The 461,373-nt window shown below is 60.8% G+C and carries 389 protein-coding genes, 1 tRNA gene, 67 pseudogenes and 1 riboswitch (2 of these 458 only partly in view); of the genes and pseudogenes, 248 read left to right on the forward strand and 209 right to left on the reverse strand.

Annotated features, from left to right (window positions below):
• The 8 genes and pseudogenes from AC56QQ_RS31300 to AC56QQ_RS31335 all read right to left on the reverse strand — a co-directional run.
• Positions 1–80, reverse strand: partial view of a NifX-associated nitrogen fixation protein gene (locus tag AC56QQ_RS31300; protein WP_497124596.1) — the 5' portion only. The gene continues 400 nt to the left of window position 1, outside the view; 80 of the gene's 480 nt are visible here — the first part of the coding sequence; the start codon lies at positions 78–80; its stop codon lies beyond the left edge, outside the window.
• 15 nt (positions 81–95) lie between these two features.
• A pseudogene (nifX, locus tag AC56QQ_RS31305) lies at positions 96–586 on the reverse strand (nitrogen fixation protein NifX).
• A complete protein-coding gene (nifN, locus tag AC56QQ_RS31310) occupies positions 552–1,934 on the reverse strand; it encodes a nitrogenase iron-molybdenum cofactor biosynthesis protein NifN (protein WP_497124597.1) in 1,383 nt (460 codons plus the stop codon). The pseudogene nifX (AC56QQ_RS31305) and the gene nifN (AC56QQ_RS31310) overlap by 35 nt, the downstream one beginning before the upstream one ends.
• A gap of 9 nt (positions 1,935–1,943) precedes the next feature.
• Complete coding sequence (gene nifE, locus AC56QQ_RS31315; protein ID WP_497124598.1) at positions 1,944–3,434, reverse strand: nitrogenase iron-molybdenum cofactor biosynthesis protein NifE; 1,491 nt, start codon at positions 3,432–3,434, stop codon at positions 1,944–1,946.
• Between the two features lie 62 nt (positions 3,435–3,496).
• Positions 3,497–5,038 carry a nitrogenase molybdenum-iron protein subunit beta gene (gene nifK / locus AC56QQ_RS31320; protein WP_497124600.1) on the reverse strand — a complete coding sequence of 514 codons (1,542 nt, stop codon included), beginning with the start codon at positions 5,036–5,038 and terminating at the stop codon, positions 3,497–3,499.
• Between the two features lie 129 nt (positions 5,039–5,167).
• Positions 5,168–6,661, reverse strand: a complete 1,494-nt coding sequence (nifD, locus tag AC56QQ_RS31325; RefSeq protein ID WP_497124601.1) for a nitrogenase molybdenum-iron protein alpha chain — start codon at positions 6,659–6,661, stop codon at positions 5,168–5,170.
• A gap of 98 nt (positions 6,662–6,759) precedes the next feature.
• Positions 6,760–7,653, reverse strand: coding sequence for a nitrogenase iron protein (nifH, locus tag AC56QQ_RS31330; RefSeq protein ID WP_013533491.1), 894 nt, complete (start codon positions 7,651–7,653; stop codon positions 6,760–6,762).
• 771 nt (positions 7,654–8,424) lie between these two features.
• Positions 8,425–8,604 (reverse strand): annotated as a pseudogene (locus tag AC56QQ_RS31335) (hypothetical protein); the annotation flags it as partial.
• Positions 8,605–8,608: 4 nt separating this feature from the next.
• On the opposite strand from AC56QQ_RS31335, the pseudogene AC56QQ_RS31340 reads away from it, so the two are divergent.
• A pseudogene (locus tag AC56QQ_RS31340) lies at positions 8,609–8,755 on the forward strand (bifunctional folylpolyglutamate synthase/dihydrofolate synthase); the annotation flags it as partial.
• A 50-nt stretch (positions 8,756–8,805) separates the two neighbouring features.
• On the opposite strand, the gene AC56QQ_RS31345 reads toward AC56QQ_RS31340, so the two are convergent.
• The gene (locus tag AC56QQ_RS31345) at positions 8,806–9,522 is read right to left on the reverse strand and encodes an IS6 family transposase (RefSeq protein ID WP_497124602.1); all 717 of its coding nucleotides are present in this window, start codon (positions 9,520–9,522) and stop codon (positions 8,806–8,808) included.
• A 492-nt stretch (positions 9,523–10,014) separates the two neighbouring features.
• Between AC56QQ_RS31345 and AC56QQ_RS31350 the strand changes: the two genes are divergently transcribed.
• The 3 genes and pseudogenes from AC56QQ_RS31350 (at position 10,015) to AC56QQ_RS31360 (ending at position 11,327) form a co-directional block, all read left to right on the forward strand.
• Positions 10,015–10,377, forward strand: coding sequence for a hypothetical protein (locus tag AC56QQ_RS31350; RefSeq protein WP_497124603.1), 363 nt, complete (start codon positions 10,015–10,017; stop codon positions 10,375–10,377).
• A gap of 79 nt (positions 10,378–10,456) precedes the next feature.
• A pseudogene (locus AC56QQ_RS31355) lies at positions 10,457–10,922 on the forward strand (IS256 family transposase); the annotation flags it as partial.
• A gap of 198 nt (positions 10,923–11,120) precedes the next feature.
• Complete coding sequence (locus AC56QQ_RS31360; RefSeq protein WP_497124604.1) at positions 11,121–11,327, forward strand: hypothetical protein; 207 nt, start codon at positions 11,121–11,123, stop codon at positions 11,325–11,327.
• A gap of 102 nt (positions 11,328–11,429) precedes the next feature.
• On the opposite strand, the pseudogene AC56QQ_RS31365 reads toward AC56QQ_RS31360, so the two are convergent.
• A pseudogene (locus AC56QQ_RS31365) lies at positions 11,430–11,558 on the reverse strand (transposase); the annotation flags it as partial.
• Between the two features lie 392 nt (positions 11,559–11,950).
• Between AC56QQ_RS31365 and nifH (AC56QQ_RS31370) the strand changes: the two are divergent.
• From nifH (AC56QQ_RS31370) to AC56QQ_RS31385, 4 genes and pseudogenes are all read left to right on the forward strand, one after another.
• Positions 11,951–12,045, forward strand: a pseudogene (gene nifH / locus AC56QQ_RS31370) (nitrogenase reductase); the annotation flags it as partial.
• A 38-nt stretch (positions 12,046–12,083) separates the two neighbouring features.
• Entirely contained in the window at positions 12,084–12,578 is a 495-nt protein-coding gene (locus tag AC56QQ_RS31375) for a hypothetical protein (RefSeq protein WP_497124605.1), read from the forward strand.
• A gap of 378 nt (positions 12,579–12,956) precedes the next feature.
• Positions 12,957–13,238, forward strand: a pseudogene (locus tag AC56QQ_RS31380) (AAA family ATPase); the annotation flags it as partial.
• A 41-nt stretch (positions 13,239–13,279) separates the two neighbouring features.
• Positions 13,280–13,768, forward strand: coding sequence for an Ntn hydrolase family protein (locus tag AC56QQ_RS31385; protein WP_497124607.1), 489 nt, complete (start codon positions 13,280–13,282; stop codon positions 13,766–13,768).
• Here the strand turns inward: AC56QQ_RS31385 and AC56QQ_RS31390 are convergent.
• The 21 genes and pseudogenes from AC56QQ_RS31390 to AC56QQ_RS31490 form a co-directional block, all read right to left on the reverse strand.
• A pseudogene (locus tag AC56QQ_RS31390) lies at positions 13,701–14,108 on the reverse strand (nucleotidyl transferase AbiEii/AbiGii toxin family protein); the annotation flags it as partial. The gene AC56QQ_RS31385 and the pseudogene AC56QQ_RS31390 sit on opposite strands and share 68 nt — an antisense overlap.
• Positions 14,098–14,916: a type IV toxin-antitoxin system AbiEi family antitoxin domain-containing protein gene (locus tag AC56QQ_RS31395; protein ID WP_489859503.1), complete on the reverse strand. Its 819-nt coding sequence runs from the start codon at positions 14,914–14,916 to the stop codon at positions 14,098–14,100. The pseudogene AC56QQ_RS31390 and the gene AC56QQ_RS31395, both read right to left, overlap by 11 nt.
• Positions 14,917–16,133: 1,217 nt before the next feature.
• A complete protein-coding gene (gene hypF, locus AC56QQ_RS31400) occupies positions 16,134–18,494 on the reverse strand; it encodes a carbamoyltransferase HypF (protein WP_497124608.1) in 2,361 nt (786 codons plus the stop codon).
• An 88-nt stretch (positions 18,495–18,582) separates the two neighbouring features.
• Positions 18,583–19,347: an enoyl-CoA hydratase-related protein gene (locus tag AC56QQ_RS31405; protein WP_497124609.1), complete on the reverse strand. Its 765-nt coding sequence runs from the start codon at positions 19,345–19,347 to the stop codon at positions 18,583–18,585.
• 34 nt (positions 19,348–19,381) lie between these two features.
• Positions 19,382–20,347, reverse strand: a complete 966-nt coding sequence (locus AC56QQ_RS31410; RefSeq protein WP_497124611.1) for a formyltransferase family protein — start codon at positions 20,345–20,347, stop codon at positions 19,382–19,384.
• Positions 20,347–21,396: a hydrogenase expression/formation protein HypE gene (gene hypE / locus AC56QQ_RS31415; RefSeq protein ID WP_497124612.1), complete on the reverse strand. Its 1,050-nt coding sequence runs from the start codon at positions 21,394–21,396 to the stop codon at positions 20,347–20,349. The genes AC56QQ_RS31410 and hypE overlap by 1 nt, the downstream gene beginning before the upstream one ends.
• Positions 21,396–22,541, reverse strand: a complete 1,146-nt coding sequence (gene hypD / locus AC56QQ_RS31420) for a hydrogenase formation protein HypD (protein ID WP_497124614.1) — start codon at positions 22,539–22,541, stop codon at positions 21,396–21,398. The genes hypE and hypD overlap by 1 nt, the downstream gene beginning before the upstream one ends.
• Positions 22,538–22,780 carry a HypC/HybG/HupF family hydrogenase formation chaperone gene (locus AC56QQ_RS31425; protein ID WP_489859498.1) on the reverse strand — a complete coding sequence of 81 codons (243 nt, stop codon included), beginning with the start codon at positions 22,778–22,780 and terminating at the stop codon, positions 22,538–22,540. The genes hypD and AC56QQ_RS31425 overlap by 4 nt, the downstream gene beginning before the upstream one ends.
• On the reverse strand, positions 22,780–23,667 hold the full coding sequence (gene hypB / locus AC56QQ_RS31430; RefSeq protein ID WP_497124615.1) for a hydrogenase nickel incorporation protein HypB: 888 nt from the start codon (positions 23,665–23,667) through the stop codon (positions 22,780–22,782). Before hypB ends, AC56QQ_RS31425 begins: the two co-directional genes overlap by 1 nt.
• On the reverse strand, positions 23,667–24,008 hold the full coding sequence (hypA, locus tag AC56QQ_RS31435) for a hydrogenase maturation nickel metallochaperone HypA (RefSeq protein ID WP_497124616.1): 342 nt from the start codon (positions 24,006–24,008) through the stop codon (positions 23,667–23,669). Before hypA ends, hypB begins: the two co-directional genes overlap by 1 nt.
• Positions 24,008–25,141: a hypothetical protein gene (locus AC56QQ_RS31440; protein WP_497124617.1), complete on the reverse strand. Its 1,134-nt coding sequence runs from the start codon at positions 25,139–25,141 to the stop codon at positions 24,008–24,010. The genes hypA and AC56QQ_RS31440 overlap by 1 nt, the downstream gene beginning before the upstream one ends.
• Positions 25,138–25,716, reverse strand: a complete 579-nt coding sequence (gene hybE, locus AC56QQ_RS31445; RefSeq protein WP_497124618.1) for a [NiFe]-hydrogenase assembly chaperone HybE — start codon at positions 25,714–25,716, stop codon at positions 25,138–25,140. The genes AC56QQ_RS31440 and hybE overlap by 4 nt, the downstream gene beginning before the upstream one ends.
• 1 nt (position 25,717) lies before the next feature.
• The gene (locus AC56QQ_RS31450) at positions 25,718–25,939 is read right to left on the reverse strand and encodes a rubredoxin (protein WP_497124619.1); all 222 of its coding nucleotides are present in this window, start codon (positions 25,937–25,939) and stop codon (positions 25,718–25,720) included.
• Positions 25,936–26,781 carry a hydrogenase expression/formation protein gene (locus AC56QQ_RS31455; protein WP_497124620.1) on the reverse strand — a complete coding sequence of 282 codons (846 nt, stop codon included), beginning with the start codon at positions 26,779–26,781 and terminating at the stop codon, positions 25,936–25,938. The genes AC56QQ_RS31450 and AC56QQ_RS31455 overlap by 4 nt, the downstream gene beginning before the upstream one ends.
• 26 nt (positions 26,782–26,807) lie before the next feature.
• Complete coding sequence (locus AC56QQ_RS31460; RefSeq protein ID WP_497124621.1) at positions 26,808–27,251, reverse strand: thioredoxin domain-containing protein; 444 nt, start codon at positions 27,249–27,251, stop codon at positions 26,808–26,810.
• 4 nt (positions 27,252–27,255) lie between these two features.
• Complete coding sequence (locus AC56QQ_RS31465; protein WP_497124623.1) at positions 27,256–27,588, reverse strand: HypC/HybG/HupF family hydrogenase formation chaperone; 333 nt, start codon at positions 27,586–27,588, stop codon at positions 27,256–27,258.
• A complete protein-coding gene (locus tag AC56QQ_RS31470; RefSeq protein ID WP_497124625.1) occupies positions 27,588–28,259 on the reverse strand; it encodes a HyaD/HybD family hydrogenase maturation endopeptidase in 672 nt (223 codons plus the stop codon). Before AC56QQ_RS31470 ends, AC56QQ_RS31465 begins: the two co-directional genes overlap by 1 nt.
• 456 nt (positions 28,260–28,715) lie before the next feature.
• On the reverse strand, positions 28,716–29,432 hold the full coding sequence (cybH, locus tag AC56QQ_RS31475) for a Ni/Fe-hydrogenase, b-type cytochrome subunit (RefSeq protein ID WP_497124626.1): 717 nt from the start codon (positions 29,430–29,432) through the stop codon (positions 28,716–28,718).
• Positions 29,433–29,441: 9 nt separating this feature from the next.
• Positions 29,442–30,028 (reverse strand): annotated as a pseudogene (locus tag AC56QQ_RS31480) (HupE/UreJ family protein).
• Complete coding sequence (locus tag AC56QQ_RS31485; protein ID WP_497124629.1) at positions 30,012–31,808, reverse strand: nickel-dependent hydrogenase large subunit; 1,797 nt, start codon at positions 31,806–31,808, stop codon at positions 30,012–30,014. The pseudogene AC56QQ_RS31480 and the gene AC56QQ_RS31485 overlap by 17 nt, the downstream one beginning before the upstream one ends.
• On the reverse strand, positions 31,808–32,911 hold the full coding sequence (locus AC56QQ_RS31490; RefSeq protein ID WP_497124630.1) for a hydrogenase small subunit: 1,104 nt from the start codon (positions 32,909–32,911) through the stop codon (positions 31,808–31,810). Before AC56QQ_RS31490 ends, AC56QQ_RS31485 begins: the two co-directional genes overlap by 1 nt.
• 898 nt (positions 32,912–33,809) lie before the next feature.
• On the opposite strand from AC56QQ_RS31490, the gene aepX reads away from it, so the two are divergent.
• From aepX to AC56QQ_RS31515, 5 genes and pseudogenes are all read left to right on the forward strand, one after another.
• Positions 33,810–34,793, forward strand: a complete 984-nt coding sequence (gene aepX / locus AC56QQ_RS31495) for a phosphoenolpyruvate mutase (protein ID WP_497124631.1) — start codon at positions 33,810–33,812, stop codon at positions 34,791–34,793.
• Positions 34,775–36,010: an aminotransferase class I/II-fold pyridoxal phosphate-dependent enzyme gene (locus AC56QQ_RS31500; protein ID WP_497124632.1), complete on the forward strand. Its 1,236-nt coding sequence runs from the start codon at positions 34,775–34,777 to the stop codon at positions 36,008–36,010. Before aepX ends, AC56QQ_RS31500 begins: the two co-directional genes overlap by 19 nt.
• A pseudogene (locus AC56QQ_RS31505) lies at positions 36,007–36,827 on the forward strand (phosphocholine cytidylyltransferase family protein). Before AC56QQ_RS31500 ends, AC56QQ_RS31505 begins: the two are co-directional and overlap by 4 nt.
• Positions 36,824–37,438: a CDP-alcohol phosphatidyltransferase family protein gene (locus AC56QQ_RS31510; RefSeq protein WP_489859473.1), complete on the forward strand. Its 615-nt coding sequence runs from the start codon at positions 36,824–36,826 to the stop codon at positions 37,436–37,438. The pseudogene AC56QQ_RS31505 and the gene AC56QQ_RS31510 overlap by 4 nt, the downstream one beginning before the upstream one ends.
• Positions 37,439–38,132: 694 nt before the next feature.
• The gene (locus AC56QQ_RS31515; RefSeq protein WP_497124633.1) at positions 38,133–39,233 is read left to right on the forward strand and encodes a pyridoxal phosphate-dependent aminotransferase; all 1,101 of its coding nucleotides are present in this window, start codon (positions 38,133–38,135) and stop codon (positions 39,231–39,233) included.
• Between the two features lie 446 nt (positions 39,234–39,679).
• Here the strand turns inward: AC56QQ_RS31515 and AC56QQ_RS31520 are convergent, their stop codons facing one another.
• The 6 genes from AC56QQ_RS31520 to AC56QQ_RS31545 form a co-directional block, all read right to left on the reverse strand.
• A complete protein-coding gene (locus AC56QQ_RS31520; protein ID WP_497124634.1) occupies positions 39,680–41,146 on the reverse strand; it encodes an alkaline phosphatase family protein in 1,467 nt (488 codons plus the stop codon).
• A 313-nt stretch (positions 41,147–41,459) separates the two neighbouring features.
• On the reverse strand, positions 41,460–42,323 hold the full coding sequence (locus AC56QQ_RS31525; protein WP_497129199.1) for an ABC transporter permease: 864 nt from the start codon (positions 42,321–42,323) through the stop codon (positions 41,460–41,462).
• An 8-nt stretch (positions 42,324–42,331) separates the two neighbouring features.
• Positions 42,332–43,267 (reverse strand): ABC transporter permease, encoded by a 936-nt coding sequence (locus AC56QQ_RS31530; RefSeq protein ID WP_167458557.1) that lies wholly within the window; start codon positions 43,265–43,267, stop codon positions 42,332–42,334.
• Entirely contained in the window at positions 43,267–44,259 is a 993-nt protein-coding gene (locus AC56QQ_RS31535; RefSeq protein WP_497124635.1) for an ABC transporter ATP-binding protein, read from the reverse strand. Before AC56QQ_RS31535 ends, AC56QQ_RS31530 begins: the two co-directional genes overlap by 1 nt.
• A complete protein-coding gene (locus AC56QQ_RS31540) occupies positions 44,256–45,305 on the reverse strand; it encodes an ABC transporter ATP-binding protein (RefSeq protein ID WP_497124636.1) in 1,050 nt (349 codons plus the stop codon). The genes AC56QQ_RS31535 and AC56QQ_RS31540 overlap by 4 nt, the downstream gene beginning before the upstream one ends.
• Positions 45,306–45,328: 23 nt before the next feature.
• Positions 45,329–46,774, reverse strand: coding sequence for an ABC transporter substrate-binding protein (locus AC56QQ_RS31545; RefSeq protein WP_497124637.1), 1,446 nt, complete (start codon positions 46,772–46,774; stop codon positions 45,329–45,331).
• A gap of 330 nt (positions 46,775–47,104) precedes the next feature.
• Here AC56QQ_RS31545 and AC56QQ_RS31550 point away from each other — a divergent pair, with 330 nt between their 5' ends.
• The 4 genes and pseudogenes from AC56QQ_RS31550 to AC56QQ_RS31565 all read left to right on the forward strand — a co-directional run.
• Positions 47,105–48,016 (forward strand): LysR family transcriptional regulator, encoded by a 912-nt coding sequence (locus AC56QQ_RS31550; RefSeq protein WP_497124638.1) that lies wholly within the window; start codon positions 47,105–47,107, stop codon positions 48,014–48,016.
• Positions 48,017–48,196: 180 nt separating this feature from the next.
• A complete protein-coding gene (locus AC56QQ_RS31555; protein WP_497124640.1) occupies positions 48,197–49,381 on the forward strand; it encodes a pyridoxal phosphate-dependent aminotransferase in 1,185 nt (394 codons plus the stop codon).
• Complete coding sequence (locus AC56QQ_RS31560) at positions 49,356–50,228, forward strand: phosphonopyruvate hydrolase (RefSeq protein ID WP_497124641.1); 873 nt, start codon at positions 49,356–49,358, stop codon at positions 50,226–50,228. The genes AC56QQ_RS31555 and AC56QQ_RS31560 overlap by 26 nt, the downstream gene beginning before the upstream one ends.
• A 704-nt stretch (positions 50,229–50,932) precedes the next feature.
• Positions 50,933–51,810 (forward strand): annotated as a pseudogene (locus AC56QQ_RS31565) (MFS transporter); the annotation flags it as partial.
• A 120-nt stretch (positions 51,811–51,930) separates the two neighbouring features.
• Here the strand turns inward: AC56QQ_RS31565 and AC56QQ_RS31570 are convergent.
• From AC56QQ_RS31570 to AC56QQ_RS31620, 11 genes and pseudogenes are all read right to left on the reverse strand, one after another.
• Positions 51,931–52,118, reverse strand: a pseudogene (locus AC56QQ_RS31570) (IS21 family transposase); the annotation flags it as partial.
• Positions 52,119–52,359: 241 nt separating this feature from the next.
• A complete protein-coding gene (locus AC56QQ_RS31575; RefSeq protein ID WP_497124642.1) occupies positions 52,360–53,235 on the reverse strand; it encodes an NAD(P)-dependent oxidoreductase in 876 nt (291 codons plus the stop codon).
• A 20-nt stretch (positions 53,236–53,255) separates the two neighbouring features.
• Positions 53,256–54,286: pseudogene (locus AC56QQ_RS31580) on the reverse strand (transketolase family protein).
• The gene (locus AC56QQ_RS31585; RefSeq protein ID WP_497124644.1) at positions 54,286–54,414 is read right to left on the reverse strand and encodes a hypothetical protein; all 129 of its coding nucleotides are present in this window, start codon (positions 54,412–54,414) and stop codon (positions 54,286–54,288) included. The pseudogene AC56QQ_RS31580 and the gene AC56QQ_RS31585 overlap by 1 nt, the downstream one beginning before the upstream one ends.
• Positions 54,415–54,621: 207 nt before the next feature.
• Positions 54,622–54,939: pseudogene (locus tag AC56QQ_RS31590) on the reverse strand (thiamine pyrophosphate-binding protein); the annotation flags it as partial.
• A 54-nt stretch (positions 54,940–54,993) separates the two neighbouring features.
• Positions 54,994–55,892: pseudogene (locus AC56QQ_RS31595) on the reverse strand (IS3 family transposase); the annotation flags it as partial.
• Entirely contained in the window at positions 55,893–57,260 is a 1,368-nt protein-coding gene (locus AC56QQ_RS31600; RefSeq protein ID WP_497124645.1) for an IS110 family RNA-guided transposase, read from the reverse strand. It abuts the pseudogene before it with no gap.
• Positions 57,261–57,496: 236 nt separating this feature from the next.
• Positions 57,497–57,751: pseudogene (locus AC56QQ_RS31605) on the reverse strand (transposase); the annotation flags it as partial.
• Between the two features lie 430 nt (positions 57,752–58,181).
• Positions 58,182–58,607 (reverse strand): CapA family protein, encoded by a 426-nt coding sequence (locus AC56QQ_RS31610; RefSeq protein ID WP_497124647.1) that lies wholly within the window; start codon positions 58,605–58,607, stop codon positions 58,182–58,184.
• A gap of 108 nt (positions 58,608–58,715) precedes the next feature.
• The gene (locus AC56QQ_RS31615) at positions 58,716–59,858 is read right to left on the reverse strand and encodes a glycosyltransferase (RefSeq protein WP_497124649.1); all 1,143 of its coding nucleotides are present in this window, start codon (positions 59,856–59,858) and stop codon (positions 58,716–58,718) included.
• 227 nt (positions 59,859–60,085) lie between these two features.
• Positions 60,086–60,691: a glycine-rich domain-containing protein gene (locus AC56QQ_RS31620; RefSeq protein ID WP_497124650.1), complete on the reverse strand. Its 606-nt coding sequence runs from the start codon at positions 60,689–60,691 to the stop codon at positions 60,086–60,088.
• A 988-nt stretch (positions 60,692–61,679) separates the two neighbouring features.
• On the opposite strand from AC56QQ_RS31620, the gene AC56QQ_RS31625 reads away from it, so the two are divergent.
• The 3 genes and pseudogenes from AC56QQ_RS31625 to AC56QQ_RS31635 all read left to right on the forward strand — a co-directional run.
• Positions 61,680–62,984: a dicarboxylate/amino acid:cation symporter gene (locus tag AC56QQ_RS31625; protein ID WP_497124651.1), complete on the forward strand. Its 1,305-nt coding sequence runs from the start codon at positions 61,680–61,682 to the stop codon at positions 62,982–62,984.
• 62 nt (positions 62,985–63,046) lie between these two features.
• A complete protein-coding gene (locus AC56QQ_RS31630) occupies positions 63,047–64,078 on the forward strand; it encodes a LacI family DNA-binding transcriptional regulator (protein WP_497124652.1) in 1,032 nt (343 codons plus the stop codon).
• A gap of 167 nt (positions 64,079–64,245) precedes the next feature.
• Positions 64,246–65,022, forward strand: a pseudogene (locus tag AC56QQ_RS31635) (TIM barrel protein); the annotation flags it as partial.
• A gap of 76 nt (positions 65,023–65,098) precedes the next feature.
• On the opposite strand, the gene AC56QQ_RS31640 reads toward AC56QQ_RS31635, so the two are convergent.
• Positions 65,099–66,016 (reverse strand): LysR family transcriptional regulator, encoded by a 918-nt coding sequence (locus AC56QQ_RS31640; RefSeq protein ID WP_489859445.1) that lies wholly within the window; start codon positions 66,014–66,016, stop codon positions 65,099–65,101.
• Positions 66,017–66,167: 151 nt separating this feature from the next.
• Here AC56QQ_RS31640 and AC56QQ_RS31645 point away from each other — a divergent pair.
• The 5 genes and pseudogenes from AC56QQ_RS31645 to AC56QQ_RS31665 all read left to right on the forward strand — a co-directional run.
• Positions 66,168–66,335: pseudogene (locus tag AC56QQ_RS31645) on the forward strand (acyltransferase); the annotation flags it as partial.
• Between the two features lie 12 nt (positions 66,336–66,347).
• Positions 66,348–66,457 (forward strand): annotated as a pseudogene (locus AC56QQ_RS31650) (polysaccharide deacetylase family protein); the annotation flags it as partial.
• A gap of 116 nt (positions 66,458–66,573) precedes the next feature.
• Positions 66,574–66,714, forward strand: a pseudogene (locus AC56QQ_RS31655) (nodulation protein NodF); the annotation flags it as partial.
• Positions 66,708–66,916 (forward strand): annotated as a pseudogene (locus AC56QQ_RS31660) (beta-ACP synthase); the annotation flags it as partial. The pseudogenes AC56QQ_RS31655 and AC56QQ_RS31660, both read left to right, overlap by 7 nt.
• 509 nt (positions 66,917–67,425) lie before the next feature.
• Positions 67,426–67,623 carry a hypothetical protein gene (locus AC56QQ_RS31665; protein ID WP_497100538.1) on the forward strand — a complete coding sequence of 66 codons (198 nt, stop codon included), beginning with the start codon at positions 67,426–67,428 and terminating at the stop codon, positions 67,621–67,623.
• 505 nt (positions 67,624–68,128) lie between these two features.
• Here the strand turns inward: AC56QQ_RS31665 and AC56QQ_RS31670 are convergent.
• Complete coding sequence (locus AC56QQ_RS31670) at positions 68,129–69,073, reverse strand: LysR family transcriptional regulator (RefSeq protein WP_497100537.1); 945 nt, start codon at positions 69,071–69,073, stop codon at positions 68,129–68,131.
• A 236-nt stretch (positions 69,074–69,309) separates the two neighbouring features.
• Between AC56QQ_RS31670 and AC56QQ_RS31675 the strand changes: the two are divergent.
• Both AC56QQ_RS31675 and AC56QQ_RS31680 read left to right on the forward strand, forming a co-directional pair.
• Positions 69,310–69,612 (forward strand): annotated as a pseudogene (locus AC56QQ_RS31675) (recombinase family protein); the annotation flags it as partial.
• 155 nt (positions 69,613–69,767) lie between these two features.
• The gene (locus AC56QQ_RS31680) at positions 69,768–70,817 is read left to right on the forward strand and encodes a hypothetical protein (RefSeq protein ID WP_497100536.1); all 1,050 of its coding nucleotides are present in this window, start codon (positions 69,768–69,770) and stop codon (positions 70,815–70,817) included.
• Here the strand turns inward: AC56QQ_RS31680 and istA (AC56QQ_RS31685) are convergent.
• Together istA (AC56QQ_RS31685) and AC56QQ_RS31690 are read right to left on the reverse strand one after the other, a co-directional pair.
• Positions 70,812–71,501, reverse strand: a pseudogene (istA, locus tag AC56QQ_RS31685) (IS21 family transposase); the annotation flags it as partial. The gene AC56QQ_RS31680 and the pseudogene istA (AC56QQ_RS31685) sit on opposite strands and share 6 nt — an antisense overlap.
• A complete protein-coding gene (locus AC56QQ_RS31690; RefSeq protein WP_497124654.1) occupies positions 71,398–72,156 on the reverse strand; it encodes a tyrosine-type recombinase/integrase in 759 nt (252 codons plus the stop codon). The gene AC56QQ_RS31690 and the pseudogene istA (AC56QQ_RS31685), both read right to left, overlap by 104 nt.
• Positions 72,157–72,372: 216 nt before the next feature.
• Here AC56QQ_RS31690 and AC56QQ_RS31695 point away from each other — a divergent pair, with 216 nt between their 5' ends.
• Positions 72,373–72,543 carry a transposase gene (locus AC56QQ_RS31695; RefSeq protein WP_497104025.1) on the forward strand — a complete coding sequence of 57 codons (171 nt, stop codon included), beginning with the start codon at positions 72,373–72,375 and terminating at the stop codon, positions 72,541–72,543.
• 206 nt (positions 72,544–72,749) lie between these two features.
• Here AC56QQ_RS31695 and AC56QQ_RS31700 read toward each other — a convergent pair.
• Positions 72,750–72,969: pseudogene (locus AC56QQ_RS31700) on the reverse strand (LysR family transcriptional regulator); the annotation flags it as partial.
• A 324-nt stretch (positions 72,970–73,293) separates the two neighbouring features.
• Between AC56QQ_RS31700 and AC56QQ_RS31705 the strand changes: the two are divergent.
• The 5 genes and pseudogenes from AC56QQ_RS31705 to fabG (AC56QQ_RS31725) all read left to right on the forward strand — a co-directional run bounded on the left by AC56QQ_RS31705 (position 73,294) and on the right by fabG (AC56QQ_RS31725) (position 76,660).
• Positions 73,294–73,884 (forward strand): NodA family N-acyltransferase, encoded by a 591-nt coding sequence (locus tag AC56QQ_RS31705; protein WP_497100533.1) that lies wholly within the window; start codon positions 73,294–73,296, stop codon positions 73,882–73,884.
• Positions 73,885–73,926: 42 nt separating this feature from the next.
• Positions 73,927–74,046, forward strand: a pseudogene (locus AC56QQ_RS31710) (polysaccharide deacetylase family protein); the annotation flags it as partial.
• 110 nt (positions 74,047–74,156) lie between these two features.
• The gene (locus tag AC56QQ_RS31715) at positions 74,157–74,438 is read left to right on the forward strand and encodes an acyl carrier protein (RefSeq protein ID WP_497100532.1); all 282 of its coding nucleotides are present in this window, start codon (positions 74,157–74,159) and stop codon (positions 74,436–74,438) included.
• Positions 74,439–75,646 (forward strand): annotated as a pseudogene (locus AC56QQ_RS31720) (beta-ketoacyl-[acyl-carrier-protein] synthase family protein).
• 277 nt (positions 75,647–75,923) lie between these two features.
• Positions 75,924–76,660 (forward strand): annotated as a pseudogene (fabG, locus tag AC56QQ_RS31725) (3-oxoacyl-[acyl-carrier-protein] reductase).
• Positions 76,661–77,144: 484 nt separating this feature from the next.
• Here the strand turns inward: fabG (AC56QQ_RS31725) and AC56QQ_RS31730 are convergent.
• A pseudogene (locus tag AC56QQ_RS31730) lies at positions 77,145–77,335 on the reverse strand (IS630 family transposase); the annotation flags it as partial.
• A 130-nt stretch (positions 77,336–77,465) separates the two neighbouring features.
• Between AC56QQ_RS31730 and AC56QQ_RS31735 the strand changes: the two are divergent.
• From AC56QQ_RS31735 to AC56QQ_RS31780, 10 genes are all read left to right on the forward strand, one after another.
• Positions 77,466–77,897: a hypothetical protein gene (locus AC56QQ_RS31735; RefSeq protein WP_497124655.1), complete on the forward strand. Its 432-nt coding sequence runs from the start codon at positions 77,466–77,468 to the stop codon at positions 77,895–77,897.
• Positions 77,894–78,550 carry a chitooligosaccharide deacetylase NodB gene (gene nodB, locus AC56QQ_RS31740; protein ID WP_497124656.1) on the forward strand — a complete coding sequence of 219 codons (657 nt, stop codon included), beginning with the start codon at positions 77,894–77,896 and terminating at the stop codon, positions 78,548–78,550. Before AC56QQ_RS31735 ends, nodB begins: the two co-directional genes overlap by 4 nt.
• Before the next feature lie 14 nt (positions 78,551–78,564).
• On the forward strand, positions 78,565–79,917 hold the full coding sequence (nodC, locus tag AC56QQ_RS31745) for a chitooligosaccharide synthase NodC (protein WP_497124658.1): 1,353 nt from the start codon (positions 78,565–78,567) through the stop codon (positions 79,915–79,917).
• Positions 79,918–80,148: 231 nt separating this feature from the next.
• Positions 80,149–81,063: a nodulation factor ABC transporter ATP-binding protein NodI gene (nodI, locus tag AC56QQ_RS31750; RefSeq protein ID WP_497124659.1), complete on the forward strand. Its 915-nt coding sequence runs from the start codon at positions 80,149–80,151 to the stop codon at positions 81,061–81,063.
• Between the two features lie 3 nt (positions 81,064–81,066).
• Positions 81,067–81,855, forward strand: coding sequence for an ABC transporter permease (locus tag AC56QQ_RS31755; RefSeq protein WP_497100527.1), 789 nt, complete (start codon positions 81,067–81,069; stop codon positions 81,853–81,855).
• 288 nt (positions 81,856–82,143) lie between these two features.
• On the forward strand, positions 82,144–82,890 hold the full coding sequence (locus AC56QQ_RS31760; protein WP_497124661.1) for a sulfotransferase: 747 nt from the start codon (positions 82,144–82,146) through the stop codon (positions 82,888–82,890).
• Positions 82,891–83,113: 223 nt separating this feature from the next.
• Positions 83,114–83,347: a DUF2061 domain-containing protein gene (locus AC56QQ_RS31765; protein ID WP_183455225.1), complete on the forward strand. Its 234-nt coding sequence runs from the start codon at positions 83,114–83,116 to the stop codon at positions 83,345–83,347.
• A gap of 195 nt (positions 83,348–83,542) precedes the next feature.
• Positions 83,543–84,448, forward strand: a complete 906-nt coding sequence (gene cysD, locus AC56QQ_RS31770) for a sulfate adenylyltransferase subunit CysD (protein ID WP_497124662.1) — start codon at positions 83,543–83,545, stop codon at positions 84,446–84,448.
• A 2-nt stretch (positions 84,449–84,450) separates the two neighbouring features.
• Entirely contained in the window at positions 84,451–86,391 is a 1,941-nt protein-coding gene (cysN, locus tag AC56QQ_RS31775; protein ID WP_497124664.1) for a sulfate adenylyltransferase subunit CysN, read from the forward strand.
• Positions 86,392–86,827: 436 nt separating this feature from the next.
• The gene (locus AC56QQ_RS31780) at positions 86,828–88,270 is read left to right on the forward strand and encodes a methylmalonyl-CoA mutase subunit beta (protein ID WP_497124665.1); all 1,443 of its coding nucleotides are present in this window, start codon (positions 86,828–86,830) and stop codon (positions 88,268–88,270) included.
• Positions 88,271–88,854: 584 nt separating this feature from the next.
• Here the strand turns inward: AC56QQ_RS31780 and istB (AC56QQ_RS31785) are convergent.
• Positions 88,855–89,589 (reverse strand): IS21-like element helper ATPase IstB, encoded by a 735-nt coding sequence (gene istB, locus AC56QQ_RS31785; RefSeq protein ID WP_497124666.1) that lies wholly within the window; start codon positions 89,587–89,589, stop codon positions 88,855–88,857.
• The gene (gene istA / locus AC56QQ_RS31790; protein ID WP_497124667.1) at positions 89,522–91,090 is read right to left on the reverse strand and encodes an IS21 family transposase; all 1,569 of its coding nucleotides are present in this window, start codon (positions 91,088–91,090) and stop codon (positions 89,522–89,524) included. Before istA (AC56QQ_RS31790) ends, istB (AC56QQ_RS31785) begins: the two co-directional genes overlap by 68 nt.
• A gap of 282 nt (positions 91,091–91,372) precedes the next feature.
• Between istA (AC56QQ_RS31790) and AC56QQ_RS31795 the strand changes: the two genes are divergently transcribed.
• The 4 genes and pseudogenes from AC56QQ_RS31795 (at position 91,373) to AC56QQ_RS31810 (ending at position 95,724) form a co-directional block, all read left to right on the forward strand.
• Positions 91,373–92,326, forward strand: coding sequence for a hypothetical protein (locus tag AC56QQ_RS31795; protein WP_497100522.1), 954 nt, complete (start codon positions 91,373–91,375; stop codon positions 92,324–92,326).
• A 439-nt stretch (positions 92,327–92,765) separates the two neighbouring features.
• Positions 92,766–93,452, forward strand: a complete 687-nt coding sequence (locus AC56QQ_RS31800; RefSeq protein ID WP_497124668.1) for a DUF3363 domain-containing protein — start codon at positions 92,766–92,768, stop codon at positions 93,450–93,452.
• A 536-nt stretch (positions 93,453–93,988) separates the two neighbouring features.
• A pseudogene (locus tag AC56QQ_RS31805) lies at positions 93,989–94,336 on the forward strand (glutamine--fructose-6-phosphate transaminase (isomerizing)); the annotation flags it as partial.
• A 266-nt stretch (positions 94,337–94,602) separates the two neighbouring features.
• Positions 94,603–95,724 (forward strand): beta-ketoacyl-ACP synthase III, encoded by a 1,122-nt coding sequence (locus tag AC56QQ_RS31810; protein WP_497100520.1) that lies wholly within the window; start codon positions 94,603–94,605, stop codon positions 95,722–95,724.
• Positions 95,725–95,812: 88 nt separating this feature from the next.
• Here the strand turns inward: AC56QQ_RS31810 and AC56QQ_RS31815 are convergent.
• A pseudogene (locus tag AC56QQ_RS31815) lies at positions 95,813–96,275 on the reverse strand (DDE-type integrase/transposase/recombinase); the annotation flags it as partial.
• 170 nt (positions 96,276–96,445) lie between these two features.
• Here AC56QQ_RS31815 and AC56QQ_RS31820 point away from each other — a divergent pair.
• Together AC56QQ_RS31820 and AC56QQ_RS31825 are read left to right on the forward strand one after the other, a co-directional pair.
• Complete coding sequence (locus AC56QQ_RS31820; RefSeq protein ID WP_497124670.1) at positions 96,446–98,845, forward strand: hypothetical protein; 2,400 nt, start codon at positions 96,446–96,448, stop codon at positions 98,843–98,845.
• 142 nt (positions 98,846–98,987) lie between these two features.
• Positions 98,988–100,364, forward strand: a complete 1,377-nt coding sequence (locus AC56QQ_RS31825) for a Ulp1 family isopeptidase (RefSeq protein WP_497124671.1) — start codon at positions 98,988–98,990, stop codon at positions 100,362–100,364.
• A gap of 222 nt (positions 100,365–100,586) precedes the next feature.
• Here the strand turns inward: AC56QQ_RS31825 and AC56QQ_RS31830 are convergent.
• Positions 100,587–101,106, reverse strand: a pseudogene (locus AC56QQ_RS31830) (IS6 family transposase); the annotation flags it as partial.
• 69 nt (positions 101,107–101,175) lie between these two features.
• Between AC56QQ_RS31830 and AC56QQ_RS31835 the strand changes: the two are divergent.
• Positions 101,176–102,000 carry an IS5 family transposase gene (locus AC56QQ_RS31835; RefSeq protein WP_258599892.1) on the forward strand — a complete coding sequence of 275 codons (825 nt, stop codon included), beginning with the start codon at positions 101,176–101,178 and terminating at the stop codon, positions 101,998–102,000.
• 39 nt (positions 102,001–102,039) lie between these two features.
• Here AC56QQ_RS31835 and AC56QQ_RS31840 read toward each other — a convergent pair.
• Positions 102,040–102,245, reverse strand: a pseudogene (locus AC56QQ_RS31840) (coproporphyrinogen III oxidase); the annotation flags it as partial.
• Between the two features lie 754 nt (positions 102,246–102,999).
• Here AC56QQ_RS31840 and AC56QQ_RS31845 point away from each other — a divergent pair.
• From AC56QQ_RS31845 to AC56QQ_RS31855, 3 genes are read left to right on the forward strand one after another with little or no spacing between them, the layout of a single operon-like run.
• Positions 103,000–103,689 (forward strand): response regulator, encoded by a 690-nt coding sequence (locus tag AC56QQ_RS31845; RefSeq protein WP_183455245.1) that lies wholly within the window; start codon positions 103,000–103,002, stop codon positions 103,687–103,689.
• 27 nt (positions 103,690–103,716) lie between these two features.
• Positions 103,717–105,180, forward strand: a complete 1,464-nt coding sequence (locus AC56QQ_RS31850) for a type II and III secretion system protein family protein (protein WP_497129201.1) — start codon at positions 103,717–103,719, stop codon at positions 105,178–105,180.
• Positions 105,181–105,190: 10 nt separating this feature from the next.
• Positions 105,191–105,754: a CpaD family pilus assembly lipoprotein gene (locus AC56QQ_RS31855; protein ID WP_497124672.1), complete on the forward strand. Its 564-nt coding sequence runs from the start codon at positions 105,191–105,193 to the stop codon at positions 105,752–105,754.
• 844 nt (positions 105,755–106,598) lie between these two features.
• On the opposite strand, the gene AC56QQ_RS31860 is transcribed toward AC56QQ_RS31855, so the two are convergent.
• Both AC56QQ_RS31860 and AC56QQ_RS31865 read right to left on the reverse strand, forming a co-directional pair.
• On the reverse strand, positions 106,599–108,437 hold the full coding sequence (locus AC56QQ_RS31860) for an HrpF/NolX family T3SS translocon protein (protein ID WP_497124673.1): 1,839 nt from the start codon (positions 108,435–108,437) through the stop codon (positions 106,599–106,601).
• A gap of 292 nt (positions 108,438–108,729) precedes the next feature.
• Positions 108,730–109,434, reverse strand: a complete 705-nt coding sequence (locus AC56QQ_RS31865) for a secretin N-terminal domain-containing protein (RefSeq protein ID WP_497101050.1) — start codon at positions 109,432–109,434, stop codon at positions 108,730–108,732.
• A gap of 305 nt (positions 109,435–109,739) precedes the next feature.
• Between AC56QQ_RS31865 and AC56QQ_RS31870 the strand changes: the two genes are divergently transcribed.
• The 12 genes and pseudogenes from AC56QQ_RS31870 to AC56QQ_RS31925 all read left to right on the forward strand — a co-directional run.
• The gene (locus AC56QQ_RS31870) at positions 109,740–110,114 is read left to right on the forward strand and encodes a nodulation protein NolB (RefSeq protein WP_497104029.1); all 375 of its coding nucleotides are present in this window, start codon (positions 109,740–109,742) and stop codon (positions 110,112–110,114) included.
• Between the two features lie 9 nt (positions 110,115–110,123).
• Positions 110,124–110,990, forward strand: coding sequence for a type III secretion system inner membrane ring lipoprotein SctJ (gene sctJ, locus AC56QQ_RS31875; RefSeq protein WP_497100512.1), 867 nt, complete (start codon positions 110,124–110,126; stop codon positions 110,988–110,990).
• Positions 110,991–111,002: 12 nt separating this feature from the next.
• Positions 111,003–111,632, forward strand: coding sequence for a nodulation protein NolU (locus tag AC56QQ_RS31880; protein WP_497100511.1), 630 nt, complete (start codon positions 111,003–111,005; stop codon positions 111,630–111,632).
• Positions 111,629–112,252 carry a type III secretion system stator protein SctL gene (gene sctL / locus AC56QQ_RS31885; protein ID WP_183455251.1) on the forward strand — a complete coding sequence of 208 codons (624 nt, stop codon included), beginning with the start codon at positions 111,629–111,631 and terminating at the stop codon, positions 112,250–112,252. Before AC56QQ_RS31880 ends, sctL begins: the two co-directional genes overlap by 4 nt.
• Positions 112,249–113,607 carry a type III secretion system ATPase SctN gene (sctN, locus tag AC56QQ_RS31890; RefSeq protein WP_497100510.1) on the forward strand — a complete coding sequence of 453 codons (1,359 nt, stop codon included), beginning with the start codon at positions 112,249–112,251 and terminating at the stop codon, positions 113,605–113,607. The genes sctL and sctN overlap by 4 nt, the downstream gene beginning before the upstream one ends.
• Complete coding sequence (locus AC56QQ_RS31895; protein ID WP_497124674.1) at positions 113,583–114,119, forward strand: hypothetical protein; 537 nt, start codon at positions 113,583–113,585, stop codon at positions 114,117–114,119. Before sctN ends, AC56QQ_RS31895 begins: the two co-directional genes overlap by 25 nt.
• 26 nt (positions 114,120–114,145) lie before the next feature.
• Positions 114,146–115,222, forward strand: a complete 1,077-nt coding sequence (gene sctQ / locus AC56QQ_RS31900) for a type III secretion system cytoplasmic ring protein SctQ (protein ID WP_497101049.1) — start codon at positions 114,146–114,148, stop codon at positions 115,220–115,222.
• Positions 115,215–115,880: a type III secretion system export apparatus subunit SctR gene (sctR, locus tag AC56QQ_RS31905; RefSeq protein ID WP_464615194.1), complete on the forward strand. Its 666-nt coding sequence runs from the start codon at positions 115,215–115,217 to the stop codon at positions 115,878–115,880. Before sctQ ends, sctR begins: the two co-directional genes overlap by 8 nt.
• A gap of 29 nt (positions 115,881–115,909) precedes the next feature.
• Complete coding sequence (locus AC56QQ_RS31910) at positions 115,910–116,158, forward strand: EscS/YscS/HrcS family type III secretion system export apparatus protein (RefSeq protein ID WP_183465589.1); 249 nt, start codon at positions 115,910–115,912, stop codon at positions 116,156–116,158.
• A gap of 8 nt (positions 116,159–116,166) precedes the next feature.
• Entirely contained in the window at positions 116,167–116,985 is an 819-nt protein-coding gene (sctT, locus tag AC56QQ_RS31915) for a type III secretion system export apparatus subunit SctT (RefSeq protein ID WP_497100508.1), read from the forward strand.
• Positions 116,982–118,019: an EscU/YscU/HrcU family type III secretion system export apparatus switch protein gene (locus AC56QQ_RS31920; protein WP_183455256.1), complete on the forward strand. Its 1,038-nt coding sequence runs from the start codon at positions 116,982–116,984 to the stop codon at positions 118,017–118,019. The genes sctT and AC56QQ_RS31920 overlap by 4 nt, the downstream gene beginning before the upstream one ends.
• Positions 118,020–118,467: 448 nt before the next feature.
• Positions 118,468–118,806 (forward strand): annotated as a pseudogene (locus AC56QQ_RS31925) (IS66 family transposase); the annotation flags it as partial.
• A gap of 109 nt (positions 118,807–118,915) precedes the next feature.
• Here AC56QQ_RS31925 and AC56QQ_RS31930 read toward each other — a convergent pair.
• Together AC56QQ_RS31930 and AC56QQ_RS31935 are read right to left on the reverse strand one after the other, a co-directional pair.
• Positions 118,916–122,439 (reverse strand): annotated as a pseudogene (locus AC56QQ_RS31930) (indolepyruvate ferredoxin oxidoreductase family protein).
• A 268-nt stretch (positions 122,440–122,707) separates the two neighbouring features.
• On the reverse strand, positions 122,708–124,891 hold the full coding sequence (locus AC56QQ_RS31935; RefSeq protein WP_497124675.1) for a T3SS effector XopP-like protein: 2,184 nt from the start codon (positions 124,889–124,891) through the stop codon (positions 122,708–122,710).
• Positions 124,892–126,355: 1,464 nt separating this feature from the next.
• Between AC56QQ_RS31935 and AC56QQ_RS31940 the strand changes: the two are divergent.
• From AC56QQ_RS31940 to AC56QQ_RS32030, 19 genes and pseudogenes are all read left to right on the forward strand, one after another.
• Positions 126,356–127,556 (forward strand): annotated as a pseudogene (locus AC56QQ_RS31940) (IS256 family transposase).
• A 1,047-nt stretch (positions 127,557–128,603) separates the two neighbouring features.
• Positions 128,604–128,885 carry a nodulation protein NopC gene (locus AC56QQ_RS31945; RefSeq protein WP_497124676.1) on the forward strand — a complete coding sequence of 94 codons (282 nt, stop codon included), beginning with the start codon at positions 128,604–128,606 and terminating at the stop codon, positions 128,883–128,885.
• 405 nt (positions 128,886–129,290) lie between these two features.
• Complete coding sequence (locus tag AC56QQ_RS31950; RefSeq protein ID WP_497129203.1) at positions 129,291–130,181, forward strand: SctD/MshK family protein; 891 nt, start codon at positions 129,291–129,293, stop codon at positions 130,179–130,181.
• A gap of 419 nt (positions 130,182–130,600) precedes the next feature.
• Entirely contained in the window at positions 130,601–132,706 is a 2,106-nt protein-coding gene (gene sctV, locus AC56QQ_RS31955) for a type III secretion system export apparatus subunit SctV (RefSeq protein ID WP_497124677.1), read from the forward strand.
• Positions 132,707–132,721: 15 nt separating this feature from the next.
• Positions 132,722–133,252, forward strand: a complete 531-nt coding sequence (locus tag AC56QQ_RS31960) for a tetratricopeptide repeat protein (protein ID WP_183465580.1) — start codon at positions 132,722–132,724, stop codon at positions 133,250–133,252.
• A gap of 330 nt (positions 133,253–133,582) precedes the next feature.
• Entirely contained in the window at positions 133,583–133,990 is a 408-nt protein-coding gene (gene tnpA, locus AC56QQ_RS31965) for an IS66-like element accessory protein TnpA (protein ID WP_497100502.1), read from the forward strand.
• Positions 133,987–134,337, forward strand: coding sequence for an IS66 family insertion sequence element accessory protein TnpB (gene tnpB, locus AC56QQ_RS31970; RefSeq protein ID WP_497100501.1), 351 nt, complete (start codon positions 133,987–133,989; stop codon positions 134,335–134,337). The genes tnpA and tnpB (AC56QQ_RS31970) overlap by 4 nt, the downstream gene beginning before the upstream one ends.
• Before the next feature lie 58 nt (positions 134,338–134,395).
• Positions 134,396–135,301: pseudogene (gene tnpC, locus AC56QQ_RS31975) on the forward strand (IS66 family transposase); the annotation flags it as partial.
• 116 nt (positions 135,302–135,417) lie between these two features.
• A complete protein-coding gene (locus AC56QQ_RS31980; RefSeq protein WP_497124678.1) occupies positions 135,418–136,425 on the forward strand; it encodes a DDE-type integrase/transposase/recombinase in 1,008 nt (335 codons plus the stop codon).
• Between the two features lie 30 nt (positions 136,426–136,455).
• Positions 136,456–137,325 carry a hypothetical protein gene (locus AC56QQ_RS31985; protein ID WP_497124679.1) on the forward strand — a complete coding sequence of 290 codons (870 nt, stop codon included), beginning with the start codon at positions 136,456–136,458 and terminating at the stop codon, positions 137,323–137,325.
• A 303-nt stretch (positions 137,326–137,628) separates the two neighbouring features.
• Positions 137,629–139,143, forward strand: a complete 1,515-nt coding sequence (gene istA / locus AC56QQ_RS31990; RefSeq protein ID WP_497124680.1) for an IS21 family transposase — start codon at positions 137,629–137,631, stop codon at positions 139,141–139,143.
• Entirely contained in the window at positions 139,140–140,033 is an 894-nt protein-coding gene (gene istB, locus AC56QQ_RS31995) for an IS21-like element helper ATPase IstB (RefSeq protein ID WP_497124522.1), read from the forward strand. Before istA (AC56QQ_RS31990) ends, istB (AC56QQ_RS31995) begins: the two co-directional genes overlap by 4 nt.
• Positions 140,034–140,893: 860 nt before the next feature.
• The gene (gene istA / locus AC56QQ_RS32000; protein WP_497100500.1) at positions 140,894–142,393 is read left to right on the forward strand and encodes an IS21 family transposase; all 1,500 of its coding nucleotides are present in this window, start codon (positions 140,894–140,896) and stop codon (positions 142,391–142,393) included.
• On the forward strand, positions 142,383–143,159 hold the full coding sequence (istB, locus tag AC56QQ_RS32005) for an IS21-like element helper ATPase IstB (protein ID WP_210308052.1): 777 nt from the start codon (positions 142,383–142,385) through the stop codon (positions 143,157–143,159). Before istA (AC56QQ_RS32000) ends, istB (AC56QQ_RS32005) begins: the two co-directional genes overlap by 11 nt.
• On the forward strand, positions 143,156–143,377 hold the full coding sequence (locus AC56QQ_RS32010) for a hypothetical protein (RefSeq protein WP_183459435.1): 222 nt from the start codon (positions 143,156–143,158) through the stop codon (positions 143,375–143,377). Before istB (AC56QQ_RS32005) ends, AC56QQ_RS32010 begins: the two co-directional genes overlap by 4 nt.
• 107 nt (positions 143,378–143,484) lie before the next feature.
• A pseudogene (locus AC56QQ_RS32015) lies at positions 143,485–144,000 on the forward strand (MocR-like pyridoxine biosynthesis transcription factor PdxR); the annotation flags it as partial.
• Between the two features lie 242 nt (positions 144,001–144,242).
• Positions 144,243–144,434 (forward strand): annotated as a pseudogene (locus AC56QQ_RS32020) (HipA N-terminal domain-containing protein); the annotation flags it as partial.
• Positions 144,435–144,482: 48 nt separating this feature from the next.
• Positions 144,483–145,352, forward strand: a complete 870-nt coding sequence (locus tag AC56QQ_RS32025) for a HipA domain-containing protein (RefSeq protein ID WP_497101048.1) — start codon at positions 144,483–144,485, stop codon at positions 145,350–145,352.
• Positions 145,328–146,335, forward strand: coding sequence for a helix-turn-helix transcriptional regulator (locus AC56QQ_RS32030; protein WP_497100499.1), 1,008 nt, complete (start codon positions 145,328–145,330; stop codon positions 146,333–146,335). Before AC56QQ_RS32025 ends, AC56QQ_RS32030 begins: the two co-directional genes overlap by 25 nt.
• Before the next feature lie 49 nt (positions 146,336–146,384).
• Here the strand turns inward: AC56QQ_RS32030 and AC56QQ_RS32035 are convergent, their stop codons facing one another.
• Positions 146,385–146,663: a hypothetical protein gene (locus AC56QQ_RS32035; protein ID WP_497100498.1), complete on the reverse strand. Its 279-nt coding sequence runs from the start codon at positions 146,661–146,663 to the stop codon at positions 146,385–146,387.
• Here AC56QQ_RS32035 and AC56QQ_RS32040 point away from each other — a divergent pair.
• Both AC56QQ_RS32040 and AC56QQ_RS32045 read left to right on the forward strand, forming a co-directional pair.
• A complete protein-coding gene (locus tag AC56QQ_RS32040; RefSeq protein WP_497100497.1) occupies positions 146,653–146,802 on the forward strand; it encodes a hypothetical protein in 150 nt (49 codons plus the stop codon). The genes AC56QQ_RS32035 and AC56QQ_RS32040 overlap by 11 nt on opposite strands.
• Before the next feature lie 97 nt (positions 146,803–146,899).
• Positions 146,900–147,105: pseudogene (locus tag AC56QQ_RS32045) on the forward strand (hypothetical protein); the annotation flags it as partial.
• A 4-nt stretch (positions 147,106–147,109) separates the two neighbouring features.
• Here the strand turns inward: AC56QQ_RS32045 and AC56QQ_RS32050 are convergent.
• Positions 147,110–147,313, reverse strand: coding sequence for a hypothetical protein (locus tag AC56QQ_RS32050; RefSeq protein ID WP_497100496.1), 204 nt, complete (start codon positions 147,311–147,313; stop codon positions 147,110–147,112).
• Positions 147,314–147,392: 79 nt separating this feature from the next.
• On the opposite strand from AC56QQ_RS32050, the pseudogene AC56QQ_RS32055 reads away from it, so the two are divergent.
• From AC56QQ_RS32055 to AC56QQ_RS32070, 4 genes and pseudogenes are all read left to right on the forward strand, one after another.
• Positions 147,393–148,275, forward strand: a pseudogene (locus AC56QQ_RS32055) (aldose 1-epimerase family protein).
• A 464-nt stretch (positions 148,276–148,739) separates the two neighbouring features.
• On the forward strand, positions 148,740–149,114 hold the full coding sequence (locus AC56QQ_RS32060) for a hypothetical protein (protein ID WP_497124682.1): 375 nt from the start codon (positions 148,740–148,742) through the stop codon (positions 149,112–149,114).
• A 649-nt stretch (positions 149,115–149,763) separates the two neighbouring features.
• On the forward strand, positions 149,764–150,093 hold the full coding sequence (locus AC56QQ_RS32065; RefSeq protein ID WP_497100494.1) for a relaxase/mobilization nuclease domain-containing protein: 330 nt from the start codon (positions 149,764–149,766) through the stop codon (positions 150,091–150,093).
• A gap of 41 nt (positions 150,094–150,134) precedes the next feature.
• Positions 150,135–150,296 (forward strand): hypothetical protein, encoded by a 162-nt coding sequence (locus tag AC56QQ_RS32070; RefSeq protein ID WP_497100493.1) that lies wholly within the window; start codon positions 150,135–150,137, stop codon positions 150,294–150,296.
• A gap of 279 nt (positions 150,297–150,575) precedes the next feature.
• Here the strand turns inward: AC56QQ_RS32070 and AC56QQ_RS32075 are convergent, their stop codons facing one another.
• Positions 150,576–150,923, reverse strand: coding sequence for a hypothetical protein (locus tag AC56QQ_RS32075; protein ID WP_497124683.1), 348 nt, complete (start codon positions 150,921–150,923; stop codon positions 150,576–150,578).
• 311 nt (positions 150,924–151,234) lie between these two features.
• On the opposite strand from AC56QQ_RS32075, the gene AC56QQ_RS32080 reads away from it, so the two are divergent.
• From AC56QQ_RS32080 to groL, 3 genes are all read left to right on the forward strand, one after another.
• Entirely contained in the window at positions 151,235–152,362 is a 1,128-nt protein-coding gene (locus tag AC56QQ_RS32080; protein WP_497124685.1) for a TlpA disulfide reductase family protein, read from the forward strand.
• A 410-nt stretch (positions 152,363–152,772) separates the two neighbouring features.
• The gene (gene groES / locus AC56QQ_RS32085) at positions 152,773–153,069 is read left to right on the forward strand and encodes a co-chaperone GroES (protein ID WP_489859639.1); all 297 of its coding nucleotides are present in this window, start codon (positions 152,773–152,775) and stop codon (positions 153,067–153,069) included.
• Positions 153,070–153,132: 63 nt separating this feature from the next.
• On the forward strand, positions 153,133–154,797 hold the full coding sequence (gene groL, locus AC56QQ_RS32090; RefSeq protein ID WP_497124686.1) for a chaperonin GroEL: 1,665 nt from the start codon (positions 153,133–153,135) through the stop codon (positions 154,795–154,797).
• A 156-nt stretch (positions 154,798–154,953) separates the two neighbouring features.
• Here groL and AC56QQ_RS32095 read toward each other — a convergent pair whose 3' ends face one another.
• Positions 154,954–155,484 carry a T4SS efffector SepA family protein gene (locus AC56QQ_RS32095; RefSeq protein WP_497100490.1) on the reverse strand — a complete coding sequence of 177 codons (531 nt, stop codon included), beginning with the start codon at positions 155,482–155,484 and terminating at the stop codon, positions 154,954–154,956.
• Between the two features lie 125 nt (positions 155,485–155,609).
• On the opposite strand from AC56QQ_RS32095, the gene AC56QQ_RS32100 reads away from it, so the two are divergent.
• On the forward strand, positions 155,610–155,996 hold the full coding sequence (locus AC56QQ_RS32100; RefSeq protein ID WP_497124687.1) for a hypothetical protein: 387 nt from the start codon (positions 155,610–155,612) through the stop codon (positions 155,994–155,996).
• 1 nt (position 155,997) lies between these two features.
• Here the strand turns inward: AC56QQ_RS32100 and AC56QQ_RS32105 are convergent, their stop codons facing one another.
• Positions 155,998–156,198, reverse strand: coding sequence for a hypothetical protein (locus AC56QQ_RS32105; protein WP_497100488.1), 201 nt, complete (start codon positions 156,196–156,198; stop codon positions 155,998–156,000).
• A 251-nt stretch (positions 156,199–156,449) separates the two neighbouring features.
• On the opposite strand from AC56QQ_RS32105, the pseudogene AC56QQ_RS32110 reads away from it, so the two are divergent.
• Both AC56QQ_RS32110 and AC56QQ_RS32115 read left to right on the forward strand, forming a co-directional pair.
• Positions 156,450–156,972 (forward strand): annotated as a pseudogene (locus AC56QQ_RS32110) (hypothetical protein); the annotation flags it as partial.
• A 32-nt stretch (positions 156,973–157,004) separates the two neighbouring features.
• Positions 157,005–157,346 carry a hypothetical protein gene (locus tag AC56QQ_RS32115; protein WP_497100487.1) on the forward strand — a complete coding sequence of 114 codons (342 nt, stop codon included), beginning with the start codon at positions 157,005–157,007 and terminating at the stop codon, positions 157,344–157,346.
• A 555-nt stretch (positions 157,347–157,901) separates the two neighbouring features.
• Here the strand turns inward: AC56QQ_RS32115 and AC56QQ_RS32120 are convergent.
• Entirely contained in the window at positions 157,902–158,417 is a 516-nt protein-coding gene (locus tag AC56QQ_RS32120) for a DUF2285 domain-containing protein (RefSeq protein WP_497101047.1), read from the reverse strand.
• 115 nt (positions 158,418–158,532) lie between these two features.
• Positions 158,533–158,709 (reverse strand): annotated as a pseudogene (locus tag AC56QQ_RS32125) (transcriptional regulator domain-containing protein); the annotation flags it as partial.
• Positions 158,710–159,961: 1,252 nt separating this feature from the next.
• Here AC56QQ_RS32125 and AC56QQ_RS32130 point away from each other — a divergent pair.
• Together AC56QQ_RS32130 and AC56QQ_RS32135 are read left to right on the forward strand one after the other, a co-directional pair.
• Complete coding sequence (locus tag AC56QQ_RS32130) at positions 159,962–162,088, forward strand: prolyl oligopeptidase family serine peptidase (protein WP_497124688.1); 2,127 nt, start codon at positions 159,962–159,964, stop codon at positions 162,086–162,088.
• A gap of 143 nt (positions 162,089–162,231) precedes the next feature.
• Positions 162,232–162,513, forward strand: a pseudogene (locus AC56QQ_RS32135) (OmpW/AlkL family protein); the annotation flags it as partial.
• 407 nt (positions 162,514–162,920) lie between these two features.
• Here AC56QQ_RS32135 and AC56QQ_RS32140 read toward each other — a convergent pair.
• Positions 162,921–163,331 (reverse strand): annotated as a pseudogene (locus tag AC56QQ_RS32140) (OmpW/AlkL family protein); the annotation flags it as partial.
• A 500-nt stretch (positions 163,332–163,831) separates the two neighbouring features.
• Positions 163,832–165,308: pseudogene (gene glmS / locus AC56QQ_RS32145) on the reverse strand (glutamine--fructose-6-phosphate transaminase (isomerizing)); the annotation flags it as partial.
• Between the two features lie 473 nt (positions 165,309–165,781).
• Between glmS and AC56QQ_RS32150 the strand changes: the two are divergent.
• Both AC56QQ_RS32150 and AC56QQ_RS32155 read left to right on the forward strand, forming a co-directional pair.
• Positions 165,782–166,012: a hypothetical protein gene (locus AC56QQ_RS32150; RefSeq protein ID WP_497100485.1), complete on the forward strand. Its 231-nt coding sequence runs from the start codon at positions 165,782–165,784 to the stop codon at positions 166,010–166,012.
• Positions 166,013–166,057: 45 nt separating this feature from the next.
• Positions 166,058–166,186, forward strand: a complete 129-nt coding sequence (locus AC56QQ_RS32155) for a hypothetical protein (protein ID WP_497124689.1) — start codon at positions 166,058–166,060, stop codon at positions 166,184–166,186.
• 131 nt (positions 166,187–166,317) lie between these two features.
• Here the strand turns inward: AC56QQ_RS32155 and AC56QQ_RS32160 are convergent, their stop codons facing one another.
• From AC56QQ_RS32160 to AC56QQ_RS32190, 7 genes are all read right to left on the reverse strand, one after another.
• Positions 166,318–167,064 (reverse strand): LuxR family transcriptional regulator, encoded by a 747-nt coding sequence (locus AC56QQ_RS32160; RefSeq protein ID WP_497100484.1) that lies wholly within the window; start codon positions 167,062–167,064, stop codon positions 166,318–166,320.
• 426 nt (positions 167,065–167,490) lie between these two features.
• Positions 167,491–168,504, reverse strand: coding sequence for a 1-aminocyclopropane-1-carboxylate deaminase (locus AC56QQ_RS32165; RefSeq protein WP_497100483.1), 1,014 nt, complete (start codon positions 168,502–168,504; stop codon positions 167,491–167,493).
• Between the two features lie 417 nt (positions 168,505–168,921).
• Positions 168,922–169,113 (reverse strand): exopolysaccharide production repressor protein, encoded by a 192-nt coding sequence (locus tag AC56QQ_RS32170; RefSeq protein WP_497101046.1) that lies wholly within the window; start codon positions 169,111–169,113, stop codon positions 168,922–168,924.
• A gap of 40 nt (positions 169,114–169,153) precedes the next feature.
• A complete protein-coding gene (fdxB, locus tag AC56QQ_RS32175; RefSeq protein WP_497100482.1) occupies positions 169,154–169,471 on the reverse strand; it encodes a ferredoxin III, nif-specific in 318 nt (105 codons plus the stop codon).
• On the reverse strand, positions 169,468–169,671 hold the full coding sequence (locus tag AC56QQ_RS32180; RefSeq protein ID WP_497100481.1) for a CCE_0567 family metalloprotein: 204 nt from the start codon (positions 169,669–169,671) through the stop codon (positions 169,468–169,470). The genes fdxB and AC56QQ_RS32180 overlap by 4 nt, the downstream gene beginning before the upstream one ends.
• 1,178 nt (positions 169,672–170,849) lie before the next feature.
• Positions 170,850–172,217 carry a lysine N(6)-hydroxylase/L-ornithine N(5)-oxygenase family protein gene (locus AC56QQ_RS32185; RefSeq protein ID WP_497100480.1) on the reverse strand — a complete coding sequence of 456 codons (1,368 nt, stop codon included), beginning with the start codon at positions 172,215–172,217 and terminating at the stop codon, positions 170,850–170,852.
• 1,097 nt (positions 172,218–173,314) lie between these two features.
• The gene (locus tag AC56QQ_RS32190) at positions 173,315–174,436 is read right to left on the reverse strand and encodes a TlpA disulfide reductase family protein (RefSeq protein WP_497101045.1); all 1,122 of its coding nucleotides are present in this window, start codon (positions 174,434–174,436) and stop codon (positions 173,315–173,317) included.
• Positions 174,437–175,227: 791 nt separating this feature from the next.
• Here AC56QQ_RS32190 and AC56QQ_RS32195 point away from each other — a divergent pair.
• From AC56QQ_RS32195 to tnpC (AC56QQ_RS32205), 3 genes and pseudogenes are all read left to right on the forward strand, one after another.
• Positions 175,228–175,614: a transposase gene (locus AC56QQ_RS32195; protein WP_497124691.1), complete on the forward strand. Its 387-nt coding sequence runs from the start codon at positions 175,228–175,230 to the stop codon at positions 175,612–175,614.
• Positions 175,611–175,955 (forward strand): IS66 family insertion sequence element accessory protein TnpB, encoded by a 345-nt coding sequence (tnpB, locus tag AC56QQ_RS32200; RefSeq protein WP_023693549.1) that lies wholly within the window; start codon positions 175,611–175,613, stop codon positions 175,953–175,955. Before AC56QQ_RS32195 ends, tnpB (AC56QQ_RS32200) begins: the two co-directional genes overlap by 4 nt.
• A 75-nt stretch (positions 175,956–176,030) precedes the next feature.
• Positions 176,031–177,658, forward strand: a pseudogene (gene tnpC / locus AC56QQ_RS32205) (IS66 family transposase).
• Positions 177,659–178,988: 1,330 nt separating this feature from the next.
• On the opposite strand, the gene AC56QQ_RS32210 reads toward tnpC (AC56QQ_RS32205), so the two are convergent.
• The 9 genes from AC56QQ_RS32210 to nifH (AC56QQ_RS32250) form a co-directional block, all read right to left on the reverse strand.
• Positions 178,989–179,633, reverse strand: coding sequence for a universal stress protein (locus AC56QQ_RS32210; RefSeq protein ID WP_497100478.1), 645 nt, complete (start codon positions 179,631–179,633; stop codon positions 178,989–178,991).
• A gap of 337 nt (positions 179,634–179,970) precedes the next feature.
• Positions 179,971–180,786: a response regulator transcription factor gene (locus tag AC56QQ_RS32215; protein ID WP_497101044.1), complete on the reverse strand. Its 816-nt coding sequence runs from the start codon at positions 180,784–180,786 to the stop codon at positions 179,971–179,973.
• On the reverse strand, positions 180,786–181,265 hold the full coding sequence (locus tag AC56QQ_RS32220; protein ID WP_497124596.1) for a NifX-associated nitrogen fixation protein: 480 nt from the start codon (positions 181,263–181,265) through the stop codon (positions 180,786–180,788). The genes AC56QQ_RS32215 and AC56QQ_RS32220 overlap by 1 nt, the downstream gene beginning before the upstream one ends.
• 15 nt (positions 181,266–181,280) lie before the next feature.
• On the reverse strand, positions 181,281–181,772 hold the full coding sequence (gene nifX, locus AC56QQ_RS32225; RefSeq protein ID WP_489859508.1) for a nitrogen fixation protein NifX: 492 nt from the start codon (positions 181,770–181,772) through the stop codon (positions 181,281–181,283).
• Positions 181,738–183,120 carry a nitrogenase iron-molybdenum cofactor biosynthesis protein NifN gene (gene nifN / locus AC56QQ_RS32230; RefSeq protein WP_497124597.1) on the reverse strand — a complete coding sequence of 461 codons (1,383 nt, stop codon included), beginning with the start codon at positions 183,118–183,120 and terminating at the stop codon, positions 181,738–181,740. Before nifN (AC56QQ_RS32230) ends, nifX (AC56QQ_RS32225) begins: the two co-directional genes overlap by 35 nt.
• 9 nt (positions 183,121–183,129) lie before the next feature.
• A complete protein-coding gene (nifE, locus tag AC56QQ_RS32235; RefSeq protein WP_497124598.1) occupies positions 183,130–184,620 on the reverse strand; it encodes a nitrogenase iron-molybdenum cofactor biosynthesis protein NifE in 1,491 nt (496 codons plus the stop codon).
• 62 nt (positions 184,621–184,682) lie between these two features.
• Complete coding sequence (gene nifK, locus AC56QQ_RS32240; RefSeq protein WP_497124600.1) at positions 184,683–186,224, reverse strand: nitrogenase molybdenum-iron protein subunit beta; 1,542 nt, start codon at positions 186,222–186,224, stop codon at positions 184,683–184,685.
• Positions 186,225–186,353: 129 nt separating this feature from the next.
• Positions 186,354–187,847, reverse strand: coding sequence for a nitrogenase molybdenum-iron protein alpha chain (gene nifD / locus AC56QQ_RS32245; RefSeq protein WP_497124601.1), 1,494 nt, complete (start codon positions 187,845–187,847; stop codon positions 186,354–186,356).
• A 98-nt stretch (positions 187,848–187,945) separates the two neighbouring features.
• Complete coding sequence (nifH, locus tag AC56QQ_RS32250; protein WP_013533491.1) at positions 187,946–188,839, reverse strand: nitrogenase iron protein; 894 nt, start codon at positions 188,837–188,839, stop codon at positions 187,946–187,948.
• A gap of 594 nt (positions 188,840–189,433) precedes the next feature.
• Between nifH (AC56QQ_RS32250) and AC56QQ_RS32255 the strand changes: the two genes are divergently transcribed.
• On the forward strand, positions 189,434–190,651 hold the full coding sequence (locus tag AC56QQ_RS32255; protein WP_258599972.1) for an MFS transporter: 1,218 nt from the start codon (positions 189,434–189,436) through the stop codon (positions 190,649–190,651).
• A 353-nt stretch (positions 190,652–191,004) separates the two neighbouring features.
• Here AC56QQ_RS32255 and AC56QQ_RS32260 read toward each other — a convergent pair.
• A pseudogene (locus tag AC56QQ_RS32260) lies at positions 191,005–191,707 on the reverse strand (IS6 family transposase).
• Between the two features lie 543 nt (positions 191,708–192,250).
• Between AC56QQ_RS32260 and AC56QQ_RS32265 the strand changes: the two are divergent.
• The 5 genes and pseudogenes from AC56QQ_RS32265 to AC56QQ_RS32285 all read left to right on the forward strand — a co-directional run bounded on the left by AC56QQ_RS32265 (position 192,251) and on the right by AC56QQ_RS32285 (position 196,221).
• Positions 192,251–193,603, forward strand: coding sequence for a TolC family outer membrane protein (locus tag AC56QQ_RS32265; RefSeq protein ID WP_497100475.1), 1,353 nt, complete (start codon positions 192,251–192,253; stop codon positions 193,601–193,603).
• Positions 193,604–193,766: 163 nt separating this feature from the next.
• On the forward strand, positions 193,767–194,513 hold the full coding sequence (locus tag AC56QQ_RS32270; protein ID WP_497100474.1) for a carbonic anhydrase: 747 nt from the start codon (positions 193,767–193,769) through the stop codon (positions 194,511–194,513).
• A gap of 573 nt (positions 194,514–195,086) precedes the next feature.
• Positions 195,087–195,248, forward strand: a pseudogene (locus AC56QQ_RS32275) (IS6 family transposase); the annotation flags it as partial.
• 95 nt (positions 195,249–195,343) lie between these two features.
• Positions 195,344–195,769, forward strand: coding sequence for a hypothetical protein (locus AC56QQ_RS32280; RefSeq protein WP_497100473.1), 426 nt, complete (start codon positions 195,344–195,346; stop codon positions 195,767–195,769).
• A complete protein-coding gene (locus AC56QQ_RS32285; protein WP_497100472.1) occupies positions 195,766–196,221 on the forward strand; it encodes a hypothetical protein in 456 nt (151 codons plus the stop codon). Before AC56QQ_RS32280 ends, AC56QQ_RS32285 begins: the two co-directional genes overlap by 4 nt.
• 51 nt (positions 196,222–196,272) lie before the next feature.
• Here AC56QQ_RS32285 and AC56QQ_RS32290 read toward each other — a convergent pair.
• A pseudogene (locus AC56QQ_RS32290) lies at positions 196,273–196,503 on the reverse strand (transposase); the annotation flags it as partial.
• A gap of 168 nt (positions 196,504–196,671) precedes the next feature.
• Here AC56QQ_RS32290 and AC56QQ_RS32295 point away from each other — a divergent pair.
• Positions 196,672–197,710 (forward strand): annotated as a pseudogene (locus tag AC56QQ_RS32295) (IS110 family RNA-guided transposase).
• Positions 197,711–198,104: 394 nt separating this feature from the next.
• On the opposite strand, the gene AC56QQ_RS32300 reads toward AC56QQ_RS32295, so the two are convergent.
• On the reverse strand, positions 198,105–199,484 hold the full coding sequence (locus AC56QQ_RS32300; RefSeq protein WP_497124692.1) for an AAA family ATPase: 1,380 nt from the start codon (positions 199,482–199,484) through the stop codon (positions 198,105–198,107).
• A gap of 1,364 nt (positions 199,485–200,848) precedes the next feature.
• Here AC56QQ_RS32300 and AC56QQ_RS32305 point away from each other — a divergent pair.
• Both AC56QQ_RS32305 and rpoN read left to right on the forward strand, forming a co-directional pair.
• On the forward strand, positions 200,849–201,382 hold the full coding sequence (locus AC56QQ_RS32305; RefSeq protein ID WP_497100469.1) for a peroxiredoxin: 534 nt from the start codon (positions 200,849–200,851) through the stop codon (positions 201,380–201,382).
• 168 nt (positions 201,383–201,550) lie between these two features.
• Positions 201,551–202,876, forward strand: a complete 1,326-nt coding sequence (gene rpoN / locus AC56QQ_RS32310; RefSeq protein WP_497101042.1) for an RNA polymerase factor sigma-54 — start codon at positions 201,551–201,553, stop codon at positions 202,874–202,876.
• 13 nt (positions 202,877–202,889) lie between these two features.
• Here the strand turns inward: rpoN and AC56QQ_RS32315 are convergent, their stop codons facing one another.
• The 8 genes and pseudogenes from AC56QQ_RS32315 to AC56QQ_RS32350 form a co-directional block, all read right to left on the reverse strand.
• Positions 202,890–203,495 (reverse strand): nitrogen fixation protein NifQ, encoded by a 606-nt coding sequence (locus AC56QQ_RS32315; protein WP_497101041.1) that lies wholly within the window; start codon positions 203,493–203,495, stop codon positions 202,890–202,892.
• A gap of 433 nt (positions 203,496–203,928) precedes the next feature.
• The gene (locus tag AC56QQ_RS32320) at positions 203,929–204,981 is read right to left on the reverse strand and encodes an LLM class flavin-dependent oxidoreductase (protein ID WP_497100468.1); all 1,053 of its coding nucleotides are present in this window, start codon (positions 204,979–204,981) and stop codon (positions 203,929–203,931) included.
• A 269-nt stretch (positions 204,982–205,250) separates the two neighbouring features.
• Positions 205,251–206,849 (reverse strand): SDR family oxidoreductase, encoded by a 1,599-nt coding sequence (locus AC56QQ_RS32325; RefSeq protein WP_497100467.1) that lies wholly within the window; start codon positions 206,847–206,849, stop codon positions 205,251–205,253.
• 417 nt (positions 206,850–207,266) lie between these two features.
• Positions 207,267–207,803 carry a nuclear transport factor 2 family protein gene (locus AC56QQ_RS32330; protein ID WP_497101040.1) on the reverse strand — a complete coding sequence of 179 codons (537 nt, stop codon included), beginning with the start codon at positions 207,801–207,803 and terminating at the stop codon, positions 207,267–207,269.
• 153 nt (positions 207,804–207,956) lie between these two features.
• Positions 207,957–208,091, reverse strand: a pseudogene (locus AC56QQ_RS32335) (ferredoxin); the annotation flags it as partial.
• 28 nt (positions 208,092–208,119) lie between these two features.
• Positions 208,120–209,337 carry a cytochrome P450 gene (locus AC56QQ_RS32340; RefSeq protein WP_497100466.1) on the reverse strand — a complete coding sequence of 406 codons (1,218 nt, stop codon included), beginning with the start codon at positions 209,335–209,337 and terminating at the stop codon, positions 208,120–208,122.
• Positions 209,338–210,185: 848 nt separating this feature from the next.
• The gene (locus tag AC56QQ_RS32345) at positions 210,186–210,518 is read right to left on the reverse strand and encodes a hypothetical protein (RefSeq protein ID WP_497100465.1); all 333 of its coding nucleotides are present in this window, start codon (positions 210,516–210,518) and stop codon (positions 210,186–210,188) included.
• A gap of 10 nt (positions 210,519–210,528) precedes the next feature.
• Positions 210,529–211,590: a hemin-degrading factor gene (locus tag AC56QQ_RS32350; RefSeq protein WP_497100464.1), complete on the reverse strand. Its 1,062-nt coding sequence runs from the start codon at positions 211,588–211,590 to the stop codon at positions 210,529–210,531.
• A gap of 318 nt (positions 211,591–211,908) precedes the next feature.
• Here AC56QQ_RS32350 and AC56QQ_RS32355 point away from each other — a divergent pair, with 318 nt between their 5' ends.
• The 16 genes and pseudogenes from AC56QQ_RS32355 (at position 211,909) to AC56QQ_RS32430 (ending at position 227,249) form a co-directional block, all read left to right on the forward strand.
• Positions 211,909–212,229: a HesB/IscA family protein gene (locus AC56QQ_RS32355; RefSeq protein WP_111542612.1), complete on the forward strand. Its 321-nt coding sequence runs from the start codon at positions 211,909–211,911 to the stop codon at positions 212,227–212,229.
• 179 nt (positions 212,230–212,408) lie between these two features.
• Positions 212,409–213,626 carry a cysteine desulfurase NifS gene (gene nifS / locus AC56QQ_RS32360; RefSeq protein WP_497100463.1) on the forward strand — a complete coding sequence of 406 codons (1,218 nt, stop codon included), beginning with the start codon at positions 212,409–212,411 and terminating at the stop codon, positions 213,624–213,626.
• Positions 213,623–214,783: a homocitrate synthase gene (gene nifV, locus AC56QQ_RS32365; RefSeq protein WP_497124693.1), complete on the forward strand. Its 1,161-nt coding sequence runs from the start codon at positions 213,623–213,625 to the stop codon at positions 214,781–214,783. Before nifS ends, nifV begins: the two co-directional genes overlap by 4 nt.
• A 416-nt stretch (positions 214,784–215,199) precedes the next feature.
• Complete coding sequence (gene nifW / locus AC56QQ_RS32370; protein WP_497100461.1) at positions 215,200–215,580, forward strand: nitrogenase stabilizing/protective protein NifW; 381 nt, start codon at positions 215,200–215,202, stop codon at positions 215,578–215,580.
• 183 nt (positions 215,581–215,763) lie between these two features.
• Positions 215,764–216,612 (forward strand): electron transfer flavoprotein subunit beta/FixA family protein, encoded by an 849-nt coding sequence (locus tag AC56QQ_RS32375; protein WP_497100460.1) that lies wholly within the window; start codon positions 215,764–215,766, stop codon positions 216,610–216,612.
• An 18-nt stretch (positions 216,613–216,630) separates the two neighbouring features.
• Positions 216,631–217,740, forward strand: a complete 1,110-nt coding sequence (locus tag AC56QQ_RS32380) for an electron transfer flavoprotein subunit alpha/FixB family protein (RefSeq protein ID WP_497100459.1) — start codon at positions 216,631–216,633, stop codon at positions 217,738–217,740.
• 11 nt (positions 217,741–217,751) lie between these two features.
• Positions 217,752–219,059: an FAD-dependent oxidoreductase gene (locus tag AC56QQ_RS32385; protein WP_497100458.1), complete on the forward strand. Its 1,308-nt coding sequence runs from the start codon at positions 217,752–217,754 to the stop codon at positions 219,057–219,059.
• A gap of 12 nt (positions 219,060–219,071) precedes the next feature.
• A complete protein-coding gene (locus tag AC56QQ_RS32390) occupies positions 219,072–219,371 on the forward strand; it encodes a ferredoxin family protein (protein WP_111542606.1) in 300 nt (99 codons plus the stop codon).
• A 168-nt stretch (positions 219,372–219,539) separates the two neighbouring features.
• Positions 219,540–219,637: pseudogene (locus AC56QQ_RS32395) on the forward strand (helix-turn-helix domain-containing protein); the annotation flags it as partial.
• A 507-nt stretch (positions 219,638–220,144) separates the two neighbouring features.
• Positions 220,145–221,626 (forward strand): nitrogenase cofactor biosynthesis protein NifB, encoded by a 1,482-nt coding sequence (gene nifB / locus AC56QQ_RS32400; RefSeq protein ID WP_497100457.1) that lies wholly within the window; start codon positions 220,145–220,147, stop codon positions 221,624–221,626.
• Positions 221,627–221,658: 32 nt separating this feature from the next.
• Positions 221,659–221,853 carry a 4Fe-4S dicluster domain-containing protein gene (locus AC56QQ_RS32405; RefSeq protein WP_038655036.1) on the forward strand — a complete coding sequence of 65 codons (195 nt, stop codon included), beginning with the start codon at positions 221,659–221,661 and terminating at the stop codon, positions 221,851–221,853.
• Between the two features lie 84 nt (positions 221,854–221,937).
• On the forward strand, positions 221,938–222,258 hold the full coding sequence (locus tag AC56QQ_RS32410) for a nitrogen fixation protein NifZ (protein ID WP_038655039.1): 321 nt from the start codon (positions 221,938–221,940) through the stop codon (positions 222,256–222,258).
• Positions 222,255–222,467: a putative nitrogen fixation protein NifT gene (gene nifT / locus AC56QQ_RS32415; protein WP_497100456.1), complete on the forward strand. Its 213-nt coding sequence runs from the start codon at positions 222,255–222,257 to the stop codon at positions 222,465–222,467. Before AC56QQ_RS32410 ends, nifT begins: the two co-directional genes overlap by 4 nt.
• A 38-nt stretch (positions 222,468–222,505) precedes the next feature.
• Positions 222,506–223,390 (forward strand): SIR2 family NAD-dependent protein deacylase, encoded by an 885-nt coding sequence (locus tag AC56QQ_RS32420; RefSeq protein WP_497100455.1) that lies wholly within the window; start codon positions 222,506–222,508, stop codon positions 223,388–223,390.
• Positions 223,391–223,482: 92 nt separating this feature from the next.
• Entirely contained in the window at positions 223,483–225,345 is a 1,863-nt protein-coding gene (locus AC56QQ_RS32425) for an ABC transporter ATP-binding protein (protein WP_497100454.1), read from the forward strand.
• Positions 225,345–227,249 (forward strand): ABC transporter ATP-binding protein, encoded by a 1,905-nt coding sequence (locus tag AC56QQ_RS32430; protein ID WP_497100453.1) that lies wholly within the window; start codon positions 225,345–225,347, stop codon positions 227,247–227,249. Before AC56QQ_RS32425 ends, AC56QQ_RS32430 begins: the two co-directional genes overlap by 1 nt.
• Positions 227,250–227,576: 327 nt before the next feature.
• Here AC56QQ_RS32430 and AC56QQ_RS32435 read toward each other — a convergent pair.
• A pseudogene (locus AC56QQ_RS32435) lies at positions 227,577–228,124 on the reverse strand (sugar O-acetyltransferase).
• 1,134 nt (positions 228,125–229,258) lie between these two features.
• Here AC56QQ_RS32435 and AC56QQ_RS32440 point away from each other — a divergent pair.
• The 3 genes from AC56QQ_RS32440 (at position 229,259) to AC56QQ_RS32450 (ending at position 230,431) form a co-directional block, all read left to right on the forward strand.
• Positions 229,259–229,423, forward strand: a complete 165-nt coding sequence (locus tag AC56QQ_RS32440) for a hypothetical protein (protein WP_208647029.1) — start codon at positions 229,259–229,261, stop codon at positions 229,421–229,423.
• Between the two features lie 181 nt (positions 229,424–229,604).
• On the forward strand, positions 229,605–229,913 hold the full coding sequence (locus tag AC56QQ_RS32445; RefSeq protein ID WP_497124694.1) for a hypothetical protein: 309 nt from the start codon (positions 229,605–229,607) through the stop codon (positions 229,911–229,913).
• Positions 229,910–230,431, forward strand: coding sequence for an Ntn hydrolase family protein (locus AC56QQ_RS32450; RefSeq protein ID WP_497100452.1), 522 nt, complete (start codon positions 229,910–229,912; stop codon positions 230,429–230,431). The genes AC56QQ_RS32445 and AC56QQ_RS32450 overlap by 4 nt, the downstream gene beginning before the upstream one ends.
• Before the next feature lie 723 nt (positions 230,432–231,154).
• On the opposite strand, the gene AC56QQ_RS32455 is transcribed toward AC56QQ_RS32450, so the two are convergent.
• Together AC56QQ_RS32455 and nifA are read right to left on the reverse strand one after the other, a co-directional pair.
• Positions 231,155–231,970, reverse strand: a complete 816-nt coding sequence (locus tag AC56QQ_RS32455; RefSeq protein ID WP_497100451.1) for a serine protease — start codon at positions 231,968–231,970, stop codon at positions 231,155–231,157.
• A gap of 241 nt (positions 231,971–232,211) precedes the next feature.
• Complete coding sequence (gene nifA / locus AC56QQ_RS32460) at positions 232,212–234,002, reverse strand: nif-specific transcriptional activator NifA (RefSeq protein ID WP_497100450.1); 1,791 nt, start codon at positions 234,000–234,002, stop codon at positions 232,212–232,214.
• A gap of 1,302 nt (positions 234,003–235,304) precedes the next feature.
• On the opposite strand from nifA, the gene AC56QQ_RS32465 reads away from it, so the two are divergent.
• The 3 genes and pseudogenes from AC56QQ_RS32465 to AC56QQ_RS32475 form a co-directional block, all read left to right on the forward strand.
• Positions 235,305–236,603: a dicarboxylate/amino acid:cation symporter gene (locus AC56QQ_RS32465; RefSeq protein ID WP_497100449.1), complete on the forward strand. Its 1,299-nt coding sequence runs from the start codon at positions 235,305–235,307 to the stop codon at positions 236,601–236,603.
• Positions 236,604–236,891: 288 nt separating this feature from the next.
• Positions 236,892–237,956 (forward strand): LacI family DNA-binding transcriptional regulator, encoded by a 1,065-nt coding sequence (locus AC56QQ_RS32470; protein WP_497100448.1) that lies wholly within the window; start codon positions 236,892–236,894, stop codon positions 237,954–237,956.
• Positions 237,957–238,123: 167 nt separating this feature from the next.
• Positions 238,124–238,900 (forward strand): annotated as a pseudogene (locus AC56QQ_RS32475) (TIM barrel protein); the annotation flags it as partial.
• A gap of 76 nt (positions 238,901–238,976) precedes the next feature.
• Here the strand turns inward: AC56QQ_RS32475 and AC56QQ_RS32480 are convergent.
• Positions 238,977–239,894 carry a LysR family transcriptional regulator gene (locus AC56QQ_RS32480; protein ID WP_489859445.1) on the reverse strand — a complete coding sequence of 306 codons (918 nt, stop codon included), beginning with the start codon at positions 239,892–239,894 and terminating at the stop codon, positions 238,977–238,979.
• Positions 239,895–240,064: 170 nt separating this feature from the next.
• Between AC56QQ_RS32480 and AC56QQ_RS32485 the strand changes: the two are divergent.
• From AC56QQ_RS32485 to fabG (AC56QQ_RS32505), 5 genes and pseudogenes are all read left to right on the forward strand, one after another.
• Positions 240,065–240,308, forward strand: a pseudogene (locus tag AC56QQ_RS32485) (GNAT family protein); the annotation flags it as partial.
• 70 nt (positions 240,309–240,378) lie between these two features.
• Positions 240,379–240,636, forward strand: a complete 258-nt coding sequence (locus AC56QQ_RS32490; RefSeq protein ID WP_497100447.1) for a GNAT family protein — start codon at positions 240,379–240,381, stop codon at positions 240,634–240,636.
• Positions 240,637–240,886: 250 nt separating this feature from the next.
• On the forward strand, positions 240,887–241,168 hold the full coding sequence (locus tag AC56QQ_RS32495) for an acyl carrier protein (protein ID WP_489859443.1): 282 nt from the start codon (positions 240,887–240,889) through the stop codon (positions 241,166–241,168).
• On the forward strand, positions 241,169–242,374 hold the full coding sequence (locus tag AC56QQ_RS32500; RefSeq protein ID WP_489859442.1) for a beta-ketoacyl-[acyl-carrier-protein] synthase family protein: 1,206 nt from the start codon (positions 241,169–241,171) through the stop codon (positions 242,372–242,374).
• 19 nt (positions 242,375–242,393) lie between these two features.
• Positions 242,394–243,107 (forward strand): 3-oxoacyl-[acyl-carrier-protein] reductase, encoded by a 714-nt coding sequence (gene fabG / locus AC56QQ_RS32505; RefSeq protein ID WP_489863606.1) that lies wholly within the window; start codon positions 242,394–242,396, stop codon positions 243,105–243,107.
• Positions 243,108–243,294: 187 nt separating this feature from the next.
• Here fabG (AC56QQ_RS32505) and AC56QQ_RS32510 read toward each other — a convergent pair.
• Positions 243,295–243,440, reverse strand: a pseudogene (locus AC56QQ_RS32510) (LysR family transcriptional regulator); the annotation flags it as partial.
• Between the two features lie 50 nt (positions 243,441–243,490).
• Between AC56QQ_RS32510 and AC56QQ_RS32515 the strand changes: the two are divergent.
• Positions 243,491–243,637: a hypothetical protein gene (locus AC56QQ_RS32515; RefSeq protein WP_489859441.1), complete on the forward strand. Its 147-nt coding sequence runs from the start codon at positions 243,491–243,493 to the stop codon at positions 243,635–243,637.
• Between the two features lie 377 nt (positions 243,638–244,014).
• Here the strand turns inward: AC56QQ_RS32515 and AC56QQ_RS32520 are convergent, their stop codons facing one another.
• On the reverse strand, positions 244,015–244,989 hold the full coding sequence (locus tag AC56QQ_RS32520) for a LysR family transcriptional regulator (protein WP_489859440.1): 975 nt from the start codon (positions 244,987–244,989) through the stop codon (positions 244,015–244,017).
• Between the two features lie 333 nt (positions 244,990–245,322).
• Here AC56QQ_RS32520 and AC56QQ_RS32525 point away from each other — a divergent pair.
• The 4 genes and pseudogenes from AC56QQ_RS32525 to AC56QQ_RS32540 all read left to right on the forward strand — a co-directional run.
• Positions 245,323–245,850, forward strand: a pseudogene (locus AC56QQ_RS32525) (NodA family N-acyltransferase); the annotation flags it as partial.
• Positions 245,840–246,508 (forward strand): annotated as a pseudogene (locus AC56QQ_RS32530) (ATP-binding cassette domain-containing protein). The pseudogenes AC56QQ_RS32525 and AC56QQ_RS32530, both read left to right, overlap by 11 nt.
• 343 nt (positions 246,509–246,851) lie before the next feature.
• Positions 246,852–246,983 carry a hypothetical protein gene (locus AC56QQ_RS32535; protein ID WP_489859439.1) on the forward strand — a complete coding sequence of 44 codons (132 nt, stop codon included), beginning with the start codon at positions 246,852–246,854 and terminating at the stop codon, positions 246,981–246,983.
• Positions 246,980–247,613: pseudogene (locus AC56QQ_RS32540) on the forward strand (alpha/beta hydrolase); the annotation flags it as partial. The gene AC56QQ_RS32535 and the pseudogene AC56QQ_RS32540, both read left to right, overlap by 4 nt.
• 30 nt (positions 247,614–247,643) lie before the next feature.
• Here AC56QQ_RS32540 and AC56QQ_RS32545 read toward each other — a convergent pair.
• On the reverse strand, positions 247,644–248,777 hold the full coding sequence (locus tag AC56QQ_RS32545) for a trans-sulfuration enzyme family protein (RefSeq protein WP_489859438.1): 1,134 nt from the start codon (positions 248,775–248,777) through the stop codon (positions 247,644–247,646).
• A 570-nt stretch (positions 248,778–249,347) separates the two neighbouring features.
• On the reverse strand, positions 249,348–249,971 hold the full coding sequence (locus AC56QQ_RS32550) for an MBL fold metallo-hydrolase (RefSeq protein ID WP_489859437.1): 624 nt from the start codon (positions 249,969–249,971) through the stop codon (positions 249,348–249,350).
• Between the two features lie 227 nt (positions 249,972–250,198).
• Here AC56QQ_RS32550 and AC56QQ_RS32555 point away from each other — a divergent pair, with 227 nt between their 5' ends.
• Positions 250,199–250,633, forward strand: coding sequence for an SRPBCC family protein (locus tag AC56QQ_RS32555; protein ID WP_489859436.1), 435 nt, complete (start codon positions 250,199–250,201; stop codon positions 250,631–250,633).
• Here AC56QQ_RS32555 and AC56QQ_RS32560 read toward each other — a convergent pair.
• Positions 250,617–251,459, reverse strand: a complete 843-nt coding sequence (locus AC56QQ_RS32560) for an acyltransferase family protein (protein WP_489859435.1) — start codon at positions 251,457–251,459, stop codon at positions 250,617–250,619. The genes AC56QQ_RS32555 and AC56QQ_RS32560 overlap by 17 nt on opposite strands.
• Entirely contained in the window at positions 251,441–251,632 is a 192-nt protein-coding gene (locus AC56QQ_RS32565; RefSeq protein ID WP_489859434.1) for a hypothetical protein, read from the reverse strand. The genes AC56QQ_RS32560 and AC56QQ_RS32565 overlap by 19 nt, the downstream gene beginning before the upstream one ends.
• Positions 251,633–252,130: 498 nt before the next feature.
• Between AC56QQ_RS32565 and AC56QQ_RS32570 the strand changes: the two genes are divergently transcribed.
• Both AC56QQ_RS32570 and AC56QQ_RS32575 read left to right on the forward strand, forming a co-directional pair.
• Positions 252,131–253,081, forward strand: coding sequence for a tyrosine-type recombinase/integrase (locus AC56QQ_RS32570; protein ID WP_497124695.1), 951 nt, complete (start codon positions 252,131–252,133; stop codon positions 253,079–253,081).
• Between the two features lie 55 nt (positions 253,082–253,136).
• Positions 253,137–253,466 (forward strand): annotated as a pseudogene (locus AC56QQ_RS32575) (transposase); the annotation flags it as partial.
• A gap of 30 nt (positions 253,467–253,496) precedes the next feature.
• Here AC56QQ_RS32575 and AC56QQ_RS32580 read toward each other — a convergent pair.
• Positions 253,497–254,644, reverse strand: a protein-coding gene (locus tag AC56QQ_RS32580; protein ID WP_157866075.1) for an IS3-like element ISMlo4 family transposase whose coding sequence is annotated in 2 segments (ribosomal slippage) — positions 253,497–254,395 and positions 254,395–254,644 — 1,149 coding nt in all. Because the reading frame shifts where the segments join, the coding sequence is not laid out codon by codon here.
• Positions 254,645–254,909: 265 nt separating this feature from the next.
• On the opposite strand from AC56QQ_RS32580, the gene AC56QQ_RS32585 reads away from it, so the two are divergent.
• Both AC56QQ_RS32585 and AC56QQ_RS32590 read left to right on the forward strand, forming a co-directional pair.
• Positions 254,910–255,722 carry a transposase gene (locus AC56QQ_RS32585; protein ID WP_497124696.1) on the forward strand — a complete coding sequence of 271 codons (813 nt, stop codon included), beginning with the start codon at positions 254,910–254,912 and terminating at the stop codon, positions 255,720–255,722.
• Between the two features lie 102 nt (positions 255,723–255,824).
• Positions 255,825–256,070: a tyrosine-type recombinase/integrase gene (locus tag AC56QQ_RS32590; protein WP_497124697.1), complete on the forward strand. Its 246-nt coding sequence runs from the start codon at positions 255,825–255,827 to the stop codon at positions 256,068–256,070.
• A gap of 74 nt (positions 256,071–256,144) precedes the next feature.
• On the opposite strand, the gene AC56QQ_RS32595 is transcribed toward AC56QQ_RS32590, so the two are convergent.
• A complete protein-coding gene (locus tag AC56QQ_RS32595; protein ID WP_497124698.1) occupies positions 256,145–256,708 on the reverse strand; it encodes a hypothetical protein in 564 nt (187 codons plus the stop codon).
• A 99-nt stretch (positions 256,709–256,807) separates the two neighbouring features.
• Between AC56QQ_RS32595 and AC56QQ_RS32600 the strand changes: the two genes are divergently transcribed.
• Positions 256,808–257,026, forward strand: a complete 219-nt coding sequence (locus AC56QQ_RS32600; protein WP_497124699.1) for a helix-turn-helix domain-containing protein — start codon at positions 256,808–256,810, stop codon at positions 257,024–257,026.
• 337 nt (positions 257,027–257,363) lie between these two features.
• On the opposite strand, the pseudogene AC56QQ_RS32605 reads toward AC56QQ_RS32600, so the two are convergent.
• Positions 257,364–258,886 (reverse strand): annotated as a pseudogene (locus AC56QQ_RS32605) (Y-family DNA polymerase).
• A complete protein-coding gene (locus AC56QQ_RS32610) occupies positions 258,798–259,553 on the reverse strand; it encodes an ImuA family protein (RefSeq protein WP_497129206.1) in 756 nt (251 codons plus the stop codon). The pseudogene AC56QQ_RS32605 and the gene AC56QQ_RS32610 overlap by 89 nt, the downstream one beginning before the upstream one ends.
• A 184-nt stretch (positions 259,554–259,737) precedes the next feature.
• On the opposite strand from AC56QQ_RS32610, the gene AC56QQ_RS32615 reads away from it, so the two are divergent.
• Together AC56QQ_RS32615 and AC56QQ_RS32620 are read left to right on the forward strand one after the other, a co-directional pair.
• A complete protein-coding gene (locus tag AC56QQ_RS32615) occupies positions 259,738–260,028 on the forward strand; it encodes a hypothetical protein (RefSeq protein ID WP_497124700.1) in 291 nt (96 codons plus the stop codon).
• An 898-nt stretch (positions 260,029–260,926) separates the two neighbouring features.
• Positions 260,927–261,373 (forward strand): hypothetical protein, encoded by a 447-nt coding sequence (locus AC56QQ_RS32620; RefSeq protein ID WP_497124701.1) that lies wholly within the window; start codon positions 260,927–260,929, stop codon positions 261,371–261,373.
• A gap of 278 nt (positions 261,374–261,651) precedes the next feature.
• On the opposite strand, the pseudogene AC56QQ_RS32625 reads toward AC56QQ_RS32620, so the two are convergent.
• Positions 261,652–261,902: pseudogene (locus AC56QQ_RS32625) on the reverse strand (SDR family oxidoreductase); the annotation flags it as partial.
• A gap of 147 nt (positions 261,903–262,049) precedes the next feature.
• Here AC56QQ_RS32625 and ku point away from each other — a divergent pair.
• Positions 262,050–262,874, forward strand: coding sequence for a non-homologous end joining protein Ku (gene ku, locus AC56QQ_RS32630; protein WP_497124702.1), 825 nt, complete (start codon positions 262,050–262,052; stop codon positions 262,872–262,874).
• A gap of 34 nt (positions 262,875–262,908) precedes the next feature.
• Positions 262,909–263,214: a helix-turn-helix domain-containing protein gene (locus tag AC56QQ_RS32635; RefSeq protein ID WP_497124703.1), complete on the forward strand. Its 306-nt coding sequence runs from the start codon at positions 262,909–262,911 to the stop codon at positions 263,212–263,214.
• A 30-nt stretch (positions 263,215–263,244) separates the two neighbouring features.
• Here the strand turns inward: AC56QQ_RS32635 and AC56QQ_RS32640 are convergent, their stop codons facing one another.
• Both AC56QQ_RS32640 and AC56QQ_RS32645 read right to left on the reverse strand, forming a co-directional pair.
• Complete coding sequence (locus AC56QQ_RS32640) at positions 263,245–263,553, reverse strand: hypothetical protein (protein WP_497124704.1); 309 nt, start codon at positions 263,551–263,553, stop codon at positions 263,245–263,247.
• Entirely contained in the window at positions 263,550–263,765 is a 216-nt protein-coding gene (locus AC56QQ_RS32645) for a hypothetical protein (protein ID WP_497124705.1), read from the reverse strand. Before AC56QQ_RS32645 ends, AC56QQ_RS32640 begins: the two co-directional genes overlap by 4 nt.
• A gap of 110 nt (positions 263,766–263,875) precedes the next feature.
• Between AC56QQ_RS32645 and AC56QQ_RS32650 the strand changes: the two genes are divergently transcribed.
• The 3 genes from AC56QQ_RS32650 (at position 263,876) to AC56QQ_RS32660 (ending at position 265,582) form a co-directional block, all read left to right on the forward strand.
• Entirely contained in the window at positions 263,876–264,115 is a 240-nt protein-coding gene (locus AC56QQ_RS32650) for a hypothetical protein (RefSeq protein WP_497124706.1), read from the forward strand.
• A gap of 153 nt (positions 264,116–264,268) precedes the next feature.
• A complete protein-coding gene (locus AC56QQ_RS32655; RefSeq protein WP_497124707.1) occupies positions 264,269–264,673 on the forward strand; it encodes a GFA family protein in 405 nt (134 codons plus the stop codon).
• Positions 264,674–265,018: 345 nt separating this feature from the next.
• On the forward strand, positions 265,019–265,582 hold the full coding sequence (locus AC56QQ_RS32660; protein ID WP_497124708.1) for a hypothetical protein: 564 nt from the start codon (positions 265,019–265,021) through the stop codon (positions 265,580–265,582).
• 475 nt (positions 265,583–266,057) lie between these two features.
• On the opposite strand, the gene AC56QQ_RS32665 is transcribed toward AC56QQ_RS32660, so the two are convergent.
• The 5 genes from AC56QQ_RS32665 to AC56QQ_RS32685 form a co-directional block, all read right to left on the reverse strand.
• Positions 266,058–267,077, reverse strand: a complete 1,020-nt coding sequence (locus AC56QQ_RS32665) for an ATP-dependent DNA ligase (RefSeq protein WP_497124709.1) — start codon at positions 267,075–267,077, stop codon at positions 266,058–266,060.
• Entirely contained in the window at positions 267,074–269,743 is a 2,670-nt protein-coding gene (gene ligD / locus AC56QQ_RS32670) for a DNA ligase D (RefSeq protein ID WP_497129208.1), read from the reverse strand. The genes AC56QQ_RS32665 and ligD overlap by 4 nt, the downstream gene beginning before the upstream one ends.
• Before the next feature lie 277 nt (positions 269,744–270,020).
• Complete coding sequence (locus tag AC56QQ_RS32675; RefSeq protein ID WP_497124710.1) at positions 270,021–270,428, reverse strand: trehalose-6-phosphate synthase; 408 nt, start codon at positions 270,426–270,428, stop codon at positions 270,021–270,023.
• Positions 270,429–270,445: 17 nt separating this feature from the next.
• A complete protein-coding gene (locus tag AC56QQ_RS32680) occupies positions 270,446–271,171 on the reverse strand; it encodes a trehalose-6-phosphate synthase (RefSeq protein ID WP_497124711.1) in 726 nt (241 codons plus the stop codon).
• 172 nt (positions 271,172–271,343) lie between these two features.
• Complete coding sequence (locus tag AC56QQ_RS32685; RefSeq protein ID WP_497124712.1) at positions 271,344–273,374, reverse strand: sensor histidine kinase; 2,031 nt, start codon at positions 273,372–273,374, stop codon at positions 271,344–271,346.
• Between the two features lie 310 nt (positions 273,375–273,684).
• Here AC56QQ_RS32685 and AC56QQ_RS32690 point away from each other — a divergent pair, with 310 nt between their 5' ends.
• Positions 273,685–274,545 (forward strand): alpha/beta fold hydrolase, encoded by an 861-nt coding sequence (locus AC56QQ_RS32690; protein ID WP_497124714.1) that lies wholly within the window; start codon positions 273,685–273,687, stop codon positions 274,543–274,545.
• 72 nt (positions 274,546–274,617) lie between these two features.
• On the opposite strand, the gene AC56QQ_RS32695 is transcribed toward AC56QQ_RS32690, so the two are convergent.
• The 4 genes from AC56QQ_RS32695 to AC56QQ_RS32710 are packed head-to-tail and all read right to left on the reverse strand — an operon-like array spanning position 274,618 to position 276,960.
• A complete protein-coding gene (locus AC56QQ_RS32695) occupies positions 274,618–274,950 on the reverse strand; it encodes a hypothetical protein (RefSeq protein ID WP_497124715.1) in 333 nt (110 codons plus the stop codon).
• Positions 274,951–274,952: 2 nt separating this feature from the next.
• A complete protein-coding gene (locus AC56QQ_RS32700) occupies positions 274,953–275,309 on the reverse strand; it encodes a hypothetical protein (protein WP_497124717.1) in 357 nt (118 codons plus the stop codon).
• Positions 275,309–276,529 (reverse strand): NRAMP family divalent metal transporter, encoded by a 1,221-nt coding sequence (locus AC56QQ_RS32705; RefSeq protein ID WP_497124718.1) that lies wholly within the window; start codon positions 276,527–276,529, stop codon positions 275,309–275,311. The genes AC56QQ_RS32700 and AC56QQ_RS32705 overlap by 1 nt, the downstream gene beginning before the upstream one ends.
• Positions 276,526–276,960, reverse strand: a complete 435-nt coding sequence (locus tag AC56QQ_RS32710; protein WP_497124720.1) for a hypothetical protein — start codon at positions 276,958–276,960, stop codon at positions 276,526–276,528. Before AC56QQ_RS32710 ends, AC56QQ_RS32705 begins: the two co-directional genes overlap by 4 nt.
• Positions 276,961–277,273: 313 nt before the next feature.
• On the opposite strand from AC56QQ_RS32710, the gene AC56QQ_RS32715 reads away from it, so the two are divergent.
• The 3 genes from AC56QQ_RS32715 to AC56QQ_RS32725 all read left to right on the forward strand — a co-directional run bounded on the left by AC56QQ_RS32715 (position 277,274) and on the right by AC56QQ_RS32725 (position 281,856).
• Entirely contained in the window at positions 277,274–280,615 is a 3,342-nt protein-coding gene (locus AC56QQ_RS32715; RefSeq protein WP_497124721.1) for a DEAD/DEAH box helicase, read from the forward strand.
• A gap of 463 nt (positions 280,616–281,078) precedes the next feature.
• Positions 281,079–281,246 (forward strand): hypothetical protein, encoded by a 168-nt coding sequence (locus tag AC56QQ_RS32720; RefSeq protein WP_497124722.1) that lies wholly within the window; start codon positions 281,079–281,081, stop codon positions 281,244–281,246.
• 79 nt (positions 281,247–281,325) lie between these two features.
• Positions 281,326–281,856, forward strand: coding sequence for a YciE/YciF ferroxidase family protein (locus tag AC56QQ_RS32725; protein WP_497124723.1), 531 nt, complete (start codon positions 281,326–281,328; stop codon positions 281,854–281,856).
• A gap of 60 nt (positions 281,857–281,916) precedes the next feature.
• Here AC56QQ_RS32725 and AC56QQ_RS32730 read toward each other — a convergent pair whose 3' ends face one another.
• Positions 281,917–282,597 carry a cysteine hydrolase family protein gene (locus AC56QQ_RS32730; protein ID WP_477235853.1) on the reverse strand — a complete coding sequence of 227 codons (681 nt, stop codon included), beginning with the start codon at positions 282,595–282,597 and terminating at the stop codon, positions 281,917–281,919.
• Positions 282,536–282,748, reverse strand: a complete 213-nt coding sequence (locus AC56QQ_RS32735; RefSeq protein ID WP_497124724.1) for a hypothetical protein — start codon at positions 282,746–282,748, stop codon at positions 282,536–282,538. The genes AC56QQ_RS32730 and AC56QQ_RS32735 overlap by 62 nt, the downstream gene beginning before the upstream one ends.
• Before the next feature lie 266 nt (positions 282,749–283,014).
• Between AC56QQ_RS32735 and lov the strand changes: the two genes are divergently transcribed.
• Complete coding sequence (gene lov, locus AC56QQ_RS32740) at positions 283,015–284,049, forward strand: blue-light-activated histidine kinase (RefSeq protein ID WP_497124725.1); 1,035 nt, start codon at positions 283,015–283,017, stop codon at positions 284,047–284,049.
• A gap of 158 nt (positions 284,050–284,207) precedes the next feature.
• Here lov and katE read toward each other — a convergent pair whose 3' ends face one another.
• The 3 genes from katE to AC56QQ_RS32755 are packed head-to-tail and all read right to left on the reverse strand — an operon-like array spanning position 284,208 to position 287,147.
• Complete coding sequence (katE, locus tag AC56QQ_RS32745; RefSeq protein ID WP_497124726.1) at positions 284,208–286,322, reverse strand: catalase; 2,115 nt, start codon at positions 286,320–286,322, stop codon at positions 284,208–284,210.
• A gap of 35 nt (positions 286,323–286,357) precedes the next feature.
• Entirely contained in the window at positions 286,358–286,825 is a 468-nt protein-coding gene (locus AC56QQ_RS32750) for a DUF6894 family protein (protein WP_497124727.1), read from the reverse strand.
• Between the two features lie 13 nt (positions 286,826–286,838).
• The gene (locus AC56QQ_RS32755; RefSeq protein WP_497124728.1) at positions 286,839–287,147 is read right to left on the reverse strand and encodes a hypothetical protein; all 309 of its coding nucleotides are present in this window, start codon (positions 287,145–287,147) and stop codon (positions 286,839–286,841) included.
• A gap of 418 nt (positions 287,148–287,565) precedes the next feature.
• Here AC56QQ_RS32755 and AC56QQ_RS32760 point away from each other — a divergent pair, with 418 nt between their 5' ends.
• The 7 genes from AC56QQ_RS32760 (at position 287,566) to AC56QQ_RS32790 (ending at position 295,649) form a co-directional block, all read left to right on the forward strand.
• Entirely contained in the window at positions 287,566–289,962 is a 2,397-nt protein-coding gene (locus tag AC56QQ_RS32760) for an FdhF/YdeP family oxidoreductase (RefSeq protein ID WP_497124730.1), read from the forward strand.
• Between the two features lie 30 nt (positions 289,963–289,992).
• Positions 289,993–290,577 (forward strand): c-type cytochrome, encoded by a 585-nt coding sequence (locus AC56QQ_RS32765; RefSeq protein WP_497124731.1) that lies wholly within the window; start codon positions 289,993–289,995, stop codon positions 290,575–290,577.
• The gene (coxB, locus tag AC56QQ_RS32770) at positions 290,574–291,563 is read left to right on the forward strand and encodes a cytochrome c oxidase subunit II (protein ID WP_497124733.1); all 990 of its coding nucleotides are present in this window, start codon (positions 290,574–290,576) and stop codon (positions 291,561–291,563) included. The genes AC56QQ_RS32765 and coxB overlap by 4 nt, the downstream gene beginning before the upstream one ends.
• The gene (gene ctaD, locus AC56QQ_RS32775) at positions 291,560–293,470 is read left to right on the forward strand and encodes a cytochrome c oxidase subunit I (RefSeq protein ID WP_497124734.1); all 1,911 of its coding nucleotides are present in this window, start codon (positions 291,560–291,562) and stop codon (positions 293,468–293,470) included. The genes coxB and ctaD overlap by 4 nt, the downstream gene beginning before the upstream one ends.
• Positions 293,467–294,069, forward strand: a complete 603-nt coding sequence (locus tag AC56QQ_RS32780; protein WP_441935446.1) for a cytochrome c oxidase subunit 3 — start codon at positions 293,467–293,469, stop codon at positions 294,067–294,069. The genes ctaD and AC56QQ_RS32780 overlap by 4 nt, the downstream gene beginning before the upstream one ends.
• 292 nt (positions 294,070–294,361) lie before the next feature.
• Positions 294,362–295,240, forward strand: coding sequence for a cytochrome c oxidase assembly protein (locus AC56QQ_RS32785; protein ID WP_441935448.1), 879 nt, complete (start codon positions 294,362–294,364; stop codon positions 295,238–295,240).
• Positions 295,233–295,649: a c-type cytochrome gene (locus tag AC56QQ_RS32790; RefSeq protein WP_202322581.1), complete on the forward strand. Its 417-nt coding sequence runs from the start codon at positions 295,233–295,235 to the stop codon at positions 295,647–295,649. The genes AC56QQ_RS32785 and AC56QQ_RS32790 overlap by 8 nt, the downstream gene beginning before the upstream one ends.
• Before the next feature lie 2 nt (positions 295,650–295,651).
• On the opposite strand, the gene AC56QQ_RS32795 is transcribed toward AC56QQ_RS32790, so the two are convergent.
• From AC56QQ_RS32795 to AC56QQ_RS32805, 3 genes are all read right to left on the reverse strand, one after another.
• A complete protein-coding gene (locus AC56QQ_RS32795) occupies positions 295,652–296,572 on the reverse strand; it encodes a c-type cytochrome (RefSeq protein WP_497124735.1) in 921 nt (306 codons plus the stop codon).
• A 33-nt stretch (positions 296,573–296,605) separates the two neighbouring features.
• Positions 296,606–297,499 (reverse strand): SDR family oxidoreductase, encoded by an 894-nt coding sequence (locus AC56QQ_RS32800; RefSeq protein ID WP_497124736.1) that lies wholly within the window; start codon positions 297,497–297,499, stop codon positions 296,606–296,608.
• Between the two features lie 445 nt (positions 297,500–297,944).
• Positions 297,945–299,099, reverse strand: coding sequence for a zinc-dependent alcohol dehydrogenase (locus AC56QQ_RS32805; RefSeq protein ID WP_497124737.1), 1,155 nt, complete (start codon positions 299,097–299,099; stop codon positions 297,945–297,947).
• A gap of 370 nt (positions 299,100–299,469) precedes the next feature.
• On the opposite strand from AC56QQ_RS32805, the gene AC56QQ_RS32810 reads away from it, so the two are divergent.
• The 5 genes from AC56QQ_RS32810 to AC56QQ_RS32830 all read left to right on the forward strand — a co-directional run bounded on the left by AC56QQ_RS32810 (position 299,470) and on the right by AC56QQ_RS32830 (position 303,196).
• Entirely contained in the window at positions 299,470–300,210 is a 741-nt protein-coding gene (locus AC56QQ_RS32810) for a DUF4142 domain-containing protein (RefSeq protein ID WP_497129210.1), read from the forward strand.
• A gap of 21 nt (positions 300,211–300,231) precedes the next feature.
• Positions 300,232–300,828, forward strand: a complete 597-nt coding sequence (locus AC56QQ_RS32815) for a hypothetical protein (protein WP_477307861.1) — start codon at positions 300,232–300,234, stop codon at positions 300,826–300,828.
• 656 nt (positions 300,829–301,484) lie between these two features.
• Positions 301,485–301,676: a DUF3606 domain-containing protein gene (locus AC56QQ_RS32820; protein ID WP_202322573.1), complete on the forward strand. Its 192-nt coding sequence runs from the start codon at positions 301,485–301,487 to the stop codon at positions 301,674–301,676.
• Positions 301,677–302,153: 477 nt separating this feature from the next.
• A complete protein-coding gene (locus tag AC56QQ_RS32825) occupies positions 302,154–302,450 on the forward strand; it encodes a SemiSWEET family sugar transporter (protein ID WP_202322572.1) in 297 nt (98 codons plus the stop codon).
• A 38-nt stretch (positions 302,451–302,488) separates the two neighbouring features.
• The gene (locus AC56QQ_RS32830) at positions 302,489–303,196 is read left to right on the forward strand and encodes an exodeoxyribonuclease III (protein WP_497124739.1); all 708 of its coding nucleotides are present in this window, start codon (positions 302,489–302,491) and stop codon (positions 303,194–303,196) included.
• A 238-nt stretch (positions 303,197–303,434) separates the two neighbouring features.
• On the opposite strand, the gene AC56QQ_RS32835 is transcribed toward AC56QQ_RS32830, so the two are convergent.
• Positions 303,435–303,683, reverse strand: coding sequence for a DUF6894 family protein (locus AC56QQ_RS32835; RefSeq protein ID WP_057143639.1), 249 nt, complete (start codon positions 303,681–303,683; stop codon positions 303,435–303,437).
• A 167-nt stretch (positions 303,684–303,850) separates the two neighbouring features.
• Between AC56QQ_RS32835 and AC56QQ_RS32840 the strand changes: the two genes are divergently transcribed.
• A complete protein-coding gene (locus AC56QQ_RS32840; protein ID WP_497124740.1) occupies positions 303,851–304,060 on the forward strand; it encodes a hypothetical protein in 210 nt (69 codons plus the stop codon).
• A 313-nt stretch (positions 304,061–304,373) separates the two neighbouring features.
• On the opposite strand, the gene AC56QQ_RS32845 is transcribed toward AC56QQ_RS32840, so the two are convergent.
• From AC56QQ_RS32845 to AC56QQ_RS32855, 3 genes are all read right to left on the reverse strand, one after another.
• Complete coding sequence (locus AC56QQ_RS32845; protein WP_497124741.1) at positions 304,374–304,616, reverse strand: hypothetical protein; 243 nt, start codon at positions 304,614–304,616, stop codon at positions 304,374–304,376.
• 87 nt (positions 304,617–304,703) lie between these two features.
• Positions 304,704–304,943: a DUF6894 family protein gene (locus AC56QQ_RS32850; RefSeq protein ID WP_497124742.1), complete on the reverse strand. Its 240-nt coding sequence runs from the start codon at positions 304,941–304,943 to the stop codon at positions 304,704–304,706.
• Positions 304,944–304,962: 19 nt separating this feature from the next.
• Positions 304,963–305,688 (reverse strand): Crp/Fnr family transcriptional regulator, encoded by a 726-nt coding sequence (locus AC56QQ_RS32855; protein WP_497124744.1) that lies wholly within the window; start codon positions 305,686–305,688, stop codon positions 304,963–304,965.
• Between the two features lie 433 nt (positions 305,689–306,121).
• Between AC56QQ_RS32855 and AC56QQ_RS32860 the strand changes: the two genes are divergently transcribed.
• The 4 genes from AC56QQ_RS32860 (at position 306,122) to AC56QQ_RS32875 (ending at position 308,892) form a co-directional block, all read left to right on the forward strand.
• Positions 306,122–306,346: a hypothetical protein gene (locus tag AC56QQ_RS32860; protein ID WP_477308225.1), complete on the forward strand. Its 225-nt coding sequence runs from the start codon at positions 306,122–306,124 to the stop codon at positions 306,344–306,346.
• Positions 306,347–306,682: 336 nt separating this feature from the next.
• Positions 306,683–307,024, forward strand: a complete 342-nt coding sequence (locus AC56QQ_RS32865) for a hypothetical protein (protein ID WP_497124746.1) — start codon at positions 306,683–306,685, stop codon at positions 307,022–307,024.
• A gap of 886 nt (positions 307,025–307,910) precedes the next feature.
• Complete coding sequence (locus tag AC56QQ_RS32870; protein WP_477308227.1) at positions 307,911–308,099, forward strand: hypothetical protein; 189 nt, start codon at positions 307,911–307,913, stop codon at positions 308,097–308,099.
• Between the two features lie 151 nt (positions 308,100–308,250).
• Positions 308,251–308,892, forward strand: coding sequence for a methyltransferase domain-containing protein (locus AC56QQ_RS32875; protein WP_497124747.1), 642 nt, complete (start codon positions 308,251–308,253; stop codon positions 308,890–308,892).
• A gap of 27 nt (positions 308,893–308,919) precedes the next feature.
• Here AC56QQ_RS32875 and AC56QQ_RS32880 read toward each other — a convergent pair whose 3' ends face one another.
• Positions 308,920–310,116, reverse strand: a complete 1,197-nt coding sequence (locus tag AC56QQ_RS32880) for a glycosyltransferase family 4 protein (protein WP_497124748.1) — start codon at positions 310,114–310,116, stop codon at positions 308,920–308,922.
• The gene (locus AC56QQ_RS32885) at positions 310,116–310,940 is read right to left on the reverse strand and encodes an amidohydrolase family protein (RefSeq protein WP_497124749.1); all 825 of its coding nucleotides are present in this window, start codon (positions 310,938–310,940) and stop codon (positions 310,116–310,118) included. The genes AC56QQ_RS32880 and AC56QQ_RS32885 overlap by 1 nt, the downstream gene beginning before the upstream one ends.
• 171 nt (positions 310,941–311,111) lie before the next feature.
• On the opposite strand from AC56QQ_RS32885, the gene AC56QQ_RS32890 reads away from it, so the two are divergent.
• Genes AC56QQ_RS32890 through AC56QQ_RS32900 form a run of 3 tightly spaced genes read left to right on the forward strand, consistent with a single transcriptional unit; the run spans position 311,112 to position 315,044 of the window.
• Complete coding sequence (locus AC56QQ_RS32890; protein WP_497124751.1) at positions 311,112–312,278, forward strand: glycosyltransferase; 1,167 nt, start codon at positions 311,112–311,114, stop codon at positions 312,276–312,278.
• On the forward strand, positions 312,271–313,401 hold the full coding sequence (glf, locus tag AC56QQ_RS32895; protein WP_497124752.1) for a UDP-galactopyranose mutase: 1,131 nt from the start codon (positions 312,271–312,273) through the stop codon (positions 313,399–313,401). The genes AC56QQ_RS32890 and glf overlap by 8 nt, the downstream gene beginning before the upstream one ends.
• 2 nt (positions 313,402–313,403) lie before the next feature.
• Positions 313,404–315,044, forward strand: a complete 1,641-nt coding sequence (locus AC56QQ_RS32900) for a hypothetical protein (RefSeq protein ID WP_497124753.1) — start codon at positions 313,404–313,406, stop codon at positions 315,042–315,044.
• Between the two features lie 93 nt (positions 315,045–315,137).
• Here AC56QQ_RS32900 and AC56QQ_RS32905 read toward each other — a convergent pair whose 3' ends face one another.
• The 3 genes from AC56QQ_RS32905 to AC56QQ_RS32915 form a co-directional block, all read right to left on the reverse strand.
• Positions 315,138–315,641 (reverse strand): YciE/YciF ferroxidase family protein, encoded by a 504-nt coding sequence (locus AC56QQ_RS32905; RefSeq protein ID WP_497124754.1) that lies wholly within the window; start codon positions 315,639–315,641, stop codon positions 315,138–315,140.
• A gap of 136 nt (positions 315,642–315,777) precedes the next feature.
• Positions 315,778–316,497, reverse strand: a complete 720-nt coding sequence (locus AC56QQ_RS32910) for a Crp/Fnr family transcriptional regulator (protein WP_497124756.1) — start codon at positions 316,495–316,497, stop codon at positions 315,778–315,780.
• A complete protein-coding gene (locus AC56QQ_RS32915; protein WP_497129281.1) occupies positions 316,490–317,011 on the reverse strand; it encodes a hypothetical protein in 522 nt (173 codons plus the stop codon). The genes AC56QQ_RS32910 and AC56QQ_RS32915 overlap by 8 nt, the downstream gene beginning before the upstream one ends.
• On the opposite strand from AC56QQ_RS32915, the pseudogene AC56QQ_RS32920 reads away from it, so the two are divergent.
• Together AC56QQ_RS32920 and AC56QQ_RS32925 are read left to right on the forward strand one after the other, a co-directional pair.
• Positions 316,925–317,173: pseudogene (locus AC56QQ_RS32920) on the forward strand (PAS domain-containing protein); the annotation flags it as partial. The gene AC56QQ_RS32915 and the pseudogene AC56QQ_RS32920 sit on opposite strands and share 87 nt — an antisense overlap.
• A gap of 111 nt (positions 317,174–317,284) precedes the next feature.
• Positions 317,285–318,598 (forward strand): PAS domain S-box protein, encoded by a 1,314-nt coding sequence (locus AC56QQ_RS32925; RefSeq protein WP_497129212.1) that lies wholly within the window; start codon positions 317,285–317,287, stop codon positions 318,596–318,598.
• A gap of 64 nt (positions 318,599–318,662) precedes the next feature.
• Here AC56QQ_RS32925 and AC56QQ_RS32930 read toward each other — a convergent pair whose 3' ends face one another.
• Positions 318,663–319,037: an EAL domain-containing protein gene (locus tag AC56QQ_RS32930; protein WP_497124757.1), complete on the reverse strand. Its 375-nt coding sequence runs from the start codon at positions 319,035–319,037 to the stop codon at positions 318,663–318,665.
• A gap of 376 nt (positions 319,038–319,413) precedes the next feature.
• On the opposite strand from AC56QQ_RS32930, the gene AC56QQ_RS32935 reads away from it, so the two are divergent.
• From AC56QQ_RS32935 to AC56QQ_RS32950, 4 genes and pseudogenes are all read left to right on the forward strand, one after another.
• Positions 319,414–320,004, forward strand: coding sequence for a PAS domain-containing protein (locus AC56QQ_RS32935; protein ID WP_497124759.1), 591 nt, complete (start codon positions 319,414–319,416; stop codon positions 320,002–320,004).
• Between the two features lie 39 nt (positions 320,005–320,043).
• Positions 320,044–321,714: pseudogene (locus AC56QQ_RS32940) on the forward strand (HWE histidine kinase domain-containing protein); the annotation flags it as partial.
• A 286-nt stretch (positions 321,715–322,000) separates the two neighbouring features.
• Positions 322,001–322,198, forward strand: coding sequence for a response regulator (locus AC56QQ_RS32945; protein ID WP_497124760.1), 198 nt, complete (start codon positions 322,001–322,003; stop codon positions 322,196–322,198).
• A gap of 380 nt (positions 322,199–322,578) precedes the next feature.
• A complete protein-coding gene (locus tag AC56QQ_RS32950; protein ID WP_497124761.1) occupies positions 322,579–324,735 on the forward strand; it encodes an exonuclease domain-containing protein in 2,157 nt (718 codons plus the stop codon).
• A gap of 72 nt (positions 324,736–324,807) precedes the next feature.
• Here AC56QQ_RS32950 and AC56QQ_RS32955 read toward each other — a convergent pair whose 3' ends face one another.
• Entirely contained in the window at positions 324,808–325,032 is a 225-nt protein-coding gene (locus AC56QQ_RS32955) for a DUF4385 family protein (protein ID WP_497124762.1), read from the reverse strand.
• A 150-nt stretch (positions 325,033–325,182) separates the two neighbouring features.
• Between AC56QQ_RS32955 and AC56QQ_RS32960 the strand changes: the two are divergent.
• Positions 325,183–325,428 (forward strand): annotated as a pseudogene (locus AC56QQ_RS32960) (ATP-binding protein); the annotation flags it as partial.
• Here the strand turns inward: AC56QQ_RS32960 and AC56QQ_RS32965 are convergent.
• Positions 325,408–325,548, reverse strand: a complete 141-nt coding sequence (locus AC56QQ_RS32965) for a hypothetical protein (protein WP_497129282.1) — start codon at positions 325,546–325,548, stop codon at positions 325,408–325,410. The pseudogene AC56QQ_RS32960 and the gene AC56QQ_RS32965 sit on opposite strands and share 21 nt — an antisense overlap.
• Positions 325,545–325,724, reverse strand: coding sequence for a hypothetical protein (locus tag AC56QQ_RS32970; protein ID WP_497124763.1), 180 nt, complete (start codon positions 325,722–325,724; stop codon positions 325,545–325,547). Before AC56QQ_RS32970 ends, AC56QQ_RS32965 begins: the two co-directional genes overlap by 4 nt.
• Positions 325,725–325,888: 164 nt before the next feature.
• Between AC56QQ_RS32970 and AC56QQ_RS32975 the strand changes: the two genes are divergently transcribed.
• Complete coding sequence (locus AC56QQ_RS32975; protein WP_497124765.1) at positions 325,889–326,644, forward strand: Crp/Fnr family transcriptional regulator; 756 nt, start codon at positions 325,889–325,891, stop codon at positions 326,642–326,644.
• Positions 326,645–326,781: 137 nt separating this feature from the next.
• Here the strand turns inward: AC56QQ_RS32975 and AC56QQ_RS32980 are convergent.
• Positions 326,782–327,107, reverse strand: a pseudogene (locus tag AC56QQ_RS32980) (conjugal transfer protein TraD).
• 315 nt (positions 327,108–327,422) lie between these two features.
• Entirely contained in the window at positions 327,423–328,454 is a 1,032-nt protein-coding gene (locus tag AC56QQ_RS32985; RefSeq protein ID WP_497123285.1) for an IS110 family RNA-guided transposase, read from the reverse strand.
• Positions 328,455–328,767: 313 nt separating this feature from the next.
• Between AC56QQ_RS32985 and traA the strand changes: the two genes are divergently transcribed.
• The 5 genes from traA (at position 328,768) to AC56QQ_RS33010 (ending at position 334,620) form a co-directional block, all read left to right on the forward strand.
• On the forward strand, positions 328,768–331,818 hold the full coding sequence (gene traA / locus AC56QQ_RS32990; RefSeq protein ID WP_497124767.1) for a Ti-type conjugative transfer relaxase TraA: 3,051 nt from the start codon (positions 328,768–328,770) through the stop codon (positions 331,816–331,818).
• 127 nt (positions 331,819–331,945) lie between these two features.
• Positions 331,946–332,176 (forward strand): helix-turn-helix transcriptional regulator, encoded by a 231-nt coding sequence (locus tag AC56QQ_RS32995; protein WP_224618633.1) that lies wholly within the window; start codon positions 331,946–331,948, stop codon positions 332,174–332,176.
• A gap of 343 nt (positions 332,177–332,519) precedes the next feature.
• On the forward strand, positions 332,520–332,960 hold the full coding sequence (locus AC56QQ_RS33000; RefSeq protein ID WP_489859432.1) for a hypothetical protein: 441 nt from the start codon (positions 332,520–332,522) through the stop codon (positions 332,958–332,960).
• 287 nt (positions 332,961–333,247) lie between these two features.
• A complete protein-coding gene (locus AC56QQ_RS33005) occupies positions 333,248–333,667 on the forward strand; it encodes a hypothetical protein (RefSeq protein ID WP_497124768.1) in 420 nt (139 codons plus the stop codon).
• Positions 333,668–334,272: 605 nt separating this feature from the next.
• Positions 334,273–334,620 carry a hypothetical protein gene (locus AC56QQ_RS33010; protein ID WP_489859430.1) on the forward strand — a complete coding sequence of 116 codons (348 nt, stop codon included), beginning with the start codon at positions 334,273–334,275 and terminating at the stop codon, positions 334,618–334,620.
• 58 nt (positions 334,621–334,678) lie between these two features.
• Here AC56QQ_RS33010 and ggt read toward each other — a convergent pair whose 3' ends face one another.
• From ggt to AC56QQ_RS33025, 3 genes are all read right to left on the reverse strand, one after another.
• Positions 334,679–336,418, reverse strand: a complete 1,740-nt coding sequence (gene ggt, locus AC56QQ_RS33015) for a gamma-glutamyltransferase (protein WP_497124769.1) — start codon at positions 336,416–336,418, stop codon at positions 334,679–334,681.
• 115 nt (positions 336,419–336,533) lie between these two features.
• Positions 336,534–337,826 (reverse strand): L-rhamnose catabolism isomerase, encoded by a 1,293-nt coding sequence (gene rhaI, locus AC56QQ_RS33020; RefSeq protein ID WP_497124770.1) that lies wholly within the window; start codon positions 337,824–337,826, stop codon positions 336,534–336,536.
• A 170-nt stretch (positions 337,827–337,996) separates the two neighbouring features.
• Positions 337,997–340,099, reverse strand: coding sequence for a bifunctional rhamnulose-1-phosphate aldolase/short-chain dehydrogenase (locus tag AC56QQ_RS33025; protein ID WP_497124771.1), 2,103 nt, complete (start codon positions 340,097–340,099; stop codon positions 337,997–337,999).
• Positions 340,100–340,284: 185 nt separating this feature from the next.
• Here AC56QQ_RS33025 and AC56QQ_RS33030 point away from each other — a divergent pair, with 185 nt between their 5' ends.
• The 7 genes from AC56QQ_RS33030 to AC56QQ_RS33060 all read left to right on the forward strand — a co-directional run bounded on the left by AC56QQ_RS33030 (position 340,285) and on the right by AC56QQ_RS33060 (position 347,425).
• Complete coding sequence (locus AC56QQ_RS33030) at positions 340,285–341,094, forward strand: DeoR/GlpR family DNA-binding transcription regulator (protein WP_256753955.1); 810 nt, start codon at positions 340,285–340,287, stop codon at positions 341,092–341,094.
• A 55-nt stretch (positions 341,095–341,149) separates the two neighbouring features.
• Positions 341,150–342,145 (forward strand): rhamnose ABC transporter substrate-binding protein, encoded by a 996-nt coding sequence (gene rhaS, locus AC56QQ_RS33035; protein WP_497124772.1) that lies wholly within the window; start codon positions 341,150–341,152, stop codon positions 342,143–342,145.
• Positions 342,146–342,227: 82 nt separating this feature from the next.
• Entirely contained in the window at positions 342,228–343,769 is a 1,542-nt protein-coding gene (locus tag AC56QQ_RS33040) for a sugar ABC transporter ATP-binding protein (protein WP_497124773.1), read from the forward strand.
• Positions 343,766–344,743 carry an ABC transporter permease gene (locus AC56QQ_RS33045; protein WP_497124774.1) on the forward strand — a complete coding sequence of 326 codons (978 nt, stop codon included), beginning with the start codon at positions 343,766–343,768 and terminating at the stop codon, positions 344,741–344,743. Before AC56QQ_RS33040 ends, AC56QQ_RS33045 begins: the two co-directional genes overlap by 4 nt.
• Complete coding sequence (locus AC56QQ_RS33050) at positions 344,740–345,735, forward strand: ABC transporter permease (RefSeq protein WP_497124776.1); 996 nt, start codon at positions 344,740–344,742, stop codon at positions 345,733–345,735. The genes AC56QQ_RS33045 and AC56QQ_RS33050 overlap by 4 nt, the downstream gene beginning before the upstream one ends.
• A complete protein-coding gene (gene rhaM, locus AC56QQ_RS33055) occupies positions 345,735–346,052 on the forward strand; it encodes an L-rhamnose mutarotase (protein ID WP_497124777.1) in 318 nt (105 codons plus the stop codon). The genes AC56QQ_RS33050 and rhaM overlap by 1 nt, the downstream gene beginning before the upstream one ends.
• The gene (locus tag AC56QQ_RS33060; RefSeq protein WP_497124779.1) at positions 346,049–347,425 is read left to right on the forward strand and encodes an FGGY-family carbohydrate kinase; all 1,377 of its coding nucleotides are present in this window, start codon (positions 346,049–346,051) and stop codon (positions 347,423–347,425) included. The genes rhaM and AC56QQ_RS33060 overlap by 4 nt, the downstream gene beginning before the upstream one ends.
• On the opposite strand, the gene AC56QQ_RS33065 is transcribed toward AC56QQ_RS33060, so the two are convergent.
• The 3 genes from AC56QQ_RS33065 to galE all read right to left on the reverse strand — a co-directional run bounded on the left by AC56QQ_RS33065 (position 347,426) and on the right by galE (position 351,602).
• A complete protein-coding gene (locus AC56QQ_RS33065) occupies positions 347,426–349,252 on the reverse strand; it encodes an alanine racemase (RefSeq protein WP_497124780.1) in 1,827 nt (608 codons plus the stop codon).
• A gap of 1 nt (position 349,253) precedes the next feature.
• Complete coding sequence (locus AC56QQ_RS33070; RefSeq protein ID WP_497124781.1) at positions 349,254–350,504, reverse strand: D-amino acid dehydrogenase; 1,251 nt, start codon at positions 350,502–350,504, stop codon at positions 349,254–349,256.
• Between the two features lie 102 nt (positions 350,505–350,606).
• Positions 350,607–351,602 (reverse strand): UDP-glucose 4-epimerase GalE, encoded by a 996-nt coding sequence (galE, locus tag AC56QQ_RS33075; protein ID WP_497124783.1) that lies wholly within the window; start codon positions 351,600–351,602, stop codon positions 350,607–350,609.
• Positions 351,603–351,869: 267 nt separating this feature from the next.
• On the opposite strand from galE, the gene hemA reads away from it, so the two are divergent.
• On the forward strand, positions 351,870–353,147 hold the full coding sequence (gene hemA / locus AC56QQ_RS33080; RefSeq protein ID WP_497124784.1) for a 5-aminolevulinate synthase: 1,278 nt from the start codon (positions 351,870–351,872) through the stop codon (positions 353,145–353,147).
• Between the two features lie 138 nt (positions 353,148–353,285).
• Here hemA and AC56QQ_RS33085 read toward each other — a convergent pair whose 3' ends face one another.
• Entirely contained in the window at positions 353,286–354,452 is a 1,167-nt protein-coding gene (locus AC56QQ_RS33085; RefSeq protein ID WP_497124786.1) for a pyridoxal phosphate-dependent aminotransferase, read from the reverse strand.
• 111 nt (positions 354,453–354,563) lie between these two features.
• Entirely contained in the window at positions 354,564–354,986 is a 423-nt protein-coding gene (mscL, locus tag AC56QQ_RS33090) for a large conductance mechanosensitive channel protein MscL (RefSeq protein ID WP_489859415.1), read from the reverse strand.
• 89 nt (positions 354,987–355,075) lie between these two features.
• Here mscL and AC56QQ_RS33095 point away from each other — a divergent pair, with 89 nt between their 5' ends.
• Together AC56QQ_RS33095 and AC56QQ_RS33100 are read left to right on the forward strand one after the other, a co-directional pair.
• Positions 355,076–355,198 (forward strand): hypothetical protein, encoded by a 123-nt coding sequence (locus AC56QQ_RS33095; RefSeq protein WP_497124787.1) that lies wholly within the window; start codon positions 355,076–355,078, stop codon positions 355,196–355,198.
• A 52-nt stretch (positions 355,199–355,250) separates the two neighbouring features.
• Entirely contained in the window at positions 355,251–358,739 is a 3,489-nt protein-coding gene (locus AC56QQ_RS33100) for a PAS domain-containing hybrid sensor histidine kinase/response regulator (protein WP_497124788.1), read from the forward strand.
• Here the strand turns inward: AC56QQ_RS33100 and AC56QQ_RS33105 are convergent, their stop codons facing one another.
• Together AC56QQ_RS33105 and AC56QQ_RS33110 are read right to left on the reverse strand one after the other, a co-directional pair.
• The gene (locus tag AC56QQ_RS33105; RefSeq protein WP_489859412.1) at positions 358,740–359,399 is read right to left on the reverse strand and encodes a response regulator transcription factor; all 660 of its coding nucleotides are present in this window, start codon (positions 359,397–359,399) and stop codon (positions 358,740–358,742) included.
• Positions 359,400–359,540: 141 nt separating this feature from the next.
• On the reverse strand, positions 359,541–359,975 hold the full coding sequence (locus tag AC56QQ_RS33110; RefSeq protein ID WP_497124789.1) for a hypothetical protein: 435 nt from the start codon (positions 359,973–359,975) through the stop codon (positions 359,541–359,543).
• A gap of 108 nt (positions 359,976–360,083) precedes the next feature.
• Here AC56QQ_RS33110 and AC56QQ_RS33115 point away from each other — a divergent pair, with 108 nt between their 5' ends.
• The gene (locus tag AC56QQ_RS33115) at positions 360,084–360,434 is read left to right on the forward strand and encodes a DUF952 domain-containing protein (protein ID WP_489859410.1); all 351 of its coding nucleotides are present in this window, start codon (positions 360,084–360,086) and stop codon (positions 360,432–360,434) included.
• Positions 360,431–361,510: a quinone-dependent dihydroorotate dehydrogenase gene (locus tag AC56QQ_RS33120; protein ID WP_497124790.1), complete on the forward strand. Its 1,080-nt coding sequence runs from the start codon at positions 360,431–360,433 to the stop codon at positions 361,508–361,510. Before AC56QQ_RS33115 ends, AC56QQ_RS33120 begins: the two co-directional genes overlap by 4 nt.
• Here the strand turns inward: AC56QQ_RS33120 and AC56QQ_RS33125 are convergent.
• Positions 361,503–362,843 carry an MATE family efflux transporter gene (locus AC56QQ_RS33125; RefSeq protein WP_497124791.1) on the reverse strand — a complete coding sequence of 447 codons (1,341 nt, stop codon included), beginning with the start codon at positions 362,841–362,843 and terminating at the stop codon, positions 361,503–361,505. The two genes, AC56QQ_RS33120 and AC56QQ_RS33125, sit on opposite strands and share 8 nt — an antisense overlap.
• Before the next feature lie 121 nt (positions 362,844–362,964).
• Between AC56QQ_RS33125 and AC56QQ_RS33130 the strand changes: the two genes are divergently transcribed.
• Positions 362,965–363,867, forward strand: a complete 903-nt coding sequence (locus AC56QQ_RS33130) for a histone deacetylase family protein (RefSeq protein WP_497124792.1) — start codon at positions 362,965–362,967, stop codon at positions 363,865–363,867.
• A 4-nt stretch (positions 363,868–363,871) separates the two neighbouring features.
• On the opposite strand, the gene AC56QQ_RS33135 is transcribed toward AC56QQ_RS33130, so the two are convergent.
• Complete coding sequence (locus AC56QQ_RS33135) at positions 363,872–364,135, reverse strand: DUF6460 domain-containing protein (RefSeq protein WP_256754505.1); 264 nt, start codon at positions 364,133–364,135, stop codon at positions 363,872–363,874.
• Positions 364,136–364,566: 431 nt separating this feature from the next.
• Between AC56QQ_RS33135 and AC56QQ_RS33140 the strand changes: the two genes are divergently transcribed.
• The 5 genes from AC56QQ_RS33140 (at position 364,567) to AC56QQ_RS33160 (ending at position 368,172) form a co-directional block, all read left to right on the forward strand.
• Positions 364,567–365,556 carry a glycosyltransferase family 2 protein gene (locus AC56QQ_RS33140; protein WP_497129214.1) on the forward strand — a complete coding sequence of 330 codons (990 nt, stop codon included), beginning with the start codon at positions 364,567–364,569 and terminating at the stop codon, positions 365,554–365,556.
• On the forward strand, positions 365,549–366,250 hold the full coding sequence (locus AC56QQ_RS33145) for a class I SAM-dependent methyltransferase (protein WP_497124793.1): 702 nt from the start codon (positions 365,549–365,551) through the stop codon (positions 366,248–366,250). Before AC56QQ_RS33140 ends, AC56QQ_RS33145 begins: the two co-directional genes overlap by 8 nt.
• Before the next feature lie 10 nt (positions 366,251–366,260).
• Entirely contained in the window at positions 366,261–366,539 is a 279-nt protein-coding gene (locus AC56QQ_RS33150) for a GtrA family protein (RefSeq protein WP_497124794.1), read from the forward strand.
• A complete protein-coding gene (locus tag AC56QQ_RS33155; RefSeq protein WP_497124795.1) occupies positions 366,536–368,026 on the forward strand; it encodes a hypothetical protein in 1,491 nt (496 codons plus the stop codon). Before AC56QQ_RS33150 ends, AC56QQ_RS33155 begins: the two co-directional genes overlap by 4 nt.
• 72 nt (positions 368,027–368,098) lie before the next feature.
• Positions 368,099–368,172 (forward strand) — tRNA-Gly (locus AC56QQ_RS33160).
• A gap of 28 nt (positions 368,173–368,200) precedes the next feature.
• Here the strand turns inward: AC56QQ_RS33160 and AC56QQ_RS33165 are convergent.
• From AC56QQ_RS33165 to AC56QQ_RS33175, 3 genes are all read right to left on the reverse strand, one after another.
• Positions 368,201–368,683 (reverse strand): Stf0 family sulfotransferase, encoded by a 483-nt coding sequence (locus AC56QQ_RS33165; RefSeq protein WP_497124797.1) that lies wholly within the window; start codon positions 368,681–368,683, stop codon positions 368,201–368,203.
• 119 nt (positions 368,684–368,802) lie between these two features.
• A complete protein-coding gene (locus AC56QQ_RS33170) occupies positions 368,803–368,961 on the reverse strand; it encodes a hypothetical protein (RefSeq protein ID WP_497124798.1) in 159 nt (52 codons plus the stop codon).
• Between the two features lie 295 nt (positions 368,962–369,256).
• On the reverse strand, positions 369,257–370,246 hold the full coding sequence (locus AC56QQ_RS33175; protein ID WP_497124799.1) for a LysR family transcriptional regulator: 990 nt from the start codon (positions 370,244–370,246) through the stop codon (positions 369,257–369,259).
• Positions 370,247–370,558: 312 nt separating this feature from the next.
• Between AC56QQ_RS33175 and chvE the strand changes: the two genes are divergently transcribed.
• The 4 genes from chvE (at position 370,559) to araD1 (ending at position 375,752) form a co-directional block, all read left to right on the forward strand.
• Positions 370,559–371,626, forward strand: a complete 1,068-nt coding sequence (gene chvE / locus AC56QQ_RS33180; RefSeq protein ID WP_497124800.1) for a multiple monosaccharide ABC transporter substrate-binding protein — start codon at positions 370,559–370,561, stop codon at positions 371,624–371,626.
• Between the two features lie 122 nt (positions 371,627–371,748).
• Positions 371,749–373,281, forward strand: a complete 1,533-nt coding sequence (gene mmsA / locus AC56QQ_RS33185; protein ID WP_091579784.1) for a multiple monosaccharide ABC transporter ATP-binding protein — start codon at positions 371,749–371,751, stop codon at positions 373,279–373,281.
• Complete coding sequence (gene mmsB, locus AC56QQ_RS33190; protein ID WP_489859347.1) at positions 373,278–374,570, forward strand: multiple monosaccharide ABC transporter permease; 1,293 nt, start codon at positions 373,278–373,280, stop codon at positions 374,568–374,570. The genes mmsA and mmsB overlap by 4 nt, the downstream gene beginning before the upstream one ends.
• A 189-nt stretch (positions 374,571–374,759) precedes the next feature.
• On the forward strand, positions 374,760–375,752 hold the full coding sequence (araD1, locus tag AC56QQ_RS33195) for an AraD1 family protein (RefSeq protein ID WP_497124801.1): 993 nt from the start codon (positions 374,760–374,762) through the stop codon (positions 375,750–375,752).
• A gap of 191 nt (positions 375,753–375,943) precedes the next feature.
• Here the strand turns inward: araD1 and AC56QQ_RS33200 are convergent, their stop codons facing one another.
• Both AC56QQ_RS33200 and AC56QQ_RS33205 read right to left on the reverse strand, forming a co-directional pair.
• Complete coding sequence (locus AC56QQ_RS33200; RefSeq protein ID WP_497124802.1) at positions 375,944–376,717, reverse strand: ABC transporter substrate-binding protein; 774 nt, start codon at positions 376,715–376,717, stop codon at positions 375,944–375,946.
• 99 nt (positions 376,718–376,816) lie between these two features.
• Positions 376,817–377,911 carry a 2'-deoxycytidine 5'-triphosphate deaminase gene (locus tag AC56QQ_RS33205; RefSeq protein ID WP_497124803.1) on the reverse strand — a complete coding sequence of 365 codons (1,095 nt, stop codon included), beginning with the start codon at positions 377,909–377,911 and terminating at the stop codon, positions 376,817–376,819.
• 138 nt (positions 377,912–378,049) lie between these two features.
• Positions 378,050–378,127: riboswitch (SAM riboswitch) on the forward strand.
• A gap of 57 nt (positions 378,128–378,184) precedes the next feature.
• On the opposite strand from AC56QQ_RS33205, the gene AC56QQ_RS33210 reads away from it, so the two are divergent.
• Positions 378,185–379,372, forward strand: a complete 1,188-nt coding sequence (locus tag AC56QQ_RS33210; protein ID WP_497124804.1) for an O-succinylhomoserine sulfhydrylase — start codon at positions 378,185–378,187, stop codon at positions 379,370–379,372.
• Between the two features lie 9 nt (positions 379,373–379,381).
• On the opposite strand, the gene AC56QQ_RS33215 is transcribed toward AC56QQ_RS33210, so the two are convergent.
• Positions 379,382–380,533, reverse strand: coding sequence for a ceramide glucosyltransferase (locus tag AC56QQ_RS33215; protein ID WP_497124805.1), 1,152 nt, complete (start codon positions 380,531–380,533; stop codon positions 379,382–379,384).
• 227 nt (positions 380,534–380,760) lie between these two features.
• Here AC56QQ_RS33215 and apaG point away from each other — a divergent pair, with 227 nt between their 5' ends.
• Entirely contained in the window at positions 380,761–381,153 is a 393-nt protein-coding gene (apaG, locus tag AC56QQ_RS33220) for a Co2+/Mg2+ efflux facilitator ApaG/CorD (RefSeq protein ID WP_091579771.1), read from the forward strand.
• Between the two features lie 64 nt (positions 381,154–381,217).
• On the opposite strand, the gene AC56QQ_RS33225 is transcribed toward apaG, so the two are convergent.
• The 3 genes from AC56QQ_RS33225 to AC56QQ_RS33235 all read right to left on the reverse strand — a co-directional run bounded on the left by AC56QQ_RS33225 (position 381,218) and on the right by AC56QQ_RS33235 (position 384,453).
• The gene (locus AC56QQ_RS33225) at positions 381,218–382,249 is read right to left on the reverse strand and encodes an Hsp33 family molecular chaperone (protein WP_489859344.1); all 1,032 of its coding nucleotides are present in this window, start codon (positions 382,247–382,249) and stop codon (positions 381,218–381,220) included.
• Between the two features lie 78 nt (positions 382,250–382,327).
• Positions 382,328–383,239 carry an ornithine carbamoyltransferase gene (gene argF, locus AC56QQ_RS33230; RefSeq protein ID WP_489859343.1) on the reverse strand — a complete coding sequence of 304 codons (912 nt, stop codon included), beginning with the start codon at positions 383,237–383,239 and terminating at the stop codon, positions 382,328–382,330.
• Positions 383,240–383,253: 14 nt separating this feature from the next.
• Positions 383,254–384,453: an aspartate aminotransferase family protein gene (locus tag AC56QQ_RS33235; protein WP_497124806.1), complete on the reverse strand. Its 1,200-nt coding sequence runs from the start codon at positions 384,451–384,453 to the stop codon at positions 383,254–383,256.
• 357 nt (positions 384,454–384,810) lie between these two features.
• Here AC56QQ_RS33235 and AC56QQ_RS33240 point away from each other — a divergent pair, with 357 nt between their 5' ends.
• Positions 384,811–385,329, forward strand: a complete 519-nt coding sequence (locus tag AC56QQ_RS33240; RefSeq protein WP_489859341.1) for a GcrA family cell cycle regulator — start codon at positions 384,811–384,813, stop codon at positions 385,327–385,329.
• A gap of 67 nt (positions 385,330–385,396) precedes the next feature.
• On the opposite strand, the gene AC56QQ_RS33245 is transcribed toward AC56QQ_RS33240, so the two are convergent.
• From AC56QQ_RS33245 to AC56QQ_RS33255, 3 genes are all read right to left on the reverse strand, one after another.
• Complete coding sequence (locus AC56QQ_RS33245; protein ID WP_489859340.1) at positions 385,397–386,407, reverse strand: magnesium and cobalt transport protein CorA; 1,011 nt, start codon at positions 386,405–386,407, stop codon at positions 385,397–385,399.
• Positions 386,408–386,497: 90 nt separating this feature from the next.
• Complete coding sequence (gene phoU, locus AC56QQ_RS33250; protein ID WP_256748881.1) at positions 386,498–387,223, reverse strand: phosphate signaling complex protein PhoU; 726 nt, start codon at positions 387,221–387,223, stop codon at positions 386,498–386,500.
• 114 nt (positions 387,224–387,337) lie between these two features.
• Complete coding sequence (locus AC56QQ_RS33255; RefSeq protein ID WP_497124808.1) at positions 387,338–388,603, reverse strand: ATP-binding protein; 1,266 nt, start codon at positions 388,601–388,603, stop codon at positions 387,338–387,340.
• A gap of 213 nt (positions 388,604–388,816) precedes the next feature.
• On the opposite strand from AC56QQ_RS33255, the gene ppk2 reads away from it, so the two are divergent.
• Entirely contained in the window at positions 388,817–389,719 is a 903-nt protein-coding gene (gene ppk2, locus AC56QQ_RS33260) for a polyphosphate kinase 2 (RefSeq protein ID WP_489859338.1), read from the forward strand.
• A 107-nt stretch (positions 389,720–389,826) separates the two neighbouring features.
• Here ppk2 and AC56QQ_RS33265 read toward each other — a convergent pair whose 3' ends face one another.
• The 3 genes from AC56QQ_RS33265 to AC56QQ_RS33275 all read right to left on the reverse strand — a co-directional run bounded on the left by AC56QQ_RS33265 (position 389,827) and on the right by AC56QQ_RS33275 (position 392,058).
• The gene (locus AC56QQ_RS33265) at positions 389,827–390,576 is read right to left on the reverse strand and encodes an enoyl-CoA hydratase-related protein (protein WP_497124809.1); all 750 of its coding nucleotides are present in this window, start codon (positions 390,574–390,576) and stop codon (positions 389,827–389,829) included.
• 14 nt (positions 390,577–390,590) lie between these two features.
• The gene (locus tag AC56QQ_RS33270; protein ID WP_091579742.1) at positions 390,591–391,229 is read right to left on the reverse strand and encodes an acyl-homoserine-lactone synthase; all 639 of its coding nucleotides are present in this window, start codon (positions 391,227–391,229) and stop codon (positions 390,591–390,593) included.
• A 97-nt stretch (positions 391,230–391,326) separates the two neighbouring features.
• Positions 391,327–392,058 (reverse strand): helix-turn-helix transcriptional regulator, encoded by a 732-nt coding sequence (locus AC56QQ_RS33275; protein ID WP_489859336.1) that lies wholly within the window; start codon positions 392,056–392,058, stop codon positions 391,327–391,329.
• Between the two features lie 258 nt (positions 392,059–392,316).
• On the opposite strand from AC56QQ_RS33275, the gene AC56QQ_RS33280 reads away from it, so the two are divergent.
• Positions 392,317–393,168 (forward strand): transporter substrate-binding domain-containing protein, encoded by an 852-nt coding sequence (locus AC56QQ_RS33280; protein WP_497124810.1) that lies wholly within the window; start codon positions 392,317–392,319, stop codon positions 393,166–393,168.
• A 96-nt stretch (positions 393,169–393,264) separates the two neighbouring features.
• On the opposite strand, the gene AC56QQ_RS33285 is transcribed toward AC56QQ_RS33280, so the two are convergent.
• Positions 393,265–393,678 carry a tellurite resistance TerB family protein gene (locus tag AC56QQ_RS33285; protein WP_489859334.1) on the reverse strand — a complete coding sequence of 138 codons (414 nt, stop codon included), beginning with the start codon at positions 393,676–393,678 and terminating at the stop codon, positions 393,265–393,267.
• A gap of 155 nt (positions 393,679–393,833) precedes the next feature.
• Here AC56QQ_RS33285 and AC56QQ_RS33290 point away from each other — a divergent pair, with 155 nt between their 5' ends.
• The gene (locus AC56QQ_RS33290; protein WP_497124812.1) at positions 393,834–395,480 is read left to right on the forward strand and encodes a lysine--tRNA ligase; all 1,647 of its coding nucleotides are present in this window, start codon (positions 393,834–393,836) and stop codon (positions 395,478–395,480) included.
• Here AC56QQ_RS33290 and AC56QQ_RS33295 read toward each other — a convergent pair.
• The 9 genes from AC56QQ_RS33295 to AC56QQ_RS33335 form a co-directional block, all read right to left on the reverse strand.
• Positions 395,446–396,297 carry a thermonuclease family protein gene (locus AC56QQ_RS33295; protein ID WP_497124814.1) on the reverse strand — a complete coding sequence of 284 codons (852 nt, stop codon included), beginning with the start codon at positions 396,295–396,297 and terminating at the stop codon, positions 395,446–395,448. The two genes, AC56QQ_RS33290 and AC56QQ_RS33295, sit on opposite strands and share 35 nt — an antisense overlap.
• Positions 396,298–396,306: 9 nt before the next feature.
• The gene (locus AC56QQ_RS33300; RefSeq protein WP_497124815.1) at positions 396,307–396,957 is read right to left on the reverse strand and encodes a S24 family peptidase; all 651 of its coding nucleotides are present in this window, start codon (positions 396,955–396,957) and stop codon (positions 396,307–396,309) included.
• Between the two features lie 123 nt (positions 396,958–397,080).
• Entirely contained in the window at positions 397,081–397,386 is a 306-nt protein-coding gene (locus AC56QQ_RS33305) for a hypothetical protein (RefSeq protein ID WP_497124817.1), read from the reverse strand.
• 99 nt (positions 397,387–397,485) lie between these two features.
• Positions 397,486–398,031, reverse strand: a complete 546-nt coding sequence (locus AC56QQ_RS33310) for a thioesterase family protein (protein ID WP_489859330.1) — start codon at positions 398,029–398,031, stop codon at positions 397,486–397,488.
• Between the two features lie 65 nt (positions 398,032–398,096).
• A complete protein-coding gene (locus AC56QQ_RS33315) occupies positions 398,097–400,316 on the reverse strand; it encodes a 3-hydroxyacyl-CoA dehydrogenase NAD-binding domain-containing protein (RefSeq protein WP_497124818.1) in 2,220 nt (739 codons plus the stop codon).
• A 14-nt stretch (positions 400,317–400,330) separates the two neighbouring features.
• On the reverse strand, positions 400,331–401,539 hold the full coding sequence (locus AC56QQ_RS33320) for an acetyl-CoA C-acetyltransferase (protein WP_497124820.1): 1,209 nt from the start codon (positions 401,537–401,539) through the stop codon (positions 400,331–400,333).
• 33 nt (positions 401,540–401,572) lie between these two features.
• Positions 401,573–402,745 carry an acyl-CoA dehydrogenase family protein gene (locus AC56QQ_RS33325; RefSeq protein WP_497124821.1) on the reverse strand — a complete coding sequence of 391 codons (1,173 nt, stop codon included), beginning with the start codon at positions 402,743–402,745 and terminating at the stop codon, positions 401,573–401,575.
• Positions 402,746–402,795: 50 nt separating this feature from the next.
• The gene (locus AC56QQ_RS33330) at positions 402,796–404,586 is read right to left on the reverse strand and encodes an acyl-CoA dehydrogenase (protein WP_497124822.1); all 1,791 of its coding nucleotides are present in this window, start codon (positions 404,584–404,586) and stop codon (positions 402,796–402,798) included.
• A gap of 299 nt (positions 404,587–404,885) precedes the next feature.
• On the reverse strand, positions 404,886–405,344 hold the full coding sequence (locus AC56QQ_RS33335) for a MerR family transcriptional regulator (protein ID WP_256749318.1): 459 nt from the start codon (positions 405,342–405,344) through the stop codon (positions 404,886–404,888).
• 454 nt (positions 405,345–405,798) lie between these two features.
• On the opposite strand from AC56QQ_RS33335, the gene AC56QQ_RS33340 reads away from it, so the two are divergent.
• The 4 genes from AC56QQ_RS33340 to AC56QQ_RS33355 all read left to right on the forward strand — a co-directional run bounded on the left by AC56QQ_RS33340 (position 405,799) and on the right by AC56QQ_RS33355 (position 413,172).
• Positions 405,799–409,845, forward strand: a complete 4,047-nt coding sequence (locus AC56QQ_RS33340) for a peptidoglycan-binding protein (RefSeq protein WP_497124824.1) — start codon at positions 405,799–405,801, stop codon at positions 409,843–409,845.
• 192 nt (positions 409,846–410,037) lie between these two features.
• On the forward strand, positions 410,038–410,961 hold the full coding sequence (locus AC56QQ_RS33345) for a sulfite exporter TauE/SafE family protein (RefSeq protein ID WP_497124825.1): 924 nt from the start codon (positions 410,038–410,040) through the stop codon (positions 410,959–410,961).
• Positions 410,961–411,755, forward strand: coding sequence for a TIGR02186 family protein (locus tag AC56QQ_RS33350; RefSeq protein WP_497124826.1), 795 nt, complete (start codon positions 410,961–410,963; stop codon positions 411,753–411,755). The genes AC56QQ_RS33345 and AC56QQ_RS33350 overlap by 1 nt, the downstream gene beginning before the upstream one ends.
• A 160-nt stretch (positions 411,756–411,915) precedes the next feature.
• Entirely contained in the window at positions 411,916–413,172 is a 1,257-nt protein-coding gene (locus AC56QQ_RS33355; RefSeq protein WP_497124827.1) for an Hsp70 family protein, read from the forward strand.
• Between the two features lie 9 nt (positions 413,173–413,181).
• Here the strand turns inward: AC56QQ_RS33355 and AC56QQ_RS33360 are convergent, their stop codons facing one another.
• Positions 413,182–414,078, reverse strand: a complete 897-nt coding sequence (locus tag AC56QQ_RS33360) for a LysR substrate-binding domain-containing protein (RefSeq protein WP_489859322.1) — start codon at positions 414,076–414,078, stop codon at positions 413,182–413,184.
• Between the two features lie 278 nt (positions 414,079–414,356).
• On the opposite strand from AC56QQ_RS33360, the gene AC56QQ_RS33365 reads away from it, so the two are divergent.
• Genes AC56QQ_RS33365 through AC56QQ_RS33375 form a run of 3 tightly spaced genes read left to right on the forward strand, consistent with a single transcriptional unit; the run spans position 414,357 to position 418,959 of the window.
• The gene (locus AC56QQ_RS33365; protein WP_497124829.1) at positions 414,357–417,287 is read left to right on the forward strand and encodes a molybdopterin oxidoreductase family protein; all 2,931 of its coding nucleotides are present in this window, start codon (positions 414,357–414,359) and stop codon (positions 417,285–417,287) included.
• Positions 417,284–418,018 carry a 4Fe-4S dicluster domain-containing protein gene (locus AC56QQ_RS33370; protein ID WP_497124830.1) on the forward strand — a complete coding sequence of 245 codons (735 nt, stop codon included), beginning with the start codon at positions 417,284–417,286 and terminating at the stop codon, positions 418,016–418,018. The genes AC56QQ_RS33365 and AC56QQ_RS33370 overlap by 4 nt, the downstream gene beginning before the upstream one ends.
• Positions 418,019–418,023: 5 nt before the next feature.
• Positions 418,024–418,959 (forward strand): dimethyl sulfoxide reductase anchor subunit family protein, encoded by a 936-nt coding sequence (locus AC56QQ_RS33375; RefSeq protein ID WP_497124831.1) that lies wholly within the window; start codon positions 418,024–418,026, stop codon positions 418,957–418,959.
• A 7-nt stretch (positions 418,960–418,966) separates the two neighbouring features.
• On the opposite strand, the gene pdeM is transcribed toward AC56QQ_RS33375, so the two are convergent.
• The 5 genes from pdeM to AC56QQ_RS33400 form a co-directional block, all read right to left on the reverse strand.
• Positions 418,967–419,683, reverse strand: coding sequence for a ligase-associated DNA damage response endonuclease PdeM (gene pdeM, locus AC56QQ_RS33380; protein ID WP_497124832.1), 717 nt, complete (start codon positions 419,681–419,683; stop codon positions 418,967–418,969).
• The gene (locus AC56QQ_RS33385) at positions 419,680–422,214 is read right to left on the reverse strand and encodes a ligase-associated DNA damage response DEXH box helicase (protein WP_497124833.1); all 2,535 of its coding nucleotides are present in this window, start codon (positions 422,212–422,214) and stop codon (positions 419,680–419,682) included. Before AC56QQ_RS33385 ends, pdeM begins: the two co-directional genes overlap by 4 nt.
• Positions 422,215–422,481: 267 nt before the next feature.
• The gene (locus AC56QQ_RS33390; RefSeq protein ID WP_497124835.1) at positions 422,482–423,342 is read right to left on the reverse strand and encodes a C40 family peptidase; all 861 of its coding nucleotides are present in this window, start codon (positions 423,340–423,342) and stop codon (positions 422,482–422,484) included.
• Positions 423,343–423,416: 74 nt separating this feature from the next.
• Positions 423,417–423,767, reverse strand: a complete 351-nt coding sequence (locus AC56QQ_RS33395) for a MarR family winged helix-turn-helix transcriptional regulator (RefSeq protein WP_057143123.1) — start codon at positions 423,765–423,767, stop codon at positions 423,417–423,419.
• Between the two features lie 126 nt (positions 423,768–423,893).
• The gene (locus AC56QQ_RS33400; protein ID WP_497124836.1) at positions 423,894–425,258 is read right to left on the reverse strand and encodes a leucyl aminopeptidase family protein; all 1,365 of its coding nucleotides are present in this window, start codon (positions 425,256–425,258) and stop codon (positions 423,894–423,896) included.
• 125 nt (positions 425,259–425,383) lie between these two features.
• Between AC56QQ_RS33400 and AC56QQ_RS33405 the strand changes: the two genes are divergently transcribed.
• The gene (locus tag AC56QQ_RS33405; RefSeq protein WP_497124838.1) at positions 425,384–426,205 is read left to right on the forward strand and encodes a tetratricopeptide repeat protein; all 822 of its coding nucleotides are present in this window, start codon (positions 425,384–425,386) and stop codon (positions 426,203–426,205) included.
• A 91-nt stretch (positions 426,206–426,296) separates the two neighbouring features.
• On the opposite strand, the gene AC56QQ_RS33410 is transcribed toward AC56QQ_RS33405, so the two are convergent.
• The 9 genes from AC56QQ_RS33410 to AC56QQ_RS33450 form a co-directional block, all read right to left on the reverse strand.
• The gene (locus AC56QQ_RS33410; RefSeq protein WP_497124839.1) at positions 426,297–427,319 is read right to left on the reverse strand and encodes a type II secretion system F family protein; all 1,023 of its coding nucleotides are present in this window, start codon (positions 427,317–427,319) and stop codon (positions 426,297–426,299) included.
• Between the two features lie 9 nt (positions 427,320–427,328).
• Entirely contained in the window at positions 427,329–428,342 is a 1,014-nt protein-coding gene (locus AC56QQ_RS33415) for a type II secretion system F family protein (RefSeq protein WP_489859312.1), read from the reverse strand.
• 29 nt (positions 428,343–428,371) lie between these two features.
• Positions 428,372–429,877 carry a TadA family conjugal transfer-associated ATPase gene (locus AC56QQ_RS33420; RefSeq protein ID WP_489859311.1) on the reverse strand — a complete coding sequence of 502 codons (1,506 nt, stop codon included), beginning with the start codon at positions 429,875–429,877 and terminating at the stop codon, positions 428,372–428,374.
• A gap of 29 nt (positions 429,878–429,906) precedes the next feature.
• Complete coding sequence (locus AC56QQ_RS33425) at positions 429,907–431,196, reverse strand: CpaE/TadZ family protein (RefSeq protein WP_497124840.1); 1,290 nt, start codon at positions 431,194–431,196, stop codon at positions 429,907–429,909.
• Positions 431,197–431,236: 40 nt separating this feature from the next.
• Complete coding sequence (locus tag AC56QQ_RS33430; protein ID WP_497124841.1) at positions 431,237–431,968, reverse strand: CpaD family pilus assembly protein; 732 nt, start codon at positions 431,966–431,968, stop codon at positions 431,237–431,239.
• 14 nt (positions 431,969–431,982) lie between these two features.
• Positions 431,983–433,500: a type II and III secretion system protein family protein gene (locus tag AC56QQ_RS33435; protein ID WP_489859309.1), complete on the reverse strand. Its 1,518-nt coding sequence runs from the start codon at positions 433,498–433,500 to the stop codon at positions 431,983–431,985.
• On the reverse strand, positions 433,497–434,309 hold the full coding sequence (gene cpaB, locus AC56QQ_RS33440; RefSeq protein ID WP_489859308.1) for a Flp pilus assembly protein CpaB: 813 nt from the start codon (positions 434,307–434,309) through the stop codon (positions 433,497–433,499). Before cpaB ends, AC56QQ_RS33435 begins: the two co-directional genes overlap by 4 nt.
• 213 nt (positions 434,310–434,522) lie before the next feature.
• The gene (locus AC56QQ_RS33445) at positions 434,523–435,041 is read right to left on the reverse strand and encodes an A24 family peptidase (protein WP_497100440.1); all 519 of its coding nucleotides are present in this window, start codon (positions 435,039–435,041) and stop codon (positions 434,523–434,525) included.
• A 180-nt stretch (positions 435,042–435,221) separates the two neighbouring features.
• Positions 435,222–435,398, reverse strand: coding sequence for a Flp family type IVb pilin (locus AC56QQ_RS33450; RefSeq protein ID WP_489859307.1), 177 nt, complete (start codon positions 435,396–435,398; stop codon positions 435,222–435,224).
• A 335-nt stretch (positions 435,399–435,733) separates the two neighbouring features.
• On the opposite strand from AC56QQ_RS33450, the gene AC56QQ_RS33455 reads away from it, so the two are divergent.
• From AC56QQ_RS33455 to AC56QQ_RS33465, 3 genes are all read left to right on the forward strand, one after another.
• Positions 435,734–436,156 carry a pilus assembly protein N-terminal domain-containing protein gene (locus AC56QQ_RS33455; protein WP_256748916.1) on the forward strand — a complete coding sequence of 141 codons (423 nt, stop codon included), beginning with the start codon at positions 435,734–435,736 and terminating at the stop codon, positions 436,154–436,156.
• Between the two features lie 136 nt (positions 436,157–436,292).
• Positions 436,293–436,874: a TadE/TadG family type IV pilus assembly protein gene (locus AC56QQ_RS33460; RefSeq protein WP_489859306.1), complete on the forward strand. Its 582-nt coding sequence runs from the start codon at positions 436,293–436,295 to the stop codon at positions 436,872–436,874.
• Between the two features lie 46 nt (positions 436,875–436,920).
• Entirely contained in the window at positions 436,921–437,541 is a 621-nt protein-coding gene (locus AC56QQ_RS33465; RefSeq protein ID WP_489859305.1) for a TadE/TadG family type IV pilus assembly protein, read from the forward strand.
• 6 nt (positions 437,542–437,547) lie between these two features.
• Here AC56QQ_RS33465 and AC56QQ_RS33470 read toward each other — a convergent pair whose 3' ends face one another.
• Positions 437,548–438,468 carry a phosphate/phosphite/phosphonate ABC transporter substrate-binding protein gene (locus AC56QQ_RS33470; RefSeq protein ID WP_497124843.1) on the reverse strand — a complete coding sequence of 307 codons (921 nt, stop codon included), beginning with the start codon at positions 438,466–438,468 and terminating at the stop codon, positions 437,548–437,550.
• 265 nt (positions 438,469–438,733) lie between these two features.
• On the opposite strand from AC56QQ_RS33470, the gene AC56QQ_RS33475 reads away from it, so the two are divergent.
• The 9 genes from AC56QQ_RS33475 (at position 438,734) to AC56QQ_RS33515 (ending at position 448,623) form a co-directional block, all read left to right on the forward strand.
• Complete coding sequence (locus AC56QQ_RS33475) at positions 438,734–439,993, forward strand: phosphopentomutase (RefSeq protein WP_497124844.1); 1,260 nt, start codon at positions 438,734–438,736, stop codon at positions 439,991–439,993.
• A complete protein-coding gene (gene mutM, locus AC56QQ_RS33480; RefSeq protein WP_497124845.1) occupies positions 439,986–440,876 on the forward strand; it encodes a bifunctional DNA-formamidopyrimidine glycosylase/DNA-(apurinic or apyrimidinic site) lyase in 891 nt (296 codons plus the stop codon). The genes AC56QQ_RS33475 and mutM overlap by 8 nt, the downstream gene beginning before the upstream one ends.
• A gap of 33 nt (positions 440,877–440,909) precedes the next feature.
• A complete protein-coding gene (locus tag AC56QQ_RS33485) occupies positions 440,910–441,683 on the forward strand; it encodes an enoyl-CoA hydratase (protein ID WP_497124847.1) in 774 nt (257 codons plus the stop codon).
• 159 nt (positions 441,684–441,842) lie between these two features.
• Positions 441,843–442,109 carry a 30S ribosomal protein S20 gene (gene rpsT / locus AC56QQ_RS33490; RefSeq protein ID WP_091579634.1) on the forward strand — a complete coding sequence of 89 codons (267 nt, stop codon included), beginning with the start codon at positions 441,843–441,845 and terminating at the stop codon, positions 442,107–442,109.
• An 850-nt stretch (positions 442,110–442,959) separates the two neighbouring features.
• Positions 442,960–444,504: a chromosomal replication initiator protein DnaA gene (dnaA, locus tag AC56QQ_RS33495; protein ID WP_497100439.1), complete on the forward strand. Its 1,545-nt coding sequence runs from the start codon at positions 442,960–442,962 to the stop codon at positions 444,502–444,504.
• Positions 444,505–444,807: 303 nt separating this feature from the next.
• Positions 444,808–445,926, forward strand: a complete 1,119-nt coding sequence (gene dnaN, locus AC56QQ_RS33500) for a DNA polymerase III subunit beta (RefSeq protein ID WP_256748923.1) — start codon at positions 444,808–444,810, stop codon at positions 445,924–445,926.
• 209 nt (positions 445,927–446,135) lie between these two features.
• On the forward strand, positions 446,136–447,275 hold the full coding sequence (gene recF, locus AC56QQ_RS33505) for a DNA replication/repair protein RecF (protein WP_489859299.1): 1,140 nt from the start codon (positions 446,136–446,138) through the stop codon (positions 447,273–447,275).
• A gap of 100 nt (positions 447,276–447,375) precedes the next feature.
• Positions 447,376–448,131, forward strand: a complete 756-nt coding sequence (locus AC56QQ_RS33510) for a molybdopterin-synthase adenylyltransferase MoeB (RefSeq protein WP_497124849.1) — start codon at positions 447,376–447,378, stop codon at positions 448,129–448,131.
• Positions 448,132–448,134: 3 nt separating this feature from the next.
• Positions 448,135–448,623, forward strand: coding sequence for a GNAT family N-acetyltransferase (locus AC56QQ_RS33515; protein ID WP_497124850.1), 489 nt, complete (start codon positions 448,135–448,137; stop codon positions 448,621–448,623).
• A 48-nt stretch (positions 448,624–448,671) separates the two neighbouring features.
• Here AC56QQ_RS33515 and AC56QQ_RS33520 read toward each other — a convergent pair whose 3' ends face one another.
• The gene (locus AC56QQ_RS33520; RefSeq protein ID WP_497124851.1) at positions 448,672–449,673 is read right to left on the reverse strand and encodes a 2-hydroxyacid dehydrogenase; all 1,002 of its coding nucleotides are present in this window, start codon (positions 449,671–449,673) and stop codon (positions 448,672–448,674) included.
• A gap of 146 nt (positions 449,674–449,819) precedes the next feature.
• On the opposite strand from AC56QQ_RS33520, the gene AC56QQ_RS33525 reads away from it, so the two are divergent.
• A complete protein-coding gene (locus tag AC56QQ_RS33525; protein ID WP_091580049.1) occupies positions 449,820–450,380 on the forward strand; it encodes an SH3 domain-containing protein in 561 nt (186 codons plus the stop codon).
• 47 nt (positions 450,381–450,427) lie between these two features.
• Here AC56QQ_RS33525 and AC56QQ_RS33530 read toward each other — a convergent pair whose 3' ends face one another.
• Positions 450,428–450,745, reverse strand: a complete 318-nt coding sequence (locus tag AC56QQ_RS33530; protein ID WP_489859294.1) for a DUF4260 domain-containing protein — start codon at positions 450,743–450,745, stop codon at positions 450,428–450,430.
• Between the two features lie 52 nt (positions 450,746–450,797).
• Positions 450,798–451,229 (reverse strand): iron response transcriptional regulator IrrA, encoded by a 432-nt coding sequence (gene irrA, locus AC56QQ_RS33535; RefSeq protein ID WP_489859293.1) that lies wholly within the window; start codon positions 451,227–451,229, stop codon positions 450,798–450,800.
• Positions 451,230–451,472: 243 nt separating this feature from the next.
• Between irrA and fabA the strand changes: the two genes are divergently transcribed.
• The 4 genes and pseudogenes from fabA (at position 451,473) to AC56QQ_RS33555 (ending at position 455,743) form a co-directional block, all read left to right on the forward strand.
• Positions 451,473–451,991: a 3-hydroxyacyl-[acyl-carrier-protein] dehydratase FabA gene (gene fabA / locus AC56QQ_RS33540; RefSeq protein ID WP_091579611.1), complete on the forward strand. Its 519-nt coding sequence runs from the start codon at positions 451,473–451,475 to the stop codon at positions 451,989–451,991.
• Between the two features lie 37 nt (positions 451,992–452,028).
• Positions 452,029–453,248, forward strand: a pseudogene (gene fabB, locus AC56QQ_RS33545) (beta-ketoacyl-ACP synthase I).
• Between the two features lie 12 nt (positions 453,249–453,260).
• Positions 453,261–454,073: an enoyl-ACP reductase FabI gene (gene fabI, locus AC56QQ_RS33550; protein WP_489859291.1), complete on the forward strand. Its 813-nt coding sequence runs from the start codon at positions 453,261–453,263 to the stop codon at positions 454,071–454,073.
• 125 nt (positions 454,074–454,198) lie between these two features.
• Complete coding sequence (locus AC56QQ_RS33555) at positions 454,199–455,743, forward strand: putative bifunctional diguanylate cyclase/phosphodiesterase (RefSeq protein ID WP_497124852.1); 1,545 nt, start codon at positions 454,199–454,201, stop codon at positions 455,741–455,743.
• Positions 455,744–455,791: 48 nt separating this feature from the next.
• Here AC56QQ_RS33555 and AC56QQ_RS33560 read toward each other — a convergent pair whose 3' ends face one another.
• The 5 genes from AC56QQ_RS33560 to truB form a co-directional block, all read right to left on the reverse strand.
• A complete protein-coding gene (locus AC56QQ_RS33560) occupies positions 455,792–456,811 on the reverse strand; it encodes a class I SAM-dependent methyltransferase (protein ID WP_497124853.1) in 1,020 nt (339 codons plus the stop codon).
• 71 nt (positions 456,812–456,882) lie between these two features.
• Positions 456,883–459,030, reverse strand: coding sequence for a polyribonucleotide nucleotidyltransferase (pnp, locus tag AC56QQ_RS33565; protein WP_497124855.1), 2,148 nt, complete (start codon positions 459,028–459,030; stop codon positions 456,883–456,885).
• Between the two features lie 279 nt (positions 459,031–459,309).
• The gene (gene rpsO / locus AC56QQ_RS33570; RefSeq protein WP_006337962.1) at positions 459,310–459,579 is read right to left on the reverse strand and encodes a 30S ribosomal protein S15; all 270 of its coding nucleotides are present in this window, start codon (positions 459,577–459,579) and stop codon (positions 459,310–459,312) included.
• 193 nt (positions 459,580–459,772) lie between these two features.
• Positions 459,773–460,867 carry a magnesium/cobalt transporter CorA gene (corA, locus tag AC56QQ_RS33575; protein ID WP_497124856.1) on the reverse strand — a complete coding sequence of 365 codons (1,095 nt, stop codon included), beginning with the start codon at positions 460,865–460,867 and terminating at the stop codon, positions 459,773–459,775.
• Between the two features lie 44 nt (positions 460,868–460,911).
• Positions 460,912–461,373 carry the final stretch of a tRNA pseudouridine(55) synthase TruB gene (gene truB, locus AC56QQ_RS33580; protein WP_497124858.1) on the reverse strand. The gene runs 507 nt beyond the window's last position, so only the last 462 of its 969 coding nucleotides appear in the window; the start codon falls outside the window, past its right edge; the stop codon is at positions 460,912–460,914.

Genomic DNA, 461,373 nt, shown 5'->3' on the forward strand with positions numbered 1-461,373 from the left:
CGCACGAGGCATTTCAGGAACGGGCTGGCAAGCGCCACCTGATCCTCGGCGACAGCAGGGCTAACCACAGGGTCGGACATTTTCGCCTCCTCATTTCAGTCGTCGTCCTCAAAGGACGGTTTCGCGACGCCTGCCTCAGCCAGCAGCTTGCGCACCCAGGGGGAGGACACGTTCTGAGCATCACCTGCGTGCGCAACAGCACATCTTGGATACTCTGAGGCTGCGGAACCTTGAGCGGATAGATTTTTGCCGAAACAAGCTTGGCTGCCGAAGGTCCGCCGATTGCCAGACAAAACAGGAGGTGGCAGCCCTTCAGTGCTTCCACCTTCGGTGTGATGCGGTCATCGCCCTCGGTCCGATGTTTCCCACTTTCGTCGGAGACGTCGTCGAAGGCCACGGCTTCCACGAGGTTCCACTCCTCGGGCGTCACATCGTAGATGACAAAGCGCCTGGCCGAGCCGAAATGCGCATTGAGCTCCTTCATGTCTTGTGTTGCGATTGCCACGCGCAAGGCGCCTGCTTGTCGTTCACGCATTGGATCTCGGCCCTCGTCAGTGACCAGTGAGAGGCGACGGACGGGCCCCATCTTGCGTTTCTCGCTTGCGGAATGGATCAAGTTTCTCGGGCGTCGGCGCATGCCGGTTGGCCTGGAACATGTTGGCGACCTCGAAAACCAGATCACGGGTCCCTTGATAGAGGATTGAGAGCTTGTGCTGGCTGCCGAGCCGGTCGAAGACGGGGAAGCCGACGCGCATGAGCGGAATGCCAAGACGTTGCGATGCCTGGCGTCCATGTGAATGGGTGACCAGAAGATCAGCCCCGCCGGCAAGCGCTTCCAAATCGCTGAGATCGCCGATCTGAATCGAGGCCGCCGGTACTTTTTCCAGAATTTTCGACATATCGGTCGTGGCGACCGCCGCCGCGATTTCGGAGCCCATGCCGGTGAAGAAGGTCGCGAGTTGATAGAGTTGGTCTGGTTCAGCAGCGATCGCAATTTTCTTGCCTCCGAAATGGAAATGTCCGTCGAGCAACGCATCCTGCAATTGCGCCCGTCGACGGCGCACGCTGGCCGGCACAGACTCGCCAGAAATCGCGGACAGCAGGGAAAAGAACTGATCGGCGCCCTCCAGTCCGGTCAGCGACTGGAACAGCACGTAAGGGACGCCGGTCATCTTCTGCAGCACCTCGGCCGGGTGACGCATATGCTCGCCGATAGCGATGCAGTGCTCGGCCGCGCCGAGCTCGCGGATATCCTCGATGCTGGTGCCGCCATAGGTGGTCGGGACCCAGTGGTCTGGTACAGTGCCGTCAAGCGAGCCTGAGACGTCCGGCAAAATCACCGGCTGCAGCCCAAAGCTTTCAACCATCTCGCGCAAATGCTCGATGTCAGCCACGGTGAGATTCCAGCCGGGCAGGATCGCGATCTTCTTTGACTGGCGCGCCCGCTCGCCCGGTCGCGTCATGACTTCGATCATCGCGCTGACAGCCGTGGCCCAGCCCTGTTCGATCGCGCCGTCGAAATCCGGCGTGTTGGCCAGTACGATCTCCGTACCCGCGAGTTCTTCCGCCCGTTTCAGCCTGATGTCGGCAATGTCGCCTGCGCAATCTTCGCCACGGGTTTCCACCAGGGCCGTCGTGCAGACCCCGATCAGCTTTGGGTTCGTGCGGGTCTTCAGGTTGAGGATCGCCTCTTCCAGATTGTCTGACCCGCCGAGGATGGTTGTCACTTCATCCATCGCGGTGGTCTGTAGGGGAATCGCTTCCTTGAAATGCCGCACGAAGAGCACGAGCGCGAAGCTGGTGCAGCCTTGGATGCCGTGGAATAGCGGCACTGCGCCGTCGATCCCGAGAAAGGCCAAGGCAGCACCCAGCGGCTGCGAGGATTTCAGCGGATTGACCGCCGCTGATTTGGTCTGGGGAAGGATGCGCGCCATCGGCTTTCCTCAACACTCGCCGCAGTCGCGGGCCGTCGTGCGGGCGACTTCCTGGACAGCGTGCAGGCTCGCCGTCTCGCTCGTTGTGCTCGGCGGTTCGTCCTTCATGGCAGGCTGGCAATCCCACGGTGCCGGTTCCCGCACCTGGCGCCAGATCGGGTTGTGAATGGCGAGGTCGATCTGGCGTACGAGTTCCACCATGCCGTCATAGCCGGCGTAAGGGTGTTGGCGCTCCTGGTTGATGTCGAGCCAGGGCGTCTTGGCCTTAAGCGCGATGAATTGCGTGCGCCCGCCCGACAGCATGATGTCGGCCTTGTGTTCTGAGAGCATGGCGTAAAGCTCGCGCGCTGCCATCTGCTCGAACATGTGGTTGTCGTCCTTGAGGAGCTGTTTGATGCGCTCCTTGTCTTCGACAGTGGATTTCTTGACCGAGGTGCCGACGATCTCAATGCCGATCTCCATCAGCGCATGGACGACCGACCAGGACTTCACACCGCCTGTATTGAGCAGCACGCGCTTGCCTTGAAGCCGTCGCCGGTAAGCCTCGAGCTTCTTCCACGCAATCGCCTCCTGCTCAGCGATCAGCGTCTCTGTGCGGGCGAGGATCTCTGGATCAGCGCCCTTCTTCACGAGCAGCTCAGCAATGTTGCGCAGTGCTTCCGAGGTGTCGGTGATGCCGTAGAAGGAGCCTTCGAAGAACGGGATGTCCCAGCGCTCCTCCATCTTGCGAGCCAGATTGATGAGCGCGGTCGAGCACACCATCATAGCCGCCCGGGAGCGGTGCGCAGAGGCAACGTCGAGGTAGCGCGCATCGCCCGGAATGCAGGCGCGCACCCGGATCCCGAGCCGATCAAGGAGCGGCTTCACCAGCCAGAATTCGCCGGAGAGATTGAATTCGCCAAGGATATTGATGTCGTACGGCCCAGCGTCGTCGGGCTCGACCGTGCCGATGACATGGTCGAGCAACGCCTCGGCGGCGAGCTTGTTGCCGAGGTTCTTGGAGCCGACCAATCCCGGCGCATTGACCGGCACCACGGCCAAGCCGAATTTTTCCCCCGCGCGCTTGCAGACCGCTTCGATGTCGTCGCCGATCAGCGCCGTCACGCAGGTCGAATAGACGAAGATCGCCGGCGGCGCATAGGCTTCCTTGATCTCGCGGATCGCCTTGAAAAGCTTCCGCTCGCCCTGCCCCATCACCACGTCGAGTTCGGTGAGGTCGGTCGTGAAGCTCGTGCGCCACAGCGATGCCCCGGAGGAAGCGGCGCCGCGGTTGTCCCAGGAATTGCCCTCGCAGGCGAGCGGCGCATGGATCAGATGCGCGACGTCGGTGATCGGCTGCAGCACGATCTTGGCGCCGTCAAAAGCGCAGCCGCCGGCTGCCGCGCCCGGCGTCAGCGGCTTCGAACAGCCCTCTTTGCGCGCCTTGGCATCCTTGCCGCGGTTCTTATCGCAGGCGGGCTCGTTGAAGACATCCTGGATTTTGGCGCTGGGCGAGGACATGGCGTCGGTCTCCAAGGTCCGTTGGGCAGCGGACGGCTCCGGCGAAAAGCCGGCAGCCGCTGTTAGCGGGTGAGATCATAGGAATAGTCCGTCACGCCCGTCTCGCTCGTCTCGCGATCGAGCTTGTCGAAGATCTTGTCGAGGATCGTCGTCAGCACGCGCAGCCCGCCTTGGTAGCCCATGAGCGCAAAGCGATGGTGATGGTGCCGGTCGAAGATCGGAAACATCAGCCGGATCAGCGGCGTGCCGGTGTCGCGCTCCAGATACTTGCCATAGGAATTGCCGATCAGCAGGTCCACCGGCTCGGTGAAGAGCAGCGAGCGCATCGCCCACAGGTCCTTGCCCGCCCAGACCTGAGCGTCCTTGCCGAAGGGCGAGGATGCAAGCAGTTCCTTCATCTCGGCTTCCCACGCCGAGGTGCCGTTGGTGGCGAGGCAATGTGTCGGCTCACCGCCGGTTTCCATCACGAAGCGCGCCATGGCATGGACGAAGTCCGGATCGCCGTAGATCGCGTATTTCTTGCCATGCAGCCAGGACTGACTGTCAGCCATGGCGTCAACCAGTCGGCCGCGCTCCAGGCGGATTGTCTCAGGGATTTCCTTGCCGGAGATCGCCGATAGCTCCATCAGGAATTCGTCGGTCGCCTGGACCCCGAGCGGGTAATGGAACGAGGCGGTCGCTTGCCCGACTTGCTCGCAATATTCCAGCGTTTTTCGGGTGTTGTAATACTGCAGCGAAAGTGTCGCCTCGGCGTTGAGCGCCTCCTTCACGTCTTCGATCTTCGTGCCGCCGTCATACATGCGGTATTCGCCGTCCGACGGGGTGTCGAACTGGTCAGAGGCGTCCTGGATGAAGGTGTAGGACACGCCCATCAGGTCAAGCAGGCGTTTGAGTTCCCGGTTGTTGCCAACGCAGAAGCCGTCGAAGCCCGGAATGATGTTGATGGTTCCCTTGGCTTCCGTGCGCTCCTGGCCTTTCCAGAAGTGCTCCAAAATGCCTTTGACCATGCCGTCATAGCCATCGACATGGCTGCCGACAAAGGCTGGCGTATGGGCAAAGGGCACGTCGAAGTCGCGCGGGACCGAGTTTTCGTCCTTGGCGTTCTGGATGAAGCTGTGCAGGTCGTCGCCAATGACCTCCGCCATACATGTGGTCGAGACAGCGATCATCTTCGGGTCGTAGAGCTGGTAGGTGTTGGCGAGCCCATCGACCATGTTCTTCAGGCCGCCAAATACCGCCGCATCCTCGGTCATCGAGGAGGAAACCGCCGACGCAGGCTCCTTGAAATGGCGCGACAGGTGCGAGCGGTAATAGGCCACGCAGCCCTGGCTGCCGTGGACGAAGGACATGGTTCGCTCGAAGCCCGCGGCCGCAAACACCGCACCCAGCGGCTGGCAGGCCTTGGCGGGGTTCACGACAAGCGCTTCGCGGGCGAGATTCTTTTCGCGGTATTGCCACGTCTTGGTGAACTCGCGCTGATCGGTAACGATCTGATCGGCGTGCGGACATTCGAAATTCAGCTTCTTCTCGGCAAGCATCTGCCTATATTCCGGCTCACGGAACAGGGGGGCGTGGTCGAGAACTTTTTCAGCCGACTGCGGCATGGGTGGTTACCTCTTTCATCTGGGCGCCATACGGCAGCTCAGGGACGTGAAGACGTTTCAGGTCTCCCGCGGATCACGCGGCCGCGGGCGTTCGTCGTCTCCCTGGGGAGACCAGGCTAAAGTCAGGTGTTACTCGGCAGCCATCGCCCGCCCACGGGACGGGCTTTCTTTCCAAGGCGCCTGGTAGAGGCCCCAGACCGGATTGTTGATGGCAAGGTCCACGTCGCGGGCGAAAATGGCAAAGCCGTCATAGCCGTGATACGGTCCTGAATAATCCCAGGAGTGCATCTGACGGAACGGTATGCCCATCTTCTGCACCGGGTATTTTTCCTTGATGCCCGAGCCGACGAGATTAGGGCGAACCCCCTCGATGAACTTTTCCAACTCGTAACCGGTAACGTCGTCATAGATCAGCGTGCCATTCTTCACGTAATGGCCCGTGCGCTGATAGTCGTCGTTGTGGGCGAACTCATAGCCGGTGCCGACGATCACCATGCCGAGATCCTCGTAGGCGGTGATGACGTGACGGGGGCGCAGGCCGCCGACATAAAGCATCACGGTATTGCCTTCGAGGCGCGGCCGGTACTTGGCAATGACCGCATCAACGAGCGGTCTGTACTTGGCGATGACCTTCTCAGTCTTCTCCTCGATTTCGGGCCCAAAATGCTTGGCTATGTTGCGCAGAGAGGCTTCGATCTGGGAGGGCCCGAAGAAATTGTACTCCATCCAGGCGACGCCATACTTTTCCTCCATGTGCCGGCAGATGTAGTTCATCGACCGGTAGCAGTGGATGAGATTGAGCTTGGCCTTCGGGGCGCGCTCTATTTCGGCGAGGGTCGCGTCGCCCGACCAGTTGCCGACCACGCGCAGCCCTATCTCCTCGAGCAGGATGCGCGAGGCCCAGGCGTCGCCGCCGATATTGTAGTCGCCGATCACGTTGACGTCGTACGGGCCGGCCTCGAACTCCACGTCCTTCTTCTCGAAGACCCAGTCGCGGATCGCATCGTTGGCGATGTGATGGCCGAGTGATTGCGAGACGCCGCGGAAACCCTCGCAGCGCACCGGCACGATCGTCTTTTCGTGCTCCTTGGCCTTGTTCCGCGAAACTGCTTCGGTGTCGTCGCCAATCAGGCCGATCGGGCATTCGGATTGCACGGTGATGCCATTGTTCAGCGGAAACAGATCCTCGATCTCGTCGATAATCTGTTCCAGCTTCTTGTCGCCGCCGAAAACAATGTCCTTCTCCTGGAAATCGGAGGTGAACTGCATTGTCCCGAACGTGTCGATGCCCGTCGTGCCGACGTAGTAGTTGCGGCGCTGCGACCAGGAATATTGCCCGCAGCCAACCGGGCCGTGCGAGATATGGACCATATCCTTGACCGGACCCCACACCACGCCCTTTGAGCCGGCATAGGCGCAGCCGCGAATCGTCATCACGCCCGGAATGGACTTGATGTTCGATTTGACGTCGCATTCGGAAAGGACCTCGCCAGCCTCGTTCCCGCTCTTTGCGACGCTGAGGTGCTTTTTGCGGCGCTTCGCCGCCTTGTCGGGATATTGCGACAGCACCTCCTCAATAAGCTTCGCATGGAGAGCACCGTCATTCTCGTAATCCAGGCTCATGGGACCCCTTTCAAGGTATTTGGTGACGCCTCATCGATGAGGCGCCGTTCTTTGCAAGGCGGCCAGCTCAAGGCGGCGCCTCGTGTCGGCAGCGCTCGTTACTGGGCGGCCGCCTTCGCCGCTTCCTTGGCCTGAAGCTCGGCAAGCATCTGCTCGTCGGTCTTCATGATGCCGAAGTCGAGCAGCATGTCCTCGAGCTCCTCCATGGTGATCGGGGTCGGGATGGTGCCCTGGCCAGAATTGGCATGGATCTTCTCGGCCAGCGCCCGGTATTCCCCCGCCTGCTTCGAATCCGGCGCATACTGGATCACAGACATCTTCCTGAGTTCGGCGTGCTGGACGATGTTGTCGCGAGGCACGAAATGGATGAGCTTGGAATTGAGCCTGGAAGCCAGTGCTTCGGCAAGGTCGAGCTCGCGGTCGGTTTGGCGCTCGTTGCAGATCAGGCCGCCGAGCCGCACGCCGCCCGAATGGGCATATTTCAGGATGCCCTTGGCGATGTTGTTGGCGGCATAGAGCGCCATCATCTCGCCGGACATGACAATGTAGATTTCCTGGGCCTTGCCCTCGCGGATCGGCATCGCGAAGCCGCCGCACACCACGTCCCCGAGCACGTCGTAGGAGACATAGTCGACATCGTCATAGGCGCCGTTCTCCTCGAGGAAGTTGATCGAGGTGATGACACCGCGGCCGGCGCAGCCGACACCCGGCTCCGGGCCGCCGGATTCCACGCACTTGATCCCTCTGTAACCTACCTTGAGCACGTCCTGGAGTTCGAGGTCTTCGACCGAACCTTCCTGTGCCGCAAGATGCAGGACCGTATCCTGCGCTTTCGAGTTCAGGATCAGGCGGGTGGAGTCGGCTTTCGGATCGCAGCCGACGATGAGGATCCTCTGCCCGAGGTCGACAAGGGCGGCGAGCGTATTTTGGGAGGTGGTGGACTTGCCGATGCCGCCCTTGCCGTAAAAGGCGATCTGACGCAGACCTGACATTATAGATTTCCTTCCTTCGTTCCATCCATCGCGGCTGCCCGCGACATAAATGCCGATGGGCAGCTCTCGCCGCCTCGCACCAAAGGGTTTCAAGACTCGTGCCAACTCGGCTGATTGGGCCGGAGAAGAAAATTTGTGGATGCTTTTCAGCTGCTTAGCCCGAGGCAACAAGAGATTGGCTAAGCAAGCCGTGTGTAGCGGACCCGACAAAGACGACACAGGGTACGACCGCTATTGACCTCGCCGGAGCCCGACAACTGGCCAGCCCCAATCGGGTGATCCATGTTGAACGCTAGCGCATGCTTGGTCTTTGCGCTTCGGCTGGGGTGGCCGGCGAAGCTGGTCCGGGTTGCGCAGCCGGCCAGAGGATCGCATCTGGTGCCGGGGGTCTGTAGTCCAAAGATGATGCGCTCGCACCGTGTTGTAGGGCTGCCGCCGTCCTTTTCAGGGAGCAGACAGTCAGCGACAATCCATTAAGGCACTCGCGCTAAGAACGATTTTTGGCTAACACTCGGCGCTAGGTAAGGACTTCGTTCCCAGATAGATCACCAAGGAACGCTGTCGTTCCTTGCTCCCCTCGAAGCGAACGAAGCTGTTGCCAATTGGGCGACATGAAATTCCGAAGCGAACAACGGGCCGATACGAGAGCGTAACCGCAGGCGCAGAGAACGTCGATGCGTTCATGCCGTTCGATTTGCCGCCTGCGCGTCCGACACTGTTTGTTGAAGGCAAGCTCGAAGTCCTCTGCGGGAAGCCGCGCAGGCGCCCGTTCGCGAGCGGAACGGCTTCCAGCGATTTTGGCGCCGGGCGGTTGATCTTGTAGTCGACAATCAGCACTTCATCACCGGTGACGGCCAACCGATCGATCTTTCCCGATACCGATCGCATCTTGCCGCGCACCGGAAGGCTGCCCATGACCGAGATTTCGGCGCGGGACTTCTCTCCGAACAAAGCGGGCCAGGACTATCTCGCCTACGAGGAAAACGGCCGCATGACCTACCAGGACCAGACCGGGCTTATGGATCTGGCACCACCACGCGTGCCGGGCCGGCACCAGTTTTCGAATGCCGCGGCCGCGATTGCGGCGGTGAAGGCCGCCGGGCGTTGTCACGTTGTTTGAAATGTGGTCGCGTGAGGCCGACACCGCGCTTTTCAGGCAGGCCGTGCACTCACGGCCTGCCACGCGGCCATTGCCTGGCGTCGATGGGTTCGAATTTGTGCTGCGGAGCGGTTGGTCTGGGATGGGACGAAGAGATTTCGGACGGCGGAGAAGATCGACACGAAATGCTGCAATGAGCCGACCGACCGGAAACCCTGTCGCGTTCGTTCCCGTTTTCGGAACGGCAGGTGAGAATTCTCCGCCCGGTTGTTCAAGCCTTTATGCGAGCGGTGTTCCACGTTCGGCATGAGCTGGCGTTTGGCCGCCCCGTAGGAGCGCAGTTTGCCGGTGATCATACGCTTTGGCGGCAGACCCTGCTTCTTCAGAAGTCGCGTCAGAAGTCGCGTCAGCAGGCGCCTGGCGGCCTTGGTGTTGCGACGCGTCTGGACAATCTCGTCGAGCACATATCCGTCCTGATCAACCGCTCTCCACAACCAGCATTTCTGACCGTTGATGCGCACCACGACTTCATCCCGATGCCAGACATCGTCTTTCGTTGGTGCCTTGCGGCGTATGCGGCGCGCATAATCAGGGCCGTGCTTTCGGCACCATCGGCGGATGGTCTCGTAGGAAACGACGATCCCGCGATCGAGCAGCATTTCCTCACCATCGCGCAGGCTCAGATTGAAGCGGAAGTAGAGCCAGACAGCACGGGCCACGATTTCGATCGGATAGCGGTGGTTCTTGTAGGTCGGTGCACTCACGGTCATGGGCGCGCTGCTACCTCAATTTCCTTACCGCTCAATCAATGTGACACCACCGGCACGACTCTTGAAACCCCTTCTGTGCAAGGCGGCGAGAGCTGCCGGCCGGTATTCATGGCGGGCAGCCGCAAATGGAACAGAAGAAGGAAAGCTACATGTCAAGTCTGCGTCAGATCGCATTCTACGGCAAGGGGCATCGGGAAGTCGGCCACGTCTTCCCCCGCAACGGCCGAAACGTTGCGCTCGCAGTTTCCCCAGTCGCGGCAAAGATGCCTTTTTAGCTAGAAGGACCAGCATCATGGAAACGAAATATCCGGAACCGGCCGGCCTCTCCGGCACCCGCAGAAGAAGAGCTGGGGCAAGCGCATCGCCATCGGTGGCATTGCGACGGTGCTTCTGTACCGGAGCAGACAAACGAGCATGGCGCGCCAGGTTCGTCGACGACGACAGGCGCCTGTCCGCCCTGCTGAAGACGAAGCAATCTGCAAAGGAGACAACATGAGCAGATTCCGTGCATTAGCAATGGCGGCTCTCATTGCCTTTTCCCTTCCATCGTTTGCGCTGTCAGACGAATACAAACGGTCGATCGATGTCGAAAATCACACTGACGTTGCCGTAGTAGCGCTCTACATACTGCCCATCCGCGCCGAGGGCTGGGGCTCGGGTCCGGATCTTATCGGTTCGTCCTACCTGAATCCGGGCTCCAAGAAGAGCGTGAAGCTACCGGGCGGCTTCTGCCGCTTCAATGTGCTGATTGTGTACGAAGATGGCTACGACGTCCTCTCGGATATCAATCTTTGCGAGGTGGACTCTCTTATCATCGGCCCGAAACGCAAATGGAGAGGTTCGCCTCGACGCTGACCTTTTCTACATTGGCTCGGGCGGCCGGAGTGCACAGCGGGCGCCTGAACACGGCGGAAGGCTTTGTGGAATAATCGGCCCCGCAGGTGGCGGGCCCGAATTCAAGGCCCGCGCCACCGCCGCATATCAGGCCGCCTCGCGACCTCGCCGCCGGTCTGGTGAAGGATTACGAGGCCGAGCTGCCGAACGCGTTCGCCTGCTTCATGGACGACTTCGAAGCGGCAATCGCGCATCTGAGAATGCCGATCACTCACCGCCGCGCCATCAGGACCTCCAATCTTCTGGAATGTCTGTTCGTCAAGGAGCGGCGCAGGCTAAAGATCATTCCCAATGCCTTCGGCGGGAAGCCCGTTCTCAAGCTCATGTTCGGCCATGATCCGAGCTGCCGAGCGGTGGCGGGCAATCAGGATCACCGACTCCGAGCGCCGCGAGATGGCCGCCGTCAGCAGGAACTCGATCAGGAATACTAGGCCCGAAACGGCCTCGACAAGCAAGCAGCGGCAAAGGAGCCCCGCCAGAATTTATCCAGCAGCTCTCGGGCTTGACCGGCATGGGTGGGGTGACGGCGGGCCAGGCATGTACATGCGGGCCAATTTCCGCGACGGCATGGGTTTCGGCCGGCACCGCTTCTAGCGCATGCTCGAGGAGATCGACGCCACACCCGAGCAGGAAGGCTGGAGGAGATAGACAAGTTCCTCGACGATATCAGCCCGATCATGCGCGGCTTGGCGACGCGCTAGACGATGTCGCCAAGCTGCTCGGCGCCAACCATCGACCGCGAGGCGGCGGAGAAGCTGCGCACCTGGCACATCGCAGCGGTCGACGAGGTCTCGCGCAAGCTGATGACGGCGCTGCTCGACCGCCGCCGTGGTGCTGCCGGCCGAGCAGCGGGCGAAGCTGGTCGAACTCTAGAGTCTGATGAGTTCCTATTGAAGCGTATCCTGCGTTAACGAGGTAATTGCAGCACGCGTCTGGTTTGAGGAGATGGAGCATTCTGCCGACGGCTTTCCATGTTGCCTCGACGGTTCGTCCGGCAGCTGTGCCATGAGCTACTTGAGCTGCGCGAAGACCTGCTCGATCTCATTGAGGTCGGGACCATAGGGCGGCAGGAAGAAGAGCCTGCCGCCGGCCTTGCGGATGGCGTTGCGAACCGGCTGGCCCTTGTGGCTGCCGAGATTGATGGGTACCAAATGCGATCCTGTGGCCGGCTGCGCAACCCGGACCAGCTTCGCCGGCCACCCCAGCCGAAGCGCAAAGACCAAGCATGCGCTAACGTTCAACATGGATCACCCGATGGGGGCCGGCCAGTTGTCGGGCTCCGCGAGGTCAATAGCGGTCGCAAGTAACGGAATCCGACACATTGTCGTCTTTGTCGGGTCCGCGACACACGGCTTGCTTAGCCAATCTCTTGTTGCCTCGGGCTAAGCAGCTGAAAAGCATTCACAAATTTTGCTCCGGCCCAACTCAGCCGAGTTGGCACGAGTCTTGAAACCCTTAGGTGCGAGGCGGCGAGAGCTGTCGGCCGGTATTCATGTCGCGGGCAGCCGCCAATGGAACAAAGAAGGAAAGCTACATGTCAGGTCTGCGTCAGATCGCGTTCTACGGCAAGGGGGGATCGGCAAATCGACGACATCCCAAAATACGCTCGCCGCCCTTGTCGACCTCGGGTGATTGCCATGACGACCATTGTGTACCGAGATGGGATCATGGCAACGGACAGCCGCGTCTATTCGAGCGACGGCAGCCCGATCGGCTTCAAGAAAAACCTGCACGTCCTGCCCAATGGCGCCCTGGTCGCGTCCTCGTCGAGCGATGTCGGCCAGACCGACGCCGCGAGCGATGTCGGCCAGACCGACGCCTTCGCCAAATGGTGCAGCCAGGCGGTCAACGAAGGCCATCTCCTGCCCGCGCGCACCCATGACAGCAAGATCGACGTCCAGGCGCTGCTGGTGTGGACCGACGGCACCGTCCACTACTGGAACCAGTCGTCCTGCTTTACCGGGCCGCTCGAGGCGCCCTTCTTCGCGATCGGCTCCGGCACGGAGTTTGCACTGGGCGCGCTGCACGCGGGCGTAACGGCCGAGGAAGCGGTCAGGATCGCCAGCAAGTGCGATCCTTCAATCGGCGGGCCGATCCAGACGGCGAAGCTCTCCCCTATCCCGAACCCGCCCAACACGCCGATCTCGGGTGTCTGGCCGTGAAGAATCTACGCCGTCAATGTCACCCAGCGGCTGACGCTCACCCAATGCGGCCGCAGCCGAAGCGCAAAGACCAAGCATGCGCTAACGTTCAACATGGATCACCCGATGGGGGCCGGCCAGTTGTCGGGCTCCGCGAGGTCGATAGCGGTCGCAAGTAACGGAATCCGACACATTGTCGTCTTTGTCGGGTCCGCGACACACGGCTTGCTTAGCCAATCTCTTGTTGCCTCGGGCTAGCAGCTCAAAAGCATCCACAAATTTTCTTCTCCGGCCCAATCAGCCGAGTTGGTACGAGTCTTGAAACCCTTGGTGAAAGGCGGTGAGAGCTGCCGACCGGGATTCATGGCGCCGGCAAATGGAAAAAAGAAGGAAAGCTACATGTCACGTCTGCGTCAAATCGCGTTCTACGGCAAGGGGGGCATCGGCAAATCGACGACGTCCCAAAATACGCTTGCCGCCCTTGTCGACCTTGGGCAAAGGATCCTCATCGTCGGCTGCGACCCCAAAGCCGACTCCACCCGCCTGATCCTGAACGCGAAGGCACAGGATACGGTCCTGCACCTGGCAGCAGAAGAAGGTTCGGTGGAAGATCTCGAGCTCCAGGACGTGCTCAAGGTCGGCTACAAAGGCATCAAGTGCGTGGAATCCGGCGGCCCCGAGGGGATCTGCCAATGACGACCGTTGTGTACCGCGACGGGATCATGGCGACGGACAGCCGCGCCTATTCGGGCGACGACAGCCCGATCGGCTTCAAGAAAAAACTGCACGTCCTGCCCAATGGCGCCCTGGTCGCGTCCTCGGGCCACGGCGGCCAGACCGACGCCTTCGCCAAATGGTGCAGCCAGGCCGTCAACGAAGGCCATTCCCTGCCCGCGCGCACCCATGACAGCAAGATCGGCGTCAAGGCGCTGCTGGTGTGGACCGACGGCACCGTCCACTACTGGAACCATTCGTCCTGCTTTACCGGGCCGCTCGAGGCGCCATTCTTCGCGATCGGCACCGGCAGGAAGTTTGCACTGGGCGCGCTGCACGCGGGCACAACGGCCGAGGAAGCGGTCAGGATCGCCAGCGAGTACGATTCCTTAACCGGCGGGCCGATCCAGACTGCGAAGCTCTCCCCTATCCGAATTCATCTTCTACGGCCGCTGACACTTCGCGGCGTTCTGGATCATGCACAACCCCGCGCGTGACAGGCGAGGTCTCGATCTTGACTTCGGCGCCGTCGAGCCGTGACTTGATACGGGTGGCGCCGCCGCCGCCGCCCTCTATCCGGCGGGCATCGAGTCGCGGGATGCCGCGGCTGGCGGCGGCGACAATCCGGTCGAGGGTTTCGTCAATGTCCGCCAGACTTTCCGCGCGATCCCGCACCGGCAGGTATGTCAGATCGATATCGACCGAGAGGCGCGGCATGTCGCGGTAGAAGAGATTGATAGCGGTCCCGCCCTTCAGCGCAAAGACTTCCTCATCTGCGATGAAGGGAAGCAGGCGCACCAGCAGAGCAACTTGCGCGGCATAGGCGTCACGGGCCATCGGCAGCTCCTTTTGGCGTTTCGGCAAACTCCGGTGGGACCATGATGCGATAGCGGGGATGTATCCTTCCCCCTTTCACAAGGGCGCGGTCCCCTGTTCCCAAATTGAAATCGTCAGTATTGAGACGCTCGCGCCAGGCATGCTTGTGGCGGTCGGCGAACACGAAGAACAGGCGTTTCACCTTGATGCTGCTGCAGCTCTGCAGCAAGGCGGCGAGGCGGCGGGGACTTAGCGTGGTGAGTCCCTCAAACACCATATCGAGATTGTGGAAGCTTTCGTTGGCAGGTAGTTCTTCGAGCGCTTCCAGGATCGCGCGTTCGGGCGAGGACAGGCGGAGCGCCCAGCCCCAGGGCAGCGTTACGGTGCTGGCGGATTTGTTGTCGGCAAGGCCGAGGGCCGATTCGCTGAACAGTGAGAGATTGCGTGTTGTGAGCGGCGCGTCCAGTTGAAGGCGCTGCAGCCAGGTAGGTATGTCGTTGCCGTAGAGCCAGACCGGGGCGGGGCTGCCGAGCGGAAGATAATGGCGGTAGCCCTGTAGGCCGAGGGCCGTGGTGCCGCCAGCGTGCACCTTGTAGTTCATGATGTGCTGGAGAGAGAGCAGACAGGTCGGCCAGTCGAGCGGAACCGGCTGCGGTGCCGGGCGGCGGAAAACACCGCGCGCGAGGCGCTGCAGCCAACCGCTTTCTATATATTTGCGCGTCAGGAAACGGCTGACGCCTTGGGCCTCCAGCCAGTGCGCATCCACGATAAAGCCAGCCGGGACGGCCTTCAGAACGTTCTTTAGCTTATCTTCACGCGGTGCACTCATGGTACACATTATAGCCAATAGTTAAAGCGCCTGCCAAGCCCCCTTTAGAGGAACCTGATTATGGGTACCGATAGGACACCAAATTGATGGATATCAAAGAGACGCCGCTCGCTATTCCAAACCGAAAGATGCCTAGTAATGCCTGTCGTTAGATCGCAGCAGAACGATGGCCGCCCTCGTGTGAGAAGTATATGATTTCCCATAGTAATTTGCGGACGCCTTTCATTGATTTTGAAATCGACGTCGCTCATCGAAATCCACTATGCTGAACCATGATTCTGAATTTCAGCGAATAGAGGTCCAAAGTCGCCGGGAGGCAATCTTTGTCAGGGGTGGTTCATGCGCGTAATGGAGCATTGAAAATACATGCCGCAACAGCCTTTGGCGCTGGGGCACGCAGTCACACATCACCGCCATGGGATGCTGCACCGCAGCTTGGCCATGGCGGTCCTGGAAAAGGTCGGCATCTGTCGCCAACGGAAACGCCATCTCACCAGGCGACCGGAGACCGTTCTTGCCAGTCTCCTTGACCGACTGTCAATCGGCCCGGAATGGGGACCCTGGATCGGCGCGCAAAGGGGCCCCCTTCATTGATCCGGGACGGTGAGCGCTCGCCGGGCGAAGCTGGTCAGGGTTGCGCAGCCCGAGCGAGCGCGGTTGGGCTTGGTGACGGCCCGATCATCAGCGCAGTTCTTGAAGCGCCAGCGCAAGTGAAGAAGATCAGGAGTGGAAAATGAGCAAGGCAGGATCGAGGATTTTGCAGGGCGCTCGGAAGCTCTTGCATACGCCAACGCTGACGCCGCCAAACTAAAGAATGCAACGGTCGATGTGCGTGCCATCCGCCGGAAATTGGGATGACGCAGAAGGAATTCGCAGCCCGCTACGGTTTTTCCTTCGGTCGTGTTCGTGATTGCGAACAGGGCCGCTCGAACCGACGCGCCGTCTCGCATCCTTCTCACTGTCCGAAGCCGTGGAACGCTCATTGTCGGCGGCCCAAAAAGAGCCATTCGAGAACCGCTGCTTGGCTGCGCGGCTTGGAGGGCTGTCCTCGACGATTCCTTTTCGGAGCATCATTCCTGGCTAAGTCCTTTTACCCGGCGATGCGCGCAGATGAGCCACTTACGGCCCGGACGAAATGCGCCAAGCTGGCCGCCGCTCGTCACAATGCGCACCGCCTTATATGGACGATGCTGATATTTTTTCTTCAACGATTGGTCTCAATGCGAAAGGGCCAGGCCGATCATTGCCTGGCCGAGCGCCAGGCCACCGTCGTTTGCGGGAACGCTTGCGTGCGCCAGCCCCTCCAATCCTGCAACTGTGAGCTCGGCGAGTACGCCTTTGAGCAGCAGCTGATTCTGGAAAGCGCCACCGGACAGTGCGACCGTGCCGACGCCGTTTTCCTTAGTGAGTCCGATGGCCTTCCGCGAGATGATCTCTATCAGCGTCCTGTGGAAGCGCGCGGCAATCAGCCCGGTTTTGACGCCCGAAGCCTGATCGCGAAGAAGCCCTTCCCAAAGACCTTTCCAAGAGATAGCCGGCCCCTTCGGCGAGGTTTCTGGCCAAGCCTCGGCCGCATCCATGAACGGGCTGGCGAGTGCCTCCATCTCCATGCCGGCTTGCCCCTCGTAGCTCTGGCGTTCGAAACAGATGCCGAGGAATGCCGCGCAGGCATCGAAAAGGCGCCCCGCTGAGGAGGCAAGCGGAGCATTGACGCCCCTCTCGATCATCCGGTCCAGCACGCCAAGCGGCTTTTCGGCCAGGGCGCGGACGAAGGGCCGATCGGCAGGAAGCTTGGCCAGGAAATCCGGACCGAAAGCCGCCCGCAGATGCGCATAGGCATTGCGCCACGGCTCGACGCTGGCCTTGTCGCCGCCGGGCATGGCGACCGGCTCGAAATATGCCAGCCTCCGGAACCCTCGATAGCCGCCGAGCAGGAACTCGCCGCCCCAGATCGTGCCGTCATCGCCGTATCCGAGACCGTCGAGGATAATGCCGAGCACCGGCGGTGCGTCGATTGCGCGGCCGTGCTGGGCAAGGCACGAGGCGAGATGCGCGTGATGGTGCTGGACCTGCACAAACCTCGCCGCGGTCTCACGGGCAAGCTCCATGGCAAGCTGGGTCGAACGGTAGCCCGGATGCCGGTCGGCCACAATGAGGTCCGGCTTCGTGTCGAACAGGCTTCGATACAGCCCCAACGCCTGCCCCCACGCGTCCTGGTTCTTCAGCTCCTCGAGGTCGCCGAGATGCTGCGACAGCAGCGCCTTGCCGTCGCCCGCCAGGCAGAATGCGGCCTTTAGATCGCCGCCCGCAGCCAGCACCCTGACCGGGCCATCGAAGCCCGCCGGCAGCGCGAGCGGCTCCGGCGCGAAACCGCGCGCGCGCCGCAACACCGAAATGCCGTGGCCGTCGCGGCGCACCACGCTGTCGTCGAGCCGGTTGATAATCTCGCGATCGTGCATCAGCCAGAAGTCCGCGATCCCGGCTAGCTCCTGCCGCGCCTCGTCGTTGTCCGTGCATTGCGGCTCGCCCGAGCGATTGCCGGAGGTCATCACCACCGGACCGTCCAGCGCCCGCAGCAAGAGATGATGCAGCGGCGTGTAGGGCAGCATGAAACCGAGCCGCTCGTGCTCCGGCGCCACGCCCGCCGCAACGCCGCAGCTGTCACGGCGCTTTACCAGCACGATCGGCGCCGCTCGGGCGGCAAGTGCGGCGCGATCCTCGCCCGACAGCTCCGCGAATTCGGCAAGCTGCTCCAAGTCGCGCGCCATCAACGCGAACGGCTTGCCGTCGCGTTTCTTGCGGGCGCGCAGCTGCGCCACCGCCGCTTCGTCCGTCGCGTCGCAGGCGAGGTGGAACCCGCCGATGCCCTTGATCGCGACGATCCGCCCTTCCCCGATCAGTGCCGCCGTTTTCCGGATCACCGCCTGCGGGCCGCCGCCGACCACGACGCGGTCGAGACCTTCCAACCAAACGCGCGGGCCGCAGGCCGGGCAGGCGATCGGCTGGGCGTGAAAGCGGCGGTCGGCCGGATTTTCGTACTCGGCCCGGCATTCCTCGCATATCGAAAATCGTGCCATAGTGGTCGAGCGGCGGTCATAGGGGATAGCCTTGACGATCGACAGCCGCGGCCCGCAATGCGTGCAATTGGCGAAAGGGTAGAAATAGCGCCGGTCCTTGGGGTCGAGCACTTCCGCAAGACATTCCGGGCAGCAGGCGGCGTCGGGCACGATGCCGGTCTTCACCTGCCCGCCTGCACTCGCCGCAATAGTGAAGCCGCCCGCCGGCCGCGGCCCCTCAAGCGTCGCCGCCTCGATCCCGTCGATCCGCGCCAGCGGCGGGCATTGCGCCTTTAGCCTGTCCGCGAAGGTCTCGAACTCGGCATCGCTGCACCACAGCGCGATCTCCACGCCTGCAGCATCGTTGCGGACATGGCCCGATAGTCCCATAGCGGTCGCGATGCGCCACACTGTCGGCCGGAAGCCGACGCCTTGCACAAGCCCCGTCACCCGGACCAGGCGTCCCTCCACTGCGGGCTCGGCGAGCAGCGCGCCCATCAGTGCACCGTGCACACCATGCACGGGACCTCGAAATCCTCGCTCAGGATGCGCCACAGCGCCTCCAGCAAGCGGATTTCGTCGTCGACGATCAATATGCCCGGCAGGTCGCTCACGATGCCTTCCTCCTCCCGTCCCGGCCGGCCTGCCAGGCGACGTCGCGGTGGCGGGCGATCGTCATTGGGGTGCGCGACTTCGGCACCTTGTGCACGAAATTATGCCGCGCGACATGGTAGCTCGGGTCGAAGCCGTAGAAATTGCGGCGCATTCGTGAAAGCTCCTCCTTGCGATAGGCTGAAAGCGGCTTGGCCGCCTCGTCGGCTGCGCGCTGGGCTTGTTTTTCGGCGAGCAACCGCGGAAACTCTGCGCTCCCGGCCAGCGCGGCAGCCGACGCCCTCACTTGCGCCATAAACAGCTCGCTTGCCCCCGCGAACACCCGGTTGGCCAGATTGAGATTCAGCGCCTCCTTCGCGCCCATCGGCAGACGCGCCGCCGCGATCCGGCGGGCATTCTCAGTCCCGCAGCAGCTCGGCAGGAGGTAGGTCCAGAACTCCGAGCCGTAGAGATTGCCCATGTCCTTGTAATGCGGGTTGAGGATGACGCTCGAACGCATCCAGACCTGGTCGGTGCCGCGGGCGAGAAACACGCCACCCGCTCCCGCATTTCCAGCAAGCGCTGCTACGGTGATGTGGCTTGTCGTGCGGATGATCGCCTCGGCGAGGTCGTCGATGGCATTGATGCTGACCCAGGACTCGTCGGCCGCACTGTCGGCCGCCTCGATCCGGTTGAGGTCGAGCCCGTTGGACCAGAACTGCGGTCCTCCGCACAGCACGATCACCCTGGTCGGACGCTCCGTCGCTTTTGTATAAACGTCCAAAAGTCTTCGGCAGGCGTCCTTTCCCATTGCACCGTTATAGAAGGGGAAGTGCAGATAGCCGACCGCACCATCTTCTTCGTAGATGATGTCCTGATACCCGCCCGGTGAATTGAGCGGGATCTCCGGCAGGCCTGCAACTTCGTTCGCGAAGACCATGGTCGCCGGCAGCTTGAACGGGTGTGGCGAATTGGGGTGCCGGACATGGCCGATCCACAACGCGCCGTCGACGGTGACGAGGGCGATCGCCGGCCCGCTCCTCGGCGACGACCGCTCCCGGCTCCGGGAGCGATATCTTGCCCCGTTCACCCCGCGCGAGAGGCACGTCAGCCCCTGGTTCACGTGCCTCTCGCGCGTCGAAAAGGAAGACCGGTTCGCCGAAAAGCTTGTCCCGCACGCCGGGCGCGCCGTCCGCTGCTGCGATATTCTTCAGCACCGTTTCGGTCGTGTCGGCAGCCCAATCGATCCTCCGGTCCGCCTGTTTGATCGCGTCCCGCCACCGGCCGAGGGGCGCAACAGATCGTTCTTCCGGGGCAACTGGCTTTTCGCCCTGCTCGAACCGCGCGATCGCTTCGAACACCGCCGTCACCGCCGCGTCGGTCACCTCGTTACGATAGAGGCTCGATTTCGTCGCCTTTCGCACCGCGAAGGAGGCACGGGCCCAGACCGGCCCGGCATCCATTTCGGGCGCCGCCTCCAGCACCGTGACACCCCACTGCGTCGCCCCGTCCATCATCGCCCAGTCCAGCGCGGAGGGGCCGCGGTCGCCGACAATGCCTGGGTGAACGATCATGCAGCATTGGTTTTCATAGACTTTTTTGGGGATTGCGCGCTTCAGGAAGGGGGCGATGACGAGGTCCGGCCGAAACAAATCTACAGCCTCGATGGTCCGCTCGTCGTTGACGTCCATCTCCACCGAGACCTCGTGTGCGTGCTCGCCAAGCTCCACGAAAATCCTCTGACTCAAGGCGTTGAAGGCGGTGACGAGAAGCAGAATGCGCATCAGCAGATCCTCGGAAGCTGTTCCCCGGCGATCCAGTCGACAACGCGCATACCGCCAAGTCGAGTTTTCATCCGCACCAGCGCATGCTGGTCTGCGACGACTTCGCCAATGATTGCGGCATCCTGGCCCTTGGGATGAGCGCGTATCGCGGTGAGCAAAGTCTCCGCGTCTTGCGCCGCGCAGATGGCAACCAGCTTGCCTTCGTTGGCAACATTCAGCGGGTCGAGACCGAGCAGTTCGCACGCCGCCGCGACCTCCGGCTTGACCGGAACCGCCGCTTCCCGGATTACCATTCCGACGTTGGACTGCTGCGCGATTTCGTTCAGCGTCGCCGACAATCCGCCGCGCGTGGGGTCACGCAGCACCCGGATACCGGGAATGGCAGCAAGCATCGCCGCCACCAGATCGTGCAGCGGTTGGCTGTCGGAGATGATTTCCGTTTCAAAATCAAGGTGTACTCGCTTCGACAGGATAGCCACTCCGTGGTCGCCCATGGTGCCGGAGACAAGGATTGCATCGCCCGGCCGGGCATTGCTTCCGGAGACGTCAGTGCCGTCCGCCAGCACGCCAACACCGGTCGTGGAGATGAAAACGCCGTCGCCTTTGCCCTTCTCCACCACCTTGGTGTCGCCCGCAACCACGGGCACGCCCGCTTCCCGGGCGGCAAAAGCCATTGAAACAACTATCCTTTCGAGTTCGGCCAACGGAAAACCTTCCTCCAGGATGAAGGACGCGGACAGCCAGAGCGGCCGCGCGCCCATCATGGCGACGTCGTTGATCGTGCCGTGGATCGCCAGCGCGCCGATATCCCCACCCGGAAAGAACACAGGCGAGATGACATGCGCGTCCGTTGCCATCACCAGGCGTCCGCAGACGGTGCCGAGCAGGGCCGCGTCGTTGCCCTGGGCCAGGAACTCGTTGGCCAGATGTCTTTGAAAAATATCCCGAATCAGCTCGGCCATCGCGCGGCCGCCCGCGCCATGCGTCATGTCCACCACGCCGCGGACCGACGAGGTGGTTACGGCTAGCCTGGGATCGTTCGCGCCCACTATTCCGCCGCCTCCAACGGCTTAGGCTCGCGGAAACGGCCATAGGTCCAGTAGGCCGCGCAGGCGCCCTCGGAGGAGACCATGCATGAGCCAATCGGGTTCTGCGGCGTGCACACGGTGCCGAACAGCTTGCAGTCGGTCGGCTTCTTCACCCCGCGCAGGATCGACGGGCATTCGCAGGACGTCACCTCGCGCGAAGCCTTGACCGACAGCTCGAAGCGCTTCTCGGCGTCGAAATCGGCATAAGCGTCGCGGATGCGCAGGGCGCTGTAGGGCACGGTGCCGAGGCCGCGCCAGTCAAAGGTCTTGCGCAGTTCGAAGACCGCGCTCACCAGGGCCTGCGCCTTGAGGTTGCCCTCCTCGGTCACGACGCGGGTATATTCGTTCTCGACCTCGTGCCGGTCTTCATTGACCTGCCGGATCAGCATCAGAACGGACTGCATGACGTCAAGCGGCTCGAAGCCGGCGATGACAACTGGCTTCTGGAATTCTTCGGCAAAGAATTCAAATGGCTGCGAGCCGATCACGGAGGAGACGTGCGAAGGTCCCAGGAACCCGTCGATCTTGACGATGCCCAGTTCCCGCACTTCCGGCGATTCAAGAATGTGAGAGATCGCGGCCGGCGTGAGCACATGGTTGCAGAACACGCTGAAATTCTTGAACCCCTGGGCTTGCGCCGTCTTGATCGCGACGGCCGTCGGCGGCGTCGTGGTTTCGAAGCCGATGGCGAAGAAGACGACTTGCCGCTCGGGGTTTTCACGCGCGATCTTCAAGGCATCGAGCGTTGAATAGACCATGCGGACATCCGCTCCGTCAGCCTTGGCGCGCATCAGGCTGCGATGCTTGGTGCCCGGCACGCGCATCATGTCGCCATAGGTGCAAAGGATGACCCCGTGCCGCTCGGCGAGTTCCACCGCATCGTCAAGGCGACAGATGGGCAGCACGCAAACGGGGCATCCGGGTCCGTGCACGAAATGCACGTTCTGCGGCATCAGGTCCTGCACGCCGTAGCGAAACATCGCGTGCGTGTGCCCACCGCAGAACTCCATGAAATGATAGCTCTTTTCCGGATCAGCCTCGGTCGCGATGGCGCCGGCGATGGTCTTCGCAAGCGCCTGGTCGCGATATTCGTCGACATATTTCACGCCGAAGTCTCCTCCAGCTCCTCCAGCACGCCCGCTTCGGCCATCAGCTGCAGCGTGCGCTCGGCCTCCTCGGGGCTCACCTTGTGGAGCGCATAACCGACATGGACGAGCACGAAATCGTCAAGCGAGACGTCTGCGACCAAGGCCAATGAGATGCGCTTCCTGACCGTGCCGAACGCGACCACGGCCATGTCGTCGTCGAGCAATTCAACGACGCGGGCGGGAATGGCCAGGCACATCAGGCTGCTCCCTTGAGCTCGGCCACCAGCGGATGGCCGGCTAGCGCCATTGCGCGGGCCGCCCCGATCCAGGCCGTCCAGTCCGACATCCCCTCGCCCGTGCGCGCGGAAACCCTCAGCACCTTGATCCGCGGGTTCACCTTTCGGGCGTTGGCGATGCAGGCCTCCACGTCGAAGTCGAGATGCGGCAACAGGTCGGTCTTGTTGAGGATCATGAGATCGGCGGCGGCGAACATATCGGGATATTTCAATGGCTTGTCCTCGCCCTCGGTGACTGAGAGCACCACCACCTTTTGCGCCTCGCCGAGATCGAAGCCCGCCGGACAGACGAGGTTTCCCACGTTTTCGACGAGGAGCAGGCCTCCTTCGGCAAGGTCGAGGTGATCTGCGGCATGGCCGACCATATGCGCGTCGAGGTGGCAGCCCTTGCCGGTGTTGACCTGGATCGCGGGCGCGCCGGTGGCGCGGATGCGGTCGGCATCGTTGGAAGTCTGCTGGTCGCCCTCAATCACGGCGATCGGCAACTTGCCCCTCAGTGCGTCGATCGTGCGGCAAAGCAGCGTCGTTTTGCCAGAGCCGGGGCTGGAGACGAGGTTGAGCGCAAGCACGCCGCGCTCGGCGAACATTTTTCTGTTCGCATCGGCATACTCGTTGTTCTTGGAAAGGATATCCTTTTCCAGCTTGACCATCCGCGCCTGGCTCATGCCCGGCGCATGGGTGATAGCGGGGCCCGAGCCACAATCGTGTACATGATCGTTATGATGATGATGATGGGGGCCGTGATCGTGGTGGTGATCATGGCGTTCGTGGCCGTGATGATGGTGATGGCTATGCGCCTTGCCCTCGATCCGGACCTCGCCCTCGCCACATCCGCAAACAGTGCACATCAGCTCACCTCCAATTCCCTGATCTTCATTTCCTCGCCGACGGTCACCTGCAGCTGATGGCTTCCGCAGTCGGGGCATGGATCGAAGCGTGCCGCGATCGGCACGCTCTGGCCGCAAGGCATGCACCAGGCCCTGCCTTCCGTCTCGACGATTTCCAGTCTTGCGTCTTGTGCCAGAGAGCCACGCATGACGACATCGAAGCCGAACTTCAGCGCCTCGACCTCGACATCGGATAGCCGCCCGATTTCCAGGCAGACGCGGCCCACCTTGCGAAAATCCTGTCTGGCGGCCTCTTCCTCGAGGATGCCACGGATGCTCTCGCATATCGCCATCTCGTGCATCAGCGGAACCTCACATCGTAGCCGACGCAGGGGTCGATGGCCCGGACCAGGAGATCGGCCTGGACCGCGAGATCTTCACGCCTGGATGCAGCGAGCGCCGAAAGCGAGCGGGCGGCAATGCCGCTCTTCGCGAAATGAATGCTGGTCGGAGCCGTGATGGCATAGTCGGCGATACTGTCGTCGTTCAAGACAATCCGATGTTCCAGCCGGCCGCGTGCTGCCTCGGCGAAGGCAGTAGCAAAGCGGCCCCCGTTCTCGTCGCGAAAGACTTCGCATGTAGGCACTTCGGACCCGTCCGCGACATCCCGCAGGGCCGCGAGCCCTCCGGCGATCTCCCCCGGCAGCTTCGATGCCTCGACCAAGCGGGCGGCCAGCCGTGCGGCCAGCCCGGCTCCACCGTTTTCGGAAAGGAAAGCGCGAACGAGCGGCGCGCCAGCCTGCCTGGCGAGGCAACTCGTGTCGGCCGACGCTTCCTTCGGCAACTGCCCGTTTCCCCCATCTGTCGTTTCGGGGTGGCCTACCATGGCCCAGCCCCTTGCCAAGACCGGCGCGATGAGGCGGGCCGCAACCGTGCTGCGCTCCATAGCCCACTGCGCGAAGGCAGAGCGATCCATCTCGCCAAGCGGCTTTTCGCCTTCGTAGACCACTGACTGCGTTAGATAGCTCGCTTCGGCTGCCGTTTCAGCGGCTTCCGCGCCCGGCATCCCCACGCAAACGCCGAGAACGAACGCATCCCCGCCTGGAAAAAGTGCCTGCTTGAGGCGCTGCGGCAGGCCCATAGCCCGGCGCAGGATTTTACCGTCCGCAGGCTCGCCCGCGAGACTGGCAGTATCCAAGCCAATGCGCAGCAGGTGCTCGCGCAGCGTCTCGGCAAGCACAAGAAGCCGCCGCGCTTGTTTCGTGCGCCGGTCCGTCCCGATCTCCAGGGCCGCTTCGGCTGCCTCGACGCTCGCCGCCGACTGCGCAATACCACAAACACTGAACAGTGAGCCGATCACCGAGACGACCTCCCTCGCCGGCCGGCCTCGCACGACCGGACCAAGCGCAATCGGGCGCGGCGGCATAACGATGGCTTCCACAACGCGACCGCCATCGCAGACGAGATCGATGGAGACGCGGCCATCAACGCTCATGCGGCGGTCTCCTCCTTGTCGCCCAAACCGAACAGCCAGCGGCGGGTCAGTCCCGGCGGCTGAGAGCTCGCAGGTATTCCGACTGGCTCAAACTTGTCCAAGGTGCTTGCCTCTTCCTCAGGTAGCCGGCATTCCCAGACACGGACCATGTCGCCGTCTTCGTCTTCTTCCGCCTCAGGATTGAACAGTTCCGCAAGCACCTGCCGCCCAGCCTCTTGCGCACTCTCCTGGTCGGCGAATTCGAACATCGGCGAGAACAGCGAGCACATGCGGTAGCAGCCGAGTTCCTCTTCATAGGCCTGGATGAACTCGAACCGATACGCCGGGAATGAGACATACTCCTTCGTGCCCGTAGGCACGCGCGGGCGCGCTTGTCCGTCGCCAGAAGGTAGAAGCACGAGGTTCATGAACCAGGGCGTGATGAGAACCGCGAGCCATTCGCCCTGCCACTGCCGCACGCCCACCGCGCTGACGCAAAGCGCCGGGTTGAGGATCGGAATTCCTCCCATGGCCGTCCGTTCGATCCGCTGAAACACGAATTCTAGACGGGCAGCGACGGCTTGCGAATGATCCATGTCAGTCGTTCACGACCATGAAGCCCTGCTTGGAGCCGTCGCAGGTAGGACAGCTCCAGTGCGCCGGCAGTTCGGCGAAAGGCGTGCCGGGCGAGATCTGCCAGTAGTCGTCGCCCTCGGCCGGGTCGTAGACATGCCAGCAAATCCTGCATTCGAGCCGCGACATCGGGTCGATCTTGGCATTGTCGCCGCCATAGGAACCGGCAAAGAATGAGTCGTTCATCGGTAGACCTCGAGGATTTCGAGGAGCCGCTGGCGGCTGTCAGCAATATCCTCGGGCGCGGCGCGGACCACCTCCGGCAAGGCCGTGACCTCGATCGTGTTGAGGATGAGATCGTCGCTCGAATTGAAAAAGCGCACCCACCAGACGCCGCGCGTCGCCGTCGTGCTCACACGGCAATTGCCGTAGCCACGCGACAGCACGACCACCGGCCCGTGGCCAAGCAGGCCGTCGAGGAAGGTCAGGTCCTGTTCAGTGTGCGGCAGCAGCGACAGGTTTATGACGTGTGGCCCGATGCCGGGCCCGACGAGCGGGATGCGGTCATTGAGCTCTGAAATCAGCGGCTGCGCGTTCCAGACGCCTATCGGATAGGTCGCGGGCCCAACGAGCGTATTGCGGCAGCCGGCGAAGGCCCTCTCCAGCACGGCCGAGGGAAAGGCGCCGACCTCGACGAAATCGCGAACGAGCCTGCCATCCGGTCCGGTCTGGCGCACGCGCCAGACACCGGCGAGCACCGACTCCTGAGCCTGCAGGTCGCCGCCGCAGATGATCGAGACCTCGCCCTCGCCCAGCGCCTGGTCGATCAGCGCATGATTGGCGCGGTCGAGGGGAGAAAGATCATGCACCGCGTTTTCGCAATCCAGCGAGCACCGGCCGAGGCTTTCGGCCAGCGCGGACAGCACCGCCAAAGCAGCTTCGAGCCCGGCGACATTTTCCTTCTCCGGCAACACGGGTGCCGCAGAGGTCGCCATGACCTTCGGCATTTCCATATACTGCAAGTCGCCGCCGTCCTCTTCGCCCGGCTGTGAACCCGGCCCGATGCCGCCGAATAGTGATGCTGCCATGGCGCGCCCTCCCCGGCCGCTTTCGCTCAGTGGAAATGATCGTGGTCGCGAAGGTCATGCGTCGCGCAGGCTTCGGGAAACTCGAAAGGCGGCGGCGCGCTCGGCTCGCGCGTCAGTATGCCGGCGATCTCGGTGAGGTAGTCTTCCCAGTCGAGCACGCGCTTTATGGTGCCGAGATATTCGCCGTTTCTTAGGATGACGAGCGCCGGGAAAGCATTGAAGCGATAGCGGCTTTGCAGCTTGCGCTCGCTCTCGCGCGATACCACGGCCGGCTTGAACACGCCCTGGAAGGCCTGCACCAGCTCCGGCAGGATCACCGCCACATCGTTGCTCTCGGCGAGCCGCAGCGAGTCACCGGGAAAAAACAGCGCGGTGAAGTCGTGGGTCCCGGCGAATGCGTCGATGTTCGCCTCGTCAACCACCGGGATGCGGTGGCGCTCCATCATCATGGTGAGAATGGGTGAAAACATGGACTCAGGCGTCCTCCGTGCCTTGCGGGGAAAGGGCTTGCGTCGGCCGCAGATGCTCCGGCAGTTGCGGCTCGCGGCCGACCAGGTCGGCGAAGAGGTGGTCGAGGTCGGTGTCGCCGGCGAGCGCACGCTCCGTCGCTTCGATGGCGTCGGCGATCAGGCGCGCCGTCTCGGCTGTGACAGTCTCGCGCGCGGTGTTGAGGAAGGCGACTATCCACGTACCCGCCGGCTGGTCGCCCACCAGCGTCATGTCGAGGCGCCGCGTGCCGCTGCGACCGGCGCACAGGGCAATGCCGCCGCTGCATTCAACCACCTGGAAGGGAACGCCGACACACATCAGCCCTGCACTCCGGACGATTGCAAAAGCGCGTCGACCTCGCGCTCGAAATTCGCCGGGCCAGCGAAGGCACTATTCGCGAGAAGCCGCGCGTCGCCGTGACGACAGGCCTCTTCCGGCCGGGGTCGACCGCTCTCGTAGATGCCGATGCGCATTTCGCGCGAAGTGAGCGTCTCTTCTTCGGCCAGCGGTTCGGTGCGCTTGGCGATCGTTGCGCCGTGCCGGGCGAGCCACTCGATGGCGATCTCGATTGCAGGCTCGATCTGAGCCTTCACCGCGGGCCGGAGACTGCCGCCGTAGTCGTCCATCTCGACCGGTTGCACGCCGACGAGAAGGAGGTGGGCGGGATAGTCACCCATCATCTCGGCCATGGCGAGAACTTCCTGAAAGCCAGTCTGGTGGAGCGAAATCTTCTTCACTCCGAGGAAGGCCGGCACCTCGCCGCCTTCGACGAGCTTCAGCGTGCCGGGCGCCAGGCCGTAGTCGACCGCATCGAACACGACGAGGATGTCGGCCTCGCGGATATGTTGGACGAGGTAGATGCCCTGCGTGCCGCCATCCATGGCCCGGACGTTGTCCGCCGTTTCGCAGAGCCGGTGGAACTCCTCCACCACGCGGACGCCGAAGCCCTCATCGGCCCATAGCAGATTTCCGATGCCGAGCACGAGCACACGTGGCGCGCAGTTCATTGAGAAGCCTCCTCCGTACCTTTTTCTTTCCAGCAGCAAGAGGCGGGCCAATTGGCGGGGGGGCCGGCAAATGGTTTCGAAATAAGGGGTGATCTCTGGATAGCGAACGACGCGGAGAGTGCGATTACGATTTTACCGCACAGACGGAAAGTATTCTGCCATTGACGGGTGCGGCATCGGCCGGACTGAGAACCGACATTCCAGGCCGATGAAAAGTTTGCGTTCACTCGCCCACCCCACTCCCCCTCGCTCCGCACCTTTGCCCCTGAAAGGGTAGAGGAAGGGTGCCGGGCGTTGCGGTTGGCACTTCCTCTCCCCGTCGAACGGACGCAGAGGCGAAACCGAGACGAAATGTGGGTCGACTTCAAGGCCACCCCTGTTGAAGAAGAAAGCCGGCGCGGGCAAACGCCCGCGCCGGCAGGTGAGGTCACGAAAATCCTAGTGGGAATCACGCGGGGCACTGTTGCCTCGAAAAGTCCGCCAGCCCGAGAACATCGAGGAAATGATCGTCTGTCTCGACATGATGTCCTCGCGCACCGCGACATAGATGTGGATGATGACGAAGCAGATGATCACCCACATGCCGAGATGGTGCCAGGTGTGAACGCCCTGGCTCTGGCCGAACAGCGGGATCACCCGGCTCGAGAACAGCGTGTGCTGCCAGGAACCCATCCCGGTCCCTTCGCCGTAGAGTGCGAGACCGGTCACGATCATGAAGATGGTGAACCAGACGAACAGGATGTGCATGGCGATCGTGGCGAGCGGGTTGTGCCCCGAATACTTAATCGGCTCCCTGACCAGCAGGGCATACCAGAGCACCTCATGCCAGACTTCCCGCCAGAAGCGGCCGCGCCAGACAGGCGGCAGGAATATCTGCCGGGCATGCTCGTTGCCGGCGAAGGCCCAATAGATGCGGAAGGCGAAGCCAGCAATCAGGACATAGCCGGCGGCGAAATGCAGGTATCGTATCCAGCCGAAGACGAAGACGAAGCTGGCGCTGGCTTCGCCGCGGACCGATGGCGGCGGCGAACCGACGAGGTAGCCGGTTCCGGCCAGCGCAAGGATCGCGAAGGCGTTGACCCAGTGCCAGAGGCGCAGCGGCGCCTCGTAGACATAGACCGCCACTTCGCTGTGAGATGTATGGCTCACGGTCATGCCCGCCTCCTATCCGCCGAAGACGAGCGCGGCACCCGAGCTGGCGACCAGCATGCCGAGGCTCGTTCGCAGCCAGGGCGATGACGCGATTTTGAGGCCGACGCTGACGCCGAAGAGGTGGAGTGCTGCGGTCGACAGCGTGAAACCGCCGACATAGGCAAATGTTGCTCCTGCGGCCTCGCTGGCGTGCGCATGTAACCGGCAAGGCCTATGCCGGCGATGCCCGGCAAACCTGCACCGAAAACGATCATCAGCCCGAGCGCCAGCACCGACAGCGCAATCATGCCTTCGATCTCTGGCAGGGCGACGCCGACAAAGGCGAGCGCGGCGCCGCCGCTCATGGCCATGAGGAAGGCGGCCGGTGCGGTCCAGACCCGCAACGGCATGGCGACCGACGACCAGACCCCGACCGCCGCCATAGCGAGCAGGTGGTCGAGACCGAGCAGCGGATGCGCGAGGCCCGCGGCAACGCCGCCCGCATAGCCTGCGCCGACATGGGCACAGGCCGGGCCGACAAGGGCGGCGAGCGATGCTGCTACGCCGAGTTTCACGACAGTGCGTCTCATCGAAAATCCCTCCCTACCGCACTTTGACATTGGCCAGCTCCCGGCCGTCCGGCCCCATCACGTGGGTCGAGCAGGCAAGGCACGGATCGAAGCTGTGTATGGTCCGCAGGATTTCGACCGGCTCCTCGGCGCGCTCGACCTTGGTGTCCATCAATGAGGCCTCGAAGGCGCCGATATTGCCGGCATTGTCGCGGGGAGATCCGTTCCAGGTGGTCGGCACGACGCACTGGTAGTTCTCGATGCGGCCGTTCTTGATCCGGATCCAGTGACCCAGTGCGCCACGCGGCGCCTCGGTGAAGCCGACGCCCTTGATCTCGGCCGGCCAAGTCTTCGGGTCCCACTTCTCGGTGTTGGCCGTGGAGGAGTCGCCGGCCTTGATGTTGGCGATCAGCTTGTCCAGGAAGTAGGCCTGCTTGCGGGCCGCCCACTGCGCTTCTAGAGCGCGCGCAGCGGTGCGGCCGAGGGTGGAAAAGAGCGCGCTGAGCGGCGCGCCGAGCACGCGCAGCGTGGAATCGACTTGTTCCTTGATTTCCTCGTGGCCCTGGGCATAGCCCACGACATAGCGGGCGAGCGGGCCGACCTCCATGGCGTGGCCGCGCCATCGCGGTGCCTTGATCCAGGAATATTTTGCCGACTCGTCCAGCTCGATGATGTTGGTGCGTGTGCCCTTGGCATTAGGCCCCAGTTCGTAATGCGGCTCGGTGATGCCGTCCCAGGGGTGCAGGCCCTTGGCCTCGTCCGGATACTTGTACCAGGAGTGCGGCACGAATTCCTGGATCTGCTCGGGATCGCGTACGTCGACCGGCAGCACCTCCTTGAGATTGCCGTTGATGATGGCACCTTGCGGCATCATCAGGTTAGCGGCGGAATAGTCGTTGGCCTTGTCGGGGATATCGCCATAGGCGAGCACGCTCTTGCCCGACAGCCCGCCACCGTAGAGCCAGGCCTTGTAGAGATTGCCGATCGCGATAATGTCGGGGATGTAGACGTTGTCGACGAAGGCGATGGTACGCTCGATGACGCCGCGGACGTAGTTCAGCCGCTCCATGTTGATCGGCGCGCCGGCCGCCATCTCACCGTCGATATTGATCGCACAGGGCACGCCCCCCACCAGCCAGTTGGGATGGATGTCCTTGCCGCCGAAGATCGTGCGCGTCGTCATGATCTCCTTCTGGAAGTCAAGCGCTTCCAGATAGTGCGTCACCGCCATCAGGTCGGCTTCCGGCGGCAGCAGATAGGCCGGGTTGGTCCAGTAGCCGTTCTTGAACGGCCCGAGTTGGCCGCTCTCCACGAACTTCTTCAGCCGGTTCTGGATGTCACGGAAATAGCCCGGCGAGGACATCGGGTGGCTCGGCGAAACCGCCTGCTGCAGTTCCGACGTCGCCTTCGGGTCGGCTCTCAATGCGTTGACCGGGTTGACCCAGTCGAGCGCGTGCAGGTGGTAGAAGTGGACCAGATGGTCGTGCACCTGCAGCGAGAGCTGCATGATGTTGCGAATCGAATTGGCGTTCTCCGGGATTATGATGCCCAGCGCGTCCTCGACCGCACGCACCGAGGTGAGCGCGTGCGTGCCGGTGCACACCCCGCAGATGCGCTGGGTGAAGGCCCAGGCGTCGCGCGGGTCGCGGCCCTTGAGGATGACCTCGAGCCCGCGCCACATGGTGCCGGTCGAGACCGCGTTGCGGATGATGTTGTTCTCGTCGATGTTGACCTCGCAGCGCATGTGGCCTTCGATCCGCGTGACCGGATCGACGACGATGCGCTGGCCGGAGGTGTCGAGATTGAAGCCGTTCGGCGTCCGGATGCCCATCAGTTGTTCCCTCGCTTTTTGCGCATCCGCTTGACCACGCTCGCCGCCGCATGCGCGGCCGCGGCGGCGCCGACCACGGTCGCGGCCGTCGCGCCGATCCTGTCGGCATCGGCCTCGATGCCAAAGCCGTGGACGCGGGTCAGGCGGCTGTAGAAATCGCCCTTGTCCCAGAAGCCGTCCTCGGAGCAGCCGATGCAGGGATGGCCGGCCTGGATCGGGAAGGAGAGGCCGCCGTTCCAGCCCACCGTCGAGCAGGCGTTGTAGGTGGTCGGTCCCTTGCAGCCGACCTTGTAGAGGCAATAGCCCTTGCGCGCGCCCTCATCATCGAAGGACTCGACGAACTGGCCGGCGTCGAAATGCGGGCGCCGATAGCATTTGTCGTGGATGCGCTGGCTGTAGAACATCTTCGGCCGGCCTTGCCGGTCGAGTTCGGGGAATTTCTCGAAGGTCAGGATATAAGTGATGACGGCCGTCATCACTTCTGCGATCGGCGGGCAACCGGGCACCTTGATGATCGGCTTGTCCGGCAGGCCGGGAACCTTATGGACGGGCGTAGCCCGCGTCGGGTTCGGCCGCGCGGCCTGCACGCAGCCCCAGGAGGCACAGGAGCCCCAGGAGATGATCGCCTTGGCGTTGGAGGCGGCATGCTTGAGCTGTTCGACGAAGGGCTTGCCGCCGATGATACAGAACATGCCGTCCTCGTTGAGCGGCGGATTGCCTTCGACCGCGAGAATGTAGTTGCCCTTGTACTGTTCGACGACCTCGTCGACGATCGCCTCGGCCTGATGGCCGGCGGCCGCCATGAGCGTGTCGTCATAATCGAGTGAAAGCATCGACAGCACGACGTCCTTGGCGAGCGGGTGCGCCGAGCGGATGAAGCTTTCGGAGCAGCAGGTGCATTCGAGCCCATGCAGCCACAGCACGGGAATGCGCGGCTTGGACTCCATCGCGTAAGCTATTTTCGGCGCGAAGGCCGGTCCAAGGCCGAGGGAAGCCGCTGTCAGGCTACAGAATTTCAGCAAACTTCGGCGGGTGATCCCCTGCCGGCGCATGACCTCGTAGAATGTTTCTTGCGTCAGGACTTCCTCCACAGGCGGCGGCATCTCTTGTTGCCGGGATATGCGAAGGCGAAGCAAGTCCGGTGCCAGACTTGAAAAGTCGAACAAATTAAATACGCAGATGCTTTTCGAGGCGTTGCCTTGTTCCGGTCGCCGGCAATGGAGTGGCAACCGGGCTGGCAGATTGCAGAGAAAGCTTCCGCGATGCAGGGACGGGCGAGGAGCCCTGGCGACGGGTGCCGACGATATTCGGCGGGCCTCGACCGACCGCGCCCATGAGCTTTATCGCATGACGGCTTACCGCAAATGCATCTCGGCCCGAAAACGCCATCTGACCGGTAGCCTAAGTGCTCATGCTGAAAGCGCTTTTCAAAACGGCGCGGACGACGTGCCGTTCTCCGAAGCCAGTGGCGCTAATGCCGCCCAGCCATCCGGCTTGCCGGTTTTCCAAGCTCAAGGCGCTGCTGCGCGCCAAGGCCGAGCGGGGACCAAGGCCCGTGGGGCGCCGTGGGCTCGGTCCTCGGCCAATTCACCCCTGTCGGGTGTGCAAAACTAATTCAAGGCTGCAAGATATGAACCGGATTAAACAGGACGCGCTCTAGCGTGGCACCAAGGACATCACGATTAGTGGGCGACCTGCCAACCTCGCACCGTTATGTAGCTTTTCCACTGTCGCGATCCCGACAGAATTGTATCGTCACAAACAAACGGAACCAGCCGCGCAAAGCCAACCTATTGCAATAACAACGGCTTTTTAGCTGGCATGGCTCTTGCAACTTGAACTGTAACGTGTGCTCCGGCACAGAGCCGCTTCCAGCGGATCTCACGAGCATTGCGCATATGTAGGCCAAAGGACTTTTCTACATCGAGGTCAGGGCGACGATGAGTAATCATCCCGTTTCACCGAGTTCATTGGACCTAGGTTTATGGAGGAGGTCATACAATGAGCGAGGCTATTTCGTTCGGGGCGGGAGTCTTGCCGGTGACGGAGTCATCGACGACCCTTCGCGAGCTCATTCTTTCTGACGACCTGACATTTTTGATGGAAGCGCATGATGGGCTTTCGGCAGCGATTGCCGAGCGTGCCGGTTTTCGCGGGCTCTGGGCTTCTGGTCTTTCCATCGCCTCGGCACTTGGCTATCGGGACGCCAACGAAGCGAGTTGGACGCAAGTCGTCGACGTCGTCGAGCACATAGTCGATGCGACGAACATCCCCGTTCTTGTCGACGGTGACAGCGGCTTCGGAAATTTCAACAATGCTCGCTTGGTCGCGCGGAAGCTTGAGCAACGCGGCGCCAGCGGCATCTGCCTTGAGGACAAGAGGTTCCCGAAAATGAACTCCTTCGTCGGCGATCGGCATCTGCTCGCTGACATTGACGAATTCTGCGGCCGTCTCGAGGCCGTAAAAGACACGACGGGACCGGATTTCGTCGTCGTCGCGCGGATCGAGGCGCTGATCGCCGGTCACGGTCTCGATGAGGCGCTGTCCCGGGCCGACGCTTATTCAGAGGCCGGCGCCGACGCAATCCTCATCCACTCCCGCGAGGACGTCGCAGACGAGATCCTGACCTTCGCCAAAGAATGGAACAACAAGCTGCCGGTCGTCATCGTCCCGACCAAATACTACAAAACCCCGACTTCAGTCTATCGTGATGCCGGCATTTCGACCGTCATCTGGGCCAACCATTCGATGCGGGCGGCGATCGCTGGCATGCGTGACATCTGCGGCCGTATTCGGTTGGAAGAAAGCGTCGCCGCGATCGAGGACCAAGTTGCCGGCCTCGACGAGCTGTTCAGGCTGATGGGCTACAACGAACTGGCTCAGGCGGAAGGGCGGTATCTGCCGAAGCACATCACACAGCCCCAGGCATTGAAAGAACCAACCAAACTTGGTTGCGGAGGGTGCACATGCTTGCGCGACGGATGAGCTTGTTCGGCTCAAGCGGCACGGCAGCAGCGCGTGCTGCAGCAAACGCGGCTGCTGATGCCGGGATGGAGATTGTTGATCTCACGGCCGGCGAGATCTGGAGCGATCTGGCACCGACGATCCGGGACGGAGCGATCGAGGCGATTCGACAAGGCCTGAACCGCTACACTGACACCATCGGCTTGATGGAGTTGCGCGAGGCGCTGGCACGGAAGGTATCGGTCGAGACGGGGCAGCTCTGGCGGGCCGACGAGCTCGCCGTGACGAACGGCGCCAAGCAGGCTCTTTTCAACGTGGCGATGACGCTGATCAATCCCGGCGACCAGGTCATCATTCCCGCACCCTACTGGACGACATTCCCAGCGCAGGTCCAGATCGCCGGCGGCACCCCAGTCCATATCGACACGCGAAGAAACGGCTACGTTCCACGGATCGACGACATCCAACGCGTCATCACGCCGATGACCCGGGCCATCGTCGTCAACACGCCCGCCAACCCCAGCGGCGCCGTCTACGACGCGGAGACTCTTTCGGGCATCGCCCAGCTGGCGATGGATCGGGATCTCTGGATCATCTTCGATGAATGTTACGGCCCCTTCACCTATGATGGCCATCGGCATCATCCGGTGGTGTCACTGGCCCCGGAGGTCCGGGCTCGGACGGTGATCGTCAATGCCTTCTCCAAAAGCCTGGCCCTCACCGGCTGGCGCATCGGGTATCTCGCTGCGCCGAAGGAACTGATCACGGCTGTCAAGGCGATTCAGTCGCACACGACATCGAACCCGAATGTCGTTGCCCAGCATGCCGTGCTGCACCACCTGCGTGAGGGAGATGGCGCCTTTGAAGCCCGGCTCAAGGGTCGACTGACGGCGGCGCGGCAGGCTGGGCTTACCGCCCTCTCCGAGCTGCGTCGCGTGCCGATGCCTGTAGCACAGGGCGGGTTCTATTTCTATCTCGATCTGTCCGGCCTGTTGCGGCCGACGCTCGCCAATGGTCACGCCAGGACGGCTGACGACATCGTGGCCGCACTGCTCGCGCAGGCCGGCGTGGCCGGCGTGTCAGGCACTGCCTTCGGCGATCCCATGGGGCTCAGGCTCTCCTATGGCATTCCGCCGGAGCAACTCGAGCCAGGCCTTGAGCGTGTGGTCAGCGTCCTTAACGCCTGGAACCGAAAGAATCGTCGCAGCAACCAAAAAAGAGGGGCTATAGACCCATGACTGCAATTGCTCCGAGAAAGGCGGTGATTCTTGCCGCCGGGTTTGGCTCGCGCCTGCGTCCGCTCACCGATCTGCGGCCGAAGCCGCTGGTCGAAGTCAATGGCACGCCGATCCTTCACAAGCCTTGCAGAACCTCGAGGCAGTCGGCGTTCGGGAGGTGACGATCGTCGTCGGCTATCGCAAAGACGCGATTCAATATTCCTGCGGCCGACGCTTCGGTGGGCTCGATATCAATTATGTGGAGTCGACGGTCTTCGACAGCACGGGCAGCGCCTATTCGCTCTGGCTGGCACGCGACGATTTACTATCGGGAGACTGCTATCTTCTTGAGGGCGACGTCTTCTTTGAGGAGGACGCGCTTCGGCGCTTGACGATAGATGACGCAGCGAATTCAGCCGCAGTAGCGCCTTTTCATCCGTCGATGGAGGGCTCTGCAGTAATCTTGTCCGAAGGCGGATTTATTTCCGAGGTCCGGCTTAAACAAACAGCTGCGGACCTAGTTTCCGGCGGCCCGGCTCTCTTCAAGACAATGAATCTCATTCGCTTCTCCGGCGCCACGCTCCGCACGATAATCGTGCCGGCCCTTGATAATCTCATCGGTTCCGGTGCGATCAAAGCTTACATGGAGGAGCTTCTTGCTCATCTCATCGAAAGCCGCGGCCTCCGGCTTGCGGCTGCCCGCTGCGATGAGCTGCGATGGTACGAGATAGACAGCGAGGCCGATCTACGAACTGCAGAGAACATATTTTCACCTAACGCGGATCTTCTTTTCCGGCATCAAAATCGTGTCGAGATAGGATCGGAGGGCTTCCAATGATCATCTATCTCTCGGACCGCGCGAACCAGATCACGATGCTTGGCCTCCTGGCATCAGCAACCGCGCTCTATTTTGCGCAATCGGGCAGACCGGAGCTTGCCATCGCGGCAGCGCTCTGGGCGGTCTTGGCAGACCATTTCGACGGAGTGGTCGCGAAGCGAACGAAAAACCGGTCTGCAGAGACGGCCAATATGGGGAAGAGTCTGGATGGATTTGCTGACCTCCTGTACGGCGCCGTCATTCCGGCCGCGGTACTAATGCAAATCGGAACAGGCGGCGTCTTACCGTTTGTAACGGGGCTCGCTCTGATACTCGCTGGTGCTTTGCGATTGAGTTATTTCAGCAATTTCGGGATGTCCGCAAAAGGGTATTTCACCGGCGTTCCGCTTTCCTACGACGTTCCGCTCATGGCAGTTCTTATGCTTATCGCAGCGTGGATTCCTTTCCCACTGTGGAACACTGCTACATGCGGACTCTTCTTGTTGCTTGCGGTTCTGCACGTGCTGCCCATCCCCGTGCCAAGTATGAATCGCACAATGTATGCAGCGGTCACCGTATTCGCGGTCGTGGCATCAATATTCCTAGCTTATCGCGGCTTTTCGGCGAGGTAGCCGGCCGAAGCCAGTCCGTCTCTCACCTCACGGTAAAGCAGCTCGCAAATGAATAGTCCGATCAAATGGCACGATCTAGGCGCTGTCGCCGAACACTGCCCTCTTTATGCGGCGGTAGCGCTCGATGTGCTCTCCTCTTTCATCCTGGCAAGATGACCGCGCGCTGTCGTTGCAGATGTCGGGGCGGGAACCGGCAAACTCACCTGGCCCAACGGCGTTTGCATGGTTACGCAATCGAACCGAGCAAGGGAATGTCGGATCAGCGACCCGCGTTCGGACCGGCCGTCGATTTCGAATGGACGGTGGGTTCAGCGGAGGAACCGGACCCCCGGACGCATCTGTGACTGGGTCTGCATGGGAACCGCATCCCATTGGACAGACGGGGTCGAAACAACGTCTACAAGTTATTCGGCCGAATCGAGACGGTGCTCACTAAACCGGGCGGATTCGGCAAGTGCTTTCGATTGCCATGCGCATCATGAGGTGATGACCGCAGCCACCTACTTGGACATGTGGAGATCCTACCACGATGTCCCGAGGCAAATCGGCTCAGAACGCTCGCGCGAGATCTTAAAACCTGTGCTGGATCGCGTAGCGGGGAAAACCAAGGTCATCACACTCCATCACACTCATGCATGGACGGGCCGGTCAATCTGAACCGAACCAAAATTGGATAGATATGGGAGCCTAGATTATGCAACCTACACCTTTGCCTGGCGAGCCCCTTAGTCGTTCACTCGTTCATGATTTTCCCGGCGGGTATTGGCGCTATGGTATCACCGATCATGTTCTGCTGGTAAATCTATACTTTCCGCCCCATGGCTTCTATACCGCGCTTGGCGAGCGGCTTCCCGAGCTCATCAGTTGCTATCCGTCACCGCAGCCACATCTTGCTGAGCAGTTGGGCAGCTTGATTTCCCAAGATCCGCGGAACCTCGCTGTTGGCAATGGCGTTGCGGAACTGATTCATGCGAGCATCCAAGCGCTAAACTGGCGCTTAGCCGTTCCGACACCGTCCTTCAATCCATACGAGCAGGTGGTGTCGCCCGAACGGCTGGCGCGGTTTCCTTTACCTGCTCCGGACTTCGAGCTCGATGTCGAGAAGTTCGCCTGGCATGCGATAGCGCATAATGCCGACGCGGTCGTTGTCATTTCGCCGAACAATCCAACCTCTAGGGGAGTGTTACGGCAGGAGCTTCTCCACCTCACAAAAATACTTCTAGCGAGAAATATTCGGATCATTGTCGATGAATCGTTCGTCGAATTCACCCCAGAGGGGGCTTGCGGAAGTGTCGAGGACAGAATCCAAGAATATCCAAACCTTGTGATATTCAAAAGCCTCGGGAAAATATTCGGTGTTTGCGGACTACGTCTCGGTTACATGCTCACAAGCGATCAAAATCTGATATCATCCGTGCGAAGCAATTTGCCGGCATGGAATGTAAGTACTTTGGGAGAGTTTTTCCTCCACGCTCTGCCGAGCTACCAGCGCGAAGCGGAGGAAAGCTGGACTCAGGTGCGCCGGGATCGCGACCAGCTCTATTCAGAACTCGCGAAGATCCCTGATATGCATGTACTTCGGCCCGATGCAAACTTCGTCTTCTGCCGCCTTCCAGATGATTGGCCAGATGGAGTCGCGCTCGCGGAAAAGCTCCTTGCGCACCATCGAGTCCTGATTCGCCACAGCGGGGCCAAAACGCTCAGCAAGGGAACTCGGTACCTGCGTATTGCTGCGCGGACGTTCGACGAAAACAGGCTTCTTGTAGAGCGCCTGCAGGAGGTCGCCGAAACGTAGAGAAGGTACGAAACGGAGAAAGAAAAATGGCGAACCGATGGAAAATCCAGCGTGTCCCAAGTGAGGTGTGGCCCCGGGGAGAAGCTCGGGATCGGCTTTTGGCCCGCTGACATGGTTGGTCGCGATCGCCGGCGTCTACAACGGCGACATCGCCGAGCAAACAGAGCTGGATCGATTGTTGCAGGAACAAGGGACTGGCAAGCAGAATCTCCTTTCCTTCTCAATCTATCTCAGCGACCTCAAAGAGAAGCTTTCGACGATATCTGGTGGAGTGGATTGGTCCGGACCATGCCCATTGGCCTCAGCGCGCATGCGTCCAAGCCGAGCTGGAACATGGCATACGAGTGGAGGTCGCGTTGGAAAGGCGCATCAAGCATCGGCGCATCACGTTGATGGTCGCCTTTCCTTTCGTCGAAGGCTTGCCGCTGCGCAAACATGCGGTCCTATCATTCCGCCGTTCCGCTCTCGATGTAGGTCGAGGCTCCGACCCGGACACGCCGAAGAACCTGCCTGAAACGGCCAAGCCCCGCATCAAAAGCTTCACTGCGACTTTCTGGGGCAGCCTTCTGGCCTGGCTCCACAACTTCGGTCAGAACCCGGCCGGTCATGCTTTCCGGCTGCTTTATCTCCAAGAGGTGCAGAATGGTCGGTGCGAAATCGCAGATCCCAGATGGGACCACAGAAGACCCCTGCCAGGGGAAAGCCGAACCAGCAACAACACCGAGGGCGACCAGTTCCCTAGGATGAAGACCACCATGAACGCCGAGGCCTGCACGGCGGTTGTTTTCGTAGAACGTGCCGCCGACAAGGCCGAATGGATCGACACTGTCATTCGCGCGGAAGCAAAAGGACACGTCCGGCGCGCGGACATGATCGATGAAAACAAGGTGGCTCCCGAGACTGCCGAGGGCGATGCCCTCGATATCATTCTTGGCGCGGGTAAAGACCGGCCCGCACCAAGGCTCGCCGGTGATCGTGGCCACGATCCGAGCGATCCGTTCGTCGCTTGGGTCAGCGAGATAGAGCGCGCCGACCTGCCCGGGCACCACCACGACATCGACATCCGGTGCGGGTGCCGTACCGGGTCGGCAGCCCGCATCGCGCAGGCGCTCGACGACCGAAACCTGGGTATGACCCGTGATGTGTCCGTGGTCGGAGATCGCGATAATCTGTACGCCTTCAGCACGTCCCTCCGCTTCCCACCAGTCGAGCACTCGGCCAAACTGGTGGTCGCAATGTGCGATGATGGTCCGAGTCGCCTCAGCGCCTGTGCCGTGGAAGTGCGAGCTGACGTCTGGCTCGCCGTAGGAGAGGACCGTGACGTCCGGCCGGCATTTCGGCCAAATGACATCGAGAAATGCTGATGTGACCCAGTCTTGGCCGGCCTTGTCAGGCTTAGTGCTGGGCGGTTTCGGCGGCAACGGCCCGACAAGCTCTTCGGCTTCAGCCAGCAGATCGTCCGGCGTGCAGGCCTCGCGGAAATGCCCCGAGAGCCGAACATGCCCGAAATCCTCGGCCTTGTGGTGGAAAAAGCGCGTCGTGCCGGGCGAGTTGGTGGCCAAGACGGCAAGACTCCGACCGGCCGAAGCGAGGATTTCCCCCAGTGTCTGTGTGGACATCAGCCGCCCACCGCTTTCCAGGTCAAGCTTGCGCAGGAGAACCGCGTCTTCTGTGTCGATGTAGCGGGACGGAGTGACTGAACGGTCGACATATATGTTCCCAACCATGCCGTGCCGGCTCGTGGTCGAACCGGTCACCAAGCTGGGAAAGGCCGAGCGGGTTTCGCTTGGATAGACCGTGCGATGGTTCGACAGAGTGATGCCCTGGGCCTGTAGACGGCAGAGGTTCGGCGTCAGGTCGGGTGCGACTAGGTCAGGGCGCAGGCCGTCGAAACTGACGATGAGGAAGCGCATACCGTGTATCTCGCAGTTCACGTTGACAAAGACGCCATTTCGCTAGCAGTCGCATATCGCGAGGACGCGCGACAAAGACCAGAATGGTTCGGAAGAGTCGGCGCCGATAATGAATTGATTTTCCAGCATGAACGCTCCGAGACCGCGGACATACCAGGGCCACTCATATGGGAGCACCATGCCGGGCTCAATTTCCGTCGTTTCGTTCGAGCAACCGATTGCCCCACGCTCCAATAGCAATCGTTTCATTTGTGAAACCTTGCATCTGTTTGATCCTCTTGTCCCTGATGAGGCGGCCTTCGCTGCGTTCCCGTTACTGCAGTCCCTTGTCCAACCGGTCGCGCAGCCAGTCGCCCAACAGGCTGACGGAGAGCGTCGTCGTAACGATCAGCGCAGCTGGCGCAAACATGATCCATGGCGCACGTGTCATATACTCCCGGCCATAGCCGAGCATGTTTCCGAGGCTCGTCATCGGGGGCTGAACGCCAAGGCCCAGAAAGGACAGGCTGCTTTCCATGAGGATGATCTCCGGGAAAGTCAGCGTCATGGAAACAATGAGCGTCGATGAGATATTCGGGAGGATGTGCCGCAGATATACCTGCATTGGGCTCGCACCCAATTGACGGGCGGCGCTGGCGTAGCCTTGCGCGCTGGCGGCGATCGCAAGCCCGCGTGCGATACGGGCATAGCGCTCCCAGCCGTAAAGCCCCATCAGTCCAATGAACAACGGCAAAGCGTTCCCGAAAAACGCAAGGACCGACAGGGAAAGGATGAGGAATGGCATGGCTGCCTGGAAGTCAGCGAGCATCAGGATGAACTGTTCGACCCGACCTCGAAAGTGGGCCGCCGCAAAGCCCATGGTCGTGCCGAACCACGCCGAAATCAGCGTTGCCGCCAGAGCGACCAGAACTGAGATACGAACGGACACGATCAATCGTGATAGAATATCGCGTCCCAGTTCGTCCGTTCCAAGCAGATGCCGCGGATGGAATGGCGAAGCCAACCGGTTTGGCAGATCAAGAGCGGTGTATCGGTACGGAGCGATTTGATCGGCGAGCAGCGCTATACCAACGACAAAAACAATCCAGAGCAGGCTGGCGATGACGGTGAATGGGATTGGGTGGTGTTTGGTGTTCTTCCGCGTGCCAGCTGCCGTTTCGCTCACTTCTTCCATCATGTTCATTCTCAGTGTCCTCCGGAGGAGTTGGCTTCGGCCAGGCGCGGGTCGAGGAAGCCGTAGAGGAAGTCCACGATGAGATTGGAAAGCACCATTGCGACGGCCACCAGCAGGAGAATGCATTGCACGACCGCCAGATCGCGGGCTGCCACCGACACGACCAGCAGATTGCCGACACCCGGCCAGGAGAACACGCTCTCGACCACAACCGAACCCGCTATGAGATTGCCAACCATGAAGCCGACAATCGTAACGGTTGGAATCGCGGCGTTCGGCAGCGCGTGACCACGCACAACCGCGGCCCAGGGGATTCCCTTTGCGCTGGCGGTACGGATGTAGGGCTGCCCCAGCACCTCCAGCATTGCACTTCGAACGAATCGGGCAAGCACCGCGGCGCCGCCAACGCCGAGAGTGATGATCGGCAGGATGAGATGCTGCAAACTGCCGGTGCCGCCGGTCGGCAGCCAGGCAAACCAGATTGCAAGGACTTGAACCAATACGAGGCCGAGGACAAAGCTTGGTACAGTATAACCTGCGACCGCCGTGACCATGACGGCGCGGTCAATAGCGGTGTTCCTATGCAAAGCGGCATAGATACCGGCTGGAATGCCAATCGCCAACTTCATCAGGAGCGCAGGCAGGGTCAGCATGAGGGTCGCCGGGATACGTCCCAGGACAAGATCAAGCGCGGGCCCGCCTCCACGCATCGAACGGCCGAACTCGCCTTGAAAGATTGCTGCGAAGTAATGGAGATATTGCATCCAAAGTGGCTGATCCAGACCCCACTCCCGGCGAAAGGCGGCCATGGCCTCGGGCGAAGCGTCGTCCCCCATGATGCTGCGGGCCGGATCTCCCGAGAGCCTCAGGACGATGAAGGCGAACGTGACCACCAGCGCGACTGTCAGAACGGCACGTAAGACACGGATGGCAAAGAAACGAAACATCAGGAGCCAACCTCCTTGGTCGGCGGGTTGGTATGCACGGCATGACAGGCAACGGAGCGTCCGTCCGGCAGAGTTGAGAATGTGGGGCAGACACTCACGCACTCCGGCCGCGCGATGGCACAGCGAGGGTGGAACGCGCAGCCGGTCGGACGGGCTGCAGGGTTGGGTGGTTCACCTTTGAGTATGATGCGCTCGCGCGTGCGCCGACCTGCAACAGGTACCGCTGAGACAAGCGCCTTAGTATAGGGGTGGGTGGGGTTCGAGAGCAGAAGATGTGTCTCGCCAAATTCGACGATGCGGCCGAGATACATCACAGCCATACTCTGACTGACCTGGCGAACCACTTTCAGATCATGACTGATGAAGAGGAGACTGAGACGCAATTCCTTCTGAAGGTCCATGAGGACGTTCACGACCTGGGCCTGGATCGAAACGTCGAGAGCCGAGACCGGCTCGTCGCAGACCAGCAACGCCGGTTGCATGATCAGCGCCCGAGCAAGAACAGCACGCTGACGCTGCCCACCCGACAGTTGATAAGGCAGGCTCGTGGCATGACTCGCATTCAGGCCAACCGCGTCGAGCATAGCCAGCGCTTTGTTGTTACGCTTCGATGCAGACCCGATGTCATGGATGTCCAGTGGTTCCCGGACCTGATCGATGATTGACAGTCGGCGGTCCAGCGCAGCGAGCGGATCCTGGTAGATCATTTGCATCTGCGCTCGCATACGGCGCCACGCTGGTGTATCGGTGGCCGGCAGTTCAGTACCGCGGAAGAGCACATATCCGCTGTTCGGCCGTTCAAGGCCGAGCGCGATCCGTCCTGTGGTTGATTTTCCCGAACCGGATTCGCCGACGAGAGCCAGCGTCTGCCCCTCTTTCAGAGACAGTGAGACTTTATCGACAGCATGGACAGGCACTTTTTTTCCGAAGAGACCCTGCCGCGTCGAATAGCTGCGCGAAATGCCGTGCAGGTCAAGAATACCTGCAGTCATGCCAGCACGCTTGTCTTGAGACTTAAGGGCTTCTGGGCCTCCGTGGCGGGCCCTGCTATGCAGGCGGAGAAGCCGCCGGCTTCGGTTTGCGCGAGTCGCGGAATGGTTACTTCACAAACCGCCATGCGTTGCGGACAACGGGGCGCAAACGGGCACCCCGGAGGCATGTTTTCAGGCTCCGGCACCTGCCCCTCGATGGGAATGAGCTGTCGCAACGCGCCTTCGAAAGGCGGCAAGGCCGCAAGAAGCCCTTGTGTATAAGGATGCCGCGGACTTGCAAAAATCGATTCTGAAGGCGCCGTCTCGACGACGAGGCCGCCATACATGACCATAATGCGTTCGCAGGTTTCGGAAACGACGCCGAGATCGTGGCTGATGAGAACAAGAGCCATGCCCGTCTCGCGCCGAATGGTGGTCAAGAGGTCCAGTATCTGGGCCTGGATTGTCGCGTCGAGCGCGGTGGTCGGCTCGTCGGCAACCAGGACGTCCGGCTTTCCGGCGAGCGCCGTGGCGATCATGACCCGCTGGTTCTGACCGCCGGACAGTTCATGGGGATAGGCGTCGAAGCGACGTTCCGCGTCCGGCAGGCCAACGAGCTCGAAAAGACGTTTTGCCTCGGCCCGGATGCTCGATCCCGACAGCCCCTGATGTCGAGCGAGAACTTCGCCAACCTGCCGACCAATTCGGATGACAGGATTGAGCGCGCTCGACGGATCCTGGAAGATCATCGCCACGCGTCCGCCCCTGATCCGGTCAAGCCGCATCGCTGCTGCGCCACGGAGTTCTTCCCCGTCCAGCCGAATGCTTCCCGACACGGTAGCCGTGCGAGGCAGAAGCCCGAGCGCGGCAAGCCAGGTAACGGACTTGCCGCTACCTGACTCGCCTACAATACCGATTGACTCGCCCCGTGCGACCGTGAGGTCGATCCCCCGAATTACCTGGACGCCGCTGAAGTCGACGGTGAGGCCTTCGATCGTGAGCAACGGTTGCGACGACCGAGCCGCCGTCAAAGCGGATGCTGGTGTTGTGCCGGCGAGATTTGCCATCGCCGTCCCTCCTCTGGCGGTCATCAGTTTTGCGTATGGGCGGCGTTGAAAGGACCGAAGTTCAGGTCGAGTGTCTGCCCCGGGACCCAGGCGATATCCTTGCGCTTGCCATAGAACTGACCGGAACCGTGGAGGATCACGCAAGGCGGATCTTCCCGGTCAACGATCTGGAGCATTTGGCGGATGATCGGCCGGCGCGCTTGCGGGTCGGCCATCTTTTTCAACTGCTCACCAAGGCCGAAGTACTCATCATTGCTCCAGATACCCTCTTTGACGTTCTCCCCAAATGGTCCGAATACGCGCCAGGCGTGGCCGAGCGGGTCCGGGAAGATGGCGGTGTTTGAACTGTCGTAAATTGCGTTGATCGGCTTGCTTTCGATCTGGGCGAAGTTCTCCATCATCTGGATTTCGACATTGATGCCGACCGCCCGCCACATTTCGACCATTATCTGCGCGCCGGCGACCTGGTTGGGATAGTAGTTGTTGAGCAATCGGTAGGTGATCATTTCACCATTGTAGCCGCTCTCGCGTAGGAGTTGACGCGCCAAGTCGGGGTCGTATGCGAGACCGGGGAAATCCTCGATATACGCATCGCCGAAGCTGGGGAGTTGGTAGCCGTTGGGAATGAGCAGCCTGTCCTGCCAAAGCGCCTGGACGATAGCCTCTCGGTCGATCGCGAGGCTAAGGGCACGGCGCACGCCAACTTTGCCGAGGACCGGACCGGTCGTGTCGATATTCAGTGCGCGGATATTCTGAACGGGGCCGCCGGAGACTTCGAGTTCGGGGTGCTTCTTGATTTCCGAGAACATGTCGGGAGAGAGATCCGTGATAAAGTCCACTTCGCCCGAGATGAGCGCGTTGACCCGTGAAGCCAGTTCGGGGATGATCCGGAAATGAATCCCTTCTAAGGGCGGCAGCCCACCCCAGTAGGCATCGTGCGCGGCCAGAACGACTTCGACATCGAGTGATTGGCTGACAATCCGATACGGGCCTGTTCCGACCGGCGCAGCCGTCCAGGCATCCCAGGAACCTGACGCTCCGAAAGCACGCTTGCTGACGATTTCCGCCCCCCAGGACGCCAATCGTTTCTCGATCAGCGCATCTTCGTCTTTGGTGTGGACAACGACAATGTGGCTGTCGACGATGTCGACCTTGTCGATGGTGTCCAGAGTCGCCATGGCAGTGACCTTTCCTGCCATGTCTGGGCCAAGCAGGTGCTCAGGACTCAAAGTGAAGGCGACATCCTCAGCGGTGAAATCACCGTCATCATGGAACTTCACACCCTTACGCAGGAAAAGACGAACTGACTTGGCGTTCATCCGTTCCCAACGCTCCGCAAGGGCCGGACGTAACGTCATAGCGGACGTCTGGTCGAAGGCGAGCAATGTGTCGAACATCTGCGGCGCTATGCGCCGTGTCGCGGTGTGAGCGTACAAAACAGGCTCGACGGCGGGCGGGAAGCTGGACATGCCGATTCTAAGTGTCCGGCGAGCGGCGCCCTGGGCCTTCGCTGAAGGTACTCCAGTCATTGCCATAAGACTGCTTGCCCCCCCGGCTACCAATAGATTACGTCGCGTTATCGAAAACATGTGCGTACCTGCCTCCAGTGTAGTCTCGCGAAGCAGATGTTTGCTTCGGGCTGTGAAAACTCTTTATTACGGCCATCGGCACTTCTCGGTGCCCGGCGAGAACGAGCGGGAGTACTCACTCTGATTTGCTACAACCGCATGACAATCATCGAATAATCCGATAGCAAACACGCTCTTTTGGATGATCTAGGAAGGCGACTAAAACCGGCCATGTCAGACGGCAAAGATCTTTCGCTCAACGCTGTTCGGGCTTTCGTGCAGGTCGCACGCGACAACAGCGTCACCCGGGCTTCAAAAACCCTTGGCATCACCCAGAGCTCGGTGAGCCGCCACATCGCGGTGCTCGAGGAGTATTTCGGCGCAAAGCTGCTCGAACGGCATGGACGCCTGAGTCGGTTGACGGATTTCGGGCGGCTATTCGCCGATGCCGTTGCCGAGCCGCTCGACACGATTTTCTTTACGGCAAAGCGGATGCGCCGCGGTGACGGCAAAGGTGCCAACCGGCTCGTCGTCAGGACCTCGCTCTCGACCTTTGCCTATACGCTGCTGATTCCCAATTTGAGCGACTTCTCGAAGGAAATGGGCGGCGTTACGGTCGACGTCATCAGCACCCTGTCGGCCCCCGCCTCAACCGACAGCTTCGATGTGCTTCTGACCCGAGACCTGACGCTGACCGAACCCGGAGATCGATGGGATTTCTACGACGAACAACTCGTCTGCGTCGGGGCGCCCGACTGTGTCGCCGGCCGCGGGCTCGAAGCGCTGCGCACCACATCGGTGATTGCCGTCACGTCGCGGCCGGACATCCTGCCGACCTGGCTTCGCGGCATGGACCTGAAAACGTCGGACATCATCTCCGGGGCACGCTACGACCATTACTACCTAGCCCTGCCGGCGGTAACGACCGGTCAGACTTTGCTGGTGACACCCAATATCATCGTCGCGGATCTGATCAGACAGGGCTTCCTGGACGTGCTGCCCGGCTCGCGCGCGCCGAGCGGCATGCAGTACCGGGCCTATGCGGTCGATCGCAGCGACAATCCGGATCTCGCCCGCGCCTTCTCCCGTTGGCTCACGAGGCTCTGCCGGAAAAAAACCGAGGATGAGAGCGCCGGGAAATAATTGCTGACCGCAATGATGCATCGCAAAACGCGATCCTTTTGGCCGCTTTCCGCGATGCCAAAGCTGGCGAGCTAAGAGCGCCTCATTTAGCTCTGGGCATAACTCCCCTGCTCTGAGGAAAGTCCATTGCCGCTACTCGCCAAAAGACTGCAGGCCGTCCGCCCCTCCCAGACAAAAGCCATGACCGACAAGGCGAGCGCCTTGCGCGAACAAGGCATCGATATCATCACACTGAGCCAGGGCGAACCGAACTTCGACACGCCAGAATCCGTCCAGCAGGCCGGCATCGCCGCCATCCTTGATGGCAAGACGCGCTATACGCCGGTCGCCGGGGTCAAGCCGCTGCGCGAGGCGATCCGGGAGAAGCTCTCGCGCGACAACGGGCTCGATTATGACATCGACCGCATCACCGTTGGCTGTGGCGCCAAGCAGATCGTCTTCAACGGCCTCTTCGCCTCTCTCGATGCCGGGGACGAGGTCATCGTCCCCACGCCCTGCTGGGTGTCTTATCCGGACATGGTGCGGCTGGCCGGAGGCCAACCGGTGCTCGTCGCCTGCCACGAGCGGTCGGGTTTCAAGCTGAAGCCGGAACACCTGGAAGCGGCTATCACGCCGCGCACCAAATGGCTGATGCTGAATTCGCCGAACAATCCCACCGGCGCGGTCTATTCCAAAACCGATCTGGCCGCTCTGGCCGAAGTCCTGCGCCGACACAGCCACGTCCACGTCCTTTCCGACGATATCTATGAAAAACTCGTCTATGACGTGCCTTTCGCGACGATGGCCGAGGCCGCGCCGGATCTCATCGACAGGGTGCTGACGGTCAACGGCGTTTCCAAGTCCAGCGCCATGACGGGCTGGCGCCTTGGCTATGGGGCCGGTCCGAAAGACCTCATTAAGGCGATGAACACGATCGAGGGCCAGACGTCGTCGCACACCAGTTCGATCTCGCAATATGCGGCGATCGAGGCCATCGCCGGCAACCAGGACCACATCGTCGATTTCGTATCCGCCTTCCGCAAGCGCCGCGATCTCGTCGTCGAGCAGATTAATCAAGCCGAGGGCCTGAAGTGTCGCGTGCCGGACGGCGCCTTCTATGTCTTCGTCTCCTGCGCCGGTGTCATCGGCAAAGTGACCGGCAAGGGCAAGGTGATCGAGAACGACATGGATTTCGCCATGCATCTGCTGGAAGAGTTCGGCGTCGCGGTCGTGCCCGGCAGCGGCTTCATGGCCTCACCCTATATCCGCATTTCCTATGCCGCATCAGAGGACGAGTTGAAGCGCGCCTGCGGCCGCATTCTCGCCGCCTGCACCGCCCTGTCCGAAAGCGAGAAGACGTATGAGCAAAGCGAAGCAACTGCGTGACCGCATGGCCGAACGCGGCCTCGTCCACATCATGGCGGCCCATAGCCCGCTTTCGGCCGTCTTGGCCGAGGAAGCCGGTTTCGACGGGATCTGGGCCTCAGGCTTTGAGCTCTCCGCCCTCTACGGTCTGCCGGACATGAGCCTCATCTCGATGACGCAGCACCTCGACATGCTGCGGGCGATCGCCGGCCGGTCGTCGCTGCCGATCGTCGCCGATATCGACACCGGCTACGGCAATGCGATCAATGTCATCCATGCCATCTCCGAATATGAACGCGCCGGCGCCTCGGCGGTTGTCATCGAGGACAAGACCTTCCCGAAGGTCACCAGCCTCGCCGCCGGCGGCCGCCAGGAACTACTTCGGGTCGAGGAGTTTCAGGGCAAGATCAAGGCGGCCATCAGCACCCGCACCGACCCTGACTTCCTCGTCATCGCCCGGACAGAAGCGCTGATCGCCGGTCTCGGCGAAGAGGAAGCGCTGAAGCGCGCCACGGCCTATGTGCAGGCCGGGGCCGACATGATCCTGGTCCATTCGAAACAGAAAACGCCGGACGAAGTTGAAAGCTTCGTGCGCGCCTGGAGCGGCAAGGCGCCAATCGTGATCGTGCCGACGGCGTATCCGGAGATGAACGAGGAACGTATTAAGGCGCTCGGCAGGATCGCGATCGTTATCTACGGCAACCACGCGATCCGCGCTTCGGTCACGGCGATGAAGAATGTCTTCGCGCGCATTCTCAAGGATCGCGGCATCCACAACGTCAACCGAGACATCGTTTCCGTCGAGGAGGTGTTCCGTTTGCAAAGAATGGATCAGGTCAAAGCCGACGAGGAACGCTTTCTGGAGTAACGTTCGACCGAACATTGTGTCTGACCAGTGGATGAGCTGTCGCCATGACGAAGTGCCGTTGAAGACGGTCCTTAGGCCGTAACCTTTCTTCGAACTGTCTTGCCTCCTAAGGCAACAAAGCTGCCAAGGCGCGAGCCCGGCGCGCATGGCAGATTCGATACCGGCACGCCAACACGTGGCGCTCGCGCAATTGTCGTTTGCCGGTTCTGATCAGCATGTAAGTGTCCAAGAGTCCCATCAAAGGGTCGCCCATGCTTACTTCGATACTGACTACTTCCGGTTGCCATCACTTTTTCCCGGGTACGAGCAGCGGGTGTGATCGATGCCGCGCCCGGCGCCATAGCCGTGGAAAAATTGCCCAAGCGACTCGGAGGCCTCCAGCTCAGTCATATCGATGGCGTTCGGGTCACGAAGACCAGGAGCCAGGACATTCCCATACATCCGGATGGAAAAGGACGTTGAGAGCCGCGAGGGCCTCATCTTATCCCCGGCACGCGAGCCCTAGCTCGCTATTGCGCCAGTCCCAGCTGAAATCCAGTGCACCAGTTTTTTCTAGAGGAGCAAGTTGATGACCGTTCAAAAGAAGGTTCCCTTCGTTACCTTTCTCACGCGTGTTCGAGACGAGTCAGTCCAGGGGCCAAATCTATACCGCTGGAAGAAAGAACATCCGACGACTACTTTGCCGGCAAGCGCGTCATCCTGTCGCCTCGTCGCTGCCGGTTTTCCTGACGGCAGCGTCGTACTCGGTATAGCGCTTGGAGGCTTCTGGTCGATTTCGGCAGCGCTGGCGATGCGGCTCGTTCCAAGTCATTTTCTGCCGCGCGCCATGGCGATCATCCTCGCCGGCGTTTCCGTCGCTACCGTTTGCGCGGCTCCAATCGGCGCCTATGTCGGCGATATCTGGGGATGGGGAGCGCCTTCATGATCGTCGCAATCGTTAATGCCGCTACACTGCTGGTCCAACTCATAACCATTCCGACGCTGCCCCGGTTGAAGTGGCTATATTCGGCAGTCTGCTGGACGTGACCAGGAATCGGACGATCAGGGTCGCGTATCTGGTCGTCCTGCTGGTCGCTTCTGGGCACTTCGCCAGCTTCACTTACATCCGTGCCTTTCTCGAGAAGGTTTCCGCGCTCGATATCGAGACGATCTCGCTGGTGTTGCTCGCTTCTGGCCTCGGCGGCTTCTTCGGCAATCTAGCCGGAGCAAACCTGGCCAAGCACAGCCTCAAGGCAGTCGCGGCCCTGCCGCCCCTGCTCATAACGATAGCCGCCGTCTCGCTGCTGACGGTGGGAGCATCGGCCTCAGCCTCGGCGATTGCGGTTGCCATATGGGCTTTGCCTTCGGCGCGGTGCCCGTGGGGTTACAGACGTGGCTGGTGCTGCGCGCCGTTCCTGAGCAGGCCGAAAGCGCCGGTGTGGTGATGACCGCAATGTTCCAAGTGGCCATCGCAGCCGGCGCGATCTTCGGCGGCCTGCTGGTGGATAATGCCGGCGTTGCCAGTGTCTTTGCGTACAGCGCGGTTGCCACGTTCCCCGCCGTCCTGACAGTGTTCGTGCTCGGCCCGAAGCGCGAAACCTAGGCCGACAGACAGAAGATGCCCTCGGCGGGGCGCGGCGAGAGATGCAATCGCATCAGCCGCGCGGCGCGATCCTGCGCACGATTACTTGGCGGTGGCAGGCTTCGTCTCGCCGATCATATCGGCGTAGGCGACGGACTTGTCATGCAGCCAGGCATGCAGCTTCTCGTAGGTCCTGAAGCGCACCCGCGGCGTGAAAAAGCGCTCGCGCATAAAAACTTAACTGGTTCTCAACCTGACCCTTCTCCCAGCCCAGGCGGCGTCCAGGCAATCGGCTGCACCAGATAATGGCTGCACATCTGCGGGAAGCGGGTGCATTTCGCAACCCCCCCCGGGTCGACCTCGATGAATGAGATCCCATTGGCCGTCAGGTCGCTCCGCAGGCTCTGGCTGAGACTCGCAACGTCGGCTGCTGATCAAGGGCGGAGCGGTCGAGTTGCCGAGCACCCAATAGTCGTCCCAGAACGTGGCCAGTCGGGCTGCAGGACTTCTTCACCCCATAGAGCCGCGGCGTCGCAATGATGGCGAGTGGATTCTCCTGCCCTCGATCGCTCACTTACCGTTGAGGGCGCGATAGGCGCGGATCACCTGGCTGTCGTCGACTTGTCCGTCGCCGCGGCCGGAAACGGAAAGGAAGAGCTGGTGGGACAAAGCGGCAAATGGCAGCGCCGTCCTGGTTTCTCGGCCCGCCTCGAGCACCATGCCGAGATCCTTGACGAAGATATCGATTGTGCTGGAGACTTCCGTGTCGTCCATGATCATGCGCGGCCCGCGATCTTTCAGCATCCAACTTGAGGCTGATGTGCCCGAGAGTATGGTGAGCATGCACGCGGCATCGACGCCGACCTTCTCAGCAAGCGAAAAGGCCTCGGCCGCGACGGCGATGTGAACTCCGCAGAGCAGCTGATTGACAGTCTTGACGGCTGCTCCCTGCCCGGGGCGCTCGCCGATGTGGAAGACCCTGTCGCCCATCGCCTTGAAGATCGGCTGGGCTGCCTCGAAGACGCCCTGCGGCGCAGCCGCCATGATCGTAAGCGTCCCGGCTATTGCCCCGGCAGTGCCGCCCGAGACCGGCGCGTCAATGAATCCCCGCCCGGTCGCGGTAACGCGCGCGGCGATTGATTCGACCGATTTCGGCGGACAGGTCGCCATCAGACAGACGATCGCGTCAGCAGGCGCGGCCGCCAGCGCTCCATCTGTGAAGAGCACCGTTTGCGCCTGCGCCGCATCGACCACCATGAGCGCGACAAAAATCGCACCCGCGCAGGATCCGGCAGCCGAGGCGGCTGGCGTGCCTCCCGCCGCTTGTAGATCCGCCAGGCTCTTTGCGGCGATATCGAAGCCCTGAACCTCAAAGCTGCTCTTGAGAAGATTTCGGGCCATGGGCCCGCCCATCGAGCCGAGTCCGATGAAGGCTATCTTTGTCATGCTGCCATCCTCCTTTGCCCCTAGAGCCAGCTCTTTACGGCGTCGCACATGGCGCTCGTGGAAAGCCCGTAGCGGTCGTGAAGGGTCGGCAGCGCACCAGCGTCGAGGAACTCTGGGCAACCCGATCTGGCGGAAGGCGGGCGGCCGGACATTGGCGCGCATCAGCAGGCCGGCAACGGCTTCGCCAAGGCCACCGACCACCATGTGGTTCTCGGCCACGATCACCATGCGCCCGGTGCGGGACGCTTCGCGCAGGACCGTGGCCTCGTCGAGCGGCTTGATCGTGGGCACGTGCAGGACGCCGATATCGACGCGATCGCCGCGCAGCACCTCGGCTGCCTCCAGTGCACGCATGGTCATGAAGCCGGAGGAGACGATCAGCGCGTCGGCGCCCTCGCGCAGCTGCTTCGCCCTACCGAGCTCGAAGCTATAGCCGTACTCGTCGAGCACGAGCGGAACGTTGCCGCGCAGAAGCCGCATATAAATCGGCCCCTGATGCGCGGCGAGCGCCGGTACCGCGTGCTCGATGCGCATCGCAGGGATCGACGATCATTAGGTTTGGTGTCCCTCGGAAGATCGCGATGTCTTCAGTCGCCTGGTGGGTCGGCCCATATCCGGTTGTCAGGCCCGGCAGGGCGCAGACGATCTTGACGTTGAGGTTCTGCTGTGCGATCGCGAGGCAGATGAAGTCGTAGGCGCGCCGCGAGGCGAAGACCGCATAGGTTGAGGCCCAAGGCATGAACCCCTCACGGGCGAGGCCTGCCGCAGCGCTCATCAAGAGCTGCTCAGCCATGCCCATCTGGTAGAAGCGATCGGGATGCCTCTGGGCAAATATATGAAGATCGGTGTATTTGCCGAGATCGGCGGTCAGTCCCAGGATTTCGGGTTGCGAGTCCGCGAGCTTCGCCAGCGCATGCCCGAACGGCGCAGGTTTCGTGCGCTGATGTGGCCCCGCCAGCGAGGCGATCATCGCCGCGGTAGTCAGGCGCGGGCGGCCATCATAGGCAGCGCGATCGAGATGAGCGGGCTGGATATATTTCGAGCGCCTCATCACACGATCTCCGACTCGATGAAGTTGAGCGCCTGCGCCCATTCGTCCTTGTCGACGCGCAGTAAGTGGTTCGGCTCGCGCGCCTCCAGGAATGCGGCGCGGCAATCAACGTGAGAGCGCAGCGTCAATCAATCAGGATGAGAATGCCGGCGGATTGGAACGCAGGAGGGCGTAGCCCGACTGGAGTTTCAATCCGCCGGCGGCGCGTTCCTTTTTCGGGGGCGTTCGTCTGGTGATCACGGTCGACCGGGTATGCCGGTGGTTTTTCCTGTTGGGGAGGAATCACTTTGTGCCCGGCCGCCACGTAACCGATCACCAGATGAGGCTTTTCATGAAGTTCCGGCCGACATCGCGGCTTCCCAGGTCGAGCCCTCGTCGAGCTCGCCGTCGGAGAAAAGGTTGAAGACGAACGATTTCGAGCCTCTGCGCTTCAGCCCGAGGCAAGACCCGACTGCAATGCCAAGACCATGGCCGAGCGAGCCGCCAGTGATCTCCATTCCCGGGGTGTAGCCAGCCATTCCGGACATCGGCAAGCGGCTGTCATCGCTGCCATAGGTCTCGATCTCGTCTTCCGGGATGACCTTGGCCTCGATCAGCGCAGCGTATAGCGCGATCGCATAGTGACCGATCGAGAGGAGGAAGCGGTCGCGCCCTGGCTTTCGCCCTCCCCCTCTGTCTGGCCTGCTGCCGGTTCAGTGGACAGGCACTTAAGCTAACATCGCTATTTCCTCGAACTCAACTGGGCTGAGATAGCCCAGCGTCGAGTGGCGCCGCTTGGGATTGTAGAAGCGCTCGATGTAGTCGAACACATCCGCCCTGGCTGCGTCCCTCGTCCTGTAGACCTTGCGGGCCGTCCTCTCGGTTTTGAGCGACGAGAAGAAGCTCTCCATCGCCGCATTGTCCCAGACGTTGCCGGACCTGCTCATCGAGCAGGTGATGCCATGGTCGGCCATGAGCCGCTGGAACTGCTCGCTCGTATATTGGCTGCCCTGATCGGAATGATGCAGCAGACTGTCGGGCTTGCCTCTCCTCCAGATCGCCATGATGAGGGCGTCGGTGACCAGCTGCGCCGTCATCTCTGCCTTCATCGACCAGCCGACGACGCGGCGCGAGAACAGGTCGACGACCGCGGCGACGTAGAGCCAGCCTTGCGCGGTCCAGATGTAGGTGAAGTCGGCCACCCACTTCTGGTTCGGCGCCGATGCCTCGAAGGCACGGTCGAGGATGTTGTCGATACTGACGCGACCAGCCGCTCCCCGGCATCCTTCGGCAGGCCACGTCGGCGTGGCCGCGCTCTCAGGCCGTTCTCCCGCATCAGCCGTTCGATGCGATGCAAGCCGCAGGATAGGCCCTCCGCCAGGATGTCGTGCCAGACCCGGCGTGTGCCGTAGGTGCGGTCGCTGCTTTTGAAGCTTCGGTCGATCTCGACAAGAAGAGCCTCGTCATACCGGGACCGGGCGCTGGGGCTTCGGTTGAGCCAGGCATGGAAGCCGGAACGGGACACATCCAGTGCACTGCACAGCCATGCCACCGGCCAGATGCTCCGGTGTTTCGCGATGAAAGCGAACCTCATGTCACTTCCCTCGCGAAGTAGGCTGCGGCCTTCCTAAGAAACAGCCGCCTCAGTAGTCTCGCATGGAACAGCTTGCAAAACGAAGCCCAGCGATTTGGCGCGCCGCTTCAGATTGGCGAGGACACGGCTGCGATATTGTTCCTCATAGTGATTGGCGCCCGGATCCCTGTAGGTCATGCCGTGCCTGAGGGTGTTGTAGAACAGGACCGCAATTTTGCGGGCGGTCGCCGTCACGGCCTTCGCCTTGCCCGCACGAGAGGACAGCCGACGATAGAATGCTCCGAGCGCCGTATCGCTCCGCCCGATAGTCGTGGCCGCCAACCGCAATAGCGCTGCTGCCCGGCTGGATGATCTCCGCGTTCGTGAAGAGAGCACCTTGCCGCCGGAGATTTTGTTCCCCGGCGCGAGACACAGCCAGGAGGTAAAGTGCTTGGCGCTCGGCCAAGCCCTCAGATCCGTGCCGCACTCGCCGATAAGCTTCAACGCGAGTGACGGACCCAATCCATGGATCTCGGTCAGATCAACGCCAAGCACGCCGTATAGAGCGGTCCTCACGTCGAACGATGGTGTATTGACCTGCTTGGTCTTCACCCGCGGCCTGGAGAGCTTGCCGACCGGCTTGGTCCCTTTGTCAGTCAGCGCCGCTATCAAGGATTCCAGCTTGCGATCGCAGTCGAGCATCTTGGCCTGGTAGGTGTCGTAAAGCTCCAGCGACTGGGCCAGGGCGAAGAGATGTTCGTCCCGGTCGTTGCCCACCAGTGCAGCGCGGATCGTCTCGACAGAGGAATGGCAGCGCACATCGCGGTAGGTAGCCAATATATCGGGATTGCGCTCGCCCGCTACAATCGCTCGGATGATCCGCATACCGGTCGCGCCGGTGACGTCGGAGACGACGTGGTGAAGTTGCAGGTTCATTTCCATCAGGGCCTTGTGCATGTGCTGGATATGGGCGGCTGCGTATTCCACGAGCCGCTCCCGCTGACGCAGATAGGCGCGCAGGGTTGCGATCTCGGCATCAGGACGGAAACTCCCGCGTAACAAACCGTAAGAATGAAGCTGGCGGAGCCACGCGGCATCGCTGACATCTGTTTTGCCCAGGCACGTTCTTTGCGTATCGCGCATTAACCAGAATGACCTCGAACCCGTGCTGCTCGAGAATCTCGTAGGCCGGGATCCAATAGACCCGGTGGATTCCATCGCGACACTGGTCACGCCGCACGCTTTGAACCAGTCCGCCAGATCATGCAGGTCTTGCGTGAATGTGCCAAACGCTCGCACTGGCGTGTCTGTGCAGGCAGGGTCGACCGCTGCCATGTGCATTCTTGATCCGATGTCGATGCCAGCGGCACCAACATTGACCGGCTTCAACTCCGGGCGGTCGCCGGTCGTCATCTTGGGCATCGCAAATCCTCCATCAAAAATTGTGGGCGGAGGGTCTGGGCTATGCCTATCTTCATCTTCCTAATCGGGATCGCCGTTGGAGCGACGTCACCACTCTCAAGTTCGCATGCACCCATGGACCACGTTTTTTTACGGGGACTGCGCCTCCAATAAGCTGACGGCCGCTACCCTCCGAGGTGCTAGGGTAGCATAGGCTGTTTCTACTGCGCGCAGGCGGGCAACGGCCCGTGACAGTTTTTTAGGATGTCGCGCTCCGCCTTGAGCTTCGCCACTTCGCGTCGCAGCTTGTCGATCTCGAGCTGCTCCGGCCTCATCTGCCCGTGGCCGGGAAACGCATGCTGCGGATCGGCCGACAGATCACGTATCCATTTGCGCAGCACATTCTCGTGCAGGTCGAGGTCCCGCGCCGCCTGCGCAACCGCAACACCTCGTTCCTTCACCAGCCTCACAGCCTCAAGCTTGAACTCGCGACTGAACTTTCTTCTCTCCATAGGAAAACTCCGATTCCATCTTTAACACCTTAACTCGGTGTCCATGGAACCGGCAGCAGGCCAGGTGGCGCGACCTATTCCGCGCTCGGAAGCTGCTCCCGTAACGATGCAGATCTTGTCCTCAAGCAGCATAGGCGTTGACCCTCCGGTCGAGCGCTTCCGCGGCGATTTCTGCGGCCGGCCCGATACTTATCTTTTCATGTTTCATTATGTTGAGCCCCGGTACTCTAACGAATTTGTCATGACGCATAGATGAGATGCGAAAGCTTCCATCGTATACTGCGCGCCACAGGAAGCACCCGGGTGATGCCGAATGTTCGACGCTGTCTTCCGGCGTGTGCGCCGCCACCGAGCATAACGACGGGGAGGCCGTTCTCGCGCGTCGAATTCATCGAAGCAAGTTGCGTGCCGATTCAGCGCTCCATCTGCTTTACACCGATTGCTCGGTAACCGGTGGCCCGGCCTTGGCGACCTTTGGCCGGGCTTTGCGACATTCTTGTTCAGCTTCGGACACAAGTAGGTCTCGTCCATGGGCGACATATGCGTCGGCCCCAGCGTCGATCAGCTTGTGGACAAATGATTGGGCGTAATCAGCCGGCTCCTGACTCCAATTCCCTGGATCCTGCTCGTGGTTGCTGACGATACAGAAGTCGGAAAACTGCTTGGCCTGGCGAACATTGCGTAAAATGCGTTCAGTATCACGCGGGTCGTCTTCACAGCTGTCGCCGATCGTTTCCCCACTCTTGAATTTGACTCCGGCGAGTTCGAGCCTGTCCGAAACCTGACGACCAGGCCCTGGGCTCGGCAGGGCATTGCGTATCCGCCTCAAACTCTCAAGCATCTCCGGCGAGACCACGATGCTTCTCGTCAAACGAAGAGCGTTGAGTCCTGGTGAGTCAGCCGCCAGCGTAGGTGGGCAAGGCGACGGCGGCCGCGTATGTTTGGACAGTGTGGCATCGAGCATTTACATGGATCTGATCACGTCAATCAGTGGATCATGCGGAAGGGCGGTCGACTCTATTACGCGCGAGAGCGTCTTTCCGTGATGTGAGAGGCTCGCACGCACTTCGCGATCTGTAATTGCCAGCTCTAAGACCGACGCCAACTCGGCCACGTTGTTGGGGTCTTCGGCGCGCAGGACGTTTGTCCGATCCGCCAGCTCGGCGGCGAAAGACACCTTCGAACAAATCTCACCGCTCAATATCAGCGGTGTACCACATGCCAGCACCTCACGCGGAATCTGAGGCCCATGAAACGCGATTGGAAAATTGTTTTCCAGGAACGTGATCACCGAGCAGGACCTTATGAAAGCCGGAACTTCCCACGGAGGAAGTGGTGGCAGAATGATCGTTCGACCCCGCAGCCGTTTCTTTGACGCAAGGTGGTTGAATGCATGAGCAAAGCGATCAGGCGCGGCACTCCACAGCGCGCGATAGGCGACCGGGAGGTTTCGATCCGCGAGAAGGTCCAGCGCATCAATTAGGCTGTAGGTTCCTTTCGCTATCCCGATTTTCCCGTAACTGCCGACAATCGGATCTGAGGACCTCAACCCTTCCCTATTCCAATCGGTTAGCTTCTTTAGGAAGTCGCGTTCGAAACCGTAGTTGCTGAAGAATGCTTCCGCCTCGTCGACAAGTGCCTCAAAGTCAAATCGGGTAGGCTCCCAGAAGGAATCATCGAGCCTCCTGCCGCGAGGTTGGACCAGGCTTTCTCGTCTGACGCCCGCATCCAGGACAATCTGCACCGCATCGTGCTTTTTGCTCGCCACCACACGGCTTGCCGACGCTAAGCAGCGGTCATAGAGTGGCCCTAAATCGGCAACTTTCCTCAATCGACCCAGGTCGCTTCCGGCATGCCGCAATATGACCGATGTGTCGGCCAATTGACCAAAGATCGAAGCCGCAACGCCATAGGGTTCAAGGTACCATCCAATCACCAAGTCGGGTGTACGTAACTTTGCGGCTGCGATGGCGTTTCCCAAAAGTTGGCTAAGGTACGGCGGTGCCCATGGAATGTAAGAGAGCCTTGGCACCGCCTCAAGCTGCCGAATCTCAAGCTTTCCCGAGAAGCCAGCAACCGTCGCCTCTATGCTGGATGCCGATCCCATTTGCCGGAATCCGTAGCCCATACTGTTGGCGTTCGAGATGAAGGTTACTGTATGGCCGGCGGTTACAAGATCGGTTGCCGCTATCCAAGTTGCCTTGGAAACACCCCCTGGATAGGAGGCATCTTTCCGAACATCAAAATATGCATGGCCCGTGCCCCTCGTTCTCAGCTGAGTATTCGGCCGAATGGCTCGGTCGATCTGGGACCGAGCAATTCCAAGCGCTCCTTCTAAGGTATTGCGTCAACTACGCATCCTCCGCTGCAGCCGTCGCAGCCGTCGCAGGAACCATCCGTGTTGTCGGGCGAGCGCTTCGGCTTGGGCCAATACGCTGGGGGCGGCGCTTCCCCATAGACCGTTCTGTAGTCCTCCAGGAAAGCGAGGTACCGGTCGATGGTACCCTGCGTAGCTACGCCATGGGGTTCCGGAATATGGTGCAGAAACCTGCCCGCCACCTCTTCGCAAAATCGAGCGTAGTCTCTCGTGAAGATGACGAACATGTGCCACAACTCATCGATTGCGCCCATCATCCCGTATGAGTGGCCATACTGTTGGGCGGTCGCGCAGAGTGCCAAGAAACGGACGAGTTCGCGTCGATGGTCCTCTGCGACCGCTTGTGAGAAGCCGTACTGTATCCGGTACCTCGCAAGCACAAGAGAAAGATCGAATCGTTCCGAGACTGCGGTTCGACGCAAGGCGCCTTGGATGAACCCGCCCTCTTGGGCGTATCCGTGCGGAGCGCCTGTGTCGGGTTCGTCGTCAATTGATGGCGATTGCTGGACAGCCGCGATGGTTGACACGCCACCGCGGCCTGTAACGAGTGTTGCTTCAGTCATGAAAGTCTCCTTTTCGTCATCCTCTGTTCGCACTTGACGTGTTTGTGAGAACAGCTCTTGATCTGGCGACAGCACCATCGCCGGATGGATTCAACAGAACGGAATGAGGGTAGCTAATCAACCGCGCTTTCTTTCATTTGTGACAGTAAACTCGTCGCCTATGATAGAATTCTATCAGCACTTTTTTATCATCGAGCAGAAAGATGTCGAACGGCAGAAATGTCCCCAGCGTCTGCGCGGTGCCTGGCGCGCTGACCGTGCAGAGCGTGTTGCGTGGCTGTGCCATTCACCCTCGTTTTGAAGTAGCCGGAAGCGACAACGGCAGCCGATGACACTGTCGGCTCGCTGGCGTTGCTCGCGGCAACCGTTATTCCGTCAATGTGATGATGTAGAAGCGGTGATAGCGCGAAGCTGGTCGTAGGCACGGCTTCCTTGGCAATGCGAATGTAAGCATCTCTTGAAGCGGACCGTCGCGGGTCAGGACCAACGGAAACAATCCCTGCTTCTCGACGTCTCCTTTCAAAACTGTCGGCTGCCGGGGTGGCAAGAGCACGCTCGCGTAGGGAACACTCCGTTTTGGTGGCCGGCGATGCGGCCCGTCGCAAAGACGACAAAACCGAGGGGCTCACCCAGCAAAACCGCACGCAGAAAGGTCGACCGGCGGCCGATCTGCCAGAGGGAATATCAAAAAGGCGAGTTGCAAGGTGCCCTTGTCAATCGCGTCTTCTGCCACCGCATTCTCTTCAGACCCGACCGTGGCGAACCTTAGTGTGGAACTCTGCCTGGAGTGAGGCAGATAGTGCGGAAATCCGCACATTCCCACTGACGCAAGATGACCGAAACCGGGAAAGGCCGTGATTGGCGCAGCTCCTCATTTTGGCACGGCACTTGCGGCCGACCTGGCAGCAGCGTTCGACCGGAGCGTCGCGACGGGAGAAACCTTGGAAGGGAGGAAGAGCCCGGCCCCTATCCGGTTGGGAGAGAAATGATGTTAGCTCCACAAATCCGCAGCGCGAGTCCCGCGCCTCGCAAGGCCTTCTATGCCAAGCCCTACGTGCAGGTGCTTGCCGCCATCGTCCTCGGCGTCGCCCTCGGCCATTTCTATCCGGAACTCGGCGAGAGCGTGAAACCGCTGGGGGATGCCTTCATCAAGCTCGTCAAGATGATCATCGCGCCTGTCATCTTCCTGACAATTGTGACCGGCATCGCCGGCATGAACGACCTTCAGAAGGTCGGCCGAGTTGCCAGCAAGGCGATGGTCTATTTCCTCGCCTTCTCGACGCTCGCACTTATCGTCGGCCTTGTCGTCGCCAATGTCGTTCAGCCGGGCGCCGGCCTCAACATCGATCCGGCTTCGCTCGATGCCTCGAGTGTCAACACCTATGCCGCCAAGGCCCACGAGCAGTCGGTCACCGGCTTCCTGATGAACATCATTCCGTCGACGATCGTCGGCGCCTTCGCGCAAGGCGACATCCTGCAGGTGCTGTTCTTCTCGGTTCTGTTCGGCATCGCCCTGGCCATGGTCGCAGAGACGGGCAAGCCTGTCGTTTGCTTTCTCCAGGCGCTTATCGCCCCCATTTTCAAGCTCGTCAGCCTGTTGATGAAGGCCGCCCCGATCGGCGCTTTCGGCGCAATGGCCTTCACGACCGGCAAATATGGCATCGGGTCGATCGTCAACCTCGCGATGCTGGTCGGGACGTTCTATTTCACCGCCTTCCTCTTCGTGTTCGGCGTTCTCGGCGCGGTCTGCCGCTACAACGGCTTCTCGATCCTTTCTCTCATCCGTTACATCAAGGAAGAGCTGCTGCTTGTGCTGGCAACGTCCTCCTCGGAAGCGGCGCTGCCCTCGCTCATGGAGAAGATGGAGAAGGCCGGCGCCAAGCGTTCGGTCGTGGGTCTCGTCATCCCGACCGGATATTCCTTCAACCTGGACGGCACCAATATCTACATGACGCTCGCCGCCCTCTTCATCGCCCAGGCGACGAACACAGATCTGTCAATTGGCGATCAGGTCCTCCTGTTGCTCGTTGCGATGCTTTCCTCGAAGGGTGCAGCAGGTGTAACAGGTGCGGGGTTCATCACGCTGGCCGCTACGCTCGCCGTAGTACCCAGTGTTCCCGTTGCTGGCATGGCGCTGATCCTTGGCGTCGACCGCTTCATGTCCGAATGCCGGGCGCTGACGAATGTCGTCGGTAACGCGGTGGCATCGCTCGTCGTCGCCCGCTGGGAAGGCGAATTGGACCAAGCGCAGATGAAAGCCGCCTTCTGCGGTCATCGGTTTGCTGGGCATTAAACCGGCCCCGCCGCGTAAATCACAGCTTCGCTACCTATTTAGAACTATTCAGAATTGGACCCATGACCAAGCGCCCCACAATTGCCGATCTCGCCCGCGAAGCCGGGGTGAGCGTGGCAACGGTCGATCGGGTGCTGAACGCTCGCCTTCCAGTGAGGGAGGAGACCGCGCGGCGGGTCCACGAAGCCGCTCACGCGATCGGCTATCATAACGCGGGTCTCATCAAACAGCGCTGGCGACCGGACTTGCCGCGGTATCGGCTGGGCTTCATCCTGAGAAAGCCGGCCCAGCATTTCTACCAAGAATTCGTGCGCGAGGTCGAAGCAGCGGTTAGTTCGGCCGAGTCCTTCGTTGGCAGGCCTTCCATCGAATTCGCGCGCTCACATTTGCCCGAGGACCTGGCGGCTACCCTCAAGGATCTTGGTAGGCGCTGTCACGCGATAGGCATGGTGGCTCCGGACCATCCTAAGATCACGGCAGCAGTCGAGGAGCTCAAGGCTAAAGGCATCCCGGTTTTCTCTCTGCTTTCTGACTTCGCCGCTGGCGTGCGCGAGGGTTACGTCGGTCTCGACAACCGCAAGGTCGGGCGCACGGCAGCTTGGATGTTCTCCAAAGCCGCCAAACGGCCTGGCAAAGTGGCGGTGTTTGTCGGCAGCCACCGTTTCCAGAGTCATGGCCTGCGGGAAAGCGGCTTTCGTTCCTATTTCCGTGAGAACCAGCCAGCATTCGAGGTGCTCGATACGCTCGTGAACCTTGAGAAACGAGAGATCACTTACGAGACGCTACTGGATCTTATGCAGCGGGAACCTGATCTCGTCGGCTTCTACATGGCCGGCGGTGGCATGGAGGGTGCCATCTCCGCGCTCCGGGACGAGTGCAAAGGTCAAGATCTCGTCGCGATCGTGAATGAAATCACGCCGGAGTCACGGGGGGCCCTCGCGGATGACGTCATTACGATGGCGCTCGCCACGCCACTGCGCCGACTTTGCCAGGAGCTGATGCCGCTTATGGACAGCGCCATCAAGACCGGCACGGCGGAGACAGCGGGGCAGACATTTCTGCCGTTTGACATTTATCTGCCAGAAAATATTTGAATGATGTAATTCTATCAGAAGCTGGGACATTTCTATCATAAATGCAAGAAACGCTCGATTGACTCGCCTGATTCAATCAGGTTTGTGCATCGGCCTGTGGTGGGGGCGCGCGGAGAAGCCAGACAAAGCGAAACTGGCGCCGCACTTCTGGAAGGAAAGCCAACCCTATGCGCCAGGTATCTCCCCGCTTTGCGCTCGACCACATGACCGCGCCCTCACTAGACGTCAGTGCAATTTTCGCACTTGCTCGTGACCACGGCCTGACCGAGGTTCAAATTCGTGACCATCATTTCAGCAATCCTGTTACACGCGCCATTCCGGCTGCGGACGTCCGGTCTGCTGCTACCAAAGCCGGCGTCACGATAATCTCCATCAACGCCTTGCAGCGCTTCAACGACTGGACTCCCACGCGTCAGGCCGAGGCGAGCAAGCTCGCCGACTATGCGGCGGCGTGCGGGGCTAAGATGGTCGTGCTGGTGCCGGTCAACGACGGCTCGTGGGCCGGCAACGGCGAGCGCCATGACAATCTCCGCGTCGCTCTAAATGCGCTCAAGCCGATCCTCCAGTCGCGCGGTCTAGTCGGCCTCATCGAGCCGCTGGGCTTTCGAACCTGCTCGCTTCGATCAAAGAAGGAAGCGGCAGAGGCCATTGCCGCAGTTGATGGCCAGTCCGTCTACCGCCTCGTGCACGACACGTTCCACCACACACTGGCCGGGGAGATATCCTTGTTCTGCGAGCTTACTGGCCTGGTGCACATTTCAGGCGTGAACGACCCGACCTTCTGGATTTACCCGGATCGCTTCCTTGGAGGGTCCGACAATGGCAGCCAGATCCAGGCGCTGCTTGATGGCGGCTACGCGGGACCCTTCTCATTCGAGCTGGTCGAGGAAGTCCGCACGCTGGACGATCTCGCAGGCGCACTTGCCGCCAGCATTGACTTCATCAAACGCGCTATGTTGACGCAAAAGCAAGTGCTGGCAGACGTAGTAAATCTAAGTGCGCCTAGAGCCTCCCGTGGTGTCACAGCGGAGCAGCCATCCGAGATGCCTCCTGCATCATTATCTCCCGCATCCAGATGCTTGCCGGATCGCTATTGTGCAGAGCCGGCCATCGGACGGTTTCGGTGAAAGCGGGGAGCGGCAGCGGAAGTTCGACGACCTGAAGGGGGAACGTTTTTTCGAAATGCCTGACCAGCCGCAAGGGCATGGTCGCTATACGAGCCGTGCCGGACACCATAGGCGGGATCATGCTGAAGCCCTGCACGACGACCTCGACACGTCTCTTAAGACCATGCTCAAGCAAAAACCATTCCTCGATGGAGGGCTTCAGCAAACGTCCGAACCTGACGCAGACGTGCCTCATCGACATGTATCTCTCGAATGTAAGCTGCCGTGGCAGCTGCTTGTTCGTGGGACAGCCTACGCAAACGAGCCTCTCGTTGAACAGCGGCACGCTTGAATGCGCACTCGACGTGAACAAATCCGGGAGAATTAGAAAATCGACGTCACCGCGCCGGAGGAGCTCATCGGGGCTATCGTCGAGAGGCAGCAATTCGAAGTTGACGGCGGGGGCTTCCCGGGCAACACGCTCCACGACCTTTTCAAAAAACACGAGCGTGGCGAAATCGGAAACAATGATCCTGAAGCGGCGGTCGGATCGAGCTGGGTTAAACGGATCCGAAGAAATAATCGAGGACTGGATGTGCAGGAGAGCGTCGCGGACTGCGGGGGCAAGTGCTGCTGCACGTGATGTCAGAATACGTTCTCGGCCGCTCATGCTGAACAGTTCATCGCCGAAAAAATCGCGCAGCCGGGCGACGGCCGAACTCATGGCCGGCTGACTGAGGTTGATGCGGCGTGCCGCCGCCGAGAGATTGCGCTCGGCCAGCAGCGCGTCGAGCACGACGAGAAGGTTCAGATCCAGCCCTTTGAACCGCATGTCGTCAGCTATCCATAGCGTGAATGCGTTTCATCGAAACAAACGATTTCTGAATCCTACATTGACAACAGCATCTGACGCGCACCGATCGCCCACTGCCTCTATCGCGTGACGAGTGCGTTAAAAAGAGCCCGAAAGGAGAAATCTTTCCATACGCTCTGACGTGCGGTGGAGGTTGTGCTGGACGGACTGGGCCTTCAACGCAAAGCCATTCGAAGGCGGCCGTAGTTGGGCCGGTGAGAGGCCGGAATTCCGCGCAATCGGCTACGACGCGCATGGCATAGCGGCCCACATTGGCATACTGCGCCGCTTCACCAAAGGTTGGCGAAGCCCCAATCCATTTTTCACACCGCAAATCCTCGATGTGCTGCGCAACATCGGATGCCGGCGACGTTCTTCGTCTTCGGTGCCTACGCCGCAGTGCACCCGGATCTCATCCGGCCTCCACCAAGCAGTTGGTCTAGGTGAGTCGCACAAGCTGGTGAGAGGCAGATTTCGCAACGCCGCGCGGCTCAGGCATTGAGCCAAGTCGAAAACGCAAGCTGGAAAGGAACAAGATGGTAGATCAACTGACCAACGAAATAATCGCAATCATCAAGACGCGCGCGGCGTCGGAGGGCGGCATAGCGCCTGCCTCGGGCGGCGAGATAACGGCTGCCACGGGACTAACTTCACTCGGCATCGATTCACTGGGATTGCCTCCGCGCTCGAGTTGATCGCCTGCGTGATGGCAATCCGCGAGAGCGTCGTGCCGCCACTGCCAATTATCGTGAGCTGGACCCCGATTGCGATCTCGACGTCACGCCCAATGTGCCACGCGAGCGCAAGGTGCGCGTGGCACTGAGCAACTCCTTCGCCTTTGGCGGCACGAACGCGGTTCTGGCATTCAGGCAGGTGTAGAAGCCATGACAGAATACCTCCTGTAACTCGTCTCGCATCAAGATGCTTGCCGGATAGCTATTGTGAAGGGCGGGTCATTGGCCGCTTCGGCGAATGCGGGAAGTGGCAGAAAGCTCGACGATCCGCAGGGTATCGACTTTGCGAGATTCTTAACCGTTGAGGCGGCGTAGGCTCGACTCGAGGGTCTTTCCAAAGCTGTACGCGACAATATCTGGAAGGCGCAGGGCCGACTCTGCGCCCGCTGTAGTCGCCTGAGAGCTGCCGGCAAGAAGCCACCGGGGGTTATGGCCGAGATCGTGCATGAGATGGCCCCTTGCTTGCAGGTCGTCGGCGAGAGGTTTCACCATCATAGCGGTTCCGAGCCAACGTGCGCCACAGCGCCGGGGGCGGAGCCACGGTGGGGAACTCCCCTCGTGATTATGTGGCCGAGCCAGTCCGCCCGGCGCCGTCCCCATAGTGTTAGAAGGGTTCAGCTCCAAAGTGCGACGAGAGCTCTGAAGGTGAGTCGCGTGCGTCAAGTTCTGCAAAAACGTCATGTGGGAGCGGGCATCCGTTTGTTCGTCGGCGGTGACCATCCCTTCCTCCCGACCACACGACATTGCGGTGAGCGCGCGCAACGCGGTCAAGGCTGGCCGCAGGCCACCGTCGAAGGTGGCGCGATAGGCGGCGTTGACGGCGCGAACACCCCGCTCACACCGAGCCTGTGATGAACGAAGCGGTTCAGGCCGCCTGTCGCAGCACCTCCTTCTTGTGCTCGCGCGAATGCTCCTTGTTGAGATAGCGGGTGCCTTCCAGCCGGTTCTCAACGCAGCTATTCAAGCGCTAGGGGCGCTTGAAGAAAGCGTTGGTATTGGGGTTGGTGGAGAGTGCAATACGAGGCGGAGGCGATCACCGAGGAAGCTGTGCGCCTCTCTTCTCGGCTCGACGGTGAATGAGGAGGCTGCGCGGCGAACGCGCGCCGACGTCAATGCCAGGGCCATTTGCTGAACTTGACGCACAACTCCCGCTCCCTAGACCAAGGACAGGCCGAGTTGAAGATACGGAAGGCGGTTCCCAACCCGCGGATGAGAGGCTGATGAACCCGTCGTCTCTGAGCTCCACTCCTTGCCCCGTACAGCTTCAGCCGATCCGACTGCTCGCAACACCTGCCAAGCAGCCGATCTATCGCCCTCAGGCCTGCAGGAACATGAGCGGGGTGATAGGCGGAGAATTCTAGGAGCGCGTGCTACGTCCCGAGGTCTTGCTTGGAGTAGCCATGCTGGACGCCTCCTGCAACATTATCTCCCGCATCCAGATACTTGCCGGATCACTGTTGTGAGCGGTCGGCCATTGGAGGGTCTCGGTAAATCCGGGAAGTGGCAGCGGAAGGTCGATAATCTGCAGGGGGTACGTTTTTTCGAAATGCCTGACCAGCCGCAAGGGCATGGTCGCTATACGATCTGTGCCTGATACCATTGGCGGGATCATGCTGAAGCCCTGCACGGAGACCTCGACACGTCTTTTAAGACCATGCTCAAGCAAAAACCATTCCTCGATGGAGGGCTTTAGCAAACGCCCGAACTTGACCGAAACGTGCTTCATCGACATGTATCTCTCGAATGTAAGCTTCCGTGGCAGCTGCTTGTTCGTGGCGCAGCCCACGCACACGAGCGTCTCGTCGAACAGCGCCACTCTCGAATGCGCGCTCGACTTGAACAAATCCGGGAGAATTAGAAAATCGATGTCACCGCGTCGGAGGAGCTCATCAGGGCTGTCGTCGATAGGCAGCAATTCGAAGGTGACGCCGGGTGCTTCCCGCGCAACACGCTCGACGACCTTTTCAAAAAACACGAGTGTGACGAAATCGGAAAGAATGACCTTGAAGCGGCGATCGGATTGAGCCGGACTAAACGGATCCCAAGAAATAATCGAGCCCTGGATGTGCAGGAGAGCCTCGCGAACTGCGGGGGCGAGTGCTTCCGCACGCGGTGTCAGAATGCGTTCGCGGCCGCTCATCGTAAATAGTTCGTCGTGGAAATAGTCACGCAGCCGCGCGACGGCCGCACTCATGGCCGGCTGACTAAGGTTGATGCGGCGTGCCGCCGCCGTGAGGCCGCGCTCACTCAGCAGCGCGTCGAGCACGACGAGAAGGTTCAGATCCAGCCCTTTGAACCGCATGTCGGCAGCTATCCATGGTGTGGATACGTTTGATCGAAACAAACGATTTACCGATTTTGCATAACGCCGCATAGGGGAATTCAAGGAAGCGCTAAAGGAAGTTTGTTTATGTTTGCGTTGGCTCCGAAGAGCACTTTCCGGTGTAGGCCTTCCCATGTGCGCCGAACATCAACCAAATTGCATGTTGGTGATCTGCGCAAGCAGCATCGCGTCGGCTCGACGCGACAAGCTCCCCAATGATTCGGCGCTTACCTCGGCTCCTGTTCGATACCTTCCGCGAGACCGGCTCGGCCTGCGCCGTCGTGCGCCGCCTGCGCGGCGAGAAGATCCTCTTTCCCCGGCGTATCCGTCGCGGCATCGGCAAGGGCGACGTCCTGTGGAGCGAGATAGACCATTCCCGCGTGCTCCAGATTCTGCACAACCCGCGATATGCCGGCGCATTCGCCTATGGGCGCACGCGCACCGCCTACAATGCCAAGCTCAAGTCCGTGCAGCTGCGCGTGGCGAGATCCGACTGGCAGGTGCTTATACCCGACGCCCACGAGGGCTACATTTCCTGGGCCGAGTACGAGCGCAATCAGACTACCCTGGAACAGAACGCCGCCGGCTTTTCACCTGGCCTGCGCGGACGCTGCCCCGCCAGGGCAGCGGTCTGTTGCAGGGACGGCTGCTGTGCGGCCGCTGCGGTGCACGCATGCGCGTCCATTACGAGCCATTCGAGGGGCGGCTGCGCCCGTATTATGTCTGCAACGAAGCCGTCGTGCGGCACGCCGGCAAACATTGCCAATGGGTGCGCGGCGCTCCAGTCGACGACGCGGTGAGCGCGCTCCTGCTGGAGGCGATGGCGCCGGCAGCGATCGACGTCGCGCTTGCCGTGCAGCAGGAGATCACCAAGCGCGTGGAGCAGGCCGCGGCCCTGCGCGGCACGCAGCTGCAACGCGCCCGCTACGAGGCTGAACTGGCCCGCCGGCGCTACCTGAAGGTCGATCCGGATAACCGCCTGGTCGCCGACGCGCTGGAAGCCGACTGGAACGCACGGCTGCGCGACCTCGACGCACTCCAGCGCGAGCACGAGCGCCAGAACGAAGCCGACCGCTCGCTGCTGGATGAGCCAGCGCAGAAGCGCATCAGGGCGCTGGCCGCCGATTTCCCGCGCATCTGGAACGACGAGCGCACCGGTGCCGTCGAACGCAAGCGCATGCTCGGCCTTCTCATCGAAGATGTGACGCTGCTCGTCGACGAGCAGGTCAACATCCATATCCGCTGGCGCGGCGGGCGCACGCAGAGCCTGTCGGTGACCAGACCGCGGCCCATGTCAGTGATACGCAAGACGCCGGCACAGGTCGTGGCGTTGATGAATGAGCTGCTGGAGACCGCCAACGACCAGCAGATCGCTGCCCGCCTCAATGAACTCGGGCATCGCAACTGGCGCGGCGAACCCTTCACCCTGAAGAAGGTCATGCTCGTGCGCCGCACCTATGGATTGAAGAACCGGTACGAACGGCTGCGGGAGAGCGGAATGCTGACCGGCGAGGAAGTAGCCCAGCAGCTCGGCGTGTGCGCCTCGACCGTTCACCAACTCGGGCGAAAGGGCATTCTCAAGCGCCATCGATACGCAACCAACCATCGATACTTATACGAACCGCCGGGCAACGTCAGACTCGAAAAAGGCGCCGGCAGTCGATATGGTGGTCGTCCGCCCAGATTAATTGTCGCTCAACAACTCCAACAAGGTGCATCGTGATGCCTGCTCCTTCGTCTTGGCGCGATATGGTTTGCAGGCCTTTGGATGAAAGCCGAAATGGCGAGCGAGATCGAGCAGAGCGCGGTTATAAACAATGCCGCCCGTCTCGCCTTCGCCGATGACGGCAGTCTTCATTCGGTCGTAAAGGATCTCGCGTGGAACGCCGCCGATCGCATCGAACGCCGCGGCGTGGCATCGCAACACCGTCGGCAGATCCTGATGCATGGCAAAGCGCGCCCAGATGAGACGGCTATAGCCCAGCACCATAGAAAACAGCCAGACTATCCTGGGGGTTGCCGGCTCATCGGTGAAGACGACATGGAATTGGGCGAAATCCACCTGGGCCTGTTCGCCGGGAGCTGTTTCGAACCGAACTTCAAAGCCGGGTTCTGAGGTCGGACGAACGTCTCTGAGAAAGTCCGTGACGGTAGTGTAGCAACCGGCATACCCACGATCCTTCAGCTCTCGCAAGAGCCGCCGACCGCTAAGGCCGGGATAGGCGGCAACCCGTTCACGCAGATAGGCGGTGAATGGATCAATCACCGTCGCCCGCGGCTTCCTTGGTCCATAGGCAGGGGCCTCAAGGCCACGCTCGATGTATTTGCGGATTGTCTTTCGATCGACGCCGGTCTGCCTGGCGATCGCTGACACCGACAGCCCTTGCCGATGCATATCCAAGATCATGACTATCTCCCCAAGTTTGATCACCGCCATTCCCCTCTCGACCATCGAGAGCAGTATCGGTGATGACGCGCCGCCGGTCCTCCGGGGCGCGCCCCGGAAGACCGGCGGCAACGCTAAACTGAGGAAGATTCAAACGGCACTTATGGGGAGTATTGACCCGGTATCGACAGTGGCGGACCTGGATCACCATCCGGTCGCTGTCGATATCCGCCACCTTGAGGCTCACCGCCTCCGAGGCGCGCAACCCCGCGGCATAGGCGGTGGTCAGTGCAGTGCGCGCCTTCAACGATGGCACCGCTTCCAGAAAGCGCACCACCTCGTCGGCGCTCAGGATCGCCGGCAACTTGCGCGGCGTGCGCGCATAGCCGATGCGCTCCGGGATCTCCGCCCGGTCCAGCGTCACGCCGTAGAAGAAACGCAACGCACAGACCGTCTGGTTCAGCGCCGGCCAGGAAATGCCCTGCGACACCAGATAAACCTGGAACGCACGGACGTCCTCCAGCCCCAGACGATCCGGCGACCGGCCGAAATAACGGCTGAACTTCGCCACCGCATGCAGATAGGATCGTTGCGTCGCGGGCGACAGGTTGCGCAAGCTCATGTCGTCGATCATGCGACGGCACAGCGGGCTTACCGCTGCCGTGGCTTCAGCCATGGGATGGTCTCCTGGTCAGGGGTTGGTCTCAGCAACCAAACCTTCCCATCAGGAGGCCATTCCAGCCAATGCACACGCCAATCCCGCGTCAGCGGGTTCGTTCAATCCCAAAAACGCCCGCCTCATCAAAAATATGCCAAAGTAGTGCTAGGCTTCGTGGACAAAGCTTGACGCTAGACTCGGTCGCTGATTCAAGGCTGTCTTTTGGAGGCAGCGTTGGGCGAGCGGATTGGGGTATCGGACGAGGAATGGGCACGGATCGGGCCGCTGCTGCCAGCTGAGCGGGGTCGAGGGTGCCGTCCGGCGCAGGATAATCGGCGCTATTTCGAAGGCAGGATGTGGATGGCCCGAACCGGGGCGCAATGGCCTCATCTGCCTGATGCCTGATGAATATGGCAAGTGGAACAGCGTCTTCCGCCGATACCGGCGATGGGTCGCGACGGGGGTGTTCAAGCAAGAACCATTCCTCGATGGAGGGCTTCAGAATACGCCCGAACCTGACCGAGACGTGCCTCATCTACATGTATCTCTCGAACGTAAGCTGCCGGACAGCTGCTTGTGGTGGACAGCCATAATCGAGCACTGGATGTGCAGAGATCGTCGCGAACCGCGGGGGCAAGTGCTGCCGCACGCGGGGTCACAAAACGTTCGCGGCCGCTCGTCGTAAACAGTTCATCGCCGAAAAAATCGCGCAGCGGGGGCGACGGCCGCACTCATGAGGTTGATGGGGCGGGCCGCCGCCGAGAGGCTGCGCTCCACCAGCAGCGCGTCGAGCACAACGAGGAGATTTAGGTCAATCCCTTTGAAACGCATGCCTTTAGCTATCCATAGCGTGGATGCCGTTAATCGAAACAAACGATTTTACCGATTCTGGAGGACGTCGCATAGGGAGAATTCAAAGAAGCCCTAAAGGAAAATCGTCGATGTTTGCGTTAGCTCCAAGGAGCATTCTCGGCTCCGAGGAGCATCTTCTGGTGTACGCCTTCCGGCATACGCCGAAACATCAATCAACTCGCATGTCGGTTGCGGCTTGGTTCTTCGGTGATCCGCGCAAGGTCCATCGCGTCAGCTCGACGCGACAAGCTCTCCTTGCGTAGGCGCTTATCTCAAAAACAGCAATCAAGATGAGGTATTTCCATGGGCTCTGACGTACGGTGGAAGTTGTGCTGGGAAAATGAGTTGCAACTGGCCGACCATGTCGAACTCTCCGATTTCTTTCTAAAGACTTATGGACGGCATGGGGCCTTCAACGCAAAGCCATTCGAAGGCGGCCGTAGCTGGGCCGGTGCGAGGCCGGAATTCCGCGCAATCGGTTACGACGCGCACGGCATAGCGGCTCATATTGGCATACTGCGCCGCTTCATCAAAGTTGGCGAGGTCGATCTACTGGTGGCCGAAATTGGCTTATACGGGGTCCGTCCGGATCTTGAGGGACTCGGAATCAGCTTTTCACTGAGCGTTGTGTACCCATTGCTGCAGCGGATGGGGGTTCCATTTGTGTTCGGAACGGTTCGGCAGGCAATGCGGAACCACGTTGAGAGGTTCTGCCGCGGCGGTCTGGCGAGCATTGTGTCGGGGGTTGAGGTACGGTCCACCCTCGCAAATATACATCCCGACCTGCCGCCTACCCGCGTCGAGGACGTGATCGTCTTCGTTGCGCCAATTGGACGCTCGATGGACGAGTGGCCGTCCGGCACCCTGATCGACCGAAACGGTCCAGAATTGTAAGCAGGACTACACATGTGAGTGCCGGGTGATGCGCTGACGCCGACCTTTGAGGACTTGCCCAACCCACATTGCATACCGCAGATCCGTCATGTGCTGGCGCCACATCGGGTGCCGGCGACCTTCTTCGTCATCGGAGCCTACGCCGCAGATCGGCCGGAACTCAGCCCGCCCTTATGAGCATGAGCTTTGTCGGTGGCTATTTTCGCAACGCGGCCCGCAGGAGTTGAGCCGCGTCCACGTCAAACCAGCTGAAATCGAAAGGAACAGACAGAATGGCTGATCAACTCGCAACGGAAATCATTGCCATAATCAAGAAACGCGTCGAATCTGAGAACTTTGCGGGAGCGTTTCGACCCATAGTCGGCGAAATAACGACGGAGACGGAAGTGACCGCGCTCGGCATCGATTCGCTGGGACTGGCGGACGTGCTCTGGGACCTCGAGCAAGCCTATGGCATTAAGATCGAAATGAACACATCGGAGGCGTGGTCGGATCTCCAGAATGTTGGCGACATCGTGAAAGCCATCCGCGGCTTGCTTGCTGAGGCAGCTTGAATGGACAGGCGGGTCGTCATCACCGGAATAGGCGGGCTGTGCGGGCTGGGCACCAATGCCCACTCCATCTGGAAAGAGATGCGCGAAGGTCGCTCAGCAATCGGCCCGATTGTCAATTCAGAGCTCCACGGGTTGACCGGCACGATCGGTGCCGAGATCAAGACGCTCCCTGAGCACGACATCGACCGCAGGCAGCTCGTCACCATGGACCGCTTCAGCCTGCTTGCCGTGCTTGCAGCGCGGGAAGCCATGCGACAGGCCGGACTTCCCTGCGATGAACGAATGCCTATCGCTTCGGTGCGACAGTGGGCGTCGGCGGCAGCGGCTGGGAAGCGATCGAGGCAAGCTAGCGCGCGCTCCTTTTGAACGGCGCGCGCCGTGCTGGCGTCATGGACGTACCCAAGGCGATGCCGAGTGCCGCTGCCGGCTAGGTCAGCATGAGCCTCGGCCTGCGCGGGCCGGTCTTCGGCGTCACCTCCGCCTGCGCCTCTGCCAACCATGCGATTGCCTCAGCCGTAGACCAGATCAGGTGCGGCCGGGCCGACGTGATGCTTGCCGGAGGCAGCGACGCGCCATTCGTATTTTGTGTGGTGAAAGCGTGGGAAGCAATGCGCGTGCTTGCGCCAGATACCTGCAGGCCCTTCTCCTCCGACAGGAGGGGCTTGGTGCTGGGCGAGGGTGCGGGGATGGCCGTGCTGGAAAGCTATGAACATGCCACTGTTCGCGGCGCAACGATTATTGCCGAGATCGCCGGCATCGGCCTTTCCGCTGATGCCTTCAACCTCGTCGCGCCGGCTGTCGAGGGGCCGGAGGCGGCGATGCGCGCCTGCCTTGCCGATGCCGGGCTGAATGCCCAGGATGTCGACTACATCAATGCGCACGGCACCGGCACCAAGGCCAATGATCGGATGGAGACGGAGGCGATCAAGCGAGTCTTCGGTGGCCACGCCAACTCGATGTCCATCTCTTCCACCAAGTCCATGCACGCGCATTGCCTCGGCGCCGCGAGCGCGCTTGAAATGATCGCCTGCGTGATGGCAATCCAAGAGGGTGTCGTGCCGCCGACCGCCAATTATCGCGAGCCCGACCCCGATTGTGATCTCGATGTCACGCCCAACGTCGCGCGCGAGCGCAAGGTCCGCGTGGCACTGAGCAACGCCTTCGCCATGGCCGGCATGAACGCAGTTCTGGCATTCAGGCAGGTGTAGGACGACATGCCGGCAAGGTCACCTTCCGTATCCCGATGTTTGCGGAATTCCCGATCGGTCCGTAGCGGCCTCCTTGCTCAGGTGGGCTGAAGGGTTGGAGTGCAAGTACTTGCAGTAGCCCAGTGAAGCAGCAGATTTAGGTGATCACGTCGGTCATCCGGCGCCTGGAATTATCGTGGCCGAGACCTCTGCGCTGCGCGAGTTCGCGGCGAGGAAGCTGCCACGAACCGAGACTTCTGGCGCGGCGATGCTGCAGCATTTGAAAAGAGCATAATAAATGTTGGAACTGACTGGCCGCAAGGCGCTCGTCACCGGCGCATCCGGGGGCATCGGCGAGGCGATCGCCAGGATGCTGCATGCGCAAGGCGCGATCGTTGGCCTGCATGGCACCCGCGTCGAGAAACTGGAAGCGCTGGCAACCGAGCTTGGCGACCGGGTCAGGCTGTTCCCGGCGAACCTTTCCAATCGCGACGAGGTCAAGGCGCTCGGCCAGAAGGTCGAGGCCGACCTCGAAGGCGTCGACATTCTCGTCAACAACGCCGGCATCACCAAGGACGGGCTGTTCGTGCGCATGGCGGATGCCGACTGGGATTCGGTGCTCGAGGTCAACCTGACCGCCGTTTTCCGTCTGACCCGCGAACTCACGCATCCGATGATGCGCCGCCGGCACGGCCGCATCATCAACATCACGTCCGTGGTCGGCGTCACCGGCAATCCCGGCCAGACCAACTACTGCGCCTCCAAGGCCGGCATGATCGGCTGTCCAAATCGCTGGCGCAGGAGATCGCCGCCCGCAACATCACCGTCAACTGCGTCGCCCCGGGCTTCATCGAATCGGCGATGACCGACAAGCTCAACGACAAGCAGAAGGAGGCGATCATGGCGGCGATCCCGACCCGGCGCATGGGCACCAGCGCCGAAGTGGCGTCTGCCGTCGCCTATCTCGCTTCCAACGAAGCCGCTTACGTCACCGGCCAGACCATCCATGTGAATGGCGGCATGGCTATGATCTGAGCACGGGCTGACCGGAGCTTACCTGTTCCAAAACGCCCTTGCGTCACGGTCCGCGACCCGCGCAACCAGCTATCTGCACGAAGATCTGGGATTCATCCAGCATCACCGAAGGGGCAGCAATATGCGTGATTTCAGATAGCCCAGCAGCGCGGCGTTATCACCCTTGGCCGTCGGCCGCCCCGATGGCCAAGAGCCACAGGTAGTGGCGGCCGAGATTACGCGGGAGATGGGCCACAGTGCGGGTAGGCATCACGCGAGAGGTCTCCACTCTAACGAACTTAGGGGGCGAGTGCTTCCGCACGCGGTATTAGAATAAGTTCGCGGCTGTTCATGGCAATATTTCATCGTGGAAAGAATCGTGCAGCCGCGCGACGACATGGCCGGTTGGCTTAGAGCATTTTGATAGAAGCATGCCCACGAGCGTGTGCGAGGTAGTTTGCGCATTCGGTGGATGTGGTTTTGTGGATGAGCTGGCCCATCTCCACCCCTCGCGCCTGAGAAACTGCCAAACCGCATTACGGGACACTAAGATACCGCGTGCGGCCAGCTTCTGCCGATGCAGCGTCAGATTCGAGGTCTGCTCGATCCGCTCGATGATGATGAACGCCCGATGCTCCAGAACGCTGTGGCGATGGCCACCCCAGGCCGAGCGCTACCCGTAGCTCGATAGCGCTGGACCACACAATGCGACGCCAAAGCGCGCCGCAAGCTGGCGGGCTAGTCACGAAGATTGTTCGAAAGGGCTCGTGTCATCCGATGCTTCGGCTTGCCGCGGCAGTGAGGCCGCGCCCGGCGAGCGCGCGTCGTGCGCCACGAGGAGATTTACATCGAGCCGTTTGAAAACGCATGTCATCAGCTATCCAAAGCGTGGATGCATCTGATCGAAACAAACGATTTTACCGATTTTGCAGAACGTCGCATAGGGAGAATTCAAGGAAGTCCTAAAGGAACGTTGTCGATGTTTGCGTTAGCTCCGAGGAGCACTTTCGGCTCCGAGGAGCATTTTCTGGTGTACGCCTTCCGGCATACGCCCAACATCAATCAAGTCGCATGTCGATTGCGGCTTGGTTCTTCGGTGACCCGTGCAAGGTCCATCGCGTCCACACGACGCGACAACCTCTCCATTCCATCCGGCACGGTTCGGCAGGCGATGCCGAACCATGTTGCGCCAATTCGATGCTCGATGGGCGAGTGGCCGCCCGGCACCCTGATCGATCGGAGCGTTCCAAACCTATGAAAAATGTGGACTACATGTGCGAAGTGCCCAGTGACTGCGCTGACGGCACTCAAGATCGCAGCGTCTATTTGACGTTTGACGACGGGCCCAATCCAGTTTGCACACCGCAGATCCTCGATTTGTTGGCGCAACATCGGGTGCCGGCGACGTTCTTCGTCATCGGTGCCCACGCAGCAGACCAGCCGGAACTCATCCGACGAATGATTGCAGAAGGGCACGAGGTAGCCAATCACACGATGACTCATCCAGACCTGTCCAGATGCGGACCCGGCGAAGTCGAACGTGAAATAGACGAGGCAAGCAACGCCATCAGGATGGCGTGTCCCCAGGCCACGGTGCGGCGCATGCGCGCGCCGTATGGGGTCTGGACCGAGGACGTGCTCACTACGTCGGCGCGCGCTGGATTGGCATGCGTCCATTGGTCAGTTGACCCGCGAGACTGGGCTCGCCCTGGCGTCGACGCGATTGTCGATGAGGTGCTCACCGGTGTTGAGCCGGGCGCAATTGTGCTCTTGCACGACGGGTGGCCCGAGGAGTTGAAATCGGCCACTTACGCCAGTCTGCGTGACCAGACTGTCACGGCGCTATCCCGCCTGATTCCAGCGCTGCATCACCGCGGTTTTGTAATCCGCCCGCTCCCTCAACATCACTGAACATACGAGATCCCATGGACCTGCTTACCACGACCAGTACTGTCGCCGTCGCGTGCTATGCACTGCTCTCGACTGTTTATAAGGGCATGCAGGCGGTTTATTCCCTGCCGCCAACCGTTGCACCGGCGTCGGAAGACCTGGTCGGCTCCGACCTCTGGCCGAGCGTGGATGTCATCATCCCCTGCTACAACGAAGGCCCGCTTACGCTCTCGGCGTGCCTAGATTCCATTGCAAACCAGGAATACGCCGGAAAGCTACGTGTCTACGTGGTTGATGACGGTTCTGGAAATCGCGACGCCGTCATTCCCATTCACGACAATTACGCCGGCGACCCGCGATTCGACTTCATTCTGCTCCCAGAGAATGTCGGCAAGCGCAAAGCGCAGATCGCCGCGATACGTCGCTCATCTGGAGATTTGGTGCTCAACGTCGACTCGGACACGACACTTGCGTCCGACGTCATCATGAAGCTTGCACGGAAGATGCAGGATCCAGCAATCGGCGCTGCCATGGGCCAGTTGACGGCAAGCAACCGGAGCGACACTTGGCTGACCCGATTGATCGATATGGAGTACTGGCTGGCCTGCAACGAGGAGAGGGCGGCGCAAGCCCGCTTCGGTGCCGTCATGTGCTGTTGCGGCCCATGTGCTATGTACCGCCGATCTTCGCTGCTTTCGCTGCTAGACCAGTACGAGACGCAGATGTTTCGGGGCAAGCCAAGCGACTTCGGTGAGGATCGCCATCTTACGATCCTCATGCTGGAGGCAGGCTTTCGAACCGAGTACGTTCCGGACGCTATTGCTGTAACGGTGGTTCCCGATAGGTTAGGACCTTATCTGCGCCAACAACTGCGCTGGGCACGGAGCACTTTCCGGGACACGCTGCTTGCGCTGCGCCTGTTGCCCGGCCTCGATCGCTATCTTACATTGGACGTCGTCGGACAGAATCTTGGACCGCTACTTCTTGCCCTGTCGGTAATAGCCGGGATTGCGCAGTTTGCACTGACAGCCACGCTGCCGTGGCCGACAATCCTGGTTATTGCAGCAATGACCATCATTCGGTGCACCGTGACAGCATGTCGAGCTCGGCAAGCTCGATTTATCGGCTTTTCTCTGCACACTTTTATCAACATCTTTCTGTTACTCCCCTTGAAAACCTATGCTTTGTGCACCTTGAGCAATAGTGATTGGCTTTCACGCAAGACTGCCACCCTGCCCAACGCCGACAAAAAGCAGATCATCGTCGCAAACCCGATTGCCGGAGTTGGTACAGGCAGTTCGGGAAGTGCTGAGGCAATTCGAAGAACGGATCTTCCGCGCGATTCTTCAAAGTTGGTGAACGCGGACAGCGTTTGCAGCGCTGAGTGATCGAGTGCGTTGGCTGGATGGACACGTTGTGAGCTTGGGCAACATCCATCAATTGTCAGCACGGCGATCGATTGCATCTCGACGCTAATCCGTCCGGTGAGAGCGACACACGCTTGCTTCGGCTGTGACTATCCAAAGGGGCCGTCACAATGCGATGGCCGGTTCTGCCAAGAAATATTCGCAAGTAAGCTACCGGCCGGCTGATCGGCCTCTTAAGACTGAGATAGACACATGTCCAAAGTAGCAATCGACCTTGCCGGCGTGAAGAAGTCCTTCGGCGACAAGCTTGTTGTGAACGGGCTGTCGTTCACCGTTGCGTCGGGAGAGTGCTTCGGCTTGCTGGGGCCGAACGGTGCGGGCAAGAGCACGATTGCGCGTATGCTCCTCGGCATGACAGTGCCTGATGCGGGCAAGATCACGGTTCTTGGAGAGCCGGTGGGTGCGCAGAGTCGCTTGGCACGCAAGAGCATCGGCGTGGTTCCGCAGTTCGACAACCTTGACCAGGAATTCACCGTACGAGAGAACCTGTTGGTGTTCGGGCGCTACTTCGGCATGAGCACACGCAAGATCAAAGAGGTCATCCCGTCGCTCCTCGAGTTCGCCCGTCTTGAGAGCAAGGCGGATGCACGTGTCGGCGAACTATCCGGCGGCATGAAACGGCGTTTGACACTGGCACGTGCGCTGATCAACGACCCCCAGCTACTCGTGATGGACGAGCCGACGACCGGCCTCGACCCGCACGCGCGACACCTGATTTGGGAGCGTCTGCGTTTCCTGCTGGGGCGCGGTAAGACGATCATTTTGACTACCCATTTTATGGAAGAGGCCGAGCGTTTATGCGATCGGCTGTGCGTTCTGGAGCATGGACGCAAACTCGCCGAAGGCAGCCCTCATGCCCTGATTGAGGAACACATCGGGTGCCAGGTGATCGAGATCTTCGGCGGGAATCCCCAGGAGTTGGTTTCGCTGATCAGGCCATACGTGCAGCGCGTCGAGGTGAGCGGCGAGACGCTCTTTTGCTATACGGCCGATCCGGAGCAGGTTCGCGTACAACTGCGCGGGCGCGCGGGTCTGCGCCTTCTGGAGCGTCCACCCAGTCTGGAGGACGTTTTCTTGCGGCTGACCGGACGCGAGATGGAGAAGTGAACGATGGGTAAAGGTTTTTCGGCGGCTCTACCCGCCAACGCTTGGAACTGGATTGCGGTATGGCGCCGCAACTATCTGGCATGGACGAAGGTCGCGCTCGCGTCGATTCTCGGTAACCTCGCCGATCCTATGATCTACCTGTTCGGACTCGGCACTGGTCTCGGAATGATGGTAGGTCGCGTTGAAGACGCGTCGTACCCTGCTTTTTTGGCAGCCGGCATGGTCGCGACAAGTGCGATGACCGCGTCCACCTTCGAAACAATTTATGCGACTTTCCCTCGCATGAACGAACAGCGGACCTGGGAAGCGATCCTGCACACACAACTTACCCTCGGCGACATCGTTCTCGGTGAGTTGGTGTGGGCAACCACAAAGGCCTTTCTGGCCGGTACGGCAATTGCGATGGTGGCCGTCATAGCGGGCTACTCAGCATGGTCGTCCGTCCTCTATGTGCTACCAGTCATCGCTCTCACTGGGTTGGCCTTTGCGAGCTTGGCGATGATCGTAATCGCGCTTGCGCCGAGTTACCACTACTTCATATTCTACCAGACGCTCTTCCTCACACCCATGTTGTTCCTGTCCGGCGCTGTCTTCCCGGTCACTCAACTGCCAAGCACCTTTCAACACATAGCGGGCATCTTACCGCTGGCGCATTCGATCGACCTAATTCGTCCGGGCATGCTTGATCGCCCGGCTGGGGACATCGCCCTGCACATTGGTGCGCTTTGCATATACGCGGTAGTGCCGTTCTTCCTCTCGATGGTGCTGCTTCGCCGGCGCCTGCTGCGTTGATGCTACTTTCGAATACAAGAAGGAGAACGAGAGTCAGCATCGCGAACGGCTACAGCCGCGAGCGTGCTTGGCCCAGCGACTGTGAGTTGGGGACAGCAGAACACACAAGCTGAGGCGCACACGCGACTGGACGCAGCCTTGCACGCCGGTCTGCGATACCAGAACCTCATGGCGCGATCCGGCTGCATGAGCGCGGATTGCATCCGTCCGCGTCTAGAGATCACATCCAGTATTCTTGTCCTGGGTGCCCCTGAACCGTCGAAACTATCATCAGCTGGAACACACACCATGACCCACATTTCACCGACACCTGAGCCTTTTGCCATCCTTGCTATGCCAAGGACCGGGACACACTACCTGGAAGTATTGCTAAACGAGCATCCGAACATATTGAGTAACGGTGAGTTGCTCAACGAGTACGACACCAACTGGCCCGATAAGGATCGCTTGCTGCTCGGCGATCGCGAGCTCCTAGAGCTTGCTTACGTGCGCTGTCCCACTTGGAGCGACAAGACGGTGACGCATGTTGGCTGCAAGGTCAACGAACCTCAGTTTCACGATCATCCGGGCTTTTTTGCGGAACTGGCCCGTTGGCCAGGACTCAAGGTCATCCTCGTGGTCCGGAGAAACATACTGGAATCCCTAAGGTCGCTGGTGCAGGCACGGCAAAGCGGCCAATGGCTGAAGTTCAGTTCGGACAAGGATGCGGCTCCGCCACCACGGGTCAGATTGCCAATCGCCGACTGCGAGGCGTACTTCAAAACCGCCGACGCTTTCTACGCTCGAGTTGCGCACGCCTTCGCGCCGTCCAACGTGCTGGTAATCGAATATGAGAGCCTTCTCCAAGAACCCGCCGCATGTTTGGGAGCGATTTGGGATTTCTTGGGGGTTCCGGGGCTTCAGCTTTCCGGTCGCGCCATCCTTCAGCGCCAGGAAGCGCGACCGCTCGACGAAACGGTAGAGAACTTCGACGAGTTGCGGCTTCACTTCGCAGACGGACCTTATGCGAGGTTCTTTGACGTCGCTGCCGTGTGACTGGCCTTCGCAGCCAGTAGCGGGCTTGCTCCACGACGGGGCTGCCACTTGGCTGCGAATGGCATCAACTAAGGGCGTTCTTGTTGCAGACTTGCCAAGAAGGGCATGACCGCCAACGTACTTCCTCCCGACCTGATCGACAGGCAGGATCAAGAACGTTCCCACCACCAAACCACGCTGACCAAATCAGGTCGGTTTTGACGTCCCTCTGGAGCGATTGCGCATGTTCATTCCTGTTCCCGAGACCCACGGCAGATCCATAGCCAAGGCTGTCAGTTGGCGCATCACAGGCAGTGTCGATACGTTCGCGCTCAGCTGGCTCATAACTGGAAACGTCGTTTCCGCGGGATCGATCGCCAGTGCTGAAGTTATTACAAAAATCGTGCTGTACTATCTCCACGAACGGGCATGGTCGTTCATTCCGTTTGGCCGGCGCATGATATTGCCGGCTGATTGAACACCACACCATTGGGGCAATCTCTCGGATGTCTCAGATCGTCGCGATGACGAAAGCTGTGATCATATGGTTTCAGCAAGCGTCGAACGTCCGGCGCACATTCGCGCTTGCAAGGGCCCGCTTCGGGGATGACTGGCAGTTCTGCCCGGGGCGGCGCTTTAAGCGCCGTCAAAGGCTGGATTAGAAAGTGCCGACATGAATGTTCCTTTGACGCACCTGCAACGTCTGGAGGCCGAGTCCATCCACATCTTCCGGGAGGTTGCGGCCGCCTTCACCAAGCCGGTCATGCTTTATTCGGTGGGCAAGGATTCCTCGGTGCTGATGCATCTGGCAATGAAGGCGTTCTATCCCGCCAAGCCGCCTTTCCCCTTCCTGCACGTCGACACGACCTGGAAGTTCCGCGAAGTGATCACCTTTCGCGATCAGATGGCGCAGAAACGCGGCTTCGATCTGCTCGTTCATGTCAACGAAGATGGCGTTCGCGACAACATCAATCCGTTCGATCACGGTTCCAACACCCACACCCATGTGATGAAGACCGTGGCGCTGCGCCAGGCGCTCGACAAATACGGTTTTGACGCAGCCTTTGGCGGGGCGCGGCGCGACGAGGAGAAGTCGCGCGCCAAGGAGCGCATCTTTTCCTTCCGCAACGCCCGGCACGCCTGGGATCCGAAGAACCAGCGGCCGGAGATGTGGAAGATCTTCAACACCCGCATCGCGTCGGGTGAATCGATCCGGGTGTTTCCGCTGTCGAACTGGACCGAGCTCGACATCTGGCAGTACATTCTGCAGGAAAACATCCCGATCGTGCCGCTCTATTTCGCCAAGGAGCGGCCCGTCGTCGAGCGCGACGGCATGCTGATCCTGCGGGATGACGAGCGCATGAAACTGCGCCCCGGCGAGACTGTGGAGGACCGCCTTGTGCGGTTCCGCACGCTCGGCTGCTATCCGCTGACCGGCGCCATCGAATCGGATGCCGACACACTGGAAGCCATCGTTGGCGAAATGCTGACCGCGCGCACCTCCGAGCGGCAGGGTCGCCTGATCGACCGCGATGAAGCCGGCTCGATGGAAAAGAAGAAGCGCGAAGGGTATTTCTGAGCATGCGCCACATCCTGGCCAAGAGCCTCGCCCCGACCGACAGCATCCGCGAATACATGGCGGCGCAGGAGAAGAAATCGCTGCTGCGTTTCCTGACCTGCGGTTCGGTCGATGATGGCAAGTCGACACTGATCGGCCGCCTGCTGTCGGACACCAAGCAGATTTTCGAGGACCAGCTCGCCGCGCTCGAGCGCGATTCGCGCAAGCACGGCACCACTGGCGACGACATCGACTTCGCGCTTCTGGTCGACGGCCTCGAGGCCGAGCGCGAGCAGGGCATCACCATCGACGTCGCCTATCGCTTCTTCGCCACGCCGAAGCGCAAGTTCATCGTTGCCGACACGCCCGGCCACGAACAGTACACGCGCAACATGGCGACCGGCGCCTCGACTGCCGATCTCGCCATCGTGCTGATCGACGCCCGCCAGGGTGTGCTGCGCCAGACCAGGCGTCATTCGATCATCGCCTCGCTGCTCGGCATCCGCCACATCGTGCTCGCCGTCAACAAGATCGACCTCGTCGGTTTCGACCATGGCGTCTTCGATCGGATCGTCGAAGACTACAGGCAGTTCTCGCAGGAACTCGGCTTCCAGACGGTCATGCCGATCCCGATGTCCGCCCGCTACGGCGACAACGTCACCGGCCGCTCCGACAAGACGAAATGGTATTCCGGCCCGACGCTGATCGAGCATCTCGAAAACGTGTCGGTCGATGAAGCTGCCGCCGAACTGCCGTTCCGTTTCCCGGTGCAGTATGTCAACCGCCCCAATCTCGACTTCCGCGGCTTTGCCGGCACCATCGCGTCCGGCAAGGTTGCACAGGGTGACGAGGTCGTCGTCGCCAAATCCGGCAAATCCTCTCATGTCAGGCGCATCGTCGCGCATGGCGGCGATCTGCAACAAGCAGTCGCCGGCCAGGCCATCACCCTTGTTCTCGACGACGAGGTCGAGGTTTCCAGAGGCAACATGCTGGTGTCGCCCGCGGCGCGGCCGCAGGTCGCCGACCAGTTCGCCGCCAACATCGTCTGGTTCGACGAACACGCTCTGCTGCCCGGCCGCTCCTACATCCTGCGCACCGAGACCGACCAGACCAGCGCGACCGTCACCGACCTGAAGTACCGCGTCAACGTCAACGACTTTGCCCATGAGGCGGCGAAGTCGCTGGAGATGAACGAAGTCGGTATCTGCAACATCTCGACCCGGTCGCCGATCGCCTTCGACACCTTTGGCGAGAACCGCACCACCGGCGCCTTCATCCTGATCGACCGCATCACCAACGCCACGGTCGGCGCCGGCATGATCCTGCATTCGCTGCGGCGCGCCGAAAACATCCACTGGCAATCGCTCGATGTCGGTAAGCATGGCCGCTCCGACCTGAAGAACCAGCGCCCCGCCGTGTTCTGGTTCACCGGGCTTTCCGGCTCGGGCAAGTCGACCATCGCCAACCTCTTCGAAAAGAAGCTCTTCGCCACCGGGCGCCATACCTACATCCTGGATGGCGACAATGTCCGTCACGGCCTCAATCGCGATCTCGGCTTCACCGACGCCGATCGCGTCGAAAACATCCGCCGCGTCGCCGAAGTGGCGCGACTGATGGCCGACGCCGGGCTGATCGTCATCGTCTCCTTCATTTCACCGTTCAGCGCCGAGCGGCGCATGGCGCGGGAATTGATGGCCGACGGCGAATTCATCGAGGTGTTTGTCGACACGCCCTTCGAGGAATGCGCCAGGCGCGACCCGAAGGGTCTGTATGCGCGGGCGCTGAATGGCGAAATCAAGAATTTCACCGGCGTCGATTCCCCTTACGAAGCGCCGGAGAACCCGGAAATCCATCTCAAGACACTCGGCAAATCGGCCGAAGAGATGGTAGAGGCCTTGGAACTCTGGCTGATCGAGCGCGACATTGCGCAACCACCTCCTGCCGACAATGGTGGATCCATCTGATGACAAGGCAGTCGTTGCCCTGTTCGAAGGGTCGGCACTGGCCGCGAGTGGCGCCATCGGCTGTCTTTGATTTAGCCATGAGACGAAGGCGGACGCCTCGCCCCCACACGCAGGGATTGTTGAGCCGGGGTCGCACACAACAGTTCGATGTCGGTTGCAAACTCAAAAACAACGAAACAGCCGGAGACCACCCACCTGATCACGCAGCATCGCCCTGAACTATGCGCTTCCCGACCAGATGGATGGAGCTCGTGGGTTGCTGCCGACATCGTCGATTTTGCCGGTATGTGGCAATCGGCCATGGTTTGTGCCACAGGCTGACATAAATCCGATAGGTCGAATTCAGATCCAACAAGTGCATTGCATTACGATATCGGACCGGGAACCGTAGACTGTGTTCCAGGCTGATGCGGACGCATAAAAACGAGGAAGAAGGATGGGAGCTGGAGCCTTGACCAGGGATGTTGAACCCGAGAATGCCGAGCGCCAGCGATGGCTGGCCCTGGCGGAAAAGGCGTTGGCCGGCGCATCCTTCGAGGAAAAGCTGGTCTCGCACACCGACGACAACATCCGCATCGAACCCCTCTACGGCCGCAGCATCGCAGCCGAACCGACCGTGCGCGCGAACCCGAAATCGCCCTGGATCGTCAGCCAGCGCATCGATGATCCGGATATCGACCGCGCCAGAGCCCAGGCCCTGGAGGACGTAGCGCGAGGCGCGACGGGATTGTCGCTTGTCTTCGAAGGAGCGCCGAACGCGTTTGGCTATGGCCTGCCGAGGACGGCCCAGGCGCTGGAGACAGTGCTGGACGGTGTGCCACTCAACCGCATCCAGATCCGCATCGATGCCCATCCCTGGAGCCGCGCCGTGGCCGACTGGCTGGTGGCGTTCCTGGGCAAGCGCCGTTCGGACCCGGCAAAGCTCAACCTCTCCTTCGGCATCGATCCGGCGGCAATCTTCGCCGGAACCGGCCGGCTGCGCATGTCGATCGAGGCACTGCAGGCGTCGATGCCGCAGTCGTTGGCGCATTTCTTTTCGATGGGCGTTCCGGGCGTGCTCCTGGAGGCGGACGGCCGCGTGTTCCACAATGCCGGCGCCACGGAAGCGCAAGAGCTCGGCATCATGCTGGCCTCGGCTGTCTCCTATCTCAGCATGTTCGAGACGGCGCGGCAGCCGCTCGTCTATGCCGCACCGCATATCGGCTTCGCGCTCAGCGTCGACCAGGACCAGTTCCTGTCGGTAGCCAAGGTCAGGGCGCTGCGCAGGCTCTGGGCACGGCTGCAGGAGACCTGTTCGATCCCCAATACCACCGCCAATATCCATGCCGAGACGTCGTTTCGCATGATAACGGCCATGGACCCGGAGACCAACATCCTGCGCACCACGATTGCCTGCTTTGCCGCGGCATCTGGCGGTGCCGATTCGATCTCCATCCTGCCGCATACGATCGCACATGGCTTGCCGGCGGGTTTTGCGCGTCGCGTTGCCCGCAACGCGCAGCTGATCATGGCCCATGAAAGCCATATCGATCATGTCGCCGATCCTGCCTATGGGTCCGGCGCGGTCGAAGCGCTGACCGCGGAACTGTGCGAAATGGCCTGGGCGGAATTGCAGACAATCGAGGCCGAGGGCGGCGTCTTGTCGAGCCTTCGGGACGGACACATCCAGAAGCGCGTTCACGCGGCGGCGGCGCGGCGCAACGCAGCCTACCAGGCTGGCGAACGGACCATCATCGGCACCACGCTTTACCCGTCGAAGAGCGAACGCCCGGTCGAGACGCTGGCAGCGGAACGGCGACCTGCCTTCACCGAAGGCGTTGCCGTCTGCGAGCCGCTGTTTCCGGTCCGTATCGACCAATCGATCGGAGCCGCCTCTTGATCCCGGGTTTCAGCCAGATCGGCTGGGTGCCGCCACGCTGCACCTCCGTCGAGGTCAAAGGCCAGCGCACGACTCCGGAAGGTTGTCAGCATTGATGCTGTCAGTCTCCACGACGCAGGCTCCGGTCAGGCGAATCTTGGCCGCGTCGTTCGCTAGCAAGCTGTAAAGGTCTACAGGCTGCATCAATGACGGCTTTGCCCTTCGATGGCGGGAACACATCCCGCACGGAGGCGACGCATGCGCCAACGACGTCCTGCTGACGCGAGCAGGGATGCAGCACGTGCTGATGCGACAGGATTGCCAGAGTTTGCAGATCGCCGTTTCCGGCGCCTCCGTGCTCCGCCCGTTGCGGCTATGCGTCGACGCCATCGCGCCTACGCGGCGTCTGAAGTACCATCTTGCTGCCCTCCGGTGACAAAATGACATCCACGGCTGTCAATGATCACGGAATTGGGCCCCTGTATTTTCGCCCAAAAGGGACCCCGCTTTGGCGTGTGAATGGCGCGACGGCGAGCACCCGATCAGGCGTAGCTGGTCGGGGTTGCACAGCCTGATCGGGTGCGGCTGAGTTTTCGTTTTCGGCTTTAGCTTTGAGAGCGGCTTTTGAATCGCCAGGAAGCGTTTCCGGTCTCGAGGATCTCGCAATGATGGGTGAGACGGTCGAGCAGCGCTGTCGTCATCTTGGCGTCGCCAAAGACGCTCGGCCATTCGCCGAAAGCGAGATTGGTGGTGACGATGATCGAGGTTCGCTCGTAGAGCCTGCTGATCAGATGGAAGAGCAGTTGCCCGCCAGCCTGGGCGAAAGGCAGATAGCCGAGCTCGTCCATGACGACGAAGTCGAGCCGGGTCAGGTGATCGGCAATACGACCCTGGCGGCCAGCGCGGGTTTCGGTTTCCAACTGATTGACCAGATCGACGACATTGTAGAAGCGGCCGCGCAGGCCGGAGCGGATCAGCGCCCGGGCGATGGCGATCGCCAGATGCGACTTTCCGGTGCCGGTTCCGCCGACCAGAACGGCGTTGCGCTGATCGGCAGCAAAGGTGCCGTTGGCGAGTTCCCGGATCAGCGCCTCGTTGACCGGTGTCTCGGTAAACTCGAAGTCTTCGATGTCCTTGGCCAGCGGCAGCCTGGCGACGGTGAGCTGGTATTTGATGGAGCGCGCCTGCTTCTCGGAGATCTCGGCCTGCAAGAGATCGCCGACGATCCTGGGCGGCTCGTGCTGACGCTTGATGCCATTGCCCATGATCTCGTCATAGGACAAGCGCATCCCGTAGAGCTTGAGGCTTCCCATCAATTCCAGCACCTGCGTGCGTTCCATGGCTCGTTGTCCTCCTGAGGCTGTCATAGCGAGCGCAATCGGCAACCGGTTCATGGGTCAGCCGAAGCGTCTCGGGGGTGGAAAGGATCGTGCTGGGCGCCGGGTCGCGGCCACGGGCGAGGACGTTGATAATCACCGCCGATGACCAGACACCGTGATCAAGCGCCTCCTGGCAAGCCGCTTCGACCGCAGCAAGGCCATCGGTAAGCACGCAGGCGAGGATGTTCACCATTTGCCGATCCCCGTCATCGACTGATTTAAGCCGGCGACGCACCTTCTCCATCGCCGCCGGCAGCACCCAATCGCGGAACGGCGCGCCGTTGCGAAGAGCTCCGGGCTTGCGGGCCAGAACCGGGACATAGTGCCAAGGATCGTAAACCGTCTCGCTGCGCCCGAAGGAGCGGGCATGTTCCCCCACGATCACGCCGTCCTGGCGGATCACGATGCGGTCGGCGTAGGCGTGGATCTCCACCGGTCGGCCGACGGCACTGGAAAGCACCGAGTATCTGTTGTTGTCAAAGCGAACCAGGCAGGTCTTCGACACCGAGGCCGGGATGCAATGGAAGCCATCGAAGCGGCCGGCATAGGGAATGAAGTTGCCGCGCTCGGCCTCGAACATCTCCCAGACCGTGCGATCGCCCTGTTCAGGATGCCGGTGTACCCTGGCATAGGCGATGGATCGGTCGAGCAGCCAGGCGTTGAGCTCCTCCAGGTTTTTGAACCGGAGCCTCGGCGTGAAGAAGCGCTCGCGCACCAGCCCGACCTGGTTCTCGACCTGACCCTTCTCCCAGCCCGACGCCGGCGTGCAGGCCACCGGCTCGACAAGATAGTGGCCGCACATCTGCTGGAAGCGGCGGTTGTATTGCCTCTCCTTGCCGATGAAGATCGTCTCCACTGCCGTCTTCATGTTGTCATAGATGCCGCGCGTGCAGGTGCCCCGGAAGAAGGCAAACGCCCGATCGTGGGCGTCGAACACCATCTCCTGGCTTTCGCGCGGATAGGCCCTGACGAAGAACATCCGGCTATGGCACAGCCGCATATGCGCCACCTTCACCGTCGTCGTCACCCCGTTCAGGACAACGATCTCGTGGCTCCAGTCGAACTGGTAGGCTTCGCCCGGCGCGAAGATCAGCGGAACATACGCATCGGCGGCGGCGCTGCCCCGCTCTTCCTCAAAGGCCCGCGCATGCCGCCAGACCGAGCTGTAGCTGCCGTCATAGCCAAGATCGCGAAGCTGCTCAAAAATCCGGATCAGCGTCAGCCGTTCCCGCGACGGCTTCGTCGCATTGGTCGCCAAAAGCCGCTCAAGCTCATCGCGCCATGCACCCATCCGAGGCAACGGCTGATGCTTGCGCTCGTAGCGGAACTCCGTCTGCCCCGAACGCAGGACCTTGCGGACCACCTTCCGAGAGACCTTCAATTCCCGGCAGATCTGCTTGATCGATTTGCCCTGAACCAGCGAAAGCCGGCGTATCTTTGCAATCGTCTCCACGACCAACATCCAAAACAAATGCCTCCGATGAAACCGGAAGCAGTGTCACGCCCCTGCGTTAAGGGGGTCCCGTTTGGATGAAAACGACCCCTCAAGCAGGGTCCCTATTCCATGAAAAATCACATCCACGGCGGCAGCCGCCCGATGGCCAGTGCCTCGCCAGCCGGTCGCCGTCACGGCCGATAGTGATCACTGTCGATGTTCAAGCAGGCGATCAAGGACACGGTTGCCACCGGGTATCGCCAGACACGCTGCCCCACGACTGCAGCTTGTATCTGCTTCCGACATTGAATGATCTCCATTTTCGACGATTTCGTTTCGCCGCACGGCCAGCGAGCCGCCGCCGATGAGAGTGCGTTCGCTTACCGCTGCCTCCATTCGGCGAGGAACGAACCCACCGGTAACAGCTTATCGCGGACAAAGATCCTAAGCCGCGCGATGATGACCGGCTTGGACAGTTTGATGCTACGTGGTTCCATATCCGCAGCGCTGATGGTCCGCATCAATACAATCGATTTGCCCTATCTTTCGAAATGCTGGAAAGCATCGCTCTTTCACTCCCATCTGGTACCACCTAAGGACCGGGCAATGCCTTACGAAGCTATTTTTAGCCTTGGATCTGACTGCACTCCTGCGACGCAAATCAGACGCTATTTCAAACGGCGACCGAGCAGCTGTTTTGATTGGATTGTGACACCTATAGCCTCCATCGAGGAAATATTGGCAGATGATGGAGCGCGATTTGGGCTTCGTGTATCAGCCTGCTTCAATGGGACGTCAGCTTTTTGCGAGAATTACGGGGTAGTTTACCACCATGAATTCGATCGGACCACGTCCAACGCAGTGATATTCACGCCGGAAGCGTTACGGTCTTGCCGAGAGAAGCTGATTTACAAATACAATAAGATGCTCGACATTGCTCGGACACGAAAAACGTTGTTTGTGCGTTATGTCTCGGCGACGGATGCTCCGGGGGATCAGCAGATGGGAAAGACGTTTGGCGTAGACGATCTCCAGGAGATGGTCACTCTACTTGAGAAAAAATTGGGACACTCAAGGTTCCATGTGGCCTATTTCCGCGCCATCGGGAATGCCTATGATAGGTCGAAGTTCACAGGGCCAGTCCCGGAGCGCTGCAGTATCCATCAGGAGAACCATGTTCCTGAACAACTGGGCGAGGTTGACGTATGGAACGTGTTCTTCTCGAAAATGGGACTTTCGCCAGACCGTCCACCGCTGCTGTAATCTTCAAGAGTTGACCAGAAGCATCCTTCGCGGCCATCCAAGGGGGATAGTCGGCGCGTCGATGTGGAACGGATCCTCGACCTCGCCGAAACGATCGGTTTTCGATCCACATGAAATATTGCGCATGCTGGGGGAAGATTTCGAGCACAGGATCAAGCCCCCAAGCCCCACTATCGCAAACCCGTCCTATTGACGTTGGCGGGCGCCCGCGCGCCTCATGACGCGCGCGGGCTCTCGTGAACCGAGCCCGCTTCATTCGCTCTGCTCACGGCGGTCTCGGCTCTTCGGGCTTTGATTCGCCATAACAACCCTTCGGTTATCCAGCGGAGCCGCTTTCGTGTCACTCCGAGGAACACCGAGCCAAGGCAGGTTGACCGTACGATCGCGGACATCGTGGCCGCCCATAACGGGCGCTACAACATCGACATCCACCTGAAGCATGATCCGTCGGTCACCGAACCTTTCGCCGAAACGCAACGTCCGGCGCCTTGAAGCGATCCGCCACGCCACCGGTGGAGTGAAGCGCGAGCCTGACGGCACCTGGGTCATCGGGCCGGACCATCGCAAACGCGTCGTCGTCTACGAGCGTCAGCGTGCCAGGGAAGAACCTGTGATGGTCGAGAAGCTCTCCTCATTGTCGCTTGAGCAACAGATTGGTTTCGACGGCGCCACCTGGATTGACCGCGAGCTGGTGTCTGACAGACCGGAGGCTTTGCATGGCTCGGGTTTCGGCCGTGATGTGCGGGCCGCGCAGGCACGCAGGCGGCAGTGGCTGCTCGTGCAGGGTCTCGCGAGTGAAGAGCAGGACCGGATAGTTTATCGAGCCAACATGATTTCGATCCTGCGTCAGCGTAAGCTGAACCGTGTTGTCGGTCAGCTTTCGCAGGAACTTGGGCCCTCGTATGCCGAAGCCCGGGCAGGAGATCGAATAGAGGGTACGCTGCGCCGATCGGTTGAGCTCGCCTGCGGCAAATATGCCGCGATCGAGAGGTCGCGCGAGCTCACGCTGGTGCCATGGCGGCCGGTGCTCCATCGGCACATCGGCAAGGAGGTTTCTGGCGTGGTTCAGCGCGAGGGTATCTCCTGGAACATCGGTCGGCAAAGGGGTGGGCCCAGCTTTACATGACGACGCAGCAGCGATGCTTCATGCAACGCCCGATCGACCCGTCGCGCCGCGAAGCGCGGCGAGTTTTTCTCTTGAGCACTTGTTTTTGGTCGCGGGACGTTTGCTGCCGTAGTGTCCAGCCTGTTGCAATAGCGCCCAACTATCGATTGTGCTCGACGGAGCCTGCAGCGAAGGGGGGTGTCATGCCGATTTCGTCGAAATGCTGAGCAACCGGCGTCTTCAATCCCTCCGATCTGGCGTTGCTGGGGCGCGTCTTCGATCATTAGACATTGAGGGCCAATCTGCGCAATCTGCGTGAGGCGCTCGCGTCCCGGATCGTTCAGGAGGCCCGTATCGCCGAGATTAGCTGTCTCGCCGCCGGATGATCGAGGACGTCGCCCAAACGCGTCCTAGCCCCATCCACTGGGTGGATGACAGTTATCCCAATAATCGATTTTACCAGTCGTACCGAATTCCCCTAGGAGGCTCTGAATAGAAACGGCCGGGCGGGTGTCCTTCCGGTCGACCCAGGCTGCCGGGAGAAATCGGAGACGAGCATGTGCGGGATTGTTGGCATCGTTGGGCAACAGCCAGTGTCGGAGCGGTTGGTCGACGCGCTGAAGCGTCTGGAATATCGCGGCTATGACTCAGCCGGCGTTGCGACGATCACCGAGGGCGCCTTGCACCGCCGGCGCGCCGAGGGCAAGCTCGTCAATCTCGAGACGAGACTGAAGGAAGAGCCGCTGAGCGGCAACATCGGCATCGGCCACACGCGCTGGGCAACCCATGGGGCACCAACTGAACGCAACGCGCATCCGCACTTTAGCGATGGTGTGGCCGTCGTCCATAACGGCATTATCGAGAATTTCGCCGAGTTGAAGGACGAATTGGCGGCTGCGGGGGCTGCCGGCAGTCGACGAGATAGTCGCGCCGATGATTTTCTCGCTGCCGATACAGCTTCTTGCCTACCACTCGGCGCGGGTCATGGGCACAGATGTCGACTAGCCGCGCAATCTCGCAAAATCGGTCACCGTCGAATGATTGTGGGAGGTGACATGGCTGACTGGTCCGCCGCCCTCTATGTCAAATTCGAGGATGAGCGAACGCGGCCGACGCACGAATTCGGCGCCCACGTGAGAGCCGCAGCGCCTGCGCGTGCGACGGATTGAAAATGCATCGCGTCATCATCAGCGGCATCGGTGTTGAAATCCCTGAAGCCAAGATCACCAATGAAGAACTGGTCGCCAGCTTCAATGCCTGGGTCGACATGGAGAATGCGCGCCGCCAGGAGACCGGCGAGCCGCCGCTGCCGAAATCGGACAGCGACTTCATCGTCCACGCCTCGGGCGTGCGCACCCGCCATGTGATCGAGCGCGAGGGCATTCTCGACCCGACCCGCATGGCCCCGCGCATTCCGGCGCGGCCCGACGATGCGCTGTCGCTCGAGGCCGAGTTCGGCATCGCCTCGGCGCGAAAGGCCCTCGACCATGCCGGACTGAGCCCGTCCGATATCGACCTGGTGATCTGCTCGGCCTCGCATCACCAGCGGTCTTATCCGGCGATCGCCATCGAAATGCAGCAAGTGTTGGGGACAAAGGGCGCCGGCTTCGACATGGGGCTTGGCTGTTCTTCGGCGGCGGCCGCCCTGCACATCGCCGTCAACCTTGTGCGGTCGGGCGCGCACAAACGCATTCTGGTGACGACGCCGGAGATCATCACCGGCCATCTCAATTTCCGCGACCGGCAGACGCATTTCATCTTCGGCGACGCGTCCGTGTCCATGGTGGTGGAGGGGCTTGCCCAGGGCGAGAAGCGGCCGGGACGATTCGAGGTGCTCGACACGCGCATCTGGACGCAGATGTCGAACAACATCCGCACGAATCTGGGCTACCACACCCGCACCGCCCAGGACGATCCCTACATGATCAATCTGGAAGGCAATCTGATCAAGCAGGTCGGCAACAAGGTGTTCAAGGAAGTCACCGTCGCCGGGCAGAAGTTCATCGTCGAATTCCTCGCCGAGCACGGGCTGACGCCGCAGGCGGTCAGGCGCTTCTGGCTGCATCAGGCCAATGCGCGCATGAATGCGATGATCCTGAAACTGTCGTTCGGCCACGAGGTCGACCACGACCGCGCGCCGATGGTGCTGGAGCGGCTCGGCAACACGGCCGGCGCCGGCGCCATCATCGCGCTGTCGGAGAACCACGCCGACATGAAGCCCGGCGATTTCGGCCTGATCTGCGCGTTTGGCGCGGGGTATTCGATAGGCGGCGCGCTGCTGAGGATGCTCTAAAATCGGCGGTTTCAGACTGGTGCGAACGGCACCCGCATGGGCACCGCTCCTCCAGTCTTGCCTTCATGCAGCTTGCGGATCGCCAGATCCTCGCCTGTCGTCTTTGCATCATGTGGATCATCTCGATCCCCGTCCAGCGTGCCGATCGCGCTGGCGCGTGATTGAAACCGAGCATGGGCCGTACACGACACTTGATGCGCCGATGGTCCTGCTCGATCGATTGTTGAGGTATTGGCTCTGCGGATCTGGATCGGCGTCAGTCTGCGCCGCGAACGGTCCTGGAGGCGGGGTTGGTCGTGTTGTAGGAAACAATGGCCGCCCGATTGGTCCGCATGCCATTTGCCGGTCACGGCACGTTTGCGCCCATTGAAGCGTTTCAGCAGCAAGGGCGAGAAGCGAACGACCCAGCGATAGATCGTCGAATGATCGATGGCCTGATGCCACGCTCGGGCCATCATGTCCTTCAAATTGCCAGGGCTCAAGCCGTAGGCCAGATACCAGCCAACGCAAAGCAGGATGGCGGACTGGTCGAAATGGCGACCGTTGAACATCTGAACTCTCCGGCGAAACACCGGAGGCCATGCCATGCCTCTGGTTGCCGAAAACTTAGCAACCCATCCGTCTTGACGGGAACGTTGTCGTCGTCAGGTTCTCGACAGCTTCCCTGTGTCAAATCCAAGCCCAGCTTCAAACGGGCTTATATTGCTGAAAGTGAGAACCGATGGACTTCACCTCGACCAAGCGGGTGCGTGGACAATCGAACAGGGCTGGCCCGCAAGAGAGCTCACCCGCGGCTCCGTCCGCAGGTGAGGCGGCCTTTGAGCGGCAACTGAGCGAGGTCGCCAATACAGGTGGAGGTGGTGGAGCAATGCCGGCCGGCTCGGCGCCGCAGCCGGCTCAGTCAACTCAGTTTTTGAAAAGGGTCAGCAAGCGCCCTCTTCATTTCAGGGATCAAGACTTTATTTTCAGTCTTGAGGAGGCCCTCATCAAAGGCGGGGCCTCCGAGCCCACCGCCAAGAATAATGTAAGTACTCTTCTCCGCTATGGCCACTGGCTCTTCGCAAATAACAAAGATCCCGTGAAGGATCGGCTCGACAAGCAGTCGCTGACCGATGATGCGCGCGAATTCATCGGAAAGGGTAATCCCTCGAGGCTGCTTACGGCAATAAGTCATCTCCGGACCTCGCAGTCGACGGGGGGAATCGTGCCGATCGCAGGCCGCGCTGAGTTGACTCCGTATCCGGAGGACGCGGCTATCATCGAAGAGTACAGGAAGGAAGCAGGGACAAACACCGGCGGTACGAATGCAACTGCTCTTAAGAGCTTCAGTGACTACCTACGTCAAAGCAACAAAAAGGGCATTGCTGGTCGGCTTTCCGGCAACGCATTGGATGGAGATGTCAAGGGCTATAAGCAGGACGCCGGCGGTCATCGGAACATCGGTGCCGCACTGGCTCATCTTCGACAATCGCACGCCGGCGCTAAGGAGCTCGAGCGCCGTGTTTCCCCCGTTCCTGATCGCGACGACGCGGCACTGATGGAACCGAGGCGGGTCGGCGCCGCTGCTGCGCAGCACAGCGCGTGGCAGGAAGCTGGCAGTTGGCCAAAGGAGCTTCCTGCGGAAAGCCACGATCGGCTGATCGACGAATCTGGCCCGTCGTCCTCGGCGCCACAGCCGGCTCAGTCAACTCAGTTTTTGAAAAGGGTCAGCAAGCGCCCTCTTCATTTAAGGGATCAAGACTTTATTTTCAGCCTTGAGGAGGCCCTCGTCAAAGGCGGGGCCGCCGAGCAGACCGCCAAGAACAATGTAAGTGCTCTTCTCGGCTTTGGCCACTGGCTCTTCGCAAATAACAAAGATCCCGTGAAGGATCGGCTCGACAAGCAATCGCTGACCGATGATGCGCGCGAATTCATTGGAAAGGGTGATCCCTCGAGGCTGCTTACGGCAATAAGTCATCTCCGGACCTCGCAGTCGACGGGGGGAATCGTGCCGATCGCAGGCCGCGCTGAGTTGACTCCGTATCCGGAGGACGCGGCTCTCATCAAAGAGTACAGAAAGGAAGCAGCGACAAATATCGGCAGTTCCAATGCAACTGATCTTAGGAGCTTCAGTGACTACCTACGTCAAAACAACAAGAAGGGCATTGCTGGTCGGCTTTCCGGCGAGGCATTGGATGGCGATGTCAAGGGCTTCAAGGAGGACACCGGTGGTCATCGGAACATCGGTTTCGCACTGGCTCAGCTCCGAAAATCGCAGGCCGGCGCTAAAGCGATGGAGCTCGAGCGCCGTGTTCCCACCGGTCCTGATCTCGACGACGCGGCACTGATGGAGCCGAGGCGGGTCGGCGACGCCGCTGCGCAGCAAAGCGCGTGGCCGGAAGCTGGCAGTTGGCCAGAGGAGCTTCAAGGACAGCAGGATAATCAACCAGCCCCGTCATTTTTCATTGCTCCAGGGAAGTTGCCCGCTGGACTGGATAACCTCAACAGCATAGCCGCGGGCGCTTTCGGAGCAACCGGCTCTCGCCAGTCTGGGGTTCAGGCTGCCACCCGGCCGTTGTTAGCGGTCAGCGAACAGCAGATTCGGCGCTCGCCTGGCGCGATTGACAGGGGCATGCCAACCGAGTGGGTCATCATCAACAATGAACATTCCACAGTGCTGTTGAGGCCAGCGAAGCGGCAGAGGACCCTGAATGCGCCGTCAACCGTCGCCATTCAGCAGCAGCTGAGCGAGATCGGCAATTCAGTCGGCCGCATGCCGATGCAGCCCTCCACCTACCCGGTGGGCGCATTGCCATTGGAAGGGCAGCCCGTTATGCGGGAGAGAGAGTGCGAATACATCCCAAGGCTGCATGCGGAGACTAGCGCGATCGGAGGCGCCACTGCGCAGCACAGTGCCCCGCATGAAGCTATCGCTTTGCCACCCATGGAAGATTACGATCAGGATCTGCTTTGGGGGGAAGGCCGGCCCACAGCCATTTCTCGGGCCAAGCGCGAGCCATCATCAGCCGCCGGATTCCGCAGAAGCCGTTCATCCTTTGAACTGGCGCAACGACCACCAGTCGGCCGCGGACGAGTTGGCCGGGAGCAACGTCCTGCCAAGCCGGCAGGACGGCGGGTTTGAGGCGGTTCATCAGAATCCGCCCACATCATTCGAGCTTAACGCTTGGGTTCCATCGCCTGCCTTTCCGCCGCTGTTTACCGGGCCAGTACCGGGTCGTTACCAGGGCGCTCGACAGCCCGGCTCGCCGCAGGAGCTTTCTCTTGTGCCAGCCTCCTCGGACGATGAAGCTTTGGCGTGGTTGAGCGAGGAGTTGGTGCGGCGGCGGATGCAAGAACCGGCGTCGCCATCAACTGCCAGAGCTCAGGATCTCTATCCTGGCTTTGAAGCATTGGTTGATCCAGATCCGGCTGAGTTGGGTTACAATGCTCACTTTGCGCCGGCGCCTTCTGCCAGAGCTCCCTTAGACATCTACGGCGATCTTGATTCTCTAGTTGATTTGCCGTCCACACCGGTCGACTTGCGCGACGATGCTCATTCTGCACCGGTGCGTCCGCGCGGGCAGATGGTCGAGACGAAGTGGCAGCAGATGATGCAAGGGACAGGGTCCGCCGCCGTATTGAGGCAGGGAGGCCCCGATGACGTTCAGCTCATCCATCACACTCGACCTCGGCCCATGAGTGAAGCTGCGCCAGCGGCACCGGCAAGGGCTCCAGGACCCGGCTGGCCAGTCACCGCCAAGCTGCCAGACACCTACCGCGGTCTTCCCGTGGTTGATGTGACTACGTCCACGACCACCTCCTCCGATGCCCAGATCGGGGCGTTGGATCCGACAGCCTCGTCCAATGTCACCAACGGGTCGGTGCTCGGCGCCACCGAGTGGCTGAGCGACGCCCATGTGCAGAGGGATTACGATTTCGTAGAGCAGCAGCTGCAGGGGATCAATCCGACGCTCGCCGCCCGGACACGGCTAGTCAGTCCGTCGGTATCCCATCTACTGCGCCACATGGAGCCGCAAAACGCGCGAGGCACATTGCAGTCCATCTATAATCAAAACGACGCCCCAGCCGACTTCCTGTTCCTGCCATTGAACAATGGCACTCCCAATAGCCCCGGCACCCATTGGTCGCTGCTGCTCGTTGATCGCCGCAACCCGGAAAGGCGGTTCGCCTATCACTACGACTCCCTTCAGCGAGAGGGATACAACGACGTGCCTGCAACACAACTCGCAAGACTGCTGAACGCCACCTTGACGCCAGCCCGCATGCCGCGACAGCCGAACCATTATGATTGCGGCGTCTTTGTGCTGGAGGGCACGTGGGCGCTGCTTCAACGATTGGTGGACGGGAAGCGGCCGGACCACGAGCCGCTGCACCTCGACAACCTCATCGCCGATCGGCAGGCGCTGCAAAACCGACTCAGGGGGCGCATGCCGCACGAGGAGGAGCCCCGGCAGTTGTTGGATGATGAACCCGCCTCCCCACCAATGATGGCATTCGACCCAGCGGAACTCCGGCTACTGTTGGATGATGAGCCTGCCTCCTCTTCGCCAAGAGTTAATTCGACCCCACATGCGCGAACGGACGGTGTTCATCAGCCAACCCAGGCGCCGTGGCTCCCTGAACGCAAAAGATCAGCATGAAGTCGAATTTGAAACGTTTTGCCCAAGCAACTGCGATCGCCTCGCTCTGGACGGTAACCGCTACGTCGGTGAAAAAGGGATGTGGATCACAGGGCAGGCAAACCCTTCCTATAGAAGCGCAGGCCGGTCCGAACTGAACTATGGTGGCAAGCAGCAAGAACACGTACAGCGGCGTTGTCACGTTGTTTGAAATGTGGCCGCGTGAGGCCGACACCGCGCTTTTCAGGCAGGCCGTGCACTCACGGCCTCCCACGCGGCCATTGCCTGGCGTCGATGGGTTCGAATTTGTGCTGCGGAGCGGTTGTCTGGGATGGGACGAAGAGATTTCGGACGGCGGAGAAGATCGACACGAAATGCTGCAATGAGCCGACCGATCGGAAACCCTGTCGCGTTCGTTCCCGTTTTCGGAACGGCAGGTGAGAATTCTCCGCCCGGTTGTTCAAGCCTTTATGCGAGCGGTGTTCCACGTTCGGCATGAGCTGGCGTCTGGCCGCCCCGTAGGAGCGCAATTTGTCGGTGATCATACGCTTTGGCGGCAGACCCTGCTTCTTCAAAAGTCGCGTCAGCAGGCGCTTGGCGGCCTTGCTGTTGCGACGCGTCTGGACGATCTCGTCGAGCAGATATCCGTCCTGATCAACCGGCTCCACAACCAGCACTTCTGACCGTTGATGCGCACCGCGACTTCATCCAGGTGCCAGACATCATCTTTCGTCGGCGACTTGCGGCGTATGCGGCGCGCATAATCAGAGGCTGTTTGGAAAATCGGATTTGAGGGGTTTCGTTTGCGCATGAAGTCTGATTCAGAGCGTGGATGTGGACCGAACAGAGCCGTGGCCGTGTTGCCAAGATCGCGCGTAAGACGAAGCGTTATCCGTGTGATCTGACAGATGAGGAATGGGAGCGGATCGCGCCACTGATGCCGGTTCCTGGTCGGCGTGGGCGTCCCCGCGAGGTGGATTTTCGGGAGGTAATCAACGCGGTGCGCTATCTGGTGCGCTCAGGCTGTGGGTGGCGGATGTTGCCCATTCATTTTGGGCCGTGGCAGACGGTCTATAGCTGGTTCCGCGAGTTGGCACGGCGCTTCCTGTTTCAGACGATCCACGACGTGGAACTGATGCTCGACCGCGAGCGGCAGGGTCGCGAACCTTCACCCAGCGCTGGTGTGATTGATAGTCAGTCGATCAAGGCACCCCATGCAAAAGCACGAGGCTACGACGCGGGTAAGAAGATCGTCGGGCGCAAGCGCCATATTGCGGTCGATACGGACGGACGGCTCCTGATGGTCAACCTGACCACCGCTGACATCTCCGACAGCGCGGGTGCGCAGGCGATACTCGACGGCATCCGCAAACGCTGGCCGTGGGTCAAGCACCTCTTCGCCGACGGGGCCTATGACCGGCTCAAGCTGATGGATAAGGCCTGCTATCTCGACTTCATCGTCGAGATCATCCGCCGCTCCGACGACCAGAAAGGCTTCAAGGTTCTACCGCGTCGCTGGGTCGTCGAACGGACGTTCGGATGGATGATCCGGTGGCGACGCCTCGTGCGCGATTACGAGCAGCGCATCGATGTCTCGCAGGCCATGATCCTCGTCGCCATGGGCGGCATCATGCTACGCAGAAACGCCCATCCGTGATTTTCCAAACCGACTCTCAGCCGCCGCGGCAGCCATAGCGCCAGGCGGCGCCGGCGTTCCGCCGCCGAAATGGACGTCGCTCACGGGCAGCGGCTGCGGTGTTTGCTCCGAGACCAAACGGATCTCGTCACGCACCACCGCCGCATCTTGGCGGGTGATGGTGGTAGGGAAGCCGCAATACCAGCACACCGATCGGCAGAACGGAATGTGGAGATAGAGCGACACTGAGCAGGTCCCTCAGCCATTGACCATGAGCCCTGGCATTGACCATGAGCCCTGGCACTGACCGCCGCGGAGAACTCCGGCACAGTCGGATAGATGGTGTACCAAGGCAGGCGGGCCTCTCGATATTTGGTCAGAAACGGTCACCGAGGTCGCCTTGAAACCACCAGAGCCGGTTTCTCCGCGCTCAGATGGGGCGGCAGCCTGGTCAGTGATCGCCGCTCTCGACGCTCTGATGACCCGAGCGCAAGCTCCCGGCCGCGGCACGAGCATCAGCCTCTGGCCGCGGCGTGTCACCCTAGTCTAGATGAGCTTGATCGGGCCCGCCCTTCGGTGCGAACACATCATGCCACCGGCAGGGCAGCGTGCGACTCGCCGCGCCTGGCTGAAATGCGAATGCATCCATTATGTGTATACCTATGATCCGAACATTCGATTGTTCAAGTCACTTCTCGAAAGCTAACCCTTCGTAGCCACGGAATCATGGGGTTCTCGAGGGCGACCTCGGCCTAACGAATGCAGGGGCCGCACGTAGGTGGACGATGCGCAGAGAAATTGCAGGCGGAGTTGTGGCATTTTGGGTTGACCAAGCGGCATTTCGGCCCGTCAACTCGTCTTCACATGTTCCATCCCCGCCTATTGCAGGAGTGCGGCTTGCACGCTCCTGCGATTACCCGTCGGAGAGAGGGTTACGAATACTGCGACGAGTTGCGCGACTTCTGCTGTCGCATCATCCCATAGCGGTCGGTCACCTGTCCTACCTTGATAGGAGATGAAATGCGAACGCTGCTCGTTGACCATCATGCGGATCTTACGCGCGCCGTGCGAGTTGCGCTCGGCGATAGCGGTTTCGCCGTTGACGTCGTTGGTACACTGGAACAGGCGTCGAGTGCATTTTGTTGCGCGAGCTATGAAATTCTTCTGCTGGAGTTGGTTCTGCCGGATGGCGACGGTCTGGATTGGCTGAGGCAGCTAAGGAGCGACGGACATTCAGTTCCTGCCGTCGTGATGAGCAACATCGACCATCTTGAGCAGCGAATTGCGGTTTTCAATGGTGGCGCGGACGACTTTCTGGTCAAGCCGGTGTTTACGGACGAACTCATCGCCAGAATGCGAGCTGTTCTGCGCCGGTCGACACAGATGACCGACCCGATCATCGTATTTGGCAATCTCCACTTCGATCCGATCGGCCGTCAGGTTTCCGTTGCTGGTCATCCGCTGATGGCCGCACGCCGTGAACTATGTATTCTAGAGCATCTGCTCAACCGTGCAGGCCGCATCGTGCCGCGTGCGCACTTGGAAGATCACCTCTATTCGTTCAACGATGAAGTATCTGCCAACGCGCTTGAAGTCGGAATCTATCGCTTACGCGGACATCTCAATAGGTCAGGTGCAACGCCACGGATCAAGACCGTGCGTGGCATTGGTTACATTCTCGAATGTCCGACTAGCGCGACATCCGCATAGTTGGTCGAATTGAAAGAAAAGACTGCCTTGAAAATCATTCCAACTGGTCATGCGGGCACTGATCCGCGGCCGCCGCTCATCGTCGGCCAGAGACCTATTTTTGCGCGCTACTTGAGCCATGTCCTCTGCGCGCTCATTTTGTTTTCTCCCCTTCCCGCCGCTGCCCAGAACAAGCAGGTTCAAGCGGCACCGCGTGCCGCTTCCAACAGCATCAACGCCACGCTGAACCTTTCCTCTTCGCTCGGCAAGACAGTTCATTTGCCCGCGGCAGCCGCGACTATCTTTGTTGCCGACCCGGCGATCGCCGATTATCAGGCACCCTCAAGTAAAACCATCTTCGTATTTGGCAAGAAATCCGGGCAAACGAGCCTATTCGCCCTGGACGAAAACGGCGAGGCTCTCGCTGAGTTTCGTATCGTCGTTACGCAACCGATCGGGGAACTGCGCGCCATGTTGAGGGACCAGGTCGGCGACTATCCGATCCGAGTCAGCTATACGCCGCGCGGTGCCATCTTAAGCGGTACAGCGCCCGATGCCGAGACCGTCGACACGGCGAAAAGAGTTACTGAGCAATTTCTCGGGGACGGTGCGCAGGTCGTCAATAACATCAAGGTCGCTGGATCCTTGCAGGTTAACCTCAGTGTCCGCGTAGCGGAGGTCTCCCGTAGCGCGATGAAGGCACTCGGCATTAACCTGTCCGCCTTCGGTCAAGTCGGCAATTTCAAAGTGGGTTTATTAAGCGGCAAAGGTGCTGGCGCTGGTGCGGCGAATGGGGGCGGTACAGCAGAAATCGGATTCGACAATGGTGCTGTGAACGTCGGCGCGGTTCTCGATGCGCTCGCCGAGGAGCACATCGCTTCCGTGTTGGCCGAGCCAAACCTCACCGCTATGTCAGGTGAAACTGCCAGCTTCCTGGCCGGTGGCGAATTTCCCATCCCTGTCTTGCAGGAAAAGGGGCAAGTCTCGGTTGAATTCCGTCACTTCGGCGTCAGCCTAGAATTCGTGCCAACCGTTCTCAACAACGACCAAATCAATATTCGCGTAAAGCCGGAAGTCAGCGAACTATCGTCTCAAGGGGCTGTTCAAATCAACGGCATCTCCGTGCCGGCAATTTCCACCCGCCGTGCCGACACGGTCGTCGAACTCGCCAGCGGGCAGAGCTTCGCGATTGGTGGACTCATCAGGCGGAGCGTCAACACTGATATCAGTGTTTTTCCTTGGCTGGGCGAGTTGCCGATCCTTGGCGCCCTGTTTCGTTCGTCCTCATTTCAAAAGCAAGAGACGGAACTGGTTATTCTGGTGACGCCTTACATCGTAAGGCCAGGATCGAACCCCAACCAGATGAGCGCACCGACGGACCGGATGGGGTCGCCTTTGGACCAGGGGGCCACTCTGACGAACTCGTTGGCAAGTCCGCCAGGAGACCAGCGCCCTAGTCCCCGCACTGGTGCGTCAGGCGCCAAGGGCGGCCTCGGCTTTATCATTGAATAGCGGTCTACGAATGACGTTGCGGATCATAAGTCTGGTGGTCACTCTGACGGTAAGCGTAAGTGGCTGCACAAGCACCGCGCCGATTGTCGAGCCATTGGCACCGATCCTTATCGGGCAGGAGACCACCGTACTAACGTTACACAGCCTTCGCGCTTCCGAACGGCGGCGTTTGCGCGTTCTCCTTGAAACGGCAAGTCACGGCCGGCGCGATGCCCTTCACCTCCTTATCAGCGGGGCGTTCGGGCTCAGCGCAGAGGCCGTCCATGAGGCCAGGCAGATGGGCATCGGCGCCTACAACATCCATTTGCTCGACCAAACCAACGGCGGCGCAGTGCGAATAGAGGCGATTGTCTATCGTGCCCGCCCTCCTGTCTGTCCTTCGTATTCCGGCCCTTTACTCAATGACAAGTCCTTCGACCAGACGCTTGGCTGTTCGATACGCCATAACCTGGCGGCAATGGTCAGCGATCCGCGCGATTTGCTCGACAACAAGGCTGTCAAACCAAGCGATGGTGATCGTGCGGCTGTACCAGTAGCCAGATACAGGACCTTCGCGAAGGGCAAAGACGGCTGATGTCAAGTCGTCTCGTCTCTACCTGGTACACCCTGGCAGCTGCTCCAGCACCTACGTGCGGACCCATCGGATTTGGCGCACGATCATCGCCTCATCGAGGTCGTTGACCCAGATGGAAAACAGCTGCCCCCTTACCACACTAGGGCGCACTTGAGTGACGCTGCAGGCTCGCGACTTTCCTTGGTGAGACAGCCGTTACTGTCACGCTGATGGTGTGAACGGAGTTGAGAGGATCCGCTTCCAAGGCACCTTTTGAGGGCAAGACGATGGCATGCGCACTGAGCGGACTCTTTGTTGGCGTTTTAAGCTTCGCGTACCTGAAGTGCCACCGCTTGGATCAATGGCCAGGCACCCAATATTGCCCGGTTCGTGTCGAACAAGATGGCGCGGCGCCGCGCTCCAGGCGGCGAGTGAGCGGGGCCGGCGGGGCCCCATGGCCGCCGGAGGATCACTTTCTTCAGCGGGCGCTGCGCCTCAGCTTGACGGCGCCGTGCGTCGGCGCGACCGAGCTGGCCGGCGCCACGCTTAATTTTCTGCCGCAATCGAGAACGCGTTGTCAAACCCAAGTCGCATTGGGCCTTGATGATCGCTCTGCTTTGGCGCGCACAATCCCCTCTGCCGGGTTCTTTTGTCGAGCTCTCCTTCTCACCCGCCCGGTGTGACACCACTTCAAAGGCGCAGGTCAGCCGGATCAAGCCGGACCTGCTCTAGACACTTTGGAATAGATGGCGATCTGGCGATCTTCTAGGCGCGCCGGTCAGATCGATAGCGCCGCGGCAGCAAAGTTTACGCGGCCGCTGATTGGCAGGATGGGGGATCGCGCCGAGGAAGCGAAATCCGTTTATCAGGCCACGTTCTGAGATAATTGCGGCGTGCCGATCGGGCTAGGAATACCTGTGGCGTGGACAGGTTCCGCATTCAGGCGTGCCTGCAGATTGTTCAAATACTCTTCTGCATAGGTTTGCGCCGTTGAAAGCGGCAGATTGATGCCGGCCGTCGCAGCCTCTTCCAATGCTTTCCTGATGAGCCCGTTGCGAATCGCGAGTTTGACCTGGGGGCCGGCGACAAGACTGACCGCCTGCGCTGCGACACCGAGGCCAGCTTCTAGCAGCGCCTGCTTCATATTGCCTCCGGTAATAGCTGTACGGACAACATTTAACGCTTGCGCCTCGCACGCAAGCGCCATCGATGCGAGATCGGCCACCTGGCCCACGGCCGGAACGAAGCTGAGGAGACCAACCGCCGTCGCAGTCCAATCAACCACTGTCGAGTACACCTTGAGCACGTCGCCGACTGTGTGGATGAAGGCCCCGCCGTTCTGTTTGGAAGACTTGATATCGGGCTGGTCCGCCGCACCCATCATCATGTCCGCGACGGCCTCCTGCTCTGCAGCGGCTTCAGGCACATGGGTTTTCGTTTTCTGAACGGTGCTGTTCGCAACAGACATGTTGCCGTAGAATTGCGCGAAGTCTTTTTTGCTGATGTTACCGGAATCGACCGTATGCCCGCCGCCGAAGTCGAAGAACTCATTGTGGGTCTTATAGCCCGTAATTGAATTGTTCAGCAAACCGAACAAAAGCGGATCGGAGAGTAACTGCGAGGCCGTTTGGCGTACCTTCGGATCGAGGCTCTTGTCGTCTGCCATGCTCGCCAGCTTGTCACGAGTCAGGTCACCGCTCCCAAAGAATGCGCGCTGATTGCTGTTAATCATCTTGAGCGTGTTCAGCTCGGTTTGCGTGAGGCTCATTGACGATGTAGCGGCTTTGAGGAACTCGTCTTTATGGACCGTATCTGAACCACCGCACAGCTGCTTCCAGGCATCCGGGTGATTTAGGAAGTGTTGAGCAGCCGCAATGACCTGAGGCGGACATTTGCCGGTTTTCGCTTGGCCGTCGACGATCCGCTTGAAATCAGCCAGGCTTAGATCCTTAGGCAGGTCGTCGGAGTACCGGTAAAGCTCGCGCAACGCATCGCTCAAGGTCATGACCGAAGCCTGAGCATTTCCGGCGCTGTCGGATGGAATGTAGTTCTGCTGGTAGCTTTGCGCCTGCCGGTCCTGAAATTCGGCAACTTGTGAGTGATGGTGGGAAAATCCAGACAAATCTTTCGCCGTGATCTTGCCTCCACAGCGACCATCGCCCTGCGATCCGATCGCGTAAAAGAGTTCGGGATCCTGCTGCAGTCCTTCGATCGCCGCTTTCAGATCCGGCGGCGTAGAGGGATCATTGGCTTTATCGCCAAGCGACTCCCAACTGAGTGGGCATTGGTCCTTGTGACGGTTCAGCACTGCCACGATCTGCAACTCGGCCTTGGTTAGCGAGCCGCCGTTCCACGTGATTCTCGAGCTTGGCACGGGAGCCGGCGATATGAAATCGGAGGCGATCGCAGGAGGCTGCGGGGCCTGATCCATCGATTCGATTGCCGCCTTCATATGCGACGGCAGCAGGTCCAATGGGTGCTGCCGCAAATCTTCCAACGTCGATTCGACATCCGGCGCCAGCGGACCCCGGAGCGCGCCAGGATTGGTCATGTCTCCGAGCAAGTAGGTGGACAGCATTGCCTCGAAGGACGATGCGCTTTGCTGAGTCTGCAATACCGCGGCAGAAGGCTTCAGGCCCGACCATGCCTGTACGGGCTGTGGGAGATTCGAGGTGATGGATGATGAAAGGTTGCTGGCCGACATTGTGCATCCTCAGACGTGACGTTGAAATCCCAACAAAGGCCTCATGTAAGCCAATGTTTCACGAACGTTCCGAGCGTTGGCCGGTCGCCAAAATGGCCCCTAGCAGTGCCTTTAATTGCTCCGCTCGTTGTTAGCCCCAAGGTCAATTCCAGCCAAAAGCCAGCGACATGGGGCTTCCGATTCCCATCATGAGCGGCTTAGCTTTCGAGAAACTGACGAATTTCAGAAGAATTCACAATCAGGAGCGGCCGACGTGATGATTTCTCCAGAAGCTGCGGCGTCTCCTTAGATGTCATCTCTGGCTCAGCTCAGGCTTCCCTGCAACGCTATCCGGTTGCGGCACGTCAGAAGAATAAGAGGCTTCCGGTTGTCCGTTACGGACGACCGTGGTGGAGGAACCCCGAAACAATATCAGTACCGATTCCCTTGGCGGCGTCTCAGCGACGTGAGGCTGCGCCTGCGCCTCGGCCACAAGGCCGTTGAACGTCTGCTCCACGAGCGCGATGAAGCGCGGTGGACCGGAAACAAGGACGAGGCCATTTCCGGGCGTGGGTCTCACTACATAGCGGTCATCGGAGATGCCAAGCCTATCGAGGGCGCCGTTGAAGGCATCGAAACGAACCGAAGTGAGCACAAGCATCCGAGTTTGCGCTTCTTTTGCAGCGGACACATAGAGCACAAGCCCATCATAGTACCATTGGAGATGGTACAGGTTGGTCAAGCGGTCCAGGAACTTGCGCGGTGGCAAATCCGGCATACGCCCGCGAATCCGCCCCTTCACCTCGGCGCTGATATTGACCCTGATGTTCAGGTTGTTGCCGAATTCCTGCAACGCGGCAGTGAGATCCTGATCTAGAACCGTATACCTATAGGGTGTCGAGGGAAGCGATAGGGGGGCGCCGACAGTTGTTTGGATGGCGGCGGAGAGAAAAAACCCGACACAGAGAAGTCTTTTCAAGCTGTGCAGGATGGTGGATCGTATGAACGTTCTTGGCATCTCGCCCTGATAAACCAAAGGATGGAATTTTCACAAGTCACCAAAGTCGTCAAAGTGACTTTAAATGACCAACCGACGCTCCCGTCAGCTTGTCGTCAGCTCGCCTCCCTAAGGGATTGACTCAACAGCGGGCGATGAACCGGCTGGACTCATCACACGTTAAAGAGAAGCAATCGAGTCCTTGTATGATGATGCCTGTCACGTCGATCCCTGCCAGTGTTACTGACAGTCTCTCCAGGGTTGGCTCACCGTCATTCGGCGAGCAGGCCCACTTTGACCACGCTCTAGCCCAGGCGGCTGCCTCGATGAAAAACGATACCGCTGCGGCGGCGCCTGTTCCTCCGCCCTTGGATGTTCAACGCGCGACTGCGCAGACAAGTCCACTGGGACACCGCGTGCTGCAGGCGATTTCTTCGATGCACGGGGACAATGCAGTTACTTCTGCCGCGCCCGACCATCAGGTAGCCCTAACGAAGGGCGCTCTACCGGGTGCGGCTGAGAGGCTTCCGGTCGAAGGTGGGGCAACGGGGACGTCGGACGTTCCGCGAGCAGGGGGTGACTTCGAAGCGATGGTTGCTGGTCTGCGGGATCTCTACAACGGCGTCACCCAGGTTGCCCTTGTTTCCAAAGGTGTCAGCGGCATCACCTCATCGGTGAACAAACTAATAAAAGAAGGATGAACGGCGCGAATGATTGGCTTAGCCCATGGCGAAATCATGCGTAGTCGCCCGTCTGGTCGGCGATCGCTTCATTTTGTCGTGCTGCCACTTCTCTTCGCCTTAAGTGGTTGCAAGGTCGATCTCTACGCGCAATTGCAGGAGCGCGAGGCGAATGAGATGCTCGCGCTTCTGATAGACAACGGAGTTGACGCGGTCCGGGTTGCCGCTAAGGACGGGACCAGCACGATCCAGGTCGACGAAAAGCTGCTTGCCTTCTCAATCAACCTCTTGAATGCCAAGGGGCTGCCGCGCCAGTCTTTCAAGAACATCGGCGAGATATTCGAAGGATCAGGACTGATTGCCTCGCCGACCGAGGAGCGTGCCCGTTACGTTTATGCTCTGAGCGAAGAGTTGTCGCGCACGATCAGCGATATTGATGGCGTCTTCTCAGTACGTGTTCATGTCGTTCTGCCGAATAACGACCTGTTACGAGCGGGCGGCACGCCATCCTCGGCCTCGGTCTTTATCCGGCACGACGCCAAAGCAAATCTTTCCGTTCTGCTGCCGAAAATAAAGATGCTCGTCGCCGACAGCATCGAAGGCTTGTCCTACGAAAAGGTCGAAGTGGTTTTGGTGCCAGTGGAACGGTCCGTACATGAGCAACCCTCCGTACCGGCGACTGCGTTGGCCCAAGCGTCTAAATCCTTTCCTGCGCCACTTCTGGCGATCGTGATGGGTGTTGCCGCAGCTGTATTCGCTGTGGCGTGCTATCTCTTAGCAAGTGTTCTTCGGCATCGGCGCAGACAATCATCGGGCGAATTATCCAAGATCGGGGGCCGCTCGGGTGTTTCCGCTGTCGAGGCCATTCGAAAAAAAATCATTGGCCGTGCGGCATAGGTGATATTCTCAATGCCCATTTCGATGCAGACTAGCGATCGCGATCATTCGTCGCAATTGCGTTCCGCGTACTGGAGCAAGCTTGCTGCTTCGGCCCATCCGACTCGTCTTGCCGCCTGTCTGGATCCGACGTTATCGGCTGCGACAGTGGTGCAGTTGCAGACCTGTGCCAGGCTGCAGCCAAAATTGGCAGAATTGCTGCTTGACAATGACACGGATTCGAACGGATGCGGCTGGCCGGATCTTCTGCAGGGGCATGACCCGCGTCGGGCTGCCCTCTTTGCGGGTAGTGTTTGGCATGCTCGTTCGCTGCTGAAGCTTGTTTCACAACGTCACCTCACGGTGCTAGTTGAACATATCGGCGCTGATGCGCACGCTTTTGGCATCCGACATCTGGCGTATGCGATCACAGGCAGTTTGATCGCGGATCCGAAAAAACTCGCGCTCCAAATTGAACACGATGGACATGCCTGCCTTGGTGCTTGGCTCGATCAGAGTCCAGTGCTTGAGCGTAACCGCGTGCTTCTACGGTTGCCCCTCGGGACAGCCGCCGAGAATCCAGCGCCCGAGCACGGCAATGCCTCAGGCCAGTTGTTTTCGCTCGTGCTAGCCCATTTTGAGACGGAGATCCCGGCGCTATGACAGCCGATGTTTCCGCGGCGCCCGTCGCACCGCAAATGCGCCCGGTTGGGCCACTGATACCGGCAAGTGAGCTCGAAATCTGGCAGTGCGCCGCAGAAGCGCGCGCTGCGGCAGAACGGCATCAGCAGCGGGTTCGCAGTTGGGCACGCGCCGCTTATCAGCGTGAGCGGGCGCGCGGCCAAATCGAGGGTTTGAATGCAGGCGCGGAGGAGTTGGCACGGCTGATTGCGGGGACAGTCTCCGAAGTGGCGCAACGAAAGGCGGTTCTGGAGCAGGAACTGCCACAGCTCGTGATGGAGGTCCTAAGCGATATTCTGGGCGCTTTCGACCCGGGTGAGCTGTTGGTGAGGGCTGTTCGTCACGCCATTGAGCGCAAATACAGCGGCGCGGAAGTTTGCCTTCATGTATGCCCCATGCAAGTCGATATGCTCGCGCGCGAGTTTGCTGGATGCGACGGAAGGGAGGGTCGGCCGAGGGTTCGGATCGATCCGGATCCGACGTTGTCGCTTCAACAGTGCGTGCTGTGGAGCGAGTATGGCAATGTCGATCTGGGACTTGACGCACAGATGCGCGCGCTGCGTCTCGGCTTCGGGTTGCTGTCTGAGGAAGGCGAACCGTGACCACGCCGGTACCAGAGCATAATAATTTCGCTGGCATCCGGGCTCCCGATCCGGCGATCTCGTCTTTGAGGTCTGCAGCAAAGCAAATCGACACGCGTGTGGTGCGCGGACGGATCACGCGGGCTATCGGTACACTGGTCCATGCTGTCTTGCCGGACACTCGTATTGGGGAAATTTGTCTCCTACAGGATCCGCGAACCGGACTGTCGCTGGAAGCCGAGGTGATCGGCCTGTTGGATGATGGGGTGTTGCTTACGCCGATCGGCGACTTGGTCGGCCTGTCCAGCCGCACAGAAGTCGTGGCCACCGGACGAATGCGTGAAGTGCCAGTCGGCCCCGATTTGCTCGGCCGCGTGATTGACAGCCGTTGCCGTCCACTTGACGGCAAAGGCGAAGTTAAAACGGCCGAAACTCGTCCGCTGCGCGGCAGGGCACCCAATCCGATGACAAGGCGCATTGTTGAGCGGCCATTCCCGCTCGGAGTCCGTGCCCTGGATGGTCTCCTGACATGCGGCGAGGGCCAGCGGATCGGGATCTATGGCGAGCCTGGTTGTGGCAAGTCGACGTTATTGTCGCAGATCGTAAAAGGTGCCGCCGCTGACGTTGTCATAGTCGCCCTCATAGGCGAACGCGGACGTGAAGTTCGTGAATTCATCGAGCGGCATCTTGGGGAGGCCGGCCTGCGCCGTACGGTCGTTGTCGTTGAAACGTCCGACCGCTCAGCAGTGGAGCGGGCGCAATGTGCTCCTATGGCGACTGCGCTCGCCGAATATTTTCGCGAACAGGGACTACGCGTCGCTCTCATGATGGACTCGCTGACGCGCTTCTGCCGCGCCATGCGAGAAATAGGCCTCGCTGCTGGTGAGCCGCCGACCCGACGGGGCTTCCCTCCTTCCGTGTTTGGCATGCTGCCAGGCCTGCTGGAGCGGGCCGGCATGGGTGAGCGCGGCTCGATCACGGCCTTCTACACTGTGCTTGTCGAAGGTGATGGCACAGGTGATCCAATCGCCGAGGAATCGCGCGGCATTCTCGATGGCCATGTCGTCCTCTCACGCGCTATCGCGGCGCGATCGCATTTCCCCGCTATCGATGTGCTGCAGAGTCGCAGCCGCGTGATGGATGCGGTCGTTTCTGGGACACATCGCAAGGCAGCATCCTTCTTCCGCGATCTCCTGTCGCGCTATGCCGAGAACGAGTTTTTGATCAATGTCGGCGAATACAAGCAAGGCGGCGATCCCCTAACTGACCGGGCTGTCGCGTCGATTGGCGAGCTGAGGGAATTTTTGTGCCAGACCGAAGGCGAGGCGTCGCATTTCGAGGAGACGGTCGCATGGATGTCGCGTCTGACCGCGTGAATCGTGTTCAGGCCTCGAAGTTACGGCTCCTGAAGGAAATGCAAGAGCATGGTGCCCGTAGGGAGCTGTCCAAGAAGGAAACCGAGCGCCATATGGCCACCTTAGCCGTACACAATGCCTCGCAGGGGCTTGCAATCGCACAGCAACATTGCGCTTCGGCCGAAGCAGCGCTCTACCAAGAGCTGATGACGCTCGACAGCTTGTCCAGCGCAGCACTCGACCGTCACGACCTTTGTATTGACCGGCTTGCGGCTGAGATCGCTTTCAAACGCCAGATGCTTGATGATGCACGCCTTGCTCAAGAAAAGGCCGAGATAGCGGCATCTGAGAAGAGGGAGCTATGGGTCAGATGTTCGGCGGCAACGCACAAATGGCAACAAATCGACGATGACGTCAGGCGCGCGGTCGATATTCAGTCGGATGCCGCAGGCGAGATAGAGGCCGACGATGAAATGTTGCTTCGGTATGGGAGGGTTTCTCTCGCCCAGATGTCCCGCAACCAGATCCGATAACCGCAGGTTCTGTGAATGACGCGCTCGTGCAGTTTAGAGCCGCTTTGGTAACCACTGTGGTCAGACCCGCTATACTCGAACCAGCGCTAACACTGTCCCACGAGGTCGCCTCGTGGCTCAATGATATAGCGACTTCCCGCACGCCGTTTCAGAGCCGGATCGGCGACAAGTCGCTATCGCTGCGGATGGGCGGAGTTGTGTGGCAGCAGGAACCTACTGCCATTCCGATGCTTGACTGCATTTGGCGGGTGGGAGGTGAAACGGTCGTCTTGTCGCTGTCCCGACCGCTTGTAGAGGCGCTCGTCTCGACAGTGCAGAGTGGCCTTGCTTTCCCTTCCGAGCCAACTGCTTCGCTCATTCTCGAACTTGCACTCGAGCCGCTGATAGCTCGCCTGGAGCTCAGGACACAGCGGAGCGTGCACCTCCTTTGCGTGCGTGAAGCCATGACACCGGCACCTTATCTCGAGCTGGATATCGTCTTCGGTCCCGTCAGTGGCAAGGGTCGTCTGTGCCTGTTCTCGCCTCTTGATGGCTTGGTGCCGTCTGCGTTCCGCGCCTTGGGCGTACTGATTGGGCAGTTGCCGCGACAGCCGCGCGGGCTTTCCACAGAGCTTCCGGTCATAGTTGCAGGAGAGATCGGCACGCTTCGCGCTCCGGCGGCGCTTCTTCGAAGAGCATGTGCCGGTGATGCTCTGATACCAGACATAGCGCCGTTCGGCCGTGGCCAGATCACCCTATCAGTGGGTCAGTTATGGACCGAGGCAGATCATGAGGGCGACCACCTAATCCTGCGGGCGCCTTTCCGCCCGCGATCGTGCCCGTTGGAGAATGCGCATATGAAACAACCCGAATCTCAACTAAGGCCGTCGGAAGCCGATCTCGACGAAATCGAGATCATGCTTGTCTTTGAATGCGGCCGCTGGCCTATCCCTCTAGGAGAATTGAGGAGTGCCGGCGAAGGGCATGTTTTCGAACTTGGTCGGCCGATCGATGGTCCAGTCGACATAGTTGCTAATGGTCGGCGTATCGGGCGTGGCGACATTGTGCGCATCGGAGATGAGCTGGGCATCAGACTCTGCGGCAGATTGGCATGCAATGACTGAGATTCAGCCGGCCGTCCTGACGCTTCTTGCGGTTACCGCCGGACTCGGGCTGCTGGTTTTAGCAGTCGCCACGACCACGGCGTTCGTAAAGGTATCGGTTGTTCTATTCCTCGTCCGCAATGCGCTCGGGACCCAGACGATACCACCGAACGTGGTACTATACGCCGCGGCATTGATCCTCACCATGTTCGTTAGCGCGCCTGTTATTGAACAGACCTATGATCGCCTCACAGATCCGAAACTGCGTTATCAGACGATCGATGACTGGATAAGCGCCGCTCAAGAAGGAAGTGAACCCTTGCGCGATCATCTCAAGAAGTTCACGAACGAAGAGCAGCGGCGATTTTTCCTTTCCTCGACTGAAAAAGTCTGGCCAGAGGAAATGCGTGCCAAAGCCACACCTGATGATTTTGCCATTCTCGTACCATCTTTTCTAATTTCAGAACTCAAGCGTGCATTCGAAATCGGCTTTCTCCTTTATCTGCCCTTTATCGTCATCGATCTTATCGTAACGACAATCTTGATGGCGATGGGCATGTCAATGGTATCCCCGACGGTTATATCTGTACCTTTCAAACTATTTTTGTTTGTCGCTATTGATGGCTGGTCGAGATTGATGCACGGACTTGTGTTGAGTTACACGATACCGGGAGGTTAACTATTACTGAATCGACTATTGTCACACTTATGAGCCAATCTTTGATGGTTTTCATGATCTGGATTCTGCCGCCGCTCATTGCATCGGTGGTTGTTGGCCTGGGCATTGGCATCATCCAGGCGGCAACGCAGATTCAGGATGAAAGCCTGCCGCTCACGGTGAAGCTTCTGGTCGTTGTCGCGGTAATTGGCCTGTTTGCCCCTGTGCTGAGCGCCCCGCTCATAGAGCTTGCCGACCAGATCTTTACTGAGTTTCCCGCAATGACACCAAGCTACTAGCCTCCGCCATGTATGCGTCATCGGGCGAGATTCAAATCCTGATCCATGCGGCTCTCGAGCTCGTCGTTGCGGCCAGTCTTGGCGCAGCCCGCGCGATAGGCATTATGCTGATACTTCCTGTATTTACACGATCTCAGGTCGGTGGGCTGATCCGCAGCTGCCTGGCTGTTGCCTTCGGACTGCCGTGCTTGGCACACGTGAGCGACGGGCTGCACGCGCTGGATCCTGAAACGGTTCTAATCCATGTAACTCTGCTCGGTTTGAAGGAGGTTTTTGTCGGCGTGCTACTTGGCACTTTGCTCGGCATCCCCCTATGGGGCCTTCAGGCGGCTGGTGAGTTTATCGATAACCAACGTGGCATCACCAGCCCGTCCGCTCCGACCGACCCCGCGACGAACAGCCAGGCTTCCGCTATGGGCGTTTTTCTCGGGATCACTGCAATAACGATCTTCGTCGCATCAGGAGGTATGGAGGCTGTCATCAGTGCTCTTTATGGCAGCTACCTGATCTGGCCCGTTTTTCGGTTTCACCCCACATTGAGCCCGCAAGGAGCAATGGAGCTATTAGGGCTCCTCGACCACATTATGCGCACGACATTATTGGTCTCCGGCCCTGTCGTGATCTTCCTGCTGCTGGTGGATGTATCAATGATGATACTCCGTCGCTTTGCGCCGCAATTCAAGTCGAGCCAACTGTCCCCGACGCTCAAGAATATCGGCTTTCCGATTATCATGGTCACCTACACCGCCTATCTGGTCGAGGGCATGAAACTGGAGATTGCACAAGCGAATGGCGCGCTTGAGTGGTTCGGCAAGTTGCTGAAATGAGCGACACGAGTGAAGAAAAGAATCACGCCGCCACCCCGACGAAGCTAAGGGAAGCGCGCAAAAACGGGCAGATACCGCGCAGCGCCGATTTCGTCCGCGCGGCCGGCACTTGCGCTGGGTTCGGCTACCTTTGGCTGAGAGGGAGCGTGATCGAAGACAAATGCCAGGAAGCGCTATTACTGGTCGACAAGCTGCAGAACCTTCCTTTCGATATCGCGGTCCGGCAGGCATTGGTCCTGCTGATCGAACTCACCCTGGGGGCCGTTGGCCCGCTGCTTGGAGCTCTCGTCGCCGCGGTAATTTTGGCGGGATTGATAGCCAATGGTGGATTTGTCTTCTCTCTCGAGCCTATGAAGCCCAAGTTTGAGAAGATTGACCCTTTTCAAGGGCTGAAACGCATGGTGTCTGCGCGTTCAGCAGTCGAGCTTGGGAAAACACTGTTTAAGGTAGTGGTCCTCAGCACCACCTTTCTTATCTTGCTTTTCGGCATGTGGAAGACGGTGATCTATCTGCCAGTCTGCGGCATGGGCTGTCTCGGCTTGGTCTTTACGGAGGCGAAACTGCTGATGGGGATTGGCGCTGGTGCACTTCTGGTGGGCGGGCTGATCGATCTCCTGTTGCAGCGTTCGTTGTTTCTGCGCGAAATGCGCATGACCAAGACCGAAGTGACGCGCGAGTTGAAGGAACAGCAGGGGACGCCAGAGTTGAAGAGTGAACGGCGTCGCATCCGCGACGAGACGGCTGGCGAGCCTCCGCTTGGGTTGAATCGCGCCACGTTGATCTTCAGAGGAAAGGCGATACTGGTCGGTCTTCGCTACATTCGTGGTGAGACCGGGGTGCCGGTCCTAGTTTGCCGCGCCGAGGGCGAGGCCGCTTCGCACATGTTCTGTGAGGCGCAGGCGCTACATCTCACTATTGTCGATGATCATGTCCTAGCGCATCAGCTCATCAGCGCAACGAAACTGGGCAACGCCGTTCCCAGGCAACATTTCGAGCCCGTCGCGAGAGCACTCTTCGCCGCAGGCTTAGCCTAGATGTGGCGCCTCAACAGGCTGTCCTCGGTGAGGCCGAGTCTGCTGATTGGCGTTGTGGGATTAGGCTGCGGTCTGTTCCACTATTCTAGCCATTAAGCCAGGCAGGCAGCTCGACGGCGCGATCATGGGAAGTCGGGCATGGGACGGCATAGGCCTATTCCCCAAGACCACGCTTGATGAAGCGCCCGGCCTTGCGTTGGTCTTGCGTGTAGGTTTGATGCGGATGGGCTTGAGCCCAAGGATGCGGCAATCCTCGCGAAGGCTTTCGCCTTGTAGCCGAAGCTGGCGTAGTAGGCGACCGCCTCGTATGGTCGAATTGGTAGCTCGTCCGATATCCCTGCACGCGTAGTGCCACCGGGCAGACGGATGCAGGAGGGCGTATCACCGGATCGACCTCGATCGCGGCGACTTGAGAGGCCTTAGCCATTAGACCGCCAGGACCGGGTGTTTCGCGCGTGAAGGAGTGCCGCTCAGCCTGCCGACGCTCGCCGACCAGGTTGGCGCGGCCACATTCGCGCTCGTGCCCATCCATCGTCGATCGAGCCTCAAGTCCTCCTCGCCGACCGATGGCACGGCGGCGATACAAACGTGCCGGTCCTCGCCAAGGGCAAGACCGATACTGGCAGGCTGCGGGTCTATGTCCAAGTTCGGCGGTGTCGATCCGCCCGCCGGGCTGTTTCATTATTCGCGCTACCGGCGTGCCGAACATCCACGGGCCCATCTTGGCACCTGGTCCGCGATCCTGCAGGCCGACGCCTATGGCGGCTATGGCGAACGCCACGCGCCGCCGGTACTCGAAGCAGGGCGCATGCGCGCCGCAAATTGTTCGAGCTCGTCGGGAGCCAAGCTTTGCCACAATCGCCTAAAAGAGGATCATGCGCGTACCAGGGCAATCTTTACGTTAAGGTCGGATTGTACAGGGATATACTTGCCACAGAAAGCGGCTTGTTCCGCCGTTCCGGCTCCGGTTTCGCCTCTGCGCTTTCAAGGCGCGCCAGAAGCCTGGCCCGCTCTCCCGCAGCCTTTTCCACGCTGGCCTGCTTGACGTGGCCGTAGCCGCGAATGAGAGCCGGGACTGACGCCAAGGCAGCAGCCGCCTCTAACTTCGCTGGCGTCAGGATGCGGGCGATGCGGTCGACATCGGCCTCGTAGCTTGCGAGCAGGCCGCGCTCCGTCCGCCGCTCGGCGGAATAGCCGAACAGATCGAGCGCTGATCCGCGCAGGCCCTTCAGCGACGCAAGCAGGCTGAATGCCTTCATCATCCCCGGCCCGAAACTTGATTTCTTTGGCTTTCCGTCCGCGCCGCGCCGGCCCATGATCGGGGGCGCGAGGTGGAATTCCAGCCGGTCGTATTCCTGGAATTGCGCCGCCAGTTGGTGCTGGAACGATCCGTCCGTGTAGAGGCGGGCGACTTCATACTCGTCCTTGATAGCCATCAGTTTGAAGAGGTTTTTCGCCACGGCCTCGGCGACCGGGGCGGAGCCCGGCAAGACTGCCTGCTCGGCCTTGCGGACGGCCGCGACACGATCGGCGTAACGCTTCGCATAGGCGGCGTTCTGATAGGCGGTCAGGAACTCCACTCGACGCGCGACGATCTCGTCAAGCGTCTGTGCGATACCGGGCTCCGCCGCCTGGCCAGGCCGGCCGAGCATTCCTTTGACGAAATCCGGCTGATGCGCCGCGCGCCGTCCCCAGCGGAAAGCTGCGATATTCATGGCGACCGACTCGCCATTGAGTTCGATGGCGCGTTCGATCGCCTCCGCCGGCAGCGGCAGCCCGCCATGCTGGTAGGCAAAGCCCAGCATGAACATGTTGGCCCCGAGCGAATTGCCGAACAGCGCCGACGCAGTGCGCGTGGCGTCGAAGAAATGCGCCTTTTCGCCGGCAGCCTCGCGAATGGCCTCCTTCAGCCGCTCCACGGGCAGCGAAAAATCGGCCGAGCGCGCGAAGTCGCCCGGCATGATCTCGGCGGTGTTGGCGACGAAGATCGTATGGCCCTCGCGCACCGCCGCCAGCACCTTCTTGTTGCCCGACACGACCAGGTCGCAGCCGAGAACGAGGTCGGCCTTGCCCGCCGAGACGCGGATGGCGTGGATATCCTCAGGGGTTTTTGCGATGCGGACATGTGAAAAGACCGCCCCGCCCTTCTGCGCCAGGCCCGCCATGTCGATCATGCCGCAGCCCTTGCCCTCCAGATGCGCCGCCATGCCGAGGATGGCGCCGACTGTGACGACGCCGGTGCCGCCGACGCCGTCGATGATCGACGACCAGCCGTCGCCATTGAGCGCAAAAAGCTGTGGCTCCAGCACGCCTTCGAGCGGATCGGATTTTCCTGCCATGCCTTCGGCCTTGCGAATCTTCGCGCCATGCACGGTGACGAAGGACGGGCAAAAGCCGTTGACGCAGGAGAAATCCTTATTGCAGCTCGACTGGTCAATGCGGCGCTTGCGGCCGAACTCAGTTTCGACGGGTTGGATCGAGGCGCAGTTGGATTGGACGCCGCAATCGCCGCAGCCTTCGCAGACGAGCTCATTGATGATGACGCGCTTGTCGGGGCCCGGAAAGGTTCCCCGCTTGCGGCGGCGGCGCTTTTCGGCCGCGCAGGTCTGGTCATAAAGCAGCACGGACACGCCCTTCACCTCGCGCAACTGCCGCTGCACCAGGTCGAGATCATCGCGATGATGGATGGTGGAACCGGCCGGAAACCCTATCCCGGCGGCGGCATACTTGCGGGGTTCGTCGGTGACGATGGCGATGCGCTCGACGCCCTCGGCGTGCACCGGCTCGCGATCATGTCGACGGTCAGATTGCCTTCAAGCGGCTGGCCACCAGTCATAGCGACGGCGTCGTTGTAGAGGATCTTATAGGTGATGTTCGCGCCCGAGGCGAGCGCGAAGCGCAGCGCCAGCGAGCCGGAATGGTTATAGGTGCCGTCGCCGAGGTTCTGGAAGATGTGCTCGCGCGTCGAGAACGGCGCCTGGCCGACCCATTGCGCGCCCTCCCCGCCCATCGCGGTGAAGCCGACCGTGGAGCGGTCCATCCACAGCGCCATGAAGTGGCAGCCGATGCCGGCGGTGGCGATCGAGCCTTCCGGCACTTTGGTCGAGGAATTGTGCGGGCAGCCGGAGCAGAAGAATGGCGTGCGCGCGCCAATGTCCTTCTTGTCGGCAAGCATCGCCTGGAACTGCTTTAGCCGAGCGACCCGTGCAGAAATCTCCTCCGACGGTCCGATCGTCTCGACGATGCGCTCGCCGAGCGCGATCGCGATATCATTCGGGTCGAGGGAACCCTTGGCCGGGAAAAGCCAGCCGCCGCGCTCGTCCTTCTTGCCAATCACCATGGGCTGCATGGCCGTGTTGTAGAGGCTCTCGCGCAGCTGGACTTCGATCAGCGAGCGCTTCTCCTCGACGACGATCACCTTCTCCAGGCCACGCACGAAATCCGCAATGTGCTCGAAGTCGAGCGGCCACGGGCAGCCTATCTTGAACAGCCGCACGCCGAGCTGGTTGGCGCGGGCTTCGTCGACGCCGATATCCTCCAGCGCCTGGCGTACGTCAAGATAGCTCTTGCCGATGGTGATGATGCCGATCTTCGGATTTCGGCCGCCCGAATAGACGATTCGATTGAGATCATTGGCCTTGATGAAGGCCGCCGCTGCGGCACGCTTGTGTTCGTGCAGACGCGCTTCCTGGCCGAGCTGGTCGAGCTCGTGGCGGATATTCAAACCGCTGGGCGGCATGTCGAACTCGGGGATGATGATGTTCAGCCGGTCGAGCGACGCATCCACCGAAGCCGTCGATTCGATATTGTCCTTGACGCATTTGATCGCCGCCCAGGTGCCGGCGAAGCGCGACATGGCGTAGCCGTAAAGGCCGTATTCGATCAGTTCCTGCACGCCCGCCGGATTGAGGATTGGGATCATGGTATCGACGAACACGAACTCGGTGGCGTGCGCGTTGCTGGATGATTCCGCCATGTGGTCGTCGCCCATCAGGGCGAGCACACCGCCATACCTGGACGATCCGGCGAGATTGGCGTGGCGAAAAACGTCGCCGGAGCGGTCGACGCCCGGACCCTTGCCGTACCAGATCGAAAAAACGCCGTCATATTTGCCTTCGCCGAGCAGTTCCGTCTGCTGCGTACCCCAGCAGGCCGTAGCGGCCAGTTCCTCGTTCAGCCCGGGCTGGAAAACGATGCTGGCGTCGGCAAGCTGCCGTTTGGCTTTCCAGAGCTGGAGGTCGAGACCGCCGAGCGGCGAGCCGCGATAGCCCGAAACGAAGCCGGCGGTGTTAAGCCCCGCGCGGCGATCGCGCTCGCGCTGCATGAGGAGCATACGCACGACCGCTTGCGCGCCCGACAGGAAGATGCGCTCCTTGGAAAGGTCGAATTTGTCGTCGAGCGCAACGTCATGAAGCGTCATCTGCAATTCCTTCGACGCGACAGCTCAAATCGGGCGTCCGCTTCAGGCAAGTTTTGGCCGGGGTGTTCCGCGCACCAGCGCCGCTCGCCCTTTTTGCGATAGTTGAGGTGCGGGGCCGGCAACCCGTGCAGTTCGCGGCATACGCTGTTTGGCTCAAGACCAGAGAGGCTCAACTGCCAGCATCTGGACCAACGACCCTCTGGCCTCCAGATTTCGGAGGTATGACTCATGGTGTCACCACAAGCGGCACTTAACTGCGAGCCCCCGACTATATCGCGTGTCGAGCAGCCGGTGTCGACCGGTGCTCCACCGCAGCAAGCGGATGGCGTGGGTGGCCGCTGAGCCCTCCGGTCAACAGGGACTTGCAGAACGCAGGGGTGAGCTTGCCGCGGTGGATTACGACGTTCTCGTGACCGATCGCAGCCCGGGCGTCCTGCCACTGGCGATTGTGGCCGCGCTGTTCATTGGATTTGACGTGGCAAGCGACGAAGTCGGCGTCATTCAGCGTCGCCAACTGCCCCGCATGTACCGACTCCTTCGTATGGATGTGCACCCACATCGGTTTCGGCATTGCACCATTGCGCAGCGCCTTGGGCTGCAGCCGGATTTCGAATAGCGTCCCTGGCTCCCCCCTCAACGGCTGCGGTGGATCCGCAGGCGTCAACTCCTTGGCCTGCCGCAAGTGTTCAAGGTACTTCTGCGACGGAAATGCGTAGGTCTTCATGCATTCGATCGTAATCGTGGCCTTTTGCTCTTTCAAAGCCTTGGCCAGTCCCTGCGCCTGGCCCAACATTCTCTTGAGCTGTTCTGTGTCTTCGTGCACTTTGGGTACTTGCGAAGGCGAGAGTCGGAGGAGACTATCATGCTGCTTAAACGCGGCCAGACAGGCCTGCATCTCGGCGGCCTGGGTCTGCAGACGCTCGACCACGGTGTCCACGACGTGTTCGGCGTTCTCGGGTTTCATCTGGCGCGCTTGCGAGACGGCCTTTTGCTGACCAGCCAGATCGAACTTCAGGAGTTCGGCCAACCGTGCCAGCATCTGCTCCGAAGCCGGGGCCTGCCAGATCGCCAAGCGTGCAGCCGCCACCGACGCACTCGCATCCGGCGCCTCCTCCGCACTCACGAGCTTTTTCGTACCTAGATCGGAAAGCACGACAACCTTGGCTGCTGGCGCCGGATCGCCGTCGTTTGCAGCGACTTGCGGCTCCGGCTGGCCGGCGGCCGAAGAGCTAGCACCGGCGGCCGAAGTGCCGGCGCCAGCGGCCTGCTTGTCTTTCCCTTTCCCGTTCGCTTTCCGTTTCTTGCCCACTGCAGTGCCTTGGGCCCCTGCAGCCTCGCTGGCAGTGTCGGCCGGTATCGCAGCGCGAGCGTCGGCCGGCGGTGCAATGATGGCTTTGGTCTGCAGTTGTTGTGCCAAGGTTTCGGCGATTGTAGCCGTGCCGGCAGTGCCGGCCGGTTTTGCAGCACCAGCGGCTGCCGGCGATGCAATGATGGCTGGCGACTTCGGCTGCAGTTCCAGGAAGTGCATGACCTCGTGCGCAGTGATCCATGCGTCGTCCACGATCTGGCCCAACAGTTCCAATGGGAGGCCGGCACCTGTTCGGTCATCGCCTAACTTGGCAAGCATGTCGTGCAACGCCAATCCAAATTCCGAAAGCCGCTCCATGACTCCTTCCAGCACGGCGCAGTGCTCTGCGTCGAGTGGGCGCCCTTCGCTGGACATCACAGCGTCGCCGGTCGAGTGGAATGCCGGAAAAACGTCGCTGATGAAGGTCCCCAGCAGACGCACCTTCCGGTCCTCACCTATGAGGATTTCCCTCACGGCTGCTTCGAACGTGCTCGCCAGCGGCTCAATCTTGATCTGCGCGAGAGCGACCCGCGATTGCAGCACCATGACCTTCAAATTCGCTGCCCAGCCGGTGTGCAGGCGCAGTGCGGCCTGTTCGCCCTCTCGCATCTCGGCCGTTGCGCTCGGTAAGTTGGCAGTGGCGGCGCAGACGGACCGCATCCGTTCGCAGCGCCGCAGCTTCTTTTCCCACCACTCCATGAGGGCCACATAGTGCTTCGCCACACTGGAAACTGCTCGGCTCAGCTGGTCGCGGGGAGTGTTGGATGCGCGCAACTTGTGGAGTACCGCGTCCGCAGCCTCCCTTTTTTCGCGCAAGTCGTAGAGTATATTGGTGGCCAACATGTTGCAGTGCTTCGCCCGATTGAGCGTTTCGTCGCGGAATTCACGCGCCCGATCGTCGGACAGAATGCTACGCGCCACTGCCGGGGGCAGGCTTGCGTAGTAGTTCAGAACTGTCGAGCCTGCATTGATGAACCGATCCATCTGATCTTGCGCCTCCTCCCACGAATTGTGTCCGCGCAGGGCCGCATTACGGCAACCGTCAAGCTCGTTAAGCAGGCCGAGCATTCGTATCTTTGCCGCGTTGATTTCTTCGCCTGTCAAGGAAATGGGAACTGCCACACTCGAGCTTGGAGGCTGGCTGGCGACAGGCGCCGTAGCTCCGCCCTCGGACGCCGTTGCTCCACCCTCCGAGACTGAGGGAAAATCGCGTTGCCGCGCAATCGCTGCAGGTGGCGCAGCGGCTTCACGTGGCGCAGCAGTCAGGGTTCGATGTGCGCCAACGGAGTGGCCGGAAGACCCGTCGCCCAGGGCATCATCGGCACCGCGCGCGGAGGACGTCCCTCTATCTTGAGCCCCAGAGCGGATCCGCTCGACAACGGATCCGAACGATTGACTGCCTTCCCCAAGAGCAACACTGGATTGCGAGCGCGAACTGCTCGCCCCCAACGTGCTGTCGGCTCCAGCATTCCCTATGCGCGATCTGCCAGGTCGACCAATGCCCGTCATATTACATCTCCGATATTGGCAAGAATGCGCCCATTGTGTTGGGGCTGATGTCGCTCAGCCGTAGTGGATCTAGGCCCTGACCTGCGGGAGCTTGGTGCGCCCTGTACCACTGCTCTCTGTCCTCTGCCGAGACTAGTGGAGGCTTGCTTGCTGCCTTTCACCGGCACGGTTGTTCGCCCACTTACGCCGAAAATGAGCTGCCGCTGGAACCTGCTCCGGCTAAGCGCATCCGGGCAGCGATGTCTGCAAGCCTTTGGCTTCTGCGTCCGATCGCCGGGCGGTTACCAAGGTCAGCTTAGCCAAAGTGGGGGTAGTGCACATCGGACGAGCCACCAATTGACCATACATGACGATTCGCACTCCTATGTTTCGCATTGAGTTCAGGCTGGCTTGGCGTGGCAGGTCTAGACCGCCTAGCTGACGATTAGCTGACGAAGGGCTCCTCGGGACGCAAAAACCGACCTGGCTCATGCGTTAGCGATTGGGGTATCTTAGTTGGACGTGAAGGGAGCGCAGACGGAAATGTCAGGCGGGGGCTCGGGCCATAACTTTCCATTCCGCGATAGCGTTGACGCGATGGAGCGCTTTGAGCCGGCTGCGCGAACAGATTACGGAAGGTTGAGAAGATCGAAGAAGCGCTGCAGGTTTTCCAGCGAACGGAAGCCTTGCTCGTGCGCTTTCGCAGCGGCTCGTGGGAATTCTTGGCCCAATGTTAGGGCCCCTGTGCGCGCGGTGCTCGACATCCGGGATGACCTGCCGTTTCGTCGCTCTGTAGGAGCGCAGCTGTCGGTAATGATGCGCGTTGGTGCCAGGCCTGTTGTTCAACAGACGGTGAGCAGGCGCCTAGCGGCCTTGGTACTGCGGCGATCCTGGACGTTCCCGTCGAGAACATATCAGTCCTGGGTCGCGTCCCCAGACGTGGTGTAGCTCGGCGGTAGCGAAGCCGCTCGCGAGCGCGCCCTCAACAGCGCCGTAGCGAGCGAGCGGCTTTGCGGCGGTCATCGATGTTCCCCGGTAAGGTCGGGTTGCTGACACCAACCTGATTCGAAGGAACCACCGATGACCGACGACATGATGAACCTGCGCACGCTCGTGGAGAAGACCCCCGACGCCGATATCTTGCGCGAGATGATCGGCTTTGCCGCCGAGCGGCTGATGGAGCTGGAGGTGGGCGCCGCCACCGGCGCCGCCTATGGCGAGAAGAACCCGCTGCGGACGGCTCAGCGCAACGGCTATCGCGATCGCGATTGGGAGACGCGGGCCGGCACCGTCGAGCTGCGCATCCCCAAGCTCAGGAAGGGCTCCTACTTTCCGGGCTTCCTCGAACCGCGGCGCATGGCGGAGAAGGCGCTGACGGCCGTCATCCAGGAGGCCTACGTCCAAGGTATCTCGACCCGCTCGGTCGACGACCTGGTCAAGGCCATGGGCATGAGCGGCATCTCCAAGAGCCAGGTCTCACGGCTGTGCGAAGAGATCGACGGCAAGGTCAAAGCGTTCCTTGAAAGACCCATCGAGGGCGACTGGCCATACCTGTGGATCGATGCCACCTACCTCAAGGTGCGCCGCGGCGGACGCATCGTCTCGGTCGCCGTCATCATCGCTGTCGGCGTCAACGCGGACGGCCGGCGCGAGGTGCTGGGCATGGAGGTCGGCACGTCTGAGGCCGAGCCGATCTGGACGGAGTTTTTGCGCAAGCTGACCCGCCGCGGCCTCAGGGGCGTCAAGCTCGTCGTCTCCGATGCCCATGAAGGCATCAAGGCGGCCGTCACCAAGGTGCTGTGCGCGACATGGCAGCGCTGCCGGGTCCACTTCATGAGGAACGTGCTGGCGCATGCCGGCAAGAGCGGGCGCCGTGTCGTCTCCGCCTTCATCGCCACCGCGTTTGCCCGAGGAGACGCCAGAAGCCGCCAGCACCCAATGGCGTGCCGTCGCCGACCAGATCCGGCCGAAGGTGCCCAAGCTCGCCGCCATCATGGACGACGCCGAGCCCGACGTGCTGGCCTACATGACCTTCCCCAGGGAGCACCGCGCCAAGCTGCATAGCACCAACCCGATCGAGCGCCTCAACGGCGAGATCAAGCGCAGGACCGAGGTCGTCGGCATCTTCCCCAATGACGATGCCATCGTCCGCCTCGTCGGCGCGTTGCTGCTTGAACAGAATGATGAATGGGCCGTCCAGCGCGCCAGATACATGACGCTGGAAACCATCAGCCAAATGAGCGATGATCCTCTCATCAGCCTGCCAGCCGTGGCACGCTGATCATCCCGGCCCCATGCCGGAGAGCGCGGCGACCAAGCCGTCAGCTACACCACTCCCTGGGACACGATCCAGTCCTGCTCGACAGCCCGCCACAACCCATGAACGTGCGTCTACCCCAGCGCCTCCTCACAAGATCAGCGCGAGAGCCGTGCCCTCCCCTGATGCGGTCGGCTGCAGGTTCCCAAATGGGCGATTTCCCGGTTCGGCCAATACCAGTCATGGTCTAGCTCCGATGCAGGGGAGATACGTTCAGCGTTGTCGGTGACCCTTAGACGCTTGGTCGTCGAGCGCTGCCTGGCCCAAATGAACGCAACCGCCGCCTCTCTTCGTGCCACGTCGATTCCGGCGTGGCGCCCTGCTTGATGTCAACGCTCTCGCGCAAGAAGGATGGCAATGATCCAGTGGACACCGCGTTTAGTTCCCCGAAGCTGCGTTGGTGGCCCGCTGAAAAAACTTCGCATCGAAGGCGGGGAGCACAGACGCGCTCAGGCCGGCGGGTCACTGACCGGCAGCGGCTATTGATAGCGCGGTGGCGCAGCCTGGACGCGCCGGAAGCGTAGGACGACCGAATGGATATCCAGGTGATGCGCACGCAGTAGCACCGTAGGTTGGCCGGCCGACGCACGGATCGCAGACGTTTAATACCGGCACAAACAGGCGTCGCGTGCGTGCAATCGGTGACTAAGAGGGAGCGGAGAGCAGGAGTACGGCCACAGCACAGCCTGATGGCAGGCGGCAACCGGCGTCACCTGTGAGGAGGACCGCACCGACGGTGGGCGCTCAGTCACGGCCTGACATGTCCTGGCTTTCTTTGCGCCATCTTAAGGCGACAACATCATTCGCGTCACTACAACTGCCGCGCTAGAACCGACTGTCCACATCATGACCTTGCCGCGCACGAAGGCCAGATCGTGCACGACCATTTATTTTGCGGTAGCGCCGCATTTTGTTGAGACTCGTCAGCTTCTCGAAAGCTCACGCTCATAGCTTGAGGAGATTGAGCTTGTTACGCGTCGCCGCCAATGGAAACAGATGCCGGAGTAACTGATGGTCGCAGCAATTGGTAGTGGAGGTGGCAACATCGGTGTTTCCTTGGCCCAAAAGGGCCATGGACATTCGAATGGACAGCCGCATCAAGGATCCACCGGGTCTTCTGGTCAGAGCAGGCCGGTTGGCGGGAGCGAACCGGCGGATCGTCCAACCATTTCTGACCAAGCTGCAGTTCAAAGCGAGTTCGAAAGCACTCTTCGTGCGGTTGCGCTGCAAATTGCAAGCGATGCCATGGATGAAGCGGAGGATGCTATGGCAGAAACTGAAGAGGATGCCTGACGTCGGATGGTCCGCGTCAGGAGGTGCGTGCTGTTGGTGACGGCACAGTTTGAACAGAAAGGAAAACAACATGAGTAAAGTAGGTACTGCTACTAGTGCGGCTAGTACTGCCGCTTCAGGTGCTGTAGACGTAGCTACCAAAGCTGCTGGGGCTGCCGCGTTCCAGGCGCAACTCGCGGAGCTAACGGCGGTTAGCTTGGAGGCTACGGCTAGGAGTATACAGCTGCGCACTCTTACGACCAACCTCAACACAATCAAGAAGGCGGCCGACGAACGCGTTCAGTAGTGTCGGAAGCGGGGCTCTAGAGTAGCCCCGAACGTGCCCCCCAGGTGGCGCGATGTGGAACCAAGATGAGCCGCATGGCAATTGCCGTGCGGCTTCTCTTCTTGTTCGGGAGATCATCCTTGAATGACGCCGTTTCCCTTCATTTCGAAGTTCTGTCGGGGCTCTATTGCGGACTGACCGGTAAGGCGGCTCTAGAAACGGGCTTGATCGGCAGTGGCCTCGATGCGGATATAATCTTCGTCGAGCAAGGACTCGCGCCGCATCATTTTCGTATGACTCTTCTTGGCAATTCGATCGAGGTCGAGGCGCTTGCAGCCGGCCTCAGGATGGAAGACAACAGGAATATTGCGGCAGGGGAGTGCGTTGTGGTGCCCCTTCCGGTCGTCATTCATGCAGGCGCGATGTCCATTCTCTGGTCAGTGCAGGATGCTGCGCCAGCCAGTGCGATCGGCATACCACGTCTTTCCATCTCCGTGCTTGCCTTGGTGTTACTCGGCTCTCTCGGGATCGGCGCGCTCTCGGCCATTTTCTCCTACTACGGCAACGCTGGTGCATTGAGCGCCAATTCACCTGGTGCCGACCTTGAGTCCAAGCTGAGCAGTAACCGCGCTGACGATCAGACTAACGTGGCAGCGGCCAAAGACCTGCAACAGGAAGTCGACAAAGCGGGCCTGCTCAATATTAAGATCGGCTCCGCAAAGGGTGTTGTGACCGCTGAAGGGACCGTCACGTCTGCATCGGTCATCGGTTGGCAGAAGGTTCAGCAGTGGTTCGATCATCGCACGAAGGGCGCTCTAACACTGGTCAATGGAGTGGTCATCAAAGAGGAGAAGGCGCCATCCGCAATCGCCGTTGAAGCTGTTTGGCGCGGGCCCGTGCCGTATGTCGTAATCGCTGGTGAGAAGTATTTTGTCGGCGCCCTTTTGGATGATGGGTGGATGGTCGATCGGATCGAGGACCGTCGTGTGCTGCTCAGCCGAAATGGCCGCCTTGCTGCTCTCTCGTATTAATGATTTCCAAGTTCGCAGGCCATATTAAGGAGAACGCCATGGTCAAGCTGCCCCATCTATCCTGTCGCCTCGCTATAGTGCGGTGCGTGAAGGCATCGTCGTCCCGCGGGACGAGTTATGGCGAATTGTGCTGCTCCGGCAGAACCGGAGCAGCTTGATCAAAGGCTAGCTGCTCCGGTTGCGGCTCGCTGCCCACGGTAGTTTTCGGGATATACAGCTGCTGCGGCTTTTCGCGTATGCGTTCAACTCGAAGGTCATCAGCGGTGAGGCCCTTACGGTTCTGGACAGACTGGGTACCTCCTGGCAAGCACGTCCTCGTGCCTGCCTCTCGTTCTCAAGCGCAAGCGATGCCCTCTGATGGGTCTTCGAAAGCTGCGTAGCAGCAGAGCAATTCTCAAACCATCATAGAGGGGCCTCGGATGGCCAACGTTTTGCGTAACTTCATCGAGCGTGCGCCGGCCAACCCGGACTTAATGGTCGCGTTGATGCTGCTTCTAGCCGTAGCTATGATGGTCATGCCAATCCCGATCATGGTGATCGACACGCTGATCGGATTCAATATGGGATTGGCCATACTGCTGCTATTGGTCGCCCTGTATGTCAGCACGCCACTCGATTTTTCGTCGTTGCCCGGCGTCATTTTGATATCCACGGTATTCCGTCTGGCGCTCACCATCGCAACGACGCGACTGATCCTGGCCGAGGGGGAGGCAGGTAGCATCATCCACACCTTCGGCGATTTCGTAATCTCAGGCAATATCGTCGTAGGTTTTGTCATATTTCTGGTCGTGACCATGGTGCAATTCATGGTCCTCGCGAAGGGCGCCGAACGTGTCGCAGAAGTGGCGGCGCGCTTCACGCTCGACGCTCTGCCGGGCAAGCAAATGGCGGTCGATGCAGAGTTACGCAACGGCCACATCGATGCCAACGAAACGCGCAGGCGGCGCGCCACATTGGAGAGGGAAAGCCAACTTTATGGCGCGATGGATGGCGCGATGAAATTTGTGAAGGGCGACGCCATTGCCGGGCTGGTGGTTATCTTCATCAACATGCTGGGTGGGATTTCGATCGGCCTGCTCTCGAAGGGCATGTCGTTCGGCGAGGTGCTGCATCACTATACTCTGCTGACGATAGGTGATGCGTTGATCTCGCAGATTCCGGCCCTGCTGCTCTCAATTACGGCGGCGACCATCGTCACTCGCGTAACTGGGGCTGCAAGTTCCAACCTTGGTACGGACATAGTCAAGCAACTCACCGCCAGTAAGCGAGCATTGCGGCTGGCGGCCTGCGTTTTGGTTGTGATGGGGTTCGTTCCTGGTTTCCCCCTGCCCGTCTTTCTGATCTTGGCCGCAGTCTTCGCCGCGGCAAGCATTGTCAAGGGTGATGTGCCGGGCGCCGGCAAGGTCGATGCTGCAACTGCAGCGCCAGTAGAGAAGGAAACCGTCCGTGCAGAGGCATGTCCGATCGCCTTCTTCCTTGCGCCGAGCCTTACGCATGCGATCGACCAAGTTGAATTGCAACAGCACATTGCACGCGTTTCGCAACTAGTCTCGGCCGATCTCGGCATTGTCGTTCCGCGCATCCCGGTCGCGGTCGACCAGCAGCTGCCCGAGTCGCAATTCAGGATAGATGTCGAGGGCGTGCCAGTCGAACAGGATTTGATTAATCCGACACAGCTCACCCTCACAGACGATCTGGCGAGCATTGAATCGAGCGGCATCCCATTTCGGCATGATCCAGAAATGGACAAAATCTGGGTCGAACAAAGCCATGCGCCGGCTCTCAATGCCGCCGGCATCGGGCATCACCGTCCCAGCGAACGCCTCGCGTTGCGTATCCATGCGACCTTGACCCGCTATGCACCGCGCTTGGTGGGCATCCAAGAAACCCGCCATTTGCTGGGTCGCATGGAGCAGGAATACGCTGATCTGGTGAAGGAGGTGCTGCGCACCACGCCGATCCCTCGGATTGCCGATGTGCTGCGCCGCCTGCTGGATGAAGGTATCCCCATCCGCAATACCCGACTCGTCTTGGAGGCATTGGCCGAATGGAGCGAACGTGAGCAAAACGTCGCACTGCTCACGGAATACGTTCGTTCTGGCATGAAGCGGCAGATCTGTCACCGCTATGCCACACACGGAATCGTGCCCGCCTTCGTTATCGAACGTGAGACTGAGGATTTCATGCGCAGCGCCGTTCGGGATTCGGCTGCAGGCCCATATCTCGTGTTAGAGGATCGGCAAAGCGAAGCGCTGCTGTCACAGATGCGTCAGATCCTTTCCAGCGCAGCACCGGGTCAGACCCTCCCTGTCGTATTGACTTCAATGGATGTCCGACGTTTCGTCCGCGGTTTTCTAAGCCGAAACGGGATCGATCTTGCTGTTCTGTCTTATCAGGACCTCGCCTCCGACTTCACGATTCAGCCCGCCGGATCGATCAAGCTCCGACTGGAACCAATATTGGAACGTCACGGAAACCGCGCAATATCGGCGTTGCCGCCAACTGACAGCCAAAGCGCTCGATGATAGGGAAAACCAAGCATGAATTCACATGAGAATGCAGTCGCTGCGCCGTACTCAGTTCTCTTCGCAGTGCTCGCCATTCTGCCTCTCGCGGGTTGCACTAGCTGGAATAAGCCGGGTCTTTCAGTGAAGGAGACATCGCCACCAGAGTTGCTGGGCGCCAATAACATCGATCCGGCTATGCGCGAACGCATTTGGCGCGCAGTCAGTCAGGATTCTCAAGTGCAGGCTTTGCGGGATGATCTGAAGCAGCATCCGGACAATGTCGATGCGGCAATCCGTCTTACGAAGGCCTTGCTGGCGCAGGAACGCGCGCATGAGGCGCTTCAGGTACTCGACAGCGTCTTAGTTGCCGTCCCAGGAAATTTGCGTGCATTGAATGCGAAGGGAGTTGTCTTGGATAACGAGGGGCGGCATGACGCGGCACAAGCGCTATACCGCCAAGCTCTCGAAGCAGAGCCAGAGAATCAGATGTTGCACCATAATCTCAACCTGTCGCTAGCGTTTGACGGGAAGTCCAAACGGAGTGCGTTGGCACCATCGCGATAGAGGCATAGCGGGAGCGCTGTACGCGAGCTGTGACGGCATTGGACCTACACAAGCAGACACAGCAGGTATGCAGGCGGTGTTACGTTAACTGGCGGTCAGCTTTTGGAGCATAGGGCGACGGTATGAACGGTTCGCCCGTTAGCTGCAATCGCCACCGCCGCCCGAGGTCATTGCTCACGCGGTCCGGCTTTATTCCGATTTCCGCTGAGCTTGGGTCTGGTTGACGAAATGCTGCTGGAGCGCGGCATTGTGGTCCCCTACGAGACAATCGTATCCCTCCGCCGAAGGCCGTCTGTCTTGATTTGATAAATGGCCTTAAGCCCATGCCTTATGTCATGCGCTACAGTCATTTCACGAATTGAGGTCCTGCCTGCCGATGACCTTGGTCGCCGGCGGGACTGGACGGACGAAGAGAAGATCCGCATCGTCGAGGAGAGCTTGCAGGGCTATCGGCAGGGTTCGGCGACGGCTCGGCGCTACGGGCTGTCGCGCTCGCTGCTTACGACCTGGCGTCGGGAATACCGGAGCGGCGTTCTTGGCAGTGCGGCTGCACATGGCTTCGTGTCGCTGGCGATTTCGCCGCCGGAAGCCGAGCCTCGCGAGGTGGTATCGCAGCCTCGGTCCGACAATGAGGTGCAGATCGAGATCGGTCTGCCGAATGGCCGCCGCCTGACGATCCCGGCGACGCTCGATCCGAACATCGTGGCCCGTCTGTTGCCGGTTCTGGACGCGTCATGATCGCCTTTCCGGCCGGGGTGAAGGTCTGGATCGCGGGTGGCGTGACGGACATGCGTTGCGGCATGAACAGCCTGGCGCTGAAGGTGCAGGAAGGGCTCCGGCGCGATCCTCATGGCGGCGAGATCTTTTGCTTTCGGGGACGCAAGGGCAATCTGATCAAGATCCTCTGGCATGACGGGGTTGGCATGTCGCTCTATATGAAGCGCCTGGAGGCGGGGAAGTTCATCTGGCCGGTCAGCCAGAACGGCTCTGCCGTTCCTGTTTCGTCAGCGCAATTGGGCTACCTCCTTGAAGGGATCGATTGGCGTAATCCACGCTGGACACAGCGACCTGCGAAAGCAGGATGATGTCCTTATTTCACTGTTTTTGTTAGGTTTTCTCTCCGGAGCATGGTAGCTTCCCGCCATGGACGAAGCGGCTTCGGAGATTGCCAGATTGCGCGCCGCGCTTGCGGCATCGGAGGCTCGTGCCGCCTCGGCCGAGGCCGAACTCGCACAGGTGCGCGCTGTCGCCACAACCTCCGAGGCGATGATCAGGCGCCTCAAGCTCGAGATCGCCAAACTGCGGCGGGAGCAGTATGGCCAGAGCTCGGAACGCCGCGCCCGGCTGATCGACCAGATGGAGTTGGAACTCGAAGAGCTCGAGGCCGACGCCACCGAGGACGAGATCGCGGCAGAACGCGCCGCGGCGAAGATCACGAACGTTTCTGCGTTCGAACGTCGTCGTCCGGCACGCAAACCGTTCCCTGAACACTTGCCGCGCGAGCGCTTGGTCATCGAGGCTCCCTCGACCTGCACCTGCTGCGGTTCGGCTCGTATCGTAAAGATGGGCCAAGACATCACCGAGACGCTGGAGGTGATCCCTCGCCAGTGGAAAGTGATCCAGACGGTGCGCGAGAAGTTCACGTGCCGGGATTGCGAGAAGATCTCGCAGCCACCAGCACCTTTCCATGCCACACCGCGCGGATGGGCAGGACCGAACCTGCTGGCTACGATCCTCTTCGAGAAGTTCGGCCAGCATCAGCCGTTGAACCGCCAGGCCGAGCGTTATGCCGGGGAAGGCGTCGATCTCAGCCTCTCCACGCTGGCCGATCAGGTCGGGGCTTGCGCGACCGCCTTGCAGCCGATCCATGATCTGATCAGCGTCCATGTTCTGGCAGCCGAACGGCTGCATGGCGATGACACGACCGTGCCGCTTCTGGCTCGAGGCGCAACAAGGCAGGCCAGGCTCTGGACCTACGTCCGCGATGAGCGCCCCTTCGCGGGTGGTGCTCCTCCTGCAGCACTCTTCTACTTCTCTCCCGATCGCGAGAAGACCCTGTCGCATTGCCTCAAGGAAAATGTTACCGCGCGGGTTCGTTGCCTCACCTAAAATGTTACCCGTGAAGGCGCATGTCGCCATGGTACCTTCACCACCAGGGAGGCAACATGAAGACGAAGATGACACATGCCATGCGTGTGGAACTGGCCAATGCGGTCAGGGATCGCTATGCGGCCGCAACGACCAAGGACAAGCGCCGGATCTTGGAGGAGTTCATTGCGGCGACGGGGTATCACGAAAAGTCCGCAATCCGTGTCCTGAACAGCCGCCCGGAGCCAAAGCACCGTCAGATCCGCCAACGCCCGTCGCTCTATGACGAGGCCGCGCGGGCCGCCTTGATCGTGCTGTGGGAAGCTTCTGATCGAGTTTGCGGCAAGCGCCTCAAGGCACTGCTGCCCATTCTATTGCCGGCGCTGGAACGCAATGGGCATTTGAAGCTCGAGGAGGAGATACACCACAAGGTCCTGTCGATGAGCGCCGCGACGATCGACCGCTTGCTCCAGATGCCAAGGCGCACCATGCGTACGAAAAAGCCGCCAAGGGTTATGCCAGAGCCCCGGCGGCGCATCAAAATGCGCACCTTTGCCGACTGGAACGAGCCGCTGCCCGGCAGCATGGAGATGGACCTGGTCGCTCATTGCGGGGAAGTCAACCGCGGTAGCTACGTTCACAGCCTGGTTCTGACCGACATCGCGAGCGGATGGACGGAGGCCGCGCCCATCGTGGTCCGAGAAGGTACCCTCGTGGTCGAGACACTCGATCGGATCCGCACGGGCTTGCCCTTTGCCCTGAGAGCGCTGGATGTGGATAATGGCAGCGAGTTCGTCAACAACAGGCTGATCGAATATTGCCTTGGTCACGGCATCGAACTCACTCGCTCGCGGCCTTACCGTAAGAACGACCAAGCGTGGATAGAGCAGAAAAATGGCGCCGTAGTACGGAAGCTCCTGGGGTATCGGCGCTTCGAGGGCTTGGCGGCGGCCAGAGCGATCACGCGCCTCTACGCGGCATCCCGGCTGTTCGTGAACTTCTTCCAGCCCTCGTTCAAGCTGGCTGCCAAACAGCGTGACGGTGCGAAGGTAGCTAAGCGCTATCATCCACCGCAGACTCCCTGAGAGCGTCTCCTGCAGGCGGAGGCTATCCCGATGGCCGCCAAGAGCAAGCTGCGCGAGATCGCCGGCGACCTCGATCCGCTGAAGCAGCTGGAGGAGATGCGAGCTGTCCAGGCTTATCTGGCGGCGCTGGCTGACGGCGAAACACCGCCACCGGCGACATCGGAACCGCCCAACCTGGCCGCGTTCGTAGCCAGCCTATCGAGCGCCTGGCATGCGGGCGAGATCCGTCCGACCTTCTCCATTGAGGCCAAACCGCGTTACCTGCGAAGTCTACAAAAGGTCTCGACACAAACCCTTATTGCGAGTCCCTCGCCGACGCTCAAACCGGTGATCCCACCCACTCCTCCCGTGACAGCCGCGAAGATGCAGGAGAAGCCGAAGCTGGTCTACGCCGAGCCTGGCCAAGCCCGCGTCCAGGCGCTCCGCATGGTGTGGCCGATCGTTTGTCGCCGATTGGAGGAATTCCCCAACATCAACGCCACGCAGCTCTTCGAGGAGCTGTGCGTCCAGTTTCCAGGTCGATTTACCCGCAAGCAGTACAAAACACTCGTTCGACGGGTCAATCTCTGGCGCCAAGCGGCTCGCGCCCGCGGTGTTGTCGTTGGGCCAAAGACTTATCGTCGGCTCAACGACAAACCGCGCGGCCGACGTCCCGACATCTTTAAGGACCATTGGGAAGAGATGGCACGATGCCTTGAAGAGCGTCCGGATCAGACCGCACTTGAACTTCTCGTCGAGTTCCAGGTCCGTTATCCCGGACGATACAGCTTGCACCAGCTTCACACGTTGCAGAAGCGAGTAAGGGCGTGGCGACAACAAGCCGTGCAGCGGCTCATCGGCGAGGTCAGCAGCCTAGCGCCGTATGTCGCTTCAGATTCCGCACGTCTGGCGAGCGGGTAACATTCTTGGTGAGGCAGCTGGTAACAAAATTAGGTGAGGCAACACGACAATCTAGGCACGATCTCCAAGTGTCGAAGACGGTCGAAAACCGCTGACAAACGACGACAAGAGCTGAAGTGCGCGGCGACAATCAAGGTGAGACTCAGCGTCAATCAGGATGAGACTCGGCGGCGGGGGGTGTGACGAAGGGAGGGCGTAGCCCGACCGGAGTTACACTCCCGCCGCGGCGCGATTTTTCGGCGTCTCATGATCGCGGTTGGCCCGGTAGCGTGGGTGATTTTCTGAGACTGGAGAATCACCTTTGTGCCGGGTCGCCATGTAACCGATCATCAGACGAGGCTTTTTATGAAGTACCGACAAAACAATTCCATCGAGGTCTCCGCCGCCAAGGCGTCGATCAGCCGGGCGACAGCTTACCGCATCGAGAAGGAGGCGCGTCTTCCATCGCAGAGCAGGCCGCCGCGCGACCGGCGTCGCCCCGATCCTCTTGAGCATATCTTCGATGCTGAGGTTGTTCCGCTCCTCAAGGCCGCTCCCGGCATCCGTGCGGTCGCCGTTTACAATGAGATGCTGCGGCGTCATCCGGAACTGTCCGAAGGTATTCGCCGCACGCTTGAGCGGCGTATCCGATCATGGCGGGCTGTTCACGGTCAGGAGCAGGAAGTGATCTTCCGTCAGACGCACGAACCCGGTCGGTTGGGACTGTCGGATTTTACCGACATGGGCAGCCTCGGCGTGACGATCGCCGGCCAGGCGCTCGACCATCTGCTCTATCACTTCCGGCTGGTCTGGTCGGGCTTCGAGCACGCCCATGTCATCCTTGGCGGCGAAAGCTTCGTTGCTCTGGCCGAGGGCCTGCAGAACGCGCTGTGGTCGGTCGGCGGTTCGCCGCTCTATCATCGCAGCGACAGCTTGTCGGCGGCCTTCCGTAACCTCGATGCCGACGCCAAGGTCGATCTGACGCATCGCTACGAGGAACTGTGCGGCCATTATCGCATGACGGCGACGCGCAACAACAAGGGCGTCGCGCACGAGAACGGCTCGATCGAAAGTTCCCACGGCCATCTCAAGAACGCGGTCCGCGATGCGCTACTGATGCGCGGCACCAGGGACTTCGACGATCTCGGCTCCTACCGCGCCTTCATCGATGAGATCGTCAGCCGCCGTAATGCCGCACATGGCAAGCGCATTGACGCTGAGCGCCCGCATTTGCAGGAACTTCCCGCCCGCCGCACCACCGACTTCGAAGAGGTGGTCGTCACGGTGTCGCGCACCGGCGGCTTCACCTTGCGCAAAGTCTTCTACACTGTGCCTTCCCGCCTGATCGGACATCGGCTTCGCGTCCGGCTGTTCGACGATCGCCTCGAGGTCTTCATCGGCGGGACGCATCTGATGACGTTGCCCCGAGGACGCGGCCATGCCGACGGCCGGCACGACCAGGTCGTCAATTACCGGCACGTCATTCATTCCCTGCGCAAAAAGCCGATGGCGCTTCGGGATCTCGTCTATCGCGACAAGCTCTTTCCCCGGCTGGAATATCGTAGAGCCTTCGACGTTCTCATCGAGCACCTGCCCGACAAACAGGCTTGCAAGATTGCCGTCGAACTGTTGGCGCTGGCTCATGATCGTGGCTGCGAGCGTGAACTGGCTGAAGAGCTTGCCAGAACGCTCGACGCCGGCGAACTGCCTGATCTGGCCGCCCTGAGAGCGCTCTTCGGCCCGGATCCGGCCCGGTTGCCGACTGTTCATGTGCAACTCGCATCGCTCAATGGCTATGAAGCCCTGATCGGCACGGCCTATGCGGGAGAGGTCGCATGAAGAGCATCCACACAATAGATGAAGCACGCCTCGGCATCATGCTCAACGAGCTCCGGCTGCCGACAATCAAGACGCTCTGGCCGCAGTTCGCCGAACAGGCCGACAGAGAGGGATGGCCCGCCGCCCGGTTCCTCTCCGCCATCGCCGAGCATGAATTGGCCGAGCGGGCGCATCGCCGGATCGAACGCCACCTCGCCGAGGCGCATCTGCCGCCCGGCAAGACCCTAGACAGCTTCGCCTTCGACGCCGTGCCGATGGTCTCCAAGGCCCAGGTCATGGCGATCGCCGCCGGCGACAGCTGGCTCGCAAAGGGCGCCAACATCCTGTTGTTCGGCCCGCCCGGCGGCGGAAAGAGCCATCTCGCCGCAGCCATCGGCCTCGCCCTGATCGAGAACGGCTGGCGCGTGCTGTTCACCCGCACGACCGATCTCGTCCAGAAGCTTCAGGTCGCGCGGCGGGAGCTCCAGCTCGAATCCGCCATCGCAAAGCTCGACAAGTTCGATCTGCTCATCCTCGACGATCTGGCTTACGTCACCAAGGACCAGGCCGAAACGAGCGTGCTCTTCGAACTCATCTGCGCAAGATATGAGCGGCGTTCCATCATGATCACCGCCAATCAGCCCTTTGGAGAATGGAACAGGGTCTTTCCGGATCCCGCCATGACCCTCGCCGCGGTCGATCGGCTTGTTCATCACGCAACGATCTTCGAGATGAATGTCGAAAGCTACCGGCGCAGATCTGCCATAGAGGCCAAACGCCAGCGCGGCAGGCCCGCCTCCTACGCGACAATCAAAAACACGCACGAGCTTGTCGCGGAGCGGCAATCAGAAACCGACGAAAGCCTTGCCAGCGACAATCAGCATGATAATTTGCCCGTGACCGCGACGTAAGAATCTCATCCAGATTGTCGCGCGCGTCTCATCCTGATCGTCGCGCTATACTGAAGCGCTGGAAAGAGCAAAGGCGGCCGCCCGCGCGCTCTTCAACTAGCGCTGTAGCGGGCGGCCGCCTTTGCGGCGCGGTGCTGATCACGTGAGGTTGAGAAGGCGGTAGACGCGGGGCACGTCTCCAGGCGCCCTGAGGCGGCTTTCGACGTACCCCGCCATGCGCCTGCCTTGTGGTATCTGCGGGTAATCAGCGCCGCAGAAACAATCCGGCGTAACACCGATCTCAACTGGCAAGTCCGGGCTCGGTGTCACGCTCCACTGACGGTGCGCGACCTGCATTATCGCATTGTCAGCGCATTCCGTCGACCTTTTCCCCGAACTCCCAGCGGCGCTCCGAAAGGACCGTCGCGGATGCTCACGGGCCGCTTCTTTCTGTGCGGCCGCTGCCGTTCGCAGGTAACGATCTGCCGCAGCTGCGACCGGGGACAGCGCTACTGCGGCCAGGACTGCGCCCGTGCTGCCCGCCGCGAGAGTGTGCGCGAGGCGGGGCGACGTTATCAGCGCAGCCGCCGTGGACGCCTGGCTCATGCGGTCCGGGCCCGACGACATCGGGCTCGGCACAATAAAGTGACGCATCATTCTCCACCTGCATCTCCTGCCGGTTCACTACTGGTCAGTCCCTCGAACGATGTCGTCGCTGCTTTTGCTGACGTCGTCGGGCGGGCGACGACATCGGTCATGCCCACGCCGTGCTGTCGGCGCTGCGACTGTCGACTGTCGCCGTTCGTTCGCACCGGCTTCGTGCGTCGCCGGGGGCCTCGTTATGCCCGTGAAGCTGACTACGCAGACGGAGAGCCCGCATCATGACCATCAGCCCCGAACTGGAAGCGCAGATCCTGCGCCTGTATCACGCCGAGAAGTGGCGCTGCGGCACCATCGCCAGGCAATTGCATGTCCATCACACGACGGTACATCGCGTTCTGGCCCAGGCGGGATTGCCCCGGCACAAGCCGCTGCAGAGAGCCTCAATCATTGAACCGTATCTTCCATTCATTGAGCAGACGCTGGAAAAGTTCCCCTCGCTGACCGCCAGCCGCCTTTATGCGATGGTGCGCGAGCGCGGCTACCGGGGCTTGCCGACGCACTTTCGGCACCTGGTTGCCCTGCACCGTCCCCGCAAGCCGGCCGAGGCGTTCCTGCGGCTACGCACATTGCCGGGCGAGCAGGGACAGGTCGACTGGGCCCACTTCGGTCACATCGAGATCGGCAACGCCCGCCGGCCGCTAATGGCGTTCGTGATGGTGCTTTCCTACTCACGCGACATCTACCTGCGCTTCTTCCTCGACGCGCGCATGGAAAACTTCCTGCGCGGTCACGTCGGCGCGTTCAACACATGGTGCGGGCTGCCCAGGGTCCTGCTCTACGACAATCTCAAGAGTGCGGTGCTCGAGCGCCAAGGCGATGCGATCCGCTTCCATCCGACGCTGCTTGCCTTCGCCGGCTTCTATCGGTTCGAGCCACGTCCTGTTGCGGTTGCCCGGGGCAACGAAAAAGGCCGCGTCGAGCGCGCCATACGGCATATAAGGGAAGCATTCTTCATCGCCCGCAGGTTCACCGATCTCGACGATCTGAATGCCCAGGCCGAACAGTGGTGCCGCAACCAGGCAGCCGACCGGCCATGCCCCGAGGACCGGACGATGACGGTCCGCCAGGCGTTTGCGCAAGAGCAGCCACTGCTTCTGCCGCTGCCCGCCAACCCATACCCCGTCGAGGAGCAGGTCGCCGCCAAGGTTGGCAAAACGCCCTATGTGCGCTTCGACCTCAACGATTACTCGGTACCGCATGCTCATGTCCGGCGCACGCTCAGCGTGCGCGCCGATCTCGGCCTGGTCCGCGTCTTCGAAGGCGCAAAGATGATCGCCAGTCACCGTCGCAGCTATGATCGTGACCAGCAGATCGAGGACCCTCAGCACCTCAAGGCTCTCGTCGCAATCAAGCGCGAGGCGCGCCAGCATCGCGGCCTCAACAGCCTGACGCGCGCCGTGCCGGCCTGCCAGACCCTGATGATCCGGGCCGCCGAGCGTGGCTCCAATATCGGTGCGATCAAAAACGCGATGCTGAAACTGCTTGACCTGTACGGCGCGCAGGAACTGCAGGCCGCCGTCGAGGAAGCTTTGCATGCCGGCGCCTCCCATTCGAGGTCGGTTCGCGACGTACTGGAACGCCGCCGGGTCGCCCGTGGTGCTCCGCCGCCGGTCGAAACGAGCCTGCCCGAACACGTGCGGCGCAAGGATACGACGGTACGGCCGCATCGCCTCGACAGCTACGACCAACTGACCCTTGGAGGCAAAGATGATGAATAATCCCGACATCCTGCTCAACCGGGCCAAGGCGTTGCGCCTCAATGGCCTGATCACCCATTGGGACGAAATCGCTGACGCGGACTGGCTGGCCGCCGTCCTTCAATGGGAAGAAGAGGAGCGCTCCGACCGTTCGATGCGGCGACGCATGCGTGCCGCCAGGCTCGGCCACTTCAAGCAACTGTCCGATTATGACTGGCACTGGCCGCGCCGCATCGACCGCGCCGCCGTCGAGGATCTGATGACCCTGTCCTTCATGAACGATGCCGCCAACATCGTCTTTATCGGCCCCAACGGCGTCGGGAAATCGACACTTGCTCGCAATGTCGCTCACCAGGCGCTCATCTGCGGTCACACCGTCCTCTTCCGAACCGCCAGCGAGATGCTCGGCGAACTCGCCGCCCTCGACAGCGATGCAGCCTTGCGCCGACGGCTTCACCACTACGCCGCCGCCGACGTTCTTGCGATCGACGAGGTCGGGTATCTGTCCTACTCGAACCGTCATGCGGACCTGCTGTTCGAGCTCATCAGCCGGCGCTACGAAAAACGCTCAACCATCATCACCACCAACAGACCCTTCGCTGATTGGTCGGAGGTCTTTCCCAATGCCGCCTGCGTCGTCAGCCTCGTCGACCGCCTCATGCACCGATCCGAGGTGATCTCCATCGAAGGCGATTCCTATCGCTTCAAGGAAGCGGCCGAGCGATCAAAGGCACAGCGCGAAAAACGCACCAGCCGCTCCTCCGGCGAAAAGGTGCCCGCGGCATGAAACCAGATCCTCAACCGTCCGGCCTCAGTCGTGGAATCCACTTCCTCATCAATCCCGAATGGACACCCGAACAGGCGCTCGCTGTCTTCGAGCTCCTCAACGATCTCGCCGATAGCATCTGGTCGCACTACGGCGTCCAACTCCAGGAACTTATCCAGGAGCAGCAACGAACACCGACCAATCACAGCGATATCGAAAAAGCCCCGTCCTCGCTCTGAAGCACACATCCTCGACACTCGGCGGCCTGCGAAGGCCGCCTTTTTGTTCCGTCCACAAGCACCAAACTCTTGTCGTCGTTTAGCCGCGCTTTTGAAAAGCCATCAACACCAAGACGCTGTCGCCAATGCTGCGCATTGGCTACCTCGTGGTACCGCCGGAATTGCAGGACGTCTTCGGGACGGCCAAGCAGCTTCTGGACAGGCATTCTCCGGTGGCCGAGCAGGAGGCCCTGGCCATGCTCATCGAAAGCGGCGGCTATGAAAGCCATGTGCGGCGCGTCCGCCGTCTGAACGGCGAGCGCCGAGAGACCCTGCTCGCCGCCCTTCGACGCGCGTTCGCAGACCGCATCGTCATCGAAGGCGCTGATGCCGGGCTGCATGTCGTCGTCTGGTTCAAGGACCTCCGTCGGTCATTGGAGGACGTGCTGGTTGAAGAGGCGCGACGAGAAGGCGTGGGTGTTCATTCAATATCGCCGCTCTACGGTCGGGAAATGGATGAAGGCCGCGCCGACCGGATTGGATTGGTGATGGGCTATTCCGCCTTGACCACGCGCCAGATCAAGAACGGCGTTCGATTGCTCACGGACGCTGTCGATCGGGTGAGAAGGAACTCTCCAGATTGAAGTTGTGGTTTGTTCCTCTCGGGAGTTTTAGCCGTTGGCTGTCAGATATGAAGGCATGGCAACACCTTACGCACTTATGAGCAATAAAATAAATCATAGCTTGTTTTTTAACAGATTGCTTCATATAGTAAGACACAGTTGCGCAGATCGTCGACACCTGCGTCGAAAGCGGGAAAGGAAAAGCCATAGCTTCTGAATTGCGCTCTGCTAGGGTCTTTTTCAAGGACCACCTTGCCGGGACGTTGTCAGAGACACCTGCCGGAGGCACCCGCTTTGCCTACGAGCGGGGTTGGACGGAGGATGTTGCCTGCTGCTTTCCAGTCACGCGGAACGAGTATGATTGGACGTCAGGCCTACATCCCTTTTTCCAACATCTCGGACCCGAGGGCTGGCTGCGCGAGCAACAGGCACGCGCGGCTCATGTTGACGGTCAGGACGATCTTGGCCTGCTGCTGCGATACGGTTCAGATTGCATTGGTGCTGTGAGCGTTGTCCCGCCCGAAGGTTCCGAGCTTCCCGCGGCAGCCGCCGAGGCCACGACCAGTCCTGGCCGTACGGTTTCAGGGATACAGAAGAAGCTCCTTGTTGTGCGCGGCAAGGATGGCTTTGTCCCGGCCGGAGCAACTGGACCGGCTCCCTATATCGCAAAATTCAACTCCGAAAGCATTCCGACGCTCGTCCGCAACGAGGCCTTGAGCTTGCGGTGGGCCGGCGTAGTGCTCGGCGCGAAAGAAGTCAACGAGTTCCAATCCGCACCGGTGGGTGACGAGTATGCCCTCATTGTCACCCGGTTCGACCGCGGGCCGAAGGGAGAAAAGTTCCGACAGGAAGATTGCGCGCAGATCCTCGCCAAGCCCCGCGGCCAGGACTATGGAGGCAAATACGATGCTGCCTACGAAGATGTGGCCACGATCATCAAAAAGCACTCATCGCGCGCAGTCATCGACCTTCAGCGCTTCTTTCAGCGTTTGGTGGCCTTTGCGCTTGTCGGGAACTGCGACGCCCATCTCAAGAATTTCTCCCTATTGGAAACGCCGACGGGACTTAGGCTCTCGCCCGCCTATGATGTCCTCAATACCGCAATCTATGACGGTTTTGATCAAACATTGGCACTGACCATCCGCGGCAAGCAGGTCAACCTTGGCGCTGCCGACGGCGAGCTGTTCCGAGGTTTCGGAGGCGATATTGGCCTTCCGGATCGCGTCATCGACCAGACGCTGAAGGAGCTTAAGCGACTGGTCGCCAAAGCTTCAGCGGTCATCCAGCCGCCTGCAGCCGAAGGACCCGACGGTTTTGTCACCAGATATTCTGAGATCGTGAGTAACCAATGCCTGAGAATCCTCGGGGAATAGGCCCGCTGAGCTGGCGCACGCTCGTTGATGAAGCGCTCGCCCGCCGAAAAGAAGAACGTATGACCCAGCGCGAGCATGCAGCGCTCGCTGGTGTCAGCATCCCGACCATTGCAGCGTTCGAACGGGGCGAGCACACCCTCACGCTCGCAAAGGCTTTCGACATCCTTCGTGTTGTCGGACTTTTGGACGAGCCTGCCGAAGGCGGTGCGCAGGACCGGTTCGTGCGGGAGGCATTTGAGCGGTGGCGCGCCCTCACGAATGATTTGCGAAGCGACAACCCTGCCAGGTTTCCAAACGGCTGGTATCGGTTCGACTACTGCCTGGAAGGTGATCTGAAGTCATTTGCTCTGACGGAGTTCGAGCAGGTCCTGGACAAAGCGGTCACCAGGCACACTGGTTGGCCGGTCTTCATGATGCTGACCCGGGAAGATCTTGCCCCACGCAAGGTCGGCGGAGCCATCGAGGTTTGGCTGCCCCCGGAGAGTGACGGGATCAAGCGTGGTAGCGACCCCGCGCATTGCGACTTCTGGCGTGCCGTACCCTCGGGACGATTGTTCCTGATCCGTGGCTATCAGGAAGACGGTCAGGAGACTTTTCCGCCGGCGAGTGTATTCGATACGACATTGCCTGTATGGCGGATGGGCGAGGCGCTCCTTCACGCCGAGCGACTAGCTGGTCTTATGCGGAAGGACCCGGAAAGCCAGATCACGGTCCGGTTTCGTGCGCTCTATACCGGACTGACCGGCCGGCTCTTGCGGAACTGGGCGAACCCGATCAGTGAACTTATGTTTGAGGGGAGGCCTGCTCGCAGCGACGAGGTACTGGTTGAAACCGAGGTCCCCGTGGCCGATATCAGTTCCCGCCTTGCGGACATTCTATTTCCTATGGTGGCCGCCATCTACGAACGGTTCGGCGTTGTAGGTCTCACCACAAATCGCATCCAGGCGGAGGTCGGACGCCTTCTGAGCAGCAGGATGCGATAGATCGCAGCCAAGCCCCGTCTCATCACGCCGGAGCACAGTCAATGGACTGCTACTTTTTGGGGAAAAGTTCGGGAAAAAGCAGCAGCGCAAATTGGCCGGTGAGCGTGTCCGGTCCATCTTGGATCTCCGCTTCTGCCGCAATGAACTTGTCACGAACGCTTTTTCTCTCGAAGAGATATCCAGCGTCCGTGACGGTGATTGTCTTCCGCAGCAGGCGCGCGAAACCATGTCGCCGGTCCACCGCCAGGAATGTGTTGATCAACTCGGCAAGGTTGTGCTGCTGCGAGCCGATGAGTTTCTTTTGAATGAAGGAAAGAATGCAGTTCAAGGAGAGCGTCGTAGTCAGCCTCGACGAGCAGCTCGCCTGTGAGGCCATCCTGCCCGATCGTCGCCGCAACTTCATCGAGCAACGCTATGCGATCCGGCCGTGGCGTGCCGATTTCGGTCGTTGCGGTGAGCCAGCGTGATCGAAAATCGACGTGCCAGGCTGGCCGAGGCGCAACCGCAAATGGGGGTCCACTCGGTGGCTAGAGCACGTCCTGTGATCGATGAATCGATTGTGATGTGACGGCTGCGTTTTGTGCTGATTCAACATCCACTACCGTTGGCATCGACCTTGCGAAGTCGGTGTTCCAGATTGGTGCGATTGATGCCGCCGGCAATGTTATCGTCCGGCGACAGTTGCGTCGCCAGCGGATGTTGAAGTTCTTCGAGCAGTTGGGCCTTGGTTCATTGGGATGGAGGCGTGCGACACTGCCCGCTACTGGGCGCCAATTAGGTGTCGGTGACAAATTGGAGGCCGACGGCATCGCGATCGTGCCGGCACTGCTCGTCTTCGGCGCTTTCTCGCTCTCTCCACTTCAAAACATCTTCCAGCTGCTGCTGAATTTCACTGGCGAGCGCGAGTAGCGACTGGCCGTTGTGGGCGAGGGCGAGGTAGCCGGAGGGATCCTCCGGCCACAATTCGTTGCGCAACACCCAGCCACACCTTGAGTCCCAAAGAGCTTTTGCTTAGTTTGCCACAGCATCGGCCTTCAACAGCGGCCCGCGAGGACATGTGGCACAAGACAGCCAAACCCTTCATGGCGACGGCATCTCGGCTGTTATAGTGGGGCAGGGTGCCGAACTGGTGTCGCTGCAAGATGCGCAAGGATTTGAGTTTCTGTGGCAGGCCGGGCCGGCCTGGCGGCGCCATTCTCCGGTGCTGTTTCCGATTGTCGGCCGGCTAAAGGGCGATCAACTGCGTCACCGCGGCCGGCCCTATGCGATGACGCAGCACGGCTTCGCGCGCGACAAGCCTTTTGTGTGGGCGGACAGGGGGCCTCGATCCTGCACGCTGGTTCTTACCGACGACGCCGACACCCGCGCGCACTATCCCTTCGCCTTTCGCCTGGCCGTGACTTACACGCTGGAACGCCAGCAACTCGGCGTGACCTTCGAGGTCACCAACACAGGCGAAGAGCTGTTGCCGGCCTCCATCGGCGCGCACCCGGCGTTCAACTGGCCGTTGCTGTCGGAGTTACCTAAGGAGGCCTACCGCCTGACCTTTGCCGATGATGAGCCGGCGCCGATTCCTCGCCTTAAGGATGGCCTCCTGCTCGCAGCACCGCGGCCGACGCCGATCGAAGGCAGGACGCTTGCACTGTCCGAACGGCTGTTCGATGACGATGCCGTCATTCTGGATCGGCCCGCAAGCACCAGCGTGCGCTACGCGGCAGGCGATCGAATTGTCATGGCAGGGATTTCCAGAACTGGGCATCTGGTCAATGCCGGGCGGCGCCCCGTTCCTGTGCATCGAACCCTGGCACGGCATAGCAAGCCCTGTGGACTTCGATGGCAACTTCATCGATAAGCCGGGCCTGATGCTGGTCGCACCGGGGGCGAAGCGGTCGCTTAATTACCGGATCAGGCTGGAGGGTTCGTTGCGCGTCCGAGACTAAGGTCATGATGGCGACACGTGGCAATGATCATTCTCAGAATGTGGCAGACGTGGACCGCGCATTTGGCTGATTGTGAGCAGCCATTTCACGAGATGATGAGCGGCCGCTTCGCCCGACCTGTTCATTGATTCAGGTGTTTGCGGCTGGGTCAAGAGCATGGGCGCGAGCCTCTCGCGCCGTGCTTGTGCGGATTCCGGCACTCGGTGCTGGCGAATACGTGCACATGCAACTTAAGCGACGGCGGAAGCAGCCGTCGCAGGAACGGGCCAGGAAATCCTCGCCGCCCTGCCCTGTCCGCTCATTCAGCGGTTGGCGGCGCAAACTGCGACCGGACCTTGGCCCACTGATCGGCCGCGCGGAAGCCGCTGTGAATGGTGTAGCACGATCGGAAATTTCATCCAGCGCGGCAGCCAGCCTCTCGAGTTTCTCGCGACCGTTCTCGCCGGACCGGCAACGATCGTCTTATGCCTGTTGACCTTCTCGGCGAAATTGCCGTTCGCGACACGCTCGACTGCAACATTGGCCAGCATGCGTTGGCAATATCCTTGTTGCGCAGGAGATCGAAGAAGGCATCGTCCGGCGGCCACAATGCGCCCATGCCAACATTCAGATGGTTACCGACCGCCTGGGCCACGGCGCATCAGGCCTCCATCGTCTCGCCATGCGATGGTGAGAGCGCGCACTACATCGTCGTCGGAGCGCTCCAAAGGGCGGGCGAAGATAGGGGCCGTGGCATAGTCGCGGCCATTGCCGCCGGCTTCGCGCCGCCCTCATCCGGCGTGCCGACCAATGCCAAAACCTTGCGCCGCTTTCGGCTCGAGCTCCCGGCTCAAGCTTGAACGTCTCGTACAAACCATCTGGCCTGCGGCGACTTCAACGCAGTGGCGCCTGGCATCGATGCGTCAGATTACGTCATCCGCGTGGCGTACGCGCTCTCATGGTCTTGGCGCTTCGGGACCGTGCGGTGGCCACGCTTTCTGGCGGCGCGAAGCCCGTGATCCCGTGTCCAAAAACTGACAGCGGCAGACAAAGTGTCAGGTTCACGGCAACACGGGACGAGGGTGTCTCGCCTTGTTGCCGGACAACGAAGCCAAAGCTTCCGAAGGTTTGGGCCGGACAAGGTAAAATAAGATGAGCGCGGACGGTAAAAAAAACGCGGTGTATCTGGCGTCTCAAATGCACGGAATATTGCATTCCGCTATGGTGGTCGCCCTTCAAATTTCAGCTTGGCGATAGGGCACACGACTCATCCGCGTCTGGGTGGTTCGCCGTTCCTTAACGCTATGATCCTGGGGCAAATGCTGCCAGGATTTAAACCAAGTCAACGTATGTTGAAGGCTGCGGACGCTTGTATTGAGGTATGCCCCGTTCTTGGTGCGCCTTTCCAGTGAAAGAAGCGGAAAAACCGCAAATGACTTGGCTCCGATTGTAGGCGGGCTGTGCCGCCCTTCTTCTTCGACATCTTCTCGTACTCCCTGGAATGGAACAGTGATTGGCGTCCAGAACAATGATATCGGACCGTCCAGCATCGAGTGGCTTGCGCCGGATGGCGCTCCCCGGCCCCTCGCGAGCGGCGCGCACGGCGGCCGGCCTGACGGCTCACAAACCGTATACGCGCGCAAGGACGGCCGCGAGCACTGCCACATCGTCTGGTCATGCATCGACTGGCAGAGCGAGAAGGCGGTCCATCTCGCTTTCGATCATGAAAAGCTCATGATGGTCAGCCGCGAGTTCGCGCGCGATCATGGCCTTCATCTGCCGGACGGGTACAAGCGTGATCGTTCCGATGATAAGCGCCGCCCGCAGTCTTTTTATTAGAGCCGGCAGGAGCCCTGACCGGGCTCTCGAAGGAAGAGCGTATGATCATGATCACGCAGGCCTTCCGGCAGAGCGACAATGCGCGCTCGTTTGTCCGGGCGCTCGAAGCTAGGGACTATGTGCTCGCGACAGGGCGGGTGGAGCGACGGGCGCTGGCGCAGAGCCTTTCGCATAGGGCAGCGCGAGCGACGGTCGCGGATTGAAGGTGGTGGCGAACTCGGCCGGTGTCTGGCCAGGCGATTTGGGAGTGCGGCCGCGCGGTGTTGCAGTCGCGCGCCCAGGGCGATGGCGACGCGCGCCGTGCGCAATGTAATGCCATTCGACCGGTTCTGACTCGCCGGGAGAGGATGGCGTTCGAGATGAACTCACTGGCATTGTCGCTGACCAGTGATGAGCCGGTCCAATTCGCGGGCAACCGAGCGCCCTCTCGACCGTACTGAATAGCGCGCCTTTGCCATACCGGCGGATTAGCGCGGCCGACCTTACTTCGGCAGAAGCGAGCAATTTCTGCACCAGGCGCGCAACGTATGCCACTCCTTCAGATCGCCCAGCGATACGTCTGGGCCTGCATGTATGCTGCCTTCGATGATGGCGTGCGGCGACACTTTCGGCTCGCCGGGTGTGATGATCGTCTTCTGCGCCTTGACCCACTCGGGGACATTGCCGTTCGGCCGTCCCGACCAAGGCCAAAGCCTCGCGCCGTTTTCCGCTCCCGGGCCGAGCTTGAACGTCTCGTCGATGATGTTCTGGCGTGCGGCGAACTCAACGCCCAGGCGCTTGGCCTCGATGCATGACACGACGTGATGCGGCGGTGTCGCACGGGTTCTCACGGTTTGGCGCTTCAGGATCGTGCGGATGGGACCACGCTTTTCTGGCAGCGCGAAAGCAACGGGCAATGCGTGTCCAAAACCTGACAGAGGCAGAAACTTGTCAGGTTCTTTACAACCGCCATCCGGGCACTGCGGAGGCTTTTCAAAGCATATTCATGGGGTTACTGCGCGCTGAGCGCGCTGGCACAGCTTTTGCGCTCTTAAGGGCGACTGCACGCGATGGGCAAGACGAGCGATGCTCTCTCCTGAATCCGTGTGCCGTCTCTGAGCGGGAACAAGCTCGCGCAGAAAGCAAGCTCTGGAGACCTACATTGGCGGAATTATGGATCGAGTCCCCGGCTCCTTCGATTAAAGTCGAGACCTGGCTGCGTGGCGAGCCGCTCACCAGCTTCGAGCCCGGAAAACTGTACATCGTCGAATTTTGGAGAACTACGTTCGGCCCATGTGTGGACGCGATGCCCCATCTTATGCAGCTGCAGGAGAAATACAGGGAGAGTGGCGTTGAGATCGTCGCAGTCGCGGCATATGAACGCGCTCCCACGGCCGATGAGGCCCGAAGCAATCTGGACGCGTGGTTGACCGAAAAGTTCCCGAATCTGAACTATCGGATGGCGTTCGACTCCTCAGGCGAAATGGACAAGCTTTGGATGGAGCCCAGCTTTTCTTTCACGATTCCCACCAGTTTCGTGGTCGACCGAGACGGCCACATCGCCTTTATTGGTGAACCGACGGAACTCGATGAGGTTTTGCCGAGGGTGCTCAACGGCAGCTGGCGCACCAGCGATCAAGCGAAAGCCGTCGCGACCAAGCGGATCGCGAAAGGCGAAACCGAAGCGCGCGAACGAGCGCTGAAGAAGCCGATCAGGGACAAATTTCAGGCGGCGGTGGAGAAAGGGGATTGGAAGACGGCGCTCTCGGCGATCGAAGAGGGCATCACCTTGTTGCCCGACAACCTCAATTTCCGCCAGTCTCAGGTGACTCTGTTGCTTCACAAAATGCGCGACATGGAGGCCGGCTTGCCCGCAATGCGCCAATTCGTTCGCGATGCGATCGATAGAAACTCCGAACATTGGATGATTGAGGCGCTAGATCAACTCTTCACGCCGGGCTTTGATTATTCCGGCTTTCCGTCTGCTGAGCGCTTCGCGATGGGCGAAGAGCTGTCCAAACACATCGTGGCACTGCCACAAGGCGACGGCTATAAGTTCGTGTCTTATCCGATGGTCGCTCAGTACTATCATGAGAGCGGCAACAAAGCACGCGCCATCGAGTTGGTCGAGCAGGCACTGAAAGCGCTGGAGGGTCCGGAGCCTATCTCGAACGAACTGAAACAGCACCTTCTACCGGAGTTGCTGCAGGCTCTGGCCAACTACAAGGGTGAGAAGGTTTGTCACGGCGCTCTCTGTGTGGCTCCGCAAAAGGACTCTCCCAAAAGCTGAAAGGGGCGGCCAAGGAGGAAACCAAAGAAGGGGCGAGAGTCGAAATGCCTTAGTGGTCAATTCGTCCACTTCCCTGGCGTGGTTGTGCAAATAGCCGGCCCAGGCGTCCAGCCCAGCCTCGCCGTCATCCGAAAACACGTGACCGACTAAGGAGAAGACGTTCCCTGATCACCTCACCAAAACATACTGCCGCTGCGGGTCTCCCGGACCCGTCAAAGATGGCACTGGAGTAAGGCTTGGCAACATGAAGAAGGTTACTCAGCCAGCTCGGGCGCTGCCCACCGATCCACCTGCTCACAAAGGCCGGGAAGACGGGGGACGCAGCCGACCGCCTATCTCAGCGCCACGATAGCACTCGCACGCTCCGGCAACGGACAGCCGTCCAACCTCCGCACCAGGAACATCCCAAAATGGCAAACTTGAATTTCCGCCCGCTTCATGACCGCGTGGTCGTTCGCCGGGTCGAATCCGAATCCAAGACCGCCGGCGGGATCATCATCCCGGATACGGCGAAGGAAAAGCCGCAGGAAGGCGAGATCATCGCCGTTGGTTCCGGCGCACGCGACGAAGCCGGCAAGCTCGTCCCGCTGGACGTCAAGGCTGGCGACCGCATCCTGTTCGGCAAGTGGTCGGGCACCGAAGTCAAGCTCAATGGCGAAGACCTTCTGATCATGAAGGAATCCGACATCATGGGCATCATCGGCTGAATCTCGGCCTCACCGTCAACTGAATTTTCGGGCTCAATCCGAGCCCCTGCCAGGAGCTAAAACATGGCTGCCAAAGACGTAAAATTCTCCCGCGACGCCCGCGAGCGCATGCTGCGCGGCGTCAACATCCTCGCCGACGCGGTGAAGGTCACGCTCGGCCCCAAGGGTCGCAACGTCGTCATCGACAAGTCGTTCGGCGCCCCGCGCATCACCAAGGACGGCGTCACCGTCGCCAAGGAAATCGAGCTTGAAGACAAGTTCGAGAACATGGGCGCGCAGATGGTCCGCGAAGTTGCTTCGAAGACCAACGACATCGCCGGCGACGGCACCACGACCGCGACCGTTCTGGCGCAGTCGATCGTCCAGGAAGGCCACAAGGCGGTTGCCGCCGGCATGAACCCGATGGACCTGAAGCGTGGCATCGACCTCGCCGTTGCCGACGTCGTCGCGACGCTGATCAAGAACGCCAAGAAGATCAAGACCTCGGAAGAAGTTGCCCAGGTCGGCACCATCGCCGGCAATGGCGATGCTTCGGTTGGCTCGATGATCGCGGAAGCGATGCAGAAGGTCGGCAATGAGGGCGTCATCACGGTCGAGGAAGCCAAGACCGCCGAGACCGAACTCGAAGTCGTCGAAGGCATGCAGTTCGACCGCGGCTACCTCTCGCCCTACTTCGTCACCAACGCCGACAAGATGGTTGCGGATCTGGAAGACGCCTACATCCTTCTCCACGAGAAGAAGCTCTCCAACCTGCAGGCCATGCTGCCAATCCTCGAGGCTGTCGTGCAGACCTCGAAGCCGCTGGTCATCATCTCGGAAGACGTCGAAGGCGAGGCTCTGGCCACGCTCGTCGTCAACAAGCTGCGTGGCGGTCTGAAGATCGCCGCCGTCAAGGCGCCGGGCTTCGGTGATCGCCGCAAGGCCATGCTGGAAGACATCGCCATCCTCACCGGTGGCCAGGTCATTTCCGAAGACCTCGGCATCAAGCTCGAGAATGTCGGCCTCAACATGCTCGGCCGCGCCAAGAAGGTGTCGATCTCCAAGGAGAACACCACCATCGTCGACGGCGCCGGCAAGAAGGCTGAGATCCAGGGCCGCGTTGCCCAGATCAAGCAGCAGATCGAGGAGACCACCTCGGACTACGACAAGGAGAAGCTGCAGGAACGTCTCGCCAAGCTGGCGGGCGGCGTTGCCGTCATCCGCGTCGGCGGTGCGACCGAGATCGAAGTCAAGGAAAAGAAGGACCGCGTCGATGACGCCCTCAACGCGACCCGCGCGGCCGTCGAAGAAGGCATCGTTCCCGGCGGCGGCGTCGCTCTCTTGCGCGCTTCGCTGAACATCAAGGCAACTGGCGCCAATTCCGACCAGACCGCTGGCATCAACATCGTCCGTCGCGCTCTGCAGGCTCCGGCCCGCCAGATCGCTGCGAACGCCGGTGCGGAAGCATCGATCGTTGCCGGCAAGATCCTTGAGAACAAGGGCGCGACCTTCGGCTACAACGCCCAGACCGGCGAATATGGCGACATGATCGCCATGGGTATCGTCGATCCGGTCAAGGTCGTTCGCACCGCTCTCCAGGACGCGGCCTCGGTCGCCGGCCTGCTCGTCACCACCGAAGCCATGATCGCGGAGGCTCCGAAGAAGGAGTCGGCTGGCGGCGGCATGCCTGGCGGCATGGGCGGCGGCGGCATGGGCGGCATGGGCGGCATGGGCGGTATGGATTTTTAAGGTCCACGCACCTCAACAATCTCGATGGGCGGCAGTGATGCCGCCTTTCTGTGACGCGGAGCCAAGCCGGAGGCAAGAACGGAGGAAGGACGATGATGCATGTTTCACCTGTGACGACGGAGCAGACCGCCCCCGCGCAGACGAAAGCCGTCGCCGTCAAACGCGCTGCGGAGCTTTTGGATTCTGGCGCCACCAAAACTCGACCGTGACCGGAATGTGCCACTTCTTGGCAAGGCGTTCGACCTCTTTCCATGCACCGGAAGCCGACTGGCCCTGCACCGAAATGCCCAGGTACGGATGGTATTTGAATCCCTCATCCTCAAACTGAACGGCCTTGGCTGGAACTCCCAACTCGCGAGTAAGCTTGTCGCCCTCCAATCCCTTTGCCTTCAGTTGGGCGACCATTGTCAGCAGGATGGACGACCACCTCGGGCTCGGCACCGCCTTCCCATTGATCGTCGCCGACAACGGCTTCTTGAAAGCCAGACCGGGCGCCACGTCGAACTGCATGGCGCCTCCCTCCGGGACAACGGCTTCGTCGGGCTCATCGTCGCGCTCCAGGCCGAGCTGATCCATCGCCTCCTTCACGACACGATCTAGCGTATCGGCGGGCGTTTTCGTGCCGAACCAACTTGCGATGAGCTTTAGATCGGCAAAGGTGGCATTTATTCTCACTACGGGCATCATGCGCTTCTCCCGAGTTTCGATAGCCGATATGTTACATATCTAAGTCGCAAAATGTTACCTATCCCATTGTACTGGCCGATTTCACTACAATCACGGCTTTCAGCATTCGCTGAACGAGATGGCTTATGCTATTTCAAGCGATATGCCATTTTCAACAAATGTTGAAAACTTCTGAATCGATGAAAAACCTGGAACAGCAGGCGGCAGGCGCGCTCGCCGCGCTTCTACAGCGCGTGCCGGCGCTTGTCATCGACCATATCCAGATCGAGCCCGTCGGCGGCCCCGACCGCGGCGTCGATATCCTGGCGCATGTGGTCGTTGCTGATCGCCGGCATACGCTGGTCTGTGAGGTCACGTCGAGCGGCCAGCCCCGCTATGTTCGTATGGGATTGCTCCAACTGCGTAACTACGCTGCCCATTTCGATGGGAGTGCAATACCGATCTTTGTCGCGCCGTACCTCTCTCTCAGAGGCTCAGGCGTTGTGCAGCGACTACCAGGTGGGATTTCTTGATCTAGCTGGCAACGCCAACATCATCTTTGATGGCATCTTCATAGAGCGGCATGTCGAAAGCAAGCCAAGCGCGGAACGAAGGGAACTCAAATCCTTTTTCAAACCCAAATCTGCCCAGGTGCTGCGCTCGTTGCTGCGAAATCCGGACAGGCCATGGCGCGTTGCTAAACTCGCCGAAGCTTCGGCGGTCAGCCTGGGCCATGTCGGTAATGTCCGCCCTTAGCGCGAGGACGGAAGCCGGACTAGCGATCCTCGCGTCATTCTCGGCAGCGCAATGGTTGTCGCCATACGGGCGAAGTGGCACGCAGTACTTTATGCCGACGACGACGGGCTCGCACGGCTGACCGATGCAATGAAGCTGTCTTCGGCATCCAAAGGTGAAAATGTGCTGGTCACATTGCCCAAGGACATCGGCGTTTTCCGGGATGCCATCGAGCCCGTGCCGGGCATTATGTGCACCGGGCCCGTGCAAACGTATCTCGATCTGGCGACCGCAGGTCGCTGTGGGACCAAGCGGCCTTGGCCGACTGGAAATCGCCGGCGTCGGACGGGCCTGCTGCGACCAAATTCCCATCCGACTTTTGGCTTATTGGTTTGGGCCATCTCGGCCAGGCTTTCCTCTGGACGATAGGACTGTTGCCATTCGCCGACTCGGCCGATGTCCGGATGTTTCTTCAGGACGTCGACTGGCTGGACGGTCAACCCAAAGTACATCAGTGCTTACCTTTGCGACCGACGAAGGTAGGTTGAAGACGCGGATCGGTGCTGATTGGGCCGAAGCTCGCGGCTTCCGCACCAAGCTGATCGAGCGAAGGTTTGCCGCTGATTTTCGCATCGCTCACGATGAACCGCTGCTGGGCTGTGTGGCGTTGATAATCCGCAGGCGCGGGCAATCCTCGAAGGGGCAGGTTTTGCGACCGTGTTTGAGGCGGGCCTTGGAAGCGGCGTTGAAGATTTCCGTCTGATCAGGACGCACAGCTTTCCGGCACCGATCAAGGCTTTGGAGATATGGGCAGACGAGCAAGGGGAGAGAACTACGTTCGTGATGACGACAAAAGGCCGGCTGCATACGTCGATCTACGTGATAGAGGCACCCTTGACGAGTGCGGTCTCACCATGTTGGCGAAAGTGGCTGTGGGGGGCCCGTTCGTTGGAATGGTGGCTGCCGCCGTTCTGATTTCTCAGACAATCCGAATGGTCTCGGATGGCATGCGCATGGCCGTTTTCAACCTGGATGTTCGGGCACCACAGTATCGAAGCCTCGCATGGCGTGAAAAGCCGGATATCGTTGTGTACGGCACGGCTGCATCGAAGGAAAATGGCAGTGCTAGCACAACTGTCTCTGATTGAACGTCAGGGTATGCCCTGAGGTGACCTAACGCCCTGCCGCGAGGCCCATGTAACATCTTGGTTAACATCGACCATTTATGACAGAGTAACCTCGGGCCTAAACCTTTAGGTGACGTCGCATGAGCCGGATTGGGTCGCCCGCGTCATTGCGCCACCCTATAATTTGAAGTCCTGAAACGCGAGTAGGTTTGAAGACGCATGCCCGGCAGGAGACTGAGCTCGCTGCCGGGCCGGGTACGCCTTGGGAGGTGGCGTAAGTCAGCGACTTTCGTGGCGGCGGAACCACTCAGTCCGCGCGTTTTGCTGAATAGCGTGCATGTACCGTGCCAAAGCAAAAGCGCTTAAAAAACAACCGATGCGTCAGCTTCCACTTCGTTATGTACATGACATTGTCGGTTATCGGACAACACCGAACGTGCCTCTCGGCCTCGAGCGACGCCTGAACAAGAGCGCCCGCAAGGCCGTTCGCTGCCATGTCGACTGGGCGCACTCTGGGTAACCGGGTTTAAGCTCCGAACTGTTCGCCGGCTGACGCACAGGGCGGACTGTCACTTTTCAAGTGAGGAAATCTCTATACCCTCCATCCATGAGGGCGAGGGCGCGAGAGACGGCGCGGCGAATGCGGTCGCGCAGATGATCGCGAGGATCCCTCCAGTCGGCATGGACGCGCCGTTGACCGATCAGAGCTTCGGCGAGCTCGCGATGTGACGCCCCAGCAAGTGAACCGTCGAGCGCACGAAGAACGAAGGTCAAACGGGCACCGCGTCTTTCCGGCGGAAACAAGCGGGCAGGCAGACGTTGACCCACACTTAGAGCATTGAGGCACTCAATCGCCCTCAGGCGATGCTTCAAAAGCTTCGCGGGCCAGATTGCCTCGGTACGGAGGCAGACAGGGTGCAAGATCTCTGCGCCAGAGACGGCGAGCTGGAGCGTATGCTCTGAATCGCGAAGGATAACATACTGGCGCTTGTCGGGCGCCAGCAAGACCGTAGCAGCACATGACAATGCCGAGAGCTCGAACGGCGATGTCGCCGAGGATGCGGACAGCTGTTCTGCAATGACCGGCAGCACATGGACGCACCAGAGCGGAGACCAGAATACGAGCGAATTGCGCCCATAAGACTCGGCGAAACAGGACACCCCAACGTGACAGGTCACCGGCCGACGCGACCACGTCGAGAATGGGTCGGTATGACAAAGTATTGGCCTGCTGGCGCGCTGCTACCAGATCACGCTGGAATGCTGGATTGCGGCGTAAGAACTCCCAGGCCCACTCGCGCGGCGTCAGACCTGAGGTGTAATCGTATGATCTTTCATCGCGCCAATCAGGCTCGTCCGCGCCAGTCACGAGAACTGTAGGCATGACTGTGCTCCCCTGCCCGCCCCCACGGACCTCGAAGCATCATGCCACCTGGCAAGGCACCGGCGCTGAAGGCACCAGACCTCGAGCACGCCATTTCGTCGAAGCGTGTGCCATTGGCACCTTGGAGGGCAGAAGGCGCGCGCAATAGCATCCAGGCCGTCGAACTCGCACAGCGACAGCCACCGCGGCCTGTGCACGCCAACGCAATTAATTTCATGTCCGTGATCGGCTCGTGCATCCCGTCCCAGACGTTCCTTGAAGGGGCAGTGGGCGTCGCGTTGGATTGCACGCTGGTGGTGGGCAAGTCGTCGTAGCGCCGGGGCTATAAGCTCAGTCATCGGGAGGTCTCCTCGGGAATTTCCCCATTGGAGGCCAAGTTCCGCGCTATGGCAGCCTGTATAGTTGTACACGTGAAGCCGACTGGTCAGTGGGTCGCAAAACGAACCGGCGAGGCGCGCAAATCGTTGCCTTCGGTGGTGCTCACGCCGAGCTTTCTTTGCGGACGGTATGGAGATGGAGCGCGGCCAGACTCCGCTTGCCCTGCTGCAGCCGATTTCCCAGGCAGACTTGCGCCCGCACTGTCCCTGTTGCTGCGGCCTACCAATGCGTGGCGTCAGGAAGACATCGTCGACCACTAGCCGTCTCGCCGAGATACTACGCCGAGCCTGAGCTCCCACCTCTCATGAACCCTCGTATCGCATATCGGAGGGCGGCCGACATCAGCCCAAGTTGCCATAGGGGCCAGTCACATGCGTTCGCGCGAATGCAGCTTGCTGGCTTGATCGACAGACGTCAAGAATGCAATCAAGGGAACGGTGCAGGCCAAGATTGCGGCAGGGCTTGGACAACCATCAGGTCGCCCAAGCGGCGCCCAGTCCCTTTCCTCGAATCTCCGGTTTTTTGCCGCTGGCGGTGTGTAGACCACAGCCGCAGCCGGCCCTGCTTGAGTTCTGCACGGCGTCAGCTATCGCGCCGGAGGTTGATCCGGTGATTACAGGGTACGCTCGTTGTCGCATTCGCGACGATGTCTGACTTCTGACACGGCGCTGCCAGAGTGATCGCATTGTTCCGTAAGATTTTCCCGGTTGGCACGACGATTGCGGTCCTGTGCGCAAAAGCACTGCGACGCCACACCGACTGGGAAGAATTCATCCATGATCACGCTTTTCGAACATGCGGGTGCCGCCGCCAACACTAAGCGTTCCCGAGCAGACGGAAGCCATTGCGCTTTCATTTCTCTGGTTGTGCGGACATGACTGAATTCGATTTCCGCCCAACACTGAATGCACCCGACGATGACCCCCGTCTTTGGCTTGAAGATGTAGAAGGTGAACGGGCACTTGCGTGGACCGCCAGCCAGTCGGCAAAGACCCTGAAGGACTTCGGTGGAACGCAGTTCGAGCGCGACCGAGCGGCACTGACGGCGATTTTCGACCGTTCCGACAGGATACCCCTAGTCACGCGCCGCGGTCAGTATCTCTACAATTTCTGGCAGGATGCCGGAAATCCCCGCGGGCTGTGGCGCCGGACCACCCTTTCCGTCTACATGAAGGCGGATCCCCAGTGGGAGCTACTGCTCGATCTGGACTTCCTCGCCGCGAGAGACGGAGAGGACTGGATCTGGGGCGGCGCGTTGATCGAGCCCGAGAGACGGGAACGAGCCGTTCTGCGCCTGTCGCGCGGCGGCAGCGACGCGGTCGTGCATCGCGAATTCGACTTGAGCTCTCTGAACTTTGTCGCCGACGGTTTCAGTCTCCCGGAGGCCAAGGGCAGCATTGATTGGCTCGACTCCAACACGCTTCTGCTTTCCAGTGCGCTTGGTGATGGCATGGCCACCCGCTCCGGCTACGCGCGCACCGTGCGACTGTGGGAGCGTGGCGCGGATCCCCTGACGGCCCCAGTAATCTTCGAGACCGGTTCCGAAACCATCGGTGTGTCTGGCCATCTGGACCGCACCGCCGAGAGCGAGCGTCTATGGTTTGTCGAGCAGCTGGCCTGCTTGGAGAAGATAGTCCGCATGGGCGATAGAGGCGGGCCGACGGTTGAGATCGACCTTCCTCGGGACGCCTGGTGGAATGTCTTCGGCGATTGGTTGGCGGTAAAGCCGCGCAGAGCATGGACGGTTGGCGGGACGACCTATGCCGCCGACGCGCTGATCGGCATCTCGCTTTCCTCCTTCCTGGCCGGCGAGCGCGGATTTAGTACCCTGTTTGAACCAGCCGAAAGGCGTTCCCTGCAGTCATTCTTCTGGAATGAGGGGAAGCTCATCAGTTCCTACTTCAGCAACCTCGTTCCGCGATTCGAGATGTTCACCCCCGGTCCCCAGGAATGGACGCGCCGAACCCTGGACACCGTGCCCGGCGAGGAAAGTGTTCAACTCTGGTCACTCGACGCAGAAGATCACGAGACCAATGGAGAGGTCCTGGTCTGGGCTCAGGATCCGATCACGCCGCCGCAGCTTTCCCTATTCGATCTCAATTCAGCGCCGCCTCTCAGCGCTTCACTAATCCTGAAGCGTAACCCGGAGAATTTCGACGCATCCGGACTGGTGGTCACGCGCCACGAGGCGGTCTCGATCGATGGTGAGGTGATTCCCTATACGCAGGTCGGTCCGGCTGACGGGAACGGGGATGCCCCAGTTCACCTCACCGCCTATGGCGGGTTCGGCATATCGCTCCTGCCCTCCTACAATTCCTCGCTCGGCAAGCTGTGGCTCGAACGCGGCGGCACCTGCGTGGTGGCGAACATCCGGGGCGGCGGTGAGTTCGGCACCCGTTGGCACGAGGCCGGGCGCAGGGAGGGCAAGCGTCTTGCCCATGATGATTTCGCCGCCGTTGCCGCCGACCTGGTGCGAAGGGGCATTACGCTCCCGAGGCGGATTGCCGCCGAGGGCGGCTCAAATGGCGGCCTGCTGATTGCCAACATGCTGACCCGCTACCCTGAGCACTTCGGCGCGCTGTTCTGCACAGTTCCGCTTGTCGACATGCGCCGCTACACCAAGCTCCTGGCGGGCGCGAGCTGGATCGACGAATATGGCGATCCCGACAAGGCTGACGATTGGGCTTTTCTGAAGGAAATCTCCGCCTATCACACTGCCACGCCGGGACAGCCCTATCCGCCTGTCCTGCTCGCGACCACGAAACGCGACGACCGCGTCCACCCGGGCCATGCGCGCAAGATGGCCGCAAAACTGCAGGCTCTTGGCTATCCCGCTTACTTTTACGAGCCTGTCGCAGGCGGGCACGGCTTCGGCAAGAACAATCGGGAGCGCGCTGCATTCATCAGTCTTGGCATCAATTTCCTTCGCAGCGTCATCGGCTGGCAAGCCGAAAGTATTTCATTGACGACCGGGAGGCCGGCAAAAGCAAACTACGAATGAGCGAGTAGAGGTCGATGACAGCGAGAACGGTGCAAATAATACGAGCACGGTTTGCGCAAATGCGCGCCCGCACTCTGTCGATCCCAATCAATACTGCAGGACTATAGCAGTCTACCATTTCTGAAGAGCAAGGAGATAATTTCATGGCAACAAAGCAAATGAATGTGGCGCGGGCAGCAACAGCGGCCGTTGTCCTGGTGCTGGTCGGACACCAGGCGGTCGCGGCAGACTTTTCAGAACCGTGCGACCCCGACGAGGGTCCCTTGGTCACGGAATGGCCAAGCCCCTGGCAGATCCGCCTGCGCGCGTTGGGGGTCATCACTGAGGATTCGGGCTTCGTTAATAGGGTGCCCGGCTCCGGACTTTCCTATTCGAACACGGTGACGCCCGAACTCGATATTTCGTATTTCTTCACCGACAACGTCGAAGGCTCGGCGCGCGCAGCGCTCAATGCGCCGGCGTTATGGAGACTGTCGGGCGAGTGTCGCGTTTTTCCTGCCTGCCCCGGGTGGGCCGATGATTACGGCAACATGCGGGGTGAGCGAGCGCAGGTCTGAGGCTACCGGCATGGCACACGAGTTTCTTACGTGCCGCAGATCGTCCGTGTAAGTAGCGGTTGGCCCCCATCCCGTTTAATTGGAGGCAGCCGAGTGCCTGACGAGGCAGGCAGCTCAGTGCGTTTGGGAGATGAGCACTACATCAGCCCTCCATGAGCCGGCTGTTCGGATGATCGACCCGGCTCAATTTTCTGTAGAGTATAGGGTCTGGGAAGAAAAAAGGGCGGACGAGGCGCCCTCTTTCAGTTTTGTCGTCAGCAAGCCCGGTCTTCGACTCAGAAGCGGTAGGTGACACCTGCGCCTATCAGCCAGGGATCGAGCTCCGCTTTCCCCGTCAGCTTGACGCCGGCCACGGTGACGTCGAAGTCTGGCTTTAGGAATAGCTTCTTTACGTCGAAGTTGACGCCCCAGTGCTGGTCCAACATGTAGTCGAAACCGAGCTGCAGCGCGGTGCCGAACGTGTTCTTGACCTTGAGATCATCGGCGCTGCCGGCCTGCTGATGATAAAAGATCGTGTAGTTCACGCCGGCGCCAACATAGGGCTTGAAAGCACCAAAATCGGCAAAATGGTACTGCAATGTCAGTGTGGGCGGCAGCAGCCATACCTTGCCGATATTCCCCAGGCCGCCAATCGAGCCCTGGCCTGTTATGTTGGCATAGGTGGTGCCCAGGATAAGCTCGGCGGCGTCGGCCTATCAGAGGGATCGAACAGGCTGGTCGACGAAGTCCAGCGCGAGCCAGAGCCCGAGCTCATTCTGGCGATTAAAGAGAGGTGGATTGGGGCGATGGACGGGGCAGGTTCCGCCAACATCACACCGTACCCACAAGTTGCCGACTGTATTGCCGGCAGAATGGCGACACCTTTGCATCATCGTGCCACTTTGCGAGACCCGGCGCCACCTCTATGGCGATGGCCCTAGGCCTGAAATTGGACTGCTTACCCACCGGACGATGGCTTCACCCCGTTGTTGACGTACGCATCCTATGCGCTAGGCGCCGGCAAGTACGCCTTCCGCTGAAAGAGACTTCGATGGGCCGCCCACAATGTCGTTATCGTAGCGCAATAATATCCACTGGCTGCGAACCTCGTTGTGGGTCTCCTCGAGGTCGAAGTGCCGGCGATGCGCGCTTCGTCCGGTCGAAAGTGTGTTTCCAATGGGGGGCGCCACCTCTGAGCGCATTACAATCACTCGACAGTAACTGATTTTGCGAGATTGTGCGGCTGGTCCACATCTGTGCCCATGATGACGGCTGTGTGATAGGCAAGAAGCTGTATGGGCAACGAGAAGATCATCGGCGCGATAATCTCGTCGACAACTGGCAGCACGATCGTGTGCACAGTGTCGAGCTTCGATGCGGTTGCTCCTCTTTCATCCGTGATCAGGATAATCCGCCCTCCACGGGCGGCGATTTCCTCGATATTGGAGACGGTCTTTTGAAAAAGCGAATACGGCGCGATGACAGTCACTGGCATGTTCTCGTCGATCAATGCGGTTGGGCCGTGTTTCAATTCACCCGCCGCATAGCCCTCGGCGTGGATGTAGGAAATCTCCTTGGGCTTCAGCGCACCTTCCATCGCCAGTGGGAAACTGGTGCCACGGCCGAGATACAGGACGTCATTATCGCAAGGGGCTCGATCTTTGGTTGGATGCTGTTCAGGACCTAGCCCATGATGCGCGGCATTTCGGCAAGGCTCTTGACGAGCGCCTGCACATCGCCTTCGGTTACCGTTCCGCGGGCCCGGGCGGCGCTGATGGCAAATGCGGCAAGAACGGCAAGCTGGCAGGTGAAGGCCTTAGTAGAGGCGACGCCGATCTCCGGGCCGGCAAGGATCGGGAAGATCGCGTCGGCCTCTCGAGCGATACTCGATTCAGGGGTATTGACGACGGCGCCAATTTTCAGCCCAAGCTCCTTACAGTATCTCGGTGACGCCAGCGTGTCGGCGGTTTCGCCAGACTGCGAAATGAAAAGAGCAGCAGACTGGGGCGACAACGGGATCTCGCGGTAGCGGAATTCGGACGCAACGTCGATTTCGACCGGCAGGCGAGCATAGCGCTCAAACCAGTATTTTCCGATCAGTCCGGCGAGGTAGGCGGTGCCGCAGGCAGAGATCGCCAGGCTCGGAATGCTGGCGAAATCGAAGCTGGAAACCGGATCGGCGCGATTCTCTATCAAGCCGATATAATGGGCGAGCACAGGGCAATGGCCTCCGGCTACTCATAGATTTCCTTCTCCATGAAGTGGCGATGTTTGCCCTTGTTGGCCAGATAGGCCGTGGCCATGGAGGTCTGACGCGGACGCTCTACGGGGTAGCCGTCGAAATCAAATATATCGGCACCCCTCTTGCCGATAATGGCCCAGTCACCGTCGATGAGATAGGTGACTTCATTCGTGAAGGGAGCAAGCGCGACCTCATCGGATCCCAGGAAGATCTCGCCGTCGCCGTAGCCGATTGCCAGCGGTGGCCCATTGCGCGCCGCCATGATGCTCGACGGATCATCCTAAAAAAGGATGGCGAGCCCGTAGGCGCCCTTGATGCGTTTCAGCATGGCATGCATCGCTTCGCCCTGCCCCATGCCCTCCTGGCGGTATCGGGCCAAGAGATGCGCGACGACCTCGGTGTCGGTCTGGAACTCGGCTCCCGCCGCCGCCAAGGTAAGCCTTGCAATCATCTTCAAGCGAGGAAATCTCGATATCTACGATCCATGAGGATGTGACCGCGCCCGATGGCGCGGCGGATGCAATCGCGAAGGTAGCCGCGCGGATCGTGCAATAGGCATGGGCGCATTACTGGCCCAACAAGGCCGCTGCGATTTCACGGTGCGAGGCATTGCGAGCGGGCGTCGAGCGCCTGGAGGACAAAGCGCAGGCGGCTGACACCGTGAGTCATGCGAGCATTCGGCTGACCAATCATAGGAGTCGTGCGATCCGCTGGAGCGCGTCACCACAGGCTGTGTAGCGCGGCGGTCGCGAAGCCGCTCGCGAGCGCCCTCAACAGCCGCAGCGAGCGAGCGGCTTTGCGGCGGTCATCGATGTTCCCCGGCAAAGCTCGGTTGCGGAATACCAACCTGATTTTAAAGGAACCATCGATGATCGGTAACATGACGAACCTAGGCGCACTCTCTTGGAGAGGACTGTGGATTCCGGTCTCTTGCGGGACATGATGGGCTTTCCCGCCGAGCGAGTGATGGAACCGGAGGTTGGGGCCGCCATCGGCGCCGCATATGGCGAGGCCCGAAGCTACGCGACAGTGCGACGCGCCGGCACCGTCGAACTGCGCATCCCAAGCTCAGGAATAAGCTCCGAATTTCCCCAGATCGCGTCGCACGCCGACAAGGCGCTGATCGCCGTCATCCACGAGCCCTAGATCTAATTGTCTCTCGCCCCGTTCGGTTGATGACAAGCCATGGCCATGGAGATGGACAGCAATTCCAAAAGCCGGGCCGTCTTCACCGAAACCGAGGGCCGCAAGCGTCAATTGGTGCGCCGACGCCGACAGATCCTGCCGAAGGTGCCGAAGGGGGGCGACAATTACGGATGATGTCGAGCCCGACGTGCTTGCCGATATTACTTTCTCCAAGAGAGCACCACACCAAGCTCCACGCCACCAATACACTCGAGCGCCTCAACGGCAAAATTAGGCCGCGCACCGAGCTCGACGAATCTTCCTTCTTACGGTTCGATAATTCCAAGTTTCAAAGCTTCTACAGCAGCTACCATTCTGCTGGTCACATCGAACTTCTGCATTACGTTTTTCACATGGAAATCTACGGTGTTTCGGGATCGTCCTAATATCGTCCCTATTTCTCCTGACGTTTTTCCTCTCGATACCCAAAAAATGCACTCTATTTCTTTAGGAGAGAGCTTATAAACGTGCTCCGATGCCATCGGAGTTGCGAGCTTCGTAATCCTCACATGAAACTGTACCGCGGCAAGTTGCAGGTAGGTGATCGCTCTATTTTGCAATTCGCTGTCCGACGATTGAGCAAAACTCATAAACGTGAAGCTGTCAGCGGGGCCATGCAATGGAACTGTAACGCCTGACTTCAAGCCGAACGTCGCCGCCTCATCCAGGACGCGGCGTTCATTTTCAGTTGTGCTTCCGTCGGCGTAAACTTCACTCCATCGGAAGGCCCCTACCCCCTTTCGACCTTTCTTGATGAGCGGGTCTATTTTGGCATAACCCATTTTCAAGTAGCGCTCCTGCCATTCATCAGGGTAATTCCACATCACCGCAGAGTCCGGTCGGGCCGGCTTCAAAACCCTTTGTTCTGATGCAAGCGGGCCATAGGCGATCCACGGGCAATCGAAATTCAGCGCAAACGCAGACAACAATTCGAACAACTGTTCGGATTCAGCGATATCATCAGTGGTGTCGAGGAATATGCTTAACTCGACCGCAATCCGGGGGAGTTCCATGATCTCTCCTTCAGTTGCGTTCTCATTGGGTGCGAGCTTGCTCCAGCCCAGCATCCCAACTGAGTAGTCAAGGGGAATCTGAGTCGTAGCTCTTCTCCACCTGTAGAGGGACATTCAAGAGTCGTGCCAACTTGGGCGCAAAGCTTTTCTTCAGATTGCAATGGGCTGGGGTAAAGATACTCAGGAGATGAACCGAACAGCACTTTGTCGCGGAGTGCACAATCTGACAGTGGAGCATGTGATCTGCTCCGTCACCGGCCTCGGTCTTTCGATACGGCCAACCGCCCAGGAAGGAATTGGGGTCGCGCGCCCTCTGCGCGGAACGGCTTTTGTTCACCAGATCATCGAGGTCCGCGAAATTGGCTGCGGCCTTTCCGGCTCAGCGCTGACCGACTTGGGAGGCGTCCGGGCGCGAGCTATCGCGCCTCAGCCATTGCGAAAGGTGTAGCCGTAACCGTTGATTGCGGGCGCGCCACCCAGATGGGCGTAGAGGACCCTCGACCCCTCTGGAAAGAAGCCCTTCTGGACGAGGTCGATCATCCCTTGCATCGATTTGCCCTCATAGACTGGATCGGTAATCATACCCTCGAGCCGCGCGCACAGACGGATCGCCTCCTTGGTTTCCTCGGATGGAATGCCATAACGCGGGTACGCATAGTCCTCGAGCAACACCACGTCAGCCTCGACAAGTTCCGTTCCGAGCTCGACGAGGATCGCTGTACGTTGGGCAATGCTAAGCACCTGAGCCTTGGTCTTTGCTGGAGTGGCGGATGCATCGATACCGACGACGTTGCGTTGTCGACCATCCTCAGCGAACCCGACGATCATGCCGGCATGCGTTGAACCTGTCACAGTGCAAACAACGATGTAATCGAAGGCAAGACCAAGCTGTTTCTCCTGAGCGCGCACCTCCTCGGCGAACCCCACATAGCCAAGGCCACCGTATTTGTGGACAGAGGCCCCAGCCGGTATCGCATAAGGTCTGCCGCCCCTTGCCTTGACATCATGGAGCGCTTCTTCCCAACTGTAGCGGATACCTATGTCAAAGCCCTCGTCGACCAGGCGCACCTCTGCGCCCAAGATGCGGCTCAAAAGAATGTTGCCGACCCGGTCGTAGACGACATCCTCATGTGGAACCCAGCTCTCTTGAACCAGAAGACATTTCATGCCGATCTTGGCCGCGACCGCCGCGACCATCCGGGTGTGGTTGGACTGCACGCCCCCGACGGTGACCAGCGTATCGGCATCTGACGCGATTGCATCGGGAACGATGTATTCGAGCTTGCGCAGCTTGTTTCCACCGAACGCGAGACCTGAGTTGCAGTCCTCGCGTTTAGCGTAGATCTCTACCTTGCCGCCCAGATGTTTGCCGAGGCGGTCGAGCTTCTCGATCGGCGTTGGGCCAAAGGTGAGCGGATAGCGTTCGAACTTTTCCAGCATGTTTTCTCCAGCAGAAGGCGATCCAGCCTGAACCAGCTCCGACCTCGGTAATGGTCCCTTTTTGCTGAAGCCAGCTGTGTTCTGAGATGTTGTAGAAGTGACTCATCGTCGTCGCCAGGCCTCGGTCGACCGACCCGCACGCAGGCGTGGTGCGGCGCCTCCTGTGTGCCTGCCGAACCCAACAGATTCACCCAGGATGTGGCCACCGCTGGCCAGTTCAAGCCCAATTATGTTCTTGACCTGTCAGATCGATGCCCCTTGTTGGTCCAAAGTGGCGTGAACGTGAGTTCCGGTCTGTCACTACGCCTCAACAGAGCGTCGACACACCGCCATCAGGACGAGCTGAGGGACATCTGAACATTCATTCCTCAACTCGTCATCTTATGGCGGCTGGTTTCCAACTGCGTTGTGAAAGGCTTATTTTACCTCTGCGCGACAAGCACAGCTGGACCTCCAGAGCAGAAAGAGCACGCTGCCGAAATAGACCATCTGGAGCAGCAGCGAGCAGGCCAGCGTCGTGACGACGGCTAGACGGATCGACTGCGACGCAAAGTAAACGGTCACAGCATTGCAGCACAAAACCAGCGCCAGGAGCCGACAAAAGATCATGTAGTTCAAAGCCGTTCTCCTGTCTAGTTAATCATGCTGCTCATGCTGCGATCTGGTCGGCCGCAACATGCGTCTGGCAGTTCTTTGGGCAGACGCGGCCGCAGGCTCCGCAGCCAATGCAGCGGCCGGCATGATCCACTATCATGATCATGCGATTGAGCTCGCCGTCGAAGTCGTCGTCCTCCCCGTCGCAGATGCCGAGGATTTCACCCGCGTCATCCACGCCGTGAAGATGCATGACCTCGCGTGAGCAGACCTTGAAACAGCGGCCGCAGCCGATACAAGTCTTCCCATCTATAGCGGTCAGATATTCCGGCACCCATATGGAGCCGTCGCGGCTGATGAATGTGCTCCTCATCGTAAATTCTTCATTTTGGCGAGCTCTCTCCTGGCACCATGCAACTCGGCATAAACGGCGTGCGCTTTCTCGGCGACTTCCTCTATCTCAGTCCATTTGACCGGAAGACCCTCGGCAAGGTCGCGCAAGTTCGTCTTAGCAATAGCCGCGCGCAGTTGAAGCTTTCGGACTTCCTTCACCATCTCATCCAGATTTGACATGATCCTTCCTCGATAATCGGTTTCTTCACGCCCGCGCAAAGTCGGGACAGGGAATAGCTGCAGTCGCATCGTCGCCCAGTTTCGTACCGGCGCATCCGCAAGTTTCTGCAAAGTCTCGAAGCCGAACCGATGGACGCCTCGACAGAACGACTAACTGCCCGAGCATGAAAAGCACTGGCCCCAAGCCTCAATCGGTTTCGTCTTTGTTGGCGATGTCATCACGCCTGAGCGCTCCTCGCTCGCAATCCCCCACCGCGGTGGGAAATATGTCGAGCCTACACAGCAGGATCGCCGGGGATCTTAACGCTGCAGCTTTTTGGTGATGATGAAGTCGGCCAGCAGCTCGGTCCCCGATTTGCACTTGGCATGAGCCGTCCTGAGCACGGATCAGCGGCAGGAGCCTTTGAATGAACGGTCGGGCAGGGTCCGCACTCGGTCGCCCAAAATTCAACAAGATACACCTTGCCCGACTGAAAGGTCGTGAGGGGCTCGCCACGCAGCCAGGCGTCCACCTTGATTGGGGGAGCCGGGGACTCAATACGCAACACCATGTTGTTCTCCAAATTCCCACACCTTTCCTGGCGTGCATGCGCGAGCTGCTCGTTCTCTCAGCAGCGGAACACACGGATCAGCAGACGATCAATCCTCTTTAGTGTTCTCATGCGGTCAGCCCGACGAGTCTTGCCGCATCTCAAGCAGCAAAGGCCGTGCCAGCACGCTCAGTACGCAGTAAGGGCATGATTAGGCTTCGAAAAACCTCACAAACCCGGCGGGGCCGGTTGTTTTAGATCCGACATGTTTTCCGCCGGCTGTAAGGTTTTGGACACGCATCACTCCTGCATCAGACACTTGGGAGACAAAGCAGCTTGGCTGCCTTGCCTGCGGCAAGCTGGCCTCGGCTCGTAGAACAGCAGCACTTCGGCGCCTTTCGAAAGTGCGCGGGCAACCCCAAGACTGGCTCCCGCGTGCAGCGACTGACTGCCGGCCGGTTTTTTGGATCAGCCTGTCTCCGAAAGCCTGAAGCCGGGGTCGAGGAGGCCCGATGCGTCGAGTGCGAGCTGCCGCCGGATAGCGCCTATGCTGTTTCGCTAGACACCGGATGCCGCATCCACACCGGCCTTCAGCGAAGGCGGACAGCATTCCTTAGCGGCCCCCGCCGATGATCAGTCGTCGACAAGTCATATCCCGCTGCCCATTTCTTCTGCGACGGGGTGGGGCCAGCTCTCGACGGAGGTAGGTCTGATGAAGCCGGGATGCTCGGGGTTCGCGTGCGCCGCGCGCCCCAGAAGGCTGTCGAGGATGCGACGCGCTCGCAAGGCCAGCAGGCTTAGATTTGGATCAGCCAGCCCGCGCTCCCCGAGGGTCGCGTTCTGTACGAAGATGCGCCTGTCACGCGGTCCGTCCCAGCCCACCGAAAAATCCTCGCGAATGGCCAACTCATTGTCGATATGTCCCAGCCGGTCCGCCATCGGTTCCAAGAAGTCTGGTACCGCGTTCTCGTAACCGGTGGCCAGGATGACGATGTCGGCCGTGACTTCGTCGACCTCCTCCATGCCGTGCTGGAGGGTCAGCCTGTGACCCGCGCCGAGGTTGATGCAGTGTGAGACGCTGCAGCCCGGCAGCAGCGTGATTTCGCAGTGGTTTGTTAAAAACGCGTGGCGGTATAGCGCCTGATAGATCGCGCGCAACGTGTTTTCCGAAATGCCGTCGGAAGCAAGCACGAAACGCCTCAGGAACAGTTTGCGCTGCGACTCGTTCATTGCCGCGAAGCGATCCGAAAAGCAGGCCACGAACAACTCGTTGGTAAACTGGCTGTTGTCGATGGGCAGATAGTTTTCGCGCTCCGAGACCCAAGTGATCGATCGAGGCCGCCGCTCTTTTGGCGGGCCGACAAGGTGCAACAGCACCTCGGCTCCCGACTGGCCTCCACCAACCACGCAAACGTCCTTTTTCCAAACCTCAGGATGGATGTGCAGTAAATCCGATGAGTGGAACAGGTTGCGCCCAGTCCAGCCCTGAAACTGAGACGGAATCCGCGCCTGCTTGCCGATGCCGACCACGAGGTCTCTAGCGCCAAAAACTGCGTCGTTCGTCCACACCCGAAACTCGCCGTCAAAGCGGATTTCGCGCACAGTCTGGCCGCCGCGGACAAGCGGGTTCCTGTGGAAGGCCCAGTTCAAGTATTGCTCGAACTCAGCTCTGGGTACGGCCTCGAATTGTGCATTCAAGAAGTGGTACAGACGCCCGTTCTCGTGCAGGTAGTTTACGAAAGTGTAGGCTGATCGCGGATTCACCAGCGTGACCAGATCCTTGAAGTGGCTGACCTGGAGCTCCGAGGAATCGAATGCGCGGCCTGGGTGCCAGCGGAAGTCGACCTGCCGATCCAAGAACAGTGCCCCTCGCCCCATCTGCTCATGTATTTGACACGCAAGGCTCAGATTAGACGGTCCAGCACCCACCCCAATGCAAGAGAGGTCCATTTGTCTTCCTCCTGTAGGTGTTTTCCCAATCAGGCGATGTTCGCGGCGAATATCGGCCATGGCCATTGGGCTTCCCCTCTACGCGGGCATTCTCGACCTCGGTGCCGCTGTCCCCGCTGTCGTGTGGTCGGCTGTGAAGCCCATGGATCCCAGCCAAGTCATGAGATCGACACTCATTTCGGCGACTTGTGGGGCGTTGGCGGGATCGAGATAGGTCGGCCCGCCTCGATAACCGCGTCGCGATCAGCGAGATGGTTTCCAAGCCTATTCCCTATCGGCCGGCCTGGCCGGGCCGATCCCACGTTAATGCCGTCCCTTGGCCGGCCTTGGACACTTCCTGACCGTGATGTCTTCCGCGACAGCCCAAATTCGCCTCGAACATCTCTTCCGCGCAAATCCGGTCGAAGGTCACTACGAAGTTTCACTTCCAACGTTCGGCAATTGGTCCGCCCTGTGTTGCACGGACACACTTAAAGCGGGCACGCCGCAGAACTGGCGAATTGACCAGGGGTCCATTCCACATGTGATCCCTTTGCGATCTTTGCTCATCAGGCGATTGCGCTTTGATGTTCAGGAGCCTTGTTTTGCGGAACCACGCAAAGCTTCGCGTAGCAGGCCTTCTCACCCGTGTAGTTGGCCAGGGCTTGGAGCAGTCCGGCATCGTGTCCGGATCACCCAGAGATTTCAGTGCCACCTCGATCAACTCGATCGCGCGATCTTTGTTGCCGCTCTCATAATAGTATTGAGCGACCGGGACGTACCAAGACACGGCCTCGAACTTTTTGTCGATCGCATCCTCAACTAGCTGGCGCATAGCTGCGCAACACCATGTTGTTCTCCATAGCTATTCCACACCTTCCTGACGTTTATGCGCGAGCTGGTTCTTCTCTCAGAAACGGAACACACCAGTTACCAGACCATCAATCGTCTTGCGTGTTCTCATGCGGTCAGCCCTCACTCAGCTCAACGCGCAAAGGCCGTGCCAACTTGCTGGCTCAGCAACTGTGCGGTGCACCTTGGGAAACCGATCTTGATTAGTCCTCGACTGCGAGGTTCCCGACCGAGCTCGAGAAGATTGCTTCCGCCTCAATCGGTCGGAGGTCATCGCATGATTTGAAGCGCCAACTTGCTAACAATCATGCAGCCCATGCTGCATGTCTGACTCATGAAGCGACCGTTTCGGGATCGTTGTTTTGCGGAGCCACACAGAGAGGGCCGTGACAGACCTTCTCCCCCTTGTAGTTGGCCAGCATCTGCAGCAAACCCGGTAAAACGAATTCCTTCACGTCGTCGGGAACAGGCTCGGGCAGCGACTTCAGTGCCAGCTCGATCAAGTCGATCGCGCGCTCCTTGTCGCCGCTGTCACGATAGTACCGAGCGACTGCTGGATAGGACCACAACCGATCGAGCTGGTCTTTGGCGGGATCCAAGGCCAGGATCTGTTCGGACAGGTCCTTGCCCATCGCAAAGCGGGCATCAGACGGAATGCGCGAATGGTCGGTCCATGGGTGGAAGAGTTGGTCTAAGGCCATGGTCATCCAATGCTCGGAGTTTCTGGCGATCGCGTCGCGAACCAATTTGTGCATGACGCGCAAGCCGTTCGGAATGTCCTGCATGCTGTTAAGCACCAGATGTACATGATACAGTCGCAGATCGACGTCGTCCGGCACCAAGGCGATACCCTCTTCGATTGCCGAGAGCGCCGTCTTCCAATCCTCTTTCTCAACCGCAGCTCCAAACTTGGCCAGGATCGGCTTTCTCAACGCTTGCCGGCGCGCTTTGGGTTCCTGTTTGGCGATTCGCTCCTTATCCGCGGCTTTCGCTTCGTCGCTGCTGCGCCAGCTGCCATTGAGAACTTTCGGTAAGACGGTATCGAGGTCAGTAGGATCACCAATGAAGGCTATGTGGCCATCGCGGTCTACTATGAATGTCGTGGGAATCCCGGTTGATAAGCTTGGCTCCATCCAAAGCTTCTTCATTTCACCGGTGGAGTCGAACGCGATCGGAAAGTTCAGATTTGGGAACTTGTTCGTCAACCAGGCGTCCAACCCGCTTCGGGCCCCCTCTGTCGTTGCTGCACGTTCGCTAGCCGCGACGCCAACGACCTCAAGTCCGCGGTCCCTGAATGTTTCCTGCAGCTGCATCAGACGGGGCATCGCCGCCACACAGGGGGCGCACCAAGTCGCCCAAAATTCGACGAGGTACACTTTGCCGGACCGAAAGTTCGTGAGGGGCTTGCCACGCAACCAGTTCTCCACTTTGATCGGAGGAGCCGGGGACTCCATTCGAAGTGACGTGTCGTTCTTCAAGCGATTCTCACTTTCGTGGCTTTATGCGCGAGCTGGTTTTTTCTCAGAAGCGGAACGCACGGGTCAGGAGACCATCGCCCGCCTTGCGGCTTGCAGTCAGCCCTCACCACAGGGTCGCTGCATCTCAGGTCGCAAAGGGCGTGCCAACCCTCTCACCACGCAGTAAGCGCTGATTGCTTCGATAAAGCGCAACGGGCCAAACACGGCCGGTGTCTTGAACCTGACATTTTTTGTGTCGGCGTCAGGTATTTGACATGAGTTAGTCCTGCGCGAGCTGCTTTAGGACAGTGAAGAGCTTGGCTTATCTCGACTGAGCAGATTGAGCTCGGCTCAGCGAGCAGCACCACGACGCAGGATTCGCTGGCGATCTCCACGGCCTGGCCTCCTATTATGGCAACAGTCTGCGGGCCCACTTGTGTTACCTCTATCCATTAGCCCCTCACGATTGAAATGCCGTCTGGGGCCATGAGTTTGTCGAGATCGGTCGCTTGCCCTGTGGCGCATTACAGGTGCGGATATAGGCCTTTACCCTCCCCGCAGCCATTCTCGACCTGGGTGCCGCCGGGTTTGCGAGAGTTTATCCTTGCCTCGTATTGTCGGAGCCGAAGCTCATGGGAGATCCCTAATGCCGGCGACGGTGGCGCGTGAGCGGGATAGCCCAATGTCTGCCTGCACGTCGTCAGCGAGAGCGTAAGCGCGTAGGCATCCCCACGTAGCGTGCAGGCGGTTGATCGCTCATTTTCAGCATGAATCATGCGGAGAATCCTATGAGCGACAGTATGAGCCATCATCGAACATTCGAGATTTTGACGGCGGAGCCTGTGCCGTCCCGACGCAAGCCGCGCCATCGGTCGGACGAAGAGAAGGCACGGCTTGTTGCCGAAGCGTTCTCGCCAGGGGGCAATGTGTCGGCGGTTGCGCGTTCCGAGGAGCTGGACCCCTCGCACCTCTATGCTTGGCGCCGCAAGGCGCTTTCGTCGGGCATGGTTGCGCCACTAACGGAGGCAGCGAGCAATCCGGCGAAGTTCACGCGCTTTGAAGCGGTGGGCAGCGACACGGTGGAAATCGTCATTGGCGACGCAGTGGTGCGCGCCGGCGGCTATGTCGATCCCGATCGCCTGGCGAGGATCATCCGCGCGGTTCGCAAGGCATGATCGCTTCCGGTGTGGTGGTTTACGTGTCGTGCCAGCCGGTCGACTTCCGCAAGGGCGCGGCTTCTTTGATGGCGCTGGTCAGGGATGGCGGCCTGGACCCGTTCTCGGGGGCGCTTCACGTATTCCGTTCGAAGCGTGCGGACCGGGTTCGCATCGTGTGGTGGGACGGCAGCGGGGTTTGTCTTTATTCGAAGACTCTGGAAGATCACAGCTTCTGCTGGTCTGCGATATCGGCCGCGCGCATGCGTCTCGACCACGCCCAGCTGATGGCGCTTCTGGCCGGGTTAGACTGGAAAAAGATCCGTCCGGCCAGGGTCAGGCGGCCGTTATCGACGGGCTGAAACCGGCCTGCGGCAAGATGAATCATGCGACTGGAACGGTTGGGAAAGCGGCTGTTTTTGTGCTTTGTTGCTTGCATGGTTCTACCGGGTCTTGCCCTTCCCGACGACGTTGATGCGCTGAAGGCGATGATCCTTTCCATGGCTCGCGAGCAGGCTGCGAGCGAGGCCCGGATCGTAGTCGCCGAAGCTCGAATCGCAGCATCCGAGGCGGAGGTCTCCCGGCTGAAGGCCGTCGAGAAGAGCGCCCACGAGCGGATCGCCAATCTCACGTCGATCCTGAAAGTTTTGCAGCGCACGCAACATGGCACGCGTTCCGAGCGGCTACGCCTGGCCATCGACGACGAGCAGGTCTCCTTTGTCTTCGAGGAGGTCGAGACCGGCCTTTCGGCGATCCGGAGCGAACTTGCTCACGCGGCTGGGGACAAGCCGAAGCGAGCCCCGCGCCCGCGCAAGGGTTTTGCCGCCCACCTCGAACGCATCGAGGAAGTTATCGAGCCGGAAATCCCGGGCGACTGCGAGGGGCTGGAAAAGGTTCTGATTGGCGAGGATCGATCCGAGCGGCTGGACGTCGTGCCCCCGAAGTTCCGGGTCATCGTCACGCGCCGTCCCAAATACGCTTTCCGGGGCCGTGACGGCGTGGTCCAGGCTCTGGCGTCGGTGCACATCGTTGAAAGCGGCCTGCCGACGGAGCGGCTGCTCGCCTATATCGCCGTGTCGAAATACGCCGACGGCCTTCCGCTTTACCGGCAGGAGACGATCTATCTGCGCGATGGCGTTGAACTCAGCCGGTCGTTGATGGCGCAGTGGATGGGGCACCTGGGCTTCGAATTGCAGATGCTCGCCGATTACATCCTTGAGCGCGTCAAGGAGGGCGAAAGGGTCTTCGCCGACGAGACGACCTTGCCCACCCTTGCCCCCGGAGCGGGGAAAACCACGAAGGCCTGGCTATGGGCCTACGCACGGGATGATCGACCCTATGGTGGAACCAGTCCGCCAATGGTTGCCTATCGTTTTGAAGACAGCAGAGGCGCGGATTGCGTGGCGCGCCACCTCGCCGGATTCAGCGGTATCCTACAAGTGGACGGCTACTCGGCCTATACCAACCTGGTCAAGGCACGGGCCAAAGCCGGCAGCAATGAAACAATCCGGCTCGCCGGGTGCTGGGCTCACCTGCGGCGCAAACTCTACGACCTGCACATCAGCGGGATCTCGCAGGCCGCGACGGATTCGATCATCGCCATGACCGAATTGTGGAAGGTCGAGGACGAGGTTCGCGGCAAGGATGCCGGAAGCCGCGCTGCGCTTCCGTGGCCATTGTCGCGAGCCTCTTCGATCTATGGGAAGCGGAACTGAGCAAGGTCTCCGGAAAATCCAAGACCGCCGAGGCGATCCGCTACGCGCTCGCCCGGCGGGAGGCGCTGGAACGCTTTCTGATGGACGGTCGCATCGAAATCGACTCCAATATCGTCGAGCGTGCAATCAGGCCCCAGACAATCACGCGAAAGAATAGTCTATTCGCCGGCAGCCAAGGCGGTGGACGAACCTGGGCGACGGTAGCCACCTTGCTGCAAACCTGCAAAATGAACAGCGTCGATCCGCTCGACTGGCTCTCACAGACCTTGACTCGCATCGCTCAAGGCTGGCCGGCATCCGAGATCGAAATGCTCATGCCTTGGAACTTTAGGCCTGACGTTATCGGCTGACCGCTTACGCGAGAGCTTTCGAAACCCATCGTTGATTCCATCGGGCGGAGTCGCCCGCCTCCCCTATGACGCGCCGATGTTGACCGGCTTGGTGACCAGCGAGAGTACGGGATTCAATGCGGCGACAGCATCCGTCGCTCAGCTTGATCATGGGAGGACATCCGTTGATTCGTTCGGAAGCTCCGCTGCATCGAATGCGCCGGAAGGAAACTATTATAAACACAAAGGGCAGCAGGTTGTGATCTGTCGGGTGGGCGTGTCGCCAATCGGCAGGTCCACCTCGGTCGGACGGAATAATGCCAGTCTATCCGGATCAGCGACTGGTTCCTCCTGAGTTCGCGGCCTACGTCGTCAATGCCTTCCGCCCTTCAGACGTTCTCCTTCCCGACACGCCTGAAGGCAGCCCTCAACCCTCCGGACCGAATGCGTCTCGCCGGTAGCGAAAACAAATGGTCAGACTCGCGGCTCTGCAGGATGCGCCAGGAAGCGCTTACATTGAATGGTGGACCGTGGGCATCAGAATTAGGAGGACTCCGCTCTACCTTCCGTCTTGCGCATGACCTGGAGAGATTTCCGGTTGGCGTCGCCTCCCGAGCGACGCTTTTTCATGTTCGTTACTCTCCGTAAAATCGATTGTTTCGATGAAGCCCATCAACGGTATGAATGCGGGCCACCGGATGCGATCAAGAACCCTAACCCAGAGCCCAATACCAATTATCGGCGCAACGCGCCTGCAAACTCAACGCTCGACCTGCCTATGAGAAAACTGCACGATGGGGGATGCGATCGCCGCCAATCGGAATCGCCCGACGCAGCACGGGCGAGATGAGTCGATTGCCGAGAAGGAGATAGGTCAGGCTTGAGAGATTGCTGGCCTTTTTCGTGCTGCTCCAGTTGGTCCATTCGGCAGCGTGCTCGTACTCGATTGCCACTGACAACGGGGGCAGCCGGGAACAGTGGCCATGTCCACCGCTACTGACCGACCATTAAAAGGCTATTGCCTTGGCCGAACGGCGGTGCTGGCCGCAGCAAAGGGTCCGAACTCGGCCTGCCGCGCAGAAAGCCTCTCTTTCTCGACTTCCGCCAACCCACGAAGCCGGGCCTAGATGGGTCTAGCAGCATCCCTGCGCGGCCTTGGTCTCCGCGCAGCGGAATCATCTCGGGCGAGCAGTACCCGACAGCAACTCAAGACCGGACGTATTCCCGATGGCGCCACCCAGCACATTGGCTCCGAGGAGCTTCGCGCCGCCGCGATCTCTCTCCCGATGATATGAATAGGTCACCCAGGGGAGTAAAGCTTCGAATAGCGTGGGTGCAACTTCGGAACCAGTCAGCGCGTCAAAAACAGCGGCAATGTCGGCTTCTCAACCATCCATCTCGTCACACCGCCAAAGAGCCGCTCACGCAGCCGACGGCTGCCATAAGCGCCCATGACTATCATGTCTGCGGACGTGTCGATTGCGTGCTGCGCGAGCACCGTTGCCACCGGTTTACCGGCGCTCGGCAGCCGATCAACCGACACCCGAGCACCGTGCCGAGTGAGATAGGCAACAATATCGGCTCCAGGCTCCGCGCCGTTCCCGTTGTAGTTCGCCTTCGGATCGACCAGGGCAACACGAACTTCCTCAGCAGCGCATAAGAGACCCAGCGCTTCCCGAACCGCACGGGACACCTCGAGTCGTGAATCCCAACCGACCAGGACGTGCCGTGGCCACAGGGTCGCCTTAGCGCCGTTCGGCACAATAAGCACCGGTTTTCCCGTGTCGAATAAGCTGCCATTGATAACGAGAGGTCCGACAATACTGTCGTTGAGAAGTGCGGGGCCGACCATTGTCAGGTCGGCGCAGAGCGCACGCTGTCGAACCACCTCACCGACGCCGGTCGCTTCGCAATAATCCGTATCCACGTCATAGGAAAGGCACATCGCTCTTAGCAGTCTCTGGGTGTCTTTGTAGCGTCTTTCCAGTCTGGCCACGTCCTGTGTAAATCCATCGATTTGCCGAAACCGGTCGTTCAATGTTGGCCATTGCCTGTCCATGTCCCATAGGCCACTCGGGGACACCAACTCCGTTCGGCGGATACGACATAACGAGCATCGGAGCCGGTATAATCCGTACGGAAAGGTGCGCGCCGACTTCGGCACACAAGCCGGCAGCAGTTCTGACGTCCTGATCGGAATGGTCAGCGCCGGTCACAGAGAGTACAGTTTTGAATGCCATTTGCCTGCCCTGCTCTGCGTGTTCGTTTTGTGGCGTTCTGGCTGCAAGACCGGCTCACAGCGCGAGAGTGGGAGTGCCACCCCGGCACTTGATTCAGTCGTCCCGCTTCTCGAGCGAGTAGCCGGCCGACCTCACGGTGCGAATGACGCTGCCGGGCGAAGCTGACTTCAGGGCTTTTCTTATCCGGCTGATATGGACATCAACGGTGCGTGGACCGACATGGACGTTGTCGGGCCAAGCTCTGCGGATAAGCTCATCCCGGCTGAAGACCGTGCCGGGAGCTTCAATCATAAGCCGCAGCACGTTGAACTCGATGAGTCCGAGGTGAATGTCGTGGCCATTGCCGCGAATCCGGCGGGCATCCACCTTCATCTCGAGGCCGCCCCAGGTGAGCCAGCCGCCGTTTTCAAGACCATTTGCGCCCCGCTTCGGCAGCGCCAGCCTCGCCCGTAGACAGTCGAGGAGCTTGGCCGGGTCGATCGGCCGCACAAAGATCTCGTCAATGCCAGCTTTCAGGAGATCGAGGTGCTGGTCCTCGGCGCCGCGCGCGATCAGGGCAATAACGGGCAGGTCGGCCGTCCGCGGCTCCTCCTTGAGGCGGGCGCAGATTGTGGCTCCCGTCGCGCTTGCTGGGACGCAGTCCAGCACGACGGCGTGGAACTCCCGTTGTTCGGCCAATACAAATGCTTCCTTCGCGCAGCCTGCCTGCTCACTCGCGAAGATGTCCGCCTCCAGAATGTGGCTATAATTCAGATAGAACTCCGCATCTTGCGAACAGATCAGGACGAGTGGCTTCATCGGCGCTACCCCAAGAGCCCCCTCATCGACCTGGCCCGCCTCGGCTTCCGTGGGCTGGCCATCGCGGCTGCTCAAGATTGTCATGGCCCCTTTGCTCGAAACCTGCTTCATCACGCACGCGCCACCTCGGGATAGGTCTCGATGGTGGCGATTGCGTCGTCGACCAGTTTCGTACCGGCCTGAGTGAGCTTCTGGTACGTCTCGAAGCCGAACCGGTGGACATCGCGCAGGGTCTTCGACAGAGCCACCAACCGCCCGGCCGTGAACAGCACCCGCCCGAAGCCTTCATGGCTCATCTCCATTATCGGCGATGCCATCAGCCCGCAGCGCTCCTCGATCGCAAGCCCAACAGCGGTGTAGAACATATCAAGCCTCCACAGCACGTCCGGATCGGGATCGCCGATGATCGGGATTGCACGGCGCTGTTCCTTACTGATGATGAAGGAGGCCAACAGCTCGGGCTCCGCTTTGCCTTCCCACGCTCCGTAGGAGTCCTGAGCACGGATTAGCCGCACGAGGCATTTCAGGAACGGGCTGGCAAGCGCCACCTGATCCTCGGCGACAGCAGGGCTAACCACAGGGTCGGACATTTTCGCCTCCTCATTTCAGTCGTCGTCCTCAAAGGACGGTTTCGCGACGCCTGCCTCAGCCAGCAGCTTGCGCACCCAGGGGGGAGGACACGTTCTGAGCATCACCTGCGTGCGCAACAGCACATCTTGGATACTCTGAGGCTGCGGAACCTTGAGCGGATAGATTTTTGCCGAAACAAGCTTGGCTGCCGAAGGTCCGCCGATTGCCAGACAAAACAGGAGGTGGCAGCCCTTCAGTGCTTCCACCTTCGGTGTGATGCGGTCATCGCCCTCGGTCCGATGTTTCCCACTTTCGTCGGAGACGTCGTCGAAGGCCACGGCTTCCACGAGGTTCCACTCCTCGGGCGTCACATCGTAGATGACAAAGCGCCTGGCCGAGCCGAAATGCGCATTGAGCTCCTTCATGTCTTGTGTTGCGATTGCCACGCGCAAGGCGCCTGCTTGTCGTTCACGCATTGGATCTCGGCCCTCGTCAGTGACCAGTGAGAGGCGACGGACGGGCCCCATCTTGCGTTTCTCGCTTGCGGAATGGATCAAGTTTCTCGGGCGTCGGCGCATGCCGGTTGGCCTGGAACATGTTGGCGACCTCGAAAACCAGATCACGGGTCCCTTGATAGAGGATTGAGAGCTTGTGCTGGCTGCCGAGCCGGTCGAAGACGGGGAAGCCGACGCGCATGAGCGGAATGCCAAGACGTTGCGATGCCTGGCGTCCATGTGAATGGGTGACCAGAAGATCAGCCCCGCCGGCAAGCGCTTCCAAATCGCTGAGATCGCCGATCTGAATCGAGGCCGCCGGTACTTTTTCCAGAATTTTCGACATATCGGTCGTGGCGACCGCCGCCGCGATTTCGGAGCCCATGCCGGTGAAGAAGGTCGCGAGTTGATAGAGTTGGTCTGGTTCAGCAGCGATCGCAATTTTCTTGCCTCCGAAATGGAAATGTCCGTCGAGCAACGCATCCTGCAATTGCGCCCGTCGACGGCGCACGCTGGCCGGCACAGACTCGCCAGAAATCGCGGACAGCAGGGAAAAGAACTGATCGGCGCCCTCCAGTCCGGTCAGCGACTGGAACAGCACGTAAGGGACGCCGGTCATCTTCTGCAGCACCTCGGCCGGGTGACGCATATGCTCGCCGATAGCGATGCAGTGCTCGGCCGCGCCGAGCTCGCGGATATCCTCGATGCTGGTGCCGCCATAGGTGGTCGGGACCCAGTGGTCTGGTACAGTGCCGTCAAGCGAGCCTGAGACGTCCGGCAAAATCACCGGCTGCAGCCCAAAGCTTTCAACCATCTCGCGCAAATGCTCGATGTCAGCCACGGTGAGATTCCAGCCGGGCAGGATCGCGATCTTCTTTGACTGGCGCGCCCGCTCGCCCGGTCGCGTCATGACTTCGATCATCGCGCTGACAGCCGTGGCCCAGCCCTGTTCGATCGCGCCGTCGAAATCCGGCGTGTTGGCCAGTACGATCTCCGTACCCGCGAGTTCTTCCGCCCGTTTCAGCCTGATGTCGGCAATGTCGCCTGCGCAATCTTCGCCACGGGTTTCCACCAGGGCCGTCGTGCAGACCCCGATCAGCTTTGGGTTCGTGCGGGTCTTCAGGTTGAGGATCGCCTCTTCCAGATTGTCTGACCCGCCGAGGATGGTTGTCACTTCATCCATCGCGGTGGTCTGTAGGGGAATCGCTTCCTTGAAATGCCGCACGAAGAGCACGAGCGCGAAGCTGGTGCAGCCTTGGATGCCGTGGAATAGCGGCACTGCGCCGTCGATCCCGAGAAAGGCCAAGGCAGCACCCAGCGGCTGCGAGGATTTCAGCGGATTGACCGCCGCTGATTTGGTCTGGGGAAGGATGCGCGCCATCGGCTTTCCTCAACACTCGCCGCAGTCGCGGGCCGTCGTGCGGGCGACTTCCTGGACAGCGTGCAGGCTCGCCGTCTCGCTCGTTGTGCTCGGCGGTTCGTCCTTCATGGCAGGCTGGCAATCCCACGGTGCCGGTTCCCGCACCTGGCGCCAGATCGGGTTGTGAATGGCGAGGTCGATCTGGCGTACGAGTTCCACCATGCCGTCATAGCCGGCGTAAGGGTGTTGGCGCTCCTGGTTGATGTCGAGCCAGGGCGTCTTGGCCTTAAGCGCGATGAATTGCGTGCGCCCGCCCGACAGCATGATGTCGGCCTTGTGTTCTGAGAGCATGGCGTAAAGCTCGCGCGCTGCCATCTGCTCGAACATGTGGTTGTCGTCCTTGAGGAGCTGTTTGATGCGCTCCTTGTCTTCGACAGTGGATTTCTTGACCGAGGTGCCGACGATCTCAATGCCGATCTCCATCAGCGCATGGACGACCGACCAGGACTTCACACCGCCTGTATTGAGCAGCACGCGCTTGCCTTGAAGCCGTCGCCGGTAAGCCTCGAGCTTCTTCCACGCAATCGCCTCCTGCTCAGCGATCAGCGTCTCTGTGCGGGCGAGGATCTCTGGATCAGCGCCCTTCTTCACGAGCAGCTCAGCAATGTTGCGCAGTGCTTCCGAGGTGTCGGTGATGCCGTAGAAGGAGCCTTCGAAGAACGGGATGTCCCAGCGCTCCTCCATCTTGCGAGCCAGATTGATGAGCGCGGTCGAGCACACCATCATAGCCGCCCGGGAGCGGTGCGCAGAGGCAACGTCGAGGTAGCGCGCATCGCCCGGAATGCAGGCGCGCACCCGGATCCCGAGCCGATCAAGGAGCGGCTTCACCAGCCAGAATTCGCCGGAGAGATTGAATTCGCCAAGGATATTGATGTCGTACGGCCCAGCGTCGTCGGGCTCGACCGTGCCGATGACATGGTCGAGCAACGCCTCGGCGGCGAGCTTGTTGCCGAGGTTCTTGGAGCCGACCAATCCCGGCGCATTGACCGGCACCACGGCCAAGCCGAATTTTTCCCCCGCGCGCTTGCAGACCGCTTCGATGTCGTCGCCGATCAGCGCCGTCACGCAGGTCGAATAGACGAAGATCGCCGGCGGCGCATAGGCTTCCTTGATCTCGCGGATCGCCTTGAAAAGCTTCCGCTCGCCCTGCCCCATCACCACGTCGAGTTCGGTGAGGTCGGTCGTGAAGCTCGTGCGCCACAGCGATGCCCCGGAGGAAGCGGCGCCGCGGTTGTCCCAGGAATTGCCCTCGCAGGCGAGCGGCGCATGGATCAGATGCGCGACGTCGGTGATCGGCTGCAGCACGATCTTGGCGCCGTCAAAAGCGCAGCCGCCGGCTGCCGCGCCCGGCGTCAGCGGCTTCGAACAGCCCTCTTTGCGCGCCTTGGCATCCTTGCCGCGGTTCTTATCGCAGGCGGGCTCGTTGAAGACATCCTGGATTTTGGCGCTGGGCGAGGACATGGCGTCGGTCTCCAAGGTCCGTTGGGCAGCGGACGGCTCCGGCGAAAAGCCGGCAGCCGCTGTTAGCGGGTGAGATCATAGGAATAGTCCGTCACGCCCGTCTCGCTCGTCTCGCGATCGAGCTTGTCGAAGATCTTGTCGAGGATCGTCGTCAGCACGCGCAGCCCGCCTTGGTAGCCCATGAGCGCAAAGCGATGGTGATGGTGCCGGTCGAAGATCGGAAACATCAGCCGGATCAGCGGCGTGCCGGTGTCGCGCTCCAGATACTTGCCATAGGAATTGCCGATCAGCAGGTCCACCGGCTCGGTGAAGAGCAGCGAGCGCATCGCCCACAGGTCCTTGCCCGCCCAGACCTGAGCGTCCTTGCCGAAGGGCGAGGATGCAAGCAGTTCCTTCATCTCGGCTTCCCACGCCGAGGTGCCGTTGGTGGCGAGGCAATGTGTCGGCTCACCGCCGGTTTCCATCACGAAGCGCGCCATGGCATGGACGAAGTCCGGATCGCCGTAGATCGCGTATTTCTTGCCATGCAGCCAGGACTGACTGTCAGCCATGGCGTCAACCAGTCGGCCGCGCTCCAGGCGGATTGTCTCAGGGATTTCCTTGCCGGAGATCGCCGATAGCTCCATCAGGAATTCGTCGGTCGCCTGGACCCCGAGCGGGTAATGGAACGAGGCGGTCGCTTGCCCGACTTGCTCGCAATATTCCAGCGTTTTTCGGGTGTTGTAATACTGCAGCGAAAGTGTCGCCTCGGCGTTGAGCGCCTCCTTCACGTCTTCGATCTTCGTGCCGCCGTCATACATGCGGTATTCGCCGTCCGACGGGGTGTCGAACTGGTCAGAGGCGTCCTGGATGAAGGTGTAGGACACGCCCATCAGGTCAAGCAGGCGTTTGAGTTCCCGGTTGTTGCCAACGCAGAAGCCGTCGAAGCCCGGAATGATGTTGATGGTTCCCTTGGCTTCCGTGCGCTCCTGGCCTTTCCAGAAGTGCTCCAAAATGCCTTTGACCATGCCGTCATAGCCATCGACATGGCTGCCGACAAAGGCTGGCGTATGGGCAAAGGGCACGTCGAAGTCGCGCGGGACCGAGTTTTCGTCCTTGGCGTTCTGGATGAAGCTGTGCAGGTCGTCGCCAATGACCTCCGCCATACATGTGGTCGAGACAGCGATCATCTTCGGGTCGTAGAGCTGGTAGGTGTTGGCGAGCCCATCGACCATGTTCTTCAGGCCGCCAAATACCGCCGCATCCTCGGTCATCGAGGAGGAAACCGCCGACGCAGGCTCCTTGAAATGGCGCGACAGGTGCGAGCGGTAATAGGCCACGCAGCCCTGGCTGCCGTGGACGAAGGACATGGTTCGCTCGAAGCCCGCGGCCGCAAACACCGCACCCAGCGGCTGGCAGGCCTTGGCGGGGTTCACGACAAGCGCTTCGCGGGCGAGATTCTTTTCGCGGTATTGCCACGTCTTGGTGAACTCGCGCTGATCGGTAACGATCTGATCGGCGTGCGGACATTCGAAATTCAGCTTCTTCTCGGCAAGCATCTGCCTATATTCCGGCTCACGGAACAGGGGGGCGTGGTCGAGAACTTTTTCAGCCGACTGCGGCATGGGTGGTTACCTCTTTCATCTGGGCGCCATACGGCAGCTCAGGGACGTGAAGACGTTTCAGGTCTCCCGCGGATCACGCGGCCGCGGGCGTTCGTCGTCTCCCTGGGGAGACCAGGCTAAAGTCAGGTGTTACTCGGCAGCCATCGCCCGCCCACGGGACGGGCTTTCTTTCCAAGGCGCCTGGTAGAGGCCCCAGACCGGATTGTTGATGGCAAGGTCCACGTCGCGGGCGAAAATGGCAAAGCCGTCATAGCCGTGATACGGTCCTGAATAATCCCAGGAGTGCATCTGACGGAACGGTATGCCCATCTTCTGCACCGGGTATTTTTCCTTGATGCCCGAGCCGACGAGATTAGGGCGAACCCCCTCGATGAACTTTTCCAACTCGTAACCGGTAACGTCGTCATAGATCAGCGTGCCATTCTTCACGTAATGGCCCGTGCGCTGATAGTCGTCGTTGTGGGCGAACTCATAGCCGGTGCCGACGATCACCATGCCGAGATCCTCGTAGGCGGTGATGACGTGACGGGGGCGCAGGCCGCCGACATAAAGCATCACGGTATTGCCTTCGAGGCGCGGCCGGTACTTGGCAATGACCGCATCAACGAGCGGTCTGTACTTGGCGATGACCTTCTCAGTCTTCTCCTCGATTTCGGGCCCAAAATGCTTGGCTATGTTGCGCAGAGAGGCTTCGATCTGGGAGGGCCCGAAGAAATTGTACTCCATCCAGGCGACGCCATACTTTTCCTCCATGTGCCGGCAGATGTAGTTCATCGACCGGTAGCAGTGGATGAGATTGAGCTTGGCCTTCGGGGCGCGCTCTATTTCGGCGAGGGTCGCGTCGCCCGACCAGTTGCCGACCACGCGCAGCCCTATCTCCTCGAGCAGGATGCGCGAGGCCCAGGCGTCGCCGCCGATATTGTAGTCGCCGATCACGTTGACGTCGTACGGGCCGGCCTCGAACTCCACGTCCTTCTTCTCGAAGACCCAGTCGCGGATCGCATCGTTGGCGATGTGATGGCCGAGTGATTGCGAGACGCCGCGGAAACCCTCGCAGCGCACCGGCACGATCGTCTTTTCGTGCTCCTTGGCCTTGTTCCGCGAAACTGCTTCGGTGTCGTCGCCAATCAGGCCGATCGGGCATTCGGATTGCACGGTGATGCCATTGTTCAGCGGAAACAGATCCTCGATCTCGTCGATAATCTGTTCCAGCTTCTTGTCGCCGCCGAAAACAATGTCCTTCTCCTGGAAATCGGAGGTGAACTGCATTGTCCCGAACGTGTCGATGCCCGTCGTGCCGACGTAGTAGTTGCGGCGCTGCGACCAGGAATATTGCCCGCAGCCAACCGGGCCGTGCGAGATATGGACCATATCCTTGACCGGACCCCACACCACGCCCTTTGAGCCGGCATAGGCGCAGCCGCGAATCGTCATCACGCCCGGAATGGACTTGATGTTCGATTTGACGTCGCATTCGGAAAGGACCTCGCCAGCCTCGTTCCCGCTCTTTGCGACGCTGAGGTGCTTTTTGCGGCGCTTCGCCGCCTTGTCGGGATATTGCGACAGCACCTCCTCAATAAGCTTCGCATGGAGAGCACCGTCATTCTCGTAATCCAGGCTCATGGGACCCCTTTCAAGGTATTTGGTGACGCCTCATCGATGAGGCGCCGTTCTTTGCAAGGCGGCCAGCTCAAGGCGGCGCCTCGTGTCGGCAGCGCTCGTTACTGGGCGGCCGCCTTCGCCGCTTCCTTGGCCTGAAGCTCGGCAAGCATCTGCTCGTCGGTCTTCATGATGCCGAAGTCGAGCAGCATGTCCTCGAGCTCCTCCATGGTGATCGGGGTCGGGATGGTGCCCTGGCCAGAATTGGCATGGATCTTCTCGGCCAGCGCCCGGTATTCCCCCGCCTGCTTCGAATCCGGCGCATACTGGATCACAGACATCTTCCTGAGTTCGGCGTGCTGGACGATGTTGTCGCGAGGCACGAAATGGATGAGCTTGGAATTGAGCCTGGAAGCCAGTGCTTCGGCAAGGTCGAGCTCGCGGTCGGTTTGGCGCTCGTTGCAGATCAGGCCGCCGAGCCGCACGCCGCCCGAATGGGCATATTTCAGGATGCCCTTGGCGATGTTGTTGGCGGCATAGAGCGCCATCATCTCGCCGGACATGACAATGTAGATTTCCTGGGCCTTGCCCTCGCGGATCGGCATCGCGAAGCCGCCGCACACCACGTCCCCGAGCACGTCGTAGGAGACATAGTCGACATCGTCATAGGCGCCGTTCTCCTCGAGGAAGTTGATCGAGGTGATGACACCGCGGCCGGCGCAGCCGACACCCGGCTCCGGGCCGCCGGATTCCACGCACTTGATCCCTCTGTAACCTACCTTGAGCACGTCCTGGAGTTCGAGGTCTTCGACCGAACCTTCCTGTGCCGCAAGATGCAGGACCGTATCCTGCGCTTTCGAGTTCAGGATCAGGCGGGTGGAGTCGGCTTTCGGATCGCAGCCGACGATGAGGATCCTCTGCCCGAGGTCGACAAGGGCGGCGAGCGTATTTTGGGAGGTGGTGGACTTGCCGATGCCGCCCTTGCCGTAAAAGGCGATCTGACGCAGACCTGACATTATAGATTTCCTTCCTTCGTTCCATCCATCGCGGCTGCCCGCGACATAAATGCCGATGGGCAGCTCTCGCCGCCTCGCACCAAAGGGTTTCAAGACTCGTGCCAACTTTTCCGATGCATAGCTAACTGGGATCTTCCTTTTTCTTTTCAGCTGGTTAGCTTGGGCTCTAACAAGTGCTCGCTGCCAGATAAATGATGGTAGGAACAAGCCGTGTAGCGGACCCGACAATGCCCGACACAAAGCGTCAGCTTCGAGCCGCTACCAGAAGTTGGGCCTTCGAGTCAGAGCCAATTTTGGCTGCCTAAAGGCGGCGGGCATAGCGACCGGCTTTGCGTCGTTCCCGCCGCGCAACATCAGACGTGCTCGGAGCTGCTTGCGCATGGCTGGTTCGAGACGGACGGCGACGTCGGCATGGAACGGCCTGACGAGTTGCCTCCCGACGATGACATCCTCGTCCGGCACGGAGAACCGGCACCGAAATTGCACGCCCCACTGTCACAACATGTCGGGCAGCGACGGCGCGCTTCTGGCTTTAATTCGGGTCATCGCAGCCAACCCATGTTGCAGCGCAACGCAAACCTGGCGAGCATATTCATGACCGGATCCACGACAGGCTTCATGGGTGCTGTTCCGCAAGACCCAGAAAAGCCGGATCAACGGTCTCGTCCCGCATGGGGTGCGGTCATTTCGCTTGCCTTGGGCACCTTCGGGCTGGTGACGGCAGAGTTTCTGCCTGCCAGCGTGCTGACGCGGCTCGCGCATGATCTCGGTATCACAGAGGGCGTCGCTGGACAGACGATGACAGCGACGGCGATTGCTGCGGCGATCTCGGCGCCGACGATGGCCATCATCACAAAGCGCCTGGACCGCAGGATCGTCCTGTGGGCGATGATGCTGCTTCAGATCCTGTCCAACATTCTGGCGGAAGTCGCGTGGTCGCCGACGGTCTTCCTGGCGGCACGTGTCGTGCTCGGCATTGCGCTCGGAGGCTTCTGGTCGATTTCGGCATCGCTAGCCATGCGGCTCGTTCCAAATCACCTTCTGCCGCGCGCCATGTCAATCATCCTCGGCGGCGTTTCGGTCGCTCTCGTATGCGCGCCTCCCATCGGCGCCTATCTCGGCCACATCTGGGGATGGCAGGCGCCCTTCATGATCACCGCGGTCGTTAATGCCGTTACACTGCTTGTGCAGTTGGTAACGATGCCGACGCTGCCTCCCGTTGAAATGGCTGGATTCCGCAGTCTGCTGGATGTGGCCAAAAATCCGACCATCAAGGTCGCACTTTTGGTCGTACTGCTGGTCGCTTCTGGGCACTTCGCCAGCTTCACCTACATCCGGGCCTTCCTCGGGACCAATCCCGAGCTCGATATCGAGGAGATCTCGCTACTGTTGCTCGTTTCTGGCATAAGCGGCTTCTTCGGCAGTTTAGCCGGAGCATTCCTGGCCAAACACAGTCTCAAGGCGGTCGCGGCCCTGCCATCCCTGCTTATGGCGATAGCCGCTATCTCGTTGCTGATGCTTGGAGCATCGACCTTTGCCTCGGCGATTGCGGTTTCCGTATGGGGCTTTGCCTTCGGTGCGGTGCCGGTGGGGTTGCAGACTTGGATGGTGCTGCGTGCCGTTCCCGAGCAGGCCGAAAGCGCCGGCGTGCTGATGACCTCAGCGTTCCAGGTAGCCATCGCAGCCGGCGCGATTTTCGGCGGACTACTGGTGGATGCTTCCGGCGTCACCAGTGTCTTTGCCTACACCGCGATTGCCACATTGCTTGCGGCCCTCACAGTGTTCCTATTCGGCCCGAAACGCGCAACCTAACCTCCTGATGGGAGAGAAGCTCAGCGCTGAGGTGGAATCGCACCAGCCGCGCGACGCGGTCCTGCCCCCGATACTTTTTCGATCCGGGCCTTCGTCTCGCCTATCGATAGGCCACATGGATTGCGGCTACTGCCCTTTCCGCGTGGGGCCGACCAGGCATGGACCAGCGCCGGCGCCTCGCCGGCCTTCACCGTCCGAGACTACAGGGAGCGATCAGCGTTCGGCCGGGCGGAGTTGGTCAGGTTGCGCAGCCCGGCCGAGCGCGGATCGCGTTTGCCAGCTGATGGGTGAATACGCGCGGTGGCGCTGTCACATTGTTTGAAGCGTGGACGCGCGGAAGCCCACAGCTGTTTTCAGGCAATCTGCAACGCCGCGGCCTTCCATTCTGCCATGGCATTGAGGCGGTGAGTTCGGATCTGCGTGGCGGACCTGTTTGAGCGGGAGGGGACAAAGAGATTGCGTATGGCGGAGAAGACGGAGACGAAATGCTGAAGGGAGCCAATGCTGGAAGCCTTGCCGAATTCGCTCCGGCTTTCGAAACGGCAGGTGAGAGTTCTCCGCCCGGTTGTTGAGGCCCTTGTGCGACCGGTGCTCGATATCGGGCATGACCTGACGTCTTGCCGCTGAATAGGAGCGCAGCTTATCGGTGACGATACGCTTCGGCGACAGGCCTTGCTTCTTCAGCAGACGAATGAGCAGACGCCTGGCCGCCTTGGTATTGCGGCGGGTCTGCACGATCTCATCCAGCACATAGCCGTCCTGGTCGACGGCGCGCCACAGCCAGCACCGCCTGCCGTTGATGCGCACGGCTACCTCATCAAGATGCCAGACATCGTCTTTCGATGGCGCCTTGCGGCGCAGGCGACGTGCATAATCGGGACTGTGCTTCTTTCCCCAGCGGCGGATGGTCTCGTAGGAGACGACGATCCCCCGCTCCAGCAGCATTTCTTCAACATCGCGCAGGCTCAGCCCGAACCGGTAATAAAGCCAGACGGCATGAGCAACGATTTCGATCGGAAAGCGATGGTTCTTGTAGGTGGCGCATGCTTCGACCATGCCAACCTGACTTATCGTCAAACCGTTAAGCCAAAATCAATGTGACAGCACCTGCCCCCGTCATCGCACATCGGTATCCACGCTTCGTTAAGTTGACGATGCCGTCGCGGTCGAACGATCAGTGGGATGGATCGCTCTCTCGATCTGACATGTCGCCGTCCGTCTCGCCGCCGGTCTGTGGGTCGTCGGGCGACGGATCAGCCCTCGTCCTTTGGTGCGAATGTCTCGTCCAAATGGTAGCTCAGGGAATGTGCGGATGCATCCATGATTTGGATGATCCCGATCCAAACAATCAATTTGTTCAATTTATCAGCCTTCGCGAAAAGCTGACTGCGGTCCCACAGCGTTGCTGGCGCACATACGCACGCAGGAGGCGCCTCAGGTACTCGACAGCGTCCTAGTTGCGGCCCGGGTAATCTGGGTGCGTTCAACGCGCGGGGCCCGTGCATTGATGGGTAGCTGCTCTGCGCGCGCGATTGTCCAGCGTTCAGAATTGGAGAAATCAATTTGCGACCAAGTAAGAGACTGGCCGGACTGGCATTCTTGATTGTAGTGACTGCACCGCTATCTTCGAACGCCGCCTCGCCCGAGAGCATTTTGGGCGCCCTAGCGGAGGCATACCAGAACAATTCTTCTCTGAATTCGTCCCGCGCCAATGTCCGCGTCACGGACGAGAGCGTGGCCATCGCCAAGTCAGGGTGGCGCCCGACGATCGAGGGTTCCGCGAGCATCGAGCAATCCAGCAGCCCTGTTAACGGGAGGAATAAAAACGCGCATACGACAACCGGCAAATATGGCGTCAAGATCAAGCAGACGCTGTTTGACGGTTTTCAGACTAGGAACAACGTCGCCGCCGCCGAATCGCAGGTCAAAGCTTCGGTCGAAAGCCTGCGCAACACCGAAGAGAACATCCTGTTCAAAGCAGCCCAGGCCTATATGGACGTCGTTCGTGACCGGCAGAAAGCGGTGCTGAGGCATCAAAATGTGCGGTTCCTGACCGAGCAGGCGCGAGCTGCGCGTCTGCGCTTCGAGGTCGGCGAGGGTACACGTACTGACGTCGCCCAGGCCGACGCCTCGCGCGCCTCTGCCGTGGCGCAATTGGCCGCCGCCCGTGAGCAGCTCCTGGTGAGCGCGGCGACCTACCGTCAGATCGTCGGTCACGAGCCGGGGAAGCTCAGGGCCGCTTCGCCGCTGTCGAAGCTGTTGCCGCCGAGCCTCGATGCGGCAATCGTGACTGCATCGAGCCAACACCCCGCCATCCTGGCCTCGGAGCATCTGGTTGACGCGGCAGCGTTTTCGGTGAAATCGGCCGAAGGTGCGCTGCTGCCACAGCTTTCCGCTTCCGCCGGCGTCTCGAGCGCCTATAGCAACACCTCGCCTATTGCCAGCCAGCAGGACGGCACGACCAATTCAGGCAGCATCGGCGCGACACTGACCATACCGATCTATTCGGGTGGCCGCACTTCGGCGCTGGTACGACAGCGCAAGGAATCGCTCGGTCAAGCCCGGATCGATATCGATGTCGCCCGCGATCTGGTGCGTCAGCAAGTGACTGCGGCATGGACGACGTACACCGCAGCCCGGCAAACCCGAGCAGCCAACAGGCAGGTGATTGCCGCTGCGCAGCTTGCCTTGAATGGCGTCATGGAGGAGCGCGACGTCGGCCAGCGCACCACGCTCGACGTTCTCAACGCTCAGGCCGCAGTCATTACCGGCAAGATCGATCAGGCCAAAGCCGAACACGACGTGGTGGTGGCGAGTTATGGCATCCTAAAGGCAATCGGTCACCTATCCGCCGAGCGTCTCAACCTGCAGGTGACAAAATACAGGCCGGAAGAACACTACAACGATGTCAAGGACAAGTGGATCGGTCTACGCACGCCGGACGGGCGATAAACCGCCCGAGGAGATGTACTCATATACCACCTGGGGTACTGTCGAGCACTTGTAGGTGAGAGCGCAAATTGCGACGATGTTGCCACATCATAGTTGCGACTGCAGCTCCCGCCATGACAACCCCCAATTGAAAAGTTCAGTCACATCCAGGAGCGAAAGCGATATGCATCGTCGTAATCTAATCAAAGGGTTCGTTGCACTCGGCGCGTGTCCCGTTTGCGCTGAAGCCGCGCGGGCGGCCAGCACCCATTGGGGATATGCCGGCCCGGTCGGACCCGAACACTGGGGCGATATGGATAATTTCGTCTGCTCGGCGGGCACGCAGCAATCGCCGATCGATATCAAAGGCGCGGTCAAGGCGGATATTCCGCACATCGCCATAGGTTGGCATAAGGGCGGCGGCAAGATGGTGAACAACGGCCACACCATTCAAGTCAACCTGCCGCAAGGCAGCACGCTCACCCGGGGGGATCGTGTCTACGAACTGGTACAGTTCCATTTCCATGCGCCGAGCGAACACCACGTCGCAGGCAAGAGTTTTCCGATGGAAGCGCATTTCGTCCATAAAGACACCCGTAGCGATACTCTGGGTGTGCTGGGCGTGTTTCTGACGCCAGGCGCGACAAATGCCACCTTTGCCAGCCTTGCCGCAGCATTTCCCGCAATCTCAGGCGAGGAGACAGCGGTCGACGAGGTCGACCCCAACGGGCTTCTACCGGCTTCGCTTGGCTACTGGACATACGAGGGATCATTGACGACGCCGCCATGCACCGAGAACGTCAAGTGGATGGTTGCGACGGAACCGGTTGAGATCGACCCAGCAGACATAGAGCGATTTACCTCGCTCTATCCGTTGAACGCGCGGCCTATCCGTTCACCCAATCGGCGCTTCATCCTAGGCCTCGGCTGAGGTCCCGCCCACCGTCACGGGGTGGGGCCTGGCTGACGCTGTATCGACGTCTGCTTCAAATATCGTGGGGATGTGCTCCGCATCGCAGAGGCCCTTTGGGAGCTCGGCCTCACCTTGGAGCGGACCAAGAGCAAGTTGGTCGAGTTTGGTCGGTCGCGCAGCGACAGGCGGGCAAGCGCGGAAGGAAACGCCCGGAGACGATCTAGTTTCTGCCTGACGCTGTACTGCACGCGTAACCGCGTCGATACCGTTGGTGTAGTCGAGCCGGCCGACCCCGGTTGCAAGCTTCGCGCCACTGCGTTTCTTCTGCAGGGAACGAGATATAAGCGTCCTGTTTCCCAAGCGACTCCGAAGCATATTGTGCGACCTGGGATCGATGCCGATCGGAACACTTTTGGCAACGCATCTGTACCAGTCCGAAAGGATCTGTTGCAACCTTTTGATTACCAGTGCTGTGGCAAGGAGCCTTCGATCATTTCGGAGGTTGCAATGTTCAAAGGCCGCCAGCGACCAATCCGTGAGGTGCTGTCACATTGATTTTGGCTTAACGGTTTGACGATAAGTCAGGTTGGCATGGTCGAAGCATGCGCCACCTACAAGAACCATCGCTTTCCGATCGAAATCGTTGCTCATGCCGTCTGGCTTTATTACCGGTTCGGGCTGAGCCTGCGCGATGTTGAAGAAATGCTGCTGGAGCGGGGGATCGTCGTCTCCTACGAGACCATCCGCCGCTGGGGTGTCAATGACCACGGAATCGGGACCCTGTTTTTTCGCGCAAAAGGTACGAAAATCACCCCTCAAACAGGGTCCTCATTCCATGAAAAATCACAGTGGCGATCAAGCAGGCCCGCTCGTTCTTTCCCTTCCCCCTGCTGGGCGTAGATTTCGACAACGACAGCGCCTTCATGAACGAGTTCGTCGTCTCCTGGTGCCGAAGTGAGGACCTGGAAGTGACGCGCTCTCGTGCCTATCGAAAGAATGACCAGGCGCATGTGGAGCAGAAGAATGGCGCCATCGTGCGTCGCCTGGTGGGGTATGGTCGGTTTGTCGGCGCGGAGGCAACAGCCGCTCTTGGTCAACTTTATGCTGTGGTGCGGCTTTACGGCAATCTGTTCCAGCCGTCATTCAAGCTTCAGGAGAAGACGCGGATCGGCGCTCGTGTGATCAAGCGCATCATCCGCCAATTCCGCCTGCGGCCCGTGTCCTTACACATCCGGGTGTGGCCGAGGCCAACAAGCAGCAGCTACAGGCGATGATGGAAACCGCCGATCCCGTGCTGCTGTTTGCTGGTCTCCGCGCCGCGCAGGCGGAGCTTGGACGGCGGGTCGATCGTCGTGGCCTGAATGCGAAGATTGAGGAGCCGGCCGTTATCGATCTCCAGCGCTTCACCGCGAATCTGAAGACGGCCTGGAAGAGTGGCGAGACCCGACCAACGCATCGGCGGCCGTATCGGCGGACCAAACCCTATCCGAAGAGGCCCAGCATGTACGAGCCGTTCGAGGCGCAGATCAAGGCATGGCTCGACGAAGAGCCGGCGCTGTCGGCAGCAAGTGTGTTGCTACGCCTGACAAAGATCGACCCGTCGCGCTTCAAGGAAAGGAACCTGAGAATGGTGCAACGGCTTGTGAAGGCCTGGCGCATGGAAATGGCTGGGCTGATCATCCTCGATGGCGGCTGGATGAAGAGCTGGCCCCATCGCGCTCGGTAACATTCCTCGCTGAGGCAATAGGGGGGGGTCAATTTCTCATTTCGCCCGACACCAGGGGCCGAAATGGATCGGCAGCATCCGCCAACCGCAACCGGAGCGGACCAGGTAGCGCACGGCGTTGACCACCTCCCGGAAATCAACCTCGCGCGGACGGCCGCGACGCCCAGGCTTGGGCATCAGCGGTGCGAACTGCTCCCACTCTTCGTCCGTCAAATCAGACGGGTAGCGCTTGGTCTTCTTGGCAATCTGGGCCATCCGCCCACGGCTCTGCTCTGTCCACATCAACAGCTTGAATCATAACCAAGCCTCAGACGGAACCCATAGCCAGCCGATTTTCAAAACAGATGGGGTGATTGGGGTCTCGGCCGAGCCAGATGATGGCGGCTGCTCCTGTCGAAATGTGAAAACGTGGTCGATGTGAGTCGCCACAAACATTTGGAAGGAGCAGCCATGAAGTACTTTGCCGGACTGGACGTGTCTTTGGAAGAGACCTCTATTTGCATTGTCGACGAGACTGGCCGGATCGTGAAGGAGGCGAGAGCGTTGAGCGATCCGCAGGCGTTGTGTGAAGCGCTGAAGGGGACCGGCTTGCCGCTTGAGCGGATCGGCCTGGAAGCGTGCTCGCTGACGGCCTGGCTTCACGATGGACTGCACGCCGAAGGCTTGCCGGCGACCTGCATCGAGACGCGGCAGGCCAATGCGGCGATGAAGACCATGCCCAACAAGACCGATCGCAATGACGCCCGCGCGCTGGCGCAGATCATGCGCACCGGCTGGTATCAGCAGGTGCACGTCAAGAGCCGGCAAGTGCCGGCTTTGGCGCTCGCTGCTGGTTGCCCGCCGCACGGTGCTGAACGAGATGCGTTCGATCGAGAACGTGGTGCGGGCGATGCTGCGCGAGGCCGGCGTCAAACTGGGCTTGCCGTCGCGCAGCGCTTTTGCCGGCCGCGTGCGGGAACTGGCCGGCGCCGACGCCCAGATGATGGCGATGGTCGAGCCGCTGCTTGCGATCCTCGCCGTCATGCTGGGAGAGTTCGCCCGCCTGACCAAGCAGGTTCTCGATATCGTGCGCAAGGAGGAAGTCTGCCGGCGGCTGATGAGCGCGCCGGGCGTCGGGCCGATCACCGCGCTTGCCTTCCGCGCCACGATCGACCGGCCGGAGCGGTTCGGCTCGTCGCGGGCGGTAGGGGCGCATCTGGGGCTGACGCCGGCGCGCTACCAGTCCGGCGAGACCGACATCCAGGGAAGGGTCAGCCGCTGCGGCGATGAACTCGCCCGCACCGCCCTCTACGAGGCAGCGCATTCGCTGCTCGTGCGATCGAAGAAGTGGTCGAGCCTCAGGGCCTGGGGCATGACCATCGCCGGGCGCCGGGGCATGGCGCGGGCGCGGGTGGCGGTGGCCCGCAAGCTGGCGGTCATCCTGCATCGCATGTGGGCCGAGGCAACCGAATTCCGCTTTGGAAAGGAGCCTGCCGCGGTGGCGGCGTGAACCGAGGCCAATCAAAGGAACACGCAACACGAACAAAGCCTTCGCCCGAAAGGGCGATGCCCGGATCGTTCCGTGGGGACGATGGGCGAGGCGATCTCGTTGAGAGTCCCGAACCTGCCGGCCAAAACTCGGCAAGGTCGTGAAACAGATTGAGACGCCTCGCTCTCCTGACCCCATCATGCGGCGGCCAGAGCGCCGACCGCGAAGAGAAGCGAGTGACCCACGGAACGGTCCAGAAAAAAGTGCAGGAGCATCTTGACCTCAACGACCCCAATCAGAGAAGCCTCTAAGATGGGCAAGACGCCCGAAAGGGCCTCACGTATGCGGCACTTTCGGGCCGTGCAAGAGCTCAACATTAAGAATCCAGCGCAAGGCGAACTCTGGCCGCACAACATTAGCCGCAGCAGTCACTCTCATCTTCTTCGGCTCCTTGTCTTTTTAAGGTTTTCTCACTGAGGCCGACAAGGCGCCTATTGAGACGGCTCGACAATGTTCGAGTGTCGCCGAAGACCATCTTCACATCCTCGCGCGAGACGACATCACCGCCATCCCGTGCCAGGCTCCGTTGAGCCAAACGACGGACCATTTCCTTGACATAGGCCGCGGTGCTGTTCTCCGAGCGTGCAACGGCGTCCGCCACCGCTCCGTTTTCGAAGACGAGCGCACGACCGTACAGCGCGATCAGCCGCTCGCGGCAACTGGCGTCGGGAAGCGGTATCTCAATTGCTTCGTCGACGCGGCCCGGGCGCGAGGCGAGCGCGTCCTCAATGTCCTCCGGCCGGTTAGTCGTCAGCAAGAAGAGGATATCTGTGTTTGGTTCAAGACCATCCATTTCATTCAACAGACGGTTGAGCAGACGTTCGGCTTTCAGGCTATATACGTTTTCTCGCGACCGACCCATCAGGTCGACGTCCTCCAGCACGACGATGCTCGGCTGAAGGGTGCGGGCCAACGCGATGTAGAACCCAATCGCCGCTGTCTGCTCAGCCGTAACCAGAACGGTAGTGCGTCCGGGCAGGTTGGCAGAAACATAACGGATGACGTGTGTCTTGCCTGTGCCAGGGGGACCATAAAGCAGAATACCCTTTTGCGCGTGTTGGCCGAGGCGCTTCAACCCCTCTCGGTGTCGATCAAGGTCGAAGATGTTGGCATCAAGACGCGCCATAGTTGCCTCCGAAAGCACGACCTCGTTCCGGGGTACGGCAGGAAGGCGATGAACCCGCATCGCTCCCGGCATCCCGGAGTTAAATGCATCGTCTTCAAAAGAGAGAACCTTGTTGCGGTAGTATTGCGAGCTTTCGCCTGCCGCATGGATTTTGCCAAGAAATCCATGCGAGAAGGCGCAGGCCTGCTCGCCCGGCAGATAAGCGATTTCCACTTGAACCGTTCGGCCGCCCCAGCGGTCAAAAAACTGCGACAGGAGGACCGCCACAGGCTGTTCGCCGATAAGGAATAACCACAGGCCATTGTGCAGTGACGCGTAAGGCACATCTTCGCCGACATCGATGTCCTGATATTGCAAGGGTGTCAGCGCAACGACGGTTCCACCCTCGCTAATGACCATGTCCGACAACTTCATGGCATCGAACTCGTCCCGCTGGTGGACGCCGACGAGCTTGGGAGATAAGGGCGCAATCTGCTCTTCAATGACCGTTTGAACGTCCGGCAGCAAATGGGCAGCAAACTTTCGGCGCGAGCTAGCGAGACCTGTCAGATCATCGGTTTTGAAATGCCGATTTAGTGCCTGCCAGGCATAGCGATCAATATGGGTCACAGCAAATCCTTCAGTTGAGTTGAGCGGAAGATCAATGCGCTCTTCATCAAGTGTCGTTAGGGGCAGCCGAGGCTCTCCTCGAATTTTGCAGACGTCCCACCGACAAAGATCATGGAAGCAATTTGCGTGCCCGGTTGGCGCTCCGTTGCGTTCTGCCGCTTCCCACCAACCAGCGGCGCTTCTTGGCGACCTTTTCGGTCGGCCTTGCGACAATTCTAGTCCAGTTTCCGACACAAGAGGTTTCGATAGAGACGCTCGGCGAGACTAATTGGAACGCCAGCATGTACCCGAGCCGAATTCGACCTCATCGACTCTGGACAATGGCGCTTGCCGAAGAGCGGCCGGCGATGATTGCTGCGACCGGCCTGCGTTCACGTTAGTCGCGGGGCAGACACACTGTGCAATCGCTGTGCCGGCTGATGCGGGGTATTGCCTGGGCTTGCGCTGTCTGGTCCGTCCTTTGCCAGCCGGTGCCGGAAGCGTGAATACCCGCTCTACACAGGACTTTTGTCCAGTGTGATGACGTGACGGCTCTGGCGCGCAGCACCGGGTTGGCGAAGACGTCGTCCCGAAGCGATAGCGCTGGTGCAGAAGCAGCTTCATTGGAATGGCATGCCGCTTGCACCCTTCTGGTTAGAGCCCATCAAACCACGAAGAAGGCGACTACCATGGCTGACGCGCGAAGCTCCAAACGATCGACAAAGCCGACGGCGGCCGTCTTCGCTGAAGACCGGGACATCGTCCGGTTTGGAGATCCGTCCTCGGAAGCGGCTTTGCAGCTGGGGTCCGATGTCGAGACGCCAGATGATGCTCGCGCATTTGCCAGACATCGGTTTGCATCAGCATGTCAGTGGCCAAGAGGCGCCTCAAAGTTTCGGCAGAGCCCACGTCAGCCGGAAACAGGCAAGTCCAGCCAATACGCTGAACCAGTTCAGCCACGCCGGTCTGTGGCGTGGAGACTCACATTTGCGACTCATACGCTCATCCCGCTACTGGTCATTTCCGGTTGCCAGGAGACTGACCCCCGCCAATGAGGAGTGGGTGATCCATGCCGGCTCCGGCGCCGTAGTCGCGGCAAGACAGATCGAGCCGCTCGAAGGTGCCCTCATCCCTCATATCGATGCCCTTCGGGTGAGAAAGATCTGGAGCCGGACCGTTCCCATGGATCGGGAGCCGCGTCCCCTCATCCCTCACGTCGATGCCGTTCGGGTGAGGAACATCTGGAGCCGGGCCGTTCCCATACACCCTAATGGGGAAAGCATCGGGAGCGCCGTCGGCATCATGCCCGGCACAAGACCCGCAGTTCGGTATTGCGCCAGCCCCCGCAAGAATCCAGTGCCAGTTTCCTTTAAAGGAGAAAATTGATGACCGGTCAAAAGAAGGTTCCCTTCGTCACGTTTCTCACGCGTGTTCGCGATGATTCAGTCCAGGGCCCCAATCCATACCGCTGGGAAGAAAGAACATCCGACGACTACTTTGCCGGCAAACGGGTCATCCTGTTCTCGCTGCCTGGCGCTTTCACCCCGACCTGTTCGACCTACCAACTGCCCAATTTCGAAGACCTCTACGAGGAATTCAAGAAGGAAGGAGTTGACGCGATCTACTGCCTCTCCGTCAACGATGCCTTTGTCATGAATGCATGGGGGAAGTCCTTGGGGCTGCAGAAAGTCGAGCTGATCCCGGACGGTTCAGGCGAGTTCACTCGCAAAATGGGCATGCTTGTTGCCAAGGACAATCTCGGCTTCGGTATGCGCTCCTGGCGCTACGCGGCTCTGGTCAATAATGGCGTGGTGGAGCAGTGGTTTGAGGAGGAAGGTTTCTCCGACAACTGCGAGACCGACCCCTATGGCGTCTCATCCCCGCAGAACGTCCTTCAAACATTGAAGGACGCAGCATGACCTGGTGCCGAAGATGTGCAGCTGCGTTTTGGACGACACTTGCACAAGGGCAAAGCTCTAAAGCGGCGCGCCCGGTGAGGTCATTCAAAGGTCACGCGCAAGCGTCGACCTGTGAGAGATCGAACTAGCCGCGGTCAAGAGCTTCTTAGACAGGAATACCAAGTGACCATGAAATCGTCATTCAGCCTACTTCAGAAACAGTCTCTTGCATTATCGCCTCAACTCATCGAGTCGATTCGCATGCTGCAACTGAACATTCCCGAACTGCATCAGTTCGTGGAGCAGGAGCTCGAGAAAAATCCCCTTCTGGAGCATCCGAAGGGGTCCCGGGATCTGCCCAGGCAAAGGAAATCGAGCACCGCCTTCGAGGAGTTTGTCGCCTTACCCGAAACGTTGCACGACCATGTCGCTAGTCAGATTTCCTTCACCGCCTTCACACAGCACGAGCGGCTGATTGCTAATGTGCTTGCGGGTCATCTGGATGACACTGGTTATCTTGGGGCAAGTGCTTCGGAGCTGGCCGGGAAGCTAAACATCCCGCTGGCCGATGTGGAACGAGTTTTGGGTATCCTGCAGCACCTCGATCCGCCGGGAATTTTCGCACGATCTCTCGGCGAATGTTTTGAGATACAGCTGCGCCAGCGAGACCGGTTCGACCCGGCCATGGCGGCTTTGATTGCCAACCTTGACGTGCTTGCGCGACGCGATTTTCAGACTTTGAAGGAGCGTTGCGGCGTCGATGACGAAGATCTTCTCGACATGCTGCAGGAAATCCGTGCGCTCGCCCCCAAGCCCGGAAACGCATTCCACTCGGGCGCGCCGGAAGGCATCGTACCGGACGTCTGGGTCACGCCCTCGCCCGGAGGTGGATGGCAGATCGAGCTTGATCCGAACACGCAGCCCAAGGTGCTGATCAACCACACTTATCTCAAGGAGGTTTCATGCCGAGTCGCCAAAAAATCGAAAGACATGATATTTCTCAACGAATGCTTGAAGAACGCGACCTGGTTAATCCGCAGCCTCGATCAGCGTGCCAAGACGATCGTCAAGGTTTCGACCGAAATCGTGCGCCAGCAGGATGCCTTCCTGAAATATGGCGTCGCCCACCTACGGCCTCTCAATCTCAAGGCGGTCGCTGACGCGATCAACATGCACGAGTCGACTGTAAGCCGGGTGACGTCGAACAAGTACATGCAAACCCCACTCGGGGTGTTCGAGCTCAAGTACTTTTTCACTGTCGCGATCGCCTCTTCCGAAGGCGATGTCGCGCACTCCGCCGAAGCTGTCCGCCATAGGATCAAAGCAATGGTCGCCGAAGAATCGTTTGATAACGTGCTTTCGGACGATGACATCGCTGACCGGCTCAAGGAATACGGCATCGATCTCGCTCGCCGCACCGTCACAAAATATCGCGAGGCGATGAATATCCCCTCCTCGGTACAGCGGCGCCGGGAAAAACGCTTTTGGCGCAATCAAGGCCTCAAGGCCTCGTGACGAAAAGCGGCTCTTAAACCGATGTGACGCGTTCTTCACATTCGCCTTCCTCGGGGCCGAAGCAATTTTCGAAATCACTGCATTCCCGACAATTGGGTGCAGTGCACAGCGAAAACCCTTCGGCCTCGCAGAGTTTGCGGTAAAAGTACTTCTTCCATTTCATGTTTTGGGTGTTGCCGGCCGCCAGCGTTGGAAAGTGCGTGGCAAGAAGGCGATTGAGCTCGGCCCGGTCGAGAAGCCCAAGGTCCTGCCACAGATGGCCATCATGCATGGCGCGCCGGGCGAGTATCTTAGCGAAGCGGGCGCTCGCCGGGTCGCTCGGCCGGGCATGTGCCAGTAGCAGGCCGCGCAGAAGTTCTTCCTCCATACCGGGCTCAGGATCGCTGACGTCTTCGGAGGCGAATGCTGCCATCGCGGTACCGGGGAAACTGCGGGGCAAGACCTCGCGCAACTCGGCATGGGAAAGGCCTGTTGACTCCGCCGCTGTCGCCTTGCCAGCCTCGACCTCCTTGAGCGCACAGGAGAAGACGCAGGCAAGCACATGTTCGTCGAACTCCTTCTCCGGCTGGATCGTGGGCCATTGGCCGGCGCCGATACGCGCATCGTTTTGACCGGACATGGTTCCGTTCTCCTGGTCTGTGCCTTCACGCAGCACTCTGCCGTGCGCAACATGGGTCAGTCAGTCTTTCGGGCACACGTGTGCGCAGGCTCGACCCCAATGGAGCGGTCGGCGAGATCGACCGCCATGATCATGCAATTGAGTTCGCCTTCAAACGCGTCGTGCAGCCCGTCGCAGGCGCGAGGATTTCACCCACGACACGACGCCTTGAAGTTGCCTGACGGCGCGAGCAGATTCTGAAGCAGCGGTTAGCAGTGAAAGCGCAGCCGTCCGCAGGTGAGATAGTGGGGAACCCCATCTGGGGCCGTCCAGGTGACGGAAGCGCCGCTCATCGAAAGCACACCAAGTTCCATTCATGAGCCTGCCATTGAACCGTGCGTCTATGCCGAGTGTAACGAAAAAGAAGCGGCACGAAGTTCGACCCCTTGTGAATTCAAACGCGCGCATGACCCAGCGCCTTGTTGATCGCGGGAATGATCTTGTCTCCCCAGAGTTCGATCTGGCGCAGCATTGTCCTTTGGTCGAAATCCCCCAACTGGGTCTGGATTGCGATCTGATCCGGTTTCAGAATGTCGATCTCTTCCAGCAAGCGATCAATCACGCGATTCACGCTGCCGATCGGCATATTGTTGCGCATTGCCTCGAAGGACAGATCCTGCTGGGCGGGCGTTTCCTGCAGCAGGTAGCCGTCGTGGCTCTGCTGGCGGCGCTGATGCAGCGCCTCGGACAGGCGGCGCTGGAAGCGGGCGTTGTCGAGATAGCTCTTGATCTCCTCCCCGTCATCGCTGGCGTAGCAGCAACGCAGCAGCGATATCCTGGCGGCGGTGACATTTCTGTCCTCGGAAGCCGCCGCCTCCTTGATCGCTCCGCGCAACGTGCTCAAAGTCTCCAGGCCGTCGTGGAATGCCGTGACAAAGAAATTGTGTCCCTCGCGGTAGGCCCGTTTCATGCGGGCCGGGCCGCCGGCCATCCAGATCGGCGGGGCCGGCCTCTGGACGGTGGGTACTGAAATCGCCGTCGGGGGTATTTTCTCATAGTGGCCATCGTGCTCGAAGATGTTCTGGTTGAGACCTTTCAGAAGGATGTCGAGGTGTTCCGAAAAGATGGCCGGCGCCTCATCGATATTGACGCCGAAGCGCTCGAACTCGAACTGTTGGTATCCAGAGCCGACGCCGAGTTCCAGGCGACCGTTCGCAAGGATATCGGCGAAGCCGATCTCGGAGAGCAGACGCTGCGGTTTGTAGAGCGGCAGCACGCAGATGGCAGTGCCGAGGCGAATGGTGCTCGTCACGCCGGCGCAGTGGGCCACCATCATCAACGGCGACGGGATCAGGCTGTAGTTGTTGAAGTGGTGTTCTGCGAACCAGGCTGTGCCGAAGCCGGCCTGCTCCGAAACGATGGCCTGTTCGATGGAGTTTCGGATGACGATGTCGGGGGATTGATGATAGCCACGTTGGGCGGCCAGGATGAAGGTGGCGAATTCCACTGTGTTTCCTTGTTTGCTGCTGGTTGGCGGATTTGGAAATGCGCTCGTCCGAGACACCGATTGTCTCGGATCGGGCGCCTGGCAGGGGCACAGTGTTGCGATAAGCGGTTTTGCGATCCGCGGTTGCGGGCACGCCCCAGAGCTTGTCCCCGTGCCGAGGGACGTTTTGCCCCGCCGACATCTTCGATTGGGGCGGCGCTGCGGGCGCGTGCCAAGCCAGGGTCTCCGCTTTCATGAACAGCACCGGTCGCCTGGCGAATGGTCGATGTTCAAACAGCCGCCTGCGCAAAGCATTCGTCGTAGAGTTCGCTGGCGTTTCCTGCGTCACCGAACGCGGTCCAGCCGCCGTCCACATAGAGGATCGAGCCGTTGATGTATGAGGCGTCGGACGAAGCCAGGAAAAAAGCAGCATCTGCAACATCTTCCGGCCGTCCCATCCTACCCAAGGGGATTCGGCGTCCGATCGCTTTCGTGTCGATGCGGCGGGCCTTCGCCAACTCGCTAATGGCAGGCGTGCGGATGTAGCCAGGAGCGACAGTGGCAGTGCGAATGCCGACGGGCCCCAGTTCGGCCGCCATGCAGCGGGTCAGCATATCCATCCCCGCCTTCGAGGCGCCATAGGCATGACGCGGCGCGAAGGGCAGAAAGCTGTTGATCGATCCTAGGTTGAGGATCACCCCGCCGGGGCGCATCATCTTGATCGCTTCACGCGCGCAAGTGAAGGCGCCGGTGAGATTAACATGCAGGACATGTTCGATCTCTGCAGGCATTTGTTCGATGCCCGCCACAAAAGTGTCGACAGAAGCACCATTGACAAGGATATCAAGGCGCCCGAAGCGCCCCCGCAGCTCCTCAAACAGCGCCACCACCTCGCTCTCGATTGCCACATCCACGGATTTCGCTATGTTCTTGCCGCCGAGCAATGCAGCCAGGAGTGTCGCTGCGGCGGTATCTTTATCGGCGATCACGACGGTGTCACCGTTCGCGGCAAAACGGACAGCAACAGCGGCGCCTACACCGTTGGCGCCACCTGTGACGAGCACGACTCGCGCGTCGGTGCGTTCGGCCGGAGAGGAAAGTTCTGTTCTGGGGAACCCTTCCACCTCAGGGCTGGCGTCCCCGGGTTGGTTGAATGACATCCAGCCGCCGTCGACCACCAGGACCGATCCAGTGACGTAGCCTGCCTTCGCGCTGGCCAGAAAACGCACAGCCCGGGCGATCTCGTCGGGGCGAGCCATGCGTCCCATTGGCACCCGACGGCGCATCGCCGAGAGGTTCATTTTGCCTGCTCGTTCCAGCTCTGCAATCATAGGCGTGCGCACGCAGCCCGGCGCTACCGCCGTCACGCGGATGCCGCGAGAAGCCCACTCGCATGCAAGCGACTTCGTCAACGAGATCAGGCCCGCTTTCGAGGCTGCGTAGGCATTGCGCTTGGGATTGCTGGCCACGCCTGACATCGAAGCGACGTTGACGATGGCACCTCCCGGCCTCATGCGCCTCGCCGCCTCGCGCGCCATGAGGAACGGCCCAATCAGGTTTACTGCCAGGCCGCGTCGGAAGGCGTCGACATCGGTGTCGACAGTGGCAGCCATAGTGGGTCCCACCCCGGCGTTGTTGATGAGGACGCCGATCTGCCCGAACTGTGCTTCGACCCGGCCATAAAGCGCAACGATATCTCCCTCTCGTGAGACATCGCACTCAAGGCCAAAGTGCGGCTCGCCGAGATCGCGGGCCAGTTCAACCACGCCGCTCCCCGGAAGGTCCACCGCAACAATAGTGTCTCGATCTCCGGCAAGAACATCGACCAGGGCACGGCCGATCCCGCCCGCGGCGCCTGTTATAATGACGACCCGTCCTGCATGCTTCATGGGAACTTTCTCCAGGAGTCTCGGGAATCTCTGCCCTCGACGTCGTGCGGCCGAATGGTGTGCCGCGGTAGAGCACCTGTGCTGGTGCCGGTCGCTTGCGTTCCCAGACGTCGTCCGCGTGGGCTGCGGTCCAACTCTCGGTTGGATAGCCGAATGTGGTGAGCGACGCCTCGAGCACAGGCGCTTGCTCGATGAGCGGCTCTGCCAAAGTCCAGCAAATCGATGTAGACCGGCCTCGCCACGCTCGTGGCCTCAGAGCAGAGCGCTGTCACGGTCACGCTGTCGCGGGCAGAAAGGCTACCCTGCCGGCCGCATCTTTACCGTGCAGGGTGTCGCCAAGGCTGCTGTGGCGTAGCAGAGTTGTCATAAATTGTCGTCCCACCGATGTGGTTGTCCCGTTCGGAAGCTGGGAACGCATTATCGCGACAAACAACGCGACTTTCCGATCGTGTAGACCGGATCGTTCGGATACGGTGCTCCAATCGGCTGTCGCAGGCCGAACCGTTCTGCCTCAAGCACCGCCGCTGGGATCTGCTCCTCGAGCCAATCGTAGACGACGGTCCGTTCGGCAATCCGCCACTCGCCTGCCCTCTTTTGAAAGAGATCGCAGTAGCGCCCGCTTAGCAGCATCTGGCGCATTTCTCCGTCTTTGTCCGGTCCGCGTTGCAGCGCGGTGAAATAGCTCTCGACTGCTGCCTCTGCCGGGTTGATGATTTCGACAAGGATGTTCGTGATCTGATGGATGTTGCGCGGTCCGGTCTTGAAGACACCGAGCGCAAACCGGATGAAGCCCTCTGCCGAACCGCAATAGGCCCCGTGATTGTCATGTGCATCAGGCCAGTAGGCGCTACGCAGCGCTGCCTCATCGGCGCGGTCTATCCCGCGGCAGTACCGATAGAGGCAGTCGCGGATCGCCTCACGGTCGAGTAGTTCGGTAAATGTTGCTTGGTCCATAGTCGCAAATTCCGTGGTGCTGAGGTGTTCCTGGAGCGCAGTCTTCCGTTTGCGCCTGGCCTCGGCTACTAGGCGCGCAGCAGGCGGATCGTCTATTTCCAGCGCTAGTTCGGGGCAAGATCGCACCCCATCTGCCGCAAGCAGTTGCTCCCCGTCCGCAATATCAATGTCACCGGGTAGGATGTAGCCCGCCTCATCCAGCTTGAAGACTGCCGGCGCTCGCGCCGAGCATCGCGCATGACCCTGGCACCTGGTTTTGTGAACGATAATGCGCACGGCTACTCCCACGTCTGTGCCCAGCTCCGGGCGGCCTTGGTCAAGCCCAGTCCAGGATCAGATTTTCGATCCCGAACACATGGCCGCCATGGGTGATGGGTGCTGTTCCCTCCTTGATCCGAAAGGGCGGTATGCGCGCCAGCCACTCCTCCAGCCCAATGACAATTTCCCGCCGGGCGAGATGTGAGCCAAGGCAACGGTGGGGACCATAGCCAAAGGCGGCGTGGCGGTTGCCCTCTCGCGTCAGATCGACCGTGTTGGGGGACTCGAATTCCGCGGGGTCACGATTTGCAATCATCGTGGCGCAGGAAACAAAGTCCCCCTTGTGGATCGGCGCACCTTTGAAATCGATATCTTTCCGTGCCACGCGGATCATCTGAACGCTCGGATAGGCGCGCAGCAATTCTTCGGCGGCGAGCACAATCCGGTCTGGTTCGTTCCGCAGCAATTCCTGGTCTTCGAGGTTGCGCGCGAGATAGGTCAAGTCGAAGCCAATGGCTGCAGCGACGGTGTCGAGCCCCGCCACGAAGGTAAGCACGCCAATGCCACGGACCTCCTGGTCCGTCAGCCCGCGACCCTCGACCTGTGCATGCACGATGAAGCTCATGAAATCGTTGACGGGCTCTTTGCGGCGCAGCGCTGCCAGTTCGTCAATGAACGCAACAATCGTCCGAGCGGCCGCCGGCCGTCTGACATCGTCGCCGTGGAGCAGATCTTTCGCCCAGCCGACAAATGTATCGAGACGGTGATCCGGCAGTCCGAGAAAGCGAAGGAAGATGTTGACCGCGAAAGGAAAGGCGAAGTCCTTCATCACGTCGCAGCTTGTGCCCGACGAGGCGATGCTGTCGATGAGCGTTATCGCTCGCTCGCGGATAGTCGGTTCAAATTCCGTTATACGCTGTGGCGAAAGCAGCGGATTGAGCAGTGAGCGAAAGACTCCATGGTACGGTGGATCGAGTTCGAGCGGGATCATCGGCCAGTCCTCGCCCAGTGCGGATGCGAAGATGCTGCGATGACTGGAAAAGACTTCGGTCTCCTGCAGCACCCGGCGCTGATCTGCCGCGCGAGTGATGACCCAAGTACCCTGCCCAGCCCGCGTGTTCCAAGGCGAATAAAAGATCGGCGGTCCCGCATGCACGCAAGCGACTGCTGCGTGCGGATCGCCGTTGGGCGTCGGGGACATGCCTGGCGACGTAAAAAGACTGAAGTCTCCCACCATTTCCGGGGGGACATGATCTGGAACCGGGTTGGCCGCCATTTGGTTCTCCTGCGTTCAGGCGTTTACGCGCTCGACTGAGATACCGCTGAACTGCGTAACGCACTGCCGACATCGCCTCAGATGACATTGAGCAAATCGCGTGCCGAATAGGCGCACCGTTGGCGCTGCTCATATATCCGTAGTGGCCCCGGTGTGGGGCGACGCCTGGTAGGTCTTTCGACATTCTTGTCCGTTCCAGACACGACAACGTTGCGCATAGAAAGCTAACGAGGAGCCTAGTGAAGGAGGCTAAGGATCGAACGAGGTCCCTCCCAGACCGGGTGTGGCTCGGCGGTAGGGAAGCCGCTCGCGAGCGCGCCCTCCACAAGCGCTGTAGGGAGCGAGCGGCTTTGCGGTGGCAATCGACAGTTCGCAGGTCAGGTTGGGGTTGCTGACACCAATTAATTCGTAGGAACGATCGATGACCGACGACATGATGAGCCTGCGCGCTCGTGGAGAAGGCTCCGTCAGCCGAGGCTATCGCGGGCCGCAAATAACTGATCTTTGAAGATTGCTCCTCGACATTCTTCTGCGTCAGGATCACCTCGCTTGGCGGTGACGATGGTCTCGTCGGACATCTGCTGCTAGCCGGAGAAATCCTGGACCGCACTGGTCGTACCGGCAACCCGGCCGTCGACTGCTGCGTCGCCGCCTGAGCCAAGAATCTACCCGCCCTGCTCCGATAGCACGAACAGGATGCGCTGGCGTTCTTTGATGATACGGTCTGCTTTGGGCGGCGTTCAGCTTTGCATCCATCTCGCACGCTATCCTTTCGGACTTGGCATTAGACGCCGAGGGGCCTTGCTGGCGACATGGATTGTTCGAGCATGCCTTTGTGGAGCCGTCCCTCAGGAAACTTGACGGAAGGCCCGATCGATTTCGACCACTTGCTGCCACCCGCCGCCGTACAGGGCCGGGATGTTGGACGTTCGATCGACGTACAGCTGACGCGTTAGCCCACATTGGGCAGCTTCCGGTTCTGGTACATCGCAACGGAAGCATTGATGGCTATGCTCGCGAACCGTGTAGGCGCTCTGGGGAATGGAAACTCCGATCGAGGCGAGCCGCGACGGATCGCAAAAGACAGCTGTGCCCTCGTTGGCCTCGGCAGGCAGAACGGTGGTCAGCAGAATCCTGGGTGGCGGGGCGGACGCCGAGTGAAAACGGAAATCAACATGCATCGGTCTTACCTCAAGCGGCGGTTGAATTGGGAATGCGCGGCAGGTTCTCGGTCAGTAACCGCCAGTCGTCGCGCTCGGGTTCGCCTTCCTTGCGCGTGCCGAAAAACTGGATGATCATCTTGCCGTCGGCGCCATAGGCTTCGAGTGACGTGACGTGGCCGTCCCTGGTCGGTTTGCGCACGGCCCAAACCTCACGGATGTGTTGGGTCCTGAGATGCAGGCGGAAAGTGGCGTCGAGTACGTTGATCCAAGGCCCGATCTGCCTGACGAACTTGATCGGGCCGGAATGGATCTGGATGCAGCCACGATTGCCGACAAAGCACATGATCGGCATCTCGTCATCGGCGACACGATGGAACATGCCGCCAACGGCAGCATTGTCGAGCAGCCAGGCGTAATCCTGGCCGACCATGCGGACCGCTTGGCGGCGGCTGAGGTTCAGCGTCTTCAGCATGCCGAAGAACTGGTGTACGTCGGTCAGCTGGCTCCAGTGCTCCCGTAGGTCGTCGATGGTAGCGGCTTGGTCCGGAGTCTTTGCCTCATTTTCCGCTGACCTCGTCTTAAGCGATACGATCGGCTCCTGGTTCGAGGATTGGAGCTCGTCTGTCAGTCTTTGATAGGCATAGAGGTTTGAGGACGGCCTCAGATGCACCTTGTGCACTGCCTCGCCTGCGGCGTCGAAAAATTGCAGGCTGCGGCGGATCTCCCCGCCTTCGCGTGTCTCGACGGCAAAGCCATGCACCCACACCTTCGGGAAGATGCGCAAATCAATGTCATTGCCGAGCACCATGGCGTGATGATTGCCGGTGAGCACGTTGTCGTAGGTACCTATCTTCTCATGCTCGGCACTGTCATTGCTGGTCAGCGCCATCACCTCGCCCACCGCCTCGAGACCGGTTAGCACATCATTGACGCGCGGCTCGATGCGCACCGTGCCAAAACCGCAATGTGCCGCGGAGAGCTCCGCTTCCGAAATGCCCAATTGGCCAGCGAGATCGCGGCCGCGGATTTTGGGGCTGTCTTCGCGTGCTCGCCGGATTCTCTCCGGCGAAGGTTTCTCGCGCTGGTGCATGTCTTACCTCTCTTGCCCATACTGTCGGTCAGGAGCCTAAGTCCTCGCCAAAAGGGAGCCTCAAAACTCGTGCCAATTGCTCAAAGCATCTCGGAAACTGGCCTAGGTGCCAGTTCATCGGGAACTCGGGCACGACCCCCTGTGGCGGACCCGACAAATCCGACAATACGTGTCGACTGCCCGACGCCTTCGCGGCAATTCCGAACCGGAATCGCGGCCGTGTTGCGATGTCGCACTGTTCGAGAACGGGTTTTCTCATTGGCACGGGTCATGCACGTTGACCCGCAAAATCGTCACGCACCGAGGAGAAAGCGAGCCATGATTACGCTCACCGACAAGGCCGTTGCCGCCGTCAAGACCGCCCTTTCCGCCGCTACTGACCCCGCTGAAGGCTTTCGCATCATGGTCGAGGCCGGCGGCTGCTCCGGCTTCAAATACTCAATTGGTCTGGAGAGCGTCCAGCGCGAGGGCGACGCGATCCTCGAGACAGATGGGATCAAGGTGTTCGTAGACGCCGGCTCCCAGCCGCATGTCGCCGGCATGACCGTCGACTTCGTCACCGGTTTCGAATCCTCCGGCTTTGTCTTCGACAATCCTAACGCGCGAGCGAAGTGCTCCTGCGGCAAGTCCTTCGGCTGATCGTCGAAGACGGAGAGAGGGCGCGAGAGGTGAGTTTGTCGCTGGCGACGGCGGCACCCTGTCTAGGTGAACTTGTGGGGAGCTGCACCGGCTCTGGATCGTCTCGGCTATCAACGCCGTGTGCAGGCTCGATAAGTCCTTGCGCTTAACGTCATTCCGCTCGATTGGAGACCACACCCATGTCAGTTGTCTATCTCGACAACAACGCCACGACACGGGTCGATCCCGAGGTCGTTCAAGCGATGTTGCCCTTCCTTACGGATCAATTCGGCAACCCTTCGTCGGCGCACGGTCTTGGCACCCTTGCCGGCGCTGCGTTGAGGAACGCGCGGCGGCAGTTGCAGGCACTGATCGGTGCGGAGTCCGATGACGAGATCACCTTCACCTCGGGTGGGACGGAAAGCGACAACGCGGCCATTCTTTCGGCACTCGAGGTGATCCCTGACCGGACAGAGATCGTGACTTCCGCCGTCGAACATCCGGCCGTGCTGACGCTTTGCGCGCATCTCGAGCGGACGCGCCGGGTCAAGGTGCACAGGATCCCGGTGGATCGCAATGGCCGGCTCGACATTGAGGCTTACCGGGCTGCCCTCACCCCAAACGTGGCAATCGTCTCCATCATGTGGGCCAACAACGAGACTGGTACGATCTTCCCCGTCGCCAAGCTCGCCGAATTGGCCAAGGAAGTCGGCGCCCTCTTCCACACCGATGCCGTGCAGGCGGTCGGCAAGCTCCCGATGAACCTGAAATCGACCGCTATCGACATGCTGTCACTCTCCGGCCATAAATTTCATGGACCGAAAGGCGTCGGAGCACTTTTCGTCAAGCGCGGGGTGCGCTTCCACTCGCTGATCAAAGGGGGTCATCAAGAGAGAGACCGGCGTGCGGGCACCGAAAACACGCCCGGCATAGTCGGGCTCGGCAGGGCAGCCGAACTCGCCCTGAAATTCATGGATGCCGAGACCACACGGATAAAGTGGCTCCGGGACCGGCTGGAGAACGGGGTTCTTCAGCGTGTCCCAAACTCCTTTGTCAACGGCGATCCGTTGGAGCGCTTGCCGAACACCCTAAACATCGCCTTCGAACGTATCGAAGGTGATGGAATCCTGCATCTCCTCGACCGCATGGGCATCGCCTGTTCCTCCGGCCCCGCCTGCACCTCCGGCTACCCGGAGCCGAGCCACGTCCTGAGGGCGATGAATATCGCACATGGGGCGGTCCGCTTCTCATTCTCGCGTGACAACGACCAAGACGACGTGGACCGAGTGCTCGAGGTCTTGCCTGCCATCGTGGATAAGCTGCGCGAGCCCCTCAGTTCTGCGCCGGAAGGGCGGAGTGCCGAAGACCGTCAATGCGGTCCAGGTCTCAGCGCCGGAAGCACCGGCGACCATTCATGAGCAGTCAGGTCTTTCTCAACGATACGACCCTGCGCGACGGCGAGCAGGCACCCGGCGTTGCTTTCACGGTGGCGGAAAAACTTGAGATCGCTGAGTCGCTTGCGGCAGCCGGCGTCCATGAGATCGAGATCGGCACGCCGGCAATGGGCGCCGACGAGATCGACGCAATTCGCGCCGTGGTCGCGCGGAGCCTCCCGGTGCGGCTCACGGCCTGGTGCCGGATGACCTCACCGGATCTCGATGCAGCGATCAAGAGCGGGGTCCGCGCCGTCAATCTGTCGTTGCCTGCATCGGACATCCAACTTGCCGCCAAGCTCGGCCTCGATCAAGCAGGAGCGCTCCAGCTTATCGAGTATATGGTCGGGCGCGCAGCCGCCAGCGGCTTCTCCGTCGCCGTGGGCTGCGAGGATGCTTCGCGAGCCGACCGGGATCATCTCGCCCGCGTTATCAAGACGGCGGCGCGCGCCGGCGCAAGCCGCGTGAGGCTGGCTGACACAGTCGGCGTTCTCGACCCCTTTTCGACCTTCGAGCTTGTCGCCCAGCTCGCCGCGGAGTCTCCCGTCGACCTCGAATTCCATGCGCACAACGATCTCGGCCTCGCTACGGCCAACACCCTGGCGGCGATCCGCGCCGGCGCGCGCCATGCTTCAGTCACCGTCCTTGGACTCGGCGAGCGCGCGGGCAATGCCGCGCTGGAAGAGGTGGCCGCCGCGTTAGCCGTCCTCCAGCACGCAGATACTGGCATCGACCTGACCGCATTGCCCGCCCCGGCAGCCAAGGTGGCGCAGGCGTCACGCCGACCGACAGCCGCCACCAAGCCGATCGTCGGGGCCGATGTTTTTGCCCATGAATCCGGCATTCACGTCGCAGGGCTGCTGAAGGACCCGCGAACCTATCAGGGGCTCGATCCGGCTCTCGTTGGCCGCTGCCGGCGTATCGTCATCGGGAAGCATTCCGGCGTCACCGCGATCGCCCATGTGCTGAGCGAAAGCGGCCGCGATCTCGACCCGGATCTGGCGGCCGCGATGCTTGTCTGCATCCGCCGCAAGGCGGCCAAGCTCAAATCGAGCATCACCGCCATGCAACTGGTCGATATCTATGACCGAATGTGCAGCGAGGCAGCAGGCGCGACTTTGGCATCGAGTGAGGTGGCCTGATGTCGCTTGTCGTCGCCATCATCTCGAATCGTACAGCAGCCACGCGGAGACGGAGAAGGCGTTCCGCCGTCCCATTGGCTATGACGTCCAAAACCTTCTGGAGATCAAGGTGCATGATCCGGCCCCGTCTGGCCGGTCTCCTCATAGGTGCAAGCAACAAGACCTCGGTCCCACCCAGGTCGGAGCCCAGCCAGATCGAGAGCCAATGCGGCAATAATCGAGCCCATCTCGCACTGCACGGCGCTGCGCATGCGCCCGTTCGCCACGCCCGGGCTGGGCACCGGATGCCCAGCCTTGGCGACGAAGCGATTGTCTCGCTGGCTCAGCCCACCTGGTTCATCAAGCTGCGGGTTTCGCGGCTGCAGATCAGAGTTTTTCGTATCTGACCCCACAGTTTTCCGACAAGGGAGAATGCAATGACCTGTTCCGCTGACGGCCGTCCCATCGACGTCACCGATATCCTCGCGCGACTGAAAGGCCTGTCGGCCGCGGAGGAGTTCTTCTCTGTCCTTGCCGTCTCGTATGATCCGAAGGTACTCAATGTTTCACGGCTCCATATCATGAAGCGTGTGGGACAATACCTTGCTGAGGAAGATTTCTCCGGTCTGCCCGACCCGGTGATCGCCGCGCGCGTGCGCGCCATGCTGGAACGGGCTTACGGGGACTTCGCGGTTTCCTCGCCGCTCACGCACCGGGTCTTCAAGGTGCTCAAAGACCACGATCCGGACAAAGCTTGCACGACAGGCCGCGGCTACGTTCCGTTCGATTCCGTCCTGAAGCGGTTCGGCAGGGAATAAGGACGACATAGCTGCGACGCGACAATGTCAATAACCCGACAAATCCGGTCATCGCGACGGCGTCTTCAGAAATGACCAGCCGAATTTCAAAGGAATAGTGGCCGCAAAGCACTTGGCACGAATGATGCTGCCAAGAACTCGCACCGCCAGCCCGCATCCGGTTAACAGCGTAGAGAAACGCCAATGCACATCGTCGTCAGCATAAAGCAGGTGCCGGACTCGGCACAGATACGGGTCCATCCAGTGACGAACACCATCATGCGCCAGGGTGTGCCGACCATCATAAACCCCTACGACCTATTCGCCCTCGAAGAAGCACTCAGGCTACGCGACGCTTATGGTGGGGAGGTCACCGTGCTCACTATGGGTCCACCCATGGCAGAGGACTCCCTGCGCAAGGCGCTTGGCTACGGCGCCGATCGCGCGGTGCTTTTGACCGACCGCTATTTTGCCGGTTCCGACACACTGGCGACGTCATTTGCTCTCTCTCAGGCAATCGCGAAGATTGGCGAAACCTTCGGCACGCCGGACGTGGTCTTCACGGGCAAGCAGACGATCGACGGCGACACCGCGCAAGTCGGGCCCGGCATCGCCAAGCGTCTCGATCTCCACCAACTCACCTATGTCGCGAAAATCGCTACCATTGATCTTGCTGCGCGCGAGATCACGGTGGAGCGTCGTTGCGAGGGCGGGACGCAGACGCTGAAGAGCAAGCTGCCTTGCCTCATCACCATGCTGGAAGGCACCAACGAGATGCGTCGGGGCTCGATCGAAGACGCATTGAGCGCTGCGCGGAGGCAGATTGTGAAATGGAATGCGGCCGAGGCGGGCATTGAGGACCTCACCAAGTGCGGCTTGCGTGGCTCGCCGACGGTCGTCAAACGCGTTTTCGCCCCTACCGCGCGGTCGGAAAAGGCGGCGCAAATTGACACGGCCGAAAAGACGCTGCGCGATCTCGCCGACGAACTGATTGTTGCAATTTTCACCCGCCAGCCGGCACTGGAACCGGAACTGGCCTTCGACGGCGCCTGACGGCAAGGAGCAGACCATATGTCGAGCGCGACCCCAGACACCCCCCGCCCGCCCGCCGGCCGTGCCGGGATGAAGAAGGAGCTGCCCGAGCGTTTCAGGGCCTATCGGCACGTTTGGGTTTTCATCGAGCTCGAACGCGGCCAGGTCCACTCCGTATCCTTCGAATTGCTTGGTGAGGGCCGCAAGCTAGCAGACAAACTTGGCGTCCAGCTCGCGGGCGTTGTGCTCGGACCGCCGGAAGAAGCCACCCAGAACGCAGTCGCCGAAGCCTTCGCCTATGGCGCCGACCTTGTCTACTTCGTCGAGGCGCCGCTGCTCGCCGACTATCGGAATGAGCCTTTCACCAAGGCGATGACCGATCTGGTTGATACTTACAAACCCGAGATTCTGCTTCTCGGTGCGACCACGCTCGGCAGGGATCTCGCCGGGTCCGTCGCGACGACCTTGCTGACAGGGCTCACGGCCGACTGCACCGAACTCGATGTGGATGCCGACGGTTCGCTTGCCGCGACCCGTCCGACTTTTGGGGGTTCCTTGCTATGCACGATCTACACGCTCAACTACAGGCCGCAGATGGCGACGGTGCGACCGAGGGTCATGCCCATGCCGCAGCGGGCGGACAGAGCGATCGGGCGCGTCATCGTGCACAAGCTGTCGCTGGCCGAGGATGAAATCGTCACCAAAATCCTCGGCTTTCTGCCGGATAGCCAATCAGGCACAGCCAATCTCGCCTATGCCGATGTGGTGGTTGCGGGAGGGCTCGGCCTAGGCGGGGCGGAGAACCTGCAGCTTGTGAAGAGTCTCGCGCGAGCGATTGGCGCTGAATTTGGCTGTTCGCGGCCGCTGGTCCAAAAGGGCTGGATGCCGGCGGATCGGCAGATCGGCCAAACTGGCAAGACAATCCGGCCGAAGCTTTACATAGCGGCTGGTATTTCCGGCGCGATCCAGCACCGCGTTGGAGTTGAGGCAGCAGATCTCATCGTGGCCATCAACACCGACCCGAACGCTCCGATTTTCGATTTCGCTCACCTCGGGATCGTCACCGATGCGGTGCGCTTCCTCCCCGCGCTGACCGAGGCCTTCACCCGGCGGCTGTCACCGCACAGCCGCGACAAGCTTGCGAGCTAAGGGAGATGGAGATGATCAACGAAGAGTTCGACGCCATTGTCATCGGGGCCGGCATGTCCGGGAACGCAGCTGCTTACACCATGGCAAGCGACGGCTTGAAGGTACTCCAGTTGGAGCGAGGTGAATATCCGGGCTCCAAGAATGTCCAGGGCGCCATCATGTACGCGAACATGCTGGAGAAGATCATCCCGGATTTCCGCGATGATGCACCTCTGGAGCGGCATCTGGTCGAACAGCGGCTATGGGTGATGGACGAGACCTCCCACACCGGGATTCACTATCGGTCGGAGGACTTCAACGAGGTGAAGCCCAATCGCTATACCATCATCCGCGCCCAGTTCGATAAGTGGTTTTCGCGCAGGGTGCGCGAGGCCGGCGCGACGGTTCTGTGCGAGACGACCGTGACGGAACTCGTGCGTGACGACAAGGGCAAGGTGATCGGGGTCGGGACGGATCGGGCTGGCGGAGCGATCTACGCGGACGTCGTTGTTCTTGCAGAAGGTGTCTGCGGGCTGCTTGGCACGCGAGGCGGCCTGCGCAAGATGCTGAAGCCGGAAGCCGTGGCGCTGGCCGTCAAGGAAATGCATTTCTTGCCCGAAGAGGTCATTGAGCAGCGGTTCGGCGTCAAAGGGAGTGAAGGCTGCGTGATCGAGGCAGTCGGCACGATATCCCACGGAATGGCCGGGCTCGGGTTCCTCTACACCAACAAGGAATCGATCTCACTGGGCATCGGCTGCCTGGTCTCGGATTTCACCGCGAAGATGGAGAGCCCTTACGCCCTCCTGGACGCGCTAAAAAACCATCCTTCGATCCGGCCGCTGATCGCCGGTTCGGAGGTGAAAGAATACGCGGCGCATCTCATTCCTGAAGGTGGCTACAAGGCAATTCCACAGCTCTTTGGCGACGGTTGGGTCGTTGTTGGCGATGCTGCGCAATTGAACAACGCCATTCACCGCGAGGGTTCGAACCTCGCCATGACCTCCGGTCGCATTGCGGCTGAGGCTATCATCAAGGTCAAGAAACGCAACGATCCCATGACCAAACGGAACCTCGCCCTTTACAAGACCATGCTGGATGAATCCTTCGTGGTGAAGGACCTGCGGAAATACAAAGACATGCCAGCCTTACTCCATAATAACGCCGGTAATTTCTTCACGACCTACCCACGGTTAATGTCGGAAGCCGCGCAGAACTTCATGCGGGTCGACGGCACGCCAAAGATCGAGAAGGAAAAGGCGACCACGGCAGCCTTCATCAAAGCGCGATCGCGGTTGGGTCTGGTCAGCGACGCGATCCGCCTGGCATTGGCGTGGCGGTGAGGCACTGACGACATGACGAACCCAGTGACGAATTTGCGTGTCGAGGACAAGCTCTACCAGAACCGCTATCTGGTGGACTCCGGCCGTCCGCATATAAGGGTGCGACCGCACGAGCAACCAAGCGCGAATCTGCTGGCGCTGACCCGCGTCTGTCCAGCGAAATGCTATGAGTTGAACGACAAGGGTCAGGTTGAAATCACCGCTGATGGCTGCATGGAGTGCGGCACCTGCCGCATCTTGTGCGAGACCAGCGGCGAGATCGAATGGAACTATCCGCGCGGTGGCTTCGGTGTCCTCTTCAAGTTCGGATGATCGGCGTTTGCACCGTTTTATAGGGCACTTGTGTACTCTTGGAGTTACCGCAAGCGCCAACCGCTGCTGGCACCGTCCTCGCAAAGGGGGTGGGTGAACAGTGTGCTTCCAAAATTGCATGAAAGGCGCTTGGGAATCTACGAGATATCGAAGGCCTTGCGAATGCCTTACTGGGTCCAGGCCAAGGCCGCTCGCATCCTCGGCGTCACGCCGCGGCAGGTCGGATACGCTTTGCGCCGACATAGTATCTCGAGGTGAAGAAATTCCAGCGTTCTCACGACGTGAAGAACAAGACCACACCCCTGCGCCAGGTGCGCGGGAAGCTGTCAGAGCCTGGGCCAAGCTGCTAGGGCCTCTGACGATCATCACCCTCTTGATCGCGGTCATGACGGAGCCCATTCGGGCGTCTTGACGAGAGTAAAGGGGAGGCACCGCCTCTCCTAACCGGAACCATGCCGACACAGGATGCGGCGACAACTTCACCACCGATGAGTTCGCCGCCGCCGAGATCGACATCTTCGTCGGAGACCGGTCGAGAACGTTGTGCCGAGGCGATCAGGGGTGAATTGATCGACAGGGGATTTCTGTCTCTCAATGATGTCCGGCCGCAGTCGCTTCCTGCGGGTAGCCACTGTCGCAAGTCCGACAAACTATGTCGGAGCAACCCCATGATATCTGACGCGAAAGCCGATTGCCGGTCATAGTGCCGCCTTTTGAGTTGGCATTGCGCTTGCGCTTAGAACTGCGACGTCAACCCGCAACGGAGCCGTTCAATGTCCGCACCCGTGATTTCGGTCGAGAGCCTGACCGACACGAGGCTCTCCGACCAGTCGCTGGCGAGCGCGAATTCGGGTGGCTGCGCATCTACCTCCTGCGGATCGTCGAGAAGACCGGACGATCTGGATCCGGCTGTCTGGGACAAGATCAAGGATCACCCGTGCTTTTCAGAAGAGGCGCATCACTATTTCGCGCGCATGCACGTCGCTGTCGCGCCTGCGTGCAACGTCCAGTGCAACTACTGCAATCGCAAATATGACTGCGCCAACGAAAGCCGGCCCGGGGTTGTCTCGGAAAAGCTCACGCCCGACCAGGCGGTACGCAAAGTGATCGCGGTCGCCAACGAAGTGCCGCAGCTTTCCGTGCTTGGCATCGCCGGACCGGGTGATGCCTGCTACGACTGGGAGAAGACGAAGGCGACGTTCGAACGCGTCGTGAGGGAAATCCCCGACGTCAAGCTTTGCGTCTCTACCAATGGGCTCGCGCTGCCGGACCATGTCGCCGAGCTTGCCGACATGAATGTCGATCACGTGACGATCACTATCAACATGGTCGATCCGGAAGTCGGCACAAAGATCTATCCCTGGATCTTTTACGACCATCGCCGCTACGTCGGCATCGAAGCCGCCAGGATTCTGCACGAGCGGCAGATGCTTGGCTTGGAGATGCTGAGCGCGCGCGGCATCCTCACCAAAATCAATTCGGTGATGATCCCTGGAGTAAACGACCAGCACCTCATTGAGGTGAACAAGTGGGTCAAGCAGCGCGGCGCGTTCCTGCACAACGTCATGCCCCTGATTTCGGACCCAGCTCACGGCACGTACTATGGACTGACCGGGCAGCGCGGCCCAAATGCAATAGAGATGAAGGCTCTTCAGGATCGTCTTCAAGGCGGCGCCAAGCTGATGCGCCACTGCCGGCAGTGCCGGGCAGATGCCGTCGGTCTGCTCGGCGAGGATCGTGGCCAGGAATTCACGCTCGACCAGATTCCCGGCGAGCTCACCTACGATGCCAGCAAGCGCGAAGCCTATCGGGCGCTGGTCGCGGAAGAGCGCCGTGATCACCTGGCGGCCAGGAGCGAAGCGATCGGAATGGTCAAGACTGCGAGTTCCGGCAAGGCCCTCCTCGTCGCGGTGGCGACTAAGGGCGGGGGCCGCGTCAACGAACACTTCGGCCATGCCAAAGAATTCCAAGTGTATGAAGCCTCGCCGACAGGGATCAACTTTGTTGGGCACCGCAAGGTTGAGCAGTATTGCCTTGGCGGTTGGGGCGAGAATGCCACTCTCGACGGCGTCATGGCTGCACTGGAAGGCATAGACATCGTGCTTTGCGCCAAGATTGGAAATTGCCCCAAGGATCAGCTCGCGGACGCCGGTATCCGAGCAACCGACGCTTACGGTCATGACTACATTGAGACGGCAATCGGCGCCATTTACGCCGTCGAGTCTGGCGTCCGGGCACTCACGGCGACCGCCTGAGCCGTCTCATTTCACTCGAACCAGGAGTCAAAATGGCTTTCAAGATCATCGCATCCCAATGCACGCAATGTGGCGCCTGCGAATTCGAATGCCCGTCCGGTGCGATCAAGTTCAAAGGCGAGAGCTACGTGGTCGAGCCGCAGAAGTGCACCGAATGTGAGGGAGCATTCGACACGCAGCAATGTGCCTCGGTATGCCCGGTGCCGAAGACCTGCGTTCCTGCCTGACCCCAATCAGGCTACCGCATAGCGGCTGCCTCCGGGGGCCCGCGAACATCAACAACTGTAGCCTCAAAGAAACAAGGAACCGCCATGTGGCTCGCACGCGAACAGGAGGTCGAAATCCACAGGCCTCCCCGATTTAGGCCGGGAGAGCGGGTCCGTGCCACTCGTCACATAAAGAATGACGGCACCTATCCTGGCAGGGAGATCGGCGAAAATCTCGTGCGCAAGGGTGAAGAGGGTTATGTGCGCGACATCGGCACCTTTCTACAGCAGTTCTTTATCTACGCGGTCGAATGGATCGACCGTGGCACCATCGTTGGCATGCGAGCGCGTGAATTGATGAGCCTCGACAAAGCCGACCTTCCCTGCAGGGCCGAAGAAAACGCGAAGCAAGGAACGGCCCGATGAAAGTAATGATCCGTAGGACCGATGCCGGATTGTCCGCGTATGTTCCCAAAAAAGATCTCGAAGAGGCGATTATCAAGTTCGAGAACCAAGACTTGTGGGGCGGGGTCGTAACGCTCAAGAACGGCTGGCGCCTCCTCCTACCCGATCTTCCCCCGAATACGCGTCTGCCGATCACCGTCGAGGCAAGGAAGCTTCCGGACGAGGACTGATGCTGAGCCTTAATCAGAGGCGTCGAGAGGAAACGAGCATGAACACGATCCCGACCTCCGGCCACCACGTGGTCGTCCGCGACAGTTTTGCCCGAAAGCTGCTTGAGCTGGCCAGACGAGCGCTCGTCTGCGATCAGGTGATCCCGTATCTCGGTCCGGGTCTCCTCCGGCTCGGCTCCGCGGAGCCGCCCGTACCGTCGACCCCCGAAGCCGTTGCCGCGGCACTCAACACGCGGGCGCCAGCCCCCTCGAAGATCCGCACCAATATGTGGTCGGTCGCGCAGTTCATCGAACAGCGCCGGCATCGCCGCACACTTCAAGCTTGGATGACCGAGATATTCGCGGCGCCGGCGACGCCGACCGCCCTCCACGCTTGGCTCGCAAAACTCCCGCTCTCCCTCATCGTCGACAGCTGGTACGAAGGCGCGATGCGCGCAGCGCTAGCAGAGGCCGGCCGAACCGACGTCGTCGAGATACAAGGCATCACGCGGGCGAACGAGTTTGCTAACGTTTGGACCCGGACTTACGACTTGGCCGGAAGGGAACTTGACGCCGGAGCAGCGACAAAGACGGTTCTCTATACGCCTCATGGCAGTGTTAGACCGGCCGCAAATTTCCTCATCGCCGATTCCGACTATGTCGAAGCCCTGACCGAAATCGACATCCAGACGCCAATCCCTGAGGTGGTCAAGGAACGGCGCACCGACCGGGGCTTTTTCTTCGTCGGCTGCCGCTTCAACGATCAGATGCTGCGTACTTACGCCAGGCAGATCATGAAGCGCTCAGAAGGCCCACGTTACGCGATCATGGATGGGCAAGCGCTGACCAGAAACGAAGCCCGTTTCCTTGCGGCAAGCGGAATCACGGTGGTCGACATGCCAGCGAGCGAAGCCGTGGCGCAACTCACCGGGTCAGCGTCTTGAGCAGATAGTGGTCAGGATCAACTTGGAGGGCGCCTTTGATGTGAGTCGACCGGCTTGCTTTTGAAGGCGCAAAATTCAGTCGGGAACACACCGTGAGCAGAGATGCTGTTGGCACGACCCCTCTCAAATCGTCCGGGCATGTGAAAGCGGCGGGGTGGGGCCGAGGCTTGAGCACTCTGCTGCGCATTACGCGCATGAATTTGAGGCACCCTTGGCAGGTCGCGCTAGTTATCGGTTCGACGATCATAGCCGTGATCCTGCAGTTGCTAATTCCCCGGCTTCTCGGCTGGGCTGTCGACCAGACCCAGGTGGCAATCGGGAGTGGTGTCACGGCGACGGCTGCAGAACAAGCGCTATGGACTCCGGCTCTCCTGCTTCTCGCCGCGAGTACGCTACGCGGCCTCTTCACGATGGCGCAAAACTATTTTGCCGAAGCCGTCGGGTATCACGTCGCGTATGAACTGCGGCTGGCTTGTTACGACAAAGTCCAGCGCCTCAGCTTTTCCTTTCACGACCGGGTGCATTCAGGCGACCTGATCACTCTCGGTATCCTCGATCTCGACGGCGTGCGGATGTATTTTTCCACCGCCCTGGTTCGCTTGCTCCTGCTCACCATGTTGATCGGGATCGGCGCCTACATGATGATCTCAACCGACCCGGTGCTCGGTCTCATCGCGCTAAGCTTCGTGCCTTTCGTAGCCTGGCGATCGTCGGTCACGCAGCTTAAGCTACGCGTCATCTGGCTCGACCTCCAGGAGCGGCTTTCCCTCCTAGGCCGCGTGATGGAGGAAAATCTCGAGGGCATCCGCATTGTCCGGGCGTTTTCGGCACAAGCTTATGAAATGGTAAAGTTCGACCGCGCCTCGAAAAACGCGCTCGAACTCGCCCACGAGCAGGTTGATGTCTACGTGCCCAATACGTCGGCAATGACCCTGGCCTTCTTTTTCGCCATGGGGTTGGTCCTCTGGATCGGTTGCAACAAGGTCATCGCCGGCCAGATCAGCGTTGGGACGCTCACGATGTTCCTGGCCTTCATGACGATCCTGCAAATGCCCGTCCGCCAGATCGGTCTGATGGTCAACGGCTTCGCCCGCGCCAACACTTGCGGTTCGCGCCTCTTCGGTCTGCTCGACCAGGACATTACCATCAGGGATGCTTCCACCGCCAGACCGCTTGAGATCGGTGAAGGCACTCTGCGCTTCGACAATGTCTCGTTTGCATATCCCGGCACCGGAAACCGCGCCATTCTGAAGAATATCACCTTTAGTGCCCGTAGGGGCGAGACGATCGCGATCGTGGGTCCGCCGGGTTCGGGAAAATCGACAATGGCTCACCTGATCCCCCGCTTTTACGATGTCACTGGGGGCACCATCATGCTTGACGGGCAGGACATCCGTGGGGTTACCCTCGCCACGCTTCGCCAGGCGGTCGCCGTCGTACAGCAGGATACATTCCTGTTCACTACCACGATCGAGAACAACATCGCCTATGGCGACCCCTGGGCGAAGGAACAGCGGATCGAGCGCGCTAGCGAATCCGCCCAGTTGCACAATTACATTCTCGGCCTCCCCGCGGGCTACAAGACGGTCGTCGGCGAACGTGGCGCCTCTCTCTCTGGCGGCCAGCGCCAGCGTCTCGCCATAGCTCGCACGATGATGTTGCGCCCATCAATCGTCATTTTCGACGACTCAACGGCCGCGATCGACGCCGCCACCGAGCAGCGCATCCGCGCGGCGATACGGCGTTTCGCCAAGGATAGGCTGACGATCATCATCGCCCACCGGCTCAGTTCGCTCAAGCACGCCGACCGGATCCTGTTTGTCGACAACGGTAAGATCGTGGAACGCGGTACCCATCAGGAGCTCTTGGCCAAGCGAGGACGCTATAAGGCCCTTCATGATCTTCAGTTGCGCCCGGAAGATAACATTGCGACCACGTACAGAGGCGCGCCCTGATGGCCAAGGTGCACGCCAGCGAACTCGAAATCGAACCCAATGACAGCGGCAGACGTCCGCCGCGCGCGGTCGTCGGTTCCCATCGCGTCGAGGAGGAGATGTTCGGCCGGGCTTTTGACAAAAAGATCATTCGGCGCATCTGGGCCTTCGTTCATCCCTACCGGGGCATGGCGGCCCTCTCGGTTGCCGCATTGCTGATTTTCACTGGAACGCAGCTTCTTATCCCGCTGATTATCCGCTACGCGATCGACCAGGCTACAACTCCGGCAGGCGTTGATCGCTCCGCCCTGCTTGAGGCCGCCGGCGCGTTTGCACTAGCCATTCTGGTTAATTTCGGCGCCGCCTACGCGCAGGAAATCGTGGTGGGGAAAATGGCCGAGAACGTCCTCTTCGACATCCGACGCGCCATGTTTGCCCATCTGCAGAAGGTATCGCTCTCCTTCATGGACAAGACCGAGGTCGGACGACTCATGTCCCGCCTCCAAGGCGACGTCAACTCTATCCACGAATTCCTCGAAAGCTCGATCTACTCCGTAGGCGATATCGCGCTTCTCTTCGGCATCGTTTTCGTAATGCTGTACGTCAACTTCAGCCTCGGCCTTCTGACGCTCTCTGTCTTGCCGGTCCTGTTGATTATCCGCATCGTCTGGCTGCCGCGTGCACGCCAGGCCTTCATGGCTGCACAAGACACCAATTCAGTTGTCAACGGCGCGTTGGCCGAAGCCATTCACGGCGTGCGCACCGTCCAGTCCATGGACCGCCAGCAGGTAAACTTCCTGCTGTATGACGACAAGGCACATGCCGACCTCAGGACACACCTGGTTGCCGCCAGGTATGCACAAGCCATGGTGCCGATCGTCGATGGCCTCACCGGTCTCGCCATGGCCGTCGTCATTGTGGTCGGCGGCTCCACGATCGTGAATGGCCGCATCGATGTGGGGGTATTGGTTGTGTACATATTCTATATCCAACGCTTCTTTGACCCGATTCGCTCACTTACTCTGCAATATTCCGTGATGCAGCGTGCAATGGCATCCGGCAAGCGCCTGACCGATGTGCTCGACGTCAGGATCGAGATCCAGGACAAACCGGATGCCAGGATCCTTGCGCCCGAAATGGACGGCTCGGTCGAGTTCAGGAACGTCACGTTCGGCTACGATCCCAAACAGCCGGTGCTGAAAAACGTCTCCTTCCGGGTCAATCCAGGCGAGACGGTCGCCTTGGTCGGGCCGACCGGCTCTGGTAAATCGAGCGCGATGGCGCTCGTCCACCGCTTCTATGATGTTCAGCAAGGTCAAGTGCTGGTCGGCGGACATGATGTGCGCGATCTCGCCCAGGAATCGCTCGGGCTCCAGATCGCCATGGTGCTGCAGGAGCCATTTCTGTTCACCGGGACGATCTTCGAGAACATCCGCTACCACAAGACGGAAGCGACGCGGGACAAAGTGATCGAGGCCGCCAAAGTGGTCGGAGCCCACGACTTCATCATGAGCCTTCCCAACGGGTATGATACCCAACTCGGCGAACGCGGCGGCAACCTTTCTCTCGGCCAGCGTCAGCTTGTCAGTTTCGCCCGCGCTCTCGTTGCCGACGCCAAAGTCCTAGTTCTTGACGAGGCCACCGCCAACATCGACAGCTACACGGAAATGCTGATCCAGAAGGCTCTGCGAAAACTCCTGGAAGGCCGCACTGGCCTTGTCATCGCTCACCGGCTCGCCACAATCCGCGGTGCCGATCGGATCATCGTACTTCAGAATGGCCAGGTTATCGAGACCGGCAACCACGATAAACTGATGGCCATGGGTGGGCTTTATTCCAAACTCTACAATCTCAACTACTCATCCTTCGACGACATTCCCAAAGAGGAAGCCGATCCGACCGTAAAAGCCGCCTCTCGTACCTGACGCATGCATCGCCGGCCGTATCCACTTTAGGCGCGTCGGCGAACGCCGCGGATGAAGCGGGCAGAGACAAGCCACTCGCACTCAAGGAAGCCACCTGCGTGACGGCCGTATGATGAGCCGGATAACCCTATCCGTTTCCAATCAGACGAACGCTGCCTCGCCTTCAGCAAGCCCTGTAGAACAAGAAGCCGTGCCGGACGAGACCGATCAGAAAACGGCGGCAACCATCTGCGACGATCAATTACTGTCGTAAATTCGGCACAGTTTGCCGGGCGACATTGAGCCGGGTTTAACAACCTTGAACCGCCTGCTTATATCCTCAGCGGGTCATCTTACCCGAGCTGGACTTCCCACGACCTTCGCCCCTGCGGGAACGTCTCGCGTGACCACGCTGCCAGCGCCCACGACCGCATCATTGCCAATCGTAATGCCCGGCAGAATGATTGCTCCACCGCCGATCCAGGCACGACTGCCAATTCTGACAGGACGCCCGAACTGCAGACCGGACTGTCGCTGCTCGGGATCATGTGGATGTTCGGCGGTATAGATCTGTACGGCGGGGCCAATTGTCGTTCCTTTGCCAATCCTCACCTCTGCTACGTCAAGGATGACGCAGTTGAAGTTGACGTAGACGTAGGCCTCGATGTGGATGTTGAAACCGTAGTCGCAAAAAAGGGCGGACGGATGACCGCTCCGGGTCCAACTTCTCCGAGCCGCTCCGACAAGAGCGTATGCCAATGCTCGGCAGTTTGGCCCAGCATATCATTGTACCGCTTTAGCCAAGCCCCCGTAGCTAGCAGGTCAGCTTGGATCTCCGGATCCGAAGCATTGTACAACTCGCCTGCGAGCATCTTCTCTTTTTGACTGCGCATCATCGTTCCTCGTCAGACCGTGCCCTCAGGGGTGGTGTAGGAGTGTACAGCATTGCTCGATCGCGCGCGCCCTGGTTCGAGACCGAGAGGTAGTCCCCTCCAGGACCGTTCGCTGCACAGCCTCCAAGCGTTGAAGAAACGCTGATAGACCTGACGCAGGGGCCATAACCGACGGGTGGGCAACTGTCCAGCGGATGATGTTTGATCTGCGGTCACTTCAGGTTTTTTCGTCGGTAGCATACTGTCGTCCCACAACAGCGTCTGGCTCTGGTCGAGGCAAACCGGCTGCTGGGCGCCGAGCGTGTGGCGCGTGGCATCGACGATCCACGCTTCCGGACAAGATCGCACTTCTTCCTGCCCCACACCAAGGCTCGTAAAAATCGTATCAACTCACCGGTCGACCCGGACATTCGTTTCCAACGGTTAGCCTAAGCCTTAGGCAAGAAAGTGCCTAAGCTAAGCGGCGTGTGTCGCGGACCCGACAATCCGACACTCCGTGTCGGATGGCGATCACAGAGCACGATGGTACTCAGAGACCGGAAAAATCGGGCTGCGAGTCGGAGGCAATTGAGCATGAGACCGCTGGAGGCATTCGGCCTGTACTCGGTTCGGGCTGCTATTGATCCCGCGGTTCGGACACCCAGCGCCCCAGCCGTCCACTGGTGCAATGCACCTGCCCTGTTTGCGGACGCATCAATCGACGAACCCGCCGCCAGTCTACTGAACATGGGCGGTTGATGCCGGTCGCGCCAGTGGCGTTCGAGTAGCCGGGTCGCGCAACCATCATAGCCGAAGCCGGCGGTCTTCGCCGTTTTCGGTGTTCATCGAGTTTCTAAGTTCTGCCTGTGGACTCTCGACACAGCCGTCAGGCCAATATCGAGGCCAGCCAGCCTTTCCAAGTTCGGCGACGCACCCGGACGAGCCAGGCAAGTTGCCAAGCGTCAGCGTGAGAACGGATTCTTCGGGCATAGTTCGAGCACTACATCGCAAGAGGATCGCGACAATCAGATCTGCGCCTCAAGGCGGTGATTGCCGCTACAGTGAAGATGGCACGTGTTGTGCAGCATCGGCGAATGCGGTCCGACTACCGGCCTTTCGTTAAGGGCGGGACGGTCCCGACCAAGCCAGGAGCACCAATTGCGCAATCCCCTCGCCTTTCTCCACTTGAGTGCCCTAGATGCAGTCGCTCCGTCTCGCCGGCGTCTTCATCTAAATGCTGGGCGCGAGCTGATGATCACGCGCAAGCAGGCGCTCGCCTTTCTGGCCGATCCCGACGCCTACCTCAATGGAAAGCCGCTATGAGCTCGAATGATACATCAGCGCTACGAATACGAGACCTTCGGGGCAGGGCATCATCCCCTCGCGGAACGTGGCCACGCCGCTCTGGCCTACGCCAGCAAGGGCCAACTCAGATAGCAGGCCAGAGACGGCAACCACGTGAACCTGCACACGCGCCAGCCGGCGACGACTGCGCGATCGACAAATGACCTACACGCCCGGCATTTTGCTGTTGTCGGCGCTCTCTTGGCCCGAGGATTGCGTGACCCTCACCGAACTACCCCGGATTTCGAAACCATCAACAGGAGTAAAGATGGACACCCCACAATTCGAGCGGGAGATCCACAAGATCGCCAACCGATGTGTGAGCGAGGCCGGGGCAGTCGCCAAGAAACGACGGCGCTGGACTCAGGAACTAACTGCGACAGACGTCGCTGCCGGCATCGACACGGCCGAGATCGCACGCCCGGCCGACGCGGCCAGGACCAACGTTGACGAGGGGACGTGGCTGTGACGACGATTGCCTATAGGCACGGCGTGATGGCCGCCGACAGCCGTGCCTACGGCGGCCGCGAGGGATCAATCGGCTCCAAGGTCAAAATCCGCCGTCTTCCGGATGGACGCCTGATTGGCGCCACCAGTGCCCAGGTTGGCGCCGGTGAGGCCATTTTGGACTGGTATGCCGCTGGCGCCGACGTTCACAAGACGCCAGAGGGTGTAGAAAGCGATGAGGTCGGTCTGCTGGTCGTTCATCCCGACGGGCGCGCTCAGGTGGCGTCCGGCGCCTGGACGCTGACCGGCATGCTCGAAAACGCCTATTTCGCTGTTGGGAGCGGCTCCCATTACGCGGTGGCCATTCTCGAATTCGGCGGGACCCCACAGCAGGCTGTAGAGATCGCCTGCAAGTTCGATTCGTGCTCCGGGCTCCCGGTCGTGTCCCTGATGCACGGAGCGCCCTGCCCTTCCCCGCGCCACTCCAGGCGGGCCAAGTGGCTGTCGTGGGTCGGCAGGAGGTTCAAGATTTCGGGCTAGCTATCGTCGCGGTTGCCGTGACAATAAATGGTTCACCATCGGCCGTGCGCAACGGGTTCTTCTCGCCAGAGGCGGCGCCGGTGGCGGCCCCAACCTCCAGCGCCATCAGCCGCTCGGCCAAAGAGCGTTTGCCAATGCTCGGCAGTTTGGCCCAGCGTATCATTGTACCGCTTTAGCCAAGCCTCCGTGGGGGCTTGGATCTCCGGATCCGCGGCATTGTACAACTCGCACGCCCCCCGGATTTGAGAACCGGGCGGCAGTCTTGTTGACGACCAAGTTCTTCTGCACAATTATCAGGCGGTGAAACATTGCTGAGAATCGGACGCGGTGTAAGCATCAGTCAGCAACTGTCCAGCCGTGTCGATGTCTGCCACTTTTCAGATTTGGCCGTCTGCCGATACAGCGGTAAGCGATCGGCGTATGTGTCAGACCGGCATTGGGCGCGGTGACTGCGCGCCCTCCACCACACACGATCAGGCAACCCAAGAGACTATAAATCTCCGGCATCATGCGCGGGATCCTCCCAACAACGGAGTGTTCTCGCTCGCATTCAGCCTGACGCAACTCACATCCCGCGCCGTTTGTCGGACAGCAGAACATCTAGCCTGCACGCCATTCATGGAACGCGGTGAGGGCACCCGGTTAAGCGAACTCCGGTTAGCAGACATTCTGCGCGTTCAGACGCGGCAACGTGACACGCTGCCCGCATCCCGACTCGCCGCCTCAGTCACCGTATCGTGACATAGTCTCCATGATCCACTCGCGATAATATGACACGCGCGTATACACACCGTATGTCTTTCCGCATTCCTCCCCATTCGATACAATTCCAACCAAGATGGCGCTGCCTTCGCTATCGTATTTGATCAGAGGACCTCCACTGTCCCCTTGGCAAGCATCGGTCCCGCCGCTTTCGGTTCCGGCGCACATCATCCCAGGAAGGATCCCTTTATATTTGCGGCTGCACGTTTTGTTGTCGACGTACGGGACCTTGCCCTCCCGGAGCTCGTCTGATGGCTCTCCACGATATTGTGTAGCTCCGAAACCCGTCACGGTAAGGGGCTCGCCAATACGAATGTGCGTCCTGGGGGTAGCAAGGCGAATGGCCACAGCGGGTCGCGTACTGTGCACCCGAACGAGCGCCACATCATGTTCGCATGTGTTCGCTTTATATCCTGGATGAACAATAAGCTCCTTTACATCTAACGAAACGCCACCGATTACAATGGCCTCGACCTCGTTGACTCTTGCATCCGCTAAACAGTGCGCCGCTGTGAGGATCCATCGCTTTCCGATCACCGATCCACCGCACACAGCTGAGCCAATGGTGAGTTCGGCCTGCCAAGGATGATCTTCGAACGTGGTCGGCTTGCCGAGAACGATTTTCTTTCGAAAAGGACTCGTGGGCTCCAGCGTTGAGTCGGCTGGCTCGCAAGATACAGAATTTTGAGCATGGGCGTGTTTTCCACCAAAAAGGACAGCGAGCGCGCAGAGGGCAGCGAGCGCGCAGAGGGCATGACGACGGGTGAGCGGTAGCATCGGTTCCTCGTACTATTTTGCTTTTGGGGCCAACTAGGTCGAAATAGCTAAATTGGCCCTCCTGCCCGCCCATCTCATGGCTAGGTAGCAACGCCTCATCTCGGGTGAGACCCCAATGTTCTTGCCTGGGATCAAGGCGGGCTGGTTCGATCGAATCGGAATTGGCATTGACGCGGGGGGCCCACATCACTCGTCTCAAGGGGCCAAAGCACCAAGGCTTGATGTGGTTCGGTCGATTGTTTCACAGACGCTTGATCTCGATACCGTATTTCCTCAGCATGTAGCCAATCTGGCGCGGCGTCAGTCCAAGCAGGCGTGCCGCCTTTGCCTGGACCCAGCCACATCTTTCCATGGCCGCGATGACACCTTCAGCATCGATCATTCTCGCACCGTTTAAGTGGGCTGTCCCGGTAGGGCCCAGCGGCGGCTGTCCTGTGCTCTCAGACGGGAAGGCGACGGCGGCAGAACTGCCGGCAGCCTGCGGTATGGCCCGAACAGGTGGCATCGGCACGAACGGCTGGGTTTGCGGCGCGAGGTTGTCAGACCTGATCTTATGCAGCGCCGCAGCGAAGCATTGGCCCCGGCAGCATGCAAAGTCGCCTCTCCCGATTGATGCTCCCGCGGCCAGAACCGCTGTCCGATACACGCAGTTTTCGAGCTCGCGAATGTTGCCGGGAAAATCACAGTTTGTCAGTACTTCAATCGCACTGGGATCGAAGGTCAGCATACCGCCGTTCTCATCGTTGAACTTCTTGAGAAACTCGGCTGCGAGGAGCGGAATATCAGTGCGCCTTTCGCGTAGTGCCGGCACCAGCAAAGGAACCACATTGATGCGGTAATAGAGGTCGGCACGGAACTCATTCCTGGCAACTGCTTCTTCCAGGTTCTTGTTCGTGGCGGCAATGATGCGAACATCGACTTTAATGGTCTGGTTGCCGCCGACGCGCTCGAACTCCTGCTCCTGCAGCACGCGCAAGAGCTTTACCTGGAACGATGGCGAGATCTCGCCGATCTCATCCAGGAACAACGTCCCCTTGTCGGCGAGCTCAAAGTGCCCTTTACGTGAGTTGAACGCGCCTGTGAATGCACCCCTCTCATGACCGAATAATTCGGATTCCAGGAGTGTCTCGGACAGCGCCGCGCAATTGACCTTGATCAAGGGCCGCTTGGCGCGCGGCGAAAACTCGTGGATAGCCTTGGCGACCATCTCCTTCCCGGTACCGGATTCGCCTCGCAACAGAACCGCAATCTTGGCCTTGGCTACGACCGCGACCTCCCCAAGCAGATCGCGGAACACCAAGCTGTCGCCGATCATCCCCTCGACGTGAATCTTGTTACGCTGCCGCGCCGGGTGGTTCTGCTTTGGTAGCAAGTCCTGCTGTGCCATCGGTTGCTCGCGGTCGCCCACGAAAGAGCGATGCAACTTCACTGTCTGTCCTACCAGGTTGGCGATTAGGTTGAGCAGATGGAGGGTGTAATCGAGCCAAACTCTTGAGCCGTTGTCCAGTACGTGGTCGATGGTCAGTGTGCCCACGACATTCGCATCGACGCGAATGGGAACGCCGATGAAGGACACTGGTATGTTGTCGGAGACCCCGAGCACGTCCATGTCGGCGGCGGTGAAAGCCGAATGAACCGCGATGTTCTCGATGACCAGAGGCGTTTCCGTCGTCCTAATCTGGTCGATTGCCTTGCGCGGCAGAGACAGCCGGCGGCCCTCACTGCAGCTCTCGCTCCAGCCGGCGCCGACGGCGATATCCACTTCGCCATCACTGTCGACGAGAGAGATGATGCCGTGCCGCATCGGCAGAAACGATCGCAGAATATCCACGACCTTCGCCAACGTGACTTCGAGCCCGGAGGGGGCGGTGAGCGCTGTCGATATTTTCGATATGCCGGCGAGCTCGCTCTCGCGCGACGGCAGAATAGCGGATTCTACGTCATCCCTTTTCGCGTCGTGAAGCGCTGTGCCGCATGACGGCGCCTGCTCAGCACTTTCTTCAGATTGGCGATTCTTGTCCTGATCTAGCATGTCATCCTCGATTTCGGGCCGCGATATCAACTTCGCGCCATGTGGGCCTGCGACGTCGCTGGGCGTAGACGCCCTCGTCAAACGGTAATCTGGGCCCCAGCCACCGTTGGCCGGAGCCAGCATGAGTTTCTTCGCCGCGCAGGCCGCCGCGGATTGGCGCGCTTGCTGGCGCGTGGAAGCCACTCATCGAAGTGCTTAGACGTTGCTAGAGACAATCGGACGCAGCGTTGGCGGCAGCACGCCGGACTTCCGCAGCCGGCATAAGATGAAAAATGGGTCTCACGGTTTTGGGCGTCGGTCAGGCCCCCATGAGTGGCAAGCACGACCAATGCCGGAGGCGATGGTTGATCCACGGCTTGGCTATCCTTCCTGAAGCGGGCGCCGATCAGGCTCCTCACGAACGCAACACACGTAGCCCTACAGAGCGGCTAGTCAATTGGGCCGTCCTTTCATTTCTGATAGGGAAGAAACAGGCTATGATAGAATCCCATCAGTCCAGATTTTTACCAGCAGGTCGATTCGGAACGGCACAGATGTTTGCCCCGACGCTCTACGGGAGCCTGGCGCGCTGAGCGTACCGAGCGCATTGCGCGCTTCTATCGCCCCTAAGTGGTGCGGAAGCGGCAATCGCTGCCGACGCCCTCCTGGTCGGCTCGCTGAGTGGATCGCGACAATCGTTCTTTCCCTCGCTATTGATGCCATGGCAAGAGAACAGGCTACGGCGCGTGCCATGGCGCGAAGTTGTCGTCGTGCGGGGCTTCAGTCTTGCTCCGAAGTATCTCCTCAATCACACCATTGCGCCATGACCGGCGGGATCAATCGGTCTGTCGACGGCGGCGCCTTTGAGACGCTCAGCTTCGGCGGGAGCGCGGCCAGAGCACGCTCGTGTAGGGAATCCTCCACTCCGGTGCTCGGTCCGTCGCAAATACGACAAGGAAGCGAGGGGCGTCGGGGCGCCAGAGACACGAACGGCGACCGCTCTACCAGGCAAAGCAATTAGTGCACGGCGCCCTGTCAATCCTCCTCCCTCTTCTACCGGACAGCATTGCTTCAGACATGGAACAATGCCGAGCCTTAAGTACGGGATTTCGCCCAGAATGGAGGCAGCCAGTGCGGAAACCCGCACAAGCCTCGCGGACACCGGGTGGCCGAGCGTATGAACACGCATGATTGGGCGCGGGATTTCCACTTGGCACGACGCTTGCGGCGGAGACGACAGCAGCGCTCGACCGGAGCGCCGCGATGGGAGAAGGCGCGGGAAGGGGGGAGGCCCACCCGGTCCGGTCAGGGAGAGAAAAGCTGTTGGCTCCACCAATTCGAAGCGCGGGTCCCCCAGCCCGCAAGGCCTTCTACGCCCAACTGTACGTGCAGGTGCTTGCCGCCATAGCCCTCGGTGTCGCAGTCGGCTATTTCTATCCGGGCACCGGAGAGGCTCTGAAGCCGCTCGGCGATGCTTTCATCAAGCTCGTGAAGATGATTATCGCACCTGTGATCTTTCTAACCGTAACGACCGGCATTGCAGGCATGAACGATCTCAAGAAGGTCGGCCGGGTCGCCGGCAAGGCGATGATCTATTTCCTCACCTTCTCGAGCCTCGCATTGATCGTCGGTCTCGTTGTCGCAAATGTCGTTCAGCCAGGTGACGGCCTCAATATCGATCCGGCCTCGCTCGATGTCCAGGCGGTGCAGGGTTATGCCGCCAAGGTCCACGAGCAGTCCGTGACCGGCTTCCTGATGAACATCATCCCGTCAACGATCGTTGGTGCCTTCGCCGAAGGCAACATCCTGCAGGTCCTGTTCTTCTCGATTCTGTTCGGCAGCGCTCTGGCGATGGTCGGAGACACGGGCAAGCCTGTGCTTTCCTTGCTTCAAGCGCTCCTCGCGCCGGTGTTCAAGCTGGTCGGCATTCTGATGCAGGCCGCGCCTGTCGGCGCTTTCGGCGCCATGGCCTTCACCATCGGCAAATATGGCATCGGTTCAGTGGCCAACCTCGCCATGCTGGTCGCGACGTTCTATTTCACCGCCTTCCTTTTCGTGTTCGGGGTCCTCGGCGCGGTCTGCCGGTACAACGGCTTCTCGATCTTTTCACTCGTCCGGTACATCAAGGAAGAGCTGCTTCTGGTCCTGGCCACGTCCTCCTCCGAGGCTGCGCTGCCCTCGCTCATGGAGAAGATGGAGAAGGCCGGCGCCAAGCGTTCCGTCGTGGGTCTCGTTATTCCGACTGGGTATTCCTTCAATCTGGACGGCACCAATATCTACATGACGCTCGCCGCCCTCTTCATCGCCCAGGCGACGAACACGCATTTGTCGGTTACCGATCAGATTTTCCTGTTGCTCATTGCGATGCTTTCCTCGAAGGGTGCGGCAGGTATCACAGGGGCCGGCTTCATCACCTTGGCCGCTACGCTCTCCGTAATACCAAGTGTTCCCGTTGCTGGGATGGCTCTAATCCTTGGAGTGGACCGCTTCATGTCCGAATGCCGAGCGCTGACCAATGTCGTCGGCAACGCAGTGGCCTCGCTCGTTGTCGCCCGCTGGGAAGGCGAATTGGACGAAGGGCGCATGAAAGCCGCCTTCTACGGGAGCCTGCCGAGGGATTGAACGGGCTAACCCCGGCCCAGCAAGATGCAGCAGCACGACCTATCGAGGCGCCGGCTGTCACCAGCACGAAACAATCGGCTCGCTGGCTCCAACAGCGCTTCGCGGGCCAATGAATCAGAAGCGCCAAAATGCGGTGAGTACAAGAAACATGGACGCCTTATGCAAACGAACCGTAGATCGACACGCGCCCGGTTGCGCCTGGAGCGCGGTTCATCGGATAGGCTGTCGCTCGTCGAGAATGCCGAAATCTCCACTTTGCCGCCCCGAACCGTCGCGGGGATGCCCCCGATGACCGAGAGACCGCCGATCGGAACTGGAGCGACGACCAAGCGCCCCACAATTGCCGATCTCGCCCGCGAAGCCGGGGTGAGCGTGGCAACGGTCGATCGGGTGCTGAACGCTCGCCTTCCAGTGAGGGAGGAGACCGCGCGGCGGGTCCACGAAGCCGCTCACGCGATCGGCTATCAAAACGCGGGTCTCATCAAACAGCGCTGGCGACCGGACCTGCCGCGGTATCGGCTGGGCTTCATCCTGAGAAAGCCGGCCCAGCATTTCTACCAAGAATTCGTGCGCGAGGTCGAAGCAGCGGTTAGTTCGGCCGAGTCCTTCGTTGGCAGGCCTTCCATCGAATTCGCGCGCTCACATTTGCCCGAGGACCTGGCGGCTACCCTCAAGGATCTTGGTAGGCGCTGTCACGCGATAGGCATGGTGGCTCCGGACCATCCTAAGATCACGGCAGCAGTCGAGGAGCTCAAGGCTAAAGGCATCCCGGTTTTCTCTCTGCTTTCTGACTTCGCCGCTGGCGTGCGCGAGGGTTACGTCGGTCTCGACAACCGCAAGGTCGGGCGCACGGCAGCTTGGATGTTCTCCAAAGCCGCCAAACGGCCTGGCAAAGTGGCGGTGTTTGTCGGCAGCCACCGTTTCCAGAGTCATGGCCTGCGGGAAAGCGGCTTTCGTTCCTATTTCCGTGAGAACCAGCCAGCATTCGAGGTGCTCGATACGCTCGTGAACCTTGAGAAACGAGAGATCACTTACGAGACGCTACTGGATCTTATGCAGCGGGAACCTGATCTCGTCGGCTTCTACATGGCCGGCGGTGGCATGGAGGGTGCCATCTCCGCGCTCCGGGACGAGGGCAAAGGTCAAGATCTCGTCGCGATCGTGAATGAAATCACGCCGGAGTCACGGAGGGCCCTCGCCGACGACGTCATTACGATGGCGCTCGCCACGCCACTGCGCCGACTTTGCCAGGAGCTGATGCCGCTTATGGACAACGCCATCAAGACCGGCACGGCGGAGACAGCGGGGCAGACATTGCTGCCGTTTGAGATTTATGTATCGGAAAATATCTGAATGACGTAATTCTATCAGAGGCTGGGACATTTCTATCATAAATGCAAGAATCGCGCAATTGACTCGCCTGCTTCATTCAGGTTTGTGCATCGGCCTGTGGTGGGGGCGCGCGGAGAAGCCAGACAAAGCGAAACTGGCGCCGCACTTCTGGAAGGAAAGCCAACCCTATGCGCCAGGTATCTCCCCGCTTTGCGCTCGACCACATGACCGCGCCCTCACTAGACGTCAGTGCAATTTTCGCACTTGCTCGTGACCACGGCCTGACCGAGGTTCAAATTCGTGACCATCATTTCAGCAATCCTGTTACACGCGCCATTCCGGCTGCGGACGTCCGGTCTGCTGCTACCAAAGCCGGCGTCACGATAATCTCCATCAACGCCTTGCAGCGCTTCAACGACTGGACTCCCACGCGTCAGGCCGAGGCGAGCAAGCTCGCCGACTATGCGGCGGCGTGCGGGGCTAAGATGGTCGTGCTGGTGCCGGTCAACGACGGCTCGTGGGCCGGCAACGGCGAGCGCCATGACAATCTCCGCGTCGCTCTAAATGCGCTCAAGCCGATCCTCCAGTCGCGCGGTCTAATCGGCCTCATCGAGCCGCTGGGCTTTCGAACCTGCTCGCTGCGATCAAAGAAGGAAGCGGCCGAGGCCATTGCCGCAGTTGATGGCCAGTCCGTCTACCGCCTCGTGCACGACACGTTCCACCACACACTGGCCGGGGAGATATCCTTGTTCTGCGAGCTTACTGGCCTGGTGCACATTTCAGGCGTGAACGACCCGACCTTCTGGATTTACCCGGATCGCTTCCTTGGAGGGTCCGACAATGGCAGCCAGATCCAGGCGCTGCTTGATGGCGGCTACGCGGGACCCTTCTCATTCGAGCTGGTCGAGGAAGTCCGCACGCTGGACGATCTCGCAGGCGCACTTGCCGCCAGCATTGACTTCATCAAACGCGCTATGTTGACGCAAAAGCAAGTGCTGGCAGACGTAGTAAATCTAAGTGCGCCTAGAGCCTCCCGTGGTGTCACAGCGGAGCAGCCATCCGAGATGCCTCCTGCATCATTATCTCCCGCATCCAGATGCTTGCCGGATCGCTATTGTGCAGAGCCGGCCATCGGACGGTTTCGGTGAAAGCGGGGAGCGGCAGCGGAAGTTCGACGACCTGAAGGGGGAACGTTTTTTCGAAATGCCTGACCAGCCGCAAGGGCATGGTCGCTATACGAGCCGTGCCGGACACCATAGGCGGGATCATGCTGAAGCCCTGCACGACGACCTCGACACGTCTCTTAAGACCATGCTCAAGCAAAAACCATTCCTCGATGGAGGGCTTCAGCAAACGTCCGAACCTGACGCAGACGTGCCTCATCGACATGTATCTCTCGAATGTAAGCTGCCGTGGCAGCTGCTTGTTCGTGGGACAGCCTACGCAAACGAGCCTCTCGTTGAACAGCGGCACGCTTGAATGCGCACTCGACGTGAACAAATCCGGGAGAATTAGAAAATCGACGTCACCGCGCCGGAGGAGCTCATCGGGGCTATCGTCGAGAGGCAGCAATTCGAAGTTGACGGCGGGGGCTTCCCGGGCAACACGCTCCACGACTTTTTCAAAAAACACGAGCGTGGCGAAATCGGAAACAATGATCCTGAAGCGGCGGTCGGATCGAGCTGGGTTAAACGGATCCGAAGAAATAATCGAGGACTGGATGTGCAGGAGAGCGTCGCGGACTGCGGGGGCAAGTGCTGCTGCACGTGATGTCAGAATACGTTCTCGGCCGCTCATGCTGAACAGTTCATCGCCGAAAAAATCGCGCAGCCGGGCGACGGCCGAACTCATGGCCGGCTGACTGAGGTTGATGCGGCGTGCCGCCGCCGAGAGATTGCGCTCGGCCAGCAGCGCGTCGAGCACGACGAGAAGGTTCAGATCCAGCCCTTTGAACCGCATGTCGTCAGCTATCCATAGCGTGAATGCGTTTCATCGAAACAAACGATTTTATCATCGTTCTGAAATCTTGCATGGACAAACACCTGACGCATCGATCACCCGCTGCCTCTATGCCGTGATGAGCGTCTTAAGGACAACACGAAAGGAGAAATTCTTCCAGGCGCTCTGAAGTGCGGTGGAGGTTATGCTGGGAAAACGACCTGCAATTGGCCGACCATATCGAACTCTCCGACTTCTTGCGAAACACCCATGGACGGACTTGCGCCTTCCACGCAAAGCCATTCGAAGGCGGCCGCAGTTGGGCTGGCGCGAGGTCGGAACTTCGGCTAATCGCCAGCGACGCGGATGGTGTAGCAGCACACATCGGCATACTACGCCGCTTCATCAAGGTTGGCGAAGCTTTTAGTGGCTGAGCTGGGGCTGTACGGCGTTCGTCCGAATCTTGAGAAGCTCGGATCAGCTTTTCAATGCGCGTTCTGTACCCATGCTGCAGAAGCTGGCCGTTCCATTTGCTTCGGCACGGTTCGGCACGCAATGCGTAACCATGTGGAGAGGTTCTGCAGAGGGGGGCGTGGCGACCATAGTGTCGGGCGTTCGCGTACGGTCGAGCTGCCCAGATGTGCATCCCGACCTGCCGTCCACGCGCCTGGAGGACGTGCTCGTCTTTGTTTCGCCGATTGGACGCTCAATGGACGAGTGGCCCTCCGGCACCCTGATCGACCGCAACGGTCCGGAGCTATGAAACTCCGGGACTGCATATCTGTCCCGAGTGGCTGCGTGGGCGGCACGGTACCAATCCACGTTTCGTGCCGCAGATCATTATGTGCTTGCTCAAAATTGGGCCCCAGCGACGTTCCTCGTCATCGGAGCCTACTCCGCAGACCGGCCGGACTCATCCGGCTCAAGTTGCACAAGCCTAATGGCTAATTTTCGCGACTCAAGGAGTTGAGTCGCGTCCACGTCAAAACAAGTTGAAATGGAAACAAACAGAAATGGCTGATCAACTCACAACGGAAATCATAGAGATAATGAGGAAGCGCGTCGAATCGGAGCGAGCCGAGGGGACGACTGCACCATCCGTCGGCGAAATAACGACTGCGACGGAAGTGACTGGGCTCGGCATCGATTCACTGGGATTAGCGGACGTTCTCTGGGACCTGGAGCAGGCCTACGGCATCAGGATAGAAATGAACACGGCCGAGGCGTGGTCTGATCTCCAAACTGTCGGCGACTGGGTGGAAGCCATCCGCGGCTTGCTTGCTCAGGAGGTGTGAATGGACCGCCGCGTCGTGATTACTGGGATCGGCGGGCTCTGCGGGCTTGGGACCGACGCAGCCTCCATCTGGACAGGGATGCGCGAAGGCCGCTCCGCCATCGGCCCAATCGTCAACTCCGAGCTCCATGAATTGAGGGTCAGGATCGGTGCCGAGATCAAGGCGCTGCCGGAGCATGACATCGTCGGCAAGCAGCTCGTCTCCATGGACCGTTTCAGCCTGCTCGCTGTGATTGCGGCGCGCGAAGCCATGCGTCAGGCCCGACTTTCCTCCAAAGTGGGAAATAGCTATCGCTTCGGTGCGACGGTGGGCGTTGGCGGCTGCGGCTGGGATGCGATCGAGCAAACCTACCGCGCCCTGCTTCTGAGTGGTAAGCGTGCCGCCCTCTTGACTGTACCCAAGGCGATGCCGGGCGCCGCTGCCGGCCAGGTCAGCATGAGTCTCGGCCTGCGCGGGCCGGTCTTCGGCGTCACGTCCGCCTGTTCCTCGGCAAACCATGCGATTGCTTCCGCGGTGGACCAGATCAGGCTCGGCCGGGCCGACGTGATGCTTGCCGGCGGTAGCGAAGCGCCGCTCATATGGGGTGTGCTGAAGGCATGGGAAGCGATCCGCGTGCTTTCGCCCGATACTTGCCGGCCATTCTCGGCCGACCGCCAGGGCCTGTCGCTCGGTGAAGGCGCCGGCATGGCGGTGCTGGAAAGCTACGAGCATGCCGTGGCTCGGGGCGCCACCATCCTTGCCGAAATTGCCGGTGCCGGCCTTTCCGCCGATGCCTCCGACATCGTCGCGCCGACTGTCGAGGGGCCGGAGGCAGCAATGCGCGCCTGCCTTGCCGATGCCGGGCTGAATGCCGAGGATGTCGACTATCTCAACGCGCACGGCACCGGCACCAAGGCCAACGACCAGATCGAAACGGCAGCGATCAAGCGCGTCTTCGGCGCCCATGCCTACAAGCTTTCGGTGTCCTCGACCAAATCGATGCATGCCCACTGCCTCGGCGCGTCCGGCGCGCTGGAAATGATCGCCTGCGTCATGGCGATCCGCGAAGGCATCGTGCCGCCGACCGCCAATTATCGGGAAGCCGATGCCGACTGCGATCTCGACATCACGCCGAACGTGGCCCGCGAGCGCCCGGTGCGCGTGGCACTGAGCAACTCCTTCGCCTTTGGCGGCACGAACGCGGTTCTGGCATTCAGGCAGGTGTAGAAGCCATGAGAGATGCCTTCTGCAAAGTCCTTCCGGTCGCGGCGGCATCGGCGAGGCGATCGCCCGGGTATTGCATGCGCAAGGCGCTATCATCGGCCTGCACGGCACACGCATCGAGAAACTGGAGGCGCTGGCGGCCGAGCTCGGCGAGCGGGTTAGGCTGTTCCCGGCGAACCTTTCCAATCGCGACGAGGTCAACGCGCTCGGCCAGAAGGTCGAGGCCGACCTCGAAGGCGTCGACATTCTCGTCAACAATGCCGGCATCACCAAGGACGGTCTGTTCATACGCATGGCGGACGCCGACTGGGATACGGTGCTCGAAGTCAATCTGACCGCCGTGTTCCGGCTGACCCGCGAACTGACCCATCCGATGATGCGGCGCCGGCATGGCCGCATCATCAACATCACTTCAGTGGTCGGCGTCACCGGCAATCCCGGCCAGACCAACTACTGCGCCTCCAAAGCCGGCATGATCGGCTTTTCCAAATCACTGGCGCAGGAGATCGCCACCCGCAATATCACCGTCAACTGCGTCGCCCCGGGCTTCATCGAATCGGCGATGACCGACAAGCTCAACGACAAGCAGAAAGAGGCGATCATGGCGGCGATCCCGACGCGCCGCATGGGCACCGGTGCCGAGGTCGCCTCTGCCGTCGCCTATCTCGCTTCCAACGAAGCGGCCTACGTCACCGGCCAGACCGTTCATGTCAACGGCGGTATGGCGATGATTTGAGCACGGGATGACCGGAGCCTACCTGTTATGAGGCGGTCGCGACCTACGCAACCACACTACCTGCCACGTGATCTGGGAGTCATTCAGCATCAGGGCCGCCGGCCGCCTATGGCCAAGAAACCACCGGTGGTCGCGGACGAGATTGTGCGTGAGATGGCTTGTTGGCATCACGCGAGGTCTCACCGCCGCGGACTGCGGGGCACGTGCTGCCGCAATGCGGATAAAAACGTTCGCGGCCACTTGTCGTAAATAGTTCACCGCCGAACAATAGCGCAGCCGGGCGACGGCTGCACTCATGGCCGGCTGACTGAGTTTGATGCGGCGTGCCGCCGCCGCGCAAAAGGGAGACTCAAAGCCGGGCCATAGGCCGCTCCAATGGCGGCATGACTACCAGGATTCTTGCGCTGACCGATGCGCTCGGCAGCCAGGACATCGTTTCGATACGGGGGGCGTCGCCCCACTCGTCGACGGTCTCGCCTTCGGCGGGCTACTCGCTGGCCTTCGACGGCAACACCATCATTGCCATCTGAACGAGCGCGGCGCCAAGATCGTCATCTCGCAGCATCCGAGGCGCGCCTTGCCGCTGTCTCTCGATCTCGAACTCTACAAATGGCGTCATCTCATCGAGAACTTCTTCTGCAAACTCAAGGAGTTCACATATTCGCCATGCGAGCTGACAAGACTGACCAGAGCTTCAACGCAATCGCCCATCTCGCAGCCGCCGTCATAAAGTCACGATGGATCTCGACAAGCCTTAGATCAGGGCCAGCCCGAGCTGAAAATCCGGATGCGGTAGCCGACCTGCGGATGAGAGACCGTGGTCTCTGAACTCCACTCCTCGCCTGGTGAGCCTCAAGGGCTCCAAGCGCAACACCTGCCAATCAGCTGATCTCTCGATCTGTCGCCTTCATTCTTGACAGAGAACATGAGGGCGGGCGGTGACAGCCGGAGTAAATCCAGGAGCACCGGGAGCCTCCCGTGGCCGAGATGCCTCCTGAATCATTATTTCTCGCATCCAGATGCTTGCCGGATCGCTATTGTGGAGAGCCGGCCACTGGGCGGCTTCGGTGAAACCGGGAAGCGGCATCGGAAGTTCGACGACCTGAAGGGGAAACGTGTTTTCGAAATGCCTGACCAGCCGGAGGGGCACGGTCGCTATACGAGCTGTGCCGGACACCATAGGCGGGATCATGCTGAAGCCCTGCACGACGACTTCGACACGTCTTTTAAGACCATGCTCAAGCAAGAACCCTTCCTCGATGGAGGGCTTCAGCAAACGTCCGTACCTGACGCAGACGTGCCTCATCGACATGTATCTCTCGAATGTAAGCTGCCGTGGCAGCTGCTTGTTCGTGGGACAGCCTACGCAAACGAGCCTCTCGTTGAACAGCGCCACTCTTGGATGCGCGTTCGACATGAATACATCCGGAGTGACTAAAAAATCGACCTCACCACGCCGGAGGAGCTCATCGGGGCTATCGTCGAGAGGCAGCAATTCGAAGCTGACGGCGGGGGCTTCCCGGGCAACACGCTCCACGACCTTTTCAAAAAACACGAGCGTAGCGAAATCGGAAATCATGATCCTGAAGCGGCGGTCGGATCGAGCTGGGTCAAACGGATCCGACGAAATAATCGAGCCCTGGATGTGCAGGAGAGCCTCGCGAACTGCGGGGGCGAGTGCTTCCGCACGCGGTGTCAGAATGCGTTCGCGGCCGCTCATCGTAAATAGTTCGTCGTGGAAATAGTCACGCAGTCGCGCGACGGCCGCACTCATGGCCGGCTGACTAAGGTTGATGCGGCGTGCCGCCGCCGTGAGGCCGCGCTCACTCAGCAGCGCGTCGAGCACGACGAGAAGGTTCAGATCCAGCCCTTTGAACCGCATGTCGTCAGCTATCCATGGTGTGGATACGTTTGATCGAAACACGATTTTACCGATTTTGCATAACGCCGCATAGGGGAATTCAAGGAAGCGCTAAAGGAAGTTTGTTTATGTTTGCGTTGGCTCCGAAGAGCACTTTCCGGTGTAGGCCTTCCCATGTGCGCCGAACATCAACCAAATTGCATGTTGGTGATCTGCGCAAGCAGCATCGCGTCGGCTCGACGCGACAAGTTCCCCAATGATTCGGCGCTTACCTCAAGAAAACACGAACAAAGATGAGGTCTTTCCATGCGCTCTGACGTGCAGTGGAGGTTGTGCTGGGAAAATGAGTTGTAACTGGCCGACCATATCGAACTCTGCGACTTCTTCCGAAAGACTTATGGACGGACTGGGGCCTCCAACGCAAAGCCATTCGAAGGCGGTCGTAGTTGGGCCGGTGCGAGGCCGGAATTCCGCGCAATCGGCTACGATGCGCATGGCATAGCGGCCCACATTGGCGTGCTGCGCCGCTTCATCAAGGTTGGCGAGGTCGATCTGTTAGTGGCCGAACTGGGGTTGTACGCGGTGCGTCCGGATCTTGAAGGATTTGGAATCAGCTTTTCACTGGGCGTTGTCTATCCAGTACTTCAGCAGCTTGGGGTTCCATTCGTCTTCGGCACGGTTCGGCACGCGATGCGGAACCATGTTGAGAGGTTCTGCCGAACCGGCCTGGCGACCATTGTATCGGACGCTCGCGTACGGTCGACCCGGCCGGAAGTGTATCCCGACCTGCCGCCCACGCGCTTGGAGGACGTGCTTGTCTTCGTTGTGCCGATTGGACGCTCGATGAGCGAGTGGCCGTCCGGCACCCTGATTGATCGGAGTGCCTGTGCCGGCACGGGCTCGCTTGGCACGCCAGGGCATCGGCGTGGTTCCGCAGTTCGACAACCTCGACCTGGAATTCACGGTACGCGAGAACCTGTCGGTGTTCGGGCGCTACTTCGGCATGAGCACAAGCAAGATCAAAGCGGTCATCCCATCTCTCCTCGAGTTCGCCCGCCTCGAGAGCAAGGCGGATGCACGTGTCGCCGAACTATCGGGCGGCATGAAGCGGCGCCTGACGCTGGCACGTGCGCTGATCAACGATCCCCTTCTACTCATAATGGACGAGCCGACCACGGGCCTCGACCCGCACGCGCGACACCTGATCTGGGAGCGCCTGCGATTCCTGCTGGCGCGCGTCAGATTGTCAATCGCTGACTGCGAGGCTTACTTCAAAGCCGCGGACGATTTTTCACGCTCGCGTCGAGCACTCGTTCACGTCGACCAACCTGCACGTCGTCGAATACGAGAGCCTTCTTCACGAACCCGCTGCTTGCTTAGGAAAAGTTTGGGATTTCCTGGGCGCTCCAGCGCTAGAGCTATCTGATCGCGCCACCCTTCGCGCCAGGAAACGCGACCGCTGGACCAAACGGTGCAGAATTTTGATGAGTTGCGGCTCCACTTCGCGGATGGACCTTACGCGCGATTCTTTGACGTCTGACTGGCCTTCGCAGCCAGAAGCGTTCTTCGGTGTCTCCGCCAGCCACACAACGCCGGAGACATGATCCAAATGCACCCTCCATGGCCGCCATGCTGCGCAAAGCCGCCATCCCTTCCAATTTAGTCGTTAGCGTTCACAGACGGTCCTCGTATCCCAGCCCTAGCCCTCGCTTGCCCGTATCTGCAAAGCTCTATTTTTCAGTCCCATAGGGACGAGGTCGAAAGACGTGGATGCTGCTGGACGAGCATCGCCATGGTCCTCGAGACATCATTGCTTGCAGCGGCGACTGCTACTTTGAAGCGCCACTTCGCCGACTTTGGTTCAAGCCGCCGTGAGAGTTTTCATGACAGAAGAAGCCGATAGTAATATCGACACCCTCATCGAACTCACCGCCGATGTCATTCTTTTGCTTTTGGCGCATCTGCGATTGTATCTGACCTGCGCCCATGCCGGCACCCGGTCAAATACCGTATGACCGATCTGTTTCATCAGACCCCAGGCAATCCGCTGCCGGAAAACGCAGCCGGCGGCTTCTTCACCACGCGCGACGGCAAGAAGATCCGCTATGGGCTGTTTGCCGCGGTTAGCCGTCCGTTGACGGGCACCGTGGTCGTCCTGACCGGCCGCAACGAGTCCATCTAGAAGTATTTCGAGACCATTGGCTTGCCGACCGGGCTTTGGCGTGGCAACCCTCGACTGGCGCGGCCAGGGCGCTTCCGACCGGCTGATCGGTGACCGACAGCGCGGTTACGTCCGGAGCTTCTTCGACTATACCGGCGATCTGGAGCAGTTCTTCGAAGAGATCGTGCTGCCCGATTGCCGGGGACCCTACTATATACTGGCCCATTCGACCGGGGCGCTGATTGCGCTGCTCGCTGCGCCCTCGATGGCGAACCGCGTGCGCCGCATGGTGCTGATCGCACCGTTCTTCGCCGTGCCCGACCTGTCGGTTTCGATAAAAACCGTTCGCCGCATCTGTTCGCTGTTCTGTCTTCTCGGCCTCGGCCGGCCCTATGCCGCATGGGGTCCGCCACCAAAGGAATCATGCACGGCTCTCTGGCCGTTCTTGAAGCGCGTTCTGCTGAAGCGATTGTGTCAATGGGCTTCTGTGCCGCGGGCGAAGTTCAGAGCGTCGTCATTTGACCACCGACAAAGCCTGATAGAGGTCGTCAATGATATCCTGTGGATGCTCGAGCCCGACGGAGATGCGCAGCAGCCCCGCCGGCGCCAGCGACTTTGGCCCTTCGACCGAGGCCCGATGTTCGATAAGCGTGTGCGTACCGCCCAGACTTGTGGCCCGCGCCACGATTTTAAGGCCGGCGGCAACCAACATGGCTGCTTCAGCGCCCCCATTTACGACAAAAGAAAACATGCCGCCGTACCCGGACATCTGCGCTGCAGCCAGGGCATGGCCCGGGTCGTGGGGCAATCCCGGATAGAGAACACTGTCAACAGCCGGATGCATGCTGAGCGCTTCGGCCACCTTCTGGGCGCCGTCGCAGTGGGCGCGCATCCGCACCGGAAGGGTTTGGAGCCCGCGCAACGCGAGCCAGCAGTCAAAGGGAGCGGCGACGCTGCCCTTGTGCTTCTGGATCATGCGCAACGGGCGTTCGAACGGCGATGCCTCCGGCACGACAACAATCCCTGCCATCAGATCGGAATGGCCGCCAATGTATTTCGTCGCCGAATGCATCACCGCATCGGCCCCGAGCTCGAACGGGCGCTGGAGGATCGGCGTCGCCCAGGTATTGTCCACCACCGCGGGGGCACCGGCCTCGTGCGCGATTTTGCAAGCCGCCCGGATATCCACGACGCGTATGAGCGGATTGGAGGGGGTCTCGATCCAAACAAGGCCGGTGGGCGCGGCCCCGACGGCTGTGCGCAACGCCCCCAGGTCGCGCATGTCAACGGCGACGAAGTCGAACCGGTGCCCGATGTCGGTCTCCTCGATCAGCGACCGGATGCCGAAATACATGTCGTCCGGCACGACGATGCGATTACCCCTGCTGGGACGCGCCTCGAATACTGCGGTAATCGCGGCCATGCCGGAGGAAAAGGCTACCGCAGCGCAACCCCCTTCGAGCGCCGCCATCGCCGTCTCGAACGCGTGGCGAGTCGGGTTGTCATCCCGGATGTATTCGTAGCCGGAGGGAAAGGATCCGTCCGGACCGCGCTCGAAGGTCGTACTGGGATGCAAAGGGATGGTGACGGCCCCTGTGGAAGGGTCGACATCCCGACCCGCATGTACTGCCTTGGTTTCTATGTGCATCGGAACCTCCTTACGTGGAGTTGAGAAGAAGATTGCAGGGATGACTGGAGCAGCCCGATTTCTCTAGGATGAAGCCCTCCCGCGGCCAAGCTGGCGATCATCACGCTCACGCGCCGAACAATAGGAATAAAGTTCGCCCGAATGGCGATGCTCGCCCGCTCGCCCGATTTGCGGTCGAGCATCCTGCTGAAACGTCATGGCCTTGCCGGCGCCAGGCGGGGCCATCCTTCATCAATCCCTCGGCTCGAGAGGCGCGGCTGAATGGTGTGCACCGGTTATCATAGTCACCATAAGGGATCGAGAACTCTGCCCGGGAACTTGCTCCGATCAACTGTGCCATTTTTTTCATATCTACCCGGTCCAGTGTCCGTGGTTGGCTGTTCACAGTCACACGTGCACGGCCGTTGGCCGTGTCGAGATCTCGTGCGCCTGACCGGGTCTGCACCGGTCAGCAATGCTGGTTACGAGTTCATAGCCGGCCAACACCTCATTCAGCGGTGCCGAGAAATCGAGTGTTGACTCAATGCTGCGACGTGACAGCCACTGAGTAGAGAAACCTAGTTCTGCTTCCTATCCTTCAACAGGAACTGCGCCGAGGTCAGATAGTAGTTTCGGGCGGTAGCGTTGAGTTGGCGTTCGCCCAGTCCGCGTTTCGCTCTCCCCGCTGAAAGTGCGTGTCGGCGGCAGGAACCCTCCCCGCGTGTGCGGCGTCACCCGGCCGTATTCGAGCTGCGTCGCTGCATTGATGAACAGATCATCGGGCAGCTTTGTGCCGAATACGTCGCCGCCGCCGCGTGGCCCCCTTCCGAACTCTGGGTCGGAATCCACCAGCGTCCTATGACTGTAAATTTCCGGACTGTCGTTTCCGGCAAACACCTGCGCGCCGCCCGAATGGTCCGGATGGTTGTGCGTGTAGATGATCGCCCGGACCGGGCGCACCAGGCCATCGCCGAAAGCGTCTACGATCGCCTTCGCGTCAACAGGGTTCGCGGACGAGTCGACAGTGATCGAACCGCGGTCGCCCTGAATCAGCGTGACATTGCTTGCCGAGTACCCCACCGCGGCAAAAACGCCGTCCGTGACTTCGATGACTTCCTTCCGGAACTCTGCCGAACTTGCACGCAGTTGCTCACGGCCGGCAAACTCACCTGCCAATGCGGGCGACGACAGACCCAGATCTGACACGACCATCATAGCATTCTTCCTCACGGCTCCACGAATCGAGTGACGTGAACCAGCGATGTCCGGTCCACGCTTCGGGGCAGCGTCGCAGCCCGACCGGCATCACCACTGCCCGGACACTGGCCTGATAGACAGAGCCAGTTTTGGCGAGTCTTCCTGATCCAGTTGGCGATTCCGCGACGGCTCGGCGGCGTCCCCGAAAACACATCCCCGACCGCACGCCACTGGAAGTGTGGGAGGTGCTCTCGGATGCCGAACTGCTGCCGCTCTGGTGGGGTGACGTCTACAAGGAAGTGGTGCCGCTGGACAGGAAGGGAAAGGCGACCGTTGGCTCACGCGCCAAAGCACGGGCTCGCGGCGCCCTGCCCTATGAGCTGAACTTCATCATCGAGGCAGCGGAACTCGACCCCGGCCGGCTGGTGGTGGTCAAAACCCTCGGCGATTTCGACGGGCTGTGGCGAGCGGAATTGTCTCTGTCGGGCACCGGCACCCATGTGCAGTTGACCTGGCAGGTCACGGTCGGGAGGCCGATCCTCAAATTCCTCGCACCGTCGCTACGCCCGGCCTTCGCCTGGAACCATCGCTGGACAACGCCGCGCGGCGAAGCCGGCCTGCGACGCAATCTTAGGGCGCGGAAAACAGCGCCTCGGCCTGACTTCACCAATTGCGGTTGAGCCATTCGCGCGATGGTCGCTCGATGACGTAGTAGCTGCAGAGCGCGCAAGCGAAGACGCCGGCCAGCATCGGGATCGGCGCGCTGCCTTGCTCATAAACGAATTTGTAGAAAGGCTGCTGCCACAGATAGAGCGAATACGACCACAGCCCCAGCGTCGCCATCGGCCAGGAAGACAGCAACCCGGTCAGATGCCGGGAGCTGAAATCGAGCGCGTTGACGGCCAGCGCCAGCAGCGGCACCGCGAACAGATAGTGGATCGGCGTCGGCACCGGATCGAGGAACAGCACAATCGCGCAGATCGATGCTGCCAGTGCCACGTACTTGCCTCTGAAGACCGCCGGCAGCCTGTTATCGGCCTTGAGCAGGCAGATCGAAGCCGACAGCAGGATCGAGGCGATATGCACATCGGTGCGCCAATAGGTGGTTTCGTAGTCCATCCCGAACACCCAGTACGAAACCGCGCCGTTGGCCATGGCAAGCAAGGCCAACGCCAACAGCAGCAGGATGACGCGGGAGCGGCTTGAAACGATGACGCTGATCAGCGCCAGGATGATATAGGCGTGCTCCTCGATGCAGAGCGAGCAGATATGGTCGAGCGCCCCCGCCCGCGTAACGAGAATGCCGGCATAATTGTAAGGGAATGTCAGCGCGGTCAGCGCCGCCTTCCATTTGAAGGCGATGAATGTACCGGAGAGCGCAATCGTCGCAACGACGACGACAACCAGAAGAGCCGGGTAGATGCGGGAGAAGCGGCGTTTGAAGAACTTCTTCAGCGGATAGCGCTCGACAAACAGAATCTCGCCCATCAGCCGGCCGCTGAGCACGAAGAGACACCCAGCACCCCGAGATTGATTCCGGGAACGGGAAAGAAATGGCCTATCAGCACCAGGGCGATCGACAGGCCGCGCCAACCGTCGAGATAGGCTAGCCTTGTTCTGGCCGACCTGTCGGCGACGGATCGGGATGGGACGACATGCGCCGCGGAGATGTCGGTCATGCTGATCCTTTCGCATTGGTCACGCGAAAGGGCACAGCGGTATGCATTCCGAACCCGACTCGCATTCCCGCCCGAAATCATATTGCAGTGCAAGATAAGTTTGTGCAAGTGCGAGATTGCCGCCGGGGCAGTTTCAGGGGCAGTACGCGGCCGGAACTGCCTCAAGCAAAGGAGGCTAGCTAGGTGGCGTCGCCAGGCGAACAATATGCGGGAATAGAACCAATCCAAAGAAATATTTTGTTGGTATTTTCGTTGGATAAGATCGCCGGGGGCGAATAGTCAACTATCTGGAAACAAAAGCAGATTTCCTTCACTTGGATTCCGCCTCTGGGCACCATCTCACTTTCCCATCGCTTCTCACGACGTCTCACCAATCAATACAAATCAATGACTTAGCCTAGTTTGGCGGTTTATGGTGACCCACCGCGTACCGTTGCAACGCATCGGTTTGTGGGTAACGATTTCGGCGTTACCCATTACCCGGGAGGTCCGTTACCCATGTCTCTCTCTGATTTCGCCTGCAAGAACGCTAGGCCCAAAGACAAGCCGTATCGTCTTGCGGATGGCGACGGGCTTTATCTCCTCGTCCGCACCAACGGCTCCAGACTCTGGCAACTGCGGTACCGCTACCTGGAGAAGGAAAATATACTCTCCTTTGGAAAATACCCGCTGGTGTCACTTCTCGACGCGAGAGGAAAGCGCGACGACGCCAAGAGGCTGTTGATCGCCGGCATCAACCCCTCCGCCAAACGCAAAGAGGAGAAGACTGCCGCCATCACGGAAGCGCGCTCCACCTTCGCCTTGATCGCCGAGGAGTATGTCACGCGGATGGAGGAACGGGACGCTGCGGCGGCTACCATCACCAAAACCAAATGGCTCTTGGAAGATCTGGCCGGCCCACTCGCCAAGCGCCCCATTAACGAGATCACTCCAGCCGAAATTTTCCAACTCCTCCAGAAGATCGAAAAGAGTGGTCGAAGAGAGACAGCGCGGCGTTTACGCGGCGTGATAGGCAGCGTCTTCCGCTTGGCCATTGTCACCTTACGGGCAGAAGCCGACCCAACCCTACACCTCCGGGGCGCTCTCCAGCCGCCGAAAGTGAACGGTCGTGCCGCTATCACCGATGAAAAGAAGTTCGGCAAGCTCCTGATGACGGTCGGCGAATACGACGGCTGGCCAACCATTAAAGCCGCCCTCCAATTTCTTGCCCTCACCTGTGTCCGCCCCGGCGAAGTACGGGGCGCTACGCGCGATGAGTTCGACCGAAAGAAGGCGGTCTGGCATATTCCGGCCGAGCGCATGAAGATGCGTGCTCCGCACGACGTACCACTGTCCAAACAGGCGCTTTCGGTCTTGGAAGAGGTCTGGCAGCTCTCGGAGGACGGCGGCCTGGTCTTTCCTTCGATCCGCTCCACAAAACGGCCGAGACTGTTGAAAAACTCGGCTTGAATGGCCGCCCAACACGTGATTCCATCTCTCTGCTGAGCGCTGGAGATGATTTGTCATGATGGGCAGGCTCGTTCTTCAAGAACAACTCTTCTACGAGTTTCGGCTTGATGAGCACGTACCTGCCGGTCACCTACTCAGACGCATCGATGCGACGCTTAATCTAAGCTTTGTGCATGAGCACCTCGCCTCAAGCTACAGCCACACTGGCAGGCCTTCGATCGATCCCGAGTTGATGCTACGAATGCTCCTCGTGGGGTATCTCTACGGCATTCGGTCAGAGCGGAGGCTTTGCGAGGACGTTCATCTTAACTTGGCATTCCGCTGGTTCTGCAAGCTCGGCCTCAACGGAGCTGTGCCGGACCACTCAACGTTCAGCAAAAACCGGTGGCCTGCTGCCGGTTTTTCGGACACGAGGTTAAGCTAACATAGCTTGTTCCTCGAACTCCACGGGGCTCAGATAGCCCAGCGTCGAGTGCCTTCGCCGAGGGTTATAGAAGCGCTCGATGTAATCGAACACATCCGCCCTCGCATCATCTCTCGTCCTGTAGACCTTGCGGGCTGTCCGCTCGGTCTTGAGCGACGAGAAAAAGCTCTCCATCGCAGCGTTGTCCCAGACGTTGCCCGACCGGCTCATCGAGCAGGTGATGCCGTGGTCGGCCATCAGTCGCTGGAACTGCTCGCTCGTATATTGCGATCCCTGGTCGGAGTGGTGCAGCAGGCTGTCGGGCTTGCCTCTCCTCCAGATCGCCATGATGAGAGCGTCGGTGACGAGCTGCGCGGTCATCTCGGCCTTCATCGCCCAGCCGACGACACGGCGGGAGAACAGATCGACGACGGCGGCAACGTAGATCCATCCTTCCGCAGTCCAGATATAGGTGAAGTCGGCGACCCACTTCTGGTTCGGGGCCGATGCCTCGAAGGCGCGATCGAGGAGGTTGTCCGACACGGCGGCTCGCTCGCCGGTATCCTTCGGCAGTCCGCGCCGGCGTGGACGTGCCCGGAGGCCGTTCTCCCGCATGAGGCGTTCGATGCGATGCAGTCCGCAGGAAAGCCCCTCTGCCAGAACGTCGTGCCAGACCCGACGCGCGCCGTAGGTGCGGTCGCTGCTCTTGAAGCTTCGGTCGATCCTGGAAACGAGGATCTCGTCATGCTGGGAGCGAACGCTAGGGCTGCGGTTGAGCCAGGCATGGAAGCCCGAGCGGGACACATCCAGCGCACTGCACAGCCATGCCACCGGCCAGATGTTCCGGTGCCTCGCGATGAAAGCGAACCTCATGTCACTTCCCTCGCGAAGTAGGCTGCGGCCTTTTTTAGGATGTCGCGCTCCGCCTTCAGCTTCGCGACTTCCTTACGCAGCCGGTCAATCTCCTGCTGCTCCGGCTTCATCTGCCCATGACCGGGAAACGCACGCTGCGGATCGGCCGATAGCTCGCGCACCCATTTGCGCAGCACATTCTCGTGGACATCGAGGTCGCGGGCAGCCTGGGCCACCGCAACGCCCCGATCCTCGATCAATCTCACCGCCTCAAGCTTGAACTCGCGGCTGAACTTCCTTCTCTGCATTCCCACTCTCCAGTTCCGTTAAACACCTTATCTCGGTGTCCACGAAACCGGCAGCAGGCCACGCTACGGCCGCTTTCGCCAAGGGGATCTGTTTCGAAAGTTATTCGAGGAGATCGTTGGTCATTGTGCCACGGCTGGGTTGGTCTCAGGCACGGATACTGCAGTCGATGCCAGCTTCATCGAGGCGGATGCGAGCTGGGAGAAGAAACTTCCTGGTGACGCCGGTGCAACCGCCTGGTCCGACGGTGGCACTATCTCGCGGCCAGTGCATGAGTATCTCGACGCTCTCGATGCAGCGCTGCCGCAGGCCCCAGATGAGCGTGAACCTTCGACGCCGAAACATATATCGCCGATTGATCCGCAAGCTGGCTGGTCAAACAAGCATGGACGTGGCCGTTTCGGGTATTCAACCAACTACTACATCGACACTGAAACCAGCGTCATTCTTGACGTCGAGGCCAGCCCGGCTCGCTTCGCCGCAGAGGTGGACACAACCAAGACAATGGTGTTGCGGACGCGCGAGCGTCTTGGGCTGACGCCTGAACGGCTGGCAGCTGACAAGGCTTACGGCAGCGCCGGTCTTCTAAGCTGGCTTCTGCAGCAGGGTATCGAACCGCATATCCCGGTGATTGAACGCCAACACCAGACCGCCGGCAAACTGACCCGCGACGCATTCTCCTATGACAGGCAGAGCGACAGCTTTACCTGTCCTGAAGGTCGGCAATTGACCTATCGGGGAAGGGACATCGGCGCGCGCGCCAATGTCTATTTCGCTCGCCCGTCCGACTGCGGCGCCTGTCGCTCAAAGCTGGATTGCACAGACGGATCAGCGCGACGAATTACACGATCTTTCGACGAGGATGCGCGTGATCAGGTACGAGCGTTGCGCGACACACCTAGCTATGCCCGCTCACGGCGACTGCGCAAGAGGATCGAGCGGCTCTTTGGCCACCTCAAGCGCAACATCGCGTTTCGACGATTGAGGCTACGCGGCCTGAGCGGGGCAAAAGAAGAATTCCTTCTCGCCGCAGCGGTTCAGAACCTCCAACTGTTGGCAAGACGGCTGGCCGCTGCATGAAGTGGACCGGTTCGGCAGACATGGCGCCAACCAATCGGCTCCAGTGCCCTGGGGTGGTTCCAGCTAGTTATTCAACAGTCTCGGCCGCTTTCCGAAAACGCCATGAACGCTGCGCTACGACGTATGGGCTACGGAAAGGACGAGGTGACCGCCCATGGTTTCCGGGTGACCGCCAGCACCATCCTCAACGCCCGCGACTACGATCCAGACGTGATTGAAGCTGTGCTGGCGCACCAGGACAAGAACGCCATCCGGCGGACCTACAACCGAGCGACCTATTGGGAGCAGCGGGTCACGCTAATGCAGGAGTGGGGAGATCTGCTAGATGCGTTGAAGGCGAACCATTAGTGTTAAACGCATTCCACGATCGGATCGCTGTTTGTGTTGGCGTTGACCGCTGCCAATATCGGTACTTGAGCCGTTCACCCGTGCGCCTCCAAGGCCGCGACGAGCTTGGTTGCTTCTTTCCGATGCCGCGCCACATCCGCGCGGGTAGCGGCCCGGTTTGACCGGAAGGCCGGCAGATCGCCAGCAATCGCCTTCAGGTCGCGCAGAACGGATGCGATGTGCGGCCATGGAAAATCCGTCGGGTCGCCAATGTCCCGGTCGGCGCCAACAATCATTTCCAGTTTTGCCACGATACCCACGAGAGACTGAGCCGCGATGTTGGGAATCGCATCCTGAAATTGGAGCGCCTCGGTCATCGCAAACACCTCGGCCTCGCGAACCACCGCATATTCCGATCCCTCCTCCGACGCGGCCACCGAAGTTCGACGCGTTTTCGGTTCTCCATCGGTCAATACCGGAATTCCGGGATTTACCATCATTCGCGTCTCCAACCGCTGCTGCACCCGACACAGGACCAGCGACACGTGGCGAGCGCGGTGCCAATCGGTCCACAGGCTCAAAGCAGGATCATTTGCATTCTGAATGGCAGCCGCCCGAGCGATGGGCTCAGAGAACGTGGGTGTGGTCTTTGGCAGCATCGAACACCTCCTAACCAATTCCGGCACGGTCATTCGACCGATCCGAAAATACATACTATAGTTGATAAACTTAAAGTATGTAAACGGCGAATGTGGCGCATGGACATGCGTCAACTGGTCGGAAGGAACTTTGCCCGACTTCGGAGGGAGAAAGGCCTGACGCAGGAGCAGGTGGAAGCCCGGTCGGGCTACAGCCAGCAATACCTAAGCAGTCTGGAACGTGGTCGACGCAATCCTACTGTTATTACCCTTTTCGAACTCTCCCAGGCGCTGGGTGTCAGCCATGTCGAATTAGTAAAGCCGGACGAAGATAGCTAGCGCTGTGTAGCGTGCCGGCCATAAATCGCCTGCGCGCCTGGCCGCTCGCGAGCGCGCGCCCAAGCAGCGCCGTAGCAAGCGGCACAGCGTGCGTCGCCTCCTGCTCATCGTGGTTGGCCGCAAAGATGTGCGATCCCGAAAACCTTCTTGGTGCACCTATTCCGAACAGCGGCTTCGCGCCTTATGTAGGCCGTTAGAACCACCATGGCCGACCTCAAAAGCGGACCTTGCCTGGGAAATGTCCGAGCGCTGGGGGCTTGCAAACAGTTCCTCGCAGGAACTGGCGCCCCGCAGGAAAGAAAAATGCGAGGTGCATTGCCGTCCGAGTAGGACGCGGTCATCCGAAGATGTCATGCAGGAACCAGCGATGCGAGCCGGTCGCGAATCCTCGCCGTCGCCGGCGCGATAGATCCAGAACCGTTCGCCGGCGTCTTCCTCGACCTGGAAATAGTCGCGCACGGCGGCAAGCTCGGCGTCACGCTTCCACCACTCGCCAAAAACCGGCTCGGGGCCATCGGCGCGCCTGACCCGCCGCCGGATGCCTCTCCAGGTAAAGCTGGCCGGCGGATGATCGGGCAACAGCGCTATCGCCTCGATCAACTCCGGCACGGCAAACAAACGCGCCGGACGCGGCCAATGGTCAGGCCAAGCGTCGCCGGTTTCAACCGACGCGGGTGCCACGCGCCGAACAGACCGTTCGGGCACGTCGCTGGCGACCGGGGCAAACCGGTAGAGCTTTTCCTCGCCGACAGGATTGCCGAGTATGTCGATCAGATCCGACATGTCGGCGTCCTGTTGCTCGATGAGCGATGAAATGGTCTGCCTGGGCGTCAGCGGTTCAGCCAAGGGCGCGGACAAACGCATCAACTCGATGCCGAAGCCCGGGTCGATTTTCTCGATCTTGTCGCAGATGAGACGCGTCAACCGCTTCACATCTCGGACCGGCAAGGCTGTGCCGACGCGAATGGCTTCGATCCGGTTGTCGACGCGGTAGAGCAGCAGGTCAAGCCGCCGCGCGCCGAGGCCCTTGGCCTCCAGCTCGAGACAAAGCGCTTGAACAAGCTTGCCGACATAGCGCGCGATTGTCTCGGCCGCACCGATGGGTTCGCCAAAGGCACGCTTGACCTCGATCACATCAGCCGGCCGGACCGGCTCTATCGGCTCGGCAAGGCGCCCCGTCGCCTGGTCAAGGCGGCGACCCAGTTCCGGTCCGAAGCGCAGGGTCAGCGGCGCGCGCGGCTGCTTCAAAAGCTCGCCTACCCTGTCGAAGCCCAAGACACGCAGACCGCTGACCATTGCATCGGGCAAGCGCAGCGCCGGGATAGGGAGCGAAAGGATTGCATCATAGGTAGCGTTCACGGGAACCACGCTGACGGTCTGCCTGACGTATCGCGCAACGGCGTGTGCGGCACCCCAGCTGTCCGCAACTGCTGCCCGCGCCAAGATGCCGGCCTGGCTGAGACGCTTGACCATATCGATCAGCATCAACTTCTCGCCGCCGTGAAGATGATCGGCGCCCGTGGTGTCCATGACCAATCCGTCCGAAGGATCTGTCGCGACGATCGGCGCGTACCGCCGCAATGCCCATAGCGCCAGCCGCTCCAATGCCTCCGCGTCGGCATCGGGTTCGGCATCCATGACCGCCAGCCCCTGGACCAGTGCCTGCGCCTTCGTTGCAGGCATTCCGACGCGCAAGCCGGCTTCCAATGCGGCGCGATCGACCGCGGTCACCAGGCGACGATTGCCGTGCCGCCCCACTGTCACCAACGGCTTATCCGATGGCGGCGAGACGTCGCCCAATTTGCTTCTGAGCCGTTCGGTCGACCAGCTTGGAAGGAAGAGCGAGACGACCCTTGGCATCACAAGCCTCCACTTCGATATCGAGCGTTTCCCCTCCACGGGATCTGATCAATTCAAGTTGCCATCGTGCCCGGCCAACGCCCGGAACGGGGAGCGGCCGCGATGGCAAAACAGAAACCCGCCAGCGGCTGACGGAGGCTGTCGGCTGGCCGAAATCGGCAGCTTCGGTCTGGCGGCGCCAGCGGCGGATTGCGATGCCCATCGCTCCCGACGCTTCTGACGCAAGCTGCAAGCGTCGCGAAGCCGTCATCGACAGACGCGCAACCTCAGCGACCACAGCCCCAAGTCCGACATGCCGCAGGCCTTCCTCGAAGCAGGCGAGCAAGGATTTGTCGTCACCGGCTTCGACATAGATCACCCGGTCGGGATGCAGTCCGACCTGGGCGATTGCCGGCGCAAACAGATCCTGGCGCGTCACACACCACAGCACCTTGCCTTGCGTCCTGGCCGCAATACCCGCCGCAAACAGCGACGCAGCAGCACCGTCGATCGCTCCATTGCCGCCACCGGCAACCTCATGGAGGGCACCAAGCGCCACACAACCACCCGGAAGATGGCTGTCGATGGAAGCGACGCCGAAGGGAAGCACCGCTCGTTCGCGCGTGTTTCCGCCTTCGAGACGCGCGATGCGATCTCGGAGGTCGGAATGGCAGCAGTCGGCGTCGATGCACTCATCTGTCCCCTGAACGCTAAAAGCTGGCGGCGCGTTCCTCATTTGTTCTCTTCCTGACAAAGAGTCAATGGGACGATGAGGTCTGCGGGACGGCCGGGTGTCGGTATCAAGACTCCTATGCGCCGGTTCCAGGGAACCCAATTTGTCCACGGACATTGCTTGGTAACAGGAGATGTCGATGCCGAAGTTCCGCTTTGAGACTACCGAGTTCGACCAGACCACAACGTTCGAGGAAGAGCTGGCGAGCCCGGATCTGGCTAGTCCGCGAGCCATCGAAAAGGCTCACGTCGCAGCGCTTGTTGCGGGTGCTCCTACAGGTCTTGATCAATCCGCGTCGGTTACAAGGGTCTATGACGAGGCGGGCTACCTGGTTGCCAGGGTCAACTTTTCAGATGTGGTGCTCGACAGCTCCCAGCGGCCAGCCAGCGATACTCTCACCGAAGAGCCGGGCGTCATGCGCTCGGGCTGAGCCTTCCTGATTTTGCAGCGCCGCCCCAACAAGTTCGATTTCCAGAGAGTGTCCAATGCCCATTGTCACCGGAATCGCATTTACCTTGCTGATTTTATTCGTTGTCCTGTTCATGACGCACGCCGCGCGTGACTTGCAGAGCTCCCCGGCGTTTTATCGCTTGAGGCGACGGCTGCATTATTAGGTCGTGGAAACGAAGTTCAGAGATTCGATGTAGACTCAAAGGTCGCGGTCGAAGACCCCTTCTTGATGTAAACCCTCGGTCGGCCCTCTAAAGAAAGATGGCGTATAAGCCGCAGTTCTGCGCGCGTCCGCAACAGCGGACAATTGTCGCGCGCGGGACGGAGGAAATTCGCCCCCGCCGCGGGCGGTGAACGGGAGAGCCGTAGGAGCGTCAGCATAGCGCCCGGCCGCAGGACGGGACGCGGGACCGACTGTCCCCGTCCGCGGCGGTCCGCATGAAGCATCGGCCATGAATGAAGTCGCCTTGGAAATTAATCGAGCGCTGTCCAGTATGCCTATTGAAAAAATAAGCTATTTCCCCGTTGTCAGGGGTCTATTGACATCGATGTTCTTATTTTGCTCACTACTGGGAGGAGGCGAACTATGGAACTTCGCTTAAACATTGAAGGTGCAGCGCCCGAGGAACTGGCACGCGGCGTCGCGGCGGCCGAAGCAGTCTTCGCGCACGCCGGCATTACGGCTTTGCAAGGCGCGGAAGGTTTATTCGCGTTGGAAGGGTGGGATATCAAAGGCTTTCCAGAAGACGACCAGCCAACCGAGCACGAGGACCAGGCTGCTTCGGTCTGGATGGAAGCCGACGAGGCCGCGACGGCTGCATGTTGCGCGGGCTGGCCGGAGGACAAAGTTCCGCGCCATCGACATTCTCCGAACGAAATTGCAATCCGAGGCGCTCCCGGATACGTGGCCGGCGCGCAAGCAGCTCTATCCAGACGTCGTCAAACGGCTGGAGGTCACAGCTGGCCCGGACCGCCAGATCGATTTCGACATTGCCTTCGTTCTTGGCTGGGTGCCCGAGCGGCCAACGCTGGATCGGGTTGAGCCGCTTTCGGACGATGGCGACCGTATCCCCTTCTTCACCAGCGACCTTGCCCAGGTTGAAGAAATGGCTCGCAAGGCGCTCAAGGACTGGACGATCGATATTGACCGGGATCCCTATGATGCCCACGTTTTCGACCCGGCAGCCAGTGAAGACGGTGACGAATTGCGCGTGGCGGCGTGGCGCGATTTCAATGGCTCCCTGCTTATGGAGAAGCCGCCTGCAAATCCTGCAATCGCACTGACCCTGGCGATGATGCACGGCCAGTCGATGCATTTCGAATAGTGGTGAACGGGTTAGATGGCCTCTATCGTCTATCGATCGTGCTTGGCCACTCCAGATCGCACGGCCAGATGGCCGAACGCCTGACAAGCCTACACCGCATCTGAGGAGAGAGACCATGTCAGAAAAGCCACCCTATATGCCGACCGGCATTGGAATGGGCATGATAAGCGACGCCGAGACGAAGGTCGGCGTTCTGATATTTGAAACGGCGCAAGGTAACTTCGACTTGCAGGCAGTCGATGTCCTCACCAAGATTGCAGCGATGCCAGAAACACTTAGGCGGGTGCAATTTCTTCCGGCTGCGCGGGCCGTTTCATCGGCCTTCGCGCCAAATTTCGAGACGTCGGCGGCCTGCTTTTCTGGCGGGTTGAGCGGTGTCGACACTGGACCGGAGCAACGTCGTTCACGGGGATTCCCTTATCTGTCAGGTTGCCAGATAGCACCTGGCGAAGGCGTGGATTCCGCTCTTCGTCATGATCAGTACCTTGGAGCCGTCGAAGCCGGTTGCCGAACCGCTGTTGACGATCGCCGGCGCCGCGACAGGTCGATCCCGCCATCTCCCGGTTGGTTGGCTTTCAAGCTTCTTGCTGGATTCAGTCGACTCCGCCGAACCCGCGGCAGAGGGAACGATTTGAAAGAAAACTCGTTTGCCCTGACCCGAAACAGGATAAACGACATGGTCGCGCCACGTGCTGTCTGGAAGGGCTTTTTGAAGGTTGGATCGGTGACTTGCGGGGTGAAGATTGTCGGCGCCACCAGCGAGGCATCCAAGATCCATTTCAAAATCTTGAACCGCAAGGACGGTCTTCCTGTCAAAAGCGTCTATGCCGACGAGAAGACAGGAAAGACGGTCGACGCAGAAGACCAGGTCAAGGGGTTCGAGGTCGAAAAGGATGAATTCCTTCAGATCGAGCCCGCGGACATCAAGGCGCTTAAGCTCACCTCGGATCACACGCTCGAAGTAGGCGAGTTTGTTGCGATCAGCGAGATCGACACCCGCTATCTCGAGAAGCCCTACTACCTCATTCCAGCTGACGGCGCGGCCGTCGAAGCCTACGGTGTGATCCGCGACGCGATGAAGAACAAGGGCGTCGCAGCACGGTCGTGCATCGTGCTCTATCAGCGCGGCCGGGAAGTTGTGATCCAACCCTATGGCAAGGGCATGGTGATGACCGAGCTGCGAAACCACAACGAGATGATCGCCGAGGACAGTGTTTTTGAGGGCTTGACCAAGGCGAAGTACGATCCCGAGTTGCTGGAAATCGCCGGCATGCTCATCGACAAGAAGGTGACCACTTTCGATCCCTCGAAATTCGAGGACACCTACGAAGATGCGCTGATTGCCATGATTGACGCGAAGCGCAAGGGCAAGGCGCCCCCAAAGGCGGCTCCCAAGCCGAAAGAGAACGTTATCAACCTGGCGGAGGTGCTTAAGAAGAGCCTCAAGCAGGAGGGGCTGGCGACACCCAGAAAGAGCGCGCCGAAGCGCAAGAGTGCTTAGCCCAGCGGGCGCAGAGTCTAGCGAGGAGAAGTTTGTGACCCAATTGACTGTCGAGCAATGCCGGGCGGCGGGGGCTCTTCTGGACTGGTCACAAGCCAGGCTTGGCGCCAATGCGCAGGTCAGCGAGGGGACGGTTCGGGACTTCGAGAAAGGCAAGCGCATTCCGGACGGCGGCATGATTGCCGCGATGCGACCGGCGCTCGAACTGGCGGGGGTTGCCTTTCTACGTGATGGCGAGACGATCCATGGCGGGCCCGGCGTGCGACTCAAAAACTCAACGGTCTCGCGCACGCGTATCCACGATGGCGAAGCGGGAATTATTCAGAACAGCGACATGTAAGCCGTCAACAAAGTCGAGCCCTCGCTGCCGTTAACGCTGATCATTGTACGGCTCTTTCGTTTGTCCAACCATCTTCGCCAGTTCCGAAAACGGTGGAATGTCGGATTCGCCTTGGGCATTGTTTGCGATCTGCAAAAGCCGAATCGGGAAGCAGATGGCGTCGCGATTGGCCGGCGACATATCCTCATATGTCCGCTCATCGCCCGTCACATTGGCCTCGGCCTTTCGCAGCGCGATATCGATGTCGTCGATCGAAAGCAGGCCCCTGTGGACCAGCAAATTGTTGATCGAAGCGACTGCCATCATCAGACCCTCGAGCTGGAGATTGGCGACGTTCATGGCCGAGCACTCTTTACTTGGCCTGGTGGGTTCTGTCCGTCCGACTGATGCGTCTTGTCATCGACTTCGTCCACGGGACGCGTCAATCCAACTCCGCCCTTGGGCTTCTTGTTTCCAGCCGCGTCCTGGGAGAACGCATCCGATGGGTCGGCACCCGTCTTGGCGGGATATTTCGTCGCTCCGGTTTCACGATGGTTTTCATTGTCAGACATTTTTCGGTGCTCCTCTGTGATCATCGGTAACAGGCGTGCACCCCTGCGAGTTCCGCGCTGCATGGAACATTCCTGACGGCCGGTCGTTGGCCAGCAAAGGAGATGACAGGATGGCCAAGATCAAAAACCTCAACGCTGCAATTGCCAAGGAACCAGAGGCAGCCGGTGTCGAAATCCAGCGTAAGAACCCTGGCACCAATGACTCCGGCCAGGCGCCAGCCAGCCCCAAGACGGCAGGCGCTCCGCCCAAACGTACCAGCGCTTTGGCGGACCCCTTCACGGCCAGACGAAGCGACGCACGTCCGGTGGCCGGCAAGACACCTCGCCCAACCGACACACCAGGAGAATAGCCATGCCGCCCAAACCAGAGCCGAACAAAGAACCGCCGGTGGATGCACCAGGCTGGACACCAGACGTGCGCGAGCCTGACCCGACCTTCTGCCGGACGAGTTGCCAGTCCCCAACCCCGACGAGAACCGTGATCCTCCAAAGCGAGCTCTGACATGAGCGAAGATTATATTCGCAGGGGTGGGTGCCTCTGTGGTGCGGTTCGCTTCTCGGTCAAAGGCGCTCCGCTTCGTGTTGGCCTTTGCCATTGTCAGGATTGCCGCCGCTCGAGCGGCAGCGCGTTCAACTTCTTCGGTGTTTGGGCACGGTCGGATTATCAGGGCACTGGCGACCTACGGGCGTTCAATGGCCGAAGCTTTTGCCCCGATTGCGGATCGCGCATCGCCTCGTTGCGGGACGACGAGGCGGAGATCATGCTGGGCGCTCTGGACCTCGCCCCGAGCGACATCATTCCAGGCTATGAACTCTGGATCGGCCGGCGCGAGCCTTGGCTGATGGATCTGCAATGGGCAGAGCAATTCCAACATGATCGAGAGCCCGAAACCCCCGACTCGGCTTGAGCCGCCGGACACATCTGCTCTCGCGGTCCGCTCTCTCGATCTTCTCGCGATCGATGCGTCTTGTCATGGCAGCCTCCCTTGGTCTGCCCCCCAAAAGTGCGACCGGGTGCAAATGTTCACGACAAATAAGCGTTTCCGTCAAATGACATTGACGGATGTTCCGCGATATTTCGCGGCGGATTACACGGCTGCTGCGTGGGGTGACTGTCGAATGTGTTGCCGTTCTGCCGGGTACGGGAACCGCGCCTCTCGACGCTCGTTACTTCCGTGCTGCGCAGATTAACGGCCCGACAAAGCTTGCATGCGCGGCCGTACGCTGTTCCATCGATTTCTCAGGACATCATGATGACCCAGAACGACACCGAACTGACCGCCCGTCTTGCGCGCGAGCATGGCATCTCCGAAGGCGCTGTCACCGCTGTTCTAGACGCTTTGCGGCGTGGCGGCGGGACCATGGCCCAGTTCAGCCATGTCGACTTCGGAGGCATGTCGCAATGGTCTTCCGGCATGACGATGGTCGGCGACATGTTCAACGGCAGCCTCAAGGCGAAGCTCAACGCTATCGCGGGCGAGCTGTCCGCCTACCTCAGCGATCATCCAGCCGAGGGGCGCAACGACGATACGAATGTGAGCTATCGCTCGGCTGGTTTGGCAACCGCCGGCTCGTGGTGGCCTGACGAGTTTGGAAGCCCGTCTGCCGCTGGCTCCCAGAACCATATGCGCTACGCGGCGTTTAACGAGAAGCGCCGTCTGGTCATCGACGATCATGGAAATACGATAATCTACGATACCGGAGATCATCGCATATCTGGTGTTTCACAGAGCCAGAGCACGGACACGACCCTGACCTTCGTCAGCCAGCACGGCGTGGTCCGCATCTCTGATCTCCAGCGCGTCGATGCTGCTTAGGTCAGGCCCGCAATTACGCAAACAGTAACGCTCATTGGCGCACGTGCAGCGCAGTAACCGGAGGACTCCACAATGACGCAATCGACACCGATGCCACCTAACCCAATGGTTGAGCAGCCTGCCAGCGAGGTTTTTCGGACCATCAACGGGGGAGAGCTCCCGCTGTCTAAATCCGGTCAGCAGCAGGCGGTGCAACCTCGGCACTCACCGAAGGCACCAAGCGGGTATGAGAACTTTCGGTGACGCCGAACGAGTCACTGCAGCGGAATTTGGCTCGGCGGATTCAGGAATGGATAGTTCCAGGCGAATTGACACGCTGATCGATTAGCGCCGCCGCCGGAGCCAGTGGGTCGTTGCGGGAATCACGCCAGAGGCCCAGCCTCACTACGAAAGGGGTCAAGAAGCGAACACTGGGCAGTCGAGCGCATAGGGCCAAGGTTTAAGCGCAACGCGCGCTACAGACCGCGTGCCGATTTCATGTTTTCAGCATCTGTTCGAAGGTGCACTGCTTGGGATTCTTGTCGGGGCGCCATCGCAGAAATTTGGTACCGTGCCGGAAGCGATCATTCGTGACGTGATCGAAGCGAACTTCGACCACCAATTCGGGGTGAACCGGTTCCCACTTCCCACTCCTCTCGGTGCTCCAGCGGCTTGGGCCGCCCGGAGCCTTGCCGGTAAAACCAGGAGGCGACCGCAAAGCTTCGAGTTGTCGGGTCAGCTGCGGTCGATCCTCCCGCGCGATTGTCGACGTGAACCCCACATGGTCGAGCTTGCCCTGGTTATTGTAGAGACCCAGCAGTAAGGAACCGACCTCACGCGCATTTGCCAGATAGCGAAAGCCGCCGACCACGCAATCGGCTGTACGCAGCCGTTTGACCTTGACCATGGCGCGTTCGCCGGGCCGATATTCGTCGTCGATAAGCTTGGCGACAACGCCGTCCGTCGAACCGTGACCGGATGCGCCAAGCCACTTCGTTGCTGTCGCCAAATCCCGAGTACAAGGAGACAGTTCGATATCGGCATGACCAGCCGATTCCACGAACAGTTCCAGAGCTTGGCGCCTTTCGGACAGCGGCTGGTCCATCACGTTGAAGTCCGCCCTAGCCAGCATATCAAACAAGATCAATCTGGCGGGGGTTTCGACAGACAGCTTTCGAACCCTGCTTTCCGCTGGATGCAATCGCATCTGCAGCGCATCGAAAGAGAGCGCGCCATTCACCTCGATGACGATCTCACCGTCGACCACGAAATCAGTGGCCCTCAGAACACGCAGCATCGAGACGACTTCCGGAAAGTATCTGCCGAGCGGCTTGCCAGACTTTGCCCTCAGGTCGACCTCATCGCCAGCTTTGAAGGCAAGGCAGCGGAAGCCGTCCCATTTGGGTTCGTACTGCCATTGGCCAGCGCTGTCAGGCAACGTGGCGGCAGCCTTTGCCTCCATCGGTTCCGTGTCCAATGGGACGGCGAAAGACGGTTTTGCATGTTTCGATGTCATGCCGCTAGCTTTGCTGAGCCGAGCCGTTTGATCGCGCTCGCGATAGACCTTTCGCCATCGTCGTAGTCGGCCCAGGCAACCGTCTTCTTCAGCAACCCCGGCACGGTGCGGACTGTGTATTTTTTCGGGTCGAGATCCGCCTTCACCTGGCTCCAGGTCAGTGGCATGGAAACAGTTGCACCTTCTCTGGCACGCGGTGACAGGGGTGCAACGGCCGTCGCCATGCGATCATTGCGGAGGTAGTCGAGAAAGATCCGGGACGTCCGCAACTTCTTGGCCATGTTGACGAGGTAGAGATCCGGACGGTCCGCCGCCATTTGCACGCACACCGCCTTCGCGAAGGCCTTGGCCTCGGGCCAGTTCGTTTTGCTGCGCTGGCCTGCCAGCGGCGTCACAACGTGCAGGCCCTTGCCGCCCGTGGTCTTGCAAAAGCTGACCAGCCCCAAATCTTCGAGACGGTCGCGCATCTCCTTGGCGGCCGCGACAACTTCGCCAAAGGAAACCTCCGGACCGGGATCCAGGTCGAAAACCAGCCTGCCGGGAACCTCGGGATGAGCGGGGTGGCAATTCCAGGGGTGCAGTTCCAGGCCGCCGATCTGGGCGATCGCAGCCAGGCCCTCGACGCGGTCGATCTGCAGATACGGCTTGTGGTCGCCGAAGACTTTCACCAGTTCCAGCGGATTGGACGTGCCGGGCATGGCGTGGCGCTGGAAGAACTGCTCGCCGGCGTAACCGTCCGGCGCGCGCACGAGTGAACAGGGGCGGCCCTTGAGATGCTTGATCATCCAAGGGCCAACGGCCTCAAAGTATTCCGCGAGGTCGAGCTTGGTGACTGGCTTCCCACCATCGCCGGCATTCGGCCAAAGCGGCTTGTCAGGTTTCGAGATAATGACGCCCATGACGATTGGGGTTTTTCCGGTCCGGCCGGACCCTCTGGCAGGTTCGGCAATCTGCGTCTCTTGTGGATTGGCGGGACGCTCCGCCTCTACCTCCTTTGCTGGCTTGTCTTCGCGAAGGCCCTTGAAGGCCGCCTGCCTGACATTGCCGCCGCCGGTCCAGCCGGCGAACTCGATTTCCGCAACCAGTTGCGGCTTCGTCCAAAAGACGGTTGAATCCTTTTTCGGTGCGCCATCGCCTGTAAACGGCGACTTGGCCGCCATCATCTCCTTCAGCCTCGGCAGCAGTTGCCTGACCTTTGCCTCGCTGTACCCGGTCCCGACACGGCCGATATAGGCGAAATGTTCGCCCCTGTTGACGCCGACCAGCAATGAGCGGAATTTTCCGTTGGTCGTCGACCAGCCGCCGATAACAACCTCATGCCCGGCGCGGCATTTCGACTTTGCCCAGGTGTCGGTTCTGCCAGAGACGTAGGGTGCATCAGCTTTTTTGGAGATAATGCCTTCGAGTTCAAGTCGGCAGGCAGACTGCAGCACAGCGTCACCGCCATTGGTGAAGTGCTCGACATAGCGGATGAGGTTCTCCTCACCGCGCTCAACCTCGCCGATCATCTCGCTTAGCCTTACCTTGCGTTCCGAGAGCGGCAGCTTTCGCAGATCGACACCGTCCGCAAACAGCAAATCAAATGCAAAGAAGATCAGGTCTTTTGTCCGGCGCTCCGACAACGCCGCTTGCAAGGCGGCGAAATCCGGTGCGCCATTTTCGCCGAGCGCCACGATCTCACCATCCACGATAGCGTTGGGAAGGCTGGCCGCCTCTTTTGCAATGGCGCCGAACTTCTCCGTCCAGTCCAGGCCTTTTCTGGTCTTCAACGTGGCGACGCCATCTTCGACCCGCAGCTGGACGCGATAGCCATCGAACTTGATTTCGTGAACCCAGTTTGTTCCTACAGGCGGCCGGGAGAGCGTCGCGCAAAGCTGTGGTGCGATGAAGTCGGGCATCTTGACCGCATCGGCACGAACGGCGCGTTTCGGACGTGGCGATGCTTTCGGCGACGGCTTTGGCGATGCCTTTGACGACTTTGCGCGTTCCTCAGCGGCGATGCCGCGATTGCTGTCCCACACGGCGTCCGCATCGGGCACCGATGAGCCTTGCATCATGAACGGCTTCGGGCCGGCCCCCTTCCCGGCAGCAATCTTTTCCATGCTCCGGCCCGAGGCGACGGACCGGTCCTGCGTCAGCACTGCGTCGCCATTGCCATCAGTCGCGTATTTGTCGCGGTGCTTGATCAAAAGCCAGTTGGTTCGCTTTCCGCCATTGCGGTCGTGCTTCATGCGCACGAGAACGAAACTTCCATGCAGGCGCTTGCCGTCAAGCGTGAATTTCAGATCGCCTTTCTCCAAGGCTTGTTCAGGAGACATAGCGCCTTCTGGCTCCCAATATCCACGGTCCCACAGCTGGACGGTGCCGCCGCCATATTGCCCTTTAGGGATCGTGCCTTCGAAGTCGCCGTAGTCCAGCGGATGGTCCTCAACCTCTACCGCAAGGCGTTTATCCTGAGGATCGAGCGACGGACCTTTGGTGACGGCCCAGGACTTGAAGACACCGTCGAGCTCGAGGCGAAGGTCGTAGTGGAGCCGTGTGGCTGCGTGTTTCTGGATTACAAACCGTAGCCGGTTTGATTTCGCGATCAAACGCTCGCCGCTGGGTTCTTTCGTTTTGGTGAAATCGCGTTTGGTCCGATAGGTAGATAGCTCGCCCTTTGTCATGGAAATGCCCCGGCTGATGACGCAACGCGACTCAACGCCTTTGACGACATTTGGTTCGGTCCGCGGCATTCCAGTCCGGTTTTGCCGTGTTTCGGTTGGAACTCTGGCGCCACCTGCTTCGGAAACGGCGGCGCCGGATATTTTCGCGCACCGGCCTGCATCGCGCCGCCGAACTTGGTAATTCCGCATGAAAGCGGCCTGCTCGCCGCCACACAGCTGCTTCCCTTTGTAAAACTCGGTGTAGTCAGGCCGCTTGCAGGATTAGTGCAAACGCACACTACCCCTCGCCCGCGAGCGCGGCGAGAAATGATCGCCGCCATTCTGCTGCGTCATTGCGCCTGATGCGCTTGAGCAGTGCGCCGTGCCTAGCAATTCGTTCATCAAGTGGCATCACGAGCGCTTTTGCGATGGCATCGGCAACCTCGTCAACCGCATAAGGATTCACGATCAGGGACTCCGCAAGCTCTTCCGCCGCACCTGCAAAACGAGACAATACAAGCACTCCGGGATCGGCTGGATCCTGGGCGGCGATGTATTCTTTTGCGACGAGATTCATTCCATCGCGCAGCGGCGTCACCAACCCGACCTGGCTGGCGCGCAATAAGCCAGCCAGCCGCGAGCGTGGAACGGCTCGGTGGATGTAGCGGATCGGGGTCCAGGCCAGATCGGCGTACTTCCCGTTCACTGCGCCAGCGGTCGCCTCTAGCTGTGACCGAATGTCAGCATAGGCGCTGACCTCCTCGCTTCATGGTCGGGTGTGGCTACAAACAGGTCAGGCGGCGGGAACGGAATGTGCAGGAAAAAGCCGATCCGATTGCGGATTCCGAGCCGCCGCAACTCGGCGGCCAAGGGGATAAGATGGTAGTCGTGAATCCAGATTAGGTCGTCGTTGCCCGACAACAGTCCCACGAGCGCTTTCGCAAACCGCGCATTGATCTGCCGGTAGGCGGCTAGAAACTCTGCCCGGTGGTTCACCAGGTCTAGCCGATAATGGAACAGCGGCCATAGCGTACTGTTTGCGTAGCCGTTGTAATATAGCGAATAATCCTCGCGCGGCAGGATGAGCGCAGCCGTCTCGATCCTACCCAAGCGTTCGAGGCGGATCAGCGGTTGGTCGCTCGCGACTGAGTCCTGATGTTCGTCGCTTGCTCCGAGCCATAAGCCACCACGCTCGGCCAATGCATCCGCGACACCAACCGCCAGCCCGCCGGCTTGCGACAGATCGCGAATGTTACCCAACCTATTCGAGATGACAACCAGTCGGCGCGCAACGTTGGCGATTTGCCTGGGCTCGGCCAATCCGCCCTGGCCATGAGTGGCATCGCCAGACCTTTGCGAGGTAGCGAGACTTTCGTTGGGTCGCTGAAACAAGGCAAATCCTGAGCATGAAGACCGCTTGGCAACGGTCTGGGCATCCGATTGTTCCACGAAATTCGCCGTAGATTGTCTTGCTGTGCCACGCAAATTTTCGGCCTCGCGCCGGCCATGCCAGAAATGCGCACGCAACGACGAAAGACCTGCGCACGCCAGGGAGTTGGGCCGGAGCCAGCGTCCGCAATCCCACTCGGCGTAGTGTCTCACATTATGGCGAGATGAACTTTTAGGTCGTTGCCCCCGCAATTGTCTGCCTGGAGAGGCTTACATGGAAAACGCAAAGCAGGCCGGATGGCTCGTATCGCAAGACAACTCCGCCAGATTGCTCATTGTCGAAAACGCGCGTCAGCAATTGCGTTCCAAAGCCCTTGCGCGTTGCAGGTATGACCGGAGGCCCTCCTGACTCACGCCATTCCAGCTTGAGTTTACGCCCATCCTCCTCGCCGGTAATCGTCCAGGCGATTGAAATTGTCCCGGCCCCGTTCGAGAGCGCCCCGTACTTGATGGCGTTGGTCGTGAGCTCATGAAGTGCCAAAGCAAATGAAGGCGCTACGGCTGGCGGAAGCCAGACATCCTCGCCGCTGATCCGAAAACGGTCGAGCGGTGCGTGCGCGGTGATCGAGTTGGCGATCAGATCGCCGAGGTCCGCGCCGCTCCAATTTTGGCGTGTCAGGGCATCGTGAGCCTTCGCCAGCGAGACGAGCCGGCTGGACAGGTTGCGTCCTGCCTCCGGCAGATCCGAGGCGTTGCGGATTGTCTGGGTGGCGATCGACTGGACAACCGCCAGGGTGTTCTTCACCCGGTGATTGAGTTCGTTGAGCAGCAGCTGACGTTGCTCTTCGCCACGCTTACGCTCGGAGATATCCAAACTGATTTGCACGGCACCAATGATGGATCCGCTCGGATCGCGGATCGGACGTGCGCTGGAGAGCAGGTAACGGTGAACACCCGACGGCAGAATGTATGCAAATTCCTGGTTGTCGATCGTCTCACCGCGCATCGCCCGGCTCAAAGGACGATCTTCGCGAGCGACACGCTGCCCGTCCTTGACGGCCACCGTGTCAATAACGAGATCGGGTTCGCCGAATGACTTGGACGTTACTGTCGGTAGACCCATCAACTCGGCCGCGAAGCGATTTCGGATAACCTGGCGAGCTTGAGGGTCATAAGTAAACCATACGGCTGCCGGCACCGTCTCAAGCACGGTCTGCAGCTCTCGCGTGCGTTCCGTAATAGCGTGCTCTGCATTGACCATCGCCTGGGCGATCGTGGCGAACTCGGCCACCGAGGTGGACATTGGCCGAACCTCGCGGCCATTACCAAGCGACTCTGCGCGGCCAGCAAGATCAATTGTGGCTTGGGTCAGCTTTTTTCCAACAATGTAAGCGAGGGCAAGAGAGATAAGCAGCGCCGCCGCGCCAGTTCCACCAATCGCTGCGAGCGAACGCCAAAGCGGCGCCTGGACTTCCGAGAGCGGCACATTGGCGGTGTAAAACCATCCAGAGTACGTAGAACGGTAGTAACCTGCCAGCAGCGTTGTCCCTTCGAAATTGCGGGCCGTGAAACTGCCATGAGGCCTGACGATCTTTTCGACATACTCCGGCAACCCAGGCTTTCCCGTCATCTCCTCGTGTTGCTTCGACCGTGCGACGTAACTGCCGTGGCGATCGCCAATGCCCACAGTCCAGCCATGTGGTACGGCGGGCAACATGACATCGCGAATGCGGGCAGTCGGCACGGATACCGAAAGCAGCCACTCTTCACCGTTCGGTCCGGACACGCGTCTCTCGACCGCCACCCGATAGTCCGTGGAGTCTTTGGCCGCGAACACATTGCTGACCGAGATGCCGCCCGATTTCAGCTTTTCGCGCTCGTCGGTCGTCACAGGGTCGACGGGCGGCAATGGCTCTCCCGGTGCGACCTGCGTGTTTGCAAGTTGGCGGCCATCGAGGTCGCGCAATGCGATGATCTTATCCGTGCCCTGCGCAAGCCGACGCGCTTCATCCTCAAACGCTTTCAAATCCCCCTTTACGAGAGACCCCGATTTTGACAACCCATCGACGGTCGTCTGTAAATTGAGGAGTTCGGCCTCGACCACCAAGGAGACCTGTCGTGCCGTCTGCAAGGCATCTTGTTCAAAGCGGCTTTGTTCATGAAGCGCATATTCTACAAGGAGGTAGGCAGCAAACAGCCAGACTGGCAAAACGGCCACCGCGATAAGACCAAGCAAATGAGCCCGAGCCGATCGACGAGGCATGCCACCCTCCGGAAATGGGCTAACCATAGAGACAAGAAAACAAACAACAAGGGACAGCGCGGAGGCATGAGAGCGCCAGCGATACCCCGAGGTTTGGTTTGCTTTGATACTACCGACCGGCCGCTCTGCAACGGCTTGCAAGCTTTTCGCTCCATCAAGTGTTGATGGCAAGGACAAATCTATCTGACGGGGAGCCCGTCACGTCCCGGGATTATTCCGACTGGGCACGGAGAAATGGCGATCCCGCCGTGAACCGTTCCTCGGTGAGAAGGTTCTATAAGCTCATGGCTGACCTGTGGGTAGATGGTACATGTTCGACAACTTCGAGCTTGAAATGATTGATACCGAGGGCGGACCGATACGGCTTCGGCACGGCGGATCTGGGCCGCCGCTGCTTCTGATCCATGGCCATCCCCGCTCGCATATGACGTGGGGCCAAGTTGCGGACTTGCTGTCAGCAGATTTCAGAATTGTGTGCCCGGATCTTCCGGGGTTCGGGCGCTCCTACATACCGGCGGACGACCCGGAAAGCAGGTTCTCGTCCAAGCGGGCAAAAGCGGCGGCGCTGGTGGAGGTCATGAAAGGGTTGGGCCACGACACTTTCTTCGTTGCGGGGCATGATCGTGGCAGCCTGGTCGCTTTCAGAATGGCTCTGGACCATTCCGATTTGGTGCGAAAGTTGATTACGGTAGATGGATTGCCAGTTATCGAGCATCTGGAGCGTGCCGACTGGAAATTTGCCCGCGATTGGTACCACTGGTTCTTCTTCGCTCAACCCGAGAAGCCAGAACGGGCCATCCTGGCAGACCCAATGGCATGGTACAGCGCCTTGCGGCCAGATGAGATGGGACGTGAGGCCTATGACGAGTTGGTTTCCTTCATCCACGATCCTGCTGTCGTCCATGGGATGATCGAAGACTACCGCGCAGGTGTCAGGATCGACCATCGCCACGACCGTGATGATCGAGATGCAGGCCGGAAGGTGCGCTGTCCGATGCTTTGCCTCTGGTCGCTCGACGATGATCTGGAGCAGATCTATGGCGATCCGGTCGCAATATGGAAGCACTGGGCCGAAGACGTGGGAGGCTTTGGGATAAAGAGTGGGCACCATGTCGCCGAAGAAAATCCAGCCGTTCTCGCAGCAGCATTCAAGGCCTTTCTTCAAAAATGATACCAGTTGATCGATCGCCGTTGCGTGCCAGTTACCTGATCGTCTGAAGCTCGACTGACCGGTGACCGGACCTCAGCGTTCGACCCGCACGCTGGATTGCATCGCTGCGAGCTCCTGCTCGGAGCTGCGAAGGACGGGCCGCGCGGGGTCGGAAATGTCAAGCTTGTCCCACGAAATCCGATAGATCCCTTTGCGATGGCGCAGCCGGACGAGGTCGAGCAGGGCCGTGCCGATTGACGAGGCGGACAGACGCTCGAACGCCGCGAAAATACCGACATGATACTCAGTGACGACAAGGTCGTCGCCATCTGCTTCGGCGACGATCTCTTCCAGATGGCCGATGCATTGACCCTCCTTCGAGAAGACCCGCCGGCCAACCAATCGGTCGAGATTTGCGGTTGCCATCGTCAAGCTCCCGGAATCCTTCCGACGATGTGGTCGCGCAACCAGTCCTGCCAGCCAAAAATCGCAGTCTTGCGCACATCGATATCGAACTCGATGTCTAGACCGATCTCGCGAACCTTGCTCCATGCCACCCGATGAGGCATGGCATGGCGTTGGCCGCCCAGCTTGGCGGCCAGAATGACCATCCAACGTTCGGGGAGCCCCAAGCGGCGCGCCAGCGCAATCGAGCCGATCTCGACGGCGATGATCCTTGGGGGCTTACCTTGTCTCAACTGGGCCACTATCCCGTCCACCTTGCCGATCTTGACCTGATTGCGGTCGACAACCTGCTTGTCCAAAACGTCGCGTATGATGAGCATCAACTGCCTCCAAATATTTGCAGAGGAATGGTGACAACCGCGATGATGAAGCCAAGCGCGATAACAAAGAGCACTGCCGCGTTGGAGATCACGCCGTTGCGATGTTCACCCATATAAGACCGGTCATTGAGCAGGAAGAGAAATGGCACCACCGCCAGAGGCAGGCTTGCGGCCGTAAGGGCCATTGAAAAGATGGTAAGCCTCAGCGGATCAAGGCCGAGCGCAATCGGAATGGCGGCCGCGAAGATCGTAACGGTATAGACCATGGTGAAGCCTGGATCCTCGCGAGGCTTGCGGTCCTCGCCCCAATTCCACCCGAACCCCTGCGCGACGAGGTATGCCTGCTGCAGGGTGATCTCGACCGTCGCGCCGAAGCAGGCGATGCCGAGCGACGCAACGAAGAGCACAAAGCCCCAGAAACCGAACACCGGAGTCAGCATCAATGGCAATTGGTGGTAATCGTCCACTTGGGTGATGCCGTTCGCTCCAAGCACCAGCGCAGCGACGATAAGCACGGCTATGGAGATGGTCCCGCCGAAACTCATGCCGAGCCCGGCAATGGCGCGATTGATGCCGAGATAACTCTTGTCCCACTTGTCCTCGATCGCACCCGCGGAATAGAACATGAAGAGATATGGCGAGATGGAAGCACCCAGAATGCTGGCAGCCATGAACCAGTAAGTAGCGGTGTCGTGATGTGGCAAGGAGGGCACCGAACTGACGGCGACCCGCGTCCAGTCAGGCTTGAGGAGGACCGCCGCTACGACGAAGCAGAGCGTTACCAGCCCCAACAGCGAAATGCCTTTCTCAATCAGGCCGAAAGTGCCTTTCCACAGCAAGAGCCATGCAATGAAAGCTACCGGCAGCGCCCACCATTGGAAGCCGATCCCGGTGGCGAGTTCGGCCGCAATGGAAACCCCGCCGATTTCAGCAGACAGCACCAGGAAATTGACCAGCAATGTACTGACCAGAGGCCAAAGGAACGCGTTGAAGCCGAAGCGCTCGCGAATGCCGTCGGCTATCGTGTGCTTGCTGACGGCTGCGAAACGGCCGGCCATCTCCACCAGGAAAATAATGCAGATAGTCCCAAGGAGAATCGCCCAAACCAGCTGAAAGTGGAACAATGCACCGGCCTGGGCTGCTGTCGCCAACGATCCGACCTCAAGGAAACCGCCAACGCTGGTCACCACGCCGAGCGAGATTTCAAGCAATTTTTTCATGGATTTGTCGCTTGATCGGCGGGATCTGCCACAACGAACTTGGCAATGACAGTTCGAAGCTCCTGACCGGCTTGCCACGCTTGTGCTCTGTCGCCGCTCGTGACGGCATTTTCGGCCCGCTCGGCAGCGGCTGTGAGTTGTCGCGCCAGTCGCCTGGAGGAGTCCGAACCGTCCGCCGTTTGTAGTTGCCGATCGTAGTCAGCTAACGCTTCGGCCAAAGACCGCAACGTGGCTCCCGCATAGTGGGAAGGTGCGGCGCCGGCGGTCCAACTGTCGATGACCATGATCGCTGAATTGGCGGTGGACTTGGCGTTCTGCGCCTGCTTGTCTTCAGCATCGGATGAAGAACAGGCAGCTACGCCGGCCAGCAACAAAGCCGCCAGCAGACGCGACATGATGGTATTGGCGAACGTTACGACGCTGCGTGACATCGGATGCGTAAAGCATTGCGGTCGAAAAGGTTCCGCAAGCGTTCGGCTCAGGAACTACCCTCCCTGCTTGTGATCGTCACGTTCGCCGCGATTTCATTGCGGGCTTTGCTAACGACCGTATCCGGAGACCCGACTGCATCCTGCACGTCCTGCCGCCGAGGGGTCACTCGGCGAACGGTCGAAGAACAGCCACTCGCACGCTGTCCGTTGGCCGCCGCATTCGGGCTACACGCCTTCTTGAAGCGCGCCCGCGGCCTTTGGAACACACCGTGCGCAAGCTCGTTAGAAGCGGGCAACTTCGGACCGATATTTCATGAAACGACAAAAAAACTTAAAACCGCTAATCGACGTGGTTGGGTCGAGCACGCTTTCAGAATCGGGCGTTCCGAGCGAAGAACACGCAACAAGATCGCGTCGTATACCAGCTGCGGCGATTGCCGCGCGGCTGGTCCAGGCTGTACGGGATGGCGGCGCGGATGACGTGATTTTCATCGCACCGAGCGAGAACCAGGCAGAAGAAGTCTCAATTTCTTTCAAGCAGTTTATGCCGGAAACGCAGGTGATTTTATTGCCGCCGTGGGACTGCCTGCCGTACGACCGTATCCAGCCATCGCGTGAAAGCATGGGACGACGCGCAACCGCGCTTCTCGCTTTGGCCAAGGCAGCCAACAGTCGCGCTCGCCTGGTCGTCATGTCACCCGAGGCGGCGCTGCAGCGCTTTCTTCCTGCCGATGCCATTGCGAAGGCCTTCACATCCCTGGCCACCGGCGACCGCGTTGATGTTGAGGCATTTTGCGATCGCCTGCAGACTTATGGCTACCTGATGGACGATCGGGTCGACGAGCCTGGGGAATTCGCCTTGCTTGGTCAGGGCATCGAGGTGTTTCCATCAGGAGCGCCACATCCCTATCGCATTCTAATCGAACGTGGAGTCGTCGAAAGCATTCGTTCATACAACCCTGTGTCGCAACGCACAGATGAGAGTTTCGAGAACATCATGCTCGCGCCTTCGACGGAGTTGCTGGAATGCAGCTCAGCGCCGGCTGGACCTACGGAAGCACAATGCATGGAAATGCAGATGGTCGGGGCCGGCTACAAGCTCAACACCATCTTCGAACTCTTGTCGCACGCTCGTGTCGCAATGGAGCCGGCTGTGGACGAACGCTTCGACGCCGCGATCGCGTTGATCGATGACGCCCGCAGGATGCGCGACAGGCAGCAAGGCCGCAAGCCGACCTCGGAGCGCTTCTACCTTGATCGCCCGACCCTTGATAAGCACCTGGCGAAACGTCGGATGAAGCTCGATTTGCAGGGCTTGTCGCCAACGCCCGATTTTATCGTCGAGATCAACCCGTCAAAAGCCATGGCAAACTTTATTGCCGAACAGATCCAAGGCGACCGGCGTGTCGCCCTCGCCGGCCCTAGTGTGGACCTCGATCGAATGGTCAAGACGCTGCAGCGTCATCTGACGCTTGATGTCGGCCACGCCGAAAGCTGGGCATCGGCACTGGGCGTCGAGCCCGCAACCTTGGTCAGCCTCAATGTCGATATCGACGATGGCTTTGTCGATGAAAAGGCCGCGCTTGCGGTCGTATCGGCCGCCGACGTCTTCGGTACACGATTAAACCCGGGAAATCATGGAGCCCCCTCGCTCTCTCAGGAGCCAGAGTTGCGAATCGGCGACGTCGTTTTGCATGAAGATCGCGGCATCGCCGTTCTGCGAGACCTTGAGACCGTCGAGGTCGAGGGATTGGTCACCGATACCGTACGGCTTGAATATAATGGAGGAGCCACGCTTCTGGCGCCCGTAGAGGAATTCGGCCGCATCTGGCGTTACGGGGCCGATGAAGAGGCAGTGACACTCGACAGGTTGAAAGGGGATGGCTGGGCCAAGCGCCGGGCACAGCTCGACATGGAGATTGCTGAGGCGGCGGAACAGCTTGTCAGACTCGCTGCCGAGCGTGACAGAACTGGTGCCCGAGCGTTGATACCACCGCGTATTCCTTATGCTCGTTTCGCCGGAAGGTTCCCCTATCCGGAAACCGCCGATCAGGCAGAAGCGATTGCCGCCGTCATGGACGACCTGTCATCTGGCAAGGCGATGAACAGGTTGATCTGCGGCGATGTTGGTTTCGGCAAGACTGAAGTGGCGTTGCGCGCTGCCGCCGTTGTCGCGTTGAATGGTTGTCAAGTCGCCGTCGTCGCACCGACTACAGTGCTGGCGCGCCAGCACTACGAAACATTTTCCCGCAGGTTTGAGGGCAGCGAGGTGAGTGTGGCCCTTCTTTCGCGCGTCGTCAGCGAGGCCGAGTCAAGAAAGGTCAAGGCAGGGCTCGCCGACGGATCGCTTCGAGTCGTCGTTGGGACGCAGGCAATCGCGGCCGAGGACGTCACCTTTGCCGACCTCGGTCTGCTCGTTATCGACGAGGAGCACCGCTTCGGCGTCAAACTCAAGCAAACGCTTCGCGGCCTCGGCCAGAAGCTGCACGTTCTGTCGATGAGTGCCACTCCTATACCGCGTACGCTTGCGGCAGCCATGGTTGGTGTGCAGGAAGCCAGCCTGCTTTCTACGCCACCGGCAAGGCGGCGTCCGGTGCGCACAGAACTTGCCCCATTCGATAGAGCTTCGGTCAAGACAGCACTCATCCGCGAGCATCGACGGGCTGGCCAAAGTTTCTGCGTGGTCCCACACATTGAGGACATCGAGCCCACGCTTGCTGAACTGCGCAAATTGCTGCCCGAATTATCCGTGCTGGTGGCCCATGGCGACATGAACGCCGCCGAGATGGACGAGGCTATCGTGACCTTTGCCAACGGGGATGGCGACATCCTTCTGTCGACAAACATCATCGAGAATGGCCTGGATGTGCCACGCGCCAACACCATCGTCGTGTTTCGAGCGGACCGGTTCGGGATGGCTCAACTGCACCAGTTGCGCGGCCGTGTCGGCAGGGGGCGGGTGCAAGGTTTGGCATACTTGTTAACCGAGGCTGGGAAGGACATCGCGCCGCAAACGCGCTCGCGGCTCTCGACACTGCTCGCTTTGGACCGGCTCGGTTCAGGGCTTGCCATCAGTGCCCGCGATCTCGACCTGCGCGGCGCGGGCGACCTGGTTGGAGAGCAGCAAGCCGGCCACATGAAGTTGATCGGGTTGAGCCTCTATCAGCGGCTATTGGCGCGGGCGGTCGATAAGGTGCGGGGTAATGATGACACCTCGACCCTTGAAACCGAGATCGAACTGCAATTCTCGGGCACTCTTCCGTTCGACTATGTTCCCGAGGCTGTGGTGCGCCTCAATCTCTACTCGCGTCTGCAACGCTTTGAGACCCTCGCTGAAATCGATGCTTTTGCCGAGGAGCTTGAAGATCGGTTTGGAAAGCCGCCACCTGAGACGGCCATGCTACTCGATTTCGCACGCCTTAAGGTTGCGGCGGTGAAGGCCGGCATCTCCAAGATCGGCGCTGGCCCCGTTGCCATAGCCATCGAATTTACGACGCCCGGTTCCAAATCCTACAGCCGCTTGGCCCAGCGCACCGACTGCGTTCGCCGTGACGGGCGGCTCATCTTTAAGATCGCCACCCAGCCCGGGCCGGAGCGGTTGGCCGCTGTTCATGAACTGGTGCTAGACGCTTTGGAACCAGCCCATCCGGCGTGATCGAAGCTCAACACTGGCTGGGCAGGTCCACAGACGATACCTCGTCCCATTGAGGGCCTGCCACGGCGAGCGCCTAGCGCGATACTGGCTGGTCCGCTGGCAAATCCGACTGAACTTGGCTTCCTTCACTGATCGATATGATCCCGTGCTTGAAAAATACCGTGTTTGTCTCCCGGCCGGAATGCTCGAGCTCTCGCGGCCTAGTTCGCAATAGCCTTTCGTGCTGCACTGGTCTACGAGGCTCGACAACCGGGCATTCTCGCTGCTGGCACGAAATTGCCTCCCGTCAATCGTAGTCACCACAAATTCAGTCATCTTGTTCTCCCATCGTTGGTGAAATGTTTACTTGATTGCTCGGGTCGCTCGGCTTGCCAAACGGACCTCCCCGAGACTCCGGATGAAGGACGATGCGTAACCCGCGCCGAAGCAGTTCGTTCCCCTGCAGCGTCGGTGAAGCCCCCGTATGGCGCCCTTCGTCGTGCATCAAGGCGGTCATCCGTTGAAACGCCCAGCAGCAAACAGGAGTTCAAACGATGGCACCGAGCAGGTGCGCCGAGCACAAACGTCGGTCACGTTTCGCGTCGCTTTTGAAGAGCTTTTCGAGGCTAAAAAGAAAATTGATCACACCTGATTTCCGGAGGAACCCGCCGCGATCATCCGAGTTGGATTAGCACCCGAAGGGGTGATTTCAACCAAAAGGAGATTGTCAGATGGCAGCCACCAAGAAAGCCAGTGCCAGCCCCAAGGGCCTCGAGGATCTGTTCCTCGACGGCCTTAAGGACATATACTACGCCGAAAAGAAAATTCTCAAAGCCCTGCCGAAGATGGCCAAGGGCGCAGAGGACGCCCAGGTGTCCGCCGCTTTCGAGAAACATCTTGTCGAGACGGAGGGCCAGGTCGAGCGACTTGAGCAGGTGTTTGATATCCTTGGCATTGCTGCGCGCGGCAAGACCTGCCCTGCCATCGACGGCATCATCGAGGAAGGATCCGAAATCCTGGAGGAATACAAGGGTTCGACCTCGATCGACGCAGGCCTTGTCGCCGCCGCGCAGGCGGTCGAACACTATGAGATCGCGCGCTATGGCACGCTGATCGCCTGGGCGACATCGCTGGGCAAGGATGACATCGTCGAACTCCTCAACGCCACACTCGAAGAGGAGAAGGCCACCGACGATGCCCTGACCTCACTCGGTGAGTCCGGCGTGAACGACAGGGCGGCCGGGCAGCAAAAAGCGGCTTGATCTCACGCACTTAAAAAAGGGCCACGGCGACATCGTCGTGGCCCTTACCGTTAGGGTCGGTCACCCACCAATCCAACAGTTTACAAGCTGCTCAGTGGTCGCGGTCTCGATATGCTGGCCGTAGCGATTGCTGAACAGCCCGATCATGGCATCATGGGCCTCATCCGAGGCGCTGCAGACCGCATCCTGGACCACGATGGTACGCAAGCCATAGTCTGCCGCGCCCAACACCGTCGAAAGCACGCACATATCTGTTTCGCCGCCGGTGACGATTACGGTGTCGCAGCGCCGCTGCGCCAGTAGAGTGCGAAGGTTCGAGCCAAGCCAAGGCGAATACACCGGCTTGTCTACAACTGGCGCCGGCGGCGTAAACGCTCGAAGTTCCGGGACCAAGTCCACCTTTCCCGGGCCAAGGCGCTCAAGCGTCATGTCTGCCCATCGTTCATAGTAGCGTTTCCAAGTCCCCTGCCCGGCGCCGGGCCGCCTAGCCGGTATAAACCGCGTGAAGACCAATCTCGACGGCTGTGTGCTGCAAAGATCTACGATCCTAGGAAGCACACGGTCCATCCATGGCAACGACCATTGCGACGGTTCGCGGAACATCGCCTGCATGTCGACGCAGATGTGCACTGCGTTGCTGCCAATGGGTTCCTCGCGCAGCGTAGGGTCAGCGGCCATGTCAGCGCGAGATCGAAAATTGTGGCGGGGATTGCTGCGCATCGAACGCAACACCCAGGCCATGAGCCACAGCGCTTGCGGCGATCATGTCGTTCAGTTCGCTTCTGGAAACCGGACAGGCTTTCATGACAGTCAGGACAGCCGATGCTGCCTGCCTCACCGACACAATATCGTGCCGCTTCTTCCGCACCTCGACGTACTGCTCGATAAGCATCTTGAGGCGGCGCTCCTCTACCTCGTGTGACATCTTGATCCTCCACCCAGATCAACCGCGACGGGCGGTGCCCTTGTGGCACCCGCCGGGATTTCGATTGCTGTTAATTTGCGGCCCCGATCCTTGTTCCACCGCTCGGGCAGAAGGCGTCAACTTCGTCAACGATTGTCGCGACCAGATTGGCATCCGCAGCGAATTCGCCAACGATCGGCAACGCTTTAACGCCTCTCACGTTCAAGATCTTAGTCGGCACTAAGGAAGCCTTAATGGACGAAAAAGACCTGTCCCACATTCACGGTGATCAGCCGGCCGCGGTGACGGCGGATGCGCTGCCAGACCGCAAAGAGTTGGCGGCCACAGCGTTTCAGCGGACACGCATGCCGATGGTGGTCACCGATGCCACCCAGCAGGATTACCCTATAGTCCTGGCAAACGAAGCTTTCCTGAAATTAACAGGATACGATGCAGGAGAGGTTCTCGGCAAAAACTGCCGGTTCCTGCAGGGTCCTGCAACATCCAAAATCGCCGTTTCCGAAGTACGAGCCGCGATAAGAGAGGAGCGCGAGGCCAGTGTCGAACTCCTCAACTACCGCAAGGATGGATCGCCCTTCTGGAACCAGCTTCACTTCAGCCCAATTCACGATGACAGCGGCCGTGTTGTGTATCACTTCGGCTCTCAAATCGACCGCACAGACTATCGCAGGATCCAGTCTCTCGAAGACTCCGAGCACCGGCTTCTCCTAGAGGTAGATCATCGCGCCAACAATGTGCTTGCGCTTGTCGACAGCATCGTTCGTCTTACTCGATCGGACGACGCTGCCTTGTATGCGGCCTCCGTACAGCAGCGTGTGCAATCTCTGGCCCGAGCCCACACTTTGCTTTCTCGACGCGGCTGGCATCAGATTCCGCTACGGGAGGCCATTCGGACGCAGATAGAGCCCTACGGGGCGTCACGGGCAGTTTTGAGCGGCCCGGAGATCATGCTTGCAGCTCATGCGGTCCAACCGCTTGCGTTGTTCATTCATGAGCTCGCCGTAAACGCGGCGTCGCATGGCTCGCTCTCGCACGACACCGGCCAGGTCGCAATCAGTTGGAACGAAATCCCGCAAACCAAGGGGCTTGCGCTCGTTTGGGAGGAAACGGGAGGCCCGCCGCCTGCGGGCATCCGAAAGGCAGGCTTTGGCACTGTGATCGCCGAAGCTACGATACGGCAGCAGCTTCAAGGGTCTACCGAGCGCGAATGGTTAGATCGCGGTGTGAGAATCGCCGTCGAAGTGCCTAACGTCACCAGCGAGACCTAGCAACCCGTTCACATGAGCGAGCAGTCGTAGTGGCAAAAGCTGCGTCGGTCAGCGCCGACACGATGTGCACACCATTCGGAGCTGTGCTCTGTCAGAAATTCAGCAAAATGAAGGGCCCACTTTGCGGGCCCCTCTTTTGCAAGCCTGAAGACGCGGCCTCACAGCTTGACTGCGGCTTCCCGCGCCCACAGCCGCAGACCCCTGCAACTTTCAATGAAATCCGTGGCACTCGCCTTGTCAGCTAGCGGCAGCATTCCCTCGTCAGCCCCGGGCTCGACGCCCGCTTTGGCCAGAAGCGGCACGGCGCCGGGTGTGAAGCCGATGAACTTGCAATGGGAAAAGGCATCCGCCACGAAATCGCGAGCCGCTGCTTCGCCGGCCAGCAGATTGGCACTCTCTTCGGTGAGCAGGATGGCGACCGCGTCAAACAATACCGATGGGCCGCCATCGATCATATGCTTGGCCACAATCTTGGTGCCATCGCTGGCCACCGCGCCGCCGACCCTTGCCGCGATGACTTCCATGGCGGCCCCCTCATTCTCAATGGCAGCCTGTAAGGCTTTGAAGAGACCGGCGTCCGTGCCGGTGCCGATCAGGACGCCAACCTTGCGGCCAGCAAAGCTCTCCGGACCATTGGCAATGATGCTCAGCGCTGGCGAGGGCTCGAGATCCGTGCGCGGCGATACAGCGGCGTCGGCCGGCTTCGGCATCTCGGTGATGCCGAGCTTGTCGGCGACCGTGACAGCCAGTCCCTCATCGATGTTCAGCAAGTGCGCGATCATCCGCTCGCGGATGGCCGGGGTTTCAACCTTGCTCAGTTCAAAGGTCAAGGCCTGAGCGATGTGGCGTTGCTCGGGTGGGGTCTGGCTGTTGAAGAACTGGGCGGCCTGGCTGTAGTGGTCGGCGAAACTTTCGGGCCGCAGCCGGACCTTCTGGCCCTCCTCCCCGTCAGCGAAGGAACGGAACCCACGGTCAGGGGATTCGCGCGGGCCGACGCCGAATGAATTCGGCTGGTAGTTGGCCCGTCCAACCGGATTGCGCATCGCCATATGGCCGTCCTGCTGGAAATGATGGAATGGGCATTTCGGCGCGTTGATCGGCAGATGCGTGAAATTGGGGCCGCCTAGGCGTTTCAGCTGCGTGTCGAGGTAGGAGAAGTTGCGCCCCTGCAGCAGCGGATCGTTGCTGAAGTCGATGCCAGGCGGAACATTCTGGGTCATGAACGCGACCTGTTCAGTCTCGGCGAAGAAATTATCCGGCATGCGGTCCAAGACAAGACGCCCGACAGGTATTGGCGGCAGGATCTCCTCCGGGATGATCTTGGTCGGATCAAGGATGTCGAAGTCGAAATTGTCGGCGAACTCCTGGTCGAACAATTGCAGGCATAACTCCCATTCGGGGAAATCGCCGGACTGGATGGCGTTCCAGAGGTCCCTCCGATGAAAGTCGGGATCGGCGCCGTTGATCTTGACCGCTTCGTTCCACACGACTGATTGCATGCCAAGCTTGGGCTTCCAGATGAATTTCACGAAAGTCGATTCATCGGCCGCATTGACGAGCCGGAAGGTGTGCACGCCGAACCCTTGCATGAAGCGGAAAGAGCGCGGGATGGCGCGGTCCGACATCACCCACATGATCATGTGCATCGATTCCGGCGTCAGGCTGATAAAGTCCCAGAACGTGTCGTGCGCCGACTGCGCTTGGGGGAAGTCACGGTCGGGCTCCGGCTTGACCGAATGGATTACATCGGGAAATTTGATCGCGTCCTGAATGAAGAACACCGGGATATTGTTTCCCACGATATCCCAGTTGCCCTCTTTGGTATAAAGCTTCACGGCAAATCCGCGGACATCGCGGGCAAGGTCGAATGACCCCTTGCTGCCGGCCACCGTCGAGAACCGCACGAATGCGGGCGTTTTTTCTCCAGCTCGCTGGAAGATGTCGGCGCGCGTATATTTTGCGAGCGACTCGTAGGTTTCGAAAAAGCCGTGGGCGCCATAGCCACGCGCATGCACTACCCTCTCAGGAATGCGCTCATGGTCAAAGTGGAAAATCTTCTCGCGGAAATGAAAATCCTCGATCAGCGTGGGACCACGTGCGCCGATCTTGAGCGTGTTCTGGTCATCTGAGACCGGCCCGCCCTGGGCTGTTGTCAGGACGTCAGTGTCGCCCTCCGCAACTTGATGCAATTCTCCTCCCTGGCCTCTGACCAAGGTCAAGTCGTGGACGGTGGCGGACGATGCGTTGGCTTCGGCTGCTGGCTTACGCGGCATAGTGCTCTCCTTTGAAACGCTTGAGAATTGCGGGCTCAAATTTCGGACTGAGGTCGTTGATCCAGCTCGGCGGCGGCGCGTTGCAAGTCGGAAAAATCGACCGTGGCGACGATGTCGCCGCGACGGTCACGCGCCCTGACGGCCCAGCCCACCGGTGCTTCACCCCGAGACAGGGCGTCTTTCCACAAATCCTCCGCCGAGCGCCTGCATTCGTCGCGCACCGCGTCCAGATCGGGAAAGACCAGGCCACTCACGTCACGGATCTCCCCATTGTCATGATACTCAAGCCGATACTCATCCCCCGCATCGGCTATCCGCTGTTCGCCAGAATTCTCTTCCTCGACACCAAATTTGGCGGCATGCAAAAGCATGATCTTGGATTTTTCGATCAGCTCTTTAGGGGATAAAACCGCCGGTTGCGCGACAGTGACGAGTATATTGTCACCACCCTCGCCGCGGAATTCCACCACGTTGTTGGCAACGACGATTTCCAGAACCTCCATACCTATGCTCCCTTCACATCTGGTCGTTGTAAGGCTGTTTGGTGATCCCAACCTGCTTGGCCAACTCTGAAAACGGCGGCACGCCGGCTTCGAACTGGCTGGTGTTCGCGAGTTGCAGAAGGCGCAAAGGGAAGCAGACGGCATCACGGTTTGCCGGTGACATGTCCTCGAACAGGCGCTCGTCGCCGGTGAACGAGGCTTCCGCGGTTTTCAAGGCCCTATCGATATCATCGGTCGAGAGGAGTCCCTTCCGGACCAGGGCGTTGTTGACCGCTGCGCCCGCCATCAGCAGCCCCTCCAGCTGTAGGTTGGCGACGTTCATCGATTTTTCTCCATCACATACGTCCGATGGTGGGCGGGACAACGGGTCTGCTAGCTGGACGCGCCATGGGGAGATCTCCTTCGAGGAGGTGGACAACTTTCCACACGAGACGAGGTTCCCAGAGCCCCCATGCAATCCCGAAGCGGCCGACGCCACGCTTCTCTGACGTCAGAAATCGGTGGCAAAAGTTGCGGACAACGAAGTCAGTCCATGCGTGGAACCGTCAGGCAGATCCCAAGTTTCATATTGCCGGGAAACGTTGATTGGCCTGCCTTTCGCATTGTCGAGCATGTCGCAGTCAGCAAGTCCCGTGGCCGGCGAAGGGAAAGAGGTCGCGGGCAAGGTGGCGTTGCTTGGACGTCCACGGCAAATGAGAGCGAGAGCGACGAAAATCTCGCTGTGGCAAACGAGGCAGGAAATGACGTCGAACACGAGAACAGCCACTGTCAAGCCGTATAAAGGGCCCGCCGGTGGATGGGGCTCAGCGAAATCCGTGGCTGGTGTTCTTATAAAAGAACATGTTCCCTTGAAAGGGAGCCGGTTGCTTTCGACCCAGAACAAGCCTGAAGGATATATGTGCGTGAGCTGCGCCTGGGCAAAGCCGGCACAGCCGCATCCGCTCGAATTCTGTGAGAACGGTGCCAAGGCGACAGCCTGGGAAACCACGTCGCGACGTGCAGGCCCGGCGTTCTTCGACAAGCACACGCTGAGAGAACTCGAGCGATGGTCGGATCACGACCTCGAAGAGGAGGGTCGGCTGACGCACCCGATGCGCTGGGACGCTGCCAGCGACAAATATGTGCCGGTCGAATGGCCCGCTGCATTCGAAGAGATCGGCAGGGAGTTGCGCGCTCTGGACCCGCATCAGACTGATCTTTACACATCCGGGCGGGCGTCACTCGAGGCGAGCTACATGTACCAGCTGTTCGCGCGGATGTACGGCTCCAACAACATGCCCGACAGCTCGAACATGTGCCATGAAAGCTCCTCCGTTGCGCTTCCCGAGAGCATCGGCGCATCGGTCGGCACCGCCATTTTGTCCGATTTCGAGAACACGGACTGTATATTCTACATTGGCCAGAATGTCGGGACATCCTCGCCACGCCTGCTTCATGATCTGCAAGATGCAGTCAACCGGGGCGTGAAGATTGTTACTTTCAACCTGCTGCGGGAGCGCGGGCTGGAGCGCTTCGTCAATCCGCAATCACCCGTCCAGATGCTGACCGGGAAAGAGACACCGATTTCGTCGGAATATTATCAGGTCAACAACGGCGGCGATATCGCAGCGTTATTCGGCGTCTGCAAGGCTCTCATCGAAGCAGACGACGCTCTGAAGGCCTCCGGTCGAAACCCTGTCGCCGGACGCGATGCGACGCCAAAAGATCCGGACAACGCAGCCATGATTGCCTTTGCGGCATCGATGGCATCCGCTGCCAAGAAGCACGTTCTCGATCACGATTTCATCAAGGAACACACGACCGGCTTCGAGGAATTCGCAGCAGCTGCGCGCGCCCACCAATGGGACGAGCTTGAGCGTGTATCGGGGCTGACACGCGCCGAAATGAAGAAGGCCGCCGGCGCCTATGCCAACTCAAACGCAGTCATGATGGTCTACGGCATGGGCCTCACACAACAGCTCATGGGCGTCGAGAACGTTCACATGGTCTGCAACCTCGCGCTGTTGCGCGGCAACATCGGCAAGCCAGGGGCGAATATTTGCGCGGTTCGCGGTCACTCCAACGTGCAGGGCCAGCGCACCGTCGGGATTACGGAGAAGCCAGGCCTGGCGCCCCTCGACAAACTTTCCGAGCTCTATGGCTTTGAGCCGCCGCAATGGACTGGTCGCTCGACGGTGGAAACGTGCGAAGCGATTATGACGGGTCAGTCCCGTGCGTTTATCAGCCTTGGCGGCAATTTCCTCAGAGCGGTGCCAGACACCGCCGCCATGGAAGAGGGATGGCGCAAACTTCGTTTGAGCGTTCAGATAGCCACCAAACTCAACCGCAGCCATGTCCTGCATGGAGAGGTCGCATATCTGCTGCCGTGCCTTGGCCGCATCGAACTCGACCAGCAGGCGAGTGGGCCGCAAGCGGTGTCCATGGAAAGCTCGATCGCTCATTTCCATGGCTCGCGGGGCAAGACCAAACCGGCGAGCTCTGAACTTCTCTCCGAACCGGCCATTATTGCCGGCATTGCCAAGGCTACGCTTGGGCAAAACAAGGTTCCATGGGACGCCTGGGTTGGCGACTACGCCGAGATCCGCAATGCTATTGAGCGGACCTACCCCGAGACTTTCAAGGATTTCAACGGACGGCTTTTCAAGCCCGGCGGATTCGCGAGACCGCTGCCGGCGCGCGAGCGCAAATGGGTGACGAAAACGGGGAAGGCGAACTTCATCACGCCGGACAAGCTTTTCCCTGACTTTTCAACCGCCGACAGAGCAGGTGTTTTGCATCTCGCCACGCTGCGCTCCAACGACCAGTTCAACACCACCATCTACGGCTATAGCGACCGCTTCCGTGGCGTTGAGGGCACGCGCCGGATTGTATTCATGAATGCACAAGATATCGCTCGCCTGGGCTTCGTCGATGGTGACATCGTCGACATGACGACAGCAATCGACGACAACAGCGTTCGCACCGTCGGTGGCCTCAGGATCGTCCGGTACAACATTCCCAAGGGCTGTTGTGCGGCTTACTATCCTGAGACAAATCCGCTGTTTCCCTTGGCGCATCACGATCCAAAGTCCAAGACCCCTTCGTACAAACTTTTGCCGGTGCGTTTGAGCCGATCACCCCTGTCCCAGGATGGTTGAGTCCCTTGTAGGCGAATGATGAAGAGGGAGATGAGCTACTCGAATGGCGCTCTTGCGGCTGCGGCGATAGCGCTCGGCATTGCCGGCGCCGGCTTGGGATGGCTTCGCGAGCCGCGAGAGCTTCGGCTGGATCCGCCTGTCGCGTCTGATCTTGATGGACTCCGGCTGATGCCAAACGGCATCAGCGGAACGCCGCCCGAGAGTTATTTTGCGTTGGGCAAGCCTTACGAAACGGACGCCTACAATCTAAGCCAGGGCAAGCGTCTTTATGCCTGGTTCGGCTGCTCGGCATGCCATGGTGATGGTCGCGGCGGCGCTGGCCCGTCGTTCCTGGACGGCTGGTGGCTGTACGGGCCTGAGATCGTGTCCATCGTTGCGTCCGTCAGGGACGGCCGGCCGCATGGGATGCCGGCCTTTCGCGACCGGATGACGACCGAGCAGATCTGGCAGCTCGCCGGCTATGTTCAAACGATTGGCGCTTATAAGCCCAAAGTTGCGGCGCCCAGTCGCAACGATGACAAACACGCCCGCCCTGCCGAAAATCGTGGTCCCGCAAAAATCCTCTTCGACGAGGGGCCGGCTGCGGTTCACCCTGACCAGGGGCCCTCGCCTTGAGAGCCGCGCGCGCCATCGCGTTGTGGGCCGCTACGATCGCGTGCGGCTGCAGCGGAAACCAGTCCGCGCTCGACCCCTCTGGCGCGCCCGCGCTCCATATCGAACACCTGATTATCGGCATCGTCGCCCTGTGCTCGGTAATCTGGCTTACTGTGATGCTCGTGCTTGGTGGCGCACTGTGGCGCCAACGCCAGCAGGACGAAACGGAAATCCGGCAACGGCGGCTGACTGTAGTCGTAACTGCGGCAGTGGCCGCGACCGCCATTATGATTGCCGGCATGACGGTTGCCAGCTTCTACACCACCCGCGGCATCGGCCTTCCGGAAAAAGCCTCTATAACGATCACTGTAAGAGGGCAGCAATGGTGGTGGCAGGTAATCTACGCCAGTTCCTCCGAAACACCTGGCTTTCAGACCGCCAATGAAATTCACATCCCTGTTGGTCAGGATGTTCATGTTCGGCTTGAAAGCGCTGATGTCATCCACTCTTTTTGGATCCCCAGTCTTGCCGGCAAGCAGGATCTTGTCCCGGGGCGCTCCAACAGCCTGCTGCTGCGGGCCGAAAAGCCGGGTGTCTATCGCGGTCAGTGCGCCGAATTCTGCGGACTGCAGCACAGCCATATGGCGGTGATGGTCATCGCCGAAGCGCCAGTCGACTACGCACGCTGGATCGCGTCACAGAGTGCTGACGCAATCCCGACGACGGGCCCTGACGTCGCCGCCGGACGCGCGGCTTTCCTGGCAAAGCCGTGCGCCGCCTGCCATACCATCCGGGGCACAGCCGCCAACGGCACCACCGGACCTGACCTTACCCATGTCGGCAGTCGTCAAACAATCGCGGCCGGCCTCGTCGAGACCACGCGCGGTTCACTGGCGGCATGGATCGCCGATCCGCAGACGCTGAAGCCCGGAAACAACATGCCGATGGTGCCGCTGACCAGTATCGAGCTCCAGGATATCTCGGCCTATATGGAGAGCCTGAAATGACCCGCTCAAAGGATGATGGGCTCAGGGACACGGCATTCAGCGACAAGGAACTCAACCGGGCCCTCGCCTCGACCTGGTCAGCGCAGCCGGGGCTGTGGGGCGCCCTGTCGACAGTGGATCACAAGGTGATCGGCCGACGCTATATCGCGACAGCTTTTGTTTTCCTGGCGCTTGGCGGGGTGCTGTCGCTGCTGATGCGGCTGCAACTGTCGCAGCCTGAAGCCAGGTTCATCGGACCCGATCGCTACAACCAGATTTTCACCATGCACGGTTCGAACATGATGTTCCTGTTCGCCGTCCCCGTCATGCAGGCAATGGCCGTCTACCTCGTGCCTTTGATGGTGGGGACACGCAACATCGCCTTCCCGCGCCTCAACGCATTTTCCTACTGGATCTATGTCGCGGGCGGCTTGCTCTTGTGGATTGCCTTCATCGTCGATACCGGCCCAGACGTCGGATGGTTCGCTTACGTGCCCTTGTCGGGGCCGCAATATGGCGTGGGAAAACGCGCCGATATCTGGGCCCAGATGATCACATTCACCGAGGTTTCCGCCCTCGCCATCGCCGTCGAGATCGTTGTGACCGTGTTCAAGCAGCGCGCGCCAGGGATGTCGCTCGACAGGATTCCATTGTTTGTCTGGTCGATGCTGGTGACGTCGTTTCTTATCATTCTGGCCATGCCGGCGATCATGATCGCAAGCACGAGCCTTATCCTCGATCGCCTTGTCGGCACGCACTTCTTCAACCCTGCCGAAGGCGGCGATGTGTTGCTGTGGCAGCATCTGTTTTGGTTCTTCGGTCATCCCGAGGTCTACATAATCTTCCTGCCGGCAGTGGGCATGGTGTCGACCATTGTAGCGACGTTTACGCGTCGGCCAGTGTTTGGCTACCTGGCGATGGTTATGGCCTTGGTGGCGACGGGGGTCCTCGCCTTCGGCCTTTGGGTCCATCATATGTTCGTTGCTGGTCTTCCACGACTGGGAGAGAGCTTTTTCACCGCCTCCAGCATGGCGATTGCGGTCCCGGCCGGATTGCAGATTTTCTGCTGGCTTGCCACCATCTGGGCGGGAAAGCCGATCTTCAAAACGCCGTTCCTGTTCGTCATCGGCTTCATGGTGATCTTCGTGATTGGCGGCCTCACCGGCGTCATGGTGGCCTCGGTTCCGTTCGATACCCAGGTCCATGACACCTATTTCGTTGTCGCCCACTTCCATTATGTCCTGGTCGGCGGCGCGGTTTTTCCGCTGCTCGGCGCGATTTATTACTGGTTCCCGAAGCTGACGGGCAAAATGATGAGCGAGACCCTTGGCCGCTGGGTCTTCGGCCTGATCTTTGTCGGCTTCAACCTGACGTTTTTTCCCATGCACATCCTGGGTCTTCAAGGCATGCCGCGTCGCATCTACACCTATCAGCCCGAGATGCCTTGGACCGGCCTCAACATGTTCATTAGCCTTAGCGCAATCGTCCTGGCCGCTGGCTTCCTTCTGTTTTTCATCGATGCCATCCGCAGTGCCAGGTCAGGCGCCGTCGCGAGTGCTAACCCCTGGGGAGCCTCGACGCTTGAATGGGCGACGGCGTCGCCGCCGAAACCCTACAATTTTGCCAGGCCACCCGTGGTTAGCAACGGAGAGCCCCTGTGGGCCGAGGCGGCCGCCCTGCCCGTCGCTGCCGGCTTGCGGGTCGACCGGCGTGAGCTTTTGATCACCAGCGTCGTTGAGGGCATTCCGGAAGCGCGGGAATCAACGGTCGGCAATTCGATCTGGCCGCTTTGGGCAGCGCTTGCCACCACCTTGACGCTGGTCTGGTCCATATTCAGCCCATGGGCGGTTGTCTGGGGTTCCATCCCGGTCGCGGTCTCACTGATAGGTTGGTTCTGGCCCAAGGGCGTGCCGGAGGACGAGTCATGAAAGAAAATATCGTGCTCGATCTGACCGAGCTTCCAGCGCACGGCCTTGGCACCGCAAGCCCGTCATGGTGGGGAACGCTCGCTTTCATGCTCATCGAAGGGACAGGCTTTGCCCTCTCGATCGTGATCTATCTCTACCTGATGAGCCTGGCGCCGCGATGGCCATTGGGCGCCCCGCCGCCGGATCTGTTCGCCGGCACGGCGCTGACAGCCCTTCTGCTGGCAAGCCTTGTTCCCAACATCCTCGTCGCACGCTGGGCGCGCGAGCAGGATCTGCGAAAGGTTCGCCTCGGATTGATCGTCATGGCCATACTGGGAATAGTGCCTCTGGTCCTGCGTGTCTTCGAGTTTCCGGCGATGCATATCAAGTGGGATCAAAACGCATACGGTTCGATTGTATGGGTTATGCTTGGCCTCCACACCACCCACATCCTGACGGATGTGATCGAGACGCTGGTACTCGCCTGCCTGATGTTTTCCCGGCATGGCGACACGCCGCGCCGGTTCGGAGATGTCAGCGACAACGCGATGTACTGGAACTTCGTGGTTGCGACGTGGTTGCCCATGTATGCCTGCCTCTATTGGATACCTCGGCTTTGAGAAAAACATGGCTGCAATGGACCGGACTTGGTGTCGCGCCGCTAGCCTGGGCGCTCAGCACCCAGCTTGGCCAGATCATGCCCTACATTGACTGCCGACAGAATAGTCCGTGGAGCGCCGTCCTCTGCGGGGTTCTTCTAGTTGTTTCGATCGCTGGCCTAACTGCAGCGCGTACGGCTTCACACGGGACTGTCCAGACCAGGCGCTTTATTGTTGACGCGGGATTTCTGATCGCGCTGGCATTTGTCTTTGCCCTGTTGTTGCAGGAGGCAGCCACGATGCTGCTGGACGCATGCCAACGCTGATCTGCGCCCTGATCTGGGGTATGATGGCCTGGCCGGCCATGGCGCATGGCGATGAAGCGCATGGCTTGGAGCCGGCCTGGACTTTCGATCCGTGGATTGTGGTGCCACTCGGGATGATGGCCGTACTTTATTGCGTGGGAGCGGCAAGGCTGGCCCGACGCACAAGGCGGCCCGGGGGCATGCACCGCCGCATCTGCCTTTACAGCGCTGGAATGCTCACCCTGGCTGGTGCGCTGCTGTCCCCTCTTCACTGGCTTGGCGAACACCTCTTTACCTTTCATATGATCGAGCACGAGATCGTCATGGCTGTATCGGCCCCTTTGATCGTGTTGGCGCGGCCGATTGGAATCCTGCTTTGGGGATTGCCCGCCAGGGCCCGTATGGCGGCGGGAATGCTGATGCGGGCGCCTCTATTGCGCGGGCTGTGGGACAGGGGCACAAGCGCGACCTGCGCAACCATCTTGCATGGCGTTGCAATCTGGGCCTGGCACGTCCCGATAGTCTTCGACGCCGCCGTGACAAACCCCGCAGTGCATCGCTTTCAGCACCTCACTTTCTTCGCCACGGCGATCTTGTTCTGGTGGGCGCTTGTTTGGCGAAGTGATTACGGCTCGGCTGCCTGGCATCTGTTTTTCACTATGATCCACACGAGCGTTCTGGGCGCATTGATGGCTCTCGCTCCCCGCGTCTTGTACGTCGCGCAGACGCAAGCCGCGATGGCCTGGGGCTTGACGCCGCTTGAGGACCAACAACTAGCAGGCATGATCATGTGGGTCCCAGCCGGCACCATCTATGCAGGCGCGGCATTGACGATGCTGGCGCTTTGGATCAGAGGCTCGAGCGAGAGAAAGGCGCAGAATGTCTAGTCCGCTCGCTTCGGTCCCTGGCCGGGCCGCCTTGGCTACGGTGCTTGTTGTCGTGGCTTCCGCCGCGTTTGTCACGACCACTTTCGTGCGTGACAAGCACACCAAAGCCTCCATCGCCAGGATGATGACCGGGGGCGATCCCGGTCGAGCGCCGGCGATCTTTCGTCGCTATGGCTGCGCCGGATGCCACACAATCTCCGGGATTCCTGGGGCGGATGGCCAGGCTGGGGCGCCACTGGCGGAGCTGTCGAAGCGTGTCTATATCGCGGGTGTCCTGGAAAACCGTCCGGCCAATCTTGTAGCCTGGATCGTTTCGCCGCAGCGCTTCTCCCCGCAGACCGCCATGCCGCAATCGGGGATTTCTGAACAAGAAGCGCGGGATCTTGCAGCTTATCTTTATGCCCAATGAACCTATGGGTGTGGTGTCGCGACCGGCGGAAGCGCTTTGATGTAGTGGGCGATCGCCTCGCGGTCGCCCTCAGGCAGCATGGCGGTATTCGTCACCACGTCGGCCATCGACGATCCCACCCGGCCGTGGTTGGGCGTCTCTCCGGTTCTAAGCATCGTGGCAATATCGGTCTCGGTCCAAGCCCCCAATCGTTCCTGCGTAATGTTGGGCACGAACCCGGTGCCTTGCGGGTCGATGCCGCCGGCAAACAGCGTATCGGATCGGATTGCTCCAAACGCATTTCGGCTGGAGTGGCATTCCGCGCAATGAGAAACGGTTTCGACGAGGTATGCGCCGCGATCAGGCATCGTTTTGCCGTCTGCGTTCGCAGCCGACCGGCCCTGGCGGAAAAAAATCAGCTTCCAAAATCCGACGGACCGGCGAATGCTGAACAGGATTGCGGGATCGTGCGGCGGCACACGTCCAGACACTTTTGGCAGCGTCATGAGATAGGCGTAGACATCGTTGATGTCGGCGACGGTCATGCCGGTGAAGCTGGTGTAGGGGAAGGACGGGTAATAGTGTTCGCGCCTGGGAGACACTCCACCGATCAGCGCATTTGCCAGATCGGCGGCTCTCCATCTGCCGATGCCGTCAACAGGATCAGGGGAAATGTTGGGCGGCCTGAAAGTGCCGAACGGCGACCCGAGCGCCATGCCACCGCCCAGTTGTAGTCGATCTGACTGTCCGGGGGTAGCGTGGCAGGAGGCGCAGTCCCCCGCCGCGAAGACCAGCTTGCCGCGGCCCACATCCCCTTTCACTTCGAATCGCGGATCGTCTGGCGAGAACGGCGGGTGAGCCGAGGTCACCAAGAAAGCGGCGATCGCAGCAGCCGCTGCGGTCAGGAGAACGGCGACAGCAACTTTGTATGCGATGCGCCCCATGGCGTCCTTGAAGCTCGATGTCTCAATATAGGGTCACGCGATTCCCTTGCCGCCAGTGACGCCATAAACTTCGCCATTTATGAAACTGGCTTCCCGCGAGGCCAGCAGCACATAGACGGGCGCTAGCTCGACTGGCTGTCCAGGACGGCCGAAATCGCTGTCCTCGCCAAAATGCTTGACCTTTTCATCCGGCTGACCACCGCTTGGCTGCAGTACGGTCCAGACAGGCCCGGGAGCCACGACATTGGCCCGAATGCCCCGCTTGATCAATTGCTTGGCGAGTGCCTTGGTATAAGCGACAATGCCGGCTTTGGTGGTGGCATAGTCGAGTAGGATCGCCGAAGGCTCGTAGGCCTGGATCGACGCTGTGGTGATGACGGAGGCGCCGGCAGGGAGATGCGGCGCGGCTGCTTGAGCGATCCAATGAAGCGCGTACAGATTCGTTTTCATGGTCTTGTCGAAATCGTCTGTCGTCAACTCATCAATGCTCTCGCGATATTGCTGCCTCCCGGCATTGATCACAAGCAGATCGAGGCCACCGAGGGAGGAGACAGCTTTGTCTACCAAACCCCGACACCAAGCCTCATCCTTGATGTCACCAGGCAGCGCCAGCGCCTTCCTGCCCGCGGTTTCGATAAGGTCGATGACCTCCTTGGCGTCCGCCTCCTCTTCCGCAAGGTAAGAAATGGCTACGTCCGCCCCTTCCCGCGCAAAGGCTATAGCGACGGCCCTCCCTATCCCGGAATCGCCCCCTGTCACGAGCGCCTTGCGCCCAGCTAGCTTACCAGAGCCCCGATAGCTTTCCTCGCCGTGGTCCGGCACCGGATCCATATTTCTGGCAAGGCCAGGCATGGTCTGCGGCTGTTTTGGAAAAGGCGGCGCCGGATACTCCTGACGCGGATCCCGAAGTAAGGCACGATCATTCACGGTGAAGCCTCCATATCCTCTTTGCCCTTGCCGCAACGCGAGGAGAAACCCTTTGTTCCGCTGAGAGCCTGGTTAGAAAAACATTCGCCGCGCAGCAGAAGTCATCTCCCGCGCAGTAGCTGCATCGGCGTCGGAACGCGACAAAGCCGCGACGGTCGACATCAGTTGGCGTCGCATCGGATTTGGCTCGGTCTACTGCGCAAAGGAACACACAAAATTGCTGCATGTCGTAACAGGCAGGAAGCTTATCTCGGGCGGTTCGCACCTATGCAAGATGCGAGATTGCCTGGAATTCCCCCGAGCAGTGTCGGATAGCTCATGCCAGGATTCGCGCCGGATGGGTCCTTTAATGGCCCCGAATTGGTGCCTGCGCAGCCAGTCGACGTTGCGCAATCGAAGTAAGCTTACATCGAATTGAAGGCGATTGCCGGGCAGGTGATTGAGCCTACGGTTTGATGACGACCTTGATGCAACCATCCTTCTTGTCGCGGAAGGTCTTGTAAGCCTCCGGTCCTTCTTCTAGCCCAATGCGGTGGGTAATCAAAAAGGACGGGTCGATTTTTCCGTCCTCAATGAGCTTCATTAACGGTTCCAAGTAGCGCTGCACATGTGTTTGGCCTGTTTTCATTGTCAGCCCTTTGCCGACGAACATTCCCATGGGCACAGTAACGCTTCCAACGAACACCCCCGGCAACGAGACAGTGCCGCCGGGTCGGCAGGCCATCAGCGCCTGTTGTAGCGCATAAGGCCTCTCCATCGCCGTAAGGTCCGTTTGCAAGGTCTCTATGACGCCACCGGGGCCATGGCTCTCCATGCCGACCGCTTCGATGACAGAATCCGGCCCTTTACCGCCCGTCATAGCCAGGATCTGCTTTTGCAGATCTTCGCCGTCATATCTCAGCGTTTCCGCTCCCGACGCTTGCGCAAGCGCCAGCCGTTCGGGGACGATGTCCAGCGCGATGACCCGGCCCGCGCCTAGGAGAAAGGCTGACTTGATTGCGAACTGGCCAACTGGCCCGCAGCCGAAGACCAGCACTGTATCACCGGATTGAATGTTGCAGTTTTCCGCCGCCTGATACCCGGTGGGAAAAATATCGGAGAGAAACAGTACCTGCTCGTCCGTCAGGCCATCTGGCACCTTGATAGGGCCAACGTCGGCATAGGGTACGCGCAGGAATTCTGCCTGGCCGCCCGCGAAGCCGCCATACACGTGCGAATAGCCGAATAGCCCAGCAGTCGGATATCCCATCTGCTCGGCTTGCTTGGCGCCGGCTGGATTCGACCTCTCGCAGAGCGAAAACAGCTGCCACTTGCACATCCGGCACTCGCCGCAGGCGATCGTGAACGGCACCACGACGCGATCGCCCATCTTGAACTTGGAGTGACCCTTCCCGACTTCAACGACCTCGCCCATGGTCTCGTGCCCAAGCACGTCATGGGCGTGCATTTCTGGGACAAATCCTCCCATCAGATGAAGGTCTGACCCGCAGATCGCACAAGCCGAAACCTTGATGATAATATCCCGGTCGTTCTCAATGATCGGGTCATCCACCTGCTCGCACCGTATGTCACTTTTGCCGTGCCAGGTGAGCGCCTTCATTGTCATTCTCCGTTGGTTGTGCGTCGCTAACCTGCCGCTTGACAAAATGTTCCTTATCCAGCGCAAACCTTTGCTCGGTTTGAATATTCACACCGCAACAACCAGTGAACTCGCCGTACGGATTTGACCTGATACCACCTCAGCCTGTGAGAGGACGCATTTCAGCACCGAGAAGGCCGCTCATAGGCTCGATCGCGAACCACCGGCTCTTCCGCGCAATTCGCGCCGCCCCAAAACTGTTTCGCCTGCTTCAACGCGTGTGAACGACGAACAGGCCTTCAGTGAATTTGGCAGCGCGTTCGTATTTGCCTGGGAACAAACACGCCGCGAGCAGGTTTGGATTCACCAATCTCAACTGAGGAACATCACCATGAGAAACAGTCTTCGTCTGGCGTCGCTATCGTTAGCCGCGTCGGTGGCATTTGCCTGGCCATCGCTCGCTGCCGAGACCGCCCAGGATTTCGTCACCAAGGCCGCGATCGGCGGAATGTTCGAAGTCCAGTCGAGCAAGGTCGCCCAAGACAAGCTGCAGGACCAAGGCCTAAAGGACTTCGCCCAGAAGATGATCTCCGATCATGGCGCCGCCAATGCGAAGCTTGAAAGCATCGCCGGCGAACAGAAGCTGAAGGTGCCCGCCGACCTCGATGCTGCACACAAAAGCGATGTCGACAAGCTGCAGGCGGGTGCGGCGCCAGTAGACGCATCTTATGCAGACATGCAGAAGGCGGCCCATGCCGATGCGGTCAGCCTCTTCGAGGCCTATGCCAAGGACGGCGACAACGCCGCCCTGAAATCCTTTGCGGCTGACACGCTGCCCACACTCAAGATGCATCAGGACATGATTCAGAAGGCTGCAACGACGGCGCCGGCTTCTGACGGCAGCACACCGGCTGTCACCAGCGGCGCCACCAATCCGGCAGCTCCAGTTCCCGGCGCCAACAGTTTTACCGAAGCCCAGGCCAAGAGCGCGATCGAAAAGGCGGGTTATGCCGACGTCTCTGCCCTGACAAAGGATGACAACGGCATCTGGCGCGGAACAGCGAGCAAGGACGGGAAGTCGACGCCGATCGCGCTCGATTACCAAGGCAACGTTGTTGCCGGCACCAAGTGAATAGAAAGCGAGGAGAACCCGATGAAAACCGTAACCGGACTGTTCGACAATTATGACGATGCCAATGATGCCGTAGGCGAACTCGTGGCCACCGGCGTCCCGCGCGATGACATCAGCATTGTGGCCAACAATGCGACCGGCTGGCACAAGGATGAGGAGACCGACGCCGGCGAGGACGCGGCCACTGGCGCTGGCGTGGGCGCCGTCATTGGCGGCGCCGGCGGCCTGGCAACAGGCCTCGGTCTGATGGCCATTCCTGGGGTGGGACCTGTGGTTGCAGCCGGGTGGTTGGCTGCCACTGCTGTCGGCGCGGTTGGCGGGGCCGTGGTCGGTGGTGCAGCAGGGGGCATCATCGGCGCCATGACAAACGCCGGCGTTCCTGAAAACGACGCTCATGTCTATGCCGAAGGCGTTCGTCGCGGCGGGACGATGGTCACGGCCAAGGTCGACGATAATCTTGCGCCGAATGCCGAACAAATCCTCAAGCAATACAATTCGGTCGACGTCGCTGGCAGACGCAATGAATACGAGGCTGGCGGCTGGACCGGTTTCGACCCGAACGCCGACGTCTATAGCGGAGAAGACCTACAGCGGGATAGACGTGGACGCGATCTTTGATGTGACACTCGCAAGGCGGCCAAGGCCGCCTTGCTCCTTTCAGATCCGCTCATCGCTCATCAGCGGGAGCCGAGCCCCTCGCCAGATTTTGAGGTCAGGCGCCCAAACAATCGAAACCGCGTTTCGTAACGTTCGTTGCTGTTCGGTGGCTAGGAGCAGGATTCAATTCTATGAGCGTAAACAAGTCGAACGATTCAAGTCGCGTCGTAAAAGGGCAAGAGCTTGAGATCGACCATCTTACACAGGTCGCATCGATAACACCGAGGCAGGCACGCAGGCTCCTTCAAAAGCACGGCGCCGACTGGCCCAAACTCAAGCGGGAAGCTGAAGCACTAAAACCGAAGACTGACGCTATTTAACGTGTGGCAGCCGCGTCAGTCCAACACCGCCGATAAGATGGAAAATCGCCTTGGCCTCGCCCGGCTTTAGCTTCTGGATACGTCCGTCAGGTTCGACGATATTTTGTATATATACGTCGCACTTCCACGTCTCGACAAGATGCGCCCCAAGAGCCCGGCGGACTTCATGATATGAGTTGCCTCACGAATTCGGGATGCAAGTCAGCGGCAAAAAATTTGCTAGCCCGCCAATGAGATAGGTTGAAACAAATCGCCTCGAATGGCGTTTCCGTCGATCGCTTTGTATGGAGAAACAAAATGGCTGATGATAAGAGCAAACGAGACTTTCGCGACCGCGATCGTGTATCGGCTGACGAGGACTACGAGGTCGAATATTTCGCCAGCAAGACAGGCATCACCCCCCAGCAAGTGAGGGAACTCATCGCAAGGCACGGCAACAGCCGTGAGACACTGGAAAGGGAAGCACTGGCGCTGAGAGGCCGAGCCTGAGGTAGGTGTTGAATCCTGTCGGTTGCGGCGCGTATTTGTGCCGCCCGATCGATCCCAAAAATTGGCTTGTGAGGGATCCTCGCCTCGCCGCGTTCCTTTTGTTAATTTTTTCTATTGGGACGTTCGCTAAACTCTAGGTGCGGGGGGCAAGCTGATGGAAAGCTTTCGGGTCGAATTGATGAATGGCAAAAAGGTCGTGCGGAGCCTTTCAGTTGCGGCGCAAAGCCATGTGCACGCGGTGGTTAAGACCGTCCCTAAGCCTATGATGCCCGGGAAAGCATCCGGAAAACCGTGGATTAGGGTAAGACCTGCTGCGGGCGGAAAAACCAGCGCGTTTCACGTTATTGAGCAGGCGGAAAAGTAACCGAAAAACCCCATTCCCGGAATGGGTCTGCACCTTAGGCGGGAAGCTCGGACGCCTGCTTGCGCGACAGCTGGCACGCATGTCCGAAGACCAGCTTCATTAGGGCGGCACGCATGAACGCAGTCACGCTTATAGGTTACCTCGCAACTGTCTGCTCCATGACCAGCTTTACACCACAGGCTTGGAAGATCATCAAAACGCGAGACACAGGCGGGATCTCCGCGCCGATGTATGGAATCACGGTTTTGGGTTTTGCCCTGTGGTTGGCTTTTGGCATGATGAAGCTGGAATGGCCCATAATCATAACCAACGGCGTCTGCCTTTTGCTGTCAGCCTTCATCTTTACGATGACGGTTCTACCTCGCGATGAGAAGGATGCAGTCGCCGACGTTCTTGATCCGGATCATTAACGCGCATCCAGAACGCAACAGGGCAATAAGAGGTCCGCATGACCCGTATTGCAACTCTCAATGTAAACGGCGTCAACGGTCGACTGCCAGTACTTCTCAGATGGCTGGATGAAGCCAAGTGCGACATCGTTTGCCTTCAGGAACTCAAAACATCTGACGAAAAGTTTCCGTTGGATGCGATCAGCAACGCTGGATATGGCGCTATCTGGCACGGCCAGAAGTCCTATAACGGGGTTGCAATCCTTGCCCGCGGGACGGATCCCGTAGAACGCCGACGCGGTTTGCCTGGCGATCCCGACGATACGCATAGCCGCTACATCGAGGCCGACGTAAATGGGCTTGTGATCGGCTGTCTCTACCTGCCTAATGTCAATCCAGCGCCAGGTCCCAAGTTCGATTATAAGCTCGGCTGGTTTGAAAGGCTTATCAGCTACGGTCAGTCGTTGCTTGAAGCCGGCGGGCCAACCGTGCTCTGCGGAGATTACAGCCGGATGCTTGCTGGAGGATGGATCGATGCCGTTCGTCACACTCATCCAGAGAACGCCATCTACACCTACTGGAACTTCTCCTATCGAGGCGGATACGACCGGAGTTCAGGACTTCGAATGGACCATCTCCTGGTGGGTCCTTCCCTCTCTTCCCATTTGCGCAGTGCCGGCGTCGATGTGGAGACACGCGGATGGGAGAAACCAAGCGATCACGCGCCGGCCTGGATCGAGATCGATGAGCAGAACGGCCGAAGCTGAACGGTGCGCAATGCTATATGGCATCCGCAAATTCCGCATCAGTTCCCCACTCACTCTCACGACGGGTCAACCGAACATTTCTGGGCTTCAGGTCGCATGGAGGGCCGCAAAGAAGATCGTCGAGCAATGCTAAAGTAAAGGCCCGCGCCAGACCAAGCAACAACGACCACCGGTATCGGCAGGTGCACACCTCAAGCCGCGACCAGCCTGAAAACGTGACGTCCTTGCGGTCGCCGGGTTAATGGCTTGCCATGGAAGGATGGCCCGGTGCATCCCTCCATTCAAGCGTGATGGTAAGGTGCAGATGGTGTCGGCCTGCTTCATCACAAACGTTGAATTCGAAGGCACGCTTGGTGCCGTCCGGATGTGATTCCCTCATGATCGCTGCGAGGGCCCGAAGTCCTGCCTCACGCGCGTCATGCACGTCGACAAGATCGTTTGGATCAGCGATATCGGCATCCGGCACGTCGAAGAAATATCTCGCCATAGCCGTCTAATTTGCGGGATTGGAAAAGGTTCAATGTTGAATTTTTCCGACCGCACGCACGAGCGATCCGCAAGGGTACCCCTTTGAAAGAACAATTCGAACGGCAATGCCACTTCTTGGCACGTCGGAAGTTGTCCTGCTGTTCCAGGAATTGGCTGGATCGAAAAATGCTGAGAGGTAAGGCGATGAAAGAGGTTCGTCGCAGTGAGGTTGAGCGGATCGACCAGTTGGCAGAAAGCGCCACTGCCGACTTTCTCCGCCGCTCGTCGCTCACATATCTTGAATGCTGCATCGCGGTAATGCTTACCCATCTCGGTCGTGAGGAGGTAGCGGCAATCCTCGAACGAGAAGCGAAAGACCTGCGGGAGTTTGGGTGACGGCGCTGACGTTGGCGGGTCAGCTCGATGGTCAGCGGGATTCAGTTTCCGGAACATCCAGATGGAGGGCTTTTAACGCGCGAGCCGAGCCATCGAATTCGATCGCAAATCCAGCATCGACAGCAATCAGCGCGATGAGATCCTCAAGCTCCCGATCCCTATGTTGGTCAAGCGGGAACGTCTTCCTAAGGCTGTGAAGGATGTCAGCTATAGAAATACAGGATGATCCACATTGCCAATTAGACAGCTCACAATCGCCTGGCGGATCTGCGACCTATTTGGCTTTTGCTGCGGCACAGTGCGCCCTCCTGCTCTACGCGCGCAGGGCTCTTGAGCCCGTGGCCTCTGCTACATCGAATGAGACTGGCACGCCGCGCGCATCGCATGTTTTCGCCGGCAATCGCTCCAACTCATGATCGGCTGCCATACAGTCCGGCATTAGCGTTCTGATGGCGCGGATCGCCTGCGCCATCGAGATGAACCGGCCCTTGCTCCTGGAGAGAACATAAGCTTCAGCTGCCTTCTCAACCGTGAGCGCATCGAAAGTGTGGGTCATCTTTAGCCTCCCTAAGAGACGAAGTAGGCATGGTTCATCGCAGTCTTCAAGGCTCGGTATGACTCCGAACAGTCCCGATAAGGCCGGTCATGCTGATCCGAAATCGGGCTCGCCAAGCACTGCGGCAAACGGCAGTACGAGAACGACCCTGCCGCTCTGGTCAGTGATCTCAAAACTGCAGTCGAACCAGCTGCGGATTGCGTCCATGCGGGTGCCGAATACAAGATCTCGCGCGATGGCGAGCGCATGGCCGCGAACAGCCTCCTCCACGGGCAACTCGTCGCCTTCATAATCGGGCATGATACGACCGCGATAGCGTATGTTCATGAAGTAACGCAAATCCAACTCACCGGCCTCGCTTGATGGGGAGGGCGAATACGTTGGAATATTCCTTCTCGGCATAACCGTAGGACTGCCCGGCGAGATGTTCCAGCTTCTCTCGATCGCGCATCGTGATGTGACCGCGGCCGGCTCGAATGGCGCCGGTAACCTCCAGCATTTGCACTGCGAGCGTGACGCCGGGTCGACGTGTACCGAGCATGATACTCATGAATTCGTGGGTGACCGGCATGTCGTCATGCTCCAGCCGATCGTGGGTCATCAGCAGCCAGCGCGCCAGCCGCTCCTCAAGCGAATAACCGGCATTCGCATAAGCGGTCTGACTGACTTGAACGATGAAGGTGTGTATGAAGCGCAGAAGGTGCGCGCGCAATGTCGGGCTGCGGTCCATAGCCGACTGGAGTTCGCCTGACTCAATCCTAAAGGCTTCGCCAGTCGCCTGGACGAGGCAGGTGTGCGGTGTCCGGTCGACACCGAGCACGACAGATGTTCCTGCGAAACCTTCCGACCCGACCATGCCGACCTCGAACCTCCCCTCCCCGGTATCCGCCACGATGGAGGCGATTCCATATTCCGGAAAAGTCACATGTGCGATCTTCTGATCTGCTCGAAACAAATGGTCGCGCACCTCTAATGTGACCGTCTCTAGGTGCGGTCGTAAAAGCGCATAGTCATCCGCCGACAGCGAAGCTAACAGACGGTTGCGAACGGTCGATTGCTGAGCCTGGCTCATGCTCTTGGCCTCCGGTCTGGGGCAAGAGCACGAGCACCGCTATCTCTCAGCCGCTTGCGCCCGAACAGTCGGCAAGCGATGACTTAATTATCCCGCCTCGTTCTAACCAGCGCAACGGCTAAGAGCATTTTCCGAAGCCACAGGCGGCTTGGGTACGAGTCCGTACCAACATTTCTTAATGCAGCCGAGTCCCACGAAGATAGGATTCCATTGTCATCTAGAAGTGAGGACAAGGCAGTGGAAAAATCCGAAATGAACGTTCGCTGCGTTGAATTGGTCGAAGGTTACGGAGAATGGCACGTCCGTGTGATCGAGGAAGACCACGAGCACACCCGTTCTTTCGAGATCGAATCGTTTGCCTTGGCCTACGCGGAGGGCCAACGGCGGCGGTTAGCACTCGCAGATTTTACGCGGATATAGGCTCGGTGAGCCGATGGGAAAAGTCCGCATTGATCTAGACGACGAAGTTTCCAACAAGCCGGCAAAACAGGAGGCTGCCTTGGCAAAACGTCGAATCGACAAAGAAAAATTTGAACGAGCCGATCGTGAAGCGCGCAAGCTGATCGACGCCGAACGCCAGGCCAGAGATGCCAAGACCGCCCGGCTGAGAGAGTTGAGGCTCAGCGCAGGCCAAGACTTGGCTCTTGCCAAAGTATAGGCATATTTGCTCGTTTATGAGCGCTTCTGTCCCCACATCTTTGCAATTGGCTGCCTACAGTCTTCCTGAGGCGCATGCGCGTCACACAGGCTTCGGCACTCCAAGCCGATCGGAGACTTGCCGACCCAGGTCCAAGCGACTGGGGCAGTCGCAGACATCGATGCTTCATTGTCGTTTGTCATGGAACTGTCTCTCAACGGCCGGAACCTTTGAGACCAGTCAAGGTTGAGCTGACGTACTACGTTTTATCGGTCCCTGCCGCTGGCCAAGATGTTCCTCGTCTCGGTCGGCCCGCCGGTCGCAGGCAAGGGCCAGACTTCTTTCCCGAGGTGTCCTATGACGAACAACGTTCCCGAGAACCAAGCCCGACAAGGCCCTCTTGGCAGGCCCGTCCTTGTTGTGCTCATAGCCGCGCTGCTGCTAGCCATTGCCGCCTGGGGTGTCGCCGAAATCTATGGCGTAGTCATCAAAGGACCGTCGACAGACCAGCAAGACAGCCAGGCGCCTGTGAGCACCAGCCCAAACCCGGCATCAACTGATCCAGTTCAATCTCAGTCTGATAGTGTTAACAGCCAGCCGATCGACCAAAATCCCAAGGTGGACAAGAATCCAACCCCGCAGTCCAGCACAGGCGGGGACCAGCAAGGGGTGCAGCCGTCACAACCAGCGGCACATTGAGGATTAAACGGGTCCACCGACGCCGCATATCGTCGTTGGGTTCTCGACCGCATTGAACCGGTGCGGGGTCTGATCCGTAGGGATCCGCGCGTCCTAGTCGATGTTTAGGAGGGTTATCAACCGGCCTGCTTGCCGCTGTGCGACCGCGTCTTTGAAAGCCGCTGCAGCGGCATCGCATGCCGGCCTGGATGGTCCATAAAGATTGAGAATGATCGCAGCCGACTTCTTGGACAAGCCGTGCTTCGATGTGAATTCATCTGCGCCGTATTGCCCCGTCCGCGCGTGTGACCTTCGGCCCGGCATTGCTCGTTCCTCGATCGCCAAGGTGGATCGGCGATCACAAAATTCACGCGCATTTCGGCAAACGTCAAGACTTTAGCCGGCCGGCTTTATGCAACGGTAGTTGACCAATGACAATCGCTCGCCGTCTATTGAACCGCGAGATACCGGTTTGCTTAGGCAATTCGCTCTATTGGACATCGGGGACACCCATGCGGTGAACGCTTTCCTCAGTGCATCTAAGCCAACAAGCCGCCAACAAGGGGCGACGTTACAGACCGACCTTGACGCGTCGAGACGAGCGTCCAATTCGCACAACTGCGCGATCTTTTCTTCAGTCGAAAGCAGCCCGTCTTCAGCTATCTGTTGGGCCTTGGTCTCGGCGAACATCACCATACCGAAGTGTCCTCAGTGGAGATTATCGGCAACGTAGATCAGCTAAGGACGTTCCACAGCCTCGGCGGCAAATCGAGGTCTACCAAAAAGCGCCGCATCGCGCGACCCTGCCGGAGTTGAACGACATCAAACCTCGAAGTGCTCCGGGAGGGAACAAATCATCCCGGAAAATTCCTATTAGGCATATCTGAAATGCTTGAACGAGGAGGAAATGATGGGGTTTTTCGGGAAGTATTTTTCCGGCCTCTTGGGCAAAAAAGAACAGCCAGAAAAGCGCAGCGGCGACATGCGTAAGGCGACCGGCGCTGGTCCCGCTTTGGCAGCTCACTCAAAGGACGCAAAGACAACGGCTCCCAGCGGTCAAAATGCGACGGCAGCGAGGAAGAAAGCCGATGGCTGATCCAGAAGGAATCCGCGGAAATGCCTCACCGTTGTGCCAGCGATCTGCCCCCAGGTCGGGTGGGCCCGTCCGGTGCGACCCGGTACGGTCCTTGCTGCGCTACGCCCCCGCGGTTTAATCACACATGCGAACTATCCCGGCGCCCGGTACGGTGGTCTTTGGAGACCTCGGCGATGTCGAGCCCCTAAGCCGTAAATTTGGCGGCGATCGCGGCACGCCACTTGACCGTTACTACATTGAGAGTTTCCTACAGCGTCATGCTGGGGACATTCGAGGACGCGTCGCGGAAATCGGCGACAATGTCTACACGCTCCGTTTTGGTTTGGCACGAGTCGTCACTTCCGACATTATCGACTCACCCGAAAGTGCCAATCCTCAGGCCACGATTTGCATCGATCTCCAGAACGAGAATGCCGTGGAGGCCGGGCGCCTTGACTGCATCATCGTGACCCAGACGCTGCACATGATCTACGACGTGCGTGGTGCAGTTGCTACGATCCATCGCGCCTTGGCAGCAGGTGGCGTCGTGTTGGCGACGGTACCAGGCATCACTCCCATCGACGCGCAGGACGGGCCAGAAAAATGGTTCTGGGCCATGACACAGAGTGCCGCACGACGCCTGTTCGTGGAAAGGTTTGGGGCGGCCGGAGTGGAGGTACAGCAATTCGGCAACGTGCTTGCCGCCACAGCCTTTCTGCAAGGCCTCTCTTTCGAGGAGATCGACCGCGCAGGCCTTGACGTTGTTGATCCGCTCTACCCTGTCATTACCGGGATCAGGGCCACCAAATTCTGATCCTGCTGTGCTCGTGCCACCCTGAGGTCAGGAAACGGAGTGGAGGCGCGCCTTGTCGGTACGAGGTCCCAGCAACTGACGGAAAATATGGCTCGTCATAGTGGCCGATTGACGGATATCGAAGCTGGATTGCGCCCGCCTCACGCTCGCGCCAGCCATCGACTTTAGCCTGGCGGGATTGGATAGCAGCGAGATTGCCGCCAGGGCAACACCTTCCCAGTCGCCGGGATATTCCGAGACGATGCCGGGCCATTCGGTGGTTCCTATAAGAATCCCGGTCTCCCCCGCAGAGACGATTTCCGGGACGCCGCCGACGCCGATAGCCACGACCGGCACGCCAGATGCCATAGCCTCCAGAATGGTAAGCGGCATCGCGTCAGCGCGCGACGTATGCAACAGCAAATCTAGGGCCGGATAGATCCGATGGGGTTCGCGCGCGAGCCCGACCATATGGATGCGCGTCTCGAGTCCCGCACGACGAATTGTGGCGGTCAGATCCTTTTCCATCGACCCCGTGCCAACCACTGCGAAGTGCACCTCGGGCCGCCTTTGCAGTATGAATTCGGCTGCTTTGAGGAATTTGTCGGGGCCCTTTTCCCAGGCCAGCCTGCCAACGAACCCGACCAACATATCGTCAGGGGCGACGTTGATCGTTTGCCGGAATTCCAAGGGGTCAGCCGACATCGGATGATACACTGCGAGATCGACCCCGTTAGGAACGAGACTTACATTCTCACGCGACAATCCCACCGCAAGTGCTTGCGACCAGGCTTCGCGGCACACCACAATGGTATGGCTCCCGGTTGTGCGCGCCACACTGATTTCCTGCGGATGCAAGCTCATCCCATGCAGCGTGGCAACTGTCGGCGTCGCGCTCAGTCGGCCGGCCATAGCAGCCACGGTATGCGCGTTCATCAGGTGAGCATGGAGCAGGTCGATACCGGTTTCGCGAACGAGCGTGCAGATGAGTTCGATTGTCTTCCAAGGTGGATCGTCACGCAGGGGCGCAATGTAGACGTCCCTGCCCTCAGACCGCAGCAATGCGGTGTAAGGGCTTTCATACGGGCACAGGAGCGAGACTTTGAACTCGTTCGAGGGCAGGTTCGCAGCCAGATTGCGCACGTAATTTTCCATGCCGCCAACAATGGCGTTGCCCAAGACCTCAAGGACATGCGCGCGCTCATCGGTCTGGCCGCCTGGCAGGACACGCGGGGTCCGGGCCATCAGTTCCCTCCTTGCGACGGGTGCAGCCTCAGCCAATCCATTGCCGTCCCCGACATGATCGCAATTCGGTCATCGGCTGCGACGTCGAGTTGATCTAGAATTGCCGTGACCTCGTCTATTGCCGCGTGGATGTGGGCACCGCTGCACGGCAAGAAACGGTCGCTGCCGAATTGCAGTGAGCGTGGGCCGATCACGTCGATCGCCTTGCGAAAGACCTCGCCGCGGTAGATCGGAGGCGGTCCAAAGGACAGGTCGAAGCGAAACTGGCTCTCGGCTGGCTCGACGCCATTGATCCGATCGATCACGCCAACTGCGTTGGCTTCGTCACACCATGGCCAGCCAAGGTGAGCCAAGGTGACGCGAAGGCCGGGGTGATCGCGAACCGCCTCGTAGAAGGATGGCCGGCAGAACCGGCCAGATCGGCCGTCAATGAAAATTCCGCTATGAAACAATATGGGGAGGTCGAGCCTTGCGGCGACCGCGTATACGCGATGAGCGCACTCATCATACGGATACCAGCCGGTCGGAACCATTTTCAGCGCGCGAATGCCGGGAAGCGCAGCTGCCTCCTCAAGATCGTCGGCCGATTGCGGATGGAGCGGATTGACAACCGCGAACCCGATGAGCCGATCCGAGTGGCCTTTGACAAGCTCGGAAAGGTACCTGTTGCCAGCGCGCAGCGACTCCCGGTCATTAAGCGAATAGGGCGGTGTCAGGAACGGCGCCAGCAGGAACGCGATATCCACGCCCGCATCGTCAAGTGACTGCAGTACATCCGCCGTTGTCTCGCGGCCCGACGTATGAAGATGTGCATCGACGATCATTGGCGCCTCCCCGCCGACAACTTACGGAGGCGAGGCCCGTTCCAGCCATTACGAGAAATCGTGGCGCCTTTGATGTTCGGCTAAGAAAGACAAAATTCCGCGTTGCCGTGGAACCCGATCTGCGAACGGAGCTTGATCCACCATAAGCCAACCCTAATGCGGATTGTTGCGATGGATCAGACTGTATCCAACCCCTTGCTCGTGCCTTTTGACAACCCACTCCTGATATGTTTTTCCCACCTGCGGTGGGACTTTGTTTTTCAACGCCCGCAGCATTTGATGACGCGCGCCGCAGCCGACTACGCCGTTGTGTTCTTCGAGGAACCCCTTTTCGAGCCTGTTCAGATACCTCTTCTGCGCCGCAAGGTGGTTGCGCCAGGCTTGGAAGTTGTGACGCCAATACTGCCGCAGTGTCAGTCCGGAATTGAGGTCGACAGAGCTATCGCCATTCTGCTTGAGACTCTCGTGGCAAGCATCGAGCACGACCAGTTGGTGACTTGGTACTACACCCCCATGGCCCTGAAGTTCACCGATGCGCTGCAGGAGGATGTCTGCGTCTATGACTGCATGGACGAACTCTCTGCCTTCAAAAACGCGCCTCCTGAACTCGAGCGACTGGAAGAGCAGCTCTTTGGCAAGGCCGACGTCGTGTTCACCGGTGGAATGAGCCTTTATGAGTCCAAGCGCCGCCGGCATCCCTCCGTCCACGCGTTTCCAAGCAGCATTGACACGGCACACTTCCATCAGGCGCGCCGGCCTCAGGCAGACCCTGCAGACCAGCAGCGCATTGCGCATCCTCGCGTAGGCTTCTTCGGGGTCATCGACGAGCGGTTCGACATCGACCTGATGGTTCGAACCGCTGCAGCGATGCCTACGGTCCAGTTCGTCACGATCGGTCCAGTGGTCAAGATCGACCCGGCCACGCTCCCCACCGGCCCAAACATTCATTGGTTGGGCGCCAAGCGGTATGCCGAGTTGCCCGGATATATGGCCGGTTGGGACGTAGGGTGGATGCCTTTCGCCTTGAACGATGCGACGCGTTATATCAGCCCGACGAAGACCCCTGAATTCCTGGCCAGCGGACTGCCTGTAGTATCGACTGCAATCGTTGATGTGGTGGAAACCTACGGCCGTCGCGGCTTGGTCGACATTGCTGACGCAGGCTCGATGCCAGCCGCCCTCGATGCCGCTCTGCGAAAGGGCTGTGAAACGGCCAAGGTCGACGCGTTCCTCTCAGGAATGTCTTGGGACACGACCTGGAGCACAATGCACGATTTGCTCAAGCCTGCGAAGGTTTTGCGTCATCAGGAATTCAGGAGCTTGGTCGACCATGTTTGATTGGCTTGTTGTCGGCGCAGGCTTTGCCGGAAGCGTTTTGGCAGAGCGCCTGGCCAGTCAGCGCGGAGAGACAGTGCTGGTCGTCGACCGTCGCAGTCACATCGGCGGCAACGCTTTCGATTGGTACGATGAAGCCGGTATTCTTGTGCATCGGTATGGGCCCCACATCTTCCACACCAATGCTGAGGCCATTGTCGCCTACCTGTCCCAGTTCACGGCGTGGCGTCCCTATGAGCACCGTGTACTGGCCAAGGTAGACGGTCAACTTTTGCCAATCCCGATCAATCTGGACACGATCAATCGCCTCTATGGCCTCGACCTGACCTCCGACCAGATGGAGCGGTTTTTGGCCGAACGCAGGGAGAGCGTGGAAGAGATCCGCAGCGCCGAGGACGTGGTCGTGGGAACGGTGGGGCGGGAGCTCTACGAGAAGTTCTTCCAAGGCTACACGCGAAAACAGTGGGGCGTCGACCCCTCGCAACTGAGCAAGTCAGTGACCGCGCGCGTGCCGACACGAACCAATCGTGATGACAGGTATTTCGCCGACACGTTCCAGAGCATGCCGGCGGGCGGGTACACACGCATGTTTCAACGGATGCTGGCCCATCGCAATATCAAGGTGATGCTGCAAACGGACTATCGCGAGGTTCGAGAGGTCATCCCCTATCGCCGCCTCATCTATACCGGTCCAATCGATGAATTCTTCGACTTCAGGCTGGGGAAATTGCCTTACCGATCATTGCGGTTTGAGCACGTCACACTCGACACGCCACGGTTTCAGCCGGTCGCCGTCGTCAACTACCCGCAGACCGAGGCCTTCACCAGGATCACGGAATACAAGCATATGACGGGACAGCACCATCCGCAAACCAGCCTGACCTACGAATATCCAACGGATGACGGTGATCCTTACTATCCCGTGCCCAGGGCAGAGAACGAGGTGCTTTACAAGCGATATGAGGCACTCGCTGCCCAGCAAACCGATGCGATTTTCGTCGGTCGGCTGGCAACCTACCGCTACTACAATATGGACCAGGTGATTGGTCAGGCGCTGGCGGCGTTCAATCGCATTCAGAAGACGGGCGCGCAGGAGCTATTCCTTGCCAAGGGCGCGGCGGGATAGTCATGGTGGAAGTTTGGGGCGGTATTGAATGCAGTGTGGTTCGTGTCGGTGGCGAGATCCGCGATCAGCTCGCCGAAACCGGTCATTCAAACCGCATCGAGGATTTAGACCTCGTCGCTTCCCTTGGCATCAAAACGCTTCGATATCCTGCGTTGTGGGAACACGTCGAGGTAGTGGAGGGGCGGGATGACTGGAGCTGGCACGACGAGCGATATCAAAGGATGCGCCGTCTCGGCATCAGTCCAATCGCAGCCCTTGTCCACCACGGGAGCGGGCCATCCTGGACGTCCATTCTCGCGCCGGATTTTGCCGAACGCCTCGCGGCGTTTGGAGGGCGGCTTGCTCTTCGGTACCCCTGGGTAAAGACTTTCACGCCGATCAACGAACCGATGGCAACCGCCCGTCTAAGCGGCCTTTATGGGTTTTGGCATCCGCACCGCGCTGACGAGCCAAGTTGCCTGCGGCTTCTTGTTGCCCAGTGCCGTGCGATTGCCATGACGATGTCGGCTATCCGGAAGGTCATCCCCGATGCCCGCCTTCTGCAGACCGAGGATTTCGGAAAGATTTTTGCGACGCGAAAGCTGGCATACCAGGCTGAGTACGAGAATGGCCGGCGATGGTTATCGCTGGATCTGCTTTGTGGACATGTCGGTCCGCGCCATCCGTTCCATGAACGCCTCCTCAACGCTGGTGTCGATCCCGACCATCTGGCTGACTTGGCGGCCGCGCCCTGCCCTCCGGACCTGATCGGCGTTGATTACTACCTCACCAGCGACAGGTTCCTCGATCATCGCATCGAACGGCACCCTCAAGAACCTATCGGTGGCAACGGCATCGAGCTGTATGTCGACATTGCGGCTATCCGCGCCGGCGTGCCAGAGTGCGAACTCGGATTTGCCTCACGCCTGCGCGAGGTGTGGGGCCGCTACGCCCTGCCAGTTGCAATCGGAGAAGTCCACAATGCCTGCACCCGTGAGGAACAGCTGCGCTGGTTCATGGAGGGATGGGAAGCTGCAGTCGAATGCGCGGTTGAGGGCATTGACGTACGTGCCGTCACGTCTTGGTCACTGTTCGGCGCCGTGGACTGGAATTCCATGATGATGCGCGACGATGGGTACTACGAATGCGGGGTGTTCGATGTGAGGGCAGACCTTCCGCGCAGAACAATTATGGCTGATGCCATTTCGGCCTTGGTGAATAAGCAGTCGTTCGGCCATCCCGTACTTGCCCAGACGGGCTGGTGGCGTGCGCCGCGAAAGAGGTTGGGCAAATCGCCCGCGATCCGGCTCCGAGGATTCGACCGGCGGCTATCGATCCTGGGAGAATGTTGCAGCCGCCGGCGACTTCCAGCCAGGGCTGCACCCCAGCAGCCAGGATCACCGAATGCATGGGTTGAGCTGAGCGTAGGGGACACCGGAGGCGGCTCCCCAGTTGTCTTGTTCGCCATCTATTGCCCGGGCAAGACTTTCTCGCTCGCGGTGCGTGATGGTGTGGATTGGGTTGCGGCCTGCAACGCATTCCTCGACCTTGTGATCGACGGACTAACCGGGACCTACGAGTTGGTTGCCGCAAATCGCGACAACCAGTACCGGGTCGCCGAACACCCGGCACCACACACCTCTGCCACGGCACATCAGCGCTGATCCATCCTGGTAATCTTGCCGGCCGGAGCTATTTGACCTGCCTAGAAAAAAGCGCGGCGGCAGGGAAAGGCGGTTCGCCGCCGCGCTTGGGATTCAGGCTGCTTGCCGGTTCACGCCGCTTTCGGCCATTTCGGTAAGTTTCTGGTCCGTCGCCCGCTCTTCCTCAAGCGTCTCCGCCAAGATGCGGGCAGAGTCTTCATGTCCCAATTCCTTGGCCCAGGCGATCAGCGTTCCGTAGCGGGTCATCTCGTAGTGTTCGACCGCTTGCGCCGATGCAATCAACGCGGCATCCAGCACCTGTTTGTCATCGACGTCACCGCTCACGTCGCCGGCTTCCTCAAGGATGCCGTCGATGGCCGGGCAATCGACGCCCTTCACGGCTTCGCCATGAATTTCAAATACCTGTTCGAGGCGGACGATATGCTCCCTCGTTTGCTCGAGGTGCTCTTCGAAGCCAGCTTTCAGGTCGGGGTCGGTCGCCTTTTCGACCATCTTGGGCAGTGATTTTTCGATCTGCTGCTCGGCATAGTAGATGTCCTGCAATGTGTGCACGAACAGGTCATTGAGAGTTTTGATGTCCTTGGAGAAAAATCCCATGGCGTTATCCTTTTTCTGTTCCAGTGGCAGTTGACACGCATAGGCGACGGCGCGTGGGCGACCGTCGGTTCAGCGCGTATCAGGGCTGCAACGTGCAATAAGTGCGACGGTTCCGTTGCTAAGTTGACGGCGCCGGTTAGCGCGGATCTCGCACCATACTGAGGTAGGTCGGATCAAATTCCGCGATCTCCTGCAGGCGCTCCCAGTCGACAATCGTCAACGATTGATCCGCCCAGGTGATGGCGCCGAGCTTGCGAAGTTCGCCCACGATGCGATTCATATGAACGACCGACAGTCCCAACACGTCGGCGAGTTCCGTTTGCGTTATCTGCAGGCGAAAACTCAGGCCAGTTGTGCGATTCACCACCTTCAACCGGACGTAAAGTTCGCAAATGAGATGGGCCAGATGGGAGATCTTTGACCGGCGTCCCATAGCAACGATCCATTCCCGATGGATCGCCCCGTCGACCAGCGTGTCCAACCAGAGAAGGCGCGTGAGATGTGGCGCGGTCTCCGTAATCTTTCGCAGCCGGTTATGATCAGCGAAAAGCACACGGCAAGACGACAAGGCGATAATGCCATGATCCATGGTTTTGAGCAGGAAAGCGTGAAGGTCGACAAAATCGCCCGGCACCTGAAGCGACGTGAATTGCCGGCCGCCATCCTCCAGCACTTTGTAGCGCGCTGCCAGTCCCTCGACCAACAGGGTACTGTAGGTCGGACGGGATCCGGCAGATACCAGATCCTTGCCGATGGCGAAATCACGTCCGGTTGATATCGCCTGCTTTAGCAAATCCCGTTCGGCATCTGAGACGACATCGTGCTGTTCAAGCTGCAGAAAGAGAGATTCAAGCATCACATGTCTCGAGGCTTATAGGAGGAGAGCCGCCGCTCTCGTCGGTCACGCCGGAAGAACTGCAAGTCCGGCAACTCCAAATGAATTCGCCGGAACAATCTGATGTATTTTTTTCCGAAATGCCAGCAGTGAAGGAACCACGATTCAGCTGGAACTTGCCGTGTTTTTCCAGGGTCGAACGCCACCGCAAAGGGTCAATTGTGGCCGTGAATGAAACACTTACGCAGTCCATTGCCAGGGACACCGGCTTCTGGAACGGATGGTCAATAGCCACGTTATAGATGGTTAAGATGGGACGAGGATTGGGATGGACGAAGTACCGCAGGCGAACGTTATCCCCTTCAAGAAGCCCGAAGTGTCCGACGAGGATAACCGGCACTTCGACTATCAGGATTTTTTTGAAAACGGCGCCGTCGCGCTTCACCTGGTGAGCGCAGATGGCGTTATTCTGCACGCCAACAAGGCTGAGCTCGATCTGCTCGGTTATCCCGCGGAAGACTATGTCGGCGGCCACATTGCTGACTTCTATCCCGAGCGACACATCATCGATGACATTCTCGGCCGGCTAACCAAGGGCGAGAAGATCACGAGATATCCTGCGCAGTTGAGGGCCTGTGACGGTTCGATAAAGCATGTCGAAATCACGTCGAGCGGATATTTCCGGGATGGCAAGCTGATCCACACAAGGTGCTTCACAGCCGATGTAACCGACCTGGAACAGACCCGATCCGAACTCAAGCAGCAGGACAGCACCTACCACCAGATCCTCGACGGCCTTCCGGTCGCCATCTACACGACGGATCAGGAAGGGACGATCAACTATTTCAACCGGGCCGCGGCCGAGCTGGCCGGGCGGGAGCCTGACATCGGCAAGGACAAATGGTGTGTGACGTTCAAGCTGTTCACCGCCGACGGCAAGGAATTGCCGCACGACGAGTGTCCTATGGCGATCACGCTCAAGGAAAACCGGCCGGTCCGGAACCAGCAGGCCGTAGCACGGCGTCCGGACGGATCCTTCTTTCCGGTTCTGCCCCACCCCACGCCGCTGCGGGATGAGCAGGGCAACCTGGTTGGTGCGGTCAATATGCTGCTGGACCTGACGGACCGCCAGCGCGCGGAAGAAGCCAGGCAGCATTTGTCAGCAATCGTGGAATCCTCGTTCGACGCAATCGTCAGCAAGGATCTCAGCACCATCATCAAGAGCTGGAACCACGGTGCCGAGCGGCTGTTCGGCTATACCGCCGCCGAAGCGATCGGCAATTCTGTGACCATGCTGATCCCGGAGGACCATCAGGACGAGGAACCCCGCATTCTCGAACGCATTCGGCGCGGCGAACGCGTCGAACCGTTCGAAACGACCCGCCAGCGCAAGGATGGCAGCCTGGTTCCGGTGTCGCTGACGATCTCGCCCGTGCGTAACGCAACCGGGCAGATCGTCGGCGCATCGAAGATTGCGCGGGACATCACATCGGCGAAGGAGAATGAATACCGCATCCGCATGCTGATGCGCGAGGTCAACCACCGCGTGAAAAACCAGTACTCGGTCATCCTGTCGATGATCCGGGAGACCAACAAGCGGTCGGAAACGCCCAGGCAGTTTGAATCCCAGGTGCGCGAGCGTATCATGGCGCTGTCGCGATCCCACGACCTGCTGGTATCGGCCGACTGGAAGGGCGCCTCCGTTGATGGCCTCCTGAAGGCCCAGGCCCAGCCTTTCCCGAGGGGCGACGTCATCGATATGTCGGGCCCATCATTGGTCCTCAGTCCCAATGCGGTGCAGTATCTCGGGATTGCCTTTCACGAACTGGCAACCAACTCGGCCAAATACGGCGTGCTTTCAGGGGACGATGGTAAGATATCGGTCACCTGGAGCATCACCGGTTCCGGAGCATCGAGACTGTTTCACCTCACATGGGCCGAGACCGATGGGCCGCAAGTCCAGACCATTGGAGAGGGCGGCTTTGGAACAGTGGTTCTCAAGCGGGTGGCGCCTGCGGCGGTTAGTGGGCAAGGCAGTCTCGAGCATGGCCCGCATGGAGTCCGGTGGAGCTTGGAGGCGCCGATGACCGCCGTGGAGGCGTCCGTTGCCGATGGAAGTTAGAGGTCAGCTTCTCCGACTTCTGACTGCCTTGCATTTGCGCGCAGCGCCATCATGCACTGGACGTTCAGTTTGCTCTCGAAAACGGTATCTGCGGCCCCTTGCGCGCGCCCACGGTCTGCCCGAAACGCACAAGAAGTTCCGTTGCGATCTGGCGCGACACCGCTTGTGAAAACAGAAATCCCTGACCAAGCTCGCAGCCGATTTCCAAGAGCATGCTTGCTTGCAGCTCGCTTTCGATGCCTTCGGCAACGACCCGAATGTTGAGCTTGCCGTCCAACTGGGCCGAAAACTCGTTGAGCAGGAATGAGCTGGCGATCGGATGCAGCAGTCCGCTGCGATCCACGCGTAAGACCGAGCAACAGACACCGGGCAACATCTCTTCGATCTGGCCGCAAAGTCGTTCGATCGTCGCTTCGAGAGTTTCGCCCCTGGCGATCATTTCAAGGATCGTGTTCTGTAGATGTAGCACGCTGCCCCCACTGCGAGGCTGCAGGTATTTGAGACCCGGGTGACTATCCGAGACGAAATCACTCTACGTTCGGTCTAGTATACGATCTAACAATGCGCGGGAATTGTTTTTTACGTTTATCCGGACATCCCTTGTCATGGCCATCGGATCAAGCGTCAGGTTCCCGACAGGGTGCTTCCTCAGCGCAGCAAATGAAGCTGTTCGAAGCCGGCTCCCGGCTCAGGGAAAGGCGATTCATTCCCGCTTCGAAATGGAAACTTTTGCTGCTCAATTCGTTATGGCACCCATGAAAACGAGTGCGCCCATCCCGAGTTGGCCCGGCGGGTATGGAGAGGTGTCGGCCCTTATGCGCGCCTTCGACTGGTCGGCCACCGGGCTTGGAGCGGTCGAGACATGGTCGCCCAGCTTGAAAACAACCGTCGACTTGATGCTTGCGGCACAAGCCCAGATTGTTCTGTTCTGCGGGCCGGAATTCATTGCGTTCTACAACGACACCTACGCGCCGACGATTGGTGACAAGCACCCTCATGCATTGGGACGGCCAGCCAAAGAGCACTGGTCGGAACTCTGGGACGACCTTGGGCCGCTTCTCGAAGGAGTTTACAAAACCGGGAAGAGCTTTGCGGCCAAAGACCGGCCGTTTTACATCGAGCGTCACGGTGCAGTGGGCGAGACCGTGTACTTCGATATCTCCTATTCCGCGGTGCGCGACGCGCAAGGACGGGTCGAGGCGGTCCTGTGCATTGTAACCGAGACCACCGAGCGCGTCCGCGCAAGCCAGGCCCTAAAATCAAGTGAAGAGGAGTTTCGGGCTCTCGTCAAAGCCAGCTCAGATGTCATGTATCGGATGAGCCCCGACTGGCGGGAGATGCGGCAGTTGGATGGAAGAGGGTTCCTGTCGGACATCGAAGGGCCGACCATCCTATGGCAGGACTAATTCCTGTTTCCCAGCGATCTTGATGACACATCGGCGGCGATCAATCATGCAGTAGCGGAACGGACTACCTTTGAGCTGGAGCACAGGGTCCGCCGCGCGGATGGGACCGAGGGCTGGACGTCGTCGCGGGCGATACCCCTGGTCGATGATCATGGAGACATCGTTGAATGGCTCGGAATGGCAACCGATATCAGTACCAGAATAGAGAGCGAACAGCGGATCCGGGCTCTGCTGCGAGAGATCAACCACCGTGTCAAAAACCAATTTGCAGTCATTCTCTCGATGGTCCGTGAAACGACCAAACGGATTTCCGATCCGGAAGAGCTGCAGGAGCGCATTCGGTCCCGTATCATGGCATTGGCCCGCTCACAGGACCTTCTGGTATCTACGGACTGGCGAGGGGCGGAGCTCGCTGTGGTGGTCAAAGTGCACCTCGGTGCCTTCGGCCGACCCGACCGGGTAGCCCTCTCCGGGCCGAAACTGACCTTGAACCCGAATGCCGTGCAGAATATTGGGATGGCGCTGCACGAATTGGGAACAAACTCCGTGAAATATGGCGCGTTGCGGTCGGACGCGGGCACAATCCGCATCGCATGGCGCCAGCTGGTAAAGCCCTACATATCCGCCGGCCCCGATGGTACGATCCAGCGCGTGAACGGGACCTTGTCTCGTTGGCTAGGGATTGAGTCCGAGGGGCTCGTCGGCAAGCGTGTCCACGATCTGCTGACGATGCCGGGCAAGATTTACTATGAGACCCATTTTGCACCGCTGTTGCGGATGCAGGGCCATTTCAACGAAGTTGCCCTTGACCTGGTGCGGGCGGACGGCAGCCGACTGCCTGCCCTCGTCAATGCCGTGGAGCGTAGAACAGACGCCGGCGAGACGCTGTTCGTCCGGCTGACCATTTTCGATGCGACAGATCGCCGACGCTACGAGCAGGAGCTCATGAGCGCCCGGCAAGCGGCCGATCGCGCCAATGAACAGTTGAAAGCTCTTAACGCGGCCCAAGAGCAGAAAATCGCGGAAGAGGTCGCCGATCGGATGGCCGTCGAGGAATCCCTGCGCCAGGCTCAAAAGATGGAAGCGGTCGGGCAACTGACCGGCGGCATTGCCCATGACTTCAACAACATGCTCGCGGTGGTGATTTCGGGCCTGAACCTGATCCAAAGGCGCGTCTCACAAGGCAATACCGATATTGGTGACCTGGCCGCCGCTGCCTTGGAGGGCGCGACGCGGGCTGCAACGTTGACCCAGCGACTGTTGGCCTTTTCGCGCCAGCAGCCACTGGCCCCGGAGCCACTAGGCGCCAACACCATGGTCGCCGAGATGTCGGAACTGCTGAGGCGAACCCTTGGCGAGCAAATCCATATGGAGACGGTGCTGGCCTCCGGTCTTTGGAGGAGCGTCGCCGATCGCAACCAGCTCGAGAACGCGATTATCAACCTGGCGGTCAACGCGCGGGATGCGATGCCAGAAGGCGGGCGGCTCACCATTGAGACCGCCAATGCAGCCATTGACGATGCGTACGCGGCGGAAAACCAGACCGTGGCTGGTCAGTACATAATGATTGCGGTCACCGACACCGGCAGCGGCATGGACCCTTCGGTTATGCAGAGGGCTTTCGATCCCTTTTTCACAACAAAGGGTGTGGGTAGAGGCACCGGGCTTGGCCTGAGCCAGGTGTTCGGCTTCGTGAAGCAGTCCAACGGCCATATCAAAATCTATTCCGAAGTGGGCGTCGGTACCACAATCAAGATCTACCTGCCGCGCTACTACGGCACCGCCGAGGCGCCTAATCGCACACAATTGGGCGGCACGCCGACAGGCACCTTGGCCGAGACCGTCCTTGTCGTCGAGGACGACGCGAAGGTGCGCACTTTGACCGAACAGATGCTGCGTGAACTCGGCTATGGGGTTCTCGGGGCTGAGCGGAGCATCGGGATTGCTTGTGCTTCGCAACCATCCCGAGGTGCGGCTGCTCCTAACCGATGTGGTCATGCCGGACATGAATGGCCGACAGCTCGCCGAGCAGGCGCTGCAGCTCCGGCCCGGCCTCAAGATCATCTACACGACCGGCTACACCCGCAATGCCATCGTACACAATGGCATGCTCGATGCTGACACCCATCTCCTGCAAAAGCCGGTAACCCTGCAGGCCCTCGCCCTCAAGGTACGGGCAGTTCTTGACGGATAGCCAAGTGCCGCGAATTCGCTTCCTCTCCAGCTTCTAGCCCAGGACGCCCCTGCTGGCGCCGCGGGACCAGCGTCCCCGGCGAAGGGGTTCCAGGTGGTGGATGCGGCGGCTTGCGTCGCTGCCACGCGGCCCTCGAATTCGTATCATAGGACCTTGTGCATCAGACCGAAGCCGAAGGTAACAATCGGTTTGTGACGCATGTGGAAGAAATCGGAGTGGGAGGTCCACGTTGACAACTTCTTAGGATTGGAACAAATGTAGAACGTGGAAATGTTTTTGACTCGAAATAGCTTCTTCCGTGAAGAGCAATCGCTCAAGCCTTTTCAGGCATGGCATGCGTCGAACTGCGCAGCGGATATGAACATGAAAGGGCGGTGCGAATGAAGCTGCCTGTATTGCCGGTCTATTATTACCATGATCATTTCACCGAAATGCTCGACATCGTCAGCGATACCTATGGTTCGGTGCTGACGGATCGACACCGCGCGTTTATCACGACATTTGCGACAATTTCGAAAGATGCGCAGTGCCTTCTGATCCGCATGATAAATCGGGGTGGTAACATTTTTCGACAGTCCGCTTTTCGCTACGCCGAGATATCGAACCCTAGGCGAGCCGTGGCAGAACTCCGGGCTCTCGGTTATGTGCGGTCACTCGCTGACAGCGACTATGCATCCTTCATCGTATGCCACGCGAAAGGAGCGCTCACGAAGGCTGGTAAGGACGCCGGCCTCACCGATCTGCGAACGTCCTGGGCGAAGGGCAAGGTGGTCGAGTATTATCTAGCGAACGTCTCATTTGAGACAGCCTATCGCCATTGCGGCGGCGATGATTTCATCGCGCTCGGCGACACCGGCCCGGTCGAATTCCTGCTGTACCTCTATTTCGGAAAGACCGAGCGAGATTTGAAGAACTTTGCCCTGCGCGACCTGGGCATCCTGCGCACCAACAAAAATGCAAACCTGAGTGCGCGCTTCACCGACGCCGACGAGGCCCATGCAAGCTTCCACTACAGCCGGCTGCTTGATCGACTCGAGATCAAATCCGAGGTTACCTTTCGCGCCTCTATTTCTGAAATTCTTGACGGTCCCGAATGCACAACTGACTACGCCGAGGGTTTGAAAAGCAGTGCGGCGCACAAGGCGGGACAGTTTTTTGAAAAAGGCGGCGAGAAGGAAATTGCGATACAGCTCTATGGTGCCGGCTCATCCTTTGAATGCAATGAGCGCCTGACGCGTTTGCTCTACTCAACGGGAGACAAGAAAGGGTCGGAAGAGCTTCTTCGCAGGATGATTGACGATCCGGCGAGCGATGATGAATTCGTTTTTGCAAATGATTTTTATGCCCGCAAGTTCAATGGCCGAAGAACAGGGCTTTGCACCGAACTGCTTCGGACCGGTCATACCGTCACAGTCGACGACAGCTGGCGCGGAAATCCGGAGGCTGGCGTAGCGGCAGTGATGCGACGGCAGGGCTGCACGGTCTTCTATGCAGAGAATAAGCTCTGGCACTGCCTGTTCGGTTTGCTGTTCTGGGAAGAGCTGTTCGAGTCCGGTCAGCTACATTCGAGCTTCGATTGGGTGCCGCATTGCCTGAAAGACAAGAGCTTCGCGCGTCTATTCACGCGCGAGATCGACGTGAAACTGTCTGCCGTGTCGTCGCAGTCCGCGCTCGCCCTAATTTTGCGCACCATCGCAGGAAAGTGGGGGACGCCGAACGGGCTCTTTGCCTGGGATCATATCGACATGGGTGCGATAAGGCTCTTGCTTGCCGCTCATCCCGGCGGGGTAAGCACCATCCTTCGGCTCATGAGCCAAGATTTTCGCGCTATGCGCGACGGCTTTCCAGACTTGATGACCGAGTTCAACGGCGAGGTCGCTTTTCTTGAAGTGAAGGCGGAAGGAGACGCTGTACGCCGCAATCAGCTCACGCGCCTGCGTCAGTTGTCCAGCGCAGGTATCAAGGCTGAAATCGTACGTGTCGATTTTCGCTTCGATGCTGATCAAGAATATGTCGTTGTCGACATCGAAACGACTGGAAGCTGGTCGAATGGCGACCGTGTTACCGAGATCGGTGCCGTAAAAATCCGCAATCATGAAATTGTCGATGAATGGACGTCGCTGATCAACCCGCAGCGGTCGATCCCGGCGGCCATCACACGGCTCACCGGCATTACAAACGCCATGGTAAGAGACGCTCCACTTTTCGCGGAGATCGCGGACAGCTTCATGCAATTCATGGGCGACGGCATCTTCGTCGCCCACAATGTCAACTTCGATTACGGCTTTCTATCCGGCGAATATGAACGGCTTGAGCGTCGCTTCCGGTTTCCCAAACTATGCACGTGCGCGACCATGCGCAGGCAATTCCCAGGTCATAAATCCTACAGTCTTGCCAATCTTTGCGACGTGTACGACATCGACCTCAAAGGCCATCACAGGGCACTCTGCGACGCACGCGCCGCGGCTCATCTTCTCAACGTCATCAATGGGAAACGCGATCCCGGTCCTGCAAAGCTCGTTGAGGAAGCTGCATAGCTGGCCCAATTGATGTAACCGGTTTTCAGACCTCATGGATATGCCCATATGGGCGTCACCCGAGACGCCCGGTCACCCATATTTTTTCTTCCAGTCAGCCTTGGCAGCCGCATATCTTTCGTCTGCCTCGGCAGCCCTCCAGCGCTTGTAGAAGATCGCAGCGCTTTTCGCCTTCTCAGGATCTCCGGTCCCACAATCGAGCTCGTGATGATCGGCTCCAACATATTTGCGCCCGCCTTTGTAGTTCGCGTAACGCCGCGCACGGGTGAAGCCCATCTGCAGAAACTTGCGCGCCATATCGGCGCCGACGAAGACATCGCTATTGTTTCACCGATGGCGCTCGGTGGCGGCGGCGGAATGTGGATGAGGCTTTTATGAACCTCTTCGAAACTGTCGGCAATTTCTGTTTCGCCGATCCCTTCAGCTTCTGCTTTGAAAAACATCTGCGACGCCAAGATGACAACAGCGCTGCTCGACCGCCTGACGCATCACTGCGAGATCATCGAGACCGGAAACGAATCCTGGCGCTTCAAGAACGCGCCTGATCACCCCATCAACTGCCAAACGCCATCCGCGTTCGCCCGGGCTGCGCAACCCTGACCAGCTCCGCCCGGGCGAACGCTGACCGCCGCTCATTACATAAGGGGGTCAAAATTGGACGCTGATCGAGGGTCAGTTTTGGAAGCCGTTTGACACCGCCGCCCTCATTGCCTTGTCCGCAAGGTCTCTGATGACAATCGGATCGTCGGTCGCGGTTTCGGGCAGCTGTTCTGCCGTACATTTGTCGAGGAAATTAATGCCACGGGTGCTCATTGGGCCTCTCTGGACGAGTTGAGTTCCAGCAGCACCTTGTCGGTTGCCTCCTTCAAGCGCTGCTCTCGAAGGCGAGCAGTCTTTGCCTCTCTCGCCTGCCTCTCCGCATCGAGCACGAGTCTGCTCTCGCGGTCCGCTCTCTCAAACTTTTCGCGGTCAACTTTCCGACGTTTCATGACAGCCTCCTTCGGTCTGACGGGCCAAAAAAGTGCTGACTTGCAAAATGGTTCCTCGCGAAGTTTTTCGACGATGATGTCATTTGATATTGCGAGGAACGCAGACGAAGTCGCGACGACGAAAGTGAAGCTTCGGTTGTCTGACATGTGCTAGAGAATTAGCGATGTCCGATTTGACAAAACCGCTGATCCGAAAGCTCGAAAGCCTAGGTCGCCTCACACCAGATGAACGCGGGAGCGTCGAAGCTATGACGCTTGTGGGTAAGCAGTTGACGTCCGGTCAGCAGATTGCGTTGGAAGGCAACGAGCCAAGCCACTGTTGCTTAGTGGTTGAGGGACTGCTCCGGCGGTATAGCATTCTGAGTAACGGCAATCTGCAAACCCTCTCAATTCACGTTCCCGGCGACATTCCTGATCTCCAGGGGCTGCATCTCAGAACGATGGATCACACTCTCGCGTCGATCGGTAAGAGCAAGGTTGCCCTGATCGCACACCGCGACCTTCTTGACGTTCTCCGTAAGTCGCCTCGCCTGGCAAATCTATTTTGGCGGGAAAGCCTGGTGGATGCAGCCGTCGCGCGCGCCTGGGTCAAGGTATTGGGGGGGCATGATGCGTTGCGAAGGTTAGCCCATCTGGCCTGTGAGCTTTACACCCGTATGAACGTTATGGGGCTGGTAAATGACAATTCCTACCCCTTGCCCCTAACTCAGGCTCAACTCGGAGAGACCGTCGGGGCGAGCGTAGTTCACGTAAATCGCATGTTGAAACAACTGCGCGCGGACCGCCTTTTAGAGCATAAGGATGGGCGGCTGGTCGTTTTGAACTGGGACGCCTTGAGCGAGGCTGCAGACTTCGACCCCGGGTACCTAAATCTGCGAGACCTGCGCTATTTGGATCTAACGCCAGCGGCCGGCCGTTAGTCGTCTCCGGTACAGGTCCTCGGCCGTTGGCGGATCATTGGCACGGAGCAGTTCATACTCGTCGATCGGGTAGCTCGTCATGAGTTCGATCAGGTGTCGGGTACGCTTGCGGCGGGTCGATCTGCCAGGTGCGCATGTCATGCCGAGCCCGTGCCGCCTGCTGGCGATTGTGGGCTGCCCGATTGCGTTTGAGCGCCGCGAACGTTGCGCTGAGATGCCGGAGCAGTTCGCCGTGACCTGCTTTCGAAAAACATCACCCCACGCTTTGCCACGCCTCACGCTTTGCCGTGTCTTTCGTCTCAGTGATTGCGACCAACGCTCCGGCCAGTTCATCGGTGCTGAGTTGATCAGCCCCGGTGGCGATCACCAGCTCGCCAAGTTGCTGCACCTTTCGCGTTTTGAGTTCTCGCGCTTTGTCCTCCAGCGCTTTCAGTTCCGTGTCGTAATCGCGTGGTTGTCTAATCGCTCTCATCTGGTCAACTCCATTTCTAGTCGGGCGATGGATTGCACCGCCGCAGGTTGGAACGAAGAATGGGCATGCCCGCAGTGGCCGCTTTCGCGCGAGTCATAGGCGAGTGCCGGGAGCAGGGTTGTCTCCGCGATCGGCATTTGGCCGTCGCATTATGGGTCTTCGCAGGCGAGGCCTTCCTGTGTTTGCGCCGCAGTCTCCGGAGAGCTGCAATCACGAGAACGGAATGGTCTGACCCACGTCCCGGCAGGGACGCCTCGGCGCGCTAGAATGACGACGCGCTGAGAGTGTAGAGCTGGGTTGCCTAGGCTAGGCGCTGGCCCCAGCCGATCGGTTGAAAGCTTCTCCTGACTTAAGCATCGCGTGCATGATGACTGACAGTTTACGCGCCACCGCGATCGCTGCGCGCTTGAAGCCCAGGCGCTCACGTAGCTGGAGTCCCCAGGTCTTGAGGCTGCTCTCGTTCTTGGCGCCGGTTCGGGTGAGGATCACCAGCGCTGCTTCATAGAGCAAGCTGCGCAGGCGTTTGTCACCTCGTCGTGAGATGTGGCCGTCATAGTCGACCTCACCGGACTGGTAACGCCGTGTGGTCAGGCCCAGCCAAGCGCCCACCGCGCGTGACTTGCGGAAATTGTCGGGGTCCTCAATCGCTGCGACATAGGAAATAGCCGTCACCGCACCAATGCCGGGGACGGTCATCAGCAACTGAGCCCGCTGACTTTTGCGCACCGTCGCAAGTAGCTGACGATCGAGATCGGCCGCGCGCTTGCGAACGTCGCGCCAGGCTTCGAGCAGCGGCAGCATGATCCGAGCCAGACCTTCTTCGCCGTCCAGAAGGTTCCGGACATTGTTTTCGAACGCGCCTCCTTTGCCCCGCGGAACGATGAGCCCAAACGTCTTCATTGTTCCGCGTATCTGGTTGCCAAGTTGCGTCGAGATGAGGATGAATTGATTGCGTGCCGCCACCAGCGTGCGGATCAACATCGTGTCGTACGACTTGACTCGGACCGCTTTGAAGAAGCCCGCTTCGGCAAGCCGGGCTAACCCATCCGCGTCATTGGCATCGGTCTTGTTGAGCGTTTCGCTCAGCACCTTCTGCGCATGGCGCGCTTCGATGCAGATCGCAGGCAGACCTTTAGCCGCCAACGTGTGATAGAACCAAGTTGCCAATGGCCCAGTCTCGAAGACGACGCGGCTGGCGTGCGGTGCATGCTTGCGGATCACTTGCGCCAGTATCTGAGGGTCAGAAGGACATTTTCCACGCCAAATCCGCTCACCATCCTGGCGGATCGAAATTGCGGTGTCCTTCAAGGAAACATCAAGGCCGACATACTGCTCCATGGTTGCTCTCCGTCCGATATTTGGGCCCGGCGCCAATCGTGAGCCCGCTTCCGATTCTATCGAGGAGCAACCGCCTTCACCATCCGCCGTCCCGACGGAATAGATCGTGAGTCGCGCCGCGATTAGCCCATGTTTACGCATGGCTGTCTCCATTGATTGTCGATCTCTGGATGATAGTTGGGCGTCCGCCGGAAGGCTTCAGGGTTGCCGAGACAGCTCGGGACGGGCTGGTCCATCCCGAGATTTTTTCGAGGGAGGGCGCGCTTATACGTCGTGCCGACGTGCGCTTTGCCGTGCAAATAATCCTGTCGCGATGGCGATCTATCATCTTCACGTCAAGGTCATTGGCCGCAAGGCAGGCTCAAGCGCTGTCGCGTCCGCTGCCTACCGCTCGGCTTCGCGGCTGCATGACGAGCGGATCGAACGCAGCCATGATTTTTCAGCCAAGCGCGGTGTCGTTCATTCGGAGGTGATGCTGCCAGAGAACGCGCCGGAGGCCTGGCGCGACCGCGAACGGCTGTGGGACGATGTCGAGGCGTTCGAGGTGCGCAAGGATGCGCAGCTTGCCCGCGAGGTCGAGTTTGCGCTCCCGCGCGAACTCAGCCAGGCTCAAGGCATCGAACTGGCGCGCGACTTTGTACAAGTCGAGTTTGTCAGCAAGGGCATGGTCGCCGATCTCAATGTCCACTGGGACAGGGCAGAGGATGGCAGTGTAAAACCGCATGCCCATGTCATGCTCACCATGCGGTCGGTCGATGAGAACGGTTTCGGTGCCAAGGTTCGCGACTGGAACCGCACCCAGCTGGTCGAGCGCTGGCGCGAGCGATGGGCGGAACTGGCCAATGAGCGCCTGGCCGAACTCGACATCGACGCCCGCATCGATCATCGCAGCCTGGAAGCGCAGGGCATAGCGCTGGAGCCGCAAACGCAGATTGGTGCGCCAGCCCAGCGCATCGAGGGCAGTGGTCTTGCTGCTGGCGACATTGAAGCAGATCGCGCCGAACTGCATCGCGAGATCGCGCGCAACAATGGTGCGCGCATCATTGCCGATCCATCCGTGGCGCTCGATGCCATCACGCATCAGCAATCGACCTTCACCCGAAAAGACATCGCGAAGTTCTCGCATCGACACAGCGACGGAATGGAGCAGTTCAACGCGGTCGTGGCAGCCATCAGCAACGCACCCGATCTGGTCGAACTCGGCAAAGACGGACGCGCCGAAGATCGCTTCACCACCCGGCAGATGATCGACACTGAACAGCGCCTTCACCGCGCGGCCGAACGCATGGTTTTGGACGAGCGCCACGCGGTGAGTGACGCACATCGCGAGGCAGCACTGGCGCGGGCTGCGCAACACGGACTTGTCCTGTCAGGCGAGCAGACCGATGCGCTTGCACATATCACCGATGGTCGCGGCCTTGGTGTCATTGTCGGCTTTGCCGGAACGGGCAAGAGCGCCATGCTGGGCGTTGCGCGCCAGGCATGGGCAGCGGCAGGCTACGAGGTTCGAGGCGCGGCACTCTCTGGGATTGCCGCCGAGAATCTGGAAGGCGGATCAGGGATCTCGTCTCGCACCATCGCCAGTATGGAGCATAGCTGGGGACAGGGCAGGGATCTGCTCACCGCGCGCGATGTCCTGGTGATCGATGAGGCCGGCATGGTCGGCACGCGCCAGCTGGAGCGCGTGCTTTCCCATGCGGCGGACGCTGGCGCAAAGATCGTCCTTGTCGGCGATCCGCAGCAGTTGCAGGCAATCGAAGCCGGCGCCGCATTCCGCTCGATTCACGAGCGACATGGCGGCGTCGAAATCGGTCAGGTGCGCCGGCAGCGCGAGGACTGGCAGCGCGATGCCACGCGCGATCTGGCAACCGGCAGGATCGGTGCCGCAATCAGCGCCTACGACGCGCAAGGCATGGTGCATCCAGCTCCAACGCGCGACGAAGCGCGAGGTGAACTCGTCAAGCGCTGGGATCGCGACAGGCAGGCGCATCCAGAGGCAAGCCGGATAATCCTCACCCACACAAACGACGAAGTGACCGCCCTGAACCAGGCAGCGCGCGAGCGCATGCGCATTGCCGGCAATCTCGGCGACGAGGTTCAGGTGGATGTGGAACGCGGTGCAAGGGCCTTCGCCAGCGGCGATCGGGTCATGTTCCTGCGTAACGAGCGCGGGCTTGGCGTCAAGAACGGCACGCTTGGCATCGTGGAGGGGCTCGGCACACAGAGCATGACGGTTCGCGTCGACGATGGGAGGTCGGTGCGCTTCGACCTGAAAGACTACGCGCACATCGACCACGGCTATGCCGCAACCATTCACAAGGCGCAGGGCATGACCGTCGACCGGACCCATGTGCTCGCCACGCCGGGCATGGATGCGCATGGCAGCTACGTCGCACTGTCGCGGCATCGAGACAGCATGGACCTACATTACGGCGGCGATGACTTTGCCACTAGAGAACGCCTCGTCCGGACGCTGTCACGCGACCGCGCCAAGGACATGGCGTCGGATTACGAGCAGATCGATCCGGCGCAGAGCTATGCCGAGCGGCGCGGCATCACGTTCCGCGAGCGCGTGGTCGAGATCGTGCGCCGGATCGTTCCCGAGAAGCTGCGCGACAGGATTGGCGGATTGCTGGAGGGGTTGCGCTCCCCCGGAGACAGCGAGCCCGGCCAAGAACGGGGTCGGCCGGCAAGGGAAAATGTTGGGGCGCAGATCGGAGATGCTGGCTCCACGCCGGAAAGAAAAACTCCCGCCACAGAAATGCAGCGTGACACGGATGCGCCGGCGGACGCGGAAGCGGCGTTGCGCAGCGCTCGCACGAAGGCCCTTGTGCGCCACGCGCGTGCGCTCGACGCGATCCTCAGTACTGGAAATGCGGACGGGCGGGGCAGTCCCGACCAGATGCGCGAATTGAGGGATGCCCGACGCGCGTTCGAGAAGGTTCGGCCGCATGGCTGGCGCGATGCCGAAGCGGCTTATGTGAAAAATCCCGAACTTGTCCGCGAGGCACGGGCAGGTCGCGTCAGCCGCATCGTACTTGCTCTCCAGCTTGAAACGGAAATCCGCACCGGGATGGACATCGATCCCGGCCGCCGCGCCGACCGTTTCGTCGAAAGTTGGCAGAAGCTGGAAAGGACAAGCCAGCACCAATACCAAGCCAGCGACATGTCGGGCTACAAGTCAACGCGCTCGGCGATGTCTGACATGGCCAAGAGCCTCGAACGCGATCCGCAGCTGGAATCGCTCCTCGCCAACCGCAAGCGCGACCTTGGCATTCAAACCGATTCTGGCCGCCGCCTCGGCGCGGAAATCGCGTTCAGCCACGGCCTGGGACTCGGAAGGGGGCGCGACATCGCAATCTGACCCATCCGATTTGCCGCCGATAACACGTCAACTTACGATACGGCGGCAACGCGTATTGCGCGGCTGCGGTTCCCCATTATGCCTGCCCACCAGATATCAGAAGCATCCAGCAGGAGGCAGGCCAGCCATGCCAGAACCCGACCGTATCATCCGCAGCAGAACTGTCCTTGCCCGGACCGGCCTGTCCCGCTCAACCATGTATCGCAAGATCGCCGAAGGCACATTTCCGGCTCAGATCAGGATCAGCGTCAACGGTGCCGGATGGCGGGAGTCGGATATCAATCGGTGGATTGAGAATCCCGTATCGTGGAGGCCGAGGCGAGATGATGAAATCCGATTGCAAGAGGTGGCAAAATGATAGCATCTATCGCATCATGCAAAGCAATTTTCTGTGGATAACGGAACCGAACCATCGGTATGATTTTGGATTGGGTAATTTTGTGGGTATTTATCAATATCCTCACTGACTTTTTATAATTAAATTCAAATAGATAGCCAACAATTCGATTCCGCCTCTGGGCACCATCTTCTGATTTGATCCATCGCCTTCGCCGCCGGTTTGACGAAGGCCAGCCCAGTCGCATTAGGGCACACCTTGCCCAACGAACGACTTTGCTCCCATCGGCCTGCATCCGGATTTGATTTGCTTGGTGATCCCCCATCCTTAGGGCAAACTGCCTGTCGGGGCTGCAGGAGGAGAAATGAGAGCACGCGCAGCAACGCTCGGGGATCTGGAGGACGTCTTTCGTGATCTGTCCAAGCGGATGTCGGACGAGTACGCGGCGGCCGGCAAGGACAGCAAGATCGCCTACGACAATCTGATGATGAACTTGAAGGAAGGTCGTGCTCACGCGCTTGTCGAGGGCGAGAAGGTCGTGGCGATCATCGCCTGGCATGAGAACGGCGACGCAGCCGATACGCTGTTCGCCGCGCAGGAGGATTTCTTCCGGGCCTCCACCGTCCGTTTCTGCAAGCAGCACATCCGCCACATTCAGGCGCTCGCCGGCAACCTTCCGATCCATTCGCGCAGCTGGCTCCCGGGACCTGACGTCGCCAGATGGTTTCGCGTGATCGGCTACATCGAGCAGGGTCGGGAGAATGGAGCCACTCTATTCGAACTGCCGCCGGTTCGCTCCAGCTAAGGAACCCCGGCTGGTAGAGGTCTTCCTCCTTGCCGCAAACGCGGCCTGCACCATCGCCCGCGCAAATTCATCGATACGGGTCACCGTCTTTGGCTCCAGGCTAGGCGGGCTTATGGACTGCTCAGCAAGCTGCTTGCGCCAGGCGTCGATTGGCGGGATGTTATAGGAGGGCAACCGGGGGCAAACCGGCACGCCGAGATTGATATGGCTGCTGGAAAATGTCGCGAGCTTGCTTCGCCTTTCTTGCCTTTGTTGCCTTGATGAAGCCGGTAGAGGCAGGCGAGCGGATGTCTCATCTGCTTGACCGCTCCAGCCTGACGACCGCCTATTTTCGCCAAGCGGATCTTGTGACCGCATACACGACCGCAATGGCGCGTTTCCGTCTGCAGCTCGCAGGGCGTACCGGCGAAGCCAACCTTGCGGTTCCTCTCGAACCGCTGCTTTTGCGGACGGAATTCCGTGCGCGGACATGGCGCTCGGCGGATGGCAGCCTATTGCAAGGCTTCGCCGGCAAGGGCGGCTTCCGGCTGACTGTCGGGAACTGCCTGGCGCGCATCTGTGCTGCCAGCGAATGCAGCGATGCCGGTTGGCCCGTTTATACCTGCAGCGACGGAGGCAAGCGCAAGATGTCCGTCACGGATTTTGTGACGGCAAGCTTCGGCGGCGTCTCTTACCGTCGATTGAGCGCCTCCCCTTCACAGGAATGATGGCGCGAGGCGCCGACCATCTTGCTGAGTCAGGCATTCGGCAAAGAGCGGTATCCTTCTCCCCTCCGCAACGCAAACGCTGCCTGCACCGCACGGTTGACTGTCACCGGCAGGACATACATGTGGTTCTCGCCGGCATGCGGCTCTGACATGCACCAAGGAAGGTGCCAAGGCGCTACGCCATTGCCCGCGCTGATTCGCCAGTGCGTGTCAGAGCAATGCCGGGAGCGGCGATGAGAGCGGCCGGAATCTGGCGCGGAAAGATCGCGGCCGCGCAACTCGTTGACGCTAGCGGCAAGGCGATTCGGCCCGTCACACCCCCTGTGCGACGTCACGCCCCACTGAAAATCTCCATCGGTGCCGCCAATCCCACCCGGCATCATCTTTCTTCCACGAATAGGCGCCATATTAATGGTACACGGTCGCCTTCAGGCAGGCGCGCCTTGGGTTGCCTTGGACAAAAAAGACGACAGGGCATGAACCAAAAAGCAGGCTGCAGGCTTCGGTCGGAAGATGTTGAAGACCGTGCCGAACGCATCAAGCGCAGTGCGATCGGGTTGCGCTCGGCAAGGCTTGATGATTTGTTGCCGCTATACGGAGAACGAATGATGCGAGAGCCTGTCGGTCAAGACGAATATGGGTCGACCAGCCCCTTCGACCCGGACGACCTTTCGAGGTTGAACGCGATCGGTCCAAGCATGGGAAGCGGCAACGATTTCGAGAAGTACGCCGTCGCGGTGATCATCGTGTTCGGCGCGCTCATCATTGGCGGGCTGATGGCGGCGTCGATGACCTTCGGGCACCGCAATGGCTTCCTCTACGCGCTTGGCGGCGCCACGTCAGCCTGGATATCCGGAAACGCGCTGCTGCTCGACCGGCCGCGCATCTATGCGCTGTTCGTTGGCATCGCGGCCCTGATGCTGGTTGCGTCGACCATCACGCTGGTCTTGTGACCATCCACGGGAGTTGCGGGCGATCAACCCCAATCGCCGCGCTCCAGCTTTCCCGATCCTAATATCCCAGCGCCTCGCCGGAGGCGGCGCGGCTGTCGATGGCGCCATTGTAGCGGGCGCCGCCGCCCTTCTCGATTTCCGCCAGGCTCTTGCCGCCGACCAGTATGCCGGCCGCCTGGCCCCAGGTCGCGTCGCTTGGATCGAGGTGGTAGCCCATGCCGGCAAGCAGCTTTTCGGTGTCCGGCGAAAGTCCAAACGGCTCGATGTAAACCGTGTCGGGCAGCCACTGGTGGTGGATGCGCGGCGCGTCGATCGCCTCCTGGATGTTCATGCCGTGGTCGATGACGTTGACGATGGCTTCCAGCGTGATGGTGATGATGCGCGAGCCACCCGGGCTGCCAATGACCATGAACGGCTTGCCATCCTTGGCCACGACTGTCGGGCTCATCGATGACAGGGGCGTCTTTTTCGGCTGGATGGCGTTGGCCTCGCCCTGGACCAGACCATAGAGGTTGGGAACGCCGGGCTTCTGGGTGAAATCGTCCATCTCGTTGTTGAGCAGGATGCCGGTGCCGTCGGCGACGACGCCGGCGCCGAAGGAACCGTTCAGCGTATAGGTGACGGCAACCGCGTTGCCGTCATTGTCGATGATCGAATAATGCGTGGTCTGCTTGCTCTCGCCAAAGCCCTTCGGCATCAGATCCTTCGACACGCCAGCCCGGAACGGATCGATCTTTTCCCGGATGTCCTTGGCATAGGTCTTGTCCAGGAGTTTCGAGACCGGATTGTCGACGAAATCGGGATCGCCGAGCGCCGAATTGCGGTCGACATAGGCATGGCGCATCGCCTCGACCATGACATGGACGGTCTCGGCCGAGCCGGCGCCGAGATAAGACAACGGATAGCCCTCCAGCACGTTGAGGATTTCGCAGATGATGACGCCGCCGGAGCTCGGCGGCGGCGAGGATGTGATCTCGTAGCCGCGATAGGAGCAGGTCACCGGCTTGAGTTCACGGACCGCATATTGCTCGAAATCCTGCCGGGCCAGGATGCCGCCCTTGGCGCCGCTCGCCTTGACGATGGCGTCCGCAATGGCGCCTTTGTAGAACGCATCAGGGCCTTTTTCGGAAATGGCGGCGAGCGAGGCGGCAAGATCGGGTTGAACAAGGCGCTCGCCAATGGCGTAGCTCTTGCCATCCGGCTTCAGGAAGATAGCGGCAGCGGCAGGATCCTTGGCCAGCCGAGCGGCGCTGCTGGCAAAGGAAGCTGCGTCACCCTGATTGAGGATGAACCCGTCCTTGGCATAGCTGATTGCCGGCGCCATAAGGTCTTGCCGGGACAAGGTGCCATATTTTTCGCGCGCCATCTCGAAACCAGCCACCGAACCAGGCACGCCGACGGCGAGATAGCCGTCCAGACTGGCACCCTTCACCGGGTTGCCGTCCTTGTCGAGATACATGGTTTTGGTCGCCGCCAGCGGCGCGCGCTCGCGGAAATCGAGGAAGGTCGATTTGCCATCCTTGAAACGGATGGTCATGAAGCCGCCGCCGCCGATATTGCCGGCATTGGGGTAGACGACGGCGAGCGCATAGCCAACGGCCACCGCCGCATCGACGGCATTGCCGCCCTTCTTCAGGACTTCGACGCCCACTTCCGATGCCAGATGCTGGGCCGTCACCACCATTCCGTGCTCGCCCTTCGCCGGCGCCGGAGAAGCCGCGAAGACACTCGTCAAGGGCGCGAGGGCAAAGGTGATGGAAAGACTGGCGGCGATCAATGTTCGACGGGTGAGATACATGGCGGGTTCTCCGGGCGGGGGACGCCTAGAAGACCCTCTTGGACCAATCGAGTCCATTCACAAAATGGCCACCTCACGAAGCAAACCGGAGAGGCAATATGGGCTGAGAGTTCGCCTACACAATGCCGCCGGAGCCACCGGCGACCGCCGGGCGTTCCGCCGCGACCTTGGCGCGGTAGCCCGCCGCGCGGTAAGCGGCGACCGGGTCGATGGCGCCGCCGGTTTTCAGCCGCGCCATGGCAAGGATCGGCTCGACATCGGTGCGGTAGGCGGCTTTCAGCGTCTGCGTCGCCATCAGCGCGTCATTGCCGTCCTGGAAGCCTTCCAGCGCCTTGCGGTCGACCAGCAGTGCCTGTGCATAGGCGCGCTGCACCTCGACCGCCGACAGCATCAGGCTTTCGATCGGATCGGTGACGTTGTGGCTCTGGTCGAGCATGTGTGCCGGATCAAAACCCTCGGCACCGGAAAGCTCGGCATCGACCAGTTCGTTGAAGACGAGGAACAGCCGGTAGGGATCGATCGAACCGGCATCGAGATCGTCGTCGCCATATTTCGAATCGTTGAAATGGAAGCCGCCGAGTTTCTTGAACTGGATCAGCCGCGACACGATCATCTCGATGTTGACGTTGGGCGCATGGTGGCCAAGGTCGACCAGGCAGAACGCCTTGTCGCCCAGCTCCTTCGCAATCAGGTAATTGGTGCCCCAGTCCTGAACGACAGTGGAATAGAAGGCCGGCTCGTACATCTTGTGCTCGGTGAACAGCTTCCAGTCCGCGGGCAGCCCGGCATAGATCTCCTTCATGGCGTCGAGATAGCGCTCGAAGGCCCTGGCGAAATTGACCTGGCCGGGGAAGTTCGAACCGTCGCCGATCCACACCGTCAGCGCCTTGGAGCCGAGTGTCCTGCCGATCTCGATGCATTCGAGATTGTGCTCGACCGCTTGCCTGCGCGTGCCGGCGTCGGCATGCGATAGCGAGCCGAATTTGTAGGAGAGCTTCTGGTCCTTCGCGTCCGAGAAGGTGTTGGAGTTCATGGCATCGAAACCGAGGCCGAAACGCGAAGCCGCCTGCTTCAGCCGGTTCGGATCGGCCTTGTCCCACGGAATGTGCAACGAGACGGTCGGAGTCGCCTGCGTCAGTTGCTGGATGACGGCACAGTCCTCGATCTTGTCGAAGATGTCGCGCGGCTCGCCGGCGCCGGGAAAGCGGGCAAAGCGGGTGCCGCCGGTGCCGACGCCCCAGGAGGGAATAGCCACCGCGAATTTCTCGACCTTGTCACGGATGGCATCGATTGCGATGCCGCGACGGTCGAGCCGTTCGCCAAGCGAGGCGTAATCGCGCTCGAGGTCAGCCTTGCGCGCGGCATTGTCCTTGTCGACGAGGTCGGCGGAAATGATGGTTTCGGACACTGAGGTTTCCTCCCAAATGCGTTCGGTGGCACTGCCCCTCATCCGCCTGCCGGCACCTTCTCCCCGTATAGGGACGGGGAGAAGGGAGAAGCTCCGGCGCCGGTGCTCCCCCCTCTCCCCGTCCTTACGGGGAGAGGGTAAGGGTGAGGGGCGGCGGCGCCTTCAAACGACTACCGCGTAAAGCTCTGCGCGTTGCCCGCGTCGACGTTGATGATGTTGCCGGTGGACTTGGCCGACATGTCGGAGGCGAAGAAATAGATCGCTTCGGCGATGTCTTCGGGAAACACCGAACGCTTCAGCATCGAGCGTGAGCGGTAATGCTCCTCCAGATCGTCGGTCGACATCTTGTAGGCAGCGGCGCGCTGTTCCTTCCATTCCCCGGTCCAGATCTTCGAGCCGCGCAGGACGGCGTCCGGATTGACGACGTTGACCCTGATCTGCGCTTCCGCACCCTCCAGCGCCGTGCAGCGCGCCAGATGGATCTCGGCGGCCTTGGCCGTGCAATAGGCGGCGGCGTTGGGCGATGCGGCGAGGCCGTTCTTGGAGGCGACGAAGACGACGTTGCCGCCGATCTTCTGCACCCGGAACAGCCTGAACGCCTCCCTGGAGACCAGGAAATAGCCGGTCGACAGGATGTCCATGTTCTTGTTCCACAGCGCCAGCGTCGTCTCCTCGATCGGCGCCGAGGAGGCGAGACCTGCATTCGACACCAGAATGTCGATGCCGCCGAACTCGACCGCCATCTCGGCGAAGCCGGAGATGACCTGGTCCTCCGATGTGACGTTGATCACCACCGGCCGGACGAAATCCTTGCCGTAGGCCTTGGCCAGTTCGTCATTGGCGCTGGCGAGCGCTGCCTCGTCGATATCGGCCAGCACGACGCAGGCGCCCTCGCGCAGCAGCCGGTTGGCGGTCGCGCGGCCGATGCCGCCGGCGCCACCGGTGACCAGCGCGATCTGGCCGGCGAGCGCCTTCGGCTTCGGCATGCGCTGCAGCTTCAAATCCTCGAGCAGCCAGTATTCGATGTCGAAGGCTTCCTGGGCGGGCAGGCCGACATAGGACGAGACGGTGGAGGCGCCGCGCATGACGTTGATGGCGTTGACGTAGAACTCACCCGAGATGCGCGCCGTCGCCTTGTCGCCGGCGAAGGTGAACATGCCGACGCCAGGCATCAGATAGACCACGGCATTGGGATCGCGGATGGCGGGCGAGTCCGCATGCTTGCAGCTGTCGTAATAGGCCTGGTAGCCGACACGATAGGCGGCAATGTCGTCGGCGAGGCGGGCAATGACTGCATCGACATCGGGCTTTGCCGGATCGAACTCGATGACCAGCGGCCGGATCTTGGTACGCAGGAAATGGTCCGGGCACGACGTGCCGAGTGCGGCCAGCGGCCGCAAATCCCTGGAGTTGACGAATTCGAGCACGGCGGGCTGGTCGTCGAAATGACCGAGCTTGTGACTCTTTTCCGAGATCAGACCGCGGATTTTGGGCATCAGTTTCGCGGCGACGGCGCGGCGTGCGGCGGCGTCGAGCGACTTGACCGCTTCGCCACCAAAAATGGGGAGGCCCTCTGACCGGCGCTCGAACCATTCGATCGCCTGATTGATCACCGAGATCGTCGTCTCGTAGCATTCCCGAGGGGTGTCGCCCCAGGTGAACAGGCCGTGGCTTTCGAGGATGACACCCTTGGCCGCAGGGTGTTCGAGGCAAAATTTCTCCAGCCACAGGCCGAGTTCGAAGCCCGGACGCTTCCAGGGCAGCCAGCCAATGGTGTCGCCGAAGATCTCCTTGGTCAGCGCCTTGGAATCCTTGGCGGCTGCGATGGCGATGATGGCGTCGGGATGCATGTGATCGACAAAAGGCTTCGGCACGAAGGCATGCAGTGGCGTATCGATCGAGGCCGCGCGTGGATTGAGGTTGAAGGTGCAGTGCGGCAGGAAGCCGACCATCTCGTCTTCATGCGCGAGGCCGCGATAGAGGCCCTTCAGCGCGCGTAACTTGTCCATATAGAGCGTGGCAAAGCCGTCGAGCTTGATCGAGGCGCTGTCGCCGCCCGAGCCCTTCACCCAAAGCACTTCGACGTTCTCGCCGCTGAGCGGGTCTTTCTGCCAGATCTTCGAGGACGTGTTGCCGCCGCCATAATTGGTGACGCGCTTGTCGGAGCCAAGCACATTCGAGCGGTAGACGAGCCGTTCCGGCTCGCTCATCGCCTGAGCCTTGGCCTCGTCCCACAGATTGGCGAGGCGCGCGCCGGTGCGCTTGTCGAGCATAGGTAATCCTCCCTGGGACGCAAAAACCCGCAGTCGATTTTGCCGGGAATGTCTACGCAAGCTGGCCGCTTGTCAATCACAAACGATCAAGATCAATCATATTGCACTGCACAATGAAATTATATGATCGGAAATGATTGACACTGCGCGTTTTGGGTGCCTAGATGCTCAGGCAGGGAGGAACCATGCACGAAAAAGAGCGCCACCGGATCATTCTGTCCGCCGTCCAGGAAAAGCCTGTGGTGACGGTGCAGGAGATGGTCGACCTGACGGAGTCCTCCGAGGCGACGATCCGGCGCGACATCGCGGCTCTGCATGTCCAGAAGCGCCTGCGCCGGGTGCGCGGTGGCGCCGAAGCAATCTCGCCGCCGCAGTTCATCGGCCTCGCCGGACGGCCCTTTTCCGTCAACGAGACAATCAATGCCTCGCAGAAGCGGGCAATCGCACGCGAAGCGGTGGAGCTTTGCAAGGACGGCGAGCCGATCATCATCAATGGTGGCACCACCACGTTCCAGATGGTGCATTTCCTGACCGGCCGCCGCATGCCGATCTTCACCAATTCCTTCCCGATCGCCGAGCACTTGCTCAAGCACTCCAAGAACACGGTGATGCTGTCGGGCGGCACGATCTACCGCGAGCAGAACATCATCCTGTCGCCCTTCGACAATGATGTAACGCGCAATTTCTACGCACGCCGCATGTTCATGGGTGCGCAGGGTCTCGGACCGCTGGGCCTGATGGAAGGCGATCCGCTCTTGATCCAGGCGGAGCAGAAACTGATCGACCAGGCCGACGAACTGGTAGTGCTGGTCGATTCCTCGAAATTCCGGAAACGCTCCAGCCTGATCCTGTGCGGCCTGTCGCGCATCGCCACCGTCATCACCGATGACGGCATCGAGGATCGCGAAGCCAAGATGTTAGAGACCGCGGGCGTGACGCTGATCGTCGCCCGCAAGTCGGCAACCAACAAGGAAGAATCTTCACTGCAGGCCTGAGGCCAACTCGCGCCCGCAGCGGCGATGGAATGCAACGCTCAAGGGAGGATATTCGATGAGCTTCTTGAAGAAATTGATGGTTACGGCGGCCTTTTCAGCCGCCATGTTCGTGAATGCCGCCTATGCCGAGAATGTCAAGATCGCGCTGGTGGTGAAGTCGCTTGGCAATGGCTTCTTCGATGCCGCCAACAAGGGCGCCGAAGAGGCGGCCAAGGAACTCGGCGATGTCGACATCATCTACACCGGCCCGACCAAGGCGACCGCCGAAGCGCAGATCGAAGTGGTCAACTCGCTGATCGCCCAGAAGGTCAACGCCATCGCCATTTCGGCCAATGACGCCGACGCGCTGGTGCCGGTGCTGAAGAAGGCCATGGAACGCGGCATCACCGTCATCTCCTGGGATTCGGGTGTCGCCAAGGAAGGCCGGCAACTGCATCTCAACCCATCCGACACCGGCCTGATCGGCGAGACCATCATCAAGCTCGCCGCCGACTATCTGCCGGAAGGTGGCGACGTCGCCATCCTGTCGGCCTCCTCCACCGCGACCAACCAGAATGCCTGGATCGACGCGGCCAAGAAAATCCTGCCGGAGAAGTTCCCCAAGATCAAACTCGTCGCCACCGTCTATGGCGATGACGACTCCGCCAAGAGCACAGATGAAGCCAAGGGCCTGTTGAAGTCCTACCCGAACCTCAAGGCGATCATCGCGCCGACCACCGTCGGCGTCGTCGCCGCGGCCCAGGTCGTCACCGACGAGAACCTGATCGGCAAGGTCAATGTCACCGGTCTTGCGCTGCCGTCCGAGTTCAAGAAGTTCATCGACAACGGCGCCAGCCGTGCCGTGGCCCTGTGGAACCCGATCGACCTCGGTTATTCCGCCGTCTACCTCGCCCATGATCTGGCGGTGAAGAAGGAAGAGGCCAAGCCCGGTGCGACGCTGTCGATCGGCCGCGTCGGCAAGGTCACGCTCGACGACACCAACTCGGCTGCGATGGCTCCGCCCTTCCAGTTCGACAAGACCAACATCGAGAAGTTCTCCAAGATCTATTGATCTGGAGCCTTTCAAGCTGACGCGGCGGGACGCACGTCCCGCCGCGACTTTAAATGGACCTGTCTCAGGGCTTGATACGACCATGGACACGACAGCCCAACACGGCGCGGCAAAGGAGGGGCCCCTGGGCTCCACCCCACGCCTGACGCTGTCCGGCATCTCGAAGAGCTTTCCCGGCGTGCGCGCGCTGCACAATGTCAGCCTGTCGCTCTATCCGGGCCAGGTGACAGCACTTATCGGCGAAAACGGCGCCGGCAAGTCGACATTGGTCAAGATCATGACCGGCATCTACCAGCCCGACGCCGGCACCATCAGCATTGACGGCCAGGCCGTCACTCTGCCCAGCGCGCACGCCGCCTTCGGCCATGGCGTCACCGCCATCCATCAGGAAACCGTGCTGTTCGATGATTTGACGGTCGCCGAAAACATCTTTCTCGGCCACGCGCCGCGCACGCGTTTCGGCACCATCGACTGGCGCACGATGCGCAAAAATGCGCGCGAAGTTCTCGACACCATGCATGCCGGCCACATCGGTGCCGACGCGCGGCTGAAGGACCTCGGCATAGCCAACAAGCATCTGGTTGCCGTCGCCCGCGCCATGTCTATCGACGCGCAGATCGTCATTATGGACGAGCCGACCGCGGCGCTGTCGATGAAGGAGATCGAGGAGCTTTTCCTGCTCATCGAGTTCCTCAAGGGCGAAGGCAAGGCGATCCTGTTCATCAGCCACAAGTTCGACGAGATCTACCGCATCGCCGACCGCTACACGGTGTTCCGCGACGGCGAGATGGTCGGCGAAGGCCTGATCAAGGATGCCGGCCAGAGCCAGATCGTGCGCATGATGGTTGGCCGCTCCGTCGACCACATCTTTCCGCAACGCAAGGCCGAGATCGGCGCGCCCGTGCTCTCCGTCACCGGCCTGTCGCACCCGACCGAGTTCAATGATATCGGCTTCGAGCTGCACAAGGGCGAGATCCTCGGCTTCTACGGCCTTGTCGGCGCCGGGCGCAGCGAGGTCATGCAAGCGATCTCAGGCATCACCCGCACGTCAGGTGGCACGATCACGCTGGAGGGCAAGACGATCGCGCCGAAATCGGCGGCGGATTCCATCGATGCCGGCATCGTCTATGTGCCCGAGGAGCGCGGCAAGCAGGGCGTGGTGATCGGCCTGCCGATCTTCCAGAATGTCTCGCTGCCCTCGCTCAAGCGCACCTCCAGATCAGGCCTGCTGCGGCTGGCGGAGGAGTTCTCGCTGGCCCGCTCCTACACCGAGCGGCTTGACCTCAGGGCCTCCTCGCTCAGCCAGGATGTCGGAACGCTGTCGGGCGGCAACCAGCAGAAGATCGTCATCGCCAAATGGCTGGCGACCGAGCCCAAGGTGATCATCCTCGACGAGCCTACCAAGGGCATCGACATCGGCTCCAAGGCCGCCGTGCACGGCTTCATGGCCGAGCTGGTGGCGCAGGGCCTGTCGGTGATCATGGTGTCGTCGGAACTGCCTGAAATCCTCGGCATGTCCGACCGCGTCGTCGTCATGCGCGAAGGTCTCGTCGCGGCGGTCTATGACAACAAGGGACTGGATGCCGAGACACTGGTCAGGACGGCAGCAGGAATCGCGGCATGAAGGCTTTCTTGAAATACCGCGAAATCTGGCTGCTCGCGGCCATCGTCGTGCTGATCGGCCTGATCTCGACACGCTTCCCGGCCTTCGCCGACCCCGGCAATCTGCGGCAGGTGTTCAACGACACCTCGATCCTGATGATCCTGGCGCTCGGCCAGATGGTTGTCATCCTGACCCGCTCGATCGACCTGTCGATGGCGTCCAACCTCTGCTTCACCGGAATGGTGGTGGCGATGCTCAACGCGGCGCACCCGGCAATCCCGATCCCGCTGCTGATCGTCATTGCGCTGGCCGTCGGACTGGTGCTCGGCGCCATCAACGGCCTGCTGGTGTGGCGGCTGAACATCCCTTCGATCGTGGTGACATTGGGCACGCTGACCATCTATCGCGGCGCCACTTTCGTCCTGTCCGGTGGCGCCTGGGTCAATGCCGACAAGATGAGCCCCGACTTCATCGGCTTTCAGCGCGCGGCCTTCCTCGGCATCCCGGTTCTGTCCTGGATCGCCATCCTGGTCATCGCGCTGTTCTTCGTGTTGGTGACGCGCACGGCGCTGGGCCGCTCGATCTATGCCATCGGCGTCAACCCGACGGCGTCGGTCTATGCCGGCATCGATGTCGGCCGGACGAAATTCATCGTCTTCTGCATCTCCGGCATGATCGGCGGACTCTCCGGCTATCTCTGGATCTCGCGTTATGTGATCGCCTCGGTGGAGGTCGCCAACGGCTATGAGCTCAACATCATCGCCGCCTGCGTCATCGGCGGCATCTCGATCGCCGGCGGCATCGGCTCGGTCGGCGGCGCGGTGCTCGGCGCGCTGTTCCTCGGCATCATTTCCAACGCCCTGCCGGTCATCAACATTTCGCCCTTCTGGCAGATGGCGATTTCGGGCAGCGCCATCATTGTCGCCGTCGTGCTCAACGCGCGCGGCGAACGCCAGCAGGGCCGCATCATCCTGAGAAAGATGGAGGCGGTATGACCGAAATCCCTGCCCCGCGCCATATTCCCGACCGGCTCGACAAGCCGTTCAGTTCGGCGATCTTTTCCTGGGAAGCACTGCTGGTCGTGGTGGCGGTCGCCATCTTCGCCATCAACAGTTTCGCCTCGCCCTATTTCCTTGACCCGTACTCGCTGTCGGATCTCACCTTCAACTTCACCGAAAAGGGCCTGATCGCCTTCGCCATGGCGCTGCTGATCATTTCGGGCGAGATCGACCTGTCGGTCGCCGCGATCATCGCGCTTGCCTCGACCATGATGGGCATGGCGGTGCAGGCCGGCGCCGGCACACCGGTGCTGGTGCTGATCGGCATCGTCGTCGGGCTCGGCTGCGGCGCCTTCAACGGGCTGCTGGTCACGAGGCTCGGCCTGCCATCCATCGTCGTCACCATCGGCACGATGAGCCTGTTTCGCGGCATCGCCTTCATCATCCTCGGCGACCAGGCCTACAAGGGCTATCCGGAAAGCTTCGCTTTCTTTGGCCAGGGCTACGTCTGGTGGGTGGTGTCGTTCGAACTGGTGCTCTTCCTTGTCGCGGCGGTCGTCTACTGGTTCGTGCTGCATCGGACGAGTTTCGGGCGCCGCGTCTTCGCCATCGGCAACAACCCGGTCGCGGCGCAGTTTTCCGGCGTGCGCGTCGGTCGCATCAAGTTCATCCTGTTCTGCCTGACCGGCTTGATGTCGGGCATCGCCTCGGTGCTGATCACCTCGCGGCTCGGCTCGACGCGGCCGTCGATCGCGCAGGGTTACGAACTCGAAGTCATCACCATGGTGGTGCTCGGCGGTGTCAGCATTCTCGGCGGCGCCGGCAGCATCCTAGGCGTCGTGCTCGCCGCCTTCATCATGGGGCTGGTGACTTTCGGGCTGGGCCTGCTCAACGTGCCCGGCATTGTCATGTCGATCTTCATCGGCCTGCTCCTGATTATCGTCATCGCGCTGCCGATCGTCTGGCGGCGGCTGCGCGGAGGGCGCTGATGCCGGAGAAATACGCGTTCAAGATGAAGCTCAAGCCCGGCATGAAGGCCGAGTACAAGAAGCGTCACGATGAGATCTGGCCGTCGCTGGTCGCATTGCTGAAGCAGGCCGGCGTCTCCGATTACTCCATCCATCTCGACGAAGAGACCGGCACTCTGTTCGGCGTGCTCTGGCGGCGAGACGGCCATGGCATGGACGATCTGCCGAAGCATCCGGTGATGCAGCGCTGGTGGGCACACATGGCCGACCTCATGGAGACCAAGCCGGACAACGAGCCGGTGGCCGTGCCGCTGGAAACCGTGTTCCATATGGCATGAGCGCGATGCGCCACATCGCCGTCATCGACATCGGCAAGACCAACGCCAAGGTGGCGCTGGTCGACCTCCCGACGTTGAGCGAGGTGGCGCTGCGCCGCATGGCGAATGCGCCGGTTCGGCGAGCACCTTACCCGCATCACGATGTCGAGGCCTTGTGGACGTTCATCCTCGACAGCCTTGCCGGTCTCAACCGCGAACAGCGCATCGACGCCATATCGATCACCACTCATGGCGCGACGGGGGCGCTGGTCGATGCCTCGGGCGAGTTGGTGCTGCCGGTCCTGGATTACGAATTCGATGGCCCCGACAGCTTGGCGGCGGACTATGACGCGATCCGGCCGCCTTTCGCCGAGACCGGCACGCCGCGCCTGCCGCTCGGCCTCAATCTCGGCGCACAATTCTTCTGGCAGCGGAAAAGCTTCCCGGCGGACTTCGCCAAGGCCACGGCGATGCTGATGTACCCGCAATACTGGGCCTTGCGGCTGACCGGCGTCGCCGCCAACGAGGTGACATCGCTCGGTTGCCACACCGATCTGTGGAACCCGTGGACAGCGGACTTTTCATCATTGGTCGACAGGCTGGAGTGGCGACGTCTGATGGCGCCGGTACGGCCAGCCGGGGACCGGCTCGGCCCGATCCTGCCCGCGCTTGCCGCGCGAACCGGCCTCGATCCGCAAACGCCGGTGTTCTGTGGCCTGCACGATTCCAACGCCTCACTGCTGCCGCATCTCCTGTCCGACACGCCGCCCTTCTCCGTGGTCTCGACCGGCACCTGGGTGGTGTCCATGGCGGTCGGCGGCAAACAGATTGTTCTCGATGCCGCGCGCGACACGCTGGTCAATGTCAACGCGCTCGGCAATCCCGTCCCCTCGGCCCGCTTCATGGGCGGCCGCGAGTTCTCAGTACTGACGGAAGGCCAGCCGGAGACGTGGACCGAAGATGATGTCGGCGCCGTGCTGGCGCGAAAGGCGTTGCTGCTGCCATCGACCCAGCAAGGTTCCGGGCCGTTCCCGCATCGGGCCGCGACTTGGCTCAACGCTGACGGGATGAACAGCGGCGAGCGCTTTGCCGCCATCTCGTTCTATCTGGCGCTGATGACGGCGACCTGCCTCGACCTGATCGGCGCTGACGGTCCGACCATTGTCGAAGGTCCCTTTGCCCGCAACCGGCTCTTTGTCGGCATGCTGGCGGCAGCGACAGTGCGCGCCGTCGTCGCTTCGGAGGCCGCCACGGGCACCAGCATCGGTGCCGCGCTGCTTGCATCGGGCCCGGTAGCGGCACGAGGCAAGGGCGAACGAACCGTGCCGCCGGCTGACAGGGCGTGGGCCGAATATGCTGGCACATGGCGCGCAGCGCTTGAGACGCAGGGCTGACTACAATATCCGCTTGCCGAAAGCCGACATGACGAAATTGATCACGTCGGTGCCGATCCGAGGCTCGAGATCCGTTGCCAGGCCCGAAACATCCATCGACAGCAGACCGCCGGAGAGCGCGATCGCTTCCATCGCCTGGTGCGTTTCGCGCACCGTCAGCCCGCCGGAGCCCGCGGCCCAGCCGGCGAATTCGGTCGCCGTCGGCGAATAGCTGACATGGAAGCCCTGCGTGCCTGATGTGGCGATGCGGATCGCCTCATGCATCAGGTCGCGCATGCCCATGGCATCGATGTCGGTCATAGTGAAGGCCGAAACGCGCGAATCCTTCAGCACCCGCGCTTCGGCCGGATCGGCATGGCGCAGGCCGACGATGACGACATTTTCCGGCGACAGCTGCGGCTGCAGCGCGCCCGGCTTGTGATCGAGGCCGAGCGTGCGCGCCAGCACCGAGCCTTCCGGCAAGTCGATGCCGTCCTCGTCCTCGGGCATGAGGGCTGCGATGGAATCGATCCAGATCAGACCGAAGGAGTGCGTCGCGCGTGCCGTTGCGGTCAGCGCCTTGTGCGCGATGCAGCGATCGGCGCCGGCGCTCAGCCGGATCAGCCCTGAAGGCGGTCGCTCGACATCGGCGAGTTCCACCACGTCGAAATTCATCGCTTCCAGCCGCGCGCCGGTGCGCTCCCGGGCCAGGATGCCGGCGGCTTCCTGTTCGGCGGATATCGACACCATCTTGCGGCCGGAAAAATCCTCGACGTCGTGCATCGGGGCCTTCTCGACATATTCCGAGGTCATCGCCAGAAGCATGGCGCCGTAGCTCATGCGGAAGGCGACGCGGTCGCCGACGGCCGGCGGCGGGTCGGCATCCTGCACATCCAGCAGCAGGTGATCGCTGGAGGCGCCGAGCACCCTTATCCCCTTGGCAATCGGCGTCAGCCCCTCGACCAGCACGTCCTCGCGGCCGATATTGGCGATGGCGCGCAGCCTGTCACCCTCGTCGGGGAAGACCGGCTGGTTGCCGAAGGCATCGTAGCCGGACTGGCCGATCGGCCGAGACGGCTTCAGCTTGACCTCGATGATATCGCTGGTCAGCCGGCAGGCATCGGGTTCGAGCTCGGCCCATGGCGTGTCGCGGAAAGTCTCGACGCCGCCTTGCAGGATCGCCTCGCCGACGCGCAGATTGTTGATACCGGCCGGCAGCTTGCCTTCGAGCAGCAGCGGCAGCGACGACGAGGCCCCGCCTGATATCCAGTCGAGGCTTTTGCCGGACAGGCGTTCGGTCTTGTAGGCATGGGCGACCAATTGCCCGACGTTTTCCTCGGTCGGCATGATGGCGCCGAAGCAGCCGAGATTGGTGCCGATGCCGGCGACGCGCACGCCCTTGAGCGCCAGGATCTGCTCGACCGTCGGTATCAGGTCGCTCGGCCAGATGCCCTCGCGGAGGTCGCCAAGGTCGATCATCAGCATGATGTCGTGGACGCGGCCCATGCGCTCGGCGATGCGCGAGATCTCGCGAATGGTGCTCAATTCCGATTGCAGGCTGATGTCGACGGTGCGCACCACCTCTTCGACGCGCGCCATCGGCGGGCTTCGCAACAGCATGATCGGTGCGTTGATGCCGCTGTCGCGCAGCCGGCGGATGTTCTCGAAGCGGGATTCGGCGATGCCGGCGACACCGCCGCGCAGCATGGCGCGCGCCACCTGCGGCATGCCGCAGGTTCCCTTGGTGACGCCGAAGACCTTGATGCCCGAGAGCGCGCAGCGCTCGACGATGGTGCGGGCGTTGCGCTCGATGCGGCCAAGGTCGATGGCGACTTGCGGTCCCGACATCCTATCCCCCGTAGACCAGCCCTTGCGGGTCGATCTCCGGCTTGCGGCCCGCGACGAGGTCGGCAAGGAATTTCCCCGAGCCGCAGGCCATGGTCCAGCCGACATGGCCATGGCCGGTGTCGAGATAGAGGTTTTTGTAGCGCGCCTGGCCGATGACCGGCACCGAGTTCGGCATCGTCGGCCGCAGGCCCGCCCACAGCTCGGCCTTCTTCTCGTCGAAGGCGCCTGGGAACAGGTCCTTGCCGGTCCTGAACATGGCGGCGAAATCGCTCGGCCGGAAGGTACGGTCGAAACCGGTGAATTCGGCGGTCGAAGCCAGCCGCAGCCGGTTGCCCAGCCTGGAATAGGCGATGAGCTGGTCCTCATCGGCACCGCCCATCGTCGGACCCTTGTTCTCGTCCTCCAGCGGGATCGTCGCCGTGTAGCCCTTCACGGGGTAGACGGGTAGGTCGATGCCGTGGCGGCGGCCGAGCAGGCCGCTTTCCGGCCCCATCGAGATGACCACGGCATCGCCGAGAACCCGTCCGGCCGAGGTCATCACCGCGCGCACCCGGTCACCCTCTATGTCGAGGCCCTCGACCGTGGTGCCGTAGAGAAATGTCACGCCGAGTTTCTCGGCGGCATAAGCAGCGAGCTTTTCCACGAACTGCCGGGAATCACCGGTCTGGTCGATCGGCGAATAGACGCCGCCGGCGATCTTTTCCTTTACTCCGGCAAGACCCGGCTCAAGCTCGATCAGCCGGTCGCGGCCGACGATCTCGATCGGCAGGCCATGCTCGGCCAGATAGCGATAATTGTCGGTGCCAGTGTCGAGACTGTGCTGCGAGCGAAAGAAATAGAGGATGCCCTTCTTGCGCTCGTCATAGCCGATGCCCGTGTCGGCGGAGATGGCGTTGATGCAGTCGCGCGAATAAAGCGCCAGGCGCAGCTTGACCCGGCTGTTGGCGCGCAGGCGCTCTTTTGTGCACTGTCGCAGGAAGCGCAGGCTCCAGCCGAGGAAATAGGGATCGAAGCGCAGCCGCACCTTGATGCCGAGGTCGTGATTGTAGAGCCCGCGCAGAAACGTCTTCAGCGCCGCCGGTGAAGCCCAGGCGGTAGCATCGCCGGGTGACACCAGGCCGGCATTCGACTGGCTGGTGCCGCGCGCCGGCGCCGGATGGCGCTCGATCACGGTGACCTCGTGGCCATCGCTGGCCAGATAATAGGCGGCCGCCGTACCGACAACGCCGGCTCCGAGCACCGTGATTTTCATGCCATCCCCCAAGAATCCCTCGCGGCGCCTCCACGCCTTGCGAATGCCTTCAATAGCGCTTCGCTGAGCGCCTTGCGAGCCCTGGGGGAAAAAGCCGCCGGCTCAGCTCCGTGCGGAGTTCTTGCCGGTCAGGATACGCTCCCAGGCGAGCGCATCGGCAACGATCTGGTCGAGATCGTCGCGTTGCGGGGTCCAGCCGAGTTCCGCGCGGGCGAGATCCGAATTGGCAACCACCGCCGCGGCGTCGCCTGGGCGCCGATCGCCCATCTTCACCTCGAGATCATGGCCGAAGACGCGGCGTACGCTGTCGATGACCTCGAGCACCGAATAGCCATGGCTGTAGCCGCAATTGGCAACCAGGCTCGTGCCCCCGGCGCGCAGCCGCTGCAAGGCAAGGCGATGCGCCGCCGCCAGATCGCTGACATGAATATAGTCGCGCATGCAGGTGCCGTCCGGCGTCGGATAGTCGGTGCCGAACACCTGCATGAAGGGGCGCTTGCCGAGCGCCGTCTCGCAGGCGACCTTGATCAGATGGGTGGCGCCCGGCGTCGACTGGCCGGTGCGACCCTTCGGATCGGCGCCGGCGACGTTGAAGTAGCGCAGCACGGTATAGCGCAGGCCGTGCGCGATCGCCGCGTCGCGCAGCATCCATTCGCTCATCAGCTTGGACAGGCCATAGGGCGATTCCGGCGCCAGGCGGGCATCCTCGCGCACCGGCTCCAGTCCGGCGCCGCCATAGACGGCGGCGGTCGAGGAAAAGATGAAGTTGGGCACGCCTTCGCGCACCGCGGTTTCGATCAGCGTGCGCGTCTTGGAGGTGTTGTTCTCGTAATAGCCGAGCGGGTCGGCGACCGATTCCGGGACCACGATCGAACCGGCGAAATGGATGATCGCGTCGACCTTGTTGTCCCTGATGATCGAGCCAACCAGTTCCCTGTCGGCGACGTCGCCGACGACCAGCTTCGCCTCCGGCGCCACCGCCCATTCGAAGCCGGTCGAAAGACGGTCGAGCACGACCACACTCTCGCCGGCATCCAGCAACTCCCAGACCATGTGGCTGCCGATGTAACCGGCACCGCCTGTCACCAAAACCGTCATCCGCTTCCTCGCATCTCAAGATTTATCGGAAACTGTCTCAAACACCGCCTTACTGGAAAGCCTGCCGGATGGCCACTACAAGCCGTGGTAACCGGCATGGTCGGCATGTGGCATCATCCTGAAACAAAGTTGATCCACATCAAGGGAATAGGCCACGATCCGTGGTCGTTAGGAACAGGACCGGGGCGTGGCATTTTGACCAAAAAGGCCCGGTGGACGACCAATAGGGCAATGACTATGATCCCGCGCAAAAATTGGGAAGCCGACATGAACTATCAGCGGTTCTTCGAGGAAGCGATCGACCAGCTCCATGCAGAGCGTCGCTATCGCGTCTTCGCCGACCTGGAACGTATCGCAGGCAAGTTCCCGCGGGCCATCTGGCGTGCCAATGGCCGCGCCGAGGAAATCACCGTCTGGTGCTCCAACGACTATCTCGGCATGGGCCAGCATCCCGACGTCATCGCCGCGTTCCAGAACGCGGCCGGCCGGATGGGGTCGGGCGCCGGTGGCACCCGCAACATTTCGGGCACCAGCAACCCGCTGGTTGAGCTCGAAGTGGAGCTTGCCGACCTGCACGACAAGGAAGCCGCACTCGTCTTCACCTCCGGTTTTGTCTCCAACGAGGCCTCGATCTCGACCATTGCCCGGCTTTTGCCCAACTGCCTGATCATCTCGGACGAACTGAACCACGCCTCGATGATCGAAGGCGTGCGGCGCTCCGGCGCCGAGAAGAAGATCTTCCGCCACAATGATGTCGCGCATCTGGAAAGCCTGCTGCAGGCGGCGGGCCGCGAGCGCGCCAAGCTGATCGTCTTCGAGAGCGTCTATTCGATGGATGGCGACATCGCGCCGATAAAGCAGATCGTCGAGCTCGCCGAGCGCTACAACGCCATGACCTATATCGACGAGGTCCATGCCGTCGGCATGTACGGACTGCGCGGCGGCGGCATCACCGAGCGCGAGGGACTGGCAGATCGTATCGATATCATCCAGGGCACGCTGGCCAAGGCGTTCGGCACGCTGGGCGGGTACATCACCGGCACAAGCGCGGTGATCGACGCGGTGCGCTCCTATGCGCCGGGCTTCATCTTCACCACGGCGCTGCCGCCGGCGATCGCCGCCGCCACCACCGCCTCGATCCGCCACCTAAAACGCTCGCAGGCCGAGCGCGATGCCCAGCAACAGCAGGCGACGCGAACCAAGCAGATCCTTTCCGCCGCCGGCCTGCCGGTGATGGAATCGCCGACTCACATCGTGCCGCTGCTGGTCGGCGATCCGGAACTTTGCAAGATGGCGAGCGATCGCCTGCTTGGCGTACACGGCATTTACATCCAGCCGATCAACTATCCGACCGTACCGCGCGGCACGGAACGGCTGCGCATCACGCCGACGCCCTTCCATACCGACGCACTGATCGCGGCACTGCAGGATGCGCTGGTCGAGACCTGGGATGCGCTGGGCATCCCCTATGGTTCGGCAGGCCGGCCCTCGGTGGCCGAGAGCGACCGCGTCATTCCCTTGCTGGTGCCCAAGTCCGGCGGCTGAAGCCCGTCTGAAACTCTACTCCGACGGCCATCTGACGCGGGTTTCTGCGCTTCTGGTGCTCACGGACCTGCGCCCGATGATCGAAGCCCAGCTCACTCGCCGGAGCGATTTTCAATCCGGGCTTCGTCGGCGGCTTAGCTAGACGGCCTTCATCCACTTTGCCAGCCGGTGCGCTGCTTCCTCGACCTGGTCGAGGCGGCGGTGGAAGCACAACCTGAGGAAGGCTTCGCCGCCGGGGCCGAAGGCTGTGCCGGGCGCCAGGCCGACATTGGCCTTGTCGACGATCTCGAAAGCGGCGGCGCGTGAATCGGTAATGCCGTCTACCGTAAAGAACAAATAGAACGCGCCCTGCGGCACGGTGAACCGGGCGCGGCCGGTGGCACCGAGGATGCCGCAGACCAGGTCACGCGCCGCACGCGCCCGCTCCACCTGTTCGGCAATGAAGGCATCGCCCCCATCGAGGGCGGCGATTGCACCGCGCTGCATGAACTGGGCGACGCCGGAGTTCGAATACTGGATCAGGTTCTCGAACACCTGCTGCAAGGCGGGATGGGTCTTGATCCAGCCGACACGCCAGCCAGTCATCGCCCAGTTCTTGGAGAAACTGTTGACGAACAGGATGCGATCTTCCGCCGTCGCGATGTCGAGGAAGGATGGCGCACGGCCATGACCATAGTGAAACAGGGAATAAATTTCGTCGGCGATGATCCAAAGGTTCTTCGCGCGGGCAAGATCGAGGATCGCTTGCAAGGTCTCATGATCGGCGGTCCAGCCGGTTGGGTTCGACGGTGTGTTGATGAACAGTGCCTTTGTGCGCGGCGTGATCGAAGCCGCGATCTTCTCGACATCGCAGGACCAGCCATTGCCGGACTGGTCGAGCGTGACCGGGACCGGCACGGCTCCCGCTATCGCCGCGGCGGCATCGAAATTCGGCCAGGCCGGCGACAGATAGACAACTTCGTCGCCGGCGCCGGCGACCGCGTCGAGCGCCAGCTGGATGGCGTGCATGCCCGATCCGGTGACGATGAATTCGTCTTCAGGGAAGGTCTTGCCGAAATGCCTTGCATAGTAGCGGGCGAGCGCTTGCCTGAGCTCCGGAATGCCTTTCTGCCAGGTGTAGAATGTCTCGCCGCTGGCCAGTCCCCGGGCAGCGGCGTCGCTGATGAAGGCGGGCGTCGGCAGGTCGCCCTCACCGGCCCAGAGCGGGATCAGGCCCTCGCGCAGGCGGCCGTGGTTGACGACGGCGACAATGCCGCTCTCTGGCGCCGCGCGGGCTTCGGCGCGCAAACTTTCGATCAAGGTCATGGACGGATCCGTTCCGGTCTCAGGCGTTGGCTAGCGCTCCTTAACAGATGCGAAAACAGAAAACCCCGGCCGCGAACGACCGGGGTTTTGGTCCAGAAGAACCTGAACCGTCTATCTCTTGGCGAGCAGGTCGCGGATTTCGGTGAGCAACGCGACGTCGGCGGGCGGCGGCGCTGCGGGAGCTGCCGGCTTCTCGCGCTCAAGCCGCCTGCGCATATTGTTTACCGCCTTGACCATCAGGAAGATGATGAAGGCAAGGATAAGGAAGTTCAATACCGCGGTAATGAAGCTGCCATAGGCGAAGACCGCGCCTTGCTTCTTGGCATCTGCTAAGGATGTCGCATTGACGGCCGAGGAGAGCCCGAAGAAGTAGTTGTTGAAGTCCAGCCCACCGAAGATCGCGCCGACGATCGGCATGATGACGTCGTCGACCAGCGACGTGACGATCTTGCCGAAGGCGGCGCCGATGATGACGCCGACGGCCAAGTCCATCACGTTTCCCTTGGAAATGAATTCCTGGAATTCTTTCAGCATTCGACCCTCCTTGCCATGACCGGCCGCACCATGTCCCATCCATGCGGCATCGACCCAGAGGCAACATAACAAAAACCTGAGGTTGCAACATGGGCAAAAGCGAGAAAACAACCGCTTTTTCCTTCCTTCCCCGCACCTTGGTTGCGCTGTCCGAATGCCGCAACAACGGTCATGCTTCCAAAGCCGCGATGGACTCGGACGCCAAGCTGTGATTGCGTTCGGGCAAGCCGGATAAAAAGACGGCAAAGGGAGGAAATTGCAGGCGTGCAAGGCTTGTTCATCGTCTTCATCGCGATCGCCTATGTGACGCTGCTGTTCGCCATTGCCAGCCTGGGCGACCGCCGCTCGGCGATATCCGGGCCCGGCCGGGCCCGACCCTTCATCTACGCGCTCAGCCTTGCCATATACTGCACGTCCTGGACCTTCTTCGGCTCGGTCGGCCTCTCCTCCGAACGCGGCCTCGAATTCCTCGGCATCTATACCGGCCCGGTGCTGGTGTTCGTGTTCGGCTTTCCGCTGCTCAACCGCATCGTGCGGCTGGCCAAAACCGAGAAGATCACCTCGATAGCCGATTTCCTCGGCGCCCGCTATGGCAAGAGCTTTACCGTCTCGGCGATCGCCACGCTGATCGCCACGATCGGCGCGGTGCCCTATATCGCGCTGCAGTTGAAGGCGATTTCCGGCTCTGTCAGCCTGATGGTCGAGCACTATACCGGCTCGCCGCCCTCCTTCGATCCGTTCGTCAGCGACATCTCGCTGGTCGTCGCCATGCTCTTGGCGCTGTTTGCGGTGCTGTTCGGCACACGCCACGCCGACGCCACCGAACACCAGGACGGGCTGGTGCTGGCGGTGGCGGTCGAAACCGTGGTCAAGCTCGCCACCTTCCTGGCGATCGGCCTGATGGTCACCTTCCTGATCTTCGGCGGGCCCGGCGACATGTTCGACAAGCTCGCCCAGAACGCGCAGGTCCGGCAGGCGATGAGCTACAACACCTCGCTCGCCACATGGCTGGTGCTGACGGGCCTCAGCGGCTTTGCCATCATCATGCTGCCGCGGCAGTTCTACGTCACCATCGTCGAGAACCGCGGCGAGGCCGAGTTGCGCACCGCGACATGGGTGTTTCCGCTCTACCTCGTGGCGATCAATCTGTTCGTGCTGCCGATCGCCTTTGCCGGACTGTCGCTGGTCGGCACCGGAACCAGCAGCGATCTCTATGTGCTGTCGCTGCCCCTGTTCAGCGGCCACGACGTGCTGGCGATGGCGGCTTTCATCGGCGGTCTGTCGGCGGCAACGGCGATGGTGATCGTCGAAAGCGTGGCGCTGTCGATCATGATCTCCAACGACCTCGTCATTCCGCTGTTCGTGCGCCGCCTGCTCAAGACCTCGACCTCGGAGACCGAGGACTGGTCGACGCTCATCCTCAATGTGCGGCGTGGGGCGATCTTCATCCTGCTGTTCATCGCCTTCCTCTACTACCGCCAGAGCACCAACAGCGCGCGACTGTCGTCGATCGGCCTGATGTCCTTCGCGGCCATCGCCCAGTTCGCGCCGTCGCTGATCGGCGGGCTGATCTGGCGCGGCGCCAACGGCAGGGGTGCAGCTCTTGGCATGATCGCCGGTATCCTCGTCTGGGGCTACACACTGCTGCTGCCCTCGCTCGTCGCGCCCGATACCGATATCATCGTGCAGGGGCTGTTCGGCTTCGAGGCGCTGCGGCCGCAGGCGCTGTTCGGCACCGTCGCCGAGCCGCTGAATCACGGCGTGCTGTGGAGCCTGTCGATCAACGCGGTGTTCTTCGTTCTGGGTTCCCTCTCGCGTGCGTCGGTGCCGCTGGAACGCATCCAGGCGTCAATCTTCGTGCCGCGCGATGCCGGCCCGATGCCCAGCCTGCGCCGCTTCCGCACCGCCATCACCGTCAACGACCTCAAGGACACGATCGGGCGCTATCTCGGGGTCGAACGCACCGAGCGTTCCTTCCAGTCTTTCGAAAAGACCAGCGGTACCTCGCTGCACGGCAACGAACAGGCGAGCATGGACGTCATCCGCTTCTCCGAGCAGTTACTGGCCAGCGCCGTCGGTTCTTCCTCGGCGCGGCTTATCCTGTCGCTGTTGTTCCGGCGCCACGACCGCGAATCCAGGGATGCCTTCCGCCTGCTCGACGACGCCACCGAGGCGCTGCAGCACAACCGTGACCTCTTGCAGATCGCGCTCGACCAGATGGAGCAAGGCATCACCGTCTTCGACCGCGATTTCCGCCTGATCTGCTGGAACCGCCAGTACCGGGCGCTGTTCGACCTGCCCGACGAGATGGGCCAGGTCGGCGTCTCGCTGGACCGCATCCTGCGCCATCTCGCCGAGCGCGGCGACATTCCCGCCGATCAGCGTGTGGCCATGCTCAACCGGCTGACCAGTTTCGTCAGCCCTTGGCAGATGGAGCTGAAGACCAGCGGCCGCATCCTGGAATTGCGGTCCAACCCGATGCCGGACGGCGGCATCGTCGCCACCTACGCCGACATTTCCGGGCGCGTCGAACAGGACCTGGCGCTGAAGCGCGCCAATGAATCGCTGGAGCAGCGCGTCAAGATCCGCACCATCGAGCTGACCCGGGTCAACGAGGAACTGGCGCAGGCGCAGATGCTGGCCGAAGAGGCCAATCTAGGCAAGACGCGCTTCCTCGCCGCCGCCGGCCACGATATCCTGCAGCCGCTGAACGCCGCCCGGCTCTATTGCTCTTCGCTGATCGAAAAGGCCGGCAAGGGGCCTGCCGGCAAGGCGGCGGTCAACATCGAATCCTCGCTGGAATCGGTCGAGACCATTCTCGGCGCCGTGCTCGACATGTCCCGCCTCGATGCCGGCGCGATGAAGCCGGACGATACAGCCTTCAACGTCGACGGATTGCTGCGCCAGATCGGCAATGATTTTCGGCCAATGGCCGCGGAGAAAAAGCTCGGCCTGACGATCATGCCATCGTCGGTGACAGTGATGACGGACCGCAACCTGTTGCGCCGCCTGATCCAGAACCTCGTCTCCAACGCCATCAAATACACGCGCCACGGCCGTGTGCTGGTCGGTGTGCGACGGCGTGGCGAACTGGCCGAGATCCAGGTGATCGACACCGGCATCGGCATCGCCGGCGACAAGCTGAACACCGTCTTCCACGAATTCACCCGGCTGGACGAAGGTGCCCGCGAAGCCGAGGGGCTCGGCCTTGGCCTCTCCATCGTCGACCGCATCGCGCGGGTTTTGCGCCTGGAAATCCGGATCTTTTCAAATCCGGGCAAGGGCACACGTTTTTCCGTCATACTGCCCGTGGCGGCCGTGCAGGAGCCGCGCCGCGAGATCGAGACCAGAGCCCCTGCCCGTGCGACCGCTTCCCTGGCCGGGCTGCACGTGCTCTGCATCGACAACGACGCCCGCATCCTCGAAGGCATGCGGCTGCTGCTCGAAGGCTGGGGGTGCAATGTCGACACGGTGTCAGGCTCAAAGGAACTGGAGAATGCCACGATACACCGCCCCGACATCGTCCTTGCCGACTATCATCTGGACGGCGAAACCGGTCTCGACATCATCGCCAAGCTGCGCGCGATCCATGGCGACGATCTGCCGGCCGTGCTGGTCACGGCCGACCGCTCCAACGAGGTACGCACGGCCGCGGGCGGGCTCGAGATACCGGTGATCAACAAGCCGCTGAAGCCGGCCGTGCTGCGTTCGATGATGGCCAGGGTCAGGCCGCTGGCTTCGGCCGCCGAATAGTCAGCTGGTTGCCTGCAGCGGGTCGCTGCCGATCTTGGACAGCAGGATCACCGCCTGGGTGCGGCTGTCGACGCCGAGCTTCTGCAGGATGGCGGAGACATGCGCCTTGATGGTGGCCTCGGAGACACCGAGTTCATAGGCGATCTGCTTGTTGAGCAGGCCCTCTGCCAGCATGCCGAGCACGCGGGTCTGTTGCGGGGTCAGCGCCTGCAGCCGCTTGATCAGGTCGGAAATCTCGGGATCGCGCTCGACGCCGAGATCGACACCGACGGGTGCTGCAATGTCACCAGCAAGCACCGACTGCACGGCATCGCGGATTTCTTCCATGCTGGCCGACTTGGAGATGAAACCGGACGCGCCGAGATCGAGCGCTCGCCTGATGGTCGCCGGATCGTCATGCGCCGACACCACCACCAGCGGCACCTCCGGATGGATGCCGCGTAGCGAGATCAGGCCGGAGAGGCCGCTGGCGCCCGGCATCGACAGGTCGAGCAGCACCAGGTCGACATCCTCATTGGCCACGAGCAGCGCCTTGGCGCTCTCGAAATCACCGGCCTCGTGGATCGCGGCGACGTCGCCGATGCCAGCAAGCGCTTCACGCAGCGCACCGCGAAACAGCGGGTGATCGTCGGCGATGACGAAAGAATAGCCCGACGGCAAATGTTCCTCCCCGAATCCCCCGATGATTTTCTGCTTTTTCCGGGATCAGATGAACGATTATGAGGGGCTGCGCGCTGTTTTCAAGCGGCAAAGCCAGCGCGCCGCGTTTTCCCTACTTTAGACGCTCATGTCTTCAGACGCTCATGTCTTCTGCGAGTTGAGCTGGGGGCCGCCGCCATTGTCCTTGTCCATATCCTTGACGATGCCCATGAAGCCGCGCAGGAAGCGCTCCATGTAGTTCATGGTCTTGTTGAAATCCTCCTCGCTCGGCAGTTTCGATTCGAGGCGGGCGGAGAGCGAATTCTCGAGCTTGGTGACGCGCTCGTCCATCGCCTTCATCGAGGTCTGCAGGCGATCGACCTCGTCCTGGAAAGCGGCGCGCTCGTCGGCCGCCATCTTGCAGACGAGCTGACCGGAGCGCTCCTGGCAAATCGACATCGCGCCTGTCTGCGTATCCATGCGGACATAGCCGTTGTCAGACTTTTCCAGCCGGTAGCGGTCGGTTTCTTCGGAAAAAGCGGATGCCGCGACCAGCGAAACGAGTGCGGCGGGGATCAAGATGTGCTGCGGACGCATGTTGTTCCTCCATGGCCAAAGCCTGAAATATCGCATGTTTGCGCCGGAAATGGGGAAGACCCCTGGCGTGGCCTTTCCCGCGTGGCTGGTTCGGACTATAGCGCAACCATGTCTCAGATTATCTACAAGATAACCCCGGAAGCGCCCTGGCGCGAGGCCGAAACAAATGGCCGCTTCACCGGCGCGCCGATCGATGTCGCCGACGGCTTCATCCATTTCTCCACGGCGGCGCAGGTCAGGGAAACGGCGGCAAGGCATTTCGCCGGCCAGACCGGCCTGCTGCTGGTCGCCATCGACGGCGCCAGCCTGGGCGGTGCGCTGAAATACGAGGTTTCGCGCGGCGGCGCGCTGTTTCCACATCTTTACGGCGTGCTGGACCTGAAAGCCGTGCTGTGGGTCCGACCATTGCCGCTTGGCGCCGACGGTGCTCACCAGTTCCCGGCACTGGAGGGCGAATGAGCGTGCTCGACCGGCTCGGCCAGAAGCTGCTGTTCACATTCGATCCGGAAACCGCGCATGGCTTGTCGATCGCGGCGCTGCGGTGCGGCCTGCCGGTGACCGGGCGGCCGACACGCGACGCCAGGCTGAAGGTCAGCGTCTGCGGCATCGACTTCCCCAATCCGCTCGGCATGGCGGCCGGCTACGACAAGAACGCCGAGGTGCCCGACGCTTTGCTTGGGCTCGGCTTCGGCTTTGCCGAGGTCGGCACGATCACGCCGCTGCCACAGGCCGGCAACCCGAAGCCACGCATCTTCCGACTGACGGCGGATGAAGCGGTGATCAACCGGCTGGGCTTCAACAATGAAGGTCACGCGGCCGCCGAAAGACGCCTTGCTGCGCGCAAGGGGCGTTCCGGCATCGTCGGCGTCAACATCGGCGCCAACAAGGACAGCACCGACCGCATTGGCGACTATGAGCGCGGCGTCGCCAGCCTTGCACCCTACGCCAGCTATCTGACGGTCAACATCTCCTCGCCCAACACGCCCGGCCTGCGCAACATGCAGGCGCGCGAGCAGCTTGGCGAGCTGCTGTCGCGCGTCATGGCCGCACGCGCCTTGGCAACGGCGCAGCCGCCGGTCTTCCTCAAGATCGCGCCGGACCTGGTCGAGGCGGAACTGGAGGACATCGCCGCCGAGGTCACCGAGAAACGGATCGACGGCGTCATCGTCTCCAACACCACCATCTCCCGGCCAGCGCTGCGCAGCGGCGACAGCGCGCGCGAGACCGGCGGGCTCTCCGGCAAGCCGCTGTTCGAACGCTCGACCATCGTGCTGGCCAGGATGCGCAAACTGCTCGGACCCGAGCTTGCCATCATCGGCGTCGGCGGCGTCGATTCCGCCGATACGGCGCTTGAAAAAATCCTTGCCGGAGCCGATCTCGTCCAGCTCTACACCAGCATGATCTATGCCGGCCCTGCATTGCCGGGGCGAATCGTCGCCGGGATGGCACGCTTTGTCGAAACGTCGCGGCTCAAGTCCATTCGCGAATTGCGCGACGGCCATCTCGATCAATGGGCGACGAAGCCACTTAGCTGAACACCGTCCGTAGCCTCAGCCGCAGAATGGCCAACAGGCTGAAGCCGCGCGCGAGCAGAAAGACGTGCAGCGCCGCCCACAGGCCGTGATTGCCGAAGGCGGGCGCAAGGGTGAGCAGCGCTGCTACGAAAACCAGGAACGACAGCAGCATCATGTTGCGCATGTCGCGCGACCAGGTGGCGCCGATGAAGACGCCATCCATCTGGAACGCCAGCACACCGCTCAGCGCGGTGAACGCCGCCCACGGCAGGTAGATGTCGGCCACAGAGCGGACCTCCTCCGACGTCGTGACGAGGGCGACCAGATTGGCCCCGGCCATCAGCAGCACGAGGGTCGCCGTCCCGGCCAGCCCGAACCCCCACAACAGGGTCAGCCTGACAGCCCGACGGAAGGGGATGGCCGCCCGCGCGCCAACGGCACGGCCGGCGAGCTGTTCGGCGGCCGTGGCAAAGCCGTCGAGGAAATAGCCGGCTACGAGGAAGAAATTCATCAGCACGGCATTGGCGGCCAACGTCACCGTGCCGAACTGCGCACCCTGGCGGGTGAACAGCGCGAAGGCGGCAAGCAGCGCGAACGAGCGGATCATGATGTCGCGGTTGAGCGACAGCATGCGCAGGAAGGCGGCCATATCGAGCAGGCGATGGCGCGGCAAGGGCGGCGTCGCCCGGAAGCGCCTGACAACGATGGCGAGACCAAGCAGCATGGCAAGGAATTCACCGGTGACGGTCGCCCAGGCGACGCCGGCGACACCCCAGCCGAGTTTCAGGCCGAGCAGGAAGCATAGCGCGATGTTGATGCCGTTGAGGACCAATTGCAGAACCAGTCCGAGCCCGCCTTCGCCGCGCCCCAAGACATAGCCGAGGATGGCATAGTTGATCAGCGAGAAGGGTGCGGCGAGCAGCCTGATGCGGATGTAAACGGCCATCGCCTCGCTGACGCGCGGTTCGGCACCCATGAATTTCTGCCCGGCGATGGCGACCAGAGGAGCAAGCGCGGCGAGGATGATGCCAGCGACGACCGCGATCAGCACGGCGCGCCAGAACACCGCCTGTTCCTCCAGGGCGTCGCCGCGCCCGAAAGCCTGCGCAACGAGGCCGGTGGTTCCCGAGCGCAAAAAATTGAAGGTGGTAAAGACGACGTCGAAAACAAGCGCCCCGGCCGCCAGGCCGCCGAGCAAGGCGGCGTCGCCGAACTGTCCCACAACCGCCGTATCGACCAGGCCGAGCAGCGGCGTCGTCAGATAGGCAAGCGTCATCGGCACCGCGATGGCGAGCACGGAACGGTTGGTGACGACAAAGGATCTCGCGTCGGCTGGGATTGCACCCTCGTCCAAAGGTCTTCTACCTTGCTGTTTGCGGCTTGATCGGGCACCCGATGTGCCCCACTTTGCTCGCATCGCGCAATCATTCATCCGATAACGGCCAATCGATTCCCTGACCCTGGCGCGAGCTCCGATGCCCCTGCAGATCGTCCATCACCCCGACTATGACGCCGGCTTCGCCGTCAACCATCGCTTTCCTATGAGCAAGTACCCGTTGCTGATGGACGCCTTGCGCGCACGCGGACTGGCCGGCCCCAACGCGCTCAACACCGCCAAGCCAGCGCCGGCGTCATGGCTGAAGCTTGCCCACGCGGCGGCCTATGTCGATCAGGTGCTCGCCTGCACGGTACCCGAGAAAATCGAACGCGAGATCGGTTTTCCAGTCGGCCCCCGCGTCTCGTTGCGCGCGCAGCTTGCCACCGGTGGAACGATGCTGGCGGCGCGACTGGCCTTGCGGCACGGCATCGCCTGCAACACCGCCGGTGGCAGCCATCATGCGCGGCGCGCGCAAGGCGCCGGCTTCTGCACCTTCAACGATGTCGCCGTCGCCGTGATGATGTTGCTGGCTGAGGGCACGGCACAAAAGATCCTGGTCGTCGATCTCGACGTGCATCAGGGCGACGGCACGGCGGACATTCTGAGCGATGAGCCGCGCGCGTTCACCTTTTCCATGCATGGCGACCGCAACTACCCCGTGCGCAAGATCGCCTCCGACCTCGACATCGCACTGCCCGACGGCACCGGTGACGCCGCCTACCTCGAGACGCTTGGCGGCATCCTGCCGGAGCTGGCCGCCAAAGCGCGCTGGGATATCGTGTTCTACAATGCCGGCGTCGACGTCCATGCCGAGGACCGGTTGGGCAGGCTGTCGCTGACGGATGACGGTCTGCGCGCCCGCGACGAGATGGTTATCAGCCATTTTCGCGCGCTCGGCATTCCTGTCTGCGGCGTCATCGGCGGGGGCTATTCCACCGATGTGGCGGTGCTTGCGGCGCGGCACGCCATCCTGTTCGAGGTGGCTTCGGGTTATGCCTGACGGTTCATTTGCGGTAGCTGGCGATCCTGAGCAGGATGAAGGCCGGCACGACGATTGCCGCACCCAGCAGGATATAGCCAAGGAAACGATCAATGGCGTGAAAGCCCAGGTTCCATAGGTCGATGAAGAATTTCTGGATGCCGTAGAGCACGTCCATCGGCGACCAGCCGAAGGCGTTCATGACCAGGCCGACGAGGAACGACACCACCAGCAGCTTCAGGATCACCCTGAGCGGCGAGTCGCCGAGGAAGCGTGTCAGTGCGGACAAGGCCTGTCTCCAGCTTCGGTCGCCCCGATTCAGGGGACAGGCCCAGAGATACGCACTCGCCGGCCATCCATCAAGCCAGCGCGGCTGTCGCGTGGAACACGGTGCGTCGAGCCAGTAGCTCTGTCACGCGAGAGTTGGACAACTGGCGAGCCCCCTGCATCTCGGACAAGTGATCGGGACGCGGAACCTCGCCAGGCGCGCTATTGGTGGGGTTTGGCCCGGCGTCCGCATCCGCATCCGCATGGAACTGCCTGTTCGTTGGTGACGGGGCTTACGGCGTCAAAACGCGTGGCGGAGAAGGCGGCCAACCAACGGCTGCGGTCGATCCCGGCGGCTTATCTGTTTTCTAACCAATTGCCGCTATTCCCAATCAAATAGCGGGAGCCAGGCTTTTGGTGGAGACGGAAAACATCACCACGCGACGCGCCGTCATGTTGTCGGTGGTCGTCCCATGCTACAATGAACTGGATGGAGTGGCCGAACTTCATCGGCGGGTGACGGCCGCTTGCCTGGAACACTGCCGTTCCTACGAGATCGTCCTGGTCATCGATGGCGCGACCGACGGGACGCGCGAAGCCATTTTCCAGCTTGCCGAAAAGGACGACCATGTCGTCGCCATCGACCTTGCCCGCAACTACGGCCACCAGATCGCGTTGACCGCGGGGCTCGAATTCTGTCGCGGCCAGCGCATTCTCATTCTCGATGCCGACCTGCAGGATCCGCCGGAACTGCTCGGCGCGATGATGACGAAGATGAATGAAGGCTTCGATGTCGTTTACGGCCAGCGGCTGACGCGCGACGGTGAAAGCTGGTTCAAGCTGGCCTCCGCCTCGATGTTCTATCGCTTGCTGGGCCGGATGGTCGACGTCGACATAGCACCGAATTCCGGGGACTTCCGGCTGATGAGCCGCCGCGCGCTGGATCATCTCAACGCGATGCCTGAACGCTACAGGTTCATTCGCGGCATGGTGAGCTGGATCGGGCTGAAACAGGTGGCTTTCCCCTATGAAAGACACCGGCGCTTTGCCGGCACCACCCACTATCCGCTGAAGAAGATGGTTCTCCTGGCGATCGACGCGATGACCAGTTTCTCCATCGCACCGCTACGGTTCGCCTCGCTGCTCGGCATGATGTTCGGACTTCTGGGGCTGGTCGTGCTCGGCTACACCCTGTTCGAATGGACCGCCGGAAACGTGTTGCCCGGCTGGACGAGCCTTGCCGCGATCATGCTGATCCTCGGCAGCGTCCAGCTCATGGTGCTTGGCATCTTCGGCGAGTATCTCGGGCGCATGTACATGGAGACAAAGCGGCGACCGCTCTACCTCGTCAACGAGATCGTTTCGCGCAGCCAGGCAGCCGAGGACAAGAACCTGCCTCTCCATCGCCTGCAGGAGATGGCAAAGAGGGCCGCGCGTGCTTGAGGCGGAGTTCGACCAGTTTGCGCGCGAGTATCAGGAACAGCATGCCGCGAGCATAAGGCTGAGCGGCGAAACGCCGGACTTCTTCGCCAAGTACAAGATCGACGACGTTGCCGCGACGCTGCGGCGGGCCGGTGTGAAACCGCGACGGATACTCGACTTCGGCGCCGGCGTCGGCAATTCGCTCGGCCATATGCGCAAAGCGTTTCCAGACAGCGAGATCGTCTTGCTCGATCCTTCGCGGGAATCGCTCGACATCGCCCGCAAGCGCTTTCCCGGCCAGGCCTCATTCACGCATTTCGACGGTAAGACAATTCCGTTTGCCGACGGCAGCTTCGACCTGGCCTTCGCGGCTTGCGTCTTCCACCACATTCCCGAAGACCTGCAGATCGGATTGCTCGCGGAGATCGGCAGGGTGCTGGCCGATGGCGGCAGCTTCTTTCTTTTCGAACACAATCCGTGGAACCCGCTGACCACCCACGCTGTGAGAAATTGCGCTTTCGACGAGAACGCGGTCTTGATCAACTCCCGCGAGATGCGCAAGCGGATGGCCGCGGCGGGTCTTTCCAACACCCGGATCATCTACCGTATCTTCTTTCCCCGGCTGCTTGCCAGGCTGAGGCCGTTCGAGCGCTTCCTCACCAAGATTCCTGTCGGAGCCCAGTATTTTGCGCATGCGGTCAAGCCTGCCGTTTGACGATCCGAGGATGCCGCGATTTGGCGCCGTCGGGATGTTGAACACGGCGCTGGGATACGCGGTCATCCTGGCCGGGCTCGCGCTGGGCCTTGGCGACATCATTTCCAATGCCACGGGCTATGCCGCTGGCCTTGTCCTCGGCTTCTTCCTCAACCGCCAATGGACCTTCAGCCGTGCCGATGGCTTTCGCCCTGGCGCGGTCTCGGCCTGTTTCGTGTTCGTCGGCGGTGCGGGTGCTCCCTATTCCTCGACCGGAGTGAACGCGAAATGGCCTGGAGCCGCTATATGAGCGAGGCGGCAGCAATCGCGCCGGCAAGGCCCGCGCTCGAGGACGCACAGCGGGCCAGGTTGATATTCTGTCTGTTGGTTGCCTGTGTCATAGCGGCGGTACTGGCGGCCTTTGCCGGCGCCCTCCTGCAGGATCCCGACAATTGGTGGCAAGTGAAGGTCGGACTGGATTTCCTGGCAAACCGGACATTTCCGACGGCCGACCCCTACTCCCACACTTTTGCCGGCCAGCCATGGATCGCCAAGGAGTGGCTTGGGCAAGTCCTGCTGGCGCTTGCCTACCAGGCGGGAGGCTGGAACGGGGTGGTCACGCTGATCATCGCCACGGTCGGCCTGACGGTCTTCCTGACGGGATGGTTTCTCAGCGCCTGGCTGAAGCCTATATTGGCGACAGCGCTGGCGTTCCTCGTGGCCTTCCTGATCGATCCGATCTATACGGCGCGCCCCCACGTCTTCACCTTGCCGATCATCGTCATCTGGACGGCGATGCTGTTTCGTGCGGCGCAAGAAGAGAAAACCCCGCCCTGGTGGCTGCTTGTGCTTGTCGTGCTGTGGGCCAACCTGCACGCCACCTTCACCCTGGGCTTCGTTATCGCCGCCTTTGCCGGTCTGGATCTGCTGGCGCGCGTCGGCCTGTCGAAACCCTTCCTCCTGGTGAAATGGGTCGCGTTCGGCCTGCTCTGCCCACTGGTCAGTCTGATCCATCCCTATGGCGTGAAATCCATCCTGGCCACGCTCACCGTCGCCTATGGCAATGAGGCCGTGCCACTCATCCTCGAGTGGCGGCCATTCAATGCTCAGGAACAGCCTTTCCAGGAAGTCGCGATGCTGGTGGCGCTTTTCGGGCTTTTGGTATCGCGGTTGCGAATTGGCTGGCCCAAGGCCCTGTTCATCATCTTCACCCTGCATATGTTCCTCGGCCACATGCGCTTCGTGTATCTGTTCTTCCTGCTGATTCCCTTGGTGATCGCGGCCGAGGTCGCGCGGCAATACCCCTCGCTTTCAGCTCCCGCATGGCTGACTGAAAAGCGCGACGGGGTGGAAAAATTCTTCGCCAGGCGGTTCTACCCGATCTGCGGGGCGGCAACCGTTCTGGTAGTCGGTGCGGCCTTGGTGCTTGGCAGCTCGTATCAGGTCGCGCCGAGCCAGAAGACGTCGGCCAGCGGCGCGCTGGCATTCGCCGAAAGCCATCATCTGTCCGGCAACGTGCTGAATTCCTACAATTTCGGCGGCACGCTGATCTTCCACGGGATCAAGACCTATATCGACGGACGGACGGACCAGCTGTTCCTGGGCGGCTTCACGAAGACCGACGACGAGATGGGGCACAGTGACGGCAGGCCGCTGCTGCAAGCCCAGCTGAAGAAATACGCCATAGGCTGGGCGCTGCTGTCGACCGGCGACAGCCGCATTCCCTTCTTCGACGAACTGGGCTGGAAGCGCGCCTATTCGGACGATTATGCGGTGATCTACCTGCCCGGCGCCTGATCTGGCCGCGCCGGCACGAGGCCCGCTTTGGCGATTGCCCCAAGGCATGCCGTCATGATAACGAGGGCTCACGCGGGTATGATGTAATGGTAGCCTGTCAGCTTCCCAAGCTGAACGCGCGGGTTCGATTCCCGCTACCCGCTCCAACCACTCCGGAAGGTTCGAACAGGCTGTCTAAGCCTGGCTGATTCGCATCTGTTTCTTCAGAAGGAACCGAGCGAGATTGTCGATGTTGCGCGGCGCCACGTTTTCGGGGAGATGGGCCAATGGGCTCTTGGATTTGGCGTCATTTTGGAACCGCTCTACCCAGTCTTCGGTGTGTGTGTCCCGCTGCAACCGTAAATTCGTCTTGAACTCGCCTTCCGGCATTTCGACCGACAATTGCCGGGCCATCGATTCGACATAAGGACGAGGGTCGTCCAACAGGTCTTCATAGAAGAAATGGTCGTAAGTCAGATTGCCAATGCGCAAGTAGGCCTCCCAGAAGGCATAGCTCTGCTCGATCAGGAAGTAGGCCTGGCAGATGCCCGCGAAGTCGTATTGCGGAACCAAATCCGCGCCGTTCATCGTGCTTTTCCAATGGCCGGTTGCCTTCGCCCGGCAATGGGAAATTGCTTGACGAAGGCGGTCTCTCCGCTCCAGCAGGACCAATCCCATATCATGGCGCCTGACGCATTCGGCGAGGAAGTCGGCTCCATATTTCGCCTGCGACCAGTGAAGATGCCGTGGGAACAACTTTACCGCGAACCTGCCATTCGCGGTCCCGCCGCGGTCGATTACAGCGGAAGAAGTTCATCGAATGATTTCGGCTTGAACCCCAGATTGATCGTATCGAGCCATTCGGCCGAATTGCCAAAAGTGCCGGTGCTGTTGGTGAGACTGCCGAGCCATTCGGAGCCGCTACGAGCCTCGGTTAATATGGCCACGCCTTTCATGTGTCCCCATTGCTGGTTGTCCGCAGAGGTTCATTAGTTAAGGGAAATATGGCGCTCTCAAGGAAAGTGTAGTCCCTCGCCTTAGGTTGTAGAGGCCGGAACCGACTGGCTCAAGGGCGAAGCCACTGCCGGCAATGGTATTCGCCGTTGGCGGTCAGACCTGGAGCCGCCGCATCGGATCTGTCGCCCATGGACCGTTTCATCCGTGGGGGATCATCCGGTCACCCGTTCGATGCTGAAGTTCTCTGGTGATCAAACTCGTGCGTCGGGCAGGATAACCTTGCCGAAGTGGCCGCTATCCCACCTCTCGCAGAATGAAGTCATGCAGCATCTTGGCGGCGGGCGACAGCACGCGGTTTTTCACGGTGATCAGGCTGTAGGGCCTGACCTCGATGTCGAATTCGGTGTGGACGACGTCGATGGCGCCGGCCAGCCCGTCGGGATTCTGGATGAATTTCGCCACCTGGACCGAGACCGGCGCAATGGCGTCGGACTGCGCGACCATGACCAGGGTCAGGAGCAGCGAGCTGGTGTTGAGGATCCGGTCCGGCAGGGCGATGTTGCGGTTGAGGAAATTGCTCTCCATTGCCTGGCGCAAGGGCGAACCGCCCGACTGGAAGACCCAGTCATAGCTGGCGGTCTCCTCCAGCCGCACCACCTTGCCCCTGGTGAGCGGATGGCCCCGGCGCACGATCAGGCACGCCTTCTCGACGCCGATGACGCGCGACTCGAACAGGCGCGGATTGAGATCGTCGGGGATGCGCGCGATGATGAAGTCATGGCGCATGGCGATCAGTTCGCGCGCCAGCACGTTGGAGGTCTCGACCTGCATGGTGATCTCGATGCGCGGATAGAGGCGGCGGATCTCGCGAATCGCCGGCACCGCCAGTTCGATCGCCGGCGCCGTCACGGCACCCAGGAACACCGAACCACCCTTGCCCGCCTTGAGCTCGGAAATCTCGCGGTCGACCTCGCGCATCTCCAGCAGGATCGAGCGCGCGCGCCTGGCCAGTGCCTTGCCGTACGGGGTCAACGTGATACCGCGCGGCAGCCTTTCGCAAAGCTTGACCTCGAGCACAGCCTCCATCTCACCGATCATGCGCGAGGCCGCCGGCTGCGAGATGTTCATGACCTGGGCCGCCGCGCTCACCCGGCCATGATCGTCGAGCGCGACGATCATGCGCATGTGACGCAGGCTGAGACCACTGCGCAGCAGGGTTTCGCCGTCGCCCGGCATTTCGCTGTAACCATTTGAAACCGCTGTCGGATTCCGTAGCGCCACCATGGCTTTTCGCCGCCTCCACTCGCCGCCGGCCGGTATTGTCGGCGGTCCCGTGACATCTCATAACACATACCAATAGTGATATAGCAACCATCAAAGATCGCATTTGACAGTTATGGCAAAGGGCCACACCCTTCGCGCGTTCCGAGACGCGACGGTCGCTGACGAGAAAAATCGTATCGATTGAAATCAGCGCCTCGGAGCCATGGGAGGATACCGGAGATCGATATGACGGCAGCAGTGCCTTGGCGCTTCTGCACGATTGCGCGGCCCGCGACCCCCGGGGTGCCGCGTCCATCAACCAGGGAGAGTTAAGTGAAAATCATCAAGACATTAGTCGCCGCCTTGGCGGTCAGCATCGCAGCCATGTCGGCCACAGCCTACGCGGCCGACAAAGGTCTGGTAGGCGTGCTGATGCCCACCAAGACCTCGCAGCGCTGGATCAACGACGGCGACGCCGTCAAGTCCCAGCTCGAGGCTCTCGGCTACACCGTCGACCTGCAATACGCGCAGGATGACATCCCCAACCAGCTCAGCCAGCTGGAAAACGAAATCACCAAGGGGCCGAAGGCACTGATCATCGCCTCCATCGACGGCACCACGCTGTCGGATGCGCTGCAGAAGGCCGCTGACGCCGGTGTCGTCGTCGTCGCCTATGACCGCCTGATCAAGAAGACCGCCAATGTCGACTACTACACCACCTTCGACAATTTCGGCGTCGGCGTCATCCAGGCCAATTCGCTGCTCAAGGGCCTTGGCTATCCGGAGAAGAAGGGTCCGTTCAACATCGAACTGTTCGGCGGTTCGCCCGACGACAACAACGCCTTCTTCTTCTACAACGGCGCCATGTCCGTTCTTCAGCCGCTGATCGACAGCAAGGTGCTGGTCGTGAAGTCCGGCCAGATGGGCATGGACAAGGTCGGCACGCTGCGCTGGCTGGCGGCAACCGCCCAGGCGCGCATGGACAACCTGCTCTCCGCCAACTACTCGGACGGCAGCCGCGTCGATGGCGTTCTGTCGCCCTATGACGGCCTGTCGCGCGGTATCACCGCCTCGCTGCGCGCCGTGGGCTACGGCACGGCCGCTCAGCCCTGGCCTGTTGTGACCGGCCAGGATGCCGAGACCGCCTCGGTCAAGCTGATCATCTCGGGTGAGCAGTACTCGACCGTGTTCAAGGACACCCGCGAACTGGCCAAGGCCACTGTCGGTCTGGTCGACAAGGTGCTCTCGGGCGGCAAGCCGGAAGGCCTCGACACCAAGACCTACAACAACGACGTCAAGGTCGTTCCCTCGATCCTGCTGACGCCGCATGAAGTCGACAAGTCGAACTACCAGGCCCTGGTGGTCGACTCCGGCTACATCAAGGCCGAAGACCTGAAGTAATCGCTTTTGCAAAGCCTGGGGTCCCGCGCGCAGCGGGGCCCCTTTTTGCTAGCGCGGCGAATCCAAAATTCGCATACTAGCCCCCCGGCATTGTTCCGGACCTCGGAGGAGCGGTATTCCTGATGGCCTCGACGATTTTGGAGATGCGCGACATCACCAAGACGTTCCCCGGCGTGAAGGCGCTGTCGAACGTCAACCTCAGCGTCGAGGAAGGCGAGATCCATGCCGTGGTCGGCGAAAACGGCGCCGGCAAATCGACGCTGATGAAGGTGCTGTCAGGCGTGTATGCGTCCGGCACCTATGATGGCGCGATCATCTACCGTGGCGAGGAATGCCATTTCAAAGGCATTCACGACAGTGAACACAAGGGCATCGTCATCATCCACCAGGAGCTTGCGCTGGTGCCGATGCTGTCGATCGCCGAAAACATTTTCCTTGGCAACGAGCACGCCAGATTTGGCATCATCGACTGGAATGCCAACGAGACACGCACCAGCGCCTTGCTGAAGAAGGTGGGCCTCAAGGAGGACCCCAAGACGCTGATCACCAACATCGGCGTCGGCAAGCAGCAGCTGGTCGAGATCGCCAAGGCGCTCAGCAAGGAAGTGAAGCTGCTGATCCTCGACGAGCCGACGGCGAGCCTGTCGGAAAAAGACAGCCAGGCGCTGCTCGACCTGCTGCTCGAGTTCAAGCGGCAAGGCATCACCTCGATCCTGATCTCGCACAAGCTCAACGAGGTGAACCGGGTCGCCGACAAGGTCACCATCATCCGCGACGGGCGAACCATCGAGACGCTGGCCAAGAAAGACATCTCGGAAGACCGCATCATCACCTCGATGGTCGGCCGCTCGCTTGACGACCGTTATCCGCCGCGCGAGCCGAAGATCGGTGAGATCGTGCTCCAGGTGAAGAACTGGTCGGTCTATCACCCGATCCATGCCGAGCGGCAAGTGATCAAGGGCATCGATATCAATGTCCGCAAGGGCGAGGTGGTGGGTATCGCCGGGCTGATGGGCGCCGGGCGCACCGAATTCGCGATGAGCCTGTTTGGCCGTTCCTATGGCCGCCGCATCACCGGCGAGGTGCTGCTCAAGGGCAAGCCGATCGATGTCTCATCGGTGAGCAAGGCGGTGGAGCACGGCATTGCCTACGTCACCGAAGACCGCAAGACCTACGGTCTCAATCTCATCGATCACATCAAGCACAACATCACGCTGGCCAACCTTCCGGGCGTCTCGCGCCACGCCGTGATCGACGACCTGCGCGAACTCGCCGTCGCCAACGACTACAAGGCCAAGACCAACATCCGCTCGTCCAGCGTCTATCAGATGACCGGCAATCTGTCGGGCGGCAATCAACAGAAGGTGGTGCTGTCGAAATGGCTGTTCGCCAATCCGGAAGTGCTGATCCTCGACGAGCCGACGCGCGGCATCGACGTCGGCGCCAAGTACGAAATCTACACCATCATCGCCCGCCTCGCCTCCGAGGGTAAGGCGATCATCGTCATCTCGTCGGAGATGCCGGAACTGCTCGGCATCACCGACCGCATCTACGTCATGAATGAAGGCCGCATGGTCGGCGAAATGGCGGCGAGTGATGCCAGCCAGGAAAAGATCATGCGCGCCATCGTTCGGGGAGAAGGAAAAGCATCATGAGCACCGAAAGCGCTCCCGCGCCGAAAAGCGGCGTCGCCGAAGATGTGCAGCAGGGACCGCGCGTTGCCGTCTCGGCGCTGATCACCAATTTGCGCGAATATGGCCTGATCCTGGCGCTGATCGCCATCATGGTGTTCTTCCAGTTCACGACGTCCGGCACGCTGTTCAAGCCGGTGAACCTGAGCAACCTGGTGCAGCAGAATTCCTTCATCATCGTGATGGCGCTGGGCATGCTTTTGGTGATCGTTTCGGGTCATATCGACCTCAGTGTCGGCTCTGTCGCCGGTTTCATCGGCGCGCTGGCGGCGATGATGATGGTCATCTGGCCGCTAGGCCCATTGAGCAATCCGCTGGTTGTGTCGATCATCTGTCTCGTCATTGGCGGCTGCATCGGCGCGGCCCAAGGCTACTGGATCGCCTATCACCGAATACCGAGCTTCATCGTCACGCTGGCGGGAATGTTGATCTTCCGCGGCATCTGCCAAGCGCTGCTGGGTGGCGGGTCTTCTGTTGGGCCGCTTCCAGACGGCTTCAAGGCACTCAGCTCCGGCTTCATTCCCGACGTGATCGGCCCCTTGATGCTGATCCCGCCGACCGTGAACGCCGCAGGCAAGACCATCATCGGCAGCGGCCTGACGCTGCATATGACGACGATCGTGATCGGCCTCGTCGCCGTGCTCGCCTATGCCTATTTCGGGCTCAGGGCGCGGCGCACCCGCGAGCAGCATGGCTATGAAGCCGAGCCCTTCACACTGTTCGTCGTGAAGACGCTGGTGACCAGCGCCCTGGCGCTGTTCCTGGTTTACCAATTCGCCACCTACAAGGGCCTGCCGATCGTTCTCATGGTGATGGGCGTGCTGATCGCGCTGTTCGTCTTCGTCACCAAACGCATGACGATCGGCCGCCGCATCTACGCCATGGGCGGCAATGCCAAGGCGGCGCAGCTGTCGGGCATCAAGACCGAGCGGCTGACCCTGATGGTGTTCGTCAACATGGGCGTGCTGTCGGCGCTTGGCGGCCTGATCATCGCGGCACGCCTGGGGCAGGCCGTGCCGGCGGCGGGCCTCGGCAGCGAGCTCGACGTCATCGCCGCGGTGTTCATCGGCGGCGCTTCGGCCATGGGCGGCGTCGGCCAGGTCATCGGCGCGGTGGTCGGCGGCTTCATCATGGGCGTCATGAACAACGGCATGTCGATCATGGGCGTCAACGTGGATTGGCAACAGGTGGTGAAGGGCCTGGTGCTGCTCGGCGCCGTGGTCTTCGACGTCTACAACAAGAACAAGGGCTGAGGGAACAGGAAGGCATACGGGTCACATCGCGGCACTGCCGGACGGCACGAAGAAGTCCCCCGAGGGACCGGGCCCGCGAGCGCAATCCGAACGGAGAATTTCACCCGTGGCATGGACGACGTCCCGGCCGCGCTTGGGAAGGTTTGCCGTGCCGGCAGCCATGCCAAGGCAAATGAGAGAGGATTCATCATGCTGATCTCCCAGATTCTCGATGACGCCGAGACCATCCGCGTCGTTGCCCGCAATGGCGGCAAGACCCGCATCATCAACGGCGCGCGCAGCGTCTATTCGCTGGCCATGGAGGCCGCCCGCACCGGCGTCGGCCTCGTCGCGCTGATCGAACGCAAGGGCTTCGGTGAAACCATCGACCTCGACGCCGCCTACAAGAAAGGGCGGCTGGTGTCGCCGATCAACCATCCCGACCCCGCGCATCTTCACCTCACCGGCACTGGCTTGACGCATCTCGGCTCAGCGGCGACGCGCGATTCCATGCACAAGAATCTCAGCGCCCACGGCGAGGAGCAACTCACCGATTCCATGAAGATGTTCCGCATGGGGCTGGAGGGCGGCAAACCCGCGAAAGGCCAGGTCGGCGTGCAGCCGGAATGGTTCTACAAGGGCAACGGCACGATGGCGGTGGCGCCAGGTGCTGCACTGATGTCGCCGGCTTTTGCCATGGATGCCGGCGAGGAGCCCGAGATCGCCGGCATCTATGTGATCGGCGACGACGGCGCGCCATTCCGCGTCGGCTTCACGCTGTCGAACGAGTTTTCCGATCACGTGACCGAGCGCGTGAACTATCTCTTCCTCGCCCATTCCAAGCTGCGCAACGCGTCGTTCGGACCGGAGATCCTGATCGGCGACCTGCCGTCCGACATCCGCGGCACCTCGCGCATCGTGCGCGACGGCAAGACGCTGTGGGAAAAGCCGTTCCTGTCGGGCGAAGCGAACATGTCGCACACCATCGCCAATCTCGAACATCACCATTTCAAATACTCAGCCTTCCGCCAGCCGGGCGACGTGCACGTGCACATGTTCGGAACGGCCACGCTGTCCTTCGCCGACGGCATCAGGACCGAGGCCGGCGACGTATTCGAGATCGAGGCCGGGGATTTCGGCCTGCCGCTGCGCAACCAGCTCGAGATCGAGCAGCCGGTGAACGTGGCGGTGAAGGCGCTTTGACAGCGTGATCTCCCCCCTCGTGGGGAGATGGCCGGCAGGCCAAAGGGGGGCGCTGTCCCTTCGCACCTCCAAATGTCATCGAGCCCTCGGGCTGTTTTGATTTGTCACAGAATGCGAGGTTGGCGATCCTTCACGCCCCCTCTGCCCTGCCGGCCATCTCCCCCACGAGGGGGGAGATTGGCGGCTTCACCTCAATAGATATCGAAGTCGAAGTACTTGGCCTGGATCTTCTTGTAGGTGCCGTCGGCGACGATCGCGTCGATCGCGGCGTTGAGCTTGTCGCGCAGTGCCGTGTCTTCCAGGCGAACGGCGATGCCGGCCTGCGTCTCGGTGCCCTTGACGTCGCCCACCAGCTTGCAGCAGCCGTCGCTTGCCTTCTTCAGCCAATCCACCAGCACGAACTTGTCCGAGATCACGGCATCAAGCCGGCCATTGGTCAGGTCGGTGATCGCCTCTTCCTGGGTTGGATAGAGCTTCGCCTCCGCGCCCGCCTTGCCATAGGTATTCTGGGCATAGTCGGCCTGCGTGGTCGAAGCCTGGGCGCCGACCGTCTTGCCGGCAAGTGCCGCCGGTTCGGTCGAGGTGAGATCGCTGTCCTTCGGCGCCACCAAGGCGAGCGGCGTCGTATAGTATTTGTTGGTGAAGGAGACCTGTTTCTTGCGCTCCTCGGTGATGCTCATCGACGCGATGATGGCATCGAACTTCTTGGCCTGCAGGGCGGGAATGATGCCATCCCAGTCCTGGGTGACGATTTCGCACTCGACCTTCATCTGCGCACACAGCGCATTGGCGATGTCGATATCGAAACCGACAACCTTGCCGTCCGCGGTGATGGTGTTGAACGGCGGATAGGCGCCCTCGGTGCCGATTTTCAGTTTCTCCGCGGCCTGCGCCGACAGCGAGCCAACAGCTATCACCAGCATGGCAGCGCCCGCTGCCGATACGATCCATTTTGAAATCCGCATTTTCTTGGTTCCCCTTGAACGCCGGCATCCTGACGGCCAGAAGGCAGCCAAGCATGGTGGGCCAGCACAGGCAAGTATTTTGCCTGACGGCAATGTGGTTCAGCGCGCGGAGCGGAAGTGCTTGGACAGCTTCAGGCCCTGCGCCTGGTAGTTGGAGCCGAGGTCGGTGCCGTAGAGCGCCTGCGGCCGCTTCAGCATATGCTCATAGACCAGCCGGCCGACGATCTGGCCGTGATCGAGGATGAACGGCACTTCGTGGCTGCGCACTTCGAGCACCGCCCGGCTGCCGGTGCCGCCTGACGCCGAGTGGCCGAAACCCGGATCGAAGAAACCGGCATAGTGGACGCGGAACTCGCCGACCAGCGGATCGAACGGCGTCATCTCGGCGGCATAGAGCGGCGGCACATGCACCGCCTCCTGGCTGACGAGGATGTAGAACTCGTCGGGATCGAGCACCAGTTCGCCGGCGCCACTCTTGTGGATCGGCTCCCAGAAATCGACGACCTCCTGTGCGGCGCGCTTGTCGACGTCGACGAGACCGGTGTGATGCTTGCCGCGATAGCCGACCAAACCATTTTCATCGCCATTGAGGTCGATCGACAGTGCGATGCCGCCACCGGAAATATTCGGCGGCTCGGTGGCGACCAGCATCTCGGTGCGATGCAATTCATGCAGCTCGGCTTCCGACAACAGCGCATTGCCGGTGCGGAAGCGGATCTGCGACAGCCGCGAGCCGGTGCGCGCAACGATCGGGAAGGTGCGCGGGCTGACTTCCAGGTAGAGCGGCCCATGATAGCCGGCGGCAATCTTGTCGAACTCGTGGCCACGGTCGGTCATGACACGGGTGAAGATGTCGAGCCGCCCGGTCGAGCTCTTCGGATTGGCCGAAGCCGAAATCTCCGCCGGCAGCGCAAGGCTCTCGAGCAACGGTACGATGTAGACGCAGCCGGTTTCCAGCACCGCGCCGTCGGCAAGATCAATCTCGTGCAGCTTCAGCCGGTCGAGCTTTTCCGAAACCTTGTGGTTGGGACCTGGCAGGAAGGAGGCCCGCACCCGCCATGCCTTGTCGCCGAGCCTAAGATCAAGGCTGGCCGGCTGGATCTGGTCGGCATCGAGCGCGCGCGGCGACTTCAGCGCACCGGACTGGAACAGCGCCGAAATGTCCTGATCGGGAAGAATGCCTGTCTGCCGCAAGGCTCCACTCCTAGGCCAGACGTTTTTCTTGTCGCCGGTTCTTGCCGCAAAACCGTGGAACACTTTTGCGGAACCTGCTTGGTACAAACCTCTTAATCAAGCCGGCAATTGACGCAAGCGCGGCGCGGGTCTAAAGGGTCGTTATCCCGTGGTGATTTGGCCGGTCGGCTTGCAGCCACGTTAAACAAGTCGCTAAAGGACCGTCGGGCCGCAAGGCCGTATGGACCGGTTGCGACTTTCGCGGCCGGTTTTTTTGTGTCTGGAACAAGAGCGATGAGCACCAAGAAGCGCAACTGGAAACCTCAGACAGCCCTCGTACACGCCGGAACCCTGCGTTCTCAATTCGGCGAGACCTCCGAGGCGATGTACCTCACCCAGGGTTATGTCTATGAGACGGCGCAGGCCGCCGAAGCCCGTTTCAAAGGCGAGGAGCCGGGCTTCATCTATTCGCGCTACGCCAATCCGACGGTCGACATGTTCGAAAAGCGCATGTGCGCGCTGGAAGGCGCCGAGGATGCGCGCGCCACAGCGTCGGGCATGGCGGCGGTGACTGCCGCCCTTCTGTGCAGCGCCAAGGCCGGCGACCATATCGTGGCGGCTCGCGCGCTGTTCGGCTCCTGCCGCTGGGTGGTCGAGACCCTGGCGCCTCGGTACGGCATCGAGGCAACGCTGGTCGACGGCACCGACATCGCCAACTGGGAAAAAGCGATCAGGCCGAACACCAGGCTGTTCTTCCTGGAAAGCCCGACCAACCCGACGCTGGAAGTGGTCGACATCGCCGCGGTTGCCTCACTCGCCAATTCGATCGGCGCGCGGCTCGTCGTCGACAACGTCTTTGCCACCCCGCTACAGCAGAAACCGTTGCAGCTTGGCGCACATATCGTCGTCTATTCGGCGACCAAGCACATTGACGGCCAAGGACGATGCCTTGGCGGCGTCATCCTGTCGGACAAGAAGTGGATTGACGAGAACCTGCACGACTATTTCCGCCACACCGGCCCCAGCCTGTCGCCCTTCAACGCCTGGACGTTGCTGAAGGGCCTGGAGACACTGCCGCTGCGCGTACGCCAGCAAACGGAAAGCGCCGGCAAGATCGCCGACTTCCTCGCCGAGCGGCCGGAAATCGCCCGTGTCATCTATCCCGGCCGCGCCGACCACCCGCAGGCGGCGATCGTCAAGAAGCAGATGTCGGGCGGCTCGACGCTGATCTGCCTCGACGTCAAGGGCGGCAAGCAGGCGGCCTTCGCCTTGCAGAACGCGCTCGATATCGTGCTGATCTCCAACAATCTCGGCGACGCCAAGAGCCTGATCACCCATCCGGCGACCACGACGCACAAGAATTTGAGCGACGAAGCCCGCGCGGAACTCGGCATCGGGCCTGGCACGCTCAGGCTTTCGGTCGGCCTGGAGGATACCGACGATCTGCTAGAGGATATCGCGCAGGCGCTGAAGGCCAAGTAACAGAGGCCTTCAGGCGCTCGACGGCGTCTCTTCCAGTTCGGCCGCCTTGGTGCCAATCGTCATCGCGTTACCGCGCCAGTCGACGGCGCCGCCGAGCCAGCCGCGTGCCCACATCACCGGCAGGATCATGTCGCGCACCACCATCGCCGCGATCATGCGGGGCGACAGATACCAGCCCTTGGCCGAGGCCAGGGCGCATTCCGGAAGATAGAAGGCTGCCAGCACGGCGATGCAGGTCAGCGGCAGGCTGAATCCGGTGCTTGCCGCCGCAACCAGCGCGAGCACCAGCGGCACCGCCGCGCCAGTCAGGATCTCGGGCGCGAAGAACAGCGGGAAGGTGACACGGCGCAGGCGCGCCCAACGGGCCTGGCGCGACCAGATTTCGCCGAGCGTGCGCCGGCCGAGCGGCTGCTCGAAGGGCGAGGCGACGAGATTGACGCGCAGGCCGAGGCCGTTCACCAGCTTGGTCGCGGCAGCGTCCTCGGCGATCTCAGCGGCCAGGGCGCGGATGCCGCCACTGGCGTCGAGCATCGGCTTGTTCCACAACATGCTCTTGCCCTGGGCAAAGCCAAGGCCCAGCGCCTCGCCGGCATATTGCCAGCGCGCCTGCAGCGTGTTGAGGAAGGCACATTCGACTTCGGCCCAGAAGCCGTCCGGCCGCGAGCCGATCGGCGTCGAGCAGACAAGGCCGGTGTCCGGCCGCCAGGCCGCCATCAGGTGCTGAACGTAATCTCCAGGCATCAACACGTTGGAATCGGCCAGGATGACCCAGTCGTGGCGCGCCGCCTCCCAACCCTTGACGCAATTGTTGAGCTTCGGATTGGCGCTGATGCGGTCGTCGCCGAACAACAGGCGGGCCGGCACCGCCGGAAAACGGGCGATGGCGGCGCGGATCAATCCGACCACCGGATCGTCGGCTTGGGCGACGCAGAAGATCAGTTCGTAGCGCGGCCAGTCGAGCGAGAAGGCGCGCTCCAGCGTCTCGTGCGTGAACGGCTCGACGCCACGCGACGGCACGACGATCGACACCGGCTGTGACTTGCCAGCCGGCGCTGCGATGACGCGGCGTCGCCTCAGACGCGAAGCGGCGAACACGATGCTGGCGAGGTTTGAGACAATGAGAACAGTCGAAAGCAAGGCGGCTATGAGAGTGAGTTCCATCGAGATCCGGTCACTCCAGAAAAAGCCGGCCTCCATGGCGACCGCTTTCGACAGTTCGACAGAGCGCCCGAGTCGCCAGGCACTGATTGGAGCACACCATCATTGTCATGTGTCACTTAAATGACATTCTTTGTCGGCACCTGCCTATCAGGTCGGAATGACGGGGCACACGTTTGACCAGCCCGCGAGGAGCGCCGAAAGTTGCCGGGACTGTTTTGGAGTCGCCTATGTACCGCGCCGTCACGCGCAACATCGAAGTGCAGGTCAGGCCGTTCTATCTGGAGGATCGCTCGGATCCGTCCGAGAACCGCTATGTCTGGGGCTATCAGATAACGATCGACAACCAGTCGGACGAGTTCGTGCAGCTGTTGTCGCGCTATTGGCACATCACCGACGGCACCGGCCGGGTCGAGGAAGTGCGCGGCGCCGGCGTCGTCGGCGACCAGCCCGAACTCAATCCCGGCGACAGCTATCAATACACGTCCGGCTGCCCGCTTTCGACACCGTCAGGGATCATGGTCGGGCATTACACGATGCGCAACAAGCGGGGCGAGACGTTTGACATCGCCATCCCCGCCTTCTCGCTCGACCTGCCGGGTACGCGGCGCACGGTGAATTAGTCTCGGGCTTGGGCGCCAATGCCCTCACCGGCCGCGAAGCAGCCGGTGAGACGTGGTTCTTTCGCTATTGAGCCGCGAATTCCGCCGGGTCGAAGTCATATTGCTTCGAGCAGAATTCGCAGGCGACGTGGATGCCGCCATCCTCGGTGCTGTCCTTGATCTCCTGCGCGGAGAAGCCTTCGAGGATGCCGCGGATCTTGTCTCGCGAACACGAACACTGATCGGCGACCGGAACACCGCCGAAGACGCGCACGCCCTGCTCGTGGAACAGCCTGTAGAGCAGCCGCTCGGCGCCGATCGTCGGGTCGATCAGCTCGGTCGGCTCGATGGTGCCGAGCAACGCCAGCAGTTCCTGCCAGGAATTGTCGGCCGGATCGTTGATTTCGTCGCGCGGATCGCCATCGCCACCCGGCAGGTCCGGCACACGCATACGCTCGGGCGACTGCGGCAGGAACTGCGCCAGGATGCCGCCGGCGCGCCACTGTTCGCGTGCGCCACCGATGCCGGGCGTCAACAGCTTGGCCACCGAAAGCCTGAGATCGGTCGGAATCTGCTCCGACTGGCGGAAATAGGTACGTGCCGCGTCTTCGAGCGTTTCGCCGTCGAGCTGGACAATGCCCTGATAGCGCTGCGTGTGAGCACCCTGGTCGATGGTCAGCGCCAGCACACCGCTGCCGAGCAGCGTCTGCTGCGACGTTTCGCCAGCGGCGATGAGCGCCTCGAGCCGGTCGGCATCGAAACGCGCATAGGCCCGCAGTGCCGTAGGCGTGGAAAAATCCGCGACCAGCATGTCAACCGGACCATCGGTGCGGGTCTGCAGGATGAACTTGCCCTCGAACTTGAGCGATGTGCCGAGCAGCACCGTCAGCACACAGGCTTCCGCCAGCAGGCGGGCGACCGGCTCGGGATAGTCGTGGCGGCTCAGAATGGCGTCGAGCATTGGCCCGAGCTGAACGGTACGGCCGCGCACGTCGAGCGTGCCGACCTCGAAGGGAACGACGTGATCGTCGCCGGCGTAGCCGAATTCGCCGAGTTTGGGGTGATGTTCAGTCACTTGATGGGTTTCCAACATGACAAAGCTCCAGGGCGCGGCCATGCCGCCCTGTGGGGCGCATGCGTCGAAACGCGCTTGATTTGCGTGATGCGGCGCAAATAGGGATCGCGCCGCCGCAGATCAAGCGCCAAGACACCAGGCAAGGACAGCCTTCTGGGCATGGAGCCGGTTCTCGGCCTCGTCGAAGACCACCGAGTGTGGTCCATCGATGACTTCGTCGGTCACTTCCTCGCCGCGATGCGCCGGCAGGCAATGCATGAACAGTGCGTCCGGCTTGGCCCGGGCCATCAGCTTGGCATTGACCTGATAAGGCGAGAACACGTTGTGGCCGCGGGCGCGATGCTCCTGGCCCATCGACACCCAGCAATCGGTGACGACGCAATCGACCTGGTCGACGGCTTCCTCGGCCGAGCGGGTGAAGTGCAGCTTGCCGCCATGCGCTTGCGACCAGTCGATATGCTTCTGTGCCGGCTCGCTGCCCTCGGGAACGGCGACGTTGAGGTTGAAGCGGAACCGCGCCGAGGCCTCGAGCAGCGAATGCAGCACATTGTTGCCGTCGCCGGTCCAGGCAAAAGTCTTGCCGGCAACCGGACCGCGATGCTCCTCGAAGGTCATGATGTCGGCCATCAGCTGGCAGGGATGGGTGTCGTCGGTCAGCCCGTTGATCACCGGCACGGTAGCGTTCTCGGTCAGTTCGAGCAGGCGCTCATGCGAGGTGGTGCGGATCATGATCGCATCGACATAGCGCGACAGCACCTTGGCGGTGTCGGCGATGGTCTCGGAGCGGCCGAGCTGCATTTCGGTGCCGGTCAGCATGATGGTCTCGCCGCCGAGCTGGCGCATGCCGACGTCGAAGGAGACGCGCGTGCGCGTCGACGGCTTGTCGAAGATCATCGCCAGAACCTTGCCCTCGAGCGGCTTAGTCCGCTCGCCAGCCTTGAGGCGAGCCTTTCGCACCACCGCATCGTCGAGCATGAAGCGCAGGTCGCCTTCGGAGACGGCGGAAAGATCGGTGAAATGACGGGGGCTCATCAGGATCTTTCGAATTACTTCGCGGCAGCGGAGGCGATCGCCTCCGCCAGGCCCTTGGCGCCGGCGCGGATGCGGTTGAGCGCTTCGTGGATTTCGGCGTCGGTGACGGTGAGCGGCGGCAGCAGCCGAATGACATTGTCACCGGCCGGAACCGCCAGCAGGTGCTGGTCGCGCAGCGCCATGTTCACCTTGGTGTTGGGCATGGCGCATTTGAGGCCGAGCATCAGCCCAACGCCCCTGATGTCCTCGATGACTTCCGGAAACTCGTCGGCGACCGACGCCAGCCCCTGCTTCATCAGCAACGCCTTGCGCTGGACATCTTCGAGGAAGCCCTCTTCCAGCACAACGTCGAGCACGGCGTTGCCGACGGCCATGGCCAGCGGGTTGCCGCCGAAAGTGGTGCCGTGAACGCCAGCGGTCATGCCGACAGCCGCTTCATCGGTGGCAAGGCAGGCGCCCATCGGGAAACCGCCGCCAATGCCCTTGGCGATCGCCATGATGTCGGGCGTGACGCCGGACCATTCATGCGCGAACAGCTTGCCGGTGCGACCGATGCCGCACTGGACCTCATCGTAGATCAGCAACAGGCCGTGCTGGTCGCAGAGCTGCCGCAGCCGCTTCAGCGATTGCGCCGGCACCGGACGGATACCGCCCTCGCCCTGCACCGGTTCGATGAGGATCGCGGCGGTTTCCGGCGTGATCGCCTTTTCGGCGGCGTCGATGTCGTCGAAGCCGACCTGGTCGAAGCCTTCGACCTTGGGCCCGAACCCTTCAAGATATTTGTACTGGCCGCCGGCCGCGATGGTCGCCAGCGTGCGGCCATGGAAAGCGCCTTCGAAGGTAATGACGCGGAAGCGTTCGGGATGTCCCTTGACGAAGTGGTAACGCCGCGCCGTCTTGATCGCGCATTCCAGCGCCTCCGCACCGGAATTGGTGAAGAACACCTTGTCGGCGAAGGTGGCATCGGCCAGCCGTTCGCCAAGCCGGCTTTGCCCGGGGATCTCGTAGAGATTGGAGACGTGCCAAAGCTTTGCGGCCTGCTCGGTGAGCGCGGCGACCAGATGCGGATGGCTGTGGCCCAGCGAATTGACGGCGATGCCGCCGGCGAAATCGAGATATCGCTCGCCCTTGTCGGTAACCAGCCAGGTGCCCTCCCCATGGTCGAAAGCCAGGGGTGCGCGAGAAAAGGTCTCGAAAAGCGCCGAACCGCTCATTATATGCGTCTCCGGTACCGGAAAATCAAAAAAGCCGCCAATGCGGCGGCCTGTGCGGCTTATCGTGTTTTTCGGCCATGAAGTCAACGAAAACGTCGCGCATAGGCACGCGGCAAGCCCCCTAACGAGACGCCGGCTCATAAGCGACCGGGCAAGTTGGGGAAAACCGAAAAAACCGATTCGTGTTGCACTTGGGACTCTTGTCACCGAGTCAGCGCATAGAGTAGTTGTAGTCGAGAAATAACTAGATTTCGTGCGGCGGACCTAATCACCAGATATATGTGGTGTCTGCCCCAGCAATTTTGCTGGGTCGGGAATGGATTCCGATTGCCGCACGCTTAGCAGGAGCGCGGTCTCATGAACTGGACTGACGAGCGGGTTGAACTTCTCAGGAAACTGTGGTCGGAGGGTCTGAGCGCAAGCCAGATTGCTGCCCAGCTGGGCGGGGTCAGCCGCAATGCGGTCATCGGCAAGGTGCATCGGCTGAAGCTGTCGGGCCGCGGACGCGCAACGGCGACGCCGGCACGCCAGAAGAAGACGGCGCAAGGATCGACCGTTCAGAAATCGGTGTCGCGCGCCGCGAGCGCGACACGCCACGTCACGACATCGCTCGGCGCGACGGCCCTGCAGACGCAGTTCGACGCCGAACCGGTGGCACGCCACTATATCCGCCCGGTCGAAAATGTCGTGCTGCCGATCTCACGGCATCTGCAGCTCGTCGAGCTGACAGAGCGGACCTGCAAATGGCCGAATGGCGATCCGCTTTCGGAGGACTTCCATTTCTGCGGCAACGACGCCGCCGAAACCGGTCCCTATTGCAAGTACCACGCCCGCGTGGCGTTCCAGCCCGCATCGGAGCGGCGTCGCAGTCGTTGAGCGAATAGCGAATAGCGACAGCTTTGTATCAGTGATCGAGCAAGCCTTTTACGCTACTCGCTCTCTTTCACAGCCAGCCATTCTTGCGGAAACGCCAGTACAGGAACGAGCAGATCAAGGCGATCACCGCCAAGACCATGGGATAGCCGTATTCCATCTTCAGTTCCGGCATATCGCTGAAATTCATGCCGTATATGCCGGCGAATGCCGTCGGCACCGCCAGAATGGCGGCCCACGAAGCGAGCTTCTTGGAGATTGCCGTTTCCTGGCTTTGGCCAACCAGCAGGCTCGCCTCGAAAGCGAACGCCAGCACTTCGCGTAGACTGTCGATCTTTTCCTGCACGGTGCGGATGTGATCGGTCACGTCGCGGAACAACGGGTGCATGGCCGTATGGATCTGCGGCAGGTCGGCACTGGTCAGCCGGCGACAGACTTCGACCAGCGGCAGCGCCGCATTGCGCAGGCGCAAAAGGTCGCGGCGCAGCATATAGAGCCGCTCGATGTCGCGGCCGGTCATCGGCTTCAGCAGGACCTTGTCCTCGATCGCCTCGACCTCGTCCTCGATCTGCTCGAGCACGGGCATGTAGTTGTCGACGATGAAATCGAGAATGGCATAGAGGACGAAGTCCTCGCCCTTGGCGAGCGAATGCGGGCAGCTTTCCCAGTGCTGGCGGACGGCGGCATAGGACGTCGAAGGACCGTGCCTGACGCTGACGATGTAGCCGCTGCCAACGAACAGATGCGTCTCGCCGAAGGTGACGCGGCCGTCGATGAGCTGGGCGGTGCGGGCAACGATGAACAGCGCATCGCCATATTGCTCGATCTTCGGCCGCTGGTGCGGGTGCTCGGCATCCTCGATGGCCAGTTCATGCAGATGGAATTGCGCCTTGACGCGCAGCAGCAGGTTGCGGTCGGGCTCGAGCAGGCCAATCCAGACGACATGACCGGACTTCTTTGCCCATTCGCCGGCCTCCTCGATTGGAATGTCGGCAACGCGACGGCCGGCCGTGTAGACGCTGGAGGCGACAATGCCGGAGGTTGGCGGCGGCGCCGGCGTCAGGTTCCGAACATTTTCCATCACGACCTCCTGAAGGGCGGACCCAGGTCCATGACCAGGAAAGTACGCGGAGCTTAACGCAATTCCCGAAAGCCTTCGAGTGGCGGCCGTTCACTTAACCGGTAGCGTGCCGGAAAGGCCTATCTTGTCCGTCTTGTCGCCCTTCGGCCGTTCGGCCGGCATCTGATCGCCGGTGACGATATAGTAGATGGTCTCGGCGATGTTGGTGGCGTGATCGCCGATACGCTCGATATTCTTGGCGCAGAACAGCAGATGCGTGCAAGGCGTGATGTTGCGCGGATCTTCCATCATGTAGGTCAGCAATTCGCGAAACAGCGATGTGTACATGGCGTCGATCTGGTCGTCGCGGTCGCGCACGAAGCCGATCTTGTCCACCGAGCGCGATGCGTAGACGTCGAGCACTTCCTTGAGCTGGGTCAGCGCCAGATTGGCCAGAGCCTCGAGGCCGCGGAACAGGCTGGTCGGCTGGCGTCCGTCGATAACGGCGACCACCCGCTTAGCAACGTTCTTGCCGAGATCGCCGACCCGTTCAAGGTCGGCGGAGATGCGGATGGCGCCGATGATCTCGCGCAGATCCGTCGCCATCGGCTGTCGCTTGGCGATGATGATGATCGCCTTGTCGTCGATCTCGCGCTGGCCTTCATCCAGCACGGCGTCGTCGCGGATGACCTTCTGGGCCAGCCCCGGATCGGCATTGACCAGTGCGGCGATCGCCTGTTCGACCATGCGCTCGGCATGGCCACCCATGGCGGCGATGCGCTTTGACAGGTAATTCAGCTCCTCGTCATAGGCGCTGACGATGTGCACGGACTGCATGGACCAAATGCCTTCCCAAGGGATGTGTTGACTTGAGTCGTTCCTCGAATCCCCACCGATACGCTAGCCGGATGACAGAAAAAAGAAACGGTCTTCTGGGAAACTAGGGCGGTATCAGTGCGTCGGCAAATGAACCGAGAAGGCCGCTCCCTTACCGACTTCGGACCTGATCGAAAGCCGGGCATTGTGGCGCGTCAGGATATGCTTGACGATCGACAGGCCAAGGCCGGTGCCTTTCTGGGTCCGGCTGGTCTCGACATCGATGCGATAGAAGCGCTCGGTGATGCGCGGAATGTGTTCCTCGGGAATGCCGGGGCCGAAATCCCTGATGGTCACGTCGATGCCCGGTTCGGAATCGGCATCGCCGCGTGCGATCGACACCACGACGCGCCCGCCCGACTGCCCGTATTTGCAGGCGTTTTCCAGCAGATTCTCGAAAACCTGGAAAAGCTCGTCGCGGTCGCCTGGCACATCAAGCGGCCCCTCGGCGAAATCCCGCTCGATGACAACGCTGTTTTCCTTGGCCAGCGGACCGAGCGAATCGATGACGCTGTCGACGGTCTGGCGCAGATCGACCTCGGTTCCCGGCTTCAGATAGGGCTTCATCTCGAGCCGCGACAGCGACAACAGGTCGTCGATCAGACGCGCCATGCGGCCGGTCTGGCTCTGCATGATCTGCAGGAACTGATCGCGTGCCGCCGGGTCGTTGCGCGCCGGGCCGCGCAGTGTTTCGATGAAGCCGGCGATCGAGGCGAGCGGCGTGCGCAGCTCGTGGCTGGCATTGGCGATGAAGTCGGCGCGCATGCGGTCGATCCTGCGCGCTTCGCTCTGGTCCTTGAACACCAGCACATAGAGATCGGTGCCGTGGCCGACCGAGGACGCGCTCACCCGGTAGGCCCGTTCGACCGGCAGCTTCTCGGTGTAGTCGACGACATCCGAGGCGACATCGCCCGACACCACACCGTCCAGCAGAGCCTGCATTTCCGGCGCCCGGAATTTCAGCGACAGCGACATGCCCGGCGCGATCCCGCCGAAAGCGGCGAAGGCGGCGGCATTGGCATGGACGATGGTGGCGGTACGGTCGAAAATGATCAGCGGATCGGCGACGGCCGCCGCCAGATACTCGCCGGAGAGCCGCTGCAACCCGATCGCCTCGATGGCCGCGCCATTCTCGCCAGACTGGCGCGTGGCACCGGCCGGCAACAGCGCCGCCGCTAGCAGCATGGCCAGTGCCGGCAGCAGCACGTAGGCGGAGATACCGGCAAGGGCATAGACCGCGAGAACGGCGACGAGGCTTGCCGCGAGCATCCAGCGACTGTTCCACAGCCGGGTGGCAATGGCTTGCGCCACGCCCCTGTCATCCGCGCCCCGGTCAGCCATACGCGCGCCCCGCATTCTTGCGCTTCGCCGGCCGGTCCCTGGCAACTTCGCGCTGGACCGGCTCCGCGCATGACCCCGAAAATCGGGATCGATTTTCGGAAAGGATCATGCGCAAATTAAAGTGCTACAGCGTCCTTTGCGCGTCTAAACGGACGCGCGGCGCTGTAGTGGCTCCCAATAGCATGAGTCTGGAAGCTGGAAAGGTTCGTCTCCATGAAAAAAGCCAAGGAAAACTCCGCCGCTCCGACATCGGGACCGCTGAAGATCAGGGTCGACGGCAAGGAGCGGGAGTTTGACATCGAGAATCCGACGCTTCCAAGCTGGGTCGAAGAGCGCAAGCTGACCGCCGGCGGCTACCCCTACGACAAGAAGATGAACAGCGACGAGTATGACGCGATGCTCGAGCAACTGCAGATCGAGCTGGTCAAGGCGCAGGCGTGGCTGCAATCGACCGGCAAACGGGTGATGGCGCTGTTCGAGGGCCGTGACGCTGCCGGCAAGGGCGGCACGATCTTCGTCCTGCACCAGTACATGAACCCTCGAACCGCACGCAACGTGGCGCTGACCAAGCCGACCGAACCGGAGCGCGGTCAGTGGTATTTCCAGCGCTATGTGGAGCACTTCCCGACATCCGGCGAATTCGTCACCTTCGACCGCTCCTGGTACAACCGCGCCGGCGTCGAGCCGGTGATGGGTTTCTGCACGCCGAAGCAGCACGAGCAGTTTCTGGACGAAACGCCGCATTTCGAGCGGATGATCTGCAACGAAGGCATCCACTTCTTCAAATTCTGGCTGAACATCGGCCAGGAAACGCAGCTCGAGCGCTTCCACGATCGCCGCTACAGCCCGCTGAAGAGCTGGAAGTTTTCGCCCATCGACATAGCCGGCATCACCAAGTGGGACGACTATACCAAAGCGCGCGACACCATGTTCAAGCGTACCCACAAGCAGTTCGCGCCATGGATCATCGTGCGGGCCAATGACAAGCGGCGCGCGCGGCTGGCGGTGATGCGGCGCATCCTTTTGTCGCTGCCCTATGATGGCCGCGATCTCGGCATCATCGGCAAGGAAGACAAGAAGATCATCGGCGAAGGACCGTCGTTTTTGAAAGAATAGGCCGGCCCACTGGCCGTGCCTGGGAAACCAAGGACTGACGCCTTTTTGCGCCGCGCAGCCAGCAGGCCGCGCGGCGCGTCATTATCGAGACCTTTCGGCGGAACCGCTCAGGCAGCCAGCCGGGCGATCCGCTGCAAGCGCCGCAGCGTGGTGTCATCCTGCAGCGCCTGCTGGAAAAGCGAAATCTCCTGATCGATGCGCTCGCACAACTCGCCGGTGTTGCCCTTGAGCAGGCCGCGCGTCTGCAGCAAGGCGGCGACCGGCTTCTTGACGAGCTGTCTCGCCCGGCCGAGAGCCGCTTCCTCGACGCTGCCGCCCGGCACGATCTCGGCAACGAGGCCGAGCGCCTCGGCGTCCTCGGCGCGAAGTGTGTCGCCGAGGCAGAAGAAGCGGAAGGCACCGGCATAGCCGAGCTTCTGCGGCGCCAGGATGCTGGTCGCCGCATCCGGGACCAGGCCGAAATCGACGAACGGCACCCTGAAAGTGCTTTGGCTCGACGCAATCACCATGTCGCAATGGAACAGGATGGTGCAGCCGACGCCGACGGCATCGCCATCAACGCAGGCAAGGATGGGCTTCGGAAACGTGGCCAACGTGCGAAACAGATCGGTGACGGCGGCGATCAGCTTCTGGTGCTTGGTGGCGTCGAGGAATTCGGAGAAGTCGCCGCCGAGACAGAAGCAGCCTGCCAGGCCGCGCAGCACGACGACGCGGACCTCCTCATTGTCGGCAGCTTCATGGAAAGTCTTGGCCAGGCTTTCATAGGCTCTTCTGTCCAGCACCGGCCGGCCGTCATTCGACGATACGGTAACGACCAGCGTGTGGTTGCGGAGTTCGGGTTGTGGATGTGTGTTCATGACTGTCTCCGATCTCACGACGCACGCCTTTGTCCGAGCATGTCGGGGTATCCCCTGGCCAGAACGGGGGCGAAATGATTGCGGCGCGAACGCACCACATCGAGCGTGTGCTCATTGAAGGAAAGCAAGGTTGCGACGACCTGCTGGTTGCCATAGGTGCGCTGATAGCCAAGCGGTGTCGCCAGGAAATGCAGCTGCAATGCACGCAGGACCCACATCGGCTCGAACTCGATGATCATCTGGTTCACATTGCGCTTCAGCCCCCACTCGACGAAGCCAGCAATCAGTTCGGTACCGACAGTCGACACGCCGCGACGGCCGTCTCGAAAGCCGGGAGCAACCGCATAGCGGGTCAACTCGTAGATGTTCGGACCGGAGGGTGGCGTTCCTTCGAAGAGGTCGGTCAGCACCTCGGTCAGGAGATGCCCGCGCGTCGTCGGCAATAGCCTCTGGTAGCCCGCGACTTCGTCGCCCCTGATGACGATCTGGTGGATGGCCTCGTCATGATCGAACTGATCGCGTTCGAATCCGTCGGGGCGCCTGAGATCCTCCCATCCCATCTCTTCGACAAATATCTTGTAGCGTAGCCGATGGACGGCCTCCCAAAGGTCAGGACGTTCCATCAATTCTTGGGTTGTAAGGGAAAAAAGCATTCTGCCGTCTCCTGGGTTCAGAGGAAGATACGGCCGTGCTTCGACGAGAAAATTGCGTGATCACGTAGGCAAGAATTTCTAGGCCGGCACGGCCGACCTAACTAATGTAGCCGCGCCTTATCGCCTCCGCGACGGCTTGCACCCGGTTGACGGCACCGAGTTTACCTTTGGCGTTAAGAAGGTGTTTCTCCGAGGTGTGTTCGGAGATGCCCAGGATTTGCGAAATCTCCCATTCGGACTTGCCGACGGCGGCCCATTGCAGGCATTCGCGCTCGCGCGGCGTCAATTCGATATGATCGATGGTCTTGTTCGCCATGGTGTGGAGCTGCATGGCGCGACCAACCGCATAGGTCGACACCAGCGACACCTGGCCGAACTCTGCCGCCGACAACTCCACAGCCTCACCGCCCAGCGACACCATGACGATCTGGCCGTCGAGCGTAACCAGCGGGAAGGCCAGCCCGTCGCGCAACTTGAACACGCCGGCATCGCCCATCACTTCGCCGCTGCTCTTGTCGATGCTGATGGCCTGAGAGGCCTCGCGCCACTGGAAGGGTGCCTGCAGCTGTTTCATATGGCTGACGACCGGGTCGTGATCGACATAGTTGCGCGCGACATAGCGCTCCAGCCATTCAACGGGCCAGTCGCAGAGAAGCACGTGCTGTTTTTGCAGGCCGGCCGGCGTGCCTGGCTGCGGCACGGTTCCCGCCATCAGCGCGGTGAGACCGAAATCCGACGTTATGCCCAGAAGCTTTTCGCAGACCGCGGCCGCCGTTCCGGCGTGCTGCAGTTGATCTATGAATTCCAGCGTGCGATCGAACTGACTCATCGCAACATCAATCCCATGTTGCCTCATGCATTTCGATCAATGGTCCGTGCCTGATTTGCACTCGCCACTGACCCTGGATTGCAAAGCACTCGCTCCCGGTTGTGGTTCTCGACCTTGATTTCCCAACCAAGGCAATCACCGCTGTTTGCAAACTCGCTAAATCATATCCTGAAATCGACGGGTTGAAATCAAAAACCATTGTACCTGTACCATTTTCATACCAAAACCCTGCGAACACGACTGCGGCGGAGTTTTATCGTGTCGTTCCAGTGGAGGTCCTTCGTTCTTGCGTCGATGCTGGTCGCGGCGCTGTTGGTCGCCAATGGCGCGCGCGCCGCGGACCCGCAGGTTCCGGTGCTGTGGGATACCAAGGAGCGATTGCCCAAGCCGGACCTTTCGGCGCTGCCGCGACTGAGATTCCTGACGACCACGGACTTCCCGCCCTTCAATTTCCTCGACGGCGCGGGAAAACTGTCCGGGTTCCACATCGATCTGGCGCGTGCCATATGCGCCGAGCTCAGCATCGTCGAAAAATGCCAGATCCAGGCATTGCCCTGGGCCGAGTTGGAAGGCGCGCTGCAGAAAGGCGAAGGCGAGGCGATCATCGCCGGCATCGCCGCAACGGCGCAATCGCGCTCGACATACGCCTTCTCGCGCTCTTACCTGCAGTTTCCGGCGCGCTTCGTGATGGCGAAGGGTACGGCGCTGACCGATCCGGTCTTCGACAAATTGCGCGGCAAGCGTGTCGGCGTGATCGCCGGCTCGGCCCATGAGCGCATGCTGCGCGACTATTTCAACACCGTTCAGGTCGTCCCCTTCGACAAGCCGGAAGACCTCTACAGCGATCTCAAGACTGGCAAGATCGACGCCGCCTTCGGCGACGGCATGCGCCTGGCCTTCTGGCTGGGCGGCTCGGATGCAGCGGGATGTTGCCGCTTTGCCGGCGGTCCCTACCTGGCGCCCGAATATCTGGGCTCGGGCATGGCCATCGCCACCAAGGCGGACAATCCGGCGCTGGCCGCCGCGCTCGACTACGCGCTGCAGGAAATTTCGATGAAAGGGACGTTTGCGGAATTCTACCTGCGCTATTTCCCGGTCAGTTTTTACTGATCCGGCGATCCGGCCGGTCAGCTTTTTCCAGGCCACAATCCCGAAAAGCTGAACCGGTTTTCGGAAAAGACATGACCATACCGGAACCCGGGGGGATCAGTTCAAGGTTCGCAGCCTCGCCTTGGCCGCGCGCGCGATTGCCGCGACGGTCAGCGTGTCGAGATCGAGCTGCCGGCGGATCAGCTGCAGCACCCGCACCTCTTCCAGCCGCATTTCGAGATCGACGGCGGCCACTTCGAAGGCGGCGGCATAGGCGGTGTCGCGCAAGCGCTCCGGCAGGGCCTCGGCGACGCGCGCCAGAACCCCCTCAAGCCCATCCTTTTCGTGCAGCATCTTCTGGCAGGACTGGGCGACCGAAACCAGCCGGCTGTGATTGAAATCCTCGAACACCGGCCAGGAGCGGACGACGTCGCCGATCCGCGCCAGTTCGACATCGGTCATGTCGCGATCGGATGCCGAAGTGATGACCATCAGGTAGATCAGGGCTTCGTGCGGCGTCGGCAGAGGCATTTCTTACTCCTTGAACAGGTCCCGAAGGTAGGAGCGCGGTACCCGTGCCGCAAGGAAAAAGCGCCGCACTCGTTGACGCTCCGGCCATGCGCGCCTAGAGACCGATTGAAAAAACAGCCCCGGCGATGCCGGCGAATGATTTGGAAAACAGTACCATGGCGGGATCAAACATCATCGATCTCAATCCCGAGCTGCTGGCGGCCGCCGCCGAGAGCAAGGCATGGCCGTTCGAGGAAGCCAAAAAGATCGTCGAGCGCTACAAGGGCGCCGACTTTCCCGACACGATCCTGTTCGAGACCGGCTACGGCCCGTCCGGCCTGCCGCATATCGGCACGTTCGGCGAAGTGGCGCGCACTTCGATGGTGCGCCATGCCTTTCGCGTGCTGACGCAGGACAAGGTCGCGACCAAGCTGCTTTGCTTTTCCGACGACATGGACGGCATGCGCAAGATACCCGACAGCGTGCCGGATCGCTCGGCACTGGAGCCGCACCTGCACAAGCCGCTGTCGTCGGTTCCCAATCCCTTCGGCGGCGACTATGCGAGCTTTGCCGATCACAACAACGCGATGCTTTGCCGCTTCCTGGACACGTTTGGCTTCGACTACGAGTTCGCCAGCGCGACGCAATATTACAAGTCGGGCCGTTTCGACGCGATGCTGCTGCGCGCCGCCGAACGCTATGACCAGATCATGGCGGTGATGCTGCCTACGCTCGGCTCCGAGCGGCAGGCAACCTACAGCCCGTTCCTGCCGATTTCGCCGAAGAGCGGCCGCGTGCTTTACGTTCCCATGAAGCATGTCGACGCCAAGGCCGGTACCATCACCTTCGACGACGAGGGTACAGAGACGACGCTTTCGATCACCGGCGGCAAGGTGAAGCTGCAATGGAAGCCGGATTTCGGCATGCGCTGGGCCGCACTGGGCGTCGATTTCGAAATGTTCGGCAAGGACCACCAGACCAATGCGGTGGTCTATGACCGCATCTGCAACATTCTGGGCGGGCGGGCACCGGAGCATTTCGTCTATGAACTGTTCCTCGACGAGAACGGCCAGAAAATCTCGAAATCCAAGGGCAACGGCCTGACCATCGACGAGTGGCTGACCTATGCGCCGACCGAGAGCCTCGGACTCTACATGTACCAGCGGCCGCGGCAGGCCAAGAAGCTGTATTTCGACGTCATCCCGAGAGCGGTGGACGAATATTATGCATTCCTCGCCGCCTATCCCCGGCAGGATTGGAAGGAGCGGCTGGGCAACCCGGTCTGGCATATGCATGATGGCAATCCGCCGGTCATCGACATGCCGGTGCCGTTCTCGCTGCTGCTCAACCTGGTCAGCGCTTCCAACGCGCAAAACAAGGATGTGCTTTGGGGCTTCATCTCGCGCCATACGCAGGGCGTGACGCCGCGGACGCATCCCGAGCTCGACCAGCTGGTCGGCCATGCGATCCGCTATTTCGACGACTTCGTGAAGCCGACGAAGACCTTCCGTCCTGCCGACGACGTCGAGCGCGCGGCGCTGGAGGAGCTCGACAAGGCGCTTGGCGCCCTGCCGGCGGGCGCCAACGGCGAAGCGATCCAGAATGCTTCGCTCAACGTCGCACGCAAGATCGAGCGCTATCAGGACCATTCCAAGCAAAGCCCCGAGGGCGGCCCTGGCGTTTCGGGTGCTTTCTTCCAGATGATCTATCAGGTGCTGATCGGCCAGGAGCGCGGCCCGCGCTTCGGCTCGTTTGCCGCGCTCTACGGCATTGCCGAGACGCGGGCGCTCATTGAGCGGGCGCTGGCTGGCCAGCTGGCTTGAGAACGCCGTCGACCTCTTCCAGGATCGAGCTTGGCGCCTCAGGCGCCGGGCTCGGCGCCGCCGGCATCGACGGCATACCGGAAAGGTTCGGCGCCGATCCGAAAATGCCTTTCTTTTCGGTGCGTGCCTTTTCGCCGGCTTCGACATAGGGCCCGCCCTTGGCGGCGCGCGCCCAGCCGTTTTCGACCAGCCATTGACCGACATCCAGCTTGCCGATCCGGCATTCGGCGGCGATCAGGTCGCGGCCACCCTCGGGCGGCACGGTGCAGGCCACCGCGCGGCCGCGCAGGAACGCGCGGAATGCCGTCCGCGCCCGGACGCCGCACGGCCAGGATTTGCCGTCATCGCTACAGGTCTCATCCTGCCTGACGACGTCGATGCCGGAAACCGCGACCGAATAGCCCTTCGCTTCGATCAGGCCGGCGGCCGACGCTACGGGCTGGAACAGTTTCGTCCCGTTCCAGTCGTCGGGCATTTTCGGCTTGGGCGGCACGGCCAGCGCCAGCTTGCTCAGCGGCGCGCGCGGCTCGACACGTTCAAGCCCCTCGGCGGGAAGCTCCGGTGGCGCGATGACCTGGGGATCGATCGCCCTCGAATGCGGTGCCGGCTTCGGCGGTTGGGGGGCGGCCAGGGAAGAAGTGGCCGGTTCTTCGGGCACAGTGTCGGCGCCCTGTTGCGGGATCGTGTCGGCGCCCGGATCGACCTGATCCACAGTCACGACGCTGTCGCTTCGCTTCAGCGTGCGACCGCCGGCGACGACCAGGGCCGCCATCACCGGGACGAGCAGAACCGCCAGGGCAAGATGAGGGAGCCGCACCAGCGTGGCCTACTGGCTTGCCCAGACAATCCGCGCCACCCATTCGACATCACGCATGGGAATGTCGCGGTCGGGATGATCGGGATTGAGCGAGACCAGCGCAATCGACTTGACGGTCTGGCGGTCCAGCACCTTGGCCATCACCTCGCCGGCGGTTGTCTTGACGACGACGCGATCGCCCTTGCGGGTGATGGCACCCGGCTCGACGATGAGGACGTCGCCATTGCGGTAGAGCGGGAGCATGGAATCGCCCTGCACCTGCAACGCGTAGGAGCTTTCAGTCGATTGCGCCGGCAACTCGACCAGATCCCAGCCCTGCCCGACCGGAAAGCCGGCATCGTCGAAGAAGCCACCGGCACCGGCCTGGGCAAAGCCGAGCAATGGCACGGAGCGCCTGTGCGCGACCGATGCGCCATGCGACGATCCGTCCCGGCCTTCGATCAACCCTGTGAATTCGTCGAGCGAAGCGCCGGTCGCCTCGATGATCTTGGCCAGCGATTCGGTCGAGGGCCAACGCGGCCGGCCATCCGACGACAGACGTTTCGACTTGTTGAAGGCGGTCGAATCGAGGCCCGCGCGCCTTGCCAGACCCGAGGCCGAAAGCGAATAGCGCTCGGCAAGAGCATCGATGGCAGCCCAGACGCGGTCATGCGAGAGCAATCTCGCTCTCCTTCAGGACAGGAAAAAATACCTTTCCTTTCTACCGCGCGGACATCTCAATGTCCACCGGGGCGGCCGGCGGATCGCGCACAAAGCTGAGGCCCTTCCGGGCCGGGGGTGAGCCTATGGGGCCATGCCTGCCATCGCCTTGGGCAGCCCCTTCTTGAGCTCTTCGGCATTCATCACCGGGACGAAATCGACAGAGGCATTGAAGGCGAAGAAGAACCGCTCACCGAGGTACGGCATGTCGGAATTCTCTTTCATATCCACGAACAGATAGGCCGTTCGCTGACCCTTCTCGGCGGTGAAATAGGCCGCCTCCGGCTTCAGTTCCGACAGCGCGTGCTCGATGAACTTCCCCATGCTGCCGTCCTTGATCGCCTTGTTGCCCTCAACGGTCGGAACAGAAACTTTCAGCATCATGCGCATGACGATTCCTCCCTCCTCCAACGGCTTGTTAGCGATGTCTAATTTACCACTCGCGCTTCGCTTGGGAAGGCCGATGGGGCCCTGCTCCCGAAAGCTTGATCAGCCGGATGACTTGGCCAGGCCGCGCAGCCCCTGATGGGAGATCATGAACGCCCGTTCGGTTTCTGTAAGCGGGCGGGGGCGAACGGCGCGGCCAAGTGCTTTGACGACCTCGTCAATGTCGAGAAAGCGGCGAGCCCCGCGGTCGTAAACGCCGGCCGTCGTCATGATCAATGCGGCCGTTTCGCCATTGTCGAGGACGAAGCGGTGCTTGCCGACAACCTGGGTGCCTTCCCAGGTCTCGATCGACGACACGACCTCAAAACGCCGCCATAGCTTGATCTCGCGTGCGTAGACCGACTGCAGCCCGCCCATCATCGGCGCCCAGCCATTCTTCCTCGCCAGCCTGATGAGGCCGGCGCGCATAAACAGGTCGATGCGGCCGAGGTCCGCCAGCATCATGTAGCGCGCATTGTTGAGATGAATGTTGAAATCGATGTCGGTCGGCAGGCATCGAAAGGCCAGCCGGCTCTCGCCGCCCATCACATAAGGGCCACGGCTTCGTGCCGTGGCCATCATGCGCGCCATGCGCGCCCAGACATACATTACAGCGCCGCGCGTCCTCTTGGACGCGCAAGGGACGCCGTAGGACTCTTGATGCTATCCATGCGTCAGGCTGCCTGCTTCACGTCGCCCTTGGCGTAGGGATCGAAGCGCTGGTAGAAGGTCTCACCCTTTTCGGCCATGTCGAGCAGCAGCTTGGGCACCTTGAACTCGGCGCCGTATTTCTTTTGCAGGCTCTTGGCGATCTTGACGAACGCCTTGGCGCCGATGCCGTCGATATAGGACAGCGCGCCGCCGGTGTAGGGGGCGAAGCCAAAAGCCAGGATCGAGCCGACATCGGCCTCGCGCGGATCGGTGACGATGCCCTCTTCCATCACCCGCGCTGCTTCCAGCGCGATGGTGACCAGCAGCCGCTGCTGCAGTTCCTCATAGTCGACCTTCTCCGGCGCCAGCTGCGGATAGAGGTCCTTGAGGCCTGGCCACAGCTTCTTCTTGGCCGGCTTGGCGGGATAGTCGTAGAAACCCTTGCCGTTCTTGCGGCCGAAGCGGCCGTGCGTGTCGACCATGGTATTGATCAGCGCCATCTGCTTCGGGTCGACGGCCTTGTCGCCGAGGTCCCTGATGGTCTGCTTCATGATCTTCTGGGCGAGGTCGATGGCCGTCTCGTCGGTCAGCGCCAACGGGCCGACCGGCATGCCGGCGGCCTTCGCCGCATTCTCGATCATCGGGGCAGGCACGCCTTCGATCAGCATCTTGTAGGCTTCCGACATGTAGCGCAGCACGCAGCGATTGACGTAGAAGCCGCGCGTGTCGTTGACGACGATCGGCGTCTTCTTGATGGCGCGCACGAAGTCGATTGCCGTGGCAAGTGCCTTGTCGCCGGTCTTCTTGCCCAGAATGATCTCGACCAGCATCATCTTGTCGACCGGCGAGAAGAAGTGGATGCCGATGAAGTTCTTCGGCCGCGCCGAATTCTTCGCCAGACCGGTGATCGGAATGGTCGAGGTGTTGGAGGCGAAGACCGCCGACGATTTCAGCACGGCTTCCGCCTGTTCGGTGGCGCTTTTCTTGACGGCCGAATCCTCAAACACCGCCTCGACGACAAGATCGCAACCGGCGAGGTCGGCATAGTCGGCCGTCGGCGTGATCAGCGACAGAAGCTTGTCCTTCTCCTCGGGCTTGGCGCGCCCCTTCTTCACCTGATCCGAGACCAGGCTGTCGGAATGGGCCTTGCCCTTGGCGGCGGATTCCATGTCGCGGTCGAGCAGCACCACCGGGATGCCGGCCTTGGCGGTGACATAGGCGATGCCGGCGCCCATGAAGCCGGCGCCAAGGACGCCGATCTTCTTGAACCTGGTTTCCGGCACGCCGGCCGGACGGCGGGCGCCCTTGTTCAGCTCCTGCAGCGAGACGAACAGCGAGCGGATCATCGCCGCCGCTTCCCTGGTCTGCATGATCTCCGTGAAATAGCGCTGCTCGATGCGCAGGCCGGTGTCGAACGGCACCAGCAGGCCTTCATAGACGCATTTGAGGATCGCGGCGGCGGCCGGATAATTGCCATAGGTCTCGCGACGCAGGATGGCGATGGCTGGTGGCCACAGATTGGCGCCCGCCGCCGAATAGATCGGGCCGCCGGGCAGCTTGAAGCCCTTCTCGTCCCACGGCGCCACCGGCTTCAAGCCGTTCTTGATCATCGCCTTGGCGGCTTCGACCAATTTGGCCGGCTCGGCGATCTCATGGATCAGCCCCATCGACTTGGCCTTCTGCGGCGACAGCGCCTGGCCGGAGGTAAGCATCTGCAGCGCCTGCTGCTGATCGGTCAGCCGCGGCACGCGCTGGGTGCCGCCGGCACCCGGGAAGATGCCGATCTTCACTTCGGGAAGCGCCATCCTGACCTTGTCCGAGTCGGCTGCGACACGGCCGTGGCATGCAAGCGACAATTCGAAGGCGCCGCCCATGCAGGTGCCGTTGATCGCCGAAACCCACGGCTTTCCGCAAGTCTCCAGCTTGCGGAACAGGCCGGTCATGGTGCCGGCATTGTCAAACAGTGCCTTGGTCGCCTTTTCGACGTCCTTGGCCTTTTCCGCGGCGAAGGTCGCCAGCATCTTCTGCAGCAGGGTGATGTCGGCACCGCCGGAAAACGTATCCTTGCCGGAGGTGATCACCGCGCCCTTGATGGCCGCATCGCCAGCCACCTTGTCGACGATGGCGTTCAGCTCCCGCATCGCCTCTTCAGTGAAGACGTTCATCGAGCGGCCCGGCATGTCCCAGGTGACCAGCGCAATGCCGTCGGCGTCGATATCGAGGGTGAAATTGGTGTAGCTCATCGTTTCTCTCCCCGTCAGACGCGTTCGATGATCGTTGCGGTGCCCATGCCGGCGCCGATGCAAAGCGTCACCAACGCGGTGTTCAAGTCCCGGCGTTCGAGCTCGTCCAACACCGTGCCCAGGATCATCGCGCCGGTGGCACCGAGCGGATGGCCCATGGCGATGGCGCCGCCATTGACGTTGATCTTGTCGTGCGGAATGTCGAAAGCCTGCATGTAGCGCAGCACCACCGAGGCGAAAGCCTCGTTGAGCTCGAACAGATCGATGTCGGACAGCTTCATCTTGGCGCGCTTCAACAGTTTCTCGGTGACGTCGACCGGACCGGTCAGCATCAGCACCGGTTCGGAGCCGATGTTGGCGAAGGTACGGATGCGGGCCCGCGGCTTCAGGCCCATGGCCTTGCCGGCCCTCTTCGAGCCGAGCAGAACGGCGGCGGCGCCATCGACGATGCCGGAAGAGTTGCCGGCGTGGTGGACGTGGTTGACCTCTTCAACCTCGGGATGCTTCTGCACCGCAACGGCATCGAAGCCGCCCATTTCGCCGGGCATGACGAAGGACGGGTTGAGCGCGGCCAGCGACTGCATGTCGGTCGAGGGCCGCATGTGCTCGTCATGGTCGAGGATGGTCAGACCGTTCTGGTCCTTGATCGGGATGACGGACTTCTTGAAACGACCATCGGCCCAGGACTTGGCGGCGCGCTTCTGGCTCTCGACCGCGTAGGCGTCGACGTCGTCGCGAGAGAAGCCGTATTTGGTGGCGATCAGGTCGGCCGAGATGCCTTGCGGCACGAACCAGCCGGGCAGGCCGACCGAGGGATCCATAAACCAGGCACCGCCGGAGGCGCCCATGCCGACGCGCGACATCGATTCAACGCCGCCGGCAATGACGATCTCGTCAGCGCCCTGGGCGATCTTGGCGGCGCCGAAATTGATGGCGTCGAGACCGGAGGCGCAGAAGCGCGAGATCTGCATGCCGGGCGCCTTGGTGTCGTAGCCGGCCTCGAAGGCGGCGGCGCGCGGTATGACCGAGCCCGCCTCGCCGACCGGATCGACGCAGCCGAAGATGATGTCGTCGATGTTGCCGGTGTCGAGTCCATTGCGGTCGCGCAACGCTTCCAGTGTCTTGGCGGCAAGCCGCACCGCCGGCACCTCGTGCAGCGATCCGTCTTTCCTGCCCTTGCCGCGCGGCGTGCGCACGGCGTCATAGACATAAGCGTCAGCCATTTCCTTGCTCCTTGGGTTTGCCTGATGTCGCTCTCAGAGAGAGCGGCCGATCAGCAATTTCATGATCTCGTTGGTGCCGCCGTAGATGCGCTGGACGCGGGCGTCGCGGAACATGCGGGCGATCGGATATTCATTCATGTAGCCATAGCCGCCATGCAATTGAAGGCACTCATCGACGACTTTTCCCTGCAGGTCGCTGAGCCAGTATTTCGCCATCGACGCCGTCACCGGATCGAGGCCGCCGGCGATGTGGCGGGTGACGCAATCATTGTAGAAGACGCGGCCGATGGTGGCCTCGGTCTTCAGCTCGGCCAGCTTGAACTGGGTGTTCTGGAAATCGATGATCGCCTTGCCGAAGGCCTTGCGGTCCTTGACGTAGTCGATGGTCAGCGCCAGCGCCCGCTCGATCATGGCGATGGCACCGGTGCCGATCTGCAGCCGCTCCTGCGGCAATTGCTGCATCAGTTGGACGAAGCCTTGTCCCTCCTCGTGGCCGAGCAGGTTGGAGGTCGGCACACGCACATCATTGAAGAACAGCTCCGATGTGTCGTTGGCCTTCAGCCCGATCTTGTCGAGGTTGCGGCCGCGCTCAAAGCCTTCCACCTCATCGGTCTCGACGACGATCAGCGAGGTGCCCTTGGCGCCCTTCTCCGGATCGGTCTTGGTGACGACGATGATGAAATTGGCCAACTGGCCGTTGGTGATGAAGGTCTTGGAGCCGTTGATCTTGTACTGGTTGCCATCCTTCTGCGCCCGCGTCTTGACGCCCTGCAGGTCGGAGCCGGCGCCGGGCTCGGTCATGGCGATGGCGCCGATCAGTTCGCCGGTGGCCAGCTTCGGCAACCACTTCTTCTTCTGCTCTTCCGAACCATAATGAAGAACGTAGGGCGCAACGATCGAGTTGTGCAGGCCGATGCCGAAACCATCGACACCGACATGGCCGATGGCCTCGATGATGGCGCTCTCATGGGCGAAGGTGCCGCCCGAGCCGCCATATTCCTCCGGCATCGAAGCGCAGAGCAGACCGGCCGCACCAGCCTTCAACCAGCTCTCGCGGTCGACCATCTCATTCTTCTCGAATTCGTCGTAGCGCGGCGCGATCTCTTCCGACATGAAGCGATGCGCCATGTCGTAGAGCATACCGACCTCGTCCGCCGCCCAGGCGGGCTTCGGCAAAGAGAGCACTTCGGCGGGATTTGTCGCCACGATTTCCTCCGCGTATCGACAGACAGGGCCGGCGGCGCCGGCGGGCGAGCTTAGAACGCTTCCGCCGGCAGAGCCATCAACGTATCAGCGCCGCTCGAAATGCGGGCGAGGTGCGCCGAGGTCTCCGGCATGATCCGCTCCATGAAGAAGCGGGCCGTTACGACCTTGTTGTCGTAGAAGGACTGGGAACCGTTGGCGCCCGTCTTGCCAAGTGCCGCCTTGGCCATCTGCGCCCACATGTAACCCAGCGCGACAAGGCCGAAGAGATGCATGTAGTCGGTCGAGGCGGCGCCTGCATTGTCGGGCTTGGCCATACCGTTCTGCAACAGCCACATGGTCGCCGCCTGCAGGTCGTTGAGACCCTTCTTCAGTGCCTTGGTGAAGGACGCCATCTTCTCGTCGGAGCGGTTTTCCTCGCAGAACTCACCGACCTCCTTGAAGAAGGCCTGCACGGCGCGACCGCCATTCAAACCGAGCTTGCGGCCGACAAGGTCGAGCGCCTGGATGCCATTGGCGCCTTCATAGATCATGGCAATGCGGGCATCGCGCACGAACTGGCTCATGCCATGCTCTTCGATGTAACCGTGACCGCCGAACACCTGCTGCGCCATCACGGCGTGGTCAAAACCCTTGTCGGTGAGCACGCCCTTGACCACCGGCGTCATGAGGCCGGTGTAGTCGTCGGCGGCCTGGCGATCCTTGTCGTCGCCGGAGCGGTGGGCGATGTCGGACTTGATGGCGGTCCACAGCGCCAGCGCGCGGCCAGCCTCGTTGAAGGCCTTCATGGTCATCAGGCTGCGGCGGATATCGGGATGGACGATGATCGGGTCGGCCTTCTTGTCCGGCGCCTTGGCCCCCGACAGCGATCGACCCTGCAAACGGTCCTTGGCGTAGGCGACGGCATTCTGGTAGGCGATCTCCGACAGCGACAGCCCCTGCAGGCCGACACCGAGACGCGCCTCGTTCATCATCGTGAACATCGCCTTCAGGCCGCCATTGGCCTCGCCGAGCAGCGTGCCTTCGGCCTCGTCATAGTTCATGACGCAGGTCGAATTGCCGTGAATGCCCATCTTCTCCTCGATCGAGCCGCAAGAGACGGTGTTTCTCTTGCCCGGATTGCCCGATGCGTCGAGCATGAGCTTCGGCACGATGAACAACGAAATGCCCTTGACGCCTTCCGGCGCGCCCTCGATGCGGGCCAGCACGAGATGGACGATGTTGTCGGACATGTCGTGCTCGCCGGCCGAGATGAAGATCTTCTGGCCTGAAATCTTGTAGGTGCCATCGCCGTTCGGCACCGCCTTGGTGCGCAGCAGGCCGAGATCGGTGCCGCAATGCGGCTCGGTCAGGTTCATGGTGCCGGTCCAGGCACCCTCGACCATCCTCGGCAACCATTTGGCCTTCTGCTCGTCGGTACCGTGGGTGATGATCGCCGCGATCGCGCCCTGAGTCAGGCCGGGATACATCATCAGCGACATGTTGGCCGAGACCATGTATTCGGCAACCGCCGTATGCACGGCATAGGGCAGGCCCTGACCGCCGAACTCGACAGGTGCCGCCAGCCCCATCCAGCCACCTTCGCGATACTGGTCGAAGGCCTCCTTGAAACCTTTCGGCGTCGTCACCCAACCATCGTCGTGACGGACGCAGCCTTCCATGTCGCCGACACGGTTGAGCGGATGCATGACGTTTTCGGCGAGCTTGGCGCCTTCGGCGAGGATCGCCTCCAGCACGTCGGGCGTGGCGTCGGAAAATCCGGGAAGGTTCGAATAGCGCTGGTAGCCCAGCACCTCGTTGAGCACGAACAGCGTATCCTGGACCGGAGCCCTGTATGTCGGCATGCTTTTCCTCCACCCTGCAAACCTGATCCGACCCCCCGAAATCAAGCCAGGGCGGCATGCGGACCTGTGTTGGGGCCGGGATAGCAAAAATTGACGTTTGCGTAAACGTCAATTTTTTCGATGCGACAAGATTTCCCGCCCCTGCGCGCAAGGAGCCTAGCGGCGCAGCATCGCACAAGCCAGCGCGAAACAACCCGAAGGGCCGCACATCGGGCAGGCGCGGACGACGAAAAGCCGCGCGGCGGAGCCACGCGGCTTTGATGGTCAGGAGTCCGACGGCGTCGGAATCAGCAGATGGCCTAGCTTGCCGCGCTCGCCTGCGGCACCGAACGCTCGGCCAGCATCTGGCGTACTGCCGACATCGAGCCGCTCAGCTCGTTGATGGCGTCGTCGATCAGCGCCCGCTGCTTCTGCAGGCGGGCAAGCTGCTTTTCCGACTTGTCCAACGCAAGCCGCAGTTGCTTGGTGTTGGAACCGGTCGGATCGTAGAGGTCCATCATCTGCTTGACGTCGCGCAGCGAGAACCCGACCTTGCGGCCAAGCAGGATCAGCTTCAGCCGCGCCTTGTCGCGACGCGTGTAGAGACGGGTCGACCCGTCGCGCTGCGGGTTGAGCAGGCCCTTGTCTTCGTAGAAACGCAGCGTGCGCAGCGTTACTCCGTATTTCTTGGCCATCTCGCCGATGCGGACAAGGTCCTCGCCGGCTTCAACAGACATATTGGTATTGGCCGCGGTCTCGCCGGCCGAGATAAGCTTCATGGTCACTGGCTTTCCCCGTCTGATGGCGTCGCGGCCCTGGACCGTGCGTCGCCTGACTGGAAGCGGGGGCGTGCTCCCAGTCGTGGTTTCAACAAACAAATCGCAAACAGCACGCTCAATGCGCCTTTTACGTTTACGTCAATTCTATACCGATAGCCGCCTCATGACGCAAGGGCGTTCTGCGAGCGGAGCTTTATGCCGCACCGTCAGGCCGGCAGCCAACATCCTTGCAATTTCTTAAGTTTGGTTAACGCGTTGTTTACCACGTTGGGCGAAATGTGGGCGCGTCGGCTACCCGTGTTTATCCTGTATCGAATTTTTCACGGTTTTTCGGAGCGCGGGTGAGAACCCGGGAAGCTTGTCTTCCACCGCGGCAAAGCGCCCGGTCGCCTCGTTCCGACAGGGACTGGGGGAGTTGGCTACAAGCCAGCCATTCTGAAAGACGGACGCACAGATGAACAGCAAGCGGTCCTATCTCGATACACTCAACGCCGGCAGGCAGCGCAGGCCTCAGACAACGCTCGAGCAGTTGAACCGCTCGCTGGAGACGCTGGAACAGCGGCTGGAGCGAACCCGCGAGGATCCGATGGGTCGTCCCGATCCGCGCCAATATGGCGACGACGCCCGCCATCCCGCCGCCCGGCCCGGCAGCCAGCAGCGCTGGTACGAGGACCCGCAGCCGGCGCCGCGCCCGCAGAGCCCGATGCAGCCCGCCGCCGCTTTCGAACAGAATTACCAGGCCATTGCGCGCGACATCGATCGCGTGCGCGGACAGGAAGACGGCGTCGCCATGGTCGGCAAGATCGCCGGCGAATTGCGCGGCATGCGCGAGGAACTGCGCCACCAGATGACCGCCGGGCTGCAGCGTGAATTCGAAGCGCTGCGCAAGGACATAGAACGGGCCTTCCTGTCGAACGCGACGCCGGGCGGCTCGTCGGATGCCCTGGCCAAGGGCAGCGCCGAACTCGGCCTTGAGTTCGAGAGGCTATCCGGCGCCATCCAGACGCTGGCCGAGAAGAGCGACGACAGAAGCGTCAACATGCTGCGGCTCGAACTCGAGCAGGTCAAGGCGGCGCTCGACACGCTGGCGCGCGAGGAGAGCGTGCAGAAAGTCGATCGCCGCTGGGACGATTTCGATCGCCGCTGGACGGCCTTCGAGGATCGCGTCGATGCCGACCAGCGCAAGCGCTCGGACGACCCCGGCCTGTCGATGCTGACCGACCGGCTGGAGCAGATCAGCAACGCCGTCAACAATCTGCCGGAATCGCTGTCGCTGCGCTCGCTCGAGGACAAGGTACGCACGCTTGCCGGCGCCGTCGACCACTTCGCCAGCCAGCAGGACAATCGCGGCAGCGACACGCTTGGCATGATCGATGAGCGGCTGGACGAGATTTCCCGCGCCATCGTTGCATCGACCGTCGCGGCGCAGGCCAATTCATTCGACCATGAGGCTTTCGAGCGCATCGAGAAGCGGATCGACTCGCTTGCCGTACAGATCGAGGAAGTGGCGCAGGATCGCCCCGGCAACGCGGTCATGGACCGCCTGAACACGCTGTCGAGCCGGGTCGACGAGCTCGCCGGTCGCGCCAACCTGCCCGAGCAAGCGATAGAGCGCCTGGCCAAGCAGATCGCACTCATCGCAGACAAGATCGACCAGGCGCCTGCCATGCCTGACGCCGACTATATCTTCCATGGGCTGGAGCAGCGCTTCGACGTGCTATCCGGCATGATGGAACGCCGCCAGGGTGACGCCATCGAACAGGGCAACATGCTGTTCCGCGATCTGGAGCGCCGGCTGGACGAAGTTGCCGACAGGCTGGACGAGCGCATGCCGCAAGTCGACAGCGCCGGCATCATGGACGCCATCGACGCCCGCTTCACCGCTCTGGCCCAGCGCATCGAAACGCGTGTTCCCGATCCTGCCGGTGAAGCAGCGATCCGCGGCCTGGAAAGCCGGCTCGAAGACATTTCAAGCCGGCTGGACGCGTCCGCCGCGCAAGTGGCCGGCATCGATCCAGCGTTGATCCGAAGCCTGGAGGCGCAGGTCGCCGGTCTGTCCGCCCATCTTTCCAAGCCCAGCACGCCGCTGCCGGAATTCGAGGACATCAGCCCGCGCCTCGACGAAATCGAAAAGTCGCTGGCCGGAACCCGCGATTCCATTCTCGACGCGGCGCGCGAAGCGGCTGAGAACGCGGTGCAATCGCTGGCCGGTTCGAGCGCCAACACGACGGCCGTTTCCGGCCTCGCTCAGGACCTGAAGACGCTCGAAGCGCTGACGCGGCGCTCGGACGAGCGCAATTCGAGAACGTTCGAGGCGATCCACGACACGCTGCTCAAGATCGTCGACAGGCTTGGCTCGCTGGAACCCGGCGAGCCGGTCGAGGCGGTGAGCGAACTCCTCGACGCGCGACCGGAAGAGCCGGCCGGCAGGCGCCGCGCGCGGCAGTCCAAGATCGCCGTCGATGCACCGTCGATGGACATCGACGAGCCAATGCCGTTGACCGGAGACATGGCCGATCTCGATGGCCGTGTCGCCGCCATCATGCGCAACGAACCGGTTTCGCGCGACGACCTGGGTACGCGTGGCGACCTGGGTAGGCGTAGCGACCTGGGTCCGCGTGGCGACCTGGTCACGCGCACGCCGGCCGAGGCCGCCGCTGCAGCGGCCATGGCAGCCCTTGGTTCCGACACGATCGCCGACAGTGGCGAGCCGACTGGTCGCCGCAAATCGATGTTCGGCGGGCTGGCGCGCGCATTCAGGGGCAGGAAGGAGGCGGACATTCCGCCGCTGGCCGGCTCGGCGCCGAGCGCTCCGATCCCAAGTGTCGACCTCGACGAGCCCCTCGATCCGAAGATGGCCAACCGGCCGCTGGAGCCCGGCTCTGGCGCACCGGACCTCAATGCCATCATGAAGCGCGTGCGTGACGAGCGCGGCCAACCGGCCAAGCCCAGCGACACCGATGCCGCCAAATCGGATTTCATCGCCGCGGCGCGGCGCGCGGCGCAGGCCGCCGCCGCCGAGGCCGATGCCCTGAAACGTCAGTCGACGATGACCGGACCGGTCAAGGCGCTGCGGATCGGTGACCTGCTCAAGACGCGGCGCAAGCCGATCCTGATGGGGTCAACCGCGATCCTGCTGGCGCTTGCCGGCCTGCAACTGGGCAAGGCTTTCTTCGCCGATCCCGCGCAAGTGGCGAGCAACGACGCCGCACCGATCGCGGCTTCCCAACCGGTGCAAACCGCCTCACTCGACACCGCAAGCCAGCCGAAGGAGGATGCGCGGCCCCCGGCACTGGAAACCGCGCCGGCCCATGTCGTCAGGCAGGCCGCGCCGTCCGAACCGGCAACCAAGGACGACATGGCGACGCAAGCCACGATGGCAACGCCGCCGGGCGTCGAGCCGTCGATGGATGCGGCACCGACAGCCGAGCCCGTTCCCGCGCCTGTTGCTCCGGCTATGCCCGCCGATGCCGGCGCGGCGGCGTCCGGCACGGCAGCCTCGGCTGCTACGGCCCCGGTCGCCGCGCCGACCGCGGAGGCAACCGATGCCGACACCGGCACCCAGCCGATCGCGACTGCGCCAGCCACGGACACCACAGGCGCGGTTCCGCCAGCGGACGCTTCGCCGGCGACGGCCGCGGCCAAGATCGACATTCCCGCCAACGCCGGCCCGGCCGCCTTGCGTGACGCAGCCGCCAATGGCGATGCCAAGGCGCTGTTCGAGATCGGCTCGCGCTATGCCGAGTCGCGTGGCGTCAAGGAAGACATGGCGGCGGCCGCCAAGTGGTATGAGAAGGCGGCGGAACTCGGCTTCGCGCCGGCCGAATACCGCATCGGCAATTTCTACGAAAAGGGCATCGGCGTCGCCCGCGACATCAAGAAAGCCAAGACCTGGTACCAGCTTGCCGCCGAGCAAGGCAACGCCAGCGCCATGCACAATCTGGCCGTGCTGTTCGCCATGGCGGCGGACGGCGTGACCGACAATGAGTCGGCCGCGCACTGGTTCCAGGCGGCCGCCGACGTCGGCGTCAAGGACAGCCAGTTCAATCTCGGTATCCTCGCCGCCAAGGGCGTCGGCATGAAGCAGAACCTCGAGGAATCCTACAAATGGTTCGCTCTCGTCGCCAAGACAGGCGACAAGGATGCGGCGGCCAAGCGCGACGAGATCGCCAACGCGCTGCGGCCCGAGCAACTCGAACGCGCCCGCGCCGCGGCCGAACTGTGGAAGGCCAAGCCGCTGGATCCGGCGTCCAATTCCGCGGACATTCCTGAATCCTGGCAGAAGGACACGCCGCAGACGACCGCCAGCATCGACATGACGAAGGCCATCCAGAACATCCAGCGCATTCTCAACAAGAACGGCTACGATGCCGGCGGCGCCGACGGCAAGATGGGCCAGAAGACGAAGACCGCGATCATGGCTTTCCAGACCGACAACAAGATGCCGGCGACCGGCACGATCGATGAAAAACTGGTCAAGGCCCTGCTGGCGCGCAAATAACGGCGGATGCGTCGCTTCCACGACGCCCTTGCCACATATTTGCCTGTTAACTGATTGAGATGTTTTTTGTTTCGGCGGTGCGGCGTGGTTTGACTTCGTAGCACCTCCGGCGCAAGAACAAATTGGCTTGTCGGGGCAAGATGCCCGCAACGGTTGCATTCGCCGGCAGGCAGAACTGATCGAGACAGACGGGTGGGCATCTATCTCCCGATCGCGGAAATTTCCGTCAACGTCTTCGTGCTGCTGGCCATGGGTGCGGCAGTGGGTTTCCTGTCGGGCATGTTCGGCGTCGGCGGCGGCTTCCTCATCACGCCGCTGCTGATCTTCTACAACATACCCCCGGCGATCGCGGTCGCCACCGGCGCCAACCAGGTCATCGCCTCCTCCTTCTCCGGCGTGCTTTCGCACATGAAGCGAGGGACGCTCGACTTCAAGCTCGGCGGCGTGTTGCTGGCCGGCGGCATCGTCGGCTCAACCGGCGGTATCTACGTCTTCGCTTTCCTGCGCAGTCTCGGCCAGCTCGATCTGTTCATCTCGCTGCTTTACGTCGTGCTGCTCGGCACCGTCGGCGGGCTGATGCTGGTCGAAAGCGTCAACGCGTTGCGCGCCACGCGCAGTGGCGCGGCACCGGTGCTGAAGAAATCCGGCCAGCACAACTGGATCCACCGCCTGCCGCTGAAGATGCGGTTCAGGGCCTCTAAACTGTTCGTCAGCGTCATCCCGGTGCTTGGTCTGGGAGCCGGCATCGGCTTCCTGTCATCGATCATGGGCGTCGGCGGCGGCTTCATCATGGTGCCGGCGCTGATCTATCTACTGAAAGTGCCGACCAACGTCGTCATCGGCACCTCGCTGTTCCAGATCATCTTCACCTCCGCCTACACGACGTTGGTCCACGCCACCACCAACCAGACGGTTGATGTCGTGCTGGCTTTCCTGTTGATGGCGGGCGGCGTCGCCGGCGCGCAATATGGCGCCAAGGCCGGCCAGAGGCTGCGGGGCGAGCAGCTCAGGGCGTTGCTGGCGCTGCTTGTGCTGGCGGTGGCGATCCGGCTTGCCATCGATCTCTTCGTCACCCCGCCCAATCTCTATTCGCTGTCCGGCGTGGGCCTTAACTGATGCCGGCACCGAAAGCGATCGCAACCGCCACATTCCTGTCGTTGCTTGCCGCTGCCGTGCCGGCGAAGGCGCAGACGCCTTTGCCAACGGAAGGCATCCAGATCGGGCTCTCCACCGACAATGTGTCGATCACCGCCGGCTTTTCCGGCGCAGACCTGACGATCTTCGGATCACTGGAAAACCCCGATCCGCTCGTTGCCCGTCAGGGCCGCTACGATGTCATCGTCGTGCTCGAAGGCCCGCCGCGAACGGTGGTGGTGCGTCGCAAGGACCGGGTGCTCGGCGTCTGGGTCAATCTGGACTCCGAGACCTTCGAGAACGTGCCGATGTCCTATTCGGTGGCGACGACGCGGCCGCTGCAGGACATTACCGAACCGAACAGCTACAAGCAGCTGTCGCTCGGCGCCTCCAACCTCTACATGCAGCCCGCCGATGCCGGCGGCAGTCCGGCGACCATCGGGGAATTCACCGCGGCACTACGCGAACGCAAATCCGCGACCGGCCTCTACAGCGAGAATGTCGGCGGCGTGCAATTCCTGTCGCAGAACCTGTTTCGCGCCACCGTCAGGCTGGCGCCGAATGTTCCGGTCGGCACCCACAAGGCGCGTGCCTTCCTGTTCAAGAGCGGCCTGTTCATCAAGGAAAGCTCGGCTCAGCTCGAAATCCGCAAATCCGGTTTCGAACAATCGATCTTCCGCGTCGCCCACGACTATTCCTTCCTCTATGGCGTCTTCGCTGTATCGCTGGCCATGATAACGGGCTGGCTCGGAAGGCTGGTCTTCCGAAAAGACTAGATTCTCGCCGCCGAAAGGGGTTTCCCTTTCCCGGGCCATGCGATAGACCGCCGCCTCCCGGCACGATTTCAGTTCGGCAGGATGGTTCGGTCACCCCGGACAACGGCGCGCATGCGAAGACGCCGATCCGCTGCCCCAAGGACAATGACAGGACGTTGCGATGCGACCAGCATTCGGCGGTATCGACTTCGGCACTTCGAATTCCACCGTGGGCGTGGTCCGCAACGGGCAGCCTCGCCTTGTTGCTCTGGAAGATGGCCAGGTCACGTTGCCAAGTGCCGTCTTCTTCAACTTCGAGGACAACCGCACCTGTTTTGGCCGCAACGCCATCGCCAACTACACCGACAGCGTCGAAGGCCGCCTGATGCGCTCGTTGAAGAGCGTGCTCGGCAGTTCGCTCGCGCACGAAAAGACACGCATCAAGGCGCGCTCGATCGGCTTCATGGAGATCATCGGCCTGTTCCTCGGCCATCTCAGGAAGAAGCTGGAGGAAGACGCCGGCGATGTGGTCGAGACCGTGGTGCTCGGCCGCCCGGTACAGTTCGTCGACGACGATGCCGAAGCCGACGCGAATGCCCAGGGCGAACTCGAGAAGGCGGCGCACGCCCAGGGCTTCAAGCATATCGCTTTCCAGTTCGAGCCGATCGCGGCGGCGCTCGACTATGAGCAGAAAGTGACGCGCGAGGAACTGGCGCTGATCATCGATATGGGCGGCGGCACCTCGGACTTCTCGATCGTGCGCGTTTCACCGGAACGCTCCCGCTCGCCCGACCGCAAGGACGACATCCTGGCCAGCCGGGGCATCCATATCGGCGGCACCGATTTCGACCGGCTGCTGAGCATCGCCCATGTGATGCCGCAGCTCGGCTACCTGACCCCGACCAAGGACGGCAAGCGCAATCTGCCGGCCAGCTACTTCATCGATCTCGCGACCTGGCAGCGCATCAACCTGGTCTACACCGCCAAGGCGATGACGCATCTGCGCCAGATCCGCTACGAGGCCGAGCGCGCCGACTTGGTCGACCGCTTCATCCACATCGTCGAGCACCGCTACGGACACGCGCTTGCGGCATTGGTCGAAAAAGCCAAGATAGAACTGACCGACAGATCATCCGCCGAGGTCGCGGTGAAGCTGCCGGGCGTGGAGTTCGCCGCCGACATCACGCGCGCAGGGCTGGAAGCCACGATTGCCAGGGATATCGAGCGGGTCACCGCGACGGTCGGGCAGACCATCCGCGATGCCGAGATCAAGCCGTCCGACATCACCGCGGTGTTCCTGACCGGCGGATCGACCGCGATCCCGCTGGCAAGACGGGAGATCCTGTCGCTGGTGCCGCGGGCTTCCGTCATCGAAGGCGACATGTTCGGCTCGGTCGGGCTTGGCCTGGCTCTGGATGCCCAGCGGAAGTTCGGCTGACCCCGTTCGTCAGGTTGTTCCGACGGTTTCGGCGCCGAGATGCGCCTTGAGCGCCATCTGCGCCAGGCTTGCCTGGCGATCGCGGTGGGTGATCATGGCGAAGTCGCGTTTCGGCAAATCGAGCGGCACGGCTCTGAGACTGCCCTCGGCGACGGCGCGCGCGACGACGAGTTCCGAAATGATGGTGGCGCCGGCGCCCGCCTCGACCGCCTGGCGAACCGCCTCGTTGCTCGGCAGCACCAGGAATATCCTGAGATCGGTGAGCGAAATCCCCTCGCGGCGCGCCAGATCCTCCAGCACCTCGCGCGTGCCTGAACCACCCTCACGGATGATCCAGCGCAGTCCCCTGATATCAGGACGACCGGGCGACAGTTCGGCGATCTCCGGATGCGAGCTGGCGACGACCAGCATCAGCCTGTCGACGTCGACCTTGGTGCGGCGCAGGATGTCGGATTCCGTGCGCCCCTCGACCAGGCCGAGATCCGCGGCGCCATCGAGGACATTCGCCTCGACCTGTCTGGTGTTGCCGATGGTGACGCTCAGCCGGACCGCAGGATAGGCTTCGTGGAAGGACGCCAGCCGGCGCGGCAGCCAGTAGCTGGCGATGGTCTGGCTGGCGGCGATCGAAAGGCTGCCGGTGACCGTCTGCGAAACATGTTCCAGCACGTTGCGCGCGGCGGCGGCTCGTTCGAGCACGGCCTTGGCCTCAGGCAGGAACCGGTGTCCGGTCTGGGCAAGCTCGATGTTGCGGCCGACCCGGTTGAACAGGTGGACGCCGTGTTGTTCCTCAAGCGCGCGTATGGCCGCCGATGCCGCCGACTGGGAAATGCCCAGCAGCTCCGCCGCCTTGGTCATGTGGCCGCGCTCGGCGACGGCGACGAAGATGCGTAACTGGTCCAGGGTCATGGGTGTATTAAGAACCAATATCGATTGAATTTACAAGAACAACTGATTAGACGGATCGATAGCTTTATTCTACGTTTTCGAGTGAAGTTAGAAAAAATTCGCCAGCGGATCGCAGAGAATAAAATGATCGGGCGGTTCAGATCCTTGTTTGCGCATTGGACCCGGGGCATCCGGCGACGGCTGGCCGGCGATCGCTATCACCCGGAAGAGCATTACATGCGTGGCCCCGGGCCGAAGACGCGGGCCAAGTCCGCCGGCCGCGCGGGCACCACCGGATCATGATGCAAGGACCGTCGCGCGGCGCGAATTCGGCACCATCGCAGCGCCCGCTTGCCGACACGCGCGCGCCCGACGAAGGCGACGGCGTCGACACCTCGCCAGATATCTCGGACCACATCGCCAAGACGACCTGCTACATGTGCGCCTGCCGCTGCGGCATCGATGTGCACATCAAGGACGGCAAGGTCCGCTACATCAACGGCAACAAGGACCATCCGGTCAATCGCGGCGTGATCTGCGGCAAGGGCAGTTCCGGTATCATGCAGCATTACAGCCCGGCCCGGCTGAAGAAGCCGCTGCTACGCACCGGGCCGCGCGGCTCGGGCGAGTTCCGCGAGATCGAGTGGGAGGAAGCGTTTTCGATAGCGACGGAACGACTCTCCGCCATCCGCCGGACCGACCCGAAGAAGCTCGCCTTCTTCACCGGGCGCGACCAGTCGCAATCCTTGACCGGCTGGTGGGCGAGCCAGTTCGGCACACCGAACTTCGCCGCCCATGGCGGCTTCTGTTCGGTGAACATGGCGGCAGGCGGCCTCTATACGATCGGCGGTTCGTTCTGGGAGTTCGGCGAGCCCGACTGGGACAACACCCGATATTTCATGCTGTTCGGCGTCGCCGAGGATCATGATTCCAACCCGATCAAGATCGGCTTGGGCAAGCTCAAGGCGCGCGGCGCCAAGGTGGTGTCGATCAACCCGTGCCGCACCGGCTATAACGCCATTGCCGACGACTGGATCGGCATCCGCCCCGGCACCGACGGCCTGTTCGTGTTCGCGCTCATCCATGAACTGCTGAAGGCCGGGCGCGTCGATCTCGATTATCTGCTCCGCTACACCAACGCCCATGTCCTCGTCGTGCAGGAGCCGGGTGCGGCCGATGACGGGCTGTTCGTGCGAGACGCCGATGGCAATCCGCTGACCTGGGACAGGGTGGCGAAGACGCCTGTCGGCGCCACCGATGCCGGCGCCAAGTCGGCGCTGACCGGTAGTTTCACCGTCGATGGCCGCCGTTGCACGCCAGTGTTCCAGCTTATTGCCGACCGTTACCTCGATGAGAGCTATGCACCTGATGCGGTCGCCGAGCGTTGCGGTATTCCGGCCGATACGATCCGCAGGATCGCCGCCGAACTTGCCCACGTCGCCTTCGAACAGACGATCGAACTGCCGGTGGCGTGGACCGACTGGGCCGGGCGCCGGCACGAGACGATCAGGGGACGGCCTGTTTCGATGCACGCCATGCGCGGCATCTCCGCTCACTCAAACGGTTTTCATACTTGCCGCGCCATCCATCTGCTTCAGGTGCTCCTCGGCACGGTGGATGTCCCCGGCGGCTTCCGCTTCAAGCCGCCCTACCCCAGATCGGCGCCGCCGGGTCCAAAGCCTTCGGGCAAGACCGTCAAGCCGATGACGCCGCTCGACGGCATGCCGCTCGGTTTTGTCTGCGGGCCGCAAGACCTGCTGGTCGATGAGGCCGGCACGCCGACCCGTATCGACAAGGCCTATTCGTGGGACGCGCCGCTGGCGGCACATGGGCTGATGCACACCGTCATCCGCAATGCCTGGGCCGGCGATCCCTACAGGATCGACACGCTCATAATGTACATGTCGAACATGGCGTGGAATTCCTCGATGAACACCGTCGAGACCATCACGATGCTGACCGACAGCGATGACGCCGGCAACTACAAGATCCCCTTCATCATCTATTCCGACGCCTATTATTCCGAGACCGTACCATTTGCCGACCTGGTGCTGCCGGACACAACCTATCTCGAGCGCCACGACTGCATCAGCCTGCTCGACCGGCCGATCAGCCATGCCGACGGACCTGGCGACGCCATCCGCCATCCCGTCGTCGAGCCGGACCGCGACGTCCGGCCGTTCCAGTCGGTGCTGATCGAGCTCGGCGCCCGGCTCGGCCTGCCCGGTTTCGTCGATGAGGACGGCTCGGCCAAATATCGCGACTATGCCGACTACATCGTCAACCATGAGCGGACGCCCGGCATCGGCCCGCTTGCGGGTTGGCGCGGCAAGGATGGGGCCGCGGTCGGCAAGGGCGAGGCCAATCCGGACCAGTTGCAGCGCTACATCGACAATGGCGGCTTCTGGCATCACGATCTCGCGGACGACCAGCGCTACTACAAGATGGCCAACCGCTCCTATCTCGACTTCGCCGAGAGCATGGGCTTCATCCCCAAGGCGGAGCCGATCGTCTTCCAACTCTATTCCGAGCCGTTGCAGCGCTTCCGCCTGGCTGCGCGCGGCCATGGTCGCGTGCTGCCGCCACAGGGCGATCGCCAGCGCATCGAGACCTACATGGACCCGCTGCCGTTCTGGTACACGCCCTTCGAGGAAGCGGTCATCGATCTCGAGAAATATCCCCTGCACGCGCTGACGCAGCGGCCGATGCACATGTATCACTCCTGGGGCTCGCAGAATGCGTGGCTGCGGCAGATCACCAGCCAGAACCGGCTGTTCGTGCACCACCGGACCGCTGCCGGCCTCGGCCTGGTCGATGACGACTGGGTGTGGATCGAAAGCATCAACGGCAGAGTGAAGGGGCAGATCAAGCTGGTCGACGGGGTGAACGAAAGCACGGTCTGGACCTGGAATGCGATCGGCAAAAGACGCGGCAGCTGGGGGCTGAAGGACGATGCGGCCGAATCCAATCGCGGCTTCCTGCTCAATCACATCATCGGCGACCAGACCTCGGCCGATGCCAACGGCAAGCGCTATTCAAATTCCGATCCTGTCACCGGCCAGGCGGCATGGTTCGATCTGCGGGTGCGCATCGTCAAATGCGCGGCGGAAGAGGCTGGCTTCACCGAGCCGCAATTCGAGCGCTTCCAGCAACCGCCGCATTTCGAGCCTTCGCCGGACACGCTCCGTTTCGGCGCCGAGTTCCGCAAGGCAAGGGAGGTAGCCGAATGACCTGTCTGCCAAGTCAAAGCGGCAAGAAGCTCGGCCTCGTCATCGACCTCGACACCTGCGTTGGCTGCCAGGCCTGCGTCACCGCTTGCAAGGAATGGAACACCGGCGGCCACATGGCGCCGCTCACCGACATCGACCCCTATGGCGGCCATGTCGACGGCGTCTGGTTCAACCGCGTGCACAGCTATGAGCACACCACCGAGATGGGCGGGCGCACGGTCAATTTCCCGCGTTCCTGTCTGCATTGCGAGACGCCGGCCTGCGTCACAGTCTGCCCGACCGGCGCCTCCTACAAGCGGGCCTCGGACGGCATCGTGCTGATCGACGAGGACAAATGCATCGGCTGCAAATTGTGCAGCTGGGCCTGCCCCTATGGGGCACGCGAATTCGACACCGATGTCGGGGTGATGAAGAAGTGCACGCTGTGCGTCGACCGCATCTACAATGACAATCTGGCCGAGGAAGACCGCGTGCCGGCCTGCGTCGCCGCCTGCCCGACCAGCGCAAGGCATTTCGGCGATCTCGGCGATCCCCTGTCGGCCGTCTCGCAACTGGTGGCGGAGCGCGGTGGCGTCGACCTGATGCCGGAGCTCGGCTATCGGCCGACCAACAAATATTTGCCGCCGCGCGCCCGTACCACGCGCGCCGCATCGGTGCCCGCTCCGGCGCTGGAGTCGGTGCGGGCCGAAGGCGGCTTTCTCGGCTGGGTCGACCGCATGCTTTCGAACTGAAACCCATGCATCCAGCCTTCTCCGTCGTCTTCTTCACCACCGCCACCGGCGCCGGCTACGGCCTGCTGGCGCTGCTGGGCGTGCTCGGCGGGTTCCAGATTATCCCTGCCGATTTCTGGCTGGGCTTCATCGGCATGGGGTTGGCGCTCGGTCTGATCGCGGCCGGGCTGCTGTCATCCACCGGCCATCTCGGCCGGCCAGAGCGCGCCTGGCGGGCGTTTTCGCAGTGGCGCAGTTCATGGCTGTCGCGCGAAGGCGTCGCCTCGGTCGCCACCTTCGTGCCGGCAGGACTGTTCGGCATGGGCTGGGTGCTGCTCGGCCACACGGGCGGCTGGGTGACCATTGCCGGCTCGCTGGCAGCCGTTGGCGCGGTCGTCACAGTCTGCACCACCGGCATGATCTACGCGTCGCTGAGGCCGATCGCCCAGTGGCACAGCCGCTTCACTCTGCCGGCCTATCTCATCTTCTCGGCAATGACCGGCAGCGTGCTCCTGAACGCGCTGCTGCAAGGTTTTGCTCTCGGTTCGAAAATGCTTCTGGCGGCTTCGATGCTGCTCACCTTGCTCGGCTGGGGCTGGAAACTGGCGACATGGCGATACAACGACGCGCTGGAGATCCCAACCACCGCCAACACCGCGACCGGACTGGTGGGCGGCACGGTGCGCTCGCTGGAATGGCCGCATACCGAGGAAAACTACCTGCTCAAGGAAATGGGTTTTCGCATCGCGCGCAAGCACAGCGCGCGGCTGCGCCAGATCACGCAGGTTCTGGCCTTCGCCTTGCCCGTCCTGCTGCTCGCCGCCACATTGGTCTTGCCGTGGCCCTTCGCGGCCGTCCTTTCGGTTCTTGCCGCGATCGCTCAGCTCGCCGGCATGCTGGTCGAACGCTGGCTGTTCTTCGCCGAAGCGAAGCACACTGTCATGCTCTACTACGGCAGGTAGCGCCGTTTCAGCCGGGCCGCAGCATCGAGCGGGAGATGGCGAAGATGCGGTCGGTGCCGAGCATATAGGCCATCAGCGTGTCCAGGCGGAACAGCCCGGCATAGGCGCGGTCGAGCACGTTGAGCGAGCCGGTATAGGCCCCGAAGGCCGGCATGATCATGCGGCCGCCGTCACCGGCAAAGCAGCGCCGCCGCACCGAACGGCCACGCTGCACGATGCGGGCGCAGGGGTGCAGATGGCCCGATATTTCGCCCTCTACGCGCACCTTCGATGGCTCGTGCCGGAACAGCAGCGAGCCGATGGCGAGTTCGCGCACCGTCTCACCAGGCAGGTCGGCGGGCGCTTCCGGATCGTGATTGCCGGTGACCCAGAACCAGTCGCGGCCAGCCATCAGCGCTTCCAGCCATTCGCGGAAGCTTGAATGCATGCGCTCGGCGCCACCGCCATCGTGAAAGCTGTCGCCCAGGCTGATGACGATCGATGGCTGGTAGTCGGCGATAACGGCCTGCAATCTGAGCAAGGTCGCGCCGGTGTCGTAGGGCGGGATCAGCGCACCGCGTCGTGCCAGCGACGAGCCCTTTTCCAGATGCAGGTCCGATACCGCCAGCAGCCTGAACTCGGGAAAATAGAGCACGCCGCGCGGGTCGCAGACCGCGCGTTCGCCGGCGATGCCGACAAGGTCGGCCTCGGCAATCAGCGATGCGCGCGCCAGCGAAAAATTCATTCCTCGATCATCCCCGGTCCCATGGCTTCCTCGACCAGCGTCGCCGCATCCATCAGCAGCGTTTCATCGGCTTCGCCGTTCACCGGCATCTTGCCGATCTCGAGCATGATCGGCACGGCAAGTGGCGATATCTGTTCGAGATTCTTATGCATGATTCGACCCTGGATGCGCGAGAGCATGTCGCCCAGTCTGCTGACATCGAGCAGACCGGTCGCCGCATCGGCGCGTGTCGCCTGAAGCAGGATGTGGTCCGGCTCATGGCTGCGCAGCACATCGTAGATCAGGTCGGTCGACACAGTGACCTGACGGCCGCTTTTCTCCTGGCCCGGGTGACGTTTTTCGATCAGGCCCGAGATCAGCGCACAATTGCGGAAGGTGCGCTTGAGAAGCCAGCTGTCCGCCAGCCAGGCTTCGAGGTCATCGCCCAGCATATCCTGGTCGAAAAGCGCGCTGAGCGAAGGTTTCCCGGCTTTGAACATCGCGCCCATGTCGCCCAGTGACCATATGGCCAGTGCATAGTCGGTGGCGACAAAGCCGAGCGGCCTGGCTCCCGCCCGGTCGAGACGGCGTGTGAGCAACATGCCGAGCGTCTGATGGGCCAGCCTCCCCTCGAACGGATAGGCCACCAGATAATGGCGGTTGCCGCGCGGAAAGGTCTCGATCAGCAGGTCATCGCGCTTGGGCAGCACCGATTTGTCGGCCTGAAACCGCAGCCAATCGGCCACCTGTTCCGGCAGCTTCTTCCAGCGCTGCGGGTCGTCCAGCATGATACGGACCTGCTCGGCGAGGTAGGTCGAAAGCGGGAATTTGCCACCACCATAGTAAGGCACCTTGGCGTCGCTGCCGGGCGCGTTCGACACGAAGCACTCGTTCTCGCGGATGCCCTCGAAACGCAAGATCTTGCCGGCGAACATGAAAGTGTCGCCATGCGTCAAGGTTTCCAGGAAGGCCTCCTCGATCTTGCCGAGGACCCTGCCGCCGCGTGAAGTCGCGCCCTTGCTGCCGGCCTGGACGTAACGCACGTTGAGCGCCGGCACCTCGATGATGGTGCCGACATTCAGTCTGTATTGCTGGGCAACGCGCGGGTTGGACACCCGCCACAACCCGTCCTTGTTCAACCGGATACGGGCATAGCGCTCGTAGTTCTTCAGCGCATAGCCCCCGGTGGCGACGAAATCGATGACGCGGTCGAAGGTCGGCCGATCAAGACTGGCATAGGGTGCCGCCGTTCGCACTTCCTCGAACAGATCGTCGGCGCGGAACGGCGCTCCGCAGGCGCAGCCCAGGACATGTTGCGCCAGCACATCGAGGCCGCCATTGACGAGTGGCGGCGTATCCTGTGCGCCCAGATAATTGGCATCGAGCGCTGCCCGGCATTCCAGCACCTCGAAACGGTTGGCCGGGATGAGGATCGCCTTGGACGGTTCATCCATGCGGTGGTTGGCGCGGCCGATGCGCTGCGCCAGCCGGCTCGCCCCCTTCGGTGCGCCGACATGGACGACGAGATCGACATCCCCCCAGTCGATGCCGAGGTCGAGCGTCGATGTGGCGACTATGGCGCGCAGCGCGTTCTCGCCCATCGCCTTTTCGACCCGCCGACGCTGAGCGACGTCGAGCGAGCCGTGATGCAGCGCGATCGGCAAGGTGTCCTCGTTGACCCGCCACAACTCCTGGAACAGCAACTCCGCCTGGCTGCGGGTGTTGACGAACAGCAGGGTCGTCTTGTGGCGCTTGATTTCGCGGTAGATTTCCGGCGTGGCGTAGCGGGCCGAATGTCCTGCCCACGGCACGCGTTCTTCCGAATCGAGGATGGAGATTTCGGGCTTCGCACCGCCAGTGACGACGATCAGTTCGGCCATGTCGCCCGGTGGATTCTGGCCGACCAGCCAGCGCCGCAACTCGTCCGGTTCAGCCACTGTCGCCGACAGCCCGATCGTCTGCAGGCCGGGGACAAAGCTGCGCAGCCGCGCCAGCCCAAGCGCCAGCAGATGCCCGCGTTTCGACGTCACCAGCGAATGCAATTCGTCGAGCACGACATAGCGCAGGTCTTCGAAGAAGCGCCCGGCATCGCCTGCCGCAATCAACAGCGCCAATTGCTCGGGCGTGGTGAGCAGGATGTCGGGCGGCGCCAGCTTCTGCCGCTGGCGCTTGTGGGAAGGCGTGTCGCCGGTGCGCGTCTCGACAGTGACGGGCAGACCGATCTCTTCCACCGGCTTGCCGAGATTGCGCTCGATGTCGACGGCCAGCGCCTTGAGCGGTGAGATATAGAGCGTGTGGATGCCGCGGTGCGCCTGGCCCGGTTTTCGCCTTGGCCGATTGGCCAGTTCGGTCAGCGAAGGCAGGAAGCCGGCCAGCGTCTTGCCGGCGCCGGTCGGCGCGATCAGCAACACCGATTGCCCGCCTTGAGCCCTCGCCAGCAACTCGATCTGGTGGGCGCGCGGCGACCAGCCCTTTTCACCGAACCATTTGATGAATGGTTCGGGCAGGGTCACGGTGGCACTCTGTTGGGCAAGGCGCGGCTGCTCTGTCACGTGCCAGAGGTAGCGCGACGGCGGTCAATCGCCAAGAAGAATCGGAACAAAAGGGGATCGTTCTTTCCCTTCCCCCCTTGTGGGGGAAGGTGGATTGGCGCGTTAGCGCCAAGACGGATGAGGGGTGTTGGAAGAAATGAGGCGTGTAAAAATGCAAGGATTCCCATCACTTACATCTTTGGGCAAGCGATCTGTCCAGCACCCCTCATCCGACCGAGCTTCGCTCGGCCACCTTCTCCCACAGGGGGAGAAGGACAGGCTCGCGCCCTACGGCCGCCGAAACCCGGTCGGGCCGCCATAGAGGTAGCCGATGCGGGCGACGGCGTCCTTCAGCCCCTCGCGTGACACCAGCATGGTGTGGCCGTTGGCGTGGATCATGGTGTCGGCGTCGGTCATGACGGCAACATGGCCTTTCCAGAACACCAGGTCGCCGCGGCGCAGCCCCGAGAAATCAGGGCCCGGCTCGAACGGCTCGCCGAGTGTCGCCGCCTGCATGTCGGAATCGCGCAGCACGTTTTTACCGGCCATCCGCATCGCCAGTTGCACGAGGCCCGAACAATCGATGCCGAAGCCGGAAGTGCCACCCCAGAGATAGGGCGTGCCGACAAACATCTCGGCCACCGAAACATAGTCGGCGGCCACATCACCGAGCGGCCTCGAATGGCCTGCGATGATCGCCTCGCCGGAAGACAGAACGGCATAGTGCGTGCCGCGTGTTTCGGCAGACCCCGTCACCGTTACAGTCGATCCCATCGATAGCTGTCCCGCGATCGGGAAGCGCAGGTCCGGACCTGGATAGAGAAAGGTGCGCGGCGCCGATACGATGTGAGTGGGTGCATGGTCCCGTCCGCCCAGCATGGTGTCGGCGACATAGCCGACATAGCCATCGCGCTCGGCCTGAACCCAGGCCCAGCCCTCGGAGACCTCGAAGACGAGGACATCGTCGCCGAACAGGAGTTGCGTGTTGACGCCGGCATCCGGTCGCGGCGCCTTGCGCATATCGGCCACGGATGCGGTGATCCGCGCCGGGCGACCGGCGACAAAGCGGTCGGCGACGACCTCGCCCTTCAGCCGTGCATCGGCAAGATCGGAACGGAAGGCGTGAAGGCGTGCATCCCTGGCGGTCAAATCGGCAACTCTGCTTTATTTTGTTTGCGCATGATCTTGTCCGAAAACCGGTTCCCACTTTTCGGGATCATGCTTTAAATCGGCAGTTCGTGGGCTTTGGCGATGATACCATCGCCAAAGCGCTCGACAAAGAGCGCGCCCTCGACCGTGCGCCTGATCAGAACATTGCGCTTGTCGAGCTCGTCGCGATGGCGCGACACCAGTTTCAATGCACCCATCGTATCAAGCGCGCGGGTGATCACCGGCTTGGTGACATTGAGGCGAGCGGCGAGCCCGCGCACCGTGTGTGGCGGCGGATCGAGATAGATGGTGAACAGGATCGCCGTCTGACGCATGGTCAGATCGGGCGCGTCCTCGCGCACCTGCGACAGCATCACTTGCTGCCACAGTCGCAAGGCCTGGCTCGGGCGCATCGCAATCGACATCCGGCCAGCATGACGACAAATTGTTTCGGTTCCGTTTCAGTCACGAACCTTCTTGTTGAAGCAAGATCTTATCCGAAGGCCGTTTCCCACTTTTTGCTTCGCTGCCCCTTCGGTTCGCGATCGTGGTCAGCCATAGCGTGTCGAGATGATCCGCTCCAATGCGCGAATGCCTTGCGCCTCGCCGCCGGCAGGGCCATGCGCACGATCGGCGGGGTTCCAGGCGAAGATGTCGAAATGCGCCCAACTCGCGGTCTTCTCGACAAAGCGCTTGAGGAACAGGGCCGCGGTGATCGAGCCGGCGAAACCGTCCGTGGTGACATTGTTGATGTCGGCGATCCTCGACGACAGCTTTGCGTCGTAAGGCCGCCACAACGGCATGCGCCACAGCGGATCCTCGACCGCCAGCGATGCCGCGGCCAGCTCCGAGGCCAATGCCTCGTCACCGGTGTAGAACGGTGGCAGGTCGGGGCCGAGCGCGACACGGGCAGCTCCGGTCAGCGTCGCCATGTCGACCAGCAGCTGCGGTTCCTCCTCGTCGGCCAGCGCCAGGGCGTCCGCCAGCACCAGCCGGCCTTCGGCGTCCGTATTGCCGATCTCGACGGTGATGCCCTTGCGGCTGGTCAGCACGTCGCCGGGCCGGAAGGCGTTGCCGGCGATCGAATTCTCGACCGCGGGAATGAGCACGCGCAGCCGCACCTGGAGCCTGGCGGCCATGATCATCGAAGCCAGACCAAGCACATTGGCGGCACCGCCCATGTCCTTCTTCATCAACAGCATCCCGGTCGACGGCTTGATGTCGAGACCGCCAGTGTCGAAACAGACGCCCTTGCCGACCAGCGTCACCTTCGGCGCACTTCGCGGCCCCCATCTCATGTCGATCAAGCGCGGCGCTCCGGCCGACGCACGGCCGACGGCATGGATCATCGGGAAATTCTGCTTGAGCAGATCGTCGCCCTTGATCACGAAGACATCGGCCTTGTGCGCCCCGGCCAAGGTCCGCGCCGCCTTCTCCAGCTCTTCCGGACCCATATCGCTGGTTGGCGTGTTGACCAGATCGCGCGTCAGGAAGACGCCGTCGGCGATGCGGCGAACACGCCCCGCATCGACGCCGGTCGGCAGTTCGAAACGCAGCGCCTTGCCAGGCTTCTTGCCGTATCGGGTAAAGACATAGCCGCCGAGCGCCAACGCGATTGCCGCGAGTTCCGGCTCGGCCGATGCCGAAGCGAAATGCCAGTCGCCTTCCGGCAGGGCTTTCGACAGCGCGCCGAGAGCGAGTGCGCCCTCGCCCTCGCCGACGCCGAACAACGCACCGCCGAGCGCTCCGTGCTCACCGGGTACGGCAAGCGTTTTGCCTGCCTCGCCAGAAAAGCCATTCGCCTTGGCCCAGGCGACAGCGGATGGCGATAGGCCGGCGGTCTCCAGACCGTCCCTGGCGACTAGGTGGACCGGCAGCGCGCCCTGCATTTTCTTTTCGACGAGTTCGACAGGCATTCAATGTTCTCCGTCCGACGGGTTCCGAGTCGGCGTTCTTAACCATCCGTTAGGGTTAACAGAATATTTCTGCGGGAGGAAAGACGGCCACGCAATGGCCGCGCATGAATGGAGGCCCGGTGCCGATGCCTACCAACCGCACGATCAACGCCCCGGGAAAGCGGCTCATCACGACGGCCCTCATGCTGGCGCTCGCGGCTGGCGTTGCCGGCTGCGGAACCAGCAAGCTCACCACCGGCTCGATCGGTCGTACCAGCGGCAAGCCGCTGGAAACCATGTCAGCCGGAGAACTGCACACCGCCACCGCGTCGCTTGGCCAGTCTTATGCCAGGAACCCCAACGACAAGCGAATCGCGACAAACTTCGCCGCCGCGCTGCAGATGGACGGCGACGCCGACCAGTCGCTTGCCGTCATGCGCAAGCTGGCGATCGCCTTGCCGAAGGATCGTGACGTGCTCGCCGCCTATGGCAAGGCGCTGGCCGCCAATGGCCAGTTCGAAGCCGCGCTGGACGCCGTACGCCGCGCTCAGACGCCGGAATATCCCGACTGGAGGCTGGTGTCGGCCGAAGCAGCCATTCTCGACCAGATCGGCCAGAAGGCCGACGCCCGCCAGCTTTACCGCAAGGCGCTCGAACTCAAGCCGAACGAGCCCTCCGTGCTCTCCAATCTCGGCATGTCCTATGTGCTGGAAGGCGACCTGCGCACGGCTGAAACCTATATGCGCTCCGCCGCGCAGCAGCCCAGCGCGGATAGCCGGGTCCGTCAGAACCTGGCGCTGGTCGTTGGCCTGCAAGGCCGATTCGACGAAGCCGAGAAGATCGCCTCGCAGGAACTGTCGCCCGAACAGGCGCAGGCAAACGTCGCCTATCTGCGCCAGATGCTGGCCCAGCAAAATGCCTGGAGCCAACTCAAGGATCAGGATAAGCCCAAGTCCGCGACCAACTGAGGCGACGATCTGCAGCGACCCTGAATTAACGAAGAAGCCGCGCTGCGTTCAGCGCGGCTTCTTCGCCTTTCGTGGAGGACATGCCTTGCCGCTACTTGGCAGATGATGCCGATCCTGAATGATCGCCGAAGACGCCGCGCTGGCTGACCTGGATACCGGCAGGGCCCAGGATGATGGCGAAAAGCACTGGCAGGAAGAACAAGATCATCGGGACGGTGAGCTTTGGCGGCAGGGCAGCGGCCTTCTTCTCGGCCGCATTCATGCGCATGTCGCGGCTTTCGGCGGCAAGCACGCGCAATGCAAGCGCGACCGGCGTGCCGTAACGCTCTGCCTGAACGAGCGCTTGCGAGACCGACTTGACCGATTCCAGGCCGGTGCGGCTTGCCAGGTTCTCATAAGCCTGCTTGCGCTCCTGCAGATAGGAAAGCTCAGCGTTGGTGAGGATGAATTCTTCCGCCAGCGGCACCGATTGCGCGCCGATCTCGTCGGCGACCTTGCGCAGGGCCGCTTCCACCGACATGCCGGATTCGACGCAGATCAGCATCAGGTCGAGCGCGTCCGGCCATGCCATCTGGATCGACTGCTTGCGCTTGGTGGCACGGTTGTTGACATAGACGACCGGTGCGTAGAAGCCGCCATAGGCAACGAGGATACAAACGAAAAGCTTGATGACGAGCGGCTTGTCGGGCAAGCCGCCGAGCACGAACAGGTAGACCAGCGCCAACCCGAAGCCGACAAAAGGAAGCACGAGGCGGAAGAAAAGAAATCGCGTCAGCGGATTCTGCCCGCGAAACCCCGCCACCTTGAGCTTCTGCAAGGTGCCCTCGTCGGCCAGTGCGCGCCGCAGGTCCAGCCGGTCGACAATGTTGCGCATGCCAACCGACTGTTCCTCGCGTAGGCCCTTGCGACGGCGATCCGCCTCGACGGCAAGCCGGGCGCGCTGCTTGGCGCGCAGCTCGTCACGCTCCAGCGCAACCGATTTCATGCGCGACTTGAGCTGGTTTCCGCCAAACGCCGGCAGCAAGGTGAAGACGGTCGCAAACACCGCTACACCGACCAGCAGCGCTATCAGGAAGCTCGGATCCGTCAGGGATTTGACGACTTGGTCGGTCATGCTGACATCCTAGACATCGAAGTTCATCATCTTGCGCATCACCAGGATGCCGATCGACATCCAGACCGCCGCGCAACCAAGGATCAGATTTCCAACGCTGGTGTTGAACAGCGGCATCAGGTAGGTCGGGCTCGACAGGTAGACGAGGAACGCGACGATGAAAGGCAGCGCGCCGATGATGGCGGCGGACGCCTTCGCCTCCATCGACAGTGCCTGGACCTTGGCTTTCATTTTCTTGCGATCGCGCAGCACGCGCGAAAGATTGCCCAGAGCCTCGGAGAGATTGCCGCCAGCCTGGGACTGAATCTGGATGACGATGCCGAAGAAGCTTGCCTCCGTGCAAGGCATGGTTTCGGGCATGCGCAACGTCGCTTCGGGAATCGACAGGCCCATCTGTTGCGAATCGACGACGCGGCGAAACTCGGTCTTCACGGGCTCTGGAGATTCGCTGGCGATCAGGCGCACGGCATCGTTCAGCGGCAGTCCGGATTTGACCGCGCGCACGATGATGTCGAGCGCATTTGGAAATTCGTTGAGGAACGCCTTGACCCGTCGGGCGCGACGAAACGAGACGAACCAGCGTGGCAGGCCGAGGGCGCCGGCCAGCAGAACACCTGGCAAGAGAAACAACGGTGCTCCGGCTACAAAGGCGACAATCGTCAAAGCGAGGCCGCATATGGCGGAGTAGATATAGAAGCGCTCGACGGTGGTTTTCAGGCCGGCCTGACGGAGCAGGGCTTTCAGCGGCGGTTTCTTGACGGCGCTGTCCTTGGACTTCTGCTTCGCATCGAGCTCGTTCAGCGAATCCTGAACCGATTTGCGCCGCTTGGCGGCTTCCGCAACGCGGTCACGCGAGGCCTTGACGACGGAACGGTCCGTCTCGGCGCTCTTGATCGTTTCAAGTCGCTTGCCGACTTGTTTCTCGTTGCTGATCCGGGTGAACAGGAATGCATAGGCGACCGCGCCGGCGCTGAGGCCGGCGAGCACGACAAACGCCAGTACGGTGCCGTCAATTCCGAACATTGGCCAGAACCTTCACGCCTCCAGATGCGTCAGTCAGCGCGTTTCTCCATCGCCTCGAGCGCGATGGCGAGGCGCTGTTCCTCGCCATAGTAGCGAGCCCGCTCCCAAAAATGCGGGCGGCCGATGCCGGTCGATACATGCTCTCCCAGCAGCCTGCCATTGGCGTCCTCGCCCTTGATGTTGTACAAGATAATGTCCTGCGTGATGATGACGTCACCCTCCATTCCAATCACCTCGGTGATGTGGGTGATGCGACGCGATCCGTCGCGCAGGCGCGCCGCCTGGATGATCACGTCGATGGAGCCGACAACAATTTCGCGCACGGTCTTCTGCGGTAGCGAATAGCCGCCCATTGCAATCATGGATTCCATACGGTTGAGACATTCGCGCGGACTGTTCGAGTGGATCGTTCCCATCGAGCCGTCATGGCCGGTATTCATCGCCTGCAGAAGGTCGAACACTTCGGGTCCGCGCACTTCGCCGACGATGATGCGCTCTGGCCGCATGCGCAGGCAGTTCTTCACGAGGTCGCGCATCGTCACCTCACCCTCACCCTCGAGATTGGGTGGACGGGTTTCGAGGCGCACAACATGCGGCTGTTGCAATTGCAACTCGGCCGAGTCCTCGCAGGTGATGACGCGTTCGTCGCGATCGATATAGTTGGTCAGGCAGTTGAGCAGCGTCGTCTTGCCGGAACCGGTACCGCCCGAGATAACGATGTTGCAGCGAACACGACTGATGATCTTGAGAACCTCGGCTCCCTGCGGTGAAATGGCGCCGAACTTGACCAGCTGATCGAGCGTCAGCTTGTCCTTCTTGAACTTGCGGATGGTGAGCGCGGCGCCATCGATGGAGAGCGGCGGCGCGATGACGTTGACACGGGAGCCATCGGGAAGACGCGCGTCGCAGATCGGACTGGATTCGTCGACACGGCGGCCAACCTGGCTGACGATGCGTTGGCAGATGTTGAGAAGCTGCTGGTTGTCACGGAAGCGGATGCCGGTCTGCTCGACCTTGCCGTTGACTTCGATGTAGACGTTCTTGGATCCGTTGACCATGATGTCGGCGATGTCGTCGCGTGCAAGCAACGGCTCGAGCGGCCCATAGCCGAGCACATCGTTGCAGATGTCCTCAAGCAGCTCTTCCTGCTCGGCGATGGTCATCGCGAAATTCTTGATCGCGATGATGTCGTTGACGATGTCGCGGATTTCCTCGCGGGCGCTTTCGGGATCAAGCTTGGCGAGCTGCGACAGATCGATCGTGTCGATGAGCGCGGAGAAAACCTGGCTCTTGGTGTCGTAATAGGTTTCGCTCTTTTCGCGCTGTGCGCGCTTCGGCTCCGGCGCCAATGGCGGCGGCTCGACGGCGCGGCGGGCCGGCGGCGCGACCGGTGCGCTTGGCGGCGGAGCCGTAGGCCGGGCCAGGACCGCCGTATCCACAGAACTTGCAGCCGCCGGCGCGACAGGCGCCGGTGCTGGCTGGCGAAATTCCGGCTTGAACCGGTTTCCGTCGTCGCTGCCTCTTTTACCAAACATGATCGGCTACCGATTCCACCGCTGAAACGTCACTTCTTGTTGCGCGAGAGTTTGCCGAGCAGATTACCAAGCCCCGCTTTCTTCTTCGCCTTGATCTCACTGCGCCCGGTCAGCACATGCGCAATTTCGTTGATCATTGCGACGACCGGGTTCTTGGCATCCATTTCACCGAGCATGCGGCCGTTGTTGGCGGCATTGCCGAACAGCAGCGGATCGAAACCGATCACCGACATCGGCGACAAGCCCAGCGGCTCGGCGAAATCGGATGGCGAGATCTCCGGGCGTTTGGGGACGCCAGCCTGGTTGATGATCAGCTTCGGCGGCGGGTCGTTGGGACGAAGCCGCTTGAGCATATCGACCAGGTTCTTGGTGTTGCGCAGATTGGCGAGTTCCGGCGTCGCGGTGATGACGATCTCGTCGGCCTTGATCAGGGTGTTCTTGGCCCAGCCCGTCCAGACATGGGGAATATCGAGCACCAGGAGCGGCACGCTGCGCTGGGCGGTGTCGATGAGCTGGGCGAAGGCCTCGGGATCGAAGTCATAAACCCGTTCCAGGGTCGAAGGTGCCGCCAGCAGCGACAGGTGCTCGGCGCACTGGGTCAGCAGCCGGTCGAGATAGACTTCATCGATGCGTTCGGGTGAAAACACCGCCTCTGCGATGCCCTGAGCCGGGTCCTGATCGAAATTGATGTTGGCCGTGCCGAAAGCGAGATCGAGGTCGGCGACGACCACTTCGGATTTGAACAGCGAGGACATCGCCCAGCCGACATTGTGGGCAATCGTCGAGGAGCCGACGCCGCCCTTGGCGCCGACAAAAGCGATCGAGCGACCGAGTGGTTCGGCTTCCGGATCGACGAAAATCGACGACACCACGCTGACGATGTCGGCCATCGAAACCGGCGCGATCACATATTCGGAAATGCCATTACGGATGAGTTCGCGATAGAGGCCGACGTCGTTGTAATGACCGATCACCACCACTTTCGAGGTCGGATCGCAATATTCCGAGAGCTGGGCGAGCTGCTCCAGCAGTTGCTTCGGTTCGCTGCGCGATTCCAGCAGAATCAGGTTGGGTGTCGGCGCCGACTGGTAGAATTCGATGGCGGTGGGGACGCCCCCCATATGGACCTTGAGGTGCGCCTTCGCCATGCGGCGGTCCTCGCCGGCGCGCTCGACCGGATTGGCAACGCCCTCGGTCTCGCAGAACGCCTGGATCGAGATGCGCGGAATCGGCCGCAATGCCTGCATCGCGGCGATGTCCTGCTGCGAGGTGTCGCTGCTATCCACCGAAGCGTCGTAGGCAAGGTTGCTCATGGTCATGCTCTTTCCCGTGGCCTGTTCTTTCCGAGACTGGCGTGGCTCAGTACGTCACTTCCGAATTGCCGAGGAACTCGTCCGAAATGCCTCTCGTACGGTAGATATCGATCACCGCGCCGCGATTTTCGGCATCGATGGTGGAAGACTTCCGCGGGCCGAGCAGATCGGCCGGGTTGGCCATCTGGGCGGCAAGATTGTTCTGATAGGAGCAGCCGAAGTCGGCGTAGTGCTTGTTTTCCGACGTATCGACCAGGTCAGCGGGCCAGCGTCCGCATTTGTCGGTCTGCGCTCTCACTGCGATATAGGAGACGCGAACCGGGGCGGATGTTTCGCTTGAGCCGGCTTGATAGTAGGTCACGACAATCCGGTTGCGCTTGACGCCGGCGGCCACCGCCAGCCGGGCGAAATCGCGGCCTGCCGCCGCTGCGGCAACCTCGTTTACCGACCCGCTCGGGACCTGGATCGTCAATGTAGCAGCGGCGCTCTTGTCGTAGCCGTCAAGGAAACCCAGGAGCGTATCGCGCTGGGAGCCGGTCATGCCGCGATCACCGGCGCCGACCGGCAGGTCGATCTTCAGATTCTTCTCCGCGATCACGATCGGATGGTTCGTGCGATAGTCGTCCGGGATGGCGCCGACAGTGATGCTGTCCCTATGGGCACAGCCGGCCAGCAATGCCGCGACCGCAACCGCCAGGACTGGAACGGCTCGCCGGTGCAAACGACCGACGCGCATCGTCTTGGCGATAGCCCTTGCCTTCAATGCCGACTGGAACATGTCCGCTTCCCCGCTCACTTGTAGATGAAGCCGACAACGCCGTGGTAGCGGCCGTTGGGCTTGTCGGTTTGCATGGTGCCGTAGACACGATTGACGCGGCCAAGGAATATGCCGGCGCCATCGCTGGCAGCGTTGAAATTGTCGTCCGGTTTGGCAAGGTCGTTGCGCGCTACCGGCTTCACCAGATAAGGCGTGATGATGATGACCAGCTCGGTCTCGTTGCGTACGAAGTCCCTGCTGCGGAAGAGCGCGCCGAGCACTGGAATCTTTGTCAGTCCGGGCAACCCGTTGACCGCTTGCCTGACATCGTCGCGAACCAGGCCGGCGATCATCATGGAGCCGCCCGAGGGCAGTTCGACCGTCGTATCGGCGAGACGCTTGCGCAGCGACAGCGCGTTCATGCCGGGGCTCGTCACGCCCTCGGACAGCGACACCGACCCTTCTGTCGTCGGCTCGGAAACCGAGGTTCTGACTTTCAGGCTTATGCGGCCGGGCGACAGAACCACCGGCTGGAATTCCAGGCCGATGCCGTATTCGATCTTGTCGATGGTATAGTTCTTCAGACCGGTCTGATTGTCGGTGGATACGTTCTGGGAGACGCTGCTCACCATGTTGTATTCGCCACCAACCTTGAAGGTCGCCTTCTCCCCGGACACGGCGGTCAAGGTCGGCTCAGCCAAGGTCTTCATGACCCCCGACTGCTCCATGGCGTTGACATAGGCCTGCAGCCCCGAGGCGCCGATGTTGAAGCCTGAATTCGAGAGATGCTTGCCAAGGCCGGTGAAATTGTCACTGAGCGCGCCGTAGCTGATGCCGTTGCTGCCGCCGCTGCCGACCATGTTGACGCCGAGCTGCTTCATCACGGAGCGGCTGACTTCGGCGACCGTCACCTTCAGCGTGACCTGATCGTCGCCGATGATCTGCAACAGGTTGACGATCTTGCTGACGCGACGCTCCTGGTCGGGATTGTTGATGTCGACACCGCCCTGGGCAGAGCCGCCTGACGCCGTCTGCGAATATTGTCCCGTCGTCGCCTCACCACCCGAGACGAAGATCGTCGCCAGATCGACCGCCCGTTTCGCGTCCAGAGGCGTGTCGACCGTTCCGGTCAGGACGACGTTGTCGTTCAGCAGCTCAACCTTGATGGTCGACGTCGGAAGGAAGCGCTTGATATAATCCTCAAGGCCGGCGACATCGCGTTCGACGGCCAGGTCCAGGCTGACGATCTGTTCGCCATTCGGACCGAAGACGAAGATGTTCGTCTCGCCGACCGCCTTGCCGAACAGATAGATGCGCCTCGCGGTGCGGGTCACCGCATCGGCGACCGCCGGGTTGGCGACAAGAATGTCGTAGGCATCGCTCGGCAGGTCGATGACCACCGATTTGTTGAGGCCGAGCTTGACACGCTGGGTGGCTGTCGATGCAGTGACCTGCGCGTTCTTTGCCTCGACAACGCCTTGCACATTCGTTCCGATGAGCAGCAGGCCGAATGCCGCAGCCATGATGGACGGTAGTTTACCGCTTAGCCTCATTTCCTTGCCCCTACTTCGGAAACTTCGCCCGACTTGATCAGCCTCACCGTTCCCCTGCGGCCATTGCCGGAAACGAGATAGTCGGCCTCGTCCAGATTCTTTTCCTGGGTGTCCGAGATCGCCCGCAGCGCCAGGGTCAGGCGATCCGCCATCTGCTGGGCAACCGTGATGATCTCAGCCTGCCGCGGTGTCAGTTCCAGCGTGGCGGTCTGCCCCACTCTGGTCTTCTTGCCTTCCTCATCTTCCTGGATGGTCTGGTCAATCGCCAGGACGCGGATGTTCTTGAGGATGGTTTCGGTGTTGAAGCTGGTGCCGCCATTGCCGGCGTCAGCCTTGCGGGTCATGATGACATCGACAAAATCGTTCGGGAGAATGAAGCCGCCGGCCGACGTGTCGGCTGAGATGGCCGTGGCCACCGCCCGCATACCGGAAGGAAGGATCGACGACATGAAGCTCTGCCCCTCGCCGATCAGCTTGGAGCGGCGCAGCGGCTCCCCGGCATACATCGTCATACGGGCAACGGACCCCTTCAGCTTCTCCAATGCTTCGGGTTCGGCAGCGCGGGTGATGAAGTTCGCGTTGATGCCGTCGGCCGGCCAGGATTGCCAGGCTATGTTGTTTTCGAGTTGGTTGCCCATCGGAACATCGCCCGAAAGCACAAGTACATCTTGTAGAGCCACCGCCGGCGCCTTGGGGCCGGATTCGACGGTGACCTGCGGCGGCGGCGCCACCATGTTTTTCGCGACATAGCCAGCGCCACCCGCCGCGGCAACCGCCACGCTCAGAATAATCAATCGCGATGCTGGCATCTGTCCGAACCCTCGCCCTGGCAAACCACGTAGCCAAGCGGGACTTTGCAGCGGCAATCGTCAAAACAAGGTTAATGTAATGCTTACGATCGTGATTAATTTAAGGTTTACATAAATTAGCTGAAATGTGTGTGGACCGGGCAGGATAGCGGCCCCGACCTTGTTAAGGCCGGCTGCGGCAAAGCAGATAGTCCATGGAAATCAGGGGCGCGTTCAGGTCGCCAGCCTTGTCAGCGCCCACACCATCAAAGGCGAATCCGGATAGGTTATCAACCCGCCAAGGCCAAGCGCGATGCCATAGGGAACACCAGTCGTCTCGTCGGCGAAATGGCGCAGAAACGGGTTTCGGCCGGTAACGGTCGAAAGCGGGGATTTCCGGTAAAGGAGGACGGCGAGCGTCAGCAGGCCGCCGATGAGTGTCGAGGCCACGAGATACTCGACGAGATGCACGTTGAGGCCCATCCACACCGCGGTGGCGGCCAGCAGTTTGGCGTCGCCGCCACCCATGCCACCCATCGCGAACAGGCCGAACGTCACGGCCAGGACAAGGGCGCCGGCGGCGAAGTGCGCGCCATAGGCAGCCCACCCCATATCGGTCAGGGGGGCGACCAAAGCAAAGACGACGACGAGCAGCACCGACACGCGATTGGCGATCGTCATCGACAGCATGTCGGAGATCGCGGCAAACAGCATGCAAAACGGAAAGACGACGAAGATCAGGGCTTCAAGCATCGGCGCTATACCTATTGTCCGATTCCACGGGGTCCAATCTAGGCATCTTCAATTAACGATTGATGAGGCTCGGACCAAAAAGACGACTGGTATTGGCTGCGGCATAGAACAAGGGCCGCCATGTGGCGGCCCTTGTCCAGAACACAATCCGAGCGCCTGGGCGCTCAGCAATACGACAGATCAGCCGCCGCTGGTGTTCAAGGTGGACCCGATAGAAGTGAACTTGGCGTTGATTGCATTGCCGAGCGCGCCGGCGCCGACGATGATGGCAAGCGCGATGAGAGCGGCGATCAGACCATATTCGATAGCGGTCGCGCCGGATTCGTCCTTCACAAAACGTGCAACGAGTTTAGACATTTGAGAGCTCCTACTCCACGTGTTACAGCACTTCCGTCAACTTCTGTGATGGTTGATCGGATGCTGCCAATCTAGGGAGAAGCTCTTTCGATCGGCTTAATAAACAGCCTTACCGATTCCTTTCCCGGTTCGAACCTATTGCGTGGTTAATCCCGAGCTAAGTGCTGTCCGAACCTTCCGTTTCCCACGTCGGTGGAGCTTGCGATCCGTCCCCGACCACGTCACGCAAGTACTCATGTCAGCCAAGGCACCATCGGCAAGAGCGCCCGCTTAACAGTTGGTTCACCAATCTCGTTCATGTTCCGTTGAACAGTCCGCATGCGTGGAGCGCCTCAATGGCCGAGCCGAGATCATCAATTCTGGTTGCAGTGCTTCTTGCCGCCACGACCTTCGCCATGCCAGCCATGGCCGGCGCCGGCATCGAGGTCACGATGAACCAGGCCAAAATTGTCAAACTGTCGCGTCCCGCCGACACGATCGTGGTCGGCAACCCGGCTATCGCCGACGCTTCCGTCCAGGACGCCTCGACGATCGTGCTGACCGGCAAGGGCTTCGGCGTCACCAATCTGGTCGTACTCGATCCGGAAGGCAGCCCGATCGTCGACGAGCAGGTGACCGTCGTGCGGCAGGCCGCCTCGTCCGTGCGTATCTATCGGCGCGCCGAAATCCAGACCATGTCCTGCACGCCCTATTGCGAAAGCTCCTACAAGAGCGACGCGGAGAAATCCTCCGAAGCCGAGATGAGTGTCAGCCGATAACGTGGCGCGGCCGAATGCTCTGGTTATCAGCCGGTTAAGACGCCAACGCCGACTTTAACGATCATTCAAACCGGACTTCAATTGGTTTCCGCTAATACTCCTTCCGAGACCCTTCAGAGATCGGCAGGATCGGGACATGAGCAAGGAAATCGAGACCGCGGGCGAGCGCAAAGCGAGACACCCACGGTTTTTTGATCGCTTTATGCGCGACCGGCGCGGCAGCACGGCATTGGAATTCGCAATCCTTGCAATCCCATTCGCGCTGCTTGTCTTTGCGATTCTGGAAAGCTGCATTTCATTTGCCGGCCAGGAAGTGATGGCCAACATCACCGACGATATCGCGCGCCAGTTGCGCACCGGCCAGTTAAGGGCGGCAGACGTCGCCGGAAACAATTTGAGGGACAAGATCTGCGCAAAACTGGAGATCATCGTCTCCCAGGATTGTCCCAATCAGCTGCTGGTGGATCTTCGCCAATATACGACGTTCGCCGACGCGGCCTTGGCTGGCTTCAAGATCCAGAACAACGACGTCGTGCTGACCCAGGGCTCCGCCACACAGTCCTTCACTGTTGCGCCGGGTCCGGCGGAATCGAGGAACATGCTGCGGGTCTTTTACAAATGGCCGATCATGACCGATCTGTTGGCCCAGTCGATGGGCGGTAACAAGACGCTGCATTTCGCATCGGTGACTTGGCAGAATGAACCGTTCGGCAGCTAAGGTCGTGGCGGATGCACGTACTGCAAAAGAAAAAAGGGTAATGGGCATGATGCGTGCGGGGGCACATCCGGGGATTACAGGAACCTGGCGGAAGGCGATCCGGTTCTGGTCCGATCGCCGTGGCATCGCGGCGGTCGAATTCGCCTTGATCATGCCTATCCTGCTGATCATGTATTTCATCACCATGGAGGCGTCCCAGGCCATCGAGACCAGCAAGAAGGTCAGTCGTGTCGGCAGCATGGTGGCTGATCTCGTCACGCAGCAGACGACCATCGTCAAGGCGGATGTCGACGCCATCATGAAGATCGGCACCGTCACCCTTCAGCCCTACACCCGCTCGACGCCGAGCATCACGATCACGGCAATACAAGTTACGACCGATGCAACGCCGAAGGTGCTGGTGGTATGGTCACGCAAGCTGGTCAATGGCGTCACCGGCGTCGGCGCTGCCGCGAACTCGACCACGACGGTCCCGGCAACGCTCAAGGTCGCCGGCACATTCCTCATCCGCGTCGAAAGCAATCTCGACTACAAGCCGGTCATCACCTGGTCGTCGGGCAGTCAGCAGCAGCTTGGGTTGACCTCGGCTTTCAATGCCATATCGATGGGCGAAACCTACTATCTGCGTCCCCGCAGAAGCGTGACGATCCCTTGCGGCGACTGCTGACGGTCTTTATCGCCGCGAGCCGCCATCCGAGACCAGACGCACGATGGCTTGCGCCATCTCGTAGTCTTTGGCGGCGGCGGCGGTGAAGCCACCGGAATGCTTCGATTCCAGAAGATCGTAGACGTCCGGCGTCATCGACTTGAGGTTGGTGAGGAACACGGTAAGCCGGCGCTTCGCTTCCGGGTCGAGATCACTGCGGACGGCATGGGGACCGTATCTCAAGAGGCCCGACATCCACACAACCTGAAGTGCCGTTGCTGAAAGCCCTGCCGCTTCGAACCTCGCCTGCGTGCCCGATGCTTCCGGCTGGCCGTCGGCAGCGGCCGTCACCCAGCCGAACAAGGCATCGGCCTTGCCATCGACCAGCATCGTTTCCGCTGCCTCGGCCGAATCGGCATGGACCAGAAATGGTGCATCTTCCGGGACTTTGCGGCCTTCCGCGGCCAACGCCGCCAGCGGCAGGAGAGAACCGCCGACGCTGCTCGAAGGCGCCATGGCGATACGATGGTTCTCCATTGCCGCCAGATCAGGCAGCTTGCCGTCCAGCGTCAGCAGAACGGAGCGGATGCCGATCGCGCCGTCGGAATCAACCGGAGCCACAAGTGGCTCGACACATCCGCAGCGCTGCGAGGCCGTCGCATAGGCAGTCGCCGAATAGATCGCATATTCGATGCGGGCATTGGCCTGCGCCTCGATCAGAGCGCCATAGTCGCGGGCGACGACAAACTCGACCTTCATGCCCAAGGCCTTGGTGTAGGCATCGGTCAACAGCGCCAGTCCCGGAACGGTGTTGCCGGCGCCGGGTTCGGCGACGATGCCTATGCGAAATATGCCGATATCTTCGCGCCAGCCGGCCCGCGCCGGACCAGACCAGACCACGCCCTGCGCGACCATGAGGGCAGCACACGCCTTCAGGGCAGCTTTCATGACAAGACGGCGTCTGTCATGACAAGACGGTCGTCTGTCATGACAAGCCGGCCCTCTGTTTTCTTCGATCCATGTCGTCCCATGCCCGGCGTGTCGCGACACTATAGTCTTCTCTATTGTGCATGTCGTTGTCCCAAAACCGCTGGGCACTTTTGGGCGAGATGCACCAGACTATCGTGCCAAGCCGTTGCCGTTTGGTTTCCGAATTGCCAATGCGGCCGGGGAACCCTATGTCTGCTCGTCCAAACCGGCAACAATGGCTCCGATGGCGCGTGCTTTCCTCTTCGTTCTGGACTCCTTCGGCATCGGCGGCGCGGCCGACGCCGAGCGCTACGGTGACGCCGGCGCCAACACATTGGGGCACATCGCGGAAGCCTGCGCGGAAGGCCGCGCCGATCGCGAAGGGCTCCGCAACGGGCCTCTGTTCGTCCCGCATATGGCCTCGCTCGGGCTTGGCAAGGCTGCCGAAACCGCGACGGGGCTAGGCTTCGACACCGGTGGAACGGATCTGCTCGCGACTGCCTTCCACGGCGCGGCGCAGGAGGTTTCGAGCGGCAAGGACACGCCGTCGGGCCACTGGGAGATCGCCGCCCTGCCGGTGCGCTTCGACTGGGGCTATTTCCCGGATACGGTTCCCGCCTTTCCGGCCGATCTGACCGAGGCCATGATCCGCATGGGCAAGGTGCCGGGCATTCTCGGCAATTGTCACGCGCCGGGCACCGAGATTATCGAGCGGTTCGGCGAGGAGCACATCCGTACCGGCAAGCCCATCTGCTACACGTCGGTCGACTCCGTCCTGCAAATCGCGGCGCATGAAGTTCATTTCGGCCTGGAGCGGCTTTATGAATTCTGCAAGGTGGTGCGCAAGCTGGTTGACCCATTGAGGATCGGACGGGTGATCGCGCGGCCGTTCATCGGGGAAACCGCCGCCACCTTCGAGCGAACCTACAACCGGCATGACTACGCGGTGCCGCCGCCGGAGCCGACCCTGCTCGACCGGCTGACGGCGCGTGGAAGCCGCGTCATCGCCGTCGGCAAGATCGGCGACATCTTCGCTCATCGTGGAATCTCGGAAGTGCGAAAGGCGGCGGGCAACATGGCCATGTTCGATGAGGCGCTGGGGGCAATGGACGACGCCGGCGACGGCGACCTGGTCTTCGCCAATTTCGTCGACTTCGACACCGAATTCGGACATCGCCGCGATGTCGCCGGCTATGCCGCGGCGCTCGAGGCCTTCGACCGGCGACTGCCGGAGGCTCTGGCAAGGTTGATGCAAGGCGATCTTCTCATCCTGACGGCCGATCACGGCAACGATCCGACCTGGCGCGGCACCGATCATACGCGTGAACGCATCCCGGTGATCGGCACCGGACCAGGTTTCAAGGGCGGCGACATCGGGCTGAGAGCAACATTTGCCGACATCGGTGAAACCGTGGCCGAGCATCTTGGGCTGGCGCGCGGCCGGCATGGCACTTCCTTCTATAAGACGATTGGCTTCCATAAGACGATTGGCGGTCATGCCTGAATTGCCCGAGGTTGAAACGGTCCGCCGCGGGCTGCAGCCGGTCCTGGAAGGCGCCACCATTACCCGTATCGAGACGCGCCGACCGGATCTGCGCTTTCCATTTCCGGAAAAATTCTCACAGCGGCTGACCGGCAGGACGATCACCGCACTCGGCCGCCGGGCCAAGTATCTGACGATGGATATCGAAGGCGGCCCGGCGCTGATCTGCCATCTCGGCATGTCCGGCTCATTCCGTATCGAGACGGCGGATGACAGCGAAATGCCTGGCGTGTTCCATCATGAGCGCTCGAAGAGCACGGCACACGACCATGTCGTGTTCGATGTGGCGTCCCCGACCGGCGCCAGGTCCCGCGTGATCTTCAACGACCCGCGCCGCTTCGGCTTCATGCTGTTTTCGGAAGGGCCGCCCGACACGCATCCGATGCTGAGCGGGCTGGGCGTCGAGCCTACGGGCAATATATTGGACGGTGCGCTGCTTGCATCGTTGATGAAAGGGCGGCGATCGCCGCTGAAGGCAGCACTTCTCGACCAGAGATTGATCGCCGGGCTGGGCAATATCTATGTCTCCGAGGCCCTGTGGCGCGCCGGCCTGTCGCCGCTGCGCGAGGCCGGCACGATAGCCAAGCCGGGAAAGAAGGCCCAGGCTCAAAGCGAAGGCCTTGCCGAAGCCATCCGCTCGGTCATATCAGATGCGATCGCGGCCGGCGGATCCTCGCTCAGGGATTACATGCAGACCGACGGATCGCTGGGATACTTCCAGCATTCCTTCGCCGTCTATGACCGCGAAGGCGAACCCTGTTCCAAGCCCGGCTGCGGTGGTCACATCGAGCGCGTCGTGCAGAGCGGCCGCTCGACCTTCTATTGCCGGACGTGTCAGCGGTGAGTTAGACGATGGGTCGAGCGAGGAGATGCAGCCATGCCCTATGAGACAATCATCACCGAGACGCGCGGCAAGGTCGGGCTGATCACCTTGAACAGGCCGAAGGCGCTCAACGCGCTGAATTCCCAGATCCTCGCCGAACTGGTGGCAGCCGTAAATGGGTTCGGTGCCGATGCTGGTATCGGTGCCATGGTCATCACCGGTTCCGAAAAAGCTTTCGCCGCCGGCGCCGACATCAAGGAGATGCAGTCAATCTCTTATGCGGATGCCTATAGCCAGGACTTCTTCGTCGGCTGGGAAGAATTTACGCGGGCACGAAAGCCGATAATCGCGGCGGTGGCCGGCTATGCGCTCGGCGGCGGCTGCGAGCTGGCGATGATGTGCGATTTCATCATTGCCGCCGATAACGCCAAGTTTGGCCAGCCGGAGATCACGCTCGGCGTCATCCCAGGCATGGGTGGATCGCAGCGGCTGACCCGCTTCGTCGGCAAGTCGAAGGCGATGGACATGTGCCTGACCGGGCGGATGATGGACGCAGCCGAAGCCGAACGCTCGGGCCTGGTGTCGCGGGTCGTGCCTGCCGGCGAACTCGTCGAGGAGGCGCTCAAGGCGGCAGCCAAGATCGCCGATTTCTCGCTGCCATCGGTGATGATGGCCAAGGAGGCCGTCAACCGCGCCTTCGAGACGACGCTTGCCGAGGGATTGCGGTTCGAACGACGGCTGTTTCACTCGCTGTTCGCGCTCGATGACCAGAAGGAAGGCATGGCGGCCTTTGCAGAGAAGCGGAAGCCGAATTTCACCAACCGCTGACGCCCGCCCGATAGCCGCCAAAAAGAAGGCTAGGCAGCGTTGACGCGCCGGAAAAGCTGAACTATAAGCCGCACCAACCGAGGCGGCCCCGTGGCTGCCCGTTTGTTTTTTGCGCCCTGCGGCATGCCGCATGCGCCGACAGATCAGAAGAGAGGCATCATGGCCAACACATCCTCGGCCAAAAAAGCAACGCGCAAGATCGTACGCCGCGCAGCGATCAACAAGAACCGCCGTTCGCGCGTCCGCACCTATGTGCGCCAGGTCGAGGAGGCACTTGCCTCCGGCGACAAGGCCGCCGCACAGGCAGCCTTCAAGATCGCAGAGCCCGAATTGATGCGGGCCGCAACCAAGGGCGTGATCCACAAGAATACGGCATCCCGCAAAGTTTCGCGGCTGGCTCAGCGGGTCAAAGTACTGTCGGCCTGACATTACTTTCCTAGACTGACGTTCTTCGAACCCGGCCGATTGTGCCGGGTTTTTTTCGTTTGCCGGCAAGCACTTAAAAAGAATACTCGAAAATGGCGTCTGTTGCGGATTCCGCCGTTCGAAATGCTTTGCCGGCACAGCCGTGCAAGCCAATGGCCGATATCCCTGAAAAGCGATTGCAAAGATAAAGTCGGCGCTCAGAAATAGTCTTTATTATTCAGATAGTTACCGATGGTCATCCACAGCTTGTTCACATCGAGCCGGGGCGATGGGGGACAAGTGGCTGTCAAGCAAATTATTTCAGAAAATTTCAGATCGCACCGGCTTTTTCATATTCGCCGGAAAAGGGTTTGAATCACAATGGCTTTGTCAAAATATGCCGTTGCGGCACCGCGTTCGAACCTCTCTGCGGTAACCAGATTCCTTAAAAATCGGTTAGTGGTGGCCTTGCCCTATCCACAGCGATTTCGGTAATGTCGACAGATCGAAAGGGACGGGCCCTTGGCCCTCAACCCAGCCTGAACTGGCCAGCTAAAATTGGCGGGATTTGCAACGCGGATCAAGTCCGCGGATGGGTTGGTTTGTCTTTTTTGATGTGGGTAAGGGGACTGGCGTAACGAGACATGGCAGGTAGGCAGCGCGCCGGCGCGATTTCGCCGGACGGTGTTGTATTGCCCTGACATACCAAAAACGCGGACTGGCTTCCATGGCCGGCACCGGTTTCCCTGGATAGTGGGCGACGTTCATTGCCGGCGGCGGCAACGGGCATCGTAGCGAAGATGCAGGTCGCTGGAACAAGGATGCAGGAGGCGCATCCCCAGCGGAAAACAGGTACAGAAAGGCAAGGATCATGCAGAGCGGCATCGAAAGGGAGCTTACGGGCGACCTCCCATTTCCAGGAACTTTGATCGGAGCAAGCGACATGGCTGTTTCCAGCGACGCGGAGCAGAAGTTCGACCGGGTCAAGGCTCAGTTGAAGGCGCGCCTGGGAACCGAAGTCTATTCGAGCTGGTTCGGACGCATGAAGGTCGCGGAAGCTTCCAAGGGCATCGTCCGCATCTCGGTGCCCACCGCCTTCCTGCGCTCATGGATCAACGGTCACTATCTCGACCTCATTTCCGAACTATGGAAGCACGAGGATCCGGATGTCCTCAAGATTGAAATCGTCGTACGCACGGCCACTCGCCAGGGGCGCAGCCAGGCCGAGCCCGAGGTGATCCCGGCACGCAAGATGACGCGACAGACGCAGACGGCCCTCGCCGCCGGCACTGTCAGCCCCGGCAGGACAGATCGTGCACCGGCTCCGCGTCCGGGCACACCGATCGAGAGCGAGTTCCGGCACAACGTGCTCGGCTCTCCGCTTGATCCGCGCTACACATTCGGCTCCTTCATCGAGGGGCCGTCGAACCGGGTGGCCTTCGCCGCGGCCAAGGCGGTAGCGGAATCGCAGTCAAGCGCGGTGCGCTTCAATCCGCTTTTTCTTCACGCAACCGTCGGGCTAGGCAAGACCCACCTTTTGCAGGCCATCGCAGCGGAATCGCTGAAGCAGAACCCAAAATCGCGCGTCGTCTATCTGACGGCCGAGTATTTCATGTGGCGCTTTGCCACCGCGATCCGCGACAACAATGCGCTGACGCTCAAGGAGCAGTTGCGCGACATCGACCTGCTCATCATCGACGACATGCAGTTCTTGCAGGGCAAGTCGATCCAGCATGAATTCTGCCACCTGATCAACATGTTGCTGGACAGCGCCAAGCAAGTCGTTGTTGCCGCCGACCGGCCGCCGTCGGAACTGGAATCGCTCGAACCGCGGGTCCGGTCGCGCCTCAATGGCGGCGTCGCGCTCGAAATGTCGGCGCCCGATTTCGCCATGCGCATCGGCATGCTCAAATTGCGCCTTGCGACCGCCAGGATCGATGACGCATCGCTCGACATCTCGGAGGAAATCCTCAATCACGTCGCCCGCACCGTGACCGGCAGCGGACGCGAGTTGGAAGGCGCATTCAATCAGCTGCTGTTCCGCCAGTCCTTCGAACCGCAGATCACCATCGACCGTATCGACGAGATACTCGGCCACATCTATCGCACGGGCGAGCCGAAGCGGGTCCGTATCGAGGATATCCAGCGCATCGTCGCGCGCCACTACAACGTGTCGAAAACCGAATTGCTGTCCAACCGGCGCACACGCACCATCGTCAAGCCGCGGCAGGTCGCCATGTACCTGTCGAAGGTGATGACGCCGCGCTCACTGCCCGAGATCGGGCGCCGCTTCGGTGGCCGCGATCACACCACCGTGCTGCACGCCGTGCGCAAGATCGAAGACCTTTCCGGCAACGACAACACGCTGGCGCAGGAACTCGAGCTGTTGAGAAGGTTGATCAACGACCAAGCCTGACCGGCCCGGGAAGCGCGAGCCGGAACAACGCGGGAATTCAATGGGTTACCTGTGCAGGCCTGAACCCGAAATGGGCTCGTTGGCCAGCTCGGAAACGGTCCGGATTTCGGATTTTCCACACCGGCTCCCGGACTTCGTGCCGTTTATCCCCAGAAAGCCCGCGCAGCCGGCCAGAACCGGTGGCGCGGGCTTGCGTTTGCTGGTTTTTTCCTGTCAGTTTACGCAGATTCTGAGCCTGTTCAGACCTTTCGCGGGACGCCGCTTGCCGGAGCCCGTCATTCATTCAAGCGAGCCTGTTTCGTCATGCGTGTTATCCTGGAACGGTCAAATCTCCTGAAGTCGCTTAACCACGTCCACCGCGTGGTCGAACGGCGCAACACCATTCCGATCCTGTCCAACGTGCTGCTCAGCGCCGAGGGCGCCAGCCTGGAAATGAAGGCGACCGATCTCGACCTGGAGGTGACGGAAGCGACGCCCGCCAAGGTTGAGCGCGGCGGGGCGACGACGGTTCCGGCGCATCTGCTGTACGATATCGTGCGCAAGCTCGCCGACGGCGCCGAAGTGATGCTCAAGACAGACGAGGACGGCAACGCCATGACGGTGACGTCCGGCCGCTCGAGCTTCCGCCTGCAGTGCCTGCCGCAATCCGACTTCCCAGAGCTTTCGGCCGGCTCCTTCTCGCATATCTTCCGTCTCGACTCGGTCGCCCTGAAAGGCTTGATCGAGAAGACCCAGTTCGCCATCTCCACCGAAGAGACGCGCTACTATCTGAACGGCATCTACCTGCACACGCATGAGGTTGGCGGCAAGCTGAAGCTGCGCTCGGTGGCGACCGACGGCCACCGTCTGGCGCGCGCCGAGATCGACGCACCGGCGGGCTCCGAGGGCATGCCGGGCATCATCATTCCGCGCAAGACGGTGAGCGAGCTGCAGAAGCTGGTCGATGACCCGGACGTTGCCGTGACCACCGAACTGTCGGACACCAAGATCCGCTTCACCATCGGCAGCGTCGTTTTGACCTCGAAGCTGATCGACGGCACCTTCCCCGACTATCAGCGGGTCATTCCGACCGGCAACGACAAGAAGCTGATCATCGACCGCCAGAGCTTCGCTGCCGCGGTCGATCGCGTCTCGACCATTTCCTCCGAACGCGGCCGCGCGGTGAAGCTTTCGATCAGCGAGGGTCAAGTGACGCTGGCGGTCAACAATCCGGATTCCGGCAGCGCCACCGAGGAACTGGCCGCCGACTATTCATCCGACCCGATCGAAATCGGCTTCAACGCCAAGTATCTGCTTGACGTCGCCGCGCAGTTGACCGGCACGGAGGCCAAGTTCATGCTGGCCGACGCCGGTTCGCCGACGCTGATCCACGACATGGCGGACGAAACCGCACTTTATGTGCTGATGCCGATGAGGGTGTAGCCGGCGCTGCATCATCAATGCGGGTCTGCCATGAGACCGGCAACGGGAACGATGGTGCGGCGACTTCTGGAGCAGTTCCAGGAAAAGTGTGAAACGGTTTTCTCGGGAAAAGCGCACAGCGCTTTCCCTTGGAGATTGCGTGAAAACAAAGAGATAGGGCGGTTTCGCGTTTCCGTGAAACGACGAGCCGCTCTATAGGCGGATGGCGGTTGCCGGTACAAACTCATATAAGTAAGCTTACACTTACCAACTTTCGCAACTACGCTGCACTGGCGATCGACCTCGCTCCCGGCGCCGTGGTTTTTTCCGGCGACAACGGCGCCGGCAAGACCAATCTTCTCGAAGCGATTTCCTTTCTGACGCCGGGACGTGGCTTGCGCCGCGCTCCATACGCGGATGTAGCACGCGAGGGCGGTGACGGCGGCTTCGCCTTGCACGCCCGGCTCGATGGACCCGACGGCCCGGTCGAGATTGGTACTGGAATTTCAGGCGGCGACAGTGCCGGCGAGGGCGGCAGACGGGTACGCATCAACGGGGCTGCGGCGCGTTCGACCGAGGACATGCTGGAATGGCTGCGCGTGGTGTGGCTGACGCCGGCCATGGATGCGTTGTTCACCGGACCGGCCGCGGATCGCCGACGCTTTCTCGACCGACTGGTGCTGGCGATCGATCCGGGCCACGGCCAGCGCGCGCTCGACTACGAGAAGGCGATGCGCGGCCGTAACCGGCTGCTTACTGAAGGCTCCCGGGACGATCGCTGGTTCGATGCGATCGAGACACAGATGGCCGAGACGGGTGTGGCGATCGCCGCCGCACGTGCGGAGACGGTGCGCCTGCTGGCCGCGATGATCGACAAGCTGCCCGACACAGGGCCGTTTCCGCAGGCCGACATCGGCCTTGCGGGCGAACTGGAAGCCGCGGTTGCCACCACGCCGGCGGTCGATGTCGAGGAGCGATTCCGCCGGGCGCTCGTCGAGGGCCGCGACCGCGACCGCGCCGCCGGGCGCACTCTAGAGGGCCCGCACCGTTCGGATCTCGTGGTTCGACACCGTCCCAAGGCGATGCCGGCCGAGCTCTGTTCGACAGGCGAACAGAAAGCGCTACTGGTCGGCATTGTCCTGTCGCACGCCCGGCTGACCGGCGAAATGTCGGGCATGACGCCGATCCTGCTGCTTGACGAAATCGCCGCGCATCTCGATGGCGGACGGCGCGCGGCGCTGTTTTCCATTCTGGAAGAGTTGAACTGCCAGGCGTTCATGACCGGCACCGACGCGGCGCTGTTTTCCAGTCTCAAGGGACGTGCGCAGTTTCTCACCGTCGACCACGGTACGGTCGGGCCAACCGTCTAGATTTTGTTGCATCCATGTCGGCATCCCGAAACCGCTCCTCACTTTTGCGCGACATGCATGAAGGCCTGACAAGGTTTTCCAGCCACTATATGGTCCAGCGATGACCAGCTCCGCCCTGACCGCCGACGAGATCGAACGCTATGCCCGCCACATCGTGCTGCCCGAAATCGGTGGCGCCGGCCAGCAGAGATTGAAGCGGGCGCGGGTTCTGGTGATCGGCGCGGGCGGACTGGGCGCACCGGTGCTTGAGTACCTTGCCGCCGCCGGCGTTGGCACACTCGGCGTGGTCGACGACGACACCGTGTCGCTCTCCAACCTGCAGCGCCAAGTGATTCACGGGACGGATACTGTCGGCATGCTGAAGACACACAGTGCGCAGGCGGCGATCGCCCGCATCAATCCCAACACCATTGTCGAAACGCACACATTCAGGCTGACCCCGGACAACACCGCGGCCCTCGTCGCCCGCTATGACATCGTCGTTGACGGTTCCGACAATTTCGAAACCCGCTATGCGGTGGCCGATGCCTGTGCGAGCGAGAGGAAACCGCTGGTGCACGCCGCCGTCGGGCGCTTCGACGGCTCCGTGACCGTGCTGAAGCCATTCGAGGACGGCAAGGATGGCAAGCCCAACCCAGGCTACCGCGACCTGTTTCCGGAAGCGCCGCCTCCCGGCGTGGTGCCATCCTGTGCCGAGGCCGGGGTGCTTGGTGCGCTGACCGGTGTCATCGGCACGCTGCAGGCGATGGAGGCGATCAAGCTGATCACCGGCATCGGCGAGCCGCTGGTTGGCCGGCTGCTGCTCTACGATGCGCTGGCCGCTCGGTTCGAAACGATCCGCTACAAGAGAAACTGACCCGTGGGCCGGACCGGAGCCGTTTCCGTTACCCAGATCCCGGCCGATTTCGACCGTTGGAACGATGTGCTCGCATTGATCATGCGTGCCTTCGCTTCGATGGAGGGCGTCATCGACCCGCCCTCCTCGGCGCAGCTGCTTACCGCCGACACTCTGCGCGACAAGGCGCGGCAGGAGGCCGGTTTCGTGGCCTTCAAGGGCGACAGGATCGTCGGCTGCGTCTTTGCGCTTGAGAAGGAGGCGGAGCTCTATGTCGGCAAGCTCGCCGTCGCGCCGGACTGTCAGGGGCAAGGCATTGGCCGGCGGCTGATGCAGGCGGTCGAAGATCTTGCCCGCAGGCGCGGCAAGGCGGCCCTTGAGCTTCAGACCCGGATAGAGCTCACCGGAAACCATGCGGCCTTTGCCCGCTTCGGTTTTCGCGAGACCGAACGGACAGCACATGCGGGCTATCCCAGGCCGACTTCGATCACCATGCGCAAGGCTCTTGCGTAAGCCCGGACTTTCATTTGAAAGGCCGCGAAATGTCGCGCTTGGATAGAATCAGGATCTGAGCGGCAGCACGCGGTCCGGCGGGCGGTGGCCGTCGACGAACGCCTTTATGTTGATGATGACCTTTTCGCCCATGTCGATGCGGCCCTCGAGGGTCGCCGAGCCCATATGCGGCAACAACACGACCTTGCCCTTGGCGGCGAGCCTGAGCAGCTTGCTGTTCAACGCCGGCTCGTGCTCGTAGACATCGAGGCCGGCGCCGGCGATCTTGCCGTCCTGGATCAGCTTGACCAGCGCGTCCTCGTCGATGATGTCGCCGCGCGCGGTGTTGACGATGTAGGCCGTGGGCTGCAGCAGCGCCAGCCGCCGCGCCGAAAGCAGGTGAAAGGTTGCCGGCGTCGACGGACAATTGACCGAGATGATGTCCATGCGGGCCAGCATCTGGTCGAGGCTTTCCCAATAGGTCGCCTCCAGCCCGTCCTCGACCTCCGGCAGCACGCGATGGCGGTTGTGGTAGTGGATGGAAAGGCCGAACGCCTTAGCCCGCCTGGCGACCGCGGTTCCAATGCGCCCCATGCCGACAATGCCGAGCCGCTTGCCCCAGATGCGCCGCCCAAGCATCCAGGTCGGCGACCAACCGGCCCATTTCTTGTCACCGGTGAGCACATTGGCGCCTTCCACCAGCCGCCGCGGTACCGCCAGCATCAGCGCCATGGTCATGTCGGCGGTATCTTCGGTCAGCACGTTCGGCGTGTTGGTGACGGTGATGCCCCGCTTCGCGGCAGCCGCCACGTCGATCTTGTCGACGCCGTTGCCGAAGTTGGCGATCAGCCTGAGGTTGTCGCCAGCCTGGGCGATCAGCGCCGCGTCGATCTGGTCGGTCACGGTCGGGACGAGGACATCGGCCTCCTTGACCGCCGCAACCAGTTCCGGCTGTGTCATCGGCCTGTCCTCGACGTTCAGCCGGGCATCGAACAGCTCGCGCATGCGGGTCTCGACCGGGTCAGGCAACTTTCGCGTGATGACCACGAGAGGCTTCTTTTTGCCTACCATTGTTTCCCTCGTTGAGACCTCTTTAACCAAGACCGGCGAAACTGGAAGCCGGTCGCGGTGCCGATTACCCATGTAACAAGCGGTGCCGCCGAAGACAAAGAAAAAGGGGCGCCGACGCCGGCAGGCAAGCGCCGAAAGGAATGAAAGTGTCTGGTTTCGCGTCGCTTCGCCTGACCCTCAGCGCAGCATTTCTCGGCGCTCTCCTTTATTCTCCGCAATTGGCCGCACAAGGTGCGGCGGCACCCGCCCAGAGCGTCGTCACGCTCGGGCCGAGCGGCCTGCCGCTGCCGCGATTCGTCAGCCTGAAATCCGGCCGCGTCAACTCGCGCGTCGGCCCCGGCGCCAACTACTCGGTCGACTGGATGTATATGAAGGCCGGCCTGCCGATGGAGATCATCCAGGAATTCGATACTTGGCGCCGCGTGCGCGATGCCGACGGTTCGGAAGGCTGGATCAACCAGTCGCTGCTTTCAGGCCGGCGCACGGCGATCGTCGCGCCGTGGCAACGCGGCAAGGGCGGCCAGATCAACATGGTCAACAGCCCTGAAAAAGACGCAAGGGTGGTCGCGCTCGTCGAGCCGGGTGTCATGGGTACGATCAAATCCTGCGACGGCCAGTGGTGCGAAATGACGCTCGACGGCCACACCGGCTGGCTCGCCCAGTCACTTGTCTGGGGCGCCTATCCCGGCGAACGGGTCAAGGATTGACTTTCTGACTGTCTGACGTCGATCTTTCCCAGGGACAGGGTCCCGATCTAGCGCCCGATACGGCCGAGATGAGTGTCCTGAAACCCGGTTGACAGCTTCAGGCCGTAGCCCAGCGCCCGGTCGATGGCGATGTGGGCGATCCAGATCAATGCAACCGCCATCGCGGCCGCATTGCCGGACATGTGCCCCGCAAGCAGCAGCAGCACCGGTACAACAAGGATGTGCAGGGCGTTATAGGCGATGGCGCCGACGCGCGGCCCGGCAAGATAGCCCAACATCGACAGGTCCGGCGCCAGGATGAGCAATCCGAAGAGCCACCAGGAAACACCGACCGATCCGTAGAACAAGACGGCGGCGACCGCCACGGCGGCCCATTCTAGCCGGATTATCAAATCGAGGGGTTTCATTCCTCGCGGATCATGTTGGGCGTTTGGGGCGCAGCCTCACCACGATGTCGACATTGGCGATCTCCATCCCCTCCGGCGGCTCCGGCAGGTTGGCAACAGTCACGGGACCGCCGGCGATGTCGAATATCCGGTTTTCGCCTTCGACGTAGAAATGGTGGTGGTCGGAAGTGTTGGTGTCGAAATAGGTCTTGGCGCCCTCGACCGCGAGGATGCGCAACAGCCCGGCCTGGGTGAACTGGTGAAGGGCGTTGTAGACGGTGGCCAGCGACACCGGCACGCCGGCGGCAACCGCCTCCTCGTGCAGTTCCTCGGCCGACAGATGGCGGTCGCCCTTGGCGAAAAGCAGGTCGGCCAGCGCAATGCGCTGGCGTGTCGGCCTCAGGCCGGCTTCACGGACCCGCTTGTCCACAGCGACATTTTCCTTCCGGCAGCCCAGGTCCATCTATTCGTCCAAGCTCACAGTTCCGCCTCAAGACGCGCCCAGAATGGCAAAAAAATGAACGCCTGCCCAAACCGGACCCCTGCTGACATATATTCTGTCGTCCGAATGCGATCAATAGCGCGCATTGACCCAGGCAGACGGGCGGGTTAAGCGCAAACGCCGGTTTCCGGCCTGAAACAGATTGTGTTAGGAAACCAACGACAAGGGCGCGCTATAGCCCAAGACGACATGGGGACGAGATTGATGGCGGGTTCGAAATCCAGCTACGACTACGATGAATTGCTGGCCTGCGCCCGCGGCGAACTGTTCGGACCGGGCAACGCCCAACTCCCCTATCCGCCCATGCTGATGTTCGACCGCATCACCGAGATCAGCGAGACGGGCGGGGCCTTCGAAAAGGGCTTCATCCGTGCCGAATTCGACATCAAGCCGGACCTGTGGTTCTTTGCCTGCCATTTCATCGGCAATCCGATCATGCCGGGATGCCTCGGCCTCGATGCGATGTGGCAGCTGACGGGCTTCTACCTCGGCTGGCTCGGCGAGCCGGGCAAGGGAATGGCGCTGTCGACCGGTGAGGTCAAGTTCAAAGGCATGGTCACGCCCGCCGTGAAGAAGGTCGAGTATGGCATCGACTTCAAGCGCGTGATGCGCGGCCGGTTGGTGCTCGGCATCGCCGATGGCTGGCTGAAAGCGGATGGCGAACCCATATACTCGGCAACGGATTTGAAGGTCGGTCTGTCCAAGCAATCGGCGGCCGGCTGACCGGTCGCTGACCGGGCCCCCCTGGAAGGAGTTGCGAATGAGACGTGTCGTAGTCACAGGCCTCGGCATTGTGTCGTCGATCGGCAACAATGCCAATGAGGTGCAGGCCTCGCTGCATGACGCCAGATCCGGCATCAGCTTCTCCGATTCCTTCGCCGAGCATGGCTTCCGTTGCCGGTGTGGGGCGCGCCGACGCTCGACCCATCCGCCATGATCGATCGCCGTGCGATGCGGTTCCTGTCGCAAGGGGCGGCCTGGAACCACGTCGCCATGGATCAGGCGATCGCGGACGCTGGCCTGGGAGAGAGCGACATTACCAATGAACGCACCGGCATCGTCATGGGATCGGGCGGGCCATCCACCCGCACCATCGTCGAAGCGGCCGAAATCACGCTGAAGAACGGCAGCCCCAAGCGCATCGGCCCGTTCGCGGTGCCGAAGGCGATGTCGTCGACCGCGTCGGCAACGCTTGCCACGTGGTTCAAGATCCACGGCGTCAACTATTCGATCTCGTCGGCCTGCTCGACCTCGGCGCACTGTATCGGCAACGGCTACGAATTGATCCAGTGGGGCAAGCAAGACATGGTCTTTGCCGGCGGCCACGAGGATCTCGACTGGACGATGTCGGACCTGTTCGACGCCATGGGCGCCATGTCGTCAAAATTCAACGACAAGGCATCGACTGCTTCCCGCGCGTATGATGCCAATCGCGATGGGTTCGTCATCGCCGGCGGCGCCGGCGTGCTGGTGCTCGAAGAGCTGGAGCACGCCAGGGCGCGCGGCGCCAAGATCTACGCCGAGATCGTCGGCTATGGCGCGACCTCGGATGGTTACGACATGGTGGCGCCGTCGGGCGAAGGTGCGATCCGCTGCATGCGCCAGGCGCTGTCGACCGTCGCCACGCCGATCGACTACATCAACACGCATGGTACGTCGACGCCGGTTGGAGATTCCAAGGAGATGGGCGCGATCCGCGAGGTGTTCGGCGAGAAGATGCCGTACATCACCTCGACGAAATCGCTGACAGGCCATTCGCTCGGTGCCGCCGGCGTGCAGGAATCGATCTACTCGATCCTGATGATGCAAGGCGGCTTCATCGGCGAAAGCGCCCATATCGAGAACCTCGATCCGGAATTCGAGGGCATGCCGATCGTGCGAAAGCGCATCGACAACGCCAGGATCGACACCGTTTTGTCAAATTCGTTCGGTTTCGGTGGCACCAACGCAACGCTCGTTTTCCAGCGCTATTCCGCATAAGGACTGCCGACCATGGACGGATTGATGAAGGGCAAGCGCGGGCTTGTCATGGGTGTCGCCAACGACCATTCGATCGCCTGGGGCATCGCGCGGAAATTGTCCGAACATGGGGCGGAACTCGCCTTCACCTACCAGGGCGACGCCTTTGGGCGCCGGGTCAAGCCACTCGCCGACAAGCTCGGCGCCTCGCTGGTCGTTCCCTGCGATGTCGAGGACAGTGCTTCGGTCGCCGCCACCTTCGAGACCTTGGGCAAGGAATGGGGCGGGCTGGACTTCATCGTCCACGCCATCGGCTTTTCCGACAAGAATGAGCTGAAGGGCCTCTACGCCGACACCAGCCGGGACAATTTCGTCCGCACCATGGTGATCTCCTGCTACTCCTTCACCGAGATCGCCCGCCACGCCGCGACCTTGATGCAGGACGGCGGATCGATGATCACGCTGACTTACGCGGGGTCGGTGCGCGTCATGCCGAACTACAACGTCATGGGCGTCGCCAAGGCCGGACTGGAGGCCAGTGTGCGCTACCTCGCCAACGACTACGGTCCGCGCGGCATCAGGGTGAACGGCATATCGGCTGGACCGGTGCGCACGCTTGCCGGCGCCGGGATTTCCGACGCGCGCCACATGTTTTCCTACCAGCAGCGCAACTCGCCGCTGCGCCGCACCGTGACCATAGACGAGGTCGGCGGCTCCGCGCTTTATCTGTTGTCCGATCTCGCCTCCGGCGTTACCGGTGAAATCCACTATGTCGATTCCGGCTATCACATCGTCTCGATGCCGACGCTCGATGAATTGAAGCAGACCGACGGCGCGCGGGAATAGGCTGCGCTGGGAAATAGTCTTTTCCCAGTAAAGAGATGATTCCTTCCAATAAAATTGGACGTATTCGCGGAAACTCATTTTAAGGAGGTATCTGCTAGAAAGCCCCGCACTCTGGGGACCTTTGAATGCCCGCTGTCAGCAACCCGAAGCGAACACCGGTGTTCCGGCTGCTCACCATAGCAAGCTCGGGCATTGGCAGTTTCGTCCTCGGTATCTGGGGTCTGAAGCTCGGTCTCGGCGATGGCATTGCCGGAATAACCGCGGGCATGATGGTCGCGATCATGGCCGCCCTCTGCGCCCTGGCGGCGGCGGGAGCCGCAATGTCCTTCTTCGCCGGCGTCGATGAATCGGCGGATTTCGTCTTCAACGAAACTCATTTCGACAAGCTGACCGGCCTGCTGGCACGCCCTGCGATGGTTGGCAAGATCGCCGAGGCGGCATGCACGACCAGCCGGACCGGCGAACCGATGTTCCTCATCGACATCGACATCGATCGGTTCAAGCAGGTCAACGACGCGATCGGCTACAGTCAAGGCGACGAATTGATCCGCGCCTTCACCAAGCGACTGAAGGCTTGCGTGCCGCAGCGAGCGCTGATCGGGCGTATTGGCGCCGGCGAGTTCGCGGTGCTGCTTCCCGACAATCAGGTGCAGGGGACGCTGGAAAGCTTCATCGAAAGGCTCATCGACGAGATGATGGAGCCCTATGAGCTCAGCACCCACATGCAATCGGTCAGCCTGTCGGTGGGCATAGTGGCGACGCCAAAGGACGGCATCGATCCCGTCCTCATCCTGCGCCGCTCCAATCTGGCGCTGCAGAACGCGCGCGCAAGCGGGGTCGGCAATTGGTCTGTCTTCCATGCCGAAATGGGCAGGGTCGCCGACCATCGCCAATGGATCGAATCCGAGTTGCATACTGCCTTCGAGCGCGGCGACTTCGATCTTCACTACCAGCCACAGCTGGATCTCCCGACTGGCAGCATCATCGGTTACGAAGCGCTGATCCGCTGGCGGCATCCAGAGCGCGGCATGATCCCCCCAATGGATTTCATACCGATCGCCGAGGAAACAGGTATGATCGGTCCGATCGGCGAATGGGTTCTGCGCAAGGCCTGCAGTGACGCCCGTCATCTGCCCGACGACTGCTTCGTCGCGGTCAACATCTCACCCGTGCAGTTCATGACCAAGGACTTCATCGGCATCGTGCGTGACACCATGACGAGCACCGGTATCAAGCCGTCGCGGCTGGAGCTGGAAGTGACCGAGACGGCGATGATGCAGGACCGTGACCGCGCCGCCACCATCCTGAAGCAGCTTGCCGACATGGGCATCTCGGTCGCTGTCGACGATTTCGGCACCGGCTATTCCAACCTGAGCTACCTGATCGATTTCTCGTTCGGCAAGCTGAAGATCGACCGCTCTTTCGTCAGCCGCATCGACACCGATACCAGCTCCGGCGCGGTCGTCTCGACCATCGTCGGGCTTTCGCGCGCGCTCGGCGTCAGCATCATTGCCGAAGGTGTCGAGACCGAAAGCCAGGCGACGCTGCTGAGGGCAGCCGGCTGCGACGTGGTGCAGGGCTTCCTGTTCGGCAGGCCGGCGCCTCTCAAGTTCAGGGCTGGCGACGGGTATGCCACAGACGAGGTCCGACGCGTCGCCAATCTGCATTGAGCACGGCGCGACGCCTGCCTACGCGGACCTTCGGTTCGGACCAATGCTTCAACGACGTGCCGAAAGCACCTTGAACATGCCGTCGCGGGCAAGCTCGGCATGGCTCGAGAAGGCGGCCGACAGTATTGGCTCATAAGGAAGCTGACGGTTGGCCACCATGAACAGCCGCCCTCCAGGCTTCAAGGCCTTGGCTGCCGCGCGGATCATGCCGGCCCCGATCTCGGGCTCGGCCGCGCGGCTGCGGTGAAACGGCGGGTTCATGACGATCGCGTCGTAGCGCCGTTCGACCGGCTCGCTCAGCAGATCGGTCCAGAAGAAATTCCGTGTGATCGACTGGCTAACCGCTGCCAGATTGAGCTTTGCAGCTTCGAGCGAGGCGAAGTCAGCCTCATGAAGGTCGAGCGCCAGAATGCCGGGCGAGCGCGCGGCGATTTCGGCTGCCAGGTAGCCCCAGCCGGCGCAGAAATCGGCTACGCTGCCACGCAGATCATCGGGCAAGTTCTCGACCAGCAATCTCGAACCGGTATCGATCCGGTCAAAGGAAAACATGCCCGGTGCGGTATGGAAGCGGCCTTCCACCAGCAAGGCTGGATTGGCAGCGCGCAGTTGTTGCGCCGCCGCCAGATCGGCGGGACGGCGGAGCCAGAAGGCAATGCCGTGATATTTCGGCAAATGGCCGTCGAGCGGCACAAGCTCTCCAATGCGCTTGCGCAGGCTGGCGATACCATCATCCTTGCTGCCGGCAATGACGATCAACCCACCCGGGGCCACGCTCTCGAACGCCTGGGCGATACGCAATTCGTTGAGGCCGCGATGGCGGCCGGCAAGCACAAGCGCCATACCAAAGCCATCGCCTTCCGCTTGCGGCGTGACGACGACACCGGAAGCCTGCAGCGCGCGAAAGTACGGCCGGAAGCCTTGTACGAGGTGAAGCTCCGCCTCGAAGCCGTCAGGCAGGCGAAAGCCCGGTTCTGCGCCGAGAAAGAGAACGCGCTCGCCCGTTCGCGGCAAGGCGACAGCCTCGGCCTCGAATGGATGGAAAAGCGTCTTCAGCGCCTCAGCCGGCATTCCGATGTTCCTTCAAATGAAAACGGGCGCGACCTACCGGCGCGCCCGTTTTGATTTACTGGCCGGACCGATCAGGCGGCGTTTTCTTCGCCTTCGGTCTTCTTGTCGCGAGCGAGTTCCTTGCCGGTGGCCTGGTCGACGACCTTCATCGACAGGCGAACCTTGCCGCGCTCGTCGAAGCCCATCAGCTTGACCCAGACCTTGTCGCCTTCCTTGACAACGTCCGAGGTCTTGGCGACCCGGTCATTGGCAAGCTGCGAGATGTGGACGAGGCCGTCACGCGGACCGAAGAAGTTGACGAAAGCGCCGAAGTCGGCGGTCTTGACGACCGTGCCTTCGTAAATCTCGCCGACTTCCGGCTCGGCGACGATGGTGTGGATCCACTTCTTGGCCGCCTCGATCTCCTTGGCGTTAGACGAAGCGATCTTGACCGTGCCGTCATCCTCGATGTTGATCTTGGCGCCGGTCTTCTCGACGATCTCGCGGATGACCTTGCCGCCCGAACCAATCACGTCGCGGATCTTGTCGGTCGGGATATGCATGACCTCGATGCGCGGCGCGAATTCGCCGAGTTCGGGGCGGGCGCCGGTCAGGGCATGAGCCATTTCGCCGAGGATATGCTGGCGGCCGTCCTTGGCCTGGTCCAGCGCGATCTTCATGATCTCCTCGGTGATGCCCTCGATCTTGATGTCCATCTGCAGCGAGGTGATGCCGTTGGCGGTGCCGGCGACCTTGAAGTCCATGTCGCCGAGGTGATCCTCGTCGCCAAGGATGTCGGAGAGCACGGCGAAGCGCTCGCCTTCCTTGATCAGGCCCATGGCGATGCCGGCGACCGGCTTGGCCAGCGGAACGCCCGCATCCATCAGCGCCAGCGAGGTGCCGCAGACGGTGGCCATCGAGGAGGAGCCGTTGGACTCGGTGATCTCCGAGACGACACGCAGCGTGTAGGGGAACTGGTCAGCGCTCGGCAGCATCGGGCGGATGGCGCGCCGGGCAAGCTTGCCGTGGCCGATTTCGCGGCGGCCCGGCGACCCCATGCGGCCGGTCTCACCGACGGAATAGGGAGGGAAGTTGTAGTGCAGGAGGAACTTCTCCTTGTACATGCCGGTCAGCGAATCGACATACTGCTCGTCCTCGCCGGTGCCGAGCGTGGCAACGACCAGTGCCTGGGTCTCGCCGCGGGTGAACAGCGCCGAACCATGGGTACGCGGCAGGACGCCGACTTCCGAGACGATCTTGCGGACCGTCTTGAGATCGCGGCCATCGATGCGCGAGCCGGTGTCGAGGATGTTCCAGCGCACGACCTTGGCCTGGAGTTCCTTGAACACGGCGCCGATCTGCTCGGAGGTGTACTTGGCTTCTTCGCCTTCAGCCGGCGCAAACGCGGCCTTGACCTTGGCCTTGACGGCGTCGACGGCGGCGTAGCGCTTCTGCTTGTCGACGTTCTTGTAAGCGTCGCGAAGTTCGCCTTCGACGATCTTCAGCATCTCGGCTTCAAGCACGGAATAGTCCGGCGCGGTGAAGTCGCGCGGCTCCTTGGCGGCAACTTCGGCCAGCTTGATGATGGCGTCGATCACCGGCTGGAAGCCCTTGTGGCCGAACATGACGGCACCGAGCATCAGCTCTTCGCCGAGTTCCTTGGCTTCGGACTCGACCATCAGCACGGCGTCGGCCGTGCCGGCGACGACGAGGTCGAGTTTCGATTCCTGCATCTCGTCGACATGCGGGTTGAGCACATATTCGCCGTTGATGTAACCAACGCGGGCACCGCCGACCGGGCCCATAAACGGCACGCCCGACAGGGTCAGCGCCGCCGAGGTGGCAACGATCGACAGGATGTCGGGATCGTTCTCGAGGTCATGCTGAACGACGGTGACGACGATCTGGGTGTCGTTCTTGTAGCCTGCTGCGAACAGCGGGCGGATCGGGCGGTCGATCAGGCGGGAAACCAGCGTTTCCTTTTCGCTCGGACGACCTTCGCGCTTGAAATAGCCGCCCGGGATCTTGCCGGCGGCGTAGGTCTTTTCCTGGTAGTTGACGGTCAGCGGGAAGAAATCGAGGCCGGGCTTCGGCTCCTTCATCGAAACGACGGTGGCGAGAACCTTGGTCTCGCCGTAGGTGGCGAGCACCGCGCCGTCAGCCTGGCGCGCGATCTTGCCGGTTTCGAGGATGAGCGGACGGCCGCCCCATTCGATTTCCACTTTGTGGTAATTGAACATGTCTTGTCCTTAATAAGCGGAAAGGGCCGCGCCGTTTCACGGTGCGCGGATGCCCTTTCCCTGGCTTCCTTTCTCGGGCAGCCACGGGCAAGACAACGGGAAGCTCGGGTAATTTCGGCGCGGCGAGCGCGCGCGAGCGTCCTGCAATCCTGCCCCATGACCGTCCATGGGCGGTTTCGAGTGGCCCTCTGCACGCTCGAAACCGGGTCTGGCCAATCGATACGACTGGCAGAATGCGCGACCGGCGGGCCCTCCGAAGAAAGCCCGCCGGTCAATTCGTCAACGGCGCAGACCGAGCTTCTCGATCAGCGTCTGATAGCGCGCGTCGTCCTTGCGCTTGAGATAATCAAGCAGGCTGCGGCGCTGGGAGACGAGAGCGAGCAGACCACGGCGGGAATGGTTATCCTTCTTGTGGTCCTTGAAATGGTCGGTCAGGTTCTTGATGCGCTCGGAAAGGATGGCCACCTGGACTTCCGGAGACCCGGTATCGCCCTTGGCGGTTGCGAATTCACCCATCAATTCCTTTTTGCGCTCGGCAGTAATCGACATCGTGTTTTTCCTTATCTGTTTGAGGAAACGGGTCGCCCTCAGCCGGGATGTCGTCCAGCAGGGGCCGGTGCACGCAACGCGTCAGGGCGCGATGCTGCGGCGCATATAGTGCAATTCCCCGGAAAACACCAGCCCAATTCACAAGCCGGCTTCGTCGCAGCTTTTGTGGTCCAAAAGAAGACTTTCGCCGCGGCTAGAGCCACTTCTTCCATCTGAAGAAGGCGATCAGCCCGATCGCGACAACCAGCATGAAGACGAGTGCGGCCGGATAACCGTAGTAGGATCGCAGCTCCGGCATGTTCCATGGCGAGGCGTCGGGACTGAAATTCATGCCCCACACGCCGACCAGGAAGGTCAACGGCATGAAGATGACGGAGACGATGGTCAGGTAGCTGATGACATCATTGGTGCGCGCCTGGCTCAGCGACAGATGCATCTCGATCAGGCCGGTCAGCATGTCGCGCTGGGTTTCCACCAATTCGATCAGCCGCAGCGAGTGATCGAGCGTGTCGTTGAGGAAGACCTTGGTCTCGGCCTTCACGTAGGGCACGTCGTTGCGGATCAGGGTCGCCAGCGCATCGCGCATCGGCCACAGCACGCCCTTCAACACATTGGCGTCGCGCCGCAATTCGTGCAGCTGCCGCATCTGATGCTTGTGCGGCATATTCATCATCTCGTCCTCGATGCTGTCGACCAGGTCGCCGGCAGTCTCGATTGGCGGGAAATAGCTGTCCACAATGGCATCGATCAGCGCGTAGGCAAGATAATCGGCGCCACGCGCGCGCAGCCGGTTGGGCGCCGAGCTCTCTATGCGCTTGCGCACCGGATCGAACGGATCGCCTTCACGTTCCTGGAAAGTGACGACGAAACCCTTGCCGAAGAAAACGGCGATCTGCTCGTAGCGGTGCGCGGTGACGTCGTCGATCATCCTGACGACGACGAAGGCATGGTCCTCGAAGAAATCCACCTTCGGCCGCTGGCCAGTGTTGACGACGTCTTCCAGCGCCAGCGGGTGCAGGCTGAAAATGCGGCCGATCTCCTCGATCAGTGAAATGTTGGCGAGTCCGGTACAATCGAGCCAGATGATCGGCCATTTTTCGCAATTAGCGGCGACGTCGTCGATGCTGGCGTTGTCGATGGTCTTGAACTTTTGCGGCGAGATCAGGGTCAGCCGCAATTCCGAGCGCCGCGCCGCCGGGTCGGCGATCAGCGTGCCGGGCGACGCGCCGACCGGTGGCCGCCGCGTCCTCACGGGCGCCCGCTTCTTGACCGTCTCAGCCTTTGTCATGGATCCCCTCGCGCGTCGTGTCGAAAGAAACTAGACGAGCGCCGTCACCCGGCAAAGACCCGCTTGGGCTTGAACATGCCTTGCTCGATCGCACCGATGGCGACCAGCTTGCCGCGTGCGGTGGCGCAGGCTTCTTCCGCTTCGACCGGCGCATCGCGCCCGCGAATGATGACCGGATTGCCGAGGCGAATCCTTGTCGCCGCATCGTCGCTGATGGCGATCTGCGGCAGACAGTCTAGCGCGGCCGACGTGTCGACCAGCAGCGCGTCGATCGCACCGAAATCGACCGGCTTTTCCACGTCATCGACCGTTTCCGAACCTTCGCCGCCCTTGTCACCGAAGCGAGCGGCTTCCAGCTCGGCGATGGTGACGAAGTCTTCCGGGGTAAACGGCTCGACCTCGACCCGGCGCAGTTCGGAAATATGGCCGAAACAGCCGAGATCGCGGCCCATGTCGCGGGCCAGCGAACGCACATACGTGCCCTTGCCGCACTCGACCTCGAAAAC

The sequence above is a fragment of the Mesorhizobium sp. RCAM 05099 genome, assembly GCF_059683685.1.

Coding starts and splice junctions, on each gene's coding strand:
- AC56QQ_RS33400 (WP_497124836.1), bottom strand. CDS start 425,258: ATGCCTGTCGAACTCGTCGAAAAGAAAATGCAGGGCGCGCTGCCGGTC.
- AC56QQ_RS32115 (WP_497100487.1), top strand. CDS start 157,005: ATGGGCAGACGAGCAAGGGGAGAGAACTACGTTCGTGATGACGACAAA.
- cpaB (WP_489859308.1), bottom strand. CDS start 434,309: ATGCCAGCATCGCGATTGATTATTCTGAGCGTGGCGGTTGCCGCGGCG.
- AC56QQ_RS33445 (WP_497100440.1), bottom strand. CDS start 435,041: ATGCTTGAAGCCCTGATCTTCGTCGTCTTTCCGTTTTGCATGCTGTTT.
- araD1 (WP_497124801.1), top strand. CDS start 374,760: ATGCTGATCTCCCAGATTCTCGATGACGCCGAGACCATCCGCGTCGTT.
- AC56QQ_RS32650 (WP_497124706.1), top strand. CDS start 263,876: ATGGCCAAGATCAAAAACCTCAACGCTGCAATTGCCAAGGAACCAGAG.
- AC56QQ_RS31680 (WP_497100536.1), top strand. CDS start 69,768: ATGCGCGTCCATTACGAGCCATTCGAGGGGCGGCTGCGCCCGTATTAT.
- mutM (WP_497124845.1), top strand. CDS start 439,986: ATGCCTGAATTGCCCGAGGTTGAAACGGTCCGCCGCGGGCTGCAGCCG.
- sctL (WP_183455251.1), top strand. CDS start 111,629: ATGACAGCCGATGTTTCCGCGGCGCCCGTCGCACCGCAAATGCGCCCG.
- AC56QQ_RS32805 (WP_497124737.1), bottom strand. CDS start 299,099: ATGAAGGCGCTCACCTGGCACGGCAAAAGTGACATACGGTGCGAGCAG.
- AC56QQ_RS33045 (WP_497124774.1), top strand. CDS start 343,766: ATGAAGGCTTTCTTGAAATACCGCGAAATCTGGCTGCTCGCGGCCATC.
- AC56QQ_RS32180 (WP_497100481.1), bottom strand. CDS start 169,671: ATGTCAAATCTGGATGAGATGGTGAAGGAAGTCCGAAAGCTTCAACTG.
- dnaN (WP_256748923.1), top strand. CDS start 444,808: ATGCGTGTTATCCTGGAACGGTCAAATCTCCTGAAGTCGCTTAACCAC.
- AC56QQ_RS33430 (WP_497124841.1), bottom strand. CDS start 431,968: ATGTTCCAGTCGGCATTGAAGGCAAGGGCTATCGCCAAGACGATGCGC.
- nifE (WP_497124598.1), bottom strand. CDS start 184,620: ATGTCCTCGCCCAGCGCCAAAATCCAGGATGTCTTCAACGAGCCCGCC.
- AC56QQ_RS33470 (WP_497124843.1), bottom strand. CDS start 438,468: ATGAAAGCTGCCCTGAAGGCGTGTGCTGCCCTCATGGTCGCGCAGGGC.
- ligD (WP_497129208.1), bottom strand. CDS start 269,743: ATGACAAAGGGCGAGCTATCTACCTATCGGACCAAACGCGATTTCACC.
- AC56QQ_RS31780 (WP_497124665.1), top strand. CDS start 86,828: ATGGGAGCTGGAGCCTTGACCAGGGATGTTGAACCCGAGAATGCCGAG.
- AC56QQ_RS32810 (WP_497129210.1), top strand. CDS start 299,470: ATGAGAAACAGTCTTCGTCTGGCGTCGCTATCGTTAGCCGCGTCGGTG.
- istB (WP_210308052.1), top strand. CDS start 142,383: ATGATGAATAATCCCGACATCCTGCTCAACCGGGCCAAGGCGTTGCGC.
- AC56QQ_RS33405 (WP_497124838.1), top strand. CDS start 425,384: ATGCCTACCAACCGCACGATCAACGCCCCGGGAAAGCGGCTCATCACG.
- AC56QQ_RS32095 (WP_497100490.1), bottom strand. CDS start 155,484: ATGATGCCCGTAGTGAGAATAAATGCCACCTTTGCCGATCTAAAGCTC.
- rpsO (WP_006337962.1), bottom strand. CDS start 459,579: ATGTCGATTACTGCCGAGCGCAAAAAGGAATTGATGGGTGAATTCGCA.
- AC56QQ_RS31640 (WP_489859445.1), bottom strand. CDS start 66,016: ATGCGGTTCAAAGGGCTGGATCTGAACCTTCTCGTCGTGCTCGACGCG.
- AC56QQ_RS33175 (WP_497124799.1), bottom strand. CDS start 370,246: ATGGTGGCGCTACGGAATCCGACAGCGGTTTCAAATGGTTACAGCGAA.
- groL (WP_497124686.1), top strand. CDS start 153,133: ATGGCTGCCAAAGACGTAAAATTCTCCCGCGACGCCCGCGAGCGCATG.
- AC56QQ_RS33375 (WP_497124831.1), top strand. CDS start 418,024: ATGCATCCAGCCTTCTCCGTCGTCTTCTTCACCACCGCCACCGGCGCC.
- AC56QQ_RS33060 (WP_497124779.1), top strand. CDS start 346,049: ATGAGCGCGATGCGCCACATCGCCGTCATCGACATCGGCAAGACCAAC.
- AC56QQ_RS32965 (WP_497129282.1), bottom strand. CDS start 325,548: ATGAGCACCCGTGGCATTAATTTCCTCGACAAATGTACGGCAGAACAG.
- AC56QQ_RS32190 (WP_497101045.1), bottom strand. CDS start 174,436: ATGGAGTCCCCGGCTCCTCCGATCAAAGTGGAGAACTGGTTGCGTGGC.
- AC56QQ_RS32865 (WP_497124746.1), top strand. CDS start 306,683: ATGACGAACAACGTTCCCGAGAACCAAGCCCGACAAGGCCCTCTTGGC.
- AC56QQ_RS32515 (WP_489859441.1), top strand. CDS start 243,491: ATGACTACCAGGATTCTTGCGCTGACCGATGCGCTCGGCAGCCAGGAC.
- tnpB (WP_497100501.1), top strand. CDS start 133,987: ATGATCGCCTTTCCGGCCGGGGTGAAGGTCTGGATCGCGGGTGGCGTG.
- AC56QQ_RS32905 (WP_497124754.1), bottom strand. CDS start 315,641: ATGGGATTTTTCTCCAAGGACATCAAAACTCTCAATGACCTGTTCGTG.
- AC56QQ_RS32410 (WP_038655039.1), top strand. CDS start 221,938: ATGTGGCTCGCACGCGAACAGGAGGTCGAAATCCACAGGCCTCCCCGA.
- AC56QQ_RS33200 (WP_497124802.1), bottom strand. CDS start 376,717: ATGCGGATTTCAAAATGGATCGTATCGGCAGCGGGCGCTGCCATGCTG.
- rpoN (WP_497101042.1), top strand. CDS start 201,551: ATGAAATCGTCATTCAGCCTACTTCAGAAACAGTCTCTTGCATTATCG.
- ku (WP_497124702.1), top strand. CDS start 262,050: ATGGTCGCGCCACGTGCTGTCTGGAAGGGCTTTTTGAAGGTTGGATCG.
- pdeM (WP_497124832.1), bottom strand. CDS start 419,683: ATGAATTTTTCGCTGGCGCGCGCATCGCTGATTGCCGAGGCCGACCTT.
- AC56QQ_RS33425 (WP_497124840.1), bottom strand. CDS start 431,196: ATGACCATGAGCAACCTTGCCTACGACGCTTCGGTGGATAGCAGCGAC.
- groES (WP_489859639.1), top strand. CDS start 152,773: ATGGCAAACTTGAATTTCCGCCCGCTTCATGACCGCGTGGTCGTTCGC.
- AC56QQ_RS33215 (WP_497124805.1), bottom strand. CDS start 380,533: ATGGAACTCACTCTCATAGCCGCCTTGCTTTCGACTGTTCTCATTGTC.
- AC56QQ_RS33140 (WP_497129214.1), top strand. CDS start 364,567: ATGTTGTCGGTGGTCGTCCCATGCTACAATGAACTGGATGGAGTGGCC.
- AC56QQ_RS31465 (WP_497124623.1), bottom strand. CDS start 27,588: ATGTGTGTCGGCGTTCCCTTCCAGGTGGTTGAATGCAGCGGCGGCATT.
- AC56QQ_RS32185 (WP_497100480.1), bottom strand. CDS start 172,217: ATGGCCATGGCCGATATTCGCCGCGAACATCGCCTGATTGGGAAAACA.
- AC56QQ_RS32700 (WP_497124717.1), bottom strand. CDS start 275,309: ATGCTCATCATACGCGACGTTTTGGACAAGCAGGTTGTCGACCGCAAT.
- AC56QQ_RS33065 (WP_497124780.1), bottom strand. CDS start 349,252: ATGTCGGGACCGCAAGTCGCCATCGACCTTGGCCGCATCGAGCGCAAC.
- istB (WP_497124522.1), top strand. CDS start 139,140: ATGAAGAGCATCCACACAATAGATGAAGCACGCCTCGGCATCATGCTC.
- sctT (WP_497100508.1), top strand. CDS start 116,167: ATGTATGCGTCATCGGGCGAGATTCAAATCCTGATCCATGCGGCTCTC.
- AC56QQ_RS32270 (WP_497100474.1), top strand. CDS start 193,767: ATGCATCGTCGTAATCTAATCAAAGGGTTCGTTGCACTCGGCGCGTGT.
- AC56QQ_RS31980 (WP_497124678.1), top strand. CDS start 135,418: ATGAAGACGAAGATGACACATGCCATGCGTGTGGAACTGGCCAATGCG.
- AC56QQ_RS31535 (WP_497124635.1), bottom strand. CDS start 44,259: ATGACTGCAGGTATTCTTGACCTGCACGGCATTTCGCGCAGCTATTCG.
- tnpB (WP_023693549.1), top strand. CDS start 175,611: ATGATCGCTTCCGGTGTGGTGGTTTACGTGTCGTGCCAGCCGGTCGAC.
- AC56QQ_RS33150 (WP_497124794.1), top strand. CDS start 366,261: ATGCCGCGATTTGGCGCCGTCGGGATGTTGAACACGGCGCTGGGATAC.
- AC56QQ_RS31360 (WP_497124604.1), top strand. CDS start 11,121: ATGTCGCCAAGCTGCTCGGCGCCAACCATCGACCGCGAGGCGGCGGAG.
- AC56QQ_RS32590 (WP_497124697.1), top strand. CDS start 255,825: ATGAACGCTGCGCTACGACGTATGGGCTACGGAAAGGACGAGGTGACC.
- nifN (WP_497124597.1), bottom strand. CDS start 1,934: ATGGCGCGCATCCTTCCCCAGACCAAATCAGCGGCGGTCAATCCGCTG.
- AC56QQ_RS33310 (WP_489859330.1), bottom strand. CDS start 398,031: ATGTATGTCTGGGCGCGCATGGCGCGCATGATGGCCACGGCACGAAGC.
- AC56QQ_RS33155 (WP_497124795.1), top strand. CDS start 366,536: ATGAGCGAGGCGGCAGCAATCGCGCCGGCAAGGCCCGCGCTCGAGGAC.
- AC56QQ_RS33110 (WP_497124789.1), bottom strand. CDS start 359,975: ATGCGTCCGCAGCACATCTTGATCCCCGCCGCACTCGTTTCGCTGGTC.
- nifE (WP_497124598.1), bottom strand. CDS start 3,434: ATGTCCTCGCCCAGCGCCAAAATCCAGGATGTCTTCAACGAGCCCGCC.
- AC56QQ_RS32355 (WP_111542612.1), top strand. CDS start 211,909: ATGATTACGCTCACCGACAAGGCCGTTGCCGCCGTCAAGACCGCCCTT.
- AC56QQ_RS33030 (WP_256753955.1), top strand. CDS start 340,285: ATGCACGAAAAAGAGCGCCACCGGATCATTCTGTCCGCCGTCCAGGAA.
- AC56QQ_RS31345 (WP_497124602.1), bottom strand. CDS start 9,522: ATGACCGTGAGTGCACCGACCTACAAGAACCACCGCTATCCGATCGAA.
- AC56QQ_RS32030 (WP_497100499.1), top strand. CDS start 145,328: ATGCCTGAGAATCCTCGGGGAATAGGCCCGCTGAGCTGGCGCACGCTC.
- AC56QQ_RS33415 (WP_489859312.1), bottom strand. CDS start 428,342: ATGTTCGGAATTGACGGCACCGTACTGGCGTTTGTCGTGCTCGCCGGC.
- AC56QQ_RS31525 (WP_497129199.1), bottom strand. CDS start 42,323: ATGATGGAAGAAGTGAGCGAAACGGCAGCTGGCACGCGGAAGAACACC.
- AC56QQ_RS33095 (WP_497124787.1), top strand. CDS start 355,076: ATGGGCAAAAGCGAGAAAACAACCGCTTTTTCCTTCCTTCCCCGCACC.
- AC56QQ_RS31545 (WP_497124637.1), bottom strand. CDS start 46,774: ATGTCCAGCTTCCCGCCCGCCGTCGAGCCTGTTTTGTACGCTCACACC.
- AC56QQ_RS31615 (WP_497124649.1), bottom strand. CDS start 59,858: ATGGGATCGGCATCCAGCATAGAGGCGACGGTTGCTGGCTTCTCGGGA.
- rhaS (WP_497124772.1), top strand. CDS start 341,150: ATGAGCTTCTTGAAGAAATTGATGGTTACGGCGGCCTTTTCAGCCGCC.
- AC56QQ_RS32640 (WP_497124704.1), bottom strand. CDS start 263,553: ATGAACGTCGCCAATCTCCAGCTCGAGGGTCTGATGATGGCAGTCGCT.
- AC56QQ_RS32815 (WP_477307861.1), top strand. CDS start 300,232: ATGAAAACCGTAACCGGACTGTTCGACAATTATGACGATGCCAATGAT.
- mmsA (WP_091579784.1), top strand. CDS start 371,749: ATGGCCTCGACGATTTTGGAGATGCGCGACATCACCAAGACGTTCCCC.
- AC56QQ_RS33005 (WP_497124768.1), top strand. CDS start 333,248: ATGTCTCATCTGCTTGACCGCTCCAGCCTGACGACCGCCTATTTTCGC.
- AC56QQ_RS32710 (WP_497124720.1), bottom strand. CDS start 276,960: ATGTCACGCAGCGTCGTAACGTTCGCCAATACCATCATGTCGCGTCTG.
- AC56QQ_RS32070 (WP_497100493.1), top strand. CDS start 150,135: ATGATCATGATCACGCAGGCCTTCCGGCAGAGCGACAATGCGCGCTCG.
- AC56QQ_RS32935 (WP_497124759.1), top strand. CDS start 319,414: ATGCGCGCCTTCGACTGGTCGGCCACCGGGCTTGGAGCGGTCGAGACA.
- AC56QQ_RS32900 (WP_497124753.1), top strand. CDS start 313,404: ATGGTGGAAGTTTGGGGCGGTATTGAATGCAGTGTGGTTCGTGTCGGT.
- nifS (WP_497100463.1), top strand. CDS start 212,409: ATGTCAGTTGTCTATCTCGACAACAACGCCACGACACGGGTCGATCCC.
- katE (WP_497124726.1), bottom strand. CDS start 286,322: ATGCCGCGTAAGCCAGCAGCCGAAGCCAACGCATCGTCCGCCACCGTC.
- AC56QQ_RS31755 (WP_497100527.1), top strand. CDS start 81,067: ATGGGTAAAGGTTTTTCGGCGGCTCTACCCGCCAACGCTTGGAACTGG.
- AC56QQ_RS32985 (WP_497123285.1), bottom strand. CDS start 328,454: ATGGAGCAGTATGTCGGCCTTGATGTTTCCTTGAAGGACACCGCAATT.
- AC56QQ_RS31820 (WP_497124670.1), top strand. CDS start 96,446: ATGGACTTCACCTCGACCAAGCGGGTGCGTGGACAATCGAACAGGGCT.
- AC56QQ_RS31375 (WP_497124605.1), top strand. CDS start 12,084: ATGGCAACGGACAGCCGCGTCTATTCGAGCGACGGCAGCCCGATCGGC.
- AC56QQ_RS32480 (WP_489859445.1), bottom strand. CDS start 239,894: ATGCGGTTCAAAGGGCTGGATCTGAACCTTCTCGTCGTGCTCGACGCG.
- AC56QQ_RS33245 (WP_489859340.1), bottom strand. CDS start 386,407: ATGGAAAATGTTCGGAACCTGACGCCGGCGCCGCCGCCAACCTCCGGC.
- AC56QQ_RS31520 (WP_497124634.1), bottom strand. CDS start 41,146: ATGCGCTTCCTCATCGTCAGTTTCGACGGCCTGCGCCCTGACCTAGTC.
- AC56QQ_RS31600 (WP_497124645.1), bottom strand. CDS start 57,260: ATGCCCAAGATGACGACCGGCGACCGCCCGGAGTTGAAGCCGGTCAAT.
- AC56QQ_RS33255 (WP_497124808.1), bottom strand. CDS start 388,603: ATGGCTGACCGGGGCGCGGATGACAGGGGCGTGGCGCAAGCCATTGCC.
- AC56QQ_RS33330 (WP_497124822.1), bottom strand. CDS start 404,586: ATGCCGACATACAGGGCTCCGGTCCAGGATACGCTGTTCGTGCTCAAC.
- AC56QQ_RS33170 (WP_497124798.1), bottom strand. CDS start 368,961: ATGAAAGGCGTGGCCATATTAACCGAGGCTCGTAGCGGCTCCGAATGG.
- AC56QQ_RS31500 (WP_497124632.1), top strand. CDS start 34,775: ATGCTTGCGCGACGGATGAGCTTGTTCGGCTCAAGCGGCACGGCAGCA.
- AC56QQ_RS31385 (WP_497124607.1), top strand. CDS start 13,280: ATGGCGACGGACAGCCGCGCCTATTCGGGCGACGACAGCCCGATCGGC.
- AC56QQ_RS31490 (WP_497124630.1), bottom strand. CDS start 32,911: ATGCCGCCGCCTGTGGAGGAAGTCCTGACGCAAGAAACATTCTACGAG.
- AC56QQ_RS33165 (WP_497124797.1), bottom strand. CDS start 368,683: ATGGGATTGGTCCTGCTGGAGCGGAGAGACCGCCTTCGTCAAGCAATT.
- lov (WP_497124725.1), top strand. CDS start 283,015: ATGGACGAAAAAGACCTGTCCCACATTCACGGTGATCAGCCGGCCGCG.
- AC56QQ_RS31530 (WP_167458557.1), bottom strand. CDS start 43,267: ATGTTTCGTTTCTTTGCCATCCGTGTCTTACGTGCCGTTCTGACAGTC.
- AC56QQ_RS32315 (WP_497101041.1), bottom strand. CDS start 203,495: ATGTCCGGTCAAAACGATGCGCGTATCGGCGCCGGCCAATGGCCCACG.
- AC56QQ_RS32660 (WP_497124708.1), top strand. CDS start 265,019: ATGACCCAGAACGACACCGAACTGACCGCCCGTCTTGCGCGCGAGCAT.
- nifH (WP_013533491.1), bottom strand. CDS start 7,653: ATGTCAGGTCTGCGTCAGATCGCCTTTTACGGCAAGGGCGGCATCGGC.
- pnp (WP_497124855.1), bottom strand. CDS start 459,030: ATGTTCAATTACCACAAAGTGGAAATCGAATGGGGCGGCCGTCCGCTC.
- AC56QQ_RS31810 (WP_497100520.1), top strand. CDS start 94,603: ATGCATCGCGTCATCATCAGCGGCATCGGTGTTGAAATCCCTGAAGCC.
- AC56QQ_RS32795 (WP_497124735.1), bottom strand. CDS start 296,572: ATGGGGCGCATCGCATACAAAGTTGCTGTCGCCGTTCTCCTGACCGCA.
- AC56QQ_RS33340 (WP_497124824.1), top strand. CDS start 405,799: ATGAACAGCAAGCGGTCCTATCTCGATACACTCAACGCCGGCAGGCAG.
- sctV (WP_497124677.1), top strand. CDS start 130,601: ATGGCCAACGTTTTGCGTAACTTCATCGAGCGTGCGCCGGCCAACCCG.
- AC56QQ_RS33235 (WP_497124806.1), bottom strand. CDS start 384,453: ATGAGCGGTTCGGCGCTTTTCGAGACCTTTTCTCGCGCACCCCTGGCT.
- AC56QQ_RS31760 (WP_497124661.1), top strand. CDS start 82,144: ATGACCCACATTTCACCGACACCTGAGCCTTTTGCCATCCTTGCTATG.
- AC56QQ_RS32885 (WP_497124749.1), bottom strand. CDS start 310,940: ATGATCGTCGATGCACATCTTCATACGTCGGGCCGCGAGACAACGGCG.
- AC56QQ_RS33305 (WP_497124817.1), bottom strand. CDS start 397,386: ATGCGCATGATGCTGAAAGTTTCTGTTCCGACCGTTGAGGGCAACAAG.
- AC56QQ_RS33265 (WP_497124809.1), bottom strand. CDS start 390,576: ATGAACACACATCCACAACCCGAACTCCGCAACCACACGCTGGTCGTT.
- AC56QQ_RS31985 (WP_497124679.1), top strand. CDS start 136,456: ATGGCCGCCAAGAGCAAGCTGCGCGAGATCGCCGGCGACCTCGATCCG.
- AC56QQ_RS31795 (WP_497100522.1), top strand. CDS start 91,373: ATGATCTCCATTTTCGACGATTTCGTTTCGCCGCACGGCCAGCGAGCC.
- AC56QQ_RS33475 (WP_497124844.1), top strand. CDS start 438,734: ATGGCGCGTGCTTTCCTCTTCGTTCTGGACTCCTTCGGCATCGGCGGC.
- AC56QQ_RS32305 (WP_497100469.1), top strand. CDS start 200,849: ATGACCGGTCAAAAGAAGGTTCCCTTCGTCACGTTTCTCACGCGTGTT.
- aepX (WP_497124631.1), top strand. CDS start 33,810: ATGAGCGAGGCTATTTCGTTCGGGGCGGGAGTCTTGCCGGTGACGGAG.
- AC56QQ_RS32255 (WP_258599972.1), top strand. CDS start 189,434: ATGACCGGATCCACGACAGGCTTCATGGGTGCTGTTCCGCAAGACCCA.
- AC56QQ_RS32550 (WP_489859437.1), bottom strand. CDS start 249,971: ATGATGGTCGTGTCAGATCTGGGTCTGTCGTCGCCCGCATTGGCAGGT.
- AC56QQ_RS32405 (WP_038655036.1), top strand. CDS start 221,659: ATGGCTTTCAAGATCATCGCATCCCAATGCACGCAATGTGGCGCCTGC.
- AC56QQ_RS32910 (WP_497124756.1), bottom strand. CDS start 316,497: ATGCTTGAATCTCTCTTTCTGCAGCTTGAACAGCACGATGTCGTCTCA.
- AC56QQ_RS32930 (WP_497124757.1), bottom strand. CDS start 319,037: ATGATCGCCAGGGGCGAAACTCTCGAAGCGACGATCGAACGACTTTGC.
- AC56QQ_RS31395 (WP_489859503.1), bottom strand. CDS start 14,916: ATGAGTGCACCGCGTGAAGATAAGCTAAAGAACGTTCTGAAGGCCGTC.
- fabA (WP_091579611.1), top strand. CDS start 451,473: ATGGCGGGTTCGAAATCCAGCTACGACTACGATGAATTGCTGGCCTGC.
- AC56QQ_RS31625 (WP_497124651.1), top strand. CDS start 61,680: ATGTTAGCTCCACAAATCCGCAGCGCGAGTCCCGCGCCTCGCAAGGCC.
- AC56QQ_RS32725 (WP_497124723.1), top strand. CDS start 281,326: ATGGCAGCCACCAAGAAAGCCAGTGCCAGCCCCAAGGGCCTCGAGGAT.
- AC56QQ_RS32535 (WP_489859439.1), top strand. CDS start 246,852: ATGACAGAAGAAGCCGATAGTAATATCGACACCCTCATCGAACTCACC.
- AC56QQ_RS32665 (WP_497124709.1), bottom strand. CDS start 267,077: ATGACATCGAAACATGCAAAACCGTCTTTCGCCGTCCCATTGGACACG.
- AC56QQ_RS32565 (WP_489859434.1), bottom strand. CDS start 251,632: ATGACCGACATCTCCGCGGCGCATGTCGTCCCATCCCGATCCGTCGCC.
- AC56QQ_RS32945 (WP_497124760.1), top strand. CDS start 322,001: ATGCCGGACATGAATGGCCGACAGCTCGCCGAGCAGGCGCTGCAGCTC.
- dnaA (WP_497100439.1), top strand. CDS start 442,960: ATGCAGAGCGGCATCGAAAGGGAGCTTACGGGCGACCTCCCATTTCCA.
- AC56QQ_RS33335 (WP_256749318.1), bottom strand. CDS start 405,344: ATGAAGCTTATCTCGGCCGGCGAGACCGCGGCCAATACCAATATGTCT.
- AC56QQ_RS32390 (WP_111542606.1), top strand. CDS start 219,072: ATGACGAACCCAGTGACGAATTTGCGTGTCGAGGACAAGCTCTACCAG.
- AC56QQ_RS31550 (WP_497124638.1), top strand. CDS start 47,105: ATGTCAGACGGCAAAGATCTTTCGCTCAACGCTGTTCGGGCTTTCGTG.
- nifB (WP_497100457.1), top strand. CDS start 220,145: ATGTCCGCACCCGTGATTTCGGTCGAGAGCCTGACCGACACGAGGCTC.
- AC56QQ_RS32340 (WP_497100466.1), bottom strand. CDS start 209,337: ATGGCGGCCAACCCGGTTCCAGATCATGTCCCCCCGGAAATGGTGGGA.
- AC56QQ_RS32715 (WP_497124721.1), top strand. CDS start 277,274: ATGAAACGACAAAAAAACTTAAAACCGCTAATCGACGTGGTTGGGTCG.
- AC56QQ_RS31670 (WP_497100537.1), bottom strand. CDS start 69,073: ATGCGGTTCAAAGGGCTGGATCTGAACCTTCTCGTCGTGCTCGACGCG.
- AC56QQ_RS31510 (WP_489859473.1), top strand. CDS start 36,824: ATGATCATCTATCTCTCGGACCGCGCGAACCAGATCACGATGCTTGGC.
- AC56QQ_RS33360 (WP_489859322.1), bottom strand. CDS start 414,078: ATGACCCTGGACCAGTTACGCATCTTCGTCGCCGTCGCCGAGCGCGGC.
- AC56QQ_RS33485 (WP_497124847.1), top strand. CDS start 440,910: ATGCCCTATGAGACAATCATCACCGAGACGCGCGGCAAGGTCGGGCTG.
- AC56QQ_RS33520 (WP_497124851.1), bottom strand. CDS start 449,673: ATGGTAGGCAAAAAGAAGCCTCTCGTGGTCATCACGCGAAAGTTGCCT.
- AC56QQ_RS33120 (WP_497124790.1), top strand. CDS start 360,431: ATGAGCGTGCTCGACCGGCTCGGCCAGAAGCTGCTGTTCACATTCGAT.
- AC56QQ_RS32595 (WP_497124698.1), bottom strand. CDS start 256,708: ATGCTGCCAAAGACCACACCCACGTTCTCTGAGCCCATCGCTCGGGCG.
- AC56QQ_RS32010 (WP_183459435.1), top strand. CDS start 143,156: ATGAAACCAGATCCTCAACCGTCCGGCCTCAGTCGTGGAATCCACTTC.
- AC56QQ_RS32155 (WP_497124689.1), top strand. CDS start 166,058: ATGGAGATGGACAGCAATTCCAAAAGCCGGGCCGTCTTCACCGAAACC.
- AC56QQ_RS33210 (WP_497124804.1), top strand. CDS start 378,185: ATGAGCACCAAGAAGCGCAACTGGAAACCTCAGACAGCCCTCGTACAC.
- AC56QQ_RS33350 (WP_497124826.1), top strand. CDS start 410,961: ATGCCGGCACCGAAAGCGATCGCAACCGCCACATTCCTGTCGTTGCTT.
- AC56QQ_RS32445 (WP_497124694.1), top strand. CDS start 229,605: ATGACCTACACGCCCGGCATTTTGCTGTTGTCGGCGCTCTCTTGGCCC.
- nifW (WP_497100461.1), top strand. CDS start 215,200: ATGACCTGTTCCGCTGACGGCCGTCCCATCGACGTCACCGATATCCTC.
- AC56QQ_RS33320 (WP_497124820.1), bottom strand. CDS start 401,539: ATGGCTGACGCTTATGTCTATGACGCCGTGCGCACGCCGCGCGGCAAG.
- AC56QQ_RS32780 (WP_441935446.1), top strand. CDS start 293,467: ATGAAAGAAAATATCGTGCTCGATCTGACCGAGCTTCCAGCGCACGGC.
- AC56QQ_RS32325 (WP_497100467.1), bottom strand. CDS start 206,849: ATGAAGCATGCAGGACGGGTCGTCATTATAACAGGCGCCGCGGGCGGG.
- nifT (WP_497100456.1), top strand. CDS start 222,255: ATGAAAGTAATGATCCGTAGGACCGATGCCGGATTGTCCGCGTATGTT.
- AC56QQ_RS32840 (WP_497124740.1), top strand. CDS start 303,851: ATGCTGAGAGGTAAGGCGATGAAAGAGGTTCGTCGCAGTGAGGTTGAG.
- AC56QQ_RS33270 (WP_091579742.1), bottom strand. CDS start 391,229: ATGCTTTTTTCCCTTACAACCCAAGAATTGATGGAACGTCCTGACCTT.
- AC56QQ_RS32855 (WP_497124744.1), bottom strand. CDS start 305,688: ATGAGCCAGGCTCAGCAATCGACCGTTCGCAACCGTCTGTTAGCTTCG.
- ctaD (WP_497124734.1), top strand. CDS start 291,560: ATGACCCGCTCAAAGGATGATGGGCTCAGGGACACGGCATTCAGCGAC.
- nifK (WP_497124600.1), bottom strand. CDS start 186,224: ATGCCGCAGTCGGCTGAAAAAGTTCTCGACCACGCCCCCCTGTTCCGT.
- nifX (WP_489859508.1), bottom strand. CDS start 181,772: ATGGGGCCCGTCCGTCGCCTCTCACTGGTCACTGACGAGGGCCGAGAT.
- nodB (WP_497124656.1), top strand. CDS start 77,894: ATGAAAAATGTGGACTACATGTGCGAAGTGCCCAGTGACTGCGCTGAC.
- sctR (WP_464615194.1), top strand. CDS start 115,215: ATGACTGAGATTCAGCCGGCCGTCCTGACGCTTCTTGCGGTTACCGCC.
- AC56QQ_RS32730 (WP_477235853.1), bottom strand. CDS start 282,597: ATGGCCTGGGTGTTGCGTTCGATGCGCAGCAATCCCCGCCACAATTTT.
- AC56QQ_RS31715 (WP_497100532.1), top strand. CDS start 74,157: ATGGCTGATCAACTCGCAACGGAAATCATTGCCATAATCAAGAAACGC.
- AC56QQ_RS31450 (WP_497124619.1), bottom strand. CDS start 25,939: ATGAACGACTCATTCTTTGCCGGTTCCTATGGCGGCGACAATGCCAAG.
- ggt (WP_497124769.1), bottom strand. CDS start 336,418: ATGTATCTCACCCGTCGAACATTGATCGCCGCCAGTCTTTCCATCACC.
- AC56QQ_RS32345 (WP_497100465.1), bottom strand. CDS start 210,518: ATGCATGTTGATTTCCGTTTTCACTCGGCGTCCGCCCCGCCACCCAGG.
- AC56QQ_RS32490 (WP_497100447.1), top strand. CDS start 240,379: ATGCTGCAGAAGCTGGCCGTTCCATTTGCTTCGGCACGGTTCGGCACG.
- hypB (WP_497124615.1), bottom strand. CDS start 23,667: ATGTGCACTGTTTGCGGATGTGGCGAGGGCGAGGTCCGGATCGAGGGC.
- AC56QQ_RS31440 (WP_497124617.1), bottom strand. CDS start 25,141: ATGAGCGTTGATGGCCGCGTCTCCATCGATCTCGTCTGCGATGGCGGT.
- AC56QQ_RS32830 (WP_497124739.1), top strand. CDS start 302,489: ATGACCCGTATTGCAACTCTCAATGTAAACGGCGTCAACGGTCGACTG.
- AC56QQ_RS32790 (WP_202322581.1), top strand. CDS start 295,233: ATGTCTAGTCCGCTCGCTTCGGTCCCTGGCCGGGCCGCCTTGGCTACG.
- AC56QQ_RS32165 (WP_497100483.1), bottom strand. CDS start 168,504: ATGCTGGAAAAGTTCGAACGCTATCCGCTCACCTTTGGCCCAACGCCG.
- AC56QQ_RS33395 (WP_057143123.1), bottom strand. CDS start 423,767: ATGTCGATTGCGATGCGCCCGAGCCAGGCCTTGCGACTGTGGCAGCAA.
- hemA (WP_497124784.1), top strand. CDS start 351,870: ATGAACTATCAGCGGTTCTTCGAGGAAGCGATCGACCAGCTCCATGCA.
- AC56QQ_RS33460 (WP_489859306.1), top strand. CDS start 436,293: ATGAGCAAGGAAATCGAGACCGCGGGCGAGCGCAAAGCGAGACACCCA.
- nifK (WP_497124600.1), bottom strand. CDS start 5,038: ATGCCGCAGTCGGCTGAAAAAGTTCTCGACCACGCCCCCCTGTTCCGT.
- nifD (WP_497124601.1), bottom strand. CDS start 6,661: ATGAGCCTGGATTACGAGAATGACGGTGCTCTCCATGCGAAGCTTATT.
- hypA (WP_497124616.1), bottom strand. CDS start 24,008: ATGCACGAGATGGCGATATGCGAGAGCATCCGTGGCATCCTCGAGGAA.
- AC56QQ_RS31835 (WP_258599892.1), top strand. CDS start 101,176: ATGTGGACCGAACAGAGCCGTGGCCGTGTTGCCAAGATCGCGCGTAAG.
- AC56QQ_RS31460 (WP_497124621.1), bottom strand. CDS start 27,251: ATGTTTTCACCCATTCTCACCATGATGATGGAGCGCCACCGCATCCCG.
- AC56QQ_RS32455 (WP_497100451.1), bottom strand. CDS start 231,970: ATGCTACCGCTCACCCGTCGTCATGCCCTCTGCGCGCTCGCTGCCCTC.
- AC56QQ_RS32170 (WP_497101046.1), bottom strand. CDS start 169,113: ATGATCTTTTGTCGGCTCCTGGCGCTGGTTTTGTGCTGCAATGCTGTG.
- AC56QQ_RS32685 (WP_497124712.1), bottom strand. CDS start 273,374: ATGCCTCGTCGATCGGCTCGGGCTCATTTGCTTGGTCTTATCGCGGTG.
- hybE (WP_497124618.1), bottom strand. CDS start 25,716: ATGGATCATTCGCAAGCCGTCGCTGCCCGTCTAGAATTCGTGTTTCAG.
- AC56QQ_RS32890 (WP_497124751.1), top strand. CDS start 311,112: ATGGATCAGACTGTATCCAACCCCTTGCTCGTGCCTTTTGACAACCCA.
- AC56QQ_RS32470 (WP_497100448.1), top strand. CDS start 236,892: ATGACCGAGAGACCGCCGATCGGAACTGGAGCGACGACCAAGCGCCCC.
- AC56QQ_RS31350 (WP_497124603.1), top strand. CDS start 10,015: ATGAGCAGATTCCGTGCATTAGCAATGGCGGCTCTCATTGCCTTTTCC.
- AC56QQ_RS31620 (WP_497124650.1), bottom strand. CDS start 60,691: ATGACTGAAGCAACACTCGTTACAGGCCGCGGTGGCGTGTCAACCATC.
- AC56QQ_RS31690 (WP_497124654.1), bottom strand. CDS start 72,156: ATGGCTGAAGCCACGGCAGCGGTAAGCCCGCTGTGCCGTCGCATGATC.
- AC56QQ_RS31515 (WP_497124633.1), top strand. CDS start 38,133: ATGCAACCTACACCTTTGCCTGGCGAGCCCCTTAGTCGTTCACTCGTT.
- AC56QQ_RS33370 (WP_497124830.1), top strand. CDS start 417,284: ATGACCTGTCTGCCAAGTCAAAGCGGCAAGAAGCTCGGCCTCGTCATC.
- AC56QQ_RS33365 (WP_497124829.1), top strand. CDS start 414,357: ATGATGCAAGGACCGTCGCGCGGCGCGAATTCGGCACCATCGCAGCGC.
- AC56QQ_RS33275 (WP_489859336.1), bottom strand. CDS start 392,058: ATGAGTCAGTTCGATCGCACGCTGGAATTCATAGATCAACTGCAGCAC.
- AC56QQ_RS32060 (WP_497124682.1), top strand. CDS start 148,740: ATGCCTGTTGACCTTCTCGGCGAAATTGCCGTTCGCGACACGCTCGAC.
- AC56QQ_RS31910 (WP_183465589.1), top strand. CDS start 115,910: ATGAGCCAATCTTTGATGGTTTTCATGATCTGGATTCTGCCGCCGCTC.
- AC56QQ_RS31855 (WP_497124672.1), top strand. CDS start 105,191: ATGACGTTGCGGATCATAAGTCTGGTGGTCACTCTGACGGTAAGCGTA.
- AC56QQ_RS32835 (WP_057143639.1), bottom strand. CDS start 303,683: ATGGCGAGATATTTCTTCGACGTGCCGGATGCCGATATCGCTGATCCA.
- glf (WP_497124752.1), top strand. CDS start 312,271: ATGTTTGATTGGCTTGTTGTCGGCGCAGGCTTTGCCGGAAGCGTTTTG.
- AC56QQ_RS32420 (WP_497100455.1), top strand. CDS start 222,506: ATGAACACGATCCCGACCTCCGGCCACCACGTGGTCGTCCGCGACAGT.
- AC56QQ_RS33240 (WP_489859341.1), top strand. CDS start 384,811: ATGAACTGGACTGACGAGCGGGTTGAACTTCTCAGGAAACTGTGGTCG.
- AC56QQ_RS32870 (WP_477308227.1), top strand. CDS start 307,911: ATGATGGGGTTTTTCGGGAAGTATTTTTCCGGCCTCTTGGGCAAAAAA.
- AC56QQ_RS32755 (WP_497124728.1), bottom strand. CDS start 287,147: ATGAACGTCGCCAACCTACAGCTGGAGGGGCTGCTGATGGCGGGCGCA.
- AC56QQ_RS32375 (WP_497100460.1), top strand. CDS start 215,764: ATGCACATCGTCGTCAGCATAAAGCAGGTGCCGGACTCGGCACAGATA.
- AC56QQ_RS33040 (WP_497124773.1), top strand. CDS start 342,228: ATGGACACGACAGCCCAACACGGCGCGGCAAAGGAGGGGCCCCTGGGC.
- AC56QQ_RS33555 (WP_497124852.1), top strand. CDS start 454,199: ATGCCCGCTGTCAGCAACCCGAAGCGAACACCGGTGTTCCGGCTGCTC.
- AC56QQ_RS32500 (WP_489859442.1), top strand. CDS start 241,169: ATGGACCGCCGCGTCGTGATTACTGGGATCGGCGGGCTCTGCGGGCTT.
- AC56QQ_RS32975 (WP_497124765.1), top strand. CDS start 325,889: ATGTCCGATTTGACAAAACCGCTGATCCGAAAGCTCGAAAGCCTAGGT.
- AC56QQ_RS31960 (WP_183465580.1), top strand. CDS start 132,722: ATGAATTCACATGAGAATGCAGTCGCTGCGCCGTACTCAGTTCTCTTC.
- AC56QQ_RS31895 (WP_497124674.1), top strand. CDS start 113,583: ATGGATGTCGCGTCTGACCGCGTGAATCGTGTTCAGGCCTCGAAGTTA.
- AC56QQ_RS31555 (WP_497124640.1), top strand. CDS start 48,197: ATGACCGACAAGGCGAGCGCCTTGCGCGAACAAGGCATCGATATCATC.
- AC56QQ_RS33435 (WP_489859309.1), bottom strand. CDS start 433,500: ATGAGGCTAAGCGGTAAACTACCGTCCATCATGGCTGCGGCATTCGGC.
- AC56QQ_RS32950 (WP_497124761.1), top strand. CDS start 322,579: ATGAAGCTGCCTGTATTGCCGGTCTATTATTACCATGATCATTTCACC.
- nodC (WP_497124658.1), top strand. CDS start 78,565: ATGGACCTGCTTACCACGACCAGTACTGTCGCCGTCGCGTGCTATGCA.
- AC56QQ_RS32330 (WP_497101040.1), bottom strand. CDS start 207,803: ATGGACCAAGCAACATTTACCGAACTACTCGACCGTGAGGCGATCCGC.
- nodI (WP_497124659.1), top strand. CDS start 80,149: ATGTCCAAAGTAGCAATCGACCTTGCCGGCGTGAAGAAGTCCTTCGGC.
- AC56QQ_RS33315 (WP_497124818.1), bottom strand. CDS start 400,316: ATGAGCTACACCAATTTCACCCTCGATATCGACGCCGACGGCATTGCG.
- AC56QQ_RS33510 (WP_497124849.1), top strand. CDS start 447,376: ATGACCAGCTCCGCCCTGACCGCCGACGAGATCGAACGCTATGCCCGC.
- istA (WP_497100500.1), top strand. CDS start 140,894: ATGACCATCAGCCCCGAACTGGAAGCGCAGATCCTGCGCCTGTATCAC.
- AC56QQ_RS32430 (WP_497100453.1), top strand. CDS start 225,345: ATGGCCAAGGTGCACGCCAGCGAACTCGAAATCGAACCCAATGACAGC.
- AC56QQ_RS33000 (WP_489859432.1), top strand. CDS start 332,520: ATGAGAGCACGCGCAGCAACGCTCGGGGATCTGGAGGACGTCTTTCGT.
- AC56QQ_RS33455 (WP_256748916.1), top strand. CDS start 435,734: ATGGCCGAGCCGAGATCATCAATTCTGGTTGCAGTGCTTCTTGCCGCC.
- AC56QQ_RS33225 (WP_489859344.1), bottom strand. CDS start 382,249: ATGGCCGCGCCCTGGAGCTTTGTCATGTTGGAAACCCATCAAGTGACT.
- AC56QQ_RS32385 (WP_497100458.1), top strand. CDS start 217,752: ATGATCAACGAAGAGTTCGACGCCATTGTCATCGGGGCCGGCATGTCC.
- AC56QQ_RS33560 (WP_497124853.1), bottom strand. CDS start 456,811: ATGCCGGCTGAGGCGCTGAAGACGCTTTTCCATCCATTCGAGGCCGAG.
- nifD (WP_497124601.1), bottom strand. CDS start 187,847: ATGAGCCTGGATTACGAGAATGACGGTGCTCTCCATGCGAAGCTTATT.
- rpsT (WP_091579634.1), top strand. CDS start 441,843: ATGGCCAACACATCCTCGGCCAAAAAAGCAACGCGCAAGATCGTACGC.
- argF (WP_489859343.1), bottom strand. CDS start 383,239: ATGAGCCCCCGTCATTTCACCGATCTTTCCGCCGTCTCCGAAGGCGAC.
- AC56QQ_RS32860 (WP_477308225.1), top strand. CDS start 306,122: ATGGGAAAAGTCCGCATTGATCTAGACGACGAAGTTTCCAACAAGCCG.
- AC56QQ_RS33450 (WP_489859307.1), bottom strand. CDS start 435,398: ATGTCTAAACTCGTTGCACGTTTTGTGAAGGACGAATCCGGCGCGACC.
- AC56QQ_RS33070 (WP_497124781.1), bottom strand. CDS start 350,504: ATGAAAATCACGGTGCTCGGAGCCGGCGTTGTCGGTACGGCGGCCGCC.
- AC56QQ_RS31410 (WP_497124611.1), bottom strand. CDS start 20,347: ATGCGCATTCTGCTTCTCGTCACCGCCTTCAACGCCTTGAGTCAGAGG.
- AC56QQ_RS32520 (WP_489859440.1), bottom strand. CDS start 244,989: ATGCGGTTCAAAGGGCTGGATCTGAACCTTCTCGTCGTGCTCGACGCG.
- traA (WP_497124767.1), top strand. CDS start 328,768: ATGGCGATCTATCATCTTCACGTCAAGGTCATTGGCCGCAAGGCAGGC.
- AC56QQ_RS31455 (WP_497124620.1), bottom strand. CDS start 26,781: ATGGCAGCATCACTATTCGGCGGCATCGGGCCGGGTTCACAGCCGGGC.
- tnpA (WP_497100502.1), top strand. CDS start 133,583: ATGTCATGCGCTACAGTCATTTCACGAATTGAGGTCCTGCCTGCCGAT.
- nifH (WP_013533491.1), bottom strand. CDS start 188,839: ATGTCAGGTCTGCGTCAGATCGCCTTTTACGGCAAGGGCGGCATCGGC.
- AC56QQ_RS33010 (WP_489859430.1), top strand. CDS start 334,273: ATGATGCGAGAGCCTGTCGGTCAAGACGAATATGGGTCGACCAGCCCC.
- AC56QQ_RS32750 (WP_497124727.1), bottom strand. CDS start 286,825: ATGGAGGTTCTGGAAATCGTCGTTGCCAACAACGTGGTGGAATTCCGC.
- AC56QQ_RS31860 (WP_497124673.1), bottom strand. CDS start 108,437: ATGTCGGCCAGCAACCTTTCATCATCCATCACCTCGAATCTCCCACAG.
- istA (WP_497124667.1), bottom strand. CDS start 91,090: ATGTTGGTCGTGGAGACGATTGCAAAGATACGCCGGCTTTCGCTGGTT.
- AC56QQ_RS31485 (WP_497124629.1), bottom strand. CDS start 31,808: ATGGGCATCCGGACGCCGAACGGCTTCAATCTCGACACCTCCGGCCAG.
- AC56QQ_RS32995 (WP_224618633.1), top strand. CDS start 331,946: ATGCCAGAACCCGACCGTATCATCCGCAGCAGAACTGTCCTTGCCCGG.
- fdxB (WP_497100482.1), bottom strand. CDS start 169,471: ATGAGGAGCACATTCATCAGCCGCGACGGCTCCATATGGGTGCCGGAA.
- mmsB (WP_489859347.1), top strand. CDS start 373,278: ATGAGCACCGAAAGCGCTCCCGCGCCGAAAAGCGGCGTCGCCGAAGAT.
- sctJ (WP_497100512.1), top strand. CDS start 110,124: ATGATTGGCTTAGCCCATGGCGAAATCATGCGTAGTCGCCCGTCTGGT.
- irrA (WP_489859293.1), bottom strand. CDS start 451,229: ATGGACCTGGGCTGCCGGAAGGAAAATGTCGCTGTGGACAAGCGGGTC.
- istB (WP_497124666.1), bottom strand. CDS start 89,589: ATGGAACGCACGCAGGTGCTGGAATTGATGGGAAGCCTCAAGCTCTAC.
- AC56QQ_RS32130 (WP_497124688.1), top strand. CDS start 159,962: ATGACTGAATTCGATTTCCGCCCAACACTGAATGCACCCGACGATGAC.
- AC56QQ_RS32705 (WP_497124718.1), bottom strand. CDS start 276,529: ATGAAAAAATTGCTTGAAATCTCGCTCGGCGTGGTGACCAGCGTTGGC.
- AC56QQ_RS33130 (WP_497124792.1), top strand. CDS start 362,965: ATGCCCCTGCAGATCGTCCATCACCCCGACTATGACGCCGGCTTCGCC.
- AC56QQ_RS32720 (WP_497124722.1), top strand. CDS start 281,079: ATGGCGCCCTTCGTCGTGCATCAAGGCGGTCATCCGTTGAAACGCCCA.
- AC56QQ_RS31880 (WP_497100511.1), top strand. CDS start 111,003: ATGCCCATTTCGATGCAGACTAGCGATCGCGATCATTCGTCGCAATTG.
- AC56QQ_RS32495 (WP_489859443.1), top strand. CDS start 240,887: ATGGCTGATCAACTCACAACGGAAATCATAGAGATAATGAGGAAGCGC.
- AC56QQ_RS31765 (WP_183455225.1), top strand. CDS start 83,114: ATGTTCATTCCTGTTCCCGAGACCCACGGCAGATCCATAGCCAAGGCT.
- AC56QQ_RS31575 (WP_497124642.1), bottom strand. CDS start 53,235: ATGACAAAGATAGCCTTCATCGGACTCGGCTCGATGGGCGGGCCCATG.
- AC56QQ_RS33285 (WP_489859334.1), bottom strand. CDS start 393,678: ATGCCTCTGCCGACGCCGCACGAAGCCCTGATCTACCTGATGGTCATC.
- ppk2 (WP_489859338.1), top strand. CDS start 388,817: ATGAAAAAAGCCAAGGAAAACTCCGCCGCTCCGACATCGGGACCGCTG.
- AC56QQ_RS32040 (WP_497100497.1), top strand. CDS start 146,653: ATGCAGTTCAAGGAGAGCGTCGTAGTCAGCCTCGACGAGCAGCTCGCC.
- AC56QQ_RS32970 (WP_497124763.1), bottom strand. CDS start 325,724: ATGAAACGTCGGAAAGTTGACCGCGAAAAGTTTGAGAGAGCGGACCGC.
- AC56QQ_RS31945 (WP_497124676.1), top strand. CDS start 128,604: ATGGTCGCAGCAATTGGTAGTGGAGGTGGCAACATCGGTGTTTCCTTG.
- AC56QQ_RS33420 (WP_489859311.1), bottom strand. CDS start 429,877: ATGTTTGGTAAAAGAGGCAGCGACGACGGAAACCGGTTCAAGCCGGAA.
- AC56QQ_RS32285 (WP_497100472.1), top strand. CDS start 195,766: ATGATGGAAACCGCCGATCCCGTGCTGCTGTTTGCTGGTCTCCGCGCC.
- AC56QQ_RS32350 (WP_497100464.1), bottom strand. CDS start 211,590: ATGCACCAGCGCGAGAAACCTTCGCCGGAGAGAATCCGGCGAGCACGC.
- AC56QQ_RS33465 (WP_489859305.1), top strand. CDS start 436,921: ATGATGCGTGCGGGGGCACATCCGGGGATTACAGGAACCTGGCGGAAG.
- AC56QQ_RS32845 (WP_497124741.1), bottom strand. CDS start 304,616: ATGACCCACACTTTCGATGCGCTCACGGTTGAGAAGGCAGCTGAAGCT.
- AC56QQ_RS33085 (WP_497124786.1), bottom strand. CDS start 354,452: ATGACCTTGATCGAAAGTTTGCGCGCCGAAGCCCGCGCGGCGCCAGAG.
- AC56QQ_RS32615 (WP_497124700.1), top strand. CDS start 259,738: ATGCCGAAGTTCCGCTTTGAGACTACCGAGTTCGACCAGACCACAACG.
- AC56QQ_RS32645 (WP_497124705.1), bottom strand. CDS start 263,765: ATGTCTGACAATGAAAACCATCGTGAAACCGGAGCGACGAAATATCCC.
- nifA (WP_497100450.1), bottom strand. CDS start 234,002: ATGCTAGATCAGGACAAGAATCGCCAATCTGAAGAAAGTGCTGAGCAG.
- AC56QQ_RS31870 (WP_497104029.1), top strand. CDS start 109,740: ATGAAAAACGATACCGCTGCGGCGGCGCCTGTTCCTCCGCCCTTGGAT.
- AC56QQ_RS32100 (WP_497124687.1), top strand. CDS start 155,610: ATGCTATTTCAAGCGATATGCCATTTTCAACAAATGTTGAAAACTTCT.
- mscL (WP_489859415.1), bottom strand. CDS start 354,986: ATGCTGAAAGAATTCCAGGAATTCATTTCCAAGGGAAACGTGATGGAC.
- cybH (WP_497124626.1), bottom strand. CDS start 29,432: ATGACCGTGAGCCATACATCTCACAGCGAAGTGGCGGTCTATGTCTAC.
- nifV (WP_497124693.1), top strand. CDS start 213,623: ATGAGCAGTCAGGTCTTTCTCAACGATACGACCCTGCGCGACGGCGAG.
- AC56QQ_RS32655 (WP_497124707.1), top strand. CDS start 264,269: ATGAGCGAAGATTATATTCGCAGGGGTGGGTGCCTCTGTGGTGCGGTT.
- AC56QQ_RS32955 (WP_497124762.1), bottom strand. CDS start 325,032: ATGGCGCGCAAGTTTCTGCAGATGGGCTTCACCCGTGCGCGGCGTTAC.
- AC56QQ_RS32545 (WP_489859438.1), bottom strand. CDS start 248,777: ATGCACATAGAAACCAAGGCAGTACATGCGGGTCGGGATGTCGACCCT.
- AC56QQ_RS31630 (WP_497124652.1), top strand. CDS start 63,047: ATGACCAAGCGCCCCACAATTGCCGATCTCGCCCGCGAAGCCGGGGTG.
- AC56QQ_RS31540 (WP_497124636.1), bottom strand. CDS start 45,305: ATGGCAAATCTCGCCGGCACAACACCAGCATCCGCTTTGACGGCGGCT.
- AC56QQ_RS32195 (WP_497124691.1), top strand. CDS start 175,228: ATGAGCGACAGTATGAGCCATCATCGAACATTCGAGATTTTGACGGCG.
- AC56QQ_RS31920 (WP_183455256.1), top strand. CDS start 116,982: ATGAGCGACACGAGTGAAGAAAAGAATCACGCCGCCACCCCGACGAAG.
- AC56QQ_RS32220 (WP_497124596.1), bottom strand. CDS start 181,265: ATGTCCGACCCTGTGGTTAGCCCTGCTGTCGCCGAGGATCAGGTGGCG.
- AC56QQ_RS32880 (WP_497124748.1), bottom strand. CDS start 310,116: ATGGCCCGGACCCCGCGTGTCCTGCCAGGCGGCCAGACCGATGAGCGC.
- AC56QQ_RS32765 (WP_497124731.1), top strand. CDS start 289,993: ATGAGCTACTCGAATGGCGCTCTTGCGGCTGCGGCGATAGCGCTCGGC.
- AC56QQ_RS33025 (WP_497124771.1), bottom strand. CDS start 340,099: ATGCTCGACAAGCGCACCGGCGCGCGCCTCGCCAATCTGTGGGACGAG.
- AC56QQ_RS32600 (WP_497124699.1), top strand. CDS start 256,808: ATGGACATGCGTCAACTGGTCGGAAGGAACTTTGCCCGACTTCGGAGG.
- AC56QQ_RS33050 (WP_497124776.1), top strand. CDS start 344,740: ATGACCGAAATCCCTGCCCCGCGCCATATTCCCGACCGGCTCGACAAG.
- AC56QQ_RS31800 (WP_497124668.1), top strand. CDS start 92,766: ATGATCCGTCGGTCACCGAACCTTTCGCCGAAACGCAACGTCCGGCGC.
- AC56QQ_RS32690 (WP_497124714.1), top strand. CDS start 273,685: ATGTTCGACAACTTCGAGCTTGAAATGATTGATACCGAGGGCGGACCG.
- cysD (WP_497124662.1), top strand. CDS start 83,543: ATGAATGTTCCTTTGACGCACCTGCAACGTCTGGAGGCCGAGTCCATC.
- fabI (WP_489859291.1), top strand. CDS start 453,261: ATGGACGGATTGATGAAGGGCAAGCGCGGGCTTGTCATGGGTGTCGCC.
- corA (WP_497124856.1), bottom strand. CDS start 460,867: ATGACAAAGGCTGAGACGGTCAAGAAGCGGGCGCCCGTGAGGACGCGG.
- AC56QQ_RS32160 (WP_497100484.1), bottom strand. CDS start 167,064: ATGGAACTCCCCCGGATTGCGGTCGAGTTAAGCATATTCCTCGACACC.
- AC56QQ_RS32215 (WP_497101044.1), bottom strand. CDS start 180,786: ATGAAGCAGGTTTCGAGCAAAGGGGCCATGACAATCTTGAGCAGCCGC.
- apaG (WP_091579771.1), top strand. CDS start 380,761: ATGTACCGCGCCGTCACGCGCAACATCGAAGTGCAGGTCAGGCCGTTC.
- AC56QQ_RS31865 (WP_497101050.1), bottom strand. CDS start 109,434: ATGCCAAGAACGTTCATACGATCCACCATCCTGCACAGCTTGAAAAGA.
- AC56QQ_RS32785 (WP_441935448.1), top strand. CDS start 294,362: ATGCCAACGCTGATCTGCGCCCTGATCTGGGGTATGATGGCCTGGCCG.
- AC56QQ_RS31425 (WP_489859498.1), bottom strand. CDS start 22,780: ATGTGCCTGGCCATTCCCGCCCGCGTCGTTGAATTGCTCGACGACGAC.
- AC56QQ_RS32105 (WP_497100488.1), bottom strand. CDS start 156,198: ATGGCCCAGGCTGACCGCCGAAGCTTCGGCGAGTTTAGCAACGCGCCA.
- nifN (WP_497124597.1), bottom strand. CDS start 183,120: ATGGCGCGCATCCTTCCCCAGACCAAATCAGCGGCGGTCAATCCGCTG.
- cysN (WP_497124664.1), top strand. CDS start 84,451: ATGCGCCACATCCTGGCCAAGAGCCTCGCCCCGACCGACAGCATCCGC.
- galE (WP_497124783.1), bottom strand. CDS start 351,602: ATGACGGTTTTGGTGACAGGCGGTGCCGGTTACATCGGCAGCCACATG.
- AC56QQ_RS32695 (WP_497124715.1), bottom strand. CDS start 274,950: ATGGCAACCGCAAATCTCGACCGATTGGTTGGCCGGCGGGTCTTCTCG.
- AC56QQ_RS32570 (WP_497124695.1), top strand. CDS start 252,131: ATGTCTCTCTCTGATTTCGCCTGCAAGAACGCTAGGCCCAAAGACAAG.
- phoU (WP_256748881.1), bottom strand. CDS start 387,223: ATGCAGTCCGTGCACATCGTCAGCGCCTATGACGAGGAGCTGAATTAC.
- AC56QQ_RS31705 (WP_497100533.1), top strand. CDS start 73,294: ATGGGCTCTGACGTACGGTGGAAGTTGTGCTGGGAAAATGAGTTGCAA.
- AC56QQ_RS32735 (WP_497124724.1), bottom strand. CDS start 282,748: ATGCTTATCGAGCAGTACGTCGAGGTGCGGAAGAAGCGGCACGATATT.
- AC56QQ_RS31560 (WP_497124641.1), top strand. CDS start 49,356: ATGAGCAAAGCGAAGCAACTGCGTGACCGCATGGCCGAACGCGGCCTC.
- AC56QQ_RS32760 (WP_497124730.1), top strand. CDS start 287,566: ATGACGTCGAACACGAGAACAGCCACTGTCAAGCCGTATAAAGGGCCC.
- rhaM (WP_497124777.1), top strand. CDS start 345,735: ATGCCGGAGAAATACGCGTTCAAGATGAAGCTCAAGCCCGGCATGAAG.
- AC56QQ_RS33290 (WP_497124812.1), top strand. CDS start 393,834: ATGGCGGGATCAAACATCATCGATCTCAATCCCGAGCTGCTGGCGGCC.
- AC56QQ_RS32850 (WP_497124742.1), bottom strand. CDS start 304,943: ATGAACATACGCTATCGCGGTCGTATCATGCCCGATTATGAAGGCGAC.
- AC56QQ_RS31845 (WP_183455245.1), top strand. CDS start 103,000: ATGCGAACGCTGCTCGTTGACCATCATGCGGATCTTACGCGCGCCGTG.
- AC56QQ_RS33355 (WP_497124827.1), top strand. CDS start 411,916: ATGCGACCAGCATTCGGCGGTATCGACTTCGGCACTTCGAATTCCACC.
- AC56QQ_RS33410 (WP_497124839.1), bottom strand. CDS start 427,319: ATGACCGACCAAGTCGTCAAATCCCTGACGGATCCGAGCTTCCTGATA.
- AC56QQ_RS32380 (WP_497100459.1), top strand. CDS start 216,631: ATGTCGAGCGCGACCCCAGACACCCCCCGCCCGCCCGCCGGCCGTGCC.
- AC56QQ_RS33115 (WP_489859410.1), top strand. CDS start 360,084: ATGTCTCAGATTATCTACAAGATAACCCCGGAAGCGCCCTGGCGCGAG.
- AC56QQ_RS32825 (WP_202322572.1), top strand. CDS start 302,154: ATGAACGCAGTCACGCTTATAGGTTACCTCGCAACTGTCTGCTCCATG.
- AC56QQ_RS32820 (WP_202322573.1), top strand. CDS start 301,485: ATGGCTGATGATAAGAGCAAACGAGACTTTCGCGACCGCGATCGTGTA.